Origin of the sequence: Pseudomonas sp. HS-18, from assembly GCF_020401845.1 — a bacterium.
Taxonomy (GTDB): Bacteria; Pseudomonadota; Gammaproteobacteria; order Pseudomonadales; family Pseudomonadaceae; genus Pseudomonas; species Pseudomonas nitroreducens.
In genome coordinates this window covers 2840561-3292040 of the sequence record NZ_CP084413.1, presented here as the reverse complement: position 1 = coordinate 3292040, position 451480 = coordinate 2840561, and the positions used below count along the sequence as shown (strand labels likewise).

Annotated in this window: 399 protein-coding genes and 3 pseudogenes (2 of these 402 cut by a window edge); 180 read left to right on the top strand and 222 right to left on the bottom strand. The window is 65.9% G+C overall.

Going from position 1 to position 451480, the window contains the following annotated elements; all coding sequences use genetic code 11:
• On the top strand, positions 1–654 hold the 3' end of the coding sequence (locus LDJ84_RS15310; RefSeq protein WP_038803204.1) for a diguanylate cyclase. The gene continues 918 nt to the left of window position 1, outside the view; only the last 654 of its 1572 coding nucleotides appear in the window; its start codon lies off the left edge, out of view; its stop codon occupies positions 652–654.
• Here the strand turns inward: LDJ84_RS15310 and LDJ84_RS15305 are convergent.
• The 5 genes from LDJ84_RS15305 to LDJ84_RS15285 are packed head-to-tail and all read right to left on the bottom strand — an operon-like array spanning position 651 to position 5498.
• A complete protein-coding gene (locus tag LDJ84_RS15305) occupies positions 651–1547 on the bottom strand; it encodes a LysR family transcriptional regulator (protein WP_052239074.1) in 897 nt (298 codons plus the stop codon). The genes LDJ84_RS15310 and LDJ84_RS15305 overlap by 4 nt on opposite strands.
• Positions 1548–1549: 2 nt before the next feature.
• A complete protein-coding gene (locus LDJ84_RS15300; protein WP_024762508.1) occupies positions 1550–1870 on the bottom strand; it encodes a DUF202 domain-containing protein in 321 nt (106 codons plus the stop codon).
• A complete protein-coding gene (locus LDJ84_RS15295) occupies positions 1867–2232 on the bottom strand; it encodes a YidH family protein (RefSeq protein ID WP_024762507.1) in 366 nt (121 codons plus the stop codon). Before LDJ84_RS15295 ends, LDJ84_RS15300 begins: the two co-directional genes overlap by 4 nt.
• A 27-nt stretch (positions 2233–2259) precedes the next feature.
• A complete protein-coding gene (locus tag LDJ84_RS15290; protein WP_081753930.1) occupies positions 2260–3633 on the bottom strand; it encodes a DUF1329 domain-containing protein in 1374 nt (457 codons plus the stop codon).
• 14 nt (positions 3634–3647) lie between these two features.
• A complete protein-coding gene (locus tag LDJ84_RS15285; RefSeq protein WP_024762505.1) occupies positions 3648–5498 on the bottom strand; it encodes a DUF1302 domain-containing protein in 1851 nt (616 codons plus the stop codon).
• A 294-nt stretch (positions 5499–5792) separates the two neighbouring features.
• Here LDJ84_RS15285 and LDJ84_RS15280 point away from each other — a divergent pair, with 294 nt between their 5' ends.
• Positions 5793–6740: a LysR family transcriptional regulator gene (locus LDJ84_RS15280; protein WP_024762504.1), complete on the top strand. Its 948-nt coding sequence runs from the start codon at positions 5793–5795 to the stop codon at positions 6738–6740.
• Between the two features lie 19 nt (positions 6741–6759).
• Here LDJ84_RS15280 and LDJ84_RS15275 read toward each other — a convergent pair whose 3' ends face one another.
• The 3 genes from LDJ84_RS15275 to LDJ84_RS15265 are packed head-to-tail and all read right to left on the bottom strand — an operon-like array spanning position 6760 to position 10869.
• The gene (locus LDJ84_RS15275) at positions 6760–8046 is read right to left on the bottom strand and encodes an MFS transporter (protein ID WP_024762503.1); all 1287 of its coding nucleotides are present in this window, start codon (positions 8044–8046) and stop codon (positions 6760–6762) included.
• A 52-nt stretch (positions 8047–8098) separates the two neighbouring features.
• Positions 8099–9310: an acyl-CoA dehydrogenase family protein gene (locus LDJ84_RS15270; protein ID WP_037006526.1), complete on the bottom strand. Its 1212-nt coding sequence runs from the start codon at positions 9308–9310 to the stop codon at positions 8099–8101.
• Positions 9311–9321: 11 nt separating this feature from the next.
• Positions 9322–10869 carry an AMP-binding protein gene (locus LDJ84_RS15265; protein ID WP_037013556.1) on the bottom strand — a complete coding sequence of 516 codons (1548 nt, stop codon included), beginning with the start codon at positions 10867–10869 and terminating at the stop codon, positions 9322–9324.
• Positions 10870–11138: 269 nt separating this feature from the next.
• Here LDJ84_RS15265 and LDJ84_RS15260 point away from each other — a divergent pair, with 269 nt between their 5' ends.
• Positions 11139–11483 (top strand): hypothetical protein, encoded by a 345-nt coding sequence (locus LDJ84_RS15260; RefSeq protein WP_065083820.1) that lies wholly within the window; start codon positions 11139–11141, stop codon positions 11481–11483.
• Positions 11484–11788: 305 nt separating this feature from the next.
• On the opposite strand, the gene LDJ84_RS15255 is transcribed toward LDJ84_RS15260, so the two are convergent.
• The 5 genes from LDJ84_RS15255 to LDJ84_RS15235 form a co-directional block, all read right to left on the bottom strand.
• Positions 11789–13735: a PAS domain-containing sensor histidine kinase gene (locus tag LDJ84_RS15255; RefSeq protein ID WP_226044942.1), complete on the bottom strand. Its 1947-nt coding sequence runs from the start codon at positions 13733–13735 to the stop codon at positions 11789–11791.
• Between the two features lie 74 nt (positions 13736–13809).
• Entirely contained in the window at positions 13810–14973 is a 1164-nt protein-coding gene (locus tag LDJ84_RS15250; RefSeq protein ID WP_065083822.1) for a hybrid sensor histidine kinase/response regulator, read from the bottom strand.
• On the bottom strand, positions 14963–15550 hold the full coding sequence (locus LDJ84_RS15245; RefSeq protein ID WP_024762498.1) for a chemotaxis protein CheB: 588 nt from the start codon (positions 15548–15550) through the stop codon (positions 14963–14965). The genes LDJ84_RS15250 and LDJ84_RS15245 overlap by 11 nt, the downstream gene beginning before the upstream one ends.
• Positions 15547–16365, bottom strand: coding sequence for a CheR family methyltransferase (locus tag LDJ84_RS15240; RefSeq protein WP_024762497.1), 819 nt, complete (start codon positions 16363–16365; stop codon positions 15547–15549). Before LDJ84_RS15240 ends, LDJ84_RS15245 begins: the two co-directional genes overlap by 4 nt.
• 1 nt (position 16366) lies before the next feature.
• On the bottom strand, positions 16367–19843 hold the full coding sequence (locus tag LDJ84_RS15235; RefSeq protein WP_226044941.1) for a response regulator: 3477 nt from the start codon (positions 19841–19843) through the stop codon (positions 16367–16369).
• Between the two features lie 317 nt (positions 19844–20160).
• On the opposite strand from LDJ84_RS15235, the gene LDJ84_RS15230 reads away from it, so the two are divergent.
• Positions 20161–22683 (top strand): ATP-binding protein, encoded by a 2523-nt coding sequence (locus LDJ84_RS15230; protein ID WP_226044940.1) that lies wholly within the window; start codon positions 20161–20163, stop codon positions 22681–22683.
• Positions 22684–22685: 2 nt separating this feature from the next.
• Here the strand turns inward: LDJ84_RS15230 and LDJ84_RS15225 are convergent, their stop codons facing one another.
• From LDJ84_RS15225 to pqqA, 8 genes are all read right to left on the bottom strand, one after another.
• Positions 22686–24380, bottom strand: coding sequence for a NahK/ErcS family hybrid sensor histidine kinase/response regulator (locus tag LDJ84_RS15225; RefSeq protein WP_084357819.1), 1695 nt, complete (start codon positions 24378–24380; stop codon positions 22686–22688).
• Complete coding sequence (ercA, locus tag LDJ84_RS15220; RefSeq protein ID WP_024762493.1) at positions 24364–25527, bottom strand: alcohol dehydrogenase-like regulatory protein ErcA; 1164 nt, start codon at positions 25525–25527, stop codon at positions 24364–24366. The genes LDJ84_RS15225 and ercA overlap by 17 nt, the downstream gene beginning before the upstream one ends.
• A gap of 85 nt (positions 25528–25612) precedes the next feature.
• Positions 25613–27406 carry an alpha/beta hydrolase family protein gene (locus tag LDJ84_RS15215; protein WP_024762492.1) on the bottom strand — a complete coding sequence of 598 codons (1794 nt, stop codon included), beginning with the start codon at positions 27404–27406 and terminating at the stop codon, positions 25613–25615.
• 2 nt (positions 27407–27408) lie between these two features.
• Complete coding sequence (gene pqqE, locus LDJ84_RS15210) at positions 27409–28557, bottom strand: pyrroloquinoline quinone biosynthesis protein PqqE (RefSeq protein WP_226044939.1); 1149 nt, start codon at positions 28555–28557, stop codon at positions 27409–27411.
• Complete coding sequence (gene pqqD / locus LDJ84_RS15205; protein ID WP_024762490.1) at positions 28529–28807, bottom strand: pyrroloquinoline quinone biosynthesis peptide chaperone PqqD; 279 nt, start codon at positions 28805–28807, stop codon at positions 28529–28531. The genes pqqE and pqqD overlap by 29 nt, the downstream gene beginning before the upstream one ends.
• The gene (pqqC, locus tag LDJ84_RS15200; RefSeq protein ID WP_065083829.1) at positions 28807–29556 is read right to left on the bottom strand and encodes a pyrroloquinoline-quinone synthase PqqC; all 750 of its coding nucleotides are present in this window, start codon (positions 29554–29556) and stop codon (positions 28807–28809) included. Before pqqC ends, pqqD begins: the two co-directional genes overlap by 1 nt.
• A gap of 28 nt (positions 29557–29584) precedes the next feature.
• Complete coding sequence (gene pqqB, locus LDJ84_RS15195) at positions 29585–30499, bottom strand: pyrroloquinoline quinone biosynthesis protein PqqB (RefSeq protein WP_065083830.1); 915 nt, start codon at positions 30497–30499, stop codon at positions 29585–29587.
• Between the two features lie 47 nt (positions 30500–30546).
• Positions 30547–30618, bottom strand: coding sequence for a pyrroloquinoline quinone precursor peptide PqqA (gene pqqA, locus LDJ84_RS15190; RefSeq protein WP_003106462.1), 72 nt, complete (start codon positions 30616–30618; stop codon positions 30547–30549).
• A 387-nt stretch (positions 30619–31005) separates the two neighbouring features.
• Between pqqA and LDJ84_RS15185 the strand changes: the two genes are divergently transcribed.
• Positions 31006–32934, top strand: coding sequence for a sigma-54-dependent Fis family transcriptional regulator (locus LDJ84_RS15185; protein WP_226044938.1), 1929 nt, complete (start codon positions 31006–31008; stop codon positions 32932–32934).
• A 97-nt stretch (positions 32935–33031) separates the two neighbouring features.
• Here the strand turns inward: LDJ84_RS15185 and aldA are convergent, their stop codons facing one another.
• The 8 genes from aldA to pedF form a co-directional block, all read right to left on the bottom strand.
• Positions 33032–34468, bottom strand: coding sequence for an aldehyde dehydrogenase (gene aldA / locus LDJ84_RS15180; protein ID WP_226044937.1), 1437 nt, complete (start codon positions 34466–34468; stop codon positions 33032–33034).
• A 23-nt stretch (positions 34469–34491) separates the two neighbouring features.
• Positions 34492–36687: a PQQ-dependent dehydrogenase, methanol/ethanol family gene (locus LDJ84_RS15175; RefSeq protein ID WP_226044936.1), complete on the bottom strand. Its 2196-nt coding sequence runs from the start codon at positions 36685–36687 to the stop codon at positions 34492–34494.
• A 600-nt stretch (positions 36688–37287) separates the two neighbouring features.
• Complete coding sequence (locus tag LDJ84_RS15170; RefSeq protein ID WP_038803202.1) at positions 37288–38808, bottom strand: aldehyde dehydrogenase family protein; 1521 nt, start codon at positions 38806–38808, stop codon at positions 37288–37290.
• 774 nt (positions 38809–39582) lie between these two features.
• Complete coding sequence (locus tag LDJ84_RS15165) at positions 39583–41355, bottom strand: methanol/ethanol family PQQ-dependent dehydrogenase (RefSeq protein ID WP_226044935.1); 1773 nt, start codon at positions 41353–41355, stop codon at positions 39583–39585.
• A 472-nt stretch (positions 41356–41827) separates the two neighbouring features.
• The gene (locus LDJ84_RS15160; protein ID WP_084357812.1) at positions 41828–42757 is read right to left on the bottom strand and encodes a quinoprotein relay system zinc metallohydrolase 1; all 930 of its coding nucleotides are present in this window, start codon (positions 42755–42757) and stop codon (positions 41828–41830) included.
• 26 nt (positions 42758–42783) lie between these two features.
• Positions 42784–43533 (bottom strand): quinoprotein dehydrogenase-associated SoxYZ-like carrier, encoded by a 750-nt coding sequence (locus LDJ84_RS15155; RefSeq protein WP_037013317.1) that lies wholly within the window; start codon positions 43531–43533, stop codon positions 42784–42786.
• Between the two features lie 10 nt (positions 43534–43543).
• Positions 43544–44425 carry a substrate-binding periplasmic protein gene (locus LDJ84_RS15150; RefSeq protein WP_084357811.1) on the bottom strand — a complete coding sequence of 294 codons (882 nt, stop codon included), beginning with the start codon at positions 44423–44425 and terminating at the stop codon, positions 43544–43546.
• A 5-nt stretch (positions 44426–44430) separates the two neighbouring features.
• Positions 44431–44868, bottom strand: a complete 438-nt coding sequence (gene pedF, locus LDJ84_RS15145) for a cytochrome c-550 PedF (protein ID WP_037013308.1) — start codon at positions 44866–44868, stop codon at positions 44431–44433.
• Positions 44869–45176: 308 nt separating this feature from the next.
• On the opposite strand from pedF, the gene exaA reads away from it, so the two are divergent.
• The 3 genes from exaA (at position 45177) to LDJ84_RS15130 (ending at position 48320) form a co-directional block, all read left to right on the top strand.
• Complete coding sequence (gene exaA, locus LDJ84_RS15140) at positions 45177–47033, top strand: quinoprotein ethanol dehydrogenase (protein ID WP_024762483.1); 1857 nt, start codon at positions 45177–45179, stop codon at positions 47031–47033.
• Positions 47034–47090: 57 nt separating this feature from the next.
• Positions 47091–47753, top strand: coding sequence for a pentapeptide repeat-containing protein (locus tag LDJ84_RS15135; RefSeq protein WP_024762482.1), 663 nt, complete (start codon positions 47091–47093; stop codon positions 47751–47753).
• Positions 47754–47885: 132 nt separating this feature from the next.
• Positions 47886–48320, top strand: a complete 435-nt coding sequence (locus LDJ84_RS15130; protein WP_038803200.1) for a carboxymuconolactone decarboxylase family protein — start codon at positions 47886–47888, stop codon at positions 48318–48320.
• Between the two features lie 126 nt (positions 48321–48446).
• Here the strand turns inward: LDJ84_RS15130 and codA are convergent, their stop codons facing one another.
• Genes codA through codB form a run of 3 tightly spaced genes read right to left on the bottom strand, consistent with a single transcriptional unit; the run spans position 48447 to position 52178 of the window.
• Complete coding sequence (codA, locus tag LDJ84_RS15125) at positions 48447–49688, bottom strand: cytosine deaminase (RefSeq protein ID WP_024762481.1); 1242 nt, start codon at positions 49686–49688, stop codon at positions 48447–48449.
• A gap of 22 nt (positions 49689–49710) precedes the next feature.
• Entirely contained in the window at positions 49711–50922 is a 1212-nt protein-coding gene (locus LDJ84_RS15120) for a PucR family transcriptional regulator (protein WP_226046546.1), read from the bottom strand.
• Positions 50919–52178: a cytosine permease gene (gene codB, locus LDJ84_RS15115; protein WP_169887588.1), complete on the bottom strand. Its 1260-nt coding sequence runs from the start codon at positions 52176–52178 to the stop codon at positions 50919–50921. Before codB ends, LDJ84_RS15120 begins: the two co-directional genes overlap by 4 nt.
• A 460-nt stretch (positions 52179–52638) precedes the next feature.
• Between codB and LDJ84_RS15110 the strand changes: the two genes are divergently transcribed.
• From LDJ84_RS15110 to LDJ84_RS15090, 5 genes are read left to right on the top strand one after another with little or no spacing between them, the layout of a single operon-like run.
• Entirely contained in the window at positions 52639–53784 is a 1146-nt protein-coding gene (locus LDJ84_RS15110; RefSeq protein ID WP_226046545.1) for an amine dehydrogenase large subunit, read from the top strand.
• A gap of 35 nt (positions 53785–53819) precedes the next feature.
• Positions 53820–54359 (top strand): MauE/DoxX family redox-associated membrane protein, encoded by a 540-nt coding sequence (locus LDJ84_RS15105; protein ID WP_024762478.1) that lies wholly within the window; start codon positions 53820–53822, stop codon positions 54357–54359.
• A gap of 4 nt (positions 54360–54363) precedes the next feature.
• On the top strand, positions 54364–54996 hold the full coding sequence (gene mauD, locus LDJ84_RS15100; protein WP_054910258.1) for a methylamine dehydrogenase accessory protein MauD: 633 nt from the start codon (positions 54364–54366) through the stop codon (positions 54994–54996).
• A 17-nt stretch (positions 54997–55013) separates the two neighbouring features.
• Positions 55014–55535 (top strand): methylamine dehydrogenase light chain, encoded by a 522-nt coding sequence (locus LDJ84_RS15095; RefSeq protein WP_017518360.1) that lies wholly within the window; start codon positions 55014–55016, stop codon positions 55533–55535.
• Positions 55536–55550: 15 nt separating this feature from the next.
• The gene (locus tag LDJ84_RS15090; RefSeq protein ID WP_024762476.1) at positions 55551–56078 is read left to right on the top strand and encodes a c-type cytochrome; all 528 of its coding nucleotides are present in this window, start codon (positions 55551–55553) and stop codon (positions 56076–56078) included.
• A 245-nt stretch (positions 56079–56323) separates the two neighbouring features.
• On the opposite strand, the gene LDJ84_RS15085 is transcribed toward LDJ84_RS15090, so the two are convergent.
• Entirely contained in the window at positions 56324–57367 is a 1044-nt protein-coding gene (locus LDJ84_RS15085) for a LacI family DNA-binding transcriptional regulator (protein ID WP_024762475.1), read from the bottom strand.
• 234 nt (positions 57368–57601) lie between these two features.
• On the opposite strand from LDJ84_RS15085, the gene LDJ84_RS15080 reads away from it, so the two are divergent.
• The 4 genes from LDJ84_RS15080 to LDJ84_RS15065 all read left to right on the top strand — a co-directional run bounded on the left by LDJ84_RS15080 (position 57602) and on the right by LDJ84_RS15065 (position 62966).
• Complete coding sequence (locus tag LDJ84_RS15080) at positions 57602–58123, top strand: gluconokinase (protein ID WP_024762474.1); 522 nt, start codon at positions 57602–57604, stop codon at positions 58121–58123.
• Between the two features lie 107 nt (positions 58124–58230).
• Positions 58231–59583 (top strand): GntP family permease, encoded by a 1353-nt coding sequence (locus LDJ84_RS15075; RefSeq protein WP_024762473.1) that lies wholly within the window; start codon positions 58231–58233, stop codon positions 59581–59583.
• 145 nt (positions 59584–59728) lie between these two features.
• A complete protein-coding gene (locus LDJ84_RS15070; protein ID WP_024762472.1) occupies positions 59729–61354 on the top strand; it encodes an NADP-dependent glyceraldehyde-3-phosphate dehydrogenase in 1626 nt (541 codons plus the stop codon).
• 340 nt (positions 61355–61694) lie between these two features.
• Positions 61695–62966 (top strand): RidA family protein, encoded by a 1272-nt coding sequence (locus LDJ84_RS15065; protein ID WP_226046544.1) that lies wholly within the window; start codon positions 61695–61697, stop codon positions 62964–62966.
• A gap of 446 nt (positions 62967–63412) precedes the next feature.
• On the opposite strand, the gene LDJ84_RS15060 is transcribed toward LDJ84_RS15065, so the two are convergent.
• On the bottom strand, positions 63413–64894 hold the full coding sequence (locus LDJ84_RS15060; RefSeq protein ID WP_226046543.1) for a PLP-dependent aminotransferase family protein: 1482 nt from the start codon (positions 64892–64894) through the stop codon (positions 63413–63415).
• A gap of 102 nt (positions 64895–64996) precedes the next feature.
• On the opposite strand from LDJ84_RS15060, the gene LDJ84_RS15055 reads away from it, so the two are divergent.
• Positions 64997–65755: a sulfite exporter TauE/SafE family protein gene (locus tag LDJ84_RS15055; RefSeq protein WP_226046542.1), complete on the top strand. Its 759-nt coding sequence runs from the start codon at positions 64997–64999 to the stop codon at positions 65753–65755.
• A 289-nt stretch (positions 65756–66044) separates the two neighbouring features.
• Entirely contained in the window at positions 66045–67088 is a 1044-nt protein-coding gene (locus tag LDJ84_RS15050) for a sterol desaturase family protein (RefSeq protein ID WP_084357807.1), read from the top strand.
• Positions 67089–67908: 820 nt separating this feature from the next.
• On the opposite strand, the gene LDJ84_RS15045 is transcribed toward LDJ84_RS15050, so the two are convergent.
• From LDJ84_RS15045 to LDJ84_RS15035, 3 genes are read right to left on the bottom strand one after another with little or no spacing between them, the layout of a single operon-like run.
• On the bottom strand, positions 67909–68151 hold the full coding sequence (locus LDJ84_RS15045; RefSeq protein WP_024762468.1) for a DUF2790 domain-containing protein: 243 nt from the start codon (positions 68149–68151) through the stop codon (positions 67909–67911).
• Positions 68148–68711 carry a cytochrome b gene (locus tag LDJ84_RS15040; protein WP_037006524.1) on the bottom strand — a complete coding sequence of 188 codons (564 nt, stop codon included), beginning with the start codon at positions 68709–68711 and terminating at the stop codon, positions 68148–68150. Before LDJ84_RS15040 ends, LDJ84_RS15045 begins: the two co-directional genes overlap by 4 nt.
• Complete coding sequence (locus tag LDJ84_RS15035; RefSeq protein WP_065084019.1) at positions 68711–69751, bottom strand: catalase family peroxidase; 1041 nt, start codon at positions 69749–69751, stop codon at positions 68711–68713. The genes LDJ84_RS15040 and LDJ84_RS15035 overlap by 1 nt, the downstream gene beginning before the upstream one ends.
• 162 nt (positions 69752–69913) lie before the next feature.
• On the opposite strand from LDJ84_RS15035, the gene LDJ84_RS15030 reads away from it, so the two are divergent.
• Positions 69914–70423 carry a sigma-70 family RNA polymerase sigma factor gene (locus tag LDJ84_RS15030; protein WP_226046541.1) on the top strand — a complete coding sequence of 170 codons (510 nt, stop codon included), beginning with the start codon at positions 69914–69916 and terminating at the stop codon, positions 70421–70423.
• On the top strand, positions 70420–71166 hold the full coding sequence (locus LDJ84_RS15025) for an anti-sigma factor family protein (protein WP_065084020.1): 747 nt from the start codon (positions 70420–70422) through the stop codon (positions 71164–71166). Before LDJ84_RS15030 ends, LDJ84_RS15025 begins: the two co-directional genes overlap by 4 nt.
• 119 nt (positions 71167–71285) lie before the next feature.
• Here the strand turns inward: LDJ84_RS15025 and LDJ84_RS15020 are convergent, their stop codons facing one another.
• From LDJ84_RS15020 to LDJ84_RS15010, 3 genes are all read right to left on the bottom strand, one after another.
• Entirely contained in the window at positions 71286–73124 is a 1839-nt protein-coding gene (locus LDJ84_RS15020; protein ID WP_024762464.1) for an amidohydrolase, read from the bottom strand.
• A 19-nt stretch (positions 73125–73143) separates the two neighbouring features.
• Positions 73144–73698, bottom strand: coding sequence for an antibiotic biosynthesis monooxygenase (locus LDJ84_RS15015; RefSeq protein ID WP_024762463.1), 555 nt, complete (start codon positions 73696–73698; stop codon positions 73144–73146).
• A gap of 68 nt (positions 73699–73766) precedes the next feature.
• Positions 73767–74783: an alpha/beta hydrolase gene (locus LDJ84_RS15010; RefSeq protein ID WP_226046540.1), complete on the bottom strand. Its 1017-nt coding sequence runs from the start codon at positions 74781–74783 to the stop codon at positions 73767–73769.
• Between the two features lie 456 nt (positions 74784–75239).
• Here LDJ84_RS15010 and LDJ84_RS15005 point away from each other — a divergent pair, with 456 nt between their 5' ends.
• The 3 genes from LDJ84_RS15005 (at position 75240) to LDJ84_RS14995 (ending at position 81049) form a co-directional block, all read left to right on the top strand.
• On the top strand, positions 75240–78401 hold the full coding sequence (locus tag LDJ84_RS15005; RefSeq protein WP_226046539.1) for an autotransporter outer membrane beta-barrel domain-containing protein: 3162 nt from the start codon (positions 75240–75242) through the stop codon (positions 78399–78401).
• A gap of 154 nt (positions 78402–78555) precedes the next feature.
• The gene (locus LDJ84_RS15000) at positions 78556–80559 is read left to right on the top strand and encodes a peptidase U32 family protein (protein WP_226046538.1); all 2004 of its coding nucleotides are present in this window, start codon (positions 78556–78558) and stop codon (positions 80557–80559) included.
• A gap of 88 nt (positions 80560–80647) precedes the next feature.
• Positions 80648–81049: a hypothetical protein gene (locus LDJ84_RS14995; protein ID WP_065084025.1), complete on the top strand. Its 402-nt coding sequence runs from the start codon at positions 80648–80650 to the stop codon at positions 81047–81049.
• On the opposite strand, the gene LDJ84_RS14990 is transcribed toward LDJ84_RS14995, so the two are convergent.
• From LDJ84_RS14990 to LDJ84_RS14980, 3 genes are all read right to left on the bottom strand, one after another.
• Entirely contained in the window at positions 81050–82381 is a 1332-nt protein-coding gene (locus tag LDJ84_RS14990) for an OprD family porin (RefSeq protein ID WP_376784789.1), read from the bottom strand. It abuts the gene before it with no gap.
• Positions 82378–83556: a DUF1624 domain-containing protein gene (locus LDJ84_RS14985; RefSeq protein ID WP_193452511.1), complete on the bottom strand. Its 1179-nt coding sequence runs from the start codon at positions 83554–83556 to the stop codon at positions 82378–82380. The genes LDJ84_RS14990 and LDJ84_RS14985 overlap by 4 nt, the downstream gene beginning before the upstream one ends.
• A 112-nt stretch (positions 83557–83668) precedes the next feature.
• Positions 83669–84289: an FMN-binding negative transcriptional regulator gene (locus tag LDJ84_RS14980; RefSeq protein WP_084357801.1), complete on the bottom strand. Its 621-nt coding sequence runs from the start codon at positions 84287–84289 to the stop codon at positions 83669–83671.
• 214 nt (positions 84290–84503) lie between these two features.
• Between LDJ84_RS14980 and LDJ84_RS14975 the strand changes: the two genes are divergently transcribed.
• The 3 genes from LDJ84_RS14975 (at position 84504) to LDJ84_RS14965 (ending at position 88088) form a co-directional block, all read left to right on the top strand.
• A complete protein-coding gene (locus LDJ84_RS14975; protein ID WP_065084028.1) occupies positions 84504–85697 on the top strand; it encodes a GGDEF domain-containing protein in 1194 nt (397 codons plus the stop codon).
• A gap of 106 nt (positions 85698–85803) precedes the next feature.
• A complete protein-coding gene (locus LDJ84_RS14970) occupies positions 85804–87327 on the top strand; it encodes a sensor domain-containing diguanylate cyclase (RefSeq protein WP_024762456.1) in 1524 nt (507 codons plus the stop codon).
• A complete protein-coding gene (locus LDJ84_RS14965) occupies positions 87324–88088 on the top strand; it encodes an SIR2 family NAD-dependent protein deacylase (protein WP_413247452.1) in 765 nt (254 codons plus the stop codon). The genes LDJ84_RS14970 and LDJ84_RS14965 overlap by 4 nt, the downstream gene beginning before the upstream one ends.
• 34 nt (positions 88089–88122) lie before the next feature.
• Here the strand turns inward: LDJ84_RS14965 and LDJ84_RS14960 are convergent, their stop codons facing one another.
• Genes LDJ84_RS14960 through LDJ84_RS14945 form a run of 4 tightly spaced genes read right to left on the bottom strand, consistent with a single transcriptional unit; the run spans position 88123 to position 92297 of the window.
• Positions 88123–89226 (bottom strand): agmatine/peptidylarginine deiminase, encoded by a 1104-nt coding sequence (locus LDJ84_RS14960; protein WP_226046537.1) that lies wholly within the window; start codon positions 89224–89226, stop codon positions 88123–88125.
• A gap of 10 nt (positions 89227–89236) precedes the next feature.
• The gene (locus LDJ84_RS14955; protein ID WP_141678331.1) at positions 89237–90337 is read right to left on the bottom strand and encodes an extracellular solute-binding protein; all 1101 of its coding nucleotides are present in this window, start codon (positions 90335–90337) and stop codon (positions 89237–89239) included.
• Positions 90338–90339: 2 nt separating this feature from the next.
• Complete coding sequence (aguB, locus tag LDJ84_RS14950; protein ID WP_226046536.1) at positions 90340–91242, bottom strand: N-carbamoylputrescine amidase; 903 nt, start codon at positions 91240–91242, stop codon at positions 90340–90342.
• Positions 91242–92297 carry an agmatine/peptidylarginine deiminase gene (locus LDJ84_RS14945; protein WP_226046535.1) on the bottom strand — a complete coding sequence of 352 codons (1056 nt, stop codon included), beginning with the start codon at positions 92295–92297 and terminating at the stop codon, positions 91242–91244. Before LDJ84_RS14945 ends, aguB begins: the two co-directional genes overlap by 1 nt.
• A 133-nt stretch (positions 92298–92430) precedes the next feature.
• On the opposite strand from LDJ84_RS14945, the gene LDJ84_RS14940 reads away from it, so the two are divergent.
• Positions 92431–93294 (top strand): LysR substrate-binding domain-containing protein, encoded by an 864-nt coding sequence (locus tag LDJ84_RS14940; RefSeq protein WP_226046534.1) that lies wholly within the window; start codon positions 92431–92433, stop codon positions 93292–93294.
• A gap of 112 nt (positions 93295–93406) precedes the next feature.
• Here the strand turns inward: LDJ84_RS14940 and LDJ84_RS14935 are convergent, their stop codons facing one another.
• Positions 93407–93844 (bottom strand): helix-turn-helix domain-containing protein, encoded by a 438-nt coding sequence (locus LDJ84_RS14935; RefSeq protein ID WP_024762449.1) that lies wholly within the window; start codon positions 93842–93844, stop codon positions 93407–93409.
• Between the two features lie 108 nt (positions 93845–93952).
• Between LDJ84_RS14935 and LDJ84_RS14930 the strand changes: the two genes are divergently transcribed.
• Positions 93953–94537 (top strand): flavodoxin family protein, encoded by a 585-nt coding sequence (locus tag LDJ84_RS14930; protein ID WP_024762448.1) that lies wholly within the window; start codon positions 93953–93955, stop codon positions 94535–94537.
• The gene (locus LDJ84_RS14925; protein ID WP_024762447.1) at positions 94534–94758 is read left to right on the top strand and encodes a DUF2798 domain-containing protein; all 225 of its coding nucleotides are present in this window, start codon (positions 94534–94536) and stop codon (positions 94756–94758) included. The genes LDJ84_RS14930 and LDJ84_RS14925 overlap by 4 nt, the downstream gene beginning before the upstream one ends.
• A 62-nt stretch (positions 94759–94820) precedes the next feature.
• Here the strand turns inward: LDJ84_RS14925 and LDJ84_RS14920 are convergent, their stop codons facing one another.
• Positions 94821–95237, bottom strand: coding sequence for a hypothetical protein (locus LDJ84_RS14920; RefSeq protein ID WP_128082465.1), 417 nt, complete (start codon positions 95235–95237; stop codon positions 94821–94823).
• 241 nt (positions 95238–95478) lie between these two features.
• Here LDJ84_RS14920 and LDJ84_RS14915 point away from each other — a divergent pair, with 241 nt between their 5' ends.
• Entirely contained in the window at positions 95479–96519 is a 1041-nt protein-coding gene (locus LDJ84_RS14915; RefSeq protein WP_024762445.1) for an alpha/beta fold hydrolase, read from the top strand.
• A 63-nt stretch (positions 96520–96582) separates the two neighbouring features.
• Here the strand turns inward: LDJ84_RS14915 and LDJ84_RS14910 are convergent, their stop codons facing one another.
• From LDJ84_RS14910 to LDJ84_RS14880, 7 genes are all read right to left on the bottom strand, one after another.
• On the bottom strand, positions 96583–97833 hold the full coding sequence (locus LDJ84_RS14910) for an OprD family porin (RefSeq protein ID WP_024762444.1): 1251 nt from the start codon (positions 97831–97833) through the stop codon (positions 96583–96585).
• Between the two features lie 79 nt (positions 97834–97912).
• Positions 97913–98857 (bottom strand): electron transfer flavoprotein subunit alpha/FixB family protein, encoded by a 945-nt coding sequence (locus LDJ84_RS14905; RefSeq protein WP_024762443.1) that lies wholly within the window; start codon positions 98855–98857, stop codon positions 97913–97915.
• Complete coding sequence (locus tag LDJ84_RS14900; protein ID WP_226046533.1) at positions 98857–99606, bottom strand: electron transfer flavoprotein subunit beta/FixA family protein; 750 nt, start codon at positions 99604–99606, stop codon at positions 98857–98859. Before LDJ84_RS14900 ends, LDJ84_RS14905 begins: the two co-directional genes overlap by 1 nt.
• A gap of 73 nt (positions 99607–99679) precedes the next feature.
• Positions 99680–100912, bottom strand: coding sequence for a CaiB/BaiF CoA transferase family protein (locus LDJ84_RS14895; protein WP_023102393.1), 1233 nt, complete (start codon positions 100910–100912; stop codon positions 99680–99682).
• 20 nt (positions 100913–100932) lie between these two features.
• Entirely contained in the window at positions 100933–102135 is a 1203-nt protein-coding gene (locus LDJ84_RS14890; protein ID WP_226046532.1) for a 3-oxoadipyl-CoA thiolase, read from the bottom strand.
• Positions 102136–102167: 32 nt separating this feature from the next.
• Positions 102168–103709 carry a 3-hydroxyacyl-CoA dehydrogenase gene (locus LDJ84_RS14885; RefSeq protein WP_226046531.1) on the bottom strand — a complete coding sequence of 514 codons (1542 nt, stop codon included), beginning with the start codon at positions 103707–103709 and terminating at the stop codon, positions 102168–102170.
• Complete coding sequence (locus LDJ84_RS14880) at positions 103706–104482, bottom strand: enoyl-CoA hydratase (RefSeq protein ID WP_226046530.1); 777 nt, start codon at positions 104480–104482, stop codon at positions 103706–103708. Before LDJ84_RS14880 ends, LDJ84_RS14885 begins: the two co-directional genes overlap by 4 nt.
• Before the next feature lie 242 nt (positions 104483–104724).
• On the opposite strand from LDJ84_RS14880, the gene LDJ84_RS14875 reads away from it, so the two are divergent.
• The 3 genes from LDJ84_RS14875 to LDJ84_RS14865 all read left to right on the top strand — a co-directional run bounded on the left by LDJ84_RS14875 (position 104725) and on the right by LDJ84_RS14865 (position 108198).
• The gene (locus LDJ84_RS14875) at positions 104725–105591 is read left to right on the top strand and encodes an IclR family transcriptional regulator (protein WP_064979828.1); all 867 of its coding nucleotides are present in this window, start codon (positions 104725–104727) and stop codon (positions 105589–105591) included.
• A gap of 59 nt (positions 105592–105650) precedes the next feature.
• Complete coding sequence (locus tag LDJ84_RS14870) at positions 105651–106805, top strand: acyl-CoA dehydrogenase family protein (protein ID WP_037014285.1); 1155 nt, start codon at positions 105651–105653, stop codon at positions 106803–106805.
• Positions 106806–106920: 115 nt separating this feature from the next.
• On the top strand, positions 106921–108198 hold the full coding sequence (locus tag LDJ84_RS14865; RefSeq protein ID WP_226046529.1) for an MFS transporter: 1278 nt from the start codon (positions 106921–106923) through the stop codon (positions 108196–108198).
• A 166-nt stretch (positions 108199–108364) separates the two neighbouring features.
• On the opposite strand, the gene LDJ84_RS14860 is transcribed toward LDJ84_RS14865, so the two are convergent.
• On the bottom strand, positions 108365–108574 hold the full coding sequence (locus LDJ84_RS14860) for a cold-shock protein (RefSeq protein ID WP_017518411.1): 210 nt from the start codon (positions 108572–108574) through the stop codon (positions 108365–108367).
• 291 nt (positions 108575–108865) lie between these two features.
• On the opposite strand from LDJ84_RS14860, the gene LDJ84_RS14855 reads away from it, so the two are divergent.
• Positions 108866–109033, top strand: coding sequence for a hypothetical protein (locus LDJ84_RS14855; protein ID WP_164488257.1), 168 nt, complete (start codon positions 108866–108868; stop codon positions 109031–109033).
• 53 nt (positions 109034–109086) lie between these two features.
• On the opposite strand, the gene otsA is transcribed toward LDJ84_RS14855, so the two are convergent.
• Genes otsA through otsB form a run of 3 tightly spaced genes read right to left on the bottom strand, consistent with a single transcriptional unit; the run spans position 109087 to position 113047 of the window.
• A complete protein-coding gene (gene otsA, locus LDJ84_RS14850; protein ID WP_193452500.1) occupies positions 109087–110496 on the bottom strand; it encodes an alpha,alpha-trehalose-phosphate synthase (UDP-forming) in 1410 nt (469 codons plus the stop codon).
• Positions 110478–112277: a glycoside hydrolase family 15 protein gene (locus tag LDJ84_RS14845; RefSeq protein ID WP_169887599.1), complete on the bottom strand. Its 1800-nt coding sequence runs from the start codon at positions 112275–112277 to the stop codon at positions 110478–110480. Before LDJ84_RS14845 ends, otsA begins: the two co-directional genes overlap by 19 nt.
• Positions 112274–113047, bottom strand: coding sequence for a trehalose-phosphatase (gene otsB, locus LDJ84_RS14840; protein ID WP_226046528.1), 774 nt, complete (start codon positions 113045–113047; stop codon positions 112274–112276). Before otsB ends, LDJ84_RS14845 begins: the two co-directional genes overlap by 4 nt.
• A gap of 502 nt (positions 113048–113549) precedes the next feature.
• Between otsB and LDJ84_RS14835 the strand changes: the two genes are divergently transcribed.
• Both LDJ84_RS14835 and LDJ84_RS14830 read left to right on the top strand, forming a co-directional pair.
• On the top strand, positions 113550–114776 hold the full coding sequence (locus LDJ84_RS14835; protein WP_037016558.1) for an EAL domain-containing protein: 1227 nt from the start codon (positions 113550–113552) through the stop codon (positions 114774–114776).
• Between the two features lie 395 nt (positions 114777–115171).
• Entirely contained in the window at positions 115172–116044 is an 873-nt protein-coding gene (locus tag LDJ84_RS14830) for a hypothetical protein (protein WP_226046527.1), read from the top strand.
• 27 nt (positions 116045–116071) lie between these two features.
• Here the strand turns inward: LDJ84_RS14830 and LDJ84_RS14825 are convergent, their stop codons facing one another.
• Positions 116072–116986 (bottom strand): LysR family transcriptional regulator, encoded by a 915-nt coding sequence (locus LDJ84_RS14825; protein WP_226046526.1) that lies wholly within the window; start codon positions 116984–116986, stop codon positions 116072–116074.
• Positions 116987–117091: 105 nt separating this feature from the next.
• Between LDJ84_RS14825 and LDJ84_RS14820 the strand changes: the two genes are divergently transcribed.
• On the top strand, positions 117092–118093 hold the full coding sequence (locus LDJ84_RS14820; RefSeq protein WP_226046525.1) for a zinc-dependent alcohol dehydrogenase family protein: 1002 nt from the start codon (positions 117092–117094) through the stop codon (positions 118091–118093).
• 239 nt (positions 118094–118332) lie between these two features.
• Here LDJ84_RS14820 and LDJ84_RS14815 read toward each other — a convergent pair whose 3' ends face one another.
• Together LDJ84_RS14815 and LDJ84_RS14810 are read right to left on the bottom strand one after the other, a co-directional pair.
• Entirely contained in the window at positions 118333–119376 is a 1044-nt protein-coding gene (locus tag LDJ84_RS14815; RefSeq protein ID WP_226046524.1) for an NAD(P)-dependent alcohol dehydrogenase, read from the bottom strand.
• A gap of 22 nt (positions 119377–119398) precedes the next feature.
• The gene (locus tag LDJ84_RS14810; RefSeq protein WP_037017645.1) at positions 119399–120403 is read right to left on the bottom strand and encodes an aldo/keto reductase; all 1005 of its coding nucleotides are present in this window, start codon (positions 120401–120403) and stop codon (positions 119399–119401) included.
• Positions 120404–120731: 328 nt separating this feature from the next.
• Here LDJ84_RS14810 and LDJ84_RS14805 point away from each other — a divergent pair.
• Positions 120732–120942: pseudogene (locus tag LDJ84_RS14805) on the top strand (aldo/keto reductase); the annotation flags it as partial.
• A 42-nt stretch (positions 120943–120984) separates the two neighbouring features.
• On the opposite strand, the gene LDJ84_RS14800 reads toward LDJ84_RS14805, so the two are convergent.
• Both LDJ84_RS14800 and LDJ84_RS14795 read right to left on the bottom strand, forming a co-directional pair.
• The gene (locus tag LDJ84_RS14800) at positions 120985–121914 is read right to left on the bottom strand and encodes a carbon-nitrogen hydrolase family protein (RefSeq protein WP_226046523.1); all 930 of its coding nucleotides are present in this window, start codon (positions 121912–121914) and stop codon (positions 120985–120987) included.
• A 29-nt stretch (positions 121915–121943) separates the two neighbouring features.
• On the bottom strand, positions 121944–123266 hold the full coding sequence (locus LDJ84_RS14795) for an MFS transporter (protein WP_024765802.1): 1323 nt from the start codon (positions 123264–123266) through the stop codon (positions 121944–121946).
• An 80-nt stretch (positions 123267–123346) separates the two neighbouring features.
• On the opposite strand from LDJ84_RS14795, the gene LDJ84_RS14790 reads away from it, so the two are divergent.
• Entirely contained in the window at positions 123347–124273 is a 927-nt protein-coding gene (locus LDJ84_RS14790) for a LysR family transcriptional regulator (RefSeq protein WP_024765801.1), read from the top strand.
• A 26-nt stretch (positions 124274–124299) separates the two neighbouring features.
• Here the strand turns inward: LDJ84_RS14790 and LDJ84_RS14785 are convergent, their stop codons facing one another.
• Positions 124300–124539, bottom strand: a complete 240-nt coding sequence (locus tag LDJ84_RS14785) for a hypothetical protein (protein WP_024765800.1) — start codon at positions 124537–124539, stop codon at positions 124300–124302.
• Between the two features lie 143 nt (positions 124540–124682).
• Between LDJ84_RS14785 and LDJ84_RS14780 the strand changes: the two genes are divergently transcribed.
• Positions 124683–125381, top strand: coding sequence for an MOSC domain-containing protein (locus LDJ84_RS14780; protein WP_024765799.1), 699 nt, complete (start codon positions 124683–124685; stop codon positions 125379–125381).
• Position 125382: 1 nt separating this feature from the next.
• On the opposite strand, the gene LDJ84_RS14775 is transcribed toward LDJ84_RS14780, so the two are convergent.
• Complete coding sequence (locus LDJ84_RS14775; protein ID WP_024765798.1) at positions 125383–126333, bottom strand: DMT family transporter; 951 nt, start codon at positions 126331–126333, stop codon at positions 125383–125385.
• 137 nt (positions 126334–126470) lie between these two features.
• On the opposite strand from LDJ84_RS14775, the gene LDJ84_RS14770 reads away from it, so the two are divergent.
• Positions 126471–127385: a LysR substrate-binding domain-containing protein gene (locus LDJ84_RS14770; protein WP_065084055.1), complete on the top strand. Its 915-nt coding sequence runs from the start codon at positions 126471–126473 to the stop codon at positions 127383–127385.
• Here LDJ84_RS14770 and LDJ84_RS14765 read toward each other — a convergent pair.
• The 4 genes from LDJ84_RS14765 to LDJ84_RS14750 all read right to left on the bottom strand — a co-directional run bounded on the left by LDJ84_RS14765 (position 127356) and on the right by LDJ84_RS14750 (position 129536).
• Positions 127356–127847: an HIT family protein gene (locus tag LDJ84_RS14765; protein WP_065084056.1), complete on the bottom strand. Its 492-nt coding sequence runs from the start codon at positions 127845–127847 to the stop codon at positions 127356–127358. The two genes, LDJ84_RS14770 and LDJ84_RS14765, sit on opposite strands and share 30 nt — an antisense overlap.
• Positions 127848–127906: 59 nt before the next feature.
• Entirely contained in the window at positions 127907–128578 is a 672-nt protein-coding gene (locus LDJ84_RS14760; protein WP_065084076.1) for a class I SAM-dependent methyltransferase, read from the bottom strand.
• A 35-nt stretch (positions 128579–128613) separates the two neighbouring features.
• Positions 128614–129000 (bottom strand): hypothetical protein, encoded by a 387-nt coding sequence (locus LDJ84_RS14755; RefSeq protein WP_024765795.1) that lies wholly within the window; start codon positions 128998–129000, stop codon positions 128614–128616.
• A gap of 104 nt (positions 129001–129104) precedes the next feature.
• The gene (locus LDJ84_RS14750; protein ID WP_065084057.1) at positions 129105–129536 is read right to left on the bottom strand and encodes an Rrf2 family transcriptional regulator; all 432 of its coding nucleotides are present in this window, start codon (positions 129534–129536) and stop codon (positions 129105–129107) included.
• A 144-nt stretch (positions 129537–129680) separates the two neighbouring features.
• Here LDJ84_RS14750 and LDJ84_RS14745 point away from each other — a divergent pair, with 144 nt between their 5' ends.
• The 3 genes from LDJ84_RS14745 to LDJ84_RS14735 all read left to right on the top strand — a co-directional run bounded on the left by LDJ84_RS14745 (position 129681) and on the right by LDJ84_RS14735 (position 131316).
• Positions 129681–130184 carry a GNAT family N-acetyltransferase gene (locus tag LDJ84_RS14745; protein ID WP_054909242.1) on the top strand — a complete coding sequence of 168 codons (504 nt, stop codon included), beginning with the start codon at positions 129681–129683 and terminating at the stop codon, positions 130182–130184.
• A 108-nt stretch (positions 130185–130292) separates the two neighbouring features.
• Entirely contained in the window at positions 130293–130736 is a 444-nt protein-coding gene (locus LDJ84_RS14740) for a nuclear transport factor 2 family protein (RefSeq protein WP_024765792.1), read from the top strand.
• Between the two features lie 67 nt (positions 130737–130803).
• Positions 130804–131316: a thioredoxin family protein gene (locus LDJ84_RS14735; protein ID WP_226046522.1), complete on the top strand. Its 513-nt coding sequence runs from the start codon at positions 130804–130806 to the stop codon at positions 131314–131316.
• 263 nt (positions 131317–131579) lie between these two features.
• Here the strand turns inward: LDJ84_RS14735 and LDJ84_RS14730 are convergent, their stop codons facing one another.
• Complete coding sequence (locus LDJ84_RS14730; protein WP_226046521.1) at positions 131580–133985, bottom strand: TonB-dependent siderophore receptor; 2406 nt, start codon at positions 133983–133985, stop codon at positions 131580–131582.
• Positions 133986–134177: 192 nt separating this feature from the next.
• Positions 134178–135089, bottom strand: a complete 912-nt coding sequence (locus LDJ84_RS14725) for a LysR family transcriptional regulator (protein WP_024765789.1) — start codon at positions 135087–135089, stop codon at positions 134178–134180.
• Positions 135090–135220: 131 nt separating this feature from the next.
• Here LDJ84_RS14725 and LDJ84_RS14720 point away from each other — a divergent pair, with 131 nt between their 5' ends.
• From LDJ84_RS14720 to LDJ84_RS14700, 5 genes are all read left to right on the top strand, one after another.
• Positions 135221–135955: an SDR family NAD(P)-dependent oxidoreductase gene (locus tag LDJ84_RS14720; RefSeq protein ID WP_024765788.1), complete on the top strand. Its 735-nt coding sequence runs from the start codon at positions 135221–135223 to the stop codon at positions 135953–135955.
• A 34-nt stretch (positions 135956–135989) separates the two neighbouring features.
• Positions 135990–136202: a tautomerase family protein gene (locus LDJ84_RS14715; RefSeq protein ID WP_024765787.1), complete on the top strand. Its 213-nt coding sequence runs from the start codon at positions 135990–135992 to the stop codon at positions 136200–136202.
• 110 nt (positions 136203–136312) lie between these two features.
• Positions 136313–137509: an MFS transporter gene (locus tag LDJ84_RS14710; protein WP_226046520.1), complete on the top strand. Its 1197-nt coding sequence runs from the start codon at positions 136313–136315 to the stop codon at positions 137507–137509.
• Positions 137510–137567: 58 nt separating this feature from the next.
• Positions 137568–138071, top strand: coding sequence for a DUF2938 domain-containing protein (locus LDJ84_RS14705; protein WP_065084077.1), 504 nt, complete (start codon positions 137568–137570; stop codon positions 138069–138071).
• 153 nt (positions 138072–138224) lie between these two features.
• Positions 138225–138431 carry a hypothetical protein gene (locus LDJ84_RS14700; RefSeq protein ID WP_024765784.1) on the top strand — a complete coding sequence of 69 codons (207 nt, stop codon included), beginning with the start codon at positions 138225–138227 and terminating at the stop codon, positions 138429–138431.
• A gap of 120 nt (positions 138432–138551) precedes the next feature.
• On the opposite strand, the gene LDJ84_RS14695 is transcribed toward LDJ84_RS14700, so the two are convergent.
• Together LDJ84_RS14695 and LDJ84_RS14690 are read right to left on the bottom strand one after the other, a co-directional pair.
• Complete coding sequence (locus LDJ84_RS14695) at positions 138552–139997, bottom strand: SulP family inorganic anion transporter (protein WP_065084063.1); 1446 nt, start codon at positions 139995–139997, stop codon at positions 138552–138554.
• Between the two features lie 103 nt (positions 139998–140100).
• Positions 140101–140658 (bottom strand): TetR/AcrR family transcriptional regulator, encoded by a 558-nt coding sequence (locus LDJ84_RS14690; RefSeq protein ID WP_024765782.1) that lies wholly within the window; start codon positions 140656–140658, stop codon positions 140101–140103.
• Positions 140659–140827: 169 nt separating this feature from the next.
• On the opposite strand from LDJ84_RS14690, the gene LDJ84_RS14685 reads away from it, so the two are divergent.
• The 3 genes from LDJ84_RS14685 to LDJ84_RS14675 are packed head-to-tail and all read left to right on the top strand — an operon-like array spanning position 140828 to position 146547.
• Positions 140828–141979: a MexC family multidrug efflux RND transporter periplasmic adaptor subunit gene (locus tag LDJ84_RS14685; protein WP_226046519.1), complete on the top strand. Its 1152-nt coding sequence runs from the start codon at positions 140828–140830 to the stop codon at positions 141977–141979.
• Positions 141980–142000: 21 nt separating this feature from the next.
• Positions 142001–145132 carry an efflux RND transporter permease subunit gene (locus LDJ84_RS14680; RefSeq protein ID WP_169887615.1) on the top strand — a complete coding sequence of 1044 codons (3132 nt, stop codon included), beginning with the start codon at positions 142001–142003 and terminating at the stop codon, positions 145130–145132.
• Entirely contained in the window at positions 145129–146547 is a 1419-nt protein-coding gene (locus LDJ84_RS14675; RefSeq protein WP_226046518.1) for an efflux transporter outer membrane subunit, read from the top strand. Before LDJ84_RS14680 ends, LDJ84_RS14675 begins: the two co-directional genes overlap by 4 nt.
• Here LDJ84_RS14675 and LDJ84_RS14670 read toward each other — a convergent pair whose 3' ends face one another.
• Positions 146548–146856: an NIPSNAP family protein gene (locus tag LDJ84_RS14670; protein ID WP_024765778.1), complete on the bottom strand. Its 309-nt coding sequence runs from the start codon at positions 146854–146856 to the stop codon at positions 146548–146550. It abuts the gene before it with no gap.
• Between the two features lie 250 nt (positions 146857–147106).
• Here LDJ84_RS14670 and LDJ84_RS14665 point away from each other — a divergent pair, with 250 nt between their 5' ends.
• Complete coding sequence (locus tag LDJ84_RS14665) at positions 147107–147799, top strand: MgtC/SapB family protein (RefSeq protein WP_037014770.1); 693 nt, start codon at positions 147107–147109, stop codon at positions 147797–147799.
• 55 nt (positions 147800–147854) lie between these two features.
• Here LDJ84_RS14665 and LDJ84_RS14660 read toward each other — a convergent pair whose 3' ends face one another.
• Entirely contained in the window at positions 147855–148199 is a 345-nt protein-coding gene (locus tag LDJ84_RS14660; RefSeq protein WP_037014773.1) for a cupin domain-containing protein, read from the bottom strand.
• 243 nt (positions 148200–148442) lie between these two features.
• Between LDJ84_RS14660 and LDJ84_RS14655 the strand changes: the two genes are divergently transcribed.
• Complete coding sequence (locus tag LDJ84_RS14655; protein ID WP_024765775.1) at positions 148443–149798, top strand: OprD family porin; 1356 nt, start codon at positions 148443–148445, stop codon at positions 149796–149798.
• Between the two features lie 226 nt (positions 149799–150024).
• On the opposite strand, the gene LDJ84_RS14650 is transcribed toward LDJ84_RS14655, so the two are convergent.
• The 4 genes from LDJ84_RS14650 to LDJ84_RS14635 all read right to left on the bottom strand — a co-directional run bounded on the left by LDJ84_RS14650 (position 150025) and on the right by LDJ84_RS14635 (position 157308).
• Positions 150025–150741 carry an SDR family NAD(P)-dependent oxidoreductase gene (locus tag LDJ84_RS14650; RefSeq protein ID WP_169887618.1) on the bottom strand — a complete coding sequence of 239 codons (717 nt, stop codon included), beginning with the start codon at positions 150739–150741 and terminating at the stop codon, positions 150025–150027.
• Positions 150742–151491: 750 nt separating this feature from the next.
• A complete protein-coding gene (locus LDJ84_RS14645) occupies positions 151492–154665 on the bottom strand; it encodes a CusA/CzcA family heavy metal efflux RND transporter (RefSeq protein ID WP_226046517.1) in 3174 nt (1057 codons plus the stop codon).
• Positions 154666–154677: 12 nt separating this feature from the next.
• Positions 154678–155928 carry an efflux RND transporter periplasmic adaptor subunit gene (locus tag LDJ84_RS14640; protein ID WP_226046516.1) on the bottom strand — a complete coding sequence of 417 codons (1251 nt, stop codon included), beginning with the start codon at positions 155926–155928 and terminating at the stop codon, positions 154678–154680.
• A 171-nt stretch (positions 155929–156099) separates the two neighbouring features.
• A complete protein-coding gene (locus tag LDJ84_RS14635; RefSeq protein WP_196913673.1) occupies positions 156100–157308 on the bottom strand; it encodes a TolC family protein in 1209 nt (402 codons plus the stop codon).
• A gap of 440 nt (positions 157309–157748) precedes the next feature.
• Between LDJ84_RS14635 and LDJ84_RS14630 the strand changes: the two genes are divergently transcribed.
• Positions 157749–158423: a heavy metal response regulator transcription factor gene (locus LDJ84_RS14630; RefSeq protein WP_054909263.1), complete on the top strand. Its 675-nt coding sequence runs from the start codon at positions 157749–157751 to the stop codon at positions 158421–158423.
• Positions 158420–159805, top strand: coding sequence for a heavy metal sensor histidine kinase (locus LDJ84_RS14625; protein WP_226046515.1), 1386 nt, complete (start codon positions 158420–158422; stop codon positions 159803–159805). The genes LDJ84_RS14630 and LDJ84_RS14625 overlap by 4 nt, the downstream gene beginning before the upstream one ends.
• 1 nt (position 159806) lies before the next feature.
• On the opposite strand, the gene LDJ84_RS14620 is transcribed toward LDJ84_RS14625, so the two are convergent.
• Positions 159807–160142 (bottom strand): DUF2790 domain-containing protein, encoded by a 336-nt coding sequence (locus tag LDJ84_RS14620; RefSeq protein WP_226046514.1) that lies wholly within the window; start codon positions 160140–160142, stop codon positions 159807–159809.
• A gap of 310 nt (positions 160143–160452) precedes the next feature.
• Here LDJ84_RS14620 and LDJ84_RS14615 point away from each other — a divergent pair, with 310 nt between their 5' ends.
• Entirely contained in the window at positions 160453–161121 is a 669-nt protein-coding gene (locus tag LDJ84_RS14615) for a TIGR04211 family SH3 domain-containing protein (protein ID WP_037010253.1), read from the top strand.
• Between the two features lie 4 nt (positions 161122–161125).
• Here the strand turns inward: LDJ84_RS14615 and LDJ84_RS14610 are convergent, their stop codons facing one another.
• The 3 genes from LDJ84_RS14610 to LDJ84_RS14600 all read right to left on the bottom strand — a co-directional run bounded on the left by LDJ84_RS14610 (position 161126) and on the right by LDJ84_RS14600 (position 163310).
• Positions 161126–161572: a GNAT family N-acetyltransferase gene (locus tag LDJ84_RS14610; protein WP_226046513.1), complete on the bottom strand. Its 447-nt coding sequence runs from the start codon at positions 161570–161572 to the stop codon at positions 161126–161128.
• Between the two features lie 69 nt (positions 161573–161641).
• Complete coding sequence (locus tag LDJ84_RS14605; RefSeq protein WP_024767023.1) at positions 161642–162175, bottom strand: DUF4124 domain-containing protein; 534 nt, start codon at positions 162173–162175, stop codon at positions 161642–161644.
• A 214-nt stretch (positions 162176–162389) separates the two neighbouring features.
• On the bottom strand, positions 162390–163310 hold the full coding sequence (locus LDJ84_RS14600) for a LysR family transcriptional regulator (RefSeq protein WP_037010248.1): 921 nt from the start codon (positions 163308–163310) through the stop codon (positions 162390–162392).
• A 308-nt stretch (positions 163311–163618) separates the two neighbouring features.
• Here LDJ84_RS14600 and LDJ84_RS14595 point away from each other — a divergent pair, with 308 nt between their 5' ends.
• The 11 genes from LDJ84_RS14595 (at position 163619) to LDJ84_RS14545 (ending at position 175838) form a co-directional block, all read left to right on the top strand.
• Entirely contained in the window at positions 163619–165988 is a 2370-nt protein-coding gene (locus LDJ84_RS14595) for a TonB-dependent receptor (RefSeq protein WP_024767021.1), read from the top strand.
• 57 nt (positions 165989–166045) lie between these two features.
• Positions 166046–166951, top strand: coding sequence for a TauD/TfdA dioxygenase family protein (locus LDJ84_RS14590; protein WP_024767020.1), 906 nt, complete (start codon positions 166046–166048; stop codon positions 166949–166951).
• 148 nt (positions 166952–167099) lie between these two features.
• Positions 167100–167990, top strand: a complete 891-nt coding sequence (locus tag LDJ84_RS14585; protein WP_084357759.1) for a TauD/TfdA dioxygenase family protein — start codon at positions 167100–167102, stop codon at positions 167988–167990.
• A 248-nt stretch (positions 167991–168238) separates the two neighbouring features.
• On the top strand, positions 168239–168988 hold the full coding sequence (locus tag LDJ84_RS14580; protein ID WP_038803188.1) for a GntR family transcriptional regulator: 750 nt from the start codon (positions 168239–168241) through the stop codon (positions 168986–168988).
• The gene (locus tag LDJ84_RS14575; protein ID WP_084357757.1) at positions 168985–170736 is read left to right on the top strand and encodes a fumarate reductase/succinate dehydrogenase flavoprotein subunit; all 1752 of its coding nucleotides are present in this window, start codon (positions 168985–168987) and stop codon (positions 170734–170736) included. Before LDJ84_RS14580 ends, LDJ84_RS14575 begins: the two co-directional genes overlap by 4 nt.
• 298 nt (positions 170737–171034) lie before the next feature.
• Positions 171035–171280 carry a ferredoxin family protein gene (locus LDJ84_RS14570; RefSeq protein ID WP_024767017.1) on the top strand — a complete coding sequence of 82 codons (246 nt, stop codon included), beginning with the start codon at positions 171035–171037 and terminating at the stop codon, positions 171278–171280.
• 212 nt (positions 171281–171492) lie between these two features.
• The gene (locus tag LDJ84_RS14565; RefSeq protein WP_226046512.1) at positions 171493–172899 is read left to right on the top strand and encodes an ABC transporter substrate-binding protein; all 1407 of its coding nucleotides are present in this window, start codon (positions 171493–171495) and stop codon (positions 172897–172899) included.
• Between the two features lie 47 nt (positions 172900–172946).
• Positions 172947–173735, top strand: coding sequence for an ABC transporter permease (locus LDJ84_RS14560; protein WP_226046511.1), 789 nt, complete (start codon positions 172947–172949; stop codon positions 173733–173735).
• Positions 173732–174580 (top strand): ABC transporter ATP-binding protein, encoded by an 849-nt coding sequence (locus tag LDJ84_RS14555; protein ID WP_226046510.1) that lies wholly within the window; start codon positions 173732–173734, stop codon positions 174578–174580. The genes LDJ84_RS14560 and LDJ84_RS14555 overlap by 4 nt, the downstream gene beginning before the upstream one ends.
• The gene (locus LDJ84_RS14550; RefSeq protein WP_084357754.1) at positions 174577–175548 is read left to right on the top strand and encodes a HEAT repeat domain-containing protein; all 972 of its coding nucleotides are present in this window, start codon (positions 174577–174579) and stop codon (positions 175546–175548) included. Before LDJ84_RS14555 ends, LDJ84_RS14550 begins: the two co-directional genes overlap by 4 nt.
• Entirely contained in the window at positions 175545–175838 is a 294-nt protein-coding gene (locus LDJ84_RS14545) for a gamma-butyrobetaine hydroxylase-like domain-containing protein (RefSeq protein ID WP_037010165.1), read from the top strand. The genes LDJ84_RS14550 and LDJ84_RS14545 overlap by 4 nt, the downstream gene beginning before the upstream one ends.
• On the opposite strand, the gene LDJ84_RS14540 is transcribed toward LDJ84_RS14545, so the two are convergent.
• Positions 175831–176475: an alpha/beta hydrolase gene (locus LDJ84_RS14540; RefSeq protein ID WP_084357753.1), complete on the bottom strand. Its 645-nt coding sequence runs from the start codon at positions 176473–176475 to the stop codon at positions 175831–175833. The two genes, LDJ84_RS14545 and LDJ84_RS14540, sit on opposite strands and share 8 nt — an antisense overlap.
• 206 nt (positions 176476–176681) lie before the next feature.
• Complete coding sequence (locus LDJ84_RS14535) at positions 176682–178010, bottom strand: OprD family porin (protein WP_169887633.1); 1329 nt, start codon at positions 178008–178010, stop codon at positions 176682–176684.
• A gap of 635 nt (positions 178011–178645) precedes the next feature.
• Between LDJ84_RS14535 and LDJ84_RS14530 the strand changes: the two genes are divergently transcribed.
• From LDJ84_RS14530 to LDJ84_RS14520, 3 genes are all read left to right on the top strand, one after another.
• Complete coding sequence (locus LDJ84_RS14530; RefSeq protein ID WP_065084818.1) at positions 178646–179125, top strand: winged helix-turn-helix transcriptional regulator; 480 nt, start codon at positions 178646–178648, stop codon at positions 179123–179125.
• A gap of 11 nt (positions 179126–179136) precedes the next feature.
• Complete coding sequence (locus tag LDJ84_RS14525) at positions 179137–180264, top strand: HlyD family secretion protein (RefSeq protein WP_226046509.1); 1128 nt, start codon at positions 179137–179139, stop codon at positions 180262–180264.
• A 71-nt stretch (positions 180265–180335) separates the two neighbouring features.
• Positions 180336–181823, top strand: a complete 1488-nt coding sequence (locus LDJ84_RS14520) for a DHA2 family efflux MFS transporter permease subunit (RefSeq protein WP_205345940.1) — start codon at positions 180336–180338, stop codon at positions 181821–181823.
• On the opposite strand, the gene LDJ84_RS14515 is transcribed toward LDJ84_RS14520, so the two are convergent.
• The 3 genes from LDJ84_RS14515 to LDJ84_RS14505 form a co-directional block, all read right to left on the bottom strand.
• A complete protein-coding gene (locus LDJ84_RS14515; protein WP_164488256.1) occupies positions 181817–182719 on the bottom strand; it encodes a LysR family transcriptional regulator in 903 nt (300 codons plus the stop codon). The two genes, LDJ84_RS14520 and LDJ84_RS14515, sit on opposite strands and share 7 nt — an antisense overlap.
• A 73-nt stretch (positions 182720–182792) precedes the next feature.
• Positions 182793–183992, bottom strand: coding sequence for an MFS transporter (locus tag LDJ84_RS14510; protein WP_024762854.1), 1200 nt, complete (start codon positions 183990–183992; stop codon positions 182793–182795).
• Between the two features lie 120 nt (positions 183993–184112).
• Positions 184113–185018, bottom strand: coding sequence for a LysR substrate-binding domain-containing protein (locus LDJ84_RS14505; protein WP_024762853.1), 906 nt, complete (start codon positions 185016–185018; stop codon positions 184113–184115).
• A gap of 106 nt (positions 185019–185124) precedes the next feature.
• On the opposite strand from LDJ84_RS14505, the gene LDJ84_RS14500 reads away from it, so the two are divergent.
• Together LDJ84_RS14500 and LDJ84_RS14495 are read left to right on the top strand one after the other, a co-directional pair.
• On the top strand, positions 185125–185628 hold the full coding sequence (locus LDJ84_RS14500; protein ID WP_037010155.1) for a GNAT family N-acetyltransferase: 504 nt from the start codon (positions 185125–185127) through the stop codon (positions 185626–185628).
• Between the two features lie 17 nt (positions 185629–185645).
• Entirely contained in the window at positions 185646–186140 is a 495-nt protein-coding gene (locus tag LDJ84_RS14495) for a GNAT family N-acetyltransferase (RefSeq protein ID WP_226046508.1), read from the top strand.
• Between the two features lie 47 nt (positions 186141–186187).
• On the opposite strand, the gene LDJ84_RS14490 is transcribed toward LDJ84_RS14495, so the two are convergent.
• From LDJ84_RS14490 to LDJ84_RS14455, 8 genes are all read right to left on the bottom strand, one after another.
• Entirely contained in the window at positions 186188–186589 is a 402-nt protein-coding gene (locus LDJ84_RS14490) for a DUF2501 domain-containing protein (RefSeq protein WP_024762852.1), read from the bottom strand.
• A 71-nt stretch (positions 186590–186660) separates the two neighbouring features.
• Positions 186661–187749 (bottom strand): glycerophosphodiester phosphodiesterase, encoded by a 1089-nt coding sequence (locus LDJ84_RS14485; protein ID WP_170858682.1) that lies wholly within the window; start codon positions 187747–187749, stop codon positions 186661–186663.
• Between the two features lie 145 nt (positions 187750–187894).
• A complete protein-coding gene (gene katG, locus LDJ84_RS14480; RefSeq protein WP_169887638.1) occupies positions 187895–190087 on the bottom strand; it encodes a catalase/peroxidase HPI in 2193 nt (730 codons plus the stop codon).
• A 330-nt stretch (positions 190088–190417) separates the two neighbouring features.
• Complete coding sequence (locus tag LDJ84_RS14475) at positions 190418–192271, bottom strand: amidohydrolase (RefSeq protein ID WP_065084811.1); 1854 nt, start codon at positions 192269–192271, stop codon at positions 190418–190420.
• An 11-nt stretch (positions 192272–192282) separates the two neighbouring features.
• Positions 192283–193101 (bottom strand): alpha/beta fold hydrolase, encoded by an 819-nt coding sequence (locus tag LDJ84_RS14470; RefSeq protein WP_037009685.1) that lies wholly within the window; start codon positions 193099–193101, stop codon positions 192283–192285.
• Positions 193102–193181: 80 nt separating this feature from the next.
• The gene (locus LDJ84_RS14465; RefSeq protein WP_024762847.1) at positions 193182–193751 is read right to left on the bottom strand and encodes an antibiotic biosynthesis monooxygenase; all 570 of its coding nucleotides are present in this window, start codon (positions 193749–193751) and stop codon (positions 193182–193184) included.
• 196 nt (positions 193752–193947) lie between these two features.
• Entirely contained in the window at positions 193948–195327 is a 1380-nt protein-coding gene (locus LDJ84_RS14460; RefSeq protein WP_084357746.1) for an ATP-binding protein, read from the bottom strand.
• A gap of 203 nt (positions 195328–195530) precedes the next feature.
• Positions 195531–196487 (bottom strand): GlxA family transcriptional regulator, encoded by a 957-nt coding sequence (locus tag LDJ84_RS14455; protein ID WP_226046507.1) that lies wholly within the window; start codon positions 196485–196487, stop codon positions 195531–195533.
• A gap of 345 nt (positions 196488–196832) precedes the next feature.
• Between LDJ84_RS14455 and LDJ84_RS14450 the strand changes: the two genes are divergently transcribed.
• The 3 genes from LDJ84_RS14450 (at position 196833) to LDJ84_RS14440 (ending at position 199230) form a co-directional block, all read left to right on the top strand.
• Positions 196833–197489 (top strand): hydrolase, encoded by a 657-nt coding sequence (locus LDJ84_RS14450; protein ID WP_024762844.1) that lies wholly within the window; start codon positions 196833–196835, stop codon positions 197487–197489.
• A gap of 62 nt (positions 197490–197551) precedes the next feature.
• Positions 197552–197968: a DoxX family protein gene (locus LDJ84_RS14445; RefSeq protein ID WP_170858678.1), complete on the top strand. Its 417-nt coding sequence runs from the start codon at positions 197552–197554 to the stop codon at positions 197966–197968.
• On the top strand, positions 197965–199230 hold the full coding sequence (locus LDJ84_RS14440; RefSeq protein WP_413247451.1) for an OprD family porin: 1266 nt from the start codon (positions 197965–197967) through the stop codon (positions 199228–199230). The genes LDJ84_RS14445 and LDJ84_RS14440 overlap by 4 nt, the downstream gene beginning before the upstream one ends.
• A gap of 1 nt (position 199231) precedes the next feature.
• Here the strand turns inward: LDJ84_RS14440 and LDJ84_RS14435 are convergent, their stop codons facing one another.
• Positions 199232–200440, bottom strand: a complete 1209-nt coding sequence (locus tag LDJ84_RS14435; protein WP_226046506.1) for a YbfB/YjiJ family MFS transporter — start codon at positions 200438–200440, stop codon at positions 199232–199234.
• A 134-nt stretch (positions 200441–200574) separates the two neighbouring features.
• Between LDJ84_RS14435 and LDJ84_RS14430 the strand changes: the two genes are divergently transcribed.
• Positions 200575–201450 (top strand): LysR family transcriptional regulator, encoded by an 876-nt coding sequence (locus tag LDJ84_RS14430; protein WP_084357954.1) that lies wholly within the window; start codon positions 200575–200577, stop codon positions 201448–201450.
• On the opposite strand, the gene LDJ84_RS14425 is transcribed toward LDJ84_RS14430, so the two are convergent.
• Positions 201440–202432: an MBL fold metallo-hydrolase gene (locus LDJ84_RS14425; protein ID WP_226046505.1), complete on the bottom strand. Its 993-nt coding sequence runs from the start codon at positions 202430–202432 to the stop codon at positions 201440–201442. The genes LDJ84_RS14430 and LDJ84_RS14425 overlap by 11 nt on opposite strands.
• A 124-nt stretch (positions 202433–202556) precedes the next feature.
• A complete protein-coding gene (locus tag LDJ84_RS14420) occupies positions 202557–203468 on the bottom strand; it encodes a LysR substrate-binding domain-containing protein (RefSeq protein WP_024762838.1) in 912 nt (303 codons plus the stop codon).
• A gap of 217 nt (positions 203469–203685) precedes the next feature.
• On the opposite strand from LDJ84_RS14420, the gene LDJ84_RS14415 reads away from it, so the two are divergent.
• Together LDJ84_RS14415 and LDJ84_RS14410 are read left to right on the top strand one after the other, a co-directional pair.
• A complete protein-coding gene (locus LDJ84_RS14415; RefSeq protein ID WP_024762837.1) occupies positions 203686–204408 on the top strand; it encodes a helix-turn-helix transcriptional regulator in 723 nt (240 codons plus the stop codon).
• Between the two features lie 77 nt (positions 204409–204485).
• Positions 204486–207197, top strand: coding sequence for a cation-transporting P-type ATPase (locus tag LDJ84_RS14410; protein ID WP_226046504.1), 2712 nt, complete (start codon positions 204486–204488; stop codon positions 207195–207197).
• A 56-nt stretch (positions 207198–207253) separates the two neighbouring features.
• Here the strand turns inward: LDJ84_RS14410 and mqo are convergent, their stop codons facing one another.
• Entirely contained in the window at positions 207254–208888 is a 1635-nt protein-coding gene (mqo, locus tag LDJ84_RS14405; protein WP_065084802.1) for a malate dehydrogenase (quinone), read from the bottom strand.
• A gap of 683 nt (positions 208889–209571) precedes the next feature.
• On the opposite strand from mqo, the gene LDJ84_RS14400 reads away from it, so the two are divergent.
• The 11 genes and pseudogenes from LDJ84_RS14400 to LDJ84_RS14350 all read left to right on the top strand — a co-directional run bounded on the left by LDJ84_RS14400 (position 209572) and on the right by LDJ84_RS14350 (position 219506).
• Complete coding sequence (locus LDJ84_RS14400; RefSeq protein ID WP_024762834.1) at positions 209572–210237, top strand: GntR family transcriptional regulator; 666 nt, start codon at positions 209572–209574, stop codon at positions 210235–210237.
• Positions 210238–210343: 106 nt separating this feature from the next.
• Positions 210344–211150 carry an ABC transporter substrate-binding protein gene (locus tag LDJ84_RS14395; RefSeq protein WP_037009662.1) on the top strand — a complete coding sequence of 269 codons (807 nt, stop codon included), beginning with the start codon at positions 210344–210346 and terminating at the stop codon, positions 211148–211150.
• 11 nt (positions 211151–211161) lie between these two features.
• Positions 211162–211929: an amino acid ABC transporter permease gene (locus LDJ84_RS14390; RefSeq protein ID WP_024762832.1), complete on the top strand. Its 768-nt coding sequence runs from the start codon at positions 211162–211164 to the stop codon at positions 211927–211929.
• A gap of 1 nt (position 211930) precedes the next feature.
• Complete coding sequence (locus tag LDJ84_RS14385) at positions 211931–212710, top strand: amino acid ABC transporter ATP-binding protein (RefSeq protein ID WP_084357738.1); 780 nt, start codon at positions 211931–211933, stop codon at positions 212708–212710.
• A gap of 21 nt (positions 212711–212731) precedes the next feature.
• Positions 212732–213817 (top strand): polyamine ABC transporter substrate-binding protein, encoded by a 1086-nt coding sequence (locus LDJ84_RS14380; protein WP_084357737.1) that lies wholly within the window; start codon positions 212732–212734, stop codon positions 213815–213817.
• A gap of 17 nt (positions 213818–213834) precedes the next feature.
• The gene (locus tag LDJ84_RS14375) at positions 213835–215451 is read left to right on the top strand and encodes a gamma-glutamyltransferase family protein (protein WP_065084799.1); all 1617 of its coding nucleotides are present in this window, start codon (positions 213835–213837) and stop codon (positions 215449–215451) included.
• 10 nt (positions 215452–215461) lie between these two features.
• The gene (locus LDJ84_RS14370) at positions 215462–216403 is read left to right on the top strand and encodes an aldo/keto reductase (RefSeq protein WP_226046503.1); all 942 of its coding nucleotides are present in this window, start codon (positions 215462–215464) and stop codon (positions 216401–216403) included.
• Between the two features lie 94 nt (positions 216404–216497).
• Positions 216498–216971 (top strand): annotated as a pseudogene (locus tag LDJ84_RS14365) (sigma-70 family RNA polymerase sigma factor); the annotation flags it as partial.
• Between the two features lie 459 nt (positions 216972–217430).
• Positions 217431–218120 (top strand): annotated as a pseudogene (locus tag LDJ84_RS14360) (PepSY-associated TM helix domain-containing protein); the annotation flags it as partial.
• Positions 218117–218308, top strand: a complete 192-nt coding sequence (locus LDJ84_RS14355; RefSeq protein ID WP_169887648.1) for a hypothetical protein — start codon at positions 218117–218119, stop codon at positions 218306–218308. The pseudogene LDJ84_RS14360 and the gene LDJ84_RS14355, both read left to right, overlap by 4 nt.
• Position 218309: 1 nt before the next feature.
• Complete coding sequence (locus LDJ84_RS14350; protein WP_169887649.1) at positions 218310–219506, top strand: MFS transporter; 1197 nt, start codon at positions 218310–218312, stop codon at positions 219504–219506.
• Between the two features lie 406 nt (positions 219507–219912).
• On the opposite strand, the gene LDJ84_RS14345 is transcribed toward LDJ84_RS14350, so the two are convergent.
• Positions 219913–220686, bottom strand: coding sequence for an ABC transporter ATP-binding protein (locus LDJ84_RS14345; RefSeq protein ID WP_084357952.1), 774 nt, complete (start codon positions 220684–220686; stop codon positions 219913–219915).
• Between the two features lie 121 nt (positions 220687–220807).
• Here LDJ84_RS14345 and LDJ84_RS14340 point away from each other — a divergent pair, with 121 nt between their 5' ends.
• The gene (locus tag LDJ84_RS14340; protein ID WP_024762824.1) at positions 220808–221149 is read left to right on the top strand and encodes a hypothetical protein; all 342 of its coding nucleotides are present in this window, start codon (positions 220808–220810) and stop codon (positions 221147–221149) included.
• A 48-nt stretch (positions 221150–221197) separates the two neighbouring features.
• On the opposite strand, the gene LDJ84_RS14335 is transcribed toward LDJ84_RS14340, so the two are convergent.
• The 19 genes from LDJ84_RS14335 to LDJ84_RS14245 all read right to left on the bottom strand — a co-directional run bounded on the left by LDJ84_RS14335 (position 221198) and on the right by LDJ84_RS14245 (position 245053).
• Positions 221198–222343, bottom strand: coding sequence for an acyl-CoA dehydrogenase family protein (locus LDJ84_RS14335; protein WP_084357732.1), 1146 nt, complete (start codon positions 222341–222343; stop codon positions 221198–221200).
• A gap of 12 nt (positions 222344–222355) precedes the next feature.
• On the bottom strand, positions 222356–223555 hold the full coding sequence (locus LDJ84_RS14330; protein WP_024762822.1) for an acyl-CoA dehydrogenase family protein: 1200 nt from the start codon (positions 223553–223555) through the stop codon (positions 222356–222358).
• A gap of 48 nt (positions 223556–223603) precedes the next feature.
• A complete protein-coding gene (locus LDJ84_RS14325; RefSeq protein WP_038803184.1) occupies positions 223604–224689 on the bottom strand; it encodes a Zn-dependent alcohol dehydrogenase in 1086 nt (361 codons plus the stop codon).
• A 48-nt stretch (positions 224690–224737) separates the two neighbouring features.
• A complete protein-coding gene (locus LDJ84_RS14320; RefSeq protein WP_037006588.1) occupies positions 224738–226075 on the bottom strand; it encodes a coniferyl aldehyde dehydrogenase in 1338 nt (445 codons plus the stop codon).
• 111 nt (positions 226076–226186) lie between these two features.
• A complete protein-coding gene (locus LDJ84_RS14315) occupies positions 226187–228526 on the bottom strand; it encodes a helix-turn-helix transcriptional regulator (protein ID WP_024762821.1) in 2340 nt (779 codons plus the stop codon).
• Positions 228527–228837: 311 nt separating this feature from the next.
• Positions 228838–230205, bottom strand: a complete 1368-nt coding sequence (locus LDJ84_RS14310) for a DUF1329 domain-containing protein (protein ID WP_024762820.1) — start codon at positions 230203–230205, stop codon at positions 228838–228840.
• Between the two features lie 22 nt (positions 230206–230227).
• Positions 230228–232078, bottom strand: coding sequence for a DUF1302 domain-containing protein (locus LDJ84_RS14305; protein WP_024762819.1), 1851 nt, complete (start codon positions 232076–232078; stop codon positions 230228–230230).
• Positions 232079–232351: 273 nt separating this feature from the next.
• A complete protein-coding gene (locus LDJ84_RS14300; protein WP_084357730.1) occupies positions 232352–232792 on the bottom strand; it encodes a PaaI family thioesterase in 441 nt (146 codons plus the stop codon).
• Positions 232792–234348 carry a long-chain-fatty-acid--CoA ligase gene (locus LDJ84_RS14295; protein ID WP_024762817.1) on the bottom strand — a complete coding sequence of 519 codons (1557 nt, stop codon included), beginning with the start codon at positions 234346–234348 and terminating at the stop codon, positions 232792–232794. Before LDJ84_RS14295 ends, LDJ84_RS14300 begins: the two co-directional genes overlap by 1 nt.
• Before the next feature lie 40 nt (positions 234349–234388).
• Positions 234389–236116, bottom strand: a complete 1728-nt coding sequence (locus LDJ84_RS14290; RefSeq protein WP_169887651.1) for a long-chain fatty acid--CoA ligase — start codon at positions 236114–236116, stop codon at positions 234389–234391.
• A 49-nt stretch (positions 236117–236165) separates the two neighbouring features.
• On the bottom strand, positions 236166–237398 hold the full coding sequence (locus LDJ84_RS14285) for an acyl-CoA dehydrogenase family protein (protein ID WP_226046502.1): 1233 nt from the start codon (positions 237396–237398) through the stop codon (positions 236166–236168).
• 10 nt (positions 237399–237408) lie between these two features.
• Positions 237409–238326, bottom strand: coding sequence for an SDR family oxidoreductase (locus LDJ84_RS14280; RefSeq protein ID WP_024762814.1), 918 nt, complete (start codon positions 238324–238326; stop codon positions 237409–237411).
• 35 nt (positions 238327–238361) lie between these two features.
• Positions 238362–239516, bottom strand: coding sequence for an acyl-CoA dehydrogenase family protein (locus LDJ84_RS14275; RefSeq protein WP_226046501.1), 1155 nt, complete (start codon positions 239514–239516; stop codon positions 238362–238364).
• A 21-nt stretch (positions 239517–239537) separates the two neighbouring features.
• Positions 239538–240341, bottom strand: a complete 804-nt coding sequence (locus tag LDJ84_RS14270) for an enoyl-CoA hydratase/isomerase family protein (RefSeq protein ID WP_024762812.1) — start codon at positions 240339–240341, stop codon at positions 239538–239540.
• Between the two features lie 3 nt (positions 240342–240344).
• Positions 240345–241091: a 3-oxoacyl-ACP reductase FabG gene (fabG, locus tag LDJ84_RS14265; protein WP_037009491.1), complete on the bottom strand. Its 747-nt coding sequence runs from the start codon at positions 241089–241091 to the stop codon at positions 240345–240347.
• Between the two features lie 9 nt (positions 241092–241100).
• Entirely contained in the window at positions 241101–242246 is a 1146-nt protein-coding gene (locus LDJ84_RS14260; protein WP_226046500.1) for a thiolase family protein, read from the bottom strand.
• A complete protein-coding gene (locus LDJ84_RS14255; protein WP_226046499.1) occupies positions 242243–242638 on the bottom strand; it encodes a Zn-ribbon domain-containing OB-fold protein in 396 nt (131 codons plus the stop codon). The genes LDJ84_RS14260 and LDJ84_RS14255 overlap by 4 nt, the downstream gene beginning before the upstream one ends.
• Positions 242639–242653: 15 nt before the next feature.
• Positions 242654–243853 carry an acetyl-CoA C-acetyltransferase gene (locus tag LDJ84_RS14250; protein ID WP_024762809.1) on the bottom strand — a complete coding sequence of 400 codons (1200 nt, stop codon included), beginning with the start codon at positions 243851–243853 and terminating at the stop codon, positions 242654–242656.
• 45 nt (positions 243854–243898) lie between these two features.
• Positions 243899–245053 (bottom strand): CaiB/BaiF CoA transferase family protein, encoded by a 1155-nt coding sequence (locus tag LDJ84_RS14245; RefSeq protein WP_065084704.1) that lies wholly within the window; start codon positions 245051–245053, stop codon positions 243899–243901.
• Positions 245054–245301: 248 nt separating this feature from the next.
• Between LDJ84_RS14245 and LDJ84_RS14240 the strand changes: the two genes are divergently transcribed.
• The 14 genes from LDJ84_RS14240 to LDJ84_RS14175 all read left to right on the top strand — a co-directional run bounded on the left by LDJ84_RS14240 (position 245302) and on the right by LDJ84_RS14175 (position 262898).
• On the top strand, positions 245302–248118 hold the full coding sequence (locus LDJ84_RS14240; RefSeq protein WP_065084703.1) for a LuxR C-terminal-related transcriptional regulator: 2817 nt from the start codon (positions 245302–245304) through the stop codon (positions 248116–248118).
• Positions 248119–248203: 85 nt separating this feature from the next.
• Positions 248204–249031, top strand: coding sequence for an enoyl-CoA hydratase/isomerase family protein (locus LDJ84_RS14235; RefSeq protein ID WP_065084702.1), 828 nt, complete (start codon positions 248204–248206; stop codon positions 249029–249031).
• Positions 249032–249153: 122 nt separating this feature from the next.
• Complete coding sequence (locus LDJ84_RS14230) at positions 249154–250293, top strand: acyl-CoA dehydrogenase family protein (RefSeq protein WP_226046498.1); 1140 nt, start codon at positions 249154–249156, stop codon at positions 250291–250293.
• Between the two features lie 19 nt (positions 250294–250312).
• Positions 250313–251500: a lipid-transfer protein gene (locus LDJ84_RS14225; RefSeq protein ID WP_226046497.1), complete on the top strand. Its 1188-nt coding sequence runs from the start codon at positions 250313–250315 to the stop codon at positions 251498–251500.
• A gap of 18 nt (positions 251501–251518) precedes the next feature.
• Entirely contained in the window at positions 251519–251959 is a 441-nt protein-coding gene (locus LDJ84_RS14220) for a MaoC family dehydratase N-terminal domain-containing protein (protein ID WP_037009498.1), read from the top strand.
• 14 nt (positions 251960–251973) lie between these two features.
• Positions 251974–252393, top strand: a complete 420-nt coding sequence (locus LDJ84_RS14215) for a MaoC family dehydratase (RefSeq protein ID WP_084357719.1) — start codon at positions 251974–251976, stop codon at positions 252391–252393.
• 11 nt (positions 252394–252404) lie between these two features.
• Positions 252405–253229, top strand: coding sequence for an SDR family NAD(P)-dependent oxidoreductase (locus LDJ84_RS14210; RefSeq protein ID WP_038803182.1), 825 nt, complete (start codon positions 252405–252407; stop codon positions 253227–253229).
• Between the two features lie 52 nt (positions 253230–253281).
• A complete protein-coding gene (locus LDJ84_RS14205; protein ID WP_226046496.1) occupies positions 253282–255264 on the top strand; it encodes an alkyl/aryl-sulfatase in 1983 nt (660 codons plus the stop codon).
• A 30-nt stretch (positions 255265–255294) separates the two neighbouring features.
• Positions 255295–256803, top strand: a complete 1509-nt coding sequence (locus LDJ84_RS14200; protein WP_170858643.1) for a wax ester/triacylglycerol synthase family O-acyltransferase — start codon at positions 255295–255297, stop codon at positions 256801–256803.
• A 74-nt stretch (positions 256804–256877) separates the two neighbouring features.
• A complete protein-coding gene (locus LDJ84_RS14195) occupies positions 256878–258314 on the top strand; it encodes a patatin-like phospholipase family protein (RefSeq protein WP_065084697.1) in 1437 nt (478 codons plus the stop codon).
• Positions 258315–258436: 122 nt separating this feature from the next.
• A complete protein-coding gene (locus LDJ84_RS14190) occupies positions 258437–260230 on the top strand; it encodes an acyl-CoA dehydrogenase (protein WP_065084696.1) in 1794 nt (597 codons plus the stop codon).
• A 176-nt stretch (positions 260231–260406) separates the two neighbouring features.
• Positions 260407–261765: an OmpA family protein gene (locus LDJ84_RS14185; protein ID WP_065084695.1), complete on the top strand. Its 1359-nt coding sequence runs from the start codon at positions 260407–260409 to the stop codon at positions 261763–261765.
• Between the two features lie 311 nt (positions 261766–262076).
• Positions 262077–262553 (top strand): hypothetical protein, encoded by a 477-nt coding sequence (locus LDJ84_RS14180; RefSeq protein WP_226046495.1) that lies wholly within the window; start codon positions 262077–262079, stop codon positions 262551–262553.
• Positions 262554–262718: 165 nt separating this feature from the next.
• Complete coding sequence (locus tag LDJ84_RS14175; RefSeq protein WP_024762799.1) at positions 262719–262898, top strand: hypothetical protein; 180 nt, start codon at positions 262719–262721, stop codon at positions 262896–262898.
• Between the two features lie 144 nt (positions 262899–263042).
• Here LDJ84_RS14175 and LDJ84_RS14170 read toward each other — a convergent pair whose 3' ends face one another.
• The 6 genes from LDJ84_RS14170 to LDJ84_RS14145 form a co-directional block, all read right to left on the bottom strand.
• Positions 263043–264152 carry a M14 family metallopeptidase gene (locus LDJ84_RS14170; RefSeq protein WP_024762798.1) on the bottom strand — a complete coding sequence of 370 codons (1110 nt, stop codon included), beginning with the start codon at positions 264150–264152 and terminating at the stop codon, positions 263043–263045.
• Between the two features lie 66 nt (positions 264153–264218).
• Positions 264219–265493 carry an MFS transporter gene (locus LDJ84_RS14165; RefSeq protein WP_170858638.1) on the bottom strand — a complete coding sequence of 425 codons (1275 nt, stop codon included), beginning with the start codon at positions 265491–265493 and terminating at the stop codon, positions 264219–264221.
• Positions 265490–266683 (bottom strand): M20 aminoacylase family protein, encoded by a 1194-nt coding sequence (locus tag LDJ84_RS14160; protein WP_226046494.1) that lies wholly within the window; start codon positions 266681–266683, stop codon positions 265490–265492. The genes LDJ84_RS14165 and LDJ84_RS14160 overlap by 4 nt, the downstream gene beginning before the upstream one ends.
• A gap of 120 nt (positions 266684–266803) precedes the next feature.
• Complete coding sequence (locus tag LDJ84_RS14155; RefSeq protein ID WP_024762795.1) at positions 266804–267709, bottom strand: LysR family transcriptional regulator; 906 nt, start codon at positions 267707–267709, stop codon at positions 266804–266806.
• A 209-nt stretch (positions 267710–267918) separates the two neighbouring features.
• On the bottom strand, positions 267919–269277 hold the full coding sequence (locus tag LDJ84_RS14150; protein WP_024762794.1) for a DUF1329 domain-containing protein: 1359 nt from the start codon (positions 269275–269277) through the stop codon (positions 267919–267921).
• 26 nt (positions 269278–269303) lie between these two features.
• Positions 269304–271157, bottom strand: a complete 1854-nt coding sequence (locus tag LDJ84_RS14145; protein ID WP_024762793.1) for a DUF1302 domain-containing protein — start codon at positions 271155–271157, stop codon at positions 269304–269306.
• A gap of 282 nt (positions 271158–271439) precedes the next feature.
• Here LDJ84_RS14145 and LDJ84_RS14140 point away from each other — a divergent pair, with 282 nt between their 5' ends.
• The 3 genes from LDJ84_RS14140 to LDJ84_RS14130 all read left to right on the top strand — a co-directional run bounded on the left by LDJ84_RS14140 (position 271440) and on the right by LDJ84_RS14130 (position 274280).
• Positions 271440–272762 carry a CapA family protein gene (locus LDJ84_RS14140; protein ID WP_038803181.1) on the top strand — a complete coding sequence of 441 codons (1323 nt, stop codon included), beginning with the start codon at positions 271440–271442 and terminating at the stop codon, positions 272760–272762.
• Positions 272763–272816: 54 nt separating this feature from the next.
• The gene (locus tag LDJ84_RS14135; RefSeq protein ID WP_024762792.1) at positions 272817–273497 is read left to right on the top strand and encodes a response regulator transcription factor; all 681 of its coding nucleotides are present in this window, start codon (positions 272817–272819) and stop codon (positions 273495–273497) included.
• Positions 273498–273683: 186 nt separating this feature from the next.
• Positions 273684–274280 carry a GNAT family N-acetyltransferase gene (locus LDJ84_RS14130; RefSeq protein ID WP_024762791.1) on the top strand — a complete coding sequence of 199 codons (597 nt, stop codon included), beginning with the start codon at positions 273684–273686 and terminating at the stop codon, positions 274278–274280.
• 4 nt (positions 274281–274284) lie between these two features.
• On the opposite strand, the gene LDJ84_RS14125 is transcribed toward LDJ84_RS14130, so the two are convergent.
• The 9 genes from LDJ84_RS14125 to LDJ84_RS14085 all read right to left on the bottom strand — a co-directional run bounded on the left by LDJ84_RS14125 (position 274285) and on the right by LDJ84_RS14085 (position 282895).
• Positions 274285–275787 carry an aldehyde dehydrogenase family protein gene (locus LDJ84_RS14125; RefSeq protein ID WP_226046493.1) on the bottom strand — a complete coding sequence of 501 codons (1503 nt, stop codon included), beginning with the start codon at positions 275785–275787 and terminating at the stop codon, positions 274285–274287.
• A complete protein-coding gene (locus LDJ84_RS14120) occupies positions 275784–276836 on the bottom strand; it encodes an aminoglycoside phosphotransferase family protein (protein ID WP_065084688.1) in 1053 nt (350 codons plus the stop codon). The genes LDJ84_RS14125 and LDJ84_RS14120 overlap by 4 nt, the downstream gene beginning before the upstream one ends.
• Positions 276837–276840: 4 nt before the next feature.
• The gene (locus LDJ84_RS14115; RefSeq protein WP_226046492.1) at positions 276841–277185 is read right to left on the bottom strand and encodes a cupin domain-containing protein; all 345 of its coding nucleotides are present in this window, start codon (positions 277183–277185) and stop codon (positions 276841–276843) included.
• Positions 277186–277322: 137 nt separating this feature from the next.
• Positions 277323–277688, bottom strand: a complete 366-nt coding sequence (locus tag LDJ84_RS14110) for a cupin domain-containing protein (RefSeq protein ID WP_193452443.1) — start codon at positions 277686–277688, stop codon at positions 277323–277325.
• Entirely contained in the window at positions 277681–278985 is a 1305-nt protein-coding gene (locus LDJ84_RS14105) for a nucleotide disphospho-sugar-binding domain-containing protein (RefSeq protein WP_024762786.1), read from the bottom strand. The genes LDJ84_RS14110 and LDJ84_RS14105 overlap by 8 nt, the downstream gene beginning before the upstream one ends.
• Before the next feature lie 31 nt (positions 278986–279016).
• Positions 279017–280096, bottom strand: coding sequence for an ABC transporter ATP-binding protein (locus tag LDJ84_RS14100; protein ID WP_226046491.1), 1080 nt, complete (start codon positions 280094–280096; stop codon positions 279017–279019).
• Positions 280089–280892, bottom strand: coding sequence for an ABC transporter permease (locus tag LDJ84_RS14095; protein WP_024762784.1), 804 nt, complete (start codon positions 280890–280892; stop codon positions 280089–280091). Before LDJ84_RS14095 ends, LDJ84_RS14100 begins: the two co-directional genes overlap by 8 nt.
• Positions 280885–281757 (bottom strand): ABC transporter permease, encoded by an 873-nt coding sequence (locus tag LDJ84_RS14090; protein WP_065084685.1) that lies wholly within the window; start codon positions 281755–281757, stop codon positions 280885–280887. The genes LDJ84_RS14095 and LDJ84_RS14090 overlap by 8 nt, the downstream gene beginning before the upstream one ends.
• 88 nt (positions 281758–281845) lie before the next feature.
• A complete protein-coding gene (locus LDJ84_RS14085) occupies positions 281846–282895 on the bottom strand; it encodes a spermidine/putrescine ABC transporter substrate-binding protein (protein WP_226046490.1) in 1050 nt (349 codons plus the stop codon).
• Between the two features lie 199 nt (positions 282896–283094).
• Here LDJ84_RS14085 and LDJ84_RS14080 point away from each other — a divergent pair, with 199 nt between their 5' ends.
• From LDJ84_RS14080 to LDJ84_RS30710, 3 genes are all read left to right on the top strand, one after another.
• Positions 283095–284027, top strand: coding sequence for a GntR family transcriptional regulator (locus LDJ84_RS14080; RefSeq protein WP_037016097.1), 933 nt, complete (start codon positions 283095–283097; stop codon positions 284025–284027).
• 86 nt (positions 284028–284113) lie between these two features.
• A complete protein-coding gene (locus LDJ84_RS14075; RefSeq protein ID WP_024762781.1) occupies positions 284114–285400 on the top strand; it encodes a glycosyltransferase in 1287 nt (428 codons plus the stop codon).
• A gap of 92 nt (positions 285401–285492) precedes the next feature.
• Positions 285493–285621 carry a hypothetical protein gene (locus LDJ84_RS30710; protein WP_256576562.1) on the top strand — a complete coding sequence of 43 codons (129 nt, stop codon included), beginning with the start codon at positions 285493–285495 and terminating at the stop codon, positions 285619–285621.
• 22 nt (positions 285622–285643) lie between these two features.
• Here LDJ84_RS30710 and LDJ84_RS14070 read toward each other — a convergent pair whose 3' ends face one another.
• Together LDJ84_RS14070 and LDJ84_RS14065 are read right to left on the bottom strand one after the other, a co-directional pair.
• Positions 285644–287107, bottom strand: coding sequence for an MDR family MFS transporter (locus LDJ84_RS14070; protein WP_226046489.1), 1464 nt, complete (start codon positions 287105–287107; stop codon positions 285644–285646).
• A 117-nt stretch (positions 287108–287224) separates the two neighbouring features.
• Positions 287225–287890, bottom strand: coding sequence for a TetR/AcrR family transcriptional regulator (locus LDJ84_RS14065; RefSeq protein WP_084357708.1), 666 nt, complete (start codon positions 287888–287890; stop codon positions 287225–287227).
• Positions 287891–288065: 175 nt separating this feature from the next.
• Here LDJ84_RS14065 and LDJ84_RS14060 point away from each other — a divergent pair, with 175 nt between their 5' ends.
• The 5 genes from LDJ84_RS14060 to LDJ84_RS14040 are packed head-to-tail and all read left to right on the top strand — an operon-like array spanning position 288066 to position 291485.
• The gene (locus tag LDJ84_RS14060) at positions 288066–288413 is read left to right on the top strand and encodes a metalloregulator ArsR/SmtB family transcription factor (RefSeq protein WP_024762778.1); all 348 of its coding nucleotides are present in this window, start codon (positions 288066–288068) and stop codon (positions 288411–288413) included.
• Positions 288414–288434: 21 nt separating this feature from the next.
• Positions 288435–289718 carry an arsenic transporter gene (locus LDJ84_RS14055; RefSeq protein WP_084357707.1) on the top strand — a complete coding sequence of 428 codons (1284 nt, stop codon included), beginning with the start codon at positions 288435–288437 and terminating at the stop codon, positions 289716–289718.
• A 29-nt stretch (positions 289719–289747) separates the two neighbouring features.
• Positions 289748–290218, top strand: coding sequence for an arsenate reductase ArsC (locus LDJ84_RS14050; RefSeq protein WP_024762776.1), 471 nt, complete (start codon positions 289748–289750; stop codon positions 290216–290218).
• A 12-nt stretch (positions 290219–290230) separates the two neighbouring features.
• Positions 290231–290932 (top strand): arsenical resistance protein ArsH, encoded by a 702-nt coding sequence (arsH, locus tag LDJ84_RS14045; RefSeq protein ID WP_024762775.1) that lies wholly within the window; start codon positions 290231–290233, stop codon positions 290930–290932.
• A 7-nt stretch (positions 290933–290939) separates the two neighbouring features.
• Entirely contained in the window at positions 290940–291485 is a 546-nt protein-coding gene (locus tag LDJ84_RS14040) for an arsinothricin resistance N-acetyltransferase ArsN1 family B (protein WP_024762774.1), read from the top strand.
• Between the two features lie 45 nt (positions 291486–291530).
• Here LDJ84_RS14040 and LDJ84_RS14035 read toward each other — a convergent pair whose 3' ends face one another.
• Entirely contained in the window at positions 291531–292280 is a 750-nt protein-coding gene (locus LDJ84_RS14035) for a substrate-binding periplasmic protein (protein ID WP_065086633.1), read from the bottom strand.
• Between the two features lie 221 nt (positions 292281–292501).
• Here LDJ84_RS14035 and LDJ84_RS14030 point away from each other — a divergent pair, with 221 nt between their 5' ends.
• Complete coding sequence (locus LDJ84_RS14030; protein ID WP_084357706.1) at positions 292502–293386, top strand: DMT family transporter; 885 nt, start codon at positions 292502–292504, stop codon at positions 293384–293386.
• On the opposite strand, the gene LDJ84_RS14025 is transcribed toward LDJ84_RS14030, so the two are convergent.
• The 3 genes from LDJ84_RS14025 to LDJ84_RS14015 all read right to left on the bottom strand — a co-directional run bounded on the left by LDJ84_RS14025 (position 293383) and on the right by LDJ84_RS14015 (position 297756).
• Positions 293383–294717 carry an MFS transporter gene (locus LDJ84_RS14025; protein ID WP_226046488.1) on the bottom strand — a complete coding sequence of 445 codons (1335 nt, stop codon included), beginning with the start codon at positions 294715–294717 and terminating at the stop codon, positions 293383–293385. The two genes, LDJ84_RS14030 and LDJ84_RS14025, sit on opposite strands and share 4 nt — an antisense overlap.
• A gap of 161 nt (positions 294718–294878) precedes the next feature.
• Positions 294879–295958, bottom strand: coding sequence for a C45 family autoproteolytic acyltransferase/hydolase (locus LDJ84_RS14020; RefSeq protein ID WP_226046487.1), 1080 nt, complete (start codon positions 295956–295958; stop codon positions 294879–294881).
• 61 nt (positions 295959–296019) lie between these two features.
• Positions 296020–297756, bottom strand: a complete 1737-nt coding sequence (locus LDJ84_RS14015) for an amidohydrolase (RefSeq protein WP_226046486.1) — start codon at positions 297754–297756, stop codon at positions 296020–296022.
• 106 nt (positions 297757–297862) lie between these two features.
• Between LDJ84_RS14015 and LDJ84_RS14010 the strand changes: the two genes are divergently transcribed.
• Positions 297863–298777, top strand: coding sequence for a LysR family transcriptional regulator (locus LDJ84_RS14010; RefSeq protein WP_024762770.1), 915 nt, complete (start codon positions 297863–297865; stop codon positions 298775–298777).
• Positions 298778–298986: 209 nt separating this feature from the next.
• Here the strand turns inward: LDJ84_RS14010 and LDJ84_RS14005 are convergent, their stop codons facing one another.
• The 3 genes from LDJ84_RS14005 to LDJ84_RS13995 form a co-directional block, all read right to left on the bottom strand.
• A complete protein-coding gene (locus tag LDJ84_RS14005; protein ID WP_084357702.1) occupies positions 298987–300459 on the bottom strand; it encodes an aldehyde dehydrogenase family protein in 1473 nt (490 codons plus the stop codon).
• A 139-nt stretch (positions 300460–300598) separates the two neighbouring features.
• Positions 300599–300976, bottom strand: coding sequence for a DUF3592 domain-containing protein (locus LDJ84_RS14000; RefSeq protein ID WP_024762768.1), 378 nt, complete (start codon positions 300974–300976; stop codon positions 300599–300601).
• 73 nt (positions 300977–301049) lie between these two features.
• Positions 301050–301790, bottom strand: coding sequence for a nuclear transport factor 2 family protein (locus tag LDJ84_RS13995; protein WP_084357950.1), 741 nt, complete (start codon positions 301788–301790; stop codon positions 301050–301052).
• A 239-nt stretch (positions 301791–302029) separates the two neighbouring features.
• Between LDJ84_RS13995 and LDJ84_RS13990 the strand changes: the two genes are divergently transcribed.
• The 3 genes from LDJ84_RS13990 (at position 302030) to LDJ84_RS13980 (ending at position 304972) form a co-directional block, all read left to right on the top strand.
• Positions 302030–303415 (top strand): NAD(P)/FAD-dependent oxidoreductase, encoded by a 1386-nt coding sequence (locus LDJ84_RS13990; protein ID WP_024762767.1) that lies wholly within the window; start codon positions 302030–302032, stop codon positions 303413–303415.
• An 11-nt stretch (positions 303416–303426) separates the two neighbouring features.
• Positions 303427–303786: a cupin domain-containing protein gene (locus tag LDJ84_RS13985; RefSeq protein ID WP_084357700.1), complete on the top strand. Its 360-nt coding sequence runs from the start codon at positions 303427–303429 to the stop codon at positions 303784–303786.
• 379 nt (positions 303787–304165) lie between these two features.
• Entirely contained in the window at positions 304166–304972 is an 807-nt protein-coding gene (locus LDJ84_RS13980; RefSeq protein WP_084357699.1) for a lytic transglycosylase domain-containing protein, read from the top strand.
• 124 nt (positions 304973–305096) lie between these two features.
• On the opposite strand, the gene LDJ84_RS13975 is transcribed toward LDJ84_RS13980, so the two are convergent.
• The 6 genes from LDJ84_RS13975 to LDJ84_RS13950 form a co-directional block, all read right to left on the bottom strand.
• On the bottom strand, positions 305097–306191 hold the full coding sequence (locus LDJ84_RS13975; RefSeq protein WP_051445556.1) for a hypothetical protein: 1095 nt from the start codon (positions 306189–306191) through the stop codon (positions 305097–305099).
• Positions 306192–306290: 99 nt separating this feature from the next.
• The gene (locus tag LDJ84_RS13970; RefSeq protein WP_024762764.1) at positions 306291–307442 is read right to left on the bottom strand and encodes a M24 family metallopeptidase; all 1152 of its coding nucleotides are present in this window, start codon (positions 307440–307442) and stop codon (positions 306291–306293) included.
• Between the two features lie 90 nt (positions 307443–307532).
• Positions 307533–308375, bottom strand: coding sequence for an ABC transporter permease (locus LDJ84_RS13965; protein ID WP_196913645.1), 843 nt, complete (start codon positions 308373–308375; stop codon positions 307533–307535).
• Positions 308372–309223, bottom strand: a complete 852-nt coding sequence (locus LDJ84_RS13960) for an ABC transporter permease (RefSeq protein WP_054909776.1) — start codon at positions 309221–309223, stop codon at positions 308372–308374. The genes LDJ84_RS13965 and LDJ84_RS13960 overlap by 4 nt, the downstream gene beginning before the upstream one ends.
• A gap of 1 nt (position 309224) precedes the next feature.
• Positions 309225–310346, bottom strand: a complete 1122-nt coding sequence (locus LDJ84_RS13955) for an ABC transporter substrate-binding protein (protein WP_065086627.1) — start codon at positions 310344–310346, stop codon at positions 309225–309227.
• A gap of 39 nt (positions 310347–310385) precedes the next feature.
• Positions 310386–311465 (bottom strand): ABC transporter ATP-binding protein, encoded by a 1080-nt coding sequence (locus LDJ84_RS13950; RefSeq protein ID WP_024762760.1) that lies wholly within the window; start codon positions 311463–311465, stop codon positions 310386–310388.
• 154 nt (positions 311466–311619) lie between these two features.
• On the opposite strand from LDJ84_RS13950, the gene LDJ84_RS13945 reads away from it, so the two are divergent.
• Complete coding sequence (locus LDJ84_RS13945) at positions 311620–312489, top strand: LysR substrate-binding domain-containing protein (protein WP_045207678.1); 870 nt, start codon at positions 311620–311622, stop codon at positions 312487–312489.
• A 157-nt stretch (positions 312490–312646) separates the two neighbouring features.
• Here LDJ84_RS13945 and LDJ84_RS13940 read toward each other — a convergent pair whose 3' ends face one another.
• From LDJ84_RS13940 to LDJ84_RS13920, 5 genes are all read right to left on the bottom strand, one after another.
• Positions 312647–315082: an efflux RND transporter permease subunit gene (locus LDJ84_RS13940; protein ID WP_024762758.1), complete on the bottom strand. Its 2436-nt coding sequence runs from the start codon at positions 315080–315082 to the stop codon at positions 312647–312649.
• 44 nt (positions 315083–315126) lie between these two features.
• Positions 315127–316203, bottom strand: a complete 1077-nt coding sequence (locus LDJ84_RS13935; protein ID WP_024762757.1) for a WD40/YVTN/BNR-like repeat-containing protein — start codon at positions 316201–316203, stop codon at positions 315127–315129.
• A gap of 55 nt (positions 316204–316258) precedes the next feature.
• On the bottom strand, positions 316259–317617 hold the full coding sequence (locus LDJ84_RS13930; protein WP_226046485.1) for a DUF1329 domain-containing protein: 1359 nt from the start codon (positions 317615–317617) through the stop codon (positions 316259–316261).
• A 41-nt stretch (positions 317618–317658) separates the two neighbouring features.
• Positions 317659–319506 carry a DUF1302 domain-containing protein gene (locus LDJ84_RS13925; RefSeq protein WP_226046484.1) on the bottom strand — a complete coding sequence of 616 codons (1848 nt, stop codon included), beginning with the start codon at positions 319504–319506 and terminating at the stop codon, positions 317659–317661.
• 154 nt (positions 319507–319660) lie between these two features.
• Positions 319661–320194, bottom strand: coding sequence for an RBBP9/YdeN family alpha/beta hydrolase (locus LDJ84_RS13920; RefSeq protein WP_037006601.1), 534 nt, complete (start codon positions 320192–320194; stop codon positions 319661–319663).
• 377 nt (positions 320195–320571) lie between these two features.
• Here LDJ84_RS13920 and LDJ84_RS13915 point away from each other — a divergent pair, with 377 nt between their 5' ends.
• Entirely contained in the window at positions 320572–321576 is a 1005-nt protein-coding gene (locus tag LDJ84_RS13915) for an AraC family transcriptional regulator (protein ID WP_051445555.1), read from the top strand.
• Between the two features lie 210 nt (positions 321577–321786).
• Here the strand turns inward: LDJ84_RS13915 and LDJ84_RS13910 are convergent, their stop codons facing one another.
• The 9 genes from LDJ84_RS13910 to LDJ84_RS13870 all read right to left on the bottom strand — a co-directional run bounded on the left by LDJ84_RS13910 (position 321787) and on the right by LDJ84_RS13870 (position 329637).
• Complete coding sequence (locus LDJ84_RS13910) at positions 321787–322797, bottom strand: YeiH family protein (protein WP_065086622.1); 1011 nt, start codon at positions 322795–322797, stop codon at positions 321787–321789.
• Positions 322794–323120 (bottom strand): Rieske (2Fe-2S) protein, encoded by a 327-nt coding sequence (locus LDJ84_RS13905; protein ID WP_065086621.1) that lies wholly within the window; start codon positions 323118–323120, stop codon positions 322794–322796. Before LDJ84_RS13905 ends, LDJ84_RS13910 begins: the two co-directional genes overlap by 4 nt.
• Positions 323117–323782, bottom strand: coding sequence for a DsbA family protein (locus LDJ84_RS13900; protein WP_065086620.1), 666 nt, complete (start codon positions 323780–323782; stop codon positions 323117–323119). Before LDJ84_RS13900 ends, LDJ84_RS13905 begins: the two co-directional genes overlap by 4 nt.
• Positions 323782–325071 carry an MFS transporter gene (locus tag LDJ84_RS13895; protein WP_038803175.1) on the bottom strand — a complete coding sequence of 430 codons (1290 nt, stop codon included), beginning with the start codon at positions 325069–325071 and terminating at the stop codon, positions 323782–323784. The genes LDJ84_RS13900 and LDJ84_RS13895 overlap by 1 nt, the downstream gene beginning before the upstream one ends.
• Before the next feature lie 89 nt (positions 325072–325160).
• Positions 325161–326213, bottom strand: coding sequence for a 3-keto-5-aminohexanoate cleavage protein (locus LDJ84_RS13890; protein WP_024762749.1), 1053 nt, complete (start codon positions 326211–326213; stop codon positions 325161–325163).
• Positions 326214–326247: 34 nt separating this feature from the next.
• The gene (locus tag LDJ84_RS13885) at positions 326248–327096 is read right to left on the bottom strand and encodes a TauD/TfdA dioxygenase family protein (RefSeq protein ID WP_024762748.1); all 849 of its coding nucleotides are present in this window, start codon (positions 327094–327096) and stop codon (positions 326248–326250) included.
• Positions 327097–327106: 10 nt separating this feature from the next.
• Positions 327107–328087, bottom strand: a complete 981-nt coding sequence (locus LDJ84_RS13880) for a quinone oxidoreductase family protein (RefSeq protein WP_024762747.1) — start codon at positions 328085–328087, stop codon at positions 327107–327109.
• Positions 328088–328281: 194 nt separating this feature from the next.
• Entirely contained in the window at positions 328282–329241 is a 960-nt protein-coding gene (locus LDJ84_RS13875) for an HlyD family secretion protein (RefSeq protein WP_024762746.1), read from the bottom strand.
• A 3-nt stretch (positions 329242–329244) separates the two neighbouring features.
• Positions 329245–329637, bottom strand: a complete 393-nt coding sequence (locus LDJ84_RS13870) for a DUF3302 domain-containing protein (RefSeq protein WP_024762745.1) — start codon at positions 329635–329637, stop codon at positions 329245–329247.
• Positions 329638–329858: 221 nt separating this feature from the next.
• Between LDJ84_RS13870 and LDJ84_RS13865 the strand changes: the two genes are divergently transcribed.
• Positions 329859–330047, top strand: coding sequence for a hypothetical protein (locus LDJ84_RS13865; protein WP_065083885.1), 189 nt, complete (start codon positions 329859–329861; stop codon positions 330045–330047).
• Between the two features lie 237 nt (positions 330048–330284).
• Here LDJ84_RS13865 and LDJ84_RS13860 read toward each other — a convergent pair whose 3' ends face one another.
• Complete coding sequence (locus LDJ84_RS13860; protein WP_226046483.1) at positions 330285–330515, bottom strand: hypothetical protein; 231 nt, start codon at positions 330513–330515, stop codon at positions 330285–330287.
• A 255-nt stretch (positions 330516–330770) separates the two neighbouring features.
• Here LDJ84_RS13860 and LDJ84_RS13855 point away from each other — a divergent pair, with 255 nt between their 5' ends.
• The 5 genes from LDJ84_RS13855 (at position 330771) to LDJ84_RS13835 (ending at position 337447) form a co-directional block, all read left to right on the top strand.
• Positions 330771–331772, top strand: coding sequence for an HlyD family efflux transporter periplasmic adaptor subunit (locus tag LDJ84_RS13855; RefSeq protein ID WP_024762742.1), 1002 nt, complete (start codon positions 330771–330773; stop codon positions 331770–331772).
• Positions 331772–333571, top strand: a complete 1800-nt coding sequence (locus LDJ84_RS13850) for an ATP-binding cassette domain-containing protein (protein WP_226046482.1) — start codon at positions 331772–331774, stop codon at positions 333569–333571. The genes LDJ84_RS13855 and LDJ84_RS13850 overlap by 1 nt, the downstream gene beginning before the upstream one ends.
• The gene (locus LDJ84_RS13845; RefSeq protein ID WP_226046481.1) at positions 333568–334698 is read left to right on the top strand and encodes an ABC transporter permease; all 1131 of its coding nucleotides are present in this window, start codon (positions 333568–333570) and stop codon (positions 334696–334698) included. Before LDJ84_RS13850 ends, LDJ84_RS13845 begins: the two co-directional genes overlap by 4 nt.
• A 147-nt stretch (positions 334699–334845) precedes the next feature.
• On the top strand, positions 334846–335949 hold the full coding sequence (locus LDJ84_RS13840) for an ABC transporter permease (RefSeq protein ID WP_065083883.1): 1104 nt from the start codon (positions 334846–334848) through the stop codon (positions 335947–335949).
• Positions 335950–335959: 10 nt separating this feature from the next.
• Positions 335960–337447, top strand: a complete 1488-nt coding sequence (locus tag LDJ84_RS13835; protein WP_226046480.1) for an efflux transporter outer membrane subunit — start codon at positions 335960–335962, stop codon at positions 337445–337447.
• A 2-nt stretch (positions 337448–337449) separates the two neighbouring features.
• On the opposite strand, the gene LDJ84_RS13830 is transcribed toward LDJ84_RS13835, so the two are convergent.
• Positions 337450–338070: a DUF4157 domain-containing protein gene (locus tag LDJ84_RS13830; RefSeq protein ID WP_024762737.1), complete on the bottom strand. Its 621-nt coding sequence runs from the start codon at positions 338068–338070 to the stop codon at positions 337450–337452.
• 271 nt (positions 338071–338341) lie between these two features.
• On the opposite strand from LDJ84_RS13830, the gene LDJ84_RS13825 reads away from it, so the two are divergent.
• The 11 genes from LDJ84_RS13825 (at position 338342) to lysA (ending at position 353104) form a co-directional block, all read left to right on the top strand.
• Positions 338342–338746: a YybH family protein gene (locus LDJ84_RS13825; RefSeq protein ID WP_226046479.1), complete on the top strand. Its 405-nt coding sequence runs from the start codon at positions 338342–338344 to the stop codon at positions 338744–338746.
• The gene (locus LDJ84_RS13820; protein ID WP_065083881.1) at positions 338743–339228 is read left to right on the top strand and encodes an AAA family ATPase; all 486 of its coding nucleotides are present in this window, start codon (positions 338743–338745) and stop codon (positions 339226–339228) included. Before LDJ84_RS13825 ends, LDJ84_RS13820 begins: the two co-directional genes overlap by 4 nt.
• Before the next feature lie 57 nt (positions 339229–339285).
• Positions 339286–340284, top strand: a complete 999-nt coding sequence (locus tag LDJ84_RS13815; protein ID WP_226046478.1) for a class I SAM-dependent methyltransferase — start codon at positions 339286–339288, stop codon at positions 340282–340284.
• 130 nt (positions 340285–340414) lie between these two features.
• Entirely contained in the window at positions 340415–342064 is a 1650-nt protein-coding gene (locus tag LDJ84_RS13810; RefSeq protein WP_226046477.1) for a VRR-NUC domain-containing protein, read from the top strand.
• On the top strand, positions 342061–344376 hold the full coding sequence (locus tag LDJ84_RS13805) for an ATP-dependent DNA helicase (RefSeq protein ID WP_226046476.1): 2316 nt from the start codon (positions 342061–342063) through the stop codon (positions 344374–344376). The genes LDJ84_RS13810 and LDJ84_RS13805 overlap by 4 nt, the downstream gene beginning before the upstream one ends.
• Before the next feature lie 334 nt (positions 344377–344710).
• On the top strand, positions 344711–345325 hold the full coding sequence (imuA, locus tag LDJ84_RS13800; RefSeq protein WP_024762730.1) for a translesion DNA synthesis-associated protein ImuA: 615 nt from the start codon (positions 344711–344713) through the stop codon (positions 345323–345325).
• Positions 345326–345332: 7 nt separating this feature from the next.
• Positions 345333–346742 carry a Y-family DNA polymerase gene (locus LDJ84_RS13795; RefSeq protein WP_170858613.1) on the top strand — a complete coding sequence of 470 codons (1410 nt, stop codon included), beginning with the start codon at positions 345333–345335 and terminating at the stop codon, positions 346740–346742.
• Positions 346739–349831 carry an error-prone DNA polymerase gene (locus LDJ84_RS13790; protein ID WP_065083877.1) on the top strand — a complete coding sequence of 1031 codons (3093 nt, stop codon included), beginning with the start codon at positions 346739–346741 and terminating at the stop codon, positions 349829–349831. The genes LDJ84_RS13795 and LDJ84_RS13790 overlap by 4 nt, the downstream gene beginning before the upstream one ends.
• A 296-nt stretch (positions 349832–350127) precedes the next feature.
• Positions 350128–350730 carry a hypothetical protein gene (locus LDJ84_RS13785; protein ID WP_065083876.1) on the top strand — a complete coding sequence of 201 codons (603 nt, stop codon included), beginning with the start codon at positions 350128–350130 and terminating at the stop codon, positions 350728–350730.
• Between the two features lie 114 nt (positions 350731–350844).
• The gene (locus LDJ84_RS13780) at positions 350845–351780 is read left to right on the top strand and encodes a LysR family transcriptional regulator (protein ID WP_024762252.1); all 936 of its coding nucleotides are present in this window, start codon (positions 350845–350847) and stop codon (positions 351778–351780) included.
• 79 nt (positions 351781–351859) lie between these two features.
• The gene (gene lysA, locus LDJ84_RS13775) at positions 351860–353104 is read left to right on the top strand and encodes a diaminopimelate decarboxylase (RefSeq protein ID WP_024762253.1); all 1245 of its coding nucleotides are present in this window, start codon (positions 351860–351862) and stop codon (positions 353102–353104) included.
• Between the two features lie 182 nt (positions 353105–353286).
• Here lysA and LDJ84_RS13770 read toward each other — a convergent pair whose 3' ends face one another.
• Entirely contained in the window at positions 353287–353724 is a 438-nt protein-coding gene (locus LDJ84_RS13770) for an Lrp/AsnC family transcriptional regulator (protein ID WP_196912978.1), read from the bottom strand.
• Between the two features lie 8 nt (positions 353725–353732).
• Entirely contained in the window at positions 353733–353858 is a 126-nt protein-coding gene (locus tag LDJ84_RS30705) for a hypothetical protein (protein ID WP_255302811.1), read from the bottom strand.
• A 79-nt stretch (positions 353859–353937) separates the two neighbouring features.
• Here LDJ84_RS30705 and LDJ84_RS13765 point away from each other — a divergent pair, with 79 nt between their 5' ends.
• Positions 353938–355620, top strand: a complete 1683-nt coding sequence (locus LDJ84_RS13765) for a flavin monoamine oxidase family protein (protein WP_024762255.1) — start codon at positions 353938–353940, stop codon at positions 355618–355620.
• Between the two features lie 87 nt (positions 355621–355707).
• A complete protein-coding gene (locus LDJ84_RS13760; RefSeq protein ID WP_024762256.1) occupies positions 355708–356496 on the top strand; it encodes a carbon-nitrogen hydrolase family protein in 789 nt (262 codons plus the stop codon).
• A 141-nt stretch (positions 356497–356637) separates the two neighbouring features.
• Here the strand turns inward: LDJ84_RS13760 and LDJ84_RS13755 are convergent, their stop codons facing one another.
• The 6 genes from LDJ84_RS13755 to LDJ84_RS13730 form a co-directional block, all read right to left on the bottom strand.
• Positions 356638–357009 (bottom strand): cytochrome c3 family protein, encoded by a 372-nt coding sequence (locus tag LDJ84_RS13755; RefSeq protein WP_226046475.1) that lies wholly within the window; start codon positions 357007–357009, stop codon positions 356638–356640.
• Entirely contained in the window at positions 357006–357710 is a 705-nt protein-coding gene (locus LDJ84_RS13750; RefSeq protein ID WP_226046474.1) for a ferric reductase-like transmembrane domain-containing protein, read from the bottom strand. The genes LDJ84_RS13755 and LDJ84_RS13750 overlap by 4 nt, the downstream gene beginning before the upstream one ends.
• A 224-nt stretch (positions 357711–357934) precedes the next feature.
• On the bottom strand, positions 357935–358885 hold the full coding sequence (locus LDJ84_RS13745) for a PDR/VanB family oxidoreductase (protein ID WP_024762259.1): 951 nt from the start codon (positions 358883–358885) through the stop codon (positions 357935–357937).
• Between the two features lie 279 nt (positions 358886–359164).
• Complete coding sequence (locus tag LDJ84_RS13740) at positions 359165–359533, bottom strand: Mor transcription activator family protein (protein ID WP_065085139.1); 369 nt, start codon at positions 359531–359533, stop codon at positions 359165–359167.
• Complete coding sequence (locus LDJ84_RS13735) at positions 359530–360078, bottom strand: hypothetical protein (RefSeq protein WP_226046473.1); 549 nt, start codon at positions 360076–360078, stop codon at positions 359530–359532. Before LDJ84_RS13735 ends, LDJ84_RS13740 begins: the two co-directional genes overlap by 4 nt.
• On the bottom strand, positions 360078–360335 hold the full coding sequence (locus LDJ84_RS13730; RefSeq protein ID WP_226046472.1) for a hypothetical protein: 258 nt from the start codon (positions 360333–360335) through the stop codon (positions 360078–360080). The genes LDJ84_RS13735 and LDJ84_RS13730 overlap by 1 nt, the downstream gene beginning before the upstream one ends.
• A 116-nt stretch (positions 360336–360451) precedes the next feature.
• Here LDJ84_RS13730 and LDJ84_RS13725 point away from each other — a divergent pair, with 116 nt between their 5' ends.
• From LDJ84_RS13725 to LDJ84_RS13710, 4 genes are all read left to right on the top strand, one after another.
• Entirely contained in the window at positions 360452–363664 is a 3213-nt protein-coding gene (locus tag LDJ84_RS13725; RefSeq protein ID WP_226046471.1) for a LamG-like jellyroll fold domain-containing protein, read from the top strand.
• A 141-nt stretch (positions 363665–363805) separates the two neighbouring features.
• Positions 363806–363997: a Com family DNA-binding transcriptional regulator gene (locus LDJ84_RS13720; RefSeq protein WP_413247450.1), complete on the top strand. Its 192-nt coding sequence runs from the start codon at positions 363806–363808 to the stop codon at positions 363995–363997.
• Entirely contained in the window at positions 363967–364761 is a 795-nt protein-coding gene (locus LDJ84_RS13715) for a DNA adenine methylase (RefSeq protein ID WP_226046469.1), read from the top strand. The genes LDJ84_RS13720 and LDJ84_RS13715 overlap by 31 nt, the downstream gene beginning before the upstream one ends.
• 12 nt (positions 364762–364773) lie before the next feature.
• Complete coding sequence (locus LDJ84_RS13710; protein WP_226046468.1) at positions 364774–365250, top strand: hypothetical protein; 477 nt, start codon at positions 364774–364776, stop codon at positions 365248–365250.
• 239 nt (positions 365251–365489) lie between these two features.
• Here LDJ84_RS13710 and LDJ84_RS13705 read toward each other — a convergent pair whose 3' ends face one another.
• From LDJ84_RS13705 to LDJ84_RS13675, 7 genes are read right to left on the bottom strand one after another with little or no spacing between them, the layout of a single operon-like run.
• Entirely contained in the window at positions 365490–366230 is a 741-nt protein-coding gene (locus LDJ84_RS13705) for an SDR family NAD(P)-dependent oxidoreductase (RefSeq protein ID WP_226046467.1), read from the bottom strand.
• A 10-nt stretch (positions 366231–366240) separates the two neighbouring features.
• Positions 366241–366738 (bottom strand): aromatic-ring-hydroxylating dioxygenase subunit beta, encoded by a 498-nt coding sequence (locus LDJ84_RS13700; RefSeq protein ID WP_226046466.1) that lies wholly within the window; start codon positions 366736–366738, stop codon positions 366241–366243.
• Entirely contained in the window at positions 366735–368018 is a 1284-nt protein-coding gene (locus tag LDJ84_RS13695) for an aromatic ring-hydroxylating oxygenase subunit alpha (protein ID WP_024762262.1), read from the bottom strand. Before LDJ84_RS13695 ends, LDJ84_RS13700 begins: the two co-directional genes overlap by 4 nt.
• A 10-nt stretch (positions 368019–368028) precedes the next feature.
• Positions 368029–369180 (bottom strand): amidase, encoded by a 1152-nt coding sequence (locus tag LDJ84_RS13690; RefSeq protein ID WP_226046465.1) that lies wholly within the window; start codon positions 369178–369180, stop codon positions 368029–368031.
• On the bottom strand, positions 369177–369677 hold the full coding sequence (locus tag LDJ84_RS13685; protein WP_376784775.1) for a nuclear transport factor 2 family protein: 501 nt from the start codon (positions 369675–369677) through the stop codon (positions 369177–369179). The genes LDJ84_RS13690 and LDJ84_RS13685 overlap by 4 nt, the downstream gene beginning before the upstream one ends.
• 3 nt (positions 369678–369680) lie before the next feature.
• Positions 369681–370052, bottom strand: coding sequence for a hypothetical protein (locus tag LDJ84_RS13680; protein ID WP_017516776.1), 372 nt, complete (start codon positions 370050–370052; stop codon positions 369681–369683).
• Between the two features lie 30 nt (positions 370053–370082).
• Positions 370083–371234 carry an acyl-CoA dehydrogenase family protein gene (locus LDJ84_RS13675; protein WP_226046464.1) on the bottom strand — a complete coding sequence of 384 codons (1152 nt, stop codon included), beginning with the start codon at positions 371232–371234 and terminating at the stop codon, positions 370083–370085.
• 359 nt (positions 371235–371593) lie between these two features.
• Between LDJ84_RS13675 and LDJ84_RS13670 the strand changes: the two genes are divergently transcribed.
• The gene (locus LDJ84_RS13670; protein ID WP_065083867.1) at positions 371594–373069 is read left to right on the top strand and encodes an ATP-binding protein; all 1476 of its coding nucleotides are present in this window, start codon (positions 371594–371596) and stop codon (positions 373067–373069) included.
• Positions 373070–373478: 409 nt separating this feature from the next.
• Here the strand turns inward: LDJ84_RS13670 and fusA are convergent, their stop codons facing one another.
• Positions 373479–375587, bottom strand: a complete 2109-nt coding sequence (gene fusA, locus LDJ84_RS13665) for an elongation factor G (RefSeq protein WP_024762268.1) — start codon at positions 375585–375587, stop codon at positions 373479–373481.
• Positions 375588–376044: 457 nt separating this feature from the next.
• On the opposite strand from fusA, the gene LDJ84_RS13660 reads away from it, so the two are divergent.
• On the top strand, positions 376045–376704 hold the full coding sequence (locus LDJ84_RS13660; protein WP_024762269.1) for a DsbA family oxidoreductase: 660 nt from the start codon (positions 376045–376047) through the stop codon (positions 376702–376704).
• 203 nt (positions 376705–376907) lie between these two features.
• Here the strand turns inward: LDJ84_RS13660 and LDJ84_RS13655 are convergent, their stop codons facing one another.
• Positions 376908–377243, bottom strand: a complete 336-nt coding sequence (locus tag LDJ84_RS13655) for a ribonuclease E inhibitor RraB (RefSeq protein WP_024762270.1) — start codon at positions 377241–377243, stop codon at positions 376908–376910.
• Positions 377244–377449: 206 nt separating this feature from the next.
• Here LDJ84_RS13655 and ptrC point away from each other — a divergent pair, with 206 nt between their 5' ends.
• Positions 377450–377647, top strand: a complete 198-nt coding sequence (ptrC, locus tag LDJ84_RS13650) for a type III secretion system co-regulatory protein PtrC (RefSeq protein WP_024762271.1) — start codon at positions 377450–377452, stop codon at positions 377645–377647.
• A gap of 71 nt (positions 377648–377718) precedes the next feature.
• Here ptrC and LDJ84_RS13645 read toward each other — a convergent pair whose 3' ends face one another.
• From LDJ84_RS13645 to LDJ84_RS13635, 3 genes are all read right to left on the bottom strand, one after another.
• Complete coding sequence (locus tag LDJ84_RS13645) at positions 377719–379962, bottom strand: xanthine dehydrogenase family protein molybdopterin-binding subunit (protein ID WP_024762272.1); 2244 nt, start codon at positions 379960–379962, stop codon at positions 377719–377721.
• A gap of 11 nt (positions 379963–379973) precedes the next feature.
• A complete protein-coding gene (locus LDJ84_RS13640) occupies positions 379974–380432 on the bottom strand; it encodes a (2Fe-2S)-binding protein (RefSeq protein ID WP_024762273.1) in 459 nt (152 codons plus the stop codon).
• Between the two features lie 303 nt (positions 380433–380735).
• Positions 380736–381755, bottom strand: coding sequence for a zinc-dependent alcohol dehydrogenase family protein (locus tag LDJ84_RS13635; RefSeq protein ID WP_037009194.1), 1020 nt, complete (start codon positions 381753–381755; stop codon positions 380736–380738).
• Positions 381756–382069: 314 nt separating this feature from the next.
• Here LDJ84_RS13635 and LDJ84_RS13630 point away from each other — a divergent pair, with 314 nt between their 5' ends.
• The 6 genes from LDJ84_RS13630 (at position 382070) to LDJ84_RS13605 (ending at position 390181) form a co-directional block, all read left to right on the top strand.
• Complete coding sequence (locus LDJ84_RS13630; protein ID WP_017517481.1) at positions 382070–382984, top strand: LysR family transcriptional regulator; 915 nt, start codon at positions 382070–382072, stop codon at positions 382982–382984.
• Positions 382985–383313: 329 nt separating this feature from the next.
• Positions 383314–384549, top strand: coding sequence for a multidrug efflux RND transporter periplasmic adaptor subunit MexE (gene mexE, locus LDJ84_RS13625; RefSeq protein WP_024762275.1), 1236 nt, complete (start codon positions 383314–383316; stop codon positions 384547–384549).
• Positions 384550–384797: 248 nt separating this feature from the next.
• Positions 384798–387998 carry an efflux RND transporter permease subunit gene (locus LDJ84_RS13620; RefSeq protein ID WP_024762276.1) on the top strand — a complete coding sequence of 1067 codons (3201 nt, stop codon included), beginning with the start codon at positions 384798–384800 and terminating at the stop codon, positions 387996–387998.
• A gap of 5 nt (positions 387999–388003) precedes the next feature.
• The gene (locus tag LDJ84_RS13615; protein ID WP_065083889.1) at positions 388004–389431 is read left to right on the top strand and encodes an efflux transporter outer membrane subunit; all 1428 of its coding nucleotides are present in this window, start codon (positions 388004–388006) and stop codon (positions 389429–389431) included.
• 236 nt (positions 389432–389667) lie between these two features.
• A complete protein-coding gene (locus LDJ84_RS13610) occupies positions 389668–389862 on the top strand; it encodes a hypothetical protein (protein ID WP_024762278.1) in 195 nt (64 codons plus the stop codon).
• Between the two features lie 118 nt (positions 389863–389980).
• Positions 389981–390181 (top strand): hypothetical protein, encoded by a 201-nt coding sequence (locus LDJ84_RS13605; protein WP_024762279.1) that lies wholly within the window; start codon positions 389981–389983, stop codon positions 390179–390181.
• Between the two features lie 51 nt (positions 390182–390232).
• On the opposite strand, the gene LDJ84_RS13600 is transcribed toward LDJ84_RS13605, so the two are convergent.
• The 3 genes from LDJ84_RS13600 to LDJ84_RS13590 are packed head-to-tail and all read right to left on the bottom strand — an operon-like array spanning position 390233 to position 392566.
• A complete protein-coding gene (locus LDJ84_RS13600) occupies positions 390233–391435 on the bottom strand; it encodes a CynX/NimT family MFS transporter (protein WP_226046587.1) in 1203 nt (400 codons plus the stop codon).
• Between the two features lie 14 nt (positions 391436–391449).
• Positions 391450–391905 (bottom strand): nucleoside deaminase, encoded by a 456-nt coding sequence (locus LDJ84_RS13595; protein ID WP_024762281.1) that lies wholly within the window; start codon positions 391903–391905, stop codon positions 391450–391452.
• A gap of 25 nt (positions 391906–391930) precedes the next feature.
• Positions 391931–392566 carry an ankyrin repeat domain-containing protein gene (locus tag LDJ84_RS13590; RefSeq protein ID WP_226046463.1) on the bottom strand — a complete coding sequence of 212 codons (636 nt, stop codon included), beginning with the start codon at positions 392564–392566 and terminating at the stop codon, positions 391931–391933.
• A 122-nt stretch (positions 392567–392688) separates the two neighbouring features.
• Here LDJ84_RS13590 and LDJ84_RS13585 point away from each other — a divergent pair, with 122 nt between their 5' ends.
• Positions 392689–393555 carry a LysR substrate-binding domain-containing protein gene (locus tag LDJ84_RS13585; protein WP_024762283.1) on the top strand — a complete coding sequence of 289 codons (867 nt, stop codon included), beginning with the start codon at positions 392689–392691 and terminating at the stop codon, positions 393553–393555.
• 5 nt (positions 393556–393560) lie between these two features.
• Here the strand turns inward: LDJ84_RS13585 and LDJ84_RS13580 are convergent, their stop codons facing one another.
• Both LDJ84_RS13580 and LDJ84_RS13575 read right to left on the bottom strand, forming a co-directional pair.
• Positions 393561–395624 (bottom strand): putative bifunctional diguanylate cyclase/phosphodiesterase, encoded by a 2064-nt coding sequence (locus tag LDJ84_RS13580; protein ID WP_226046462.1) that lies wholly within the window; start codon positions 395622–395624, stop codon positions 393561–393563.
• 91 nt (positions 395625–395715) lie between these two features.
• A complete protein-coding gene (locus tag LDJ84_RS13575) occupies positions 395716–396789 on the bottom strand; it encodes a metallophosphoesterase (protein ID WP_226046461.1) in 1074 nt (357 codons plus the stop codon).
• 117 nt (positions 396790–396906) lie between these two features.
• Between LDJ84_RS13575 and LDJ84_RS13570 the strand changes: the two genes are divergently transcribed.
• The gene (locus tag LDJ84_RS13570) at positions 396907–398343 is read left to right on the top strand and encodes an ArnT family glycosyltransferase (protein ID WP_226046460.1); all 1437 of its coding nucleotides are present in this window, start codon (positions 396907–396909) and stop codon (positions 398341–398343) included.
• A gap of 78 nt (positions 398344–398421) precedes the next feature.
• A complete protein-coding gene (locus LDJ84_RS13565) occupies positions 398422–399510 on the top strand; it encodes an FUSC family protein (RefSeq protein ID WP_024762286.1) in 1089 nt (362 codons plus the stop codon).
• A 31-nt stretch (positions 399511–399541) separates the two neighbouring features.
• Here LDJ84_RS13565 and LDJ84_RS13560 read toward each other — a convergent pair whose 3' ends face one another.
• Positions 399542–400291, bottom strand: coding sequence for a 3-oxoacyl-ACP reductase family protein (locus LDJ84_RS13560; protein WP_413247449.1), 750 nt, complete (start codon positions 400289–400291; stop codon positions 399542–399544).
• Positions 400292–400413: 122 nt separating this feature from the next.
• On the opposite strand from LDJ84_RS13560, the gene LDJ84_RS13555 reads away from it, so the two are divergent.
• Together LDJ84_RS13555 and LDJ84_RS13550 are read left to right on the top strand one after the other, a co-directional pair.
• Positions 400414–401337, top strand: a complete 924-nt coding sequence (locus tag LDJ84_RS13555; RefSeq protein WP_037009195.1) for a LysR family transcriptional regulator — start codon at positions 400414–400416, stop codon at positions 401335–401337.
• 142 nt (positions 401338–401479) lie between these two features.
• Positions 401480–401737: a hypothetical protein gene (locus LDJ84_RS13550; RefSeq protein WP_024762289.1), complete on the top strand. Its 258-nt coding sequence runs from the start codon at positions 401480–401482 to the stop codon at positions 401735–401737.
• A gap of 66 nt (positions 401738–401803) precedes the next feature.
• Here LDJ84_RS13550 and LDJ84_RS13545 read toward each other — a convergent pair whose 3' ends face one another.
• Positions 401804–402130: an I78 family peptidase inhibitor gene (locus LDJ84_RS13545; protein WP_024762290.1), complete on the bottom strand. Its 327-nt coding sequence runs from the start codon at positions 402128–402130 to the stop codon at positions 401804–401806.
• A gap of 225 nt (positions 402131–402355) precedes the next feature.
• Here LDJ84_RS13545 and LDJ84_RS13540 point away from each other — a divergent pair, with 225 nt between their 5' ends.
• Positions 402356–402730 (top strand): hypothetical protein, encoded by a 375-nt coding sequence (locus LDJ84_RS13540; RefSeq protein WP_024762291.1) that lies wholly within the window; start codon positions 402356–402358, stop codon positions 402728–402730.
• A gap of 46 nt (positions 402731–402776) precedes the next feature.
• Here the strand turns inward: LDJ84_RS13540 and LDJ84_RS13535 are convergent, their stop codons facing one another.
• Positions 402777–403649: a LysR family transcriptional regulator gene (locus tag LDJ84_RS13535; RefSeq protein ID WP_024762292.1), complete on the bottom strand. Its 873-nt coding sequence runs from the start codon at positions 403647–403649 to the stop codon at positions 402777–402779.
• Between the two features lie 108 nt (positions 403650–403757).
• On the opposite strand from LDJ84_RS13535, the gene LDJ84_RS13530 reads away from it, so the two are divergent.
• The 7 genes from LDJ84_RS13530 (at position 403758) to LDJ84_RS13500 (ending at position 407650) form a co-directional block, all read left to right on the top strand.
• Positions 403758–404492, top strand: coding sequence for a glutamine amidotransferase-related protein (locus LDJ84_RS13530; protein ID WP_024762293.1), 735 nt, complete (start codon positions 403758–403760; stop codon positions 404490–404492).
• Positions 404489–404812, top strand: coding sequence for an antibiotic biosynthesis monooxygenase family protein (locus tag LDJ84_RS13525; RefSeq protein ID WP_024762294.1), 324 nt, complete (start codon positions 404489–404491; stop codon positions 404810–404812). Before LDJ84_RS13530 ends, LDJ84_RS13525 begins: the two co-directional genes overlap by 4 nt.
• Positions 404813–404904: 92 nt before the next feature.
• Positions 404905–405366, top strand: coding sequence for a hypothetical protein (locus tag LDJ84_RS13520; protein ID WP_024762295.1), 462 nt, complete (start codon positions 404905–404907; stop codon positions 405364–405366).
• Between the two features lie 20 nt (positions 405367–405386).
• Positions 405387–405812: a VOC family protein gene (locus tag LDJ84_RS13515; protein WP_024762296.1), complete on the top strand. Its 426-nt coding sequence runs from the start codon at positions 405387–405389 to the stop codon at positions 405810–405812.
• Positions 405813–405928: 116 nt separating this feature from the next.
• The gene (locus LDJ84_RS13510; protein ID WP_024762297.1) at positions 405929–406588 is read left to right on the top strand and encodes a C40 family peptidase; all 660 of its coding nucleotides are present in this window, start codon (positions 405929–405931) and stop codon (positions 406586–406588) included.
• 146 nt (positions 406589–406734) lie between these two features.
• Positions 406735–407328 (top strand): C40 family peptidase, encoded by a 594-nt coding sequence (locus LDJ84_RS13505; RefSeq protein WP_037006490.1) that lies wholly within the window; start codon positions 406735–406737, stop codon positions 407326–407328.
• Between the two features lie 28 nt (positions 407329–407356).
• Positions 407357–407650, top strand: a complete 294-nt coding sequence (locus LDJ84_RS13500; RefSeq protein ID WP_024762299.1) for a hypothetical protein — start codon at positions 407357–407359, stop codon at positions 407648–407650.
• A 7-nt stretch (positions 407651–407657) separates the two neighbouring features.
• Here LDJ84_RS13500 and LDJ84_RS13495 read toward each other — a convergent pair whose 3' ends face one another.
• From LDJ84_RS13495 to LDJ84_RS13450, 10 genes are all read right to left on the bottom strand, one after another.
• Complete coding sequence (locus tag LDJ84_RS13495; RefSeq protein WP_024762300.1) at positions 407658–409142, bottom strand: efflux transporter outer membrane subunit; 1485 nt, start codon at positions 409140–409142, stop codon at positions 407658–407660.
• Complete coding sequence (locus LDJ84_RS13490; RefSeq protein WP_226046459.1) at positions 409139–412255, bottom strand: multidrug efflux RND transporter permease subunit; 3117 nt, start codon at positions 412253–412255, stop codon at positions 409139–409141. Before LDJ84_RS13490 ends, LDJ84_RS13495 begins: the two co-directional genes overlap by 4 nt.
• Positions 412255–415377, bottom strand: coding sequence for an MdtB/MuxB family multidrug efflux RND transporter permease subunit (locus LDJ84_RS13485; protein ID WP_024762302.1), 3123 nt, complete (start codon positions 415375–415377; stop codon positions 412255–412257). The genes LDJ84_RS13490 and LDJ84_RS13485 overlap by 1 nt, the downstream gene beginning before the upstream one ends.
• Positions 415374–416672, bottom strand: a complete 1299-nt coding sequence (locus tag LDJ84_RS13480; protein ID WP_196913641.1) for an MdtA/MuxA family multidrug efflux RND transporter periplasmic adaptor subunit — start codon at positions 416670–416672, stop codon at positions 415374–415376. Before LDJ84_RS13480 ends, LDJ84_RS13485 begins: the two co-directional genes overlap by 4 nt.
• A gap of 233 nt (positions 416673–416905) precedes the next feature.
• Positions 416906–417406 carry a thiol peroxidase gene (gene tpx / locus LDJ84_RS13475; protein ID WP_024762304.1) on the bottom strand — a complete coding sequence of 167 codons (501 nt, stop codon included), beginning with the start codon at positions 417404–417406 and terminating at the stop codon, positions 416906–416908.
• A 144-nt stretch (positions 417407–417550) separates the two neighbouring features.
• A complete protein-coding gene (locus LDJ84_RS13470; RefSeq protein ID WP_226046458.1) occupies positions 417551–417871 on the bottom strand; it encodes a hypothetical protein in 321 nt (106 codons plus the stop codon).
• A 147-nt stretch (positions 417872–418018) separates the two neighbouring features.
• A complete protein-coding gene (locus LDJ84_RS13465) occupies positions 418019–418660 on the bottom strand; it encodes a LysE family transporter (protein ID WP_169887723.1) in 642 nt (213 codons plus the stop codon).
• A gap of 49 nt (positions 418661–418709) precedes the next feature.
• Positions 418710–419099 (bottom strand): VOC family protein, encoded by a 390-nt coding sequence (locus LDJ84_RS13460; RefSeq protein WP_024762307.1) that lies wholly within the window; start codon positions 419097–419099, stop codon positions 418710–418712.
• A gap of 29 nt (positions 419100–419128) precedes the next feature.
• Positions 419129–419629, bottom strand: coding sequence for a VOC family protein (locus LDJ84_RS13455; protein ID WP_065083849.1), 501 nt, complete (start codon positions 419627–419629; stop codon positions 419129–419131).
• 196 nt (positions 419630–419825) lie between these two features.
• Positions 419826–422024 (bottom strand): OsmC domain/YcaO domain-containing protein, encoded by a 2199-nt coding sequence (locus LDJ84_RS13450; protein ID WP_193452416.1) that lies wholly within the window; start codon positions 422022–422024, stop codon positions 419826–419828.
• Positions 422025–422274: 250 nt separating this feature from the next.
• Here LDJ84_RS13450 and LDJ84_RS13445 point away from each other — a divergent pair, with 250 nt between their 5' ends.
• Together LDJ84_RS13445 and LDJ84_RS13440 are read left to right on the top strand one after the other, a co-directional pair.
• Complete coding sequence (locus tag LDJ84_RS13445; protein ID WP_205896387.1) at positions 422275–423414, top strand: NAD(P)/FAD-dependent oxidoreductase; 1140 nt, start codon at positions 422275–422277, stop codon at positions 423412–423414.
• Positions 423415–423546: 132 nt separating this feature from the next.
• Positions 423547–424302 (top strand): class II aldolase and adducin N-terminal domain-containing protein, encoded by a 756-nt coding sequence (locus LDJ84_RS13440; protein ID WP_226046456.1) that lies wholly within the window; start codon positions 423547–423549, stop codon positions 424300–424302.
• Between the two features lie 181 nt (positions 424303–424483).
• Here LDJ84_RS13440 and LDJ84_RS13435 read toward each other — a convergent pair whose 3' ends face one another.
• Genes LDJ84_RS13435 through LDJ84_RS13425 form a run of 3 tightly spaced genes read right to left on the bottom strand, consistent with a single transcriptional unit; the run spans position 424484 to position 428386 of the window.
• Entirely contained in the window at positions 424484–425506 is a 1023-nt protein-coding gene (locus tag LDJ84_RS13435) for a GlxA family transcriptional regulator (protein WP_196913365.1), read from the bottom strand.
• 9 nt (positions 425507–425515) lie between these two features.
• Positions 425516–427210: a choline dehydrogenase gene (locus tag LDJ84_RS13430; protein WP_226046455.1), complete on the bottom strand. Its 1695-nt coding sequence runs from the start codon at positions 427208–427210 to the stop codon at positions 425516–425518.
• Between the two features lie 9 nt (positions 427211–427219).
• Positions 427220–428386 (bottom strand): aromatic ring-hydroxylating oxygenase subunit alpha, encoded by a 1167-nt coding sequence (locus LDJ84_RS13425; RefSeq protein WP_024762358.1) that lies wholly within the window; start codon positions 428384–428386, stop codon positions 427220–427222.
• Between the two features lie 290 nt (positions 428387–428676).
• Between LDJ84_RS13425 and LDJ84_RS13420 the strand changes: the two genes are divergently transcribed.
• A complete protein-coding gene (locus tag LDJ84_RS13420) occupies positions 428677–429318 on the top strand; it encodes an HD domain-containing protein (protein WP_037010653.1) in 642 nt (213 codons plus the stop codon).
• On the opposite strand, the gene LDJ84_RS13415 is transcribed toward LDJ84_RS13420, so the two are convergent.
• On the bottom strand, positions 429315–430238 hold the full coding sequence (locus LDJ84_RS13415) for a LysR family transcriptional regulator (protein ID WP_169887747.1): 924 nt from the start codon (positions 430236–430238) through the stop codon (positions 429315–429317). The genes LDJ84_RS13420 and LDJ84_RS13415 overlap by 4 nt on opposite strands.
• Positions 430239–430378: 140 nt before the next feature.
• Between LDJ84_RS13415 and LDJ84_RS13410 the strand changes: the two genes are divergently transcribed.
• The 4 genes from LDJ84_RS13410 to LDJ84_RS13395 all read left to right on the top strand — a co-directional run bounded on the left by LDJ84_RS13410 (position 430379) and on the right by LDJ84_RS13395 (position 435273).
• Entirely contained in the window at positions 430379–431137 is a 759-nt protein-coding gene (locus LDJ84_RS13410) for an SDR family NAD(P)-dependent oxidoreductase (protein ID WP_193452413.1), read from the top strand.
• Positions 431138–431532: 395 nt separating this feature from the next.
• Positions 431533–432279, top strand: a complete 747-nt coding sequence (locus LDJ84_RS13405; RefSeq protein WP_170858587.1) for a gluconate 2-dehydrogenase subunit 3 family protein — start codon at positions 431533–431535, stop codon at positions 432277–432279.
• 7 nt (positions 432280–432286) lie between these two features.
• Positions 432287–434050, top strand: a complete 1764-nt coding sequence (locus LDJ84_RS13400) for a GMC family oxidoreductase (RefSeq protein WP_024762364.1) — start codon at positions 432287–432289, stop codon at positions 434048–434050.
• Complete coding sequence (locus LDJ84_RS13395; RefSeq protein ID WP_226046454.1) at positions 434047–435273, top strand: c-type cytochrome; 1227 nt, start codon at positions 434047–434049, stop codon at positions 435271–435273. Before LDJ84_RS13400 ends, LDJ84_RS13395 begins: the two co-directional genes overlap by 4 nt.
• 191 nt (positions 435274–435464) lie before the next feature.
• On the opposite strand, the gene LDJ84_RS13390 is transcribed toward LDJ84_RS13395, so the two are convergent.
• Positions 435465–435785, bottom strand: coding sequence for a DUF2025 family protein (locus LDJ84_RS13390; protein WP_024762366.1), 321 nt, complete (start codon positions 435783–435785; stop codon positions 435465–435467).
• 300 nt (positions 435786–436085) lie between these two features.
• Between LDJ84_RS13390 and sfnG the strand changes: the two genes are divergently transcribed.
• A complete protein-coding gene (sfnG, locus tag LDJ84_RS13385; RefSeq protein WP_024762367.1) occupies positions 436086–437180 on the top strand; it encodes a dimethylsulfone monooxygenase SfnG in 1095 nt (364 codons plus the stop codon).
• 18 nt (positions 437181–437198) lie between these two features.
• On the opposite strand, the gene ubiM is transcribed toward sfnG, so the two are convergent.
• From ubiM to LDJ84_RS13345, 8 genes are all read right to left on the bottom strand, one after another.
• Positions 437199–438371 carry a 5-demethoxyubiquinol-8 5-hydroxylase UbiM gene (ubiM, locus tag LDJ84_RS13380; RefSeq protein ID WP_024762368.1) on the bottom strand — a complete coding sequence of 391 codons (1173 nt, stop codon included), beginning with the start codon at positions 438369–438371 and terminating at the stop codon, positions 437199–437201.
• Between the two features lie 110 nt (positions 438372–438481).
• Positions 438482–439600, bottom strand: a complete 1119-nt coding sequence (locus tag LDJ84_RS13375; RefSeq protein WP_024762369.1) for a sigma-54 interaction domain-containing protein — start codon at positions 439598–439600, stop codon at positions 438482–438484.
• Positions 439597–440781 carry an acyl-CoA dehydrogenase family protein gene (locus LDJ84_RS13370; RefSeq protein WP_226046453.1) on the bottom strand — a complete coding sequence of 395 codons (1185 nt, stop codon included), beginning with the start codon at positions 440779–440781 and terminating at the stop codon, positions 439597–439599. Before LDJ84_RS13370 ends, LDJ84_RS13375 begins: the two co-directional genes overlap by 4 nt.
• A gap of 65 nt (positions 440782–440846) precedes the next feature.
• Positions 440847–441992, bottom strand: a complete 1146-nt coding sequence (gene ssuD / locus LDJ84_RS13365) for an FMNH2-dependent alkanesulfonate monooxygenase (protein ID WP_226046452.1) — start codon at positions 441990–441992, stop codon at positions 440847–440849.
• Positions 441993–442002: 10 nt separating this feature from the next.
• On the bottom strand, positions 442003–442560 hold the full coding sequence (msuE, locus tag LDJ84_RS13360) for an FMN reductase (protein WP_024762372.1): 558 nt from the start codon (positions 442558–442560) through the stop codon (positions 442003–442005).
• A 166-nt stretch (positions 442561–442726) separates the two neighbouring features.
• Entirely contained in the window at positions 442727–443842 is a 1116-nt protein-coding gene (locus LDJ84_RS13355; RefSeq protein WP_226046451.1) for a saccharopine dehydrogenase family protein, read from the bottom strand.
• 49 nt (positions 443843–443891) lie between these two features.
• The gene (locus LDJ84_RS13350; protein WP_226046450.1) at positions 443892–444293 is read right to left on the bottom strand and encodes a GFA family protein; all 402 of its coding nucleotides are present in this window, start codon (positions 444291–444293) and stop codon (positions 443892–443894) included.
• 85 nt (positions 444294–444378) lie between these two features.
• Complete coding sequence (locus LDJ84_RS13345; protein WP_226046449.1) at positions 444379–445506, bottom strand: ATP-NAD kinase family protein; 1128 nt, start codon at positions 445504–445506, stop codon at positions 444379–444381.
• A 248-nt stretch (positions 445507–445754) separates the two neighbouring features.
• On the opposite strand from LDJ84_RS13345, the gene LDJ84_RS13340 reads away from it, so the two are divergent.
• Complete coding sequence (locus tag LDJ84_RS13340; protein ID WP_164488251.1) at positions 445755–445928, top strand: PA1571 family protein; 174 nt, start codon at positions 445755–445757, stop codon at positions 445926–445928.
• Between the two features lie 25 nt (positions 445929–445953).
• Here LDJ84_RS13340 and pdxB read toward each other — a convergent pair whose 3' ends face one another.
• Positions 445954–447102, bottom strand: a complete 1149-nt coding sequence (pdxB, locus tag LDJ84_RS13335; RefSeq protein ID WP_226046448.1) for a 4-phosphoerythronate dehydrogenase PdxB — start codon at positions 447100–447102, stop codon at positions 445954–445956.
• A gap of 261 nt (positions 447103–447363) precedes the next feature.
• Here pdxB and LDJ84_RS13330 point away from each other — a divergent pair, with 261 nt between their 5' ends.
• The gene (locus LDJ84_RS13330) at positions 447364–448767 is read left to right on the top strand and encodes an MATE family efflux transporter (protein WP_226046447.1); all 1404 of its coding nucleotides are present in this window, start codon (positions 447364–447366) and stop codon (positions 448765–448767) included.
• A gap of 57 nt (positions 448768–448824) precedes the next feature.
• Here the strand turns inward: LDJ84_RS13330 and rhtA are convergent, their stop codons facing one another.
• The gene (gene rhtA, locus LDJ84_RS13325) at positions 448825–449700 is read right to left on the bottom strand and encodes a threonine/homoserine exporter RhtA (protein WP_024762378.1); all 876 of its coding nucleotides are present in this window, start codon (positions 449698–449700) and stop codon (positions 448825–448827) included.
• A 52-nt stretch (positions 449701–449752) separates the two neighbouring features.
• On the opposite strand from rhtA, the gene LDJ84_RS13320 reads away from it, so the two are divergent.
• Positions 449753–450355: a helix-turn-helix domain-containing protein gene (locus LDJ84_RS13320; RefSeq protein WP_065083834.1), complete on the top strand. Its 603-nt coding sequence runs from the start codon at positions 449753–449755 to the stop codon at positions 450353–450355.
• 567 nt (positions 450356–450922) lie between these two features.
• Here the strand turns inward: LDJ84_RS13320 and phnX are convergent.
• A protein-coding gene (gene phnX, locus LDJ84_RS13315; protein ID WP_196912851.1) for a phosphonoacetaldehyde hydrolase crosses the window boundary here: on the bottom strand, positions 450923–451480 show its 3' portion. The gene runs 270 nt beyond the window's last position; only the last 558 of its 828 coding nucleotides appear in the window; its start codon lies off the right edge, out of view; its stop codon occupies positions 450923–450925.

Genomic DNA, 451480 nt, shown 5'->3' with positions numbered 1-451480 from the left:
TTGATCACCCGACCGCTGCGGCAACTGGCCTACAGCGCCGAGCGCCTGTCGGCACCGGAAACACCGGGCGAGCTGCGCGCCATCAGGACCTGGTACCGCGAGGCCGCGGCCATTCGCCAGGCGCTGTTGACGGGCGTAGGGCTCATGCAGCAGAAGCTCGGCCGGCTCAGCCAGGAAGCCCAGAGCGACGCGCTCACCGGTCTGGCCAATCGCCGCGCCCTCGGCGCAGCCCTGGCAGCACTGGAGCAGTCCGGGCTGTCCTACGCGGTGCTGCTGCTGGATATCGACCACTTCAAGCGAGTCAACGACAGTTGGGGCCATGACGCTGGCGACGAGGCTCTGCGGCGGGTCGCCGGCGTACTGCGCGACTCCTCCCGCAGCGAAGACCTGGCGTGTCGCTCCGGCGGTGAGGAATTCGTCCTGCTGTTGCCGGGAACCAACCTGGAAGCAGCCCGCAGCATCGCCGAGCGTATCCGCGAAACGGTCGCCGGCACACTGATTCCCCAGGTCGGCAAGGTCACGGTGTCCATCGGCGTGGCCGTGGGCGACCGCACGTCGCTTTCCTCCGATGCCGTGCTCAAGCAGGCCGATCAGCGCCTGTATAGCGCCAAGCAGACCGGCCGCAACCGCGTCGTCAGCAACGACGACGCCTAAGCTGCCACGACCAGCGCTGCCAGGCGTGACGCCAGTGCCCGCGCCAGGCCGGCGATTCGCCCGCCATCGTCCAGGCCGGGGGCGATGTAGATGGCCACGGGGAATGCCACGGCTCCGTCCAGGGGCAGTGGCTGGCTGCTCAGGCCCAATATGCCGGCCATGCGCGCCGGTAAAGTCACTCCCAGCGGATGCCGGTCGAGCATCACGCGCGCGGCCAGCACGCTCTGCACCCGGCAGGCAATGTTCCGGCGCAGCCCGCGCAAGCCTAGCTGCAGGTCCACCGGACACAAGCCCGAGCGCCGGGCGGATACCTGAACCTGCGGCAGGCGCAGGTAGTCGACCAGGGATTGCGGCGGTTGCTCCAGCGCCGCGCCGTGGGCGAAGACGTAGTAGTCCGTCAGCACCGTGATGCGCTCGATGCCGTAGCCGAAGGGCACCACCTGATCGATGTCCAGCAGAATGTCCAGCTGGCCACCACGCAGTTCGTCGAAGGCTGCGCGGCGTTGCGGCTGGTAGAAGGTTACCCGCCAGCTCTCGCCAAGCCGCGCCAGTGCCGTGTCGAGGAACAGCGGCTGCAGGCAGTCGATGCAACTGACCCGCAGTTCGGGCGTGGAAGGCTCGCGCCCCGGCACCTGACGCCAGCCTTCGCGCAGGCTCTCGAAGGCCAGGCGCACGTGATCGGCCAGCCGGTGCGCCGCCACGGTGGGCGTCACACCCAGATGGCTCTTGAGGAACAGCGGGTCGCCGCAATGCTTGCGCAGGCGACTCAGGGCGTTGCTCACCGCAGGCTGGCTCAGGCCCATGAGTCGAGCCGCACGGGTGATGCTGCGCTGCTGGTAGATTGCGTCGAAGACCGACAGCAGGTTCAGGTCAAGATCGTACAGGTCGTGCATGGTCAGGTTTCGTCGTGCAGCAGGATCAGGCCGAGCAGCAAGCCGGCGATGAGTATTAGCGCCAGACACAGGCAGGCCACGGCGCAGCCGGTGCCGCCCTGGTGATCTCCGGCGAGCATTCGACAACTGCGCCGGTAGTGGCCGCCCTGCCCGACCAGGCAGACCAGCACGCAGCCCACCAGCAACGCCGCGGGTATCAGCGCCAGCACGGACAGCTCGGCGATACGCCGCAGCACCATCGCCGCCAGCACCAGCAGAAGCAGCAAGGTTCGCATCCAGGCCAGCGTGGTGCGCTCGGCCTGCAATCCGTTATCGCGACTCATTGCCGGAAGCCGATCAGCCCGGCAGCCAGTACGACACAGGTCAGTGCGAGCAGCGGCACCAGCAGCGGCACCGGCAAGGGCCGCCCATGGCGCAGTGCGCGCTCCACGCCCAACCAGCGCAATCCGGCGGCCCCGGCGGTCAGTAGGCCGAGACAAGCCAGCAGCAGCGCCAGGAAGGTTCGCGAGGATCCCGTCAGAGCGGGGCCGATGAATGCGTCCACCGCGACGGCGCCCGCCAGCAGCGCCAGGGAGGTGCGAATCCAGGCCAGGAAGGTGCGCTCGTTGGCCAGGCTGAAACGCGGGTCCGGTTCCTGGCCGCCGCCCAGCAGGCGGTCGGCCAGGCGGCTGCGGTCGCCCTTCATGGATGAAGGCTCACTGGTGCTCGCCCATCAGCGGATACCCAGTCCGCGCAAGGCGCCGGGCGAGTAATCCGAGGTGGTGGCGCGGAAACCGAAGTCATAGCCCCGCGGCTGCTCGTTGCTCATGTTCGAAGCGATGTAGCGCCCGGCCTGCAGGTCGTAGAACACCTGCGCGGCGGACAACAGCACCTGCGCGTCCGGGCGGTAGAAGGTGTGGTTCTCGCCGATCCGCCAGAGCTCGCCACGGCTGTCATACTGATCGTTCTCCACCACGGTCCAGCTGTCCTCGTCGAGGTAGAAGCGGCGCTTGGAGTAGATGTGCCGCGCGCCCGGTTTCAGCGTCGCCTCCACTTCCCAGACACGGTGCAGCTCGTAGCGGGTCTGCGCGGAGTCGATCACGCCGGGCTTGAGAAAGTCTGCATACTTCAGGCTCGGCGAGGCCAGGCGGTAGCTGTTGTAGGGAATGAAAAGCTCCTTCTTGCCGATCAGCTTCCAGTCGTAGCGATCCGGCGCGCCGTTGTACATGTCGCGGCTGTCGGCGGTGCGCAGGCCGGCGGTGGTCGGTCCGGCGGCGTCGTAGGCGTTGTCCGGTGCGCGGCGCACGCGGCGCTGGCCGGAGCTGTAGACCCAGGACAGGCGCGGCTGCTTCACTTGGTCCAGAGTCTCGTGGACCAGCACCACCTCGCCCACCTGGCGCGAGGGCGCGGTGATGCGGTGGCTGTAGTAGAACAGCATGTTGTCCACCTTGCCCGGCTCGTAGTTGCTGACCTGATCGGCCATGGTGAAGCGCTGCTCGGTGGTGGTGATTACATAGTCGCCGCTCGCCTGGGGCGCTGCGCTGTCGTTGACCGACAACAGGCTTCCGCCGCGATAGCGGGTGATGTGGTTCCAGATCGCTTCCAGGCCGTTCTGCGGGATCGGAAAGGCCACCGCACCGTGGAAACCTTCGATGCCATTGCCGTCGTTCACCAGTCTGGCGCCAGTGGCGTTGTGCGCAGCCCAGCCTTTCACCTGCCCGGAGACGCCCGCGCTGCGGCGGCTGGGGTACACCGGCAGCTTGTACTGGCCGGGAAAGCGCTTGAGCAGTGCAATCTGCCCGGCGCTGAGGTTGGCCTGGTACTGCTCGTAGTTGCTCGCATCGATGGTGAACAGCGGCCTGTCCGCGGCATAAGGGTCGGCCGGCGTACCGTTGCCCTGGATCTTCAGGCCGTCGCCGGATAGCCCGCCCTGCCAGGCCGGAATCCTGCCGTCGGTACTGGCGGCACGCTCGGCGCCGATGGGGGTCAGGGAGACTTGCAGCTTGGCGGCGTCTCCGGCCGAGACGGCGGCACAGGCCTCCTGGAGCACGAGGGCCGAGCCCTGGGCCAGGAGGATGGCGGATAACACACAATGGAAGCGTTTCAAGAGGCAGGCTCCGCTTAGAAGTTGATGCCGACCGACAGCGAGACGAAGTCGCGGTCACCGCGAATGCCGTAGTCGCCATCGATGTAGTTGGTGTAGGAAATGCCGGCGTTGTAGGTGCTGTTGAAGTCCGCATCCAGCGACAGGCCGATGGCTTTGGCGCCCTCGTTGAAGCCCGAGACTTCCGCCGGCGCGTAGCCCTTCACATCGTGGGACCAGGAAATCCCCGGCTTGAGGTCGATGCCGGCGATGGCATTGGCGTAGCTCCAGATCGCGCGGGCGCGGTAGCCCCAGGAGAAGGACGTGACGAAGCCGTCGTTGTTGCAGTTCTCTGGTGTAGCCGAGTTGGCGATGCACACCGCGTTGTTGGCCAGTTCGCCGGAGCCGAAGGTGCTGTTGCGCCCATAGCGCGGGCCACCGTTGCCTTCCAGGCCGCCGACGAAGGTGGCGCCCACCTCGCCCACCAGCACCAGCTGATCGGCGCCCATGACCTGGCTGACGCTCTGGGTGGCGGTCATCTGCGCCTGGGTCACTTCCTTGCGGCGGTAGCCGTCGGTGGCGTTGCTGTCGGCGTAAGCCACGACACCGCTGTTGTACAACGGCGTGCGCGACGGATCGCCGAGGCCGGACTGGATCAGGTCAGGGCCGTTGAACTGCAGGGGCAGGTTCGGCCGGTAGCTCAACTCGCCCTGCAGTGCAGTCCCACTGGACAACGTGGTGGCGAAGGTCAGGCCGTACAGGCGGATGTCTTCGGGGTACTCGACGAAGTAGCTGGAAGTGCCCATGCGCAGTGCATCGGTCAGCGTCTTGCCGGCGCTGCTGTTCATCAGGCCGTTGCAGGCCGCTCCGGACAGACCGAGGTTGCCGCAGAGCTGCGGCACGAAGTCGGTGTTGGTCAGGTACGGGCTGCTGATCGAGCCGGTGTATGGCAGGCGGCTATGGTAGTTGGCGGCGTAGACGCCGAATTCGGTGTCCAGCGCCGGTACGAACCAGTGCAGCGACAGGCCCCACTGCCCGCTGTTGCGCGCATCCTGGTCGGCGGCACGCTGCAGGCGGATGCCTTCGCTGGTCAGGTCCACGCCGAACGGCGTCAGCGCACGCACCGCGGCGGCGTTGCCGCTGAGATTCCTGCCCACGTCCAGGCCGGAGCAGCCATCGGGGATGTAGTCATTGTTGGAGAAGAAGGTGCCGCAGTTGTCCAGGTTGGTCTGTTCCCAGTCCAACTGGTAGAAAAAGTCGGCGGAGAGGTTCTCGCTGAGGTTCTGCGTCACGTAGAACAGGTTCACCGGCACCAGTGCGTCCTTCACCTCCGAGCCTGGCCGGCGGATAGCCGACAGGTTGGTCGGGTTGACCACGTTCAGGCCGCCCTGGATGAAAGTGCTTTCACCCCAGTTCACCACCTGCTTGCCCAGGCGCACCGAACCCGGCTCATCGGCGATCTGGAAGTTGTGGTAGACGAAGGCATCGAGCAACTCGAAGCCGGCGGATTTGTTGGCGTTCTTGCGTCCGTTGTCCTCGACGTCCTTGAAGCGCTGGCTCTCGTCACGCAAGGCGTAGTCGTACCAGTAGCTGCCGCGCAGGAACACACCGCTGTCGCCGTATTTCAGCTCCAGATCATGGCGGCCCTTGAAGATCTTCGAGAACACGTCGCCTGCGCGATAGTTGCGGCGGCCGTCATCGCCCGAGGCGCTGCGCATCAGGCGCTGTTCCGGGTTGTGGGTGGACAGGCTCGCGCCCAGCGACAGCGCGGAGTCGAGCTGGCCCTGGATTTCCCCGATGTCGAAGGTGAAACCCCAGGCGGGATGGCAGGCGCAAGTTGCGACCAATAGCCATGAACCTCGCACCATGATGCGAACTTTCGGCGTCATCACTCTTATCCTCTTTATTCTTGTTCGAGCGATCTGCAGGCAATACAAACTCATCCTCGAAAGCACATGAGGCAACATGAACTATCGATCTCAGATGATTGAATTATCTGGATATTTTGAAGAGAAGAATTATTCTTCGAATGAACTTCCAGGATACTTCCGAGATTGTTTTCTTATCGTTACCGTCCCTTGATCTGCGCGGATGAGTCGATACTAAATAGCCGCCGGACGACGAACAAATATCGTCTTCAGATGGGCCCCATAACAAACCGGCATGGCCGGAAAGGCACGACGATGACCCTCAAGCAGTTGCGTTACCTGATCGCCATCGCCGAAGCCGGCAGCTTCTCCGCCGCCGCCCGCAAGGCGTATATCGCCCAGCCGGCGCTGAGCCGGCAGATCGGCATGCTGGAGAGTGAGCTGGAAGTGCAGTTGCTGCTGCGCCAGCACGACGGCGTTGATCTCACCGATGCCGGCCGGCGCCTCTATGAGGTGGCCCGCTCGGTGGTGCAGAAGATCGATTCGGTGAAGGACGAGCTGATGTCCAGCCGCGGCGATCCGCGCGGGCGGGTGTCGGTGGCGATTCCAGTGACCACCTCTGCCCTGCTGCTGCCAACGATCATCCGCCGTGTGCAGGAGAAGTTCGCCGGCATCGAGCTTGTGGTGCGCGACGGCCTGAGCAAGGAAGGTGGTGAAGCCATCGAGCTGGGCAAGGTGGATTTCGGCATCGTGCCCAACGCCGAGGAGCTGGAGGGCGTCATTGCCGAGCCGATCTTCGTCGAGCAGCTCTACTGGGTCGGACGCCTGCCGCTGGCCAGCGAAGGCGACACCGTGACCCTGGCCGAGGCGCTCAGCCAGCCGCTGGTGATGCCGCCGCGCAGCATGCACCTGCGCCGGCGTATCGAGCAGGCGGCGATGTCAGCCGGGGTCGAGCTGAATGTGAAGTACGAGCAGCAGTCCGCCGTGGGAATCACCGGCCTGGTGGTCAGCGGGCTGGCGGCGACCATCAGCAACTGGCCGCCCATCGAGGTGGCTTCGCAGCCGCTGGCTCGGCGCATCGTCGAGCCGCAGATCGAGCGCACCGTTTCCATCGCCCACTCGGCGCACAAGCCGCTGAGCTTCGCGGCGTCCTGCGTGCATGACCTGGTGCGCGAGCTGCTGGTGGAAGCGGTGGCCAGCGGAGCGTGGAAAGGCGAGCTGATCGCGCGCTCGCCTCTGCCGGCGGTCAATCTCCTCGATTGACCGCGATACGCGGGGAAGCTCAGCTGGGGCTGAGCAACGCCATCGACAACTGCGCCCGCGAACGCTGCGGGCGCAGCCAGGCCAGGCCGACCAGTCCCGCCACCACCAGCAGCACGCCGCTGACCGCAAAACCGTGGGCGTAACCTGCTCCATCCAGGCCACCGGAGCGTTGTACCAGGAAGCCGGTGACGATGGGCGCGCTCAGCCCCGCCAGCGAGGCGAAGGCATTGCCGATAGCCAGGATGCTGCCGCGCTGCGCGGTGGGCGTGACTTCGGCAAGCATCGCCGGGCCCACGGAGTACATTACCAGCGCCAGGCCGCCGCTGAGGGTCATGTAGGTCATGCGCAGCGCCACCGGCAGGTCCGCCAGCAGGCTGATGGACAGCACGCCGCTGGCCATCAGGCAAGCCGAGACGAATACGCCCCTGGCCACCCGCGACGACAACCCGGCGCGCAACAGGCGCTGCGACAGCCACGCCATGAACAGGCTCAGCGGCATGGTCACCAGCACGAACAGGCCAAACAGCCGCCCGGCGTTCATCGCGCTCAGGCCCAGGCCGCTCTCCAGGTAGGCCGGCACCCAGGTCAGTGTCAGCGCCAGCGACCAGTTGGCGGCGAAGTGGCAGAAATAGTTGGCCAGCACCGTGCTGTCGCCCAGCAGACGGCGGTAGGGCAAGCGTTCGGCGCCCTGCCCGCTGCGTTTCCCATCGGCCAATTGGCCTTCGCTACCGAGCAGGAGCCAGGCCACACACCACGCCAGCCCGAGCACCGCCAGCACGGCGAAGTTGCTGCGCCAGCCGTAATGGGTGCTGACCCACGGGATCATCAGCCCGGCGATCAGCAGGCCCATGGCGCTGCCCGAGTGCAGCAGCGCGACCGGCAGGCTGCGGCGCTCGTCCGGGAACCACTTGTACAGCGCATGGGTGGCGACCGGCGAAGCCGGCCCCTCGCCCACACCGAGCAGCACCCGGCAGGCCACCAGCGTCCATAGCGAAGTGGCATAGAGCATCGGCAACTGCACCAGCGCCCAGAAGGCGCCCATGCCCAGCAACAGCCAGCGGGTGGAGCGGCGGTTGGCGAGGAAGCCACCGACCACCGCGGAGAGGGAGAACAGCCAGTGCAGGCTGCCGCCGACCAGGCCGAACTCCGCTGGCGTCAGGTCCAGCTCCTTCATCATCGGCACCGCCACCAGGCCGGTGACCACCTTGTCGAGAAAGTTCACCAGCATCATTGCCGCCAGCAGGAAGGCGACCGTCCAGGCCCGGCGGGGCTGGTAGGCATGCTCTTTAGCAGAAGAATCTTGCATGTCGCTTATCTCTCTTGTTCTTGTCGGGTGCAGTGCCTGAGTGTCCCGCCGATCAGTCGGGCATCAGGATGCCCTTGGCGATGGTGTTGCGCTGGATTTCACTGGTGCCGGTGAGGATGCGCATCATACGGGTCGCGCGGAACAGCCACTCCACCGGATGGCCATTGATCAACCCGGCTCCGCCATGCACCTGCACTGCGCGGTCGGCAATGCGGAAGGCGGTTTCCGAGCTGAACACCTTGCACATCGACGACTGGGTGCGGATGTCACCGCCCCCGTCGTAGCTGGCCGCCGTGGCGTACATCATGCTGCGCGCGGCATACAGTTCTGTGGCCATGTCAGCGATCATGTGGCTGACCGCCTGGAACATGCCGATCGGTCGGCCGAACTGCACCCGCGAGCGCGCGTAATCCACCGACAGGTTCAGCGCCAGCTCGGCCATGCCGAGCATGGTCGCGCAATGCAGCAGGCGGTTCAGGGTGATGCGCCCCATGGCCAGCTTGAAGCCCTTGCCCTCCGCGCCGATGCGGTGCGCCACCGGCACCTTCACCCCTTCGAGGAGGATGTCACCGTGGGTACCGGGGCCGGACATCGCCTGATAGTCGGAAACCACCTTCGCCCCCGGCGCCGACAGATCGACAAAGAATGCCGAGATGCCTTCCGCGCCTTTGCCCGGCCCGGTCACCGCCAGCAGCACGGCGAAGTCCGCGTAGGGCGCGCCGGAGATGTAGCGCTTGGCGCCGTCCAGTACGTAGTGATCACCCTCCAGGCGCGCGCTGGTCCTGATCGCCGTGGCGTCGGAGCCAGCCTCAGCCTCGGTCAGGGCGAAACACACGGCCTTCTCGGCACGGCACACCGGGCGCAGGAAGTGCTCGATCTGCTCCTCGCTGGCCACGCGGAACAGGTGGCCGACTCGCGGCGGGCCGCTCAGCTCGCCCAGCACATGGGCTGCCAGCACCGCGCCGCTGCTGGCAGCGGCTTCCTTCACTGCGCACAGGTCGGCGATACCCAGGCCGGCGCCGCCAAGCTCTTCGGGCAGCATGATGTTGTAAAAGCCGCGCTCGCAGGAGCGCTTCCACAGATTGCGCAGCAGCTCGCGGGAGTGCTTTTCGCCAAAGCGGATGCCTTCGCGCTGCTCCAGCGGCTGCAGCTCTTCGCGCAGGAAGCCGCGCAGATCGTCGATGATCGCCTGCGCTTTGGCGCTGGGCTGAATACCCGGATAGCTCGCGTGCACGGAGCTCGTTTGCAGAGAGTCAGCTTGCATGGTAATTTTCCTCAGATCCGCCGATCCTGGTTCTGCCAGTAGGGCTCGCGCACCAGGCGGCGCACGATCTTGCCGTTGGGGTTCTTCGGCAGTTCGCCGACGAAGTCCACGCTGCGCGGCTTCTTGAAGCCGGCCAGCTGCGCGGCGCACAGCTCGATGATCCGTGCCTCGTCCAGCTGCATGCCAGGCTTGAGCACCACCACCGCCTTGATCGCCTCGCCCCATTGCTCATCAGGTACGCCAACCACCGCCGCCTCGAAGATTTCCGGCAGGCTGTAGAGCACCTGCTCCACTTCGGTCGGGTAGATGTTGAAGCCGCCGGAGATGATCATTTCCTTCTTGCGGTCGACGATGAACACGTAGCCGTGCTCATCCACCGTGGCGAGATCGCCGGTGAGGTAGTAGCCGTCGCGCATGACCTCGGCGGTCAGCTCCGGCGCCTGCCAGTAGCCCTGCATGATGTCCGGCCCGCGCACGACGATCTCGCCGATCTCGCCGGCCTTCACGTCCTCGAAGTCCTCGTTGACCACCCGCAGGTCGGTGTCGAAGTAACAGCGTCCGCAGGAAGCCAGACGTTTGGGGTCATCCAGCGCGGCGATGTGGTCCTGTTCGGTGAGCACGGTAACCAGTGAGCAGGTCTCGCCAGCGCCGTAGCCCTGGGCGAGGATCGGCCCGAACACCTGCATGGCACGTCGCACCAACGCCGGTGCCATAGGAGCAGCGCCGTACATCACCAGGCGCAGGCTGCTCAGGTCGTAGGTTTCCACAGCAGGGAAGTTCACCAGGCGGTTGATCATTGCCGGCACCAGGAACAGACGGGTAACGCGTTCGCGCTCAATGGTCTCCAGCAGCAGGCGGTCGTCGTAACGCTCCACCAGCAGGTTGCAGGCACCGGCGGCCAGCAGCGGCAGGATCTGCATGCCGCTGGCGTGGGTGATCGGGCCGACGTGGGCCATCACGTCACCAGGGCCGGAGCGACCGGTGGGGCTGGCGATGCTCTTGCGCACCAGCGCCTTGCGGTTGCCGACGCTGAGCATGGCGGCCTTGAGCACGCCGGAGCTGCCGGAGGTGTAGTGCAGCACGGCCAGGGCGTCGTCGGCGGGGTCGCAGCTGATGGGAGCCTCCGAACCTCGCTCGAGGACCTGCTCGTAGGGCACGTCGCCCCCCTCGTCCGCCAGCGGAACTATCAGCTGCAGGTCCGGCAGCTCGGCGCGTCGCTGGTCGATCAGCCGGGCGAAGGTCGCATCGGCGATCACCGCCTGGCTGCGCGAATCCTTCAGCACGCTGAGGACTTCATCGGCAGCCAGGCGCGCATTGATCGGCACCTTGACCATGGCGGTCTTGTAGAAGGCGATCTCCGCCTCCACCAGTTCGACACGGTTGAGCGCCAGGATCGCCACATGGGCGCCCGACTCCAGCCCCAGCGCCAGCAGGCCCGAGGCCAGTCGGTTGGTGCGGCGTTCGAGGTCGGCGAAGGTGATGCGTTGGCGGGAATCGACCACGGCTTCGCGGTCAGGCCAGTAAAGCGCGCTACGGCGCAGGATTTTACCCAGGTCCACTTGTTGTTCTCGTTGTCGGGGAAGACATCCGAGATGCTAAGAGCCGCGCGCCGCGTCCGGCCAATACCATAGGTCGATGCCGGCCATGCCGGAATGCGATGGCAGTCTGGCGTGCAGGACCGGGACCGTTCGTCCCTCGCCGCGAACGGCCGCGCGCGGCGCCGGTCTTCCGATCAGGCGGCCACAACGATATCGCCGACTGCCAGTGCTCGTACCGAGCCGCACACGCTTAACCACCCGCGCTGGAACCGATCTGGGAGGTGCGAACGATGGGCTGCAACGAACACCGCGATCTTGAGCGTACAGAGGGCCTTCGTCGCCTGCTCGACGAAGGCGCGCTGGTGGCTGACAGCCGTCAGGAAGTCCTCGCCCGCTATATCCTCAACCACGGTTTCGCCGCGCTTTCCGAGACGCAGCAGCAGGAATTCCACGACGATCTGCTGCCGCTGCTCGACCTCCGCGACCGCAGCGAAGGCCTGATGCCCCAGGGCAGCCTGGACTCTGCCATGGCCGAGCCCGGCATCAATGACCCGGGCAATGAAGACCCCGGCTCGCTGATCGAGGTGGAGGTCGCCGAAGGCCTGCGTCCGAAACGCCGGCCGACACGGCACTGACCTCGATTACGCACACAGCTATCGTCCTGAGCACCTGAGCAGAAGAGGCGCGCCATGCGCACAGGTATGGCGCGCTCCCGTAGGGGCGCAGCAGGCGGCTATTGCTCCGGCCGGGGTACCGGCTCCTCCGGAGGCTGCTGCATCGGCACCTCCTCGGGAAAGTCCTCGGGAATCTGGCTCTCACGGTCGGGCGGAGCTTCCTGTGGCTCCGGTCGCTGGGCATACGAGTGGGCGTGCATGACAGAACCTCCTGAGCATTGGCAGTCCCTATTGGGCTGCGCCCGGGACTGGGAGGTTCGCTTTTTCTACCCGCCGTTTTTCACTCGCAACAGCAGTGCCAGCAACTGATCGCGATCGAACGGCTTGGGCAGGCTCAGCAACGAGTCGGCCAGGGTATCCACCCGTCCGGCGTAGCCAGTGGTGAGCACGCAGGTCAGCTCTGGATAGGACTGGCGCACCTGCTGTATCAGCAGCATGCCGTCCATGTCCGGCATGGCGAAGTCGGTGATCATCAAATCGAACGCCGATTGCTCCAGCAACTGCAGGGCCGCTCGCGCCGAGTCGGTTCGCGCCGCCATGCAGCCGAGGTCGGCCAATAACGCGCTGGTGCCGGCCAGGACCAGCGCATCGTCATCCACCACCAGCACTCGCAGCGCCAATGGTTCGTTCGGTTCGGCCCGCACGACCGTTTGCGGGTCCTCCGCCACCTCCAGCCCCGCCTTCGGCTTCACCGCCGGCAACCAGATTTCCGCCGTAGTGCCCTGCCCCGGCGTACTGCGCAGCAGCAGCGCTCCACCCTGCTGCTGCGCCAGGCCGTGGACGATGGACAACCCTAGCCCGGTGCCCTTGCCGGTGGGCTTGGTGGTGAAGAAAGGCTCGGCGGCGCGACGCAGGGTATCCTCGTCCATGCCCTGTCCCGAGTCGGTCACAGCCAGGCACACGTACTCCCCCGGCGCCAGCTTGCCGCTCTGCTGCGGCCCGACCTGGGCGTTGCGTCCCGAAAAGGTGATGCGGCCACCGCCTGGCATGGCGTCCCGAGCGTTGGTGGCCAGGTTGATGATCGCCAGCTCCAGCTGGTTCTGGTCGCTCATCACGCAGTCCAGCTGAAGCGGAAAGCGGGTCTCCAGGCTGATGGTCGGGCCCAGGGAGCTGACCAGCAGTTCGCTCATGTCCTGCAGCAGCGCCGGCAGTTGGATCGGCTGCGGGAACAGCCGCTGCTTGCGGGCGAACGCCAGCATCCGCTGCGTCAGCTGGGCGCCACGGCGAGTCGCCTCCAGGGCATTGCGCCAGATGGTCTGGATCTTCTCATTATCCTTCGGTAACTGCCGTTCGAGCAGTTGAAGACCGCCGAGGATCACCGTCAGCAGGTTATTAAAGTCGTGGGCGACGCCACCGGTAAGCTGGCCCAGGGACTCCATCTTCTGCGACTGGATCAGCTCATCGCGAGCGCGCTCCAGCTCTTCCTGGGCGCGGCGCTTGTCGGTGATGTCGCGGGTGATCTTGGCATACCCCAGCAGCTTGCCGGTGTCGTCGAACACCGGATCAATGACGATATTGGCCCAGAAGCGCGAGCCGTCCTTGCGCATCTGCAAGCGCTCTTCCTCGTAGCGCCCCTCGGCCAGTGCAGTATCCAGGCTGGCCCGCGGGACGCCGGCCTGGCGGTCCTCGTCGCAGTAGAAACAATCGAAGCGGCGGCCGATGATTTCCTCCGGATGGTAGCCCTTGATTCGTTCGGCTCCGGAGTTCCAGCTGGTGACATTGCCCTCGGCATCGAGCATGTACAGGGCATAGTCGGTCACGCCATTGACCAGCAGGCGGAACTGCTGCTCGCTGCGCCGCAGGGCCAGCTCCGTCTCATGCTGTTCGGTGCGGTCACGGGTGATCTTGGCAAAGCCCAGCAACTCGCCTTCGCTGCTGCGGATGGCGTCGATCACGACGTGGGCCCAGAACGAACTGCCATCGCGATGCAGGCGCCAACCTTCGCTCTCGTAACGGCCGACCCGCGCCGCTTCGCCCAGTGCCCGCTCGGGCAGGCCGGCCTCGCGATCAGTGGGCGTATAGAACCGCGAGAAATGCTCGCCGAGGATTTCATCGGCGGCGTAGCCCTTCAGCCGCTGAGCACCGGAGCTCCAGCTACTAACCCGACCATCGGGGTCGAGCATATAGATGGCATAGTCGGTTACCGCCTCGACCAGTAGGCGGTAGCGTGCGTCTTCGACGAGTTGGGCGGTGCTGGCAGTCTTTTCGGGCATGAAATCTGCTCTCTTGGCTCATTGGAGCAAAGCATAGGCTCAGGCACGTCACTTCGAATGCCGCCGGACGGCGCTCAATCCAACGGCAGGTAGACGCAGAACTCCGCCCCCTGCCCCGGCTCGCTGCGCACCTCGATGCGGCCGCCGTGGGCCTGGACGATCTGTTCGGAAATGAAGAGCCCAAGCCCCAATCCGGCGACGCGGGTTGCGCCGGCGCCGCGCTCGAACTGCTGGAAGATGCGACGCTGCTCCTCGGCGCTGATGCCATCGCCGTGGTCGCGTACGCAAAGCTGTGCCTGGCCCCCGTATACCGCAACCGTCACCTCGACCGGCTGGCCGGGGCCATAACGCAGGGCATTGCTGACCAGATTGCTGATCACCTGCTCGATACGGTACGCGTCCCACACACCCTCTACCCGCTCCAGCGCGCTCAGGCTCAAATCGCAGCCGACAGCCTGGGCTTGGATGGCAAAATTGCCCAGCACGCGGCGGGCAATGTCGGCGAGATCGGCCGCTTCCGGGCGGATCGACAGCTTGCCGGTGCGAATGCGCGAGACGTCGAGCATGTCCTCGATCAGCCGGGTCAGGCCGACCAGTTGGCGCTCGTCGCGCTCGAAGAGCACACCCAGGCGATCCTGGGCGAAGTGCTCCAGCTTGCCCTTGGCCAGCTGCAACCGGCGCAGCTGGGTATCCAGCATCAGGCCATTGAGCGGCGTGCGCAGCTCGTGGGAGACGATGGACATGAAGTCATCGCGCATCTTCACCGCGCGCTGCAGCTCCACCTGGGTCTCGCGCAGCTCCGCAAGCAGCGCGTCCTGTTCGGCACGTGCCTGCTCCAGTACCTTGCGCTGGCGGTAGAGGTCGACGAAGACGTTCACCTTGCTGCGCACCGCGTGGTTGTCCAGCGGCTTGTAGAGGAAGTCCACCGCGCCGCTTTCATAGCCCTTGAACGCGTAATTCAGCTCGCGCCCGGCGGCAGTAACGAAGACGATGGGAATGTTCTTGGTGCGCTCGGTGCCCCGCATCAGCTCGGCCAGGGCGAAGCCGTCCATGCCGGGCATCTGCACGTCCAGCAGCGCCAGGGCGAACTCATGTTCCAGCAGCAGCGACAGCGCCTCGTCCGCCGAGGAGGCCTTGAACACCTCACGGCCCTCGCCCTTGATCAACGCTTCCAGTGCCAGCAGATTCTCCGGCAGGTCGTCGACGATCAGCAGTTTGCTTCCCTGGTTACGCAGCATGTCGGGGGCCCATTCGGAGCAGGAGCGCGTGAATCTCGCGCAAAGGGAGAATGTAGTCCGGGGCGTGCAGTGCAATGGCCGCTTCCGGCATGGTGGACACGGCGGCTTCGGCCGGGTCCTGGACGATGCTGAGACCGCCCTCGCGGTGGATGTGCGCAAGGCCTTCGGCGCCATCCTGGTTGGCGCCGGTCAGCAGGATGCCGGCCAGCGCGCCGCGGTAGGCATCCGCCGCCGAGTCGAAGAGGATGTCGATCGAGGGCCGGGAGAAGTTCCGCGGCGCCTCGCGGCTCAGGGCAAAGGTGAAATCCCGCTCGATGGACAGGTGGTAACCCGCCGCGGCGAAGTACAGCGTTCCCGCCTCAATCGGTGCCTTGTCGTGTGCCTCGCGCACCGGAATCTCCAGGCGCCGGGCGAACAGCTCGACCAACTGGCTCTCGTGGCTCTCGGGCAAGTGCAGAACCACCACCATGGGTAGGGCAAAGTCCGCCGGCAACCCGTCAAACAACTGGAACAAGGCATCCACGCCGCCCGCGGAGGCACCGATGACCACGGCCCGCACAGCTCGTTGCGTGTTCATCGCTTGCGGAACACCCGTTCGCGGCGGTTCACCACCTCGAACTCCGAGGCGAAGTCGGTGAAGTCCAGGCTTTCCTTGCTGCCCAGGCCGAGGAAGCCGCGGTGGCACAGCGATTCGTGGAACAGGCCGATGGCGCGGTTCTGCAACTGCCGGTTGAAATAGATCAGCACGTTGCGGCAGGAAATCAGGTGCGTCTCGGAGAACACGCTATCGGTCGCCAGGCTGTGGTCGGCGAAGGTCACGTTGGCCCGCAGCATCTTGTCGAACAGCGCGCCGTCGTAGGCCGCCGTGTAGTAGTCCGAGAGCGAGCCCTTGCCGCCGGCGGCGCGATAGTTCGCGCTGGCCTGCGCCAGGTCGTCCACTGAGTAGATACCCCGCCGCGCCTGCTCCAGCGAGCGCGGATTGATGTCGGTGGCGTAGATCAGCGTGCGCTCCAGCAGCCCCTCTTCATGCAGGAGGATGGCCAGCGAATGGACCTCCTCACCCGTGCTGCAACCGGCCACCCACAGGCGCAGCGACGGATAGGTGCGCAGCACCGGCACCACCTCCTGGCGCAGCGCGAGGAAGTAGCTGGGGTCGCGGAACATCTCGCTCACCGAGATGGTGAGGTACTGCAGCAGCTCGTGGAACGCATGCGGGTCGTGCAGGATGCGCTCCTGCAACGCCGAGATACTGCGGCACTCGAACAGTTGGGTGGCATGCAGCACCCGGCGCTTGAGCGAGGTGCCGGAGTAGTCCCGGAAGTCGTAGCTGTACTTCAGGTAGATCGCCTCGATGAGGAGGCGCAGCTCGATGTCCTGGCTGCGATCAGGCATGTCAGATGCGCTCCAGCTTCGGTAACCAGACACGGATCAGGGAGAACAGACGGTCGAGGTCGATGGGCTTGGCCAGGTAGTCGTTGGCGCCGGCGCGCAGGCACAGCTCGTGGTCGTCCTTCATCGCCTTGGCGGTCACGGCGAGGATCGGCAGCTTCTTCCAGCGCGCGTCCTGGCGGATCAGGCGCGTCGCTTCGTAGCCGTCCATCTCCGGCATCATCACGTCCATCAGCACCAGGTCGATGTCGCCGACCTCAGCGAGTTTCTCGATGGCCTCGCGGCCGTTGCGCGCCACTTCCACGCGGGCGCCCTTGTGCTCCAGGGCACTGGTGAGGGCGAAGATATTGCGCACGTCGTCGTCCACCAACAGGATGCGCCGCTCCTCGAAGGCCCGGTCGCGATTGCGCGAGGTGCGCAGCATGCGCTGGCGCTCGCTGGAGAGTTGCGACTCGACCTTGTGCAGGAACAGCGTCACCTCGTCCAGCAGGCGCTCTGGCGAGCGCGCGCCCTTGATGATGATCGAGCGCGAGTACTTGAGCAGCTCGGCCTCCTCGTCGCGGGTCAGGTTGCGCCCGGTGTAGACGATCACCGGCGGGAAGGAGCAGATGTCCTCCTCGCCCATGCGCCGCAGCAACTCGTTGCCCTGCATGTCCGGCAGCTTCAGGTCGATGATCATGCAGTCGTAGATGTTCTTGCGCAGCAGCTCCAGGGCCTGCTCGCCCTGCTCCACCGCGGTGATCTCGATGTCGTCGTCGCCGATCAGTCGCGAGACGCTGTCGCGCTGCAGCGGGTCGTCCTCCACCAGCAGGATGCGCTTGACCTCCTGGGTCAGCTTCGCCTCCAGCTTGCCGAACACCTCGCGCAGTTGCTCGCGGGTGGTGGGTTTGAGGGCATAGCCGATGGCGCCCAGGTGCAGGGCCGCTTCGCTGCGGTCTTCCACCGAGACGACGTGCACCGGCACATGGCGGGTACGCGGGTTGGCCTTCAGGCGTTGCAGCACGGCGAGGCCGGATTCGTCGGGCAGGTGCATGTCCAGCAGGATCGCGTCGGGACCGTGCTCGTCGGCCAGGCGCAGGCCCTCCTCGGCGCCCATCGCCACCAGGCAGCGATAGCCCAGCTCGTGGGCCAGGTCGTAGAGGATGCGGGCGAATTTCGGTTCGTCCTCCACCACCAGCACGCAGCGCTGACCGATATTGAGCTGCTCGCGGTCATCGGCAAAGGCAGCGGCGACGGGCGCATGGACCACCGGCGGGGTCATCGGGACTGGCGCTGCGGGGACGACCGGCGCGGGTGTGCTGGCCACATCGGTTTCGACCGGCGCCTCGTAGTTCAACGGCAGCAACAGGCTGAACACGCTGCCTTCGCCCGGTTGGCTGCTGACGATGATGCTGCCGCCCAGCAGGTGCGCCAGGTCGCGGGAAATCGACAGGCCCAGGCCGGTGCCGCCGTAACGGCGGGTGGTGGCGCCGTCCGCCTGCTGGAAGGCCTCGAAGATGCGCTGCAGCTGGTCTTCGGCGATGCCAATGCCGCTATCGCGCACGTCGAAGCGCAGCCCCTCGGGCGCAGCGCTGACACGCAGCGAGACTTCGCCGGCATCGGTGAACTTGAAGGCGTTGGACAGCAGGTTCTTGAGGATCTGCTCGACCCGCTGACGGTCGCTGAACAGCAGTGCCGGAGTATCTTCGGCGACTTCGGCGACGAAGCGCAGGCCCTTGTCGTCGGCCTGCGGGCGGAACAGCCCCTCCACCGCTTCGACCAGGCGTCGCACGCTGGCATTCTCCGGGCGCACCTCCAGCTTGCCGGCCTCGACCTTGGAGATGTCGAGGATGTCATTGATCAGGTTGAGCAGGTCATTGCCGGCACCATAGATCGACTCGGCGAACTTCACCTGCTCGTCGTTGAGATTGCCGTCCTCATTGTCCGCCAGCAGGCGCGCCAGGATCAGCGAGCTGTTGAGCGGGGTGCGCAGCTCGTGGGACATGTTGGCGAGGAACTCTGACTTGTAGCGGCTGGCGCGCTGCAATTCGTCGGCACGCCGCTGCAGGTCCAGGCGTGCCTGGTTCAGCTCGGTGTTCTTGCCATCGAGGTCATCGCGCTGCGCGGCCAGCTCCTGGGCCTGCTCGGCGAGGCGCTCGTTGGTCTGCTCCAGCTCGGCCTGTTGCGCCTCGAGGTGCGCCTGGGACTCCTTGAGCACCCGCGACTGTTCTTCCAGCTCCTCGTTAGCCGTCTTCAGCTCTTCCTGCTGGACTTGCAGCTCTTCATTGAGCTGCTGGGTCTCCGCCAGTAGATCCTGCTGGCGCTGGCGGTACTGAGCCGAGGCGATGGCGCTCCCCAGGGGCTCGGCGACGTTCTGCAGGAAGGCCTGGTCGCGCTCCTCCAACTGGCGCAGAAAACCCAGCTCCAATACACCGACAACGCCGCCATCGTTAAGCAGCGGCAGCATCGCCACGCTCACCGGCTGGCCATTGCCCAATGCCGAATTGACCTTCAGGTAATCCGGCGGCAGGCCGTCTACCATACGCAGCTTGCGCTGACGAGCGGTTTGGGCGATCAGGCTTTCGCCCGGGGCGAAATAGTCCTCGCCCAGCGCATGGGCGGCGAACCCGAAGGTGCCGGTCAAGCGCAGCCCGCCGTGATCATCACGCACGTACAGCGCCCCCACCGGGGACGCGACGAATTCACCCAGGAAGTCCATCAGACTGCGTCCCAGATTCGGCAGCGACTGCTGACCGATCAGTTGCTCGCCCAGACGACTCTGACCGTCGCGCAGCCAGGCTTGACGCTGCAGTTGTTCGTTGTGCAGCACCTGGCGACGCAGGGATTCGGCGTAGGAATCGGACAGGCTGACCAACTGCCGGCGCCCGAAGTACGCCAGCAGCGTGCCGACCACGATGCTGAACACCAGGTACAGTACAACCACCCCGGTCGACAGGCTGGTGGCGAACTGGTTGCGGTCGTGGCGCAGTTGCTGCTCGGTGTTGATCAACGAGGCGTACTGGGCGCGGATAGCGTCCATCATGCTCTTGCCGCGCCCGGCCTTGATCGCGTCGGAGGTATCCTCGCCCTGGCGGCGCTGCTCGATCATCTGCTGGGCGAAGGTCATCCACTCGTCCTGCATCGAAGTCAGGCGCGAGACCCGCTCGACCTGTGGCGGGTTGTCGGCGACCAGCTCCGAGAGGCTCTTCAGCCCGGCGTTGATCCGTGGCCGTGCCTGTTCCAGCGGTTCGAGGAAGCGCGGATCGCCCGTGATCAGGAAGCCGCGCAGGCCGCTCTCCTGGTCGACGCTCAGCCGCTGCATCTCGTTGGCGCTGGAGATCACCCGGTCGGTGTGCTCGACCCAACCGAGCACATTCAGCATGTACAGGATCAGCCCGATGAACAGCACCGCGCCCAACAGGCAGATGCCCAACGGCAGGGCCATGTTGCGCGCAAGGATGCGGCGGAAGGCGCTTTCGTCGGCGACGGGTTTCTGGTTCATACAGACGAATTCCCTGTTGGCTGCCCTTCCTGGATGCGGTCCGCCACCGGGGTGGCGCCTGCGACAGAGGCCAGGTAAGTACTTGAAGTTATTGTAAGAACATTCGTAAAACAGCAGAAATAATAACGCGAAGAGTTGTAGGCTACCTACCCAGCTGGCGAATTGACACGCGTTCTTGTGGGACGTTCGATCTATTTTCGACAGGGCTCGCCGCCGGAGCGCAAAAAAGTGGAATTTTCTTCCGCCGGGCGTTTCCAACCCCTGATAGGGAATTGTTGATCAACACTGTACGAAGGATCAGACGCAGGGTCTGCTCGATGCCAAGCTCTCCCGGGGAAACCTCAAGGTCACCCGCGCCGTTCACCGGTGACCTCCTCAACAGCAGCGCCATGGCGCCGCTGATCCGCCAGCACGACTGGGCGGCAACGCCGCTCGGCCCGATGGACCAGTGGCCGGCCACGCTCAAGGGCATCCTCGAGGTAGGCCTCAACTCGCGCCTGCCGGTGTGCATCTACTGGGGCCCGGAATTCGTCCTGCTGTACAACGACGCCTGGAGCGTCATACCCGGCGACAAGCACCCCGCCTGCCTGGGGCAGCCGGCGCGGGTCGCCTGGTCGGACATCTGGTCGATCCTCGACCCCATGTACAACGGCATCCTGCAGACCGGTGTCGCCGCCCATGAGGAAGACCGCCTGCTGCCCATGGTGCGTTTCGGCTATGTCGAAGAAGCCTACTTCACCTACAACGTCAGCCCTATCTTCGGGCCGGACGGCAAGCCCGTCGGCCTGTTCAATACCGCCGTGGAGACCACCGGCAACGTCATCCAGCAACGCCGTCAGCGCCTGTTGACCCGCCTCGCCGAGCGTCTTGGCCAGGCCGATGAGATCACCCAGGTCTGCGCCCAGGCCCTTGCCCTGCTCGCCGAAGCCGCCCATGACGTGCCGTTCTGCCTGCTCTACCACGCCGGCACTCTGCTCGGCGCCTGCGGCACCGATGCCAGCGACCGCTTCGTCCCGGCGCGGCTGACGGCCGACGATGACCCGCTGCACCTGTTCAACGGCCTGCAGCAGCCGCAGCAGTCGCCGCTGGGCAGTCAGTACGCGCGCGCGTTCGCGCCCTGGCCGGAAGTGCTCGACAGCACCTACGCCACCCCCTTGGACGGCCATGCCGACAGCCTTGCGGTGTTCGGCATCAGCCCGCGCCGGCGGCTGGACGAAAGCTACGCCAGCTTCTTCAACGATCTGGCCGCCCTGCTCGGCCATGCCCTGGCCGCTGCCCGCCAGCGCGCCGAGGAGCGGCGGATCAAGGAAGCGGTGCAGGAGGAAGCGCGCCAACGCACCCAGGAGCGCGACCGCGTGTGGGCCATGAGCCAGGACCTGCTCTGCGTGCTCGATCACCGGGGCGTGCTGCGCAGTGTCAACCCGGCGTGGAGCAGCCTGCTGGGCTGGAGTGAAGAGCAGCTCAGCGGCCGCAACAGCGAGGAGCTCGTGCATCCCGACGACCTGGCGCCCAGCATCGGCACCCGCGCCACCCTCGCCCGCGGCGAGCGCCTGCAGCACTTCGAGAACCGCATGCGCCACGCCGATGGCAGCTACCGCTGGATTTCCTGGCATGCCAGCGAAGACAACGGTCTGATCTACGGCTGCGGCCGCGACGTCACCGAACAACGTCGCGCCGCTGAACTGCTCGAACAGGCGCAGTCCGCCCTGGCCAATGCCCAGCGCATGGAGGCGGTCGGCCAGCTCACCGGCGGCATCGCCCACGACTTCAACAACCTGCTGGCGAGCATCCGCTTCAGCCTCGACCTGATCACCCGCCGCGCGCCGGCCAGCGCTCAACCCGAGCTTGACCACATCCTGCATGCCGCCACCCAGGCCACCGAGCGCGCCGCCGAGCTGACCCACAACCTGCTCGCCTTCGCGCGCCGCCAGGCGCTGGCCATGCACCCGGTGGACCTCGGCCAGCAGTTGCGCCAGTGGCAGGACGAACTGAGCGAGCGCGCCGGCCCGGATGTCGCAGTGGAGCTGAGCCTGAAAGAGACGCACAGCGTGCTGACCGACCGCGACCAGTTGCACAAGGCCATGCTCCACCTCGTGGACAATGCCCGCGACGCCATGCCGGGCGGCGGACGCCTGGACATCGTCCTGCAGCGGCACACGTTCAGCAGTGGCGACCATGACCTGCCGGCCGGCGACTACCTCGCCCTCGCCCTGCAGGACAATGGCCTGGGCATGAGCGAAGCGACCCGCACCCACGTTTTCGACCCCTTCTTCACCACCAAGGGCATCGGCCCCAACAGTGGCCTGGGCCTGTCGATGGTCTACGGCTTCATCAAACAGTCCGGCGGGCATATCCGCCTGCGCAGCGAGCCCGGCCAGGGCACCTGCGTCACACTCTATTTCCCGAGAGGCTCCACCGTGGTCGACATCCCCCAGATTCCTGCAACTCCCGCCGCAACCGCCAACCAGCAACTCTGTGTCCTGGTCGTCGAAGACAACGACCTGGTACGCATGCTCACCGTGGAGGTACTGGAGGAAATCGGCTATCAGGTGCTGCAGGCCGAGGATGCCGAAGAGGCGCTGCCGGTCCTGCAGGGCGACACTGCCATCGACCTGCTGCTCACCGATGTCGGCCTGCCGGGCATGAATGGCGAAGAGCTGGCCGCCGCCGCGCGGGAGGCCCGACCGGAGCTACCGATACTGTTCGCCACCGGCTTCGCCGAGATCGTCCACATCGACGGCAGCGAGCTGGCCACGCGCATGTCGATGATCGCCAAACCCTTCTCCATCGACGCGCTGCGCGACAAGGTCAACGGCATGCTGGGGCGCAAGGACGGTTGAGTTCAGTTGCTGAGCAAAAGGCTCAGCGCCGCGCGGAGCTTGCCCGGCTTCACCGGTTTGTTCAGCAGCGGCATGCCCAGCCGTTGCAGGGCGCGGCGGCAGTCGTCGCTGCGGTCGGCGGTGATCATCACCGCCGGCAGTTCACGCTGGAAATACTCGCGCAACCCGCGTACCGCCTCGCAGCCGGTGCCTCCATGGTCGAGGTGGTAGTCGGCCAGGATCACCTCCGGCGCCTTGCCATCCAGCGCCTTCAGCGCTTCCTCGTAGTTCGTCGCCGACAGCACCTGGCACCCCCACTGCCCAAGCAACGCGGCCATGCTGGCGAGGATTGCCTCTTCGTTGTCGATGACCAGCAGGCGCCGTCCCGGCAGCGGGTCGCCGGTGACCGGACGCGGGCCGCTCTCGACCCGGCCCGGGTGCTGCAGGTCGCGCGCGAGCGGCACTTCGATGGCAAACACCGAACCACGCCCAGGCACCGAGCGTACCTGCACGCGACAACCGAGGATGCCGGCGATGCGATCGACAATGGCCAGCCCCAGCCCGACCCCCCTGCGGTTCGCCGCGCGGCCGGCATCGAGCTGGTTGAATTCGAGGAAGATCGCTTGCAGCTGGTCCGCCGGAATCCCGCGCCCGGTGTCCCAGACTTCCAGACGCAGGTTATCGCCGCGTCGACGCGCCGCCAGCATCACGCTGCCCCGCTCGGTGTAGCGGCAGGCGTTGCTGAGAAGGTTGCGCAGGATACGTGACAGCAGGCGGTGGTCAGTGCGCACGGCCACCACGGGAATCCGTGAGCGCAGGCGCAGGCCGGCGGCTCGCGCCACCTCGTCGAATTCGGAAACCAAGGGGCCGAGCAGCTCGCCCAGCGGGTAAACGTCCAGGTCCGGGCGGATCGCGCTCTGGTCCAGCCGGGCAATCTCCAGCAGATCAGTGAGCAGATCCTCGGCACCTTCCAGCGCCTGGTGCGTGCGCTCCACCAGCACCTGCTCGGCGTTTGGCAGCTTGCGTTCGCGCAGAGTGGAGACCAGCAGACGCGCGGCATTGAGCGGTTGCAGCAGATCGTGGCTGGCGGCGGCCAGGTACTTGTCCTTGCTGTTGTTGGCCGCCTCGGCGGCGTCGCGCGCCTCGCGCAACTGCTGGTTCAGGCCTTCCAGCTCGCGGGTGCGTGCGGCGACGCGCTGCTCCAGTTCCTCGTTGAGGCTCTGCAGGCGCTGCTGGGCCTGGACGCGTTCGGTGATGTCGGCGACGAAGCCTTCCACCAGTCCTTCTTCATCGGGCTTGATCAGCAGGTTCATCAGCACGATGACGTGGCTACCATCGCGGCGACGCAGGCGCGTCTCATAACCGAACAGGCCATCGCGCTCGCGCAACAGCGTCAGGATTCGGCGCATCTCCGCTTCGCCCTCGACGAACAGCTGGCTGGCCATGTCCGGGAGGCTCCACAACACCTGCTGCGGATCGTCGTAGCCGAGCATCCGCGCCAGCGCCGGGTTGGCGGCGCGCAGGCCCTGGCTCAGGCTGGCCTGGAAGATGCCGTGGACGGCGTGCTCGAACAGCCATTTGTAGCGGTTGCGCTCGGTTTCCAGCTCGTCCAGGCGCGCCACCAGTTCCGGGTAATGGCTCTTGCGTGCGGAATGGCTGCCCAGCCCGAGCAACCCGGCCAGGGCTTGTTGTTGCTGCTCGTCAGAGGGCCTCGCCATATACCACCTCGACATCGCGCAGGCTGGATTCGCGAGGATTGGTGAGGATGCACGGGTCCTGCATGGCATGGCGCGAGAGGAACGGAATATCCGAACTGCCAACGCCATGCAGGCCGAGGCTTTCGTGGAAGCCCACGGCGTTCTTCAGGGCGATCAGGTGTTCCACCAGGCGCTGGCGGATCTGTGCGTGGTTCATGCCGCGGCAGTCGATGCCGAAGGTCTCGGCAATCACCTTGAAGCGCTCGGGAGCGGCGCTGTAGTTGAAGGCCACCACGTGTTCCACCAGTACGGCATTGCACAGCCCGTGCGGCAGGTCGAGGTAGCCGCCCAGGCTATGGGACATGGCGTGCACCGCGCCGAGGATCGCGTTGGAGAACGCCAGCCCGGCCTGCATGCTGCCCAGCATGATCTTCTCGCGCAGGACGATGTCCGCCGGATTGGCGATCATCTGCACCAGATTACCGTTGATCAGCCGCATCGCCTCCAGCGCGTGGGGGTCGGTGAGGGGGCCATGGCCGGTGGAGACGAAGGCCTCGATGGCATGCACCAGGGCGTCGATGCCGGTACAGGCAGAGAGGAACGGGTCCATGGTCAGGGTGGTTTCCGGGTCGATCAGCGACACGTCGGGCACCACTGCCTTGCTGACGATGGAGAACTTCATCCGCTCGTCCTGGTTGGAGATGATCACGAACTGCGAGACGTCCGCCGAGGTGCCGGCGGTAGTGGGAATCAGGATCAGCGGCGGGCTGGGCACACGCAGGGTGTCCACGCCCTCGAACTCGAGGATATTGCGGCCGTGGGCGGCGACGATGCCAATGCCCTTGGCGCAGTCCATCGGGCTGCCGCCGCCGACCGCGACTATCACGTTGCAGCCTTCGCTGCGGTAGACCTCGGCGCCGCGCATCACTTCTTCGACACGCGGATTGGGCGAGACCTCGGTGTAGCGGCAGAAGGGAATGTCCTGGGCGGCCAGGCTGGCTTCGATATCGGCGACCCAGCCGGCGGCGACCACGCCCGGGTCTGACACCACCAGCACCTTGCGGGCGCCGAAGGTTTTCACGTAATTGGCGACATTGTGCCGGCATCCGGCACCGAAAATGATCTCTGGCGAGACGAATTTGCGCAGCTGGCTGAGCTCGTGGGACATCGGGGGCTCTGTCGTTATTGTTATGGGATATTTCCGGCAGCCTACTGTATCCGTCAGGTATTGCAATGCGACCTTGGCAGACGATTCAGACGTCCAGTAGAGCCTGGTAAAAGCGCCACTCGGCCTCCAGCGCGTGGGCGAGGTTGGCGGCCTGGCGGAACCCATGACGTTCCCCGGCATAGCGGTGCACCGCCACCGGCAGGCCGCGCCGACGCAGCGACTCGACCATGGCATCGGTCTGCGCCGGCACCACCACCGCGTCCAGTTCACCCTGGAAGAAGATCACCGGTGCCTTGATCTGCCCGGCCAGCAGCACTGGGGTGCGCTCGCGGTAACGCCCGGCGTCCTGCTGCGGATCGCCGATCAGCCAGTCCAGGTAGTCCGCCTCGAACTTGTGGGTCACCCGCGCCAGTGCCTGCGGATCGCTGACGCCATACAGGCTGGCGCCCCCGCGCAGTCCCTCCAGCCGCGCCAGCGCCATCAGTGCGCTATAGCCGCCGGCACTGGCGCCACGCACGAAGACACGCTGGCGATCGATGCGCCCGGCGTTGCCGAGGTAATCCAATGCTGCGCCAATGTCTTCCACTTCCACCCGGCCCCAGCCCAGGTGCAGGCGTTCGCGATAGGCGCGGCCGTAGCCGCTGCTGCCGCGATAGTTGATATCCGCGACGGCAAAGCCGCGGCGTGTCCAGAACTGGATGCGCCCGTCGAACACCGGGTAGCTGGCCGAGGTCGGCCCGCCATGCAAGAAGACCACCAGCGGAGGCGTTTCCGGGTTGCCGTGGGCTGGATAGAAGAAACCGTGACCACATTCGTCTTCGCCCACCGGGTAATGGAAGGCCTCGCCACGGGACAGCTCTGCCTCGGGTAGCGGCTTCTCACCACCGGATAACACCTGGGTGGAGCCATCCACCCGGCGGATGGCCAGCAGCGTCGGCAAGCGATCCGGTGCGGCGGCGATGCAATAGAAGTGGAGCTCATCTGCCGCCAGCGCGCGAAAACGGCTGTACTCCGGCGCGAGCCGGCGCTCGCCACCGCGTCCGTCGTAAAGCACCAGCACGCCGCGTCCTTCTTCGTAGCGCGTCGCCAGCAGTTGCCCACGCGGCAACGGCAGGAAGGTGTGCCCGCCCAGTTGCCAGGGCGCGCCGGCGTGATCGGCGGCGGCGCACGGCAAGGCACCCAGTACCTCGTGGTACGGCTGCCAGTAGCCGGCACAGTCGCTCAGCCAGTGCAGGCGCCCATCCTCGGCAAAGCGCGGCTGCTGGATGGACTCGTGGCGGGCCTGCCCGGCCAGGCAGCGCTCTTCGCCGGCGAAGGACTCGCACAGGCGGGTGCGCGTCCAGGGCTGGTGGGGGCGATCCCACTCCACCCAGGCGATACGCTCGCCATTGCGCTCCGCCACCGGCGATGCGTAGAAGTCCGCGCCGAAGGCCATCACCCGGCGCCGGCCATCGGCGTCGAGACGAACAATACGATGGCTCACCCCGGCGCTACCGTTCTCCTCTTCCACCGCCAGGAGTGCATTCCATGCCGGAACGAAGTGGAGGTCGCCGTAGCGGCAATCTTCGCGGTGGGTAATCGGCCTTGGCGTGCCGCCCAGGCGCAACCAGTACACCTGCTGGTCGCCCTCCTCCACCCAGGCTACGCCGTCGGCAGTTGGGCAGCAGGAGCCGCCGCCGTACTCGTAGACGCGACTGCGTACCGAAGCGCCCGGTGGCGTCAGTTCGCGGCTCTGTCCTTCGCGGCGCAGGAACAGTCGGCAACGCGCACTGACAGGGTCGAACGCGGCCCACAGCAATCCGCCGTGGGCCACGTGCAGCTCGGCAAAGTCCCCCGCGGCGGCTACCGCGCGCTCGGCGCTCCAGTCGCTGTCGTGCATCCTCAGGCCTTGCAGATCAGCTGCGAAGCGCGCTCGTTGCGCAGGGTCAGCGCGCTGAGTGGCATGGCGGCGGTTTCCGCCTCGCGGCGGGCATCGAGGATGATCCCGTGGTGGGCGGACTTGGCGCACACCGGATCGGTGGCTTCGGCATCGCCGGTGAGCATGAAGGCCTGGCAGCGGCAGCCGCCGAAGTCGCGCTCCTTCTCGTCGCAGGAACGGCAAGGCTCGGGCATCCAGGCGTCGCCGCGGAAACGGTTGAAGCCGAAGGATTCGTACCAGATGTGCTGCAGGCTGTGCTCGCGCACGTTGGGGAACTTGACCGGCAGCTGTCGTGCGCTGTGGCAGGGCAGCGCGGTGCCGTCCGGGGTGACGTCGAGGAACACGCTGCCCCAGCCGCCCATGCAGGCCTTGGGGCGCTCCTCGTAGTAGTCCGGCACCACGAAGATCAGCTTGCACGGGTTGCCGGCGGCGGCCAGGCGCTCGCGGTATTCGGCGGTGACGCGTTCGGCCCGTTGCAGCTGTTCGCGGGTCGGCAGCAGGCCGGCGCGGTTCAGCTCGGCCCAGCCGTAGAACTGGCAGGTGGCGAGCTCGACGAAGTCCGCCTCCAGCTCGATGCACAGCTCGATGATGCGGTCGATGCTGTCGATGTTGTGCCGGTGGGTGACGAAGTTCAGCACCATCGGGTAGCCGTGGGCCTTTACCGCGCGGGCCATGGCGAGCTTCTGGGCGAACGCCTTGCGCGAGCCGGCGAGCAGGTTGTTCACCTCCTCGTCGGCGGCCTGGAAGCTGATCTGGATATGGTCGAGCCCGGCGTCGGCGAACTCCTTCAGGCGCTTCTCGTTGAGGCCGATGCCGGAGGTGATCAGGTTGGTGTAGAAACCCAGCCCACGCGCGGCGGCGATCAGCTCGGCGAGGTCCTGGCGCACCAGCGGTTCACCGCCGGAGAAGCCCAGCTGCGCCGCGCCCATCTCGCGGGCCTGGCGGAATACCTCGATCCATTGTTCGGTGGACAGCTCTTCGCCGCCCCTGGCGAAGTCCAGCGGGTTGGAACAGTACGGGCACTGCAGCGGGCAACGGTAGGTCAGCTCGGCCAGCAGCCAGAGCGGTGGCCCTACCGGCGCCTCAGCGCAGTTCGATCCAGAATTGCGCATGGGCCACCTCGAGGAATGCCAGGATGTCTTCGTCGATGCCCGGCACGCCGGGGAAATCGGCACGCAGACCATCGATGATGCCGGCGACGTCGGCCTGCCCGTCGACCCGACCGAGAATCGCCCCGGCGCTGTCGTTGAGCTTCACCATCCCTTCAGGATAGAGCAGCACGTGGCAACCCTGGGCCGGCTCGAACTGCAGGCGGAAACCCCGGCGCAGCGCCGGGATGCTGTCCAGCGAAGGCAGACTCATCACAGCAACCCCCTGTGCCATACGCGCTCGGCCGTTACCGTGTGGTACGGCGGGCGCTGCAGTTCATAGGCCATGCTCATGGCGTCGAGCATGCTCCAGAGCACATCGAGCTTGAATTGCAGGATTTCCAGCATGCGCTCCTGGGCCTCGCGGGTGCGGTAGTGCTCCAGGGTGATGCGCAGGCCGTGCTCGACGTCGCGGCGCGCCTGCGACAGGCGCTTGCGGAAGTAGTCGTAGCCGCAGGCATCGATCCACGGGTAGTGCTGCGGCCAGCTGTCCAGGCGCGACTGGTGGATCTGCGGGGCGAACAGTTCGGTCAGCGAACTGCTGGCCGCTTCCTGCCAGCTGGCGCGGCGGGCGAAGTTGACGTAGGCGTCCACGGCGAAGCGCACGCCGGGCAGCACCAGTTCCTGGGACAGCACCTGCTGGCGGTCCAGCCCCACCGATTCGGCCAGGCGCAGCCAGGCCTCGATGCCACCCTCTTCGCCGGGCGCGCCGTCGTGGTCGAGGATGCGCTGCAGCCATTCGCGGCGTACGTCGCGGTCCGGGCAGTTGGCGAGGATCGCCGCATCCTTGAGCGGGATGTTCACCTGGTAGTAGAAGCGGTTCGCCACCCAGCCCTGGATCTGCTCACGGGTCGCGCGGCCTTCGTACATGGCCACGTGGTACGGGTGGAAGATGTGGTAGCAGGCGCCCTTGGCGCGCAGTGCCAGCTCGAATTCGGCGGGGCTCATGGCTTCGCGGGTCATCGCGAGGTTCCTTCTGGAAAAAGAGCCATCAAAGGAAAATCCCCATCCCGTCGAATGCCACCTCGATGCCGCGCGCGTCCAGTTCGGCGCGTTCGGGCGAGGCGATGTCGAGGATGGGATTGGTGTTGTTGATATGGATGAGCACCTTGCGCGGCCCGTCGATGCCGTCGAGCACCTCTATCATGCCGCCGGGGCCGCTCTGGGCCAGGTGGCCCATCTCGCTGCCGAGCTTGTCGCCCACCTCGCAGACGCGCATTTCGTCGTCGCGCCAGAGCGTGCCGTCCACCAGCAGGCAGTCGGCACGGCGCATCCAGGCCAGCAAGCCGTCGTCCACCTGGCCCAGACCGGGCGCGTAGAACAGCTTGCCGCCGGTAGCGGTGTCTTCGACGAACAGGCCGATGTTGTCGCCCGGATGCGGGTTGCCCCGGTGCGGCGAGTACGGCGGTGCGCTGCTGCGCAGGGCGATGGCGGTGATGCGCAGGCCCGGGCAGGCCGGGATGACGAAGGGCTCGGCATCCAGCTCGATGAGGTTGTGCTTCAGCCCGCCGTTCCAGTGCGACAGCATGGGGAACAGCGGGAAGCCGGTGGACAGGTCCTGGTGGACCATCTCCGTACACCACACCTCGTGCGGGCAGCCTTCGCGCAGGCTGAGCAGGCCGGTGGTGTGGTCGATCTGGCTGTCCAGCAGGACGATGGCGGCAATCGCCGAATCGCGCAGGCGCCGCGCCGGCTGCAGGGCCGGGAAGGACGCCAGCTGGGCGCGGATGTCGGGGGAGGCGTTGCAGAGAATCCAGCTCTCGCCGTCGTCGGATAGCGCGATGGAGGATTGCGTGCGTGGTTGCGCGATCACGCTGCCGTCGCGTACACCGCGACAGTTGCGGCAATTGCAGTTCCACTGGGGAAAGCCGCCACCGGCGGCCGACCCGAGAATTCGGATGTGCATGACAGTGCCCCGTGGGCAGGGGCCCCGGCGGACCGGGGCGCAGTGGATCAGCGGTTGGCGAAGTACAGGGTCACTTCGAAGCCAAGGCGCAGGTCGGTGAAGCTAGGCTTGGTCCACATGGGTCTGTCCTCTTTCTTGTTGGAAGGCACCGGAAGAACCGGCAAGGTCGAGTAAAACACCAGGGTCAGGCTCCCCGAATGATACTTTCGAAGGAGATTCCCCCCTGATTTGGTAGCGGGCCCGCGACAGCTGTCGCGCCCCGCCGCTACAACTGTCCCATGGCTGCGACAGCCGCTGCCCGGTTGCGCCCGCGCCCTTGGGCGGCGGGCGCTCTGGCGCGGGGCTCGATGCCCCGCGTGAAGCGTTTCGGCACAGGCTTTGCTCGGGCTCTCGTCGCCCGTGACCCACCGGTCTAGACTAGCCAATCCTAGGAACGCTCCTAAACGGAGCCGGTTCCCTACAAAAACAATGCGCCGCAGTCCGACTGACGGCCGCCGGGAGTGACCATGCACCCTCAATCCCTGGAAAACTGCCCGAACGACCTTACCGCCTTCATCGCCGATCACTTCGGCGAGCGTGACATCCAGCCCGAGGGCGCCATCGCGCGCTCCTGGTACCGCAGCGTGATGGAGCACCGTCTCGACCCCCGTGCGCGGGCGGAAAAACACATCCTCACCGCCGGGGAAATCCGCGAGCACCAGGGTCTGCACCAGGACTACCTGGCAATTGCCAGCCAGGGCGTCACCGGCCTTGCCCGACGCGTGCTGCCGGCGGGCTTTGCGGTGCTGCTCAGCGACGAGCGCGGTATCACCCTCGATGCGCGCCTGCCCAGCGAGCGCGACCGCTACACCCAGGCCGGGCTGATCGTCGGCGCGCGCTGGGACGAATCCATTGCCGGCACCAACGGCATCGGCACCGCGCTGGCCGCCGGCGAGGCGCTGACCATCCATCGCCAGGAACACTTCCTGGTGAGCAATTTCCGCCTGAGCTGCTCGGTGGCGCCGATCTTCGATGCCCAGCACCGCCTGCGCGGCTGTCTGAATGCCACCTGCCTGTACAACGACGGGCCCAAGGACGCGCAGTACCTGACCCTGCAACTGGTCATCCTGTACGCCCGGCTGATCGAGAACGCCAGCTTCCGCCAGCGCTACCGCGACCGCCTGACCCTGTCGGTGAAGGCCCGCGACGAGGTCTCGGACCTGGCCAACGAACAGCTCATTGCCCTCGACGAACAGGGTCGGGTAATCGGCGCCAACCACGCCGCCTTCGCAGCCTGCCGGGGCGAACTGCTGGGCAGCCGTATCGAACAGCTGCTGGAAGCGGACGTCGACCAGTTGCTCGACTTGAGCAAGGGCGGCGCGCGCGGCATCCGCCTGCGTACCCTGGCCGATCACGCGCTGGTGGATGTGGGCCTGCGCACGCCGGCCAGTCCGCCGCGTCGCCAGGCTCCGGTCCGCAGCGGGTCCAGTAGCCCGGAGCATCCCGACCTCACTCGCCTCGCCGGCTCCGACCCGCGCCTGCAGGACGGTGTGCGCAAGCTGCGCAAAGTGCTCGACAAGGGCATTTCCATCCTGCTCACCGGCGAGACCGGCACCGGCAAGGAAGCCTTCGCCCGCGCCATCCACCAGGCCAGTGCGCGCCATGCCGGGCCCTTCGTCGCGCTGAACTGCGCGGCGATCCCGGAGAGCCTGATCGAGAGCGAACTCTTCGGCTACCGCGGCGGCAGCTTCACCGGCGCCAGCAAGAAAGGCATGAAGGGCAAGCTGGAACTGGCCAACGGCGGCACCCTGTTCCTCGACGAGATCGGCGACATGCCGGCACACCTGCAGACCCGCTTGCTGCGCGTGCTGGCCGAACGCGAAATCCTCCCCCTCGGCGCCGAAACTCCGGTGGTGCTGGATGTACAGGTGGTCTCGGCAACCCACCAGAATCTCGCCGAGATGATCCGCGCCAAGGGCTTCCGCGAGGACCTTTTCTACCGACTTGCCGGCATGACCCTGCATCTGCCGCCACTGCGCGAACGCATGGACCGCGAGGCACTGATCGACAGCCTGCTGGCGGGCCTGGGCGGCGACCTGCAGCTCGACAGCGCGGTGCGCGAGCGGCTGCGCGACCATCCGTGGCCGGGCAACATCCGCCAGTTGCTGAACTGTTTGCGCTACGCCGCCGCGCTGGCCGAAGACGGCCGCATCGACCTGGACTGTTTGCCGATGGAATTGCATCAGGCCACTCCCGACATCGTCGCCGACATGCAGCCGCCGGCCACCGCCCTCGCCGCCCGCCTGGACGACGACGAGGCGCGCCACCTGCTCGCGGTTCTGCGCGAGCAGCAGTGGAACATCAGTGCGGTGGCGCAGCAGTTCGGCATTGCCCGGTCGACCCTGTATCGGAAGATGAAGAAGCACGGCATCGTGCAGCCCAACGCGTTGTATTGATCGCTTCCCTTTTCCCTGCGCTCGACCGACTCCAAGCGCAGGGAAAAAGGAGCGAGCCGCACCTGGCAAGGACGGCCCGCCCAATCAAGGCGTCGGTTTACTCCTGCGCATACACCACATGGGTATGGGTGTACTCGTACAACCCATGCTTGCCGTCGGCGCCGCCGATGCCGGACTTGCGCGTCCCGGCGTGGAAGCCCTGCATCGCCTCGAAGTTTTCGCGGTTGATGTAGGTCTCGCCGAAGTCCAGCTCGCGACTGGCCTTGAGCGCGGCGCTGAGGTTGCGGGTGTAGATCGATGAGGTCAGGCCGTAGTCGCTGTCATTGGCCAGGGCGATGGCTTCGTCCAGATCCTCCACCACCTGGATCGGCAGCACCGGGCCGAAGATTTCCTTGCGCATGATCTCCATGTCGCCCTTGCAGCCCGCCAGCACGGTGGGCTGATAGTGGAAGCCCTTGCCGAGATCGGCCACGGCGCCGCCGGTGATCACCTGGGCACCCTGCCCCGTCGCCGTGCGGACCATCTGCGCGACCTTGTCCAGGCCGATGCGGTTGACCAGCGGGCCCATGTCCAGGTCGGCCTGCACGTTCGGGTCACCGAAGCGGGTGGCGGCCATGGCGGCGGCAATCTTCTCGATGAACTGGTCGGCTACCTGGCGCTGCACGTAGACGCGCTCGGCGCAGTTGCACACCTGCCCGGTGTTGATCACCCGCGAGGCCTTGATGGCGTTCACCGCCAGTTCCAGGTCGGCGTCGGCGAGGACGATGGCCGGCGCCTTGCCGCCCAGTTCCAGGTTCAGCTTGGTGATGTTCGGTGCGGCCGCGGCCATGATCCGCGAGCCGGTGGCGACGCTGCCGGTGAAGCTGATCAGGTCGACCCCGGCGTGGCTGGTCAGCGCGCTGCCGGCGCTGGCCCCGGTGCCGCCGACGACGTTGAACACGCCGGTGGGCAAGTCGGTTTCCGCCACCAGACGAGCGAACTCGAAGCAGTTGATCGGGGTTTCTTCGCTGGGCTTGATGACGATGGTGTTGCCGGTCAGCAGGGCCGGAGCCATCTTCCGGGCGATGAGGAAGAACGGGAAGTTCCACGGCAGGATGCCCGCCACCACGCCCAGCGGTTTGCGCAGCAGGAAGATGTGCTCGCCAGCGCGGTCGCTGGTCAGCACCTCGCCCTCCAGGCGGCGCGCCCATTCGGCCATGTAGTCGAGGTAGTCGGCGGTGAAGTTCACTTCCACTTCCGCCAGTGCCGGCACCTTGCCCTGCTCGGTGGTAATGATCTTCGCCAGGCGCGGCGCGTTGGCACGTACCTTCTCGGCAATCCGGCGCAGGTAGCCGGCACGCTCGATGGCAGGCTTGGCTGCCCAGCCCTTCTGCGCCTTGCGGGCAGCGTCGATGGCGCTGTCCACCTGGGCCGCGCTGGCCTCGGGGATGCGTGCCAGCAGCTCGCCGTTGGCCGGGTTGTGCACCTCGATCAACGGTTCGCCGGCGACGAAGCGGTTGTCGATGTAGTGCTGGTAGGTTGTCACGTCAGTCATGGGGTTGGTCTCCTTTTAGACGGTCACTTGGCGGCGGTCTTCTGCGCGCCGGCCAGTTGTTCCTTGAGGTCGTAGGCGCGCTTGATCAGGTACTGGTGCACGGCCTCGGCCTGCTGCAGGTCGAGATGGCCCTGGAACGAGGGCATGCCGTCGGGGATGCGGCCGCCGTAGACGATGCCGAGGAAGCGCTGGTGGTTTTCCGCGCTGAGGGTGCGCAGGTCGGGCACCACACCGCCGCTGATGGCGTTTATGCCGTGGCACTGCGAGCAACTGGAGTTGAACAGCTCGCGGCCCTGGTCGATCTGCGCGGTAGTGCCGGTCAGCGCCGGCGGCTCGGGCTTGCGGTCGGCCCACTTGTAGTTGGCATCCGGCAGCTTGGCGGTGCCGCCGAGCTTGTAGGTCAGCACCTGGGCGTTGGGCTTGACCCCGGCGCGCAGCGACAGCGCGCCAGCGAAGGTGGAGAACGCGCCACCCCAGCCGGCCATGAAGGTCACGTACTGCTCGCCGTCCACCTCATAGGTGATCGGTGCGGCCATCACGCCGGTGTTCGCCGGGGACTCCCAGAGCTTCTTGCCGGACTCGGCGGCGTAGGCGACCACACGGCCGTCGGCGGTGCCTTCGAACACCAGGTTGCCGGCGGTGCTCAGGGTGCCGCCGTTGAAGATGGTGCTGTAGGGGACTTCCCAGCGCTTTTCCTGCTTCACCGGGTCCCAGGCGATCAGCTTTCCGGTCCAGGTGTCGGCGATCTTGCGCAGGCCCTCCGGGTCCTCGGGCATCATCCCGGTGTTGACGTCGAGCTGGTAGATGCTCTTGAACTTGGAGCGCGGCGGTGCGCCGTCGACGTCCTGGTACATCGCCGACATGATGTGCGCCGGGATGTAGACCAGGCCGGTGTTGGGGTTGTACGACATGGGCTGCCAGTCATGCGCGCCCCAGAACGCCGGCTGGATCAGCCGGGCTTTCTTCTGCGGGTCCTTCCAGTATTCGGCGACCTTCTCGTTGCGGATCGGCCGGCCGGTCTTCATGTCGATGCCGGTGGCCCAGTTGATCGGGATGAAGTTCTTCGCCGAGAGCAGCTCTCCGGTGGCACGATCGATGACGTAGAAGAAGCCGTTCTTCGGCGCCTGCATCAGCACCTTGCGCTGCTTGCCGTCAATCTCCAGGTCCACCAGCATGATGTGCTGGGTGGCGGTGTAGTCCCAGGCATCGCCCGGCGTGGTCTGGTAGTGCCAGACGTACTCGCCGTTGTCAGGGTTGATCGCCACGATGGACGACAGGAACAGGTTGTCGCCCTTGCCTTCGCTGCGGATGCGCGGGTTCCACGAGGAGCCGTTGCCGACGCCGATGTACAGCAGGTTCAGCTCCGGGTCGTAGGACATCGAATCCCACACGGTGCCGCCACCGCCCTGCTTGTAGAAGTTGTCGCCGAACCAGGTCTTGGCGGCGATTTCCATGCCCTTGCCCTTGGGCATTTCCTTGGGGTCGCCGGGCACGGTGAAGAAGCGCCAGTCCTGCTTGCCGGTCTCGGCGTCGTAGGCGGTGATGTAGCCGCGCACGCCGAACTCGGCGCCGCCGTTGCCGATGATCACCTTGCCCTTCACGATGCGCGGCGCGCCGGTGATGGTGATGCTGCGCGACGGGTCGCTGCGGGTATCGACGCTCCACACGCGCTTGCCGGTCTTGGCGTCGATGGCCTCCAGACGGCCGTCGAGCACGCCGACGTAGACCTTGCCCTTCCACACCGCCACGCCTCGGTTCACCGCGTCACAGCAGGCTTCGCCGGCGCGGCTGCGGTCGGACTGCGGGTCGTACTTCCACAGCTGCTCGCCCGTGCGGGCATCCAGCGCGTAGACGATGGAGAACGGTCCGGTGGTGTACATCACGCCATCGACCACGATGGGCGTGGCTTCCACGCCACGGTCGATGTCCAGCTTGTGGCTCCAGGCCAGGCCCAGGCCGCCGACGTTGCTCTGGTCGATCTGCTTGAGCGGGCTGTAGCGCTGTTCGTCGTAGGTGCGGCCGGTGGTCATCCAGTGGCCCGGTTCGCTGTTGGCGGCGGCGATGCGCTTGCCGTCGACGTTGGCCGGGCTGTCGGTGGAGCTGTCGGCGGCATGGAGGTTGGGCGACAGACCAGCCATCAGCAGCGAGGCGGTCAGCAGGGATTGACGCAGGGCGGGTTGCAGGCGAACGGAAGGCACAGACAGGCCATTCGATCTCATGGAGGTTCTCCGATTCTTGTTGGTGCCGCGGATCGTTCGCCGCGGCTTGCAAGGCTCAGAGCAACCGCTGTGCCAGGCCTTTCGGATTGGGCTGGAGGGCTTGCGGTTCGGGGCTTCCGGCTGTTTATGCCAGATGCGAAGCGGGTGTTGCGGGCGCTACAGGTGTTGCGCTCATCGGCGGCAGGTGTTGCGCGGGCGGGACGCTGCGGATGCTTTGTAGGATGGGTGGAGCGCAGCGATACCCATGCGGGCGCCACGCGAGATCGATGGGTATCGCTACGCTCCCCGCCATCCTAGGGAACGTGCCTCGCCGGATAATCCGGCACATGGGCGGGTTCGCGAGCAAGCTCGCTCCTACAGGTTGGGTCCCGCGCTTTTCTGTAGGAGCGAGCTTGCTCGCGAACAGAGGTAAATCGAAGAAAAGAAAACGCGGCCGGAGCCGCGTTCGACGAAGGCCGTCACCCGTGGAATGGGTACGGAAGCGGACGGCCGCCCGATCGGGCGCGTCGACACAAGGGATGCCTGGTGGAGTGCCAGGCGGGTACAGCGGAAAGGGCCGGCGAACCTGATGGGGGAAGGTCCGCCGGGTTATTGCAAGGGTTAGAAGAAGCCCAGCGGATTGATGTCGTAGCTCACCAGCAGGTTCTTGGTCTGCTGGTAGTGGTCTAGCATCATCTTGTGGGTTTCGCGGCCGACGCCGGACTTCTTGTAGCCGCCGAATGCGGCGTGGGCCGGGTACAGGTGGTAGCAGTTGGTCCACACGCGGCCGGACTGGATGCCACGCCCCATGCGCCAGGCGCGGTTGATGTCGCGGGTCCAGACGCCGGCGCCGAGGCCGAACTCGGTATCGTTGGCGATCGCCAGGGCTTCCGCCTCGTCCTTGAAGGTAGTCACGCCCACCACCGGGCCGAAGATTTCCTCCTGGAACACGCGCATGCCGTTGTGCCCCTTGAGCAGGGTCGGCTGGATGTAGTAACCGCTGGCCAGGTCACCCTCCAGCCGCTCGCTGGAGCCGCCGGTGAGCAGCTCGGCGCCTTCGCTTTGGGCGATGTCGAGGTAGGACAGGATCTTCTCGTACTGTTGCTGCGAAGCCTGGGCGCCGACCATGGTGTCGGTGTCCAGCGGGTTACCGCGCTTGATTGCCTTGATCTTCTTCAGCACCTCGGCCATGAACGGCTCGAAGATCGACTCCTGCACCAGCGCCCGTGACGGGCAGGTGCAGACCTCGCCCTGGTTGAAGAACGCCAGCACCAGGCCCTCGGCGGCCTTCTCGATGAACGCCGGCTCGGCGTTCATGATGTCCTCGAAGAAGATGTTCGGGCTCTTGCCGCCCAGTTCCACGGTGGACGGGATGATGTTCTCCGCCGCGCAGTGGAGGATGTGCGAGCCGACCGGGGTCGAGCCGGTGAAGGCGATCTTGGCGATGCGCTTGCTGGTGGCAAGCGCCTGGCCGGCTTCCTTGCCGAAGCCCTGGACGATGTTCAGCACGCCCGGCGGCAGCAGGTCGCCGATGATCTCGGCCAGCAGCATGATCGACAGCGGCGTCTGCTCGGCCGGCTTGATCACCACGCAGTTGCCGGCGGCCAGGGCCGGCGCGAGTTTCCAGGCAGCCATCAGCAAGGGGAAGTTCCACGGGATGATCTGCCCGACCACGCCCAGCGGTTCGTGGATGTGGTAGGCGACGGTGTTCTCGTTGATCTCGGCGGCGCCGCCTTCCTGCGCGCGGATGCAGCCGGCGTAGTAGCGGAAGTGGTCGGCGGCCAGCGGCACGTCGGCGTTGAGGGTTTCGCGCACGGCCTTGCCGTTGTCCCAGGTCTCGGCGACGGCCAGTTGTTCCAGGTTCAGTTCGATGCGGTCGGCAATCTTCAGCAGGATCAGCGCGCGGTCCTGCACCGACGTACGGCCCCAGCTGCCAGCGGCGGCGTGGGCGGCGTCCAGCGCCTTGTCGATGTCTTCGGCGGTGGAGCGTGGGAACTCGGCGATGACCTCGCCGTTCACCGGCGAGGTGTTGCTGAAATACTGGCCCAGCACCGGCGCGACGAACTCGCCACCGATGTAGTTGCCGTAGCGCGGCTTGAGGGTGACGACGGCGCCGGGGGTTCCGGGTGCGGCGTAGATCATGGGGATGCTCTCCTGTCGGGTCCCGGCCTCCATCGGCCAGGTCATGGAGCGATCTTAGGCAGCGCCCTTCCCGGCCCGGAATGCACCCATGGGAGGGATGGGTTCCTCATTTGGTAGTAGATGCCGGGGCATGGAAGTTCGTAGTAGCGGACCCATGGGGCGTGCCTACAGGTTTACTCGTACGCTTGGCTCTCGCAGGAGTGGGGCTTCTACGCGATGCTTTTGTTGGTGCTTGATTGCTTCAGCGGCGCTTCGGCATACGCAGAACTGTAGGAGCGAGCTTGCTCGCGAACCGCTAGGCAAGGAGCTGAATGCTCTATGCCGCTTTGGCTTTGGGGGTTCGGCGCCGCCTCAGCGTGCGCACGGATCTCTTGTTTCGCCCCCTCGGGCGAGTCCCTTTTGTCAAACGTCGGATAGCCGCCCTCACAAAAGGGACCAAAAAGTCTCGCCCCTTCATCCGGCTTTTCGCTTCGCGAAAAGTACCCTCGGTTCTTCGGAGTTCCAGGGGCCCGCTGCGAAGGGCCATCCCTGGCCCATCGCAGCTCTCGCGACATCCATGTCGCTCAACCCCTGAAACTCCGATCACCTTCGGCCTCCTGCAAGGGGCACTCCGGAGCGTGCGGATGTTTCTCTGGAAATGTTGAAGAGCCAGAGCTAGAGCTGACTTCGGCGATCGAATGCAGGAGCGGACCATGCTCGCGAGCGGCGTCGTTAGACACCACAAAAACAAAGGGCCGACTCAACGGCCGGCCCTCTGATCACCTCACAGCACCATCACTTCTTGGCGACGAGATCCTTGGGCAGCTTGAAGGTCCAGATCATCCCCCCCTGGTCCAGGTCCTTGATCCGCTTGGCCACCTCGCCACCCCACAGCGGCACCGCGCCGCCCCAGCCGGAGAGGACGGTGACGTACTGCTCGCCGTCCATTTCCCAGGTGATCGGCGAGGCGATCACGCCCGAGCCGGTGTTGAACTGGTAGAGCTTCTTGCCGGTCTTGGCATCGAAGGCCATCAGGTAGCCCTCGGGGTTGCCGGTGAACACCAAGTTGCCGTGGGTCGCCAGCACGCCGCCCCACAGCGGCGCGTAGTTCTCGTAGCGCCAGACCTGCTTGCCGGTCTTCGGATCGATGGCGCGCAGCACGCCGATATATTTCTCGTTCAGCGGCTTGATGGTGAAGCCCGCGCCGAGGTACGCCGCACCTTTCTTGTAGGCGATGTTCTCGTTCCACATGTCCATGCCCCACTCGTTGGACGGCACGTAGAACAACCCGGTGTCCTGGCTGTAGGCCATGGGCATCCAGTTCTTGCCGCCGAGGAAGGACGGCGCGACGAACACCGAGCTGCCCTTCTCGCCACCCTCGCCTGGCGCGCCCGGACGGTGGGCATCGTCGTAGATCGGCCGGCCGTTCTCGTCCAGGCCCTTGGCCCAGGTCACCTTATCGACGAAGGGGAAGCCACGGATGAACTTGCCGTTGGTGCGATCGAGCACGTAGAAGAAGCCGTTACGGTCGGCGGTGGCAGCCGCCTGCACGGTCTTGCTGCCGTCCTTGTAGTCGAAGGACACCAGCTCGTTCACACCGTCGAAGTCCCAGCCGTCGTGCGGGGTGGTCTGGAAGTGCCACTTGATCGAGCCGTCTTCGGGGTTCAGCGCCAGGCGCGAGGAGGAGTACAGGTTGTCACCAGGGCGCAGGTGCGAGTTCCACGGCGACGGGTTGCCGGTGCCGATGAACAGCGAGTCGGTGCTCGGGTCGTAGTAGCCGCCCAGCCACGGCGCCGCGCCGCCGGTCTTCCACAGGTCACCCGGCCAGGTCTTGCCCGCCTCGCCGCCGGAGATGCCGTTCTCCACGGCCTTGCCGTCCTTGTAGACGTAGCCCATGTGGCCTTCCACGGTCGGGCGGCTCCACAGCAGCTCGCCGTTGGTGGGGTTGTAGGCCTCGATCTTGCCGACCACGCCGAACTCGCCGCCGGCCACGCCGGTAATCAGCTTGCCCTTGGCGATCAGCGGTGCGGCGGAGATGGAGTAGCCGGCCTTGTAGTCGGCCACGGTCTTCTTCCACACCACCTTGCCAGTGTCCTTGTTCAGGGCGACCAGCTTGGCGTCGAGGGTGCCGAAGATCACCAGGTCGCCATACAGCGCCACGCCACGGTTGATCACGTCGCAGCAGGGCATGATGCCGTCAGGCAGGCGCGCGTCGTACTGCCAGAGCTTGCGACCGGTGCGCGCATCGGCGGCGAACACCCGCGAGTAGGAGGCGGTGACGTACATCACGCCGTCCTTGATCAGCGGTTGCGCCTGCTGGCCGCGCTGCTTCTCGCCGCCGAAGGACAGCGCCCACACCGGCCGCAGCTCCTTCACGTTATCGCTGTTCAGCGTGTTCAACGGACTGAAGCGCTGGCCCTGCTGGTTGATGCCGTTGACCACGACCTGGTCGGTGCGCTTGGCGGCATCACTGATGTCCTGGTCGGTGACGCCGGCGTGGGCGCCCAGGCTGGCCAGGCCGATGGCGGTGAACAGCACGGTGCGGGCGAAAGGTTGAAGCTGTCTCATGGCGGTGCGCCTCTGCGATTGTTGTTGTACCCGGGAAAATTTCCCGGTCTGTCGCAGATTCTTGGTTTGGCACGGCAGGCCAACAATTGAACGCAGTGCCGAATTTCCTAGTTCCTTGGTAGCAATACCGGGCTGCCGAGCCGCGAAATTCGAGGCATTTACGGGCTGGATGGGAGAGCCTTGCCCCTGTAGGAGCGAGCTTGCTCGCGAAGCGGATTCCCCGGCCACTGCGTTGTCTGAACGGGGTTCCGAGCCCCTCACCCCAGCCCTCTCCCAGGGGGAGAGGGAGCCGTTCGGCGCGAGGGGCGAAAACAGGAATGCATCCTGCTGGAAGGTTCGCGAGCAAGCTCGCTCCTACAGGAAGAGCAGATCGGAGCGGCGAGCAGCAAAGCCGCTCCAGACAGCCCCCTCTCCCTCCGGGAGAGGGCTGGGGTGAGGGCCTGTCCGCGCACCGAAACCTCCGCAGAAATGGCTATTGCTCATCGACGCGCGGCAGAGCCTTCTGCTCATAGCGCGGATACAGGTGGCTGACGCTGCGGATCAGCTCATAGCGCGTCAGGCTGATGCCGGCGAAACGGTCCGGAATCGGCGTGCGCAGCAGGTCGTTCATGTCCGCGCCCTGGGCGATGCCGTCACGCATCACAGTGTCGAGCCAGCCGAGGTAGTCGCGCATCTGCGCAAACGGCGCGGCATCCGCGGCGATGGGGCCATGGCCGGGGACGATCTGTTTCCACGGCAGCTGCTGCAGGGTATCGAGGTCACCCAGCCACACATCCAGGCCGGGACTGTTCGGCGTGGTCAGTGCGCGCTGGTAGAAGACGATATCCCCGGCGAACAGCACGCCGGTGGTTTCGTCGAGAATCGCCAGGTCCGCGCCAGTGTGCCCGCGCAAGCCCAGCAGGCGGAAGCGGTGGCTGCCCATCTGCCATTCACCGGGCTCCACCGCCTCGGTGGGCAGCACGACCTCGGTGCCACGCATCCAGTCGCCGATCAGGCGGTACATGTTCTCCGCCATGGCGTTGCCCTGCTCTTTCAGCAATTTGCTGGTGCCGGCCAGCGCGCCGATGGGCAGGTCGGTGAAGGCCTGGTTGCCCAGCACGTGGTCAGGGTGATGGTGGGTCAGCAGGACGCGTTTCACCGGCTTGCCGGTGGTCTGCTGGATCAGCGCACGCAGGGCTTCGCCATAGCGCCTTGAAGGACCGCTGTCGATCACCAGCACGCCGTCGCCGGTGTCGATGAAGGCGACGTTGACGATGGCGCCACCGTTGTCCTTGGCAAAGTTGTCAGTGCTGCCTTCCACCACCCAGGTGCCCTCGGCGATCTGCCGGGGCTGAAGGTGGTACTGCAGGTCGGCCAGTGCCGGCAGGCACAGGCACGCGAGGGCGATCAGGAGGAAACGCATGGGCACCTCGTTGGCGCAGTGCGGCGTCAGCGCAGAGCGGCCTGGAATTCGTTGCCGTTGTTGTCGTGCAGCCAGAGCTCGGTATGCGGGTGGCCGCGCACTTCGAAGGTGAAGGTCGGGTTCTCGCTGACCGCGGGGAACAGGTCCAGTCGGGCGAAGACCTCGCCTTCCGGCCCACGCAATTCGGCGTGGTCGAGGTAGAACTCGGGGATGCCGCCGACCAGGCCGTTGTCCATCGGGTGCGAGACCGACAGGCGCACGCGGCTGTACTCTCCTTTGGGGTAGGACTCGCCATGGACCTGGCCGAGCCGGTCCTCCCAGCCCGGTTGCGCACGTACCACGCTGGGCGCTGTGCAGCCGCCACCGGCCGCATCGATCCACGCCGAGCCGACATGCCAGACTCCCTGCTCGTCCCGCAGCGCAGCACGGATCGGTGTGGCCTGTTCGATACGGATGCGCACCGCCAGCAGCGGCTCCAGGTGCACGCCGGGGTAAAGCGTCAGCACATGGGGAATCGGGTTCAGCTCGGCCCATAGCAGCAGTCGGTCGAAGCGCCCCGGCAAGGCGCGGGCGTCCACCTCCACCGGGACCTGGCGGGAGTCCTCGGCGAACGGCGGCACACCCAGCCTGACCCGCTCGTCGAAGACGTAGGGCTCGCCATTGAGCAGGCGCTTGTGGTGGTACTCCCACATCACCGAGGGCATCGGATCGCCCTCCACCGCCGCGGCCAGCAGCGGCAAGCCGCACAGCCCGAGCAACATCTGGCGCCTGCGCATCATGTCTCCCTCATTGCACGTCCTGGTAGAGCCCCGGCAGCTCGTAACGCACGCCGTAGGCCGCATAGAGCTTCTCCATCTCGCCGCTGCGCACCAGTTCCTCCAGTTCGCCGTCCAGGGCATTGGAGAGCTGGCGATTGCTTTCATGCACCGCCATGCCGATGTCCCACTCGGGCTGGCCGAGGTTGGGATAGGTGTTCTCGGCGTTCTTCAGGTGCTCGTCGGCGGCTTGCCCGCGCATCCAGTCCAACTCGCCACGCAGGGCCATCACCGCGTCCACCTTGCCCGCGCGCATGCCGTCGAAGGCCGCCTGGGTGCTGGGGAAGTGGATGGTCATGCGGCTGAGCTGGCCGCCCAGCACCGAGGTCAGGTAGAACGACGGCACGCTGTCCAGCTCGACGCCGATGGGGTGTTCGCGGAACGCCGCGATGGTGTCCACTTCCGCCAGCCGACGGTCATCGCTGACCACCTGCCAGCGCTCGCGCTGGTAGGGGCCGAACATCACCACCTGCTCGTTGGCGAACTCGCCGACATCGTTGCGCCGGTTGGCGTACTGGCGGTCGTAGGGCACGCGCAGCATCACGTCGGCAACCACGCCGGGGCGCAGGTAGTGGCCTTTCCAGATGAAGTTGCGCAGGTCGTCGTCCAGACGTTCGCCGGGGGTTACCCAGAGGAACTCCGCGCGCATGCCCAGGCCGCTGGCCAGGTGCTGCGCGAGATCGATATCGACCCCGCGCGGCTGCCCGTCCTGCATGAAGCTGTAGGGCGGGAAGTTCTCGTACACCGCCACCCGCAGCACGCCGCTGGCGACCATGTCCTCATAGGGGCGTACCCCAGCCTGCGCTTGCCCAAATAGCAGGCAGAGGCCGAACAACCAGGCGAACAGGCGCATGGCGATCACTCGTCCACGTGCACGCTGTCCAGGTAGGTGCGGATTGCCCAGAGGCCTTCCTGGCTGATGAAGTCCGCCATCTTCGGCATGTACACCGCACCGTCGCGTACCGCGCCGTTGATCACCCGCTCCTTGAACCACTCGTCACCCTCGGCGCCCACGTCGAGCATGCGCAGGTCGGGGGCGATGCCGCCGGACTTGGCCTCCAGGCCATGGCAGCGCGCGCAGTTCTGGTTGTAGGCCGAAGCACCGATCTCCACCGCCTTGGCGTGGTTGGCGTAGGGCTCGCGGTAGGGGTTGGTGTCGCGCCATTCCTTGCCCAATGGTTCCAGCCCCGTGGTATCCACTGCCTGGGGCGTCACATTGCCGTGGGACAGGGCCAGGCCCGAGACACCCAGGCCGGCCAGCAACAGCAGGCCGCACAGCACGTTCTTGTTGTTCATCACTTCATCCTCTCATCGAGATGCTTGGCAAGGCACGGCGCCCGGAAAGACGCCAGTGACGACGATGGTAAGAACGCGCGACCGACGGCCGAATCCTGCTTTGGATGCTCCCGTCTACTCCCTTCGTACTAGAACGCCGGTCGGCCACTGCCGGCGCTTTGGCAGCAAGCCCAAGTCATGCCCGGACCGGGAAATAGTCCCGGCATCGCCGGGAGCTTTTCCGTTCCCCGCCGCCACGCCCTCCTCCCACCATGGATTCGCCGCGGCACGTGCAGCGGCCTGCCGCCATCCATCACGGGAAACCCACCATGAGAACAACAACAGCCCCCCTGCACCTCGTCCTCAGCAGCCTTGCCTGCGCCATCGCCCTCACCGCCGGCGGCTCCGCCCTGGCCAAGGATGTGACCTGGGACGACATCGCCAACGACCACAAGACCACAGGCGACGTGCTGCAGTACGGCATGGGCACCAATGCCCAGCGCTGGAGCCCGCTCAAGCAGGTCAATGCCGACAACGTGTTCAAGCTGACCCCGGCCTGGTCCTACTCCTTCGGCGACGAGAAGCAGCGCGGCCAGGAATCCCAGGCCATCGTCAGCGACGGCGTGGTCTACGTGACCGCCTCCTACTCGCGGCTGTTCGCCCTCGACGCGAAGACCGGCAAGCGCCTGTGGACCTACAACCACCGCCTGCCCGACGACATCCGCCCGTGCTGCGACGTGGTCAACCGCGGCGCTGCCATCTATGGCGACAAGATCTACTTCGGCACCCTCGACGCCTCGGTCGTGGCGCTGAACAAGAAGACCGGCAAGGTGGTCTGGAAGAAGAAGTTCGGCGACCACGGCGCCGGCTACACCATGACCGGCGCGCCGACCATCGTGAAGGACGGCAAGACCGGCAAGGTGCTGCTGATCCACGGCAGCTCGGGCGACGAGTTCGGCGTGGTAGGCCGCCTGTTCGCCCGCGACCCGGACACCGGCGAAGAGGTGTGGATGCGGCCCTTCGTCGAGGGCCACATGGGCCGCCTCAATGGCAAGGACAGCACTCCCACGGGCGACGTGAAGGCACCCTCCTGGCCGGAGGACAAGAACTCCCCCACCGGCAAGGTGGAAGCCTGGAGCCATGGCGGCGGCGCCCCGTGGCAGAGCGCGAGTTTCGACGCCGAGACCAACACCATCATCGTCGGCGCCGGCAACCCCGGCCCGTGGAATACCTGGGCGCGCACCGCCAAGGGCGGCAACCCGCACGATTACGACAGCCTCTACACCTCCGGCCAGGTCGGTGTCGACCCGAGCACCGGCGAGGTGAAATGGTTCTACCAGCACACGCCCAACGACGCCTGGGACTTCTCCGGCAACAACGAACTGGTGCTGTTCGACTACAAGGCCCAGGACGGCAAGATCGTCAAGGCCACCGCCCACGCCGACCGCAACGGCTTCTTCTATGTGGTCGACCGGACCAACGGCAAGCTGCAGAACGCCTTCCCCTTCGTCGACAACATCACCTGGGCCAGCCACATCGACCTGAAGACCGGCCGCCCGGTGGAGAACGAAGGCCAGCGCCCGCCGCTGCCGGAGCCTGGGCAGAAGCACGGCAAGGCTGTGGAAGTCTCGCCGCCGTTCCTCGGCGGCAAGAACTGGAACCCCATGGCCTACAGCCAGGACACCGGCCTGTTCTACGTCCCGGCCAACCACTGGAAGGAGGACTACTGGACCGAGGAAGTGAACTACGCCAAGGGCAGCGCCTACCTGGGCATGGGCTTCCGCATCAAGCGCATGTATGACGACCACGTCGGCACGCTGCGCGCGATGAACCCCACCACCGGCAAGGTGGAATGGGAATACAAGGACCACCTGCCGCTCTGGGCCGGTGTGCTGGCCACCGCCGGCAACCTGGTGTTCACCGGCACCGGCGAGGGCTTCCTCAAGGCCTTCGACGCCAAGACCGGCAAGGAGCTCTGGCAGTTCCAGACCGGCAGCGGCATCGTCTCCCCGCCCATCACCTGGGAACAGGACGGCGAGCAGTACATCGGTGTGACCGTCGGCTATGGCGGCGCGGTGCCGCTGTGGGGCGGCGACATGGCCGAGCTGACCAAGCCGGTGGCCCAGGGCGGCTCCTTCTGGGTGTTCAAGCTGCCCAGCTGGGATAACAAGACCGCCAGCCGTTGATGCACAGGCCCGCGCCGAACCCGGTGCGGGCCTTTTCCTTTTTGCCAGGAGATCGCCATGCGCCTGCTCGCCTGCCTGCTCTTCCCCCTCTCCGCCCTCGCCTTCGCCACCAGCCAGCCTGCGCCGGAAGTGGACGACGATGCGGCCACCGTCATCGCCGGCTGCCGCATCGAGCCGGACAGCCAATGTCCCAACGCCGACCTGCGCGGTGCCGACCTCCGTAACCAGGACCTGACGCGGATGAACCTCTCCGGCGCCAACCTTGCCGGAGCCGACCTGCGCCACGCCAAGCTGGACCTGGCGAACCTGCAACAGGCGCAGCTGAACGGTGCAGATCTCACCCGCGCCAGCCTGCAGCAGGCCAACCTGCGCGGCGCCGACCTGAGTGGCGCCAAGCTGGTCGCCATCCAGGCCTGGGGCCTGTTCGCCCAGGGCGCGCAGTGGCAAGGCGCCGACCTCACCGCCGCCTACCTGGAATTCGCCCGCCTGAGCGGCGGCAAGCTGCACCAGGCCAATTTGCGTGCTGCCGACCTGGAAATGACCTGGCTGTCCCGCGCCGACCTCAAGGGCGCCGACCTGCGCGACGCCAACCTGCAGGAAGTGAAGCTGGCCGAAGCGAATCTGGAAGATGCCGACCTGCGTGGCAGCCGCCAGCGCTTCGGCAACTTCCAGGGCAGCAACATGGTGGGCTGCAAGGGGTGCCCGGGGGGTTGGGACTGAGCGCCCGGCGCATAGCCGGGATTGGCTCCATTGGTCTGCCGGTATTGCCGGGAATTGGCTATTCGAACGCCGGGGAGTCGGCGTTACCTTAGCTCCATTCCCGCACTACCGCGGGCCCCACTGGAGACCACCATGAGCGCACGACTCGAATGGGCCAAGGCCGCCCCCGACGCCTACAAGGCCATGCTCGGCCTGGAACAGGCACTGGCCAAATCCGGCCTGGAAACCTCGCTGCTGGAACTGATCCGCCTGCGCGCCTCGCAGATCAACGGCTGCGCCTACTGCGTGAACATGCACGCCAACGACGCCCGCAAGGCCGGCGAGACCGAGGCGCGGCTGCAGACCCTGAGCGTGTGGGAGGAAACCCGCTTCTTCAGCGAGCGCGAACGCGCGGCGCTGGCCTGGGTGGAAAGCCTCACCCGCCTGCCGGAGAAGCACGCCCCGCAGCACCAGTTCGACGCCCTGCGCGAGCACTTCAGCGACGCCGAGATCGCCAACCTGACCCTGGCCATCGCCACCATCAACGCCTGGAACCGCTTCGGCGTGGGCATGGCGATGGTGCCCTGAGCAGAGCGATCTGCTCCACGCCATCCTGCGAATTGCATCTGTGGCTCCCGTAGGGCGCATAACCCGGCACGGGTTATCCGCCAAATGGCGCATAACGCCTCCGGCGTTTTGCACCCCACGCCGGTTTCAGCCTTCGATCAGCTCAACCTGCTCCGGCTCGCGCTTCATCAGCACGCGGCCATTGCGGATCGAGTACAGCGCCTTGGTCTGCTGGCGCACCGCCTCGTAATCACTGTCCACGCCCAGTACCAGCAGGTTGGCCGGACGGCCGGCGGCGATGCCGTAGCGCGCCCCCAGGTTCAGCGCGCGGGCGCTGTTGTCGGTGACCAGGTCGAGCGCGCGCTGCAGGTCATCGAAGCCCATCATGTGGCAGATGTGCAGGCCGGCATCCAGCACGCGCAGGATGTTGCCGTTGCCCAGCGGGTACCACGGGTCCTTGATCGAATCCTGGCCGAAGCAGACATTCATGCCGGCGCGGTCGATCTCGGCCACGCGGGTCACGCCGCGGCGTTTCGGGAAGGTGTCGAAGCGGCCCTGCAGGTGGATGCTCTCGGTCGGGCAGGAGACGAAGTTGATACCCGAGCGCTTGAGCAGGCGGAACAGCTTGGAGCAGTAGGCGTTGTCGTAGGAACCCATGGCCGTGGTGTGGCTGGCGGTGACGCGGCCGCCCATGCCGCGCACGCGGGCTTCTTCGGCAAGCACTTCGAGGAAGCGCGAGTTCGGGTCATCGGTCTCGTCGCAATGCACGTCGACCAGGCAACCGGTGCGCTCGGCCAGGTCCATGAGGAACTTGATCGAGCTGACGCCCTGCTCGCGGGTGTTCTCGAAGTGCGGGATGCCACCGACCACGTCGGCGCCGAGGCGGATCGCCTCTTCCATCAGCTCGCGGCCGCCCTCGTAGGACTCGATGCCCTCCTGCGGGAAAGCCACGATCTGCAGGTCCACCAGGTGCCGCGCCTCTTCGCGCACTTCCACCATGGCCTTGAGCGCGGCCAGGGTCGGATCGGTCACGTCGACGTGGGTGCGCACGTGCTGGATGCCATGGGCGGCCAGCATGCGGAGGGTGGTGTGGGCGCGGGACTTGGTGTCCTCGTGCGTAATGGTTTCCTTGCGCTGGGCCCAGCGCTCGATGCCCTCGAACAGCGTGCCGCTCATGTTCCACTCCGGCTCGCCGGCGGTCAGGGTGGCATCGAGGTGGATGTGCGGCTCCACCAGCGGGGCGATGGCCAGGTTACCACGGGCGTCGATGTCGTCGCCGCTGGCGGCCAGGGTGCCGGCTTGCTGGACGACGTCGGCGATCACGTCGCCTTCGCAGCGGATGGTGAACAGGCCGGTCTGCTTGCGCAGGGAGGCGTTGATGATTTTCATGGGATCAAAGGTCCTCTTCAGGCTATTCGTGGCGCGGCGCGCTGGACATGCGCCAGATGAGCAGCGCCACGGAGGTATTCAGGCGGAATTGCGCGTCGTCCAGGGACTGGCCGCTGAGGGCCTCGATGCGCGCGATCCGCTGGTTCAGGGTGTTGCGATGGATGCCCAGGCGCTGTGCCGCCTTGAGCGCGTTGCCGCCTTCCTGGACCAGCGCGTCGAGCGTCTCGATCAGCAGGTGCGGCTGTTTGCGGCCCGCCTCGTTGAGCGGGCCGAGAGTGTCCTTCATGAACTGCTCGATCACCGCACGATCGGGGATCGCCCGCAGCAGGCGCAGCACGCCCAGCTCACGGTAGTCGCAGACGCCGCCCGGCGCCTGCATGCCTTCGGCGACATCCAGCGCCTGGCGCGCTTCGAGCAGCGCACGGGGATATTCCGCGCAGGAATCGGCGCAGGCAGAAAGCCCGAGGTAGGCGCGCAGCGGAGCCAGCTCCTGCTGCAGCTCGGCGGCCAGCGCGTGCAGTTCGGCGCGCTCAATGTCGGCCAGCAGCAGGACGAACAGGTCGCCCTGGATCACCACCGGCAGGCGCTCGGGGCGCTCCTGCTGCCAGCTTTCCAGATGGTCGAGCAGGCGCTGGCGGGTGAGCTGCAGTGCGCGCTCGGCCTCTTCCGGTTCGTGCTGCTGGAATAGTCTGTCGACGCCGGACAGCCGGAGCGCCACCAGGCGCCGCGGGGCTTCCAGCGGCAACTCCAGGTGTTGCGCGCGGCGACGGACGATCTCCAGGCTGGGGAAGTCGCCGCTCAGCAGCTGGCCGAGGATGTCCCGGCGCGAGGTCTTCACCTGGGTCATCTGCACCAGCGCCGTGCCGATCAGGTGGGTGACGATGACCATCTTCAGCGCGTAGGGCTGCTCGATCAGCGGCAACCCTTCCACCTCGGCCAGATGCACCACGGACTCGGGAATGCGCTGGATGAACTCGTCACCGGTAAGAATGACGATGCCGGCGATGCCGCTGGCGACGCCTTCGCACACCAGTTGCAGCAGGTTGGCTTCGTCACGGCTGTGGTTGATGCCGGTAACGAACACCAGCTCACCGCCCATCACCCAGTCGGCAATGCCGACGTTCTCCGCCACGTAGGACCAGCGCACGCTGCGATGCACATTGCGCGCGCCGGCCCGCAGCGCGAGGCTTTCCAGCCCCGGCAGACGGAGGATTTCCTCGACGCTCAGGCTCAAGCGCGCGGCTCGGCCACCGGCGCACGGGCGCGGGTGACTTCGGTGAGGACGATGTAGCAGATGGCCGAGGCGGCGATGCCCACCAGCGGCGCGATCCACGGCGAGGCGTAGGCCAGGCCCGCGCCGACCGCGTAGGACACCAGGCCCGAGACGTTGAACGCCGGGATGTGGGTGCCCACCAGCGCCGGGTATTCGCCGCGGTTGCGGTACCAGTAGTCGGCCATGATCACGCCGCCCAGCGGCGGGATGATCGAGCCCAGCAGCACCAGGAACGGGATCAGCCATTCGTACATGCCACCGATGGCGAGGATGATGCCGATGCCGGCGGCCAGCAGGGTCATGGTGCGGCGGCGCTCGCTGCGCACCAGGTGGCAGGCGGCAGCGGAGACGTTGTAGATGGTCGGGCCCTGGATGGTCCACAGGTTCAGGCAGAGCATGATCACCGCGGCGAAGGACAGGCCCTGCAGCACCATCACTTCGACGATGTCGGCGTTCTGGTAGACGATGGCGCACCAGGCGCCGGCGACGATCATCAGGCCGTTGCCGATGAGGAAGGCGACCACGCTGGCGATCACCGCGATGCGCCCGCTGCGGGCCATGCGCGTCCAGTTGGTGGCCTGGGTCGCGCCGCTGGCGAAAGTGCCGAAGACCATGGTCACGGCGGCGGAGAAGGTCAGGGTCTGGCTCGGTTCCACACTCAGCAGGCCACTCCAGCCGCCGGCCTTGTCGGTGGCGATGACCATGGACGCCACCAGCAGGATGAACATCAGCGGCACCGAAACGCGGGACATGATGTCCAGGCCCTTGAAGCCAATGATCGCGGTGATCGAGAACAGCAGGCCGAACACCACCATCAGCGGAGTCTGCAGCTCAGGCGGCAGGCCCAGCATCCTCACCAGCACGATGGCCACGGTGGCAGTGCCCCAGGCGTACCAGCCCAGTTCGGCGAAGCCGAGGAGAAAGTCGGACAGCTTGCTGCCACGCTCGCCGAAGCAGAAGCGCCCCATCAGCACGGTGTTCAGGCCGCTGCGCGAGGCGATCAGGCCCAGGGAGGCGGCGTAGATGGCGAGCAGCACGTTACCGATGAAGGCGACCCAGAGCATGTCGACGAAGTCGAAGGCCATGCCGATCTTGCCGCCGGCGAACATGGTGCCGGTGAAGAAGGTAAAGCTGAACAGGACCATGGCGATGGGCAGCAGGCCTTTGCGCCCTTCCCTGGGCGTGGCGCTCAGGGGGAACTCACTGGGGGAACTCATCGAGAGGGGTCTCCGCGAGGATTGGTTGAGGACTCCCGGCACAACGCAAATAGCGGGCCGGAAAAGCCAATCAGGAACGACGCGGAAATTTTGAGCATGTCGAACATTGTGAACTGTTCACAATGCACACTTCCGGTGGGTGTAACGGCGTTTCAAGATAGCTCAAATGTGCATTGTGCGGATTTTCGGGGCACGATGCAGCTTTTTCGCACCAAAACTGACGAAAGCCTTGATCCATGTCTGTGCCGTTCGGCGGATTTTCTCCTTCCAAACGCCACGGCAGTCTGCACTTTCTCCCTGCGACACCCTGTCACCCCCAGACAAGGAAATGGCACGGACAACAAGTCCGGCGCACACCGACACAGGCAGACTCTCCTCAATCCTCCGTCCGTCATCCGCTCCCCGCAGATGGCGGACAAGCCACGAAAAGCCCGCCAACACAAGAATAGGGAGTAACCCAATGAGCGTCGCCAGGTTCCTCGCTCCATCGGTCCTCGCGCTGGGCACCTGCCTCGCGATGAGCGCAGCCCACGCCGAGCTGCCGACCGAGAGCATCGGTGAGACCGTCTTGCCGTTCCCGCCCTCGCCGCACCGTGCGTACATCGTCGACGTGGAGTTCGAGAACTTCATCGCCGGCCGCGTCACCGTGGTCGACCCCGAGCAGAAGAAGATGCTCGGCATGGTCAGCACCGGCTTCGTCGCTCCGTCCACCCTGAGCCACGACGAAAAGACCCTGTACTCCGCCGACACCTTCTACTCGCGCGGCACCCGCGGCGTGCGCACCGATGTGCTGACCGCCTGGGACACCTCGAACCTGCGTCCGAAGTGGGAAGTGGAAATCCCGGCCAAGCGCGCCTCGATCCTGACCCAGAAGTACGCCCTGGGCACCAGCTCCGACGATCGCTTCGTCTACATCTACAACTTCACCCCGTCCACCTCGGTCACCGTGGTCGACACGCAAGAGAAAAAGGTCGCCAGCGAAATCGCCATCAGCGGCTGCGTGCTCAACTACCCGGTGGGCAAGCGCGCCTTCGCCTCGCTGTGCGGTGACGGCCAGCTGCAGATCACCAAGATCGGCGACGACGGCAAGGAAACCGGCCGCAGCCAGACGCCGTTCTTCGACCCGAACAAGGAGAAGCTCAACGAACGCGGCCTGGCCGTGGGCGAAACCTACTTCTTCGTGACCACCGACGGCATGGTCAAGCCGGTGGACGTCTCCGGCGACAAGCCGAAGATGCTGCCAAGCTGGTCGCTGACCACCGACGAAGAGCGCAAGAAAGGCTGGGGTACCGGCGGCTGGCAGTTGATGGCCGTAGCGCCCAAGCTGAATCGCATGTACGTGCTGATGCATGAAGAGCACAGCGCCGGCAAATGGGAAGACCCAAGCCCGTTCATCTGGGTCTACGACCTGAAGACGCAGAAGAAGATCGGCACCCTGGAAGCGCCCAAGCCGGTGTGGAGCCTGCACGCCACCACCGACGACAAGCCGCTGCTGCTGGGCACCGACATCGAAGGCGGCCTGCAGATCTTCGACCTGAAGACCGGCAAGTACAACGGCGCCATGGACAAGATCGCCAAGACCCCGATCCTGGTCCTGAGCCACTAAGCCTTTTTAGCAAGTCATCCCTGAGAGGTGCGGATATGTTTTCCGATCCGATCCTGATCATCGCCAGTGCGGTGGCCGTTGCGGTGCTGCTCGCCAGCGCCGCCAGCCACAAGCTGCGCGCGCCGATGCGCTTCGCCCGCCAGGTCGAAGACTACGGCCTGCTGCCGGCCTCGCTGGTCGGCCCGGTGGCCCGCGTGCTGCCGCTGGTCGAGGGCGTCATTGCCTTCGCCCTGCTGGTGCCGGCGAGCCGTCATGTGGCGGCCCTGGCCGCCACGGCGCTGATCCTGTTCTATGCCGGCGCCATCGGCATCAACCTCTGGCGCGGTCGTCGTGACATCGACTGCGGCTGCTCCGGCCCCGGCCAGATGCAACCGCTGCGCCCGGTGCTGCTGCTGCGCAACGCGATCATCGCGGCGCTCGCCCTGCTCGCCGCCAGCGCTCCGCAGGCTCGCGAGCTGGGCGTGTTCGACGCCTTCGTGATCCTCGCGGCCAGCGCCGTCACCCTGCTCCTGTACGCCGCGGCCGACAGCCTGCTGGCGAACCATCCCCGTCTGCTCAAACTCATCGGAAGGTGAACAAATGGAAGGCCTGATCGTTTCCAACATTCTTCTCTGGGTGCTGCTCATCGCCCTCGCCTTCACCGTGATGGCGCTGGTGCGCCAGATCGGCGTCCTGCATGGCCGCATCGCTCCGGCCGGCGCGCTGATGGTCGACAAGGGCGTGGCCGTCAACGAGCCCGCGCCGAAAGTCACCGCCGCCGACCGCCACGGTCGCCCGGTCAACTTCGGCTATGAAGGCGAGCGCGGCCAGCTGCTGTTCTTCCTCTCGCCGACCTGCCCGATCTGCAAATCGCTGCTGCCGGCGATCAAATCCATCGCCAAGGACAAGGCCGGCGAGCTGGAAGTGATCTACGTCAGCGACGGCGACATGGCCGCCCAGCAGGCGCTGATCGCCGAGCACGGCCTGGAGAAAGCCGCCTACGTGGTCGGCCCGGAAGTCGGCATGACCTACCAGATCGGCAAGCTGCCCTACGCCGCGCTGATCGACAGCAAGGGCGTGCTGCGCGCCAAGGGCCTGGTGAACTCCCGCGAGCACCTGGACAGTCTGTTCGAGGTCGAGCACCTGGGCAGCGCCACCCTGCAGCAGTACATGAATGGCCACAGCCACAACGGCGTGCACACCCACGACGCCAGCCACGGCCACAGCCACTGATCACGGAGAGAACAAGAATGAAATTCCTCGACAACCTGTTCGAGCGCTCCTCCCGCCAGGTGGCCAACGTCACTTCGCGGCGCAAGCTGCTGGGCCGCTTCGGCTCGCTGCTGGTGGCCGGCGCGGCGCTGCCGATCATCCTGCCGATCGACCGCACGTCCAAGGCCCTGGCCGCCGAGGCGCCGAAGGCCGGCGACCCGGGTGATCCGAACAGCTGCGACTACTGGCGCTACTGCTCCATCGACGGCTTCCTCTGCTCCTGCTGCGGCGGTACCACCACCTCCTGCCCGCCCGGCACCGATGCTTCCCAGGTGACCTGGATCGGCACCTGCCGCAACCCGGCGGACGGCAAGGACTACATCATTTCCTACAACGACTGCTGCGGTAAGCACAGCTGCTCCCAGTGCGCCTGTACCCGCAACGAGAGCGAAGAACCGCTGTACCGTCCGTTCAACAACAACGACGTCAACTGGTGCCTGGGCGCGGAATCGCGCATCTACAACTGCACCGTCACCATCATCCGCGGCGTCGCGGTCTGAGTCCGGAGAAGTCCCATGCGTAGTCTCGTTGTCGGCGCCCTGCTCTGCAGCCTGGTCGCTCCCCTCGCCCAGGCCCGTGCGATCCCCGATCCGCACCAGCGCCCGGCGCCCGGCAACGAGGCGGTGCAGAAGCCGATCTCCCAGCTCAGCTATACCCCAGCCACCAACTACCAGTTGCAATGCGCCGGCTGCCATCTCACCGAAGGCAGCGGCAGCAAGGCCAACGACACGCCGCGCCTGCACGGCTTCGTCGGCAACTTCCTGAAGGTGGACGGTGGCCGGCAATTCCTCGTGCGCGTGCCGGGCATGTCGCAGTCCGCGCTCAACGACGCGCAACTGGCCGACCTGCTCAACTGGCTGCTGCGCAAGGACGGCATGGCGGGCGACAGCATGCCCGCCGAGTTCAAGCCCTACACCGCCGAAGAAGTCAAAGCCACGCGCTACCAGGCCCTGATGAACCTGCCCGGCACCCGTGCCGGGCTGATCCAGGAAATGCGCAAGCAGGGCATCACCATCACCGATGGGATGAGCGATGCGTATTGAGTGATTGCTCCGGCGGCTTGCCCGCCGGATTGTTTTGCCTCCGCATTCAGCCCGCCGCTCCAGCGGGCTTTTTTATGCCCGGCATGTTCACGCAGAGACCCGCTTTTTGCAGGAGCGAGCTTGCTCCTACAAAGCACCCGCGCGCCGCCATTTTCCGTAGGGCGAATAACCTGGAACAGGTTATCCGCCGGATGCCTCACGGCGGATAACGCTGGCGCGTTATGCGCCCTACGAAAGCGCTGGAGTCAACTGCTCTCGCGCACCATCAACTCGAACCCCAGGTCCATCACCGGCTCACTCACCGGCTTGTCGTTGATCAAGTCCAGCAACCGTTCCGCCGCATGGGTGCCTATGGCCTTGCGCGGGGTGCGGATGCTGGAGAGGCGCGGCACCATGAACTCCGAGCTGGGCAGGTCGTTGAAGCCCAGCACCGCCACCTGCTCGGGAATGCGGATGCCGTGGCGCATGGCTTCCAGCAAGGCGCCGTGGGCCAGGTCGTCGTTGCCGAAGAAGATGCCTTCCACCTGCGGCTGGCTGGCCAGCAACTGCCGGAACAGCTCACCGCCAAGGCCCACCGAAGATGGGCGCGGCGTAAGGAATTCCAGCGCGGGGTCGTAGCAGCCAGCCTGCTGCAGCGCGCGGCGATAGCCCTCGCCGCGCAGCAGCGTACGCTGGTCCAGCTGCGCGCCGATGTAGGCCAGGCGCTTGCGGCCGCTCTTGAGCAGATGTTTGGCCGCCGCCTCCCCCGCACGAATCTGCGAGAAGCCCACGCAGTGCAGGCCGGCGCCAGGGTCGAGGTCCATCATGTAGACGCTCGGCACGCCGCTCGCCTCGATCATCCGTCGTGCGCTTTCCGTGCGATCGAAGCCGGTCAGCAGGAGGCCGCGCGGCTGATAGGAGAGGTAGTTGCGCAGCAGGTTCTCTTCTTCGTCACGGGAATAGTGGTAGTTGCCGATCAGCACTTCGAGGCCGCGCGGGTGCATCACCGCATGGATGGCTTCGAGGGTTTCGATGAACAGCTGGTTCGCCAGCGACGGCACCAGCACCACGATGTTGTGGCTCTGCTTGGAGGCCAGCGCGCGGGCGGCCGGGTTGGCGACGTAGCCCAGTTCGCTGGCCGCCTGTCGGACTTTTTCCGCTAGCTCCTCGGCCACCGTGCTCACCCCTCGCAAGGCCCGCGAAGCGGTGATCGGGCTCACTCCGGCGCGGCGCGCTACTTCATCCAGTGTCGGTCGGCCGGTGGTTCGGGAGCTTTTGTCGTTCTTCTTGTCATTCTTCTTGGCGGTCATCGGGCGTATTGCCAAACAAAAATCGAGGCACTAAGGTAGCGCTGTCTTGCGACCAGGGCAATTGCCTGAGACCAGCTCCCGCTGGCCCCTCGCCCGCCGGCCCCTTGCTCGTCATCAGAGCACCGCTGTCGAAGTCGCCAGGACAGACCGACTAGAATGACAAGAATACGGAGGCAGCCGATGCTTTTCGTTACGCCCAATAAAGACAGCGCTGTCTCAGCAATGAGGCTTTCCATGACCCCTTCCATCGATGCCGTCCTCATCATGGGCGTCTCCGGATGCGGCAAATCCAGCGTCGGTGAGGCGCTTTGCCTGCGCAACGGCGCGTTCGCCATCGAAGGCGATTCCTTCCACCCCGCCGCCAACATCGAGAAGATGAGCGCCGGCATCCCGCTCACTGACGAAGACCGCGCCGGCTGGCTCGATACCCTCGCCGCCGAACTGCAGAAGGCCATCGCCGCCGGCCAGCGCCCGGTGCTCACCTGCTCCGCACTCAAGCTGATCTACCGCGAACGCCTGCGTCGCGCGGTGCCCGGCCTGGGCGTGGTGTTCCTGGAACTGACCCGTGACGCCGCCGCCGAACGCGTCGCCACCCGGCCCGGTCACTTCATGCCGGCCAGCCTGATCGACAGCCAGTTCGCCGCCCTCGAACCGCCGCTGAGCGAACCGCTGACCCTGCACCTGGATGCCACCCGCCCGGTCGACGACCTGGCCGAAGCCGCGCACCTGTGGTGGCGACAGCATTCCAGCGACTGACCTTGATAGCGCCTGCCCGCTAAAGATAGCGCTATCTCAACTCACCAAACGCTCTGCACCCAGAGAAGAGCCGCTCCGGCACACAACGACAACAACAGGAGAGCCCCATGCTCGGCATGTCCCACGAGACCTATCTGCTGCTGGATGCGGTGGTCACCATCATCGGCCTGATCCTGCTGATCACCCGCTTCAAGATCCATCCCTTCGTCGCCCTGATCATCGCCGCCGGCTTCCTCGGCCTGACCTCCGGCATGCCCGTGGCGACCATCGTCAAATCCTTCCAGGACGGTTTTGGCGGCGTGCTCGGCTTCGTCGGCATCATCCTTGCGCTGGGCACCATGCTCGGCAAGATGATGGCCGAGTCCGGCGGTGCCGATCAGATCGCCCGCACGCTGATCCAGGCCTTCGGCAAGCAGCGCGTGCACTGGGCGATGATGTTCGCCGCCTTCCTGGTCGGCATCCCGCTGTTCTTCGAGATCGGCTTCATCCTGCTGGTGCCGCTGGTGTTCATCGTCGCCCGGCGCAGCGGTGTCTCGCTGATCAAGATCGGCATCCCGCTACTCGCCGGCCTCTCCGCCGTGCACGGCCTGGTGCCGCCGCACCCGGGTCCGCTGCTGGCCATCGGCGTGTTCGGCGCGGATATCGGCAAGACCATTTTCTATGGCCTGCTGGTCGCCCTGCCCACCGCCGCCATTGCCGGGCCGATCTTCGGTGCCTGGATCTCGAAAATGATCCCCGGCCAGCCCAATGAAGAGCTGGTGGCGCAGATTGCCCACGAGCCGGACACCAGCAACCTGCCCAGCTTCGGCGTCACCCTGTTTACCGTGCTGCTGCCGGTGTTCCTGATGCTGCTGAAGACCTTCGCCGACGTCATGCTCGCCGACGGCCACGTCGTCCGCGCCTGGCTGGACATGATCGGCCACCCGATCACCGCCCTGCTCCTGGCCCTGCTGCTGTCGCTCTACACCTTCGGCCACGCCCGCGGCTTCGACTCGAAGAAGATCCTCAAGCTGCTCGACCAGAGCCTCGCGCCCACCGCCGCCATCGTGATGATCATCGGCGCCGGCGGCGGCTTCAAACAGATGCTGGTGGCCAGCGGCGTAGGCGACGTGATCGGCCACATGGCGGTGCACGCGCAGATCTCGCCGATCCTCCTCGCCTGGCTGGTCGCCGCGGTGATCCGCATCGCCACCGGCTCCGCCACCGTCGCCACCATCACCGGCGCAGGCATCGTGGTGCCGGTGATCGACCTGATCCCCGGCGTGAATCGCGAACTGCTGGTGCTGGCCACCGGCGCCGGATCGCTGATCCTCTCCCACGTCAACGACGCAGGTTTCTGGCTGGTGAAGCAGTACTTCAACATGAGCGTGATGGAGACCTTCAAGACCTGGACGGCGATGGAAACCATCCTCTCGGTGGTCGGCCTGGGCTTCATCCTGCTGCTGTCACTGTTTGTCTGATCCACCCACAGGAGCGCGCGATGCTGGCTATCGCTCGCATGGCGCGCCTGCGCACCGAGTATTGGATCATTGGCTGAATCGTTTTAGCTAAATACAGCTACGATCTAAAACAGACCAGTCGCCCACCTTCCCCGAGGGATGAGTCATGCCCGACAACAACAAGCTCGACCATCTGTTCCCCCGCCTCACCGACATCCCCGACGCCTGGCGCCCCGACTTGCCCGTCGAGCAGCGCGAGTACCTGGTCAACGGCGAACTGCGCCGCTGGAACGGCCCGCTCGCGCCGGTGCGCAGCCCGATCTTCCTCGCCACCGAGCAGGGCGATGAACAGGTCATCCTCGGCAGCACCCCGCTGCTGGATGCCGACGCCGCCCTCGCCGCGCTGGACGCCGCCGTGGCCGCCTATGACAACGGACAGGGCGAATGGCCCAACCTGCGCGTGGCCGAACGGATTGCCCACGTCGAACGCTTCCTTGCCCGCATGCGCGAGCAGCGCACCGCCGTGGTCAAGCTGCTGATGTGGGAGATCGGCAAGAACCTCAAGGACTCGGAGAAGGAGTTCGACCGCACCTGCGACTACATCGTCGACACCATCGAGGCGCTCAAGGCGCTGGATCGCCGCTCCAGCCGCTTCGAGCTGGAACAGGGCACCCTCGGGCAGATCCGCCGTGTACCGCTAGGCGTGGCGCTGTGCATGGGCCCGTACAACTATCCGCTGAATGAAACCTTCACCACCCTGATCCCGGCGCTGATCATGGGCAACACCGTGGTCTTCAAGCCCGCCAAGTTCGGTGTGCTGCTGATCCGCCCGCTGCTCGAAGCCTTCCGCGACAGCTTCCCGCCAGGCGTCATCAACGTCATCTACGGGCGCGGCCGCGAGACCGTCAGCGCGCTCATGGCCAGCGGCAAGGTCGACGTCTTCGCCTTCATCGGCACTCACTCCGGCGCCGCCGACCTGAAGAAGCTCCACCCGCGCCCGCACCGCCTGCGCGCCGCCCTCGGGCTGGACGCCAAGAACCCCGGCATCGTCCTGCCCAGCGTCGACCTCGACAACGCCGTCAGCGAAGCCATCACCGGCGCCCTCTCCTTCAACGGCCAGCGCTGCACCGCGCTGAAGATCCTCTTCGTCCACGAAGACGTGCTGGAGACTTTCCTCGACAAGTTCAGCGCCAAGCTCGCCGAACTCAAGCCCGGCATGCCCTGGGAGCCCAGCGTGGCGCTGACGCCGCTGCCCGAGCCGGGCAAGGTCGATTACCTCAACGGCCTGCTGCAGGACGCGCAGGCCAAGGGCGCCAAGATCATCAACGCCGGCGGTGGCGAGAGCCGTGAAAGCTTCTTCTACCCCGCGCTGCTCAGCCCGGTGCGCGCCGACATGCGCCTGTACAACGAGGAACAGTTCGGTCCGCTGGTGCCCGTGGTCCCCTACCGCGAGTTGGACGAAGTGATCGACTACGTCCTGCAATCCGACTATGGCCAGCAGCTCAGCCTGTTCGGCAACGACCCGGCGCAGATCGGCCCGCTGGTGGATGCCTTCGTCAACCAGGTGGGCCGTATCAACATCAACGCCCAGTGCCAGCGCGGCCCGGACAGTTATCCCTTCAACGGCCGCAAGAACTCCGCCGAAGGCACCCTTTCCGTCCATGACGCCCTGCGCACCTTCTCCATCCGCACCCTGGTGGCCACGCGGTTCACCGACGCCAACAAGGAACTGATCAGCCAGATCATCCGTGACCGCGATTCCAGCTTCCTGACAACGGATTACATCTTCTGACACTCGGTTGCGCAGAGCCCCTCTCCCTGACCCTGGTTGGGGAGAGGGAAGCGCCCCGGCACGGCATTCCCATGAAATGCATTGACTCCGCTTCAAGCCCTCCCAGCCCCCTGCAAACCATCCCGACTAACGCTCATCGCCAATTGAAACAACCCGGTAAGAAGACCCCACTACGCTTGCCTTAAGTCAAAGGGGTCCCCCCTGGAGACTCGATAGTCTGCGCGCCTCTCGACGAGTTCGATATCCGTCGTCTGAATGAACAGTGGCAACGACCGATAACGAACCGGACTGAGCCTTTGCCACGAAACCCACGGATTCCCAGCAAACCAGGGAGCACCCTATGAGTGGCTACAACGCAGTACTGGCGAGAAATACCGACAAGGCACCCCAGGGCACCGGCCCTTACTCGCAAACCGTCGCCTTCTCCCACTACAACAACCTGTCGGCGCAACTGCCCATCGACCCAGCCAGCGGCAAGCTGGTCGCCGGCGGCGTGAAAGAGCAGGCCGAGCAGTGCTACAGGAACCTCAAGGCCGTGGTGGAAAGCATCGGCCACAAACTGGACGACAGCGTCCGCATCTCGATCTTCCTGACCAACATCGCGGACGCCGAAGCCGTCGGCAAAGTCCACGCCAGCTTCTTCCCGGACTACGTCCCGACCCTGACCACCGTTGGCGTGGCAGCGCTGCCGCTGGGCGCCCAGGTGCAGGTCGAAGCCCTCATCACCTGCGGTGAAGGCACCATCCCAAACGCCCCGCAGGCCGGCGACCTGATCAAGGTCGAAGGCAGCACCGAAAATGCGCCGCTGAACCCGCTCTCGACCCAGTCGGTTGCCTTCTCCCACTACAACAACCTGTCCGCGCAGCTGCCCATCGACCCGCGCACCGGCAAGCTGGTCTCCGGCGGCATCAAGGAACAGACCGCGCAGTGCCTGCGCAACATCAAGAACATCCTCGAAGGCATCGACGTGCCCTTCGACGACATCGTGCGGATCACCGTCTTCGTGAAGAACCTCGCCGATGCCGAAGCAGTGAACCAGGTCTACACCACCTTCTTCCCCGATTCGGCCATCGCCCGTGCCGTCGGCTACTTCCCCGCGCGCACCGTGGTAGCGGCAAAAGCCCTGCCGCTGGACGCCCTGGTGCAGATCGAAGCCGTGGTCTCCCACGGTGACGGCACCCCGCCGCAAGCGGTGGAAGACCGCCACGGCATCGTCATCAAGGCCCACAACACCGACGCCGCGCCGCGTTGCCCCTACTCCACCCAGACTGTCGCCTTCTCCCACTACAACCACATCTCCGCCCAGCTGCCGCTGGACGTCCGGACCGGCGAACTGGTGGCAGGCGGCGTGAAGGAACAGGCCGCCCAGTGCTTCAAGCACCTCAAGGCCATCGTCGAAAGCATCGACCACGCCCTGGCGGATGTGGTGAAGGTCAACCTCTTCCTGACCAACATCGACGATATCGCCGCAGTGGATGAGGTGTACGCCACCTACTTCCCTGGCGGCACGCCGGCACGCCGCACCGTGGGTGTCTCGGCCCTGCCCAAAGGCGCCTCGATCCAGATCGACGCCGTGGTCGCCAACGCAGAAGGTACGCCGCCGGCTGCTTGATTGGCGTACAACGAGTCATGCCCTGTCCGGCTGACGCCGAGGCATGACTCACAGCAAACGGTCCCCTCTCCCGCTGGCGGGAGAGGGGTAGGGGGCTCTTGATCCTGCCGAAGCAGGCTCGCTCGCGAAAGGCCCCCGCACCGCGCCGACAATCGCTTCCGACTGCAGCACTTCCCACGCCGGTCCTCCCGCATCACCCGCAGCACCTCCCCCATCGGCACTCATAACGTTCCCTGCCAATCCAGCACAGCCAGTGCCCGGCCTTCCCCTTTTGCCTGCATGCGCTAGGGGTATCCCGCCCTGCCAAGCTCCTGGTCCCTCAATACCGGCAACAGATGCCGGTGATCCACCGGCGCAACTCCCGATGCTCCGGGTCGCGAAACTGGTGCAGCACATGGCTGACGCCAACGCCACTAGGTCAGGATTACTCGCAAGGTGTCCCGAAACTATCGAGGGAGGGCAGGCGTCAGGAAACGAATGATTCCTCCAAGAACGGCTATGCCCTCATGAATTTCTTTAGCCGACAGGCCCGCATAGCCCAGGATCAGGGCTGCGGTTCTTTCCATTTTCGCCGATGTGAGACCTGCATACAGCGGGGACAAGGGATATACCCCTATGCCGCGCTCAAGTGCCATTGCCTGCACTCTTGTTTCCTCTTCGGCGCGAAGCCTTGGCAATAGCAGTACGCCGTGCAGCCCCGCCGCCATTCCGACCAGTTCCCCGTACCCCGCCAGATGCTGCTCGAAAGCCTCCAGCATCGCCTTTCGCCGTTGCTCATTATTCCGGCGCAGGCGGCGAACGTGCCGCTCGTATGTGCCACTTTCGATCAACGATGCGAGGACGTTCTGCTCCCAGCTTGGCGAGTGGCGATCCGTCAGGCGCTTGGCTTCGCGGAACACGTGGACCAGTTCCTTCGGAAGCACCAGATAACCCAGCCTGAGCTGCGGTGAAAGTGCCTTGGAAAACGTCCCCACATAAATGACCCGCGCCTGGGTATCCATCGATTGCAGCGCATCGATGGGGCGTTGGCCGTAACGAAACTCGCCGCCGTAATCGTCTTCGATGACCCAGGCACGATGACGACGCGCCCATTCCAGCAGTTCCAGGCGACGCGCGACGGGAAGCACCGCGCCCATGGGGAACTGGTGCGAAGGCGTCACGTAGGCCAGGCGCGCACGACCATCTTCCGGCAACGCGCCAGTATCCAATCCTGAACTGTCGACATTGATCGGCAGCGCTGTCGCACCCGTAGCTTCGAAGCTGTATCGGGCCATGCGATAGCCGGGGTCTTCGAAGACGAACCCATCGTTCGGGTTCAGAAGAAGCCGAGCGCACAGGTCCAGCCCCTGCTGCGAACCATGCACCACGAGAATCTGCTCGGCGTCGCAGGTCAGGCCGCGCGCCCGGCGCAGATAGCCCTGCAGCGCCGTGCGCAGGCGCGATTCTCCTTCGGGCTGGCCGTAGGAAAGTGTGGGCTGGCGCCTGACCAGTTCAGCACGATAAGCGCGCTGCCAGCCCAGGGCCGGGAAATCCTTGGTAGCCACCGAACCGTAGCGGAAGTCGATACGCGCATGGGGCGTGGCCATGCTGTAGGGCTTCATCGCCGCAACGCGCTGGCCATAGTCGGAAAGCACCGGCGGCAGCAGTGCCGGGTTCTCCCTGGCACGTTCCGCTGGGCCATTGATGACGCTGGCTACGGTGGCGACCTTGCCCTTGGCGGTGACTACAAAACCTTCGGCGGCCAGTTGTTCGTAGGCCGCAGTCACGGTGGTTCGCGATACGCCCAGCTCGGCCGCCAGGACCCGCGTCGACACCAATTTCGTGCCGGCAGCCAACGTGCCCTGTTCTATCTGCGCCCGCAGCCTAGCGTAGATCCGGCGTTCGGCCCCGCGCCCGGATGGCTCGGACTGGCTGGAAAACTGGCCCATGAAAAAACCTCGAAACTGGCACTTTTTGTGGTGCAGGTTGTGACCGACATTATGGGTACCCAGCCTCGGGGAATGAAATCCCCCGTCACAGGAAACTGCGTTTTGGACCTGACCCCCACCACGATCCTCGTGACCTTCGCCGGAGTCTTTCTGATCTGCTTCATGAAAGGTGCGTTCGGCGGCGGTTTCGCCATCGTCGGCATTCCGCTGCTGTCGCTGGTGATGGACCCGATCACTGCCGGCGGCCTGCTCGCGCCCCTGTTCATCGCCATGGACCTGTTCGGCCTGCGCTACTGGAAGCCCTCCACCTGGTCGACAGCGGATCTGAAGTTGCTGATTCCCGGACTGCTGGTCGGCATCGGCATCGGCTACCTGTTCTTCCGCGTGGTGGACCATCGCATGGTCGCCATCGTCATGGCAGCGATCACCCTGGTGTTTGTCGGCCTTTGGTTCAAGGCTGGCGGGGAAGTCAAGGTTAGACCGCGCTCATCGCCCAAGGCAGTGGCGGCGGGCTTTACCTCGGGTATCACGACAATGGTTGCGCACTCGGGTGGACCGCCCCTGGCGATTTACCTGCTGCCGCTGGGCTTGAGCAAACAACTCTATGCCGGTACCACCAGCATGTTCTTCACGGTGGGAAATTTGATAAAGGCCGTACCCTGGTTGCTGCTGGCCAAACCGACGGGGAGCGTGCTCGGCCTGATGGGGATTTGTCTGATGGCGGTGCCCAGCGGGGTCTGGCTGGGATGGCGGCTGCATGAGCGGCTGGATCAGCGCCAGATGTACCGCGCTTGTTATGGGCTGCTGGTGGTGACAGCCGGGAAGCTGTTGTGGGATGGGGTTACGGGGTATCTCGCCTGAATGCAAACCACCGTTGGAACAAGCATGCCAGCGCATATCCAGAGGGCAAAGGTCTTCCATTGCATCGCTTTATCCTTCTGAAAGGCTACCGAATCGAGGCGACCGGATTCAGCCAAGCGTCATCAAACGCTCCTGGCCCAGGGGCTGCCAGTGGCCGATTGCATGCGCCTCAACAGGGATTTTCGGCGAGCGCCCGCAGCCTTCCTGTCCAATCAAGCTGCCCTGCCCCTTTTGCAACTGCCACAGCACGAATTATGCTGGTCGCCGAGCTAACGATGCGTAACTCTCCATGCCTGATCTCTCGCATCTCCACCAGCACCTGACCACCCTCCTCATCGAGCCGGTGGCTCACCAGGTCTCCGGCCTCTTCGACCTGAGTGGGCGTGTGGGTGTGTTGTTCCTGCTGCTGTCCTATGCGGTCGCTTACGCCCTGTTTCGTTTCCGCCAGCAGCGCGGACTGACGCAGGCAGCCTCGTTCTGGCAGTTCATCGGTGGGGCGCGGGTGAATTTCCATCGTTCGGCGTTGCTGGATTACCGCTACTACCTGGTACGCGGCATCCTCAATGTGGTGGTGTTGGTACCCATCATTGGGCTGGTCGATCCTTACATCCTGCGCTCGGGCGATTACATCGCCTTCTTTACCAAGCTCTGGGGCGCGCGACCGCAGGTGGGCCAGAATCTTGGTCTGTCGCTGCTCTATGGGCTGGGCGTGTTCCTGGTCAGCGACTTCAAGAACTACTGGGTGCACCGCGCCTTCCACTCGCGCTGGCTGTGGGCATTCCACAAGGTTCATCACTCGGCGGCGGTGCTGACGCCGATCACGGCGAGCCGCGTGCACTTCGTCGAGAAGCTGGCGGCGAACCTGGCTGGGACCGTGCTGCTGGGCGCCTACGCCGGCATCTTCTGGTACGTCTGTGGTGGACAGGTCAGCGCCTATACGCTGTTCGGCGTGACCTGGATGATCCTGCTGTTCAACGTGCTGGCAACCAACCTGCGCCACAGCCATGTGTGGCTATCGTTCGGGCCGGTGATCGAACATGTGGTGAACAGCCCCGCCCAGCACCAGATCCACCACAGCGACGCGCCCCGCCACTTCAACCGGAACTTCGGCATCAACCTCTCGCTGTGGGACTGGATGTTCGGCACGCTCTACGTCACCCAGCGCGCGCCGGAGCCGATCCAGTTCGGCGCGGGAGAGCAGGACGATGCCAAGTATTCTTCGCTGTGGAGCCTGATCGTGACGCCGTTCGTCGAGACGGTGCGCAAAGTACGGATGGCGAGAGGCCAGGGGGCCAAGGCTTCCAATCACTCGGCAGGAATTGGTCAAGGCTAAATTCAATAAAGCAGCCAGTGGATTCGTCCGCTTAACCGTAGCGGATGGAAGAACACTCCACTACCGATATTCTCCGGATAATTGCTTGGCACAAGCATTTACTGGAAGTCCCGCAAAGTATTTCCCTCCTACTAAAGAACCTGGCAGCAGGCCCGATCCAATGTACTGCGCAGCATGAGTTTGATTTGAGCGACGCCATCACTAGTTACGCAGAAGCCAATGGTGACATGTCGAGCCGGTCCGTAGGCTCTCGATACAAATCGAACACCAGCAAGGTTGCAGGCACTTGGATCTATTCCTGTATCGCTGGGAGGCCATGATGGCTGGAGAATACGCGCCGAGCCGCAACTACCGATGCGCGGCACTCTGTCTCCACGGGTGACCTGCGGCAAGTCCACACGCAGCGCTCCCCGGAATAGCCGTGGATTACTTCGGAACTATCCCGGACGAAACGCTTGAGCAGGTTTTCGTACTGTAGGCGCCCGTCTTCGTCGAAGCACTGGAGCTCGTCGTAATACGCAGCAAAGCTGATCAGCGGGCCGTAATAACAATGCCCACTCGCATTCGGAATCACATTGAACATAGGCCGAACTATCAGCGTTCCTCTGTCGTGCAGTTCTTCAATTACCTGTCGATTGAGCAGCTCTGCCTCATATTCGCCGCGAAAACATTGAATGAAGCCTGAAACAATACTGGACACTTCAAACAGCCTGCAAGATGACTGTTCAGGGACGTTAGCCGAGAGGGAGCGACATTGTCACTCCAGAAAGCAATGGCTGCCTGTTGCGCCACATGCCCCGTGTAACCGAGCCACTACGCCTCAATTTTCATTCCCACACCCCTGCCCCCACACCGGATACCGCAGCGTATGCCGTTGCCCGGTGCTGTCCTCGTAGATCATCTCCACCTCGCGAATCCCGCAGAAATCCAGCTCCGGTGCCTGCACCACGCGCTTGATGTCGAGCTTCTGGCCGAAGTGATAGTCCTCGGCGGGTGGTGCGTCCTGCGCGGCGAGAGCCGCGCAGGAGGTGAAGAGGCAAGCCACGGCGAGCAATCGCTTCATGGCCGTTCTCCCGAGGAAGTGGTACGCGGCATGGGGGCGCCAGTCATGCTCGGGAGCACTTCATCGCGACGAATGAGCCCGTGGAACAGCGCGGCGGCCAGGTGCAGGAGGATGGTCGCCAGCAAGGCGTAGGCGATGACGGTGTGCGCGCTGCGCAGGATGGCGTGGAGCTGCACCGAAGGCGAGACCAGCGCGGGCAGTTCGAAGCCACCCCACAGCAGCACTGGGTAACCACCGGCCGATTGCATGGTCCAGCCCACCAGCGGCTGGGCCAACAGCAGGCCATAGAGCGCGAGGTGCGAGAGGTGTGCGGCGCTGCGTTGCCAGCCGGGCATGTCGCTGGGCAGCGCGGGGATGCGATGGGTCAGGCGCACCAGAATACGCAGCAGCACCAGTACCAGCAGCGCGGCGCCCAGGGGTTTGTGGATGGCGACCAGCGCGGCGTGGCGCGGGGAGACGCTGGCGACCATGCCCAGGCCGATCAGCAGCATGGCGAGTACCAGCACCGCCATGAGCCAGTGCAGCACGCGCAGGGAGAGCGGGAAGTAGGTCGGTTTCATCAGTGGGTCTCCTGGGCCTGCTCACGGGTGCGGCGGTTGAAGGATTCCGAGTAGGCGGCCGAGCGCGCGCTGAGCAGCGGGTCGTCGGACGCGCGGATGCCGTCGGGGAGGATCAGCGGGTCGTAGTTGACGTCGCGGCAGTCGCCGCCGATCTCCGGCTGCAGGCGCTCGATCACCAGTTCGCCGGCATCCACCGTGCGACGGCTGGCAGGCCAGGCCTGGGTGGCGTCGCTGGTGCTGTCGCCGGGCTCGCCAAGGGTGAACTGCAGGCGCCAGCGCAACGGGCCGGCGGAAATACGCTGGGCCAGTTCGTCGGCGAGGAAGTCGGCGTCGCCGCGCTTGTCGGCGGCCAGCGGCTCGACCGGCGCTTCAGGCTGCACGGACCAGCGCACGGGCTGCTCCTGGCCGTCCTTGTTCACCAGGTAGAAGGCGTTGAGGCCGTAGTAGGCGCTGTTGGCGTAGCTGGAGGATGGCGTGGAGGATTTCACCCATTGCAGGAAGGGGCCGGTCTCGGGGTGCGCCTTGAAGAAGGCACCGGCTTTTTCCGGGTCGGGCTTGCCGGTGCCCGGTTGCGGCGCAGTGGCCTGTTGCAGGGCAAAGAAGCTGGCGACGTCGCGGACGACGAAGACCGGCATGGCGTTCATGCCGGTCCGCCATTCCTGGCCATCCTTGGGCAGGAAGCGCAGCGCCAGGCTGCGGATCGGCGCCGCACCGTCGCTGGCCTTGGGGTTGCCGCCGGGAATGGCCAGGCGCCCCACCACCGGCACGCGGCCGACCGAGAACAGGCTGGCGCGGGACAGATCGGCGAGCCCGCCGTTGCTGTCGAAGTGGCCGATCACGCACAGGCCCTTGGCGTGGTTGCGCCGATAGCCGGGATAGACGCCGCCGTTGTGCTCCAGGGTGTTGATGACCTTGTCCGGGGTGAGGCGCTGCGGGTCGAGCCAGCCGGCGACATAGGCGAAGACGGCGGCCACGCCGAGCACCACGGCGCCGATGGCGGCCAGGCGCAGGGGCACGTTGGGTGTGGGTGTTTCTGTCATTTCCAGCTCCTCAGGCTTAGGCTGAATGCGTTGAGCCGGTACGACGCACCGTGCGCCGGGTTATTCCCGACCACTGCCAAAGAATTATTTTTTTGCAGGCCGGGAATAGATCGCCGCCGCGTTCGTCTTTCTCGCTCGAACCCACCCACTCCCGGCGCCCCGATGCATTCACTGGACGACCATTCACTGCGCGAACTGCTGCCCCGGCTGCGGCGCTTCGCCCTGTCGCTGACCCGCAGCGCGAGCAGCGCCGACGACCTGGTGCAGGCCACCCTGGAGAAGGCGCTGTCGGCCTGGACCGGCCGCCGCGACGACGGCGACCTGCGCGCCTGGCTGTTCTCGATCCTTTACCGGCACTTCATCGACGGGCAGCGCCGCGCGAAGCGCTACGCGCGCCTGCTCAGCCTGTTCGGCGCGGACAGCGCGGTCAGCGCATCACCCGAGGACATCGTCAGCGCACGCTCGACCCTGGAGGCCTTTGATCGCCTACCCGCCGAGCAGCGCGCGCTGCTGACGCTGGTCAGCGTGGAAGGCCTGAGCTACCGCGAAGTAGCCGAGGCACTGGACATTCCCATGGGCACCGTCATGTCCCGCCTGTCGCGCGCCCGCACGGCGCTGCGCGCGCTGAGCGAAGGACAGGCGGCGACACCTTCTCTGCGGGTACTGAAATGAACGAACGCATTCCCGATGAGCACGATCTGCACGCCTACATCGACGACCAGCTCGACCCGGCGCGCCGCCAGTGGGTGGAAGCCTGGCTCGCCACGCACCCGGACGACGCCCGTCGCGTCGAAGGCTGGCGACAGGATGCGCAGCAACTGCGCGCGGCCTTTGCCGGGCAGGCGCGTAGTGCAATTTCCGAACAACTGGACCCGGCGCGGATTCGCCGTCAGCTCCAGCAACGCCGGCGAACCCGGTTGGCCACGGCGGCGGCGCTGCTGGTGGCGCTGGGCGTGGGCGGCATGGGCGGCTGGCAGATGCGCGGCGACGCGATGATGCGCGGCATGGTGCCGATGCAGGACGCCGTGCAGGCTTACCGGTTGTTCGCCGATGCCGGCCAGAGCGGGCTCGACCTGCGCGATGGCGGCGACCTGAACGGCTGGCTGGCGCGTTACCTGAAGAACGCGGTGCCGCCGCCGGCGCTGGAGCAGGTTGGCTTGAAGACCGTCGGGGCGCGTCTGCTGGCGACGGAACAGGGGGCGGCAGCGTTGGTGATCTACGAAGATGGCCAGGGCCGCCGGCTGACCTTCTTCATCCGTCCGCCGGGCCCGCGCCATGAGATGTTGCCGCAGGGGCAGCGTACGGATGGAGACCTGCTGGCACGTTACTGGAGCCAGGGTGGCTACAACTACGCGCTGGTCAGCCGCAGCGATGATCCGCAGGCGCAGGCCGTGGGGCAGTTGGTGGGGTTCTAGCGGAAGAGACAAGGTTAAGGCGCGCTCCGTGATTCACGAGCAAGGAGCGCACCGAGGCACCTACAGAAGGGCTTAAGAGCGGCCTCCGGCCATTGAGGTCGGAGGCCGCAGCGCCAGCGTCAGAACGCGAAGCACGAACAACCGAAAGCGCCCCAGAAGCCCTGGAAGTCACTCACCGGCACGCTCGACTGGCGGGCGCGCTCGTGGCTGTGGCCATGCACGCCGCAGGAGCCGGCGCACTGGTGCACGGCCTGCTGCAGTGGGCCCTGCGGACGCCAGTGGCCGGGGACCTTGGCCACGGGAGACCAGTCCGGCAGTACCGGAATGGCCGTCGGCGCCTGGCGCTCGAAGTCGCCGCTGCCGAACACTACGCGGCCGTCCACCACGGTCAGCACCGATTCGATGGTCTTGATTTCTTCCTCCGGCACGTTGAAGTAGTCCGCCGAAAGCACGGCCACATCGGCCATCTGTCCGACCTTGATCATCCCTTTCTTGCCCTGCTCGTTGGAGAACCAGGCGCTGCCGTGGGTGTACAGCTGCAGCGCGGTGGCACGGGACAGGCCCTCGGGGTACAGCTCCATGCCGCCGACGGTCTTGCCGCTGACCATCCAGTACAGCGAGGTCCAGGGGTTGTAGCTGGACACACGGGTGGCATCGGTACCGGCGCCGACGGGGACGCCTTCGGCCAGCATGCGCTTGATCGGCGGGGTCGCCTCTGCGGCCTGCTTGCCGTAGCGGTCGACAAAGTATTCGCCCTGGAAGGCCATGCGGTCCTGAATGGCGATGCCGCCGCCCAGCGCCCTCACCCGCTCGATGTTCTTCGGCGAGATGGTCTCGCAATGGTCGAAGAACCAGTGCAGGCCGTTGAACGGAATGTCCAGGTTGACCTTCTCGAACACGTCGAGCATGCGCGAGATGGATTCATCGTAGGTGGCGTGCAGACGGAACGGCCAGCGCTGTTCGACGAGATGGCGCACCACCGGTTCCAGCTCGGCTTCCATGCTGCCGGGCAGGTCCGGACGCGGTTCAAGGAAGTCCTCGAAGTCGGCGGCGGAGAACACCAGCATCTCACCGGCACCGTTGTGCCGCAGGAAGTCGCTGCCCTGCCCGTATTTCACGCTGCTGGTCCAGTTCTTGAAATCGGCCAGCTCTTCCTTGGGTTTCTGGGTGAACAGGTTGTAGGCGATGCGCACGGTGAGCTGGTTTTCTTTTTCCAGTTGCTCGATCACCTGATAGTCGTCCGGGTAATTCTGGAAACCGCCGCCGGCATCGATGGCGCTGGTCACGCCCAGGCGGTTCAGCTCGCGCATGAACTGGCGGGTGGAGTTGACCTGGTACTCGAAGGGCAGCTTCGGCCCCTTCGCCAGGGTTGCGTAGAGGATCATCGCGTTCGGCCGGGCCACCAGCATGCCGGTGGGCTCGCCCTTGCTGTCGCGGACGATCTCGCCGCCGGGCGGGTTCGGGGTGTCCTTGGTGTAGCCGACGACGCGCAGCGCGGCGCGGTTGAGCAACGCGCGGTCGTACAGGTGCAGGACGAACACCGGAGTGTCCGGCGCCGCCAGGTTCAGCTCTTCGATAGTCGGCATGCGCTTCTCGGCGAACTGAAATTCGTTCCAGCCGCCGACGACGCGCACCCACTGCGGCGACGGCGTGCGCAGGGCCTGCTCCTTGAGCATGCGCAGGGCGTCGGCCAGGGACGGCACGCCTTCCCAGCGCAGTTCGAGGTTGTAGTTCAGCCCGCCGCGGATCAGGTGCAGGTGCGAGTCGTTGAGGCCGGGAATCGCGGTGCGTCCCTTGAGGTCGATGACGCGGGTCGCGCCGGCGCGCAAGGCCATGGCCTCCGCCTCGGTACCCACGGCGATGAATTTGCCGTCGGCGATGGCCACGGCGGTGGCCTCGGGTTTCTCGCGGTCGACGGTGTGGAAGCGGCCGTTGGTCAGGATCAGATCGGCGTACATGGCTATGTTCCTCTTTCGATCAGCGGGCGTTGAGCCAGGCGGAGAACAGGCGCGTGGCCCGTGGCATGAAAACGTAGACCACCAGCAGGACGATGGTCGCGACGATGAGCATGTTGGCCGGCACGAAGCCACCCAGCAGCGGGATTTGCGTAAACAGCGGGCGCCAGAGCTGCGGCACCAGCATCACCAGCGGCAGGATCACCAGATAGGAGACGGCCGCCTGTTTCCAGCGCGGCGGCTGCTTCTGCGGGTTGTCCGGGGCGGTGAACCAGAACTCGTGGGCGCGGTGCAGTTCCTTCTGCTCGCCGTCGATCAGGTGCGGGTCGGCACGCTCGATCAGCTCGCGGCGCTGCGGCGAGTCGAGCCAGGCCTGCAGTTCATCGGCGCTGGCGAAGCGCAGGACCGAGGTGAAGTGGTCGCCCTGGCGCATCACGTCCACGCCCAGGTGGCCGGGGAACTCGCTGGCAGCGCGGGTCAGCTCGCGCAGGATGGTTTCATAGGCAGCGACGCTGTCGGGGCGGGCGCGGTGGCGGATGATCAGAGTGACGGACTCTTGCTGGGTCGGCTGGTTCATGCAGGTTCCCTCCGGAAAAGTGGCCTCCCCCTTGGTGGGGGAGGCAAGCGGCTCGTTCGACAGACGGCTTACTGCAGATGAACTTTCAGCTCTTCACCGGCCTGGCGCATGGCGGACTGTACCGCCGGGACCTGGCTGATCACGTTGAGCAGACCGTAGTCGTGGATCATTCCGTTGTAGCGCACCGAAGTGACCGCCACACCGGCGGCGTCGAGTTTGCGACCGTAGGCTTCGCCCTCGTCACGCAGTACGTCGGATTCGGCGGTCTGGATCAGCGTGGGCGGCAGGCCCTTGAGCTGGTCGGTGGTCGCGCGTAACGGAGAAGCGTAGATCTCGGCGCGCTGTTTCGGGTCGGTGGTGTAGCTGTCCCAGAACCACTGCATCATCGGCTTGGTGAGGAAGTGCCCCTGGGCGAACTGGTTGTACGAGCCGGTCTCGAAGCTGGCATCGGTCACCGGCCACAGCAGCGCCTGGAAGCGCAGCTTGGGTGCGCCCTTGTCCTTGGCCATCAGAGCGACCACCGCCGCCATGTTGCCGCCAACGCTATTACCGGCCACAGCCAGGCGCTTGCCGTCGACGTTGATCTCCGTGCCGTGTTCGGCGACCCACTTCGTCGCGGCGTAGGCCTGATTGATCGCCACCGGGTAATGCGCCTCGGGGGACGGGGTGTAGTCGACGTAGACCGCCACCGCGCCGGAGTTCACCACCAGGTCGCGGATCAGGCGGGCGTGGGTCGGGTAGTCGCCCAGCACCCAGCCGCCGCCATGGAAGTACATGAACGCCGGCAGCGTTCCTTTCACGCCGGCCGGGCGGACGATGGTCAGCTTCACCGGACCGACCTCGGTCTGCACGGTCTTCTCGCTGACCTGGGTGCCGGAGAGGTCGACCTTCACCGAGGCCTGGGCTCCGGTCAGCACGGCGCGGGCATCCTTGGGCGACAGGGTTTCCAGCGGTTGGCCCTTGCCGGCTTCCAGGGCTTCGAGGAAGGCCTGGGTGTTGTGTTCGACAGTCGGGTTGCCGGCGGCGAAGACGTTGCCGATGGCCAGGGCGAGAGAGGCGACGAGCAGGGATTGCTTGGCGTTCATGATTCGGTTCCTTGAAAGTGGGGGAGGTATTCCGAGAGGACGAACGAATCTTGATCCATGCCCGCAAAGCGCGGAATAGACAGGCTTGCAGGGTCGCTTTGCAGTTTTGCAAGGGCACCGCCCTGCCCTCTGCAATGCCGCATGGACGCTGCATTGCTCAGCTCCAGAGCGGGTGCGTATTGATTCAGGTCAGGCACAAATCCGCCTGGCCATGACGTTTCTCAATACCCATGCCGGATTCGAAAACCTTCTGACATAACTCAAGGGCGTGCCCAGGCCGTGTAGCCGACAATCACCGCCGCTACCAACTCCCGTGAGTGACTCACAGTGCCAGGAAACCACCACTGAAACCCACCGCCCCACCCCTTCACGCCAGGCAACCCCTGGTGCGGCACACGGAAACTGCGCAACCGGGTTCTCTTCACCCATCCCGCCGAGAGGCGGTAGGAAACCGTGATGAAGAACACCCCATTGATGCTCTTCCTGGCCAGCCCGCTGGCCATGGCCACCGCGATGGCGGCCAATAGCGTCACCGAAAGCAACCAGAGCTACACCGCCAACCAGAGCGGCCTTTACGAGGATTTCACTCAGGTTGGCACCATCAAGACGTTCAACGTCAGCGGCGGCGCCATCATCACCATGACCGGGCCGAGCGGCTCGCCCCTGGTGCTCACCGGGCAGACCGTCCGAACCGACGCCGGCAACACCCTCGACATCAAGGGCGCTGGCAGCCTGGTCACCGTCAACGGCGACCTGACTTATAACTACGGCAGCAACACCAACCCCGCCGGCAAGTACGTCTACAACGGCATCGCCGTCACCGGCGGCGGCCGCTTCGTGATCAACGGCAACCTCACTGCCACCTCGACCAACTCCGGCTACAGCAGCCCGAAAAGCGCGATGTATGTGGATGGCACGACATCCAGCGCGGAAATCAACGGAAACGCCAACCTGACCATCGCCGGCGGCAAGGGTCTGTTCGCCGCCAATGGCGGGACCATCGACATGACCTCGAAAGACGGCACGCCCTATGTGCTGACGGTCACCAACAAGTCCAGCCAGCGTTCGGTGGAAGCCAACAATGGCGGCACCGTGACCCTCGACCTGGTGGACATGAACGGTACCTCCTACCTGAGCAACGGCGTGGGCCTGTACGCCACCAAGAACTCGTCCATCACCTTCATGGGTGGCGACTTCAACCAGACCACCAGCCGCCCGGGCGCCAATGCGCTGTTTGCCCTCAACCATTCGAACGTCACCGCCACCGGCTATGACGGCGGCCACCTGCGGATCAAGACCGGCGGCCTCAACGAAATCGGCGCCTGGGCCACCGGCAACTCTCAGGTGACCATCAACAGCGAGAAGCATCAGGACTTCCAGACGGTGATCCACACCACCGGCACCGGGCAATCCCATGGTCTGGCCGCAGGCTCGCTGGGCGGCGGCAGTGCTAGCGCCCCCGTCGACAGCGGCCACGCCGGCGCGCAGTACGGCAACTCCGAAGTCACGGTGTACGGCAAGACCGATATCACCACCGAAGGCAAGGACTCCGCCGGCCTGCGGGTGATGGGTGACGGCGCGAAGATCACGCTCACACCGCTGGTGGCTGGCGTGCGCAACAGCATCACCTCCGCCGCCAGCGCGATCCGCTACTCCTTCGCCAACGGCTACAGCCTCGCCAGCAACGGCGACCGCCTCGAAGGCGGCCAGGTGATCGACCTCACCGACACCGACATGGCGCACCTCGATGGCGCCACCGGCACCGCCGGACTGATCGAAGTCGGCGGCCTCGCCGGGCGCACCAGTGACGGGCAGAACAGCGGCATCATGAATGTCGCCGATGCGGTGAAGGACGCCACCCTGAACCTCGCCAACAGCAGCGCCACCGCCCAGGACGGGCGCAGCCTGCTCAACGTCAACGCCAGCCAGAACAGCGCCGACGGCGTGTTCGCCAGCAGCTTCACGCTCAACACCGAGAACAGCGAACTGGTGGGCCGCGCGGTGACCGACAGCACCGTTGCCGGCGATGGCAGCGTCAGTAGCGCCACGCTCAACCTCAAGGGCTCGCGCTGGTTCCTGCTGGACAAGAACAGCAGCGAGGCCAGCCACTACGCCACCTCTAGCCTCACGGCGCTGGACCTGCAGGACGACTCGCAGGTCTACCTCAACAGCCGCGAGTCCTGGCAGAACGGCTTTGCCGCCCACCAGCCGGAGCACTACGGCAGCCTGCAACTGGGCTCGCTGAGCGGCGCCGGGGCGTTCCACTTCTACACCGACATCGTCAACCAGCTGACCGACAAGCTGACCATCACAGGTACCGACGGCAGCACCGGCAACCATTCGGTCCTGGTGGCCAACGACGGCTCGCAGAGCACCCTGGGCGACGAGCGCATCGAGATCATCGAAACCAACGGCGGCAGCGGCCAGTTCGGCCTCTACGAAGGCGCGCTGGTGGAGCTGGGCGGCAACACCTATGCCCTGCGCAAGAACGAGGACGATAACTGGGAGCTGTATGGCTATACCGCGCCGCCGGTTGATCCGGGCCCGACCGACCCGGTCGATCCAAAGCCTCCGGTTGACCCTATACCGCCAGTAGACCCGACACCGCCTGTCGACCCCACACCGCCTGGCCCGGTCGAACCCGGCGACCCTGTAGCGCCGACGCCGCCCGGCCCGGCACCGGGCCCCGGCACCTCGACTACCCGCGCCTTCCACGCCCAGGTGCACACCAACTACCTGCTGTCCTACCTGGACATGCAGACCCTGCTGCAACGCATGGGTGAGCTGCGCTACACCGAGCGCGATACCGACGGCAACGTCTGGTTGCGCACCAACGGCGGCCGCCTGCACTCCTTCGCCGGCAGCAACTTCGACGGCTACCGCCTGAGCTACCGGGGCATCCAGCTGGGCGTGGACCGCCGCGTGCCAGTGTCCAGCGGCGACCTGTTCGCCGGCGCCATGATCGGCCATACCGAGGCCGACCAGAGCTTCGACGAAGGCAGCGGCGGCGCGCGCAACACCCACGTCGGCATCTACGGCACCTGGCTGCACGAGAACGGCTTCTACATCGACACCGTGCTCAAGGCTGCGCACCTGAAGAACAACTTCAGCGTCAACGACACCCAGGGCAATCGCGTGAAAAGCTCCGGCAGCAGCAACGGCTACTCCGCCTCGGTGGAAACCGGCAAACGCTTCACCCTGCACCGCGAGAAGGACAGCCAGTGGTACGTCGAGCCCCAGGCGCAACTGGTCTACACCGACCAGGGCGGCTTCTCTTCGCGCGCCAGCAACGGCCTGAAGATCCACTACGACGACTACGACTCACTGCTGGCTCGCGCCGGCGGCATCGTCGGCTACGAGCTGAGCAACGCTAAACACAAGTCCGAGGTGTACCTGAAGGGCGGTTACGTTCGCGAGCTGATGGCCGACGACATCGGCTACCGGATCAACGGCACGCCCAAGCAGAGTTCGGACTTCAGTGGCGGCTGGCGCGAGGCGGCCGTGGGCGTTTCCACGCGCCTGACCGGCGGCCACAGCCTGTTCATGGAAGTGGGTTACCGCGACGGCGACAACTTCGACCAGAACCACGCCAACGTCGGCTACCGGTTCGAATACTGAGCCACCCGGGGCGGCTGGTAACGGCCGCCCCGTTCTTTACAGGCGCCCCCTGCGCACCGTCCGGCACGCCACGGATGCCGGCGCGGCGTTTGACCGGTACAATGCGCGATTGCCCGTTCCATACCTGATAAGCACGCCTGATAAAGAAGAAACCATGTCCTTGCCCAAACACCATCTGGAACTGCTCAGCCCTGCCCGCGATGTCCACATCGCCCGCGAGGCCATCCTGCATGGCGCCGACGCCGTCTACATCGGCGGCCCGAGCTTCGGCGCGCGGCACAATGCCTGCAACGAGGTGAGCGATATCGCCCAGCTGGTGGAGTTCGCCCATCGCTACCACGCGCGGGTGTTCACCACGATCAACACCATCCTCCACGACAACGAGCTGGAGCCGGCGCGCGCGCTGATCCACCAGCTCTACGACGCCGGTGTCGACGCGCTGATCGTGCAGGACCTGGGCATCATGGAACTGGACATCCCGCCGATCGAGCTGCACGCCAGCACCCAGACCGACATCCGTACCCTGGGCCGGGCGAAGTTCCTCGACCAGGCCGGCTTCTCCCAGCTGGTACTGGCCCGCGAGCTGAACCTGCAGGAAATCCGCGCCATCGCCGACGAGACCGACGCGGCCATCGAGTTCTTCATCCACGGCGCGCTCTGCGTGGCCTTCTCCGGCCAGTGCAACATCTCCCACGCCCAGACCGGCCGCAGCGCCAACCGCGGCGACTGCTCCCAGGCCTGCCGCCTGCCCTACACCCTGAAGGATGACCAGGGCCGCGTGGTGGCCTTCGAGAAGCACCTGCTGTCGATGAAGGACAACAACCAGAGCGCCAACCTCAGCGCCCTGGTGGACGCCGGCGTGCGCTCCTTCAAGATCGAAGGGCGCTACAAGGACATGGGCTACGTGAAGAACATCACTGCCTACTACCGCCAGCGCCTGGACGGCATCCTCGCCGAGCGCCCGGACCTGGCCCGCGCCTCCAGCGGCCGCACCGACCACTTCTTCGTGCCGGACCCGGACAAGACCTTCCACCGCGGCAGCACCGACTACTTCGTCAGCGACCGCAAGATCGACATCGGCGCCTTCGACTCGCCGACCTTCACCGGCCTGCCGGTGGGCACCGTGGAAAAGGTCGGCAAGCGCGACCTGCTGGTGGTGACCAAGGACCCGCTGTCCAACGGCGACGGCCTCAACGTGCTGGTCAAGCGCGAAGTGGTCGGTTTCCGCGCCAACATTGCCGAGCCGAAGGGCGAGTTCGAGGAAGACGGCGAGAAGCGCTACCGCTACCGCGTCGAGCCCAACGAGATGCCCGAAGGCCTCTACCGCCTGCGCCCGAACCACCCGCTGTCGCGCAACCTCGACCACAACTGGCAGCAGGCGCTGCAGAAGACGTCCGCCGAGCGCCGTGTCGGCCTGTCGTGGGTCGCCAAGCTGCGTGAAGAGCGCCTGGAACTGACCGCCACCAGCGAAGAAGGCGTCAGCGCCAGCGTCGCCCTGGACGGCCCGTTCGGTGTCGCCAACAAGCCCGAACAGGCGCTGGACCAGTTGCACGACCTGCTCGGCCAGTTGGGCACCACCCAGTATCACGCCGACGCCATCGAGCTGGACGCCCCGCAGGCGTTCTTCATCCCCAACTCCCAGCTCAAGTCGCTGCGCCGCGAGGCCATCGAGGCGCTCACCGAAGCCCGCGTGCAGGCCCACCCGCGTGGCGGCCGCAAGGCCGAGACCACCCCGCCGCCGGTGTACCCGGAGTCGCATCTGTCGTTCCTGTACAACGTGTACAACGAGAAGGCCCGCGCGTTTTACCACCGCCACGGCGTGCAACTGATCGATGCCGCGTACGAAGCCCACGAGGAAACCGGCGAAGTACCGGTGATGATCACCAAGCACTGCCTGCGCTTCTCCTTCAACCTGTGCCCGAAACAGGCCAAGGGCGTCACCGGCGTGCGCACCAAGGTGCAGCCGATGCAACTGATCCACGGCGACGAGGTGCTGACCCTGAAGTTCGACTGCAAGCCGTGCGAGATGCACGTGATCGGCAAGATCAAGGGCCACATCCTCGGCCTGCCGCAGCCGGGCAGCGAAGGCGTGAACACCATCGTCGGGCAGATCAGCCCGGAAGACCTGCTCAAGACCATTCGCAAGCCGGCGCACTGAGGCAGACCTGAACCTGCAGGGGCGCATTCGCTCGCTCCTGCAGATCTCCCCCCTGCGCAACTCCCCGATCCCCCGCTATGATCGGGGCATGCCCACCACGCCCCCGCTCCGCCAGCAATGCCCACCCGGCGCCTGCAACTGCGACCGGGAACGGCTACTGGAGACACCCAACGCCGACCTGCGAATCCTGCTGCTGACCCGGCACGAGGAGCAGCGCCTGCTCGAGCGCCTGGAAAATCTCAAGGACCTGGCGGACCTGGAGCACCTGCTGCACAGGCTCTTCGATCAACTCGGCATTCGCCTGCACATCGCCCCCGGCTTCAACGAAGTGCGCACCATGCGCGGCATCGAGTTTGCCTTCGAGGAGCAGCCTGGCCTCTGCCGCAAGACCCGCCAGGCCATTCCCGCCGCGATCCGCCGGGGCCTGGAGAAGAACCCGGAAATCGCCTGGCGGCTGCTGGACGCCCACGACCTGCTCGGCGGGCTCTGATCAGAAGCCGCCTTCCAGCGGGTATTCCACGGCAACCCGCAACTGGTCGGTATTGAGTTCCGTCTGCGCGGCGTTGGCGCGATGGCTGTTGTGCATCAGTACCAGCCGCAGCCCCTTGACCGGGCCTTCCGGCACACGGTATTGCAGCATCAGGTCGCGCTCCCAGTGCTGGCCACCCTCGCCATAACCCAGGTACGCGTAACCGCCACGCGGGTCGACATGGCTGCCATCGATGCCGGTGCCGCGCACGTAGGCCGCCGCCATCGACAGCCCCGGCACTCCGAGCGCCGCCAGGTCCAGGTCATAGCGCAGTTGCCAGGAACGCTCGTTGGGCGCATTGAAGTCCGACAGTTGCACTGCGTTGGTGAGGAAGATCGCTCCGCGGGTCACGTAGTCGAACGGCGTATCACCGTCGACCTGCTGGTAACCGACGCTCAGTCGGTGCGCGCCGAAGCCGTAGACGCCAAGCAGGCTCCAGGTGGTGTTGTCGATCCGCCCGGAGAACGCCCGCCCGGTATCTCGACTGCGATAGAGATTGAGGTTCAGCGACAGGTCCTGTCCCTCGCCCAACGGCTGGCTGAAGGTGCCGCCCAGGTAATCCTGGCGCCAGGTATCCTCGTAGCGCGAGGTGAACAGGCTGAGATTTGTGCCCTTTGTGGGCGAATAGGTGAAGCCCGCCAGGTCGAAAGCAGTGCCCTGGCGACCATTGGAATAATTCACCACGAAGCCGCGATCATGGCTGGAAGCGTTGCGGTCGGTGCTTTCGGTGAAGTGCCCAGCCACCAGCCGCAGCGCGGAAAGCTCCTCGCTGGAGAGAAAGAAACCGCTGGCCGTTTCCGGCAGCAGGCGACTGTCGGAGGAGCTGAATACCGGGGTTTTCACCCGCTGTTCGCCCCACCACAGTGTCGTCGAAGACACCCGCGCCTTCAGCGCCGCACCGCCACGGGCAAAGCTATCCTTGGGATGACCGTCATTGTCCAGGCCGACCAACCGTGCCTTACCGGCGCGACCGCCGCCACTGTCCAGCAGCACGCCCTGATACAGATGCGCGTCCAGCCCCAGCCCGACGCTGCCTCGAGTAAATCCGGACTGCAGGCTGCCCATCAGCCCGTAGGCCCATTCCTGCGCATAGCCATTGCGTTCATTGCGGGGCTTGTAGGCGTTGCGCGCGGCGCTGTTGCGATCACCGTGGCGGTATTCGCGCTGGTCGAACAGCGTGCGGTTTAGCAGGCTCCAGCGGCTGTCCTCAACAAAACCATTGGATTCCTCCTGCCCCGCACCAAATGCCGGTACGGACAACGCCAGCAACACGGCGGAGCTGCGCAGCCTCACAGGTACTTCAGCCAGGCGATATCGCGGCGGCGGGCCTTGAGGCGGGCGAACCAGTGCACCGGCGGATAAAGCACGACGATCAGCAACAGCGCGCCACCCCAGACCGCCCACACCGAATCGAAGCCGAAGTACTGCCCGTGGTTCAGCCCCCAGATTGCCACCGCGACCAGATAAAGCAGCTTCAGCACATAGAGGTGCAGCAGGTAGAAGAACATCGGCGCCGCGCCGAACACCGCCAGCCGGCGGGCCAGAGCGCCCTGCCCGCGGCGCTCGAAGAACACCAGCAGGAGCAGGCCGATCCCCAGGGTCAGGACAAGGAACAGCAGCGACGGCGGGTACTTGGTGATGTTGAAGAAGCTCATCAGCAGTTGCAGGCCGTTGTCGCCGTCGCCCCAAGGCTTCTCGCCGTAGCCGTTGTTCAGGCGCAGGACGATGAAACCGCCCAGTGCGATGGCCGCCGTCAGCAGCAGGTTGCGCGTGCGCCGGGCGGCATTGGCCGAACGTCCGAACCAGGGCCCGGCTGCATAACCCAAGGCAATCACGCCGATCCACGGCAGCAGCGGATAGGACGTACGCAGGCGCAGCGCATCGCCCAGTCCGATCCAGCCGCGATCGTGCAACACCGCCCAGGGCACATGGGCCCAGTGCTCGGGTGCAAAGTGCACCCCATCCAGCAGGTTGTGTCCCGCCACCAGCACCAGCCCAAGCCCCACCAGGGCAGCACGCGGCAACCAGACCAGCGCGGAGAGCGCCAGCATGCTCAGGCCGATGGCCCAGATTACCTGCAGGTAGATCACCTTGGGCGGCAACTGGAAAGTCCAGGCGAAGTTCACCAGGGTCACCTCCAGCAGCACCAGGAACAGCCCGCGCTTGAGCAGGAAGGCCGAGACCGCCACGCGGCCCTCGTGCCTCTCGCCATAGAGGAAGGCGGAAAGCCCGGTGAGGAAGACGAAAACCGGCGCGCAGAGGTGCGCCAGGGTGCGACTGAAGAACAGCGCGGGGTCGGTCTGGGTCACGTCCATCGGATCGCTCACCTGCAGGTGCAGGTAAAACGTCTCACGGACGTGGTCCAGCAGCATGAAGAGTATCACCAGCCCGCGCAGGGCATCGATGGAGTGGAGTCGGGTAGTGGCTTTGGTGATGACAGCTGAGGGAGGCGTGATGGCGGAGGTCATTGAGGGAATCGACTGCGATTGAATTGTAATATTATTACATTTCAGGCAGCCGACCTGCCAACCCCTTAAAACATGCAGACATGTCTACGACGGCCATCCGCACCCGCGGGCCTCATTCCATGGCGCGCTGCATCGCGGCGGAAAGTTCGCTGCTGCCAAGCTGTTCCAACCGCTCGGCGGCGCCCAGGCGATCACGTTCTTCCTTGTTCTGGCTGAGTTTGGACTTGCCGACGATCTCGCTGATTTCCACCTCGATGCCGACGATGTTGGCCAGCATGCCGCTGATGAACTCCGGGGTGGAATCGCTCATCTTCCAGGGCTTCGCTTCACTGGCCTCGTGGGTGCGGGTCAGGCGGCCGACCACGCCGCGCACGAAGCGCTCCTCGTCCATGACCTTGAGGCGACCGCGCACGTGCACCACCTGGTAGTTCCAGGTCGGCACCTGGCGGTGTGCTTCGTGCTTGCTCGGGTACCAGTTGGGCGACACATAGGCGTGCTCGCCACGGAAAATCACCAGCACTTCCTCACCGTCGGATTCCTGCCACACGGGGTTGTTGCGGGCGACGTGGGCGCGCAGCAGCGGCCGCTCGGTGGAGAGTTCCAGTTCGAAGGGCAGATGATTGGCGTCCAGCAGGCCGCCATGACCGGTGACCAGGATGCCCAGGGGATACTCGCGGATCAGCCGGTGCAACTCGTCCGTCCGGGTTTCCTCGAAATGCGCGGGTACGTACATGAAAGGCCTCGACAGCAGGTGACAGCGATCATCATGCCGCGGTATTGGCACCTTATAAAGATCCATTGCCGACCCTGTCGACAGAGCCAATCCCCGGCGGCCGAAGATTTGGTACACCCTATGCATCACCCCGCTGGACGGCAATGGTGCCGCCCCCTACTCTAGCCCTTGGCCAGCATTCGCCCCGGACGGCAGACACAGGCTCCCACTCTCCATGACCGCACCCGAGTTTCCCGCCGCTCCTCCCCGGCAATCCCAGGGGAGAATTCCGCCGCGCCTGCACGATGCCTACAAGGCGTACGTGGTCCAGCATTACCGGCGTTTCCTGCTGGCGATCAACTTCATCGCCATGGCCGCCTACGACTCCTACGTGCTGGCCGACGCGCTGCTGATCCCGGACATGGCCAAGGAGTCCCTGCTCCTGCGCAGTGGCCTGAGCCTGATCGGCCTGCTCAATATCTTCCTGGTGTTCCGCTTCAGCCGCAGCGTGCTGGTGATGGACATGCTGATGCCGGTGCACGACATCATCTCCACCGTCGCCTGGTTCGAGCTGCTCAAGCGCAGTGCCTCGCCGGACGTGCCGTTCTTCCTCTATGCCTCGGTGGTGTTCATCTTGTTGGGCAACCTCGGCGTGCGCTACTCGTTCAAGGGCATCGCCGTGGTGTCGGCGATCATTTCGGCGATCATTCTCTACAACGTCTGGCTGATCCATGACGGGGCGACCAAGCCGCTGCTGATCTTCACTCTGGTGTACCTGCCCATCGCGCTGTTCAGCCTGTTCATCAGCTGGACCAACATCAAGGGCGTGCGCCAGGCATTCCTCGCCGATCTCGAGGAGCGCCGCCAGCGCACGGAGCTCGCCGCCCTCAACCTGCGTCTGCAGGAGCTGGCCACCACCGACGGTCTCACCGGCGTGGGCAACCGCCGTGCGCTGGACCTGCAACTCAATGAAAGCTGGCACGGCATGCGCGCCCACGGACGCCCCTTCGCCCTGCTGATGGCCGACATCGACTACTTCAAGCCGTACAACGACCATTACGGGCACCAGGCCGGTGACCGCTGCTTGTGCCAGGTGGCCGAGAATCTCGCCGGCACTCTGCGCGGCGGGCAGGCCAACGTCTATCGTTATGGCGGTGAGGAATTCGCCATCGTGCTGGAAGCGACCAGTGCCGAAGACCTGCGCTGCATCGCCGAACGACTGCGCGAACAGGTGGCGAGCCTAGGCATCGAGCACCTGCACCGGCCCGACAGCCTGCGCCAGTTGACGATCAGCCTCGGTGCGGCAATGGCCAACGAGGGCGGACTGCACGAACCGCGCGAGCTGCTCGCCCGCTGCGACCGGCATCTGTATATCGCCAAGCAGAAAGGTCGCAACCGTGTGCAACTCAGCGGCATGCCAGGCGTCTGACCACCATAGCCAACCCGGCACGTGCTGCCGGCGTCTCCCAGGACTGCGCCGGGCGATGCCCGCCCTGCGTGACGACCACCACAGGGAACGTCCCTACGAGGCCAGTGTGAAACGCGACATCCGCCTTGCCATCCTCCTGCTGTCGATCATCAGCCTGGCCGTCGCCATCGCCACGGCCTGGGAGCTGTGGTCGGCCCGCGAGCGCACGCTGGCGGAAACCACCACGCACAACCTCAACCTCACCCAGGCGCTGGATACCTACGTCGAGGGTATTGTCACGCAGAGCTCCATGCTGCTGCTCGGCATTGCCGAGCGCCTGGAACACGAAGGCCTCGACGCTCCGCAGCTGCAACGCCTCAACGAACTGGTGCAGCGCCAGCAGCACCTGCTCGTGCAGCTCAATGGCGTCGGCATCTACGACGCCCAGGGCAACTGGCTGATGACCTCTACCGGCCCCTTCCCGCGCGGCTCCAACAGCGCCGACCGTGCGTACTTCATCCACCATCGCGACAACCCTTCGCTGGAGGCCTACATCGACGGACCGATCCACAGCCGCTCCACCGGCGTCTGGGTAATCACCGTCAGCCGCCGCTACAACGACGCCCAGGGCAACTTTGCCGGGGTGATAGTGGCGGCGCTCGGCGTGCAGGACTTCCTGCGCCTGTTCGGCAAGATCGATATCGGCAGGACCGGCGCCATCGGCGTTGCCACCAGCAGTGGCCAGGTGCTGGTGCGCTATCCCTTCCGCGAGAGCGACATGGGCCGCGTGCTCTCGCGCTCGCCGATCTTCACCCAGTACCTGGATGAAACCACGGTCGGCAGCGCCACCTTCGCGTCCTCCCTCGATGGCGTCGAGCGCATCTATGCCTTCCGCAAGAACGAGCGCTACCCACTGGTGACTTCCGTCGCCCTGGGCAAGGACGAAGCCCTGGCCGCCTGGCGCGCCGACGCCTGGCGCACGGTCGCCATCGCCTTCGGCCTGCTGATGGTCATCGTGGTGATCGGCAGCCTGCTGATCCTCGCCATCCAGCGCCGCATCGGCACCGAACGCCTGCTGCGCGACGCCCGCGAGGACCTGATCAAGGCCAACCGCCAGCTGGAAGTCCTCGCCTCCCGTGACCCCCTGACCGGCCTGGAGAACCGCCGCAGCTTCGACGACCACCTGATCGCCGAACTGCGCCGCGCCCACCGGGAGCGCACGCCGCTGGGACTGCTGCTGATCGACGTCGACCACTTCAAGCGCTTCAACGACACCTACGGTCACCCCGCCGGCGACGACTGTTTGCGTCGCATCGGTCGCGTCCTCGCCGACAGCGTCCGCCGCCCCGCTGATCTTGCGGCGCGCTATGGCGGCGAGGAACTCGCCGTGATCCTGCCCCATACCGGCCCCGATGGCGCCCAGGCCGTGGCCGAGCAGTTCATGCAGCGCCTGCAGACGGCCAACCTCACCCACGCCGGCAGCCCGCTGGGCCGAATCACCGCCAGCATCGGCATCGCCACCCTGCCCGGCGGCAGCGACAGTAGCCCGCAGGCGCTAATCGAAGCCGCCGACCGCGCGTTGTACCGTGCCAAGGCCGCTGGCCGCAATCGCCTGGAAAATGCCCCCACGCTGCCGGGAGCCGCACCGTGATATTCGAACCCGCCCTGCTCGACGTCCTGCGCAACGCCCATCACGTGGTGGTATTCACCGGTGCTGGTGTTTCTGCCGAGAGTGGTGTCCCCACCTTCCGCGACCGCCTCAGCGGGCTGTGGCAGCGTTTCGACGCCGCATCCCTGGCCACCGCCCAGGCGTTCCGTGCCGACCCGCCGCTGGTCTGGGGCTGGTATGAATGGCGACGCAGTGTCGTCCATCGCGCGCAGCCCAATCCCGCTCACCTGGCCATCGCAGCGCTGGCGGGCAAGGTGCCGAAGTTCACGCTGATCACCCAGAACGTCGACGATCTCCACGAACGCGCCGGCAGCCAGGACGTCACCCACCTGCACGGCCAACTGGAGCGCCCTCGCTGTTTCGACTGCCAGCGCGAACCCGACGCAGCGCTGCCGGTTCCGGATGAGCCTGAGGCAGGGCGCCGCCTACCGCCGCCGCCCTGCGCCCATTGCGGCGGCCCGCTGCGCCCCGGCGTGGTGTGGTTCGGCGAAGGCCTGCCGATGAATGCCCTCAACCATGCCTTCCAGGTCGCCGAAGACTGCGACCTGCTGATCTCCGTGGGCACCTCCGGCGTGGTCTACCCGGCGGCCGAAGTCCCGCAGATCGCCTGGCGCGCCGGGGCCACCGTCCTGCACATCAACCCCGCACCGGGCCCGCTGCATGGCGAACGCGACTTCGCCCTCGCCAGCGCGGCGGGCACGGCCCTGCCAGCTTTGCTCAACGAGGCTTTCGCCGAGCGCTGATCGTGCGACGAAGAGCCCGGCAGCACGACGCGGCTTACACCGCCGGCATCTGCAACGTCACGCAATGGATGCCGCCGCCACCGGCGGCGATCGGGTCGATGTTCAGCTGCACGATCTCGCGGTCCGGGTACAGCTCGCTGAGCAAGGCATGGCAATGCTCGTCCGCCGCCGCATCGCCAAACTTCGGCGCAATCACCCCGCCATTCACCGGCAGATAATTGATGTAACCGGCTGCGAAATCCGGGTTGTCGCGGCTGTAGGCGCTGGGCTTGGGCTTCATCGGCGGCGGCAGCGTGTGCAGCTTCAGCGGACGGCCATCGGCATCCGTAGCGGTCTTGAGGATGTCCAGGTGGCGGCGGGTGACAGTGTGGTCATAGGACTGCGGATCATTGTCCAGGTTGACCACCACCACGCCCGGCTCGACGAAGCGCGCGTAGAAGTCCACGTGCGCATCGGTGATGTCCTTGCCACGGATGCCCGGCAGCCAGATCACCTTGCGCAGCCCCAGCACGCGCTTGAGTTCCGCCTCCACGCGAGGACGCGACCAGCCAGGATTGCGGTTGTCGTTGACCCAGCAGCTTTCGGTGAAGATCGCCGTGCCGTGGCCATCCACCTCGATGCCGCCGCCCTCCCCGCACAGCTCGCTGACGATGGCCTTGACCCCCAGGTCTTCGGCCAGTGCCGCCGACACTTCACGGTCGCGCTCGGCGTGCTGCTTGCCGCCCCAGCCGTTGAAGTTGAAGTCGGCCAGCGCCAGGCCGCCCGAGGTGCCGTCGACAAGGAAGCAACCGCCGTAGTCGCGCACCCAGATGTCATCCACCGGCACCGGCAGGAAGTCGACATTCTGCCCACCGCAGGCACGCTTGGCCTCGGCCTGCTGCTCCGGCCGGCAGAGCACGGTCACCGGCTGAAACTCGGCAATGGCGCGGGCCAGCCGCGCCACGGTGGCGTTGACGTCGGGGGCAATGTCTTCCCAGACGTCGGCGCTCGCCGCGTAAGCGACGTACACCCGCTCCTGCTTGCGGTGTTCGTCGGCCATGGTCCATTTGCCCGCGGCCAGGGCGACGCGCCCCAGCCCCAGGCCGAGCCCGGCGGCCAGCGTGATGCCGGTGCCGAGCAGGTTTCTGCGTGTCATCATCCTCGCCTCCTCAACCGCCGGTGCCGGTCTTGAAACTGGTCCAGGTACGCATCCGCGCGCGCATGTCGCGCTGGGGGATGTCCTTGCCGGGGAACAGCCGCGCGTAGGCCTTCTCATCAAGATAGATGTCCGGGTTGTCGCGCATGCTCGCCTCGACCATCGGCCGCGCCTTGGCGTTGGAGGTCGGATAACCGGTGGCGTTGCTGATTGCGGCCATCACCTCCGGGCGCATCAGGTAGTTGATCAGCGCATAGGCGTATTCCGGGTGCGGCGCGTCGACGGGAATGGCCATGGTGTCCATCCACACCGAGGTGCCTTCGCGCGGGACGCGGTACTCGAAGCGCTCGGGCTTCTTCGCATCAATGGCCGCCCGTTGCGACTGGGTGACGTCGCCGCTGTAGCCCAGCGACAGGCACAGGTCGCCATTGACCAGCTGGGTGACCGGCTGCGACTGGAACTTGCGGATGTACGGGCGGATGCCGTTGAGCAGCGCCAGGGCGTCCGCCAGGTCCTGCGGCTTGCCGCTGCGCGGGTCGCGGCCGAGGTAGTTGAGCACCACGGCCAGCACTTCGTCCGGCGAGTCGATCATGGAGATGCCGCAATCGGCGAAGCGCTTGGCCACTTCCGGCTTGAACAGCATGTCCAGGCTGTTCACCGGCGCGCCGGGCATGCGCTGTTCGATCTTCGCCTGGTTGTAGGTCAGGCCGATGCTGCCCCAGGTATAGGGCACCACCGCGTGGCGCGAGTACGGGTACTGGGTCTGCAGCGTCTGCAGGCCCGGCTCGATATCGGCCAGCTGCGTCAGCTTGCTGTCGTCGAGCTTCTGCAGGGCGCCGGCACGCATCAGCCGCTCGGCCACGGTGTCGCCGGGGAAGACCAGGTCGTAGCCGCTGTGCCCGGCCATCATCTTGGCTTCCAGCGTCTCGCTGCTGTCCATTACGTCGTAGATGACGCGGATGCCGGTTTCCCTGGTGAAATTCGCCAGCGTGTCAGGGGCGAAGTAGTCCGCCCAGTTGAACAGGCGCAGGACCTTCTCCTCCTCCGCCACGGCCGGTTGCAGGACGCACGCCAGGGACAACCCCAACGCGCCGATCAGCAGGTGCTTGTTCATGGTCAGACTCCTTGCCAGCGTGGGTGCAGGTGGCGGCCATCGAGGCCGAGCAGAGGGCCGTACATTTCCGGGCGGCGGTCGCGGTACACGCCCCAGGTCAGGCGCTCTTCGCGGGCCAGGTCCAGGTCCAGCTCCTGCACCAGAACGGCGGCCTCGTTGCGCCCGGCCTCGGCCAGCAGCGCGCCTTTGTGGTCAGTGATGAAGGACGAACCGTAGAAGCGCATGCGCAGCGCGTCATCGCTGGGCGCCACTTCCTCGCCGATACGATTGGCGGCCAGCACCGGCAGCAGGTTGGCGGCGGCGTGGCCGCGCTGGGCGGTCTGCCAGTGACCGCGAGAATCCAGTTGTTCCGCGCCCGGCTCGGAGCCGATGGCGGTGGGGAACAGCAGCAGCTCCGCGCCCTGCAGTGCCAGGCAGCGGGCGGTCTCGGGGAACCACTGGTCCCAGCAGATGCCCACGCCAATGCGCCCAACGGCGGTGCCCCAGACGCGGAAACCGGTATCGCCGGGGCTGAAATACTCCTTCTCCTGGTAGCCGATGGCGTTGGGGATGTGCGTCTTGCGGTACACGCCGAGCAGGCTGCCGTCGGCATCGGCCACGGTCAGCGAGTTGAAGTAGGCGTTGCCGGCGCGCTCGAACCAGCTGATCGGCAGCACCACGTTCAACTCCGCCGCCAGGCTGGCGAAGCGTTGCAGCAGCGGGCTGTCGTCGTAGGGCTGGGCCAGCGCGAGGTGGGCGTGGTCCTGCTCGATGCAGAAGTACGGGGTGGCGAACAGCTCGGGCAGGAGGATCAACCTTGCCCCGGCCGCCGCCGCCGCGCGCACGTGGCGCTCAGCTTCGGCAAGGTTACGCGGCAGGTCCCAACTGCAGGAGAACTGCAGCACGGCGACGGTCAGCTTGCTCATCACAGGCCTCCCAGCGGCCAGGCCGGCTGCTGCTGGGTAATGCAGTGCACGCCGCCGCCACCGTGGGCCAGGTTGTTGATGCGCACCGGCACCACTTCGCGACCGGGGAAGGCGCGGGCCAGCACGGCAGCGGCTTCGTCGTCGGCAGCGATGCCATAGGCCGGCATGATCACCGCGCCGTTGGCCAGGTAGAAGTTGGTGTAGGACGCGCAGAACACCTCGGCCTCCGGGTCCACCGCCGCGCTGGCCTCGAACAGCTCGATCAGCTCGAAGGAACGACCCTTGGCGTCGGTGGCCAGTTCCAGCGCGCGGCGGTTCTCGCGGGCGACTTCGGCGTAGGTGCCGAAAGCGTCGTGGGTAGCATCCACCAGCAGCACGCCGGGGCGGGCGAAGGCGCACACACCGTCGACGTGGCCGTCGGTCATGTCCCCGGTAACGTACTGCGGGTCGCCCGGCAGCCAGATGGTCTTGGTCACGCCCAGCAGGCGGGAGAAGATTTCCTCCATCTCGCGCTTGCTCACGCCGGGGTTGCGGTTGGGGTTGAGCAGCACCGACTCGGTGGTGATCAGCGTGCCCTCGCCGTCCACATGAATCGCCCCGCCCTCGTTGGCCAGTGGCGTGCCGAAGCAGTCCAGGCCGAGGTGGTTGAGGATGCGCCGGCCCAGGCCTTCGTCCAGGGTATGCTCGGACTTGCCGCCCCAGGCGTTGAAGCGCCAGCTCACACCGGCCACGCCATGCTGCGGATGGCAGACGAAGGTCGGCCCGGAGTCGCGGCACCAGCTGTCGTCGAGGGGCAGCGGCACCAGCTCGACGTTCGGCCCGCAGAGTTCGGCGGCGCGGGCGACGGCGGACGGGTCCACCACCAGCTTCACCGGCTCGAAGCGGGCAATGGCATTGGCCACTCCGGCGAAGTCTTCCTGCACCTGTTCCAGGGTGACGCGCCAGCCGCCCTCCCAGAGCGGACGATTGTGCGGGAAAGCCATCCAGGTCGCCGCGTGGTTGACCCATTCGGCAGGCATGCGCCAGCCGTTCTGCCTATCGTCATTGCGATGCATATTCAAACCTTTGGTAAGGAATTTTTATCGGAAGAAAAGGATTAAGCGGCGCCTGATGACCATGCTAGGCCTGTAAAAACGCGACAACAAACGATAGATTTTGCGCAAATCTGATTAGGCGAACTTATCGATCATGCTCAAGCACTGGCCACCCCTGAATGCCCTGCGCGGCTTTGAAGCCGCCGCGCGCCTGGGCAGCTTCCACAAGGCCGCCGAGGAGCTGCACCTCACCCAGTCGGCCATCAGCCAGCAGATCCGCAGCCTGGAAAGCTTCGTCGAGCAGCCGCTGTTCTACCGCTCCGGGCGCAAGGTGGCGCTGACCGACGCCGGCGCCGACCTGCTGAGCACCACGCAATCCATGCTGCAGCAACTGGCCGTGGGCATCCGCCGCCTGGACCAGTACCGCAAGCCCAACCAGCTGGTGGTCAACACTACCCCGGCCTTCGCCCGCCACTGGCTCGTGCCGCGTCTGGGCGACTTCCACGCGCGCCATCCGCAGATCGACCTGTGGCTGCTGACCACCGACGAAACCCCGGACATGGCCTCCCAGACCATCGACATCGCCGTGCGCGACGACCTCACCGCCCAGGCCGAATGCCGCTTCCGCGTGCTGCTGGAGGATCGTCTCTACCCGGCCGGCCATCCATCCGTACTGGCACAGGCGGAGCCGTCGCGCACCACCCTGCACGGTGAACGGGAGATGGACTGGGCGCACTGGCAGGTGCAGGGCGGCGCGGATGTCGGCCAGCGCAGCGAGGGGCTGAACTTCTCCGATCCCGGATTGCTGCTGGATGCGGCGAGCCAGGGCCTGGGCATCGCGCTGGTGAGCCAGTTGCTGGCGGGGGATGCACGGCAGAATGGCTTGCTGGCCCCACTCAGCGAGCAGACTGTGCGCGGGCCGAACTGGTCGCTGCTGGTGCATCAGCAGAGCGAGCGGAATGCGCAGGCGCAGGGGTTCTGCGAGTGGCTGTCGGCCGCACTTGGCGTTTCCTTGTAGGGGCGGGCCATGTCCGCGATCCGCTGGCAGGGCCGGCGCCGGACGGGACTCAAGCAAGAATCAGACGCCCCCTAGCTCTGTGCCAACCGATACCACCCTCTCTCCAGCCCCATCAGACAGCACCCTTCCCCTTCCTCAACCGTCCCCGCTCCTTCTTCCCCTCCAGCGCACTCTTCGCCGCCGCCTTCACCAGGCGCTGGAAGGTCGGGCACTCGGCGTGGCTGGGCGCCGGACAGGCTGCCGCGTGGCGCAATCCCCGGCTCATCGCTTGCAGGCGCCTGATCGTGGCATCCAGCTCGTCCGCCTTGGCCGCCAGCATCGCCCGGTCGATATGGGGCCCACCGTCAGCTGCAAACATCGAGCGGATATCGTCCAGGCTGAAACCCGCTGTCTGCCCCAGGGTGATCAGCGCCAGCTGGTCGAGAATCTGCGAGGCGAACTGGCGGCGCGCGCCGGGCTTCGCCAGGGAGACGATCAACCCCTTCTCCTCGTAGAAACGCAGGGTAGATGCCGGCACGCCGGAGCGTTTCGCCACATCGGCGATGTCCATGGATCACCTCTTGACTTCAAGTTCACTTGAACTTGTAGGGTCACGCCAAAGCCCATCCCGGTCAACCCAGGATTGGGCTTTCACCTTGCGTGCACCCACGGAGAAGCCATGAAAACCATTGCCATCGTCTACCACAGCGCCAACGGCCGTACCGAGCGCATCGCCCAGACCATCGCCAGCGGAGCGCGCCTTGTCTCCCGCTGCGACGTGCAGCTGCTCAGGGCCCAGGAGCTGATCGGACGCCCGGACGCCCTCCTCGCCTACCACGGCCTGATCTTTGGCTCCCCCACCTATCTGGGCGGCGTCTCGGCACCGCTGAAAGCTCTGATGGACGCCACCGGACCGTTGTGGCGCCAACAGAAGCTGCGCGGCCGCCTCGCCGCCGGCTTCACCGTTTCCGCGCTGCCGGCGGGCGACAAGCAGTCCACGCTGATCTCGCTGTTCACCTTCTGCATGCAGCACGGGATGCTCTGGGCGGGCAACCCGATCCTCCCCGAGCAGCACCTGGGCGTACCGTTCGAGGAGGCCGCCAACCGCCTGGGTTCCTGGTCCGGCCTGATGGCCCAGGCCGACAAGACTGCAGCGGACTTCTGCCCCGGCGACCTGAAGACCGCACGGCTGTTCGGCCAACACTTCGCCGAAACCCTCGGCCGCCTTCACCAGCCCCAGCTCGAACAGGAGGCTCAAGCATGATCGCGCGCCGATACGCTCCGCTGCTGTTCGCGCTGATTCTGTCCGGGGTGATGAGCCTGCTGGTCTCCGGCCTTGCCACCGGGCGCGCCGTCGGCCTCGCACCAGGCTTCGCCCATCTCTGGCTCGGCGCCTGGCTCACCAGTTGGGGCATTGCCTTCCCGCTGGTGTTGGTCATCGCCCCGCTGACGCGCCGCCTCGTGGAGAAGCTGGTTCGCGCTTAGGGGCGGACTCCGTCTGTGCTCGACATCCGCCCGCAGAAGTCCAGCCAGGAATCCCTGCCGGCTTACTGCCGAATCCCGTCAGTGAACCGGCAGAAGCCGTCACGCACCGCGCCTTCGGTGGTGTACATCCCCCCCAGGGTGACGAAGACGTAGCTTACCTTGGAGCCGGAGCCCGCCTTTTCCACCACGATGTTCAACGGTGCGTTCCGGCTGCTCAGGATGACGCCCTGGTAGGCGGAGATGGTGCCGCTCTTCTCGTCGGCGGTCTGGATGGTGAAGCCCTCCTTCACCAGGGTCTTCTGCGCCCGGTCGAACACCTTGGCGTAGGGCATGTCGAGCTGGACGTTGGACGTGAAGGTCTTGCCGGCGATGAAGCCGCCCTCGGTGTTGAAGTTGTCTTCGCACTGGTTGCCGGTCTTCTGGTGCGCGCAGCCCTGCAACAGGGTGGCGGCGAGCAGAATCATCGTGATTCGTCGCATCATCGTTCCTTGATCTCGTGGGGCCGCCATCCCTGCGGGTCTACAGCGGCGAAGGGGTTTTATAAGCCGAGGGCCCGCACCCTGACCAGACTTTTCCTTGCTCGGTGAGAGGTTCGACACGGGAAAAATCGCCAATAACACGCTCAAGCACGCACTTTCGCACCATTCGTCCCGGAGTTCTCCCAGCAGTCGATTCATCCTCGCCTACGCTTTGTTCGGCCCACCCCAACAAGGAAAAGACATGTCGGAGTATTTCGATAGCAGCCGCCGCGACCTGATGCGCCTGGCAGCGGTGGCACTCGCCGCCACCCAATTGCCAGCCGTCGCCCTGGCTGCCAGCGAGAAGAGCAAGACCACCGCGTCGCTGAAGGCCGGCACACACACCACCTTCAAGGCGCTCAAGCAGATCGATGCAGGCCTGCTCAATGTCGGCTATGCCGAAGATGGCCCGGCGGATGGCCCGGCGGTGATCCTGCTGCATGGCTGGCCGTACGACATCTACAGCTTCGTCGACGTAGCGCCGGCGCTGGCCGCGCAAGGCTTGCGGGTGATCGTTCCGTGGCTGCGCGGCTATGGCAGCACGCATTTCCTCTCGGAGCAGACGATGCGCAACGGCCAACCCGCCGCGGTAGCCAGCGACATCATCGCGCTGATGGATGCGCTGAAGATCGACAAGGCCGTGCTCGCCGGCTTCGACTGGGGCGCGCGCACCGCCGATATCATCGCCGCCCTCTGGCCCGAACGCTGCAAGGCGCTGGTAGCAGTCAGCGGCTACCTGATCGGCAACCAGGCGGCCGGCCAGCAACCGCTACCGCCGGAAGCCGAGTTTCTCTGGTGGTACCAGTTCTACTTCGCCACCGAGCGCGGCGCCGCCGGCTACGCGAAGAACACCCGCGACTTCACCCGGCTGATCTGGAAGCAGGCCTCACCCAAGTGGGACTTCGATGAAGCCACCTTCGAGCGCAGCGCCAAGGCGTTCGAAAACCCCGACCACGTCGCCATCACCCTCCACAATTACCGCTGGCGGCAGAACCTGGCGGCAGGCGAAGCGCAGTATGACGAGCTGGAACGGAAGCTCGCCAAGGCCCCGCCGATCAGCGTGCCGACCATCACCCTGGAAGGCGACGCCAACGGCGCCTTCCATCCGCCACCCAAGGCCTACGCGGCCAAGTTCACCGGCCACTACGAGCATCGCACGCTGACCGGAGGCATCGGCCACAACCTGCCGCAGGAAGCACCGGTGGCATTCGCCAAGGCCGTCGTCGACGTCAGCAAGTGGTAAGGCCCAGCTCGAACGCATAAAAAAGCCCCGCCTGAGCGGGGCTTTTCGATGCTGCCTGGCGCGTTACCAGATCGGCAAGGTGTAGCTGACGATGAAGCGAGTCTCGTCCATGTCATTGCCGAAGCTGCTGCGGAAGGTGCTGTTGCGCAGCTTGAAGCCGACGTTCTTCAGCGGGCCGCTCTGCACGAGGTAGCCGACGTCGGTGTCGCGCTCCCATTCCTTGCCGTTGCCCTGGCCGTTCAGCAGGTCGATGTTGTCGCCGCGCAGGTAGCGGGTCATCAGGCTCAGGCCGGGCAGCCCGTAGGAGGCGAAGTTGAAGTCGTAGCGCAGCTGCCAGGAGCGTTCGTCCTTGTTGGCGAAGTCGCCGATCTGCACGTAGTTGACCAGGTACGGATCGGTGCCCGACAGGTAGGCGAAGCCGGTGTCGCCGGACATGCGCTGCAGGCCCAGGCCGAACGCCTGGTTGCCCAGCTTGTAGGTGAACATGGCGTTGAGCGCGCGGTTGTCGACGTTGCTGCCGCCATCGTCGGTGGAACGTGCCCAGCGGATGTCGGACTTCAGCGATTGGCCCTCGGCAATCGGCAGCGTGTGCACCAGGCTCACGTAGTGCTGACGATAGAGGTCTTCTAGGTTGGCATAGTGGTAGCTGGTGCTCAGCTGGCTGTTCCAGCGATAGGTGCCGCCGGCGATGTTGAAGCGGTCGCTGGTGAGGTGGCTGCCGGCGACGATGTTGCGCTTGTTGCCGCGGGTCATCGACAGGTCTTCGTTGTTGGACGAATCGCGCTGCTTCACCTCGCGCAGCTGGCCGAGTTGCAGGTCGAGGTCGTCGAGTTCCTTCGACTCCACCAGCGCGCCCTGGAAGGTCTGCGGCAGCAGGCGGGTGTCGTTGTACTGCACCACCGGCAGTTTGGGCAGCAGCGTGCCGACCTTCAGCGTGCTCTTGGACACGCGCAGCTTGGCGGTCAGGCCGAGGTCGCTGTAGTCGTCGGCGGCGCGCTTGTCGCTGGCCGAGTACGGCAGCAGGCCGGAGCCGGAACGGTCCGGGCTGGAATCCAGTTTCAGGCCCAGCAGGCCGAGGGCATCGACGCCCACGCCGACGGTGCCCTCGGTGTAGCCCGACTCGTAGCGCAGCAGGAAGCCCTGGGCCCACTCTTCGGACTTGGACTGCGCGGCACCGCTCTGGCGGTAGTCGCGGTTGAAGTAGAAGTTGCGTGCTTCGATGCTGGCCTTGCTGTCGGCCAGGAAATCCGCATGGGCGAACGAGGGCAGCAGCGCCAGTCCGGAGACCAGCACAGGGGTACGACGATTTTTCATTGTTCTTGTTTCTTTCTACTGGGGTGTTGGCAAAACGCCGGGCCGATGACAGCTGGCCCGGCCAGGGGAATGAGCAGGATCAGAGGGTCTTTTCCAGCTCCGGTACGGCTTCGAACAGGTCGGCGACCAGGCCGTAGTCGGCGACCTGGAAGATCGGTGCCTCTTCGTCCTTGTTGATCGCCACGATCACTTTCGAATCCTTCATGCCCGCCAGGTGCTGGATGGCGCCGGAAATGCCGACGGCCACGTACAGCTGCGGAGCGACGATCTTGCCGGTCTGGCCGACCTGCATGTCGTTCGGCACGAAGCCGGCGTCGACGGCGGCGCGGGAAGCGCCGACGGCAGCGCCCAGCTTGTCGGCCAGGGAATAAAGAATGCTGAAGTTGTCGCCATTGCCCATGCCGCGGCCGCCGGATACGACGATCTTGGCAGCGGTCAGTTCCGGACGGTCGGACTTGGCCAGTTCTTCGCCAACGAAGGCGGACTTGCCGGCATCGGCCGGGCCGGAAACGGCTTCAACAGCGGCGGAGCCACCTTCGGCAGCAACGGCGTCGAAGCCGGTGCCACGCACGGTGATGACCTTGACGGCGGCCGAGGACTGCACGGTAGCGATGGCGTTACCAGCGTAGATCGGGCGCTTGAAGGTATCGGCGCTGACGACTTCGATGATCTCGGAGATCTGGTCGACATCCAGCAGGGCGGCAACGCGCGGCAGGAAGTTCTTGCCGTTGGTGGTGGCGGCGGCCAGCACGTGGCTGTAGCCCTTGCCCCCCTCTCCGTTCACAAGAGCGGCGATCAGCGGAGCTACGTTCTCCGGCAGCTGGTGAGCGTAGGCGGCGTTGTCGGTGACCAGCACCTTGGCAACACCAGCGATCCTGGCAGCGGCTTCAGCCACGCCACCGACGTTATGGCCTGCGACCAGGACGGCGATATCGCCGCCGATCTTCTGCGCGGCAGCAACGGTGTTCAGAGTGGCAGCGCCCAGTGCGCCATTCGAATGTTCTGCAACAACCAGCACAGTCATCAGATCACCTTCGCTTCGTTCTTCAGTTTCTCGACCAGTTCGGCCACCGATTTCACCTTGATGCCGGCGCTGCGCGCGGCAGGCGCTTCGACCTTGAGAGTCTTCACGGTCGAGGCCGTGGAGACACCCAGCGCGTCAGGGGGGAGGAATTCCAGCGGCTTCTTCTTCGCCTTCATGATGTTGGGCAGCGACGCGTAGCGCGGCTCGTTCAGGCGCAGGTCGGTGGTGACGATGGCCGGCAGGTTCAGGGCAACGGTCTGCAGGCCGCCATCGATTTCACGGGTGACGTTGACCTTGTCGCCAGCGACTTCGACCCTGGAGGCGAAGGTGCCTTGCGCGTAGCCGGTCAGCGCGGCCAGCATCTGGCCGGTCTGGTTGTTGTCGCTGTCGATGGCCTGCTTGCCGAGGATGACCAGCTGCGGCTGCTCTTTGTCGACCAGAGCTTTAAGGGCCTTGGCGACAGCCAGGGAGTTCAGTTCTTCGTTGCTCTCGACCAGCACCGCACGGTCGGCACCCAGCGCCAGAGCAGTGCGCAATTGTTCCTGCGCGCCACTCGGGCCGACCGAGACCACCACGATCTCGCTGGCGACGCCCTTCTCTTTCAGGCGTACGGCCTCTTCCACGGCGATTTCGCAGAAGGGGTTCATGGACATCTTGACGTTGGCGAGATCGACGCCGGAGTTGTCCGCCTTGACGCGGACCTTGACGTTGTAATCAACCACGCGTTTTACCGCGACCAGTACTTTCATCAGTTGTTTCCTTGGCTGACGCCGGTTTGTATCGGCGCTGCGGTTGGGGGTGGTTCGGGTGAAGGCCTCAGGATTATCCCAACTGCTCGATCACACCCTCGGCCTTCAACTGCGCCAGGCGTGCGTCATCGATCCCCAGGCGGCGCTTGAGCACCTCGTCGGTGTGCTCGCCGAGCATGGGCGCCGGGCGCTGGTATTCCACCGGCGTCTCGGACAATTTCAGCGGGCTGCCGACCATGCGGAACGCCGGGTTCTGCGCGTGGGGAATCTCCACCAGCATGTCGCGGGCGACCACCTGCGGCTCGTCCAGCGCGCGGCCGATGTCGTTGATCACGCCGACCGGCACCTTCATCGCGTGGATGCGTTTCACCCAGTTATCGGCGGTGTCGCCCTGGAAGTGCTCGGCGAGCTTGCCGACGATGATGTCGCGGTTGCGCACGCGGTCGGCATTGCGGGTGAAGCGCGGGTCTTTCGGCAATTCCGGCAGGCCGATGGCGTCGCACAGAGAGACGAACTGGCTGTCGTTGCCGCAGGCGATGATGAAGTCCATGTCCTTCGCGCTGAACACCTGGTACGGCACGATGTTGACGTGGGCATTGCCCTGGCGGCCCGGCGAGCGCCCGGTGGCGAGGTAGTTCTGGCTCTGGTTGCCGAGCATGGCGACCTGCACGTCCAGCAGCGCCATGTCGCAGTGCTGGCCGCGGCCGGTCTTCTCGCGGGCCAGCAGCGCGGCCTGGATGGCGACCACCGAGTACAGGCCGGTCATCACGTCGGATACGGCGACACCGACTTTCTGCGGGCCCGCGCCGGGCACGCCGTCCTTCTCGCCGGTGATGCTCATCAAGCCGCCCATGCCCTGGATGATGAAGTCGTAGCCGGGCTCCTCGGCGCGCGGGCCGGTCTGGCCGAAACCGGTGATGGAGCAGTAGACCAGGCGCGGATTCACTTTCGACAGGCTCTCGTAGTCAAGCCCGTACTTGGCCAGCGAACCGGCCTTGTAGTTCTCGATCAGCACGTCGCACTCGCAGGCCAGGGCGCGCACCAGCGCCTGCCCTTCTTCGGTGGCCAGGTTCAGCGCCACCGACAGCTTGTTGCGGTTGGTGGACTGGTAGTACGCCGCCTCGGAGCTGTCCGAGCCGTCGGCGGCTTTCATGTAGGGCGGGCCCCAGCCGCGGGTGTCGTCCCCCACGCCGGGCCGTTCGATCTTGATCACTTCCGCGCCCAGGTCGGCCAGCACCTGGCCGCACCAGGGCCCGGCCAGCACGCGGCTGAGGTCGAGTACGCGGTATCCGCTCAAAGCACCCATCTTCAATTCCTCTCTGGCGCTCAGGCGCGCTCGATAACCATGGCGAGCCCCTGGCCCACGCCGATGCACAGGCTGATCACCGCATAGCGTTGACCGCTGCGCTGCAGTTGGCGCGCCACGCTCAGCGCCAGCCGCGCGCCGGAGGCGCCCAGCGGGTGGCCGACGGCGATGGCGCCGCCATTGGGGTTGACCCGCACATCGTCGAAGTCGACACCCAGACCGTGCAGGCAACCGAGCACCTGGGAAGCGAAAGCCTCGTTGATCTCGATGATGTCCATGTCGTCCAGGGTCAGGTTGGCGCGGGCCAGCGCCTTGTTGATCGCCTCGACCGGGCCGACACCCATGATGCGCGGCTCGACGCCGACCGCCGCCGCCGAAAGAATCCGCGCCAGCGGCTTGAGGCCGTGGCGTTCGCCCGCCTCTGCCGAGCCGATCAGCAATGCGGCAGCGCCGTCGTTGACGCCGGAAGCGTTGCCCGCGGTGACCACCCCGCCCTCGGACAGCGGCTTGAGGCGCGCCAACGCGGATTCATCGGAAGACGGACGCGGATGCTCGTCCTGCTCGACCACATTCGGCGGCGTCTTGCGCCCGGTCGGCACGCTGACCGGAAGGATTTCCCCGGCGAAGAAACCGGCCTGGCGGGCGGCTTCAAAGTTGGCCTGGGAACGGGCAGCGAAGCGGTCGGCCTGCTCGCGGCTGATGCCGAATTCGCGGGCTACGTTGTCGCCAGTCTCCGGCATGCTGTCGTTGCCGAACCCGGCAACGATCTTCGGGTTGGGGAAGCGCGCACCGATGGTGCTGTCGAATACTGTCAGGTCACGGCTGTACGCCGCCTCGGCCTTGGCCATGACGAAGGGCGCGCGGGACATGCTTTCCACACCGCCAGCGACGAACAGCGCGCCTTCACCACAGGTCACGGCGCGCGCTGCATCGATTACCGCCGCCAGACCACTGGCGCACAGGCGGTTCACCGTCTGGCCCGGCACGGTCACCGGCAGGCCGGCGAGCAGTGCGGCATGGCGGGCGATGTTGCGGCTGTCTTCACCGGCCTGGTTGGTGTTGCCGAGGATCACGTCCTCGATGGCTTCGCCCGGCACCTTGGCGCTGGCCAGCAGCTCGCGGATCACCTGGGCGATCAGATCGTCCGGGCGCACCGGCGCCAGGGCGCCACCATGGCGACCGAAGGGCGTGCGCAGGCCGGCGTAGATATAAGCATTGAGCATCGGTATCTCCTTGAATCGGTAGGCGCCGGGCTTCAGCCCAGCGCAGGCTCGGCGTGGCGCAGCGACAGTCCCAGCGCAGCGCGGCGGCGCAGCCACGGACCGGGGCGGTAGCGGGCATCGCCGGTCAGGTCGGTCATGCGTTCGAGAATGGTCAGCAGGCGCGCCGGGCCGACGCTGTCGCCCCAGGCCAGCGGACCTTGCGGGTAGCCCAGGCCACGGCGCACGCCTTCGTCGAGGTCGTCGACGCTGGCGATGCGCTGCTGGACGATATCGCCGGCCAGGTTGACGATCAGCGCCAGTACGCGCTGGGCGACGAAGCCGACGCTGTCATTGATGAGCGTGACACCTGCACCGTCCGCCGCCAGCAGCGCATGGGCGGCATCGCGCATGGCCGGGGCAGTCGCCGGGTTCTGCATCAGGCAGCGGTGGCGCTGCAGGTCCAGCAGCAGGTCGATGCAGACGGTGCGTGCCGGGTCGGTGCCGAAGTTCTGGCAGGCCGTGGTTGCGTCCACACCATAAGGGGCGAGCAGGCACAGCGCCTCGCTACTGGGGTGGCCGCCCTGCTCCAGGGTCGCACCGAGTTTCTTCAGCAGTTCGCCGAGCAACTCGCGGTCCTGGTCGTTCTCCGCACCGATCCACACCGGCGGCAGCGCGGCCACGCTCGGCACCGGTTGCGGCGCCGGCGGGTCGATCATCTTACCGTCTGCATAGCGATAGAAGCCGCGGCCGACCTTGCGACCGACGAAGCCGGCCTCGAGCATCTGCCGGGTCAGCGCCGCCGGGCGATAACGCGGTTCCTGGTAGAACTGGTTGTAGATGGACTCGATCACCGGGTGGGAAACGTCCAACGCGGTGAGGTCGAACAGCTCCAGCGGCCCCATGCGGAAGCCCAGGCCTTCGCGCAGGATGCGGTCGATATCGGCCGGTTCGGCGATGGCTTCCTTGAGCATCTGCAGGGCTTCGGTGCTATAGGCCCGGCCGGCGTGGTTGATGATGAAGCCGGGGGTGTCCTTGGCGCGGATGCCGCGATGGCCCATGCGCGCGGCCAGCGCCACCAGTCTGTCGCCGACCAGCGGGTCGCTGGCCAGGCCGTCGATCACCTCGACCACCTTCATCAGCGGCACCGGGTTGAAGAAGTGGAAGCCCGCCACCCGCTCCGGATGCTGGCAACCACGGGCGATGCTGGTGACCGACAGCGACGAGGTGTTGGTGGCGAGGATGCAGTCGGCGCTAACCACGGCTTCCAGATCGGCCAGCAGCGCCTGCTTGGCATCGAGACGCTCGATGATCGCCTCCACCACCAGATCAGAATCGGCCAGCTCGCCCAGGGAACCGGCAACCAGCAAACGAGCCAGGGTGGCGTCGGCTTCGGCAGAAGTGATCTTGCCCTTCTCCGCCAGCTTGGCGAGGGTGCGACCGAGGTTTTCACGCGCGGCTTGGGCCGCACCGTCACGGGCATCGAAGAGTTTCACCTGGATGCCGGCCTGGGCGGCGATCTGGGCGATACCGCTGCCCATGACTCCCGTACCGACGATGGCCATACGTTCAATACCGAAAGAAAGGGTCATGCTCATTCCCCCAGGAAACTGGCTTTGCGTTTTTCGAGGAAGGCGGCGGCGCCCTCTTTCTGGTCTTTCGAGTCGAACAGCAACTGGAAGGCCTTGCGCTCAAGCGTCAACGCACTGTCCAGCGGCAGATCGGCACCGGCGAGCATCACTTCCTTGATCTGTGCCACGGCCAGCGGCGGCAGCGCGGCGATCTCAGCGGCCAGTTCCAGCGCGCGGGGCAGCGTGCGCGAGTCTTCCACCACTTCACTGAGCATGCCGATGGCCAGGGCTTCGGGCGCCTTGAGCAGGCAGCCGGTCAGGGCGATGCGCATTGCCTGGAACTTGCCCACGGCACGGATCAACCGCTGGGTGCCGCCGGCGCCGGGCATCAGGCCGAGTTTCACTTCCGGCTGACCAAAGCGTGCCGACTCGCCGGCGACGATGATGTCGCAGTGCATTGCCAGCTCGCAGCCGCCGCCCAGGGCAAAACCGTTTACCGCAGCGATCACCGGCTTGGGGCAACGGGAAATCGCTTCCCACAGCAGTTCGATGTGGCGACGGTACATCTCGATGGGGCTGGCCTGGGCGAATTCACGGATGTCAGCGCCGGCGACGAAGCACTCCTCTCCCCCGGTCAGCACCACCGCGCGAACCTCAGGGTTATCGCTCAGGGCGCGGAAGTGCTCGGCCAGTTGCTGGCGCACCGCAGCATTGAGGGCGTTTTTGGCTTCCGGGCGGTCGATGCGGACAACCGCCACGCCGTTGGCCTGGATATCGAGATGAACCACGCTGGTACTCATGAAAGCTGTGACCTCACTTTGTTTCGTCTGACGAAACCACATTCCGTATTTCGATTTCATCATAGTGATCCTGGATCGGCGCTGTAAACGGTGCTGAGCCAAATAGCCTTGAAAGCCCTTTAAAACCTGAGCCCGATATATTTTTAGCGGCACGCCTGTACTAACCAGTTCAGACCCATTACAATTTCGTCTGACGAAACTGAATTTTATTTTATTGATTTTCCGTGAATAGGGGTTCTACCATGCGCCGCAACAAGACGGAGATGGACTCGGCTGCGCCGACGAAAAACGAAGGTGAAATCGGCCTGCTGGAACGCGGCCTGTACGACCCGGCCACGGCACTGAGCGAAGAGGAAAACAGCGGCCAGTTCGTCACGGCGCTGGCTCGCGGCCTGGAGATCCTGCGTTGCTTCACGCCACGGGAAAACGTGCTGAGCAACCAGGACCTGGCCCGCAAGACCGACCTGCCCAAGCCGACGGTGACGCGCCTGACCAACACCCTGATGCGCCTGGGTTGCCTCAAGCGCGAGGTGCATTCGGGCAAGTACCAGCTGGATGTCGGCGTGCTGGGTTTCGGCTACGCGATGCTGTCGAACCTGTCGATCCGCGCGGTGGCCCATCCGCTGATGGAGGAACTGGCCAACCACGCCCAGGCGGCGGTGGCCATGGCCGCCCGCGACCGCCTGCAGATGGTCTACCTGGACGTGGTCCAGGGACAGGGAAACATGACGATGCGCCGGCAGATCGGCAGTTACCTGCCGCTGGCGGTGAGTTCGGTAGGCCGCGCGTGCCTCGCGGCGATGCCGGAAAACGAACGGGAATTCCTGCTCGACCACGTTCGCGAACGCGAACCGGACAACTGGCCGGCCATCCGCAAGGGTCTGGACCGCGCCTTCAGGGACTACACCGACTACGGCTACTGCCTGTCGATCGGTGAATGGCACCGCGACGTCAACTCCGTCGCCGTGCCCTTGGTACACCCGCAGTACGGCCTGCTGGCCTTCAACTGCGGCGGACCGAGCTTCCAGCTGACCCGCGAGAAGCTCGAGGACGACATCGGGCCCCGCCTGATCAACATGGTCAACAACATAGGTGCCGCCGCTCGCTGAATCTCGGGTGACGGTGCCTCGCCAGACTGGCCCGCTCGCGGGCCTTGTGAGGAGTGCACATGATCCGAGACCCAGAAACGCTGCAGATACTTCTGGACTCCATCCACCAGTTCGTCGGCGAAGTGCTGATCCCGCGGGAAAACGAGGTTGCCGAAACCGACGCGATCCCGCAGGACATCATCCAGCAGATGCGCGAGATGGGCCTGTTTGGCCTGACCATCCCCGAAGAGTTCGGCGGCCTGGGCGTGACCATGGAAGAAGAGGTGAACATCACCTTCGAACTCGGCCGCACCTCCCCCGCCTTCCGCTCCTACATCGGCACCAACAACGGCATCGGCTCCATCGGCATCCTGATCGACGGCACGCCGGAACAGAAAGCCCACTACCTGCCCAAGCTCGCCAGCGGCGAACTGCTCAGCGCCTTCTGCCTGACCGAGCCGGACTCGGGCTCCGACGCCGCCTCGCTGAAGACCACCGCCGTGCGCGATGGCGACTTCTACGTGCTCAACGGCACCAAGCGCTTCATCACCAACGCCCCGCACGCCGGCATCTATACCGTGATGGCCCGCACCAACCCGGCGGTCAAGGGTTCCGGCGGCATCAGCGCGTTCATCGTCGAGCGCGGCACGCCGGGCATTTCCCTCGGCAAGCCGGACCACAAGATGGGCCAGAAAGGCGCGCACACCAGCGACGTGATCTTCGACAACGTGCGCATCCCGGCCGGCCAGCTGATCGGCGGCGTCGAGGGCGTCGGCTTCAAGACCGCCATGAAGGTGCTCGACAAGGGCCGCCTGCACATCGCCGCGCTGAGCGTCGGCGCCGCCGAGCGCATGCTCGCCGATGCGTTGCAGTACGCCCTGGAGCGCAAGCAGTTCGGCCAGCCGATTGCCGAGTTCCAGCTGATCCAGGCGATGCTCGCCGACAGCAAGGCCGAGATCTACGCCGCCCGCTGCATGGTGCTGGACGCCGCGCGCAAGCGCGACGAGGGCCGCAACGTCAGCACCGAGGCCTCCTGCGCCAAGATGTTCGCCACCGAGATGTGCGGCCGCGTTGCCGATCGCTGCGTGCAGATCCACGGCGGCGCCGGCTACGTCAGCGAGTACGCCATCGAGCGGTTCTACCGCGACGTCCGCCTGTTCCGGCTCTACGAGGGCACCACGCAGATCCAGCAGGTGATCATCGCCCGCAACATGATCCGCGAAGCCCAGGCCTGACCCCTCAGGCGGCGCGGGGCCACGCCCCCGCGCCTGCCAACCCCAAAGCACCTGCCACACGCTTACCGAGGACCGGCACGCCGGTCCGCCAACAACTACAACAGGTAATTCGTTCATGGAAAACACTGCTTCCGCTCCGGCGGCAACCGCCGCCACCCAGGACAAGACCTGGGTGCTCGTCTTCGCCTTCTGCTTCATCGGCCTGCTGATCGATGGCGCGGACCTGATGCTGCTCTCCTACAGCCTCACCAGCCTCAAGGCCGAGTTCGGCCTGAGCAACCTCCAGGCCGGCAGCCTGGGCAGCGTCACCCTGGCCGGCATGGCCTTCGGTGGAATCTACGGCGGCTGGGCGTGCGATCGCTTCGGCCGGGTCAAGACGGTGGTTTGGACCATTGTGCTGTTCTCCGTCGGCACCGCTGTCCTTGGTCTGACCCACAACTACTGGCAGTTCGCCGCGGCACGCTTCGTCGCGTCGCTCGGCCTCGGCGCCCTTTACGTGGCCTGCAATACGCTGATGGCCGAGTACGTGCCCACCAAATACCGCACCACCGTGCTGGGCACCCTGCAGGCAGGCTGGTCGGTCGGCTACATCGTCGCCACCCTGCTGGCCGGCTGGATCCTGCCGGACCACGGTTGGCGCTACCTGTTCTATATCGCCATCATCCCGGTGGTACTGGCCATCGCCATGCGCAAGCTGATTCCCGAGCCTGCCGCCTGGGTCCAGGCGCAGGCCGAACGCCAGCAGCGCAAGGCCGACGCTCCTGCCGGAACGGTTGCCGCTTCACGGCAGAACGCCTTCCGCCAGATCTTCGCCGACCCGAAGGCCAGCCGCATGTTCCTGTTCTGGGCGCTGACCGCCGGCTTCCTGCAGTTCGGCTACTACGGCGTGAACAACTGGATGCCGTCGTACCTGGAAACCGAGATGGGCATGAACTTCAAGGCCATGACCGCCTACCTGGTCGGCACCTATGCCGCGATGATCCTCGGCAAGGTACTGGCCGGCGTCGCCGCCGACTGGTTCGGCCGCCGCACCGTATTCTCCTTCGGCGCCCTGGGCACCGCGGTGTTCCTGCCGGTGATCGTGCTGTTCCACAGCCCCGAGAACATTCTGTGGATGCTGGTGGTGTTCGGCTTCCTCTACGGTATTCCGTATGGCGTGAACGCGACCTACATGACCGAAAGCTTCGCTGCGGCGTTCCGCGGTACGGCCGTGGGCGGCGCCTACAACATCGGTCGCATCGGCGCGGCCATTGCGCCGGCGGTGATCGGCTTCCTCGCCACGCAGATGTCCATCGGCGTGGGCTTCCTGGTGATGGGCGCGGCCTACTTCATCTGCGGGGTGATCCCCGCCCTGCTGATCCGCGACAAGCAGTTCGACCCGCAACAGGAATGATCGGGAACCAGTGAGCCCGCTTCGGCTGGCTCACCCCCTTCAAAACAAAAACGCCCGGTGCACTGCACCGGGCGTTTTTTATTGCGCTGTCGAATGGCACGGAGCAAATCGAACAGGCAAAAAAAAAGCCCCGCCTAAGCGGGGCTTTCTTCGTCAGCGATGTCGATTAGACAGCGCGAACTTGTTCAGCTTGCGGGCCTTTCTGGCCGGCAGTCACAACGAAGCTGACCTTCTGGCCTTCGTCGAGGGACTTGTAGCCGTTGCCTTCGATCTGGCGGAAGTGAACGAATACGTCCGGGCCGCTTTCCGGGGTGATGAAGCCGAAGCCCTTCTCAGCGTTGAACCACTTGACGATGCCATTTTGACGATCGGACATGATGTTGTCTCCTAAAAAAATGCTAAAGGCCGGCCGAAAGCCGACCGGCGATGAGCTGAATGCGTAGTGAAGAGGTGCCGAGGAGATGGAGCATCTTGTAGAAGAACATCAAGTCGCGGAACTCGTTACTGGGCAGGCAGCCCATGCAGAATACAAGGTTTGGCGCTAATTCATAGCTTTTTTTCACGACCAGTGGTGATTTTGACAAATGGTCGAGCTAACGCGGCGCTTTCGACAAAACAGGTGTAGTCTGCCGGTGCCGGTTTGGCGCCCCAACGCATAGGTGACTTCATGACTGATTCACAGCTGATTCGCGAACGTTCGGAGCTTGATGAAAAGATTGCTGCCTTCCTCTCCCAGGGCGGTGAAATCCAGGAAATCCCCGTTGGCCAACTGGCGGTGAAGGTCGAGAAGAAGTCGCAGTGGGCGAAGTCCGACAGCAAGAAACCAGCCGCCTGAGCGCAAGCGCCCGCTCGAAGAAAGCCCCGCCGAAGCGGGGCTTGTTGTTTGGGTCAGTGACTCAGGTAGTGATTGGACAGCCAGTTCAGCGCCCTTCCCGGCCGGGTCAGCGCATCGATGAAGCTGGGCCCCCAGAAACGGATGTCGTTGGCTTCCAGCACCGCGTACATGTCGCGGTGGCGCGCCTGGCGCTCCTTCAACGGCATGCGCAGTGCCTGCGCCATGGCATCGGCCAGGGCGCCGCGATCATGGGGATTGATGATCAGCGCGCCTCCCAGTTCGGCGGCTGCGCCGGCGAACTGGGAAAGAATCAGCACGCCAGGATCATCCGGGTCCTGGGCGGCGACAAATTCCTTGGCCACCAGGTTCATTCCATCGCGCAGCGGCGTCACCAGGCCGATCCGCGCGTGGCGCATGACCATGGCGATGTCCGCTCGCTGGTGGTTGCGCGCCACATAGCGAAGCGGCACCCAGGACACCGCGCCGAATCGTCCGTTGATATGCCCTACCCGCGCGCTGACGGCGGCGTCGATATCGGCGTACTCGGGAATGTCCTGGCGGCTGCCGGGTGATATCTGCAGGCAGGTCACGCGGTTGTGCCAGTCCGGGTTGAGTTCGAGGAAGCGCTCGTAGCCGTCCAGCCGGTTGACGATGCCCTTGGAATAGTCGAGCCGATCCACCCCCACCATCAGCGCACGACCGCCCAGGCTCTCGCGCAGGTCTTCGGCGGCCTGGCTCTGCGATGCTTCCTCGGCGAGGTGGCGGAAACCGGCGGCATCCACGCCCACCGGGAACACGCCGACGCGAAAATGCTGGTCCTCCAGGTGGTAGCGCCGGCCATCGGGGGTCGCCGCGCCGACCACGCGCGTGAGGTAACGGGCGAAGTTGCTGGCGTCGTTCTCGGTCTGGAAGCCGATCAGGTTGTATTCGGTGAGCGCGCGGAGCAGTTCGTCGTGGTGCGGCAACGCGGTGATGAGGTCGGCCGGCGGCATCGGGATGTGCAGGAAGAAGCCGATGCGGTTGCCGTGCCCGCGCTGCCTCAGGGCCGAGGCCAGGGGGATCAGGTGGTAGTCGTGGACCCAGAGGACGTCGTCCTCCTCCAGCAGCGGGCTCAGCCGTTCGGCGAAGAATTCGTTGACGCGCTGATAACCGCCGAATTCGGCCTCGTTGAACTCGGCGAGGTCCACCCGGTAATGCAGGATCGGCCAGAGCACGCGATTGGCGAAGCCGTTGTAGTACTCGTCGAAATCCTGCGGATGCAGGTCGGTGAGGATGTACTGCAGGTTGTCGCGCTGGACCACGGTCGCCGGGCCCGGCTCCTCGGCCTTCTCGCCGCTCCAACCGAACCAGATGCCCTCGCGGTTGCGCATGGCGGCCTCCACCGCCACGGCCAGCCCGCCCGGCGCCGGGCCGTTCTCATCGGGGATCGCGACCCGGTTGGATATCACCACGAGGCGCGGCATAGGCCTTCCTCCCAGCCCATGGAAAGACGCATGGCCGAGTTGATCAGCCCCGCCATGGAATAGGTCTGTGGAATGTTCCCCCAGAGTTCGCCGGTATGCGGGTGCAGGTCTTCGGAGAGCAGCCCGTAGCGGTTGCGCGCGGCGATGAGCTGTTCGAACAACTGGCGTGCCTCCTCGGTACGGCCGATGGCGGCCAGCGCGTCGAGGTACCAGAACTTCACCACGAGGAAGGCGGTTTCCGGCACGCCGAAATCGTCCGCCGCGGCGTAGCGCAGCATCTGGCCGTTGACGTTGAGCTCGCGGCCGATGCACTCGACGGTCGCGACAAAGCGCGGATCGTCGGCTTCGATGATCCCCAGCTCGTTCATCAGCAGCACGCTGGCGTCGAGGTCATCGTGGCCGAAGGCGCCGGTGAAGCACTGTTTCGTCTCGCTCCAGGCCTTGGCGAGGACCTGTTCGCGCAGGTTGGCCGCCTTGTCCATCCAGCCACCGGCTTCCTCGCTGCGGCCCAGGCGCCTGGCGATGCGCCCGACACGGTCGCAGGCGACCCAGCAGAGCAGCGCGGAATGCGTATGGACGCGCTGGCGGCCGCGGTACTCCCAGATGCCGGCATCCGGCTCGAAGGCGGCGTGCACGGCCTTGGCGGCGAGGTTTTCCAGCAGTTGCAGCATGCCCTCGCTGCTCGGATTGGGCAGGCGCTCGTCGACGAAGCTCTGCAGGACCGCCAGGGCAACCGAGCCGAACACGTCATGCTGGTTCTGCTCCACCGCCTGGTTGCCGACACGCACTGGCGCGTGATTGAGGAAACCGGCAAGGTCCGGCTCGACGCGTTCGGTGGTGTCCTGGTTGGGAATGATCCCGTACAGCGGCTTGAGTTCGGCGTTGCCGCTGGCCACGGTGGTGATGAAGTCGATGTAGCCCTCCATGGTCCGCGTCGCGCCCAGGCGGTTGAGGGCGAGGATCACGAAGTAGGCGTCGCGCAGCCAGCAGTAGCGGTAGTCCCAGTTGCGCTGGGAGTCCGGTGCCTCCGGGATGGAGGTGGTGGCGGCCGCGATGATCGCGCCGGTGTCCTCGAAGTTGCACAGTTTCAGGGTGATCGCCGAGCGGATCACCACGGCCTGCCACTCGAAGCAGATCGCCAGGCCACGTACCCAGTCATGCCAGTGGTTCTGGGTGCGCTTGAGGTAGTCGCGGACGACTTCGCCGGGAGCATTGTCCAGCGGCTCGTCGAGGCCGATCACCAGGCTCACCGGGTGACGCAGGGCGAACGGTGTTTCGTGCTGGATGTAGGCCAGCGGTGCATCGGTGGTCAGGCGCAGCGGCTCTTCGCCCTCCAGGTAGCGGATATGGCTGGAGCCTGTGACGCCCTGGCTGGGCTTGCCGTAGCCGTGGGTCGGACGCACGCGCAGGGTGACTTTCGGCACGCCTTCGATGGGTTCGATCAGCCGGCACAGCTGTGCCGGGCGATAGACGTGGCCGTGCTCGAGGAAGCGTGGGGCGAAATCGGTAATGCGTACCGCACCACCGCTGTCATCGCGCAGCACGGTGGTGATGATCGCCGTGTTGCGCTGGTAATCGGACGTGCTGCTGACCTGATTATCCAGCACCACATCGGCGAAACCCTTTTCGTCGTCCCCGGCCAGCAGCCGGGAAAAGACCGGGTCGCTGTCGAAATTCGGGTAGCACCACCAGACCAGCCGCGCCTGCGGGTTGACCAGGGCGGCCACCCGGCAGTTGCCGATCAGGCCCACTTCCAGAGCACCTTCGTGCCGGTTCGTCATGTGGGGGTTCCTCCTGCTTGCATCAGTGCGTGACGGACTTGCTGCGCATCGCTGAATACGGCGCTGGCGCCGGGCAACGCGCGCCCGACGGAAAGCCCGAGGCCGGCCAGCGTCGGCATCAGCGCGATGGCGGGCTCGTCGGTGACGTCGTCGCCGATGTACAGCGGCAGGCGCCCGGCGAAGCCCGGCACTTCCAGCAGCCGCTGGACGGCGCGAGCCTTGTCGACGCCCTCGCTGACGACTTCGTAAACCTGCTTGCCATTGAGCAGCCGCAATCCGCTACCTGCCGGCGAGCGCAACAACGACTGCAACTCGACGCGCAGATCGGTGGCCAGCGAGGGTACGGAGCGGTAGTGCAGTGCAAAGCTGCTGCCCTTGTCCTCGACATGGATTCCGACATGCCGGTTCGCCAGGGCGTTCAATTGCACTCGCACGCTGGCGGGCAGGTCCCTGGTGGTACGACGCAACGGGCTGTCGCCGCTCTCGCGCCAGTGGGCGCCATGACCGCCGCTGGCGGCGAGGCGCAGGGGTTGGAAGAGCCGGTCGAGTTCTTCGACCGGGCGGCCGCTGATCAGGGCCAGGGCACCATCGAGTCGGCGCTGCAGGTGCGTGAGTGCATCGAGCAGCCCGGGCGGTACGACGACCGCGCCGGGTGATTCGGCGATGTCCAGAAGGGTTCCGTCGACATCCAGGAACACTGCGGTCTGCTGAGGTCGGCTGAGCCACAGGTTCAGCAGCGCAGTGGCTGAGGCCTCGCTTTGCGGGGCCATGGCCGTGTCGACAGGTCCTCTCGATGCGGGACGTGACATGAGCCATTTCTCCTTGTTCAGGGCGTGCCGCGCAGCCGTGGGCAGCCGGTGCGGACGTGAAAGGGAGCACAGGGACCCTAACATGGGAGGCCACGAGGGTCGACCTCGGATTTTCCCCTGAAGTCCCTGTCGGGAAGGCTCAGGCCAGAACTGGCGGCACCTGCGCCACATCCAATCGCGGCCGGCCTTGCCGAAGCTGCTGGGCGGACTCGGTCAGAGGCTGGCCTCGATGATCGGGAGACGAGGATGTGCCAGCGGGCATTCGCCCCCTCGAAGTCGGTGCTGCATGACAACGCCCGGCGAACGTGGCAGCGAACCTCTTCCGCGAGGACCATGAAAGGAGCTGACAAACCGGTAGCAGTTCCGATGAGATTTCCCTGACAGAAGAACTGGAATCCTCCGCCTCACATCGATGGCGACGTTCGTGAGAATGCACAGGGCCAATCTTCCATGAGAAAAATCCATGCCTCCGCTCTCTGCGCTGGTACTCCAGGCTTCCGGCCTGCACCGTTCGACCGCCGTTACCGCTCTGCATCATCTGGGCTACAGCTTCCTGTCCGAAGTTTCCAGCAACGCATTCGCACTGGATCGGCTGCGCAGCCAAGGGGGCGTCCACCTGCTGATCTGCGATGTGCGCATCGATCCGGTGGCCCGTCTGGAATTCCTTCAGACGGTTGCCCGCGAGCGACTGGCCCATGGCGTGGTGGTCAGCGGGGAAATGGCCCCTGGCACCTGGAGCGCCCTCTCGCACCTCCTGCAATTGCAGGGCATGAAGGTCTTCTGGCTGGGCAACGACGCCGCCACTCTGGAGCGCCTGCGGGCGTTGCTCAGCGACTTCCAGCCAGGCAGTGGCCAGCTCGGCCTGCCGCTGGCGGAGAACGGCACGACGGACGATGGCGAACCATCAGGCCTGCCGGCGCGGGGAAAATTGCGCGCCTACCTGCAACCCAAGGTCAATGTCGCTACTGCCCAGGTCTATGGATTCGAAGTGCTCGCGCGCTGGCAGCTGGAAGACGGCGCCGTCCTGCTGCCCGCTGAATTCCTGCCCTCCCTGCGCCGCGCTGGCAAGCTCGATGGCATGCTCTTCGAGCTGATGACCCAGGCCGTCGAAGCGCTGCGCGCACAGGGCAGCAACGAGCTGAAGCTGTCCTTCAACCTGGAAGCCGAGCAGATCGCCCAGATCGACTTTGCCGCCACCGTCGAGAGGAATCTGCGCGGGCTGGACATCGAGCCCCAGCGGATCACCTTCGAGCTGACCGAATCCTCGCCACTGCATGCTCCGCCGCTGAGCCTGGAGAACGTGCTGCGCCTGCGCCTGCTGGGTTGCGGCCTGGCCATCGATGACTTCGGTTGCGGACACTCCACCCTGCAGCGCCTGATGGAGCTGCCCTTCACCGAGATGAAACTCGACCGCCACCTGGTCGCCGATGTGAACAATGGCGACCCGCGCCGCCTGATCGTACTGCGCAATGCGCTGGCGCTGGGCCGCGAACTGGGGCTGAAGGTAATCGCCGAGGGCGTCGAGAACGCCGTCCAGCTTCGCCAGTTGCAGCAGCTGGAATGCGATTGTGCGCAGGGCCATCTGTTCGGCAAGCCGATGGATGCCAGCCAGATCAGCACCTTCCTGCGCGGCGCGCCGCTGCGGCTGCAGAAGCTGGAAGCGGTGCCGGCGATGCGTCCGGCGCAGTGAAGCGCAGAAAAGAAAACGGCTGTTGCGGACTTCCTGTCCGCAACAGCCGTCTGGATTGTCCTCAGCAAAGGACGGAGGAATTGTAGGCCATTGGCCATCAAGCCGTCTTCCCAGTTCTCCCGCATGGCCGGCAAATAGCCACAAACGCGGCAAACAGCCGCAATTACCCCAGCGATAGCCACCCATTCGCGGCACATTCGTCCCAATAGGGCCGGCCGGACCACAATTGCTTCTGTGTCCGCATCTTCAACGGCGTGACGAGCATCACTGCCTTTCGCCCTAGCCCGCCGATGAACTGTCTGGTTACCATGCCGGCCCGCACACTGGACGCCAGGAAGGCACAAAACCACAAGGAACGCCCCAGTGTCGCCCACCTCTGTATTGGCAGCCGATACATGTCCCAGACCTCCGCGCGCCCGTCCCGTCGCCCGCTATTCCGCCTGGCGCTGACCGGTACCAGTTTCGTCATCGCCGCCGCCCTGGCCTTCTTCGCCTGGCAGGACTTCTACCCTGTGCAGGCAGCCAATGGCTGGTCCGTCGCGGTTCTGCACCAGAACGTGCAGAAGGCCGCATCCCTGGTGCCGCTTGCCGATGGCGGCCTGCTGGTCAGCCAGGAGCTGAAGAAGGACAAGGGCAACATCCTGCGCATCGCCGCCGATGGCCAGCGCCGGATCATGGTCGACGGGCTATCCAAGCCTGACGGCATGATCGCCGCGCAGGGCGGCTGGGTGTTCAGCCAGGAGTCCAACGGCAGGCCGGTGCAACTGCTCAAGGATGGCAAGATCACCGACCTGTTCATGGGCCAGTCGGTACAGGGCCTGTGGGACGACGGCGAGAATCTCTACGCCATCGAGGACCGCCGCGAGGATGGCCGTCTGCTGCGCTACCGCTGGAGCGACGGCGAGCTGACCGTGCTGCGCGACAAGCTGCAGGAGACCGAATCCGTCACCCGCTGCACCGACGGCAAACTGCTCTACACCGAGAAGAAGAAAGGTGTGGTGCACCAGTTCAGCGATGACGGCAAGGACCCCATCCTGCTCTCGGGCCTGAACCAGCCGACCTTTCTGATGTGCGATGCCCGCGGCCTGTGGATCAGCGAAGACGCCACCCACCGTGCCCGCCTGCTGCTATGGGACGGCAAGGGGGAACCGCGCACCATCCTGTCGTTCCTCAAGGCCCCGCAATCCATCGTGCCGGACGGCAAGGGCGGCTACCTGCTCGCCGAAGGCGGCCGCGACCGCGTCCTGCAACTCACGCCGGGCAGATGACGCCGCCGGGCGGTCTCCAGGGCCGCCCTATTCCTGCCCCGCCGGCATGACCAGGCCGGGTATCACGTCGACCAGCGCATCGATCGCCAGGCGTACCTTGCGCGGCAGCTGAGTAGTCTGCAGCCACGTCGCGTGCACGTCGTAGAGAAAACCCGGCTGCCCTGGCAGCAACTCCTCCAGCGCGCCCTGCGCGATGACTTCCCGCACCAGCCAGTAAGGCAGCCACGCCAGCCCCATGCCGCGTGCGGCCGCATCGGCTATGGCGGCCAGGTCGTCGAAGCGCAACCGGGAGCTCGGCGCGAACTCTTCCGGCGCCTGCCCCTCGCGAGGAAACAGCCAGGGGTTGATCCGCCCGGAGCGGTGGTAGACCAGCAGGCGGTGAGCCGCCAGCTCGGCGATGCCTTCCGGCCGTCCATGGACCGCCAGATACGCTGGCGCCGCGCAGACCACCATGCGCTGCCGGCCGATGCGGCGTGCGATGATGCCATCCCTGGGCTGCGGCTCGCCGGTGCGGATCGCCAGGTCGATCTGCTCTTCCGCCAGGTCCGTCAGCCGGTCGCTGAAACGCAGGTCCAGCTCCAGTTGCGGGTAGCGCTGCGCCAGCTCCAGCAGGACCGGCGCCACGCAGCGCCGGCCGAAATGCACCGGCATGGCCACCCGCAGCCTGCCGCGCGGCTCGGCCACCTCACCGGTGGCAAGGATGTCCGCCGCCTCGGCATCGGCCAGCAGCGCGCGACAGCGTTCGTAGTAGATCCGCCCGGCCTCGGTCAGGCTCTGCCGGCGCGTGCTGCGCAGCAGCAAGTGGGCACCCAGGCGCTCTTCGAGAAAGCGCACATGCTTGCCCACCATGGGCGCGGACATTTCCAGGGCATCCGCCGCCGCAGCGAAGGACCCGAGGTCCACCGCGCGAACGAAGACTTCCATGCTGGTCAGACGATCCATTCGAAACTCCTGATTTCGGCTGAGTGTTTCTATACGCCATTTATCGGGCGAATCCCATGGCTGATAGTCGCTTTACGTCAAATCAATTTCGTATGGGAGCATCACATGGAAAGCATCAAGACCCGCGCCGTGCGTTTCCACCAGTTCGGCGGCCCGGAGGTCCTGCGCATCGAGCCGGTGGAGGGTCGCCAACCCGGCGTGAACGAAGTCAGTATCCGGGTCAAAGCCCTGGGACTGAACCGCGCCGAAGCGCTGCTGCGCACTGATCGCTACATCGAGAGCGCGCAGTTCCCCTCCGGGCTAGGGCTGGAAGCCACGGGCGTGGTCGAGGCGGTGGGCAGCGCGGTGCGCGGGTTCGCGCCGGGCGACGCGGTGAGTGTTCTGCCGCCGACCTCGATGCAGCAGGACCCGACCCACGCCGAGCGCCTGGTGGTCCCGCAAGCCCGCCTGGTGAAGAACCCGCCGGGGCAGGCCTGGAGCGACGCCGCGGCCACCTGGATGCAGTACCTCACCGCCTATGGCGCGCTGATCCAGGTAGCCGGGCTGCGCGAGGGAGATTTCGTCGTCATCACCGCCGCGTCGAGCAGCGTCGGCCTGGCCGCCATCCAGATCGCCCGTCGCGCAGGCGCGGTGCCCATTGCGGTGACCCGCACGTCGGCCAAACGCGAAGCCCTGCTGCAGGCCGGCGCCGCCGAGGTCATCGCCAGCGCGGAGGAGAACCTGCGCTCACGCCTGCTCGATATTTCCGGCAAGGCCGGCGTACGGGTGGTGTTCGACCCGGTGGGCGGCCCCATCTTCGAACCGCTGACCGCGGCCATGGCCGAAGGCGGCATCCTCATCGAGTACGGCGGCCTGAGCCCCGAGCCCACGCCCTTCCCCCTCTTCGAGGTACTCAGTCGCTCGCTGGTCCTGCGCGGCTACCGGGTCTACGAGGTACTCGAAGATCCGCTGCGCCTGCAGGAAGCCGAGGATTACATTCTCGCCGGCCTGGCCGATGGCTCGCTGCGCCCGGTGATCGCCCGCACCTTCGCCTTCGACGAGATCGTCGAGGCCTACCGCTACCTGGAATCCAACCAGCAGTTCGGCAAGGTGGTGGTCACGCTGTAGGCGCAGCAGGCGGCCAGCCGATGTGCCGTCGCTCGCCGGGCATGATTGACTGAACCTGCGGCTACCGGCCTACAGCGGGCTGACGGCCTGGGATTCAGCAACGACGGTCACGGGCAAGGCCCGCGTCGAGGGGCAACTGGCCCTCAACAGCGGCCCGCACATTCTACGCGCCGCCCTGGATGTTTCGGCCTGCCTATCTCCCCGTCGACATGCTCACCGGAAACGCCCGGCGCGGCGCCTCAGGCCAACGTCGCGAGATCGATGACGAAGCGGTAGCGCACGTCGGAGCGCTCCATGCGCTCGTAGGCCTGATTGATCTCGTCCATGCGGATCATCTCGCACTCCGGCAGGATGTTCTTCCTGGCGCAGAAATCGAGCATCTCCTGGGTTTCGGCAATGCCGCCGATGGGCGAGCCGGCGATGCGCCGCCGGCCGAGCAGCAGCGGTACGGTGCTGATCTCGTCCAGCGGGCCGACCTGGCCGACCAGCACCAGGGTGCCATCCACGTCCAGCAGCGGCAGGTAGGGCTTGAGGTCATGCTTTACCGGCACGGTATCGATGATCAGGTCGAAGCCGTTGGCGGCGGCCTTCATCGCAGCGGCGTCAGAGGACGCCAGCAGCGCATCCGCGCCCAGCTCCAGGGCATCCTGGCGCTTGTCCGCGGTGCGGCTGACCACGGTGACGCTGGCGCCCAGGCCGACCGCCAGCTTCACCGCCATGTGTCCCAGCCCGCCGAGACCGACCACGCCGACACGACTGCCCGGCCCGACGCGCCAGGTGCGCAGCGGCGAATAGGTGGTGATACCGGCACACAGCAACGGCGCGGCCCTGCTGAGGTCCAGGCCGTCCGGCACGCGCAGGACAAATTCCTCGCGCACCACAAGCTGCTTGGAGTAGCCGCCCTGGGTCGCCTCGCGGGTCACGCGGTCACGGTCGTTGTAGGTTTGGGTGTTGCCTTCGCGGCACAGCTGTTCCTCGCCCTTGCGGCACTGATCGCACACCTGACAGGAATCCACCATGCAGCCCACCGCCACGGCGTCGCCGACCCGGTAGCGGGTGACCTTCGAGCCGACGGCGCTGACCCGGCCGACGATCTCGTGGCCCGGCACCATCGGGTAGCGGCTGAAGCCCCAGTCGTTGCGCGCCTGGTGCAGGTCGGAGTGGCAGACGCCGCAGTAGAGGACGTCCATCGCCACGTCATTGTCGCGCAGCGAGCGGCGTTCGAAAGTGAAGGGAGCGAGCGGGTCCTGCGGGTTCTGCGCAGCATATCCAAGGGTCTTCATCGGCATTGCTCCTCAAGGTGATTCAACGGGCCGGGCGGCCTTCCACGGGATAGGCAGGATCGCTGTAGCCGGGAGTGGAGGCGTGGCCGGGCGGCACCAGGCTGTCCACCAGGGCCTCGTCTTCGGCGGTCAGTTGCAGGTCCAGTGCCGGCAGGTAGCCGTCCCAGTGCGCCTCGGTACGCGGGCCGGCGATGATCGAGCTGACCAACGGGTTGTTCAGCACCCAGGCCAGGGCGAACGCGGCCGGCGTGGTACCGCGGGCCACCGCGTGCTCGGCGATGCGCTGGGCGATCTGCAGGGATTCGGGACGCCATTCGGTCTGGTGAATGCGTTTATCGCCACGGCCAACGCGGGAGTCCACTGGCGGTTCGGCGCCGGGCCGGTACTTGCCGGTAAGTATGCCGCGGGCCAATGGGCTGTAGGGCACCACGCCGATGCCGAAGTGGCCGGCGACCGGCAGCTGCTCGACCTCGGCGGTGCGGTCCACCAGGTTGTACAGCGGCTCGCTGCAGATCGGCCGATCCATCCCCAACTGGTCGGCCAGGCGCACCACCTCGGCGATGCGCCAGCCGCGGAAGTTGGACAGGCCGTAGTAGCGCACCTTGCCCTGGCGGATCAGCTCGCCCACCGCGCGCAGGCCCTCTTCCAGCGGCGCGGCGACGTCGGTGCGATGGAAGTAGAGGATGTCCAGGTAGTCGGTGCCCAGGCGGCGCAGGCTGTCCTCCACCGACTGGTAGATCCACTTGCGCGACTGGCCGCGCTGGTTCGGGCCATCGCCCAGGGCATTGCCGAACTTGCTGGCGATCACCCAGTCATCCCGGCGGGCGGCGACCGCGCGGCCGACCACCTCTTCGGAACGGCCCTTGTGGTAGACGTCGGCGGTATCGATGAAGTTGACGCCCTGCTCCCGGGCCTTGTCGATAATGCGCCGCGAGGTCGGCTCGTCGGTCTCGCCGCCGAACATCATGGCGCCCAGGCACAGGGGCGAGACTTTCAGGGCGCTGCGGCCCAGGTAACGGTATTCCATGCAGTACTCCTCAGGCGGCATCGCGCTCGGCAAACACTGGGCGGGCAAAGCCCTCTGCGGTAGAGGTCGAAAGCCCGCCGGAATAGGATGCCGGGTGAGTGATGGATCAGCTCCTCGCGGGCCAGGCCATTGTCCAGCGCCTTGGCCGGGTGGAAATGCAGTAGGTTGACGCGCGCCATCGATATAAGGGGGGGAAACGCGTTTGGAATCATGAAGGACTCTCATGAATGGCCCGGCGTGCCGCCGTCCAATCATGTTGAAAGTCCTTGAGTAAAGCCCATTCCAGACGTTTCGCAGGGCAATTCTGTCCTTCCTGCTCGTGATGCGCGCGCAGATCGCCATTGCCTGGCCGTTGGCGCGGCATCTCTGGATCGTGCCGGTTCCCGGCACCACCAAGGCATCGCCTGGAGGAAAACTTCGGCGCGGCAACGCTGGAACTGGACTCCACCGACCTGGCTGCCATCGAAGCCGCGCTGCGGCAGATCGAGAGCGTCGGCGAGCACCATCCGGCACATCTGCAGCAACGGGTGGGTCGCTGAGGCAGGGAAAGCCCGGTGCCGGATGGCACCGGGCATTGGCGATCAACCCTCGAAAGTGACCGGGCGCAAGGGCGCGGTATTCACCTTCAGCTCGAACACGTCCGGCCGCGCGTAGTGGCCGTACACGTCGAAATCGAGGTTGCCCTGGTTGAGCTGGCCCATGTCGAGGTCGGCATAGAGCTCCGTCTCGCAGTCGAACACCGGCCCGGCCAGCACCTCGCCCAGCGGGCTGACGATCATGCTGCCGCCACGCATCACGTAATCGTCTTCCTTGAAGTCCAGGCCGAACGCCTCGCGGTGCTGCTGCGGATACTCGCCCAGGCGGATCGCCTGGCACGCGGAGAGCACGAACACCCGCCCCTCAAGGGCAATGTGCTGCATGGAACTGGCCCAGGACGGCCGATCATCGGCGGTCGGTGCGCAATACAGCTCCACGCCCTGGGCGTACATGGCCTGGCGCAGCGCCGGCATGTAGTTCTCCCAGCAGATCACGCTGCCCAGCACGCCGATCTCGCTGTTCACCGGCTCGATCGTCGAACCGTCGCCGAAGCCCCACACCAGCCGCTCCTGGCCCGTCGGCATGAGCTTGCGGTGGTAGCCGGCGATCCCACGCCCCGGCGCCAAAGTAACGGCGGTGCAATACAGGGTGCGGCCGAAGCGCTCGATGATGCCGACCACGGTGATCACGCCGGTCTGTTCGACGAACTCGGCCAGCGCGGCCAGCTCGGGGCCGTCCAGCGCCACGGCGCCTTCGACGTAGCGCTGGTACAACTCGCGCCCGGCGCCGCTGCGGTTGCCGATCACGCTGCCGAAGCTGGCGCCCTTGGGATAGCCGCCGATGTATGCCTCGGGAAAGACCGCCAGCCTGGCGCCCTGCTCCGCCACGCGGCGCAGGATGCCGCCGGCCTTCTCGACGCTGGCCATCGGCTCGTAGGGAACGGCGGCGGCCTGGATGATTGCTACACGGGTCATGGGGACTCCTGACTGCGGGTGATAAGGAACTAGAAGCGGTTGATGTCGTTGTCGCGGGTTTCCGGCAGGGTCTTCCACAGCACCAGCAGGCACACCAGGGACACCACGGCGAGATAAGCCGCAGGCAGATTCGCGTCGCCGGTCTGGCGGATCAGCGCCGCGGCGATGAAGGGACCGGGGCCGGCGAGAATCGCCAGTGCCAGGTTGTGGCCCAGCGCAGCCCCGGTGGAGCGGATCGAGGCCGGGAAGACTTCCACCAGCAACACCACGTCCATCACCGCGGTGATCGCCACCAGTACGCCCATCACCGTCAGGCCGACGAGGATCGCCAGCGGGTTGCCGGTGTTGAGCAGCAGGAAGATCGGATAGGCGAGCACCGTCAGCGCGGCAGCCGCGCCGAGCAGCAGCTTGCGCCGGCCGATGCTGTCGCTGAGGCGGCCGATCAGCGGGTTGACGATGACGTAGACCACCAGCGCGATGCTGCACAGCCACAGCGCGCTGCTGCGCGGCAGGCCGACGGTACTGACCAAATGGTTGTTGGCGTAGGTGATGAAGTAGTACAGCGAGACGCCGAACAGCGCGGAGAAGGCGAAGGTGGTGATGAAGGCGCGGCGGCGCACGGCCTTGCTCGGCGCGTGGACCTGGTGCGAATCACGCTGGCGCACCATTTCCTCGTAGACCGGCGTATCGCCCAGCTTGCGGCGGATGAACACGGCGATACCGGTCATCACGATGGACGCCACGAACGGCAGGCGCCAACCCCAGGCCGCCAGTTGCGCATCGTCCAGCGCCGAGGAAATGCTCGCCGCGGTGAAGGTGCCGAACAGGAAGGCCAGCCCCGCCGTGCCGGTGATCACGCTGGCGGCAGTGGCGCGGCGGTTCGACGGTGCGCTCTCGACGATATAGATGCCGGCGCTGGACCACTCGCCGCCGACCATCATGCCCTGGATGAAGCGCATGACGATCAGCAGGATCGGCGCGGCGATGCCGATTGCCTCATAGGAGGGCAACAGGCCGATGATGGTGGTGCACACGCCCATGCCGAAGACGGTGATGATCAGCACCGCGCGGCGGCCGAAGCGGTCGCCGACAGGGCCGAGGATCAGCGCGCCGAAGGGCCGTGAAAGAAAGCCGACGGCGAACACTGCCAGCGATGACAGCAGCGACACGCCCGGCGCGCTGGAGGGGAAGAACAGCATACCGATCACGGCGGCGAAGTAGCCGTAGATGGCGAAGTCGAACCACTCCATGAAGTTGCCGATGCCGACCGCCATGGCCCGCTTGCGGATATCCGACTGCCCTTTGCTGGTATGGATACTGCTAGCACCCACGCTTTGCGAAATCGCGTCCACAGGACTCTCCATCCCTTGTTATGTTTGTGTGGACGCCAGACTAGGAAGCCCCACGACCGCAGGGCAAACGATTAGGAAATATGAGCCGGATTAACGTACGTAATATCGCGCGGATCGACCTGAACCTGCTGCTCACCTTCCACTGCCTGATGACCGAGCGCAGCGCCACCCGCGCCTCGGCCATGCTGCACGTAACCCAGGGCGCGGTGAGCTCGGCCCTGCGCCGGCTGCGCGAGCATTTCGGCGATGAGCTGTTCATCCGCACGGCTTCCGGCATGCAGCCCACGCGCAAGGCGATGGAGCTGGCACCGAAGATCGCCGAGGCGTTGACGTCTATTTCCGGGGTGCTGGGCGCCGAGCCGGATTTCTCGCCGCGCGATTCCAGCTACGTGTTCAATATCGGCCTGTCCGACGACATCGAGGCCTACCTCGCCCCGCGCATCGTCAATGCCGCAGCCGCGGAAGGCCTGGGTGTGAGCTTCGCCTTCCACCAAAGCAACAGCTCGCTGTGGAAGCAGTCCCTGCAGGACCCGGACATGGACCTGGTGATCTGCAGCGAGCCCAAGGACTTCAACACCAGTTACTCGTCGCAGGTGTTGTTTTCGTCGTCCTACTCGTGCCTGTTCCGCTCCCGTGACCGTGCGGCGGTCGAGCCGATTGCCCTGGAGGAATACTTCGCCGCGAATCACGTGCGGGTCTCCTACGACGGCCGGCGCGGCTTCATCGACGACATGTTCGAAGCGGCAGGCTACGCACGGCGCGTCACCGCCTCCTTCACGCACTTCAGTGGCGCGCTGACGACGCTGATGAGCAGCGACGTGATCGCCACCATCCCCAGCTTCGCTGCCGAAAGCTACGCGGCGATGGCCGACCTGAGTGTGAGCCCGGTGCCCTTCCCGGTGCCGTCCTTCCGCTGCTTCATGGTCTGGGACATTGCCCGGCACAACAAGCCGCACCACCAGTGGCTGCGGCAGTTCATCGGCGAACTGGCGCAGAAGCTGGGCTGACGGGCCAGCTCTGCCGGGCTCTTGGCCTACAGCTTGTCCAACGCCAGGGGTCGATACAGCGGCTCGCTGCTCAGCACCTTGATGCCCTCTGGAGAACTCTCCAACAGGCGACGCTCGCTGTCGGCCACCAGCAGTTCCAGGCCATAACCCAGCTCGCCCAGACAACAGGCAATGCTGCTCACGGCCTCCTTCGCCCACGGCAGGTCGGAATCGAAATGGCCGAGCAACCGGCCATGGCGCTGAATGATCAGACGGTACTTCTGCATGGAAATCTCTCGACGAAGAATCGGACTGGAATGAATCTTGGTATCGAATCAAAACCTTGACAGAGCCTACCGATCTGGCAGATTTTGTCCATGTAGTTTTTGATCGACACCATATTTACCCGCTTCACCAGGAGTGTTCCGCGATGAACCTGCCCTCCATTCGCCTCGATGCCCTGCTCACTGGCCGCGCCGTGCCTTTCACCCGGCCAGGCTCGCGCAGCGCCATTGCCAAGCTGCCGCGCCAGGCGGCACTGAGGGTGACCAGGCTGGGCCTGGAAAGCGACGAGCAAGGTGATCTGCGCGTGCACGGCGGGGTGGAAAAGGCCATTCACCACTACCCCCGCGAGCACTACGCCGACTGGTCCGCCGAACTGGGCGAACACCCGCTGCTGAGCCAGCCCGGCGCATTCGGCGAGAACTTCAGCAGCACCGGCTGGACCGAACGCGATCTCTGCCTGGGCGACCGCATACGCGCCGGCACGGCGTTACTGGAGGTGTCGCAGGGGCGCATGCCCTGCTGGAAGCTCAACGACCGCTTCGACGTGATGCAAATGGCCCTGCGGGTGCAGGAGTCGGGACGTACCGGCTGGTACTACCGGGTGCTGGAGGAAGGCACCGTGGCCGCCGGTGCGACGCTGGAAGTGGTCGAGCGTCCGTATCCCGACTGGTCGCTGCAACGGCTCTCCGCCGTGCTGTTCGACAAGCGCGTGGATGCCGATATCCTGCGCGAATGCCTGGAACTGCCGCTGCCGCCGAACTGGCGCCGAACCTTGTCACGGCGCCTGGAGAACGGCGCGGTGGAAGACTGGAGCCCGCGCCTGGAAGGCGCGCCGAGAGCCTGACTCAGGACTCCACGGCGCGAGCCGGAACCTGCGCCGGCGCGCGGTGCAGGCCGATGGCCCAGAGCACGCCAACGGTGAGCAGAACAATTGCCAGCGCTTCCACCGGACCGGGCAAGCGCTGCTCGTTAATGTAAGCATAGGCGCAGGCGAACAACGTCTCGAAGACGATCAACTGCCCGCCCAGGCTCATCGGCAAGCGGCGCGTCGCCGCGTTCCACAGGCCATTGGCGACCCAGGAACCAAACACGGCGAGGAACAGCGACACCCAGAGGAACGCCATCCAGCGCTCCGTGGAAATGCCACTGGGCACTGCCTGCGGCGCAATCAGCACGCCAACGCCCGCCAGTATCACGGCCATCACGCCCGTCACCACGCCGATCAGCGTCGACCATTCATGACTGTTGAAATGGCTGGCCTTCAGGTAACGCGCGTTGGCGCTGGCATACCAGGACCAGCAGGCTACGCCGCAGAAGCCGCAGACAATGCCGAGAATGCGCTCGCCCGAGGTACTGCCGGACGCCATCAGGGCCGAGGGGTCGAGGTTGATGCAGAGGATGCCCAGCGCCACCAGCGCCAGCGGCAGCTTCATCCGCGACAGCGGCAGCGAATCATGTTCCGAACGGCTCTGGTAGGCGATCGCCAGCGGCATGATGCCGTTGATCAGCGAGGCCGCCGCCACTCCGGCGAACTGCACCGCCGCCGAGAGCAGCGCGAAGTACAGCAGGTTGCCGGCCAGGGACAGGCGCACCAGCATCGAAAGGTCTTCGCGGCTGACCCGGCGCAACAGGCCGAGGGCCACCGGCAAGGCGATCAGCAACGAGATGGCGCCATACAGCGCGAAACGCACGGAGCTGATCAGCAGCGGGTTGAATTCCGGCACCAGCGACGGCGCCAGGATCACGCCGCCCCAGATTGCGCCTGCCATGCCTGCGTAGACCACCCCGCGTTTCATCTCCAACGACCTCGATACTGCAATGAATGCCTAGAAAGTGCCGCCACGGTAGCGGCTGTGCTAGCTTCTGACCAAGGATAAATCCGCACCGAGGCATTCCCCGGAGGAATGCCAGACGCTTTCACTGGAGCCCCGTCATCAGCCGATATCTGCGCACCCTGCCGCCGCTGGAAACCCTCATCACCTTCGAGGCCGTTGGCCGCTGCGGCAGCTTCACCCAGGCCGCCACCGAGCTGTTCCTCACGCAGAGCGCAGTGAGCAAGCAGATGCGGGCGCTGGAAAGCAGCCTCAAGGTGCCGCTGTTCGAGCGCAAACCGCGTGGCGTCACCCTCACCGCTGCCGGCGCGGAGCTGCTGAGCACCGTGGACATGCTGCTGGAGCGCCTGCAGCACAGCGTGCGACGCATCCGCAACGTGCATCAGAGCAACGCCGTGTCGGTGCTGGCGACCCACGCGATGGCGCAGTTCTGGCTGTTCCCCAGGCTGATCGAGTTCAACAAGGCGCATCCCGGCATTGCCGTGCATGTGCACGCGATCAACGAGATGGACGAAGCCAGCCTGGTGGATTTCGACCTGGGCATCCTCTACGGCGCAGGCGACTGGACCACGCTGGACAGCCGCTTCGTGCTGCCGGAAGTGGTATACCCCGTCGCCCGCCCGGACTTCGACGCTTCGCGCATCACCAGCCTCGACCAGCTCGCCGCCGCGCCGCTGGTGCAACTGGATACCTCGGCCTGGAGCTGCCTGGACTGGCACGACTGGTTCGGCCACTTCGGCAAGGATTACCAGCCGGCGGAAAGCGACCCGGTGTTCAACCAGCTCACCCTCGCCTACCGCGCCGTGCAGCAGGGCATGGGCATCGGCCTGGCCTGGGGCTTCATGGCCGACGAAGCGGTGGCCAGCGGCGAGATGCAACGGGTGACCGACCTGGCCATGGTCACCGAGCGCGGCGAATACCTGGTGTCGCTACGCCATCGAGAACTGTCGCCGGCCGCGCAGCTGTTCCATGACTGGTTGCTCGCATCACTGGGCCTGGGTGAAGCGACCGCGTAGCAACTCGATCACCTGCCCGATCGACGGCCCCTGCAGCGCTGGGGGTACGGGCGCCTCGCCGAACTCGCGCCAGACGAACAGGGTCAGCTCGGCGCCGTCGGTCTGGGTGGCGGCATCCTCGATATGGGCGAACCGGCTCAGCGTGCGATAGCGCTCATCGGCCCAGAACAGTTCCTCCACCCAGGCGTACACCGGGATGAAATGGAAGTGGATCGGGAAGCCTGGCGAGTGACCGAAGCGGCCGATGTACAGCCATTTGGGTTGCAGCGTCTGTTCGAGGATGCGCTGGACCTTCGCCATCAGTCCGCCCATTTCAGCCAGCGCGGCTTCCGGCAGGTCGGCCAGGGAGCCCACCGGCTGCTTCGAACCGAGCATCAGGTAACCCGGCAGGGCGGACGCCAGATGGTGGTTGAGCAGCCAGTGCCCGGTCTGGTGGATGACGTGGGAGGAAGGAATCTGCATCGACTGGCGTCCGGCGAAACGGGACGCCAATCTAGCAGACACAGCTCTTGCAAGGGCGCTCAGACGAGCGCGACCCAGCCGCGGAAGGCGAAACCGACGTAGAAGGCCTCGATGCGGCTGAAGCCGGCTTCCCAGAGCAGCGCTTCGTCCTGCTCGGGAGTGAGGATGTTCAGGTGCGCATCCACGGCGCTGCGAGCCTGCTGGGCGTTGGCCGGTTCCATCCCCGAGCTGACGGCGAAATCGGCATAGCGCGATAGCCAGCGCGCCCGTTCGCCAGTGCCTTGCGGTACGCACAGGTGCGCCATGACGAAGGCAGAGCCGGGCTTGAGCCGGGAGTGGATCTCGCGCAGCGTGCGCAGGCGCTCCGCCTCGGGCAGAAAGTGCAGCGTCAGCAGGCAGGCGCCACCGTCGAACGGGCCTGGCGGTGCGTCATCGATATAGCCCTGCAGCAGGTCGGCCCGACGAGCGTGCGGCCCCAGCATCTGTGCGGCCACCGCGAGCATCTCGGCAGAAGGGTCGACGCCAGTGAAGCGCCAGGACGGCTGGGCCTCGGCGAAGGCCCGCAGCTCCATGCCGCCGCCCGCGCCGAGCACCAGCAGGTGGCCGTCGGGCGGCGCATGCTCGGCCAGCAGGATGGCGGCCATGCGGTGCAGGTCGAACAGGCCGGGGACGAAACGCGGCGGATTTTCCGCATAGCGCGCGGCGGCATCAGGATCGTGGAACGGGGCCATCAGTTCGGAGTGGTTCACGGCGAGTCCTTTCGACGTCATTCGGAGGCGAACAGCTTTTTCAGTTCCCGCTCGCGGACGGCCTTGGCCATGGCGGTGAGGAACACCTTGAACAGCAGGCCGCAGAACAGAGCGGTCAAGGCGACGGTGAAGAAGGTCGCCACCAGCCAGTCGACCGCCGCCCAGCCGCTGGCGATCACTACCGGACGGTAGACCAGGGTGCCGGCGATCACCACCCAATGGCTGAAGCAGTAGAAGCACTGGAACAGGTGGCCGACCTGCGGGTGAATCTTCCAGGCCAGCGCGCGCAGGGGTGCGAAGAGTTCGGTCTGGGTGACGGTCATGGACAGGGCGGATGCGGCGATGGCCAGCGCCAGGCAGGTCCACAGCGCACCGGCCAGCGGCGAGTTCAGGAGGTCGATCATGAAGGGATTCCTGGTGGGTTCGGATTCTTTCGTTACCTTTAAAGTATCGTGATTGAACACACAGGGTCAACGCTCGGTATCGAGCGATGTTCATCGAGGGAGGGTCAGCGGTCCTGCGGGTAAAGCGTGCTGAAACGCTCGGCGAGATCGGCCAGCGACACGGCGCCCAGGCGTTCCAGGAGGATCGCCGTGGCCTGCTCCATGGCGTCCTGCAGCGCAGCGTTGACCACCTTTTCCACCAGGCAGTCCGGGTGGACGTTGTCGAAGCCCATGGCGAACAGGCGCTCGCTGCCCACCGCGCGGTAGACGTCCAGCAGCGTGACCCGGGCCAGGTCGCAGTCCAGCGTCCAGCCGCCGCCGTGGCCCTTCTCCGAGCGCACGTAGCCGGCCTCGCGCAGGCCGCCCATGGTCCGCCGCACCACGGCCGGGTTGGTGCCGAGCATCCGGGCGATGTGCTCGGAGGTCACGGGCTGGTCGTCACGGGCCATGTGCAGCAGCACGTGGAGCATGCGCGAGAGGCGGCTGTCGGTTCTCACTGCGGAATCTCGAAGGGAAATGCGACAGCATCATCGCATCGCGCCACTGCAAGCTTCAAACCCCTCGGCCACTGGCATTGCGATGGGAATGGGCGACAATGGCGGCCACGCGCCCTCCTCCGACTCGCCGCGAGCCTCCCGACCATGAACGATCTTTCCATCCAGCTGGTGCAGGCCGGCCCCGAGCACCAGGACCTGATCCGCAATCTCTACCAGTACTACGCCTACGAGTCATCGGACTGGGAAGACGAGGACGTCGAGGTCGACGGCCGCTTCTACATCCACGAAGAGCACCTGGCGCGCTACTGGAGCGAGCCGGAGTGGAGCGCCAACCTGATCCTCGCCGACGGCTTCATCGCCGGCTTCCTGCTGGTGGAAGGCAGCGAGCTGCCGGGCATCGATGCGCTGGAGCTATCGGACCTGTTCGTCCTGAAGAAGTACCGCCGCCTCGGTATCGGCCGCGCGCTGGCCAACCAGGTGCTGCTGGGCAATCCGGGGCCCTGGCTGGTGCGTTTCTACGCACAGGACGAGGTCGCGGCAGCTTTCTGGAAGGCCGTATTCGCCGACCTGCCGCGCCCGGTGCAGAACGTCGAGCCAGGAGACGATCCGCAGTTGATGAGCTACCTGATCAACCCGGCCACGCACTGATGGGCTGTACGCCAGGATCAGTCTTCTGTCATTTCCGATCATTGAGCGACTCGCCAACCCGGCCGTATCGTCCTGAGTGAACAACAAGAACCCTCAGGAGGTATTCCCGTGACCGCACTGAACCTGCATCCCCAGGCCGCCGCTTCCCTGGCCAGCTGGCACCAGATGGTGGCTGCCAAGAACCTGTCCAACCTGCCGCAACTGCTGGCGCCCAACGCGGTGTTCCGCTCGCCCATGGCGCACACGCCCTACCCCGGCGCCCCGGTGGTCTCGACCATCCTCAACACCGTGCTGCAGGTGTTCGAGGACTTCACCTACCACCGCGAACTCGCCACCGGCGACGGCCTGAACGTCGTGCTGGAGTTCAGCGCTACCGTCAGCGGCAAGGAGCTCAAGGGCATCGACATGATCCGCTTCGACGAAGCCGGCAAGATCGTCGAGTTCGAGGTAATGGTCCGCCCGCTCAGCGGCCTGCAGGCCCTGGGCGAGGAAATGGGCCGGCGCCTGGCACCCTACCTGGCGGCAGCCAAGGCGCAGGCCGCGAAAGCCTGACGGACGGATTGCCGGCCACGGGGATTTCTGCTGGGATGAGCCCATCACCCGTTTCAAGGAAATCCCCATGGCCTCCTATGAGGAACTGTTCGCCATCGGCGAGGGCTTCGACGCCTTCGTCGCCCACGGCCTGCCCGCCGAGATCGCTGGCGTCCGCAAGGTCCAGCAGCAGCTGGCCGAGCCCGGTTCGATCAGCGCCGAAACCCTGCACCGCATCCAGGCCATAGAGGGCCATTACCGCCTGCTGATCGCCGGCGAGATGTGGTGCCCGGACTGCCAGATCAACGTCACCGTGATGGACCATCTGCAGCGCCTGCAACCGCGCGTGGAACTGGCCGTGATCACCAAGGGCCGCGCCGAGGACGATCTGCGCGAGCGCATGGCGCTGGACCGTATCCTGATTCCTGTGGTGCTGGTGCTTGATGGGAATTTCCAGCCAGTCGGGCGCTTCATCGAACGGCCGCTGGAAGTGGTGGCCGGTGGCGATGCACTCAAGCCGGCCTACCGCGCGGGCGAGTATCTGGAGAGCACGCTGCGCGACCTGCTCGATCTGTTCGAAAAAGCCGAAGGCCGCGCCTGACCCGCTGCTTGCAGATAGGTAGGGCGCATAACCTGGAACAGGTTATCCGCCGGCACTTTGCGGCGGATAACGCTGGCGCGTTATGCGCCCTACGGAGCTGCCGGAAAGGCAATCGTAGGATGGGTGGAGCGAACAACGGAGTTGCCGGCCAATCGATGGGTATCGCTTCGCTCCACGCCATCCTGCAAAGGCACCGGAGGCCTGTAAGCCGAAAGCAAGAAAAAGCCCCGCAATGCGGGGCTTTTCCGTTCAGGCCAGGCGGATCACATCGAGTACTTCACCGTGAACATCAGGTTGCGCGGCTCGCCGTAGTTCAGGTTGCCGAAGCTGATCCCGCTGTAATAGTACTTGTCGAAGATGTTGTTGAAGTTGACCCGGGTGTCGATGTTCTCGTTGACCTTGTAGCCAAGCATGGCGTTGGTCACCGTGTAGCCGCCCTGCTGGAAGCCGGTGGTGGTGTCCTCGGTCTGGCTCTGGGTCAACAGGTTGCCGCCGACGCGCCATTGGTGCAGTTCGCCCGGCAGGGTGTAGCTGGTGGCGAGCTTGAACAGGTGGCGCGGCTTGCTCGGGTCGAACTGTTTGCCGACGTTGTCCTCGTTGCTGTCGTGCTTGTACTTGGCGTCGACGTAGGTGTAGCCGGCCATGGCCTGCCAGTTCTCGGTGATGGCACCGCTCACTTCCATGTCCACGCCCTGGCTGCGCACCTTGCCGGAGGCGCGCGAGCAGTAGATCGAGGTTGGCGAACTGGGGCACGGCGAGGGGCCGCTGGTGTCGTCGGTGGCGCGCTTTTCCTGGTCGATCTGGAAGATCGCGAGCTGGGTATTCAGCGCACCGCCGAAGTGCTCGCCCTTCAGGCCGATCTCGTAGTTCTTGCCGGTGATCGGGTCGAGCAGGCTGCCGCTGGCGTCGAAGTTGCTCTGCGGCTTGAAGATGTCGGTGTAGCTGGCATAGACCGAGTACACGTCGTTCAGGTCGTAGACCACGCCGGCGTAGCGGGTGACGTTGCGGGTGACCTTCTGAGTGCCGGTGTCGTTGTGCGGGTCCGCCTCGTACCAGTCCAGGCGCCCGCCGAGGATGACCTTCAGTGGGTCGGCGACGTTCAGGCGGGTGGTGACATAGGCGCCCTTCTGCTCCTGGTCGAGCTTCATGTTCCAGAGGCTCATGTCGATGTTCGGCTTCTGCACCGAGCCCGGGTCCCACTTCGTCGGGTCGAACGGGGTCACTGGCGAGCCATCGTTGTAGGTCAGGTCACCCCAGCCGCCGTGGCCGTCGAAGCGTTCTTCGCGGTAGCTGCCGCCGAACACCAGTTCGTGCTCGCGGCCAAAAGCCTGGAACGGGCCGTTGGCGAAGGCGTCGTAGCTCTGGTGGTCGTCGGTGTAGGCGTATTTTCCCGGCCCCATGGTCATGGTCGGGCAGCCTTCGGTGTAGTAGCAGCTGTTGTACAGGCCGAGCATGTCGATGCGCGCCCACAACTTGTCGGCGGCGACCTTCATCTGCCAGCCGTTGTCGAAGCGGTGCACCACGTCGCCGAACAGGTGGGTCGTAGTGGTATCCCAGTAGGACCAGTCGGCGCCGTAGTAATCGGAGCGCTTGAGATCCAGGTGGCGGCCGCCGAGCGGCGCCGGCAGGCCCACCCAGTTGTCGTTCTTGTTGTCGTTCTGGTAGGAAGCGCCCAGGGTGAGGGTGGTGTCCGGGTTCAGGTCGGCTTCGGTGATGCCGTAGAGCACGCCGCGCTCGCCGCTGACCACGTCCTGGAAGCTGTCGCGGGTCTCGTAGGCGGCAACCGCGCGGCCGCGCAGGGTGCCTTCGCTGTTCAGCGGGCCGGAGACGTCGACCTGGCTGCGGTAGCGGTCCCAGGTTCCGGCGCTGCCTTCCAGGCTCATGTGGAAGTCCCGGGTCGGGCGCTTGCGCACCATGTTGACGGCAGCGGCCGGGTTGCCGGCGCCCTGCATCAGGCCGGTGGCGCCGCGCACCACTTCGACACGGTCGAACATCGCAAGGTCCGCCGCGGAAATCACGTCCTGCGTGTAGGTGGAAATGCTGGTGGCCAGGCCGTCGTACATGATGTTGTCGACGTCGAAACCGCGTGCTGCGTAGCTCACCCGCGCCGGGCCGTACTGCTGCACGGTCATCCCGGTGACGCCGCGGATCGCGTCGTCGAGGTCCTGCATGTTCTGGTCTTCCATCTGCTGGCGGGTGACCACGCTGACCGACTGCGGCGTCTCGCGGACGGTCATGTTCAGCTTGGTGGAAGTCTGCATCACACCGGTGGTGTAGGAGCCGGTACCTTCGGTGGTGCCGGGCGCCACACTGGCGGCGCCGACGATTTCGGTCGCGCCCAGGTCAACGCTGTCGTTGCCCGCTGCCTTGCTGCGCACGATGCCGCTGACCTGCGCGCTGTTGCCGTCGACCGTGCCTTGCAGGCCGCTGTCCGCGAGCAGACGGTCGAGCGCCTCGCCCGCCTCCATGTTGCCCTTGAGTGCCGGCGCGCCAACCTTGGCGACCTGGGCACGATCATAGGAAATCCGCATTCCGCTTGCGGACTGCAGTTGCTCCAGGGCAGCGGCCAGGGGCTGCTTGGGCAGGTCGATGACCACGGGGGCGGCGACCGCGGAGAGAGCAAAGGTGGAGAGACCGAGCAGGAGCGCTCCCGACGCTACGTCTTTCATCTGCTAAAGGATCCTTCGGTGCGAGGTTTGCGCTCTGAAGGCGCAATGACTCGGGTTGGCAAATGCCAGCGTGGTGGAGCGCCAGCGGGGAGCCAAAGTGTATGCAGATGTAAATTACTTGTAAATGCGAATGCGTCGCACGCACGACTATTACAACCGCTGGCGCGGCCACATCGTCCGTTTCTCCAGCGCTCACCGGCGGCGCGTTTCCAGCATGAACTCGATGAATGCACGCACCCGCGACGGGACATGGCGCGCGTGGGGGTAGATCAGCAGGAATGGCCGTGTGGTCCGGCCGTAGTCCTTCAGCACTTCCACCAGCTCGCCCCGCTTCAACTCCTCTTCCACGGTGAAGCGGTAGGCCTGCATCAGCCCTCCCCCGCACTTGGCCAGGCTGGCGGTAGCCAGGTAATCCTCCAGCACCGTGAGACTGCCGGACGTCTCGATCTCGACCGGCTTGCCGTCGACCCGGAACGACCAGGGCACGCGCCGCCCGGTACTGGGCAACTCGAACTGGATGCACTCGTGATGAACCAGTTCCTCCGGTGTCTGCGGCGTACCGGCGTGCGCCAGGTACTCGGGCGTGGCGACAATCACGTTCTCCGCGTCCTCCAGGCGCCGCGCCACCAGGGTGGAATCCGCCGGGTCGCGACCACGGATGGCCAGGTCATAGCCCTCGTTGGCGAAGTCGATGTTGCGGTTGCTGACATGCACATCCACCTGCACCTGTGGGAAGCGTCGGCGGAACTCGGGCAGCAACGGAAACAGCCGGTAGTGCGCATAGGGCGTGGGCACGCTGATGCGCAGACGCCCGGACACGACGCTCTGGCCACCGCTGACAGCGCGCTCGGCGTCCACCAGTTGGGTCAGCGCCTGGCGGCATTGCTCGAAGTAGTTGCGGCCGTCATCGGTCAGGCGCATCTGCCGCGTGGTACGCACGAACAGCCGCGCGCCCAGGCGTTCCTCCAGTCGCGCCACCGAGCGGCTGACCGCCGCCGGGGTGATTCCCGCCTCGTTGGCGGCGGCAGTGAAGCTGCCGCTTTCCGCGGCGAGGCAGAACAGCTCGATGCTGCCCAGTTGCAGATCGTCGAAGTGGCGAGTCATGGCCTGCCCAATTGATTACATGAAGTATCAATTCAAATGCCATGGGCCTCATTTTTCAAGTAGCGAATGCCGCCTAGATTGGCCTCCAAGACGCGGGCACTCCGCCCCGCCCCACTCTCGGAGATTCCCCCATGAGCAAGACCGTCATCGTCACCGGCGCCTCCAGCGGCCTCGGCTTCGCTATCGCCCGCGCCTACCTGGAACGCGGCTACAACGTGGTCGGCAACGCCCGCACCCAGGCGCGCCTGGAGGAAGCCGCGGCGAAGCTGGGCAACCCGCACAACTTCCTCGCTGTGGCCGGCGACATCGCCCGGCCGGAAACCGCCAGCCGCCTGTTCGCCCAGGCTATCGAAGCCTTCGGCCGAGTGGACATCCTGATCAACAACGCCGGCATCTTCATCCCCAAACCCGTCATTGATTACACTGAGGAAGAGGTCAACGCCATCGTCGGCACCAACCTGATGGGCTTCTTCTACCCTTCCCAGGCGGCCGCCCGGCATATGTCGGCCAATGGTTCCGGGCACATCGTCACCATCACCGCGTCCATCGCCATGCAGCCCAACGTGAAGGTCCCGGCCTTGCTGCCGGTATTGATCAAGGGTGGCCTGAACAGCGCGGTGCGCGGCCTGGCTCTTGAGCTGGCGGCGTCCCGGGTGCAGGTCAACGCCGTGGCGCCGGGGATCATCGAGACGCCGCTGCACGCCAGCGATGAAGGCACCCACGCCTTCCTGCGCAGCCTGTCGCCCAGTGGCCAGATCGGCAATCCGCAGGATATCGTCGAAGCGGTGCTCTACCTCACCGACTCGACCTTCGTCAGCGGCGCCGTGCTCAACGTCGATGGCGGCTCCACCACTGGGGTCTGGTAAGCAGCCCCGTCGCGAACAACAACGGAGAACCGACATGCCCTATGTGAATATCCAGGTAACCGACGAAGGCGTGACCGCCGATGAACGTCGCCAACTCATCGAAGGCGTCACCGAACTGCTGGAACGCGTGCTGCGCAAGCCGGCCGCGAGCACCTTCGTGGTGATCCAGGAAATCCCCACCGACAGCTGGGGCGTGGGTGGCGAGACAGTCAAGGCACTGCGCGCCAGGCAGAAGGGCAGCAGCTGACCCAGCGGGCACGCCGGGGGCTCGCCAGAGCCGCCGGCGCTTGCCATGCACCAAGCTGGTGCTGATAGGATCGGGAGCCCACCCACCCCTATCGACAGCCGAGGCATGGAATGCTCGTCGCCCTCAAGCGTTACCCGCTACAGGTCAACCTGCTGCTCGGCGGCACCTTCCTGCTGACCATGGGCCGGGCCATCACCCTGCCCTACCTGGTCATCTATCTCTCCACCCAGTTCGGCCTGCCGGTCAACCGCATCGGCCTGATCATGGGTGGCGCATTATTCGGCGGCTCGCTACTCAGCCTCTATGGCGGCTTCCTGATCGACCGCATGCCCGGCTTTCGCCTGATCCTCGGCTTCGGCAGCTGTTTCGTCGCCGCCTTCGCCGGCATGCTGCTGACCAGCCAGCTGTGGCTGTTCTTCCTGTTCCTGCTGGGCTTCAACTTCGCCTACTCGGTCACCGACGTGGTGGTGAAGACCCTCTTCGGCCGCCTGCTGCCAGCCGGAGAACAAGGCCGCGCCTTCTCCGTCCGCTACACGCTGATCAACCTCGCCTATGCCATAGGCCCCTTCATCGGCGCGGCACTGGCGCAGTGGCACACGCATGTTCCCTTCGTCGTCTCCGCAGCCCTGGGCGGCCTTTTCCTGCTGGCCTTCCTGCGCTACGGCGACCGCAGCATGCGCCCGGCGCAAGGGACGGCGCCGCCGTCCTTCATTGCCGTGATGGGGGTGCTGGCGAAGGACCAGCGGCTGATGTCCTTCACCATCGGCGGCGTGCTCACCGCCGTGGTGTTCGGCCAGTTCTCCGCCTACCTGTCCCAGTACCTGGTGGCCACCGGAACGGCGGAATACGCCTACCAGGTGATCCAGACCCTGCTCGGGGTGAACGCGGTGACGGTGATCGCCCTGCAGTACCTGCTGGGCAAGCGCATCGGCAACGAGCACCTGCAGCGCTGGCTGATCGTCGGCCTGGGATTGTTCGTGCTCGGCATCATCGGCTTTGGTCTTTCCCACAGCCTCTGGCACTGGGGGCTGGCGATGGTGGTGTTCACCCTGGGCGAAATCATCGTGATCCCCGCCGAGTACATGTTCATCGACCGCATCGCCCCGCCGCACCTGCGCGGCATCTACTACGGTACGCAGAACCTGGCCAACCTCGGCGGCGCCTTCGGGCCGATCCTGGTGGGCTGGTTCCTGGCACTGTTCGCCCCGCACTGGGTGTTCGTCATGCTCGGCGCCTTCATCATTGGCGGCGGGGTGTTCTACGTGATCGGATCTTCGCTGGGCAATCGCCCCACCGCCGGCCCTTGACCTCAAGTCCACTTGAACCGGGATGCTGGGCTCCATCGACTCGCTCAAGGAGCCCCGCATGCCTTACTCCCTCTTTACCCTGCTGCACATCGCCGCCATCGGCATCGGCGCCACCCTGCTGATGGACGGCTGGAGCATCCTGCGCAAGCGCCTGCTGGGCATACCGTCGCTGGACTATGCGCTGGTCGGCCGCTGGGTCGGCCACATGCCGCGCGGGCAGTTCCGCCACGCCGCCATCGGCAGGGCGGCCCCCGTGCGCGGTGAGCGGGCGCTGGGATGGATCACCCACTACCTGACCGGCATCCTTTTCGCACTGGCCCTCGTCATCCTCGACACCCCCTGGATTTGTGAACCTGTGTTGATGCCCGCCCTGCTGTTCGGTCTGGTGACGGTGCTCATGCCACTCCTGCTGATGCAGCCGGCACTCGGCCTGGGTATCGCCGCGGCTAACAGTTCCAATCCTGCCAAAGCCCGCCTGCACAGTTTGCTGACTCACCTGATCTTCGGGCTCGGCCTGTACCTGGCGGCTCGCCTGCTTGCCACATTCATGTGCAGCAGCTGATCAGCCCCCCAAGCAGTCGCCACAGGTCCGAAATCCTTCGATGGCGAAGTCCGCAGCTCCGAAGGCATCCTCGTCATCGAGGTGAAACGCTGAACCGAGCCCCCTGCGGGTGAAGCGCTCCCCGACGCTGACCCACCACCTATCGGAGCCCCCATGCGAAACCTGAACTGCGACGTGCTGCGCGCCGTACGCACCACCGCCTTCAACAATGAAGTCGCCGCCGAGCTGCTCCGCGAATTGAGCAGCTGCAGCGTCAGCGACGAGCAGGCAAGACGCATCCGGTGCGCCGCCCGCCAGCTCATGCTGGATGCCGACACGCTCGAATACGTCTGGGAAAAGCTCAGCGGCGGATCCACCTGACGCTCCTTGCCGCAGCGAGCGCGGTCCTACACCTCCTGGATCACCGATTCAGCGCGAAGCTGCCTTCCACGGCAATCCCCCCACAGCACATGCACAGCGAACGGCCTGTTCCCCCTGCACTCAGGCGGCCTGCAGACCCGCCCGCTTGAGCAGTTGCTTGCAGCGCTCGGACAGGTGCACCACGCGCAATTGCTTGCCGGCCTTGGCGTAGCGCTCGCGCAGGGTCATCAGCGCCGCGATGGCCGAGTAGTCGACGAAGCTCAGGTGCGCGCAGTCCAGGGTGACCTGCTGCGGGTCGCCCGCCGGGTCGAACTGGTTGAGGAAGGGCGTGGTGGAGGCAAAGAACAACGTGCCGTGGACGCGGTACAGCTTGCTGCCATCCGATTCGTCATGGATATCCGCGTACAGCTCGCGGGCATGCTTCCAGGCGAAGTCCAGCGCCGCCAGGATGATGCCGCAGAACACCGCCATGGCGAGGTCCGTTGCCACGGTGATCGCGGTCACCGCGATGATCACCAGCACATCGCTCAGCGGCACCTTGTTCAGTACCCGCAGCGAGGCCCAGGCGAAGGTCTGCTGGGACACCACGAACATCACGCCCACCAGCGCCGCCAGCGGAATCCGCTCGATCAGCGGCGAGAGGAACAGCACGAAGAGCAGGATCATCCCCCCGGCAACCACGCCGGAGAGCCGGCCACGGCCACCGGAGCTGAGGTTGATCACCGTCTGGCCGATCATGGCGCAGCCGCCCATGCCGCCGAACAGCCCGGAAACGATGTTGGCGCCGCCGAGCGCCACACACTCGCGGTCCGGGAAGCCGCGGCTCTCGGTGATCTCGTCGGTGAGGTTGAGGGTCAGCAGCGTTTCCAGGATGCCGACCATGGCCATCAGGAAGGCATAGGGCGCGATGATCCGGAGGGTTTCCAGGTTCCAGGGGATGTCCGGCAGCGCGAACGTCGGCAGGCCGCCGGCGATGTGCGCCATGTCGCCCAGGGTGCGCGTCGGCAGGCCAAGCAGGTAGACCAGCAGGCCCACGCCGAGGATCGCCACCAGCGCCGGCGGCACCGCGCGGGTCAGCTTCGGCAGCAGATAGACCACCGCCATGGTCAGCGCCACCAGGCCCAGCATCACGTAGAGCGGATTACCGCTCAGCCAATGCTCGCCGTCCTTGAAATGCTCCAGTTGCGCCAGGGCGATGACGATGGCCAGGCCGTTGACGAAGCCGAGCATGACCGGGTGCGGCACCATGCGCACCAGCTTGCCCAGGCGCAGCGCTCCGAACAGGATCATGATCACCCCGCCCAGCAGCACCGTGGCCAGCAGGTACTGCACGCCGTGCTGCACCACCAGCGCAACGATTACCACCGCCATCGAGCCCGCAGCGCCGGAGACCATGCCGGGACGGCCGCCGAACAGCGCGGTCAGGGTGCAGAGGATGAAGGCGCCGTACAGCCCCATCAGCGGGTTGAGGTGGGCGACCAGGGCAAAGGCGATGCACTCGGGCACCAGCGCGAAGGACGTGGTGAGTCCGGCCAGGACATCGGCACGCAGGCGGGCGGGTTTCATTTATCTACTCGGAACGGGGACTTCGAAGGGCCGGCAATGGTACGGAAAACCGCCCTGCCCGGCCACCGCTCCAGCGCTCTTCCGGCCGCGGTGCGGCCTCAGTTCATGGCTTCACCAAGGCGCCATTGAGGAACAGTTGCTCCAGTACCTGGGCGGAACTCGAGCTGGCCGCGCGGCCGTAGCGCTCGGCGTCGACCATGCCGTAGAGCATGGAGAGGAAGAGTTCGGTGAACACCGCCGCAGTGATGTCGATACGGAACCTGCCACTCTGCTGACCGCGTAGGAAGAAGGCGTCCACCGCCTCCGTGTAGTAGCTCCAGCGTTCGGTCGTCGCCTGCATGTCGAGGTTTTCCGCGCGGTACTGGAACAGCAGGAAGTTGAGCATATCGCGATGTTTGAGGTGCTCGGCGATCAACTGCCGCAGCGCCTCCAGGGGTTCGGCCTGCTGCAGCTGGGCAGCTTCGAGAATCTGCCGGATCACCACGTGCCCATAGTCCTCGAGCATTTCCATCAGCCCGTCGCGGGTGCCGCAGAAGCGATGCAGCGTCGCCTTGCTCACCCCCGCCGACTCCGCCAGCTCCTTCAGCGTCGCCCTGGGGCGGTCGACGATGGCAACAGCCAGCGCCTTGAGCAGACGTTCATCGTGGGCGGAGAGAGTCATTCGGGGCCTCTTGTCAGGTGGCGGATCGTCTCATTGTGCAGAAAAAGACCTCTCTTTTGAAAGGTCATGACACATTTTATACACCACAGAAGCAAATGAGACATTATTGACTCATTTTGAGTTTAAAAGGATCATACGCACCTTCCAGATAGACAGACCCGGGTGAATCATGGGCAGGTTGCGTGCAGTAGGGACAATCAGTGCGTTGGTGGCAGCGCTGGCGCTGGCGGGTTGCGGACAATCCGGCGAACCTCAGGCGGCCGCCGAGACGGCAAGGCCAGTGGATGTGGTGGCAGTCGCGCCCGAAGCCCTCACCCTGACGGCGGAATTGCCCGGGCGCATTGAGCCGATGCGCGTTGCTGAAGTGCGGGCGCGGGTGGCGGGCATCGTGGTGCAGAAGCGCTTCGAGGAAGGCGCCGACGTCAAGGCCGGTGACCTGCTGTTCCAGATCGACCCGGCGCCGCTGAAGGCCGCTGTGTCCCGCGCCGAAGGCGAACTGGCGCGAGCCCAGGCCGCGCAGCAGGAAGCCCAGGCACGGGTGAAGCGCTACGAGCCGCTGGTGAAGATCGAAGCGGTCAGCCAGCAGGACTTCGACACCGCCACCGCCGACCTGCGCAGTGCCCAGGCGTCCGTGCGCTCGGCCCAGGCCGACCTGGAAACCGCGCGCTTGAACCTGGGCTATGCCTCGGTCAAGGCGCCGATCTCCGGGCGTATCGGCCGCGCGCTGGTGACCGAAGGCGCGCTGGTCGGCCAGGGTGACGCCACGCTGATGGCGCGTATCCAGCAACTCGACCCGATCTATGCCGACTTCACCCAGCCGGTGGCCGATGCCCTGCGCCTGCGTGAAGCGCTGAAGAGCGGCAACCTCCCCGCCGGCCAGAGCCAGGCGCTGAGCCTGCGCGTGGAAGGCACCCCGTACGAGCGCCAGGGCGAACTGCTGTTCACCGATATCTCGGTGGATCGCGGCACCGGCCAGGTTTCGCTGCGCGGCAAGTTCGACAACGCCGACGGCCTGCTGCTGCCCGGCATGTACGTGCGCGTCACCGCCCCACAGGGTACCGACGCCAAGGCCATTCTCGTGCCGCAGCGCGCCGTGCAGCGCGCCACCGATGGTACCGCCCACGTGCTGGTGATCGGCGCCGAGAACCGTGTCGAGACGCGCCCGGTACAGACCGGCGCCATGCAGGGCGCGCGCTGGCAGATCAGCCAGGGCCTGGCCAGCGGCGACCAGGTGATAGTCGGCGGCCTGACCGGCCTGCAGCCCGGCGCCAAGGTCGAGGCCCGTCACGCCCCTGAGCAACAGCAGGCGTCGCGCCAGTAAGGCAGCGCCGAGGAACTCCCCATGTCACTGTTCTTCATCAAGCGCCCCAACTTCGCGTGGGTGGTGGCGCTGTTCATTTCCCTGGCCGGCCTGCTGGCGATTCCGCTGCTGCCGGTAGCGCAATACCCCAGCGTGGCGCCGCCGCAGATCACCGTCACCGCCACCTACCCCGGCGCCTCGGCGCAGGTGCTGGTGGACTCGGTCACCAGCGTGATCGAGGAGGAGCTCAACGGCGCCAAGGGCCTGCTCTACTTCGAATCCACCAGCAACTCCAACGGCATGGCCGAAGTGGTGGTCACCTTCCAGCCCGGCACTAATCCCGAGCTGGCCCAGGTGGACGTGCAGAACCGCCTGAAGAAGGCCGAGGCACGCATGCCCCAGGCCGTGCTCACGCAGGGGCTGGAGGTCGAGCAGACCAGCGCCGGCTTCCTGCTGATCTACGCGCTGAATTACAAGGAAGGCTCGCAGCGCACCGATACCACCGCCCTGGGCGACTACGCCGCGCGCAACATCAACAACGAGCTGCGTCGCGTACAAGGCGTCGGCAAGCTGCAGTTCTTCTCCTCCGAAGCCGCCATGCGCGTGTGGATCGACCCGCAGAAGCTGGTCGGCTACGGCCTGTCCATCGATGACGTGGGCAACGCCATTCGCGGGCAGAACGTGCAGGTACCGGCCGGCAGCTTCGGCGCCTCCCCCGGCAGCACCGAGCAGGAGCTGACCGCCACCCTCGCCGTGAAAGGCACCCTGGACGACCCGGCGGAGTTCGGCCGCATCGTCCTGCGCGCCAATCCGGACGGCTCCAGCGTAAAGCTGGCCGACGTGGCGCGCCTGGAAGTCGGCAGCGAAAGCTACAACTTCACCGCTCGCCTGGACGGCAAGCCCACCGTGGCCGGCGCCATCCAGCTCTCCCCCGGCGCCAACGCCCTGCAGACCGCCGCCCTGGTGAAGGAGCGCCTGGCCGAGCTGTCGGCGAACTTCCCCGACGACGTCGAGTACTCGGTGCCCTACGACACCTCGCGCTTCGTCGACGTGGCCATCGAGAAGGTCATCCACACCCTGCTCGAAGCCATGGTGCTGGTGTTCCTGGTGATGTTCCTGTTCCTGCAGAACGTGCGCTACACGCTGATCCCGGCCATCGTCGTGCCGGTGTGCCTGCTGGGCACGCTGACGATGATGTACCTGCTGGGCTTCTCGGTGAACATGATGACCATGTTCGGCATGGTGCTGGCCATCGGCATCCTGGTGGACGACGCCATCGTCGTGGTGGAGAACGTCGAGCGCATCATGGCCGAGGAAGGCCTGTCCCCGGCGAAGGCCACGGTCAAGGCGATGGGCCAGGTCTCCGGCGCGATCATCGGCATCACCCTGGTGCTCTCGGCGGTGTTCCTGCCACTGGCCTTCATGGGCGGCTCGGTGGGCGTCATCTACCAGCAGTTCTCCCTGTCGCTGGCGGTGTCGATCCTGTTCTCCGGCTTCCTCGCCCTGACCTTCACCCCGGCGCTGTGCGCCACGCTGCTCAAGCCGATCCCGGCGGGCCATCACGAGAAGCGCGGCTTTTTCGGCGCCTTCAACCGTGGCTTCACGCGCCTGACCGAGCGCTACACGCGGCTCAACAGTGCGCTGGTGAAACGCGCCGGGCGCTACATGCTGATCTACGCCGGCATCCTCGCCCTGCTCGGCTACAGCTACCTGCGCCTGCCGGAATCCTTCGTGCCGGTGGAAGACCAGGGCTACATGATCGTCGACATCCAGCTGCCGCCGGGCGCCACCCGCGCGCGGGCCGACGTCACCGGCCAGGAGCTGGAGAAGTTCCTCGCTTCGCGTGAGGCCGTGGCCTCGTCCTTCCTGGTGATGGGCTTCAGCTTCTCCGGCATGGGCGAGAACGCCGCGCTGGCCTTCCCGACCCTGAAGGACTGGTCCGTGCGCGACAAGTCGCAGTCCGCCGAAGCGGAAACCGCCGCGGTGAACGAGCGCTTCGCCGGTATCAGCGACGGCGCGATCATGGCCGTGACGCCGCCGCCGATCGACGGCCTGGGCAACTCCGGCGGCTTCTCGCTGCGCCTGCAGGACCGCGCCGGCCTCGGCCGCGAGGCACTGCTGGCGGCCCGCGACCAGTTGCTCGGACAGGCCAACGGCAACCCGAAGATCCTCTACGCGATGATGGAAGGCCTCGCCGAGGCACCCCAACTGCGCGTCGAAATCGACCGCGAGAAGGCACGCACCCTGGGCGTCAGCTTCGAGTCCATCAGCAGTGCGCTGTCCACCGCCTTCGGCTCCTCGGTGATCAACGACTTCGCCAACGCCGGCCGCCAGCAACGCGTGGTGGTGCAGGCCGAACAGGGTGACCGGATGACCCCGGAAGCCGTGCTCAAGCTCTATGTGCCCAATACCAGCGGCGAGCTGGTGCCGCTGTCCGCCTTCGTCAGCACCCGCTGGGAAGAAGGCCCGGTGCAGCTGGCGCGCTACAACGGTTACCCGTCGATCCGTATCGCCGGCGACGCCGCACCGGGGGTGAGTACCGGCGAAGCCATGGCCGAGATGCAACGCCTGGCCTCCGAGCTGCCGGCCGGCATCGGCTACGAGTGGACCGGCCTGTCCTATCAGGAGAAGGTCGCCAGCGGCCAGGCCAGCCAGCTGTTCGCCCTCGCCATCCTCGTCGTGTTCCTGCTGCTGGTGGCGCTCTACGAGAGCTGGGCGATCCCGCTGTCGGTGATGCTCATCGTGCCCATCGGCGCCCTCGGCGCGGTATTGGCGGTGACGGTCACCGGGTTGCCCAACGACGTGTACTTCAAGGTCGGCCTGATCACTGTTATCGGCCTCGCGGCGAAGAACGCGATCCTCATCGTCGAGTTCGCCAAGGAGCTCTGGGAACAGGGCCACAGCCTGCGCGACGCCGCCATCCAGGCCGCGCGCCTGCGCTTCCGCCCGATCATCATGACCTCCATGGCCTTCATCCTCGGCGTGGTGCCGCTGGTGCTCGCCAGCGGAGCCGGCGCCGCCAGCCAGCGCGCCATCGGCACCGGGGTGATCGGCGGAATGCTCAGCGCCACGCTGCTGGGGGTGATCTTCGTGCCCATCTGCTTCGTCTGGCTGCTGTCGCTGCTGCGTCGCCAACCCAAACCTGCGCAACAACCGTCGGAGGTCGCGCAATGACCGCCCTGCATAAACCCGCCTGCACCTTGCTGCTGGCGCTGAGCCTGGCCGGCTGCTCGATGGCGCCCACCTACGAACGCCCCGAAGCACCGGTGTCGTCGAGCTGGAACAGCCCCGCCGCGAAGACCGGCCAGGCCGCCAGCAACCTCGACTGGCAAACCTTCATCGTCGACAGCGAGCTGCGCAATCTGGTGGGCGTCGCCCTGGACAACAACCGCTCGCTGCGCCAGACCCTGCTGGACATCGAACAGGCCCGTGCGCAATACCGCATCCAGCGCGCCGACCGCGTGCCGGGGCTGAACGCCGCGGCCAACGGCAATCGCCAGCGGCTGCCGGCTGATCTGTCCAACACCGGCAGCTCGGCGGTGAGCAGCAGCTATCAGGTCGGCCTCGCGCTGCCCGAGTACGAGCTGGACCTGTTCGGCCGGGTGAAGAGCCTGACCGACGCCGCGCTGGAGCAATACCTCTCCACCGAGGCGGCCGCCCGCAGCGCGCGCATCGCACTGATCGCCGAGGTCAGCCAGGCCTATCTCACCTATGACGGCGCGCAGCGCCGCCTGCAGCTCACCGAGCAGACCCTGGCCAGCCGCGAGGATTCCCTCGGCCTGATCAGCCAGCGGCGCAGTGCTGGCGCGGCCACCGCGCTGGACTACCAGGAAGCGCTGGGGCTGGTCGAGCAGTCCCGCGCCGAGCTGGAAAGCAATGCCCGGCAGAAGCAGCAGGCGCTCAATGCCCTGGTGCTGCTGCTCGGTACCGCCGATGCGGCCAAGCGCATCCCGCAGCTGCCCCAGGACAAGCCCATGCTGATCCAGGACATCGCCCCCGGCACCCCCTCGGAACTGATCGAGCGGCGCCCGGACATCCTCGCCGCGGAGCACGTGCTCAAGGCGCGCAACGCCGACATCGGCGCGGCCCGCGCGGCGTTCTTCCCGCGCATCAGCCTGACCGGCAGCTTCGGCACGTCCAGTGCGGAAATGTCCGGGTTGTTCGACGGCGGCTCGCGGTCGTGGAGCTTCGTGCCGACGCTGTCGCTGCCGATCTTCGATGCCGGCCGCAACAGCGCCAACCTCGACCTGGCCAAGGTGCGCAAGGACTCCGCCGTGGCCGCCTACGAAGGCACCATCCAGACGGCGTTCCGCGAAGTCGCCGACGCGCTCGCGGCGACCGACACCCTGCGCCGCGAGGAAGCGGCGCGCCGCGCGCTGGCCAACACCACCAACGAGACGCTGAAGCTGGCCAAGGCGCGCTACGAAGGCGGCGTGGACAGCCACCTGCGCTACCTCGACGCGCAGCGCAGCAACTTCGTCAATGAGTCGGCCTACATCGAGACCAGCACCCAGCGGCAGATTGCGCTGGTGGACCTGTTCCGAGCCCTCGGCGGTGGCTGGAATGGGGAAGCGACGGCGCAGCGCTGATCAGTCGCCGAACACCGGTCGGAAGAAACTCCGCTCATAGCTGAGGATGCAGCGGGTTTCCTCGGCGTAGCGGAACGCGGCCTGGCACTCGGGGTCGTCCATGGACCGCTGCCGGTAGCGCTCGTAGTCGGCCAGGCTGGGGAAGGTGAACATCGCCAGGGCAATGTCGTTCGCCCCCTCGGAGGGCAGGAAGTAGCCGTGGTGCTGGCCGCCGAAGCGTTCCACCAGCGGGATCCACAGTCGGCCGTAGTGTTCGAATTCCTTGAGCTTGTAGGGGTCCAGCACGTAGCGAAGGTAACAGGTGACCATCTTGCCAACTCTCGTCCGGTGAAAGGGACGCCACTGTACCTATTCCTCGCGGGAACACCCAAACCTGCCTTGCCCCACGCCAGGCAGAACTTGTGGGAGCGCAGCCTGCTCGCTCCTGCAGGCTGCGCTCCCCTGTGCAACATCCGCCTGCAACACTGCGCGGCCCGCTAGACTGGCCGCATCTTCAACCATAGCGGGGCACGCGCCCTCCCACGGGCGCCGGCGCAAGGCCGGCGCGGAGCACCACGGCATGTACTTCGACATCATCCTCGACCTCTTCGCAGCGCTCTGCTTCGGCGCGCTGATCGGCATGGAGCGCCAGTGGCGCCAGCGCTTCACCGGGGTCGCCACCCACGGGCTGGTCTCCCTCGGCGCCGCTACCTTCGCCACCCTGCCCTTCCTCATGGGCGCGGAGGACCAGGTAGTGCGCATGTCGGCGCAGGTGGTCACCGGCATCGGCTTCCTCGGTGCCGGCGTGATCATGCGCGACGGCCTCAGCGTGCGCGGCCTGAGCACCGCGGCGACGGTCTGGTGCACCGGGGCGGTAGGCGTGCTGGCCGGCAGCGGCTTCCTCGCGGCAGCGCTGGTCGCCACATTGCTGATCGTGCTGTGCAACCTGACGCTGCCCTCGGTGACACGCTGGATCCAGCGTCACGCGCCGATGGAACCGAGCAGCGAGCGCTACTACACGGTCGAGGCCGTCACCGAGGCCCACCAGGAAGCGCTGGTGCGCTCCACCCTGCTGCGCCGCCTGAGTGCCAACGGCCTGGCCCTGCAAAGCCTGGAGAGCCACGCGCGCAAGACCGGCGGCGAAGTGGAAGTGGCCGCGCTGGTATTGGCCCCCAGCGACAAGGACAGCCTGCTGGAAGCCCTGGTCGGCGAACTGGCACTGGCGCCCTATGTATCGGCGGCCAGCTGGTCGGTCAGCGACGGCCCGCAGTGAGCCGCCCGGAACGCAGAAAGGGAGCCTGTCGGCTCCCTTTTTCATACCCGCCTGGTCAGGCGAAGACGAAGTACTTGCGCACCGTCTCCACCACTTCCCAGGTGCCCTTCATGCCCGGCTCGATGACGAATACATCGCCGGCGCGCAGATGGATCGGCTGCTCGCCCTCGGGGGTGATGACGCAGTAGCCGTCGAGGAAATGGCAGTACTCCCACTTCTCGTAGTTCACCTGGAACTTGCCGGGGGTGCAGATCCAGGTGCCCATGATCTTGCTGCCGTCCGCCGACAGGTAGGCATTGAGGTTGACGGTGTGCGGGTCGCCGCCGATGCGCTGCCACTTGGTGGCATCCAGCACGGGCGTCGGGCAGGTGTCGCGCAGCACGGTAATGAAATCGGACATGTCGGCTCCAGATCGTTTCGGTGAGGGTTCGCCACCCTAGGCATCGACCGCCGGGAACGATTGCCTGGTTCCGACATCGGTTTGCCTGCCAGCGCTGCCCCGCCGCTGCCTGACAGATTTGTCATCCGCCGCTCACCGGCTCGTTATCCACGCTCCTACACGATGCCCGTGGCCCTCGCCACGCCTGGGCGAAAACAACAACAGCAGGCGGTAACCGACCATCCTGCCCTTAGGAGCACATTCATGTATCGCACGCCTCGAAAATACCGACGCAAATTCCCGCTGGCGGCTTCGCTGCTGGCACTGGGCATCGCATCGCCGACCGTCTTCGCCGAAGCGACAACCGAAGAGAAGCCCGAAGGCTTCATCGAAGGCGCCAGCCTGGAAATCCTCAACCGCAACCTCTACTTCAACCGCGACGCCCGCCATGGCCAGTCCGTACCGCCGCGCGGCAACGGCTACTCGGAAGTCTGGGCCCACGGGATCATCGGCAGGTTCGAATCCGGCTTCACCCAGGGCACGCTCGGCGTCGGGGTGGACGCCTTCGCCATGCTCGGCTTCCAGCTCGATACCGGAGATGGCCGCAACGGCGCGGGCAGTTCGGTGGACGTATTGCCCACCGACAACGACGGCCGCACCGAAAGCGACTACTCCAAGGCCGGCGGCGCGGCCAAGGTGCGCCTGTGGGACACGGTGCTGAAGGTCGGCGACGTGTTCCCGGAGACACCCGTGGTGCACTACGGCGACTCGCGCCTGCTGCCCGAGTCCTTCCGCGGCTTCACCCTGCAGAACACCAGCCTGGAAGGCCTGACCCTGCAGGGTGGCCGCCTGCACTCCATGAGCCAGCCGCAATCACGGCAGATGGACGACGGCTTCGCCACCTTCTACGCCGGCCCGGTGGATTCGTCCTGGCTTGCCTACGGCGGCGGTGACTACGCGATCAATGACAATGCCAGCGTCAGCCTCTACAGCAGCCGCCTGAAGGACGCCTGGAACCAGTACTACTTCGGCACTGCGTTGAACTTCCCGCTCAGCGAGGCAGTGGAGCTGTTCGGCGGGTTCAACTACTACAAGTCGCAGGACGAGGGGCGCGAGCTGCTCGGCGAGTTCAACACCAACATCTGGAGCGCCAGCGCCGGCGTGCATTTCGGCGCGCACCGCATCGCCGTCAGCCACCAGCGCAACAACGGCAACAACGACTTCGACTACCTGCGCCAGGCCGACTCGATCTACCTCGACAACTCCATCCAGTACAGCGACTTCAACTCGCCGAAGGAGCGCTCCTGGATGGTCCGCTACGACCTCGACATGGCCACCTACGGCGTGCCCGGCCTGAGCTTCATGACCCGCTACGCCCGCGGTACCGACGCCGACTACTCCAATGCCAACGCCGTGTACATGCGCCGCGACGACAACGGCGACCCGCTGACCGACCAGAAGCGCTGGGAGCGCGACATCGAGGCCAAGTACGTATTCCAGGAAGGCCAGCTCAAGGACCTGTCGCTGCGCGTGCGCCAGGCGACGACTCGCGCCACCGCCTTCGAATCGGACCTGGACGAAGTGCGGCTGATCATCGAATACCCGCTGGCCGTGCTGTAAGGCCGGCGCCTGGCAGGCGGATGACGGAATTGTCAGCTGCGCATCAGCCTGCCGTTAGGCGCCCCTGGGTATAACGGAAGGCATCACCGCCCCCCAAGGCTTCTGGTGATGATTTCCCCCGCAAGACTGCTCCACTTCCTGGCGCTCCACGTGCCCCTTTGGAGGAAGAGGAACCCTCGGCGCCCGCAAGGGCGCCTTTTTTTCGTGGAGCCTGGAAGGTTCGATGTCAGAAGCGCTCGTCCCGAATCGCCGGCAGGACCAGCTCGCGGACGAACGAAGCTCCCGAAAGCTGCAACAACGCATCGACCATTCGCACCACATCATGCACTGGAACCTGATGGCCTCCTCCTCGGCGAGCGGCATCCGCCAGGGGCGTGGTCAGCGGATCCTCGGTGTTCAGGTAACCCAGCTGGAGCACGCTCACCGCCAGCCTGCTGTCCCTGAAGCCCTCGCGCAGCGCATCGGCCATGCCATTGAGAGCAAACTTGGAAGCACCGAAGGTCACCTCGGGACGTCCGCTCTGGCGCAAGCCGGATGTCGACCCGGTCAGGATCAGTTGCGGCCGTGGCGAGTCCAGCAGCCTGGGAACCAGGCGCCTGAGCAGGAACAGCGTGGCGGTGATGTTCACGTCGACCAGCCTGCCGATGGACTCGTCGGAATCGCTGAGGAAGCAATAGCCTTCGCTGAAGGCCTCCTCCTCCCAGATGCCGACATTGCAGATCAATACATCCAGCTCGGCAGGCGCCTGCGCTTCGATGGCTGACGCGGCCTCTCCGGCGACCGACAGGTCGGCTTCGATCCACTCGAGCTGGACGCCTTCAACGGCCGCCAATGCATCCGGCCGCCTGCGCGATACGCCCACCACGCTATCGCCCGCCCGTCCCAGGCCTTCGGCCAGCGCGCGGCCCAGCCCCCGGCTCGCGCCCACAATCATGATGTTCATCGAACGTCTCCCCGGCGCCTGCCTGTCCAGTGTGCTTTTGCGCAGGGGCGAATTCGCCACTGCGCAAAGGTTCGGGCCGGACTCTAAAACCTCAACCTAGCCTGAGGTCAATAGAAGCAATCGCCCAGAAATGAGCCGGAATCGCTGCGCGGAGTTCGTCGTTCCCTTTGGAGCGATGAATAGGCGGGAAGACTGCCAGTCGCCTCGGCAGCCGGGTGCACGGGCGGACAACCGACAGAGAGCACGTCTCCGACTGCTACGGCCAGGAGCGAGCGGCAGCGCTGCAAGTGACCTCCGAGCGCTGGCGGGGCGACACAGGGGGATCGATCCGTGCGATGCCTGGGGCGGGCATTTCCAGGGCCCCACACCAGGCATCCACCACGGTTACCGCCGATCTTTCGAATCGCGCTCCGGGCGGTCGTTTTTCTCATGGGGCTCTTCGATCACGGGGCCTGGACGCGCAGGATCAGGCTCGTCCTTGCGCACCGGTGTCCTGGGCGGTCTTTCGCCCGGCTTGTCGTGCTCGGCGATCGGCCCCGGCCGCGGCTCGGGTACAATTTCCTCTTTCACGCTGCATCTCCCGGGACAGTACTGCCCCTGTACGCTGGTGGCTCGGGGCACAGGCAGGCGGCCAGAGCCGCTGCCACCCCTGTGCCGGACAGAGCGTCGGAGTGGCGGACGCTCCATCGATGGAAACATCCCGGCCGGGATAGTTCAGAGCATTTCCCGACCGTACATCTGCCCGGCTCGTCAGCGGCCGAGGCCAGTTCCCTCCCGCTGCACCCGGGCATCCTCATCCCGCCGATGCATCCACCGATACAACGCCGGCAGCACCAGCAGCGTCAGCGTGGTCGACGAGAGGATGCCGCCGATCACCACGGTCGCCAGCGGCCGCTGCACTTCCGCACCCGTGCCGGTGGCCAGGGCCATGGGCACGAAGCCCAGCGAGGCCACCAGCGCGGTCATCAGCACAGGGCGCAAGCGGGTCAATGCGCCCTCGCGGATCGCCGCGTCGAGGCCACGCCCCTCCTCCCGCAGGCTGCGGATGAAGGAGATCATCACCAGGCCATTGAGTACCGCCACGCCGGACAGCGCGATGAAACCGACGCCTGCCGAGATCGACAGCGGGATATCCCGCAGCCACAGCGCGACCACGCCACCGGTGAGGGCAAAGGGAATCCCGGTGAAGACCACCAGCCCGTCGCGCACGTTGTTGAACATCATCAGCAGCAACGTGAACACCAGCAACAGCGCCACCGGCACCACGATCTGCAAACGCTGCGCCGCCGACTGCAACTGCTCGAACTGGCCGCCCCAGGTCGTCCAGTAGCCGGCCTGCAGCTTCACCTGCCGCTCGATGTTGCCGCTCGCCTCGGCGACGAACGAACCGATATCCCGCCCGCGCACGTTGGCGCTCACGACCACCAGGCGCTTGCCGTTCTCGCGGCTGACCTGGTTCGGCCCCTGCACCAGTTCCAGGCGTGCCACTTCGCCCAGGGTGATGAAGCCGATGCGCGAATCCGTGGCATTGGCCGGGGCCGGCACCGGGATGAGCATGCGCGACAGGGCGTCGATGTCGCTGCGCAGGCTTTCCGGCAGGCGCACGATCAGGTCGAAGCGGCGGTCGCCCTCGAACAGCGTGCCCGCCTCGCGGCCACCGATGGCCACGGAGACGTTGTCCTGGATGTCGCCGACATTCAGCCCGTAACGCGCGGCACGCTGGCGGTCGATGTTCACGGTGAGCACCGGCAAGCCGCTGGTCTGCTCGACCTTCACCTCGGACGAGCCCTGCACCTGGCGCAGCACGCCGGCGATCTGCTCGGCGGTCTGGTTCAGGACCGCCATGTCGTCGCCGAAGACCTTTACCGCCACGTCGCTGCGCACCCCGGAAATCAGCTCGTTGAAGCGCAGCTGGATCGGTTGCGACAGCTCATAGGCGCTGCCCGGCACGCCATTGGCGGCTTCCTGGATTTCCGCTTCCAGCTGCGCGCGACTCTTCTTCGGATCGGGCCACTGCTCCTTGGGTTTCAACATCACGTAGGCGTCGGAGATATTCGGCGGCATCGGGTCCGAGGCGATCTCCGCGGTGCCGGTGCGGCTGAACATGCGTTGCACCTCCGGCACCTTGACCAGCACCTGGCGCTCCAGGGCCTCCTGCATGGCCACCGATTGCGACAAGCTGGTGCCCGGCGTGCGCAGCGATTGCAGGGCGAAGTCGCCCTCGCCCAGGCTGGGCACGAACTCGCTGCCCATGCGGCTGGCCAGCAGGCCGGAGAGCAGCACCAGCACCGCGGCGCAGGCGAACACCAGCGCGCGGCGCGCCATCACCCAGTCCAGCACCGGTTCATAGGCGCGGCGCGCGCCACGCATGAGCAGGTTTTCCTCTTCCTTCACCTTGCCGCTGATGAACAGCGCGATGGCCGCCGGCACGAAGGTCACCGAGAGGATCATTGCGCCCAGCAACGCCAGCACCACGGTGAAGGCCATCGGGTGGAACATTTTCCCCTCGACGCCGGTGAGGGCGAAGATCGGCAGGTACACCACCATGATGATCAACTGCCCGTAGATCAGCGCGCGGCGCGCCTCCTTCGACGCGGCGAAGACCTCGTGCATCCGCTCGCGGCGGGTCAGCAGGCGGCCGTGGTGCTGCTGTGCGTGGGCCAGGCGGCGGATGGCATTCTCGACGATCACCACGGCGCCATCGACGATGATGCCGAAGTCCAGCGCGCCGAGGCTCATCAGGTTGGCGCTGATGCGGTTGCTGAACATGCCGGTGAAGGTGAACAGCATCGCCAGCGGGATCACCATGGCGGTGATCAACGCCGCGCGGATATTGCCCAGGAACAGGAAGAGTACTGCCACCACCAGGATCGCCCCCTCGGTGAGGTTGCGCTTGACCGTGGCGATGGCCTTGTCGACCAGTTGTGTACGGTCATAGACGGTCACCGCCTTGACCCCGGCCGGCAGCGTGCGGTTGATCTCGTCCAGCTTGGCCGCGGCAGCCTTGGCGACGGTGCGGCTGTTCTCGCCGATCAGCATGAACACCGTGCCGAGCACCACTTCGCGGCCGTCCTCGGTGGCGGCGCCGGTGCGCAGCTCGCGCCCCAGGCCGACCTCGGCGACATTGCGCAGACGGATCGGTGTGCCGTCGACATTGGCCACGACGATGTTGGCGATGTCCTCCAGGCTGCCCACCTGCCCCGGCGCACGCACCAGCAACTGCTCGCCGTTGCGCTCGATGTAGCCGGCGCCGACGTTGGCGTTGTTGCGCTCCAGTGCAGCGATCACGTCCGCCAGGGTCAGCCGGTAGGCCGCCAGCCGGCGGGTATCCGGGGCAACCTGGAACTGCTTGGCGAAGCCGCCGATGGTGTTCACCTCGGCCACACCCGGCACGTTGCGCAGTTGCGGCTTGATCACCCAGTCCTGGATCACCCGCAGATCGGTCGGCGTGTACTCGCTGCCATCCTGCTTGCGCGCGCCCGGCTCGGCCTCGATGGTCCACAGGAAGATCTCGCCCAGGCCGGTGGAGATCGGCCCCATGGCCGACTCGACGCCCTCGGGGAGCTGCTCGCGCGCCTGCTGCAGGCGTTCGTTGACCAGTTGGCGGGCGAAGAACAGGTCGGTACCGTCCTTGAAGATCACCGTCACCTGCGACAGCCCCGAGCGCGAAATCGAGCGCGTCTGCTGCAGGCCCGGCAAGCCGGCCATGGCGGTTTCCACCGGGTAGGTGATGCGCTGCTCGGTCTCCAGCGGCGTGAAGCCCGGAGCAGACGTGTTGACCTGCACCTGTACGTTGGTGATGTCGGGCACCGCGTCGATGGGCAGTTTCTGGTAGCTGGCGATACCCAGGCCGGCCATGCCGAGAACGGCGAGCAGCACCAGGTAGCGCTGCTCGATGGCAAAACGAATGATGCGTTCGAACATGCTGGCGCCCCGTCAGTGAGCGTGGGACGCCGAGCTCTTGCCCAGCTCCGACTTGAGAATGAAGCTGCCTTCGGCCGCCACCTGATCACCCGCCGAGAGTCCCGCCAGCACTTCCACCTGGCCGGCGCTGCGCAGCCCAAGGTTGACCGGGCGCGGGTCGAAGCCTTCGGCGTTGCGCACGAATACGCTCGGCTGGCCTTCCACCTCCTGGACGGCCTGCTCCGGCACCGCGACCGGCACCTGGCGTGCCGAACTGCTGACCCGCACGTTGACGAACAGGCCCGGGCGCCAGGCGCCATCGGGATTGGCCAGGGTCACGCGGGCCACCGCGCTGCGGGTCTGCTCGCCGAGCAGGTTGCCGACGTAACTCACGCGACCGTCGACCTGCATGCCCAGGTCCGCCGCTTCAACCCGTGCCGGCTTGCCCACCTGAACCCGCGCGAGGTCCTGCGGTGCGACACTGAAACTGGCCCAGACCCGCGACAGGTCGGACAGCGTGAACGCCGCCGTGGTCTCGCTGACCACCTCGCCGGGCACCAGGTGCTTCTCCACCACCACGCCGTCGAACGGCGCCCGCAGCTCGTAGCGGTTGCCGCCGGCGCTGGCCGAAACGCCGATCAGGGCGTTGGTCTTCTGCTGCGCATTGGCCAGGGCGATGCGGGCTTCCTCCAGGCCCTGGCGGGCCTGGAGATAATCCTTCTCGGCGGAGATTTTCTCCTGCCACAGCTCGCGTTCGCGTTCGAAGGTCTTGTTCGCCAGGCTCGCCCGGCGCTGGGCGGCGGCCAGCTCGCTGCGCAACTCGGACACCTGCTGGCTGGCGATCACGGCCAGCAGCTCGCCCTTCTTCACGTTCTGCCCGAGCTCAACCGCCACCGACTCCACCACGCCCGGCGTGCGCGGTACGACGTGGGCAGTGCGGTCCTGGTCGAAGCCGATCTCGCCGGGCAGGCTGAATGCCTCATCCAGCGCCTGCGGCCCGGCTGTGACCAGTTGGATGCCGGCTGCCTCGATCTGTGCCGGGGTCAGATGCAGGACTTGCTCTTCGGTTTCGGCTTCCTGGGCGGCGTGATGCTCACCGTCGGCATGGCTCGCCGCTTCGGCATGAAGGGTCGGCGCCAGGCTGTTGTGGTGCTCGCCGTCCGCGTGGGTCGCATCGTCGAGGTGGTTGCCACCGGCCTGTTCGCTGCCCATCCAGGCATAGGCGCTGACGCCCAGCGCAGAGGCGAGCAGCACGGCGGCGGCGAGAGGGGTTTTGTTGATCATGGAAGCTCCGGAAAGTATCCGCCGGCACCGCGCTGTGACGCTGGCACCGCAAGGTGATGGAGGTTGCTGAAGAGGTCGTGGACGCACCAATGCACCAGCAGGCCCGCAGTCGGCGCCGCGGCAGACGGCGTCAGGGTCACCAGCAGCAGGGCGAGCCAGGCGCGGCGAGCCTTAGCGGGCCGCGCCGACATCGCCGTAGACCCGTTCGATACGGCCCCAGGCATCGCTGACCTGGGCCAGCGCGCGCAGGTACTGGTCGCGCGCGGTGATCAGGGTGCGTTGGGCGTCGAGTACTTCGAGGAAGCCGAACTTGCCCATCTCGAAACCGCGAGTGGCGCTTTCCACGGCGGTCTGGGCGGTGGGCAGGATGGTCTGGCGGAAGGCGTTGACCTCGCCCTGGGCGGTGCTCCACTGCTGCCAGGCCTGCTGGGTCTCCTGGCGCAGACGCAGCTCGACGGCGTTGCGCAGGTCACGAGCCTGATCGGCCCGGCGCGACTCGGCGAGGATGTTGCCCTGGTTGCGGTCGAACAGCGGCAAGGGCAGGCTCAGGCCGATCACCGCGATGCGGTCGCGGTTGCCGTCCTCGATTGCCTCCTGGCTGCCCAGGCTGACATCAAGGTCGGGGATCCGCTGGGTCTTCGCCAGACGCACGGCGGCCTCGCCTTCATCGATGCGACTCTGCGCCAGGCGCATCTCGGCGCTGTCGGCCAGACGGCGCAACAGCTCTTCGCTGGAGGGCAGGCCGGGCAGTGAACGGGCTGTCTCGCTGCGCACGCCGGTGAAGTCCGGCGAGGCAAGCCCCATCAGGCTGGCCAGCGCCTGGTTGGCGTCGGCGCGGTCGCGGCGGGCGCGATCCTGCTCCAGGCGCACTTCGGCCAGCTGTACCTGCGCGCGATCGGCCTCGAGCGGCGGGGCCTTGCCGGCGCGGACACGCCCGTCAGCCGCGGCCACTCCACGCCGCGCCAGCTCGACGGACTGCTGTGCCAGCCGTTCACGCTCCTGGGCGCGCAAGGCTGTGAAGAAGGCTGCGATCACCTCGCCGCGCAGCTGGTTGCGCCGCGCCTCCAGGCTCAGCGCGGCGACGGCCTGGCCGCGCTCCGCGAGTTCCACCCGCGCGCCCCGCTTGCCGCCCAGCTCCAGCGGCTGGCTGATGCCCACCGTGGTGGTGCGATTGCGCGATTCGGTGCCTTCCTGCTCCCAGGACAGCGTCGGGTTGCGCAGCAGGCCGGCCTGCTCGCGCAAACCCTGGGCGATGCCGATCTCACGGGCGCTGGCAGCCAGTTCGGGATTGCCATTGGCCGCAGCCTGCAGCGCCTCCTCGATGCCGATCTCTCGGCTTTGCGCCCAGGCAGGCGACTGCCAGAGCAGCAAGGCGAGCAACCCCGCCCATGGAACGAACCCAGTACGTCTTGCAAACACGGCGAACCTCGCACGATGGAGTCAACTTCGACGGCATGCCGTCATTTCCATCGGCGAATCTAGGGGCGCCTCTCTAGCGACAAGGTGACTGGATAATTACAAACATGTAATTGGTCAGCCGGGGAGTTCTCGTTGTATGTATTTAAAAAGGCCTCGCACCTCTTCCAGGTAACTTCAGGAAACAATTCGCGAAATTCCCGGCAGCCCTGCATTCCCCAGAAAACCCTTCAAGAGCAGTCACCTGCAGAACTTCCCCGGTTTTCTGAACAACGCCGAATACAACATCGCCGCGATTGACCCTGAAGTCGCTACAGCTTCTAGACTGCGCGCGCTTTACAGGGCTCGGCGAACTTTCCTGTGTCCCTGGCATTATTTCTCACGCAATTACCGAGTAACTATTGATGAAAATCCTGCTCATCGAGGACGACCACAAGACGGCCGACTATCTGCAACAGGGGCTGAGCGAAAGCGGCTATGTGGTCGACCGCGCCGATAACGGCGTCGATGGCCTGCACCTGGCGCGGCAGTGCGCCTACGACCTGGTCATCCTCGATGTGAACCTGCCGCAGATGGATGGCTGGGACGTACTCGCCAGCCTGCGCCAGCACAGCGATATCCGCGTGATGATGCTCACTGCCCGCGGCCGCCTCACCGAGCGGGTGAAAGGCTTCGACCTGGGCGCCGACGACTACCTGCTCAAGCCCTTCGAATTCCCCGAACTGCTCGCCCGCGTGCGCTCGCTGATGCGCCGCAGCGAACGCATCGACCAGCCCCAGGTGCTGGAGATCGGCGGGCTGGAACTTGACCCCGGCCGCCACCGCGCCTACCGCGACAGCCGCCGAATAGACCTGACCAGCAAGGAGTTCGCCCTGCTGCACCTGCTGATGAGCCGCAGCGGCGAGGTGCTCTCGCGCACGCAGATCATCTCGCTGGTCTGGGACATGAACTTCGACTGCGATACCAACGTGGTGGAAGTCACCATCCGCCGCCTGCGGGCGAAGATCGACGATCCCTTCGCCGACAAGCTGATCCACACCCTGCGCGGGGTCGGCTACGTGCTGGAAGCGCGCGCATGAAGCCGGCCAGCCTGTCGCTGCGCATCGGCCTGTGGGTCGGCGTACTGGGTTCGGTGCTGATAGTCCTGCTGCTTACCCTGGCCTACCTCGCCCTCGACCACCAATTGGACCAGCGCGCCCACCGTGAGCTGGAAGACAAGCTCGGGCAGTTGCGTCACGCGCTGGACGCAGACCCCGGCCTCGCTGCCCTGCCCTTGCGCGGCCATGCCCTGCAGGACCAGCTGATGGGCCACGACAACCTGAGCGCCGCGCTGCTCGACGAGCAACGCGGGCAGCCGCCGCGATTCAGCAGCGGGCCGCCCCGCGACGCAGCGGCGCTCGATGAGTTCGCCGGCAGTGGCCGCGCCTTCGGCTGGACCTCGGCGGACGGTCGCCGCCTGCTGACCGAGCGGGGCCTGGTCCGCTTGCGCGACGGCAATACCCTGCGGGTGTTCCTGACCCTGGATCGGCGCGACGACGATGCCCTGCTCGGCGCCTTCCTGCGCTCGGCCTGGCTGGCGGTACCACCGCTGCTGCTGCTCATTGCCCTGGGTGCGCGCCTGGTGGCCAAGCGCGGCCTGCAGCCCTTGCGGCAGTTCGGCCAGGTGGCCTCGCTGATCACCACCCAGGACCTCAGCCACCGCATTCCCGTGCAGGACCTGCCACGGGAGCTGGGCAAGGCTGCGCGGGCGCTGAACCTGATGCTGCATCGGCTGGATGGCGGCGTGCAGCAGCTCACCCAGTTCTCCGACGACATCGCCCACGAGCTGCGCTCGCCCATCGGCAACCTGCTGGGCAAGGCACAGGTGACGCTGTCGCGGCCGCGGGAAAAGGACGAGTACGAAGCGGTGCTGGCCGCCAGTACCGAAGAGCTGGAACGGGTCGGCCGGATCGTCAGCGACATGCTGTTCCTCGCCCAGGTCAGCCACCCGCGCGCGCTGCTGCCGCAGGAGGCGGTGCAGCTGGAGGAGGAAGCGGCGAAGGTCGCCGAGCTGTTCGATTTCAGCGCGGAGGAAAGGTCGTTGCGCATCGCCATCGAGGGGCATGGGCAGGTCGTGGGCGATCGCCTGATGATCCAGCGCGCCATTTCCAACCTGCTCTCCAACGCGATCCGCCACACGCCCGAGGGCGAATGCATCAGCGTGCAAGTGCGGGACGATGGCGCAACCGTGACGCTAGCGGTGCAGAACCCCGGAACGGGCATTGCCGCCGAGCACCTGCCGCACCTGTTCGAGCGCTTCTACCGGGTGGACAAGGGCCGCTCGCGAGCGCAGGGCGGCACGGGCCTGGGGCTGGCCATCGTGCGCTCGATCATGGAGCTGCACCTGGGTGCCGCCAGCGCGCAGAGTTCGGAGGAAGGGCCGACGCGCTTCCTCCTGAAATTCCCCGCTTCGCCGGACTGAATCAGCGGGTAGCGCGGCAGGCGACGCGCTCGGTGCGGTACTCGATGGCCTGCTCCTCGCCGGAGGAATCCTTGTAGCGCAGTTGCACCGGGACCACGCCACAGTCGGTGCTCATCGGCGTCACCGCCACGACTTCGGCGATGTCCAGGTTCATCCCGTAGGTGTACTGCTTTGCCTCGGCGATCTGCATCGGCGACGGGGCGCCCTCGCGAGCCTGCATGGCCTGCTGGCGGGCCTGCTCCATGCGGGCGAAGGTGATGTCACCGCCACCGTCGGCCAGCGCCAGGGAGGAAGTGCCCAGCAGGGCGGCAATCAGGAAGAAGCGGGAGAGTTGCATGGCAGTCACCTCATGGGTGGTTGAAAGTGACTCCACCTTACGAAGCCGCCGCTAACGGGAAGCTGAGGCAAGGATGACGATTCGGTTATCCGGCGCACGGACTGCCCCGGCAGTGCAGGCATTTTCCCACCACTCATCCGTGCATTTTCCCAGCGGTGAACTCTCGGCATCCGACGACTGTCTGTGTGCTGTCGGCCCCCCGGGTGGGTTTCCTGGCCATTGGCCACCCGGCCAGTTCTGAATAAATTGCCCGGCCGGCGTTTTCGCTCCCGCAAGGCGGGTTTCGTTCCAAGTCATGTGAAGATTGCCCATGTCCCTATCGCGTCGCTTCCCCGCACGAGTTTCTCCCCTCCAGACCCGCGCCCTCGGTGCCTGCCTGTTTGCCGGCCTGCTGGCAGCCGGTGCTCCGGCCCAGGCCGAGGAGCCCGCCAGCAACGCGCGCTGGGTGAACGACAGCCTGAGCACCTATGTGCGCAGCGGCCCCACCGATGGTTATCGCATCGTTGGCACCCTCACCTCCGGGCAGAAGGTCCAATTGGTCAGCACCTCCGGCGACTACAGCCAGGTGCGCAGCGACAGCGGCAACAGCGTGTGGATCGCCAGCAAGGACCTGCAGGAAAAGCCCGGCCAGGCCGAACGCCTGCCGGCGCTGGAGCAGAAGGTCACCGAGCTGACCACGCAATTGCAGACCATCGACGACAGCTGGAAGAACCGTGTCCAGGGCATGCAGGAAACCCTGGATGCGCGCAAGAAGCTCATCGACGAACTTCAGGCTGCACGCACCGTACTGGATAGCGAACTGAACGAAGCCCGCTCGCAACTGCGCGATGCCCAGGCGCAACTGGGCGACGAGAACAAGCAGGTGCTGATGCGCTACATGGCCTACGGCGGCAGCATCGCCGGCGCCGGCCTGCTCGCCGGGCTGATCCTGCCGACCATGCTGCGCGTGCGGCGCAAGCGCAGCACCGAGTGGGTCTGACGCCTCAGTCGATCAGCAATTCGTACTGCCGATAGCCCAGGGCGTCGCTGCCCCGTGGCTGGAACCCGGCGCGCTCATACAAGCGCCGCGCCGGGTTGTCGGGGCGCACACTGAGCTTGAGTCGCGTGTAGCCTTCCTGCCGGGCATCCTCGATGTAGCGCTGCAACAACGCTGCACCGACGCCCCTGCCCCGCCAAGCCGTGCTGACCCCCAGGGTGCAAAGTTCCGCGCTGCCATCTTCCGGCATCCAAAAGCTATAGCCCACGCTTTCGCCGGCGTGCTCGGCAATGGTCAGATGCTCGAAGTACTCGAGCCAGCGCGCCAGATGCCGGTCGAAGCCTTCCCTCCAGCGTGCCTCGTGGGCGGGCTCCCACTGACGGATATAGGCCTCTTCGCCGCGCTGGACGTAGGGGACATCTGTCAGGCGGGCGGGGCGGAGCGTAAGGGTCATTGCGGGCGTCCTTGTCCGGTGAGCTGCCAAGATTGAAGCTAACGGCTACCCGAGGCCAATGCCGAGGACTCACTTCGTCGACGAAGGCAGCGATGCATCCAATTGCTCACGTGCCTGGGTCTCGAAATTTTCCAACTTGCGCACCGCTTCCGCCCGGGCATCCAGCAGTTCCCCAATACGCCTGTCGTAATCCGCCTTCACATTAATCATCTCCGTGACGATGGTGTTTTCCCAGATCGCCCCGGCCAGGTTGTTGTTGGCGCGACTACGCTCGTAGCGCAACCATCTGAGCCGCTCATCGCACTTCTCGCGCAAATCCTCGATGGTCTGATCGACCTCCCGTATGAGATTTCTCATCCGGGTCACCTGACTGACGTACTGCATCTGCAGCGTCGAGTTTACGACAGAGCGGTTGGCCTGTTTCTGCTGGGCGACGTCTTCCTCGCTCGGCTGCCAGGCATTGGGGATGACCTGAATATCATCGGTGCCACAAGGGGTCTGGGCAAAGACCGGCCGACCTTCCACGGTGCACTTGTAAATCTCGGCCTGCGCGGTGTTGAAACCCAGCGCGGCCAGCAGGACCACGACGAATGGGAAGCGCATGACGCAATGCTCCTGACCACTCCATTGGTATGCCTGAGAACAGGACCCTTGGGATTGCCATCAGATTGACATGCACTGTTGCCGCAAGTTTTCCAGCGCTCTGTAAAGGTTCGGTAAATCCTCGCCAGGCCTGTACTTTGGGAGTCAAACCGGTCTCGAAAGCCAAACGGACTGGACCGGCGCCAGGAGAGCCAGGCTTAAGGCGGAGCCCGCCTCACGCCACCGCGCTCTCCACTCCTGCGTCGAGGTCCACCAGCAATTCGATCATTGCCCGCGCCGCTGCCGAGAGGCGGTCGCCGCTGCGGGTGACGATGCCGCAACGGGCCTGGAGAATATCGACGTTGTTGGGCAGGTTGCGGAAGTGCAGGCGCACCAGTTCGCCGCGCGCCATGGGCTCGCTCAGCGCCTCCTCCACGGCGATGCCGATGGCGTCGGTCTGGCTGACGATGCGCACCAGCGAGGCCATGTCCTCGCACTGCACATTGGTGGTGATGTCGATCTTCCCGCTGAGGTTGGCGAGCATCTTCCGCGCGCTGGGGGGGATCAGCGTGGCAGCCAGCGGGTAGGCAAACATGTCGTTGGTGGAGAGACTTTCCTTGGCCAGCAGCGGATGCCCCTGGCGGCAGAAGAATAGGCCGCTGCGCGGCTTCAGCGCGCGGGTCTGGAAGTTCGGGTCGGCTTCGAAATGGCGGATGTCGGCGACGAAGAATTCGATCTCCTCGCGGCTCAGGCTGCGCGCCAGGCGCTCCCAGTTGTCCACGCCGAACTGGATGTGGATGCGCGGGTAGCGCTGGACGAAGCGCGACACCGCGTCGGACACCAGCTTCTGTGCAGGCGCCGGCCCGCTGCCGAAGCGCAACTCGCCCGAATCCAGCTTGTTCAGCCTCGCGACCGCATGGCTCAGGTTGTTCGCGCCCTGCACCAGGCTCAGCGCGTGCTGCAGCACCACCTGGCCTTCGGGAGTCGGCCGCAGGTCCTTGCTGCCTCGGTCCACCAGGCGGCAGCCCAGCTCCTGCTCCAGGCCCTGGATGCTGCGGCTGAACGCCGGCTGGGTAATGCCCATGGCGTCGGCCGCGCGAACGAAGCTGCGGTGTTCGTTGAGGGCGATGAAGTAGCGGAGTTGGCGCAGATCCATGATGCATTTCCGGCATTGAAAATAGTGGGCAAAGGCATTTGCCGCTCGTTATGCGCTGGTTTTAAATGCAAGCTCTTATTCCGTCAACGAAGAATAAAGCAAACATCTATTCTTTTATGAACTAAGAATATAGCTCAGACCAGGAGTCGCCCGATGTCAGCCTTGCCCCTCCTTTCTTCGCGAATGTGCCTGTCCCGCTGTCGCTGACAGCAGAAGCCGCTTCAACCCCACCGAAAACGTCGTTCGCCACTGCTGCGTGGCGCGGCCCCGTTTTGCCCGCGATTGGCGCCGGCAGATAAGGACACAGCATGATTTCGAGACATTTGCCCTTCCCCTTCAAACTCCACCGGCTGCGCTACGCCATCGTCCTGCTGGCCCTGGGCGGCGCGCTACCGGCATTCGCCGAGGAAGCCGAGGACGGCAGCACCACCGGCGAAACCAGCAAGCCCGTCAGCGCCGCGCCGGCCAAGGCCGATGCCACCCTGGGCAAGGTGACAGTCACCGCCCGCCGCCGCGAGGAGGATTCGCAGAAGGTGCCCACGCCGATCACCGTGGTCGGCGGCGAAACCCTGGAAACCCAGCGCGTCTACAAGGTGCAGGACCTGCAGCAGATCCTGCCCAGTGTGAACGTCGCCTTCATCCACGCGCGGCAGTCGAGCATCGCCGTGCGCGGCATCGGCAACAACCCGGCCAGCGACGGCCTGGAAGGCAGCGCGGGGGTCTACCTGGACAACGTCTACCTGGGCCGCCCAGGCATGGCGGTGTTCGACCTGCTGGACATCGAGCAGCTGGAACTGCTGCGCGGCCCGCAAGGCACCCTGTTCGGCAAGAACACCACGGCCGGCGTGCTGAACATCAGCACCCGCGCCCCGACCTTCAGCCCCGAGCGCAGCGTCGAGGTCTCCGGTGGCCAGGACGGCTACTTCCAGGGCAAGGGCACCGTCTCCGGCGCGCTGACCGACACCCTGGCCGGGCGCGTGTCCGCCTACCGCACCCGCGACGACGGCTACATCAAGAACGTCCATGACGACAACTACCTGAACGGCGGCGAGCGCCAGGGCATCCGCGGGCAACTGCTGTTCAAGCCCAGCGAGGACTTCGACCTGCGCTGGATCAACGACTACAACGAGGAGGATTCGAGCAACGGCAGCATGGTGGTCTATGGCGCCGCCGACCGCTTCTGGCAGCGTGCTGCCGCGGTAGGCGCTTCGCCGATCCGCGATCCGGACCGGCACAAGGTCAACATCAACAGCCGCCAGCACGTCAGCGTGCACCAGGGCGGCAGCTCGGTGGAGGCCAACTGGAACCTCAACGGCGGCTACAAGCTGACCTCCATCAGCGCCTATCGCTACTGGCACTTCACCCCGGCCAACGACGAGCAGCTCAACGTCTCGGCGATCAACAACACCGGCGTGGAAGTCCACGACCGCCAGTTCTCCCAGGAAATCCGCCTGGCCTCGCCCACCGGCGGCTTCTTCGACTACGTGCTGGGCGCCTATGCCTTCAACCAGAACCTGGGCAACAAGACCTTCACCGACTACGGCCCGCTGGCCGACCCGTACCTGCTGGGGGCGAACCTCAACGCCCTGAACAACACCTACTCCAAGGCCAACGGCAAGATCGAGACCGACAGCTTTGCGCTGTTCGCCCAGGGCACCTGGCACCTCACCGACAAGCTGGACTTCACCGCCGGCCTGCGCGGCACCTACGAGGAGAAGGACGCCAAGGTCGAGCGCTTCGACCCGGTCGGTGGCGCGCCGGTAACCGGCGTCGGCGCAGTGGTTCGGCGCAACCAGTTGGGCGCCTACGACTCGGGCGACCTCAGCCTCTACAGCTTCGCGCCCTCGGCCCTGCTGAGCCTGAGCTACCAGTTCACCGATGACCTGCTCGGTTATGCCTCGCTGTCCCACGGCGAGAAGTCCGGGGGCGTGAACCTGGCCGTGGCCAGTGCGCCAACGGCCGGCGCCGACTCCCTGCTGGTCGGCCCGGAGCGCGCCAACGACGCCGAACTGGGGATCAAGACCACCCTGTTCGACAACCGCCTGCAACTCAACACCAACCTCTTCTGGACCGGCATCCATGGCTACCAGGCGACCACGCTGTACCAGCCGCCGGGTTCGACCCAGCTGGTCTCGGTGCTCTCCAACGCCGGCAGCGTGCGTTCGCGCGGCCTGGAATTCGAGGCCACCGCACTGCCCATTCGCGGCCTGACGCTGAACTTCAACGGTTCCTACAACGACGTCACCTACCTGTCGTTCAAGGACGCCCCGTGCCCGGCGGAAATCTCCACCCAGCCCGGCGCGCCCGCCACTTGCGACCTCACCGGGCAACGCGTGGTCGGCGCCTCGAAATGGATCGCCAACCTCAATGGCGAATACGCCTGGAACCTCGACGACGGCATCCGCCCGTACGTGACCGGCAGCTACTCCTACCGCTCCGAGGCCGAGGGCACGCTGGACAACTCCGACCTCTCGAAGATCGACGGCTACGGCCTGGCGAACTTCTCCGTCGGCCTGCGCAAGGACCTCGGCGACGGCCAGCTGGACGCCTCGGTCTGGCTGAAGAACGCCTTCGACAAGGACTACTACCTGGCCGCCTTCGCCAGCATCAACGGCTCCTACACCGCCTCGGTGGGGCAGCCGCGGACCCTGGGCGCGTCGGTCCGTTACGACTTCTGACCCCCATCCGCCGCGCTCCCGGGCGCGGCGCTATTGCCACAGCAAGAGGACGATGAGATGAGCACTGCAGCACAAGCCATTCAGCAAGACCTGGTACACCTGGACATCCACCCGGTAGCCGGCCGCATCGGCGCGGAAATTCGCGGCGTCACGCTTTCCGGCGATCTCGACGCCGCCACCATCGAGGCCATCCAGGCTGCGCTGGTGCAGCACAAGGTGATCTTCTTCCGTGGCCAGACCCAGCTCGACGACCAGGGCCAGGAAGCCTTCGCCAAGCTGCTCGGCGAGCCGGTGGCGCACCCCACCGTGCCGGTACAGGAAGGCACCCATTACCTGCTGGAGCTGGACGGCGCCCAGGGCCGCCGCGCCAACTCCTGGCACACCGACGTGACCTTCGTCGACGCTTATCCCAAGGCGTCGATCCTGCGCAACGTGGTGGCACCGGAGTCTGGCGGCGATACCGTCTGGGCCAATACCGCCACCGCCTACGACGACCTGACGCCGGAGCTGAAGGCGCTGGCCGACTCGCTCTGGGCCGTGCACAGCAACGAATACGACTATGCCAGCGTGCGCCCGAACGTCGACCCGGCGCGCCTGGAGGAATACCGCAAGGTGTTCACCTCCACCGTCTACGAGACCGAGCACCCGGTAGTGCGCGTGCATCCCATCAGCGGCGAGAAGACGCTGCTGCTCGGGCACTTCGTCAAGCGCCTGAAGGGCCTGTCGCAGCACGACTCGGCGCACCTGTTCGCCGTGCTGCAGAGCCACGTCACCCGCCTGGAAAACACCGTGCGCTGGCGCTGGCAGCCGGGCGACGTGGCCATCTGGGACAACCGCGCGACCCAGCACTATGCCGTCGACGACTACGGCACCCAGCCGCGCATCGTGCGCCGCGTGACGCTCAGCGGCGAAGTGCCGGTGGGTATCGATGGGCAACGCAGCCGGACAATCAAGAAGGTTTGAGCCTTTCCCCAAAGCCCCTCACCCCCGCCCTCTCCCAGGGGGAGAGGGAGTAGATCGGCGCAACGGGATGACCCGCTGCATCGGACTGCCCCCTCTCCCTCCGGGAGAGGGTTGGGGTGAGGGAAGCCCCAAACTCAGGATTCTCGAGATGACCCAATCCAACGCCGTACAACAACCCACCCCCGAACCCTTCGCCATCGTCCCCCTCGACGCCCCGCTGGGCGCCGAAGTGCGTGGTCTAGACGCCCGCGAGCCGCTGCCCCCGGAACAGATCCTGGCGATCAAGCAGGCCCACCGCGAGCACCACATCCTGATCTTCAAGAACCAGGACCTGGACGATAAGCAATACCTGCGCTTCGCCACGCTGTTCGGCGCGGTGTTCCAGCCGCCGGCAGATGTGCCCGTGCTGTCCTCCGGTGCAGACGGCAAGGCCCCGGACATCGTCAAGGTGGCCAACACCGAGGACGGTGAACTGGGCAACTTCGCCCTGCCGGCCCACGTCGACCACCAATGGACGCCGGTGCCCTCCTCCGGCTCCTTCCTCTACGCCCTGGAGGTACCCAGGACCGGCGGAGAAACCCAGTTCACCAACCTCGCCCGCGCCTACGAGACACTGGATGAGGCGACCCGCGCCGAGATCGACCCATTGCGCCTGATCAACTACAACCCGTTCATCCGCCTGAAGAGCGGCGGCTACAACGGCACCTTCGTGCGCTACCGCACCCCGGACATCGAGCCCATCCAGGGCACCGAGCATCCACTGGTGCGCACCCATCCGGAAAACGGCAAGCGCGTGCTGTTCCTCTCCGTGCACACCGAGGTTGAAATCCCCGGTGCCGATCCCGTGCAAGGGGCCGCACTGGTCGAGCGGCTGCGCGAACACCTGCAGAAGCCCGAGTTGATCTACAGCCACAAATGGTCGGTGGGCGACATCGTCTGGTGGGACAACCAGGCCGTGCTGCATGGTCGCAACGCCTTCCCGGCCAGCGAGAAGCGCCGTTTGAAGCGCATCAGCCTGTCTGGCAGCCGGCCGTTCTGAGGTTATGTCCGCCCTATGGGGCGGAAATCTCCGCGCAAGGGCTTTTGACCCTGTAGGAGCGAGCTTGCTCGCGAACGGATTACCCGGGCGCTCTGGCATCAGGCAGTTCGCGAGCAAGCTCGCTCCTACAAAAAAACCTGAGATACCCCTGCTGACGGCGCTTTCTATGCTTATGCGAAATCGTTTCTTGTCCTGAATCAGCTATTCCTTTTATAGTTTCGGCAACTCGTCATAACAAGTTATGAACTATGGCCGAACTACTCCCCCTCTCCCCCGTTCCCCTGTACAGCCAGCTGAAGGAAATCCTCCGCACGCGCATCCTCGACGGCACCTATCCGCCGCTCAGCCGCATGCCGTCCGAGGCCGAGTTGGGCAAGGCCTTCGAGGTCAGCCGGATTACCGTGCGCCAGGCGCTGGGCGACCTGCAGAAGGAAGGGCTGATCTTCAAGATTCACGGCAAGGGCACCTTCGTCGCCAAGCCCAAGGCCTTCCAGAACGTCAGCACCCTGCAAGGCCTGGGCGAATCCATGACCCAGCGCGGCTACGAGGTGATCAACCGCCTGCGCAGCTTCAAGACCGTGCCCGCCAACGCCCAGGTTGCCGCCCGTCTGCAGGTCGCCGAGGGCGAGAACGTGGTGCAGATCAAGCGTGCCCGCCTGGTCAACCGCGAGCTGGTGTCGCTGGAAATCACCTGGCTGCCGGAGGCCGTTGGCAAGCGGCTGGAAAAGGCCGACCTGGTCAGCCGCGACATCTTCCTGATCCTGGAAAACGACTGCGCCCTGCCCCTGGGCCATGCCGACCTCGCCATCGACGCCATCCTCGCCGATGCCGAACTGGCCCGCGCGCTGGAGGTGGAAGAAGGCTCGCCGGTGATGCGCATCGAACGCCTGACCCACACCGCCGACGGCGCACCGCTGGACTACGAACACCTTTACTACCGCGGCGACGCCTTCCAGTACCGCCTGCGCATCGACCGCCACAAGGGACAGCACCAATGACCCAGTTCGATCTCTCCCAGATCCCCGAGGATAAGGAACTCGCCTACGACATCGTGGTGATCGGCGGCGGCACCGCCGGCCCCATGGCGGCGATCAAGGCCAAGGAAGCCAACCGCGAGCTGCGCGTGCTGCTGGTGGACAAGGCCAACGTCAAGCGCAGCGGCGCCATCAGCATGGGCATGGACGGGCTGAACAACGCCATCATTCCCGGCCACGCCACGCCTGAGCAGTACACCAAGGAAATCACCGTCGCCAACGATGGCATCGTCAACCAGGCGGCGGTCTACGCCTATGCCACCCACAGCTTCGAGACCCTGCAGCAACTGGACCGCTGGGGCGTGAAGTTCGAGAAGGACGAGGTCGGCGACTACGCGGTGAAGAAGGTCCACCACATGGGCGCCTACGTGCTGCCCATGCCCGAAGGCCACGACATCAAGAAGGTGCTGTACCGCCAGCTCAAGCGCGCCCGCATCGAGATCACCAACCGCCTGGTGGTGACCCGCCTGCTCACCGACGAAGAAGGCGCGGTCAACGGCCTGCTCGGCTTCGACTGCCGTACCGCGCAGTTCCAGGTGATCCGCGCCAAGGCCGTGGTCCTCGCCTGCGGCGCCGCGGGCCGCCTGGGCCTGCCCTCGTCCGGCTACCTGATGGGCACCTACGAGAACCCCACCAATGCCGGCGACGGCTACGCCATGGCCTACCACGCGGGCGCGGAGCTCTCGAACCTGGAGTGCTTCCAGATCAACCCGCTGATCAAGGACTACAACGGCCCGGCCTGCGCCTACGTCACCGGCCCGCTGGGTGGCTATACGGCCAACAGCAAGGGCGAGCGCTTCATCGAGTGCGACTACTGGAGCGGCCAGATGATGTGGGAGTTCCACCAGGAGCTCGAAGGCGGCAACGGCCCGGTATTCCTCAAGCTCGACCACCTGGCCGAGGAAACCATCCAGACCATCGAGGAAATCCTCCACAGCAACGAACGCCCCAGCCGCGGCCAGTTCCACGCCAACCGTGGCACCGACTACCGCCAGCAGATGGTGGAGATGCATATCTCCGAGATCGGTTTCTGCTCCGGCCATTCGGCCTCGGGCGTGTGGGTCAACGAGAAGGCCGAGACCAGCGTCAAGGGCCTGTACTCGGCCGGCGACATGGCTGCCGTGCCGCACAACTACATGCTCGGCGCCTTCACCTACGGCTGGTTCGCCGGGGCCAATGCCGCGCAATACGTGGCCGACCGCGAGTTCAGCGAGGTCGATAGCGCCCAGGTGGAGCGCGAGCGTGAACGCGTCTTCGCCCCTTTGAAGCGCGAGCACGGCCTGCCGCCAGCACAGGTGGAGTACAAGCTGCGGCGCATGGTCAACGACTACCTGCAGCCGCCCAAGGTGACCAGGAAGATGGAGATCGGCCTGCAGCGCTTCGCCGAGATCGCCCGCGACCTCGACCAGCTCAAGGCCAACACCCCCCACGAGCTGATGCGCGCCATGGAAGTCAGCGTGATCCGCGACTGCGCCGAGATGGCCGCCCGCGCCTCGCTGTTCCGTACCGAGAGCCGCTGGGGCCTGTACCACCACCGCGTCGACTACCCGCTGCGCAACGACGCCGACTGGTTCTGCCATGCGCACCTGAAGAAGGGCGACGACGGCGAGATGACCAGCTTCAAGAAGCCCATCGAGCCCTATGTGATCGCGCTCGATGAGGACGAGCAGCAGGCTTACGAGAAACTGCGGGTGAAGAGCGAGGCGGCTTGAGGGGTTTCGGCTGCTCGCAGAGCCCCTCTCCCCCCGGTCTCTCCCGCAAGCGGTAGAGGGAGCTGTCCGGCGCGAGCGGCAACTGGGGATTCAGCCTGCGCGCACAGGAGCCTGCGCCACACCAAACGGAAAAAGAGCAGCCCGGCGGGCTCAGCGCTAACCGCCGGCACGATCAAGCCCCCTCTCCCTTCAGAGGGAGGGCTGGGGAGCGGGTCCCGAGCCCCGCGCCGAACCTTCGACCGAATAACCAGCCCGCCGCCACGACGGCCGGCAAGCAACACGATGAGGACCGCGTGCCATGGCCTACCAGCCCCAAGAAATCTTCTTCCGCTCCAGCGCCCCGGTGACGGTGGACGAGGACAAGTGCATCGCCGACAAGGGCTGCACCGTCTGCGTCGAGGTCTGCCCGATGGACCTGCTGGCGATCAACCCCGCCACCCAGAAGGCCTACATGGCCTTCGACGAATGCTGGTACTGCATGCCCTGCGAGAAGGACTGCCCGACCGGTGCGGTGCGCGTGGAGATTCCGTACCTCCTGCGTTGAGCTCCCGCAACGAAGTTCCCCTGTAGGAGCGAGCTTGCTCGCGAACCAACTCCTGCAGCGGGGCTGTTCGCGAGCAAGCTCGCTCCTACACAAAAGCCATAAGAAACGCCATCCGGCCCCACCGCCGGACGCCTGATGCACCGCCCCTCGTTTCCCACCGCAAGGCCTGCGGCGGAGACGATTCCAACACTCATGATTCGAGGGGAACACCCATGACCTTGCGCACTACCCTGGCCGGCCTCGCGCTCGCCATTGCCAGTATCACCGCCCACGGCGAGACCATCCGCGTCGCCATCGGCACCCAGGACACCACCATCAACTGCGCCGCCGGCGGCCTGTTGATCCGCGAACTCGGCCTGCTCGACAAGTACCTGCCGCACGACGGCAAGTACAAGGACGCGCAGTACGACGTGCAGTGGAAGAACTTCACCAGCGGCGCGCCGCTGACCAACGAGATGCTCGCCGGCAAGCTCGACTTCGGCGCCATGGCCGACTTCCCCGGCTCGCTCAACGGCGTCGCCCACGAGGCGGCCGGCAAGCGCAGCCTGTTCATCAGCGTGCTCTCGGGGAGCATCGAGGGCAGCGGCAACGGCATCGTCGTGCCCGCCTCGTCCAAGGTGCAGTCGCTGGCCGAACTCAAGGGCCAGACCATCTCCGTGCCCTTCGCCTCCACCGCCCACGGCCTGCTGCTGCGCGCCATCGCCGCGCAGGGCTGGGACCCGGAGAAGGACGTCACCATCATCGCGCAACCGCCGGAAGTCGCCGGCTCCGCGCTACAGGCCAACAAGATCGCCGCCCATGCCGACTTCGTGCCCTTCGCCGAGCTGTTCGAGAGCCGGGGCATCGCCCGCAAGATCTACGACGGCTCCCAGGCCAAGGCGCCGACCTTCCACGGTGCGCTGGTGGAAGCCGACTACGCGCAGCAGTACCCGGAAATCGTCGAGGCCTACCTGCGCGCCACCTATGAAGCCAACCAACTGCTGGCGAAAGACCCGGAGAAATACAGCGAACTGATCGAGAAGGTCGCCGGCATTCCCGCCGAAGTGAACTACCTGTTCCACGGCCCGCTCGGCCTGCAGACCCGCGACCTGACCTGGAAGCCCGAATACCGCCAGGCCGTCACCACCGCCATCGACACCCTGAAGCTGCTGAAGAAGGCCGACCGCGGCCTGAACGTCGAGCAGTTCGTCGACGACCGCTACATCCGCGCCGCCTTCAAGGCCTCCGGCGCCGACTACGACGCCGCGCTGAAGAACTACGCGCAGCAGCCGTTGCTGGGTAACGACGTTCTGACCGACAAGCCGATCAGCGATACGCGCAAGGTCGCGCAGATCTGGGTGCGCGGCGAACCGAAGGTGCGCAGCTACGCGACCGCCAGTGAAGCGCTGGGGCAACTGGCCGAGCTGAAGCAGCAAGGCAAGGCCATCCGCGCCGTCTACGCCCAGGCCAGCGACAGCGGCATCAAGCTGCTGGCCAGCCAGGCCTGGTTCGTGCGTGGCAAGGACGGCGCGCTGGACGCCTTCCTGCTGCGCGAACAGGCCGACGCCTTCGCCCGCCAACACGGCGGGGAGGTCGCCGACTTCGCCGCTGCCAGCCAGCAGGCGGTCGCCAGCCGCTGAGGTGCAGCCCCGGTGCCGCGCGCACCGGGGCTCGACGGAGAACGATGATGAACACCACCCCCCTCACCCGCTGGAGCCTGCGCCTGGCCTCGCTGCTGGTCTGCCTGGCGCTGTGGCAGGTGCTCAGCGCGCGCCACGTGAACTTCGGCGTGGTCACCTTCGCCAACGTGCCCGGCCCGCGTGATGTGCTGGAAGCGGCCTGGAACCTGGCGCAATCGAGCAAGCTCGGGCGCCACCTGGGCAGCAGCCTGCTGCGCGTGCTCGCCGGCTACCTGCTGGCCGCCTTCGCCGGTATCGCCCTGGGGTTGCTCATCGGCCGTGGCCGCTGGGCGCGCGACAGCCTGCTGCCGCCGCTGGAAGTGCTGCGGCCGATCCCCGCGGTGGCGTGGATTCCGCTGGCGATCCTGATGTTCCCCAGCTCCGAGCTGTCGATGATCTTCATCACCTTCACCGGCGCACTGTTCCCCATCCTGCTCAACACCATCCACGGCGTGGAAGCGGTGGACCCGCGCCTGCTCGCCTCCGCCCGCAGCCTCGGTGCCGGACGCCTGGCGCTGCTGCGCGAGGTCGTGCTGCCGGGTGCCGCGCCGAGCATCGTCACCGGTCTTGCCATCGGCATGGGCACCTCGTGGTTCTGCCTGGTGACCGCCGAAATGATCTCCGGCCAATGGGGCATCGGCTACTACACCTGGGAGTCCTACACCTTGCAGAACTACCCCGACATCGTCGTCGGCATGCTGCTGATCGGCGTGCTCGGCATGGCCAGCAGCCTGCTGGTGCGCCAGCTCGGCAGCCTCGTCACACCCTGGCAGCGCCAGGCCGGAGGCAAGCCATGAGCCTGCCCGCCAGCGCACCGGGGCGCGTGCGCGTCGACGGCCTGTCGATCCACCTCGGCAGCGGCCGCGACGCCTTCGAGGCCGTGCAGTCCCTGAGCTTCTCCATCGAACCCGGCGAATTCGTCTGCGTACTCGGCCCGTCCGGCTGCGGCAAGTCCACCCTGCTCGGTGCCCTTGCCGGCCACCTGGCGCCCAGCGCCGGCAAACTGGAAGTGGACGCTGGTCCTGTCGCCGGCCCCTCGCCCGAGCGCGGCATGGTGTTCCAGCACCACACCCTGCTGCCCTGGCGGCGCGTGCGCGACAACGTCGCCTTCGGCCTGAAGATGCGCGGCGTGCCCCGCGCGGAACGCCATCGCCAGGCGGATGAAATGCTCCAGCTGGTCGGCCTGAACGGCTTCGCCAATCGCTGGCCGTCGCAGCTCTCCGGCGGCATGCAGCAACGCGTGGAAATCGCCCGTGTGCTGATCAACCAGCCACGCCTGCTGCTGATGGACGAACCCTTCGGCGCCCTCGACGCACAGACGCGGATGATGATGCAGGAACTGCTGCTGGACATCTGGACGCGCCTGCGCACCAGCGTGCTGTTCATCACCCACGACATCGACGAGGCGCTGTTCCTCGCCGACCGCATCCTGGTGATGAGCCCGCGCCCCGGGCGCATCCTCGAAGACATCCGCCTCGACTTCCCGCGCCCACGCCACGCCGACCTGCTCACCAGCCCGGAATTCTCCCGCCTCAAGCGTCACTGCCTGGAACTGCTGCGCCACGAAGACGGCCGCCAGCTGCCGCGCCTGACGCCGCTGGGGCTGCCCACTCCACAACGGATACCGCGATTCGCCATATGACCGACTTCAGCCTGACTACCGATAATCCCGACATCCTCGACCTGCAACCGCGTCTCCAGGATGCCGACGCCGGCGTGCGCCGCATTGCCCTGATCGAACTGGCCGACCTTGAAGACCCTGACGGCCTCCCCTGGCTCGCCCATGCGCTGACCCATGACGCCGCCGCCAACGTGCGTGCCGAAGCCGCGCGCCTGCTGGAAGCCTGGGAAGAGCCCGACGTGGTGGACGCGCTCTGCCAGGCCCTTGCCGACCGCGCCGAGGACGTGCGCGAAGCCGCCGCCCAGAGCCTCAGCGAGCTGAAGACCGCCGAGGCCGGCGTACGCCTGCTGCCCTGGGCAGCGCACAGCGAAATCTTCGTCCGCCGCAGCGCCCTGCGCGCCTTGCGCGAGCTGCGCCTGGAAGCGGCTGCAGAACCGGCACGCGCCGCGCTGCAAGACAGCGATGCCGGCGTGCGCCGCGAAGCCGTGGGCATCCTCGGCTGGCTCAAACGCACCGACGCCCTGCCGCACCTGGCCCGGCTGACCCGCGACGACCCGGACGCCGAGGTCCGCCGCGCCGCCGCCGGCGCCCTTGGCCTGGCCATCGACGCCAGCGTGCTGCCGGCCTTGCAGGCCGCCCTGGCCGATCCGGCGTGGCAAGTGCGCGAGGAAGCCGCCGGCACCCTCGGCAAACTCGCCCAGCCCGAAGCCGGCGAAGCGCTGGTGCAGGCACTCGAAGACGACTTCTGGCAGGTTCGCCTGCGCGCTGCCCGTTCGCTGGGCAAGCTGCGCTACTTGCCGGCGCTGGAAGGGTTGAAGGTCGTGCTCGGCCACGGCATCAGCAACCTGCGCAAGGAAGCCGCGCTGGCCCTGGGCGAACTGGGCAGCGGCGATGCCATCGAGGCACTGCGCAACGCCGAGCAGGACGGCGATCCGGAAGTCCGCAAGGCCGTGCGCATCGCCCTCGCTCAACTGGGACAGAACACATGAACACGCCGGTCGCGCTGCATCGCTCCAGCGCAGACGGCGAACTGCGCATCCGCTGGGACGACGGCGTCGAGCAGTGCATTGCCTTCACTCGCCTGCGCGGCGCCTGCCCCTGTTCGCAATGCCGGGCCGCGCGGCTGCAAGGTCGCATCGAGCTGGTGAAGGCCGGCGTTGTCCTGCAACAGCTGAACCTGCAGGGCTACGGCGTGCAATTGGTGTTCGACGACGGCCATGACCGCGGGATCTACCCGTGGTCGTATCTGCGTGAACTGGGGCGGTCCGCACTCAGCTGATGGCTCGGGTCAGGTGCTCCAGTACCCGCTCCACAGCGCGCTCCAGGCAGCCCTTGAAGAAATGGTCGGCGCCGGTATAGAGAACCACTTCGCGCTGCTGCGGCCGCGCCCAGTCCAGCAGGTTGGCCAGCGGCGCCATTTCGTCCGCCTCGCCGTGCAGCAGCAGGCAGTCGGCCGGCAGCGCCTGTGCTTCGTAGTCGCGGCCGCCGGGGACCGTTCCCACCGGCAAGCCCATCAGCGCGATGGCCTGCGCAGGCGGTGACAGTTCGCTGGCAACGCGGGCGAACACATAGGCACCGAAGGAAAAGCCCACCAGCGCCAACGGCAGGCCGGGGTATTCGCCACGCAGGTGCGCGATCACCGCCAGCATGTCCTGCGCCTCGCCGATGCCTTCGGCGTACTCGCCTTCACTGCCATCCACCCCACGGAAGCTCGGCCGCACGGTCAGCCAGCCGGCGCCGCAGAGCTTGCGCGAAAGGGTCAGCGGCACGCGGTGCCTCGGGCTGCCACCGAGCAAAGGCTGCGGATGGCTGATCAGCGCGATGCCCTGCGGCGGCACACCCGGCCGGTCGATCAGCAATTGCAGCTTGCCCACCGGGCCATCGATCAGTTGCGTGCGGCGCTCTTCTTCGGACATCGACTCTTCTCGCGGGACGGGAACGGAGCGCCGATTGTAGCGCCCCGCCCGCTCACTTCAGCACCACAGCCTTGCAGTGGGCCGCACCCGTAGGGCACATAACCTGGAACAGGTTATCCGCCGCCAGCCAGCTAACGGCGGATAACGCTGGCGCGTTATGCGGCCCTACGGATGTTCCGCGGTGTCCTCCAAGGTGCGCACTGGCGTTACAGGATCGACAGCGGGTAGTCGACGATCAGGCGGAACTCATTGACGTCGCCTTCCACCTGGTCGGCATTACCACGGTGGATCGCCTCGCGCAGGCGCAGGGACAGGTCCTTCGCCGGCCCGGACTGCACCACGTACTTGGCTTCCAGGTTGGTCTCGTGGTGCTTGCCATCCTCGCCGTAGCCATAACCGCGGTACTGGCTATCGGCAGCCATTTTCGTGCCGTCGATACCGTGGCCGTTGACGTAACGGGCCATGAAGCTCAGGCCTGGAATGCCGTAGGTGGCCATCGCCAGGTCATAGCGCAGCTGCCAGGACTTCTCCTCCGGACCGTTGAAGTCCGAGTACTGGATGGAGTTGGCGAGGAAGATCGAGTCACCGGTGTCGCCCGGGCCGTTGACCCCAAAGGCCACGTAGTCGAACGGCGTGTCGCCGTGGACCTTCTGGTAAGCCAGCGTCAGGGTGTGTGCGGTAAGGAATGTATATGCGGCGGCGGCTGACCAGGTGGTGTTGCTGATCTCGCCGGCCTTGGCGCTACCGTCGTCGTTGGTGCGGTAGATGTTGAAATCGAAGTTCAGCGACTGATCGTCCGTCAGCGGCAGCGTGTAGTTGGCGTTACCGTAGTACTGACGCCACACATCCTCCAGCTTGGAGGCGTAGAGCGAGAAATTCAGCGCGTCGTTGACCGCGTACTTGCCGCCCACGTAGTCGATGCTGCTGGCCTCGACGTTGGCATAGGAGGCCCAGATGCCATGGTCGCCGTTGGTGGTCACCGGGCCATTGCCGCCGGTGAAGTGGCCGCCGTCCAGGTCCAGCCCCTCGATCTCGCTGCTGAGCACGTTGAAACCGGTAGCGGTCTGCGGGAACAGGCGCGTGCCGCCGGCGGCGAATACCGGCGCGGTGGGCTGCAGGTCGCCCCAGCGCAACTCAGTCTTGGACACACGCAGCTTCACGGCGCCCCCGGCACGGCCGTATTCGCCTTCCGGCGAATCATCGTCACGCACTGGCAGGTTGCCGGTGCCGGAGGTGCCGGCGCCGCCATCCAGGCGGATACCCCAGTTGCCGAAGGCTTCCACGCCGAAACCGACGGTACCCTGGGTGAATCCCGAGCTGTAGTTCAGCGTGAAGCCCTGGGTCCAGTCCTTGCGGTCCCGGTCTCCGGACTTGCGGTCGCTGTTGTAGTAGTAGTTGCGCATCAGCAGCGAGGCGGTGCTGCCTTCGATGAAGCCGGTGGCTTCGGACTGATCGGCAACGGCGGCGGCATGCGCCAGCTGGAACGGAATGCCGGCGACGATCGCCCCCAGCATGGAAAGACGGAAAGCAGACATCTTCTACCCCTTTGTTGGACTTGTCTTGGCAGGCGTATCGATTGAATCCTGAATAACTTTCTTATGTTTCCCCGCCATAGGCAGAGCGAGCGAAGAGATAACAATCCGCCGCCTCGCCCTCCAACCAGCCTTGTCGATAGTCGATATCGAGACGAATGATTAAGCATTTGTCGCTATCGCTATTAAGCTTGCGCCCCGATGAAGAACATGAGTCCCGGATGCCCGCTCCAGAGCGTCCGGAGGATTGCTCCACTTCATCATCCTTTGGTTTGGCCGCCTCCCCAGGCGGCCTTTTTTTGCCTGCAGGAAAGTTATGGAACAAGTGTTCCAGGCCATTCCCGGATAATTCTCCTGGCCAATTTCAAACTCTTCCAAAGATGGTTTCAGGGCAACTTCCCAAGATTTCTCCGGGCAACTTCCGCAGAATTGGGCAACTCTTTCCGCAGCGGTGATTTCACCTCGGCATACCGCTCATCCCCGCGCCCCCTTCCCCGTCGATAAGTCACTTGCGCAAAGCAAGCGACCCCATTAGATTACAACCATAATCTTTCTAGCCGCCTTTGGCCTGACGCCCTGCCAGGCCCGTAGCAAGGCGGCCCGATTAGATGACGATATTCATGTAAAGAGAGACCGACATGCGCAGATCCAGCTTCGAAAACCTCCCCTGCCCCGTGGCCCAGGCGCTGGACCTGATCGGTGACAGCTGGAACGTGCTGATCCTTCGCGAAGCCTTCTACGGCTCCACGCGCTTCGACCAGTTCCTCGCACGATTGGGCATCGCCAGCAACGTCCTCACCCGTCGGCTGCGCGCACTGGTGGACAGCGGCCTGCTGCAGCGCCGCCAGTACAACGACCATCCGCCGCGCTTCGAATACCTGCTCACCGATCGTGGCCGCGACCTGCGCCCGGTGCTGCTCACCCTGTTGCAGTGGGGCAAGCGCCACGCCGGCAAGGCCAGCGCCGCCGAACTGGTGGACACCCGCACGGGCCGGCCAGTGCGTATCGCCCTGGTGGACGCCGACAGCGGCGAAGCCATCGGCCCGCAGCACCAGATCCATCGCCGCGACGGCGACCAACTCGTCCCTGCCCACATCCCACAAGCCGATCACGCCTGAGCGAGGCCGCCATGAACCAGCCCGTCACAATTCCCGCCACGCCGGCCGTCGACACGGCAAGACCGAAGTCGCGCAAGGCCCTCAAGCTCGCTGTCGCAGCGGCTGCCATCCTCGGCGCGGGCGCGTACGCCGGGCACTGGTGGCTCGACGGTCGCTTCCTGGAGAAGACCGACGATGCCTATGTCGGCGGCGACGTAACGGTGATCAGCCCACGCGTCGCCGGCTACATCGCCGAGCTGAAGGTGAGCGACAACCAGTTGGTGCATGCCGGCGACCTGCTGGCGCGCATCGATGATCGCGATTACCGCGCCGCGCTGGCCAAGGCGGACGGCGCCGTGCATGCCGAGGAAGCGGCGCTGGGCAACGTCGATGCGCAGGCCTCGCTGCAGGACGCGCTGATCCGCCAGAGCCAGGCGGAGATCGACGCGGCCGCTGCCGAGGAAGTGCGCACCCGCGACGACCAGCGCCGCTACGCCACCCTGGTGCGCACCAATGCCGTGTCGGTGGAAGCCGCGCAGCGCGCCGACGCCAGCTTCAAATCCGCCCGCGCCAATAGCGACAAGGCTCGCGCCAGCCTGCTCGCTGCACGCCGTCAGCTCGACGTGATCCAGAGTCAGCGGCAGCAGGCCCAGGCCGCCCTGGAGCAAGCCATCGCCGCCCGCGACCTGGCACGCCTGAACCTGAGCTACACCGAGCTGCGCGCCCCGGTGGACGGCTACATCGGCAACCGCCGCGCACAGGTCGGCAGCTATGTCGCCGCCGGTACGCAACTGCTGGCCGTCGTCCCCGCGCAGGGCCTGTGGGTGGATGCCAATTTCAAGGAGGACCAACTGGCCCGCATGCAGCCTGGCCAGGCGGTGGCCATCGAGGCCGACATCCTTCCCGGCAAGGTCTTCCATGGCCACCTGGACAGTCTCGCCCCGGCCACTGGCGCGCAGTTCAGCATCCTGCCGCCGGAGAACGCCACCGGCAACTTCACCAAGATCGTCCAGCGCGTGCCGGTACGCGTGCACCTGGACGACGCCGACGGTCGCCTCGGCAACCTGCGCCCCGGCCTTTCCGTGCTGGTGGAAGTGGACACCCGTGCCCATGACCATGGCGATGCCGACCAGCGCGTCGCCCAGAGCAACCGGCCGTGAGCCTCTGGAGCAACGAGGTGGTGCCGGTGGAAAGTCTTTCCACCGGGCGCAAGGTGATCTCCTTCGCCTGCATGTGCCTGGGCATGTTCATCGCCCTGCTGGACATCCAGATCGTCTCCGCTTCGCTGCGCGACATCGGTGGCGGACTATCGGCCGGCGCCGATGAACTGGCCTGGGTGCAGACCAGCTACCTGATCGCCGAGATCATCGTCATCCCGCTCTCCGGCTGGCTGTCCAAGGTGCTGTCCACACGCTGGCTGTTCGCCGCCTCGGCGCTGGGCTTCACCCTCACCAGCCTGCTCTGCGCCATGGCCTGGAATATCCAGAGCATGATCGCCTTCCGCGCACTGCAGGGCTTCCTCGGTGGCTCGATGATCCCCATGGTGTTCACCACCGGTTTCCTTTACTTCGACGGCAAGCAGCGGGTGATTGTCGCTGCCACCATCGGCGCCATCGCCTCCCTCGCGCCGACCCTCGGCCCGGTGGTCGGCGGCTGGATCACTGATATTTCCTCCTGGCCCTGGCTGTTCTACATCAACCTGGTGCCAGGGTTGTTCGTCGCCATCGTGGTGCCGATCATGGTGCGCATCGACAAGCCCGACCTGTCGCTGCTCAAGGGCGCCGACTACCCGGCGATCCTGCTGATGGCGCTGTTCCTCGGCTGCCTGGAATACACCATGGAGGAAGGTCCGCGCTGGAACTGGTTCAGCGACGACACCATCCGCGCCACCGCCTGGATCTCCGCACTGTGCGGCATCGCCTTCATCTACCGCAGCCTGACCGCAGCGCACCCCATCGTCGACCTGCGCGCCCTGAAGGAACGCAACTTCGCCCTCGGCTGCCTGTTCAGCTTCGTCACTGGCATCGGCATCTTCGCCACCATCTACCTCACGCCGCTGTTCCTCGGCCGTGTGCGCGGCTACGGCGCGCTGGACATCGGCCTGGCGATCTTCTCCACCGGGATCTTCCAGATCATGAGCATCCCGCTCTACGCCGCCCTTGCGCGGCGCGTCGATCTGCGCTGGATCCTGCTGCTGGGGATGGTGATGTTCACGCTATCGATGTACGAATTCGCCCCGCTGACCCACGACTGGGGCGCGGCGCAGCTGATGTTCCCGCAGGCCCTGCGCGGTATGGCCCAGCAGTTCTGCGTGGCGCCCACGGTGACACTGGCGCTCGGTTCGCTGCCCCCGGAACGCCTGAAGCTCGCTTCCGGGCTGTTCAACCTGATGCGCAACCTCGGTGGCGCCATCGGCATCGCTGCCTGCGCCACGGTGCTCAACGACCGCGCCAACCTGCACTTCCTGCGCCTGGCGGAGCACCTGAACAGCAGCAACGAGGCGCTCAACCAGTGGCTGGCACCGTCCATGGACCTCAATGGCGAACCCTCGCAACAGGCGCTGAAACACCTGTGGGACCTGACTTGGCGCGAGGCGCAGACACTGACCTTCGCCGATGCCTTCCTGCTGGTGGGCGCTTGTTTTGCGGTGACGCTGCTGCTGGTGCCGCTGATGCGCAAGATCGCCCCGCCCACCCAGCCCAGTGCGGACGCTCACTGAGCCGCGAGGATCTCCTCGAGGAACGCAACGAACACGCGGATGCGGCTGGAGTCGCGCAGGCTCGGCGGGTACAGCGCGTTGATGCTGCTCACCGTGCTGCCGGGGTAGGTCTTGTAGTCCGTCAGCAGCCGCGTCAGCCGGCCACTGCGCACGTCCTCGGCGACCAGCCAGTCGGATAGCAATGCGATACCGCCGCCGGCCAGGGCGGCTTCCCGGAGAACGTCAGCATTGTTGCTCTGCAACCGCCCCTGCACATTCAGTGCCCAGGTTTCCCGGCCGTCACTGCAGGACCAGGTCGCGTGCGGGCCGCCGTAGTCGAAGCGCAGGCACGAATGCTCCATGAGTTCCAGCGGATGCCGGGGCATGCCCGCGCCGCGCAGGTAGTCGGGGCTCGCCACCAGCCAGCGATCGAACTGGCCGATGGGCCGGCTGATGATGTCGTCGCTGATCAGCGTCGCCCCCAGGCGCACGGACAGGTCGATCTGCTGTTTGGGGAGATCGACGAGCTGGTCGTTCAGCGACAGGCTGATCTCCAGTTCCGGGTACTGCGCCAGCAGGCGCCCCAGGTGTGGGGCAATGACACGCCGGCCGAACTCCACCGGTACGCTGACCCGCAGTCGCCCTTTCGCCTCGCGGCCGCGGTCACTGACCAGGCCGTCGGCCTCCACCAGCGCCTCGATGATCGCCACGGCCTTGTCGTAATAGGCCTGCCCGGCAAGGGTCGGGCTGCTGTGACGGGTGGTGCGATTGAGCAGCGCGGCACCCAGTTCCGCTTCCAGCGCCGCCACCTGGCGAGTCACTGAGGATGTTGCCACGCCCAGCTTGCGGGCCGCCGCCGAGTAGCCGCCGCAACGGACGGTCTCGACGAACATCGACAGGGCCTGCAGTTTGTCCATGGCGGGACTCCGGAAACGGGAAATCCCGGAGTTTACCCAATCGCCCCCGCCTTCGCCTTGCACGCCTGTGCTCTCAGGCGTGGCGCTCGCCGCGGAGCAGGAAGAGCAAGGTGGCGACGGCCGGAACGACTGCCACGCCAATGGCGAACGGCGTCCAGCTGATGGTTTCGTACAGCGGGCTGGCGACCAGCGAACCGAGCGCGCCACCGACGAAGATGCTGGTCATGTACACCGCATTCAGGCGTGCGCGGCTATGCGGGTCGAGTGCGTACACCTCGCGCTGGCCGAGCACCATGTTCAACTGCACGGCGAAATCCAGCAGCACAGCACAGACCACCAGCCAGAAGCATCCGGCACCGGGCAGCGCCCCGAGCAACAAGGCCAATGGCGCCAGCAGCAAGGCCACCAGGGTGCCCTTGAACGTGTGGCCGGCATCCGCCAGCCGCCCGGCGATGGGCGCAGCCACGGCGCCCACGGCACCGACCAGGGCAAACAGCGCGACCTGGGTCTGGCTGAAGCCGTGGTGGCGGATCAGTTCGATGGGCGCGATGGTCCAGAACGCGCTGAATGCAGCGAACAGCAGCCCCTGATAGAGCGCGCGTTCGCGCAGCACGGCGTAGCGCCGGGCCAGCGAGAACACCGAGCCGATCAGTTGCGGATAGGTGGCGCTGTGCGCCGGCAAGCGGCGCGGCAGCGCTATCGCCATCACCAGGGCGATCAGCAGCATCAGCAGCGACGCGGCAAGGAACACCCCGCGCCAGCCGAAGACCTCCGCCACCAGGCTCGACACCGGCCGCGACAGCAGGATACCCAGCAGCAGGCCGCCCATGATGTTGCCCACCACCCGGCCACGGGCCTCCTCCGGCGCCAGATGCGCGGCCAACGGTACGAGAATCTGCACCGCCACGGAGGTCAGGCCGATCAGCAGGGCGCAGGCCAGCAGCACCGACGGCGCACTCGCCAACCCGGCGCCGGCCAGGCACAGCGCCACCGCCAGGGTGAAACCGATCACCAGCTTGCGGTTCTCCAGCAGGTCCGCCAGCGGCACCAGGAACAGCAGGCCGATGGCGTAGCCGAACTGGGTCAGCGAGACGATCAGGCTGGCGTGCTGGGTGGAGAGGCCGATGGCCGGGGCGATCAGCTCGACGATGGGTTGCGCGTAGTAGAGGTTGGCGACCACGGCGCCACAGCAGAACGCGAGCAGCGCGACCATCGCCGAGGAGAGGGTCGGCTGTGCATGGTCAGCCGGGTGGGAAGTCGAAGCGGAGTTCATGACCAATCCTTGAACGGGAAACAGTGCCCCCAGACTATGCCGGTAACCTTCCGGGCAGAATCGGTCGGGCCGGCAACACAGCGGTGCGCAATACGCAACGCTGTCCACCGACGCGGCGCTTCAGGCCATATCGCTGTTGCTGAATTCCTCGGCCAGGAAGTCGATCAGCGTGCGCACCGAGGGCAACAGGCCACGGCGCGAAGGGAAGATCGCATGGACGATGCCGCACTTGGGCGACCAGCCCGGCAGCAGTTCAACCAGCCTGCCGGCAGCCAGGTCCTCGCGCACCGCTACCCGCGGCACGTGGGCGATGCCGACACCCGCGAGGACGGCGTTGCGCAGGGCCGGCAGGTCGTCGGTAACCATGCGCGGCCTGTGCGAGATGAGCAGGCGCTCGCCCTCGTCGTTGAACAGTTCCCACTGGTACTCGCGCTGCATGCCGCCCCAGTGCAGGCTGGGCAATTGCCCAAAGCCCAGGGGCGAACTGTCACCGGCCATGCGTTCGAGGAAGTCCGGACGCCCCACCAGGCACTGGGTACTGTTGCCCAGTACCTTCATCACCATGTCGGTGTTCTCCAGCGGCGGGAAGCGCACGCGCAACGCGATGTCGAAGCCCTCGTGGAGCAGATCGACGCGGCGGTTGGTGCTCTCGATGAACAGTTCCACCAACGGGTACTTGAGCATATAGCGGGTGAGCATCGGGCCAACCCAGGAGTTGAGCAGCGTCGTCGGACAGGCCAGCCGCACGAGCCCGCGCGGCTCCGCACGGTTGCGCTCGATCACCTCCGAAGCGCCTTCCGCCTCGATGCGCATGGCCACGCAGCGCTGGTAATACTCCTGGCCGATCTCGGTCAGCGAGCAGAGCCGGCTGGTGCGGTGCAGCAGGCGCACGCCCAGACGCTCCTCCAGTTGGGCGATGCGCCGGCTGAGCTTGGACTTGGGAATGTCCAGCGCGCGGCCGGCGGCGGCGAAACCACCCTGCTCCACCACCTGGGTGAAGTAATAGAGGGTGTTGAGGTCTTCCATGGATCGTTCTCCGCATGGAACGCTGGGGAAAGCTGCGCAGCTTACCGTATCCCGTGGTGCGAGACGCGCTACAGTGTCCACCGACGAACACTCGAGAACACGTCCCATGGATTACGCCATTCGCCCTGAACGCCCCGAAGACGTCGCGATCATTCGCGAGGTGACCACCGCCGCCTTCGCCATGGCCGAGCACAGCAGCGGCACCGAAGGCGCCATCGTCGACGCCCTGCGCGCGGCGGGGGCGCTGAGGATTTCCCTGGTTGCGACGGAGGAAGACCAAGTGGTAGGCCATGTGGCTTTCTCTCCCGTCACCCTGGATGGCGCGGACATCGGCTGGTACGGGCTCGGGCCGGTTTCCGTGCGGCCTGACCTGCACGGCCTGGGACTTGGAGCGGCGCTGATCAGCGCCGGACTGGAGCGTCTTGAAAAGCTCGGTGCGAAAGGCTGCGTGGTGCTGGGCGACCCAGCCTACTATCGGCGATTCGGCTTTCGTCAGGACCCGGCGATCCACTATCAAGGCGTGCCGCCGGAGTACTTCATGGCCCTGTCGCTGGACGGTTCCAAAGCCAATGGCGAAGTCGCCTACCACAGCGGTTTTTCTGCCTCCTGAATCCGGAACTGCGCCTCATGCCCCTATCGATCCGCCTCGCCAGCGTTGACGACATCGACGGCCTCTTCGACATTCGCACCAGCGTGCGGGAAAACCACTTGAGCCGCGAGCAGATGGCGGTGCTGGGTATCACGCCGGCGGTGCTGGCCGAGGCCATCCAGTCAGCAGCCTGTGCTTGGATCGCGGAAATCGACGGCATGGCCGTCGGCTTCGCCATGGTGGATATCGCGTCAGGAGAACTCTTCGCGCTGTTCGTGCGCCCGGAATACGAGGGCCACGGCGCAGGCCGCCAACTGCTGGGCATGGCCGAGTACCAGCTGTTCCGTGAACACGAGAACATCTGGCTGGTGACCGATGGCGGCGACGGTATTCGCGCCAATGCCTTCTACCGCAAGCACGGCTGGCAGTTGGCCGCGCGCCTGGATGAGCGCGATGTGCGTTATGAAAAAACGCGCTCGGCGCAAAGGCGCGGGGTGACCGGTGATCCGATCGCGGACGACGCCCGCTCCTAGAAAGGGTCGCCCTCTAAGGAAGCGGACTCACTGATTCGGCGCTCGGCTCAAAGCAGCGACTTGCCCTGGCTGAGCACCTTGTCGCACACCTGTCTGGTCACCTTTTCCTTGATACCGCTGCCGGACAGGTCGAGGCTCTTGCCGTCCTTGCCGGTGAGTATGCCCTTGGCGCCGTCCTTGTAGCCGCTGTCGCTGGTGGTGGTGTTGCCGGGCAGCTTGCCGAGCAGTTTGTCCTTCACCTGGGTCGCAGCATCGGCATTGAGGTAATTGTTCTTCGCACAGAATTCCAGGACCCCGGCGACGTTGCTACTACTGCTGGAAGAGACCGAGGAAAGGTTGCCCAGGCCGCCAAGGCTGCCGGCGACATCGCCCAGGGACGCGGCCTGGGCCAGCGACCAGGGCAGCAGTGCGACAGCGAGGACCGCGGGAATCAGTTTGCGGGTAGTCATGGGAATCTCCTGACGAAGGACACGAAGTGAAAGACCACTGCGAGTGTAGTCCCCCTCCCGCAATACCTCTTTCAATAGCCCACCGACTTCAGCACCTCGTCCACGCCCTGGCTCGGTGGCCGGCCGAGGAACATCAGCAACTGGTCGGTGCGGTTGGTGAAGAAGCCATCCACGCCAGCCTTGCTCAGCTTGTCGAAGTCCACCGCGTCGTCGACGGCGTAGGCATGCACAAACAGGCCTCGCTCATGGGCGGCCTGGTTCATCCAGGGTTGCACCAGGTCCATGTAGCTCTGGTCGCCGCGAGCGGTAAGGGTCGCCGACGGGCCAGTGCCCAGGGCGCCGTTGGTCTTGGCCCAGTCGAGCCAGGCGAAGAGCTCTTCCTTGGACTTCACTTCCTGCCTGGCATAGAAGTCCGCTTTGATCTTCTCGCCGGACTGGGCAAAGGTGGTCGACTGCTTTGCCGCCATGTAGCCGTCGCCGACCCACAACAACAACACTTTCGGCACCTTCGGCATGCTCTTTTGCAGCAGTTCCAGGCTGCTCTTCTCGAAGGTCTGCAGCACGATTCTGCCCTGGGGCTCGCCGTCAGCATTGAGCCAGCCACGGTTCTCCAGGACCTTGCGCAGATCCTCCTCGATGCCGGGGAACTGGCCTGGTGCCTTGGTTTCCAGGTAAAGGCCCGGGGTCTCACCGCCGCCTTCGGCAATATCGATCAATTCATCGAGCGTGAGGATGCGCGCACCCGCGTACTTGGAGCGGGCACGCTCGGGATAGGCCATGTTGAACCAACTACCGGCGTCCAGGCGCTTGAGTTCGGCCAGGGTGAATCGGCTCACCGGATCCTTTTCGCGGCCAGGGAATACCTTGGCAATGTTGGTGGTGCGTTCCAGGGTGTCGTCGTGCACCGCCACCAGCACCCCGTCCTTGGTGCGCTGCAGGTCCGCTTCCAGGTAGTCCGCGCCCAGATCACGGGCGGCGAGATAGGCCGGTGCGGTTTCCTCCGGAGCATCGTGGGAGGCGCCGCGGTGGGCGATCACCGTCGGCCACGGAATGCCGGCGGCCTCGCTCAGGGCGCGGCCGGGCGACTCCGCGGCGCTGGCGGTGAAGCTGGCGGCAGCCAGCGCGAAGGTGCCCAGTACAGCGATGATGCGACGGCGCATGTGCGAACCCCCATTGGCTGGGTAACGGATTAGCGGCCCAGTCTGCCGCCGGCCTGTGAAACTCTTGCGACGGCCGGCACCCGCAACAACGACAAGGCCCGCGAACGATCGCTCGTCCGCGGGCCTTGTGCTCGTTGCTGCCCGATCAGCGCGGCAGGTCGAAGCGGTCGAGGTTCATCACCTTGGTCCAGGCCTTGACGAAGTCATGGACGAACTTGCGTTCGCCGTCCGAGCAACCATAGACCTCCGACAGCGCCCGCAGCTGGGAGTTTGATCCCAATAGCAGGTCGATGCGGCTGCCGGTCCACTTCGCTTCGCCGGTCTTGCGATCACGGCCTTCGAACTGCTCATTGGCGTCCGAGGTCGGTTTCCAGACCGTGGCCATGTCCAGCAGGTTGACGAAGAAGTCATTGCTCAGGGTGCCGGGACGCGTGGTGAACACGCCGTTCTGCGAGCCGCCGGTGTTGGCGCCGAGCACCCGCAGGCCGCCGATCAGTACGGTAACTTCCGGCGCGGTCAGGGTCAGCAGTTGCGCCTTGTCGATCAGCAACGCCTCCGCCGGCACCGCGAACTTCGACTTGAGGAAGTTGCGGAAGCCGTCGGCCACCGGTTCCAGCATGCCCACCGAGTGCACGTCGGTCTGCTCCTGGCTGGCGTCCATGCGGCCCGGCGCAAAGGGTACGCTGACGGAGTGCCCCCCTTTGCGCGCGGCCTCTTCCACGGCGGCATCACCGGCCAGCACGATCAGGTCGGCCAGGGAGATCTTCTTGCCGCCAGTGGCGGAGGCGTTGAATTCCGACTGGATCTCGCCCAGCACGCCGAGCACCTTGGCCAGCTGCTCCGGCTGGTTCACCGGCCAGTCCTTCTGCGGCGCCAGGCGAATGCGCGCGCCGTTGGCGCCGCCGCGCTTGTCCGAACCACGGAAGGTGGAGGCCGAGGCCCAGGCCGTGGAGACCAGCTCGGAAATCGACAGGCCCGAGGCCAGTACCTTGGCCTTGAGCGCAGTGATGTCCTTCTCGTCCACCAGCGGATGGTCGACCGGCGGGATCGGATCCTGCCAGATCAGTTCCTCTTTCGGTACTTCCGGCCCCAGGTAGCGGGCCAGCGGGCCCATGTCGCGATGGGTCAGCTTGAACCAGGCGCGGGCGAAAGCGTCGGCGAACGCCTCGGGATCTTCGTAGAAACGCCGGGCAATCTTCTCGTAGACCGGGTCCACGCGCAGGGAGATGTCGGTGGTGAGCATCGACGGCGCACGACGCTTGGACTTGTCGTGCGCATCGGGAATGCTGCCGGCGCCGGCGCCGTTCTTCGGCTGCCACTGGTGCGCGCCGGCCGGGCTCTTGGTCAGTTCCCACTCATAGCCGAACAGGTTCCAGAAGAAGTTGTTGCTCCAGCGCGTCGGCGTCGACGTCCAGGTGACTTCCAGGCCGCTGGTGATGGCGTCGCCGCCGGAGCCGGTGCCGAATGTGCTGACCCAGCCCAGACCCTGGTTTTCCAGACCGCCGGCTTCCGGGTCGACCCCGACGTTGTCCGCCGGGCCCGCGCCGTGGGTCTTGCCGAAAGTGTGGCCGCCGGCGATCAGGGCGACGGTTTCTTCGTCGTCCATGGCCATGCGGGCGAAGGTCTCGCGGATGTCTCGGGCGGCAGCCACCGGGTCGGGGTTGCCGTTGGGGCCTTCCGGGTTCACGTAGATCAGGCCCATCTGCACCGCGGCCAGCGGGTTCTCAAGGTCGCGGTCGCCGGTGTAGCGCTTGTCGCCACCCAGCCAGGTGGTCTCTTCGCCCCAGTACACGTCCTGGTCCGGTTCCCAGACGTCCTCACGGCCGCCGGCGAAGCCGAAGGTCTTGAAGCCCATGGACTCCAGGGCGACGTTGCCGGTGAGGACGATCAGGTCGGCCCAGGACAGCTTGGCGCCGTACTTCTGCTTGATCGGCCAGATCAGCCGACGGGCCTTGTCCAGGCTGACGTTGTCCGGCCAGCTGTTGAGCGGAGCGAAGCGTTGCTGGCCACGACCGGCGCCGCCACGGCCATCGCCGATGCGGTAGGTGCCGGCGGCATGCCAGGCCATGCGGATGAACAGTGGGCCGTAGTGGCCGAAGTCGGCGGGCCACCAGTCCTGGGAGTCGGTCATCACGGCGCGCAGGTCGGCCTTCACCGCTTCCAGGTCGAGGGTCTTGAAGGCCTCGGCATAGTTGAAGTCCTCGCCCATGGGGTTGGACTTGGAAGAATGCTGGTGCAGCAGGTCCAGCCTCAGCTGGTTGGGCCACCAGTCACGGTTGGAAGTACCACCACCAGCGGTCTGGTGGAACGGGCAGCTACCTTTCTTTTCTTCACTCATTGCAGGCTCCTTGGGGGCGCCTATCGTTGGCGCCTTGTATTCGCACAACCCATCAGAAGATAGATCAAACGGGGCGGGCTGCTATTGCAGTTTTCGATTGGCTGAAGCGGTAAAAGGCTATCGATGAAGGGTGGCCAAAGGCCTCATCGCGGGAGACGGTAACGGACGCAGTTGTCATCGATGGTGCAGGAGCGAGCTTGCTCGCGAACCCGCTTCACGTAGGCTTGATCCGGTAAAGGGCGATTCGCGAGCAAGCTCGCTCCTACAAAGAACCTCGCCCATTGGATGAACGATTACAATCCGGCCCTCGCGGGCCGGACTCTCACACCGTCAGAATGCGAAGCAGGAACAGCCGAACGCGCCCCAGAAGCCGGCGAAGTCGCTCACCGGCACGTCTTTCGTGCGCGCACGCTCATGGCTGTGCCCATGCACGCCGCAGGAACCGACGCACTGGTGCACGGCCTGCTGCAACGGGGCCTGCGGGCGCCAGTGGCCAGGGACCATGGCCACCGGGGACCACTCCGGCACCACCGGGATGCTCGGCGGAGCCAGCTTGTCGAACTCGCGGTCGCCATGGACGATCTTGCCGCCGACGACGGTGAGCACGGACTCGATGGTCTTGATCGCCTCTTCCTCGACGCTGAAGAAGTCCTCCGACAGCACCGCCAGGTCAGCCAGCTGGCCAGCCTTGAGCATGCCCTTCTTGCCCTGCTCGCTGGAGAACCAGGCGCTGCCGTGGGTGAACAGCTGGATCGCCACTTCGCGCGACAGCCCTTCCGGGTACAGGCTCAGGCCGCCCACGGTCTTGCCGCTGACCATCCAGTACAGCGAGGTCCAGGGGTTATAGCTGGAGACACGGGTGGCGTCGGTGCCGGCGCCGACGGGAACGCCTTCGGCGAGCATGCGCTTGATCGGCGGCGTGGCCTCGGCGGCCTGCCTGCCATAACGGTCGACGAAATACTCGCCCTGGAAGGCCATGCGGTCCTGGATGGCGATGCCGCCACCCAGCGCCCTCACCCGCTCGATGTTCTTCGGCGTGATGGTCTCGGCATGGTCGAAGAACCACGGCAGGCCATTGAACGGGATATCGCGGTCGACCTTCTCGAACACGTCGAGCATGCGCGAAATGGACTCGTCGTAGGTGGCATGCAGGCGGAACGGCCAGCGTTGCTCCACCAGGTGGCGCACCACCGGTTCCAGCTCGGCTTCCATGGTGCCGGGCAGGTCCGGACGCGGTTCGAGGAAGTCCTCGAAGTCGGCCGCCGAGAACACCAGCATCTCGCCCGCACCGTTATGGCGCAGGAAGTCGGTGCCCTGGCCGTAGGTCACGCTGGAGGTCCAGTTCCGGAAGTCCGCCAGCTCTTCCTTGGGCTTCTGGGTGAACAGGTTGTAGGCGATGCGTACGGTGAGCTGGTCGGCGTCGGCCAGCTGCTGGATCACCTGGTAGTCGTCCGGGTAGTTCTGGAAGCCGCCGCCGGCATCGATCACGCTGGTCAGGCCCAGGCGGTTCAGCTCGCGCATGAACTGGCGGGTCGAGTTGACCTGGTACTCCAGCGGCAGCTTCGGCCCCTTGGCCAGGGTCGCGTAGAGAATCATCGCGTTGGGGCGGGCAATCAGCATGCCGGTGGGCTCGCCGTTGCTGTCGCGGACGATCTCGCCGCCGGGCGGGTTCGGCGTGTCCTTCGTATAGCCGACGACGCGCAGCGCGGCGCGGTTGAGCAGCGCGCGGTCATAGAGGTGCAGGACGAACACCGGGGTGTCCGGCGCCGCCTGGTTCAGCTCCGAGAGGGTCGGCATGCGCTTCTCGGCGAACTGGAACTCGTTCCAGCCGCCGACCACCCTCACCCATTGCGGCGACGGCGTGCGCTGTGCCTGCAGGCGCAGCATTTCCAGGGCGTCGTGCAGCGACGGCACGCCTTCCCAGCGCAGCTCCAGGTTGTAGTTCAGGCCGCCGCGGATCAGGTGCAGGTGCGAGTCGTTGAGGCCGGGGATGACGGTACGGCGATTGAGGTCGACCAGTTTCGTCGAGGCGTCGCGATAGGCCATCGCCTGGGCGTCGGTGCCCACGACGAGAAACTTGCCGTCAGCGATGGCCACGGCGGTGGCGTGCGGGCGCTCGGGGTCGACGGTGTGCAGCTTGCCGTTGAACAGGATCAGGTCTGCATTGCGCTCTGCGTTACTCATGTTCGTGACCCTCAGCGTTGCAGGAAGGCCAGCAGGTCTTCGTTGAGTTGTTGCGTGTGAGTGACGGCGAACCCATGGGGAGCACCGGCGTAGACTTTCAGTTCAGCACCCTGGATCTGTTCGGCAGCCAGCTTTCCGGTAGTCTCGAACGGCACGATCTGGTCATCATCGCCATGGATCACCAGGGTCGGCACGTCGACCTTGGCCAGGTCGGCACGGAAGTCGGTCTCGGAGAAGGCGCCGACGCAATCGATGGTGCCCTTGAGCGAGGCCAGCAGCGCGATGTTCAGCGTCTGGGCAAGCACGCCGTCGGAGACTTTCTGGCCATGGTTGGTGCCGTAGAACGGCGCGGCGAAGTCGGCGATGAACTGCGCGCGATCCTGCAGCAGGCCGGCCTTGATACCGTCGAATACAGCCCCGTCGACCCCCTGTGGGAAGTCGGCGGCCTTGCCGAAGATCGGGGTAACCGCGCCCAGCAGCACCAGGCCGGCGACGCGCGAGGTGCCGTGGCGGCCGATGTAGCGGCTGACGTCGCCGCCGCCCATGGAGAAGCCCACCAGCGTGACCTCGCGCAGGTCAAGGTGCTCGATCAGGCCGGCGATGTCGTCGGCGAAGGTGTCGTAGTCGTAGCCGTCCCACGGCTGGCTGGAGCGACCGAAACCGCGGCGGTCGAAGGCGATGGTGCGGTAGCCGCGGCTGCTCAGGTACTGCATCTGGTATTCCCACATGTCGCCGTCCAGTGGCCAGCCGTGGCTGAACAGCACGGGTTTGCCGCTGCCCCAATCCTTGTAATAGATCTCGGTGCCGTCGCGGGTGACGAAAGTGCTCATGGAAACTCCTCTGCCTGCCATGCAGGACGATGTGGGGACGGGCGCCAGGGCGCCCCGTGAGGGGAAAGTCAGGGGAAAGATCAGTCGGCGTTGAGCCAGCCGGCGCAATGCCGGGTCACCCAGGGCATGATCAGGTAGACCACCGGGAGGACGATGCACAGGGTTACCAGCAGGTTGCTCGGCACCACGCCGGCCAGCACAGGGAAGCGCTCGAACGCGGGCCCCCAGAGCGGCGGAATGACCATGGTCAGCGGGCTGATCACCAGGTAGGTGAGCAGCGCCTGCTTCCATTTCGGTGGCTGGCGAACGTTGCCGTGCTCGGGGGTGAACCAGAATTCGGCGTCGTTGTGGATCAGCGGGTGGTCACCCTCCTCCAGCAGCGGCAGGACCTCGGCGACCAGCTCGGCACGCTCGCGGGAATCGATCCAGGCTTGCAGCTGGCCGGCCCGGGCGAAACGCACCACGGTGGTGAACATCGCGCCTTCGCCGTCGGGGCGGATCACGTTCACGCCCAGGTGGCCGGGCTGCTGGCGCGCAGCGGCAACGGTGCGGCGCAGCCAGGCTTCATAGCTGGGCAGGGCTTCGCAGCGCACCTTGTGGTGGACCACCAGCGTCACCACGCTGTTCAGATCGATGGCTTCGGCGCTCATGGGTGTTCCGGGCTCGGGGTTGAGGTCCGGTCACTATGGCTGCGGTCGCGGCTGGCCTATTGGACGCATGTGCTGGGTTGGGCTTTTGCTTTTCCAGGGTGACGAACCCGGAACGGGCTATCGCCGACAGGGCGGGTTACCTTGCGGTGACAGAGTTTTCGAGTCCGCCCCCGCGCTTGGGTAATCGAAGGTGCGATTAAGCGGCGCTGATAGCCAATTCGGCCACATCGACCTGCCGCATATACGCCCGCGCCGTGTGGGGCAACCGGTAGCGTACCTCGCACTCGCCCTGCTCCACCCACAGCAGCGACTTGTCCGCCAGTTGGCGCACCGCCGCGAATGCACATTCGCGGCACAGGGAATTGCCATCGAGCGAGGCCACGGCCGCGTCGAGCGTGAAGTCCTCGTCCAGTTGCGCGAGCAGGCGAAGGCAGCGTTGCTCGGCAACATCCAGCAACCCGTAGCTCCAGTCATAGGTCGCCCGCAGGCTCTGCTGCCGCGCCGGCGCGGTACGGCGGCCGGGCATCAGCAGTTGCATGGGCGTATCCAGCAGGGCCGGCAGCCCGGTGAGACCGAGGATGCCCACCTGCCGCGCCGCCATCTCGATGGCCAGGGGAATGCCGTCCAGGCGCCGGCAGATATCGATGATCGCGCGCACCTGGCCCGGCTTGAGTTCGAAGCGGTCGCAGACTTCCCGCGCACGCATCACGAAGAGCTGAACCGCCGAACTGCACATGGCCAGTGCCAGGGGCGCGTCGTCCTGCGCGGGCACCTCCAGCGGCGGCAGGCGCAGCACATGTTCGCCTTCCGCGCGCAACGGCTCGCGGCTGGTGGCAAGAATGCTCAGCGCCGGATGCAGGCGCAACAGGTACTCCACCGCCTCGGCGCAGCGCTCGGCAAGGTGCTCGCAGTTATCCAGCAACAGCAGGGTCGGCTCCTGCACCGGCTCGCGCAGGAGGACGGCGAGGTTCTGGCTGAGGGAGATGCCATCCGGGTCGATGGACAGATCGAGGAAGCGCACCTGGCTGAAATGCTTGTGCAGCGACTCGGCGCAGTGGATCGCCAGCGAGGTCTTGCCCATGCCCCCAGGGCCGACCAGGGTCAGCAGGCGCGTCGCGGGCAGCTGCCTCACCACCCGTTCCAGCAGCGCCTGGCGGCCGACCAGGCCCATCAGCAGCACCGGCAGGTTGCTGGCGCGGACCTCGCAAGGCAGTGCGACAGCCTGTACCGGGGCGGTGACGGTTTCCACCACGCCGACGAAGCCATAGCCGCGCAGCGGCACGTTGGCGATGTAGCGTTCGCCGGTGCGGCCTTCGCCGAGGGCGCGACGCAGGGCGGCGATGTGTACGCGCAGGTTGATCTCTTCGACCACGGTGTTGCCCCACACCTGGGCGATGATCGTATCCTTGCCGATGATCTCGCCGGGCTGGCGGATCAGCACCTGGAGAATGTCCAGCGCCCGGCTGCCGATGCGCACCGGGCGGTCCCCCTGCAGCAGCTGGCGCTTGTAGGGATGAAACTGGAAGCGACCGAACTGCAGGATGGTCTCGGTGCGGTTTTCCGTGCTTTCGCTCATTTCCTGCTCACGTCTTTAGTCCGACGGATCGCTCTACAACAAGGCCTCCAGGCGATCTGGTCAGAACCGAGGTGACGCGCCCCTGATTGGTGGTCAGAGTATTTTCCCGTCCTCGTGTGACAGCGCAATTCCCGCAGGGGGAAGGATTCGGCCAACTAGGGTGCGCCGGACGGTCAACCGGCATGAAACGCGGCGCACTGCCATCAGGCGAAGCCGAACTGCTCGCGGTACTGGCTCGGCGTCATGCCGATGCGTTCGCCGAATACCGTGCGCATGTGCCGGGGGCTGCCGAAGCCGCTGCGACAAGCCACCTGCTTGAGTGGCAGGTCGCTGCTTTCCAGCAGCTTGCGCGCGTGGTCGATGCGCGCGCTCTGTACGTACTGCATGGGCGTCATGCTGGTCTCGCGCTGGAAGGCACGGGCGAAGTTGCGCGGGCTCATGGCCACCTGCTCGGCCAGGCGATTCACCGTCAGCGGCTCGTCGATGTGGTCCACCACGAAGGCCTGTGCGCGGGCGATCACCGAGCCGTCGCGCACCACCGACACCAGCAGCGGGCCGAACGGCGTCTGCCCGCCCTGGCGCTTGAGCACCACCAGCAGCACCTTGGCGACTTCCAGCGCGATGTCCTTGCCGTGGTCCTCGGCGACGACGGCCAGCGCCATGTCGATGCCGGCGGTGACACCACCAGAGGTAATCAGGTTGCGGTCGATGACATAGATACGCTCGGCCTGCACCTGGGTGCGCGGGTACAGCTGTGCCAGGCGCTCCAGGTAATTCCAGTGGGTGGTGCAACGATAGCCGTCGAGCAACCCGGCCGCGCCGAGCAGGAAGGCTCCGGTGCACACCGCGCCATAGCGTTTCGCCGCGCGCGCCGCTGCCGGCAGCCCGGCAGTGAGCGCCTCGTTGCGGCCGTTGTAGGCGCCCGGCCCGCCGGGCACCAGCAGCAGGTCGACGCCCGCCAGCAGTGCTTCCAGCGGCAGGTCCGCGCTCATCTTCAGGCCGCTGGAGGCGCGCACGCCCTCGGGCTTCGCCGCCACCGTCAGCAACCGGTAGTGCTGCTCCGGCGGCAGGTAGCGGTTCGCCATGGAGAACACCTCCATCGGCCCCGTTACATCCAGCGCCAGCACATCGTCGTACAGCACCATGGCCACTGTTTTCATTCTTCTACTCGCACGCAAGCGGGGCTTGGCGGTCTCGCGTGCCCCGGTATGGAAAAAACCACTGTACCCATTCGCCACGACGGCGAATCGCACGTTTGCATCATTCTCCGCCATGCGGGCCGAGCACACAGGTCCAATAAATGGCGGGGCGGCGGAACCATAGTCTGCCCATCAACGCCCTCGGGCGGGCCTTGCAGAACTGCAAAGTAGCCGTGCAAGGCTGTCTGTTCCGCGCCTTTCGCCGATCGGCAAAGATGCGTCCACGGTTCGGCACCGGCTACGGCAGTCCGGGCCCATCGACCACTCGAACCTCATCCACCCACGCCATCCACAAGGACCATCGCCATGACCGCCATCGCCAAAGCCGTTCCCGGCAAGACCCTGCTCAACCCCACCGACCACACCCTGATCATGATCGACCACCAGTCGCAGATGTCCTTCGCGACCAAGTCCATCGACGCCGTGACCCTGCGCAACAACGCCGCCCTGGTGGCCAAGGCGGCCAAGGAGTTCGACGTTTCCACCATCCTCACCACCGTCGCCGAGAAGAGCTTCTCCGGCCCGATCTTCGACGAGATCAAGTCGGTCTTCCCCGAGCACAACGTCATCGACCGCACCAGCATGAACACCTGGGAAGACCCGCGCATCGCCGTGGAAGTGAACAAGTTCGGCAAGCAGAAGATCGTCCTGGCCGGCCTCTGGACCTCCGTGTGCATCGTCGGCCCGGCCCTGTCGGCCATTGACCAGGGCTTCGAGGTCTACGTCATCGCCGACGCCTGTGGCGACGTCTCCACCGAGGCCCACGAAATGGCCCTGCAACGAATGATCCAGCTGGGTGCCCGCCCGATGACCTCCCTGCAGTACCTGCTGGAGCTGCAACGCGACTGGGCCCGCGGCGAGACCTACGATGCCACGGTGAAGACCTCCATCGAGCATGGCGGCGCCTACGGCCTGGGCCTGATCTACGCCAAGACCATGTTCAACGCCAGCGAAGGCCACTGAGCCCGGGCACCGGATAGGGGCGGCATTGCCGCCCCTTTTTCATTTGCAGGATTGACGACACCATGCCGACCCCCGACCGCTCCGGCGCGCTAGCGCTGCTGTTCATGCGCGTTGCCGCCGCCCTGCTGCTGCTCCAGGTCCACGGGCTGCCCAAGCTGCTGCACTGGCAAAGCGAGCTGCAGCACATCGAAGACCCCTTCGGCCTCGGCGCTGCGCCAACCCTGGTGCTGGCGGTGTTCGCCGAAGTGCTCTGCCCGATCCTGCTGATCCTCGGCGTGTTCGCCCGCCTCGCCTGCCTGCCGGTGATCGCCGTGCTGCTGGTGGCACTGGTGTTCGTGCACCCGCAGTGGTCGCTGGAGGAAGGCCAGTTCGCCTGGTGGATGCTGATTCTTTTCGCCGGTCTGGCGATTGCCGGGCCGGGAAGCTATCGCCTCGCCCTGCCCCGCCCTGGCGCCCTCCACACGGAGCCCGGACCGTGAGAAACGCCCTGCTTCCCTGCGCCCTGGCGTTCGCCTGCGTTCCGGTCCACGCCGCCGACTGGTCGCTGCTGTCGCGCAATTACTTCCTCGACAACGACTACCGCAGCCCCGGCCCCAACGGCCAGAGCCTGCGCCGTGAATGGGCGCAGGGTTTCATCGGCAAGTTCAGCAGCGACGTCACGCCCGGCACCATCGGCCTGGGCGTCGATGCCCATGCCTTCCTCGGCCTGAAGCTCGATGGCGGGCGCGGCCACGCCGGCACCGGCCTGCTACCGCTGGACAGCGACGGCCGCAGCGAGAGCGATTACTCCGATGCGGGTGGCGCGCTGCGTCTGATGCACGAAAAAACCAGCCTGGCCTGGGGCGAAATGGAAGTGGAGACGCCGGTATTCGACACCGGCGACAAGCGCCTGCAACCCGAGTACGCCACCGGCTGGTTTCTCGACGACAGGAGCCTGCCGGGCCTGCGCCTGCAAGCCGGGCGCTTCACCGCCTTCAAGAACCAGAATTCCAGCTCCAGCCACGGCGAGTTCGAAGGCTACGGCGCCAGTACCCGCTTCGGCGGCCTGAGCCTGGCCGGCGCCACCTGGAGCGCACCCGATGCGAACTGGGGAGGTGCACTCTATGCCAGCCAACTGGACGACGTCTGGCGCCAGGGCTACGCCAACCTCAATGGCCGAGTCGGTCGCTGGTCGGTGGACGCCAACCTGTACAAGACCGGCGACACCGGCAGCGCCCGCGCCGGCAACATCGACACCCTGGCGTGGAGCCTGCTGGGCAAGGTCGCCCTGGGCAGCCACGCACTGAGCCTTGCCTACCAGAAAGTCAACGGCGACACACCCTTCGACTTCGTCGGCGGCGACTCCATCTACCTCGCCAACTCCATCAAGTACGCCGACTTCAACGGCCCCGGTGAGCACTCCTGGCAAGCGCGTTACCAGTGGGACGGCGCCAGCGCCGGGCTTGCCGGCCTGACTCTGTCCGCGCGCTACGTACGCGGCAGTGGCATCGACGGCACCCATGCCCCGTGCGGGGGTGCCTACAACCCCCTGGAGGGCGCCACCTGCCAGCCGACCTACGGCGACGGCGGGCGCCACTGGGAACGCGACCTGGACCTGCGCTACGTGGTCCAGTCCGGTCCGGCCAAAGACCTGGCCCTGAGCTTCGCGCAAGTCTCGCACCGCGCCAACGACGCCCAGGGCGGAGCGGATATCGACCGCCTCTACGTGATCATCGAGTATCCGCTCAAGGGCGCGTTCTGACTCAGCCATGGGCGGTTTCAGCCACTGCGGACGATGCCCTGAACAGCAGCGCCAATTCCATCAGCAGCGCCAGGACGATGGCTCCGGCGGCCACCGCGAACAGCAACGCGTAGTGCCCCTGGCTCGCAGTGAAGAGCGCCGAGTAGGCGTAGCCGGCAATGGCCTGGAAGCTGGCGAAGGAGACGGTCGCACGGCTCCAGGTGGCATTCTGCGCAGCGTGGCCAGGCACCAGTTGATGCACCCGCGCCAGGGCCAGCGGCACAATGCCCGGCGGGAACGAACCGATCACCAGACTGGCGACGCCCAGCAGGCGCAGGTCGCCGGTTTCCAGCAACAGGCCGAGGGCGATGAATTGCGCCACCAGCACCAGGCGGATCGCTGCCCGCGCCCCGAGATGATCGGCAAGGAAGCCGTAGACCACCGGCCCGACGATGGCACCGACACCATACAGTGTCCAGATCAGTGCGCCGCTGTGAGTGCCGGCGCCCAGCCCGCGAGCGACGTAGTCCACCAGGAACATCATCGGCGCCACCAGCGCAGACGCCATCAATGCGTACTGGGCGAACAGCACGTAGACGCCTGCCGAGGCTCGCGGCGCCGCGACATTGTGCGCCTGGACGTGGGCGTGCTCCCGTGGCCAACCGAACCAACTGCTCAGGCTGAGCGCCAGGGCCAGCGCGCCGAGGCCCAGCCAGGCCTGCACCAGCCCCAGCGCCAGCAACAAAGGCACCAGCGTGCCGGAAGCGGCGATGCCCAGGCCGATGCCGAGGAAGATCGCTCCGCTGGCCAATCCACGACGACTGGCGACCACCTGCGGCAGGATGGTGCTGGCGGCCAGCACCATGATCACCCCGCCGGAAATCCCCGAGACCAGTCGCCAGCAGAAGAACCACGCCTGGTTCAGCGGCCAGGCGCAGGCGAAGAACGACAGCGTGACCAGCAGCATCATGCCGCGCAGCACCACGGCGCTCGACCAACGCGCCGCCAGCGGGCGCCCGGCCAGGGCGCCGACCAGGTAGCCGGCGAGATTGGCGGCCCCCAGGTAGACCACGGCCGAGGCCGAGAACCAGTGCGCCTCGATCAGCGCCGGAATCAGTGGCGTGTAGGCGAAACGCGCCAGGCCGATGCCGACCAGACTGGCGCACAGGCCGGCCCAGATCGGCAACCAGAGGGAGCCTCGGCTGGCGAGGCGGGAAGCATCGGTATTCATGACAACCCCTATCGCGCCGTCGGGGCGGCGCCGTTGCTTGACAATGGGGAGATCATAAAGTCGCGAGAAGATGAAATAATGCAGCGAGTTTTCTTTCCAGGTTTGCATTTCTGCATCAAAGGAAAATCACCATGATGAACTGGGACGACGCCCGGGTGTTTCTCGCCCTGTGCCGCGAACAGACCCTGCGCGGCGCCGCCCGTGTGCTCGCGGTGGACCAGGCGACGGTGGGCCGGCGCCTGGCCTCGCTGGAACGCTCGCTGGAGGCAACGCTCTTCCTGCGTACCTCGGCCGGCTACAGTCTGACCGCCGCGGGCGAGATCGCCATGGCCGCGGCGCAGGCCATGGAGTCCTCCGCCGCCGACCTGCAACGGCAGATCCTCGGCATGGACGAGCGCATGAGTGGCGTGGTGCGGGTCACCACCACCGACTCCTTCGCCACGGACTACATCATCCCCGCCGTGGCCGCCCTGCACCGCGAGGAGCCGGGGATCGAGGTGCAGCTGCAGACTTCCACGCAGATGCTCAACCTGAGCAAGCGCGAGGCCGACATTGCCGTGCGCACCCACCAGCCGGAGAACCCCGACCTGATCGTACGGCGCCTGGCGCGCTGGGGCAGCGGGCTGTTCGCCTCCGCGCAGTACATCGAGGAGCGCGGCATACCCGAGCCGGGAACCGCCTTTGCCGGGCACGACCTGGTGGTCTACCAGCCATATCTGGATGCCGGCAAGGACCTGCTCCTCGCCTCCGAGCCGATCATCCGCGGGCGCATCGCCATGACCTGCACCTCCGGCTTCATGGTCCGCCGCGCGCTGGCCTGCGGCCTCGGCGTGGGCGAACTGCCGCTGCCAATGGGTGAGGCGGGCGGCCTGGTCCGCCTGTGGCCGGAGCGCCCGCCCTTGCCCTATGACGTGTGGTTGGTCACCCACAAGGACGTGCGCCATACGGCGCGGGTGCGGGCAGTGATCGATGCCATCGCACAGGCTTTCGCCCTGCCTGTCACTGGATGAACGGCACCTCCTGCGCACGCTGGTACGGGCCGTAAACCGCCGGTGCCCAGTTGTACGCCTTGCCGTCGCGGGTGATATGGCCGATGCCAGGGAACGGCAGGTGCGCGGCGGCCACCCAGGCGCCGTTTTTCGCCAGCGCGCCGAACTCCGCCTCGCGAGCCTTCACCGCCTGCTTCGGGTCGGTGTCGAAACGGATCGCCACCTCCGGGTGGGCGAACTGCACGGCGACGTTGTGAATCAGGTCGCCGATGAAGACGATAGCCTCTCCACCGGACTCGAAGCGGTAGCTGGTGCTGCCCGGCGTATGGCCACTGGTGGCCTCGGTCTGCAGCTCGGGCAAAGGCGAGGCCGGTGGCACGAACGTCCGCAGGCGATTGGTGGCTCGGTATGGCGCGAGCGACTGTTGCGCCACCTGGAAGAACTCGCGGGCCTTTTCCGGCGCCTGGTCTCGGCGCTTCTCGTCCAGCCAGTAATCCGCCTCGGCCTGGGTCGCGTAGACGGTGGCGTTGGCGAACAGCGCCCGGCCCTGCCCGTCCACCAGGCCGCAGACATGGTCCAGGTGCATATGGGTGAGCAGGATGCTGTCCACCTGTTCAGGCGCGTAGCCAGCGGCCTTCATGTTCTCCGGCAGGTGCCCGGCGGTGCCGCCGATGCACTGGCCGGCACCGCTGTCCACCAGCACCAGGTGCTTGCCGGTATTGACCAGGAAGGCGTTGAAGTTGGTCTGCACACGCTCGTCACCCATGGCGCTGCGCGCCAGCAGAGCACCGATGCGCTCGCGACTCAGGCCCAGCAACAGGCCCGGCGACAGATCGTTGTACCCGTCGTACAGCGCGGTGACTTCGTAATCGCCCACGGCCAGGCGGAAATAGCCCGGCGCCTGGGTCTTCGGCGCGGCCGGAGGCTCGGCCCAGGCAACGGTGGAGACCAGCAGTGTGCTGGCCAAAAGCGTCAAGCAAGGGTTGCTGCGGGATGCCGGCATGGCGGGCGCCTCCTTGGAAGATGATGGCGCCATGCTGCTCCGTTTTGCCCGCCCGATTCTTGGACGCCTGTGTCGGAAGCATACCGATAGCGGATAGCGGATAGCGGATAGCGGATAGCGGGATTCAGGGTACCGCCGCGCTCATGTATTCCACCATCCGCTCGCGCAACCAGCGCTCGGCCGGGTCGTTGTCGTGGGCGGCGCTCCAGACCATCGACAGCTCCGCCGGCTTGATCTCCAGGGGTGGCTCCTCGGCGCGCAGGCAACTGTCCTCCACCAGGGCGCAGGCGGCGTAGTCCGGCACGGTGGCGATCATCTCGGTGTTGCGCAGCAGCGCGCGCAGGCTGCCGAACTGCGGCACGGCAAGCACCACCCGACGGCGGCGCTCGATACGCTCCAGGTCCAGGTCGATGGCGCCGTTCAGGTCGCCGGAGAAGGACACCATCACGTGCGGCCGCGAGCAGTATTCGTCCAGGGTCAGCGGGCCGGGGCGGTCGTCGCCGCGCAGCACCTTCACGCCGATATCGCGCAGCTTGCGGCGCTTGGCGTTGGCCGGCAGGTCGGTGGTGTAGCTGACGCCAACGGTGATCTCGCCGGACGAGAGCAGTGCCGGCATCAGCAGAAAATTGGCCCGGCGCACCACCACCGTGATGTTCGGCGCCTCCTGCTGCAAGCGCGCCAGCAGCGCGGGAAACAGGCCGAACTCGGCATCGTCGGACAGGCCCAGGCGGAAGATATTGCAGCTGCTCTGGGGCTCGAAGGACTTGGCGCGGCTGACCGCGGCGGAGATCACATCCATCGCCGGCCGCAACTCCTCGAAGATGTGCAGCGCCCGGCTGGTGGGCTCCATGGCGCGGCCGGCGCGCACCAGCAGCGGGTCGTCGAACAGGTCGCGCAGGCGCGCCAGCGCAGCACTGACAGTGGACTGGGTGATGAACAGTTTCTCGCCGACGCGGGTCAAATTCCGCTCCAGCATCAGGGATTCGAAGATCACCAGCAGGTTCATGTCCAGGCGGCGCAGGTCGTTTCGGTTCATGGCTGGTCGCTCGGGGCTGTGGAATTGGGCATCTTGGCACAAGATGAGGGTCGCGCCAGTCGACCATGCCCCACGAGGTTTTTCTTGGACGGATGTGCTTGAAAGCGCTGCCTCCGGCGAATTCGATTGAGCATCGGATCACCTTGATTTACCTTGAATTTTCCTTTTTATAAGGCGGCTTTTGCCGCCACTGGAAGCCGACGAGAAGAGAGACATCATGCCCGCACCTGCCCACCAGGTAGCGACCATGCTCGCCCCTGCGACACACCGCCTGGTCCTGCAGCTCATGGAGCAACTGCAGTCCCCCGGTGAAGGCGTGCACGAAGCCAGCCAGCGCCTCTGCCGGCATCTGCTGGAGCACTACCGCATGCCGGATCCGTGCAACGACGCGCGCAGCGATGGCGAACGCCTCGCCCTCGCCCCCTGGCAGGAGCGCAAGGCCAAGGAAATCCTCGCCGGCTGCCTGCTCAGCCGCCTGTACATCGCCGATGTCGCCGAGCAGTGCGGCCTGTCGCGCAGCCATTTCTCCCGTGCGTTCAAGCAGGCCACCGGCCTCGCGCCGCGGGAATGGGCGCTGCGCCTGCGCATCGACCGCGCCCGCGAGCTGCTGGCCAGCGGCGACGCGCCGATTTCCCAGGTCGGGCAGGAATGCGGCTTCGCCGATCAGTCGCACTTCTGCCGCAGCTTCCGCAAGCTCGTGGGCTGCACGCCGAACCGCTGGCGGCAAGCCAGCCGGGTGGGCGGAACGCGGGAACTGGAGCCATCGACCTTGCAGGAACGGACTCCGTTCGCGAGGGTTTCGCCCACCTCACCACGGCCCGGAGCGATGCTGCCCCGAACACGCACTGAGTCCATTGCTACGCCAATCCCTACCTCTGATGACAAATCCCACGCTATTCAGCAACGGCTCAGCGAGGATCCGCCGAACCTTGAGATATGACAGGCCCGGTGCAATCCCCACCGTCTAATCTGGGTGCAGTCCCACTTTCCCAACAGGCAGGAGCCGGGAGTCAGAGCATGACTGCACCGCAAACCACCGACCACAAACCGCAAGCCACCGACTGGTACCGCAAGAGCGTCGAGCAGACCATGGCCGACCTGCAAACCAGCGCGGAAGGCCTTTCCCCTGACGATGCCGGCGCACGCCTGCTGCGCGTCGGTCCCAACGCGCTGCCGGCCAAGGACGTCGATCCGCTCTGGCTGCGCTTCGCCCGGCACTTCAACGACGTACTGATCTACATCCTCCTGGCCGCCGCCGTGGCTACCGCGCTGATGGGCCACTGGACGGACACCATCGTCATCCTGCTGGTGGCGGTGATCAACGCCGGTATCGGCTTCTTCCAGGAGAACAAGGCGGAGAAATCCCTCGCCGCGCTGCGCGGCATGCTCAGCAGCACCGCCCACGTGGTGCGCAATGGCAAGAAGATCGAGATGGACGCCGCCCAGCTGGTACCCGGCGACATCGTCATCCTGCGTCCCGGCGACAAGATTCCCGCCGACGTGCGCCTGTTCGACGTGCACCACCTGCAGGTCGAGGAATCCATGCTCACCGGCGAATCCCTCACCGTCGGCAAGCAGGCCGACGCGCTGGACAAGGAGGCGCTGCTGGCCGACCGCCTGAACCTCGGGTTCTCCGGCACCAACGTCAGCGCCGGCAATGCGCGCGGCGTGGTAATCGAGACCGGAGCGAACACCGAGCTGGGCCGCATCAACAAACTGATCGCCAACGTCGATGAAAGCGAAACGCCGCTGCTGCGGCAGATCGCCGAGCTGGGCAAGCGCATCTTCCAGCTGATCGTCGGCATGATGGTGGTGCTCTTCATCATCGGCTTCTTCTGGCATGACTATCCGTTCGGCGAGCTGCTGCTGTCGCTGATCAGCCTGGCCGTGGCCTCGGTGCCGGAGGGCCTGCCGGCCATCGTCTCGATCATCCTGTCCCTGGGCGTACAGCGCATGGCGCAGAACAAGGCGATCATCCGCAAGCTGCCGACCGTGGAAACGCTGGGCGCCATGAGCGTGATCTGCTCGGACAAGACCGGCACCCTGACCATGAACGAGATGACCGTGAAGAGCGTGCTGCTCGCCAAGGGTCTCTACAGCGTCGAGGGCCAGAGCTACGAGCCCAAGGGCCGTATCACCTTCGGCGGCACCAGTGACGAGCTGGACTGGTCGCAACACGGCTCGCTGGAAGCCTTCATCCGCGCGGTGGACATCTGCAACGACAGCAGCCTGCAGCTCAATGAAGAAGGCCGCTGGGGCGTGGTCGGCGGCCCCACCGAGGGCGCACTGAAGGTCCTGGCACGCAAGGCGACCCTGCCGGAGATCGAGTTCCAGAAATTCGGCAAGATCCCCTTCGACTCCGCCTACAAGTACATGGCGCGCCGCTGTGACGTCGCCGGGCAGAGCCTGATCTACCTCAAGGGCGCGCCGGACGTGCTGCTGCGCATGTGCAACCAGCAACTGGGCGCCAACGGCGCCGAGCCGCTGGACCGCGAGTACTGGGAGCGCGAGATGGGCTTCATCGCAGGGCAAGGCCTGCGCATGCTGGCCGCCGCCTACAAGCCGGTGCAGCCCGATGACGGCGTGATCGATCATGAGGACGTGCAGGACGGCATGATCTTCCTCGGCGTCGCCGGCCTGCTCGACCCGCCGCGCCCGGAGGCCATCGAAGCCATCGCCCTGTGCAAGCGCGCCGGCATCCAGGTGAAGATGATCACCGGCGACCACCCGGACACCGCCGTCGCCATCGCCGGCATGCTCGGCATGGGCAACGACCTGCGTGCCATGACCGGCCAGGAACTGGAGCAGGCCGATGATACGCAGCTGAAATCCCTCGCCCTGCAGTATTCGGTGTTCGCCCGCACCAGCCCCGAACACAAGCTGCGCCTGGTGCGCGCGCTGCAGGCCAACGAGGAAGTGGTCGGCATGACCGGCGACGGGGTCAACGACGCCCCGGCGCTGAAGCAGGCCGACGTCGGTATCGCCATGGGCATCAAGGGCACCGAGGTGACCAAGGAAGCCGCCGACATGGTGCTCACCGACGACAACTTCTCTACCATCGCCGGCGCCGTGCGCGAGGGCCGCCGGGTCTACGACAACCTGAAGAAAACCGTGCTGTTCATCCTGCCGACCAACATGGCCCAGGGCCTGCTGATCGTCATGGCGATCCTCGCCGGCGCGGTGATCCCGCTGGCGCCGCTGCAGATCCTCTGGATGAACATGGCGACCTCCACCACCCTGTCCTTCGCCCTGGCCTTCGAGCCCGGCGAGCCGGGGATGATGCGCCGGCCGCCGCGCAACGCGAAGGAGTCGATCCTCAACGGCTTCGCCGTCTGGCGGGTGCTCTACGTCGGCGGCCTGCTCACCGCCGCAGCCTTCCTGCTGGAAGCCTGGCTGGTCAGCAACGGCCACGATACCGACTATATCCGCACCATGATCCTGCACACCCTGGTCACCGCGCAGTGGGCGTACCTGTTCAACTGCCGCCTGCAGGAGGAGTTCTCGCTGAACTGGGCGCTGCTGCGCAACGGCGCTCTGCTCACGGTGACCCTGGCGCTGATCCTGCTGCAATGCTTCGTGATCTACGTGCCCTTCATGCAGACCGCCTTCCATACGGTCGCCCTGCCCTTCAGCGGCTGGCTGATCTCGTTGGGCATCGGCATCGTGGTGTTCTTCGCGGTGGAACTGGAGAAACTGGTGATCCGCCGCTGGAAAGCTTCGCGCGGCTAATTTCCAGGCGCAGAAAAGAAAACCGGAGCATCAGCTCCGGTTTTCTTTTGCGGGGGTCAGAGCGCCATGTCGCTGGCCGCTTTTTCCGCAGCCGGGGCGGCGTCGGTCGGCTGCACGGCCGGTGCCTGGTCGATCGCCGGCGGCGGGTCCAGTTGCAGGACCTTGGCGGTGTAGCTCCATTCGGCGTAGGTCTTCTCCGCGCTGTCGTTGAGCTTGGTGCCGTAACTCGGGACGATCTGGTGGACCTTGGCCTGCCACTCGGGCGTGGCGAGCTTGTCCTTGAACACCTTCTCCAGCACGTTGAGCATGATCGGCGCCGCAGTGGATGCACCCGGCGAAGCGCCCAGCAGGCCGGCAATGCTGCCGTCGGCGGAAGCGACGATCTCGGTGCCGAGCTTCAGCACACCGCCCTTGTCCGCATCACGCTTGATGATCTGCACGCGCTGGCCGGCCTGCCACAGGCGCCAGTCCTCGGCCTTGGCTTCCGGGAAGTATTCGCGCAGCGCGGCGAGGCGGTCGTCATCGGAGAGCATCAGCTGGCCGGCGAGGTATTCCACCAGCGGGTACTCGTCGATGCCAACGCGGGTCATCGGCCAGACGTTGTGCACGTTGGTGCTGCCCAGCAGGTCGAGGTACGAGCCTTCCTTGAGGAACTTGGTGGAGAAGGTGGCGAACGGCCCGAACAGGATCACGCGCTTGCCGTCGAGCACGCGGGTGTCCAGGTGCGGCACGGACATCGGCGGTGCGCCAACCGACGCCTTACCGTAAGCCTTGGCCAGGTGCTGCTGGGCGATGGTCGGGTTCTCGGTGACCAGGAACGAACCACCCACCGGGAAGCCGGCGTAGTCCTTGGCTTCCTCGATACCGGACTTCTGCAACAGACGCAGCGCGCCGCCGCCAGCACCGATGAAGACGAACTTGGCGTCGGTCTCGGTAACGCTGCCGTCCTTGAGGTTCTTGTACTCGACGCGCCAGGTGCCATCGTCGTTACGGGTGATGTTCTCGACTTCGCTGGAGAGTTTCAGGCTGAAGTTCGGCCTGGTCTGCAGGTAGCCGGCGAACTGGCGGGTGATCTCGCCGAAGTTCACATCGGTGCCGATGGGTGTCCAGGTGGCGGCAATCTTCTGCGAAGGATCGCGGCCCTGCATCATCAGCGGCACCCACTTGGCGATCTGCGCCGGGTCCTCGGAGTACTGCATGCCGCGGAACAGCGGGCTGGCCTGCAGCGCTTCATAGCGCTTCTTGAGGAAGGCGATGTTGTCGTCGCCCCAGACGAAGCTCATGTGCGGGGTGGAGTTGATGAATGAGCGCGGGTTCTTCAGCACGCCGTTCTGCACCTGCCAGGCCCAGAACTGACGGGAGATCTGGAACGACTCGTTGATCTCCACGGCCTTGGCGATGGTGACGTTGCCGTCCTTGTCTTCCGGCGTGTAGTTCAGCTCGGCCAGGGCCGAATGGCCGGTGCCGGCGTTGTTCCAGCCGTTGGAGCTTTCCTGGGCGACGCCGTCGAGGCGTTCGACCATTTCCATCGACCAACCCGGTTCCAGCTCATTGAGCCAGACGCCCAGGGTGGTGCTCATGATGCCGCCGCCGATCAGCAGCACGTCGACTTTCTTGGTATCCGCAAAGGCGGGCGCGCAATTCACTGCCAGAGCGAGGCCCAGCAGCGCCCCGCTAACTTTCTTGATCATCGAAAGGTTTCTCGTCGTTAGGGCTTGGCCTTCCCCACCGGCGTCATTCAGCGTGAAGGCCGGACCCGGCGCACAGCGTGCGAGCGATGGGCAAGGCGACAGATGACGAGGATGAGTCGGGACTCAGTTCCCTCCTCCGCCGGCTCTGAGGCCTGCTTGATGGAATGAGGGACGTCCTGCGCAGAGAGACACGCAAAGCCTTCGGCTTTGGCTTTTGTTGTGGGAGGGATGCATGGTCTGCTGAAACGTTTGTGCATTCTATAGAAAGCCGCAGCCATTCACCAAGCGTCTTGGTCAACTATCGACCAGCCGGTTTGTGTGTAGGTGTGTTCTCCAATGAACGCGGAGCCCGGCCCGAAGCTGTAGGAGCGAGCTTGCTCGCGAACCGACCTCAGCGCCGGTATCGCCGGGTAATCCTTCGCGAGCAAGCTCGCTCCTACAAAATGCGGCGCCCTTGCTACACCGGCCCTGCACCACAACGTTACCGAAGCGCACCGCGAGCGCGCACCAACAGCCCCATCCGTTACCGTTTCGCCCCTTCTCCCTCCATGTCTCCTACGCCAATTTCAGGCGCCCGCCGCTCTACCCCGCCGACTTCCAATCACTTCGCCATCATTGGCACGGCATCTGCTTATTTGCATGCATGGATAATTGGATCCAAAAATCCACGAGGAAACATCCCCATGCGCCTGGTGCCCACTGCCCGCCCACCGATGAGTGCCGAAGACGAGGCCTACGACTACCTCCTCCAGGCCATCTGCACCGGCCATTACAAGACTGGCGACCGCCTGGTGGCCGAGGACATCGCCGGTGAGATCGGCATGAGCCGCATGCCCGTGCGCGGTGCCTTCAAGCGCCTGGACGCCGAAGGCCTGGTCACCCTGCGGCCCAATCGCGGCGCCATCGTCAGCGGCCTGAACATCGAGGAGATGCGTGAAGTCTTCGAAATGCGCAGCGCCCTGGAAGGCTTGGCCGTCCGCATTGCCGTGCCGCACCTGAGCGACCGCGACATCTCTCGCCTGGAGCGCATGCTCGACGAGATGGACGACTACCGCGACGACAGCGCGCAGTGGGTCAGCCGCCACCGCGCCTTCCATGAATACCTCTGCAGCCTCGCCGGGCGCCCTCGCCTGCTGCGCCAGATCACCGCCCTGTATTCGGTGATCGAGCCGCACATGCGCCTGTGGCTGCAGCACGTCGACAAGCCCATGAGCGCCCGCGAGGAGCACGCCGTGATCCTCGACGCCCTGCGCTCGGGCGATGCCCGCGAAGCCGAGCGGGTGATCTGCGAGCACATCGAGGGAACCATCCCCTCCCTGGCCCATTTCCTTGAAGCACAAGCCTCCTGAGGCGCAATCCTCCTGAGCAAGCGCAAGTCCTTTGAAGCAACGGGCGCCCAGACCCGTACTTCTGTGTCCCTGAACTGCCCCTGGCAACCCCACCCCGGAGAGCAACATGTTCGAACGCAGGATCCCGCAGTGCCTTCTCGCCCTTTGCCTGGCCGCCCCGCTGGCGCATGCCGAAGTGAAGATTCCCGACCGCTTGCAGAACGCCAGCAAAGTCACTTTCTGCGGCGGCATGGACTCCCCGCCCATGGGCTTCTATGACGCCAACCAGAAACTCACCGGCGTCACCATCGACCTCGGCGAAGCCATCGCCAAGCGCCTGGGCGACAAGAAGATCGACTGGCGCATCACGCCCTTCTCCGGGCTGATCCCGGCGCTGCTCGCCGGCCAGTGCGACATGCTGGTGGACCAGCTGTTCGACAAGCCCGAGCGGCGCGAAGTGATCGACATGGTCAACTACATGTATTCCAGCCAGGCCGTGGTCGTCGGCAAGGGCAACCCCGAAGGCATCCGCAGCCTGGACGACCTCTCCGGCAAGAAGGTCGCCGTGCTCAATGGCTCGACCATCCGCACCCTGCTCGACGCCCACAACGAGAAACTGGCCAAGGCCGGCAAGCCGCCGATGAAGGTGGTGGTCTACAACACCGACACCGACGCCTTCCAGTCCCTGCGTATCCGCCAGACCGACGCCTACGGCACCACCGTGGAAACCGCCGGCTACTACCAGAGCATGGCCCCGGACCTGTTCGAGATCGGCGTGCCGGCCTTCGCACGCATCCTCACCGGCCTGGGCATCCGCAAGGAAGACAAGCAGCTCAGCGAAGCCGTCACCCAGATCATCAAGGACATGCAGGCCGACGGCAGCTACGCCGCGCTCCTGGCCAAGTGGCACATCGAAGGCGACAAACTGGACTGAGGTAACGAGATATGAACTTCAGCTGGGACGTGTTCTGGCAGTACCTGCTGCGGCCGAGCGACATCTACCTCTACGGCCTCTGGCTGACCTGCGTGATTGCCGTCAGCGCCATGCTCCTGGGCTGCGTGCTCGGGCTGCTGGCGGCGCTGATGCGCCTGTCGACCAACCCGCTACTGCAATACCCGGTGCGCTTCTACGTGTGGCTGATGCGCGGTACGCCGCTGCTGGTGCAGATCGTCTTCCTCTACACCGCACTGGCCGCCGGCGGCCTCTTCCGCTTCGAGGACCTGGACCTGGGGCTGTTCATCCTGCCCGGCAACATCCAGGCGGCGATCATCGCCCTGGGCCTCAACGAAGGCGCGTACATGGCCGAGATCATCCGCGCCGGCATCGGCGCGGTGGACAAGGGCCAGTACGAAGCCGGCAAATCCCTCGGCATGACCTTCCCCAGGCTGATGCGTCGCATCGTGCTGCCCCAGGCCTTCCGGGTGATCGTTCCGCCGCTGGGCAACGAGTTCAACGTGATGCTGAAGAACACCACGCTGGTCAGCGTGATCGGTGTGCAGGAACTGCTGCTGAGCACCCAGATGGTCACCTCCGCGACCTTCCGCGTGTTCGAGCTGTACCTGGTCGTGGCGATCTACTTCCTCGCCCTGACCACCCTGTGGGGCTTCTTCCAGCGCTGGCTGGAAGTGCGCTTCGGCAAATCCGACGGCCAGGCCGCCGCACCGAACCGCATGTTCGGCCGCCAGGCCATGAAACTGCTGAGGGGGCGTTGAGATGATCCCGGATATGAAAGACGTGGTGATCCAGGCCCGCGACGTGCACAAGGCCTTCGGCGAGCTGGAAATCCTCAAGGGTGTTTCCCTGGAAGTGCACCGCGGCGAAGTGGTGGTGCTGATCGGCGCCTCCGGCTCGGGCAAGACCACCTTCATCCGCTGCATGAACCACCTGGAAGACATCCAGGGCGGCAGCATCCGCGTCAACGGCGAGCTGATGGGCTACCGCGAGCGTCCCGATGGCAAGCTGGTGCGTGACTCGGAAAGCAACATCGCCCGCCGTCGCCGCGACATCGGCATGGTGTTCCAGCGCTTCAACCTGTTCCCGCACATGACCGTGCTGGAAAACATCATCGAAGCGCCGACCCAGGTGCTCGGCGTTTCCAGGGGCGAAGCGCTGGAGCAGGCGCGCCGGCTGCTCGCCCGCGTGCGCCTGTCGGACAAGGCCGAGCACTACCCCGGCCAGCTTTCCGGCGGCCAGCAGCAGCGCGTGGCCATCGCCCGCGCCCTGGCGATGAAGCCCCAGGCGATGCTCTTCGACGAGCCCACCAGCGCCCTCGACCCGGAAACCGTCGGCGAGGTGCTGCAAGTGATGAAGGAGCTGGCCGACGAAGGCATGACCATGGTGGTGGTCACCCACGAAATGGGCTTCGCCCGCGAAGTGGCCGACCGCGTGGTGGTCCTGCACCAGGGCGAACTCATCGAAGAAGGCCCGCCCGCGCAGGTCTTCGGCAATCCGCACCACCTGCGTACGCGGGAATTCCTCAGCCGTGTTCTCTGACTAATGAAGAAAGGAAAGCTCATGCGTAATGGAGTTCTGCTGTTCACCCTTCTCGCCTGCGCCACCGCAGCCCAAGCCGACGACAAGCTGGTGCGCTTCTACAACTGGTCCGACTACATGGGCCCGGACACCCTGAAGAACTTCGAGAAGGACACCGGCATCAAGGTCCAGTACGACGTCTTCGACACCAACGAGATGCTCGAAGCCAAGCTGCTCTCCGGGCACTCGGGCTACGACCTGGTGGTGCCGTCCAGCCAGTTCCTCACCAAGCAGATCAACGCCGGCGTGTACCAGAAGCTCGATCGCGCCCAGTTGTCCAACTGGAAGCACCTCGACCCGCGCCTGATGAAGCGCCTGGAAGCCGCCGACCCGGGCAACCAGTACGCCGTGCCCTACATGTGGGGCACCGTGGGCATCGGCTACAACTATGACAAGGTCAAGGCCGCCCTCGGCGACAACGCGCCGCTGGATTCCTGGGACCTGATCTTCAAGCCGGAAAACCTCGCCAAGCTGCACGGCTGTGGCGTGGCCTTCCTCGACGCACCGGTGAAGATCATCCCGCAGGCGCTGCACTACCTGGGCCTGGACCCGAACAGCACGAATCCCGAGGACTACACCAAGGCCTCCGCGCTGCTGCAGAAGCTGCGCCCGTCGATCACCTACTTCAACTCCTCGAAGTACACCACCGACCTCGCCAACGGCGACATCTGCGTGGCCGTCGGCTACTCGGGCGACGTCATGCAGGCGCAGACCCGCGCCCAGGAAGCCGGCAAGAAGATCGACGTGCGCTACGTGATTCCCAAGGAAGGCGCCAACCTGTGGTTCGACATGCTCGCCATCCCGCGCGACTCGAAGAACCCCAAGGGCGCCCACGAGCTGGTGAACTACCTGCTGCGCCCGGAAGTGATCGCCCCGGTGAGCGATTACGTCGGCTACGCCAACCCCAACCCGGACGCCACACCGCTGCTCGATCCGAAAGTGCGTGACAACCCCGGCATCTACCCCAGCGACGCGGTGATCGAGAAGCTCTACGTCTCCGCCGACCTGCCGCCGAAAATCCAGCGCGTGATCACCCGCGAATGGACCCGTATCAAGACTGACCGCTGAACCGAAGAGAGTTTTCCATGCTGAGCTTCTCTGCCCACGAGTACCCCTACGCTTCCCAGCGCCAGAGCGTGTTCGCCCGTAACGGCATGGTCGCCGCCTCGCAGCCCCTGGCTGCCGAGGCCGGCATTGCCATGCTGCGTGCCGGCGGCAACGCCATCGACGCCGCCATCGCTACCGCCGCCGCGCTGACCGTGGTCGAACCCACCGGCTGCGCCATCGGCGGCGACGCCTTTGCCCTGGTCTGGGTCAAGGACCAGTTGCACGGCCTGGACGCCAGCGGCCACGCACCGGCGTCCATTTCCATCGACAAGGTGAAAGCCGCCGGCCACGACAAGATGCCCGTTCACGGCTGGCTGCCAGTCACCGTGCCGGGCATTCCCTCGGCCTGGGCCGAGCTGTCCGCACGCTTCGGCAAGCTGCCCTTCGCCGACCTTCTGCAACCGGCCATCGCCCTCGCCCGCGACGGTTTCCCGGTGTCCCCGGTGGTCGCCCACCAATGGGAAATCGCCCGCCGCGAATACCAGGAAAGCCGCGCCGCCGTGCCGGCCCTGGAAGCCTGGTTCGACACCTTTACCGTCAACGGCGAAGCGCCGCGCGCCGGCCAGCTGTTCCGCAACCCGGCCCAGGCGAAAACCCTCGCCGAGCTGGCCGAGACGAAGTGCGAAAGCTTCTACCGTGGCGCCCTCGCCCAGCGCCTGGCCGCGCACTCTGCCGCCACCGGTGGCGAGCTGAGCGCCGCTGACCTGGCCGGCTACAAGCCCAAGTGGGTAGAGCCGATCAAGACCAACTACCGCGGCTATGACGTCTGGGAAATCCCGCCGGCCGGCCAGGGCCTGATCGCCCTGATGACCCTGAACATCCTCCAGGGCTACGACTTCGACCAGCGCGACAGCCAGCTCACCTGGCACCGTCAGCTCGAAGCGATGAAGAAGGCCTACGCCGACGGCCTGCACTACATCACCGACGCCGAGCACATGCGGGTCAGCACCGCCGCGCTGCTCTCCGATGACTATGCCGCACGCCGTCGCGCCGAGATCGGCGAGCGTGCCGCCGAACCCAGGCATGGCGACCCACTCTCCAGCGGCACCGTGTACATCGCCACCGCCGACGGCGAAGGCAACATGGTCTCCTTCATCCAGAGCGCCTACCACGGCTTCGGCTCCGGCGTGGTACTGCCCGACAGTGGTATCGGCCTGCAGAACCGCGGCTCGGAATTCAGCCTCGACCCAACGCACTCCAACGCCCTGGCGCCGGGCAAGAAGACCTTCCACACCATCATCCCCGGCTTCCTCAGCAAGGATGGCGTGGCCGTCGGCCCGTTCGGCGTGATGGGCGGCTACATGCAGCCCCAGGGCCACGTGCAGATGGTGATGAACCTGGTCGACTTCGGCCTCAACCCGCAGGCTGCGCTGGACGCCCCGCGCTGGCAATGGCTGGGTGGCATGAAGGTCGGCATCGAGCAGCACGCCAACCGCGATCTCGCCTTCGGCCTGGCGCGACGCGGCCACGAGGTGGAGATTGCCTGCGACCTCACCGACTACGGCCGCGGCCAGATCATCGTCCGCGACCCGCAGACCGGCGTGCTCTGCGGCGGCACTGAACCGCGCGCGGATTCGCATATCGCGGTGTGCTGAGGAGACAGCCATGCATGCGCGTGACCTCAACCTTTCGCCACTGATACTGGGCGGCAACGTGTTCGGCTGGACGGTGGACGAAGCCATTTCTCGACGCCTGCTGGACGCGGCATTCGACGCGGGACTGAGCAGTATCGACACCGCGGATATGTACTCGGTCTGGGTACCGGGTCACGAGGGCGGCGAGTCGGAGGCCATCATCGGCCGCTGGCTCGCCAGCCAGCCGGGGCGCCGCACCGAGGTGACGCTATGCACCAAGATCGGCGCCGAACTTTCGGTACAGCGGCGCGGCCTGTCGCGCCGATGGATTCTGCAGGGAGTCGAGGACTCCCTTCGGCGCCTGCGCACCGACTACATCGACCTGTACTTCAGTCATTACCCGGATGACAGCACGCCCCACGAGGAAACCCTGCGCACCTACGAAGAGTTGATCGCCTCGGGAAAAGTGCGCGCCATCGGTGCGTCCAACTTCAGCCGAAATCAACTGGAAGCGGCCGCGGCAACTGCGCGCAGTAACGACCTCCCCGCGTACTCGGCGCTCCAAGTCCAGTACAACCTCTACGACCGCGCAGGCCACGAAACGGAAACCGCAGCCATTGCTGCCGAGCACGGCAACGTTGTAGTGACCTACTTCAGCCTCGCCTCGGGCTTTCTCACCGGCAAGTACCGCGCCCCCGGCGACCTCACTGGAAGTGCTCGTGGCGAAGACCTGGAGGGCTACTTCGATGTTCGAGGGTTGAAGATTCTCGCGACGCTTGACCAGGTCGCCGAGGAAACCCAGTCGTCGCCGGCCGAGGTCGCCCTCGCCTGGCTGCGTCAACAGCCGGGCATCACCGCCCCCATCGCCAGCGCCACCAGCGAACACCAGCTAGCCAGTCTGGGGCGAGCGACCCGACTGAGCCTTTCAGACTCCCACCTGGCAATGCTCGACCTCGCCAGCGGAATATCCTGAGCAACTGTCACAAGCGCGCCTCCTTCCGGGGCTTGTGAGCAGGCCTTGGCAACCACTATCAGGAGAAGCATTCTCAAATGATGAAAGCTCCGCCATGCCCTCGGTCGACGCTCCGCTCCACGCTCCTGTCAGTGACCTCTATCAGCACCATCACGGCTGGCTGCAGGGCACGCTGCGCCGGCGCCTGGGCTGCCACGAACAGGCGGCGGACCTGGCCCAGGACACTTTCACTCGCCTGCTCGATTCACGCCGTGTGCTGGAGGCTCGCGAGCCGCGAGCCTATCTCGCCACGGTGGCCAAGGGGCAGATGATCAACTGGTTCCAGCGCCAGTCGCTGGAGCGCGCCTACCTCGAAGCCCTCGCCAGCATCCCCGAAGAGCTCGCACCCTCGCCGGAACAGCGCTACCTGGTGCTGGAAACCCTGCACGAGATCGACACCCTGCTCCCGCACCTGCCCGACCCGGTGCGCCAGGCCTTCCTGCTGGCGCAGGTCGAGGGGCTATCGCCAAGCGCCTGGGCGTATCCCTGGGATCGTGCCGAGCGCCTGATGGGGCATCTCGGCAGCCTGCCGCCCGCACTGGCCATGCCAACCCTGGGCCGTGAACGCCAGCTCGACCGCCGCCGGGCACTCAAGCAGCTTGCCCTGCTGTTGGCAAATGGCTGCTGCCCGATGGCAGCCTGCTGACGCTCAACACCGACAGTGCCGTGGACATCGCCTTCACCCCGCGCCGCGCCTGGTGCACCTGCTGCGGGGGAGATCTTCCTCGATGCGCGCGTGGACAGCCGGCCTTTCCTGGTCACGACCCGCGAAGCGCGCTTCAATGTGCGCCAGGACCAAGGGGCGACCCGCGTTGCCGTTGTCGAGGGCCGCGTCGAAGTAGTGTCGTCGCACGGAGCCGGCCAAGGGCTGGGCGCCGGGGACTCCGTGCTGCTGTCAGCACTGGGCATCACCTCGGTCGCCCCCTCGCCGGCCCCGGACGCCTGGACCCACGGCATGCTGATGGCCGACCGCATGCCCTTGCAGACGCTGCTGGTGGCGTCGCTGGTCTCCGGCGTGGTGGTCTACACGCCGTTCATGCGCAAGCTGGACTTCGCCACCGTGCGCTCCCAGCGCAGCTCGCGGCCGAAGTGGCTGGACCTGCACAACGTGCTGGGCATCGTCACCCTCGCCTGGGTGCTGGTGGTCGGCGTCACCGGGGTGATCAACACCCTGGCGCTGCCGATCCTGATGCTCTGGCAAGGTGGCCAGCTGGCGGAAATGACCGCGCCCCACAAGGACGCGCCGCCGCTGGAAAGCCTCGGCTCGCAGCACAAGGCCATCGACACCGCCCGCAAGGCCGCGCCGGACATGGAGGTCAGCTTCGTCGGCTTCCCCGGCACGCAGTTCAGCAGCAAGCACCACTACGCCGTGTTCATGCGCGGCAACACGCCGTTCACCGAACGCCTGCTCAAGCCCGCGCCGGTGGATGCCGAAACCGGCGAACTGACCGACATGCGCGAGATGCCGCTGTACGTGAAGACGCTGCTGTCCCAGCCGCTGCACTTCGGCGACTACGGCGGCATGCCGCTGAAGATCGTCTGGGCGCTGCTGGATATCGTCAGCATCGTCATCCTCGCCAGCGGCCTGTACCTGTGGCTTGGCCGACGCCGCACGCCCATCGAGAAACGCCTGGCGGAACTGGATTCCGGCGGCCTGAACACGGAGGTCAAGGCATGAGGCGCGGACTCTGGATGATCTTCCGCTGGCCCCTTGCGCTGGCCGTGCTGAGCAGCTTCGGGCTGCTCTCGGCGCTGCTCGGCGATGGGGTTTTCGACGTGCTGTCGTGGATTTCCCTTGGTGTTCCGCTGCTGCTGATCGTCTTTGTAGGGATGAGAATGCCCCGCCGACCCAAGGAGCCCCGCTGAAATGACCGCCCTGCCGCCCCCGGCGCCGATCCTCAACCTGCGCCCGCTGATGTTCGAGACCTTCGTCTGCACGGTGGCGGTGATGTCCTTCGTCGCGCTGATCGGCCCGGTCGCCCGCACCCTGGGCCTGGCGCCCTGGCAGGCGGGGATGACGGTGACCGTCGGCGGTATCGCCTGGATGCTGATGGCGCGCGTCTGGGGCATCGCCAGCGATCGCCTGGGCCGCCGCCGCGTGCTGCTCAGCGGCCTGGCCGGCTTCGCGCTGAGCTACGCGCTGCTGTGTGCCTTCATGGCCTTGGCGCTGAATACCGCGATGTCGCCCTGGCCGGCGTTCATCGGCATCGTCGCGCTACGCGGATTGGCCGGCGGCTTCTATGCCGCCGTGCCGGCCTGCTCGGCGGCGCTGGTAGCCGACCACGTAACGGCGGACAAGCGCGCCGGCACCATGGCCGCGATGGGCGCCGCCAGCGCGGTGGGCATGGTGGTCGGGCCGAGCTTCGCCGGCCTGCTGGCCATGCTCGGCCTGGCGCTGCCGCTGCTGCTCACCTGCCTGCTGCCGCTGCTGGCCCTGGCCGTGCTGTGGAAGTGGCTGCCACACCACGAACCTGCCCATGAACGCAAAGGCCCGGCCCTGGCGATCACTGACAAGCGCCTACGCCGTTCGCTGACCCTGGGCTTCATCGCCATGGTCTGCGTCACCGTCGCGCAGATGACCGTCGGCTTCTTCGCCCTCGACCGCCTGCGACTGCCGCCCGCCGACGCGGCGCGGGTCGCCGGTATCGCATTGACCTCCGTCGGCGTGGCGCTGATCTGCGCGCAGATGCTGGTGCGCAAGCTGAACTGGGCGCCGCTGCGGCTGATCGGCGTGGGCGGCGTGATTTCGGCACTGGGCTTTGCCTCGGTATGCATCGCCGTCGCACCGTGGATGCTCTACGCATCGTGCTTCGTCGCTGCTGCCGGCATGGGCTGGGTCTTCCCCGCCGTCTCGGCGCTCAACGCCAACGCCGTGGAAGCCGACGAACAGGGCGCCGCCGCCGGCAGCCTGGTCGCCGTGCACGGTCTGGGCATGATCACTGGCCCGCTGCTGGGCACCCTGCTGCACCAGGTCGATAGCCGCGCGCCTTACCTGCTGATCGCCGTGCTGCTGGTCCTTGGCGTGGTCTGGACCGTGCTGCCGCGCAAGGGCGCCGTAGCGTGATGATCGCCGACGGCCTGCTGCCCTGGCTGCTGTTGCGGAAAAAGCGCCCTGCGCGGGTACCGGTCTGGTCGGGGATATGCTTCACCCTGCTGGTGAGTGTGGCCGTCGCCGCCTTGTGCGTCTTCCCGGTGTCACCGATGCCCAAGTCCAGCGGCCCTATCCGGTGGGCGTGCGTGACTTCGGGCTGATCGACCCCAGCCGCACCGGCCTGCTCGGCGTCCCCGCCGGCAAGGCTCAGCGGATAGCGCATTCGTGCGATGCAGGCGCAGTGGCGGGCGCTGGACAAAAATCCGATCGAGGATCGGCACGCGCGGGCGTCCATCGCGGACAGAGTCTGCTCCTGCAGGAGCCTCCATGAACGCACGTCCGCGACAGGGTTGGTCTGGCTCAGAAGGCCAGCATCGAATCACGCATGCCAGCAGCGATACCAGCCATCCTGCTCGGTCACTTTCAGCGGAGCCTGGTACAGCGCCGACAGGTTTTTGCTGGTGAGAATCTCCGCCTTCGGCCCGTCGGCCACGACCTTGCCGTTGGCGATCAGCACCACCCGTTCGATTTCCGGAATGATCTCGTCGAGGTGATGGGTCGTGATGATCATCGCGTGCTCCGGGCCGCAGAAGCGTCGAAGCAGGGTGAGCATCTGCAGGCTGGCGCCCATGTCCAGGCCATTGGCCGGCTCATCGAGGATCAGCGCACGGGGTTCGTGGATGAGCGCGCGGGCCAGTAGCAGGCGGCGCTTCTGCCCGGTCGACAGGCGCTGGAACATGCGTTCGGCGTAGCCGTCCATCTCCACCTGGGCCAGCATCTCGCGCGCCTTCTCCGCCTGTTCCGGTGTTGGCTGCAGGTGACCGTGGCTGCCGATGGCGCCGAAGAAACCGGAGATCACCACGTCCAGCGCCTGGGTGAAAGGTGTGTAGTCTTCCTGCAGGTCCTGGGAGACGAAGCCGATGCGGCTGCGCAGGTCCCACAGGGTGACGTTCTGCAGACCGAACAGGTTCAGCGAGCTGTCCGGGCGATCCACCGGGTAGAGTTCGCGGCTGATCAGTTTGAGCAGCGTGCTCTTGCCGGCGCCGTTGGGGCCGAGGATGGCGACCTTCTCGCCTTCGCCGATATGCAGGGAAAAACCATCGAGCACGCGGGTCTGCTGCTGGTAGGCGGTGACGTTGTTGAAGTCGATCATGGGGCGTTTCATATCCGGGCCTGGGGCAGCCGCTGACAGTAGGCTCCTTGGGCGAGCGACTCAAGCCCTGGTTGAATCGGAACTACGCTTTCCACACCTTCCACGACAGCGAGCGCGCGTCATGAACGAGCCGGAAACGCCCTCCCTGGACGACGACATCTGCGTCCACATCTTCTCCGTCTCGGCCACCATGGTCGGCGTGTGCCTGACCGTGATCGGGATCATCCGGGTGATCCTCACCCTGCGCCGGGAAGACCTGATCATCGATGACATGGTGGCCGTCAACATGATGTTCTATGTGGTCTCGGCCTTCTGCTCCTACTGGAGCCTGCGCACCCACCGTACCCTGCGCGGCCGGCGGATGATGCACATTGCCGATGCAGTATTCCTGTTCGCGCTGGTGTTCACCGGTTTCAATGCCGGCTTCATCACCTGGGCGATGACCTCCACCCCGACACCCTGAAAAAAGGGCCACCCGCGGTGGCCCGAGAAGGGACTCCTGGACGCTTGCTCAGTCTGCCGGCGCCATCAGTTCGCTGAAGACCTGAAGGTGATGATCATCGTCGCCGAACTGACGCGCCACCATCCACAGGTGCTTGGCGTGGTGCGATAGCTGGTACTCCCAGGTCAGGCCGATGCCACCATGCAGCTGCACGCTTTCGTCGGCGATCAGGCGCGCGGCGCGGCTGACGATGTACTTCGCCGCGGCCAGCGCCCGGCTGCGCTCATCGCTGTCGGGCTCGTCCGCCATGCAGGCCGCGAGCAGCGCCATGGAGCTGGCCTGGTCCAGTTCGATTCGCATATCCACCATGCGGTGCTGCAGCGCCTGGAACTTGCCGATGACGCCGCCGAACTGCTGGCGGGTCTTGAGATAATCGAGCGTCAGCGCGCAGGCGGCTTCCATGCTGCCGACCGCTTCGGCGCACTGCGCCGCGACGGCCCGGCCTTGCTGGTAGCGCAACGCCGGCAGCGCCTCGCCCTCGAGGCCCAGCAGCGCGGCACGCGGGACGAAAACCTGATCCAGGTAAAGATCGCAGGCCATGCGCCCGTCGAGCGTGGGAAATTCGCGCCGGACGACGCCCGTGCTGGCCGGATCGACCAGGAACAGGCTGATGCCCTGCTCGTCCCGGGCGCCGCCAGCGGTGCGCGCGGACAGCAGGATCAACCCGGCGCTCTGGCCACCGAACACCACGCTCTTGCGCCCGTCCAGCAGCCAGCCGTCGGCAGTCGGGCTCGCGGTGCAGCAAACATCGTGCAACTGATAGTGGCTTTGCGGCTCCTCCAGGGCGACCGCCAGTTGCAACTCGCCTGCGGCCACACGAGTCAGCAGCTCATCACGCTGCGCGGCGCTGCCCAATTGCGCCAGCAGGCCGCCGCCGAAAATCACCGACTGCAGGTACGGCTCCAGGCACAGGCCACGACCAAGCTCGGCGCAGATCAGGCCCATTTCCACACCCTGGCCGCCGAAGCCGCCATGGGCCTCCTCGAACGGCACCGCGCACAGGCCCAGCTCGCCAAGCCGGGCCCAGAATGCCCGGCTGAAACCGCCAGGCTCGCGCCGATAGGCCTCGCGCTGCTCGAAAGCATAATGGTCACGAACCAGGCGGGCTGCGGTGTCCTGCAGCATCTGCTGCTCTTCGGTCAATTTGAAGTCCATGCGTTGGGCTCCTTACAGCTCGAGGATCATCTTGGCGATGATGTTCTTCTGGATTTCGTTGGAGCCGCCATAGATCGAAGCCTTGCGCGAATCCAGGTACTGGTAGGTGGCGGTGGCACTGTCGGCGCTGTGCAGCACCGGTTCCTGCGATGCCTCGAAGCCCAGCTCATCCTCTAGGAACGGCAGCGCATAGGTGCCCACCGCCTTGGTCAGCAGATAGACGATCTGCTGGCGCACCTCAGTGCCCTTGATCTTGAGGATCGAGCTTTCCGCACCGGGCACCCCGCCATCGCGGGCGGCTACCAGTGCGCGCAGGTTGCTCATATCAGCGGCCATCAGTTGCATCTCCACGGCAGCGACCTGAGCTCGGAACAGCGGGTCCTCGATCAGTGGCCGACCATTGCGCAACTCTTGTCCGGCCACCTGCTTGAGCTTGCGCAGCAACACCTTGGTCTGGTTGATGCCGCCGATGCTGGTGCGCTCGTGGGTGAGCAGGTACTTGGCGCAGGTCCAGCCTTCGTTTTCGCGGCCCACCAGGTTTTCCGCCGGCACGCGCACATTGTCGAAGAACACCTCGTTGACCTCGTGCTCGCCATCCAGGGTGATGATCGGCCGCACGGTGATGCCCGGCGTCTTCATATCGACCAGCAGGAAACTGATGCCGCGTTGCTGCGCGGCATCCGGGTCGGTGCGCACCAGGCAGAACATCCAGTCGGCGTAATGCGCCAGGGTGGTCCAGATCTTCTGGCCGTTCACCACATAGTGGTCACCCTCACGCACCGCGCGGGTCTTCAGCGATGCCAGGTCGGAGCCTGCCCCCGGCTCGGAATAGCCCTGGCACCACCAGTCGGAACTGTCGAGGATGCGCGGCAGAAAACGCGCCTTCTGCTCGGGCGTGCCGAACCTGATCAGCACCGGCGCCACCATCTTCACCCCGAAGGCAACCACTCGCGGCGCCCCGGCGGCGAAGCACTCCTCCTCGAAGATATGCTTCTCCACAGCACTCCAGCCGGGGCCGCCGTACTCGGCCGGCCAGCCAGGCGCGAGCCAGCCACGTGCGTTCAGTTTGCGCATCCACAGCACCTGGTCCTGCTTGCTCAGGCGCTTGCCCTGGAGGATGCGGCTCGCCAGCCGCTCGGGCAGCTCGGCACGCAGGAAGGCACGCGCCTCCTCGCGGAAAGCCTGTTCTTCAGGCGTGAAATGGATATCCATCAGCGAACTCCTGGCAGGGGCTCGCCCGCTTGGGGCGGCCCGTGCGGGTCATTGGTCGAAGACGATCACCGAGCGCGCCAGCTCGCCGCGCCGCAATTCGTCGAAGGCGTCGTTGATCTGCTCCAGGCGGATACGCTGGGAGATCATTTCGTCGAGCTTGAGGCGGCCGGCCATGTAGAAATCCACCAGCGTCGGCATGTCCACCGGGAAACGGTTGGAGCCCATCAGCGAACCCTGCAGCCGGCGCTCGTGGAGCAACTGATAGGGGTCGACCTCGATCTTCAGGCCGGGCTTGATCATGCCGATGATGGTGGCGGTGCCGCCGCGTGCCAGCATGGCGAAGGCCTGCTCGGCGGTCTGCTTGAGGCCGATGCACTCGAAGGAATGCTGGACCCCGCCACGGGTGAGCTCCTGCACCTGCTTCACCGCATCGCCCGATTTCGCGTTGACCACGTCGGTGGCGCCGAACTGGCGGGCCAGCTCAAGCTTGGAGTCGAGCATGTCGATGGCGATGATCCGCCCTGCCCCGGCCAGCGCCGCACCATTGATCGCAGCCAGGCCGATGCCGCCGCAGCCGATCACCGCGACCGTCTCGCCGGGCCGCACCTTGGCCGTATTGAACACCGCGCCGGTGCCGGTGGTGACAGCGCAGCCCAGCAGCGCAGCACGGTCCAGCGGCATGTCGCGGCGGATGGCCACGCAGGCGTTCTCATGTACCAGCATCTGCTCGGCGAAGGCCGACAGGTTGACAAACTGCGGCATCGGCTTCTGCACGTAGGTCAGACGCGACTCCTCGTCCTTGCCGCGCTTTGTTTCCGGCGAAACACAGCGCGACAGGTGACCCGTCACGCAGTGTTCGCAATGGCCGCAGAAGACCGTTAGACAGGTCACGACATGGTCGCCGGGCTTGACAGTGCGGACCTCCGCACCGACCTGCTCGACGATACCGGCCGCCTCGTGGCCGAGCACCAGCGGGCCCGGATACGGATAGGACCCGTCGATCACGTGCAGGTCGGAATGACAGACGCCGACGGCGACGGTGCGGATCAAGACCTCGCGTGGCCCCGGCTTGCTGATACCGACTTCCTCGATGCTCAGCGGCGCGCCGACCTGATGGAATACAGCTGCTTTCATGATGTTCGTTCTCGAGTAGGGGAAATCGACAGCGGTGAATCGCAGCGGTCAGCCCGCGCGATAAACCGCCCTGGCGTGGCTGAAAGTGCGGAAGCCGTCGATGCCGTGATAGGCACCCATGCCACTGGGGCCGACGCCGCCGAAGGGCAGGCTTTCCAGGCCGGCGTGGTGCATCACCTCGTTGAGCGTCACGCCACCGGAGCAGGTGCGCTCGAGCACCTGGCGCTCCTCGTCGGCATCGCTGCCGAACCAGTACAGGCCGAGCGGGCGCGGGCGCGCGTTGATGCAGGCAATGACCTCGGCGAAGTCGCGGTAGGGCCTGATCGGCAGCAGCGGGCCGAATATCTCGTCCTGCATGACCTGCAATCGATCATCCGGATTGCGCAGCAGGGTCGGGGCGATCAGGCGGCGCGCAGGATCGAGCACTTCACCGGCCGGGTTCAGCTCGACCACGTCGACGCCTGCGGCACGCGCCTCCTCCAGATACCCTTGCAGGCGCTGATAGTGGCGGTCGTTAAGGATCGCGGTGTACTCGGGGTTGCCGGCCAGGGTGGGGAACACCTTGCCTACTAACGCACGGGCGATCTCGACGAAAGCATCCATCGACTCTTCGGGGACGAATACATAGTCCGGTGCGACGCACAGCTGGCCGGCGTTCATCAGCTTGCCGACGATGATCTTGCTCACCGCGGTCTTCAGGTCCGCCGAACGGGAAATGATGGTCGGCGACTTGCCGCCCAGCTCCAGGGTCACCGGAACCAGGTTTTCGGCCGCGGCCCGAAGCACGTGGCGGCCGATGCTCGCTGCCCCGGTGAACATCAGGTGGTCGAAGGGTTGCCGGCAGAATGCCTGGCCGACTTCCGCGGGGCCGGTGACGACCGCCACTTCGTCCTGGGCGTAGGCCTCACCGATCATCTGCGCAATCAGCGTCGAAGTCTGTGGGTTGAATTCCGACGGTTTGATCATTACCCGGTTGCCCGCCGCCAGAGCGCCGGCGAGGCCCTTGAAGACCATGTTGGCCGGTACGTTCCAGGCGGTGACGATACCTACCACGCCCAACGGCTGGTATTCCACCCAGGCCTCGCCACGGGGTGCCGGGCGGCGCTCGGGCTGCATCCACCCGGCCAGTTCGGCGCGGGTCTGTTTGAGGGTCGCCAAGGGCGACAACACGTCGCTGTGCCGGGAGAAGGTCGGGCTGCGCTGGCCGAAGTCGGCATTGAGCGCTTCGATCAGGGGCTGCTCATAGCGCACCAGCAGCTCGATGGCGCGGTCGATCAGTTCGCCGCGCTGTTCGGCACTCGGCGGCGCGCTGGCCCGGCTCGCGGCGCGCTGGCGCTCCAGCAAGGCGCGAATCGCGGCCTCGTCCAGGTACTCGTGGGTGCTCATTGCAGAAGCTCCTGTTGTGCATGATCGGGCGGCATCCGCCGCCGGGGAGTGGCTGCAATGGTTGAGGTTTCGTCTGTAGGAACACGCCACCCGGATCAGGTGGCGTTCCATTCAGGCCAGCAGGCCCCGAGCCTTGGCGCAAGCGATGGCCTGGGTGCGCCGGGTGGCGCCGAGCTTCGCATTGATATTCTTGGCGTGATACTTGACGGTGTTCACCGAGAGGAAGAGCGCGTCGGCGATTTCCTGGTTCGACAGCCCCTCGGCCAGCAGCTCGAGCACCGCCACCTCCCGCACAGTGAGCTCTTCCTGGTAGCCGCAAGCGTCCGCTCCTTCGCCTTCGTCCGCAGCACCACACTGCCGAAGGAACGCCAGCACCTCGGTCTGCAACTGAAGGAAGCCAGCCAGCCGGCAGTGTTCGGCGAGCACCTGTAGCCGCGCCCGCGATTGCTCCCGAAGCCCCAGATTGTGCTCCGCCATCGCCGCAAACCACTGGACATGGTGAGGCAGGGTTGGCGGCAGCATGATGGAGAAGACGCTTCCTAACGGATACTCGAGCGCCAGTCGGCGGGCGGCTTCCAGCGCCGCCCGCCAGTCCTGTGAATGGGCCAGCAGCTTCAACTGTTGAAGCGCCAGGGCCGCCTGGTACAGACCTTCATCGATCCGCCCACAGTGCATCGCGCGCTCGCCACGCTGGATCTGCGCCTGCGCCAACGCCAGATCTGCGTGCCGCCCCGCTACCTCGGCCAGCCCCAGGTAGCCGTACAGCACAAAGGGCGCCGAGCAATCGCGAAGGTAGGGCTGAGCGGCCAGCAGCACGGCCTCGCTCTCATGCAGTCGCCCCTGCTGCTGCAGCAGGTCGGCCCTGGTGATCATCAGTCGCCCGAGCACCGGGTCGCGCTCGAGCCCGGTGGCGGCGCGGCTGGCCAGGCAATCCTGGAGCAGCAGGTCCGCCAGCGCAGCCTCATCGGCGAGCATCAAGGCACGCAGGCGCTCGCCCTGGAACAGCGCCTCGCTGTCCTGGCAACCTTGCCGCCGCGCCTGCTCCAGGGCAGCGCGCCACAGCAATTGCGCTTCATCGCCACGTTCGCTGGCCAGCAGGATCCGCCCCAGGGTGAACTGGCACAGCAACTGCGAGAGGCATTCCCTGGGCGCCGAGCCCAGATGCCCAAGGGCTTCGCGACAATGCTGTTCGGCCTCCAGCAACTCGCCACGAAACGCCAGAGCACTGCCCTTGAGGGCCTGCCAATGGGCGAGCAACAGCTGATTGCCCGCTGTATTGGCGGCCGGCAGAAAGCGCGAAAGCCCCTGGAGACCACGCTCTGCCTCACTGACCCGGCCACTGAGCAACAGGGCCAGCGTGCTCAGATAGATCAGCCGGGGCGTGCCTTCCATCAGGTGGGAAGGTAATTGCCGATGCCAGTCCAGCACACGCCGCAGATGCAGGTCAGCGAGTTGCCAGCTCGGCTTCAGGCGCTCGATGTAGCTGGCCGCAACTTCCGGCTGGTGCACGTGCAGGGCCTGATCGATGGCGTCATGCAGGTGGCCGGCGAGGCTCAGCAGGCGGCAGGCGTGCAAGCGCAGTCGGGTCAGCTCCGGCGCGGCAATGCCATCCTGCAGCGTGGCCGCCACCAGCGGGTGCACGCGGTACCAACCAGCATCCCGCGCGACCGGCTGGATGAAGACCTGCTGCCGCAGCAGGCGATGGAGGACCTGATCGCCTGCGTTGCCATCCCAGAGCTGGGCGCAGAGATCAACGGAGAAGCGCGGCAGATTGCACAGCCCGACGAACAGACGACGCTCCTCATCGCTCATGCGCCCGAGCAACTCGCGTTCCAGATAGTCTCGCAGCAATGCCCTGCCCTGCTGCTGGCCCGCCAGCAAAAGACGCGCACCACTCCACCAGTCGCCGCTTTGCACACCGATTTCTTCGCGTCGAGCATCCGCGATATCGCCGCCAATTCGAGCGCTGATCGCGGCGTACTCACTACGCGTCATGCCGAGCGTGTCGGTACCCAGTTCGAACAGTTCGCCCTTGAGCAGCAGCGACGGCAGATCCCACGCCGGCCGTTGCCGACAACTGACGATCAGGCGTACGCGGCTCTCCGGCAGGTGGAGCAGATGCTCGATCCAGGTGTTCACCTCGATGGACAGGTTACCTGGAAGATCATCAAGCACCAGTTGCAGAATGCGCTCGCCTTGGCCGATCTGGTGCAGTAGTACCTGCGGAGGGAGCAGCGGCGATAGACCGTAGCCGGCCGCAACGCGGGCACAGAGCTCCGTCAGGGACATCGGCTCCCCCCAGCAGGCCAGCCAGAGCAGTTCGGTGCCGGATGGCGCATCGGCAAGACTCTCGGCCAGCAGGATGCTCTTTCCATAGCCCGCCGGGGCGCACAGCAGGGTCAGGCGTTGACGGCTGCCACGTACTGCAGTGGCCAGCCGCGGACGCGGCACATGGTGCTCCGGCAGTCGCGGAATTCTGGCAAGAGGCGCTTGCGCGCGGCTCGAACTGACACCCAGACCTTGCATGATGAGCCTCGATCCACGGCGTTTCAGGGACAGCGGCCGGCGCAGACGCACGGCGATCCGCTGAGTCGGAAACGATGCTGCAAAACACCGAGGGAAAAGGCACCCCCCACGTCAGGTGGCGTCGAGGCAAGAGTGGCCCGTGAGAGAGTTCACGATGAAAGAAGCCGGGGCAGGAGCCGTGCCCCGGCAGAAGAGCGGCGCTGGACCACCCACACGCCGCCTTCAAGCGCCTTGCTTCAGCGGATACCGGCGTTGCGCAGGGCCGCGGGAGTGAAGTCGTTCATACTGTAGTTCTGGTCGTACTGGGTAGCCTTCTTCGATTCGTTGGTCATGCCGAACACCAGGTAGCGGCCAGCGATCAGGTCGTACAGGGCCTGGGCGGCGTACAGGCTGATGCCATGCTGGTAGTCGTTGACCTGGTAACCCTCACCCACGCGCCACAGCTGGCCGCGACCGTCGTAGTGATCCACTTCCAGCAGGGACCAGGTGTCCTCGTCGAAGTACATATGGCGCTTGGCATAGATGTGGCGCTGGCCGGGCTTGAGCGTGCCCTCCACTTCCCAGACCCGGTGAAGCTCGTACCGCGTCAGGTCCTGGTTGATGTGGCCGGGCTTGAGAATGTCGGCGTACTTCACCTGAGGCGACCACAACTTGTAGTTGTTGTACGGCACGTACATCTCGCGCTTGCCGATCAGCTTCCACTGGTAGCGATCCGGCGAGCCGTTGTACATGTCGGCATTATCGGCTGTCCGCAGGCCGTCGGCGGCCGTACCCGGGCCGTCGTAGGCTACCTGCGGAGCGCGGCGCACGCGGCGCTGGCCGGCGTTGTAGGACCAGGCGCTGCGCGGTTCCTTGACCTGATCGGTGGTTTCATAGACCAGCAGCACGTTGCCGGCCATGCGCGACGGCGCGGTCACTTCCTGGCGCAGCAGGAACAGGTAATCGCCCACCTTTTTCGGATCGAAATCCTTCATCAGGGAAGGTACGCCGACATTCTGCTGCAGCGACACGATGGTGTAATCGCCATTGACCTGGGGAGTGGCCTGGGCAATCTGCTGGGTGTAGTTGGTACCGCGATAACGGGTCTCGTGGTTCCACACCACCTCCACACCACTCTTTGGAATGGGGAACGGGTAGTAGCGCCCACTGACATTGGCGATACCGTCGCCACCGCTGACCAGTTCGGCGCTGGCTGCGCTCTTCTTCGCCGCCTCGTACACCGATTCGGGAGAAGAAGCACTGCGACGGGTCGGATACACCGGGATCTTGTAGGTATCCGGATAGCGCTTGAACATCGCCAGCTGACCGGGGGTGAGCTTGTCCTTGTACTGATCGACGTTGGCAGGGGTGATGACGAACAGCGGCTTGTCGCTGGCATAGGGATTGCCCAGGAAACCGTTGCCATCCACCGGAGCGGCGCCAGGCTTCAGGCCACCGGTCCAGGCGGGAATGCTGCCGTCGGCGTTACCGGTCTTTTCGCCACCCAGTGGAGTCAGGCTGGTACCGAGCTTGGCGACTTCCTCGGGAGAAATGGCCGCCATCACACCGGTGGCCAGCAGGGACAGCGCCAGGGCGCCGGTTTGCAGGAATACGATCTTTTTCATGCGAGTTTCTGCCTGTGCTCAATCAGAAGTTCACGCCGAAACTGAGCGAGACGAAGTCCCGGTCGGTCAGGGTGTTGTATTCGCCATCGAAGTAGTTCGTGTAACTGAGGCTGGCGGTGTAGGTATTCAGGTAGTCGGCATCCAGGCCGAGGCTGATGGCCTTGGCACCTTCCTCGAAGTTCGGGCCGCGACCTTCGACGTCGTGGGACCAGGCCAGGTTGGGCTTAAGGTTCACCCCGGCGAATACGTCCGGGTAATCGAGCATGCCGCGCAGGCGATACCCCCAAGAGTTGGCAGAGTAGAAGCCGTGGCTATTGCATTTCTGCGCCGGGTTGCTGGCATTGGCCTGCCCCACCGCGGTGCCGGCACAGGTCGTTGCGCCCGCGGCAGTCGGCAGGATGCCGGAGCCGAATGCCGGGTTGCGGCCGAAGCGGATGTCGGTGCCATCCGAGTCGCCCAGACCGTTGATGCGGTTGTAGCCGACCTCGCCGATCAGGGTCAGGCGCTCGGCCCCCATCACCTGGTCGATGAACTGAGTGGCGGTGACCTGGGCCTGCAGCACCGGCATGCGTTTGTAGCCATTGATCACGCCCCCACCGGGAATACCGCTGACGTATCCAGTGGTGACCAGGGGGTTGAGGCTGGGGGTGCCTGGAATGTTGGTGGTGGCGCTGAGCAGGTCAGGGGTGCTGATCTGCAGCGGCATGTTCGGTCGGTAGCTGACCTCGCCACCGAGGGACGTCCCGGCGATATTGGTCTGGAAGCTCACGCCGTAAAGGCGGATGTCTTCCGGATAGTCGATGAAGTAGCCAGCATTGCGCGGCACATTCAGCGCACTGGGCGGACTACCGGCTCCGGTGGTGCGAATGGTGCTGAGGAAAGGGTTGCGGCTGTGGTAGTTCATGGCGTAGGCCGCCAGCTCGGTATCGTTCCAGTCTGGAATGAACCAGCGCAGCGCCAGGCCGAACTGCCCGCTGTCGCGCGCGTCGTTGTCCTTCTGCCGGGGGATGTAGACGTCGTCCAGGCCCTGGGCGATCGCCAGGGCACCGCCGGTATTCTTCGCCACACCCGGCGCCAGGTCCTGGCCGGAGACCACGAGGCGGTCGTTGCAGCCCTTGGGGATGCCGTCGGTGCCGAAGAAGGTGCCGCAGTTGTCGGTCACCGTCTTGTCCCATTCGAGCTGGTAGAAGGCCTCGGCGTTGACGTTCTCCATCAACCCCTGGGAGAGGTAGAACATGTTGACCGGCACAAGGCCTTCCTTGATCTCCGACCCGGGGCGGCGCAACGCGGCGACGTCGATCGGGTTGATCGAGTTGATGCCGTTCTGGATGAAGGTGCTCTCGCCCCAGCTCACCACCTGCTTGCCCAGGCGCACGTTGCCCGGCAGGTCGCCGAGCTGGTAGTTGTGGTAGAGGAAACTGTCGAGGAACATCGCGCCGGACGACTTGGCCGCACGGTCACGCCCATGGTCATCGATGTCGTAGTAATGCTGGTTGCCGTCCTTGAGCTCGGAGTCATACCAGTACTTGCCGCGGACGAAGGCGCCGCTGTCGCCGTACTTCAGCTCCAGGTCGTGCAGGCCCTTGAAGATGGTCGAGAAGTTCTCGCCGCTCTTGAAGTTCAGGCGACCGTCATCCACGGTGCGCGACGACGACTTGCCGCCCTTCACGCCCACGGAGTTGAAGTTGGAGATGAACTGTTTGTCGGGGGACTGCGTGGACCAACTGCCCCCGATGGACAGCGAGGAGTCGAACTTGCCTTCGATCTCCCCAATGTTGAAATCGACGGCCTTGGCTTGCGAGCCGACGCCCAGGGCGACGGCGGCAGCCAGCAGGTGCGGCTGAAAAACTCCGCGTTTTCTTATTGTTCTCATGCGGCGCTCCGAAAGCGGATCAGTGTTGGGAGAGCTGATGCTATCGAGGCATTCGCGGGGGCCAATTCACCCGATCGGGTAATTCTTTGAGTCCCTTTTCGGCGGCGGCCATCGCGTTCTCTCCACACTTGGGAAAGTGCGTTACCAAGAGTGACAGGCTGCGCGAAAAGCCTTGTGCCAGAGGCCTTTCACGAACCTTGCCGTAACCCCGAAAATGCCAGCGCCCCGCCGGTTGGCCGGCGGGGCGCTGGGTATCACGGGGAACAGTAGCCGTCAGGTTCTGCCGGGTATCTTGCCCTTCCAGATGGTAAAGATGCCAGTGGCTCGCAACACCGTGCGCTCCCCCACTTTCAGCAGACAATCGGCGTTGGCGAAACTGCCGCCGAACTTGAGTATCTGCACGTGAGCCTCCAGCCAGTCACCTTCACGCACCGCGCCAAGGTAGTCGAGGTTCAGGCTGACCGTGATCGGCGGCACCTCGAGGCCATATTCACGCTTGAACACCACGCCAAAGGCGGTATCGGCCAGCGTGGCGAGGAAGCCGCCGTGGACGATGCGCACGGAGTTGAGCAGGTGACCGCCAATCCGCACGCCGAGCAGGGGCAGTTCGTCGTGCAGATAGAACCCCCCACAGAAGCGTACGAACCCGGGCGGAGTCGGCAGGGCCGAGAAACTTCCGGGCGCTGGCTGCGCCCCCCCATCGGTCGTCATCATCAGTTCACCGCCCGGCTCTTGCCCACCCAGAACGGCTCGCGCAGTTCGCGCTTGAGAATCTTGCCGGCACCGGTGAGCGGCAGTGTTTCACGGAACTCCATCGATTTCGGGCACTTGTAGCTGGCGATATATTCGCGGCAGTATCCGCGCAGCTCGTCCTCGCTGACCTGTGCGCCGGGCTTGCGCACCACGATGGCATGCACCGCTTCGCCCCACTGCTCGTGCGGTACGCCGATCACCGCGCACATCAGCACCGCCGGATGGCGGGCGATGATGTTCTCGACTTCGGCGGAATAGACGTTCTCGCCACCGCTGACAATCATGTCCTTGAGGCGGTCGACGATGAACAGGTAGCCCTGCTCGTCCATATAGGCGCCATCGCCGGTGAACAGCCAGCCATCGCGCAGGGCCTTGGCGGTTTCCTCCGGCTTGTTCCAGTAGCCGGCCATGATGTTCGGACCGCGGACAATGATTTCACCGACAGTTCCGCGCGGCACCTCGACGCCGGACTCGTCGACGATCATCACGTTGACTCCCAGGCCGCCACGCCCGACGGAGCGGATCAGGCCACTTTCGCGTGCCTCCGGCCCATGGTTCTGCGGCGGATTGGTGGAGACGATCGGGCACGCTTCCGTAAGGCCGTAGGAATGCGACAACTGCAGGTGCGGCAGTTTTGCCAGTACCTGCTCGATCATCTCCCCGGCGGTCGGAGAGGCGCCATAAGTGAGGCGCTGCATCGAGCTCAAATCGTACCGGTCGAACTCCGGATGCGCCAGCAGGCCGAGAATCATGGTCGGCACCAGAATGCTGTCGGTCACACCCTCTTGCGAGATGGCTTTGAGCACTGCCGTGGCATCGAAGGTCGGCTGAATCACATGCGAGCCGCCAGCGATGAAACCCGACACCACACGGGCCAGACCGGCGATGTGAAACAACGGCATCACGTGCAGATCGCGCTGTTCGGCGCTCTGGTGGATTTCCGCCATACGCTGGATGCAGGCGGACCACAAGTTCAGGTGGGTCTGCATCACCCCCTTGGGGAAACCGGTGGTGCCGCCGGTGTACATGATGCAGGCGAGGTCTTCGCCGCCACGGCCCGCATCCGCCACGGGGCTGGCTTCGGCGAGCAGGGTCTCGTAATCGAGCAGGCCGGCCGGTGCCTGTTTCTCGCCAGCGTAGATCAGCGTCAGTGGGCCACGAACCTGGCGGCGAATCTCCTCCACCATCGGCAGGAAGTAGTCATCCACGAGCAGGAAGCGGGTGTGGCAATCGTCCAGGGAGTAGGCGATCTCCGGCACGGCCCAGCGGATATTGATGGGGTTGAGTACGCCACCGCCCCACCAGGTGCCCTGCATGTACTCCAGGTAGCGGTCCGAGTTCAGCGCCAGCATGCTGACCCGGTCGCCAGGTACCATGCCCAGCTGTTGCAGCGCGCCGGCCAGGCGCGCGACGCGCTCGCCGAATTCGCGGAAGGTACGGCGACGGGCGCCGAACAGGGTGACGATCTTGTCAGGCGTTTGCTGCAGCGAACGCTGCAGACCTTGCGTCAGATACATGGTGAGAGTCCTTGGAATTGTTGTTATCGGACCCGCGCGCTCAACTGGCGCAGCGGGCCATCTCCTGTTCCTGCAGTTCGCGCCAGGCGATCTTGCCGGTGGCGTTCTTCGGCAGGCTGTCGACGATCTGCACCACTCGCGGCGCCTTGTAGACCGCCATGTGCTCGCGACACCAGGCGAGCAGCTCGTCGCTGCCCAGGAGGGAACCGGGCTTGAGGGTGACGACGGCCTTCACCGTTTCCCCGCGATGCGGGTCGGGAGCAGCGATCACGCAAGCCTCGGAAATCGCCGGATGCGTATGCAGCATCGCTTCGATTTCCGCCGGCCAGACCTTGAAGCCCGACGCATTGATCATTCGCTTGAGGCGGTCGCGCATGAACAGGTAACCGTCCTCGTCCATGCTTGCCAGGTCGCCCGTGCGCAGGAAGCGCTTGCCGTCGATGACGATGAAGGTATCGGCGTTGGCCCTGGGGTTGTTCCAGTAGCCGAGCATGATCTGCGCGGCATGCGCGACGATCTCGCCGACGTCGCCCTGGCGCACCGGCTGCAGTGTTTCCGGATCGAGCAGGCGCAGGTCCACGCCATAGGTCGGAATACCCAGGCAACCGCGCTTGGGCCTGAACAACGGATTGGTGCAGAGGAACGAGGCGGTCTCGGTCAGGCCGTAGCCTTCGATGTAGTCCAGGCCGTAGCGATTCTTCAGCAGGTCATTGATGTGCTGCGGTGTCGCCGCCCCGCCGCCGGTGATGATTGCCAGGCTCGACAGGTCGCGCTGCTCGATGCCCGGCAGGGCAAAGAAGTCCACCAGCATGGTGGGCAGCGCCGCCCAGAAGGTCACCCCATGGCGCTCGATCAGCGTGGCAGCGGTCTCGCGGTCCCAGCGCGGCATCAGCACGATGGTGGCGCCATTGAAGACCGCCGCGTTGACGTTGGTCTGCAGGCCCAGCAGGTGGAACAGCGGGGCCACCGCGAGGAACACCGAGGAAGCATTGGTGGGCCGCCAGAGGCTCCCCCCGACGAACGAGGTGCTGACGGTGCGGTGCGTGTGCACGCACGCCTTGGGTTTGCCGGTGGTGCCCGAGGTGTAGGGCAGCATGCACAGATCATCCGGCCCGGCCCGGTGTGGCGCCGGCGCGTGCTCCTGGGCCAGGGCGGCCGTCCAGCGCTCGCCACCGGCGAACAGGGACTCGGTCGATGACGGCCGACGCACCCAGTCCGGCACAGCCAGGCCCGCATCATCCTCGCCCAACGCATCGCCGTAGGCATGCACGATCACATGGCGCAGCGAGGTGCGCCCGATCAGCGGCGCGACCTGCTCCACCAGCTCTTCGGCGACGAAGGCTGCCACGGCGCCGCTGTCGCTGACGATATGCTCCATTTCGTCGAGCCGGAGCATGGCATTGGCCGGCACCAGCACGGCATCGGCGCGCAGGATGGCGAAGTACGCGGCGATGTACTGCGGGCAGTTCTGGCTGAACACCACGACCCGGTCGCCGCGCTCCACCCCGCAGACGTTCTGCAGGTAGCCGGCCATCCGCTCGGCGTCACGCAGCAGTTCGGCGTAGCGATAGGCGGCGCCGAAGAACTGCACCGCGGTCTTGCCTGGGTAACGCCGGGCAGCTGTTTCCAGGTGCGAGAAGATACTCGTCTCGGGGATGTGCACCTGTCGCGTCGGAAGATTCGCGGCGTGGCGCGGGTCGACGCGTAGCGGTCCGGACGGGCGCTCGATCACCCCGGGCGCCGTTGGGCAGGGATGGCTGTAGGCCATGAAGAAAGCCTCCTATCGCGGGTTGTGGCCCGCTTGTTGGAATTATCGGTCAGAAGCGCGTATCGCCATCGAGCAACCGTCGGGCGATGGTGCGCCGCTGGATTTCCGAGGTGCCATCGGGAATACGCATGGTGCGAGCGAAGCGGAAACCTTCCTCCAGGCGCAACTCGTTGGTCAGCCCCATGCCGCCGTGGATCTGCATGCAGCGGTCCATCACGCGGCACAATGCCTCGGTGGACGAGGCCTTGACGATGGAGACTTCCTTGGTCGCCGGCTTGTCCTGGTCGATCAACCAGGCGCAATGCTGCACCATGCTCTTCACCGCATAGATGTCCATGGCGCACTCGGCCAGCATGGCCTGCACCATCTGGTGCTCGGCGATCGGCTTGCCGAAGGTCTTGCGGACCTTGGCGTAGTCCAGCGCCTGGTCCAGTGCCCAGCGCGCCAGTCCCAGACAGGACGCCGCCATGCTCAGGCGGCCGGCATTCACGCCATCCAGCGCCACGCTCAGCCCCTTGTCCTGTGGGCCGATGAGATGACTGTGCGGCACCCGTACATTGTCCAGGCTGACAATGCCGATATCTGCGCCCAGGTGCCCCATGGTAGGGATGACACTCGGCACGGAAAAACCGGGTGTATCGGTTGGCAGGAAGAAACCGCTGATGCCGCCCTTCCCTGCCTTGGCCTTCTCTTCGTCGGTGACGGCAAAAATCATCGCGTAGTCGGCATAAGGCGCGTTGGTAATCCACTGCTTGGTGCCGTTGATCACCCAATGGTCGCCATCGCGTACCGCACGGGTGCGCATGGCCATGACGTCGGAGCCGGCATCCGGCTCGCTCAGGCCGAAGCACATTGTCTTCTCGCCACTGGCGATGCCTGGCAGATAATCCGCCAGCACCTTCGGGTCCATATGCTTGAGCACCGGCGTCAAACCATTGGTGAAGGGCGATGGCAGGATCACCGTCTGGATCAGGTGTCGCGACGGACCGACATGGGCATTGAGACGCTCCTGGATGTAGACCGAAACCTGGGCGCCGAGCCCTCCGCCACCCAGCGACTCATCGCCCAGCGCCGTGTAGAAGCCGGCCTCGGCGGACAACTGACGGACGCGGGCGCGTAGCGCCATCAGCTCCGGCGCGTAGCGGCCTTCTTCGGTGTACAACTTGCGTTCGTTGTGCAGCAGCGCGGCATGCTGCTTCTCCAGCGGCTCGACTTCCTGCTGGATGAAGCGGATCAGGGCATCGCCAACCGCGACCCACTCATCGGGAATCGTGAAATCCATGGTGCGCTCCTCAGACCGGGTCCCAGCCAAACACGTTGCTCGATACTTCCAGCGGCAGGAAGGATGGCGTAAAAGCCGGCAGCAGATGCTCGGCCAACGACTCCGGCGTCCAGCCTTCGGCACGGTGCAGCGAGCGAATCGGCCGCGGCTGGCTCATCAGGAAGACTTCGTTCTTGCGCACGGTGAAGATCTGCCCGTTGACGCTGGCCGCTGCATCGCTGGCCAGGAAGGTGGCCATGGCGGCGATCGGCGCCGGCGTCATCGACTTGATCTTTTCCACCCGTGCGGCCTGGGCCGGATCAGCAGCGGGAATCGAGCCGACCATGCGGCTCCAGGCAAAGGGCGAGATGCAGTTCGAGCGCACGCCGTAGCGCGCGCCGTCCAGGGCGATGGACTTGGACAGACCGACGATCCCCAGCTTGGCCGCCGCGTAGTTGGCCTGGCCGACATTGCCAACCAGACCCGAAGTGGAGGTCATGTGCACGAAGGCGCCGGACTTCTGCTCACGGAAATGGGTGATGGCCGCGCGGCTCATGTAGAAGCTGCCGTACAGGTGCACCTTGATCACCGCATCGAACTCTTCCGGACTCATCTGATGGAAGATGCGGTCACGCAGGATACCGGCGTTGTTCACCACCGCGTCGACTCGGCCGAAACTGTCCAGCGCCTGCTGAACGATACGCTGCGCGCTGTCCCATTCCGACACGCTGTCGCGGCTCAATACCGCCTCGCCACCCGCCGAGTGGATCGCGTCCACCACCTCGCGGCCGGGGTCTTCATCATCGGCAGCCCCGGTCACGCTGACACCAACGTCGTTGACCACCACGCGCGCGCCCTGCGCGGCCATCTGCAGCGCCATCTCGCGGCCGATGCCCCGGCCGGAACCGGTGACGATGACGACCTTGCCTTCCATCATCTGCGAACTCATCGATTGCTCCCTCGTATTCTTGTTCTGTGCGGCTCTCAGCGGAATGCGCTGAGGCCAGTGATCTCGCGGCCCTGGATCAGCGCCAGGATGCCGTTCATGCCGTCGGGCACCTGGAACATCCGGGCATCACGCCACATGCGCTCGATGCCCAGTTCCTCGGTGATGCCCATGCCGCCGTGCAGTTGCATCGCCAAGCCCAGCGCGCGCTCGCAGGCCTGGGTGGCGTAGCGCTTGGCCATGGCCGAGGTGCCGTTGGCGCGCTGGCCGCGGTCCATGGCGTCCAGCGCCTGGTAGCAGAGCAGGCGCGAGGTGACGATCAGGGTTTCCATATCGGCCAGGTCCTGCTGCACCAGTTGGTGCGCGGCCAGCGGCTTGCCGAACTGTTCGCGTACGCGGGTGTACTCGACGCACATCTCGAAAGCCTTCTGCGCCAGGTGCACGCACATCAGGCCAATCAGCGGACGGTTGCCATTCCAGCCGACGGTGAGCGTCTTGGCCGCGTCGCCCGCCTCGCCAATCAGGTGGCTGCGCGAAATGCGCGTCTCCTCGAAGACCACCTCGCTCAAGTGCCCCTGCTGCAAGCCGGTGACACCGATTTCGCGCACCTCGACCTGCGACTGGCTGCGGTCGACCAGGGCGCGCTGGGCGATAGGCCGGCCGCGTTCGTCGTTGCCCAGGGTGCAGGAGACGTTGAGCACGTCGCACACCGAGGCGTTGGTGATCCAGATCTTGCGCCCGGTGATGTAGGCGTGTTCGCCCTCGACACGGATACGGGTCTTCACCGCATTGGAGTCGGAGCCGGCGTTCACTTCGGAGTTGGCGGTGCAGGCGATCTTGCGCCCGGCGATCAGGTCTGGCAGGTACTGCGCGGCAATCGCCTCCGGACAGCCGGAGTAGATGCGCGCCACGGTGCCTTCATGGGAGATCAGCGACAACGCGACGATGGCCGGCAGTTGTTCGAGGATCAGCCCGTAGTCGAGCATCTTCAGCCCACCGCCGCCGACTTCCACCGGCAGGCGCGGCGCGGTGATGCCCAACTCGGCCAGCGCGGCATAGATTTCCAGCATGGCCGCCTTGGGTAGCGGCTTATCCACGGGGTGACGAGAGAGCACCGGATCGATACGGTCGCGCACCATGCGCTTGGCCGCATCGATCATCATTTCCTGGGATTCGTTAGGCGCGAAATTCATCGTGGGAACTCGTTGACGGGCTCAGGCGCCGGTGTATTTCGGCGAGCGTTTTTCGGCGAAAGCCTTGCGGCCTTCGATACGGTCCTTGCTGTCGCGCAGCAGGCCCCAATGCAGGTTGGACTGGGCGACGAAATCGCGCGGCGCCATGTGGCTGGTTTCCACCGCCAGGCGCTTGATCGCCTGGACCGCCAGTGGGCCATTGGCGGCAATCCGCTCGGCCAGTTGCATGACCAGCGGCAGCAGGCCCTCCCGCGGCACGCAGTCGCTGATCAGGCCGATGCGCAAGGCTTCCTCCGCGCCGATGCGCTCGCCGGTCAGTGCCAACTTCATCGCGTGGGCGGCGGGTACCGCACGCATCAGGTACTGCACGCCACCCACCGCCGGAACGCTGGCCACCTTAGCTTCGGGCAGAGCGAAAGACGCTTCGTCGCTGGCAATGCGCAGGTCGCACTGCAGCGCCAGCTCCAGGCCGCCCCCCAGGCAATAGCCATGGATGGCGGCGATCATCGGTTTCCAGATTTCCAGGTCGCCGAGGTCGATCAGCCGTGTGTAGCCGCCCTCCTCGGCCTCCGCCGCGCGGCTCTTGAAGTGACCGCTGGCGAAGCCCGTGGACGGCGGCAGCGTCGCCTTGAGGTTGGCGCCGGTGCAGAACGCCTTGTCGCCGGCGCCGGTCAGAACGATGACGCGCACCTGGTCGTCATCCTGCGCGGTGTTCAGCGCCTTGCGCAGATGGCGCAGATCGCCGATGGTCAGGGCGTTCATGGATTCGGGCGCATCCAGGGTGATGAGCGCCACGTGGCCAATGATCTGGAACTGGATCGCCATGGCTTACGCGCTCGGACTGGACAGGGAACGGCCGCCACAGACGTACAGCGTCTGGCCGGTGATGTAGGACGCCTTCGGGTCAGCGAACATCAGTACCGCATGGGCGATGTCCTCGGGCTTGCCGATGCGGCCCACGGGAATGGTCGCCATGATCTTTGCCCGTTGCTCGTCGGAGAGCGGTGCGAGGATCGGTGTGTCGATGGCGCCCGGAGCGATGGCATTGGCGGTGATGCCATGCTTGGCCAACTCGATCGCCAGGGTGCGCGTGAGGCTGATCACGCCACCCTTCGCCGCCGAGTAGTTGGCCTGGCCGAAGCCACCGAGCCAGGCGCGCGAGGAGATGTTGACGATGCGCCCGAAGCCCTGCTCGATCATCCCCGGCACGACGGCCTTGGCGCAGAGGAACTGCGACTTGAGATTGACATCCAGTACCAGGTCCCAGTCCGCCTCGCTCATGTTCACCAGGCGCTTGTCACGGGTGAGGCCGGCATTGTTCACCAGCAGGTCCGGCGCCTTCCAGCGCGCGGCGACCTGCGCCACGGCAGCGTTGACCTGCTCGGCGCTGGTCACGTCGACCTTCACGCCCATCAGGTTCTGCGCCTGGGCGCCCGCTTCCGCGACCAGTTTGTCCATGGCCTCGCTATTGAGATCGAACATGGCCACCGCATAACCGGCATTCAACAGTGCTCGGGTCAGGCCCAGGCCGATGCCCTGGGCGCCGCCGGTAACGATTGCAACTTGCTTGCTCATGGAAATTCCTCAAACACCCAGAATGTGTACGGCGGACGCCGCGTGATCGACGCCGGCGATGCCGCCGCCGGTGCATTGGGTCAGCGCCAGCTCGGCGCCATCGGCCTGGCGTTCGCCGGCACGCAGTTGCAGCTGCCAGACCGCCTCGACCATCTGTGCGACGCCGGTGGCGCCCAGTGGGTGGCCCTTGGCGAGCAGGCCGCCGGAGGGGTTCACCACTGTCTTGCCACCCAGGCTGGTGGCACCGCTTTTCAGCAGCTCGTGAGCCTCACCGCGGCCGCACAGACCCAGGGCGTTGTAGTAGATGAGTTCGGCGATGCTGAAGGCGTCGTGCAACTCGATGACATCGATATCGGCCGGCTTCACGCCCGCCTGCTGATAGGCCAGCGTGGCGGCGCGGGCGGTGATCTCGGCAGACAGGATGTCGTCGTCCGGTTCCTCGGCACGGCCGGACTGGATCACCGAGGCCATCACCCGTACCGGGCGCGCCTGCTGCGGCTTGCGAGTGGTCAGCACCAGCGCTGCCGCGCCGTCCACCGCTGACGGGCAGCACTGCAGCAGCGTCAGCGGATCGAAGACCATCCGCGAGTTCATCACCTCATCGAGGGATACCTCGGTACGGGTCTGCGCATAGGGGTTCAGCGCGCCGTGGCGACGGTTCTTCACCGCCACCTCGCCCAGCACGTCGGCGCTGACACCAAATTCGTGCAGGTAGCGGGTGGCGCGCATCGCGTAGATCGCCGGCAACGCCATGCCGGCACGGGCATAGAGTTCGGTCATGTAGTCGTTGCGCTGCAGCGGAATGGTACCGCCGCCCAAGGCGGTGAGCTTCTCCACGCCGAACACCACCACAGTGTCGTAGATACCCGCCTGCAGCGCATGGCAAGCCAGGTGCACGCCAGTGGCACCGCTGGCGCAGGCGTTTTCGACGTTGTAGATCGGCAGGCCGGAAAGCCCGAGATCACGCAGCAGTACCTGGCCCAGGACCATGCCGCCGAAGACGTTGCACGCATAGAACGCCTGCGGCTCGTGCAGCTCGACGCCAGCGTCGGTCAGGGCCTGCAATACAGCCTGCTGGGTGAGGTCCTGCATGGAGGCGTTCGGACGGCCAAACGGGGTCATCGCCACACCGGAGATGTAGACGGGCTTGTTCATGCGTCCTCCTGCGGACGGAAGGCGTAGATCGGGCCGCTGTCGGACTCCACCAGGCACAGGCTCAGCGCTTCACCGATACGCGGCTGGCCTCCGGCGGGATAGTCCAGGCGGGCGAACACCCGCAGGCCCTCGGGGAAGTCAGCCAGGCCGAGCGGCTGCGGCGGCTTGTTCGCCTTCGGGCTGAAATGCACGACGGTGAAGCTGTACAGGCGCGGCGTGGAATCCAGTTCGACCAGTTCGCCGCCCTCGCGCAGTGGCGAGGTTTCCGGTAGCGGTGGAAAGTGCAGGCCAGCATGGCCGGCACGCCGGCTGGCGAGCAGAACCACACGGCCATCTCGCTCGCGCCAGGGTTGTTCGGCGACGCTGGGTGTCGCCTCGTGGTGTGCACTCATGGGAGCTCCTTGGCTTCAGACGCGTTCGAACACCGCGGCAAGCCCCTGCCCGCCGCCGATGCACATGGTTTCCAGGCCGTAACGGACTTTGCTGCGCTGCATCTCGTGGAGCAGCGAGGTCATGATGCGCAGGCCGGTGGCGCCGATCGGGTGGCCCAGGGAAATCCCGGAACCGTTGACATTGATGCGCGGATCGTCCTCGAGCTGCCATTCGCGCAGCACGGCGAGCACCTGGCCGGCGAAGGCCTCGTTGACCTCGATCAGGCCCATGTCCGCCATCTCGAGGTTCAGTCGCTTCAGCAGTTTGGCCACCGCCGGTACCGGACCGATGCCCATGCGCAGTGGGTGACAGCCGGCCGAGGCCCAGCCAGCGAAGCGCGCCATCGGACGCAGGTCGTTCTGGATGACAAAGCGCTCGGACACCACCAGGCACCCCGCCGCCGCATCGTTCTGCTGGCTGGCACTACCGGCGGTGACGGTGCCACCCTTGATGATCGGGGATAGCTTGGCCAGCGCCTCGTAACTGGCGTCTTCGCGAATGCCCTCATCGCGCCTGACCACCAGTGGCTCCCCTCGACGCTGCGGCACTGCCACTGGCATCACCTCGGCATCGAAGCGGCCCCGGCTCCAGGCTGCGGCGGCTTTCTGGTGGCTACCCACGGCCCACCGGTCGCAGGCTTCACGGCTGATGCCGTAGTCTCGCACCAGGTTCTCGGCGGTTTCGACCGCACCGCCGGAGCACTCGCCGTAGCGGCTGACCGGTTGCGAATTGACCCGCCCGCGATCCAGGCGATCATGCAGCTTCACGTCACCCAGCCGCGCGCCCCAGCGCATGCTGGTGCTGTAGTACTCGATATTGCTCATGCTCTCGACGCCGGCCACCAGCAGGCAGTCGGCAGCGCCGGTCTGAACCTGCATGGCGGCGTCTATCACTGCCTGCAGGCCGGAGCCGCAGCGACGATCCACGGTGTAGCCGGCGACCTCGTCCGGCAACCCCGCCAGTGACGCCGCGTAGCGCCCCATGCAGGGTGCCTCGCTGGACTGGTAGGACTGCGCGACTATCGCTTCGTCGACCTGCGCGGCATCCACGCCGGTGCGCCGCAGCACCTCCTGCAGGACCAGCGCGGCGAGGTTCGCCGCCGGCACGGAGGCCAGCGCACCGCCAAACTTGCCGATGGGCGTGCGCACGGGGGAAAGGATGTAGGCGTTGGACATGGCTGTCTCTTCTTGTCGATTCGGGTCGTGGGGATGCAAAGACGGTCAGGCACTCATGCCCAATCCGCCCTGGCGCAGGCGGTCGATCCGCTCGTCGGTCAGCCCCCAGTCGCGCAACGCGCTGAGCCCGCCCTCACCACGCGCCGGTGCGGGCTTCGGAACGGAACTGGGAGTGCCGAGGAAACGCGGCGCCGGCGCCGGCTGCACCACGCCATTGATCTGCATGAAGCTGCCTCGGGCTTGCGCATGAGGATGCTCGGCGGCCTCAGTGAACCCCAGCACCGGCGCCACGCAGGCATCGCTGTCGGCGAAAATCTCGCACCATTGTTCACGGGGCCGCTGGAGGAACGCCTGCATGAAGGCCTCGCGCAGGCGCGGCCAGCCTTGGCGATCATGCTGCGGCGGCAACTGGGCCGGATCGAGGCCAAGCTTGGCCAGCAGCTCCGCATAGAAGCGCGACTCCACTGGACCGATGGCCATGTAGCCCCCATCCAGGGTGCGATAGGTGTCGTACCAGGGCGCACCGCCATCCAGCAGATTGCTGCCGCGCTCCTCGCGCCAGTTTCCGGAGGCCAGCAGCCCCCAGATCACCGAGCCAAGCTGGGCGGCGCCTTCGGCCATGGCAGCATCGACCACCTGGCCGACACCGCCGCGCAGCACATTGACCAGCGCCGCCAGCACGCCCATGGCCAGCAGCATGCCACCACCGCCGTAGTCGCCCAGCAGGTTCAATGGCGGCACGGGCCGGCCGGCCACCGGACCGATACCGGAAAGCACCCCGGACAGCGCGATGTAATTGATGTCATGCCCTGCGCGCTGAGCCAGGGGGCCGTGCTGGCCCCAGCCGGTCATGCGGCCGTAGACCAGCTTCGGATTGCGCGCGAATGCCTGCTCGGGGCCAAGCCCCAGGCGCTCCAGGGTACCGGGGCGGAAGCCCTCGATCAGTACGTCGGCATGCTCCATCAGTTCCAGAGCAACAGCCGCCGCCTCCGGGAGTTTCAGGTCGAGCGTGACCGAGCGGCGGCCACGACCGGTGATATCCACCTTCGGCCCGCTCATCTTCGGCCCCAGGTCGCTGTGCGCCTGTGGCCGGTCGATGCGGATGACGTCCGCGCCCATGTCGGCCAGCAGCATGGTGGCGAAGGGTGCCGGGCCGATGGCCTCGAACTCCAGAACTCGAATACCGCTCAACACACCCATCGACGTAGTCCCATTGATCTGCAGCGCAATTGGCCCGCGCCTCGGCAATGCCGCGCCTTTGCGGCTTTTCATCAATGGAACATTCCAGGCTCGCGGGGGCCGCCACCCGCGTTGGGTGGCAGCCTTCCACCCGGTCATCGAGCTCCCGAAGGCCTCTGGTGAAGAGCGTGGCAACTGGGGCATGCTCTGATCGACGCCCGCCTACACTGAAAACAATCGCGGGCGCATGAAACTGCCTCGGAAGCGCCATGGACAAGCCAAGCAGCACAACAACAAACGTCTCAGCTCCGCACGACCGCCCCCACGAACCGGCACTGACCACGGCCCTGGATCGCTCGAAGCTGGTCCCTCCCCGTAGCGGCAGCCGCACCATCAGTCGCGACCGCCTGCTGCAGCAACTGGTGGAAAACCGCCGGCGTCGCTGCACGGTGATCAAGGGCCCTGCCGGCTGGGGCAAGACCACCCTCCTGCTCGCCTGCCGCCAGCAGTTGCTCTCGCTGGGTTTCGAAGTCGCGTGGCTGAGCCTGGGCCCGGAGGACAACGACCTGGGTCGCTTCATCGACTACCTGCTGGGCAGCCTGGCGCAGATCGACCTGCAGATGGTGCAGCACGCGTCCCTGATGGAGGCTCACGGATTCGACAGCGAATCGGTGGAGCGCACCATCATCACGCTGGTGCAGGGCGTCGCCAGCAGCCAGCGCGAAGTGGTGCTGGTGCTCGACGACCTGCACAGCCTGACCGACGTTGGCATCCACCAGGCTCTGCAATGGCTGCTCGACTACGCGCCGAGCAACCTGCACCTGGTGCTCGGCACTCGCAGCGCGGTGCCGCTGTCGCTTGCCCGCCTGCGCAGCCAGGGACAGGTCCTGGAGCTGGATCTCCGCGACCTGAGCTTCACCCTGGAGGAAACCCGGCAGTTCCTGCAGCAGCAACTAGGCGAACTGGCTACCGATGAGATACGTGAGATCCATGAATTGACCGACGGCTGGATTGCCGGCCTGCAACTGCTCGCCGCCAGCCGGCGCAAGCCATCCCAGAGCAGCAACGGCTCGCCATCTCCCTTGCGCGACCACCAGGCCTTCGCCAGCTATTTCGAATCGGCCGTGCTGGCTCGTCTGCAACCCGACGATGTCGAATTGCTCCTGCACACCGCCGTGTGCAATCGCTTCTGCCCCAGCCTGTGCGCAGCACTCGTCGATCGCCCGGAGGCCATTGCCGAGGCCGTGGAACTGCTGGCGCGCCTGGAGCAGGACAACCTGTTCCTGATTGCTCTGGAGACTCCCGATCAGGAAAACTGGTATCGCCTGCACCCTCTGCTGCGGGAAACGCTCCTCGGCCTCTTCGCCCGCCTGCCCGCCCAGCAGCAAAGTGCGGTACACAGTCGCGCCTGGCAATGGCAGCGTGATCGCGGGCAACTAGTCGAGGCCGTCCGCCATGCCGTAGCCGGCGGCCAGGCCGCGATGGCCGCGCAACTGGTCGAGGATCAGCTCGAAGCGCTGTATGCCCAGGGCGACCTGCGTATCCTCATCGAACTGGCGCGCCTGCTGCCCAGGGAGCAGATCCAGACCAGCATCCGCCTGCGCCTGCTGCTGGCACGCATGCAGGTTTTCGCCCGCGACTTCAATGCCTGCGAGAACAGCATCTCCAGCCTGGAACGAGACCTGCCGGTCGATGATGACGATTCACGCTTCCGCCTCGCGATGCTGCGTGCCGTGCTGGCGGTGCAGCGCGACGACACCGATGAGGCACTGGCGATCCTGCCACAGCTGCTCAACCCGCCACCGGGCGTCAACTCGGTGATGCTCGGCGGCAGCCTGAATATCCTCTCCTGGCTGTACATGAACCGCGGCGAATACGAGCGAGCGCGGCAGGTACAGCTGGATCGCCCGCCCCTGCTGGTCAATGGTGCGCCGTTGCTCGGCACCGCCGGCGGGACGCTGCAGGGCCGCTGCCTGATCGGCCTGAGCCTGGCAATGGAAGGCCAGATCAGCCAGGCAGAGCGCATCTACCGCGAGGTCATCTACGAAGCGCAGCGCCACGGCCGCTCCTGCGCGGACGCGCTGCACCTGGCCACCGCCCTGCTGGGCGACACGCTCTACGAAAGCAATGAAATCGAAGCCGCGCTGGCCCTGCTGGAGCCGCAGATCGATGTTCTGGAGCGCATCTCGATTCCCGACTCGGTCCTGCGCGCCCTGGAGGTACTGGGCAAGGCGCACTGGGTCGCCGGCAACCGCCGCGAAGCCTTCGCCTATCTCGAACACCTGGAGGAATACGGCCGCCGCAACAAGCTCGACCGGCTCATGGCCCACGCGCTGGTCTGGCAGGTGCACTGGCACCTGCTGCTGGGCGAAGTGGTCGCCGCCGAGACCAAACTGGCGCGCCTGGACACAATCGCCGCGCGCCATCCCGACGCCGCCACCCGGCACCTCAAGGACATCTTCATCATCGTCGAGAATGCCCACGTGCGCTGGGACGCAGCCCACGGCGACCTGCACAGTGCCAACCTGCGCCTGAACCGCATGATCGCGGCCGGCGAACAGGACGGTCGGCAACTGGCGGTAACCCGTTTGAAAATGCTCAGCGCGGTGTTCGACGCCCAGCGCGGACAGACCGAGCAGGCCAGGGAAAAGGTCCTCGCCCTGCTACGCGTCGCCCAGCGCTACGGCCAATTGCGCAGCGTGATCGACGCCCATCCCGATGCGCTGGAGCTGATCGAAACACTGACCCGCGACCACCCGCTGGACCCCCTGCTGGCGTTCTACGTCGAACGCTTGCGCGGCACACGCCGCGCACCGGCCATACAGTCCTGTGCAGATCCCGTAACCCGAACCACCGGCCTGCAATTGGGCGCTGGCATGGAACCGCTCAGCGAGCGCGAACTCGAGGTGCTGCGCCTACTGGCCCAGGCCCTGCCGAACAAGAAGATTGCCCGTGCACTGGGCCTTTCCCATGAAACGGTGAAATGGCACCTGCGGCACATCTACAGCAAGCTTGGCGTCGGCAGCCGCGACGAAGCCGTGGCCCGCCTGCGGGATGCGGAGACTGCCGAAGACGCCAACCGCTGACCCCACCGCGCCGCCACCCGCAACGGGTGGCGGCGTCGGCTGCAACGCAGCCGAGCATGGCTGGAACCTTTCCCGAGGATCCGCCATGAGCACCGATGTGATCGAGTTTCGCGAGTCCCAGCTGGCCATTGCCGACGGCATCGCTACCTTCACCCACCAGAAACCCGCCGCGCGCAACGCACTCTCGCTGGACCTGCGCGAAGACTACGCCGACATGCTCGACCGCGTGGAAGCCGACCGTAACCTGCGCGCGCTGATCATCACCGGCTCTGGCGGCAGCTTCTGCGCCGGTGGCGATATCAAGTCGCTGAAGGAACGCCAGATCAGCACCGACCCGGAAGTCAACTCAGCCAACGCCATGCGCCTGCGCATCCGCCGCCTGCATGGCTGGCTGGAACGTCTACGCGGCCTGGAGATCCCGGTGATTGCCGCCGTCGACGGGCCGGCCTACGGCGCCGGATTCGCCATTGCCCTGCTGGCGGATTTCATCGTCGCCTCCAACCGCGCCTCGTTCTGCATGCCCTTCGCCAAGCTCGGCCTGGTGCCGGACTCCGGCGCGCTCTACACACTGCCCCGAGCGGTCGGCCTGCAAAAGGCCAAGGAATTGCTGTTCAGCGCCCGCCGCGTCTCGATCGAAGAAGCCCGCGAATTGGGCATCGTTCATTCGATCCACACCCAGGAAGAACTGCCCGCCGCGGCTCAAGGTCTGGCCCGCCGTTTCCTGACCTCGCCCCGCGATGCCATCGCCATGAGCAAGCGCCTGCTCAACCAAAGCTACGAGACGAACTGGAACGCCATGGCCGAACTGGAAGGCCTGGCCCAGGGCGTCGCCTCCACTGCGCCTTATCACGACGAAGCAGTCTCCGCCTTCCTGCGCGGCGAGCCGTCGCGCTACGACTGGGACCGCGACTGAGCCACCCAGCCTGGGTGGAGTAGCCACCCGGCGCCCACCCCTAACGTAACGAACCATCGCGCCCTTTCGCGCAATACGACAACAGTGACCGGCGGCGCCGGTCGGGCAGTCAGGAGCCTTCCGTGCATATCGAGCGCAGCGTCTTCCGCGACGACCATGAGATCTTCCGCACCACGGTGCGACGCTTTTTCGAGCGCGAATGCGTGCCACGCCAGGAAGCCTGGAACCAGGCTGGGCAATGGGACCGCGATATCTGGCTGAAGGCCGGCCGCGAAGGGCTGCTGTGCATCACTCTGCCCGTGGAGTACGGCGGCGGCGGCGGCGATTTCGGCCATAGCGCGGTGTACAACGAGGAGTTCAACCGGGCCGGGCTGTCTGGCAACGGCCTGGGCATGCACTCGGACATCATTGCCCCCTACATCGCCCGCTGCGGCAGCGAAGAGCAGAAACAGCGCTGGCTGCCCGGTGCCTGCTCCGGTGAGCTGATTCTCGCCATCGCCATGACCGAACCGGGCACCGGCAGCGACCTCAAGGCGGTGCGTACCAGCGCCATCCGCGACGGCGACGAGTACGTCATCAATGGCAGCAAGACCTTCATCAGCAATGGTTTGACCGCCGACCTGGTCATCGTGGTCTGCAAGACCGACCCGGACGCCGGCTCCAAGGGCATCAGCCTGATCGCGGTGGAAACCGACCGTCCGGGCTTCCAGCGTGGCCGCAAGCTGGACAAGGTCGGCCAGCACGCCCAGGACACCGCCGAGCTGTACTTCGACAACGTGCGCGTACCGGTCGGCAACCGTCTGGGTGAGGAAGGCAAGGGCTTCGCCTACCTGATGGGCGAGCTGCCGCAGGAGCGCTTCTCCATCGCCGTTTCCGCCGCCGCCCGGCTGGAGACCGTGCTCGAACACACCCTGGAATACGTGAAGAGCCGCAAGGCCTTCGGCCAGACCGTCTGGGACTTCCAGAACACCCGTTTCAAGCTCGCCGACATCAAGGCCCAGGCCACCGCCGTGCGCCTGATGATCGATCACTACCTGGGCGAGCACATGCGTCGCCGCCTGACCCTGGAAGAGGCGGCGATCGCCAAGCTGTTCGCCACCGAAACCCTGGGCAAGGCGCTGGACAAGATGGTCCAGCTGCATGGCGGCTACGGCTACATGCTCGAGTACCCGGTGGCCCGCGCCTTCGTCGACATGCGCGTCAACCGCATCTACGGCGGCACCAGCGAAGTCATGCGTGAACTCATCTCGCGCAAGCTCTGATCACACAAGGACAACAACCATGAGCCAGAAAGCATTCGTCGCCGGCGTCGGCATGATCCAGTTCAAGAAACCCGGCACCAGCGACTTCTATGACGTCATGGCGGCCCAGGCGATCCAACAGGCGCTGAGCGATGCCGGCATCGACTATCGCCTGGTGCAACAGGCCTACGCCGGCTACGTCTATGGCGACTCCTGCTGTGGCCAGAAAGCCGTGTACCACGCCGGCATGACCGGCATTCCGGTACTCAACGTCAACAACAACTGCGCCACCGGTTCTTCCGCCCTGTTCCTCGCTCGCCAGGCTGTCGCCAGCGGCGCGGTGGACTGCGCGCTGGCGGTCGGTTTCGAGCAGATGAACCCCGGCGCCCTGAAGTCCGCCTGGACGGACCGCCCGGCAGCGCTGGAGCGCGCCAACGCCGTCGTCAGCGAACTGGTGACCGGTGTCGATGTACCGAGCAACGCCATTCGCCAGTTCGCCGGTGCGGGCCGCGCGCACATGCAGATGTACGGCACCAAGCTGGAAACCTTCGCCGCCATCCGTGCCAAGGCCAGCCGCCACGCCGCACGCAACCCGTTGGCGGTGTTCCGCAACGTGGTCACCACCGAGCAGGTGATGAACGACGTGGTGCTCTGGCCCGGCGTACTGACCCGCCTGATGGCCTGCCCGCCCACCTGCGGCGCCGCCGCGGCCATCGTGGTCTCCGAAGCTTTCGCGAAAAAACATGGCCTGCGCACCGACGTACTGATCGCCGGCCAGTCCATGGCCACCGACATCCCCGCCTCCTTCGAAACGCGCGACATGATCCGTGTGGTCGGCTTCGAGGTCACCCGCCTCGCCGCGCAGCAGGCCTACGCGCAGGCCGGTATCGGCGTGAACGATATCGACGTCATCGAACTGCACGACTGCTTCGCCCAGAACGAACTGCTGACCTACGAAGGCCTCGGCCTGTGTGCCGAGGGCGAAGGCGAGAAACTGGTGAACGACGGCGACAACACCTATGGCGGCAAGTGGGTGGTCAATCCGTCCGGCGGTCTGCTCTCCAAGGGCCACCCGCTGGGCGCTACCGGCCTAGCGCAATGCTACGAGCTGACCCACCAGTTGCGCGGCAGCGCCGGTGATCGCCAGGTGGAGAACGCCCGCATCGCCGTGCAGCACAACCTCGGCCTGGGTGGTGCCGGGGTGGTCACCGTGTACCAGAAGAACTGACGTCGGAGCGCCTACCAGATGATCGACAAGAAACACATCGGCAAAGTCCTGCCGTCCTTCAGCGCTACCGCCGAAGCTGGCCAGTTGCGCTTCTTCGCCAAGAGCATCGGCGAAACCAACCCGATCTATCTCGACGAGCAGGCTGCACGCGACGCGGGACACCCCGCCCTGCCGCTGCCGCCGACCTTTCTGTTCTCCCTTGCCTTCCAGATGCCAAACCAGGCCTGGCGCGATGAGCTGGGCATCATTTCCTCGCGCATCCTGCACGGCGAAGAGTCCTTCACCTACCAGCGCATGGCCTACGCCGGTGACACCCTGCACTACGACGTGCGCATCACCGATATCTACGACAAGAAAGGCGGCGCACTGAGCTTCGTGGTGCGCGAATCGAAGGTGACCAACCAGCGCGGCGAGCACGTGGCAACCCTGCGCACCACCCTCGTCCACCGCAACGGCTGAACCGGAGACCACACATGAGCACAGTCCGCTTCGATTCCGTCCAGGTTGGCGACAGCCTGCCGCCACTGACCCTGGCACCGATCAACCGCACCACCCTGGCACTGTTCGCCGGGGCCTCGGGCGATCACAACCCGATCCACATCGACATCGACTATGCCCGCAAGGCCGGCATGGTCGACGTGTTCGCCCACGGCATGCTGTCCATGGCCTATCTGGGCCGGCTGCTCACCCAATGGGTCGATCAACGTCAGTTGCGCAGCTTCGGCGTGCGCTTCGCCGGCATCACCCATCTTGGCCACCAGATCACCTGTACCGGCAAGGTGGTGGAGAAGTTCGAGGCCGACGGTGAGCGTCGCGTGAAGCTGGAAATCCAGACCGCCAACCAATACGGCGAAACCAAGATCGTCGGCGACGCCATCGTCGCCCTGCAGTGAGGAACAAGCACATGGCAAAACTCGACGGCAAGGTGGCATTGGTCACCGGTTCCGGACGCGGCATCGGCCAGGCCATCGCCCTGAAGCTGGCCAGCGAAGGCGCGCGCATCGTGATCAATGACCTGGATCTGGAGCCCGCGCAGGAAACCGCCGCGATGATCCGCGACCTGGGCGGCCAGGCAGCGATCTGCCACGGCAACGTCAGCGCACCGGACTTCGCCGAGCGCTACATCCGCACCGCGATGGAGCACTTCAAGGCCATCGATATCATCGTCAACAACGCCGGCTACACCTGGGACGACGTGGTGCAGAAGATGAGCGACGAGCAGTGGTACGCCATTCTCGACTGCCACATGACCGCGCCCTTCCGCATCTTCCGCGCGGCCTATCCGATCATCAAGGCGCAGGCCCAGGCCGAGGCCGAGGCCGGTAAAGAAGTGTTCCGCAAGGTGGTGAACATCTCCTCGGTGTCGGCCCTCAACGGCAATGCCGGCCAGCTCAACTACAGCGGCGCCAAGGCCGGCGTGGCCGGCATGACCCGCGCACTGGCCCGCGAGTGGGGGCGTTTCAAGGTCAACGTCAACGCCGTGGCCTTCGGCTTCATCGAGACCCGCATGACCCGTGCCGACGCCCATGCCGGCGCAACGGTAAGCATTGACGGGCGCGACATTCGGGTGGGCATCAGCCCGGAGGTCGCCAAATCGTTCGCCCAGCGCAATCCACTGGGGCGCCCAGGCACGGTGCAGGAAGCGGCCGACGCCGTGTACCTGTTCTGCTCGCCGGAGTCGAACTACATCACCGCGCAAACCGTCGCCGTGGCCGGGAACCTGCAATAACCGCCACGCCGCTTACCCTCATCGAAAAAACAACAAGAACACGGAGTCCCGCATGAAGACCCGGATCACCCTGCCCTCGACGTTGCTGGCCGGCCTCATCGCCGCCAGCGCGAGCCTGCCTCTGCAAGCAGGCGACCCCAACGGTAGCCAGCCGGCCAGCCCGATCACCGCGCAGAAGAATGCCGCGGTGCTGAAGGTGCTGCCGTTCAGCGACCGTACCGACTACGAGTCGGTCACGCGGGGACTCATCGCGCCCTACAAGGGCCAGGTGAAGAACGCCGCCGGCAAGGTGATCTGGGATAGCCAGGCCCACGACTTCCTCGACAAGGACGAAGCGCCGGAGACGGTCAACCCGAGCCTCTGGCGCACGGCCCAGTTGAACAACCATGCGGGCCTGTTCCAGGTGGCGGACGGCATCTACCAGTTGCGCGGGATGGACGTGTCCAACATGACCATCATCGAGGGCAAGGACGGCCTCTTCGTGATCGACCCGCTGACCTATGCGGAAACCGCACGCAATGCATTGGACCTGTACTACCAGCACCGGCCGAAGAAACCCATCATCGGCGTGGGCTACAGCCACAGCCATGGTGATCACTTCGGCGGCGTTCGTGGCGTCGTCGACGAGGCCGACGTGAAGAGCGGCAAGGTGAAGATCTTCGCGCCATCGGGCTTCATGGAACACGCCATCAGCGAGAATATCTTCGCCGGCAACGCCATGAGCCGCCGCTCACAGTATCAGTTCGGTACCTTCCTGCCGCGAGGCGAGCGTGGCCAGGTCGACGTCGGCATGGGCAAGGCGCTGCCCTCGGGCGGCACCTTCACCCTGATCGCGCCGACCGACCTGATCCAGAAGGAATACGAAACCCACACCGTCGGCGACATCGAGATCGAGTTCCAGCTCACCCCCGGCACCGAAGCGCCGGCGGAAATGAACTTCTACTTCCCACAACATCGCGCGCTGTGCATGTCCGAGAACAGCACGCAGATGATGCATAACATTCTCACACCGCGCGGCGCGCTGGTGCGCGACGCCAAGGCCTGGTCGCAATACCTGGACGCCAGCCTGGAACGCTACGGCGACAAGACCGACGTGATGTTCGTCTCGCACAACTGGCCGACCTGGGGCGGTGAGCGCATCCGTACGCTGCTGGCCGACCAGCGCGACATGTACGCCTTCCTCAATGACCGTACCGTCCACCTGATGAACCAGGGCCTGACCTCTACCGAGATCGCCCAGAAGATGGACAAGCTGCCGGGCGACCTGGAGAAGAAGTGGTACACCCGCGGTTACTACGGCTCGCTCAGCCACAACTCCCGCGCCGTCTACCAACGCTACCTGGGCTTCTATGATGGCAACCCGGCCAACCTCGACCCGCTGGCGCCGGTGGATGCGGGCACCCATTACGTCGACGCGATGGGCGGTGCCGATGCCGTCATCAAGCTGATCCGCGCTGCCATCGACCAGGGCGACTATCGCTGGGCCGCCACCTTGGGCAACCACCTGGTCTTCGCCCAGCCGCAGAACGAAGAGGCGAAGAAGCTGCAGGCCGATGCCCTGGAGCAATTGGGCTACCAGTCCGAGAACGCCCTATGGCGCAACATCTACCTGACCGGTGCCATGGAGCTGCGCAACGGCGTACCGCAGTACGATGCTGGTGCCACCAAGGCCGACGTGGTGAGAAGCATGGAGCCGGGACAGTTCTTCGATTTCCTGGCGATCCGCCTGGATTCGGATAAAGCCCAGGGCCACGACATGGTGATGAATTGGGTGTTCACCGATCTGGGCAAGGACTACGCCGTGACCCTGCGTAACGGCGTACTCACCCACCGTGATAACGAGAAGAACGCCAGCCCCACGGTGACCATCACCCTGGCCAAGGCCACGCTGGACCAGATCAGCCTGCGCAAACTGGACTTCCCCACCGCCATCAAACAAGGCGACATCAAGCTCGACGGCGACGGCAAGGCCCTGGGCGTCTTCCTGGGAATGATCGACACCCCCGCTCCCCAGTTCAACATCGTCACTCCCTGACGCGAGCCACTTCGACACAGGACACAAGGCATGAAGCAACTTACCCCCATGGATGCACAGTTCTTCTACTCCGATGCCCCCCATCAGCCGATGGTCATCGGCGGCCTGTGGATCTGCGATCAGAACTCCGCACCCAATGGCCTGGTCCGGCACAAGGACATCATCCGCTACATCAACAGCCGCCTGAGCAGCACCTCGCTGTTCCGCCGCCGCCTGCAACACGCGCCGCTGCGGCTCGACGACCCCTATTGGCTGGAAGACAAGAACTTCGACCTGGAGTACCACATCCGCCATGTCGGCCTGCCGCAACCGGGCGACTGGCGGCAACTGTGCATCTTCACCGCCCGGGCGATGTCGCGGACCCTGGACATGGAACGGGCCCCCTGGGAAATCACCGTCATCGAGGGTCTGAACAACGTCGAGGGCGTGCCGCCGGGAAGCTTTGCGCTCCTGCTGCGGCTGCACCACGCCTATGTCGATGGCAAGTCGGGGGTGGAGATCACCACCCTGCTGATGGACGACCAGATCGACTTTGACGAGAACACCTACCGCCAGCCGGTCAGCGACCGCCTGCCCACCCGCACCCAGATGTGGGCCAAGACCGTCCCGCGCCTGCTCGGCCAGTCCCTGCGCAGCGCCAAGGCCAGCCTCAGCATCGCGCGCAAGAGCCTGCAACTGGCGGCCCAGCTGCGCGGCGATGCCAGCCCGGACCAGAACCGTGTGCCCAGCACGCTGTTCAACGCGCAGATTTCTCCACACCGCAGCTATGGCGCCACCCAATGGCCGATCGCCGATCTCAAGCAGATCCGCCGCTGCGCCGAGGGCGCCACCCTGAACGACGTGATCATCGCCATCATCGCCGGCGGGCTACGGCGCTACCTGCTGCGGCGCGAGGCGCTGCCGGTGGAGCAATCGCTGGTCGCCCTGTGCCCGGTGGCGATGCGTCCGGAAAGCGCCCGGCGCGACATGGGCAACCTGATCTCCATGATGCTGATCGGCATGGGTACCGACATGGCCGATCCGCAACTGCGCCTGCAGGCCATCACCGAGCGCACCCAGCGCGGCGCACCGCTGGCCAAGGAAGTGATGCACGAGCTGATCACCTCCATGGGCGAAGTGCTGCCCGCGCCGATGCGCATGCTCGGCGGCTGGCTGCAGAACCAGGTCCGCTACGTGAGCCGCTTCCACCTGCAGAACACCCTGATCACCAACGTGCCCGGCCCGACCAACGGCGCGGAGAAGAAGTACTTCGCCGGCGCCGAGATCCTCGCCACCTACCCCATAGTGCCGGTGTTCGACGGCATGGGCCTGAGCCACGGCATCACCAGCCTCTACGGCAACATCATCCTCGGCGTACTGGCCGACCGGCAGATGCTGCCGGACATGGATGTGTACATGGCAAGCCTTCAGGAATCGACCGAGGAGTACCTGGCCCTGGCACACCAGCGCGGGGCCGAAGCGGCCAGCCAATCGACGAAGCGCCCGGCTCCCCCGCGCAAGCGCCCCGCCTCGCAACCGGCCGAGCCGAGCGCCGAGTAAAACTGCGGCGGCGCGTGAAAAGCAGGGACGCCCCGCGCGCCGCCGTCATCCATCAGCGAACAGGGAGAGTCCCGATGTTCAGGCAGAAGTCAGCGGTCCGGCAATTGAGCGACAAGATGGACCATGCCCACAGCTACCAGGAATGGGCGGAGCACGCCGCCGCCCTCGACCACGCGACCGGCATGGACGACTGGCGCGGCAACGAAGTTTCCAGCGACTACGATTACCGCACGGTGCGACAGCGCATGGAGCGCCTGCGCGGCATGCGCAACGCCGGCGCCTACGCGAACCTCATGTTCGTCCTCAACGAGGGTATCCACGGCAACCTCGCCGGCATGGGCAAGGCCGTGCTCTATGGCCACGCCAACCTGGGCACCAAGCACCTGATCCACCAGTACATCGAGGAAGTCTGCCTGGCACTGCAGGCCATCGACGCCCTCGACGAGAGTGTCATCGCGCTGGACGAGCGCAAGGACTTCTTCCTCCGCGCCAGCCAGTGCTTCGGCCGCTCCGCCCTGATGCTCAGCGGCGGTGCAGTATTGGGCTACTTCCATGCCGGCGTGCTCAAGGCACTGTTCGAGGAAGGCATGTTGCCGAGCATCATCTCCGGCTCCAGTGCCGGCTCCATCCTCGCCTCCATCGCCTGCACCCACGCCGATAGCGAAATGCTCGACAAGCTGCAGCCGGAACTCCTGCTGATGCATCCGGAAGGCCGGGCCGGCAAACGCCGGCCGAGGACCCGCCCCGCCCTGGAAGCCGGCGACCTGGCCAGCTACCTGGAGCGCCTGATTCCCGACCTGACCTTCGCCGAAGCCTACAAGGTCAGCGGTCGCCACCTGAACATCACCGTCACCGGGCTGGAGCCGCGCCAGGCGCCGCGCCTGCTCAACGCCATCACCGCGCCGACGGTCCTGGTGCGCTCGGCGGTCATGGCCTCCTGCGCCATTGCCGGCATCTACCCGCCGGTAACGCTGCAGGCGAAGAATGCAGCGGGCGTCCAAGTGCCTTACCTGCCGGAACAACAGTGGATCGACGGTTCCTTCCTCGACGATCTGCCCGCCAAGCGCCTGGGCCGCCTGTACGGGGTGAATCACTTCATCTCCAGCATGGCCAATCCCGCCGCGCTGTTCTTCACGCCCAACCCGAACGCCCAGCCGAACCTGTTGCAGAGTGCATTCAACCAGCAGATACGCCTCAGCAAGGGCGTCGCCACCCACCTGCTGCGGCTGGGCCGCGACCACCTGCGCATCCGCAATCCCACCCTCGCCCGCTGGCAGCACCTGAGCTATAGCGTGCTGGTGCAGGACTACATCGCCGATATCAACATCTTCCTCGGCAAGCGTTGGCACAACCCGCTCAAGCTGCTGGCCCCCATGCCTCTGGGCGAGCTGCGCCAGTTGCTGCGCGAAGGTGAACAGGCGACCTGGGAGCGCATGGAGATGGTGCGCAACTGCACCGCCATCAGCCGCACCCTGGACGGCATCCTGCGCGCCCGCCACTGGACGGCTTGACGGTCTGCGCCGCACGACGACGGCACCTTCGCCGCCTTGCATCGGTCTCAAGCGTTGGTGACCGACGTTTCCCTCGCCGCGGCCAGGGATAACAGCCACGCCCCCCGGACAGGAGTTTCACCATGAGTGATTACAGCGCCCCGCTGCGCGACATGCAGTTCGTCCTGCGTGAGCTGCAACTGCTCGACAGCCTGAAACAGTTGCCCAACCAGCAAGACATGAGCGCCGAACTGGTCGACGCGATCCTCAATGAGGCCGCCCGCTTCGCCCAGGGCGTACTGGCACCGCTGAACGCTATCGGAGACCGCCAGGGCGCGAAGTGGAATGACGGCACAGTCCATACCGCCGACGGCTGGCGCGACGCCTACGGGAAGTTCGCCAGCAATGGCTGGAACGCCCTCTCCTGCCCGCCTGACTTCGGCGGCCAGGGTGCGCCGCGACTGGTGTCGGCGCTGGTCGAGGAGATGTGGAATGCCGCCAACGTCGCCTTCGGCCTGTGCCCGATGTTGACCCGCGGCGCCATCGAGGCCATCGAACTGCGTGGCTCCGAAGAACTGAAGCAGACCTGGTTGCCCAGGCTGGTCAGTGGCGAGTGGACCGGCACCATGAACCTCACCGAGCCCCAGGCCGGCTCCGACCTCGCCGCCGTGCGCACCCGAGCCGAGCCGCAGGGTGACGGGACCTACAAGCTGTTCGGGCAGAAGATCTTCATCACCTACGGCGAGCACGACCTCACCGACAACATCGTCCATCTGGTGCTGGCCCGCGTGCCCGGAGCACCCGAAGGCGTGAAAGGCATCTCGCTGTTCGTGGTGCCAAAGGTATTGCTGAATGCCGATGGTGCCCCCGGCGAGCGCAATGACGTGCACTGCGTATCCATCGAACACAAGCTCGGCATCCACGGCAGCCCGACCGCCGTGCTCGCGTTCGGCGACCAGGGCGGTGCCACGGGCTGGCTGGTGGGCGAAGAGAATCGCGGCCTGGAATACATGTTCATCATGATGAATGCCGCCCGCTTCTCCGTGGGGATCGAAGGCGTCGGCCTGGCCGAACGCGCCTACCAGCGCGCCGCAGCCTACGCGCGGCTGCGCGTGCAGGGCAGCGAGATCGGCGCGCCCGGCCGTGACAAGGCCGCGATCATCCGCCATCCGGACGTACGCCGCATGCTGATGTCCATGCGCTCGCGGATCGAGGCCATGCGCGCCCTGGCCTGCGATGTCGCACTGGCCACCGACTTCGCCCAAGGCCACCCCGACGCCCTGGTGCGCGGGGAGCGGCAGGCCTATGTCGAGCTGATGATCCCGGTGCTCAAGGGCTGGTGCACCGAGAACGCCGTGGATATCGCCTCCCTCGGCGTGCAGGTCCACGGCGGCATGGGCTTCATCGAGGAGACCGGCGCCGCTCAGCATCTGCGCGATGCCCGCATCACGCCGATCTACGAAGGCACCACCGGCATCCAGGCCAGCGACCTGATCGGCCGCAAGATCGCCCGTGACAAGGGCGCCACCGCATTCGCCCTGATCGCCCGCATGCGCGATGTCCAGCGGCTGCTACCGGATGACGATCCTGCCCTGGCCGCCATCCGCCACCGATTCTTCTCCGCGATCAACGCCCTGGACGATGCCGTGCGGTTCGTCGTCCAGCACTATGCCGAGCAGCCACGTCAGGTCGTACTGGGCTCGGTTCCACTGCTGGAGCTGTTCGGTATCGTCGGCGGTGGCTGGCAGTTGGCCTGCTCGGCCCAGGTCGCCCGGCAGCGCCTGGCTGAGGCAACCGGCGATACCGCGTTCTACCGCGCCAAACTGCGCACTGCTCAGTTCTATGCCGGGCACTACCTCACGCGCGCGCCAGGGCTGGCGCAAACGATCACGGACGGTGGAGATGCAGCCCTGACGATGGAAGACTTCTCGTTCTGAAACCCGCGGCGCCTGGCGAATTGCGGCATGAAGATGATCCAAATGGGAAATGACTGACTGACTCGGCATGTGGTGCATCCAAGAATGAGACCGCTTTCGGCTCATCACGGAATTGCGCCGAGCTAAACGGTCCGCGGCACAAGCACGGACCGGCATCCTTTCCCACGGAGATTCTGATGCTAGACACCCTCATTCACCAGGCCGCCCAGCGGGGCATGGGTAACCAGGCCGGACGTTTTGTCGGCCTGCTGGCGGACTCGCTCGTCAACACTCGCACTGGCGGCTTCGCAGGGCTCACGAAGCGCTTCGAGGACGCAGGACTTGGCGATCTGTTGCAATCGTGGATCGGTGCCCACCCAGCGGACCACGTTCTGCACCCCGACCAGTTCAGCGCAGGTTTCGGCCAGCAGGAAAGCAACCGTATCGCCCAGTTGCTCGGTGTGACTCCGGGAGCGGTCAACATGGCAGGTGCGGAAACGCTACCCAGGCTAGTTGCGCTGATCACCACCGACGGCAGATACCCCATCCCCGGCACCCTGCCGGCGCCGCTGGCAGTCCTTATCGGCGAAAACGAAACCCCTCAACAAACTCGTCGCGAAGGATTGGGCTGGGTGTTCTGGCTGATTCTCGCCCTGCTGATCGCCCTGTTCATCATGGCGATCAGCCAATGCCGCCCTGCTCTGCTGGCACAGCAAACCCCGCCCACCAGCCCCGCTCCGGTAACGCAGAATGTACCTGCGCCGGTGGTGGAGGAAACGGCCGTCCAGGAGCCTGTGCAGCCGGCACCGGAGCCCGCTCAATTCCAGTTGGCGAATCAGGACGGCCACATCACCGTTCATGGCCGCCTGGCGAGTGAGGCGGACAAGCAACGGCTATGGGATGCGCTCAATGCCCAGTTCGGCGCCAGCAACCTCTCCGGCAATATCCAGGTCGAACCGCAGACCTTGCCGGCCGACTGGCTGGACAGGCTCATCGCCGCCTTGCCGAAACTCAATGCCAGTGGCCTGAAGATCGGCTTCGACGGCGACGAGCTGTCCATCGATACATCGGCTCTGCCGGAAGACAAGCGGTTCGACATCAGCCAGCAATTGCGTACGCTGTTCAACGGCTACTCCATCAGTGGCCTGTGGGAGCGCGCGACCGCAGCCTTGGCGGGACTGCAAGCCGGTTTCAGTGCCCAGGACCTGGTTCAGGCGCTGAACCTGATGAATGTCTACTTCAATACCAACTCCAACGCGATCACCGCCGACAGCCTGGAAATCCTTTCCCGCGCCGCCGAAGCGATCAAGGCCGCCCCGCAGGGAACGCACATCGAGGTGAGCGGCCATAGTGACAGCGTCGGTACCGACCAGGGCAACCTGGACATGAGCCAGAAACGTGCCGACGCCGTAGTTGCGAAGCTGGTGGAGCTGGGCGTCCAACCGTCCTCGCTGATCGCCAAAGGCTACGGCTCCAGCAAGCCGATTGCCGACAACGCGACGGATGAAGGCCGGGCCAAGAACCGCCGCATCGAGTTCACCGTTCAAGGTGAGTGACGCGCAGTAGACAGCCGTCCTGGCCGCCCATCCGAATCAAGGATGGGCGGCCATTCTCTGTAAAGACTTCATTACACCTCGTGTTGACCACGCCAATCGCGCCACCGGCTGGTCTCGCCTCTCCGAGGTGAACGCTTGGCTATTGCGAGGGGCCGTTCTTATATGGAAATGCTCGTTGACAGTCCTGCGTGGCTTCAGTGAGATGGCCTTTCGTTCAGGCAAATGGCATTGCCGACTGACTGTGTGCGTTGTATCCGCAATGCCGCGATGACGAAACTTCGGCGATCCCGACGGTCGCTTCCGGACGTTTCATGGCTTCATCGACACAGGAGATGCCGGCGATGTTGAACCAGGCACCCCGCGATACCCAGGACGTTGAATTCGACGAGCAATTCTTCCTCGCCTTCGAGATCCAGGTCCTGCAGAAGGCCCTGCCGGCCTTCGAAGAGGCCTCGCGCTTCGCCCGCGACCGAGGTCTGCGCTGCTGCGTGGAGTTGATCACCAATGCCGAAGGGCACCCCGAGCTCAGCCTGTCGGCCACCCAGCGCGACGACCTGCCGGACAGTTGCTATCGCCTGATTGCCGACCCGGCCGCCCAGGGCATAGTCCACGAGGAATTCACCGCCGTGAACCGCCGCACGCGCCGCCAGGGCGCGCGCCTGGCCACGCTGACCTCGCGCTCGCTGGAGCTGCAGCTGGAGGCCTTCTTCATGCACGCCTTCGGCATGCGCCTGGACTACAACGTTCTGCGCCTGGACTACTCTTACGAGCATGCCTCCGGGCTCTAGGCCATTTCCGACACCTCCGGTCGTCGATTCGGCCGGTGGCGGACAAAGCGTTCCGTCGGACAGTTCCTGCAAAGGATGATTTATGGCAACGATGAACGCGCTGAAGCCGCTATTATTCGCGCCCTGTGCGCCTCCTCGTGCGTGTTTCCTCGTTGTCGCTTTGCCATGAATGAATTCCTCGTGCATTTTCAGGACGGTCACTGCCTGGGCAAGACTGTGCTGCGCTCGTTCTCCCGTCAGATGACCCTCTCCGAGGCGCGGGTGCGCCTGCAGGCCTGCTACCCGCTACGCGTTCCGCACCTGCTGAACATCCTGCACCTGACGCCGATGCTGCCCGGCCGCTGATACGATCCCCCCAGCGTTTTCCCAAGCCACTGGGCCTGCCCGCATGCAGCGGTAGTGGCTGGAGGCGTTAGTCTCGACGTCGAGGGAAAACCCATGGCCGACCGGCAGCTCCGCTCCCGAAGGGGCGCGGTGCATCACCGCCTGCTACCTCGACGCGCGCGCCGGCAGTGCCTGAGACTCGCCCAGCCCGGCAAGGGCTTGCCGCGCCGCTTGGCCGGCCTGCTCCAGCACTTGGCGCTTCCAGCCATCCTCGTCGACGTAGAAGGCATCACGCAGTTGGCGATGGATACGCCGGGCCTTGTCTGCCGGCACGCCGGGATTGTTGGCCAGCCATTGGTCGGCGCGCAGCGCCTTGAGGACCTTGAGCCCTGGCAGCGTGCCGTACTCCAGGGCGATGGCGGTCAGCTCGGCCTGCGGGCACTCGCTGGCGGCGGCCAGGATCATCTGCCCCTGCAACTGCACCGACACCGATCCTCCTTCCCTCGCAGAAGTCACCTCGGCTCCCCACCAGCGACGCGTGCGCGCCAGCGTTCGCGGGTCGTCACTCCCCACGTAGATACGCTCGCCATGCCCCTTAGGGCCCAAGCCGGTGTGCACGTCGATCCAACCCAGGCGAGCACACTGACGTGCATGCTGGCGCAGCACCTGGCGCACCGCCTGGTTGCTCCAGGTCGGTTTGGCGCCGATATAGAACAGGCCGTTGGGGTGGCTGTCCTGGCCGCTGGAAATGGCCGCCTGCAATCGCTTGCGCCCATGGCGCATGGCGTAGCGCAGCAGGCGCAGGTGGCTGGCGAAAGATGGCCAGCGGCGCGGTATCAGGATCGGGTCCAATGTTGCGTAGGCCTGGTTGCGCTGGCGCGGTTGGGAGAAGTCGATGAAGTTGCGATTCAGGTCGACGTTCTCGTGGGTCCAACGCCGCCACCAGGAAAATCCATAGGGGTTCGCGGCATGCAGGTAAAGCACCGCGCAATCGGCCTTGGCGCATAGCTCAAGCCAATCGGGGTCGTTGAGCAGCGCGACCTGCACCGCCGAGCCGCAGAAGCCTTCCACCCCATGGCAGCCGCTGCTGATGATCAGCAGGTTCTGCGCATCGCTCGGGCCGCCGCGAGCCACATCCAGCGCCAGCGGCTCGCCATCTCGGCCTGGCAATGGGTGGCGGTGGGACTCGACGACCAGGCCGGCGGACAGGCAGGCGGCGAGAAACTTGCCACGCGCCTCGGCGTAGCTCTGGGAAAAACAGGCAGACGGCTTCATCACCACTCCGGATGATTGGATTCGAGTCAGGAATATGGGCCCGACGTGCGGGCCCTTTGAAAGAGATCAGGCGTGGCCGACAGCACCGGGGAGCGGCGCTTCGCTGTGCCCGCCCTGCAGGGACTGGCGAGTGCGCTCGGGAGCGATGATCCGGCAGCCGAGGATGGCGCAGACGACGGTGAGCACGCCGAACAGGCCGAGCGCCGTCTCGAAGCCATGGGCAATGTCACCACCGCGCAGCTCGACCAGTTGGCCGACTATCCATGGCGCGAGCATGCCGGCGCTGGTCATGCCGCCGATATGGATCGCCAGCATCGAACCTCGCTGTGAGCTCGGGGCGATATAGGCGACCAGGGTGTTGCAGAAGGTCGGCAGGACGTTCACCAGGATGGCGCCCAGTGCATAGAGCACCAGGATCGCCAGACGATCGCCATGCAGCAGGGTCAGCGCGCAGAAGGCGATGCCAGCGACCGCCGCAAAGGCCATCGGCGGCAGCACCATGGCGCGCTGCACCGAGGTGCCGCGCTGCATGGCCCGCTGCGACAGCGTCGAGAGCAGCAGGTTGGCAAGTATCACCCCGACCGTCACCACCATCACTGTGTAGCCCGACTGCATCGGCGTCATGCCCTGGCCCTTCTGCAGATAGACCGGCACCCAGCTGTACACCAGCGCGGTGGGCAAATAGCTGAGGAAGCCCATCAGGGTGATCCAGAGGAAGCTGCGGTTCAGTAACAGGCGACTGTACGGCAGACGCAGCGACGCGCCCGGCCCCTCTTGCTCGGTCTGCTGCCCTTCCCGGCCGAAGATCAGCCAGACGACCAGCCAGACCAGCCCGAGCAACGCCAACAGGAAGTACGCGGTGCGCCAGCCGAAATGCTGGATCGCCAGCGGCAGGCTCAACGCGCCGAGCACGGCGCCCAGCATGATCGACACCTGGATCAGCGCCGAGGGCAATACACGCTCTTTCGGCCCGAACCACTTGAAGCAGGCATGCTGGGTCACCGCCGTGCCCGGGCCGGTGCCGGCGCCCAGCAACAGGCGCCCGGCGACCAGCGCGGCAAAGCCGCTGGACAGCGCCACGACCAGTTGCGAGGCCATCCACACCACGGACATGCCGGCGAGAATCCAGCGCGTCGGGAAGCGGTTGGCGAGGAAGCCCACCAGCACGCCGGAGATCGAATAGAGGAAGAAGAACGCGCTGCCGACAAAGCCGAACTCTGTCGGCGAGAGCTTCAGTTCGTCGATGATCTGTGCGCCGGCGAAGGCGAATATGGTCTTGTCCAGCACGCTGATGACCATCACCAGCATCAACAGAATGAGTACCCCATTACGTCGGGTCATGCTCTGGCTCCCGTGCCCAGGAAGGTTTCCACCAGTCGCACCCAGAGGGCAGCGCCGAAGGGGATGGCGGCGTCGTTGAAGTCGTAGCCTGGATTGTGGACCATGCAGCCGCTGGGGCCGCTGTTGCCGTTGCCCAGGGCGATGTAGCAGCCGGGGCGGCGCTCGAGCATCCAGGCGAAATCCTCGCTGCCGAGGAAGCCCGAAGGGATCTCGGACAGGAGGCGCTGCGGACCGACCAGCTCGGTCAGTACCTCGCGGGCGAGGCGGGTTTCTTCCGGCGTATTGACCAGCACCGGCACCAGCTCCTCGTATTCGTACTGCAGCTCCATGCCGTGCACCGCGGCAACGCCACGGGTGATCTCGCCGATGCGCCGCTTGAGCAGCTCGCGCACGTCGGGTCTGGTAGCGCGTACGCTCAGGCGCAGGTCGGCATGATCGGGAATGACGTTGGCCGCCTCCCCTGCCTTGAGCATGCCGACCGTCACCACGCCCACTTCGGTGGACGGCACATTGCGCGCGACGATACTTTGCAGTGCCAGTACCAGTTCGGCGGCGGCGACAATCGGGTCCTTGGTCAGGTGCGGCATGGCGCCATGACCGCCGACACCGGTCAGGCGGATCGACACGCGGTCGGAGGATGCCGTCAGCGCGCCCTCGCGGGTCAGGAAGCAACCGACCGGCAGGCCCGGCGCATTGTGCAGCGCGTACACCGCATCGCAGGGGAAGCGCTCGAACAGGCCATCGTCCATCATCGCCACGGCGCCGCCGAGGGTTTCCTCGGCGGGCTGGAAGATCAGGTTGAGGGTACCGTCGAAGAGGCGCTGCTCGGCCAGGTCGCGTGCGGCACAGAGCAGGATGGCGGTATGGCCGTCGTGGCCGCACGCGTGCATGCGCCCGGCGTGCTGGCTGGCGTAGGGGACACCGCTGGCCTCGTCGATGGGCAATGCATCCATGTCGGCGCGAATGCCGATGCTGCGCGCGCTGTTGCCCTGGCGCAGTACGCCGACAACGCCGGTACCACCGATGCCCTCATGGACTTCATAGCCCCATTCGCGCAGGTAGCCGGCGACGATGGCGCTGGTGCGCGCCTCCTCGAAGCCCAGTTCGGGATGCTGGTGGAGGTCCCGGCGAATCCGCGCGAAGTCCTCGGTGCTTGCCGCAAGTCTTTCTATCGTGGGGTGCTGACTCATGCCGCATCCTGCTCATTGTTCTGATGTGGCCGGCAGGATGCCCCACGCGCGCGATGCTGAATAATGACCTTCACGCATGCTTATCGAGGCTGGTTATCGACGGCCGTTTTCGAGCCAGAATCAGTCGGCCTTGCGCAGGTGCGGGCCCTTGAAGGCGTAGACCAGCTCGTCCACCAGAGTCTGCGCCTCGCGGGTCATCAGCTCCGGCGGCCGGCAGACCAGGGAGATGTCGGTGCCCGGCACGGTCTCGGCGATGTCCAGCGCCTCCAGGGTGCTGGACACGATGGGCAGGTCGAACACCCTCCGCGACCAGAAGCTCACCGCATCCGTATTGGCCGCCAGCTCCGCGTAGAGCACCACCGAGGCGCACTCGATGACACGCTCCGGATAACGCACCTGGTACTGCTCGAACATCTGCCCGGCGAGGGAGACATCCAGCGAGTCGGGCACCAGCCATTCCTCGTCGAGCAGTTCGTGCAGCGAGCGGGCGCTGCGCAGTCGATGTCCCTTGCGAACTGCCAACGTAGTGGGCTGGGCGTAGAGCTCCTGCCAGTGGAAACCATCGACATTGCGCGAGGCCGGCTGCGAGGTGAGCACAAGATCCAGCTGACCTTCGCGCAGGCCTTCGAGCAGTTTGGCCGGACGAAGTTCGCTGATCTGCAACTGCACCTTGGGGTAGCGCTTGCGGTAACGCAGCAGGCAACTGGCGAACTGCTGGCTGGGGGTCACCGGCGACACCCCGATGGCCACGCGGCCGTCCATCGCGCCCTTGAGCGTCTCGATTTCATCCCGCGCGCGGCGCACCTCCTCCACCACCAGGCGCGCCCGGCGCACCAGGCGCTCGCCGTATTCGGTGGCGGTAATGCCGCGGTTGGAACGCACCAGCAGCGGCACGCCCAGCTCGGCCTCCAGCTCCTTGATGCTTTTGGACAGGGCGGGCTGTGAGATATGCAGCAGGCGCGAAGCCTCCTGGATGCTGCCGCTCTCGCAGATGGCGACGATGGCGCGGAGTTGATGCAACTTCATGGCTTGAACGACGGCTCGGGGATCGGTAACAGGTCCGAACATAAAGCAAAAACGAGGCCTGCGTGAGTAACGGTTGGTAAACGGAGCGGGACCGGCGGGTCGTGTTCGCATGAATTTGCAGGAGCGAGCGAGGCGCAGGCGAAAAAAAAGCGGCCCGAAGGCCGCTGATAAACACAAGGAGCGCCGGTGAGCGCCAGTAGAGCCCGCTGTCAGCGGATACCCGTGGCGCGCAAGGCGTTGGGCGTGAAGTCGTTGCTGCTCGACTGCACCGCGAAGTCGTAGCTGCTCTTCTCTTCGTTGCGCAGGCCGGACACCGTATAGCGGCCGGACAGTACGTCATAGTGGGTCTCCGCCGTCAGCCAGGTGAACTGCTGGTCATAGAACGGCCGCGCATGGCCCTCGGACACACGCCAGAGGCTGCCGCGACCGTCGTAGGCGTCGGCCTCGGCGATCTGCCAGCTGTCTTCGTCGATGTACAGGTCGCGCTTGCTGTAGATATGGCGCTGGCCCGGCTTAAGGGTCGCTACCACATGCCACACGCGATGCAGCTCGTAGCGGGTGTGGTCCGGGTTGAGGTGGCCGGGCTTGACGATGTCCTCGTACTTCAGCGTCGGCGAGTCGAGCGCGAAACTGTTGTAGGGGATATACAGCTCCTTCTTGCCCACCAGTTTCCAGTCGTAGCGATCCGGCGCGCCGTTGAACATGTCGAAGTCGTCGTAGGTGCGCATGCCTTCCGCGCCGGGGCTGTCGTAGCCCACTTGCGGGGCGCGGCGCACGCGGCGCTGGCCGGCGTTGTACATCCACGCCATGCGCGGTTCCTTGACCTGATCGATGGTCTCCAGCACCAGCATCACGCTGCCGGCGCGGCGCGGCGGCGAGAGGATTTCCTGGCGGAAGTAGTAGAGGATGTTGTTCATCTTCGCCGGGTCGTAGTCCTTGAGCCCGAACGGGAAGGCGAACTGCTCCTTCATGTAGCTGATGGTGTAGTCACCGTTGGTCTGCGGGTTCATCTGCGCGGTGGTGCGCAGCATCGCATTGCCGCGGTAGCGGGTAACGTGGTTCCAGATGACTTCCAGGCCGCTCTGCGGAATAGGGAACGGGACGGTCATCTGGAAGTTGGTCAGGCCGTTGCCGCCTTCGGCCAGCGAGGTGGCGGTGGCGTTCTTCTTCGCCGCATCGATCACCGCCTGCGGGTAGCTCGCGCTGCGGTGGCTGGGGTAGACCGGGATGCGATAGGTCTGCGGGAAACGCTGGAACATGGCCAGTTGGCCGGGCGTGAGTTTGTCCTGGTACTGGCTGGCATTCTGCGCGGTGATGGTGAACAGCGGCTTGTCGGCCGCATACGGATCGGCGAGGAAGCCGCCAGCGTCGGCCTTGCCGGCATTGGGCGCCAGGCCACCGGTCCAGGCTGGAATGCTGCCATCGGCGTTGCCCGCTGTTTCAGCACCCACAGGCGTCAGTTCATTGCCCAGGCGCGCGGCCTGGTCGGCGCCGACCGCGGCCATGACCTGCCCGGCGAGCAGGCTCAGCGTCAGGCAACCCGCCTGCAACCATTGCTTGTTGTTCATGCTTGTACCTCTGGGACGGATAGGCATCAGAAACTGACGCCCAGGCTGACGGCGAGGAAGTCGCGGTCGGTGTTGACGTTGTAATCACCGCCGAAGTAATCGGTGTAACTGATGCTCGCGGTGTAGCGGCTCAGGTACTCGGCATCGACGCCGACGCTGACTGACTTGTCGCCCTCGTTAAAGGTCGGGCCGTAGCCTTCCACGTCGTGGGAGAAGGCCAGGTTCGGGCGCAACGAGATGCCGCCGATCAGGTCGTTGTATTCCAGGCCGGCGCGCACGCGGTAACCCCAGGAATTCTGGGTGTAGAAGCCCTTGTCGTCGCACTGGCCGGGGTTGGCGGTGTTCACCACCTTCTGGCAGATCGCATTGCCCGACAGTCCCAGCAACGCGGAGGTGCCGGCGCTGGCCAGTTCGCCATTGCCATAGACGCTGCTGCGACCAAAGCGCAGGTCCGAGCCGTCGGTGGAGCCCAGGTCGGCGATATGGCCAAAGCCGATCTCGCCGACCAGGGTCAGGCGTTCGGCGCCGATCACCGGGATCTGGTCGAAGGTGTTGGTGAAGGTCATCTGCGCCTGTGTGTAAGGGAGGCGTTTGTAGCCCTGGATCAGCGAGCCGTAGCTCGAGTCCGCCCAGCCGCTGGAGAAGATCGGCAGGCCGCCGTTGACCAGCGGGCTGGTCGCCGCGGAGCCGAGCGTCGCGGCACCGGAAACGTCGCTTGAGTTGATGCCCATGGGCATGTTCGGCCGGTAGCTGATCTCGCCCTGCACCGCCGTGCTGCCCCAGGTGGTGTTGAAGCCCAGGCCGTAGAGGCGGATATCTTCGGGGTAATCCAGGTACCAGCTGGCGGTGCTGCGCCCGCCCTGCCCGATCAGGCCCCCCACCGGGTCGGCCAGCGCGCCCTTGCCCACCACCCAGTTACTGGTCGGCGTGCGGCTGTGGTAGTTCATCGCGTAGGCGGAGAACTCGGTGTCATTGACCATCCAGCGCAACGCCACGCCGAACTGACCGCCATCGCGGGCGTCATGGTCCCTGGTTCGCGGCACGTAGCCATAGCCACCCCTGATGCCGGTGCCGTCGATGTCGCGGTCGAAGTCGCTGCCGTTCACCGCCATGTTGATGTCGCAGCCCTTGGCCGCCACATCGCTGCCGAAGAAGGTGCCGCAATTGTCCGGCACGGTCTTCTCCCATTCGAGCTGGTAGAAGGCCTCCATGGACAGGGTGTCGGTCAACCCCTGGTTGAAATACAGCATGCTCACCGGGATCAGCGCTTCCTTCACCTCGGAACCGGGACGACGCAGCGCGGCGACATCTGCCGGGTTGATCGAGTTGATGCCGTTCTGGATGAAGGTGCTCTCGCCCCAGCTCACCACCTGGCGGCCCAGACGCACGGTACCGGGCAGATCGCGGAAGTCGTAGTTGTGGTAGATGAAGGCATCGAGCAGCTCGACGCCGGAGGACTTGGCGGCGTTGTCTCGACCACTGTCGTCGATATCGTAGAGCGGGCGATGCTCGTCCTTCAGCTCGAAGTCGTACCAGTACTTGCCCCGCAGGAACAGACCGCTGTCGCCATACTTCAACTCCAGGTCGTGCAGGCCCTTGAAGATCTTGGAGAAGGTTTCGCCCTTCTTGAAATTCAGGCGGCCGTCGTCGGAAGTCTGGCTGGACGCCGTGCCGCCGTTGCGGGTACCGATGAATTTCTTGTCCGGGCTGTCCATCGCCCAGCTCGCACCGATGGACAGCGTCGAGTCGAAGCGCCCCTCGATTTCCCCCACGTTGAAGCTCACCGCCTGAGCCGAAGTTGCCCCGCCAAGGGCCATGCTGGTCGCCAGCGCCAGCGCGTGCGGCCTGAAGCCTGCGGCGCCGGTTATTGTTCTTTTCATGCTGCTCTCCGCCTGGATCGTGCTGGTCACGGCAAGCCGCGCCACCCCTGCCCCCGGCTCGTCGGCCGGTAGGCGGTCGCATGGTAAGAGCGCGGTCACGAGCCTGACTTCTGAAAAAAAGTGATGCCCATAGCCAGAATGCAAGCTCGCGACCATCCCCCCGCGCGAAGCTCCGCGAGCGATAACCGACGGCTATTGCGATACCCAGGATTCAGCCGACCGCAGCCTTGAGTTGCCCTAAAGTCCGCCGCCATCAGCGACTCCCCAACGATGAGGTGGACCATGAAGATTGCGTTGACCGGCGACAGCATCCTGCAACGCCGCCTGAACAGCCGCGACGACGAAACCCTGCGCCCGCTGTTCGACCTGCTGCGCGGCGCCGACGTCAGCTTCACCAACCTGGAAGTGCTGCCCAACGACTTCCAGGGCGATGCCGTGCTGGAAAGCGGCGGCTCGCACTTCGGCGCGCCGGCGTGGATCCTCGATGAACTGGTGGAGGGCGGTATCGACCTGTTCTCCACGGCCAACAACCACAGCCTCGACTACGGCATCGCCGGCCTGCATGCCGCCCACGCCCAGCTGAACAAGCGCGAGCTGCTGTTCGCCGGCACCGGCCGCAACCTGGAGGAAGCCCGCCGCCCGGTGTACTGCACCAAACCCGCCGGCACCGTCTCGCTGCTGGCCTGCACCTCCACCTTCGGCAAGGGCCAGGAAGCCAGCGAGCAGACCCGCGACATGCCCGGCCGACCCGGCCTCAACCCATTGCGCTACGACACCGTGCACCAGCTCGACGGCGCGCAGATGGAAGCCATGCGCGGCATCATCGCCAGCCTCGGCCTGGACCGCCTCTACCAGGGCGCGGTGGACCTGGGCTTCGCCCATCCGATTCCCGATCCGTCGCTGGCGGTATTCGGCCCCTTCACCCCGCTGCTGTTCCGCCAGGGCGAGTCCTCGCGCCTGCGCACCCTGCCGCGCAAGAAGGACATGGACGAGATCCTGCGCTGGGTCGAGGAAGCGCGGCTGATGTCGGACGTGGTGGTGCTGAGCATCCACGCCCACGAACTGGGCCACGACGCCGCCGGCGAGTGGGACCTGGAAGTGGCGGCCGAATTCGTCCAGCCGGTGGCGCGGCGCATGATCGATGCCGGCGTCGACATCGTGGTCGGCCACGGCCCGCACCTGCTGCGCGGCATGGAGATCTACAACGGCAAGCCGATCTTCTACAGTTTGGGCAACTTCATCGGTCAGAACGAACTGGTGTCGCGCCTGCCGGCGGACAGCTACGAGCAGTTCCGCGTGGACCGCAACCAGACGCCGTCGAAAGTCTTCCTGCAGCGCACCCAGAACGACACCCGCAGCTTTCCCTCCGACTCGCGCTTCTGGGAAAGCCTGGTGCCGGTGTGCCAGTTCGACGGCCGTCGCCTGACGGGCATCGAACTGCACCCGGTGAGCCTGGGCCTGGGCGAGGCGGTGCACCGCCGTGGCCGTCCGCGCCTGGCCGAAGGCGACCATGCACAAGCGATCCTGCAGCGCTTCGCCGCGCTGTCGGAGCCCTACGGTACTCGGCTGTCGATCGACGGCTCGATTGCGCGCATCACACTCTGATGCCGCAGCGCCGGGCAGCCACAAGCTGCCCGGCGCCCTCTGACTCCCGCAGCCATGACAACCACCCGCATTCTCATCGTCGAGGACGACCTGCGTCTCGCCGCACTCACCCGCGACTTTCTCGAGCACCACGGTCTCACCGCCAGCATCGAAGCCAACGGCGCCCGCGCCGCTGCCCGGGTGATGGACGAACGCCCGGACCTGGTGATCCTCGACCGCATGCTGCCCGGCGAAGACGGCCTGTCCGTCTGCCGGCGCATCCGCCCCGGTTACTCGGGGGCCATCCTCATGCTCAGCGCGCGCTCGGAAGACACCGAGCAGATCGACGGCCTGGAAAACGGCGCCGACGACTACGTCTGCAAACCGGTGCGCCCCAGCCTGCTGCTGGCCCGCGTGCGCACGCTGCTACGGCGTCGCGAGGCTCCCGGAACCACTTCCGAACGACTGGAAATCGCCGGCCTGCTCCTCGATGCACGGCAGCGCGAGGTCCATCGCGATGACCAGCGCATCGACCTCACCGGCGCCGAGTTCGACTTGCTCTGGTACCTCGCCAGCCGCGCCGGCCAGACACTGAGCCGCGATGAGCTGTTCCTCGCCTTGCGCGGCATTACCTATGACGGCCTGGACCGCTCGATGGACGTGCGCATCGCCCACCTGCGCGCCAAGCTGGGCGAAGCGCCCTCGCATCCGCTGATCCTGACGGTGCGCGGCAAGGGTTATCGCTTCGTCGGCTGAAACGCCCTCGCAGGGCGCATAGCGCTTCAGCGTTATCCGCCGTACGGTGGAGCCTGCTCGCAAACGGATTCAGCGGCGATCCACATATCGCGCCGGTTCACGAGCAAGGCCCCGGCGTCCCCCTCGCTCCTAGAAAACCGCGTGGCATCCGGTAGGCTGTAGCCTCGTCCTGAAGAGCCGCACAGCATGCACGCCCTCACCTGTCCCCACCTGATCGGCGACCACGTCGAACTCCTCCCCCTGCGCGCCGAACACGCGCAGGCCCTGCTAGACGCAGCCGCCGATGGCGAACTGTGGAACCTGAAAGTCACCGTGGTACCCGGGCCGGACACGGTCGCGGGCTATATCGCCAAGGCCGAAAAGGGCCTGGAGGAAGGAACCGTCCTGCCCTTCGCCATCCTTGACCGGCGCAGTGGAAAGATCGTCGGCAGCACGCGCTTCTGGAAGGTCGACCGAGCCAACCGCAAGCTGGAGATCGGCCACACCTGGCTCGCCCTGTCGGCGCAGCGCACACCGATCAACACCGAGGCCAAGCTCCTGTTGCTCACCTACGCCTTCGAGCAGCTCGATTGCGTGCGCGTGCAGTTCACCACCGACGAGCTGAACGAGAAATCCCGCGCCGCCATCCTGCGCCTGGGCGCTGTGCAGGAAGGCATCGTCCGTCACGAACGCATCATGCCCGACGGCCGCAAGCGCAACTCGGTGCGTTTCAGCATCATCGACAGCGAGTGGTCCGAGGTGAAGGCGCGGCTGCAGCAAAGGCTGGGCCGCACCTCGGCTTGAAGGATCAGCCCTGGTAGAACACCTCGTCGCTGTAGGGGTACCACCAGGAATGAATCTGCGGCTGGTGGTCGATGATCACCATCTTCGAGCGGCGGAACGCATCCAGCCCCTGGCGACCGAGTTCGCGGCCCATGCCGGACATCTTCCAGCCGCCGAACGGCAGCGCATCGTTGTCGATCAGCGGATTGTTCACCCAGACCATCCCCGCCTCCAGGCGGTCCGCCGCTTCCATGGCTTCGGCCAGGTCCGTGGAGAACAGCGAGGCGCCCAGGCCGAAGGGCGAGTCATTGGCCAGGCGCACGGCCTCGTCGAAATCCTTCACCTTGCAGATCGCCGCCACCGGGCCGAAGCACTCCTCGTGGAAGATGGCCATCGCCGGGGTGACGTCGGTGAGGATGGTCGGCTCGTAGTACCAGCCCACCGGGAATTGCGGCGGAATGCGCCCGCCGCAGACCAGCGTGGCACCCTTGGCGATGGCGTCGTCCACCAGGCGAATCACCTTGGCGCGTGCCGCTTCGCTGACCATCGGGCCGATCTCTGAGCGCTCCAGCCCGTGACCGATGCGCAACGCGCGAGTCCGCTCGGCGAAACGCGCAACGAACTCGTCATGCACTTCGTCGACCACATAGAAGCGCTCCGCCGAGGTGCAGATCTGCCCGCTCAGGTGGAAGGCTGCGGTCACTGCGCCGGCCGCCGCGACTTCCAGCGGTGCGTGGCGGGAGATGATCATCGGGTCGCTGCCGCCGGCCTCGATCACCGCCGGTTTCATCCGCTCGGCGCAGGCCACGGCCACTGCCTTGCCGGCGGCGACGCTGCCGGTGAAGGCCACGGCGTGGGTACGCTCGGACTGCACCAGGCGCTGCGCGGTGCTGGCATCGCCCGGCACGCAGCTGACCATCCCCGCCGGCAGCACCTTGAAGTGTTCCATGAATTTCAGCGTGCACAGCGTGGTGCTTTCCGCCGGCTTGACGATGCAGGCGTTGCCCGCCGCGAGCGAGGCTGCCAGGGTCCAGCACATCAGCAGGATGGGGAAGTTGAACGGCATGATGTGCACGCTCACCCCATAGGGCTCGTAGCGCACATGCTGGAACGAGCCGAGCTGGGTGGTGCCGGCTACCTTGCCCGCTTCATCGCGGGCCATCTCGGCGTAGTAGCGGAAGATCGGCGCGCAGTTGGCCAGCTCGCCTATGGCCTCGGGGAATGGCTTGCCCATCTCCAGCGTCATCAGCCGTGCCACTTCGCGCTGGGTCGCCTGGTCGGTCTCGATGGCGTTGGCCAACTGGTGAAGGATCGCCGCGCGGGATTTCGCATCGACACGCTTCCACTCGCGCTGGGCAGCGTTGGCGGCGTCGATGGTGGCGTCCACATCCTCGGTATCGCACAGGGCTATGCGGCCCACGGGCGTGAGGTCAGCGGGATTGATGATGTCGCGCAGGCGCTGCGTCGCCACGCCCTGATAGTGAGGGCCGATGAAACGCAGGGGCACGTCAACGTGAAAGTCGGTCATGGAATGCTCCGCAGGGATTCGGGTGAGGCCAGACGCTGGGCGATCACGTCGCTCTCCAGCGGCTGGCGCCAGTTCGGCAGGTTTGCGTCGAGCAGCGCTGCCAGCGGGCGCAGCTGCTCGTTATCCAGCGCGCGCTGGAACAGCCGCAGTACGCGCGGCAGGTGCTTGAGATAGCCGTGCTTGCCATCGCGCCTGGCCAGGCGCACGAAGATGCCCAGCACCTTGGCGTGGCGCTGCGCGGCGAGCACCTGGAAGTCGGCCAGGAAGCGCCGGCCGTCCACTTCCGGGCGCTGGCCGAGGTAATGGGTGAGCAGGGTCACGCGCAGCGTTTCGGGAATGTCGCGGCGCGCGTCTTCGAGCAGCGACATAAGGTCATAGGCCGGCGCGCCGAACAGCGCGTCCTGGAAGTCCAGCAACCCGCAGGCCGCCACGTCGTCCCGGCCCTCCAGCAGCATCAGGTTGTCGACGTGATAGTCGCGCAGCACCAGTACTTCGCGGCGCATCGAGGCGTCTCGCCAGAGCGCGGCGAACTCGGCGAGATAGCGTTCGCGCAATTGCGCGGCGGCCTTCTCGCCGATGAGCAGCGGCGCGTACCAATCGATGAACAGCGCCGCTTCCTCGCCCAGCTTCTGCCCGTCGTAGGCCGGCACACCCTCTGCCGCTTGCGGGCCGGCACGGTGCAGGCGCACCAGCGCGTCGACGGCGAGACGGTACAGCTCCGTTTCGCTGTGACCGGCCGCGAACAGCCGGGTATAGGTGGCGTCACCGAAGTCCTCGATCAGCGCCAGGCCCAGCTCACGGTCGGCGGCCAGCACGTTCGGCGCCGACAGCCCGCAGTCGCGCAGCAGTTGTGCCACCCGCAGGTACGGCGCCAGCGGCTCGGCGCCGGGTGGCGAATCCATCAGCAGCAGGCCCTTGCCGTCGACGCGGAAGTAGCGCCGCGCCGAGGCGTCGGCCGGTAGCGCGGTCAGCGTCTCTCCGGCCAGGCCGCTGCCGGCGAGGAAGGTCTCGCGGGCGGCGGCACGGGTGGTTTCGCAAGGCAGGTTCATGGCATCACCGGATCATGTAGACCTTCTTGACGGTCTCGTGCACGGTGCACACGCCCTTCCAGTCCTTGGGGAAGAAGGCCGCGGTATCCGGCTCGATCTCGATCACCTCGCCGGACTCGTGCACGTAGGTGCAGCGGCCTTCGAGGAAGTGGCAGAACTCGTCGCTGGTCACGTGGCAGAACCACTTGCCCGGCGTGCAGTGCCAGATGCCGCATTCGGACTGGCCTTCGAGCCCCTTGTGCAGGACCACGCCACTGACGTGGGATTCGCCCTCAAGCATGGTCGGGATCACGCCCCAGTCCTTGAGTTCGGTGACTTGCAGCGGGCGATGGATAACGGGGGTTTTCATGTCTTTCTCCAGCGATGGCCACCCGCACGGGCAGCCGGTTAAGGCGTAGGGCGAATAACCGCTTGCGGTTATCCGCCGACAGGTTCGGCGCAAGGTTGGTGGCGGATAACGCTTGAGGCGTTATGCGCCCTACAAAATCACGCCAGCATGTAGAGGTTGCGCAGGGTCGTGTGCACGGTGCATTCGCCGGTCCAGCCGGCGGGGAACAGCACCAGGGTGTCGGGCTCGACCTCGATCACCTCGCCCTCATCAGAGCGATAGGTGGCGCGCCCGGAAACGAAATGGCACAGCTCGTCACGCGGGATCGACAACCGCCAGCGACCGGGGGTGCAGACCCATAGGCCGGTCTCGGGGCTGTTGTTCGGCCCCTTGAACAGCAGGCGCCCGCTGGAGTGCGAGACGCCCTCCAGCGCATCGGACTGCACGCCCCAGTCCACCAGGTCGTCGTACTCGCGGGCGCCGCGAATGTGCGGCGCCGTGCTGTCGGCCTTGAACTCAGCCATGGCTCACCGCCTTGCCACCCATCAGTTGATCGAGGATGCGCGCGGCGTCTTCCGGGCCCTTGCGCGAGCGCATGTAGTCGCTGGTGCGCGCCAGGCGCTCTTTCATCAGGTCATCGCCGAGCAGTTGGGCAATGTTGCGCGCCAGGTCTTCCTCGCTCCAGTCGTAGCGGTCCATGCGCAGGCCGTGGCCGCTTTCCTGGGCACGCATGGCGTTGTCGTGGCCGTCCCAGACGTAGGGCATGACGATGGCCGGCTTACCGAAGAACAGGCACTCGGTGAAGCTGTTGTTGCCGCCGTGGTGGATCACCCCGTCGACCTGGGCGATCACCGAGGGCTGCGGGTACCAGTTGGAAACGATCACGTTGTCCGGCAGGTCGTCGTATTTCTCCACGTGCTCGCCGACATTGAACAGCGCGCGGTACGGCAGCTTGCCGATGGCGGTGACCAGGCGCTTGAGCAGGTCGACATCGCCCGAGCCGAGGCTGCCGAAGCTGACGTACAGCAGCGGCTTGTCGTTGTGCGCCTTGAACTGCGGAATCTCGTAGGGCTTGTCGGTGCGCACGCAACCCTGCAGGTAGTGGAACTGCCGCGCCGGCAGCGGATGGCGGCGCTGGAACTTAACCGGGTCCGGGTACAGCAACAGGTTCATGTAGGGCGACTCTTCGAAGAAGGTGCCCAGCGGGTACGGTCGCTCGCCACACTGGGCGAGGAAGTCGTTGAAGTCGGCGTGGATCGGCGCGATCACCTCCTCGAAGCGTTTCTGGAAGCGCGCGTGGCCCTCCTTGTCGTCCACGCTCATGCCCGACAGGTACGGCGGGATGTCCGGGTCATGCACTTCGTTCTCCGAGCAGGAGATGATCCGCACCCACGGCTTGCCGTAGTGCTTGATGGCCGGGAAGAGGATCACGTTGTCCACGCAGATCAGGTCCGGCTTGATCCTGTCGAGGATCGCCGGCAGCTCCTTCTGCGCCCACTTGGCGGTGGAGACGATGGCCTCCCAGCACTCCTTCACGTAGTTGTCGAGCTGGTCGATCGGCGCCTTGCGGAAGTTGGGGATGTGGCCGTTGATGAAGTCGGTCCAGTAGCGCGCCATCTCCTCGGCCGGCATCGGCTCGGACATGTTCACGTAGTGCTCCTCGAAGCCGTAGGCCGAATACACTCCGGTCATGCCCGGATCGGTGAGGAACACCGCCTTGTGCCCCAGCGCCTCGCAGGCCTGGGCGATGCCGACGGAGTTGAGGGCCGGGCCGTAGGCGGCCTCGGGGAAGAAGGCGATGACCTTGCGTTCACTACTCATGGTGCTCTCCTGTAGGTCTTGTTCTTGGCAATCAGTGAGTCAGCACGCGGCCGTGCCGCGCATCCCAGCCCAGGCGCACCGGCATGCCGGCGGCCAGGCGGAGGAAGTCGTAGTCCGAGGACGGCACGCGGACGATCAGCGGCTTGCTGGACAGCGCCGTGTTCACGTGCAGGTTGGTGTCCAGGCCGTGGTAGGCGACCTCCGCCACCTGGCCCTGGATCTGGTTGTCAGTGGCGGGCGTGGCATCGGTCAGCACGCGCAGGCGCTCCGGGCGCAGCGCAAGCGTCACGCTCTCGGGGCTGGACTCGGCTGTGGTCTCGATGCTCAGCACCTGGTCGCCGGCCTGCAGGCGATTGGTGCCCACGCGCCGGCCCTCGATCAGGTTGCTGACGCCGATGAAGTCGGCGACGAAGCGACTGCCCGGGTTCTCGTAGAGTTCGCTGGGGCTGCCGCACTGGCAGACCTTGCCGTCGCGCAGCACGGCCATGCGGTCGGACATCACCAGGGCTTCTTCCTGGTCGTGGGTGACCATGATGAAGGTGATGCCGCTCTCGTGCTGCAGGCGCTTGAGTTCCAGCTGCATCTTCTCGCGCAGCTTCTTGTCCAGCGCGCCGAGGGGTTCGTCCAGCAGCAGCACGCGCGGGCGCTTGACCAGGGCGCGGGCCAGGGCGACGCGCTGGCGCTGGCCGCCGGAGAGTTGGTCCGGCCGGCGGTTGGCCAGCGGGCCGAGCTGCGCGGTGTCCAGCACCGCATCGACGCGCTGGCGAATCTCGCCGGCGGGCAGCTTTTCCATCTCCAGGCCGTAGGCGATGTTGCCGCGCACGGTCATGTTGGGGAACAGCGCGTAGGACTGGAACATCAGGTTCAGCGGGCGCTTGTTCGGCGGCAGCGGCGAGATGTCCTGGCCATTGAGGTAGATGGCGCCGGAACTGGGTGTCTCGAAGCCGGCGATCATCCGCATCAGCGTGGTCTTGCCACAGCCGGACGGGCCGAGCAGCGCGAAGAACTCGTTCTCGCGGATCGCCAGGGACACCTGGTCCACCGCCGTCAGGCCCTCGCCATAGGATTTGCTGACCTGGTCCAGCACCAGCAGGTCGGAAGACTTAGTCATGGGCTTTGGGCACCTTGTTCAGACGTTGGGAGGCGAACAGCGCGGTGAAGCTGACCAGCATCACCAGGGTGGCGAGGGCGTTGATTTCCGGGGTCACGCCGAAGCGGATCATCGAATAGATCTGCATCGGCAGCGTGGTGGAGGCGCTGCCGGAGCCGGAGTTGAAGAAAGCGATGATGAATTCGTCGACCGACAGGGTGAACGCCAGCAGCCCGCCGGCCAGCACGCCGGGGAAGATTGCCGGCAGCAGCACCCGGCGCGCGGTGGTGAACCAGCCGGCGCCCAGGTCGATGGACGCTTCGAGGATCGAATAGTCGAAGTGCTTGAGCCGCGTGCGCACCACCGCGCAGACGAAGGCAATGTTGAATACCACGTGGCTGAGGATGATCGAGTGCAGCCCCAGGCTCATCTTCAGCAGGTTGAAGAAGCTCAGCAGCGCGATGGCCAGGACGATGTCGGGGATGATCATCGGCGCCATCAGCAGGGTGTCGGCGATGTTGCTGCCCTTCTTGCCGCTGCTGCGGGCGCGCATCTCCACGCCGAGAGCGAGCAACGTGCCGAGCACGCAGGCGATGAAGGTGGAGGTCAGTGCAACGATCAGCGTGTTCAGCGCCGCGTGCTGGATCGAGGCATTGGCCAGCAGCTTGGCGTACCACTTCAGCGATGCGCCGCCCCACGCGGTGGGCAGGCCGCTGGCGTTGAACGACAGCAGGATCAGCACCAGGATCGGTACATAGAGGAAGGCGTACACCAGCCACAGGTGCGTGCCGAGGGCAATGCCGGAGGGATTACGCATGGCGTTCGCCCTCCGCGCCCTGGGCCCGGCGCGAGACCATGGCCTGGATGAACAGCAGGAGCAGCATGATGCCGATCAGGAAGAAGCTCAGCGCCGCGCCGAACGGCCAGTCGCGCGCGGTGAGGAATTGCGCGTAGATCAGGTTGCCGACCATCTGCACCTGCTTGCCGCCCAACAGGTCGGCGGTGATGAAGTTGCCGATGGAGAGCACGAAGACAAACACCGCGCCGGCCGCCACGCCGGGCACCGAGAGCGGCAGGATCACCCGGCGAAAAGTGGTCCAGCCGGACGCGCCAAGGTCCCGCGAGGCTTCCCAGAGCTCGTTGTCGATGCGCGACAGCGAGCTGTAGATGGCGAGGATGACAAAGGGGATGTAGTTGTAGACCAGCCCGAGCACCACGGTGGCGTCGGTGTACAGCAGGCTGATCGGCTCACCGCCGTAGCCCAGCAGGCTGAACAGGCGGTTGAGCAGGCCTTCGCGGTTGAGCAGGACGATCCAGGCATAGGTGCGGATCAGGTAGTTGCTCCAGAACGGCAGCATCACCAGGAACAGGTACACCGCCTGCCGGCGTGGCGTGGTGCGAGTGATGGCGTAGGCCGCCGGGTAACCGATGATCACCGCGAAGAGCATGGCCAGGCCGGCGATCTTCGCCGAGCGCAGGAGGATGTCGAGGTATAGCGGGTCCACCGCGCGGCGGTAGTTTTCCCAGGTGAACACGTAGTCGATGCCGCCGTAGGCACCGCGCTCGAGGAAGCTGTAGACCAACACCAGCAGGCACGGCAGCAGCAGGAACAGGGCCAGCCAGCCCAGACCGGGCGCGAGCAGCCAGGCCGACAATTTGCGGTCGGCGGATAAAGCGGTCATGCGTAGTTCCCCCAACCCCACGCCAGGCGGGGTGCTTCAGGGTTATTCCGGAGAGAGTTCGGGGCGCCAGCGCGACGCCCCATCGGCCTTACTGGGCGGCCATGATTTCCGTTACGGCGCGGGTGTACGCCTTCTGCGTCGAGCCACCCACGTCACGCAACTGTTGCTGCTTGACCAGCTCGGCCGGCGTGGTGGTGAGGTTCGGATACTTGGCCAGCAGGTCCGGCTTCAGGGTCGCCATCGCCGCCTGGTTGGGCACCTTGTAGAGGATGTTCTCCGCGACCCAGGCGTGGTTCGCCGGTTCGAGCATGTAGTTGATGAAGCGGTAGGCGGCGTCGGGGTTCTTCGAGCTTTTCAGCACGACCATGGCGTCCACCCAGAGGTCGGAACCTTCCTTGGGCACGACGAACTTGATCGACTCGTTGGCCTGGGTGCCGTAGTTGCACCAGCCATCCCAGGCGTGGGCCATCAGCGCCTCGCCCGAAGCCAGCTTGGAGTAGAAGGTGGTGTCGTCGAAGGACAGCAGGCGCTTCTTGGTGGCGATCAGCTGGTCGCGCACCGCGTTGATCTGGTCCGGGTTGCCGTCGTTCACCGACCAGCCGTTGGCCAGGAAGCCGGCGCCAAGCAGCCAGCGGTCGGTGGCGAGCATGGTGGTCTTGCCCTTGAGGGCGTCGGAGGGCTTGAGCAGGTCGCTCCAGCTCGAAGGCGCCGGGCTGACCTTGTCCGACCGGTAGCAGATGCCGGTGGTGCCCCAGGTGTAGGGCACGGAGAAGTGGTTGCCGACGTCGTACTCGAGCTTCTGCGCTTCGGGGTAGAGGTTCTTCAGGTTCGGCACCTTGGCCGAATCGATCTCGGCGAGCAGGCCCTGCTTGTGCAGGATCTCGGCAAAGGGCGAAGAGACGAACACCACGTCATAGCCTTCGCCACCGGAAGCCATGAGCTTGCCCATGATTTCTTCGTTGGTGGCGTGGAGAGATTTGTCGGCTTCAAGGCCTGTGGCCTTCTGGAACTTCTCCAGGTTGTCCGGGGCCATGTAGCCGTCCCAGATGGAGATCACCAGATCCTTGGCGCTGGCCGTGGTGGCGGACAGCGTGAGCGCGAGGGTTGCCCCTGCGTAGAGCATGGTCTTCAGCTTCATCTTGCGCACCTGACGATGGTTGTTTTTGTGTGTCAACGGCAGCGGAACGAAAAGCGTACTACATGTCTTTTTTTCAAAATAAAAACCGAACCACTGGCGAAGTCAACCATTTCTTGCATTCTTGTTGGACCCTCCTCGCTGTGGCATAAGGGGGCGCCCCGCGCCCACAAGCCTGCGACGCCTGCCGGAGAGAAGCCGCTTGAGCAAGGACACCGAGAAAAGACCGCGCACCAACCACCTGGAACTGGCCCGGCGGATCATCGAGCATGCCCAGGACACCGGTCTCGCCGATGGCGACGCCTTGTCCGAGCAGCAACTGGCGCGCACCTTCGGCGTGTCGCGCACGCTGATCCGCGCCGGGCTCGACCTGCTGCAGGAGCAGCAACTGGTGGCCCACGAGCCGGGCAAGGGCTATCGCCTCGCCGCCGATCCGTCCGCCCAGGTGCTCGGCTCGGCATTGCCCCAGGCCGAGGAAGAAGCGCTGGCCGCCTCGGTACTGCGGGATCGCATGGCCGGTCGCCTGGGCAACAGCCTGAGCGCCAGCGAGCTGATGCGCCGCTACGACATCGGCCGAGTCGCGGCACAGAAGGTCCTGGCGCAACTCAGCGAGGACCAGGTGCTGGAGCGCGGCGCCGGGCAGAGCTGGTCGTTCCGCCCGTTGCTGAACAACCTCGCAGCGCTGGAAGACAGCCTGCGCTATCGGCTGATCCTCGAACCCGAAGCCCTCCTCGCCCCCGGCTTCGAGCCAGACCTGGCGCGCCTCGCCCTGCTGCGCGGGGCCATGGAGGAACTGCTGGCGGCGCCCATCGAGCGCTTCGACGTGGCCCAGTTCCGCGAGCTGGACATCGGCTTCCACGAGCTGATCGCCCAGGGCTGCGGCAACCGTTTCGTTGGCGACGCTCTGCTGCAGCACCAGCGTCTGCGGCGCCTGCCCAACCTGCTGCCGATGGTCAGCGTGCACCGCCTGCAGGAAGCCCTGCGCGAGCACCTGCGAATCATCGAGCAGATCGAGCGCGGCCAGCTGGAAGTCGCCGCCGACCTGATGCGCCTGCACCTGCGGCTGTCCTTCGCGCAACGCCCGCAGACCGCCAACCGCGGGATTCCACAGTCATTCGCCCAGGGGCGTCGCTGATTATTTTTCTCACACAGTGTTTTTTTTAACGAAAAAATGCAGTATCAGTTTCACGCAGTGCCCGTGAGCAACACCCGGATGTGCCCATGACGCAAAGAACAAGAACCATCGCCTTCTTCCCCGAGGCCAGTTTCGGCGCCGCGCTGAACTGCATCGGCATCGCCCAGGCCCTGCGCGAACTCGGCGCACGCCCGGTGTTCATCTGCCATGCGCATTTCCAGGGCATCTTCGCCGAGTACGGCTTCGCCGAGTACCCGCTGCAACTGGACTCGCCGCTCTCCGCCGCCGACCACCAGCATTACTGGGAGCGCTTCATCGAGCGCAACGTGCCCTACTTCGACCAGCCGCCCCTGGCGCAGATCGACAGCTACGTGGCGCCGGCCTGGGAAGCCATCATCGATACCGCCATCGAATCGGAAAAACCGCTGCAGCAGTTGCTCGCCCGGCTCAAGCCCGATGCCATCGTGCTGGATAACGTGGTCAGCTTCCCGGCCATCTCCGCCGCCGGCTGTCCCTGGGTGCGGATGATCTCCTGCGCGGAAACCGAACTACCCGACCCCGCCGTGCCGCCCTACCTGTCCGGCGCCAGCAGCAGCGATCCACAAGCCTGCGCCACCTACCGCGAACACTACCTGCAAGCGACAAAGCCGGCGCACGAACGCTTCGCCCGCTTCCTCGCCGAGTGCGGTCACCCTGCCCTGCCCGCCGGCCAATTCCTCGAAGATTCGCCTTGGCTCAACCTGTTGCTCTCACCCACACCGGTGCGCTACGAGCGCCAGAATCCGCTGCCGGCCGAGCGCTATCTGTACCTCGACGGCTGCGTGCGCAGCGAGGCGCCGTATATCCCGCCGCAGTTCCCGCGGCACGACGATGCTGCGCTGATCTATGTGAGTTTCGGCAGCCTCGGCGCGGCCGATATCGAGATGATGCGCAAGCTGATCGATGCCGTCGCGCAACTGCCCTACCGCTTCCTGATCAACGTCGGCGCCTACCGCGAGCACTACGACAGCGTGCCCGACAACGTCTACCTCGACAGCTGGTACCCGCAACCGGCCGTGCTGCGCGAATGCCAGTTGTTCATCCATCACGGCGGCAACAACAGCTTCTGCGAGGCACTGTATTTCGGCCTGCCGTCGGTGATCATCCCCTACTGCTGGGACGGCCATGACAACGCCCGGCGCGCCGAGGAAGTGGGCGTGGCGCGCTACCTGCCGCGCTTCGAAAACCCGCTGGCGGCGCTGCCCGGCGCACTGGCCGACCTGCTCTGCGACAAGGCGATGCAGCAACGGCTGACCAGCGTACGCGAACAGATGCAGGCCTCGCGCGGCACAGCGTCGGCCGCGCGGGCGATTCTTGGCATCTGCAGCGACTAAGCGGCCAATGGCACCGTGCAAGGACGTGCCATTGGCTCTGTGCAAGTTTCCGGTCGCCCCATAAGCCTGGCTCCATGTCCCTGGAACCAGGCATGACAAGCTTCAATGACCAGCCAGCCCTGCTCGGCGACTCCCTGCAACTTCGCCCACTGCGCAGCGAGGATTTCGACGCCTCTCCGGCGCCGCCAACTCGCCCGGAACCTGGGCCGGACACCCGGTGAAGGACCGGTGACCCAGGCGTCTTCAGGCTTTGCGCAGTGGTACTTCCTGCAGCAGCCACGACAGCGCGAAGGCCACCGCGCTGACCATGCACGCCACCAGGAAGACCCAGTGCATCGATCCGGAAAAGGCTTCCAGGTAAGCCTGCCGCAACGCTGCGGGCAAGGCATGCACAGCGGCCGGCGACAGGTTGGCCGGTGAGCCGACGCTGGCCGGGAAGGCACTCACGAGCCGACTCATCAGCTCGTGAGAGAACAATGCGCCGAACACCGAGACGCCAATGGAGCCGCCGATGGAGCGGAACAGGGTCGCCCCGGAGGTCGCCACGCCCATGTGGCGAAATTCGACGCTGTTCTGCACCGCCAGGATCAGGACCTGCATCACCATGCCCAGCCCGGCGCCGAGCAAGGCCATGTAGAGATTCATCTGCAACATCGACGATTGCAGATCCAGACGGCTCAGCAACGCCAGGGCGACGACCTGCAGCAGTGTGCCAAGAATGGGGAAGACCCGGTAACGCCCCCAGCGGCTGATCAGGCGACCGGTAATAGCCGAGACGATCAGCATCGCACCCATCAGGGGCAGCATCTGCAGGCCCGCACTGGTCGGCGTGGCGTCCTTGACCACCTGCATGTAGAGCGGCAGGAAGGTCACCGAGCCGAACAGCGAAACACCGACGGTGAACCCGATCAGCCCGGCGAGCACGAAGGTCCGGTGGCGGAACAGGTGCGGCGGCATGATCGGTTCCGCCGCGATGCGCTGCTCGTGGACGAAGCCGATCACGCCGACAACGGCGAAGAGCGACAGGCACAGGATGTCGATCGAGGTCCACTCGAGCGTGCTGCCGCCCAGGCTGGTGATCAACACCAGCGAAGCCAGGGCCAGGGTCAGGAAGAAGGCGCCAAAGTAGTCGATGACGTGTTTCACCCGCGCGACGTGGGGCTTGAACGCGCTGCCGATCACCAGCAGGGCGAGCAGGCCCAGCGGCAGGTTGATGTAGAAGATCCAGCGCCAGGACAACTGCTCGACCAGGAAGCCGCCCACCAGCGGACCGACCACCGTGGCGAGGCCGAATACGCCACCGAACAGCCCCTGGTAGCGACCACGCTCGGCCGGCGCAATGACGTCGCCGATGGCCGCCATCGCCACCACCATCAAGCCACCGCCGCCCAGGCCCTGCAGCGCGCGCAGGAGGATCAGCTGGGTCATGTTCTGCGCCAGCCCGCAGAGCGCCGAGCCCGCCAGGAACAGTAAGATGGCGGTCTGCAGCACCAGCTTGCGGCCGTACAGGTCGCCGAATTTGCCATACAGCGGGACCACGACCGTGGAGGCCAGCAGGTAGGAGGTCACCACCCAGGACAACAGGTGCAGGCCGCCCAGTTCGCCGACGATGGTGGGCAGCGCGGTGGACACGATGGTCTGGTCCAGCGCCGCGAGGAACATCACCAGCAGCAACGCCGCCAGCAGCAGTGGAATGGACGGCTGCATCGCCTTAGCGTCGTCCGGGGGGCTCAGCTTCGTGGCCAGGCTATTTTCGGAGGCCGTTTGCATGGGGCGGACCTGATGAGATGAGGTGGCGTGGGACAGGGAAGGAATGGAGTCGGCTCATTCGCCCGCGCAGAGTGCACGCTGGCGATGCTGCCGCCCCACTTCCTGCAGGCCGGCCAGGGTGAAGCTGTAGAGCTGGGCGACGACCACAGGACCCGGCATGTCGAGAATGTCGCGCAGGGCGCCATGCCCTCCACGAGGCCCGATCAGCAGCATCGCCCATGGCGCCGTGACGCTGAGAATGCAGGGCACCAATGTGGGATCTTCGGGGGGGATCCCGGTAATCTCGCTGAACAGTTGCTTGAGCAACGTCAGCTTCAGCGCCTTTTCGGGGTGCAGAAACTCCTGACCGTGGCTGCTGGGCGCCAGGGCTTCGGCAGCGAGCACCCGCAGGTGCCAGCTCTCCCTCCCGCGCGCGGCCTTGCGCACAACCAGTTCGGTCAGCGCAAACAACTTGTCCGGCGCCGCCTGCTCGCCCTGGATGATCCGCTGCAGGTCGGCGATGTCGAGAAAGCGTCGACGGGCCTCCCCCAGCACGGCCTGATAGAGACCGTTGCGGCTGCCGAAGTGGTAGTTGATCGACGCCAGGTCGACCTCCGCCTTGGCGGCGACGGCCTTGTTGCTGGTTTCGCCGAAGCCGAGCGTCGCGAAAAGTTCGCCGGCGGCTTCAAGGATGCGCAGGCGGGTCGCTTCACCATCTTTTCGAGCTTCGCGGGAGGCCATGATTATTCCTGAACAGCGGACAGTGCCAGGAAGCCTGAAGCAGGTTAAATCTAAATTCAATTTAAATTTAGAAAATACGATGAACTGCCCTCTCCGCCGGGATCAGGCTTCGTGGGGCTTGCGCTTAATATATGGAAATACGTATATTCGATTTTCCATATATTTAGGCAGCGCCATGATTACCCCACCCGACGTCTTCAAGTGTCTGGCCGACGAGACCCGCGCTCGCGCCACCCTGCTCATCGCCAGCCTGGGCGAACTGTGTGTCTGCGAGCTGATGTGCGCGCTGGACGACAGCCAGCCGAAGATCAGCCGCCACCTGGCACAACTGCGCAGCAGCGGCCTGCTGCTGGATCGCCGCCAGGGGCAGTGGGTGTATTACCGCCTCAACCCCGACCTACCCACCTGGGTGCACGACATGCTGCAGGTCACCCTGCTGGCCAACGGGCAGTGGCTGGCCGACAACACCCTGCGCCTGCAGAACATGGACGGCCGACCCGTCCGTGACGCCGCCTGCTGCTGATCCCCACCGAGCGAATCCTCCATGCTGGTCGCCATTGCAGTCTTCATCTTCACCCTCGTTCTGGTCATCTGGCAGCCCAGGGGCCTTGGCGTCGGCTGGAGCGCCGCCCTGGGTGCGATCATCGCCCTGGCCGCCGGCGCGGTTTCGCTGCACGACATCCCGGTCGTCTGGGCCATCGTCTGGAACGCCACCGCCACCTTCATCGCGGTCATCGTCATCAGCCTGCTGCTGGATGAGGCCGGCTTCTTCGAGTGGGCCGCACTGCACGTGGCGCGCTGGGCCAACGGCAGCGGTCATCGCCTGTTCGCCTTCTGCGTGCTGCTCGGCGCGGCCGTTTCGGCGCTGTTCGCCAATGATGGTGCGGCCCTGATCCTCACGCCCATCGTCATGTCGATGCTGCTCGCCCTGCGCTTCTCCCCCGCCGCGACCCTGGCCTTCGTCATGGCCGCCGGCTTCATCGCCGACACCGCAAGCCTGCCGCTGGTGGTGTCCAACCTGGTGAACATCGTTTCGGCGGATTACTTCGGCCTGGGCTTCGCCGAATACGCCTCGGTGATGCTGCCGGTGAGTCTTGCCAGCATTGCCGCCACCCTGCTGGTGCTGTTTCTGTACTTCCGCCGCGACATCCCGAGGCAGTACGCGCTCCATGCGCTGAAGGAACCCAAGGCCGCCATCCATGACCGCGCCACCTTCATCGTCGGCTGGTGGACGCTGCTGGCGTTGCTGGTCGGCCTGTTCGCCCTGGAGCCGCTGGGCATCCCGATCAGCGCCGTGGCCGCCGCCTGTGCCGCGCTCCTCTTCGCTGTCGCCGCCCGCGGCCAGCGCATCTCCACCCGCCGTGTACTGCGCGAAGCGCCCTGGCAGGTAGTGATCTTTTCCCTCGGCATGTACCTGGTGGTCTACGGCTTGAAGAACGCCGGCCTCACGGACTTCCTTGCCCAGTTGCTCGACCGTCTTGCCCAACAGGGGCTGTGGGTCGCCGCCCTCGGCACCGGCCTGCTCTCGGCGCTGCTGTCCTCGGTGATGAACAACATGCCCAGCGTGCTGGTCGGCGCCTTGTCGATCCAGGCCAGCGGCGCGGAAGGCCTGGTGCGCGAGGCGATGATCTACGCCAACGTCATCGGCTGCGATCTCGGCCCGAAGATCACCCCCATCGGCAGCCTCGCCACGCTGCTCTGGCTGCATGTGCTGGAACGCAAGGGCGTGCGGATTACCTGGGGTTACTACTTCAAGGTCGGCATCCTCCTGACCTTGCCGGTTCTGCTGATCACCCTTTCGGCCCTGGCGTTGCGCCTGAGCCTCTGACGTCCCGCCCAGAAGCGGAGGAGCCTTCCATGCGAGTCCTGTTCATGTGCACGGCCAACAGCTGCCGCAGCATCCTCTCCGAGGCGCTGTTCAATCACCTGGCGCCCGAAGGCTTCGAGGCGGTCAGCTCCGGCAGTTTTCCCAAGGGCCAGGTATTGCCCCGCAGCCTCGCCACCCTGGAGCAGGCCGGCATCTCTACCGAAGGCCTGAGCAGCAAGGGCAACGACGCCTTCGAAGGCAACCCGCCGGATATCGTCGTCACCGTCTGCGACAAGGCCGCCGGCGAGGCGTGCCCGGTCTACTTCGGCCCGGCAGTGAAATCCCACTGGGGGCTGGAAGATCCATCGGATGCCGAGGGTGACGAGGCCGCGATCGACGCCGCCTTCCGCGCCACGTTGGCGCGCATCGAACTGCGCTGCCGCGCCTTCTTCGCCCTGCCCTTCGCCACCCTCGGCCGCGACGAACTCAAGCGCGAGCTGGATCGTATCGGCGCCCTTTGATCAGGAGGACACATGTCCGAACAACTGCCCAACCTCGACCTGTCGCTGATCGATCCGCTACCAGCCGCCGCCGATGCCAGCGAGCACAAACCGCGCATCCTGCTGCTTTACGGATCGACGCGCGAGCGCTCCTTCAGCCGCCTGCTGGTGGAGGAAGCCGCACGGCTGCTGCAGCACTTCGGTGCCGAGACGCGCATCTTCAATCCCTCAGGCCTGCCGCTGCCGGACGATGTGCCGGTGGAGCATCCGAAGGTGCAGGAACTGCGTGACCTGGTGCGGTGGTCGGAGGGCCAGGTCTGGTGCTCGCCGGAACGCCACGGCGCACTCTCGGCGGTGTTCAAGGCACAGATCGACTGGATCCCCCTGGCCCTCGGCGCCGTGCGCCCCACCCAGGGCAAGACGCTGGCGGTGATGCAGGTCTGCGGCGGCTCGCAGTCGTTCAACGTGGTCAACCAGTTGCGCGTCCTTGGCCGCTGGATGCGCATGTTCACCATCCCCAACCAGTCCTCGGTTCCCAAGGCCTACCTGGAGTTCGACGAGGCGGGCCGGATGAAGCCCTCGGCGTACTACGACCGCGTGGTCGACGTCATGGAGGAGCTGGTGAAGTTCACCCTGCTGCTGCGGGATCGCCAGGAGTTCCTGGTGGATCGTTATTCGGAGCGCAAGGAGAATGCCGAGCAGCTGTCCGCCCGTGTGAATCAGCGCTCGATCTGAGGTGACCATGCCCAGCGAAATCAGGGAGGCGCGCCCCGAGGATGCACCAGCAATCCAGGCCATCTACGCGCCGATCGTGAGTGGAACGGCGATCTCCTTCGAAGAGGTGCCGCCGAGTGCCGCAGAGATTCGGCAGAGGATCTGCACGACCCTGCAGACTTACCCGTACCTGGTTGCGTTACGCGATGGGCGCATGGCCGGCTACGCCTATGCGAGCCAGCACCGGGCGCGCGCTGCTTATCGATGGGCAGTGGATGTCACGGTCTACATCGCGGAGAGCGAGCGGCGCTCGGGTGTGGGCCGCAGCCTCTATGCCGAGCTGCTCCCCATCCTGGCCAGGCAGGGATTCACCGCCGCCTATGCCGGCATTGCCCTGCCCAATGCAGCCAGTGTCGGCCTGCATGAGCGGTTGGGTTTCCAGCATGTCGGCACCTTCCCGCAGGTCGGTTTCAAGCTCGGCCAATGGCACGACGTGGGCTACTGGCGTCTTGAGCTTGGCCCGCCGAGCCAGTCCCCCGGCGAGCCACGTCCGTATCGGGACATCGCGGGCTGAGCCTCCCGCACACGGACAAGGCGCGACGCAAGTACCCGGACGATCTCACTGCAGGTCCGGGCTCTCGTATCGACGCTGAATGCGCGCCAGCTCGCCGGACTCGCGCAACCGCTCCAGCGCGCGACTCCAGGCGGCGACTCGCTGGTCGTCGCTGTCGCGGCTGAAGGCGATGTAGAGCGTGGAGCGAAACAGCTCGACCGGCACCTGGCGCAATGTGCCGGGCGACAGGCCCAACTGGCGGCTGTAATACGCGACGCCGGCATCGGTGTCGCCGACGATGATGTCGGTACGCCCGGCCAGCAACATGAGATAGAGCTGCGGGCTTCCGGTGGCGCGCTTGTCGAGATTGTCGAAGCCCATGGCCTCCAATGTCTCCGGAACCAGCCCGGCATGCCGGGTGGTAATGCGCGGAGCGCCCCGCAGGTCGCTCAGGGTATTCGCCGGCTGGCGCGCATTGGCCAACTGATAGGGATGGATCGACTCTTCGACGATCGGGCCTACCCATTTGTACAGCGGCTCGCGCGCCGGCGTGCGGAACATGGAAAACATGATGGTCTTCGGCTGCGACTGCAGGGCCAGGCTGGTGCGCATGCTGGGCAACAGCTCGATCGCGAAATCATCGCCGGTCAGCCCCATGATGGCCTTGACGATGTCCGTCGCCATGCCGGTGAGCTGGCCGTTCTCGACGTAGTTGTAAGGCGCCCACTCTTCGGTGACGACCCGATAGTCCCCTGCCCAGGCCCCGGCATTGAGCAATGAACAGAGCAAGGCTGCACAGATGGTCGAAGGCTTCACAAGGCTCGCTTGGCGGGAGTGGCAGGACAGCGACGTGCTGAAGTGAGGAGCTGAAAATCATAGTACCAGCCACCTGGCGCCGCCACCGCCAGCGCAGGGCGGCACAGGCAGGCGGAAAACCTCGGCGTGCTGCCTTCCCAAGCGTCAAGCGCGACCGGCAAGATAGCGGCATTCGCTGCCACGCTTTGGCGGCCCCTGCTGCCTTGTGCCACCGAAGTCGTATGCAACCGCGCGACCTTGCCGCCTACCTGTTCCTCGCCGTCGGCTGGGGGCTGTCCTTCCTTGTGCTGCTCAAGGCCATCGCCGGCTTCGGCTGGGTTGGCGCGGTCAGCTTCCGCGCGCTGATCGCCAGCTTCACGCTGTTCGCCGTGGCACGGCTGGCCGGGCGCCAGCTGAACTTCGCAGGGATGTGGAAGCCGCTGTGCGTGGTTGGCGCCACCACGGTGGCCGGGCAATTGATCGGCATGACCTACGCCACCCCGCGCATCGGCACCGCCATGGCAGCGATCTTCGTCGCCGGGATTCCGCTGTTCTCGATGCTCATCGGCCGCCTCTGGGGCCTGGAACGCATCACCTGGAGCGGCCTCGGCGGGCTGGTGCTGGGTTTCTTCGGCATGGTGCTGCTGGTGGGCTTCCCGGCGGTGCCGATCACCCACGAGTTCATGCTTGGCAGCGCAGCCTCCGTGTTCGGCGCCGTCTGCGCGGCCTTCGGCAGCAATTACGCCAGCCTGAAGCTGCGCACCGCCGGCCCCTGGGAAGTGACCTGCGGCGCGTTCGGGATCGGCGGCCTGCTGACCCTGCCCTTGCTGATCTGGGTGCCGGTGCCCGGCACGCCGCAACCGATCGATGTGTTCTTCCTGCTGATCTGCGGCTGCATATTCAGCGCGGTGAACTACGTCGTCTACTTCCAGCTCGTCTCGCGAATCGGCGCGACCAGAACCATCAGCGTGGAGTTCGTCGTCACCGTGGTCGCCGTCCTGATCGGCGCCCTGGTGCTGGGCGAGAGCCTGTCGCTGGTGCAGGGCGTGGGCGCGCTGATCATCCTGATCGGCTGCGCCCTGGTGCTCGGCCTGGTGCCCGGCACCAAAGCCCGCGCCGTGACTTAACCGACCTGAGCCTGGGCAACGCCCGGCGAGGCGTCGTCGCGGTCGATCAGCTCCATCGGCAGATGCGAGGTTTCGCGCAGCAGCCAGGAACAGATCGCCACCAGCAATAGCGCTGCAGCGCCGTAAAGCGCGACGCCGAACGGGTTGCGCCCGGTGGCGATGAGAATGGCGGTAGCGATGCTCGAGGCCGTGCCGCCACCCAGTGCCGCGCCGATCTGGTAGCTGAAGGAAATCCCCGAGTAGCGCATCTCCCGCGGGAACTGCTCGGCGAGGAAAGCCGGGATCGGCCCCTGGGTCGCCCCCATGAAGAAGCCCACGGCGATATACGCCAGCAACGCCAGCGGCAGGTTGTGCAAGCCGATCAGCGGGAAGAAGGCGAACAGCCCGAGCGCCATGATCGCCGCGCCGAAGATCATCACTGCACGCCTGCCGAAACGGTCCGACAATTGACCGAAGAACGGCGCGGACGCGACGATGGCCACCGACAGCGAGAAGTCGAACAGCAGGGCGTGGCTGCTGCTGTAGCCGATGTCGGTCGCGTAGGCGAGGAAGAAGGTGCTGCCGATATAGGCGATGGTGACGTAACCGAAGGCGATGCCGATGCACAGCAACAGCTCGCGCGGCCGGCGGCGGAAAGCTTCCATCAGCGGCATGCGCGCCTCGGCTTTCGGCGCGGCCTTGGGCTGCGGCGCGGTGTTCTGCAGGCGCGCGTAGAGACCGATCAGCACCAGCAGGCCACCGAGCCAGAACGGAATGCGCCAGGCAATGCCGCTCAGGTCATCGTCGAAGGCGAAGCTGACGATGGCGAACACCGCCGAACCGAAGATGCCGCCGATGCCGATACCCATGCTGGTGAAGCTGCCCCACAGGCCGCGTCGGCCTTCAGGTGCGACCTCAATGCCGAACAGCGCCGCCCCGCCCCACTCGCCACCGGCGGCGAAACCCTGCACCAGGCGCAGCAACACCAACAAGACGGGCGCGGCGGCACCGATGCTGGCGTGGGTCGGCAGGAAGCCGATCAGCAAGGTGCTCAGGCCCATCAGCACCAGGGTGGCGACCAGCGCCTTCTGCCGGCCATAACGATCGCCCAGGTGCCCGAACACCACGCCGCCCAATGGCCGGGCGAAGAAGCCGGCTCCAAAGGACGCGAAGGCCACCAGTACGGCGGTCAGCCGGTCCATGCCAGGGAAGAACAGTTGCGGGAAGATCAGCGCGGCGGCGTAGCCGTAAATGACGAAGTCGTAGAACTCCAGCGCGGTGCCCATGCCGGAGACGCAGAAGGTGCGAAAGGCCGAGCGCGAGCCCGGCGCGGCGGGCGTGTGGTCGATCATGGCGGTTCACTCTTGTTTTTGTGGCAATACGAAACCTGCGCGGCGGCCGGTGGGCTGCCACGGGGGCGTAAGTTCTGAAATTGAGAAGTTGCGTTGTGACGTTTTACGATCGGCGGTGAAGCGAACTTCAGCGCTCGGACATTGCCCTCACCCGTTTGCCTCTAGAACCGCAGGAAGCCCTCATCGGCCATTTTCTTCGGCGTACCAGCCACGTACTCCAGCGCGCAACCGGCGGTGTCCAGGCCGATGCTCAGCAGGGTTTCCCAGCGCTCGGTGTCCGGCTCGGACATGTCCGGATGGAAGCACACCACCGCCTGGTCGCCGTCGGCGCCACAGAAGGCGTCGGCACGTTCGCCCAGGGCCTTGCCGGTCATGCCGGTGGTGCCCGCCTTGAGGTGCTCCAGGCGCGCGTAGGTGGTGGAGACATCCGCGGTACGCTCCCCCCAGCTCAGTTCGCCGTCGAGGAAGTGGTTGGTATGCAATAGCCAGCCATCTTCGCGCGGCACTACCACGGCGGTGTGCGCCGGGCTCATCTCGATGCTCGCGGCACGCGCGCGCACATCGTTGCGGGTGAACACGCTGAGCACGGTGGACGCACTGACCCGCGCCGAGCGCGCCATGTCGATGGCCTCGGTGACGCTGGTGGCTTCTTCCAGCACGCGGCGGGCGATGGCGTGTACCGGCACACCGGCGCTACCGTTGTCGCTCTCGTGGTGCAGGATGTTGAAGTGCACGCCCAGGCCCGCGCTGTTCACGCCGATCTTGCCGAGCATGCCGAACTCGGTGAACAACTTGGCGGTCAGGCCGGTGCTGCCGGTGAAGCCCAGCAGCAGGCCGTGGGGCACCAGGCTGTCGTGCCAGTCCCAGGTCTGCAGGCTGCGCGGTGCGATGGCGCCGGCGGGCGCATGGACGGAAGTGGAGCACTCGCCCTCCACCGGCTGTGCGGGCATCACCGCCAGCACTTCGGTGCGCGCATTCAGCGCTGCCAGCTGCCACAGCGGCAGGCCGGCGCCCAGGGCCAGGCCCTCCACTTCCTTCGCCAGCGCCGGGCACCAGTCGGCCAGCGCGGACAGGCTGCCTTCGCCGATGGCCCGTGCCTTGTCGATCTCCACGCCGACGCGCGGGAAGAAGTCCAGGTACAGCGCCACGGTCTGGCGGATCTGCTCGGAGAAGGTTTCGCCGATCTGCCGGCCACGCTGCAGCGGGTCGCGGATGTCGGTGGTGAAGGTGTGAAGGATCACGGCAAGGCTCCTGCAATTGCTTTATTTCAAGAAGCCAGAGCGCCGCGGCGCTCTGGCTGGATCAGAGTTTGTCGCTCGAACGACTATAGACTTCGCGGCCGGCGAACCAGGTCTTGAGCACCCGGGTGTCACGCAGCGCTTCCGGCTTGACCGTGAACACATCGCGGTCGAGCAGGATCAGGTCAGCCTGCTTGCCCGGCTTCAGCGAGCCGATGCGGTCCTCCAGGCGGATGGTGCGCGCGGCGTTGAGGGTATAGGCCTGGAACATGGTCTGCCGGTCGATGTCCTCGGCGGAGTTGAGCACGCCTTTCGGGCCGACGCGCTGGATCGCCTGGTAGATGGCCTTCCACGGATCGGGTGTGGTGATCGGCCAGTCGCTGGCGCCGGAGATGGTCGCGCCATGCTTCAGCAGCGAGCGTGCCGGGTACATGTGCAGGAAAGCCATGGCACTGACGTAGGGCTTGACCAGATCGACGCTGTTCTCGTCGGCGGCCGCCCAATAGAGCTGCATGGCAGCGATCACGTCGAGCGCCTTGAAGCGCGGGAAATCCTTCGGGTTGACCATCTGCAGGTGGGTGATCGAGTGCGGGATGCCGCTATGGCGATCCTTGCGCGCCTGCTCGATGCCATTGAGCGATTCGCGCACCGCCCGGTCGCCGATGGCGTGGATGTGCACCAGCCAGCCGCGGGCGTCGGCGGCGCTGACCAGTTCGCCGAAGTGCTTGGGGTCGATCAGCAGTTCGCCGTACTTCTTCGAGTTGCTGTAGGGCTCGAGCATTGCCGCGCTCTGCGCCGGCACCTCGGCCACGCCGTCAGCGAAGATCTTGATGCCCGGCAGCGTCAGGTTGGGGACATCGATGAACTGCTGGCGCACCTTGTCCAGTTCGTCGAGGTCAGCCGGGGTCGCCTTCGAATCGGCCATCAGCAGCGCAGCGACATGCGCGGTCAGCCCGCCCTGCTCCGCCAGCAGCTTGTAGGCCGGCAGCACGCCAACAGAGTCGTTGTGGATGTCGCCACCGGGATTCTCGTTCGCCAGGGGCTCCATCCAGCCGGTGATACCCAGCTCATGGTAATAGCTCTGCGCGCCTTTCAGCGCCTTGAGCAGCTCGTCATCGCTCGGCAGCGGCAGCAGTGCCTGCACCGGATAGAGACCGGCGTCCACCAGGAAACCATTGGGCGTACCGTCGGCACCGTGGCCGATGGTGGCCTGCTCCTCGCCCTGCAACGACTTGACCTTGGCGGCGTCGATGCCGGCCAGTTTCAGCAACGCCTGGTTGGCCCAGCCGGTGTGGTAGTCGCCACCGGCCAGGAGGATCGGCTGATCAGCCCATTCGCCCTGGTTGAAGCGCCGCTGCAGCTCACCGATTTCGTCCCAGTACGCCGTGGGCACGCCGCCGACATAGAGGAACCGGCCACGTCGCGCGCGGCCATCCTCGCGCCACTGGCGCAGCTTGCCCTCGAACTCGGCGAGCGGCAGGTCCTGGTTGTCCAGGTTGGCCTGGAGCATCTGCAGGCCGCCCTTGACCAGGTGGGTATGAGCGTCAATGAAACCGGGCATCAGCACCTGGCCATGCAGGTCGATGACGGTCGTTTCCGGTTGCTTGAGCTTGAGGATCTGCGCGTCGGAACCGACGGCGAGAATGCGGCCGTTCTCCACCGCCACCGCCTGCTGCAATGCCTGGCCAGGTTCGGCGGTGTAGACCTTGCCGCCATGGAAGATCAGGTCGGCGGCGGCCATCGTTTCCATCGAGGAAAAAGCGCAAGCGGCGGATACCAGCGCCGGAATCAGTAGTTTCATCGCAAAGCCTTCGTTATTGTTGGTCTGCGAAGAAGGTTAAGCAAAAGCCCCGGCGCCTTTAACACCGACTTCCCGCACAACTTCTGTTCCTGCCAGGAAGCAATTCATGGACAAGATGACCGCCCTGACGATGTTCGTCGCCACCGCCGACCATGGCGGCTTCAGCCGCGCCGCCGAACAGCTGGGCAAGACGCCCTCGGCGATCACCAAGGGCGTCGCACAGCTGGAGGCCGAACTGGGCCAGCGCCTGTTCGAACGCACCACGCGGCGCATGGCGCTGACCGAGGCCGGGCACATCTACCTGGAAGGTGCGCGCCAGGCGCTGGTGCAACTGCAGCGAGCCGAGGAGGAAGTGGAGCAGTTGCAGACCGAATTGCGCGGCAGCCTGCGCATCGCCGCCCCGCCCTCCTTCGCGCCGGCCTTCTTCAATGCCGTGTGCTGCCGCTTCCTGCGCGAACACCCGCAAGTGCGCCTGGAGGTCGACCTGGCCGACGAGTTCGCCGATCTGGTGGAAGGCGGCTACGACCTCGCCCTGCGCGACGGCCCCATCGACCTGCCGGACGTGATCGCCCAGCCACTCCTGGAAAACCGCCTGCTGCTCTGCGCGAGCCCGACATACCTCGCACGCAAGGGCCTGGATGTGACCCTGGAGAACTACGAGCAGCACGACTGGCTGATCTTCCGCCACCCGTTGCTGAACCGGAATTTCTGGTGGGTGCAGCGGGACGGCGAGCGCATCCGTATCCGCCAGCCGATACCGCGCGTGGCCAGCGACAACTACGACTTCCTGCTGTCGTGCCTGCTGGATGGCCAGGGCCTGCAATTCCTGCCGCAATGGAGCGCGTTGCCCTACCTCGAACGCGGCGAGCTGGTGGAGCAACTACCGGATTGCTGGCGCGACCAGAGTGCATTCGGGCCATGGGTGCATGTGCTTTACCTGCCGCACCGAAGGAGCACGCGCAAGGTGCGGGTGTTCATCGACTACCTGCGCGAGCATTTGCAGGGGAAGGGGCTGATTTAGCCGAAACGATGGCACTGACCTGAAGGAGCACGCCGTAAGCGTGATCGCGGGCATCGCCCACTCCTACAGGAAACCGGCGCGGCTCCCGTCGAACGCAGGAGCGGACTTTGTCCGCGATGTGTCACCGGCCAGCCCAGAGCCGCCGGGTATCGATCGCGGACGAAGTCCGCTCATACGCAAATGCCCGACGTTGAGCCGGTAGTTTCAGCTTACTTGATGTACCAGCCCCAAGGCTGGTCGCTGAGGTACTCGGTGACCTGCTTGGTCTCCAGGTAGTTGTCCAGGCCCCACACGCCCAGCTCGCGGCCGATGCCGCTCTGCTTGTAGCCGCCCCAGGGCGCCTGGGTGAAGGTCGGTTGCGAGCAGTTGACCCAGACGATGCCGGCGCGCAGGCCACGGCTCACGCGCTGGCAACGCGCCGGGTCGGCGGACATTACCGCTGCCGCCAGGCCGAACTGGCTGTCGTTGGCCAGGCGCAGCGCCTCGGCTTCATCCTTGAAGCGGCGCACGGCGAGCACCGGGCCGAAGATTTCCTCGCGCCACAGGGCGCTCTCCAGCGGCGAATCGATGAACACCGTCGGCTCGACGAACCAGCCCTTGTCCCGATGCGCCGGGCGCTTGCCGCCGGTGGCCAGCTTTGCGCCATCGCGCACGCCGGCTTCGATGGCCTGCAGCACCTTGGCGTGCTGGCCGGCGCTGACCAGCGGGCCGAGCAGCACGCCCGGCTCCAGGCCATTGCCGATGGTGATGCGACGGGTTTCCTCCACCAGGCGCTCGATCAGCCGGTCATGCAGGCCATCCTGCACCAGCAGGCGCGAGGTGGCGCTGCACACCTGGCCCTGGTTCCAGAAGATGCCGAACAGGATCCACTCCACGGCCGCTTCGACATCCGCATCATCGAAAACGATGAAGGCCGACTTGCCACCCAGCTCCAGGCTGACGTTCTTGATGTCCTGGGCTGCCGCCTGCATGATCGCGCGCCCGGTGGGCACGCTGCCGGTGAAGGCCAGCTTGTCCACGCCCGGATGCGCCGAAAGCGGCGAGCCGGCGCCGCGACCCAGGCCGGTGACCACGTTGAGCACGCCCTTGGGCAGGCCCACGGCATCGGCGGCGGCGGCCAGTTCCAGAGCGGTCAGCGGAGTCAGTTCCGAAGGCTTGAGCACGGCGGTGCAGCCTGCGGCCAGCGCCGGCGCGACCTTCCACGAAGCCATCAGCAGCGGGTAGTTCCACGGGATGATCTGCCCGGCCACGCCGACCGGCTCGCGCAGCACGCGGCAGGCGAAACGCTCGTCGGGCAGCGCCACCACTTCGCCCTCGCCGTTCAGCCCCTCGGCCAGCTCGGCGTAGTAGTCGAAGCAGCCAATGGCGTCGTCGATATCCCACTGTGCTTCGGGAAGCGGCTTGCCGTTGTCCTGCACTTCCAGGCGGGCCAGGTCCTCGCGGCGGCCACGCAGGTTGTCGGCGATGGCGCGCAGGTAGCCGGCGCGCTCCTTGCCGGTGCTCCGGCCCCATTCGCCTTCATCGAAGGCCCGACGCGCAGACTTCACGGCACGATCCACATCCTCACCGGTAGCAGCGGCAACCTCGGTCAGCACTGCTTCGCTGGACGGTTCGTACACCTCGAAGCGGCCGCCCTGTGCGGGTGCCTGCCACTGGCCATCGATATAGAGCTGGTCGCGCATGCGAAGGTCTCCTGAGCTTGTTGGAATGCTTGTCGGGCGAGCATAGGGAAATGGACACGGGGTTGATAACGCGGACGCCGTGCATGCGGGCACGCGCGGAGCGGACGCCCGGGAAGCGCGCAACGACCCGCACCCGACCTCAAAGAACCGCGTGGAAGCGTGGAATCTCCGGCACGACGATGACCGAATAAGCAGGCTTCTTCGGGTTGTAGCCAATCGTAATCGGCCGCCCAGCGGGAAACTGGGCTGCTTCCTGGTTAGCGCGCGACTCGCGTGCCGTGATTGCGACCAGATAGCGGGCACGATACTCCCTGCCGCCGACCTCATAAACGTAGTGTGCGTAGACGTGGTATTTCGCTGGCGGAGAACTGTTCTTCGACCCCAACTCGCGCACTACCTCGGTGCTCTCCACCACGGCATCGGCCCTGGGACCATTGCGGCTATCGGACTCCATGCTGCACATCTTCGCGAAGGCAGCGAGCATGATCAGGCAGATCGCCCACTTCAACAGGTTCATAGCATCATCCTTGATGGGTAAGTAAGCCGCCCCTTGCCGCCTACAGCAGGATAGCCAGGGGCAGCACCTTCAACTACAGCGCTGCCTTCTGCTCCAGATAGGCCTTGGGCGACAGCCCCGTCTCCTCGCGGAAGCATCGGTAGAAGGTCGACAGCGAACGGAAGCCCGCCGCCCGAGCCAGTTCGTCGATGCGCGTGACGCTGGTGGCGCCGTCGAGTTGGCCGAGCAGGTGGCGCAGGCGCAGCTGGTTCAGGTACTGGTAGAAGCTCAGGCCCAGCACCTGGTTGAGGAAGTAGGAAATCTGGTTGCGCGTATAGCCGGTGGCCGCTGCGACCTGGGGCATGTCCAGGTCGGGATTGAGGAACGGCCGGGTCTGCTGGAAATACTGCTGGATATCGCCGCCGAGCTGGCTCAGCTGCCGCGCTGAGAGCCCCAGCCGGCTGTCGGCCATGCGTGGTTGCGGCTCACTGGCCGCTTTCTGCGGCTGACCGATCAACGCGGCGTGCTCGTTGACCCGGATGATCCGGCCATCGCGCACGGTATAGGCCTCGGTGGTGCGGAAGGACACCAGCCCTTGCGTGCCGCGCAGGGTCACCTGGTACTGCAGGAAGGCCGTGTCACCGTCCACCCGCAGGCGATCGGTGTAGACCTGCGACTCATCTCCCGCCGCCGGCATGCTGGTCTGCAGGTACTCGCGCAGTTCGCTCGGCGCGATCCGCCGCCCCTGGAAGAAATCGTTGTACTCCACCTGCGGGTCGAACAGCGCCATCAGCGCCTCGATGTCATGCCGGCGCCAGGCCTGGTGGTAACGCATGACCACCGCGTGAGTAGCGGCGCTGGCCGGGTCGGGCTGGTGAGTCGTGCCGTCGAGCGTGGAGCTCCAGCCCTGTTCTTCGATCATTGTTTTCCCCTGCCGGTCTCGGCCGGCATTTCCTGCTCCGGGCGTGCCCGCAAAGAGCAGCGGACCGTATGCCTGGCCCCCCGGAGCGATTACAAAACTCGGACGCGGCCCGAAGACCGCTTTTTCTTCCGACATTCTGCCGGAGTTTTCCGATGACATCCGCCCCACTTGCGCACGCCACTCCCAGACCCTACTGGCTCGACACCCTCGACCCCGCTCCCGCCGCACCGGCGCTGGAAGCGGATCGCCGCTTCGACCTGGTGGTGGTCGGCGGCGGCTTCACCGGTCTCTGGACCGCCCTCCACGCCCGCCTGCGCTGGCCTGGTGCAAGCATCGCGGTGGTGGAGGCGCGGCGCTGCGGCGGCGAAGCCAGTGGGCGCAACGGCGGCTTCTGCGCGCCGAGCATTTCCCACGGTGTCGGCAATGCACTGCGCCGTTGGCCGGAAGAAGCCGAAACCCTGGTACGCCTGGGCCGACAGAACCTCGACGAATTCGAAGCGGACCTGAAGCGCTTCGGCATGGACGTCGAATTCGAGCGCCGCGGCAAGCTCAGCGTTGCCGCCCAACCCTGGCAGGTCGACGGCCTGCGCAGCATGCAGCGCAACTACGAGCGCTTTGGCATCGCCTCGGAGTTCCTCGACAAGGCGCAACTGGCCGACAAACTGGACTCACCCGCCTACCAGGCCGGCGTGTTCGAGCCCAACTATGCACTGCTCAACCCGGCGAAAATGGCCGCCGAGCTGCGTCGCGTCTGCCTGGAACAAGGCGTCGAGCTGTTCGAGAACACCCCCGTGCACGAGTTGCACCAGCGCGGCGACCGCCTGATGCTGCGCTGCGATCGTGGCGAGCTGGAGGCCGGGCAGATCGCCCTGGCGACCAATATTGCACCGCCGCTGCTCGGCCACCTGAATTCCAGCGTGATCCCGGTGTACGACTATTCGCTGGTCACCCAGCCGCTCACTGACGAGCAGCTGCGTGCCATCGGCTGGGTCGACCGCTACGGTATCGCCGACGCCGGCAACCAGTTCCATTACCTGCGCAAGACCGCTGATAACCGCATCCTCTGGGCAGGCTTCGACGCCATCTACCACTTCGGCAACCGCCGCGACGAGTCCCTGACCCAGCGCCCGGAAAGCTTCGAGCGCCTGGCCGGACAGTTCCGCGAGGCTTTCCCGCAGCTCGGCCCGGTCGAGTTCAGCCATGCCTGGGGCGGCATCATCGACACCTCGGCGCGCACCACGCTGTTCACCGGCTGCGTGCTGGGCGGCCGCGTCGCCTATGCGCTGGGCTTCACCGGCCAGGGCGTGTCGGCCAGCCGTTTCGCCGCGCTGAACATGCTCGACCAGCTGGGTGGCGAGCGCACCGAACGCACCCAGCTGCGCATGACCTCGCAGAAGCCCTTCCCCTTCCCGCCCGAGCCGCTGCGCTACCTCGGCGTGAAGCTCGCCCAACGCTCGCTGGCCAAGGAAGACCGCACCGGCCGCCGCGACCTGCTGCTCAAGACCTGCGATGCCTTTGGCATCGGTTTCGATTCCTGATGGAGAACTTCATGTCCACCCTGCCCCGCCACGTCATCGACTTCGCCAACCCCGCCCTCGCCCCGCAGGAGCGCGAGATCAACGACCCGGCCATCGTCGATGCGCCCTACCAGAGCCGCAGCTGGCGGCACTTCAGCGCCCCCGAAAAGAACGCCATCGCCGGCATCTGGGAAGCCGGCGTGCACCTGGAGCGCTGCGAGTGCGACTACGACGAGCTGTGCCACATCCTCGAAGGCACCGTGCGCCTGACCGACGCCGACGGCGTGGCGAAGACCTTCGGCCCGGGGGACTCGTTCGTCGTGGCAGCGGGCTTCAAGGGCACCTGGGAAAACCTCACGCCGGTGCGCAAGGTGTATTTCATTCTCGGGTAGCTTCAGCGTTTGCCTATTGTTCGCGAGCAAGGCCCAGACGTTCCCTCGGTCCTACCGGTGCGGCCAGCTTCGGAGCTTGCCGGCAGGTGCGGGCTTGCTCGCGAACAGCCTGCACACTGGCATCGCCGTTGACGATTCCGACCTGCCTCTACTGCGCCCCCGAACCTGCCTCCTCCGCGCAGACGTACGCCTTGCCCCACATTCCCCGCAGGCCGTACGTCCCCCAAAGTTCCACTGCCGTTTGAAAGGGCTATAACTAGCGAACCGAAACGGCGGGCTGCCGGGGATGAACCCTGCAACGGCAGCCCCTATTGGCATTTCCCATTTGCCCGGATCAGGCGCCCCAGCCTGATCGGCGCCCGCGGCGCGGAGCGGTGTGATGAGTTCCAGAACCTGGCGATGGGCTCGCAGGAGCCTTCCTGGCTGCATCGGACTGGCATTGCTGGTCGCGCCGCTTTACGCCAACGCCCTGTTCAAGTGCCACGCACGGGACGGAACCGTCAGCCTCAGCAGCCAGGCCATCGCCGGCGCGCACTGCACTCGCCAGAAAGACCCGGCGAGCACCGCTGGCAGCACCCGGGCAAGGACCGCATCCACGCTGGAGCGGGGCACCAGCCAGGGGGCAGATCGGATTCGCGTGTACACCTTCGTTCACAAGGGCGTCCGCCAGTATGTGAGCCGACGCCCGGTCGGCATTTCAGCGCGAGTCGATGTGATCGAGGTGTATTACATCAAGGGCTGCTATCTGTGCATGGCGCCGAAGGATTTCAACGTCGCCACACTGCGCCTGGACACCCGCTCCTATCGCCGGGAGATCGAGGCCGCATCGGTGCGCTACGGTGTCGACAGGGCGCTGGTGCGCGCCGTCATCCATGCCGAATCGGCATTCCAGCCCAATGCCATTTCCATCGCCGGCGCCCAGGGCCTGATGCAGTTGATGCCCGACACCGCCGAGCGCTTCAACGTGAGCGATCCGTTCGACGCGCGGCAGAACATCCGAGGCGGCGTGCGCTACCTGGCGTGGCTGCTCAAGCGCTTCAACGGCAATCAGCGGCTGGCGCTGGCCAGTTACAACGCGGGTGAAATGACGGTCGACAAGTACAACGGGATACCCCCCTACGCCGAGACGCAAACCTACGTCGCCCGCGTGCAGTCCCTGACCGAGCGCTATCGCAACCATCCGTAGGGCGCCGGGGACGGAGGCGGCTCGCGAGCAAGCATGTAGGGCGCATAACCTGGAACAGGTTGTCCGCCGGCTTTTCGGCGGATAACGCTGACGCGTTATGCGCCCTACGAAGGGCGCCAAGGCTTCAGCCGAACTTCCACCCCGCCGCCGCCAGCCGCGCATCCAGCGTGGCGAGGTCGGCCTCCACCCGCGCTGCCGGTTCCGGCATGTAGGCCAGCGGATCGGGCAGCGAGGACGGCTGGCCGAGGAAGCCTTCGGTCGCCGCGTGCAGGCAGTAAGCGCTATACGCCGGGTTGTAGCCGCCCTCCTGCACCACCAGCAGCCGCCCGGCGCACAGCTCGTCGGCCAGCGCACGGGCACGGCGGGCCAGGCGGTTGAAGCCCTGCATGGTCACCAGTTGGCGGCCGTTGGGATCGAACTGCGAGGCGTCCAGGCCATTGGCGATGATCAGCAGATCGGGCTTGAACGCGCGCAACGCCGGCTCGACAAAGCGGCTGAAGACCATCTCGTAGAGCTGGTCGCCAGAGCCCATCGGCAGCGGCAGGTTGAGGTTGCTGCCCAGTCCCGCGCCAAAGCCGCGCTCGTCCACCGCGCCGGTCTGCGGGTGGCTCGGGCCCCAGGCGCCGTGGTCCATGTGCAGCGAGACGGTGAACACCGAGGGATCGTCGTAGAAGCCTTCCTGCGTACCGTTGCCGTGGTGCACGTCCCAGTCGACGATGGCGACGCGTTCCAGGCCAGCCGCCTGTGCGGCGCGCGCGGCAATCCCGGCGTGGTTGAAGAAGCAGTAGCCGTCCGCCATGGCCGGCGCGGCGTGGTGACCCGGCGGGCGCACCAGGGCCATGGCCGGATGGCCGCTGGCCAATACGCTTTCCAGCGCCGCCAGGCTGGTGCCGGCAGCGGCCAGCAGCCCGGCGAGACTGCCGGCGGACATCAGCGTGGTGCTGCTGAAGCGCTTGCCGGCGGCGTCCGCCTCGAAGATGCCGCTCAGGTAGTCGGCATCGTGGAAGCTCAGCAGATCCTCTTCGCTGGCGTGGCGGCCTTCGTGCCAACGCAGCGAGCCGGCCACCGGCCCGCGCTGGAGGATGGCGCGCATGTTGAGCAGCCGGGGATTGCTCTCCGGGTGCAGCAGCTGTTCGGCCAGCAGGTCGCTGGGCGGCGCCTCGAACACGCCGGCGGCGGTGTCGTGGCGCAGCACGTCGTCGTGCCAGAAAACATCCATCGTGTGACTCATCAGAAGCCCTCGGTTTCCATCACTGCGCGCGCAGGCGCAGACAACTGACACAAGTTCGCCCCCGGCCAGACCGGGGGCGAACGCCCATCAATCGATGATGGTGAGTTCCGGCGCCAGCTCGGAAAGGCTCGCCGAGCCCTTCTCGCCGCACAGCACGGTGTCGCCGAGCTTGATACCGAAGCCTTCGTTGTACAAGGACAGGTTGGGCTCGATGGAGAACGACATGTTCGGCTGGAACACGTGGTCGTCGGCCTCGTCCACCATCATCGCTTCCAGCCAGGTCGGCGGGTAGGCCAGGCCCAGGCTGTAGCCGATGCGGTGCACGCGGGTACGCGAGAGGTCGATGCGGTCGAGGATCTGGTTGCACACGCGGTTGGCCTCGCCCACCGGGGTGCCCGGCTTGGCGATCTCGATGGCGGCGTTGAACGCCTCGGTGAGCAGGGTCGCGACTTCCTTCACGCGCGGGCTGGGTTTGCCGATCACTGCGGTGCGCATGAGGATGGCGTGATAGCGGTTGCACACGCCGGCGTGTTCGAGGATCACCACGTCGCCATGGCTGATGGTCTGGCGGTGCGGCATGGCGTGGGTCATGGTGCTGCGACGGCCGGTGGCGCACATCGGGCTGATCGCCGAGTACTCGCTGCCGGCGCGGCCCAGGGCGTTGGCGACGATGCCCGCTACTTCCACCTCGGAGATGCCCGGCCGCAGTGCCTCGAAGGCGGCCAGCATGCCCTGGTCGGCCATGCGTGCGGCGCTGCGCTGGTACTCGATTTCCTCGGCAGTCTTGATCAGGCGGTTCTCGGCGACCAGCGGGCCGGCGTCTTCGAAACGGGCTTCTGGCATATAACCGAGCAGCGCGTTGTATTGTGCCGGAGAGAAGGTCGAAGCGGTCATCTCCAGGCCGATGCGCGCCTGGCTCAAACCCGCCTGGGCCAGCACGTCGGCAACGATCTTCAGCGGGTCCTGCTTGGCGATGTCATAGAAGATCGCCTCGTTGATGCACGACAGCTCCCAGGTGCAGGGCTCTTCGCTGGTGCGGGTGAGGAACACCGGCTCGGCCAGCTTCGGCGAGATGATCAGCGCCTGGTACCAGAGGAAGCCCAGGCTGTCGAAGCCGCTCAGGTAGTTGATGTTGTCCGGGTAGTTGACCACCAGGGCATCCAGGCCACGGTCGGCCATGCGGCGTTTGACGGCTTCGACGCGTTGACGGTAGGTGCGAGCGGGGAAAGCAGTAAGCATGGGGATTCCCTCCTCAGGGACAAGGTGCAAGCGACACAGGTGTTGTTGTTTGGGGCCGCCATCCAGCGGCCGTATGCGGGGTTGAAACAGTCAGCTGGGTGGTTGCTGTCGCGCCAGGTACAGGCGTACCAGCATCACCACCAGGGTGAGGACGATCATCAGGGTGGACACGGCGGCAATCGCCGGGTCGAGGTTGTAGCGCAGGCCGTCCCAGATGCGCTTGGGCAGCGTCACCACGTTCAGGCCGCTGGTGAACAGGGTCACCACCACTTCTTCCCAGCTCATCACGAAGCCCATGAAGAAGCTGCCGAGCACACCGCCGCGCACGTTGGGCAGCAGCACGTTCCACAGCGTCGGCCAGAGCCCGGCACCGAGGGAGCGCGAGGCCTTGTACAGGCTCTGGTCGAGCCGCGCGTAGGCCACCAGCATGGCGATCACCGAGTACGGCAGCGCCATCAGCAGGTGGCCGAAACCGACGCCCAGCAGACTGTCGAGCACGCCCAGGCGCGCATCGAGGTAGTAGATCGACATGGCCGAGACCACCTGCGGCACGATCATCGGCAGCAGCACGATGGCGGTCAGCAGCGTGCGGTGCCGGCGCTGCAGCCAGATGCCGGTGGCGAACAGGAAAGCCAGCGCCGTGGAGAGCGCACCGACCACCAGGGCCAGGCCCAGGCTCTGCAGGATCGACACCAGCCAGGCGCCGTCGAACAGCGTCGCATAGTGACGCAACGACCAGCCGCCGTCCGGGAAGGCCAGGTAGCGCTGGTTGCCGAACGACAGCGGGACGATCACCAGGATCGGCAGCAGCAGGAACAGCGCGGACAGCGCCAGGGCGGCCCAGGACAGCCAGCGGCCGACCTGCGGGCGTGGCAGTTGCGGCTTTTTCACGCCCTTGGGCATGGCGGAGAGATAGGTTCCCTGCGGAGTCACAGCTCAGCCCTCCCAAGCAGGCGGCGGTAGCCGATGAGTTGTCCGAACAGCAGCGCGCAACCGACCACCAGCAGCATCAGCACGATGCTCAGCGCGGCGCCCAGGCCCCAGTTGGACAGCTGGAACATCTGCACGTAGATGTACTCCGCGAGCATTGCCGCCTTGCCGCCGCCCAGCAGCGCCGGGGTGACGAAGCAGCCGAGGCTGAAGACGAAGACGATGGCCGATGCGGCGACCACACCGGGCAGCGTCAGCGGGATGAAGATGTCCTTCAGCGTCTGCCAGTGGCTGGCGCCCAGGCTGCTGGATGCGCGCAGCAGGCTGTCGTCCACCTGCTTGAGCGACGACAGCAGTGGCAGCACCGCATAGGGCACCATGAAGTGCACCATGCCGATCAGCGCGCCCAGTTCGTTGCGCACCAGCGGCGGCGGCGCGTCGAACCAGCCGGTGGCCATCAGCCCCTGGCTGACCAGCCCACCGTTGCGCAGCAGCACCAGCCAGGCGAAGGCGCGGATCAGCATCGACAGCCAGAACGGCAGCAGCACGAACAGCTCGATCAGTTGCCGGCCGCGCGGCGTCGCGAACCGCCAGCGGTAGGCGATCAGGTAGGCGATGGCGACGCTGATCGCGGTGGTCAGCAGGCAGATGCGCAAGGTGCGCCAGATCACGGCCTGCAGGTTGGCGTTGTCGGCGATGGCCGCGTAGTTCTGCGTGCCCCACTCCGGCAGGCTGAAACTCCAGCCCAGCACGCCGAGGGTCGGCAGCAGGTAGCCGACCACCACCAGCAATGGCAGCGGCAGGATCAGCAGGCCGTAGACCGGCAGCACGCCCGGTGCGAAACGTCGCATCTCAGCCACCGATCAGCGCGAGGTAGCGCTCCAGGGTTTCGCCGTAGTGTTCGGCATGCCACTTGTTGTTCAGCGACACCTGCTTCTTCAGGTTGTCCGGCGCGGTGGGGTTGATCGCCTGCAGCTGGGCGCTGAGCAGGTCGTTGGCCGCAAGGTTCACCGGGCCCATGTTGTAGACCTCCATGAGCTTGGCCTGCACTTCCGGCCGCAGCGCGTAGGCGATGAACTCCATGGCCGCCTTGGCGCCGGCCGGGTTGCCCTTGGGCACCATCCACACCGAGGGCGAAACGATGCCGCCGTCGAAGCTCCAGTCGATCTTGCCGCCGGTGTCGTTCTTCACCAGTTCCGCGCGGGTGTGCCACATCTGCGCCATGCTCACTTCGCCATCGCGGATCAGCTGCTGCGACTCGGCTCCGGTGGACCAGTGGGTGGCGATGTGCGGCAGCAGCTCCTCGATCTTGCGCAAGGCGCGGTCCACATCCAGCGGGTAGAGCTGCTCCGGCGGCACACCGTCGGCCAGCAGTGCGCATTCGAGGTTGGCGCTCATCCATTTGTAGAGGGTGCGTTTACCCGGGTACTTCTTCACGTCCCAGAAGTCGGCCCAGGACTTGGGCGGATTCTTGCCGAACTGCTCGTGGTCGTAGCCGATCACGTAGCTGTAGGTGTAGTTGGCGAGGCCGAAATCATGCACGTCGCCGTAGCCGATCAGCGACTTGTCGACGATGCCGAAATCGATGGGCGCGAGGAACTTGTCCTTGCCCAGGCGATAGGACGAATACATCTCGCCGTCGCACACGTCCCAGCGCACCGCGCCGCTGCTGACCTGAGTCTTCAGCGCACCCTCGGTGGGGCCGCTGCCATCGATCTTCAGCGTCAGCCCTGCCACCTCGTTGAAGCCGCCGAAGCTCTTCTCGAAGGCCGGCACCGCATCACCCCCCCAGTTGGCCACCACCAGGTTGCCGCCGGCAGCAAAGGCGCGGCCGCCGGTGCCGAACGGCAGCGCGCTGGCGGCGGCGAGCAGCAGCAGGCTGCGGTTGAAATCGCGGCGGCTGATGCCGGCGCGCTCGCCCTTCTGGGCAGCGATTTCGATGGCGTCTTCGATGAAGCCTTGGCGTTCTTTCATGGTGATTGCTCCCCGATCGTTGTTTTCGTTATGTGGTTGTCAGGCGGACAACAGGTGGCAGTGCTGCGGCGACCAGCTGCACCAGTAGCGCTGGCCGCTGCGCAGATCGGCCAGCAGCGGGTGCGCGACCGGCAGGCGCAGGTCGAGGCGCTCGCCCTGCTCCAGGGTCAGTTCGAGGTTGACGTGGGCCCCCTGGTAAGTGGCATTGCCGACGGTGGCGCACAGGCCGTTGTCGCGGCCGGCGTCCTGCAGCGGGCGCAGGTCGATATGCTCCGGGCGCACCGCCAGCCAGCTCTTGCCGCCCTGGTTCGCTTGGGCCGAATGGGCCACGCGCAGGTGCTGGCCACGGAAATCGCAGAGCGTGGCCTCGGCTTCGCGTCGTACCACGCCGACCTCCAGCAGGTTGGTGTCACCGAGGAAATTGGCGACGAAACGGCTGGCCGGGCGTTCGTAGACTTCGCGCGGGGTGCCGACCTGCTCCAGGCGGCCCTTGTTGAACACGGCGATACGGTCGGACAGCGCCAGGGCTTCTTCCTGGTCGTGGGTGACGAAGACGAAGGTGGTGCCGAAATCCTTGTGCATGCGCGCCAGCTCGCCCTGCATTTCCTGGCGCAGGCGACGGTCGAGGGCGGACAGCGGTTCGTCGAGCAGCAAGAGCCTGGGTTTGAACACCAGCGCACGGGCCAGCGCCACGCGCTGCTGCTGGCCGCCGGAGAGCTGGGCGATGCCGCGATTGCCCATGCCGGCCAGGCCGACGCGCTCCAGCACCTCGGCCACCCGGCGCTCGATCTCCGCGCCCGGCACCTTGCGGATGCGCAGCGGGTAGGCGACGTTCTGCGCCACGCTCATGTGCGGGAACAGCGCGTAGCCCTGGAACACCACGCCGAAATCGCGCTGGTCCGGCGACAGCTGGGTGATATCGCGGCCGTCCATCTCGATATGCCCTTCGCTGGGCTCGACGAAGCCGGCGAGCATCATCAGCGTGGTGCTCTTGCCCGAGCCCGAAGGGCCGAGCAGCGTGAGGAATTCGCCCTGGCGAATGCTCAGGCTGAGGTCGCTCAGGACCTGCAGGTTGCCGTAGCGCTTGCCCAGGCCGAGCAAGTCGACGAAATGCTGCATGGCGGGTCTCCAGCCGTTTTTCTTGTTGATCGGTGTTGGCTTGGGGCCATCTTCTGTGCAAATTTAACTAACGACAATTCAATAGATTTCCGCCTGAATCGTTAGTAAAATTCACACAAAAAGGTCTTCCATGCGTCAGAACAGTGCGTTCCGAATGCCTTCCCTCATCGCCCTGCGCGCTTTCGAGGCGCTGGTCCGGCAGGGCAGCATCAGCCGTGCGGCGCTGGAGCTGCACGTCACCCACGGGGCGGTCAGCCACCAGGTGAAGAAGCTCGAAGAAGAGCTGGGCATGGCGCTGGTGGAGCGCCAGGGCAAGGGCGTGAAACTGACCGCCGCCGGGCGCCAGCTGAGCCAGCAGATCAGCAGCGCCTTCGACCAGTTGCGCGACATCCGCCGTGCCCTGCCCAGCGAGGAACCCGCCGGCGAACTGCGCATCGCCTGCGCCCCGGCGCTGCTGGCACGGGTGTCGTCGCTGCTGGAGAAATTCCTGCGCAACTACCAGGAAGTCGCCCTGCACCTGCTGCCGATGAGCAGCGACCTGGGCCAGGTGGACATGGTGATTTCCTTCGGCGAGACGCACATCGAAGGCCAGCGCTTCGCCGCGCTGGGCGACATCCGCTACTTCCCGGTATGCAGCCCGCGCCTGCTCAACACCCAGGAACACCTGCGCAAACCGCGCGACCTGGCGCGCCAGGTGCTATTGCACGAGGACGATGGTTTCGACTGGAGCCGCTACTTCCTCGCCGCCGGCGTACCCGGCCTGCAGGCGCGGCAGAACGTCTTCCTGCCCGACGCCTACCTGACCATCCGCGCCGCGCTGGCCGGCGGCGGCGTGACCATCAGCGACCACATCCTGGCCGGCGAGGAGCTGGCCGAGGGCCGCCTGGTGCGCCTGTTCGACATCGACTTCCCGGCGCCCCACCCCTACTTCCTGATCATCCCGCCCCACGGCAACCAGGCCCTGGCGCGGGAGTTCGCGGATTGGTTGCTGCACGAGCTGGAGGCGATTCCGGCGTTTGATTGAGGAGCGAAATGCTCTTGTAGGATGGGTGGAGGCTATCCGGCAGGGCCTGCGTTGGGCGTTCGCGAGCAAGCTCGCTCCTACAAAGAGCACCATGGCGCACCCTGTAGGAGCGAGCCTGCTCGCGAACAAAGACCCGCTGTGGCGGGCGGCTATGTCCTCAGAGCTTCCGCCCACCGAGGAGGAAATACGACAACGCCGGAATCAGGATCAGCGCCCCGAGCATGTTCCAGAGGAACATGAAGGTCAGCAGGATGCCCATGTCCGCCTGGAACTTGATCGGCGACCAGGCCCAGGTGATCACACCCGCTGCCAGGGTCACGCCAACCAGCGCGACCACCTTGCCGGTGAAGGCGACCGCCTGCTGATACGCCACCGACAGTGGCAGCCCGGCCCGCTGCAACTGCAGCTGTACGCTGAGCAGGTAGAGCGCGTAATCCACCCCAATCCCCACACCCAGGGCGATCACCGGCAGCGTGGCGACCTTCACGCCGATGCCCATCATCACCATCAGCGCCTCGCAGAGAATCGAGGTGAGCACCAGCGGCAGCAGCGCCACCAGGGTTGCGCGCCAGCTGCGGAAGGTGATCAGGCAGAAGATGCCGACCGCCGCATAGACGTAGAACAGCATGCGGTGGTTGGCCTCGCGCACCACGCGGTTGGTCGCCGCCTCGATGCCGGCGCTGCCGGCGGCGAGGAGGAACTGGCGGTCCGGGGTGCTGTTGGCGCGGGCGAAGTTCTCGGCGATGCCGGCCACTTCGTCCAGGGTTTGCGCCTTGTGGTCCTTGAGGAAGGCGATCACCGGCATCAGCGAGCATTCGGTATTGAACAGCTCCGGGGTGTTCACCGAGGCCTGCTGGGCGGCGTAGTTGAGCACGTCCTGGTTGCGCTGCAGGCTGGCGAACTTGGGGTTGCCCTCGTAGGTGCCGGCGGTGATCTGGCGCACCGCGTTGACCAGCGAGGTCGTCGCCTGCACACCGTCGTGCTGTTGCAGCGCCCAGCCCAGGCGGTCGGCGAGGATCAGCGTGCGGTAGTTCAGGCAGCCTTCCGGCGCGGTCTTCACCATTACCGCGAAGAGGTCGCTGGAAAGTGCGTAATGGCTGGTGATGTAGGCGTTGTCGCGGTTGTAGCGCGAGTCGGCGCGCAGCTCCGGAGCGCCGGCGTCGAGGTCGCCGATCTGCAGGTGCTGGCTGACCAGCAGGCCACCCGCGCCGAGCAGCGCCGCCACGGCCAGGGCGATAGTCGCCCAGCGTCGCTCGGTGAAGTGATCCAGTAGCGCCCACAGCTTGCCGAGGCCCTGCCGGCGATCCACCTGACGTTCCTCGCGCAGGGCGCGCTCGGCGGCACGCTGGCTGACACCGACATAGGACAGCGCCACCGGCATCATCAGCAGCGACGTGAAGATCAGCACTGCCACGCCGATGCTGGCGGCGATGGCCAGGTCCTGGATCACCGGGATGTCGATCAGCATCAGCACGGCGAAGCCCACCGCATCCGACAGCAGCGCGGTGACGCCGGCCAGGAACAGGCGGCGGAAGGTGTTGCGCGCGGCCACCTGCTTGTGGGTACCGCGGCCGATGTCCTGCATGATCCCGTTCATCTTCTGGGTGGCGTGGGACACGCCGATGGCGAAGATCAGGAACGGCACCAGGATCGAGTACGGGTCCAGCGCATAGCCCAGCCACGCCACCAGACCGAGCTGCCAGACCACCGCCAGCAGCGAGCAGCCGATCACCAGCAGGCTGCTGCGCAGGCAGCGGGTGTAGAAGACGATGATGACGAAGGCGGTGACCACCGCCAGGCCGAAGAACAGCATCACCCGCAGCAGGCCGTCGATCAGGTCGCCCACCAGCTTGGCGAAGCCGATCACGTGCAGGCGTACTGCGCCCTTGCCCTCTTCGCCAGCGGCGAAGGCCCGGGCATCGCCCAGGTATTCGTACTTCAGGCGCAGCTCGTCGAGGGCGCGGGAGAATTCGCGGTAGTCGATGCCCTTGCCGGTGGCCGAGTCGCGGTCCAGCAACGGCACCACCAGCATGCTGGAGCGGAAGTCATTGCCCACCAGGCTGCCGACGATGCCGGCGCGGGCGATGTTCTGGCGCAACTGGCCGATGGCCTCGGGCTTGCCGTCGTAGCCGTCGGGCATCACCGGGCCGCCCTGGAAGCCTTCCTCGGTGACCTCGGTCCAGCGCACCGCCGGCGACCACAGCGACTTCATCCAGGCGCGGTCGACGCCGTGGCTGAGGAACAGCTGGTCACTGATCTGCCGCAGGCTGGAGAGGTAGGCCGGGTCGAAGATGTCGCCGTTGGGGTTCTCCACCACCACCCGCACCGAGTTGCCCAGGCCGCGCAGCGCGGCGCGGTTGTCCAGGTAGTTGCGGATGTAGGGATCGCCGTGGGGGATCATCTTCTCGAAGGCCGGGCGCATCTCCAGGCGGGTCACGGCCATGTAGCCCAGCACCAGGGTGACCAGGGCAATCAGGGCGATGAACAGCGCACGGTGGTTGAACACCAGGCGCTCCAGCAGGTTGCCGCTGTGGGCGTCGAAGTCCCGCAGTTCGCGGACTACAGGCATCTCGCCTTGCTTGAGGTCGACCATCAGGCTGTCTCTCTTTCTCTTGTTCTTATGAAGGGCCGGCGCACTCAGCGCACCGGCATGGCGTTCTCGCGAACGCCGCGGGTGCCGACCAGCAGCAGGCGACCGGGACCGGCCACGGCGCCGCTGACGGGCAGGCGCTCGGCCAGTTCCAGCGGTTTGAAGCTGACACCGCGGTCATCGCTGACCAGCCCCTGGCCAGCCTGGCTGAACAGGTACAGCCGGCCGCTGGCGTCGAAGCTGGCGGCGGTCAGGCTCACCGGCAGGCCGGTGTCGACCGCGCTCCAGCTCTCTCCACCGTCGACACTGCGCACCGCGTGCCCGCGCAGGCCGTAGGCGAACACCAGGCCAGGCTGCGCGACCACGCCGAAGAAGCTGCCGACATAGGGCGATGGCAGGGCGACGAAGCGTTCCTGCTGGCCCTCCTGCTGGTGGGAAAGGCGCAGCAACAGGCCCTGCTCGCCGACGATGAACAGGTCATCGCCGCTGGCCGCGATGGCGGTCAGGTGCAACGCCTGGGGGTTGTCGATGCGATGGTTCCAGGGCTCCCAGGTGCGCCCGCCGTCGCGGGTATGCAGGATCAGGTTGAAGGCACCGACCACGAAGCCTTCATTGGCATCGCGGAACCACAGGTCGAGGAACGGCTTGTCGGCGCCCTCCTCCTTGAATCGCCGCGCCTGCTCCAGCCAGGTAGCGTTGTCCGGCTGCGGATGGGCGGCGTAGTAGTCGAGCATCAGCTGGCCGATCTGCCGGCCATCGAGCTGGCGCCCCCAGTGGATGCCACCGTCGGCGCTGTGCAGCACCACGCCATCGTGGCCCACGGCCCAACCCTCGTTCGGCGTCGGGAAGTAGACGGCAGTCAGGTCCGAGCTGACCGGCACTTCGGCCTGGCGCCAGTGGCTGCCGCCGTCATCGGAGTACAGGATATGGCCGCGCTGGCCGACGCTCACCAGCCTGTTGCCGGCACGGGTGACGGCCAGCAGCGGTACGCGGCTCGGTGCGTTGCTGTAGGCCGCCGGCAGGTCGAGCACGTCGACAAAACCATCAGCCTGTTCGCCAGCCTGGACGCCACCCGCCAGCAGCAACGCGCCCAGGAATAACAGGCGCTTGAAGGGGATCTGCATGGAGCTTTCCTCGGGTAGAACAGCGGCGGCTCCGGGGGAGCCGCCACTTCTTTCATCAGCGAATACCGCTACCGGCCAGCGCCTCGGGGGACCACTGGGTCTTGGCCAGCGGGTCGATGTAGCTGATGCCGCCGTACGGGCCGACGACGCCGTTGATGTTGTAGGAGCCGGCAGTCAGGTCGTAGATCATGAACGGCGTGGCGTCCGGGATGCGCTTGTCGTAGCTCTGGCTGAGGAAGGCGAAGGAGCCGCGATAGAGCTGGCCGCGAGCGTCGTATTGGTCGGAAGCCAGGGCCACCCAGCTGTCTTCGTCGAGGTAGAAGCGACGCTTGGCGTAGATGTGCCGCGCGCCGGATTTCAGCGTGCCTTCGACGACCCACACGCGGTGTTTCTCCCAGCGCACGTAGTCGGGCGAGAGGTGGTTGGGCGTGACCACCGGCTTGATGTCGCTGGCATAGGTCAGGCGGTAGGTGTTGTAGGGCACGATCATTTCCTGCTTGCCCACCAGCTTCCAGTCGTAGCGGTCCAGCGCACCGTTGAAGACGAACACGTCGTCATAGGTACCAGCGCCGGCCATGCCGGGGTTCGGGGTGTCGTAGGCGAGGTTCGGCGCGAGCTTCACGCGGCGCTGGCCGGGCAGGTACTGCCAGGCGCGGCGCGGCTGCTGCAGCGGGTTGGCGGCGTCCTTGAGCATCATCGCCTCGCCGGCGCGACGGGCCGGGCCGCTGTAGTACAGCTTCATCTGGTAGTAGACCTCGGAGCCTTTCACCGGCTGGGTGAGGTCTTCGTACACCGGGTAATTGATGAAGGCCTGGCCGGTGGTGGCAAGGTTCGCGCTGCCCGAGGCGTCGACGTTCCAGGAGTCGTACTTGGCCTTGATGTTCACGCCCTGGTAGCGCAGCAGGAAGTTCCACATGGCTTCCGCGCCAGTCTGCGGAATCGGGAACGGCACGCCCGGCAGCGCGTTGTCGATGGCCGTGCCGCCTTCCAGGGACTGCGCGGTGACGGCGTTCTTCTTGCTGTTTTCCAGCACGGTATCCGGCAGCGCGGCGCTACGGTGGGTCGGATAGACGTCGACGCGGAAGGTCGGATAACGCTTGGCCAGCTCGACGGTGGTGGCCGACAGCTGGTTCTTGTACTGCTCGACGTTCTTGCCATCGATCACCAGCAGCGGCTTCTCGCCGGCGAATGGGTCCGGGCGCATGGAATCGCCGGCCTTGAAGCCGGCCGGGGCGCTGGTCAGACCGCCGGCGTAGGCGGGAATCGAGCCGTCGCTGCTGGCGGCTTTCTCGGCGCCGACCAGGGTCAGGGTGCTGCCCAGCTGGGCAGCGTCCTGCGGGGAGACAGCGGCCTGGGCCAGACCGCAGAGGGTCAGGCCGAGGGCGGTGGCGATCAGGGTGGGTTTGAATTTCATGCTGGGTTTCTCCTGCTTCGAGAGCGAAGCCTTACGTGAAATCAGAAGGTGGCCTTCAGGGAGGCGGTGACCATGCCGCGGTCCTTCAGCAGGGGCGCGAGGCCGCCTTGCGAGGTGATCTGGCCGGGGATGCACTGGTACTGGCCGTTGGCGCCGGGGGTGTTGTTGTCGCGGCCGCTCTCGCAGGTATCGAAGGGGCCGAAGGCGTCGACGTATTTCAGGTCCAGGCGGTACTTCTGGTGGAAGTCCGCGGCCACGCCAACGGAGTAGCTGCCGGCGTCCTCGTTGCCGCCCAGTTGCACCGCCGAGTTGCCGTGCAGGCCGACGTTGTAGGACATGGGCATGGACAGGTCGACGCCGGGGAAAGCCTGGTACCAGGTCGGAGTGAAGTTGGCCGACATGGCGTAGGCGTTGGTGGTGACCTTGTCGACACCGTGGTAGCTGGAGTCGCCCTTGAAGGTCTGCTCGCCTTCGGTGACGTCGATCAGGTGCGTCAGGGTGCCTTCCACCGCCAGCGACGAGGCGTCCCACAGCGGGGTGGCGCCGAAGGTCACCAGGCCGTTGAGCACGACGTGGAAGGTCTTGCCGCGGGCAAGGCCGGTGTCGCCGTCGCTGGGCAGCTCGCCGATCAGGTTGGCGCCATTGACCGCGCCGCGCTTGGCGGCCGCGTAGAGGGTCGAGTTGACGGTGGTGAAGTTGCTCGCCAGCGGCATGTTCTCGCGGTAGTTCAGGTCCATGCCGACGCTCACGCCGGCGATTTCCTTGGACAGGCTGATGCCGTAGATATCGATGTCGTCGGCATAGGCGGTGATGTAGTTCATCCCCTGCAGGCCGGCGAGGCCGGGCTTGTGCAGGTTCGGTGCGTCGATGAGTACCGCCGGCAGGGTGTCCGAGGTCTTGCGGTAGTAGAAGCCCAGGGTGCCGTCGAGCCACTCCGGGCTCCACTTGGCCATCAGGCCGAAGTCGCCGGTGTTGTTCGGCTCGCGGTCGTGTCCGCGGGGCGCGGCGTAGAAAGCATTCTGCGCCGGCAGCGGCAGCCAGAAGACGTTGCCGCCGTCGTTGAGCATGTCGTAGGGGCCCATGTAGGTGCCGCCTTCGGGGAAGCGCGAGTTCTCGAACTCGAGGAAGTACTGCGCGGCCAGGGTCAGCTCGGGGTTTACCGTCAACGAGGCGGACAGCTGGTTGCGCGGCATGAACAGCTCTTTCGCCTCGGTGCCCGGTACGTTGTAGAGCTTGCCCAGGTCCAGGGCCGACTGGCCGTAGTTGATGCCGTTGGCGGCGCTGAACAGCGTCTCGCCCCAGTAGATGGTGTGGCGGCCGAGCTTGCCGCTGAGCTGCATGTCGTCACCGACCTGGTGGCTGGCGAAGACGAAGGCATCGAGCAGCTCGCCCGATGGACCGTTGTAGTAACGGTCGGCGAAGGTGCTCAGGCCGTGGCTGGCCGGCTGCGCGCCACGCGGGGCGATTACCGTGCCGTTGCGGCTGACCAGGTGGCCGGCGTTGCCCTTCTGGCCGGGGAACGGGTTGTCGGAACCGACATCATCGTAGGCATGGTCGTACCAGCCGGCGGCGCTGAGGCGGAAGCCCATGCTGTCGCGGTAGACGAAGTCCAGTTCGCTGAGCAGGTCGAAGCGCTGGGTCACCGGGGTGCCGGAGGAGAAGTTGCGGTCGCCGTCGTTGGTGTTGGCGGTGCCGGCGATCTTGCTGTTGGGCGACTCGACCCGTTGCCCGTAGCTGAGCTTGACGGTGTTGTCGAAGCGGATCGACAGGTCCGGGTTGCCGGTGTCCAGTTCGAAGGCCTGCAGGGGCTGGCCAGCCATGGCGGCGAGGACTGCGCTCGCCAGCAGGCAGCGCTGCAGGGGACGATTCGGATTGCTCTGGTGATGCATGCGTGTGCTCCGTTTCTTGTTGTGGTCGGGACGCTTTCCGGGCCCGTCCCGCAGCCCCTTCTTTGCTCTGGAAGAGCGTGCGCCGGGGCGCACGAGGGCCTGCCCCGGCGCGAACGCCGGAACCGGGGGTTGTCGTTGAGTCAGGTGTGGTGGATCAGCGGTCCAGCATCTGGATCAGTGCTTCGGCCTCTGGCCAGTCGCCGAACCCCGAAGCGGGATTGAGGTGGCCGACACGGCCCAGCTCTACCAGGCTCGCGCCCCAGGCCTCGGCCAGTCGCCGTACGGCATCGGGCGTGGCCAGCGGATCGTTGTCGCTGCACGCCACCAGGGTCGGGAACGGCAGAGGCTGCTGCGGCAGCGGTGCCCACCCCATCTCGGCAAGCACGGCAGGCCTGGGATAGTGGGCCGGCCAGTCGCCGTCCAGGTCCGGCGGGGTTGCCAGCAGCGCGCCCTTGATCGGCCGGCTGTAGCGCGCCGCCCAGTGCGCGACCATCAGCACACCGGCGCTGTGGGCCACCAGGATCACCTCGCCGTCGATGCCTTCAAGCTCGCACTGAATGGCTTCGATACGGGCGTTCAGGTCGAGTTTGTTCTCGGTCAGTGGCGGCACGCTGCGAACATTGGGCAGGCGCTGCTGGAGCAGGGTCTGCCAGTGCTCGGCCACGTGGTCGCGCAGGCCGGGAACCATGAGGACGGTGGTGGAAGATTTATTGTTGTTCACCGGTTCACCTTTCAGTGATTTCGAACTTGTTGGACAGACAGTAGAGATGCCCCGGTGGCGGTGCTTTGCATTGAGCGTCAGGCACTTCGCATTTGATGACAGCCTGCCCCCCACCCGGCATGTCGTCGCTGAGCCAGGGGCCGTGCGTTACGGGACGTACGGTGCATTCCAGAGCGCCGGAAGCACTGGCCGAAGCACGAACTTTCGTACACGCTTGGTTACAGCTGTCGCTAGAATCTGATGTCATCGACCCAGCCAGCGTGCGCCCCGGTCGCCAGGTGTCCATGAACCCTGCCGACACGGAGCAACCACAAGAACAAGAAGGCGATTCACGCATGACCCCAATGGTTCGCATTGCGGCCCTCACCAACTACCTGGAAGTGGCCAGGCACCTGGGCCTCAACCCGCAGCAACAACTGAGTGCGGTGGGCCTTTCCCAATCCATGCTCGAGCACCCGGAGCAGCGCATTCCCGTTGCAACGGCAGTGACCCTGCTGGAAGAGTCGGCGCGCATCAGCGGCTGCGAAACCTTCGGCCTGCGCATGGCCGAATCGCGCCAGCTCGCCGACTTTGGCGTGATCAGCCTGCTGTTGTCGCACCAGGCGACGCTGCGCGAGGCGATGGATACCATCATTCGCTATCGGCACCTGCTCAACGAATCCCTGGCGCTGTACGTCGACCAGGAAGGCAAGATGGCGATCCTGCGCGAGGAGCTCCTCACCGTACCGCCAATGCCCATGCGCCAGGGCCTGGAGCTGGCCCTGGGCACCCTCTACCGCCTCTGCGCCGCCCTCCTCGGCCCGCACTGGCGACCGATCAGCGTCAACTTCAGCCACGACGCCCCGGCGGACCTGCAGGTGCACCGCCGGCTGTTCGGCTGCAAGATCGAGTTCGGCAGCGAGTTCAACGGCATCGTCATCCCCGCCGCCGACCTGGACGCCGCCAACCCCATGGCCGACCCGGCCATGGCCCGGCATGCGCGCAGCTTCGTCGACTCCCTGCCCGGCGCCACCGACGGCAGCACGCTGAACGAGGTGCGCAAGTCCATCTACCTGCTGCTGCCCATGGGCCGCGCGACCATCGAGCAGATCGCCCAGTCGCTGGGGTTGAACGTGCGCACGCTGCAACGGCGCCTGGAAGACAACGGGGTGACCTTCTCCGACCTGATCAACGAGGTCCGCCGCGAGCTGGTGCTGCGCTACATGGAGAACCCGCGCTATTCGCTGGGGCGCATCGCGGATTTGCTGGGGTATTCGATGCCCAGCTCCTTCACCCGCTGGTTCGCCGTGCAGTACGGGATGTCGCCGGCGGCGTGGCGCAAGGAGCATCTGGGGCGGGAGGGGGAGTAATTTTTCCCTGAGGGGAACGGTGCCGTGCGGTTCGCGAGCAAGCTCGCTCCTGCAAGAGCACGCCCTGGCTTTGGCTTTGGCTTTGGCTTTGGCTTTGCAAGACTTCCAGATAAACGTCAGCGCGCTTCGAACGCCCCGTTCAGGAGGCCTCGGCGTACGCGGAAGTTTCTCTGGAAATCTTCAAGAGCAAAGTACGTAGGGCGGATCGGCTCACCCCGCGACCTTCAACATCCCCAACACCAACAGGGCCAGGAACACCGTCTCCCCCACCATCAGCAGGATCGGCTTCACCCCCACCGTCGCCAAAGCCTTGAGCTGGGTCTTCATGCCCAGCGCCGCGATGGAAATCACCAGGCACCACTGCGACAGCTTCCCGCCGGCCTCTACCAGCATCGACGGCAGATAGCCGGTGCTGTTCACCGCCGCCAGCAGCACGAAGCCCACGGCAAACCACGGCAACAGCGGCGGACGTTTGTCGCCCGGTTCTACGCCGCGGGCGCGGGTGATCATCGCCGCGCAGAGGATCACCGGCAGCAGCATGGCCACACGCATCAGCTTGACTACCGTGGCACTGTCACCGACTTCCTTCGAGATGCTGTAACCGGCGCCGACCACCTGGGCCACGTCATGGATGGTGCCGCCGAGGAAGATCCCCGCCTGCAGTGGCGGCAGGCCCAGTGCACGGACGATCATCGGGTAGAGGATCATCGCCAGGGTCGACAATGCCGACACGCCAAGCACGGTGAACAGCGTGGCCTTTTCCTTCTGCGTGTGCGCCGGCAGCGCCGCGGCCAGCGCCAGGGCCGCCGAGGCGCCGCAGATGGCGGTGGCGCCACCGGTGAGCAGGCCGAAGAGGAAGTTGAAGCCCATGGCGCGCGCCGCCGCAATGGAAACCAGGATCGTCACCGTCACCAGCACCACCACCATGACCACCGGCTGCCAGCCCAGTTCGGCGATCTGCCCGAAGGTGATACGGATACCGAGCAGCGCCACGCCCAGGCGCAGGATTTCACGGGCGGTGAATTCGATGCCGGCCTTGCACACGCTGTCGGCCGCGAGGAAATTCATCGCCAGGCCGAGCAGCAACGCGAAGAGCATCACCGGCGCGCCGTAGTGTTCGGAGAGGAAGGTCGCGGCCGCCGCCACCATGGCGCTGACCAGCAGGCCCGGCAGCAGCGTGCGGCTGCGCGTGCCAAGTGCGGAAATCGTCAGCACGGTCATGCAGGCACCTCCTGATCGGCGATCACCACATGACACTCGCCGGCAATCCAGGAAATCCCGTGCCGGCGCAGGCCGAAACCCTTGATGCCCGCCGGGCAACCCGTGGCCAGGTCGAAGCGCAGGCCATGGGCCGGGCACTGCAACCAGGGGCCATCCAGGCGCCCGCTGAACAGCGACGCGCCGGCGTGGGGGCAGCTGTCTTCGATGGCATGCAGCTCACCGTCGATATCGAACAACAGGAAGATGCCGTTCTCATGATGGAACAGGCTTCTGCCGCCGCGCGCCGGCAGGCGTTCAGCGGGAATACGGACCACACCGCTCATGCCGGAATCGCCTCCGGGAACTGCCGTTCCAGCGCACGATAGAGCGCCGCCAGCAGCTGTTCCGGGCTCTGCCCGCCGAGGGCGAACGCGCGGCCCTCGAGGAGGAACATCGGCACGCTGGAGTCGGCCAGGGCCACGCGGCGGCCGATGAACTGCCGCGCGCCATCGGCCAGCGCGTCGTCGAAGTCGACCACGTTGAAATCGCAGGCGCGCAGCAGGCGGCGCAGGGTATCGCGCTGGCCGATGTCCTGGCCGAGCTGGAAGTGCGCGCGAAAGATCATCTCCAGCAACTGTTCCTTCTGGTTGTCGCTGCCCACGTGCACCGCGCGCTGGAATACCCGGTGCGCATAGGTGGTGTTGGGCATGGTGAGGATGCGTTCGAGGTCAAGATCAACCTTCGCGCCCTCCGCCGCCCGCCGCACCTCGCCCATGCGTGCCTTCACCGCACGCTTGCCGCCCAGGCGGCGCTGGTAGAACTCGGCAAAGGGCTCGCCCTCCATGGCAATCTGCGGCAACAGCTGCAGGCCGAGCCAGCTCACCCGCACGTTCAGCTCCGGACGCTGGCGTGCCAGCAGTCGCAACGCGGCGTCGAGGTTGCGCTTGCCGATCAGGCACCAGGGACAGATGAAGTCGAAGGTCATTTCCAGGTTCAGAGTCGGCATCAGGCGCCCTCCTCTTCACCGCGCAGGCGGCGCATGTCGTTGTGGTAGTGGCGGCGGGCATAGATGAACACCAGCGCGGCGAGGATGCTCAGCAGCGGGATGAGCTGGAAGGCGCGATCCAGGCCGATATGATCGGCCAACACACCGGTGAGCAGCGGGCCCGGGGCCAGGCCCAGCAAGTTGTTGGCCAGGGTCAGGGTGGCGAAGGCGGTGCCATGCACCGCCGGCGCGGTGAGGTTGGCGACCATGGCGCCGGACGGCCCGGAAGTACCGGCGGCGACCAGCATGCCCAGGCAGATCAGACTCAGCTGCGTGGTGCCCGGTGGCAGGTGGAAGGCAATGGACAGCAGCACGCAGCTGACCAGGCAGAAGCCGATGGCGAGGATGATCTTGCGCGGCGGGTTGGCGCGGCCCAGGCGGTCGCAAAGGATGCCGCAGAGCACCATGCCGCTGCCACCGACCAGCACGATCACCGCCGAGATCAGTCCGGCCTTGCCGGTGTCCAGGTGGTAGTAGCGGTTCAGGTAGCTGGGAATCCACACCATGACGGCGGCAGCGACGAACAGTTGCAGGCCACTGCCCAGGTAGGCGGCGATCACCGAACGGCTGCCGAACAGGCTGCGCAGGGAACGCCCGCCCACCTGGCGCGGCGCTTCGGCGGCGGCTACCGGGGCGATGCGTTTCTCACTGACGATCAGCGGATAGAGCAGCGCCAGCAGCAGGCCGAACAGCGCCATGCCGGCGAAGGCCCAGCGCCAGCCCAGGTGCGCGGCGAGCACGCCGCCCAGCCCCATGCCGAGCACCGAGCCGAACATGCCGCCAGCCATGAAAGCGCCGGTCAGGGTGGCGCGCAGGTGCGCCGGGAAGACCGAGATCACCACGGCGATGCCGACGCTGCCATAGGCGGCCTCGCCGACGCCGACGAAGAAGCGCGCGGCGAACATCTGCGGGAAGTTCTGCGCCACCGCGCAGCCCAGGGTCGCCAGGCTCCACAGCATGGCCATCAGCGCCAGGCTGCGCACGCGGCCCCAGCGGTCGGCGAGCAGCGACAGGGGGAAGGTCAGCAAACCGACCATCACCGCGACGATTCCGCTGAGCAGGCCGAGCTGTGCGTCACTCAGGGTCCATTCGACCTTGAGCAGCGGGAACACGGCGTTGAGCACCTGGCGCGACATGTAGTCGGAGATCAGCAGGCCGAAGGTCAGGGCGAACACCACCCAGGCATAGCGGCGCGGCACGCTGGGCGCGGTGGCAGGGATGTCGCCCAGGGCGACGGAGTGGATGGCCATGGTGCTAGCTCTCCGGGGGAGTCAGTGGATTCTTGTTGTTCTTGGATAAAGCCAGTGCGGGTTACTGGCAGAACCCGCACTGGAGCCTGTCACGCGCGCTGCGGGACGGACTTCTGGCCCGGCTGGCGGTTGGGCGCCATGCCGTTCATGCGCAGGGTTTCCTCGACGCTGTCGTACTGCACGCCGATCTTGTAGATGGCGCGCGCTTCCTTGCCACTGGCGACCTCGCGGCCCAGTTCGTGGGCAACGCGGACACACTGCTGGATCTGCTCGACCGAGGTCATGCGCTGGCCATGCTGGCCGATGATGGTGTCCTCGATGCCGCACCGCGGGTGCAGCCCCATGGCCAGCGCCATCATGTTGAACGGCAGGACGTTCTTGAGCAGCGACTCGGCGGTGACGGTGGCGCCGTCCGGTGCACGGTGCACGAAGTTCATGAAGTTGAACGGGTTGGGGCCGTCGAAACCGCCGCCGATGCCGATCCAGGTCAGGTTCAGCGGGCCCTTGTAGACGCCCTTGCGAACCAGGCGCTCGAGGGTTTCCAGGGCATGCATGCCGGTGAGCTGGAAGTGCGGCTGGATGCCCGATGCCTGCAGGCGCTTGAGGTGCTCCTCGACCCAGGCGGGGCCGGCCGGCACGGTCATCTCGCTGTAGGCCGCCTGGTAGAGCGGGTTTTCCAGGGAGGTACCCTTGAGGTACTCCGGATAGAGCAGCTCCATGATGTTCATCTGAGTGGTGTTGATCGCCACCGTCACCTGATCGGGCTTGGGGGTCAGCTCGGCGAGCATGTGGCGGGTGTCGTCGGACAGCCACTTGGCCGCTTCGCCGTCGCTTTCCGGGGCGAAGGAGATCGAGCCGCCGACCTGGATGATCATGTCCGGCACCGCTTCGCGCACACCTGCGATCAGCTCGTTGAACTTGGACAGGCGCTTGGAGCCCTTGCCGTCCAGCTCACGCACGTGCAGGTGGAGCACGGTGGCGCCTGCTTCGTAGCAGTCCACGGCCTTCTGCACCTGCTCGTCCATGGTCACCGGGATGTCTTCGGGGAAGTCCTCGGGCATCCATTCCGGGCCGTAGGGAGCGGTAGTGATGACCACCTTTTCCTGGTTCTCGGGGTGCAGCGAATCGTCGAAGAATTGCATGTCTGTCTCCTGGAATTGTTGTTGTCGAGAGGGCTCAGAACGGCTTGTCGCCGATGATTCCGGCGCGCTCCATGCGGCGCACGCAGGGCGGGTAGTCCATCACTGCGTAGTGCTGGGTACAGCGGTTGTCCCAGATCGCCACGTCGTTCTTCTTCCAGCGCCAGCGCACCTGGAATTCGGGGATGTACACCTGGCTCACCAGGTAGCGCAGCAGGTCGGACGCGCCGGGGTTGGCGTCCTGGCCGAAGCGCACGTTCTGCGGGGTGTGGTAGTTGCTGAAGTGAGTGGTGAAGGCATTGACGAACAGCACCTTCTCGCCGGTCTCGGGATGGGTGCGCACCACCGGGTGCTCCGCGTCGGGGTACATGGCCTTGAGTGCCAGGCGCTTCTCGATGGGCATCGCCGCACCGAAGCTGGCTTCGATGCTGTGGCGGGCGCGCAGCTTGGCAATGCGCTCCTTGATCTCAGCCGGGAGCATGTCGTAGGCCAAGGCCATGTTCGCCCACATGGTGTCGCCCCCGACCGGCGGGCACTCCACGCAGCGCAGGACGCAGCCCAGGGGCGGCGCCTCGCGCCAGGTGGCGTCTGTGTGCCAGGCGTTCTCGTAGCGGTCGTTGGGCAGGTCCGGGGTCTTGTAGATGCGCACCAGGCCCGGATGCTCCGGGTCGCTGCCGGCCACCGGGTGGTCTTCCAGCTCGCCGAAGCGACGGGCGAAGGCGACGTGCTCGGCGCGGCTGATGTCCTGGTCACGCAGGAACAGCACCTTGTGCTTGAGCAGCAGCTCGCGCAGCTCGGCGAACAGCCCTTCGTCGCGCGACGCATCGCCCAGGTTCACGCCTGAAATCTCGGCGCCGATGCTGCAGGTCAGACGTTCTACGTGCATGGCGACGCCCTCAGATGACGAAGATCGACGAGCCGGTGGTCTTGCGCGACTCGAGGTCGCGGTGGGCTTGCACGGCATCTTCCAGTGCGTAGTGCTGGTTGATCTCGATGCGGATGTCACCGTTGCCCACGTGGGTGAATAGCTCGTCCAGCAGCGCCGCCTTTTCCGCCGGGTCGGCGATGTAGTCGGCCAGGGCCGGACGGGTGAGGAAGATCGAACCCTTCATCGCCAGCAGCACCGGATCGAACGGCGGGATCGGGCCGGACGCGGTACCGACGCAGACCATCAGCCCGCGCCGTTTGAGCGACTCCAGGGAGGTCATGAAGGTGTCCTTGCCGACGCTGTCGAACACCACGTCCACGCCACGTCCGTCGGTGAGTTCGCGCACGCGCTCGGCGACGCTTTCATGGCTGTAGTTGATGACCTGCTCGCAGCCGTGGGCGAAGGCCACTTCGGCCTTGGCATCGCTGGAAACGGTACCGATCACCCGCAGACCGAGCAGCTTCGCCCACTGCGCGACGATCAGCCCGACACCACCGGCGGCGGCGTGCAGCAGGATGCTCTGGCCCGGCTTGAAGTCGTGAATGCGGCGCAGCAGGTAGGCCGAGGTCAGGCCGCGCATGGTCATGGCGGCGGCGGTCTCGAAAGCGATGTTCTCCGGCAGGCGGATCAGCGGCGCCGCCGGAACCAGGCGCTCGGTGCTGTAGGCGCCGAGGGTGTTGATGAAGCCGGTGTAGGTCACGCGGTCACCGGGCACGACGTTGGTCACGCCCTCGCCCACCGCGACCACCACGCCGGCGGCTTCCACGCCCATGCCGCTGGGCAGCGGAACGGCGTAGGTGCCATTGCGGAAGTAGGTGTCGGCGTAGTTCAGGCCCACCGCCACATGGCGGATGCGCACGTGCCCCGGGCCGGGCTCGCCGACCTCCACATCCTCGTAACGCAGGACTTCGGGTCCCCCTGTTTCATAGAAACGAACGGCTTTGGCCATGGCCGGAATCTCCAGTTGTCTTGTTGTCGTGGGCGCTTTCGATTGGAGCGGACAAGCGCCTTTGAGCGGACAATAGGCAGGGGGCCGGCGGGCAGCTTCACATCGTGCGACAGGGGCTTTTCATTTCGTGACAGGCGCGCGGCGCCGGTGGACGGAAGGCGGCTGCGGCCGGGCGGCCGCAGCGCGGGTTCGGATCAGTGGAACGGGAAGATGTAGTTCATCCAGGCCGCCATGCGCAGGAGGATCTTGCGCATGATCGCCACGTGGTGGAAATGTTGGCTGTACAGCGCTGCCTGGCCGTAGGAGCCACCGGGCATCAAGCTGGCGTACTGGGCATAGTCGGGGTCGGTGATCTCGATGAACACCGGCACACGGCCGGCCGGCGGTGAGCCGGTGTAGCTGAGCAAGGTCCCGGAAGGCTGGACCTGGCCCTCGCCGATCACCCCGATGACCTGCTTGACCTTGCCACTGAAGACCTTGCCGGGAATGCCGTCGAAGGCAATCTCCGCCTCATCCCCGGAAGTCAGGCGCAGTTGGCTGTTCTGGCGCATCCAGGCGACGAAATACTGGCCTTCGTCCGGGACGAAGACCATCGAGGGGCGTAGCGGCAGGCGTGTCGCCATCATTCCCGGGCGCAGTGAGACGTGAGTGACGAACCCCCGTGAAGGCGCCCGCACCACTGTGTTGTCGAGGTTGAACTGGGCCAGCGCCAATTGCGCGTTCAGGTCGTCGACGCGGGCAGTGGTGAGGTCGACATCACGCTTGTTGCCAACATTGCGCAGGGCCAGCTCGCGGGCGCGGGCCTGGTCGGCGCGCGCCGATACCAGTTGCGCCTTGATCGAATCCAGCTTGAGCTGGAAAGGCCTGGGGTCGATGCGGAACAGCACGGCGCCCTTCTCGAGCATCTCGTTGCCCTTCACCGGTACCTCGATCACCTGGCCGGTCACCACAGGGATGACCGGCGTGGTCACGAAATAGGTGCGAGCCACCTCGGAATACGGGTGGTTGTAGTTCATGGTGAAGATCAGCGCGCCGATCAACACTACGCCGCCAAGCACGGCGGTAGGCACTGTCCACTTGTTCAGCGGGATGCGGAAGATCTTGAAGATGGCGATGCAGATCGCGGTGTAAGTCAGGATCAGCAACAGGTCCATGGCTCAGCCCTCCCCGCCGGGTCGTGACGGCGGGGCTGCTGGCGGAACTGGCGGCGGTTCGGCAATGACAGCGGGAGCGCGCCCTTCGAGTACCTCGAGCCGCTGGCGCAACTCGGCCAGTTGCCCTTCGAGATATTCCGCCTCGGCCTGTGGCGTCCTGCCGTGGTGGAAGCCCCAGCCACGGTCCTTGCGGTACAACATGGCCCAGATCCACAGGAACGGCCAGAGGGCGTGCAGGGTAAACAGGCTGACCCAGCCCGCCGCATGTATCGCGTCCTGATGCGGATGGTCGCGGTGAACGGCAATCTCGTAGGGAATGTCGTGCAGTACGATGATCCCGTAGAACAACACCACGGCGGCGAAGATCAGTATTCCCAGGGCAACGTAATCGAGCATCCCACACTCCTTGATCCCGGGCCCAATGCCTGGGAAGTCCGGATGAGTATGGCTTAGCCCCGGCGATCTGCACGATAGTGCTCAGGCCCGTGTGGCGGAGTTTAGAGCAATCGCCAGGCCGCCCTGGGCGCTGGGTTGCAACAGCTCCCATTCGTCAGGCCAGCCATCCAGCTGCCGGGATTTCGCGTTCACTTATCAAGGGGATCGCCGGGAGAAACGACATGCGAAAGTCCACCCTCCTGCTGCTGATCGGTGCGCTGGCCGTGCTGCTCGGCGGCTCGTCCTGCGGCGGTCACAACGACCGCCATGACGCCCCACCCAGACCGCCCATGGACGATGGGGAGATGGGCTACCAGCGGATTCCGCAGCAGCAGATCCAGCCCCAGGGGCAGTCGATTGCGCAACGCTGAAGCAGTCCGAACGCCGGCGTTGGCGCAAGCCAGGGTCCGCTCCTGCGAGAAGCCTCTGCGCCTGGCCCGGCTATCACCCCAGCCCTCGCCCTCATGGCGAGTGGGCCGCTCGGTGCAGGATGAAACCTTTGCCTCAGTCTGCTCGGACTGCCCCACTCACTGATTAGCGGGGCGCGCAGCCAGGGCCAGGGTAAGGGCATGCACGGGCAGCAATTTCCCAGAAGAAGACGGTGGCACCTACGCGGGCGTGGGCGTCATCAGGATCACCCGCGTCACCACCAACGCCAGCAACCCGACCACGGCGAAAGCGATGATGGTCGCCACGCCGCCGTCCTGCTGCAGAAAATCGGTCAACGCCGCAAGGGCTGCGGCCAGGAACAGCAACACCAGGCCAAACCACTGCATCCGCAGGGCGCGCAGGCGCCACGACCCAGGATGCTGGCTCAGGACGGTCTTCTGGTTGCCCATGGCGGCATCTCCATGAGGGGTGTCACACCACGCTAACAGGCAATCCGCCCCATGACGCGGGAACTGACGAAACGTACAAGGGAAGCCCGTACGGCGGCGCCATCGAATTGAAACCTTCATCCCCTGTCGCTGCCGAATGCTCATCGAAACGGCCGGGCCAGCAGGCCAGAGCGTTTCGCCATTGATACAGGTCCCCATGCTTGGCGTGGAACTGTCTATCCTTCATCGGGCTGTCACGAAACAGGGAAGGCCTGAATGCCTAAGAAGCTGGTGCTGGTGGCGCTGGTTGCGCTGCTGCTGGGGGGCGGAGTGTGGTGGTACCTGCACTCGCGCGCGAGTGACGACAAACGCCTGGTGCTCTACGGCAACGTGGACATCCGCCAGGTGTCGCTGGCCTTCACCGGCAGCGAGCGCATCGCGAAGATGAATGTCGAGGAAGGCGACCCGGTGAAAGCCGGCGACGTGCTGGCCAGCCTCGATACCCGCACCCTGCGCCTGCAGATCGACAAGGCCCAGGCGCAGATCGCCGCCCAGGAACAGAACCTGCTGCGTCTGAAGAACGGCTCGCGCCCCGAGGATATCGACCGCGCCAAGGCCCAGGACAAGGCCGCCCGCGCCCAGCTCGACCTCGCCAACACACAGTTGCGCCGCCTGCAGAATATCCGCGCCAGCAGCCCGGGCGGCCGTGCCGTGAGCCAGCAGGACATCGACAGCGCCACCTCGCAGCAGAAGGTCGCCCAGGCCGAGCTGGAAGACCGCCAGAAGTCCCTGCGCCTGGCGCAGATCGGTCCGCGCGCGGAAGACATCGCCCAGGCCGAAGCCCAGCTCGCCGCCGCCCGCGCCGATGTGGCGCTGCTGCAGCACAACCTCGACGAGGCCGACCTCAAGGCGCCGCAGAACGCCACCGTACGTTCGCGCCTGCTGGAGCCCGGCGACCTGGCCTCGCCGCAACGCCCGGTGTACTCCCTGGCGCTGACCGATCCGAAATGGATCCGGGCCTATGTCAGCGAAACCAACCTGGGCCGCATCAAGCCGGGGCTCAAGGCACAGGTGTTCACCGACAGCCATCCGGACCAGGCCATCGACGGCCACGTCGGCTTCATCTCCTCGGTGGCCGAGTTCACTCCAAAATCCGTGCAGACCGAAGAACTACGCACCAGCCTTGTCTACGAAGTCCGTGTGCTGGTGGCCGATCCGGACAATCGCCTGCGCCTGGGTATGCCGGCCACGGTGCGCTTCGCCGACGAGCAACGCTGATGACCACGACTCCGGCAGGCCGCGAAGAAGGCCCGGTCATCCGCGCCGAGGGCCTGGCCAAGCACTTCCTGGTGAAGGAGTCGGGCAAGGCCGTGCAGGCACTCAAGGACATCAGCCTGGACATCCCGCGCGGCCAGCTCACCGCACTGGTCGGTCCGGACGGGGCCGGCAAGACCACCTTCCTGCGCCTGGTTGCGGGGCTGCTGCAAGCCGATTCCGGTACCCTGACCGTGCTGGACCTGGACGTCCACGCCCACCCGCAGCAGGTTCAGGACCGCATCAGCTACATGCCGCAGCGCTTCGGCCTCTATGAAGACCTGAGCGTGCAGGAGAACCTCGACCTCTACGCCGACCTCCACGGCGTGCCGCACAAGGCGCGCCAGGAACGCTACCAGCGCCTGCTGGAGATGACCGACCTGGCCCGCTTCACCGACCGCCCGGCGGGCAAGCTCTCCGGCGGCATGAAGCAGAAGCTCGGGCTGGCCTGCACCCTGGTGCGCTCACCGGACCTGCTGCTGCTCGATGAGCCTACCGTTGGCGTCGACCCGCTGTCGCGCCGTGAGCTGTGGGAAATCATCCAGCAACTGATCGAACAGGAACAACTCAGCGTGCTGGTCTCCACCTCCTACATGGACGAGGCCGAGCGCTGCGCCGAAGTCTTCCTGCTGCACCAGGGCCAACTGATGGCCAAGGGCGACCCGGCATCGATCCGCGAGCACGCCGACAACCTCTGCTTCATCGCCACCCCGCCCCCGGACGAACCTGCGCGCACCTTGCAGGCGCGGCTGCTGGACGACCACCAGAACATCGTCGATGCCGTGCCGCAATCGGGCGAAGTGCGCTTCATCCGCCAGCCCGACGCGGATCAGGGCAAGCTCGACCAGCTACTCGATGGAGCCCCGGTACACCAGGTGGACGCGCGCCTGGAAGACGGTTTCATGTTCCTGCTGCGCGCCCGCAGCGATGCCGAGAAAGTCGACATGGAATCGCTCAAGGCCGGCACCCGTCGCCACGGAGAGGGCCACGCCGACAGCGACGAAACGGTGATCGAAGTGAAGGACCTGGTGCGCAAGTTCGGCGACTTCACCGCCGTGGCCAGCACCAGCTTCAGCGTGCACCGCGGGGAAATCTTCGGCCTGCTCGGCCCCAACGGCGCCGGCAAGACCACCACCTTCCGCATGCTCTGCGGGCTGCTGCCGGCCACCAGCGGCACGCTGCAGGTGGCCGGGGTCAACCTGCGCCACGCGCGGGCCCAGGCGCGGCGCAAGGTCGGCTACGTGTCGCAGAAGTTTTCCCTGTACGGCAACCTTTCGGTGGCGGAGAACCTGCGCTTCTTCGGCGGCGCCTATGGCCTGGGCGGCAGGCAGCTGAAGCAGCGGATGGCCAAGGTTTCCCGCCAATTCGACCTCGCCGGGCAGGAGGATTCGCCCAGCGGCCAGCTGCCCGGCGGCTTCAAGCAGCGCCTGGCGATGGCGGTGGGCCTGCTTCACGAGCCGGAAATCCTCTTCCTCGACGAACCCACCAGCGGCGCCGACCCCCTCGCCCGCCGCGGCTTCTGGCAGCGCATCACGGCGCTGGCGGCGTCCGGCACCACCATCATCATCACCACGCACTTCATGGAAGAGGCCGAGTACTGCGACCGCATCGTCATCCAGGACGCCGGCAAGCTGCTGGCCATGGGTACGCCGCGGGAAGTGCGCGAACAGGCCGGCGGCAAGGGCAGCACGCTGAACATGGAGCAGGCCTTTATCGAAATTGTGGAGACCAACCGCCAGCACGCCAAGGCAGGCACGGCATGAGCGCCGGCGGCTTCTGGCGGCGCCTGGCCTCGCTGACCCGCAAGGAAGTGCGGCAACTGGTGCGCGACCGCAGCAACCTGCTGATCGGCATCGGCCTGCCCATCGCGCTGATCCTGATCTTCGGCTACGGCCTGTCGCTGGACGTGAAACGCGCCATCGTCGCCATCGTCCTCGACGATCCCTCCCCCGTGGCCCGCGATGTGGCCGCCGGGATCAGCCGCACCGAATACCTGGAGCCGCACCTGGTGCGTTCATTCGCCGAAGGCGAGAAGCTGATGCGAGACCGCGAGGTCGACGCGGTGGTGCAGTTCCCTTCCGATTTCACCCGCAATCTCAACGATGGCCATGCGCAGATCCAGGTCCTGGTTCAGGGTTCGGACGCCACCCGCGCCGCCAGCGTCTCCACCTACGTCAGCAGCGCACTGGCGGGCTACGCCGAGAAGCAGGCCGACCGTGGCGCCGGCTCAGCGAGCCAGGCTGGCGCGGTCACCATCGTCCAGCGCATGTGGTTCAACGCCGCCAACACCAGCACCTGGTACCTGGTGCCGGGCCTGATCGTGCTGATCATGACCCTGGTCGGCGCCTTCCTCACCGCCCTGGTGATGGCCCGCGAATGGGAACGCGGCACGCTGGAAGCACTGTTCGTCACGCCGGTGCGCCCGGTGGAAATCCTCCTGGCGAAGATCATCCCCTGCTTCGGCATCGGCATGATCGGCCTGGCGCTGTGCCTGCTCGCCGCACGCTTCCTGTTCGACGTGCCGATCTACGGCTCCTTCATCGTGCTGGTGATCTCCTCCATGCTCTACATGCTGGTGGCGCTGGGCATCGGCCTGCTGATCTCGGCGGTGACCAAGAACCAGTTCCTCGCCAGTCAGATCGCCCTGCTCGCCAGCTTCCTGCCGGCGATGATGCTCTCGGGCTTCATCTTCGACCTGCGCAACGTGCCGACCGCCATCCGCGTGATCGGCAACCTGTTGCCGGCGACCTACTTCATGGAGCTGGTGAAATCCCTGTTCCTGGCCGGCGACTTCTGGCCGATGATCTTCAAGAACTGCGCCATCCTCGCCGCTTACGCCGTCGCGCTGCTGGGCCTGGCGCGGCTGGTGACGCGCAAGCGGCTGGACTAGAACGTGTTCAAGGTCTCGCCGAGCACAGCCCAGACAAGGCGGAAACGGGCGAAAAAGCGCAGTTTACGTGCCGTAAATGAGCATTTTGAGCCTGTTTCCAACGCAGTATGGGCAAGCGCAGGCAGACATTGAGCAGGTTCTGACGACATGGAATTTCTCTGGCGCATCCTCAACCTCTGGCGCAAGGAACTGCTGGTGATCCTCAAGGACCCGGCCAACCGCATCGTGCTGGTGGCGCCGGTGCTGATGCAGAGCGTGCTGTTCGGCTACGCCGTGACCTTCGACCTCAACGACGCCCCCTACGCCATCCTCGACCTCAGCCACAGCGAATCCTCCACCCGCCTCGCCTCGCGCCTGGACGGCAGCGGCATCTTCCACCGGGTGGCGACCCTGACCCGCGTCGAGGAAATCCAGACGGTGATCGACGAGCAGAAGGCGCTGCTGGTGATCCACATCCCGTCGGACTTCCAGACCCGCCTGACCCAGGGCGACCCGGCGCCGATACAGGTCATCCTCGACGGCCGCAACTCCAACACCGCCGGCTCCGCCGCTGCCGGGCTCGCCGTGGTGGTGGACCAGTTCAACCGCGAACAGGGCCTGGCCTCGGCGCCCATCAGCGTGGTCAGCCGCTCCTGGTACAACCCCAACCTGGAAACCCGCTGGCCGCTGATCCCCGCGCTGATCGCCACCCTGAGCATGATGCAGACGCTGATGCTCACCGCACTCTCGGTCGCCCGCGAACGCGAACAGGGCACCTTCGACCAGTTGCTGGTGACACCCTACACGCCGCTGGAAATCATGTTCGGCAAGGCCATCCCGCCGCTACTCATCGGCCTGGTGCAGGCCACGCTGGTGCTGCTGATGGCGCTGTTCTGGTTCCGAATACCCATGGCCGGCTCGCTGATCAACCTCTATGGCGGGCTGACGGTCTTCACCATCGCCTGCGTCGGGCTGGGCATGTCGATCAGCGCCGTGTCGCTGAACATGCAGCAGGCGATGCTCTACACCTTCGTGCTGATCATGCCGCTGACGCTGCTGTCCGGCCTCGCCACGCCGGTGCGCAACATGCCCGAGTTCCTGCAGATCGTGACCTACGCCAACCCGCTGCGCTTCGGCATCGACCTGATCCAGCGGGTGTACCTCGAAGGCGCGACCCTGGCCGACGTGGGGCTCAACCTGATCCCCATGCTGGTGGTCGCTGCGGTCACCTTGCCACTCGCCTCGTGGCTGTTCCGCCACCGGCTTGCGTGAGAGAAAGAAGATGAAGCGCAACCTCACTCCCGCTGCAATTGTCGTTATCACCCTTGGTGGATGCGCCGTCGGCCCCGACTACGAAGCGCCGAAAACCCAGGCACCGGCGAGCTGGCAGGCCGCCCACGCCGGCGCCGGACAACTGCACCCGGTGGAGGGCAGTACCCGGCTCAGCGAGGACTGGTGGACCCTGTTCAGCGACCCGGTGCTGAACAACCTGCAACGCCGCGCCGACAAGGCCAGCCCGGACCTCAAGACTGCCGCGCTGCGCTTCGCCCAGAGCCGCCTGCAGCGGCAGATGGTGGCGGCCCAGCGCGGCGTCGACGTCAACGCTTCGGCCGCTGTGAATCGCCAGCGCCTGAGCGAGAACGGCTCCAACGCGCTGATGATCCAGCGCATCGCACCGACCGGTGACAGCGGCCAGATCGCCAAGGTCCTGGCCGAACCCTTCACGCTCTACCAGGCCGGCTTCGACGCTTCGTGGGAGCCCGACCTGTGGGGTCGCATCCGTCGCTCCATCGAGGCCGCCGATGCCAGTGTCGATGCGCAGCAGGCAATGTTGGAGGAAACCCGCCTGGGCATTTCGGCGGAACTGGCCCGCAGCTACTTCGAGCTGCGCGGCGTGCAGCAACAGATCGCCGTGGCGCAGCAGGACATCGCCGCCACCGAGGAATCCATGCAGCTGATCCAGGTGCGGGCTGATGGCGGGCTGGTGGATGATTTCGACGTCGAACGCCAGCGCGGCCAGCTCGCCGAGCTGCGTTCCAGCCTGCCGCCACTGCAGGCCAGCGAGAGCGCGGCGATCAACCAGATCGGCGTACTGATCGGCGCCGAGCCGGGCAGCCTGCGCGAGGACCTGAAACCCGTCGCGCAGACTGCGCCGCAGGCACCGGACCTGAGCCTCGGCCTGCCCTCGGAAGTGGCGCGCCGGCGCCCGGATATCCGCGCCGCTGAAGCCCAACTGCACGCCGCCACCGCCAACATCGGCGTGGCCGTGGCCGACCTCTATCCGACCATCCGCCTGGGCGCACATTTCGGCTACGAGTCGGTGGAAGACAGCAAATTCGGCGATTGGGGAAGCCGGACCTGGACGGTCGGCCCGAGCCTCTCTCTGCCGATCTTCGACAACGGCCGGCGTCGCTCGCAGATCAATCTGCGCAAGCTGGAACAGCAGGAAGCCGCCGTGTCCTACCAGCAGACCGTGCTCAAGGCCTGGCAGGAAGTCGACGACGCGCTGAGCCACTACGGCGCCGAACGCCAGCGCAACCAGCGCTTGCAGGAAAAACTGCGCAGCAGCGATATCGCCTATGGCATGGCCAAGGCGCGCTACGCCGGCGGCATGACCGACTTCCTGGTGGAACTGGACGCCCAGCGCGCCTACCTGCAATCACGCCGCGACGTGGTGGACAGCGACACCCAGCTGCGCCTGACGCTGATTGCCCTGTGCAAGGCACTGGGCGGCGGCACGCCGACGCCCGAGGCCAGCGCCAGCCGCTGAGGTCAGTTCTTCTGTGCGGTGACCTTGCCGTCGCGCAGGTCCTTGGCGACCCGCCGCTGCATCTCGTAGGCCGGTGCCTCCACGGCGTCGAAATCGTCCGTGTAACGCGTGGCGAAGCCCTGCACACCCCATTCCTGATACTGTTTCACGTGCCACAGCTCGTGGGCCCAGAGAGCGACGTCCTTCTGCGCGTCCTCTTCGCTGCGGAAGACGATCACGTCCACCAGGGTGACAGCCTCGGTGTCGGGGTTCTGCATGATCGCCTGGCCGGCGTTCAGGTCGTCCAGTGCGCCAATGGAATAACGCGCTGCCATCAGCACGTCATCGGCGAAATAGGGCTGCAACTGAGCACGGATTTCCAGCGGCATCGGTTCGGTGCCGCCCTGCACAGCCTGATCGCGGGACTGCTGGAGCCACACGCCCAGCGCCTGGGCCGCCACCTTGCGGGTGTCGGTGAGTACTGGGCCGAGCACGGCGCCGAGGTCTGGCAGGCACATACAGGTATCCAGGCAGACCTGGCGCTGCCCTGACGGGCAAGTCACCGCCAGGGCATCGACGGAAACGGCCAATCCGGCAAGCAGCGCCAGGGCGCGCAGGATGCGGGTTGGGCAAAGGGATGACATGAATGGCTCCGCTACAACGTGGAGGAAGGCATGGCCTTTTGGACCACAGGCCGGCGCGATCATGCCATGCCGCCGGCAAAAAAAGAGGGCTGGCGCGACCGGTGAGACTTCTGCTAGCTTCTGCCCCATGAATGCCGCCAACCGTACCTTCCAGCAGATTATTACCACCATCGCTCCGATGGTGGGTTAGCGCATTCCGCGAACAACCAAACCCGCCTCCCGGCGGGTTTTTTAATGCCCGCCGTCCGAGGCTCCGATCATGGAGACACCGATGGACCAGGCATTCCCCCCACCACAGCACCCGCTGCAAGCGCTCATCCAGGCCGCCGACGAAGCCATCGGCCGCGAGGACTTCGACGCGCTGATCGACTTCTACACCGACGACGCCCTGCTGGTGGTCAAGCCCGGCCTGTTCGCACGCGGCAAGGGGCAGATCCGCCAGGCCTTCGTCGCCATCGCCGAGCACTTCGGGCACAACCTGCGGGTGCGCCAGGGGCGCCTGGAAATCCTCGAGACCGGCGACACCGCCCTGGTCGTGGCGCAGACCCTGCTCGACACCAGCCACGGCAAACTGACCCGCCGCGCCACCTACGTCTTTCGCTGCGAGGCCGACGGCGCCTGGCGCTGCGCCGTGGACAACTCCTACGGCACCGACCTGCTGGAGGCCACGACATGAATACCGGCACATTGCACCTGCTGTGCGGCAAGGCGGCGTCGGGCAAGTCCTGCCTGGCGCGGGAGCTGGCCCAGGCGCCGGGCACCGTGATGCTGGCCGAGGAACAGTGGCTGGCCGAACTGTTCCCCTGGGGCATCAGCAGCCCCGACGACTACCAGCTCTACGCCCGCCGTGTACGCAAGGTGATGGGGCCGCACGTGGTCGGCCTGCTGCGCGCCGGCACCAGCGTAGTGCTGGATATTCCCGCCAATACCCTGGCCGACCGCCGCTGGCTGATCGACCTGGCGCAACAGGCCGGCGCGGCGCATTGCCTGCACTTCCTCGACATCGACCCGGCCACCTGCCGCAGCCGCCTGCTGGCGCGCCATGCCATCGCCCCGCTGGCGGCCCCGCTGGACCCAGCCGGCTACGAGGCGCTCAACCGCTACTTCGTCGCCCCGCGCCCGGAGGAAAAACTGCGGGTGCAGCGCCATGGCGGCTGAGCGCGTAGAATCGCCGCCCCGATCCGCCGAATCAGCCTGTGTAGAAAGACCCGAAGCATGAACACCGACGCCATCGCTACCCTGCGCGAGCAACTGCTTGCGGCCCTGAACCCCGCCCCCGCGGAGTCCCGCCGCCTGTTCCACGGCCGCGGTCGGCGCTGGCCGGGGCTGGAGCAGTTGACCGCCGACTGGCTGGAAGGCGTGCTGCTGGTTTCGCTGTTCCGCGAACCTGCCGAAGGCGAGCTGGCGGCACTCAGGACGATGCTGGTCGAACTGGCGCAAAGCGAAACCTGGCGCGCCACCGGCGCCCGCAGCCTGATGCTGCAGCACCGCTACACCCTGGAAAGCACCATGGAAGTGCTTCATGGCGAAGCCTTCGACGGCTGGCAGATCAGCGAACACGGCCTGCGCTACCAGCTGGACCTGGGCCGCAAGCAGAACAACGGCCTGTTCCTCGACATGCGCTACGGTCGCCAGTGGGTACAGGCCAACGCCAGCGGCCTGCGCGTACTCAACCTGTTCGCGTACACCTGCGGCTTCTCCGTGGCGGCCATCGCCGGCGGCGCGCAGAAGGTGGTCAACCTCGACATGGCCCGCGCCGCGCTCAGCCGTGGCCGCGACAACCACCGTCTGAACGGCCACGATCTGTCCAGGGTGAGCTTCCTCGACCACGACCTGTTCAAGTCCTGGGGCAAGGTGAAGAAGTCCGGCCCCTACGACCTGATCATCATCGACCCGCCGAGCTTCCAGAAAGGCAGCTTCGTCCTCGACAAGGACTACGCCCGCGTCCTGCGCCGCCTGCCGGAACTGCTGGACGGCAGCGGTACCGTACTGGCCTGCGTGAACGACCCGGCCGTTGGCATCGACTTCCTGCTCCAGGGCATGGCCACCGAGGCGCCGCACCTACGTTTCATCGAGCGCCTGGAGAACCCGCCGGAATTCGCCGACATCGAGGAAGACAGCGGATTGAAGGCACTGGTATTTCGTCTCGATTGTTCCGTAGGGCGCATAACGCCAACGGCGTTATCCGCCGTTTCATCGCTCAGGGGCACCTGAACGGCGGATAACCGTGAACGGTTATTCGCCCTACGCATGCCATACCTCCCGATGAAAGGCCGCACTACCCCTTGCGGCCAAGCCTTCACCACGCCATCCTTGGCACTGTATGTAAAACCAGTGCCCGCCGATGTCTGCGCCGCTCGACCCCAGCCTCTATTACCTGACCAACTTCCACCGCGCCCTCGACTGGATCGACGAGCGCTACGCCGACCTGCTCGACGCCGAGGAAGCCCGGTTCATCGCGGACTTCCGCGCGCTGCCGCAGCCCTCGCGGGCGCTGCTGGTACGCCTGGTCATGCGCAAGGGGCCGCACTTTCGCGCCGGCAAGCTGAGCTATGCCGAGATCGGCGATATCCCCGAGGCCGCCGCGCCGCTGCTGGAGCTGGGCTGGCTGAGCGATGACTACCCGCTGGCACTGGACGAACTGCTGCCGTTGCTGCTCAAGGACGAACTGCTCGCGCGCTTCCGCGACGACCTGCCGCGCGGCTCGCTGAAGAAGGCCGAGTTGTACGAGTACCTGCACGCCTATCACGAGCAGGTGCAGCCATTCGACAGCTGGTACCCGGACCTCGACCGCCTCTATACCCTCATGGCGACGCCGCTTTGCGACCGTCTGCGCCTGCTGTTCTTCGGCAACCTGCAGCAGGACTGGTCCGAATTCGTCCTCGCCGACCTCGGCATCTTCCGCTACGAAACCGTCCCCTTCACCCCCGATTCCCGCGCCTTCCGCCGCCGCGATGAACTGGAGGCCTACATCCACCTGTGGAATGGCGCCGTCCGCTTCGACGCCGGCGAATCCATCGCCGAGCTGCTGGTCGAACTGGGCGAGTTCCGCAGCGACAACGCCTACCTGCAAGCCCGCCACGCCCGCCTGTTGTACCGCATGGCCTATCAGCTGGAGCGTGAAGGCGAGCTGGACGCCGCCCTGGCGCTCTATCGGCGGACCACTGCCGGGGGCTCACGACAGCGGCAGATCCGCGTGCTGGAACGCCTGCAGCGCTTCGATGAAGCGCATGCACTGGCCCAGGCCGCACTGACCGCGCCGGAAAGCGACGGCGAGCTGCAGCTTGTGGAGCGCGCGCTGACGCGACTGGTCCGCCAGCTTGGCCTGCCGAAGGAAAAAGCGGCCAAGCCCGTACCACCATTGCGTATCGACCTGGAACTGCCGCGCCCCGACGTCAACGTCGAATTCGCCGTGCAATCCGTGCTCCACGAGGAAGAGGCGCCAGTGCACTACGTGGAGAACGCGCTGGTCTGCAGCCTGTTCGGCCTGCTCTGCTGGGACGTGATCTTCGCCCCGCTGCCCGGCGCCTTCTTCCACCCCTTCCAGGCCGGGCCCAGCGATCTGTATCGCGGCGATTTCGTCAGCCGCCGCGCCGAAGCCTTCGCCGCCCGCCTGGCACTGCTGGATAGCGACGCGTATCTCTCGGCCATCCGCGACACCTACGCCACCAAGTCCGGCATCCTCTCGCCTTTCGTGCACTGGGAACTGCTGGATGAAAACCTGCTGGAGCAGGCCCTGCACTGCCTGCCGGCGGCACACCTGAAGCTGTGGTTCGCGCGCCTGCTGGCCGACCCGAAGGCCAACCGCGCCGGCATGCCCGACCTCATCCAGTTCTGGCCCAGTGAGGCGCGCTACCGGATGATCGAAGTGAAAGGCCCCGGCGACCGCCTGCAGGATAATCAAAAGCGCTGGCTGGCGTTCTGCGCCGAGCACGGCATGCCGGTAGAAGTCTGCTACGTGCGCTGGCAGGGTGAGGCGGACGAAAGCCAATGAGCTACGCCGTCGCCGTGCGCGCGCTGTGCGAATTCACCGCCAAGGAAGGTGACCTCGACCTGCGCTTCACCCCCGCGCCCACTGCCCAGGAAGGCATGGCCGGGCACGCCACGGTGGTCTCGCGCCGGGGCCTTGGCTATATCGCCGAGTTGCCGCTGCGCGGGGAGTATCCGGGGCTGGTGGTCAGCGGCCGCGCCGATGGCTACGACCCCGACGCCAACCTGCTGGAAGAGATCAAGACCCACCGCGGCGACGTCGCGCGCATCCCGCAGAACCACCGGCTGCTGCACTGGGCACAGGTGAAGGTGTACGGCTGGCTGCTGTGCCAGACGCTGGAGACCGACGCCATCGATCTCGCCGTCGTCTACTTCAACGTCATCACCCAGAAGGAAACGGTATTCCGCGAGCGCTTCGTCGCCGATGACCTGCGCACCTTCTTCGAGCTGCAATGCAGCCGCTTCGTGAAATGGGCCGAGCAGGAAAGCGCCCACCGCATCGAACGCGACCAAGGCCTGGAGGCGCTGCGCTTCCCCTACGCGGACTTCCGCCAGGGCCAGCGCATGCTCGCCGAATCGGTCTACCGCGCCGCCCGCGACGGCCAGACGCTGATGGCCCAGGCCACCACGGGCATCGGCAAGACCCTCGGCACGCTGTTCCCGCAGCTCAAGGCGTTCCCCGGCCAGAAGCTCGACCGGCTGTTCTTCCTCACCGCCAAGACTCCCGGCCGGCGCCTGGCCCTCGACGCCCTGGCGACCCTGCGCCAGCAGGACGCCGCGCAGCCGCTGCGGGTGCTGGAGCACGTCGCCCGCGACAAGGCCTGCGAGCACCCGGACAAATCCTGCCATGGCGACTCCTGCCCCTTGGCCAAGGGTTTCTACGACCGTCTGCCCGCCGCCCGCGAGGCCGCGCTCAAGCAGCGCTGGCTGACCCAGGAAGCACTACGCGACGTGGCGCTGCAGCACCATGTCTGCCCCTACTACCTGAGCCAGGAACTGTGCCGCTGGGCCGACGTGGTGGTGGGCGACTACAACTACTATTTCGACATGAGCGCCCTGCTCTACGGCCTTACCGTGCTCAACGAGTGGAAGGTCACCCTGCTGGTGGACGAGGCGCACAACCTCATCGAGCGCGGCCGCGGCATGTACAGCGCCGAGCTGGACCAGTCCGAGTTCAACGCCCTGCGCAAGGTCGCCCCGGCCGGGCTGAAAGGCGTGCTGGAGCGCGTCGGCCGCCACTGGAACCAGATGCACCGCGACCAGGAGGTCGACTACCAGATCTACCCGACGGTGCCGGACCTGTTCATCGCCGCGCTGCAGAAAGCCGTCAGCGCCATCACCGACCACCTCACCGACCAGCCCACCGGCAACGAGGCCGAACTGCTGCGCTTCTACCTCGACGCCATGCTGTTCTGCCGGCTGGCCGAAGCCTACGGACCGCACTCGCTGTTCGACATCACCCGCCACGACGGCAGCGGCCAGCGCACGCTCTCCACCCTGTGCCTGCGCAACGTGGTGCCGGCGCCCTTCCTCGAACCGCGCTTCGAGGCGGCCCACAGCACCACGCTGTTCTCCGCCACGCTGAACCCGGCCAATTACTACGCCGACCTGCTCGGCCTGCCGGAAGACACCACCTGGCGCGAAGTGGAATCGCCCTTCCGCGCCGAGCAACTGGAAGTCCATGCGCTGAGCAACCTGTCCACCCGCTACCAGCACCGCGAGGCCAGCCTGTCGCCGATCAGCACGTTGATGGCCCGGCAGTTCCGCACGCGCCCCGGCAACTACCTGGCCTTCTTCAGCAGCTACGCCTACCTGCAGCAGGCGCTGGAACGCTTCGCCGCCGAGCACCCGGACATTCCGCGCTGGGTACAGTCGCGCAGCATGAACGAGCTCGAGCGCCAGGCTTTCCTCGACCGCTTCACCCCGCACTCGCAGGGCATCGGCTTCGCCGTGCTCGGCGGCGCCTTCGGCGAGGGCATCGACCTGCCGGGTGAGCGCCTGATCGGCGCCTTCATCGCCACGCTGGGCCTGCCGCAGGTGAACGAGGTCAACGAGGAAATCAAGCAACGCATGCAGGCGATGTTCGGCGACGGCTACGACTACACCTACCTGTTCCCCGGCCTGCAGAAGGTCGTCCAGGCGGCCGGGCGGGTGATCCGCACGCCCACGGATTCGGGGGTGATCTACCTGCTCGATGACCGTTTCAACCAGCCGGCGGTGCGGCGCCTGCTGCCGGGGTGGTGGAAGCCGGAGCGGCTGAGGTTCGTTGCCGATCCGCCGCGCTCGAAAACGCCGCAAGGTTTTTTGCTGCTTTGACCCTGCACTGTTCTCCCTAGACGGTCCTTATCCGCGAAGGCCGTCGCGGCGGATATGGCAGCCACAGAGATCCTCTTCAGTACATCGCCTGTCGACCATCCGCGGAGAAGCTCCGCTCCAACGCGAGCAGAAACGCTGGAGCCGGCCCTTCGAAGAGATCCGGCGCGTCCGAACAACCATCGGACCAACCGCCATTGACGGCATCTCCCCACTCGATAAACTGTATATCCATACAGTTATTTTCGAGCCATCCCATGCACTATCCATCCCATCTTCTTCCCTGGCACTCCTGCCAGGCGCATGACCGTCGCCGTTCGCCGGTCGAGAGTGCATGATGGGCAGCGTGGTTGCGCTCGACACCCTGTTCCACCGGCGGCAGGTCTGGAAAGGTCAGCCCCAGGGGCTGCCGCCCAGCCAGCAACCCACCGGCCACGCCGCGCTGGATCAGGCCCTGCCCACCGGTGGCTGGCCGGAAGCCGCCCTCAGCGAGATCCTTCTGGCAGCAGAAGGCGTCGGCGAACTGCAACTGATCTGGCCGACCCTGGCACGACTCAGCGCAGCCGGCGAACGTATCGTGCTGGTCGCACCGCCCCACATCCCCTACCCGGCCGCCTGGCAGGCGGCTGGCGTGGAGCTAGATCAGATGAGTATCGTCCGCGCCGCTGGCCGTGACGCTCTCTGGGCTGCCGAACAGTGCCTGCGCTCGGGCAGTTGTGGTGCCGTGCTGTGCTGGCCGCAACAGGCCGACGACCGTGCCCTGCGTCGCCTGCAGGTGGCTGCCGAAACCGGGCAGACGCTGGCCATCGCCTACCGCTCGCAGCGTGAAGGGTTCAATCCCTCGCCCGCCGCCCTGCGCCTGGCACTGGACGCCAACCCGGCGCAATTGCGCGTGCTCAAGTGCCGTGGCGGCCTGGCGCCGACGCGGCCCATCCCGTTGCCCTGGCACTGAGGCCGTCATGCTCTGGGCCTGCATTCTCCTGCCACAGCTGGCAATGGACGGCGCGCTCCGTGGCCGTCCCGAGCCGGACGCCGCCCTGGCACTGCTCACCGGACCAGCGCAACGCCGCGTGTTGCAAGCGGTGAACCCGGCGGCGCGGGCGCTGGGGCTCAAGCCCGGCCAGTCGCTCACCGCCGCCCAGGCCCTGAGCCGCGATTTCGAAACCGCCGAGTACGACCTGCGCGAAGTGCAGCGCTGGCAGGACCTGCTGGCCGCCTGGGCCTACGGTTTCAGCTCGCAGGTCAGCCAGCACTACCCGCGTGCGCTGCTGATGGAAGTGCAGTCCAGCCTGCAACTGTTCGGCCCCTGGCCACGCTTCGAGGCGCGCCTGCGCGAAGAGTTGAACGCCCTGGGTTTTCGCCACCGCATCACCGCTGCGCCCAATCCGGCCGCCGCGCGCATCCTCGCCAATGGCCACGATGGGCTGACCATCCACGATAACGAGCAACTGCGTCAGTACCTGGGCAGGATGCCACTGGACCGCCTCGGCCTGGAGCGCAACGCCGCCACCTCGCTGAACCGCATGGGCCTGCGCAGCCTGCAGCAACTGCTTGTCCTGCCACGCGAGAGCCTGGCCCGGCGCTTCCCGCCGCAGGTACTGCGCCAGGTCGACACCCTGCTCGGCCAGCGCCCGCTGGCCCTGGAGTTCCACCGACCACCGGACAGCTTCGAGTCGCGCATCGAGCTGAACTTCGACGTGGAGTCCACCCAGGCCCTGCTCTTCCCGCTGCGCCGCCTGACCGGCGACCTGGGCGCCTTCCTCGCCGGGCGCGACAGCGGCGTGCAGCGCTTCGTCCTGCATCTGGAGCACCACGACGGCCCGGACACGCAGATGCCGGTGGGCCTGCTCAGCGCCGAGCGCGAGGCGGCGATGCTCTTCGAGCTGAGCCGGGGCCGCCTGGAACAACTGCAACTGCGCGCCCCGGTACACAGCGTGCGGCTCATCGCCGACGACTTGCCGCCCTTCGTGCCGCAACACCGCGAGCTGTTCGACGACCGTCCGCAGCAATCCCAACCCTGGGAACAGCTGCGTGAACGCCTGCGCGCTCGATTGGGCGACGACGCCGTGCACGGCCTCGGCGCCTGCGCCGAACACCGCCCGGAGCGCGCCTGGCAGGGCAACTCCACACCGCGTCTGTCCATTACCGAGGTCCCGCGCCCCGGCTGGCTGCTGGCAGAACCGCAACCGCTGCGCGAATTCGCCCCTACCCTGCTGGCCGGCCCGGAGCGCATCGAGTCCGGCTGGTGGGACGGCGAGGACATCCGCCGCGACTACTACCAGGTGCGCACCCGCAGCGGGCAGCGCGCCTGGGTGTTCCGCCCGGTGGGCGACGACGGCCCGTTGCTGCTGCACGGCTGGTTCGCATGAGCGCGCCGGTCGAAGGCATCGACTATGCCGAGTTGCACTGCCTGTCCAACTTCAGCTTCCAACGCGGCGCCTCCAGCGCGGCCGAGCTGTTCGAGCGGGCGAAGAAGCTGGGCTACCGCGCCCTGGCGATCACCGACGAATGCAGCCTGGCCGGCATCGTCCGCGCCTGGCAGGCCTCGAAGGAAACCGAGATTCCCCTGATCACCGGCAGCGAACTGAACATCGAGCAGGGCCCGAAACTGGTGCTGCTGGCGGAGAACCTCGCTGGCTACGAAAACCTCTGCCGCCTGCTCACCCACGCCCGGCGCCGCGCCGAGAAAGGCAGCTACCGCCTGGTACGCGCGGACTTCGACGGCAACCTCGACTACCTGCTGGCGATCTGGCTGCCGCGAGACGACCAGGATCAGGACGGCCTGTGGCTGCGCGAAAGCTTCCCCGAGCGCCTGTGGCTGGGCGTCGAGCTGCACAAGGGCCCGGACGACGCCGGCAAGCTGCATCGCCTGCGCGAACAGGCCGCGCGCCTGGCCATCCCCGCCGTGGCCTGCGGCGACGTGCACATGCATATCCGCGGCCGCCGCGCCCTGCAGGACTGCATGACCGCCATCCGCCAGCACCTGCCGGTGCACGAGGCCGGCCAGTATCTCTATCCCAACGGCGAGCGGCATTTGCGGCCGAGGGAGGCGCTGGCGGCGATCTATCCGGACGATTTGCTGGCGGAGACTTTGAAGATTGCCGAGCGTTGCACCTTCGATCTCGGTCAACTGGATTATCAGTACCCGCGCGAGCTGGTGCCCGAAGGTCACACGCCCACCACCTGGCTGCGGGAGAAGACCGAGGAAGGCATCCTGTGCCGCTGGAAAGACGGCGCCGATGCCGCCGTCCGCCAGCGTGTCGAGGATGAACTTGCGCTGATCGCCGAGCTTGAGTACGACAGCTACTTCCTCACGGTCTACGACATCGTCGCCTTTGCCCGCAGCCAGAGCATTCTCTGCCAGGGACGCGGCTCGGCGGCCAACTCGGTGGTCTGCTTCGCCCTTGGCATCACCGAGCTGGACCCGACCCGCGAACACGTACACCTGCTGTTCGAACGCTTCATCTCCCGCGAACGCAATGAGCCGCCGGACATCGACGTCGACTTCGAGCACGACCGCCGCGAGGAAGTCATCCAGTACGTGTTCCGCCGCTACGGCCGCACGCGCGCGGCGCTCACCGCCGTGGCCAGCACCTACCGCGGCGCCGGCGCGGTGCGCGACGTGGCCAAGGCGCTGGGATTGCCGCCGGACCAGGTCGGCGCGCTGGCCGACTGCTGCGGCGCCTGGAGCCGCGAAGCGCCGCCGCCCGAGCGCCTGAGAGAGGCCGGCTTCGACCCGGAAAATCCGATCCTGCGCCGCGTGCTGGCGCTGACCGGCCAGTTGGTCGGCTTCCCCCGGCACCTGTCGCAGCACCCCGGCGGCTTCGTGATCTCCCAGCAGCCGCTGGAAACCCTGGTACCGGTGGAAAACGCCGCCATGCCTGAGCGCACCCTGATCCAGTGGGACAAGGACGACCTCGACGCGGTGGGGCTGCTCAAGGTCGATGTGCTCGCCCTCGGCATGCTCAGCGCCCTGCGCCGCTGCTTCGACCTGATCGAGCGTTATCGCGGGGAACGCTACACCCTCGCTTCGCTGCCCCAGGAGTGCAAAAAGACCTATGAAATGATCAGCCGCGCCGACACCGTGGGCGTGTTCCAGATCGAATCCCGCGCGCAGATGGCCATGCTGCCGCGCCTCAAGCCCGAGACCTTCTACGACCTGGTGATCGAAGTGGCCATCGTCCGCCCCGGCCCGATCCAGGGCGACATGGTGCATCCGTACCTGCGGCGGCGGAACAAGGAAGAGCCGGTCGTCTACCCCTCCGAGGAGCTCAAGCCGGTGTTCGAGCGCACCCTCGGCGTGCCGCTGTTCCAGGAGCAGGTCATGCAACTGGCGATCATCGCCGCCGAGTACACGCCCGGCGAAGCCGATCACCTGCGCCGCTCCATGGCCGCCTGGAAACGCCACGGCGGGCTTGAGCCGCACCGCAAGAAACTGTTCGAACGCATGACCGCCAAGGGCTACAAGCAGGAATACATCGCCCGCATCTTCGAGCAGATCAAGGGTTTCGGCAGCTACGGCTTCCCCGAATCCCACGCCGCCAGCTTCGCCCTGCTCACCTACGCCAGCTGCTGGCTGAAATGCCACGAACCGGCGGCCTTCACCTGCGCCCTCATCAACAGTTGGCCCATGGGTTTCTACAGCCCCGACCAACTGTTGCAGGACGCCCGCCGCCACGGCCTGGATATCCGCCCGGTGGACGTACGCCACAGCCACTGGGACTGCACCCTGGAACCCATCGCCGAACGCCAGCCGGCAATCCGCCTTGGCCTGCGTCTGGTGCGTGGGCTACGCGAGGATGTCGCCAACACCATCGCCCAGGCGCGCGAACTACGTCCCTTCGTCGACGTCGCCGACCTCTGCCTGCGTGCCCATCTGGACCACCGTGCCCGTGAACAGCTGGCCGACGCCGGCGCCCTGCGCGGCCTCGCCGGCCACCGGCACAAGGCGCGCTGGGCGGTTGCCGGGGTCGAGCCGCAACTGCCGCTGTTCGCCGGCCAGGTCACCGAGGAAGCGCCGGTCAGCCTGCCGCTGCCCAGCCGCGGCGAAGACCTGCTGACCGACTACGCGACCCTGGGCACCACCCTCGGCCCGCACCCCATGACCCTGCTGCGCGGCGCCCTCAAGGCCCGTCGCTGCCGCAGCTCGCGGGACCTGCTCAAGCTCGAAGCCGATCGCCCGGTGCGCGTCGCCGGCCTGGTGGTCGGTCGGCAACGGCCGGGGACGGCCAGCGGTGTCACCTTCATCACCCTGGAAGACGAGTTCGGCATGATCAACGTGATCGTCTGGCGCGACCTTGCCGAACAGCAGCGCCGTCCCTTCCTCAGCGCCCGCCTGATGCAGGTGGACGGCACCCTGGAGGCCAAGGACGGCGTGCGCCATGTGATCGCCGGGCGGTTGACGGATTTGAGTAGACTGCTGGAGGGGTTGGATGTGCGGAGTCGGGACTTCCACTAACCGCTTGCATCCTGGCCTCAGCTCAGGCTTGGAACTTTCAAGAGCCGTACTGGAGTTTCTCGAACCAAACGTTCAGCGAAAGAAAAAGATGCATTTACCCGCACCGTGCCGACAAAACGAAACATCATTTTGATATCAGACATCATCCGAATATAGAGAGGCGCCGGTAGGAAAAAGCGGATTGAACAATATCTCCGCCCTCACATCGAGATCGACGGCCGATAATCCAGCTTGGTCTAGGATCACCATCAAGAAGATTAAACGCCGAAGAAATAGCGGCTGCGAAGGGATGTGGTATGAAGTTCTTCGAGAAACTCGATGCGTTCGCGGGCAAGGCCCGTCAGGAAAGTATCTCCAACAAAAACTCCAACACGACAGGCACTCGCTCGGTTCACGCCTTCCTCCGCTCCATCCTGGAGTACGGCATAGACAACCCCGACGAGATCATCTGCGACTACTCCTGCCGGATCGGCGAAAATCGGGTTGAACAGCTCGCCTACGCTATCGTCCTGGATCAGTCCATCCATTGTTTGGTCAAACAGGTCGAGCATGGAACGCGCATGGGTGCATTCCAGCGCAACGCCCTCTCCCGAGCCCACAACGCCTGCGCCGCTAGCCTTTCCATTCTCACGGATGGACAGGTCTATGAATTCTTCGCTGACCTGCTCACCCCCGGGATAATGGACAGAACCCCATTCCTCGTCGTCGATCTGCGAAACATCGATGCACCATCCGTATCCAAGCTCAAGCTCCTGACCAAGTCAGCCTATCGTTCGATTCCCACGACCCAGTCCCCGGAAGAGCTGAACTACATCAAATCGATCAGCCACGAGCTCAAAAGACGGATTACCAAGCCCGATGAAGACTTTATGAAGAACTTCTGTCGAGCCGGCCTGTAGCTCCTTCCGGCGGTTCACACGCGAAGAGCGACAACCAGGCGAATACCCATCGGTGGATTGATTTGAAGGTTGCAGCTTGGCAACCTGCTCTCCTCCACTGCCAGTACGAGTTCCATGATCACCCTCCGCCACATCGAAGTCTTCCGCGCGGTCATGACCACCGGCAGCGTCACCCGCGCAGCAACGTTCCTGCATACCAGCCAGCCCACCGTCAGCCGCGAACTGGCTCGGCTCGAGCAACTGGTCGGCTTCGAGCTGTTCCTGCGCGAGCGCGGGCGGCTGGCGCCGACGGCGCGGGCGTTGATGCTGTTCGAGGAGGTGGAGCGCTCCTTCACCGGACTCGACCGCATCGTCGCCTTCGCCGACAGCCTGGGGCAGTTCGCCGAGGGCAAGTTCTCCATCGGTTGCCTGCCGGCGCTGTCCCAGGCGCTGCTGCCGGAAGCCTGCAAGCGCTTCAGCCGGGAGAACCCGGCCATCAGCCTGGAAGTGGCGGCCCTGGAATCGCCGCACCTGGAGGAAGCCCTCAGCGCCCAGCACCACGATATCGGCCTGATCGAGAACGACGCCGCCCCGCGCGGCACCGAATTGCAGCCGCTGCTGGCGGTGGACGAAGTATGCATCCTTCCAGACGGCCATCCGCTGCTGGCCCGCGAGCGCCTGGAGACGGCGGATTTCGCCGGCCTGCCCTTCGTCAGTCTGGCCACCAGCGACCGCTACCGGCACCTGATCGACGCCGTGTTCCTCGGCGTCGGCGTGCAACGGCAGATGCAGGTGGAAACCCACAGCGCCGTCTCGGTGTGCAGCATGGTCCGCGCCGGTTTGGGCCTGGCCGTGGTCAACCCGATCACCGCGCTGATGTTCCAGGGCCAGGGCATCCAGCTGCGGCCGCTGGCATTCTCGCTGCCGTTCCAGGTGAGCGTGGCGAAGCCGCTGTATCGCCCTGCTACCCCGCTGCGCGAGCGCTTCGTCGCGGCACTCCAGGCAGAAGCGGGCGTGCTGGTACAGCGCCTGCGCGAAGCCGGTGTGGGCTGCACCCTATATCAAAAATGAATTGATTGAATAACAAGCGGCATTATTCAGCCAATCAAAGGCCCGGTAGACTAGCGCCATCTATATTCGGAGCCCATTCATGACTTTCCTCGCCCTGCCCCGCGCCGAACAGCTCGCCCTGCAATTCGGCACCCCGCTGTGGATCTACGACGCCGCCACCATCCGCGGTCAGATCGAGCGTCTGAAGAGCTTCGACATCATCCGCTTCGCCCAGAAGGCCTGCTCCAACCTGCACATCTTGCGCCTGATGCGCGAACAGGGCGTGAAGGTCGACGCTGTCTCCCAGGGCGAACTGCTGCGCGCCCTGGCCGCCGGCTATTCGTGCCGCGAGGATGAATCCGAGATCGTCTTCACCGCCGACCTGCTGGACCGCACCACCCTGGAAACCGTGGTCGAGCACGGCATCCCGGTGAACGCCGGCTCCATCGACATGCTCCGCCAGCTGGGCGAAGTCGCTCCCGGCCACCCGGTGTGGCTGCGCATCAACCCCGGTTTCGGTCACGGCCACAGCAACAAGACCAACACTGGCGGCGAGCATTCCAAGCACGGTATCTGGCACAGCGACCTGCGCGCCGCCCTGGACGTGATCCGCGAACGCGGCCTGCGCCTGGTCGGCCTGCACATGCACATCGGCTCGGGCGTGGACTACGGTCACCTGGCCCAGGTCGGCGAAGCCATGCTCGGCCTGGTGCAGCAGGTGAAGGACGCCGGCCACGACCTGTCGGGCATCTCCGCCGGCGGCGGCCTCTCTATCCCCTACCGCGCCGGCGACCCGGAAGTGGACACCGCACACTACTTCCAGCTGTGGGACAAGGCGCGCAAGGCCGCCGAGGCCGTGGTCGGCCACTCGCTGCACCTGGAGATCGAACCGGGCCGCTACCTGGTCGCCCAGTCCGGCTGCCTGCTCAGCGAAGTGCGCGCCACCAAGGACGCCGGCCGCAACCACTTCGTACTGGTAGACGCCGGCTTCAACGAGCTGATGCGCCCGTCCATGTACGGCAGCTACCACGGCATCCGCGTGCTGGCCGGCGACGTGGCCAGCCGCGAGGTGATCGACACCGTGGTGGCCGGCCCGCTGTGCGAGTCCGGCGACGTGTTCACCCAGGGTGACGGCGGCGTGGTCATCCCCCGCGCCCTGCCGCGCGTCCAGGTCGGCGACCTGCTGCTGATCGAGGACACCGGCGCGTACGGCGCGTCCATGTCGTCGAACTACAACAGTCGCCCGCTGATCGCCGAAGTGCTGCTGGAAGGCACCGAAGCCAGGCTGATCCGCCGCCGCCAGCGGGTGGAAGAGCTGCTGGCGCTGGAAGAAGACCTGGCCTGATTGCGGGCGTGGCCCATTACAGAGGCCATCGGCGCTGGGCGGTTCGCGAGCAAGCTCGCTCCTACAGTTCCATCCCGGTTTCGGAGTGCTTTTCGTAGGAGCGAGCTTGCTCGCGAACCCGCTCCACGCTGGCTCCGCCGGCGAGGAGCGGGCGAAGTTCTCCTACAAGGACAACAGCCCCCTCACCGATCGATGCGCGTCGACAGAATGATCGACGACATCGTCCGCTCCACCCCATCCAGCGCGCCGATGCGGTCCAGCACGGCGTCCAGGTCGCGGATCGACAGCGCCTCGACGATCACGATCATGTCGAAGTTGCCGCTCACCGAGTGCAGTGTCTTCACCTCGATGATCTTCTCCAACGCCTGCACCACCTGGTGCGACAGCTTGGGCAGCGCCGTCACCAGCACGTGGGCGCGCACCAGCGACTGGGCGTAGCTGTCCGATACCTTGATCGAATAGCCGCTGATGATCCCCTGCTGCTCCAACCGCTCGATACGGCTCTGCACCGTGGAGCGGGACACCCCCAGCTTGCGCGCCAGCTCGGAAATCGACTCGCGGGCATTGGCGCGCAACAGGTTCAACAAGGCCGCATCGGCGTTTTTCGTCATATTGCTCATTGGATTGATCAATCTGCCTGAAAGCTTTCGCCAATCTTGCAGATTGCCGGATTCATTTCAACGACAAGCTTTGCAATAGTGATCGTCAAGGCGAGCCCACCAGCTCGCCATTTCTTTGCCCGCGCGCCGCTCATCGACTGGCTCCTGCGGGCCACGCAATGCCTTGCCAAGCTGGTCGAGACAGACCGGCAGACTGATAACCGGGAGATTCCAATGCACAAGAACCGCCATCCCCAGACCCCCGGCAAGAAACCGGTGACCATCTTCGGCCCGGACTTCCCCTTCGCCTTCGACGACTGGATCGAGCACCCCGCCGGCCTGGGCAGCATCCCGGCCGATAAACACGGCCAGGAAGTGGCCATCGTCGGCGCCGGCATCTCCGGGCTGGTGGCGGCCTACGAACTGATGAAGATGGGCCTGAAGCCCGTGGTCTACGAAGCTTCGAAGATGGGCGGTCGCCTGCGCTCGGAGACCTTCGAAGGCGCCGACGGGATCATCGCCGAGCTGGGCGGCATGCGCTTCCCGGTGTCCAGCACCGCCTTCTACCACTACGTCGACAAGCTCGGCCTGGAAACCAGACCCTTCCCCAACCCGCTGACCCCGGCGTCGGGCAGCACCGTGGTCGACCTGGAAGGCACCAGCCACTACGCGGAGAAGATCGACGACCTGCCGGAAATCTTCCGCGAAGTCGCCCAGGCCTGGGCCGACGCGCTGGAAGACGGCGCGCGCTTCTCCGAGATCCAGGACGCCATCCGCGAGCGCGACACGGTCAAGCTCAAGGCCCTGTGGGACGAGCTGGTGCCCAAGTGGGACGACCGCACCTTCTACGACTTCGTCGCCAGCTCCAAGGCCTTCTCCCGGCTGTCCTTCCAGCACCGCGAAATCTTCGGCCAGGTCGGCTTCGGCACCGGCGGCTGGGACTCGGACTTCCCCAACTCCATGCTGGAGATCTTCCGCGTGGTGATGACCAACTGCGACGACCACCAGCACCTGGTGGTGGGCGGCGTCGAGCAGGTGCCGCGCGGCATCTGGAGCCACGTACCGGAAAACTGCGCGCACTGGCCAGCCGGCACCTCCCTGGCCTCGCTGCACAACGGCGCGCCGCGCCCGGGCGTGAAGAAGATCGCCCGTGCCACCGATGGCACCTTCGCCGTCACCGACTACTGGGGCGATACCCGCCACTACGCGGCCGTCCTGGCGACCTGCCAGACCTGGCTGCTGACCACCCAGATCGAATGCGAGGAAGCGCTGTTCTCGCAGAAGATGTGGATGGCCCTGGACCGCACCCGCTACATGCAGTCCTCGAAGACCTTCGTGATGGTCGACCGGCCGTTCTGGAAGGACAAGGACCCGCAGACCGGCCGCGACGTGATGAGCATGACCCTCACCGACCGCCTGACCCGCGGCACCTACCTGTTCGACAACGGGGACGACAAACCCGGGGTGATCTGCCTGTCCTACTCCTGGATGAGCGACGCCATGAAGATGCTCCCTCACCCGGTGGAGAAGCGCGTGCAGTTGGCCCTGGACGCGCTGAAGAAGGTCTACCCGAAGGTCGACATCGCCGGGCACATCATCGGCAATCCGATCACCGTGTCCTGGGAGGCCGACCCGCACTTCCTCGGCGCCTTCAAGGGCGCGCTGCCGGGCCACTACCGCTACAACCAGCGCATGTACGCGCACTTCATGCAGGACGACATGCCCGCCGAACAGCGCGGCATCTTCATCGCCGGCGACGATGTGTCCTGGACCCCGGCCTGGGTGGAAGGCGCGGTGCAGACCTCGCTGAACGCCGTGTGGGGCATCATGAAGCACTTCGGCGGCGCGACTCATCCGGAGAACCCCGGCCCTGGCGATCGCTTCGCCGAGCTGGGCCCGATGGCGCTGCCGGACTGAAGCCCGGCTGACAAAAACCGCCTCGCGCACGAGTGGGATCGGGTGCAAACTGCCTGACCCGCTCGTGCTTTTTTCAAGGAGACCCTCATGTACCTCGCCCTCTACCAGTGCCCTCCCGGCCCCGAAGACGTCGCCGGCAACCTGCAGCGTCTGGAACAGGCAGCGCGGCAGGCGGTGCAGAACGGCGCAGACCTGCTGGTCCTGCCGGAGATGTTCCTGTCCGGCTACAACATCGGCGCCAAGCGTGTCGCGGAGCTGGCGGAAAGCTGCGACGGCTCGTCCGCCCTGCGCATCGCCGAGATCGCCCGTGAGCACAAGCTCGGCATCCTCTACGGCTACCCCGAACGTGACGCCAACGGCGCCATCTTCAACAGCGTGCAACTGATCGACCGCCAGGGCGAACGCCGCGCCAACTACCGCAAGACCCACCTCTACGGCGATCTCGACCGCAGCCAGTTCAGCGCCTCCGACGAGCCGCCGGCGATCTTCGAGCTGGACGGCTGGAAGATCGGCCTGCTGATCTGCTTCGACGTGGAATTCCCCGAAGCCGTGCGCACCCTTGCCCTGGCCGGCGCCGACCTGGTGCTGGTGCCCACCGCCAACATGCACCCCTACGAATTCGTCGCCCAGGTGCTGGTGCCGACCCGCGCCTACGAGAACCAGGTGTTCCTCGCCTACGCCAACTACGTCGGCAGCGAGGGCGAAATCGAGTACTGCGGGCTGAGCAGCATCGTCGCCCCGGATGGCCAGGTGCTGACCAAGGCCAAGCACAGCGAGGAATTGCTGGTGGCCGAACTGGACCCGCAGCGCATCGCCCTGGCGCGCGAGGGGTACAGCTATGTGCACCTGCGGCGGCCGGTGCTCTATCGCAGCTGATAAAAAGCCCGGCACTCCGCCGGGCTTTCTCCGTCGGTGCTGCAACTTCTCTTGTAGGACCGAGGGGGATGCCTAGTTCTTGCTCGCGAGCAGACTCTTCAGCAGCTTCGGCGTCAGGCGGGTTCGCGAGCAAGCTCGCTCCTACAGGTTCGGCATTTCCGTAGTATTGCGGTGGCACGCCTGGCAGCTACGCACCGGCCCGCTGGCGTGAAACGCCTGCAATCGTTCGAGGTGGCAGCTCTGGCACAGCTGATGGAAATCCGCCTCGATGCGCACCGCCAGCGTCGGGCTCTGCTTGTGACAGAGAATGCAGGTGCGGTTGCCGGAGACCGAAGGCGACTGGTCCTTGTAGTCGTGGTGGCAGGTGAGGCAGTTCACCGAGGCGTGCGGCTCGTGGGGGAAGGCCAACGGCATCAGCGGCCGGCTGCGTTGCCAATGCCCGTGGGCGAACCACGCCCCCACCGACAGCGCCACGACTGAAACAAGCGAAAGCCCGATCCAGACTCGCCTCATAGCGGCAGCTCCAGGTTCGCCAGCAGGCTGTAGAGCGCCGAAAGTCCGATGATCACGCCGCTTGCCGCCAGCGCAAACCAGGTGGCGCGCTGCGCCGTGTTCCGCTTGCGCCCGCTGATACCGTTGCCAGGTTTTGGCAAGCGCGGCCAGATCGCCGCCGCCAGCATCAGCGTCACCAGCAGTGCACCTTTCCAGATGCCACCGCTGTAGTAACCCGCGCCAAGCACGTGCACGGCCATCAGCAACAGGGCGAGCAGGCTGCCGCCGTAATGCCAGCGGCGGAACGAAACGGCGCTGCTGCTCCAGCGCGGGCGCACGCGGTTCAGGCTGGATATCGCGAGCACCAGCATCAGCACCGCCGAAGCCAGCCCGGCGAGCATGTAGCCGGGTGCGGATGGCAGCAGGTCCTCGATCAGCAATGGTTCATCGACCAGCAGCACGCCAATATGCACCAGCAGCAGCGCAACGGCGGCGAAGCCCAGGTCGCGGTGCAGGCGCAGGAAGAACTTGCCCTCATAGAGCGGGCGCGGCTGCGGGCGCCCCCCGATGACGAACAGCAGCCCTAGCAGGCAGGCGCCGAGCAGCCCGGCGGCATTGGCGAAATCCCAGGCATAGCCGAGCCCCGGCATGGCGCCGAGGCCGAGCAGGATGGCGACCGGCAGCAGGCAGCCGAGCGCCAGACGCGCGATCAGCGCAGGCATGGGGGACTCCGAACGGGGGATTATCGCCGGAGGCTAGCAATTGCCGGCGGCGCGCGAGTGTCGCTGCCTGCCAGACGAATTGCCAGCGCTGCCATCACCCGCCGATCTGATGTTGCAGGAGCGAGCTTGCTCGCGAACGGAGCATCCCTGCGGCACCGGCATCAAGGGGGTTCGCGAGCAAGCTCGCTCCTACATGATCCATGTCCTACAAAGGCCGATCCGGACTAGAGGTCCAGCACCAACCGCGCCGACTTCGCCCGCGAGACGCAAGCGCAGATCTGCTTGTTGGAGGCCTTCTCCTTGTTCGACAGGCAGTTGTCGCGGTGCTCCGGCTCGCCCTCCAGCACTTCGACGATGCAGGTGCCGCAGATGCCTTCGCGGCACTCGGTATCGATGTCGCAGCCATGGGCCTGCAGCACGTCCACCAGCGTCGAGTCCGCCGGTACGTGAAGCACCACGCCTGAGCTGGCCAGTTCCACTTCGAAGGAGCCGGCCGGCGCCGCGTTGGCGGCTGGGTCGGCCTGGAAGTGCTCCAGGTGAATGGCATCTTCCGGGCGGCTGCGCGCGGCGATCTCCACCACCTTGTTCATGAACGGCGCCGGGCCGCAGGTGTAGACGTGGGCCTGCTGCGGCGCACGCGCAAGGCACTCGCCCAGCACGCTGTCGAGGTCAGCAGGCTCGACACCGTAATGCAGCTCGACCTTGCCGGTGAACGCCTCGCTGGCCAGCAGCTCGACAAATGCCGCATGCTCGGCGGACCGGGCGAAGTAATGCAGGCGATACGGCTCGCCCTTGGCGTTCAGCCGGTAGGCCATGCTCAGCAGCGGTGTGACACCGATGCCCGCAGCAAACAGCACGTGCTCGCGGGCTTCCGCTGCCAGGCGGAACAGGTTGCGCGGCGCGCCGATGTCCAGCTCCGCGCCTTCCTGCACGTCGTGCAGGGCACTGGAGCCGCCACGGGACGCGCCCTCCTTCTTCACCGCCACCAGGTAGGCGGTGCAGTCGTCCGGCGGGCTGCACAGCGAGTACTGACGCGTCACCCCGGTGGGTCCGGTGACGTCGACGTGGGCGCCGGGCTCATAGGCGTCGAACGGCTGGCCATCACAACGTACGAGACGCAGGGAACGGATGTCCTGCGCTTCCTCGACGATCCTTTCGATTCTGACCTTCATCATGGCGTTACCTGCAAGGCGTTGATTGCGGGCTCTGTGGCCCCTTTCCGGCCTCTTTTTCACGAGCGCACGGGTTTTCGGTTTGATGTCGGAGCGAGGGCAATGCCCTCCCCCCCAGCCCTCTCCCAGAGGGAGAGGGAGCAGAACGTACCGGCTGATGAGAGGGACTGAGATAAACCAAGAGGGTAAAGCGAGATAATTGCGGGATATAGAGGAAGGGAAAGGGATTTAGCGGGATAGGAAGTGAAAAAGAGTTTCCAAGGATGAAAAAGGCGGCGGCCGTCAGGCCAGGCCGTCGCCGAGGTCCAGTTTACCCTGGTCGCGGTCGAACTTCCGGTCCTGGGTCCGCTTCAGCAGCTTATATATAGAGCTGGGCGTCAGATTGTACTTCCGGGCAAGCGCGTGGTGGTTGCGGCCGTTGAATTCGCCCAGGATCTGCAAGTCGCGTTTCGTGAGACGGTGGTGATAGTCGGAGGGGATGTAGAGCGTTGCTCCCCGCCACTGGTTCGCCAGATGATCGGCCACCGCGCTGCCAGCCTGCTCGGCCAAGGCAGCATCGATCCCATGCTCTGACAGCACCGTTGCCGTGTGCGCCGCGATGTCGTCCAGCAGCTCGTGGCGAGTCTCAGCCAGAATGGAACCCTGTTTCATGCGTCCCCCTTCAGCGCCTCGATTTGGCGCTCTCCATCCTCTTTAGAAATCAGGCCGAGCAGCATGTCAGAGCGGATTCGTCCGACCTGGTCCTGGTAGATCCCTTGCGGGGTAAGGCCACCGCCTCGTGCCTTCCGCGGCAGCTCCGCCTGAACCTGGGCGGGATCGTTGGCCAGGCCCCAAACCACCGCGCGGAGATAGTTGTGGTTCTCCAGCGGCAGCTGGAGCCGCTCGCGCTGCACCAGCATCTGCTCGATCCCTGCCACCCACAGCCGCGGCGGGGCCGGTTTGAACTCCGCAGTGCGTGCGTCCCGTTGAACCTGTCCCGCATCAACCAGCTGGACCAGGTCTGCCACCAGGCGGATCGCTTTGGTGGTGCGCAGCCCGCGGCTACGCGGGCTGAATAAGCGGAGGTAGCCCAGCACGGCACGCCCCAGTTTCGGATCCATGCCGGCGAACAACGCTGCCAGCTGCTTTCCGTCTGCATCAGCGAAGCCCGCCTCAAACGGGAACTGCTCGCCGCAGCACGGGCATTGCAGCTCCATCAGCGGCCCTCCTTGGCTGTAACAGCAGCATTCAGGGCATCCACCAGAGCCTTGAGGATTGGACGTTGCCGCTGCCAGTCCTTCGGCAGCTGATCCAACCCGGCGGCCTGTTCTGGATGCTCGATGCCGAGGCGTTGGCAGAGGCGATCCACTTCCGCCCGCAGATGTCGCTTCTCCTGTTCGACGTGCAGCGCGGCCAGGACTGCTTTGACCTGGTCAGGCTTTTTGAGCCAGGCCACCTTCTCGACCTTGAACATCTGCTTGGCGATCTTGTCCGCGTAGCTCCAAGGTCCTGGACGGCGTCCCTGGCGGCTCCCCGACGCACATCTTCGCGGGCCTGACCTGCCGTCAGGACGGCAACCGACTGCTGGCCATGAATGGCGCCCATATCCTTTACGACACGCTGACATCGGTCGAAATGCAGGGCGAGCCTGTCGGCCTGATCAATGACGCATCCCTTCGCGCTGCTGCTGACAAGCTGCACGCGGAGGGCTTCGGGCTGTGCATGAGCTATGAGGACGGCGAGATCGCGGATTTCCAGCAGCGGATCTGCGACATCATCGGTGGCTGCCTCACGCAGTCGCTGGAGGATGGGCAGTACTACCTCGACCTGATCCGTGGCGACTACGTCCTGGCCGATCTGCCAGAAATCACCGAAGACGACGTCCTGCAATTCAACCAGGTGACCACTGACATTGGCGAGGTGGTGAACCAGATCATCGTCGAATGGTTCGATCCGCAGACCAAAGAGAAGCGCACCACCGCCCCGATTCAGAGCCCAGGTGCGATCCGCGCCGCCGGCGGAGTGCGCAGCGAGGTACGCAGTTATCCGGAGATCTGCACCGAGGAACTGGCGCTCCGCGTCGGGGCGCGGGATCTGCAGGCGGAGGCCACGCCCACCAGCAAGTTTGCTCTGACGACCAATGACCGCATCGGCCCGCTGCGACCTGGCCAGGCGTTCCGCCTGCAGATGCCCTCCGAGGGCATCGCGGACATGGTCTGCATCGTGAGCGACTACGACAGCGGGACCCTGACGGATGGGCGAGTGAAGATCAACGCCGTGGAAAGCGTCTTCGGTATGCCCGACACGGTCTACGTCCAGCCATCGCCCGGCCTGGCCCAGCCGCCGGACACCACCCCGGTGCGATCGCCGCACCAGGTGCTGATCGAGGCGCCCTATGTCGAGCTGGCCGCCGGCATGAGCCGCGCCGACCTGGATGCGATCCCGGCCGACGCAGGCCTGATCCTGGCGATGGCCACGCGCCCGAAGAACGGCATCAACTACCACCTCTATGCCGGCGCCTCTGGCGAGGAGTTGGAGGACTCGGTCCTGGGCGACTGGTGTCCGTCGGCCTTGGTCGTCGAGGCGGCCAGCCAACTGACGCCGATCAGCTTCACGTTGCAGGCGGCAACCGACCTGGACCTCGTTCCGGTCGGTTCGTGGGCGCTGTGGGGTAATGAGATCGTGCGCGTCGACGCCCTGGACCCCGTGGCACTCACCATGACCGTCGGTCGTGGTTGCGCCGATACGCCCCCTGAAGTACATGCTGCCGGTTCTCGTATCTACTTCTGCGGGGACTGGGGCATCACCGACGGCCGGGAGTACGTCGACGGCGAGATCGTTTCCGCCAAGCTGCTGACCAGGACCGAAACAGCAGAGCAGTTGCTGGCGTCTGCCACCGCGCTGGCGGTAGAGATGAACCAGCGCCAGTACCGGCCGTATCCGCCGGCGAAGCTGACCATCAACAATGAGGCCTACCCGACCAGGGCCTTCGGGGATATCGCGCTGGCATGGGTGCCGCGCGATCGGCTGATGCAGGCCGACAAGCTCATCGACAACAGCATGGCCGGAGTTGGCCCGGAGGCGGGAACGACCTGGAGCGTACGCTGCTACGTCAACGGCGTGCTGGACAGCTCCCAGGATGGCCTGGCCACTGCCTCCTACGCCTGGTCGCCGTCGGTCAACGTGGGCACCGCACGGGTAGAGGTGCGTGCTGTTCGGGGTGGCGTCGAGTCGCTCTATCCCCTGGCAGCCGATTTCGGCCTGCAGGACGCCCTGTGGACACCTGACCTGCTGGGAGCGCTGGTCTCGGTATGGCTGGATGATCAGAGCCCGATCACCACGTCCGGCAGTGCAGTCAGCCAGTGGAACGACCGGAGCTTGAAGGCCTGGCACTTCACTCAGGCTACTGGCGCCAACCAGCCGACCGTCGTGAACAACGCCATCAACGGCCTGCGCGCCATTCGATTCGACGGCGTAAACGACCACCTGTCCAACAGCGCCGGCAAGGACCTCTTCCGGAACGTGGGCAAAGGCTGGTCGTTTGCCGTTCTGAACAAGCGCGCCGCCGCTGCTTCACCGACGGTCTATTTCGGCGCGACCCGAGGCGGTGCCTCGTCCGGGGTCCGGTTCGCAGCATATGACGCGCTCGCGGGAACGGCTCTGCCGGGGGTTGGCGGCCGTCGCAGCGACACCGATGCCTTTGCTGGCTACACCTCGGCAACGCCACGGGCCGGCACCTGGTATATGCGGCTGGACCAAGATGACTGGGCCGCTAACTCGTCCTCGCTGTACGTGGACGGGGCGCTGGACGGCACTGCGACGGGACTTTGGCCTTCAGCTGGGTTGACCTCAGATACTGCCGCTGGTGGCCCGCTGAGTGTTGGCGCGGTCTTCTCTGGCTCTGGCTTCGTAGCAAACTCGTTCGCCAACGATGACATCGCGGTTGTCATCTCCGGTGCTGGAGCGTTCCCCGAGGCGGCTGATATTGACCGTCTGTTCGGTTGGGCGGCCTGGCGCTATGGCTTGGTTGACCGTCTGCCAGCTGGCCACCCCTATAAGTCCAGCCCGCCGACTGCGCCGACCGCCGCCACTAAATTCCGGAACGCCATCGCCACCGATACGCCTTACATGTGGTGGCGGCTGGACGAGGTGTCCGGTACGGCGCTCGCTGACCGTTCGGGTAATGGGCGCGTCGCATCGGTTGTGGGGACTGCTGGTACGTCCTACTTGCTCAACCAGGACGGCCTGGCCGGCGACGGCAACAAGGCCATCAAGCTGCTGGCCGATGCGGGCTATATCCGCTCGGTGGCGGCATATACGCTCCCGCTCACGAACTTCGCCCAGGCGATCTGCTTCAAGGCCGACGCCGGCGCCGGGGCTGGTGTGCTGACCATGATGAACCAGAACGCAGACCCCAGCACTTTGTCCGGGTCACGCGACCGAGGCTTCGTCCTGGGCAGTGACGGGAAGTTGTATTACGAGTACTGGATCGGCTCGACTGCAAGGATCGCCAGCCTGGCCACCGTGAATGACGGCCAGCGGCACATCGCACACGTTGTGGTCACTGCGACCACAACGACGTTCTTCATCGACGGGGTCGTGCAGGGGAGCCTCAACAGCGTGCCGACGGCTTCCTACGCGGGGTACTTGTATGTCGGCCGCACCAACATCACCGACCTGACCAGCCCGATCAACACGAACGCCGGCTTCCGTGGCGTGGTGGACGAGATGGTGTACTTCAACCACGCGCTGACCAATGCCCGCGTCCTGGCCCACGCCCAGGCTGCAGGGCTCGCAAGCTGATGTAAGAGGGGGCGCCGGGGGGCAGTGCGCCAACACTGATCTCCGGCGCCGACAAGCAGGACAGAGCTGCAAGCCAGCCAAGGCCCCCCGCTCTCGCGAGAGCGCGGCGAGCCTAGCAAAAATGAAAAGGCTTTGCAGAGGATGAAAGAGGTTCGTTGTGGCGGGTGCAACCGCCTGCTGGCCCGAGTGGGCCTGTTCGACCAGCTCCAGATCAAGTGTCCCCGGTGCGGGACCTTGAATCACCTGAAGGCCGAGAGCCTCCTGCAAGCGCCGCTGAGCGCCCCATGCCGCCAGGAGGCATCATGTCTGCCCAACCCATCATCCCCTGGATAGGGGGCAAACGTCGGCTCGCCGACCGCATCTTCCCGCTGTTCCCGCGCCACTCCTGCTACGTTGAGCCGTTCGCAGGAGGGGCGGCGCTGTTTTTCCTCCGGCCGGTACCGGCCGAGGTCGAAGTCCTCAACGACGTCAACGGCGACCTGGTCAACCTGTACCGCGTCGTCCAGCACCACCTGGAGGAGTTCGTCCGCCAGTTCAAATGGGCGCTCAGCTCCCGCCAGGTCTTCAAGTGGCTACAGGAGACACGCGTGGAGACCCTGACCGATATCCAGCGGGCGGCCAGGTTCTACTACCTGCAGCAGAGTGCCTTCGGCGGTCGGGTCGATGGCCAGAGCTACGGTACGGCCACCACGCAACCTCCAGGCCTCAACCTGCTGCGGATCGAGGAGACACTCTCAGCGGCGCACCTGCGCTTGAGCAGCACCTACATCGAGCACCTGACCTGGCAGGACTGCCTGAAGCGCTACGACCGCGAGCACACGCTCTTCTATATGGACCCGCCATACTGGGAGACGGAAGGCTATGGCGTGCCTTTCGGCTTCGAGCAGTACCTGGACATGGCCGAGATGTTGAAGCGCCTGAAGGGCAAGGCGATCATCAGCCTGAACGACCACCCCGATATCCGGCGCTGCTTCGCGGACTTCCACATCGAGGCGACGGACATCCGCTATACGGTCGGGGGCGGCAAGGGAAGTGATGCGCGGGAGGTGCTGATCTTCAGCTGGGATATTCAAGCCGAGCCCGCTGGGCTGTTCTGAATGGGAGGCCTGATGGCCAGATACGTGAGTGCAGCCGCTTACGAGGTCCGCAAGCCCGATGGGACTGTCGTGGCGCGGATCATTCGCGGCGTCTACCTGCAGGCCGACTCCACGCACCAGGGCGGCTTCGACCCTTACTACGCCGGGACTGTCATCACCGATGACAATGGCGAGCGGCTCGTCCATATGCGACTCGGTCCGCCCCTCGGGGTTATCGAGGGGCGGACCCTTATCACGCAGGCCGGCGAGCGTTGGGAGCTTGTCGAGCTTCCTTGGCTAGGGTCGCGCGTCCAGGACGCTGATCTGTTCCGGGTCATGCTGCTGCAGCGGGAGCAGGCGATCGAGGACGGCGACGAGCAGAGGGCGGCGTGGCTCGGGGTTCGGATCGAATCAGCTGCCTGGATGGTGTGCCCCGAGTGCGGCGATCGATTCGGTGAGCGCGAGGACTGTCTGACCTGTCAGGGGCAGGGTATCGTCCCTGACCCCTGATATTGGAAATTCCTTTTCATCTGGTGAAACTGCGCGGAAGGATGGAATATCGCGCATCAGCCGGGCGAATTTCGCGCGGCGCTACAGGCTGATACCACAGTTCCATCCTGCTCCGAGCGGTCCCCTCTCCCTCCGGGAGAGGGTTAGGGTGAGGGACTCCTGGTGCCCTCACCTCATCTCAGGCCGAGCGTAGGGCGCATAACGCGCAGCGTTATCCGTCGATCTCTCAGCCCGGCACCTCAACGCATGAACAACCCACCATTGATATCCCAGCACGCCCCGGTCACCGACCCGGCGTTCTCCGCACACAGCAGCAACACGCTGTCGGCGATGAAGGTCGGGTCGCCCAGGCGGCCGGCGGGGATGGTCTTGAGGATCTGTTCCAGGCGCTCGGGCGCCACGCTCTCGTAGACCACCGGCAAATCCAGCGGCCCCGGCGAGATGGCGTTGACGGTCACGCCCTGCGCCGAAAGTTCGCGGGCGAACACCTTGGTCAGCGTTGCCACACCGCCCTTGGCTGCGGCGTAATGGCCGCCGGTGGCGGTGCCGCCGTTCTGCCCGGCCAGCGAGGCAATGTTGACGATGCGGCCGAAACCGCGTGCCGCGAAGTGCGTGCCGAACACCTGGCAGGCGACGAAAGTGCCGCGCAGGTTCACCGCCATGGAGGCGTCGAAGTCCTCCGGGCTGATGTCCATCAGCGCGGCAACCTTGGACATCCCGGCGTTGTTCACCAGGATGTCGGCGCCGCCCCAGCGTTCGGCGAGCACATCGCGGGCACGTTCGAAGTCGGCCTTCTCCCGTGCATCCAGCTTCAAGCCGAGAGCTGTCTGGCCTTCCGGGTCCAGCTCGTCGGCCAGGCGCTGCACAGCCTCCTCGTTGAGATCGGCCAGCGCCACGCGCAGGCCGGCGGCATGCAGGCGGCGCGCGATGACTTCGCCGAGCCCGCGTGCGGCGCCGGTTACCAGGGCTACTCGTTGCATGGCGCGGCCCTCAGAGCAGGAAGCCGAGCGCGTTGAGCGCGTCTGCGGCGTTGATCAGGCGGATCACCTTGCGCTCCAGGCAGGCTTGCCCGTCGGTGAAGCGAATGCGGTGGTTCAGGTCGGCAATGAACGGCGTCGCCACGCCACGCTTGTAGGCGTAGAGCACCTGCGCCGAATTCACCTCGACCACATCGCCCGCCGCTTCCACCAGGGTGAAACGCGAGACGGTGCGCACGGTCTTCGCCGCGTCCACCGCCGACGGCGAATGGCCGCCGGTGAGGCGTTCGATGCGCAGGGCGCGCATGCGCGCGTCGTCGAAGACGTAGTTCAGGCTGGCGGCGAAGTCGTCGCCCTCGGCGTTGATCGGCACCACGTAGATGCCGTCCTCGCTCCACAGCTGCGACCACTGTGCGTAGTCCTTGCGGTCCAGCAGTTCGGCCTCGCGCCAGACGAATTCGATGGCCTTGGCCAGCGGGCCGGAGAAGCCGTTCAGGGTGTCGTTGCTCATTGGCTCATCATCCTTTTCCACATCTGGTACGCCTCGCGCATGCCGCCTTCGTCGGTGGCGTGGGAGACCTTGTCGCCGTTCTCGGCGACCACTTCGCGGTTCAGGCCGCGGTTGACCAGGATCGGCGCGTCGACGCCGGCGTAGGAGCCACGCTGCACGCGGTCCCAGGCCTCTGCATCATCCGGGCTGCCGAAGCCGAACGGACCCTGGAAGTGCTCGTGGATGCGCATGCGCTCGCGGTTGGCGATCTCCGGGCCGCCGTCCATACCGAGGGCGACGTGGCGAATCTCGGTCTCGGTGACGGAGATCGGCCGCAGCACGCGGAAGAACGACATGGACATGGCCACGTTGGGGAACAGGTTGAGGTTGAAGCCGGCGCCGTGCAGCGAGCGGACGATGCGGCGCACCTGGGCAGGCTCCATGGTTTTCGACAGTTCCGCGGTGACGTGGGCGAAGCGCTCCTGCAGCTGCTCGGTGCCGTCGTCGTGGTCGAGGTCGACGTGTTCGGGGACCATCACCATCACGCTGTGGCCGTTGCCCAGGGCGTGGGTCACCGCCTGCTCGTCGCTCATGAACGAGAGCATTTCCTCGGTCTCTTCATCCACCGAGGACATGAACGACTTGTGCACGATGGGGAAGTGGTAGCCGTCGGTGGTGTTCTCCAGCTGGATCTTCCAGTTACCGCGGAAAGTGAACTTGTGTTCGCCCTGGGTCTTGATCGGGTAGCCGGCGCCCTGCTTCATGAACAGGTCCATCCAGTGCTTCGCCCCGCCGAGGAAGTCCTCCAGCGGCTCGATCTCGTCGTTGTAGGTGGCGAACACCATGCCGGCGTAGCTTTCCACGCGCAGGCTGGTCAGCGGCAGCTCGGCCTTGTCGAGGATGTCCTCGTAGCCGTCCGGATACGGCAGCGCGCGCAGCTTGCCGTCCAGCGCGTAGGACCAGCTGTGGTACGGGCAGGTGAAGCCGGTGGCGTTGCCCTTGTGCTTCTCGCAGACGGTGGCGCCACGGTGGCGGCAGCGGTTTTCCAGGACGTTGATGTTGCCCTTCTTGTCGCGCACCACGATCACCGGGCGGCGGCCGACGCTGGTGGTCTTGAAGTCACCGGCGTTGCGCACTTCGCTTTCGTGGGCGACCCACACCCAGGTGCGGTAGAAGATCTTGTCCATTTCCGCTTCGAACAGTTGCGGGTCGTTGTACAGCGAGACATCGACGCGGTCGTCGCCGACCAGCTCTTCGACGCTGCGCGACCGGGCGATCAGCCGGTATTCGTGAGCGCTCATGCCCATCTCCTCATGCCGATTTCTTATGTTTTTGCGCAGGCCGCGTGGCAGCCAGGCTGTGTTCGAGTTGCGCACCGAAGGCGCATACGCGTTCGTCGTCGCCCTTGCGGCCGACGATCTGCAGGCCGACTCTCAGCCCGCCGCAATCCAGGTCCACCGGCACGGTCAGCGCCGGGTGTCCGCTGAGGTTGAAAGGCCGCACCAGGGGCGTCATGCCGGCCACCGATTTGCCGTTGCGCGCATCGCTGAGCAGCGGCGGCAGGTCGGGCATGGTCGGCAGCAAGAGCACTTCGAAGTCCTCCAGCGCGGCGTCGATGGCACGGGTGAAGTGCTCGCGCACTTTCTCCGCCTCGGCGCGCTCGGCGTCGGTGGTGCGGCTGGCCAGCAGCAGCCGCTGCTCGACATCGGCGCCGATCAGGCCCTTGCCAGTCAGCGCCGCGTAGGCGGCCCAGTTCTCGTGATTGATCACCACCAGCCCGGCCTGGAAGGCCGCCTCGAACTCGCCGAGGAACAGGTGGCTGCGGCGCCAGCCGGCACGGTCGGCGGCGGCGCCCAGGCAAGCCTGGATGTGCGGCGCGGACGGCACTTCGAGGAAGGCCACGCGGGCGCCCTCGCCCGGCAGCTGCACGTCGCCGAAACCGGGGCAGATGACCTGCATGGCGGCGATCAGGTCGGCCATGTTGGCGGCAAACGGGCCGACGCAATCCAGGCTGCTCTGCGCCGGGTGCACGCCATCGCGGCTGACGCGACCGAAGGTCGGCTTCAGCCCGGCGATACCGCAGCAGGCCGCCGGTACACGGACCGACCCGCCGGTATCGGTACCCAAAGCGATATCCGCCAGGCCCGCCGCCACGGCGGACGCGGAGCCACTGGACGAGCCGCCGGGTACGCGGTCCGGCGCCATCGGGTTGACCGGCGTGCCGGTCCAGTCATTGATGCCGGTGACGCCGAAGGCCAGTTCGTGAAGATTGGTCTTGCCGACGATCTGCCAGCCGGCGTTCAGCACGGCGTCGACCACGAAGGCGTTGCGTTCGGCCGGCGCGGCATCGGCCAGTGCGCGGGTGCCGCAACGGGTCGGGTAGCCGGCGATGTCGATGCTGTCCTTGACCGCGACGCGCTTGCCGTCGCCGCCGAGAATGAATTCGCTGACGAAAGTGCTCACGAACGGCCCTCCCCTGCACCACCCAGCGCGCGTTGCGACAGGCGCTGCGTGCGGAAATGGCTGATCTGCCAGCGCCCGTCGATCTCGCGGAAATCGATGTCCAGCCGCGTGCCGAACAGCTCGGTGTGGCCCTCGGCATAGGTCGAGAGCTGCTGCATGATCCATTGCCCGCGCGCGGTGCGGCCGTCGACGCGGATCGACTCGCTGGTGAGGAAATGCAGGTTCAGCGTGAAGTGCGGCGACGGCGGCAGGTAGCCGAAGACGAACGCGGCGATCGCCTCGCGGCCCTGGTGATGGCCGAAGGTCTGCGCGGTGGAAGTGCCGATGCCCTCCCACACCGCATCCTCGCTGAACAGTTCGGCCAGCTCGCTCATCGCCACCGGCGCGTGCGGCACGTCGCAGAGGTCCATGTAGCGAGCCATCAACCGACGCACCTGGCTTTCCCCTTCGAGGACCTCCAGGCGGCGGTTCAGCTCGGCCATGCTCAGGCTGTTCATGGCTCAGGTCCGCGCGGCTTCGGGGATGGTCAGCGGGCGGCCGATGCGCGCCTCGACCTTGGCGTACTTCCACAGGCTGTACTCGCCCACCGGCGTGGTGCGGAACAGGTTGCAGGCATCGATCACGGTCTGGTGGCAATCCACGTCGGCCATGATGTAGACGGTCCACGGCGAAGTGGTGGACGGGCCGACCATCAGGCGGTCGTCATCCAGCACGCCGAGCACGTTCATGCCCGGCAGCGCGCCGAGGTCGCTCATCATCTGCGAGAAACCTTTCCACACGGTGATGCCTTCACCGGTGGGCAGGTCGAAGAACGGCTGGGCGATGCCGATGCAGAACAGTACGCGCAAGGGTTCGGTGGTCGGACGGGTCATGCTTCGAGTCCTTGTTCTTATGGGTTTGAATCAGATGTATCCGGGGAACGGCGGCACATCGAGCAGCACCGCACCGGCGCCGTCGTACATGCCATCGCTGAGGAAGGCGTGCTGGGTGACCACCATGGCGTCGCGCAGGTAGCGCTGCAGCGGGTGGTTCAGGTAGATCGCCGTGGTGCCGGCCAGGCTGTAGGCGCGGCGCACCACGTCAGCACCGGCGCGGGACACATGCACGGCGGCCAGGCGCAGCTGGCTGACCTGCTCGGGGCTGACGGTGTTGCCGGCGAGGATGGAATCCCAGACGGTCTCGGTGGCGTCATAGAAGAAGCCGCGCGCAGCCTGTAATTCGGCTTCGGCCTTGCCGATTTCGATGCGTACGTAGGCGCGGTCGCCAAGCTTGGGCGCGCCGGTCACGCCGCTGGAAGACGCCATGCGGGTGATCTCGTCCAGCGCTGCACGGGCCAGGCCGAGGTTGACCACGGCCAGCACCTGGGCGGCGTAGGCGATAGTCGGATAGCGGTACAGCGGTTCGTCGATGTTCGATTCGCCGCCGCGAATGAACGTCCAGTCGTCCGCAACGAAGGCGTTGTCCAGCTTCAGGTCGTGACTGCCGGTGCCCTTGAGGCCGACGACGTTCCAGTTCTCGACGATCTCCACGTCCCTGGCACGTAGCAGCGCAGTGCGCGGCTTGCCGCCCGGGCCGCCGATACCGATGCCGACGCCGAGCACGTCGGCGCCCTTGCAGCCGCTGGCGAACTTCCAGGTGCCGCTGACGCGCCAGCCGCCTCCCACCTGCGTGGCTGGCTGGATCGGGAACAGGCCGCCGGCGAACACCAGGTCCGGGCCGTCGGCATAGAGCTCGGCGAGGGTATGGCGCGGCAGCGCGGTGAGGTAGGTGCTGGCGCTGCCGAAGCTGGCCACCCAGCCGGCGGAGCCGTCGGCTTCGGCGATGCGTTCGACCAGGCGCAGGAACCGGGCCGGCGGCAGCGCGTCGCCGCCGAAGCAGCGCGGGGTCGCGGCGCGGTAGATGCCCACGTCGCGGAAGCGTTCGATCATGTCGCGGGGAACGTGGGAGCGGCTGTCGAACTCGTCGCGGCGTTGGCGCACTTCATCGAGTACGCGCTGGAATTCGAGGGCACGGCCGTCCGCATCGAGCGGTTCGGCGAGGGCGGCACGCAGCATGGCATTATCTCCGTTTGTTCTTATCGACCTGCTCCCGGTCTGCCTGCGCTTGCTCAGGCTGCGTTGGAGGCGCACTCGGAATGCTCATTTGCAAATGCAAACTGCGCTTCCTCGCGCGCCTCCGCCTTGCCTGAACTGCGCTCGGCGAGACCTGGAACAGGTCGTGTAGGCCATCGGCCCGTTCGATGCGGGCAGGTCGTCGTTGGGGCCAGTGTATGAACCGCCCTGCCCGGCCAACCATTGGTGCGTGCAGCCCCATGACTAAGGGAATCCCCTAGTCGGCGGCGAGTTACTCCGCAGTCCCATCGCGCTACGCTGCAAGGTATAAAGGCGCCACTGCCCACCGAGACCACTCCCCGATGTTCCAGCCCCGGCCCGACGACTTCCTCGCCCTGCTCCAGGCCATGCCGCTGTGCGTAATCCTTCACGATGCGCAGACCAAGGAAATCCTCTGGGCGAACAACGCCGCCCTGGCGGTGCTCGGTTTCACCCTGGAAGAGCTGGTGCCGCTCAAAGCCCCGGACATGACCGCCAAGGCCCCGCAGTACCGCCGCTCGGTGGGCCTGCGCTGGCTGGAAGGCGCGGCGCGTACCGGCCAGCGCACCATCGAGTGGTGCTACCGCTCCAAGCAGGGTGTGGAAATCCTTTCCGAAGCCGTCGCCACCCGCGTGCACCTGCAGGAGCGCGACGTGCTGATGGTGCAGTTCCGCGACATCTCCCGGGAGAAGCAGGTCGAGCGCGACCTGCAACGTTTCGAGAGCCGCCTGAAGGCCTTCATGCAGGACCTCGCCGAAGGCGTAGCGGTGCTGGATGCCGACGGCAACCTGCGTTTCCTCAGCGAATCCGCCCTGCCCCTGCTGGGCGGCAGCCAGGACGACTGGCTGGCGCACAACTTCCTCGGCCGCTGCGACAGCGCCACGCGCCCGCGCCTGGAACACCACCTGGCGATGCAGCCGCCCAGCCGCGAGCCGTACTCCGTCAGCTATCAGTTGCAACGTCTGGACGGCGAATGGCGCTGGCACCACGCGACCTGCCGCTACATCGAGATCGAGGACGACCTGGTCGGCCACCTGCTGCTGTTCCGCGACGTCACCGAGCAGGTCCGCGCCGCACAGGCGCAGCGCCAGAGCGACCAGAAGCTGGAGTACCTGGCGCGCTACAACGCCATGGGTGAGATGGCCCTGGCGATCGCCCACGAACTCAGCCAGCCGCTGGCGGCGACGCGCAACTTCATCGAAGGCGCGCTGATCCGCCTGGACCGCGAGCAGAAGGCCGAAGCCTCCGCCGCCTGGGGCCTGGACAGCGCCGTGCGACAGATCGAGCACGCCTCGCTGATCATCAAGAGCGTGCGCGAGTACGTGGTGAAACTGGAGCAGGCCGAACAGCGCATCGACCTCAACGAGCTATTGGGCGAGACGCTGTACTTCATCAGTCTGAAAGCCCAGCCAAGCAACGTGCGCGTGGAGCTGGAACGCTGCGACGAACCGCTGTGGGTGAGCTGCGAGAAGGTGCTGGTCGGCCAGGTGATCCTCAACCTTGCCTTCAACGCCATCGAAGAGATGCTCAACCTCCCCGAGGAGCGCCGCCTGCTGCGCATCCGTACTTCGCGCGACGCCGGCAGCGCGCGGCTGTGCGTGCTGGACCAGGGGCCCGGCATCGATGCCGGGACCAAGGAGCGCCTGTTCGATGGCTTCTTCACCTCGAAGGTGAGCGGCAACGGCATCGGCCTGGCGCTGTGCCAGAGCATCGTCTCGCGGCATCGCGGGGATATCTGGGCGGAGAACGTCGAGCCGTGCGGGGCGATGTTCTGCTTTGGGTTGCCGTTGGCGGAGTGAGCGGCCGCCTGCCTTGCCGGCGGATCGCGGGCGTGGCCCGCTCCAACACGGGAAGATCGGATTTTGGCACTCGAAGACTTCCAGAGAAACGCCCACACACTCCGAGTGCCCCGTTCAACGAGGGCATTTTTCGCCCCAAGCGAAAAACCGGATGTCCGGGGCAAGCCTTTTGGTTACTTTTCGGCGTTTGGAAAAGTGACTCGCCCGAGGGGGCGAAACCCAATACATCCGAACACTCAAATGCGGCGCTAAACACCAGCACCGTAGGGCGCATAACCCGGAACGGGTTATGCGCCGATGGCCATGCGGCGGATAACGCTGGCGCGTTATGCGCCCTACGAAAAGAGTCATACCGGACCACACCAACGAAAACGGCGCCCGCAGGCGCCGTCATTGGCTCAGGGAAACCTCAGCCGTGGGCCTTCTTGATAATCGCCTCGGCAATGTTCGCCGGCGCCTCGGCGTACTTGGTGAACTCCATCGAATAGCTCGCTCGCCCCTGCGACATCGAGCGCACGTCGGTGGCATAGCCGAACATCTCGCCCAGCGGCACCTCGGCGCGGATGACCTTGCCCGCCGGTGTGTCTTCCATACCCTGGATCAGCCCGCGCCGGCGGTTCAGGTCGCCCATCACGTCGCCCATGTAGTCCTCCGGCGTCACCACCTCGACCTTCATCACCGGTTCCAGCAGCACCGCGCCGCCCTTCTGCGAGAGCTGCTTGGTGGCCATGGAGGCGGCGATCTTGAACGCCATCTCGCTGGAGTCGACGTCGTGGTAGGAGCCGTCGAACACCGAGGCCTTCAAGCCGATCAGCGGGTAGCCGGCGAGCACGCCGTTCTGCATCTGTTCCTCGATGCCCTTCTGGATCGCCGGGATGAATTCGCGCGGGATCACGCCGCCGACCACCTCATTGACGAACTCCAGCCCATCCTTGCCCTCGTCGCCCGGCTCGAAGCGAATCCAGCAGTGACCGAACTGGCCACGGCCGCCGGACTGGCGGACGAACTTGCCCTCGATCTCGCACTTCCTGCGGATCGCCTCGCGGTAGGCCACTTGCGGCTTGCCGATGTTGGCCTCGACGTTGAACTCGCGGCGCATGCGGTCGACGATGATGTCCAGGTGCAGTTCGCCCATGCCGGAGATGATGGTCTGCCCGGTTTCCTCGTCGGTCTTGACGCGGAACGAGGGGTCTTCCTGGGCCAGCTTGGACAGGGCGATGCCCATCTTCTCCTGGTCGGCCTTGGTCTTGGGCTCCACGGCCACGGAGATCACCGGGTCAGGGAAGTCCATGCGTTCGAGGATGATCGGCTTGTCGATGGAGCACAGGGTGTCGCCCGTGGTGACGTCCTTCATGCCGATCAACGCGGCGATGTCGCCGGCGCGCACTTCCTTGATTTCCTCGCGCTGGTTGGCGTGCATCTGCACCATCCGACCGACGCGTTCCTTCTTGGTCTTCACCGAGTTGAGCACCGCGTCGCCGCTGCTGAGCACGCCGGAATAGACGCGGGCGAAGGTCAGCGTACCGACGAAGGGGTCGGTGGCGATCTTGAAGGCCAGCGCGGAGAACGGCTCGCTGTCGTCGGCGTGACGCTCCAGGTGCTTCTCTTCGTCGTCCGGATCGGTGCCATTGATCGCCGGGATTTCCGTGGGCGCCGGCAGGTAGTCGATCACCGCGTCGAGCACCAGCGGCACGCCCTTGTTCTTGAACGAGGAGCCCAGCACCGCGGGAACGATCTCGTTGGCCAGGGTGCGCTGGCGCAAGCCGGCCTTGATTTCCTCGACGGTCAGTTCCTGGCCTTCGAGGTACTTGTTCATCAGATCGTCGTTGGCTTCGGCGGCAGCCTCGACCATGTGCGCGCGCCACTCGTCCGCCAGCGCCTGCAACTCCGCCGGGATCGGCTCCTCGGTGTAGCTGGTGCCCTGGTCGGCGTCGTTCCAGACGATGGCCTTCATCTTCACCAGGTCGATCTGCCCGGAGAAGGTTTCCTCCGAGCCGATGGCCAGCTGGATCGGCACCGGGGTGTGGCCCAGGCGCTGCTTGATCTGTGCCACCACCCGGAGGAAGTCGGCGCCCTGACGGTCCATCTTGTTCACGTAGGCCAGGCGCGGCACGTGGTACTTGTTGGCCTGGCGCCAGACGGTCTCGGATTGCGGCTCGACGCCATCGGCGCCGCTGAACACCACCACCGCGCCATCAAGCACGCGCAGGGAGCGCTCCACCTCGATGGTGAAGTCGACGTGCCCGGGGGTATCGATGATGTTGAAGCGGTACTTGTTGGGGTACTGCTTGGAGGAGCCCTGCCAGAACGCCGTGGTGGCCGCCGAGGTGATGGTGATGCCACGCTCCTGTTCCTGCACCATCCAGTCCATGGTCGCCGCGCCGTCGTGCACCTCGCCCATCTTGTGGTTCACACCGGTATAGAAAAGGATGCGCTCGGTCGTGGTGGTCTTGCCGGCGTCGACGTGGGCGACGATGCCGATATTGCGGTAAAGCTCGATGGGCGTATTGCGAGCCATGGTGTGCTCCGTTTCTGCTGGTTGACTGCCGGGCCTGCTGCTGCGGGTCCGTTGCCTGCGCGGGACGGCGGGAGGGAGTGCGGCATCAGAATTTTCTGAGCGCAACAGGCTCAAGGTAGCGCGTCTTCGTGGCAATTCCAGTGCCGGAGCGTCGCGGATGTCGCAGTCCGACCGGCTGCGTCGCTCCGGCATTTCACCGCATGGCGGGAAACCCATGAAATGATTGTAGTTCTCAGGTGATAACCCGAAGCAGCCAATGCGTTCGTCGTCGCCCTCTCCCGCCCCCTGATACTCCCTTCGCGACAGGGATGTCGCCCCGATGGAAGACCCACGCCCGAGACAAGGGCGCCAAGGCCTGGCCAACGGGCCGAATCACCGCCCGGCGCTATCGCCACTGGATTGGAACGCCCATCCGGGTCCATGCTAGGCGCTCGCCCATTTGCCGGAGTTCGCCCCCATGAGCGACGCCATCACCATTGATTTCGTCTCCGATATCGTCTGCCCCTGGTGCGCCATCGGCCTCAATGGCCTGCTGGAGGCCATGCGCCGGGTGGATGGCGAACTGACCGTGGAATTGCACATCAAGCCCTTTGAACTCAACGCCGACATGCCTGCCGAGGGTGAAGACCTGGTGGAGCACCTGCAGCGCAAGTACGGCAGCAGCGCCGAGGAAATCGCCCGCAACCAGGAGCATTTGCGTTCCATGGGCGAGGAAGTCGGCATGCACTTCGATCTGAAGAAGCGCAACCGCATCTACAATACCTTCGACGCCCACCGCCTGTTGCATTGGGCCGCCGAGTCGCATCGCGACGTGGCGTTGAAACAGGCCTTGCTGCATGCCTACTTCGGCGAAGGCCGCGACCCGAGCGACCCGGAAGTGCTGCTGGAAGTGGCTGTCAGCGTCGGCCTGGACGCCGTGCGCGCCCGGGAAATCCTCGATAGCGACGCCTATGGCGACGAGGTGGTGGCCGAAGAAGATTTCTACACCAGTCGAGGCATTCGCGCCGTGCCAGCGGTGATCCTCAATGGCCGCCAGCTGATATCCGGGGCGCAGAGTACCGACTACTACGAGCAGGCACTGCGCCAGGTCGCGCGGCAGGCGCCACTACCGGAGTGACTACCTTGGCAGGAACGTAGGAGGGATAACGCTGGCGGGTGATGCGCCGCGTACGGACGTTCGTCTCATGCGGGAAGATTTGTACTCCGGGCCAGCCACTTACCCACCCTCTCTCTGAGGGGAGAGTGGTCCCACTGCCAATGCTCAAACGACCAAAGAAAAACGGCGCCCGAAGGCGCCGTCCTTCATGCTGCATCAACCAATCAGAGCGCCGACCAGCCGTCCATCTGACCGCCCAGGTCAGCGGAGTGCTCGGACAGCAGCGCCGCGTAGCCGCTGATGTGCTCGTGGGAGAGCTCCATCACCGGGTAGGCCAGTACCTGCCAGGGCAGCTTGTCGTTGCCGTCGTACTCGGAGTACGCCACCTTCTGCCCGTTCTGCAGCAGCATGATGGCGAAGTCCAGGGCGGACTGCTCGTCCGGGAAGATCACCGCGAACTCCACCTCATGCTCGAGGGAGAGGTCTTCGCCGTCTTCCTGCAGGGCCCACAGGGCATCGCCGATTTCGTCTTCCGGGAAAAGCTGCTTGTCGCGGCTCATGTCACTGCTCCAATTCGATTTACAAAATGCCCGGTGTGGGCACGCCCGCGCAGGATACCCGTCCTGCATGACAGATGCCGGAAAATCTCGCCGGCACCATCGCCTTTGGTGATGTTCACCATCACGGTGTTTCACTTCCGCCCTTGCCCGCTCGGCGCGACGATACCTCCATCGGGCCTGCGCCCTCCCACATCGAGCCTGCGACCATGCACAGTACCGAGGCGGCGTACCGCATCACCTACATCACTCTGGACGAGCTGCAGCTGCACTTCGAGACCCAGATCGCTGTGCTCGACGAGGAAGGCGGCCTGGCGCTGCACAACGCCGCCACCCTGCCCGAAGAACGCCGGGTGCTGCGCGAACTGATCTGCGAAGGGCACGAACAGCAGGCCCTGGTCGCCTGATCTCGGGAAAGTCTAGACCCAGCCAAGCAAATGCCCCGCTCGTGCGGGGCATTTGTGTTACCAGCCAGGCATCACGCCTGTAGCTGATTGCCAATCGGCAGGTTGCGGATGCGCTTGCCGGTCGCCGCGAACAGCGCATTGGCCAATGCAGGCGCCAGCGGCGGAACCCCCGGTTCACCCACGCCGGTGGGCGGCTCGGCGGATGGCACGATATGCACCTCCACCACCGGCATCTCGTTGATCCGCAATACCTGGAAGTCGTGGAAGTTGGACTGGTCGACCTTGCCGTCGGTCAGGGTGATGGCGCTGTGCAACGCCGCCGACAGAGCGAAGCCGATGCCACCCTCCATCTGCGCCTTGATCACGTCCGGGTTGATCGCCAGGCCACAGTCCACTGCGCAGACCACGCGGTCCACCTTGAAGCTCTTGTCCGCCTTGTAGGTCACCTCCACCACCTGGGCGACGAAGCTGCCGAATGACTCGTGCACGGCGATGCCGCGGCCCCGCTGCTCGCCGTCCTTGCCTTTGTCCAGCGGCGCCAGCCAATTGGCCCGCTGCGCCACCAGCTCCAGCGCGCCGCGATGCCGCGGGTGTTTCTCCAGCAGCTTGCGACGGAACTCGTAGGGGTCCTGCTTGGCGGCGATGGCCGCTTCGTCGATCAGCGTTTCGGTGGAGAACGCCGTGTGGGTGTGGCCCACCGAGCGCCACCATTGGGTCGGCACCGTCACGTTATCCGCCAGCGCCTGCTCGACACGCAGGTTGGGCACGGCGTAGGGCAGATCGGCGGCGCCTTCCACGGCGATCTTGTCGACGCCATCCTTGACCATGAACTTCTCGAACGGCGTGCCGACGATGAAGGATTGCCCCACCAACCGCTGCTCCCAGCCCACCAGATTGCCCTGGGCGTCCACCGCCAGTCGCGCGCGGTGCAGGAAGGCCGGACGGTAATAGCCGCCACGGGTGTCGTCTTCGCGGGTCCAGACCATCTTGATCGGCACCTTCACACCCTGGTCGCGAGCCGCCTTGGCGATGGCTGCCGCTTCCAGCACATAGTCCGAGTGCGGGTTGGCGCGGCGGCCGAAGCTGCCGCCGGCGTACAGCTGCGTGATGTTCACCTGCTCGGGCTGCATGCCCAGTAACTGCGCCACCGACATCTGGTCGCCGGTCTGCCACTGCTCGCCGTTCCAGATCTGACAGCCGTCTTCCTTGAGGAAGACCACGCAGTTCAGCGGCTCCATGGCGGCGTGGGCAAGATAGGGGAACTGATACTCGGCCTCGATCAGGTGCGCCGGTTTCTCCAGCGCCTTGGCGACATCCCCGTCATTGCGCGCCACCAGGCCCGGCTTGCTGGCCATGTCGCGATACTGGGCGAAGATTTCCTTGCTGCCCATCTTGAAGGCCTTGCTCTCATCCCACTCGACCTGCAACGCATCGCGGCCCTGACGCGCAGCCCAGGTGTTCTTCGCCAGCACGGCAACGCCAGCGAAACGGCGTTCGCTCCCCGGAAACTGGACCACATCGACCACGCCTGGCACCGCCTTGGCCTTGCTGGCATCAACCTTGGCCGGCACCGCACCGAAACGCGGCGGGTGGGCGACCACGGCGACCAGCATGTCCGGCAGGTGCACATCCTGGGTGAACTGGGCGGTGCCGTCGGTCTTGGACGGGCTGTCCTTGCGTGGCAGTTGCACCTGACCGATCAGCTTGAAGTCCTTCGGGTCCTTGAGCTTAACGTCTGTCGGCACGGGCTGTTTCGCCGCCGCCTCGGCCAACTCGCCGAAGCTGGCCTTGTGTCCGGAAGCAGCGTGGCTGACGACGCCGTCGTGCACCTCGATCTCGGCCGCCGGCACCTTCCACTGCTCCGCCGCCGCGCCCACCAGCATGGCGCGGGCGCTGGCGCCGGCCTTGCGCATCTGCTCGAAGGAGTTGGCCATGGCGTTGCTGCCACCAGTGCCCTGCAGATTGCCGAAAGCCAGGTTGGCGTAGCGTTTGGCATCGGCCGGAGCGCCTTCGACCTGCACGCGACTCCAGTCGGCATCCAGCTCCTCGGCCACCAGGGTGGCGAGACCGGTGTAGCTGCCCTGGCCCATTTCGACATGCTTGGCGATCACGGTGACGGTGCCGTCAGGGGCGATACGGACAAAAGCGTTGGGTTCGAAGTCGCTGGCCGCCTGGGCGTCGCCCAATTTTCCCAGCAACGGTGCGAAGTAGATGCCCAGCGCAAGGCCGCCGGCGCCGCGCAGGAAGCTGCGGCGGCTGACGTTGAGGATGCTGCCGGCCTCGGCCGGCTGCTGGTCGATACGGGGTTCGAGCATGGTGTCGGTCCTCAGGCCAAGGTCTGGGCGGCGTCGTGGATGGCCGCACGGATCCGCGCATAGGTGGCGCAGCGGCAGATGTTGCCGCTCATCGCGGCATCGATATCCGCATCGCTGGGCGCCTTGTTGGAGGCCAGCAGCGCGGTGGCCGACATGATCTGCCCGGACTGGCAGTAGCCGCATTGCACCACATCGAGCTTGCGCCAGGCTTCCTGCACCGCCTTGCCGGCGGGCTGTTCGGCCACCGCCTCGATGGTGGTGATCTTCTTGCCGGCCACCGCTGCCAGCGGGGTGACGCAGGAGCGCGTCGGCTGGCCGTCGATGTGTACGGTGCAGGCGCCGCACAGCGCCATGCCGCAGCCGTATTTGGTGCCGGTCAGGCCGGCGACGTCGCGGATGGCCCAGAGCAGCGGCATCTCGCCGGGGGCATCGAGTTCATGGTCCTTGCCGTTCAGGTTCACGGTAATCATCAGGGGTTTCACCTCTTCTGCGGGTGATGGGATGGGGCGAAGCACAGCCGCTTCGTCACGCAATGGATTCAGCCTAGGCGCAAGCGCCGACCAGTGCCGCGACGATACGCCAGGAAGGCGCCGAGCGGTTTGCCTGGTTCTCTTGAGGCTTGCCTGATACTGCTCAGGGTGTGACGGGATATGAGCCGTGCGGCCTGAATCGAGGGCTAGCGGGCAGGCCAATTCCCGCTGGGACAACGCAGAATCTCGTGTGCACAAAAAAGCCACTCCGAAGAGTGGCTTTCTCGCCTCAGGGAGGCCGGATCACTCCGGCATCTTGATGACTACACGGCCGCCGCCCGGGCAGGTTTCCATATAGGTGTTGGCGTCCAGGTACTGGGCGAAATCGAACACCCGGTCGATGCTCGGCTTGAGCAACTGGTCGGCGGTCATCTGGTTGATCGCGGTCAGCGCCCGTTGCACGGCTTCGTCGTTGCGGGTCAGGCCGATCTCCGGCTGCCCGGTGAAGTCCAGCACGCAGTGGCGGAAGAACTGCAGGTGCTTCTTGAAGGCCGCGCAGGCCGGGAAGGCTGCGTCATTGCCACCGTTGATGCCGTACAGGATCAGCTTGCCGCGCGGGGCCGCGACGTCACCCAGCAGTTTCATCTGCGGGCCGGCGCACTGGTCGAGGACGATCTCGACGCCTTCACCCTTGGTGAAGCGCTCGACTTCAAGGACCAGGTCCTGCTCCTCGGTATAGATGACCTTGTCCGCCCCCAGGCCCTTGAGGAACTCGCGGGTTTCCTCATGGCTGGTGGTGGCGATCACCTGGGCGCCGAGCGCCTTGGCGAGCTGCACCGCCTGCGGGGCCAGGCAATGGCCGGCCTCGGTGATCAGCACGCGCTGGCCGGGCTTGATCTGGGCAAGCTCCACCAGGGCGAAATAGGAGTACATCAGGCCGGTGTAGTGCACCGCCGCCTCGACCGGGGTCAGGACATCCGGATAGCGGGTCAGCGACGTACGCGGCAGGATGACGTGGTCACCCCAGGCCGGATACAGGTTCGGCGAATTCGCCGGGAAGCTGGCCACCGCGACGCCGGGCTCGAGGTCTTCCACACCCTCGCCCACGGCTTCGACGATACCGGAGAGTTCATAGCCGATGCCCGCCGGCAACTTGGCCTGATCCGGGGCGAGGTTCTGCCGCCAAAGCACGTCGCGCCAACTGACGCCCAACGCCTGGGTGCGAATCAGTACTTCACCCGGCCCCGGTTGCGGGGTCGGCATCTCCTCGATCTTCAGGACCGAGGCGTCACCGAACTGGTGGAAACGGATCATGCGGGACATCACATACCTCGCCTTTGTAGTGCTTCATAGCCACGGACTCTATCCGGGCTTTAGGGGTGACGCCACCGTTCACCATTGATAGTTGACATAAATGGCGATGATTCGGCCCGCGCTACAAGCCTTGCCCTGCGCGGCTGCAAGGCTCTGCGCCGGGACTGTCCACGGGACCGGGGTGGCTCTGTTCATACAGAGTCAGACCACACCGCCGGGACGAGATTCTCATTAAAAAAGTAGAAATTGATCAAGGACTTATCTGACAGACTTGACTCAGGACACGCTCGGCCTCACTTTTCCCCCATCGCCAGGGAGTCCCCATGAACCGCAACGACCTTCGCAAGGTTGATCTCAACCTGTTGATCGTTTTCGAGACGCTGATGCATGAACGCAGCGTGACCCGCGCCGCCGAGAAGCTGTTCCTCGGCCAGCCGGCGATCAGTGCGGCCCTGGCGCGCCTGCGCGGTCTGTTCGACGATCCGCTGTTCGTGCGTACCGGGCGCAGCATGGAGCCCACCGCGCGGGCGCAGGAAATCTTCGGCCACCTCTCGCCGGCGCTGGACTCCATCTCCACCGCGCTGAGCCGCGCCGCCGACTTCGACCCGGCCACCAGCAAGGCGGTGTTCCGCATCGGCCTGTCCGATGACGTGGAATTCGGCCTGCTGCCGCCGCTGCTGCGCCGCCTGCGCTCCGAGGCGCCGGGCATCACCCTGGTGGTGCGCCGCGCCAACTACCTGCTGATGCCGCAGCTGCTGTCGTCCGGGGAGATTTCCGTGGGTGTGAGCTACACCGACGAGTTGCCGGCCAACGCCAAGCGCAAGACCCTGCGCCGCAGTACCTGGAAGATCCTGCGGGCCGACTCGATCCCCGGCGCGCTGACCCTCGATGACTACTGCGCGCGCCCACACGCGCTGGTGTCCTACGCCGGCGACCTGGACGGCTTCGTCGACCAAACCCTGGCCGAGATGGACCGCAAGCGCCAGGTGGTGCTGGCGGTGCCGCAGTTCGTCGGCCTCGCCCAATTGCTGGCCGGCACCGATATCATCGCCACCGTCCCCGAGTACGTGGCCCTGGCCCTCACCGCCGCCGGCGGCCTGCGCGCAGAGGAACCGCCCTTCCCCACCCGCCTGGCCGAACTGTCCATGGTCTGGCGTGGCGCCCAGGACCAGGACCCGGCCGAGCGCTGGCTGCGTTCGCGGATCACCATGTTCGTGGGTGACCCGGACAGCCTTTGACACCGCCCACCTAACTCGCTCCTCCAGAAACCCTCTTAGGCCGTACCTCGGTGCGAGGCGACTCCCTCACTCCGGCGCTGGCTGCGCGCCCCGCTCCCGAGGGAGAGGGTTAGCGTGAGGGCAGCCCGAGCACGCCAAACTATCCAGTAGCGCTTTCGGGCAATCCCCGTGCCCACTCCTTCTATCTATTCCTGCGCATAGTGCAAAAGCATTTATCACTGCGCGTGATAATCAAAATCTGCTCGTTCGATTAGTTCCCAAGCGCCCTGTTGCGCAGACTCCGCTCCATCAGAAATCCCAAAACCAATTAGATCGCCGGAGTCTTTTCCATGGAGCGAAATCTGAACACCTTGCGTATTCCGTTGGCGTTGGCCGCCGTGCTGGTTCTCAGCGCCTGCGGCAAAGGCCAGGACGCGGCCCAGAACATGGCCGCGCCCAAGGTCAGCGTGGCGGATGTCATCGAGCAGCCAATCAATGAATGGGACGAATTCACCGGTCGCCTGGAGGCGCCGGAATCCGTCGAACTGCGCCCACGCGTCTCCGGCTACATCGACCGCGTCGCCTTCCGTGAGGGCGCCCTGGTGAAGAAAGGCGACTTGCTGTTCCAGATCGATCCACGGCCATTCCAGGCCGAGGTGCATCGCCTGGAAGCCCAGCTGCAGCAGGCTCGCGCCAACCAGACCCGTACCGTCAACGAAGCCTCCCGGGGCGATCGCCTGCGCGCCACCAACGCCATTTCCGCGGAACTCGCCGACGCCCGTACCGCCGCCGCCACCGAGGCCAAGGCCGTGGTCGCCGCGACCCAGGCGGAATTGGACAACGCCCGCCTGAACCTGTCGTTCACCCAGATCACCGCGCCCATCGACGGCCGCGTCTCGCGGGCCGAAGTCACTGCCGGCAACCTGGTGAACAGCGGCCAGAGCGTGCTGACCACCCTGGTCTCCACCGACAAGGTCTACGCCTACTTCGACGCCGACGAGCGTGTCTACCTGAAGTACGTCGACCTCGCCCGCAAGGGTGGTCCGGACGCTCGTGGCAGCAGCCCGGTGTACCTGGGCCTGACCGGCGAGGACGGCTTCCCCCACCAGGGCCGCCTGGACTTCCTCGACAACCAGGTCAACCCCAAGACCGGCACCATCCGTGGCCGCGCCGTGTTCGACAACGACGCCAACCAGTTCACCCCCGGCCTCTATGCCCGCATCAAGCTGGTCGGCAGCGGCACCTACCCCGCCGCGCTGATCAAGGACGAAGCGGTCGGCACCGACCTGGGCAAGAAGTTCGTACTGGTGCTCGACAAGGACAGCAAGGTGCAGTACCGCGGCATCGAGCTGGGCCCGAAACTCGAAGGCCTGCGCATCGTCCGCAGCGGCCTGGTCAAGGGTGACCGCATCGTGGTTAACGGCCTGCAACGGGTTCGCCCCGGTGCCCAGGTCGACGCCCAGGGTGTCGAGATGGCCAGCCAGTCAACCCTCGCCAACCTCGAAAATCAGCGCCGTGCGCTGGAGAGCTTCGAGGCGCCGAAGGTGGCCGAAAAGTCCGTCAAACCGGGCGCGCCTCGCGGCTGACCCAACCCGTACGAGTTCAGCGAGGATCCTGCCGAGCGCAGGCCAGGCAAGGCGGAAGGCGGTGAGGAAGCGCAGTTCACTGTAGTGAATGAGCATTCCGAGCCGGCTTCCAACGCAGCCTGGGCAAGCGCAGGCGGATCATCGACGAACTCACCCTGAATCGATGTACCAGGCCCTTCTCCCACCAGGGCCTTGGGTGACCTTTGTCCCGGGTTTGGCGAACCGAGCGTTCGCGACAGGAACCAGCCATGAACTTTTCGCAATTCTTCATCCAGCGGCCGATCTTCGCCGCCGTGCTCTCGCTGATCATCCTGATCGGCGGGGCCATCTCGCTGTTCCAGCTACCGATCAGCGAATACCCCGAAGTCGTCCCGCCCACCGTGGTCGTACGCGCCAACTTCCCCGGCGCCAACCCCAAGGTGATCGGCGAGACCGTCGCCGCGCCGCTGGAACAGGCCATCACCGGCGTCGAGAACATGCTCTACATGTCCTCGCAATCCACCGCCGACGGCAAGATGACCCTGACCATCACCTTCGCCCTGGGCACCGACCTGGACAACGCGCAGGTGCAGGTGCAGAACCGCGTGACCCGCACGCAGCCCAAGCTGCCCGAGGAAGTCACGCGGATCGGCATCACCGTCGACAAGGCCTCGCCCGACCTGACCATGGTCGTGCACCTGACCTCGCCGGATAACCGCTACGACATGCTCTACCTGTCCAACTACGCCATCCTCAACATCAAGGACGAGCTGGCGCGTCTGGACGGCGTGGGCGACGTACAGCTGTTCGGCATGGGCGACTATTCGCTGCGTGTGTGGCTGGACCCGAACAAGGTCGCCTCGCGCAACCTGACCGCCACCGACGTGGTCGCCGCGATCCGCGAGCAGAACCGCCAGGTCGCCGCCGGTGCCCTGGGTGCCCCGCCCTCGCCGAGCGATACCAGCTTCCAGCTGTCGATCAACACCCAGGGTCGCCTGGTCACCGAGGAAGAGTTCGAGAACATCATCATCCGCAGCGGCCCGGACGGCGAGATCACCCGCCTGAAGGACATCGCCCGCGTCGAACTCGGCTCCAGCCAGTACGCTCTGCGCTCGCTGCTGGACAACCAGCCGGCGGTCGCCATCCCGATCTTCCAGCGTCCCGGTTCCAACGCCATCGCCATCTCCAACCTGGTGCGCGAGAAGATGGCCGAGCTGAAGAAGGATTTCCCGCAGGGCGTGGACTACTCCATCGTCTATGACCCGACCATCTTCGTTCGCGGCTCCATCGAAGCGGTGGTTCACACCCTGTTCGAAGCCCTGATCCTGGTGGTGCTGGTGGTGGTGCTGTTCCTGCAGACCTGGCGCGCCTCGATCATCCCGCTGGCTGCCGTACCGGTATCGCTGATCGGCACCTTCGCGGTGATGCACGCCTTCGGCTTCTCGCTCAACGCGCTGTCGTTGTTCGGCCTGGTATTGGCCATCGGTATCGTGGTGGACGACGCCATCGTGGTGGTGGAGAACGTCGAGCGGAACATCGGGCTGGGCCTCACGCCCGTCGAGGCGACCAAGCGCGCCATGAAGGAAGTGACCGGGCCGATCATCGCCACCGCGCTGGTGCTGTGCGCCGTGTTCATCCCCACTGCGTTCATCTCCGGCCTCACCGGGCAGTTCTACCGGCAGTTCGCCTTGACCATCGCGATCTCCACGGTGATCTCGGCGTTCAACTCGCTGACCCTGTCGCCGGCGCTGTCCGCCGTGCTGCTCAAGGGTCACCACGAGCCGAAGGACCGCTTCTCGGTGATCCTCGACAAGCTGCTCGGCAGCTGGCTGTTCCGTCCGTTCAACCGCTTCTTCGACCGCGCCAGCCATGGCTATGTCGGAACCGTCACCCGCGTGCTGCGTGGCAGCTCCATCGCGCTGCTGCTCTATGCGGGGCTGATCGGCCTGACCTACCTGGGCTTCTCCAGCACCCCCACCGGCTTCGTGCCGCAACAGGACAAGCAGTACCTGGTGGCCTTCGCCCAGTTGCCCGACGCGGCTACGCTGGACCGCACCGAAGCGGTGATCAAGCGCATGTCGGACATCGCCGGCAAGCACCCGGGCATCGAGCACACCGTGTCCTTCCCGGGTCTGTCGATCAACGGTTTCACCAACAGCCCCAACAGCGGCATTGTCTTCACCCCGCTGAAAGACTTCAGCGAGCGTAAAGGCCCGGGCATGTCGGCCAACGAGATCGCCGCCGAGCTGAACAAGCAGTTCGCCGACATCCAGGACGCCTACATCGCCATCTTCCCGCCGCCGCCAGTGCAGGGGCTGGGCACCATCGGTGGCTTCCGCCTGCAGATCGAAGACCGCGGCAACGCCGGTTACGAGGAGCTCTACGCACAGACCCAGAACATCCTCAACAAGGCCCGCGCACTGCCGGAGCTGAACCCCATGTCGGTGTTCACCAGCTACCAGGTGAACGTGCCGCAGGTGGATGCCGCCATCGACCGCGAGAAGGCCAAGACCCACGGCGTGGCGATCAGCGACATCTTCGACACCCTGCAGGTCTACCTGGGTTCGCTGTACGCGAACGACTTCAACCGCTTCGGCCGCACCTACCAGGTGAACGTCCAGGGCGAGCAGCAGTTCCGCCTCGAACCCGAGCAGATCGGCCAGCTGAAGGTGCGCAACAACCAGGGTGAAATGGTCCCGCTGGCCACCTTCATCAAGATCAGCGACACCGCCGGCCCCGACCGCGTGATGCACTACAACGGCTTCATCACCGCCGAGATCAACGGCGCCGCTGCACCGGGCTACAGCTCCGGCCAGGCCGAGGCCGCCATCGAGCGCCTGCTCAAGCAGGAGCTGCCCAATGGCATGACCTACGAATGGACCGAGCTGACCTACCAGCAGATCCTCGCCGGCAACTCCGCGATCTATGTGTTCCCGCTCTGCGTGCTGCTCGCCTTCCTGGTGCTGGCCGCGCTGTACGAGAGCTGGGGCCTGCCGCTGGCGGTGATCCTGATCGTGCCGATGACCCTGCTGTCGGCCATTGCGGGCGTGATCCTGTCCGGTGGCGACAACAACATCTTCACCCAGATCGGCCTGATCGTACTGGTGGGCCTGGCGTGCAAGAACGCGATCCTGATCGTCGAGTTCGCCAAGGACAAGCAGGACGAAGGCATGGATCGCCTGAGCGCGGTACTGGAAGCCTGCCGCCTGCGTCTGCGGCCGATCCTGATGACCTCCATCGCCTTCATCATGGGCGTGGTGCCCCTGGTGCTGTCGTCCGGCGCCGGCGCCGAAATGCGCCATGCCATGGGTGTCGCAGTGTTCTCCGGGATGCTCGGCGTGACCTTCTTCGGCCTGCTGCTGACCCCGGTCTTCTATGTGCTGATCCGCCGCTTCATGGAAGCCCGTGAAGCGAAGAAACAGGCGCAGCAAGCGCGCATCGCCCAGAACCACGAGGCCCATCAGGCATGAGCGTCATGATCAACAATGCTGTGAGCAAGAGTGCCGTGAAACTGTTCGTCCCCTCCCTGCTCGCGCTGGCCCTCAGCGCGTGCATGGTCGGCCCCGACTACCAGAAGCCGGACACCGCGCCGGCGCAACTGGACAGCAATGCCCAGGTACAGAACTACGACCGCAGCCGTTACGAAGACGCCTGGTGGAAGCAGTTCGACGACCCGGTGCTGACCCAGCTGGTCGACCAGTCCCTCAAGGAAAACCGCGAGCTGCGCGTGGCCTACGCCCGCGTGCTGGCTTCGCGGGCGATCCGCGACGACGTCGCCAATGACCGTTTCCCCACGGTCACCAGCCGCGCCGAAGGCCAGGTCGGCAAGGGCCAGGTGCCCGGCCAGACCGAGGACCGGGTCAACCAGGAGCGTTACGACCTAGGCCTGGACATGATCTGGGAAGTCGACCTGTTCGGCCGCGTGCGCCGCCAGTTGGAATCCAGCGACGCGCTGAGCGAAGCCACCGTGGCCGACCTGCAGCAGCTACAGGTCAGCCTGATCGCCGAGCTCGCCGATGCCTACGGGCAACTGCGCGGTGCGCAGCTTCGCGAGAGCATTGCCAGGAGCAACCTGGAGAACCAGCGCGAATCCCGCGACCTGACCATCCAGTTGCGCGACGCCGGCGTCGGCAGCGAACTGGACGTGCAACGCGCCGAAGCGCGCCTGGCTTCCACCGAAGCCAGCGTGCCGCAACTGCAAGCCGAGGAAGTGCGCCAGCGCAACCGCATCGCCACCCTCCTCGGCCAGCGCCCGGATGCGCTGACGGTGGACTTGTCGCCGAAAAAGCTACCCGCCATCGCCAAGGCCCTGCCCATCGGCGATCCCGGTGAATTACTGCGCCGTCGGCCGGACGTAGCCTCCGCCGAACGCCGCCTGGCGGCCGCCACCGCGGATGTCGGTGTGGCCACCGCCGACCTGTTCCCGAAGGTCAGCCTCGGCGGCTTCCTCGGCTACACCGCCGGCCGTGGCTCGCAGATCGGCTCGTCCGCCGCCAGCGCCTGGGGCGTGGCCCCGAGCATCACCTGGGCGGCTTTCGACCTGGGCAGTGTGCGGGCTCGCCTGCGCGCCTCCAAGGCCGATGCCGACGGCGCCCTGGCGACCTACGAGCAGCAGGTCCTGCTGGCCCTGGAAGAATCGTCGAACGCCTTCAGCGACTACGGCAAGCGCCAGCAGCGCCTGGTCTCGCTGGTGCGCCAGTCCGAAGCCAGCCGCAATGCCGCGCAACAGGCCGGCCTGCAATACCGCGAGGGCACCGTGGACTTCCTCAACCTGCTGGACGCCGAGCGCGAACAGCTGGCCGCCGAGGACGCCCAGGCCCTCGCGGAAGTCGACGTGTACCGCGGCATCGTGGCGATCTACAAGGCCCTTGGCGGCGGCTGGCAGCCGACGCCTGCGGCCTGATCGATCCTCCCCGGTCGAGAGTTTCTCGACCGTTCTGGCCCTGCGGTCTGACGCTCCGGACCGCGGGGCTTTTTTATGGCCATGCTTCAGCGGCGCTTCCTAGCTATTGGCAACCCGGTTCCGGAATCTGTCAGATACTTAGATGCTGATCAGTATTTTCTGATAGCAATAGAAAATAAGCTGAAGCTCGTTCGAATTCAGAATTCACTGACGCCAGGTTTAAGGAATACCGCTCAGTGTCCGACGCCGATGAAACCAGAATCCCAGCCCCTCGCCGCGGTAACGAGTTGAATGATCTCCTGCGGCGCGTGCGGCGCGGCGACGTTTTTCACCCGGACCTGAAAAGATGGCTCGTGCACCTGCAGCTGGCTGAGTTCCGCGGCCTGCAACTGGTACTGACGAACAAGGGGCAACTGCTGGCGCAGTCTTGAGCCTTGGGCTGAGCGGTTCGTGCCGTTATGATCCAGCGCGACTTGCCAGGGATCAAAAGAGTTCGCCCTCGCCCTGGCCTAGACTTTCTATATCGGAATTTTCAGACAAGGATTCGCCATGGACGCCACCGCCCACTTCATCCCCCTGGACCCCACGTCCCTCTTCATCACCCTCGGCATCCTCGTCTTCGGCATGTTCATGCTGGGGATCGGCTTCACCATCCGCCAGCGCCCGGTGGGTGTGTTCCTGATGTGGGTCGGCACACTGAGCATGCTGTCGATCATCGCCTACCGCATCTACATCGCTACCTCCGTGTAACGCAGGCAAAAAAAATGGCGCCCTCCGGCGCCATTTCCATTTCTTCCAGCCTCAGCGCTGCATTGCCCGCGCGTATCTCTTGGGCGAAAAGCGCAACGTCACGCCCAGCATCAGCACCACCGACACCGCCAGCAGGATCCACGACGCCTGGAAGCTCCCGGTGCTGTCACGCAGCCAACCGGTGACGTAGGGCACGATGCCGGTAACGATGAAGCCGATGCCCTGTACGAAGGCCGCCAGCCGACCGGCCGCGCCGGCATCGGCGAGGTGATCCAGGGTCAGCGTCAGGCTCAGCGCAAAGCAGGCGCCCAGGCCGTAGCCGATCATCGCCACCCAGATACCCGGCAGGTACAGCGGCGCCGAGATCAACCCGATGAAGCCCGCCAGTTGAATCAGCAGGCACAGACACAGCCAGCCGCGGCGATCCAGCGAGCGGCGGATCAGCAACGGGATGGTCAGCGCAGCGATCACCTGGAAGATGGTCATCAGGCCGATCAGCTGTCCACTGGCCTGGGCCGTCCAGCCCAGTTGGCGGTAATACACCGGCAGCCAGGCCACCATGCTGGTGTAGCCGCCATTGATAAGGCCGAAGTACAGCGCCAACAGCCAGGCGCGACGGCTGCCGAAATAGTGCTGCGCCTTCTGCCGGGGCGGCGCCGCCACCGGCGTTTCCCGCGGGCGGGCCAGCGCCCAGAGCACCAGGCCGACAATGGCCAGCAGCAGCCAGGCGCCGAGACCGTCCTGCCAGCGATGGAAGTGTTCCGAAACCACCGGTGCCAGGACTGCGGCGCTACCGCCGCCAGCCATCAGCGATGCCGAGTAGAGACCCATGGCGGACGGCACCTTGTGCGGGAACCAGCGCTTGATCACCCCCGGCACGAACGCCTGGATCACCGCCACGCCGCAGCCCGCCAGCACCGCGCTGGCGATCAGCGCGAAGCCGCTGTCCAGCAGCAGCCGCCAGAAGCATGCCGCGCCGATGGCCAGCAGGCCGAGCACCATGCCCCGGCTCTCGCCCAGGCGCGGGCCGACCCACGGCAGCCCCAGGGCGAACAGCCCCATGCACAGCACTGGCAGTACCGTCAGCATCGACAGGCCCTGGAAGCCCAGGCCGGTGGCGTCGTGGATGTCGGCCAGCAGCGGGCCGATGGAGGTGAGGATCGGCCGCAGGTTGATGCCCAGCGCGACGATCACCAGCAAGCCGATCCAGCCGGCGCGCACGTTCTGCTCGCTGCCGCTCTGCGCGCTCGCCATGGCGATGCTGCGACTCACGAGCGGAGCTCCTGCCAGTGATCGTAGAGGCCTTCCTCGCCGCTCGGGCGCAGGGCCCGCAGCGGCACCGCCTGCCATTGCGGCGGCTGGGTCATCTGCTGGTACACGGCGGACGTCGACAGCCCGAACGGCTCGCCATCGTCGTTGGAATAGGCGAAGTACGCGCCTTCCACGCCACACAGGTGCATGGCCGCCAGGCACATGGGGCAAGGGTGTCCGCTGGCGTAGATCACGCAGCCGTCCAGCCGCGACATGCCCAGCACCGCCGAGGCGCGGCGGATCGCCAGCAGCTCGGCATGGGCGGTGGGGTCGAAATCCAGGTGGATGGAGTTGGCGGCGCGGGCAATCACCCGGCCGTCCTTGACCAGCACGGCGCCGAACGGGCGGCCGCCGGCCTCGATGTTGTCGCGGGCCAGTTGCAGGGCCTCGCGCATGAAGACTTCGTGTGACATGGCAGTTTCCAGCGAATCGGTTCGATCAATGCGCGCCGGCGACTTCCAGCATCCTGGCGATGGTGGTCTGGTTGCGCTGGCGGGCGTGTTGCAGCGGCGTGACGCTGTCGTTGTCGGCCAGGTTCAGGTTCGCCCCGGCTTCTATGAGTTGTTTCACTATGGCCTGGTGCCGCGGGCCGCCGTCGCTGAGCAGGATGGCTTCGAGCAACCCGGTCCAGCCCAGCTTGTTGACGTGATCGGGGTCGACGCCGGCCTTGAGCAGGGTCGCTACCACGTCCACATGGCCACGCTCGCAGGCCGGTATCAGCGCCGTGCCGCCATAGCGGTTGGTGCTGCGCAGGTCGGCGCCGTGGGCCAGGGTCAGCTGGAGGATATCCAGACGTCCCGCCGCACCGGCCAGCAGGTAGGCACTGTCGTGGATGCGGTTCTGCCGGTTGACGTCGGCGCCGGCGGCGATCAGCAGCCGCGCGACTTCCACGCGGTTCTGGGCGGTGGCCAGCAGCAGCGGCGTGTTGCCCTGCCCGTCGGTCACATCCACTGGCACACCGCGTTGGAGCAGCGTCGCCACCTCGGCTTCCCGGCCGTCGCTGGCGGCGCCCAGCAGTGCGTCCGCGGCGGCACGGCTGTGCACGTCCTCGGTCTGGATGGTCGGCATGTCCATGGGCGCTCCCCCGCGATGGCTGTCGTGCCTCGAATCACTCTCGATAATGAGCAGTCGCAGTATGACAAAGGGATTTTCTATGCTGAAATTAAATAGAAACATGAGTTTCAGTGGGAATCCAAATGCTTGACCCCAACCTGCTGCGAAGCTTCGTGATGGTAGTGGACGCCGGCAACTTCACCCGCGCCGCCGAATTGCTGCACCTCACCCAGTCCACCGTCAGCCAGCAGATCCTGCGCCTTGAACAGAGCCTGGACTGTCGTCTGCTGGACCGCAGCCAGCGCCAGGTGCTGCCCACTGAACAGGGCGAACGGCTGCTGGGCTATGCGCGGCGCATCCTCGAACTGGGCTCGGAGGCCCGTGAGGCTCTGAGCAGTGAGCACAGCGAGGGCGTGCTGCGCCTGGGGATGCCGGAAGACTTCGCCGGCGAGCGGATGATGCCGCTGCTGGCGGCCTTCAGCGCCGAACGCCCGCGGCTGCGCCTGGAGGTCTCCAGCGGTCTCAGCCAGGAGCTGTTGCGCCAGTACCGCAGCGGCGAGTTGGACCTGGCGCTGGTCAAGCAATGGGGCGCCGATGCCGATTGCCTGGCGCACTGGCCCGAACCACTGGCCTGGCAGGACAGCGCCGCCACCCCCGCCGCCGCGCGCGACCCGTTGCCGCTGGTGGTATTTCCGCTGGGCGCGCTGTACCGCCAGGAGATGATCCACGCGCTGGAAGCCAGCGGCCGGCGATGGCGCATCAGTTACAGCAGCGCGAGCCTGGCCAGCTTGTCAGCCGCGGTGGCGGCCGGCATGGGCGTCAGCCTGTTGCCACTGCGCGGGCGCCACGAAGGCCACCGGGTGCTGACCGCCGAGGAGGGTTTTGCGCCCATCGAGGGGCTGGAGCTGGCACTCTACGCCCGCCCGGAACTGGGCAGTGCCGGGCGCCGCCTGTGCGAGCAACTGCGTGATCTGTGTACCCAGCTGGCGGCGCTGCCAGCGGAGTACTGAGCCACTCAGCCCGGAGCGCCGAGACGCTCGAAGAATTGCTCGGCCGGCACGGGCTTGCCGAGCAGGAAGCCCTGTAGCGAATCGCAACCCAGGCGGGTGAGGAAGCTCTGCTGGCCGGAGGTTTCCACCCCTTCGGCAACGATGCGCAAATCCAGCGCCTGGCCCAGGGCGACGATGGCCGAGACGATGGCGGCGTCGTCGCTGTCCTGCTCCAGGTCGCGGACGAAACCGCGGTCGATCTTCAACTCGTTGGCCGGCAGGCGCTTGAGGTACAGCAGGCTGGAATAGCCGGTGCCGAAGTCGTCGATGGACAGGTCCACGCCCATCTCCGACAGCTTGCCGAGGATTTCCAGGCTGGAATCGGCATCGCGCATCGCCGTGGTCTCGGTGATTTCCAGGGTCAGGCAGCGCGCCGGCAAATGATGGCGCTGCAGCGCATCGGCCACCGATTGCACCAGCGCCGCATGGCAGAACTGCAGGGCCGAGAGGTTCACCGCCACCCGCCAGCTTTCGTGGCCCTGCAGGTACCACTCGCGCATCTGCCGGCAGGCCTCGTCGAGCACCCAGTCGCCGATGGGGATGATCAGCCCGGTTCGTTCGGCCAGGGCGATGAAGGTATCGGGCATCAGCAGCCCGCGTTGCGGATGCTGCCAGCGCAGCAGCGCCTCGGCGCCGATGGGTTCGCCGCTGGCGGCAAACTTGGGCTGGTAATGCAGGATGAATTCACGACGGTCCAGGGCGGCGCGCAGGTCGTGCAGCAGCTGCAGGTGGTTGCGCGCATTGGTGTTCATCGATTGTTCGAAGAAGCTGTAGCCGTTCTTGCCATTGCCCTTGGCGTGGTACATGGCTGCGTCGGCGTTGCGCAGCAGCTCCTGCTGGCTGGTGCCGTCGCCCGGATAGAGCGCGATACCAATACTGGCGGCGATGCGCAGCTCCTGCCCGGCCACCTGGAACGGCTGGGCCAGCAGGTTGACCTGCTGGCTGGCGACGCTCACCGCGTCTTCGGCTTCGGCGAGCGCCACCAACATCACGAATTCATCGCCGCCGATGCGCGCCACGGTGTCGTCGCTGCGCAGGTTGCCACACAGACGCAACGCCACATCCTTGAGCAACAGGTCGCCGACATGGTGGCCGAACGCATCGTTGACCGGCTTGAAGCCATCGAGGTCGAGGAACATCAGCGCGAAGTAGCCGCCGTTGCGCTGGACCTTGCCGATCATCTGCTCGACGCGGTCTTCCAGCAGGATGCGGTTGGGCAGACGGGTGAGGTTGTCGTGCAGGGCGAGCTGGGTCAGCTCCTGGTTGGCCTGGGCCAGCGACGAGGTGAGCTGTGCCGTGCGCGACTCCAGGCGCGCATCCAGCACCGACGTGAGCAGCGCGATGCCAATGATCGCCAGGGTCACGATGACGACCAGCATCGCCAGCCAGTCGCTGCTCAGCCCGTTGGGGGATGCGCCGCAGAAGCTACCCTCGGGAAAGCGCGCCGCGGCCATGCCGGTGTAGTGCATGCCGACGATAGCCAGGCCCATCACCAACGCTGCGCCACCCCGGGCCAGGCGCACATAGGGGGTGTTCCGCCGCAGCTTGAAGGCGATCCACAATGCGGCGCCGGACGCCGCCACGGCGATCGCCAGAGAGAGCCCGAACAGCGTCGGGTCGTAGTCGATGCCCGGCTGCATCAGCATTGCGTACATGCCCAGGTAGTGCATGCAACTGATCCCGGCGCCCATGGCCAGCGCGCCGCAGATCAGCTGCCAGAGCGGTAGCCGCTCCTGGCTGACCAGCGCCAGGGCGAAGCCGGAACTGAGTACGGCGATGGCCAGCGACAGCAGGGTCAGGGTGAGGTCGTAACCCAGCGGGATCGGCAGGCTGAAGGCAAGCATGCCGATGAAGTGCATCGACCACACGCCGATTCCCATGGCCACCCCGCCGCCACCGATCCACAGCAGCACCGGCCAGCCGCGGGTAGTCGCGATGCGCCCGGCCAGGTCCAGGGCGGTGTAGGACGCCAGCATGGCGACGCACAGCGAGATCAGGACGAGGGCGGGATCGTAACTACCGGTAAGCATGGGGGCTCTCTATTGGACTCAAGCGCTGATGGCCGCGCGCGGTCCATGCACGCAAAAGTCCGGGATTCTAGCGAAAACCCCCAGGGCTCAACTACTGGCCAGTGGCCGTGCTCGTCTTCAACTGGGCAACGTCGTCCCGCTTCAGGCAGCCCTGGGCCAGCCAGGGGCAGGCCCGCGCCCAGAGAAAGCCCTGCTCGCGGTCTCCCTGCGGGTTGTAGTAGGCCAGCTGCAGTCGGTCCGCGCTGAAGGCCAACCGTGCAAAGCCGTGCTGTTCGACCGCGAACAAGGTGCCATCGGCCGGCACACCGGGCCTGATGCCGTCGAGCGTCTGGCCGCCGCCACCGGAGACCAGCCAGGCGGGCTCGCCAGGGCGGACTATCACCTCCTGGTTGTGCTCGTGGCCGGACAGGTAGAGATCCACCCCACTGTGCTGCATCGCCGGCAGCAACTGCTGCAGCAACGCGTTGTCATCGCCGTGCTTGCCGCCACTGCTGCGGATCGCGTGGTGTGCCACCACCATCTTCCACAATGGTGCAGGCCCCGGCCGGGCAAAGGCCGCCTGCAGGAAGTCTGCCTGGCGCTGGCGGCCGGCGGCATCGGCATTGGTATCGAGGAACGCGACCCGTAACAGCGGGCGCCCCTCTGCCTCGCCGAAATCGCGCGTATAGAAGGGAGCAGGCATCTGCCAGCGGCCGGAGCCCGCGCGCTGCCGGGCGTAGTCCAGTTCAACGGCGGCGGAGGCCGGGAAGTCGTGATTGCCCAGTACCGCGTAGAACGGCACATGGCTGAGCCAGCGGCCGTGGTAGACGCGTTCGAACTTGAGCTGCCAGGCCGGATCGTCGACACCGCTCAACGCCTTGCCGTAGAAGTTGTCGCCCAGCAGCAGGACCATGTTCACCCCGTTATCACTCTCCGCCACACGCTCCATGCCCTCCGCCACGCGCCATTGCTGCAGGTCGCCACTGCCCTGGTCGCCCAGCGCCAGCAAGGTGACCTGTGCGGGGTTCTGGCCCAGCAAGGGCGTATAGGGCGGCGGTGGCACCAGCACCATGAAGCCGGCCAGGCATCCGGCCACGACGATCAGCACGAACAGAGTCAGCAGCAGATAACGCCGGCGCGAACGAGGGGCCGGGGTAACGCGGGAACCAGGCAGGCGAGCGGACATGGCGACCCCCAGGGGAGTACCGGGTGAGGGTCGCAGTGAAGCACCGAGAAGGTTAATTTCGCGTTAACGAAATGTCGCCTATACATGCAGGCTAAAACCCCCTGCCCGGGATCCGCCATGAACCAGCGCCGCCATCTACTCCTCCTGCTCGTGCTGGGCGGCCTGCTGTTCTTCTGCGCGCTGGGCAATCACCAGTTGCAGGGCTCCACCGAACCCAGGGTGGCGGGCATCGCGATGGAAATGTACCTGGATCGCGACTGGGTGACGCCGCGCCTGAACGGCCAGCCGTTCCTGGAAAAGCCACCATTGAGCCTGTGGCTGGACGTTGCCGCCATCCAACTGTTCGGTCCGACCACCTTGTCCGTGCGGCTGGCCTCGGCATTTGCCGGGCTGTTCTGCGTGCTGCTGCTCTACGGCGCGCTCCGGCGCAGCGGCCGACCGGCGACGCTCGCGCTGCTCGCCGCGCTGATGCTGATGACCCTGGCGAGTTTCTGGGCCAATGCACGCCAGGTGGGCGAAGACGCCCTGCTCACGCTGGGCGTAACCCTGGCGCTATTGTCCTTCCTGCAGGCCTGGCTCAGGCCACCGGGGCGCACCGGGCACTGGCTGGCGTTTGCCGCAGGGATCGCCCTCTCCACCCTAAGCAAGGGCGTACTGGGCCTGGCGCTGCCGGGGGTGGTGATCTTCGCCTGCCTGCTGTGGGACAGCCTGGCGCGGCGCCGCCTGGAAATTTCCACCTGGCTGCGACCGCTGCTGTGGACACTGCCGGGCCTGCTGCCGCTGCTGGCCTGGCTGTTGTTCCTCTATCACGATGGCGGGCCTGCAGCCCTGCAGGAAATCCTCTGGACCAACAGCGTCGGCCGCTTCAGCGGCTCGTTCAGCGAAGCCGGGCACTTCGAACCCTTCTACTACTACCTGGTGCGTCTGCCGCAGGCCTTCCTGCCGTGGAACATCCTGCTCTACCTCGGGCTCTGGCACCTGCGCAAACGCCTGGCGCGGGACCGCTACCTGCTGTTCTTCTGCCTGTGGCTAGCGGCACAGTTCGCCCTGCTCAGCTTCGCCTCCAGCAAGCGCCTGGTCTACCTGATGGCGCTGGCCCCGGCAGCGGCGGTGATCGCCGCCGAGTTCGGTCATGTCCTGCTGACGCGCTGGCATGCCCGGGCTTCGCAGTGGATGCGCCGTGCCTCCGTGTTCCTGGCGTTGCTGGTACCCGCCTGCTACCTGGGATACGCGATATGGGTCGAACCCCGCGCCGATCTGAAGGAATCCTTCCTGCCGCTGACCGAGCGGATTCGCCAGTACCAGATGCTCGGGCGCCAGGTGGCGCTGTACCAGCCCAGCGAGCGGCTGGCCGGCGCCAGCGTGTTCTACAGCCGCAGCCTGCTGCCGGCCCTGCAGACCAGCGAGGAGCTGACGACCTTCCTCGGCCAGCCGGATGAGCACATCGCCCTGCTGGAAAGCCAAACCGTGCCACAGGCGCCACTGAGCGTGCTGCAGCACTTCCGAGTGGGCGAGCGCGACTACTACTTCGTCGGCCAGCAATCATCGAGATGATTGACCCGGGGCCGACCGTTGCGGTCGGGAGCGGCTAACCTTGCTGCATCGCCACCGTCCGCACAGGAGCCGCTTCCCTTGGCGAAGCAACCCTCGATCCTGACCTTGCCGTTCCGCCGCCTGGCCAATCCCTACACCCGTTATCGCTACGCCGCCTGGATCCACTGCGTGCGCGTCGGCCTCGCCCTGCTCGCCTCGATGCTGCTGACCAGCGCGCTGAAACTGCCGCACGGGCTCTGGGCCTCGGTGACGGTGCTGGTGGTGATGGGCGGGCTGGTGCACCAGGGGACGATCCGCGGCAAGTCCTACGAACGGGTGCTCGGCACCCTGGCTGGCGCGGCGCTGGGCCTGTGCGTGATCGCCGTCTACGACCGCACGCGCTCGCTCGCCCTCACCTACCTGGTGATGTCGGTGCTGGGCGCAGCCTCGGCCTTCTATGCGATTCGCCGTCCCGGCTATGTCGCGCTGCTGGCGGGGATCACCATGTGCATTGTCGCCGGCCCCGGCGAGACTGGCTTTACCGAAGGGTTGTGGCGCTCGGCCAATGTGCTGATCGGTGTCGCGGTGGCCCTGGTCTTCTCGCAGATCTACCCGTTGCGGGCGGTCTACGTCTGGCGCTACCTGCTCTCGGACAACCTGCGCGCCTGTGCGCGAATGTATGGGCAGTTGTCGTCCAACCACGACTTTACCGCCGAGCATTTCGCCCGCCAGCTGGAAGAACTGGACCATCGGCTGGTGGCTTCGCGCGCCCACCTGGGTCCGGTCTCGCGGGAGACGGGCATGCCGCTGCGCGAGCTGGAGATCCTCCAGCGCATCCATCGCGCCATCATGGGCACCCTGGAATCGCTGATCGCCTCGCGGCAGTTTGCCGCCCAGGCCGGGGAGATAGAACCGGTGCCTGCCAGCCTCGACACCCACCGGCAGATCATCGGACGCCTGTTGCTGCAATCGGCCCACGCCCTGAAGTTCAGCCGCACCAGCAAGCTGGTCCAGGCCTGCCAGGGCCTGGACAACCTGCCGGCACGGCCGCACAACCTGACCGATTCCTTCGAGAAACAGGGCTTCTACTGGCTGACTCTGCGCCTCTACGAGCAGGTGGAGATGCTCTCGGCAAAACTCGCCAGCACCTCCACCCATTGGAACATCCAGAGCCGCGACCGGGCCTGAGCCCGGCCGTGCTGCGCTTACCAAGAGCCCATCAGGCGCCGAAGCCGCCGTCGATGGTCAGGCTGGCGCCGGTGATGTAGCCGGCTTCCGGGCCAGCCAGGTAGGCGACGAAGGCGGCGATCTCTTCCGCGCGGCCGTATCGGCCGACCGCCATCAGGTCCATCAGCGATGCGGCGAAGTCGCTGTCGGCCGGGTTCATGTCAGTGTCCACCGGACCGGGCTGCACGTTGTTCACGGTGATGCCGCGCGGGCCGAGGTCACGAGCCAGGCCCTTGGTCAGACCGACGATGGCCGACTTGCTCATGGCGTAGACCGCGCCGCCGCCGAAGGGCATGCGGTCCGCGTTGGTGCTGCCGATGGTGATGATGCGCCCGCCCTGTCCCATATGCCGCGCAGCGGCCTGGGTGGCGACGAACACGCTGCGCACGTTCACTGCCAGGGTGCGGTCGAGGTCTTCCAGGCTGAACTCTTCCACCGGGGCGATGGCCAGCACGCCGGCGTTGTTCACCAGGATATCGATGCCGCCCAGGCGCTGGGCGGCGGTATCGATGGCGCTCTGCACGGACGCCGCGTCGCCGCTGTCGGCCTTCAGCGCTAGGGCGCGGCCGCCGGCAGCTTCGATGCTGGCGGCGAGGTCTTCGGCCTTCTGCGCCGAGCTGACGTAGGTAAAGGCCACGGCGGCGCCTTCGCGGGCCAGGCGCTGCACGATGGCAGCGCCGATGCCGCGGGAACCGCCTTGTACGAAAGCGACTTTGCCAGCAAGGGATTGGTTGGTGGTCATGATGCGTCTCCGAAACAGGAAGTGGGATTAAGTTCTACGGGGCCAGTTTCCCCTTCGTACTCGTTACTCGGTAGCCAGCAATCGCTATATTCAGTCGATACCAAACGTCCGGAATACCACCCATGGAAAGCCTGATCAGTATCGAATGCTTCGTCCGCAGCGCCGAAGCCGGCAGCTTCGCGGCGGCCGCGCGGCGTCTGGGCCTGACCCCGGCGGCAGTGAGCAAGAACGTCGCCCGCCTGGAAAACAACCTGGGCGTGCGGCTGTTCCAGCGTAGTACCCGCAGCCTGACCCTGACTGAATCGGGTGAGCGATTTCTCGATGAAGCCGGCGGCGGCCTGGCCAGCCTGCAGAGCGCCATCGCCAACCTGGCCAGCGCCGATGGCCAGCCCAGCGGGGCGCTGAAGGTGAGTATGGGGCTGGTGTTCGGCCGCGATTACATCCTGCCGCTGCTGGGAGACTTCCTGGCCCGCTACCCGGCGATCCGCCCGGACTGGCACTTCGACAATCGCCAGGTCGACCTGATCGCCGAGGGCTTCGACGCGGCCATCGGAGGCGGCTTCGAACTGCCGCCCGGCGTTGTCGCACGCAAGCTCTGCCCGGCGCACCTGGTGCTGCTGGCCTCGCCGGCGTACCTGGAAGGCCGCCCGGCGATCCGCTATCCGTCGGACCTGCCCAGCCATGACGGCATCCGCATCCGCTCGCCGCAGACCGGGCGCGTCCGCCCCTGGCCGCTGACCAACCGCCAGCAGTCCCAGGCGCCGATCGCGCTGAAGGAGCGCATGACCTTCAGCGACCCGGAGGCGGCGTGCGTCGCCGCGCTCATGGGCCTGGGCGTGACCCTGGTCAGCATGCAGCACGCGGTGCCCTACCTGGACGACGGCCGCCTGGTACGCGTGCTGCCGCAGTGGTACGTGGATGCCGGCAACACGGCGCTCTACTATGCCGCGCAGAAACTGCTGCCGGCCAAGACGCGGGTATTCGTCGACTATGTCATCGAGCACTTCCGCAGCCAGGGCCTGGAGCGGAAGTTCAGCGCCATCTGACCAGCGACACGGCGGATCGGCATTTTCCTGACTAGCGTCAGAAATGAAATGAATTCGCGGGGAAAGCGCTTGTCGATTGTTAGCAAGCTAACTTAATTTCGAATTTCTTCGATTCGGCAAATGAGATGCAAGGAGAACCTGCATGAAAAAGTACGCTCTGCTCCTGGCCATGGTGTTTTCCGTACCGGCTTTCGCTGACAGTGCGCTGTGCGATGGCAACCTGCAGCAGATCAACGACTTCCTCAAGACCGCTAGCAAGAACGCGACCGGCGTGAAGGTCAACGCGGTCCATGAGTACCTCGCCAAAGCCGAGGAAGCGAAGAAGGCCGGCAACTACGAGGAGTGCGTCAACCAGTCCAGCCAGGCACTACGCGTGATCAAGAAGCCCGCCAACCGCTGATAATCACTGGACAGGAAAAGCCCCGCCTAGGCGGGGCTTTTTCATGGGTGCTGACAGGTGCTCGGCTCAGCCGCAGGAAACCTGCTTCACCACCTGATTGTCGTCAACATCAATGTTCAGGCGCTGCGAGTTGTACTCCATGGTCACCGGCTGGTGCGGAGTGAGCACGCGGGCGACACTGGCGCCGGCATCGCGGCGCGCCTCTTCGGTCAGCGTCGGGGTAACGACCTTGCCGATGATCGACTGCACCGCCTTGGCATTGCAGGTGCCGGTCATCGCCGGCGAGCTGTCCGCGGCCGGCTGGGCGGCATCGGACGGGGAATCCTTGGAACTGCAACCGGCTAGCGCGGCGACAGCGAGAAGCGACAAGAGAGTCACTCGGTTGAAGGGCATGGAAGGTCTCCCTGGTTCTTCATGGAAAAAACGCGAAAGGCGCCACCTTACCAGCCCCAGGGCTGCGGCGGCGCGATGGATGTATTGCAGGCTGATACATGCAGGCCCGTCGCAGAGCCTTGCAGCACCATTTACACAACCTTTACACCAGCGGCGTTACGATTCTTTCGAGGCCGATGTCTCATAGATACCGGGATCCTCGCCGGGTTCCTCAGGAGGTGCATCATGCTTCACCGTCTCCCCCAGATCGCCCTGCTCTGCGCTGGCCTAGCCCTCGCAGGTCAAGCCGCGGCCAACAGCAACACTGATGCCGCCGCCATCGGCGCCGTGGTCGGTGCCGTTGTCGGGGGTGCAGTGGTTGCCGGCTCGCAACCCGCGCCAGCGCCCTATTACGCGCCGCCACCCCCGGTGGCGTACTACCCGCCGCAGCCGGTTTACTACCAACCGGCGCCGGTCTACCAACCCGTCTACCAGCCGGTCTACCGCCCGGTGGTGGTGGTGCCGGGCCCGCGTTACTACGGGCCGCCTCGCTACTATGGTCCGCCGCGCTATTACGGCCCTGGCTACTACGGCCCGCCGGGACACTACCGTCACTGGTAATAGCCATTACGGACAAAAGACCCCGCCTCCTGGCGGGGTCTTTCATTCAGGCCGGCAGGCGAATGCTGCCGGCCAGTTCCTCGAACAACGTCACCACCGCCCGCAAGGCCCGGCAGTCTGGCCGGGTCAGCAGCCAGAGATGGATGCTGCAGCCGGGCAGTTCCGGCTCCAGCACCTGCAAGCCGTCGTCCGGGCGCAGCAGGAACGCCGGCAGCGCCGCCAAGCCCAGGCCTGCGCGGCACAGGTCCAGCACCGACAGCATGCTGTTGCAGCGGTAAGCCGGCAGCACCGAGGGGTAAGCCTGGCGACGCCAGGCAACGCTGGAGTGATCGGGGAGAAAGTCATCCGGGGCGATCCAGCTCATTTCCTGCCAGGGACGTTCGCCCTGCTCGGCCAGGTAATCGCGATGGGCGCAGAGGACGTAGTGCACCTCGCCCAGCTTGCGTCCCACCAGATGCTCCGGCGGCGCATTGGTCAGACGCAGGGCAATGTCGGCATCGCGGCGACTGAGGTTGGCGAAGGCATTGGAAGTGGTCAGCTCCAGGTTGAGCGCCGGGTAGCGCTTCATGAAGCGCGCCAGGGCAGGCAGGAGCAGGCCCTGCAGCACGGTATCGGAACAGGTCAGGCGCACGGTGCCACTGAGCACGTCGTGCCCTTGCTCCAGCCCCAGGCGTGCCGCTTCCAGCGCCTGCTCGGCCAGTTCCGCCTGGGTCGCCAGTTGCTGTGCGGTGGCGGTCGCCAGGTAGCCGTTGCGGCCCTTCTCGAACAACGCGGTACCCAACGCCTTCTCCAGCCTGCGCACGGCACGGAATACGGTGGAAACGTCTACCTCGAGCAATTCCGAGGCACGGGCAAGGCTGCCCCCGCGCACCAGTGCCAGCACCAGGGCGAGATCGGCGTATTCCAGACGGTATTGCATCGACGCACTCCAAGGTTGCGCAACCGCCCATTTTCGATTGCGCCTGCGCAACTATAAATTGCCTCCCATGGGCCCGCCAATGGGCCACGACGCCGGGGGGAACAACGGATGGGAAAACGTCGTAAATCACTGCGGATCGGCCTGATCGGCGACCGCGACAGCCGCGTCACCGCCCATTGGGCGATACCCCTGGCCCTGCAGCAATCGCTGCTGCCGCATTCGGGGACCCTGCGCGTGGACTGGCTGGATACCCCGCGCCTCGCCGAAGGCCTGGAGTTGGAAGGGTACTCGGGCTTCTGGTGCATCCCCGGCAGCCCCTACCTGAACACCGAAGGTGCCTTGCGCGCGATCCGCTTCGCCCGCGAGCGCGAGGTGCCCTTCCTTGGTACCTGCGGTGGCTTCCAGCATGCCCTGCTGGAGCGCGCTCGCCATGTACTGGCCTGGAGCGACGCGGCCCATGGGGAACTGGAGCCGGAGGCGACGCAACAGGTGGTCCATGCGCTGCCCTGCTCCCTGCTGGAAGTCAGCGAGACCATCCGTCTCACGCCCGGTTCGAACCTGGCGGCCATCTACGGGCTGCCGGAGATTCGTGAAGGTTACCGCTGCCGCTACGGCGTGAACCCCGAGTTCCAGGACGTCCTGTTCGGCGGCTCGCTGCGCGCCTGTGCCCGCGGCGAGGACGACAGCATTCGCGCGCTGGAAGCCGCCGACCATCCGTTTTTCATCGCCACCCTGTTTCAACCCGAGCGCAAGGCCCTGGCCGGCATCGCCGTACCGCTGGCCGAGGCGCTCCTGTCCGCCGCGTTCCGCCATCATTCCAGCCGAATAGGGAGTCCCGCATGATCGCCAGCACACCGCAACCGCCATACTACGCCGTGACCTTCACTTCCTACCGAACCGAGCTGGACGAAGGCTACGGCGCCACTGCCGAGCGCATGCTCGAGCTGGCGGCGCAGCAGGACGGCTTCCTTGGCGTCGAGTCCGCCCGGGGTGCCGATGGCCTGGGCATCACGGTGTCCTACTGGCGCGACGAAGCCGCCATCCGCAGCTGGAAGCAGCAGAGTGAACACCGCTTGGCGCAGCAGGCCGGCCGCCGCGACTGGTACAGCGCCTTCCGCGTGCGCATCAGCCGCATCGAGCGCGAGTACGGTTTCGAACGCTGAGCGACCCGTTCTGGCCCAGACACGACATGCCGGGTTCGATGCCCGGCACACATCGTCTAGGCTGGTCCCCATTGAGCAAGGGGGACCGACGCATGCACCGACAAGCCAGTGAACTGCAGGCCGCCTACCTGGGCGAGGTCCGCGGCGAAAACTTCTTTCTCGGCCTGGCCGAGCAATTGCCCGAAGGCGCAGCCTCAATGCTCCTGCTGGCACGGCTGGAGCGCCAGACCGGCCTGCGCATGGCGCGCCTGCTGCAGCGCCACGGCCTGCCGCTTGGCGATACCGCCCACGCCGCCGCCCAGGGCCGGCAACGCGCCGCCGACTGGCTCGGGCTCGACTGGACGCAGACCCTGGAGAAACTCGAAGTGCTGGTGGAGCCTTACGTCCAGCGCTACGACAGCCTGGCCGATGATGGCGACGACGATGACCGCGACATACTCGACGAACTCGCCGAGCACGAACATGCCCTGCTGGAATTCACCCGCCTCGCCCGCCAGGGTCAGATAAACGCGGCCAAGGCTACCATCACTCGCCTGCTGGCCGTACCGGCCTGAAACCGACAAGGAGCATGCCCATGGCCCTGTCGCCCTTCCACCTGGCCATCCCCGTCTATGACCTGGCACTGGCGCGGCGTTTCTATGGCGAGGTACTGGGCCTCGGCGAGGGCCGCAGCAGCGCTCAGTGGGTGGATTTCGACTTCTTCGGTCACCAGTTGGTGATCCACCTGCACCCGCGTACAGCCAGCCAGACGGCCGCGCATACCACTGCCGTGGACGGCCACGATGTGCCGGTGCCGCACTTCGGCGTAGTGTTGGACTGGGGGGACTGGGAGCGCCTGGCGCAGCGCCTGCGCGAGCACGGCACGCAGTTTGTCATCGAGCCCCACGTGCGCTTCCAGGGACAGGTGGGCGAGCAGGCGACGTTCTTCTTCTTCGACCCTTGCGGCAATGCCCTGGAGTTCAAGTCGTTCAAGGATATCGGCCAGCTGTTCGCTTCCTGACCGTCGGTCAGGCGTGGAAATCGCCTTCATGCGACATGGAAATCTCCTACATAGCACCTGATAGCCAGTTCCTAGGATAACGCCCGTCTCCAACGCTCACCCTGAGGTGACTTGACGTGCGCCCCATCCGCTGGATTCCGTTTTACCTGTTCTGCACCCTGGGTGCGTCCATCGCCCTGGCAGATGATTACGACGCGCCAGACTGGCGTCGTTACGAAAGCGCCGTGATCGACCGGAGTTTCTCGCCCGCTGGCCACGCTTCGCGTGGCGGCGAGCAACGCGGCATGGCCCATCGCATGCAGCGCAACGGGGAATTCTCACAAGCACACCAACGAAGCGCCGCGGTCCTGGCCTCCCGTGGCCACGACCTGGGCAGCCGGCAATTCAGCCCGGTAGACACCTCGCGCATCGTCGAGCGCGCCCACGAGCTGATCGGCACTCCCTACCGCTGGGGCGGTGAAAGCGAGGAAAACGGCTTCGACTGCAGCGGTCTGCTCGTCTATCTCTACCGCAGCATCGCCAACCGCAAGCTGCCGCGCACCACCCATTCGATGATTGCCCAGCGCCAGAACGAAGTCAGCCGCGCCGAACTGCAACCCGGCGACGCGGTCTTCTTCAACCACAACGGCGGCGGCAGCGCCAGCCATGTCGGCCTGTATATCGGCGACGACCGCTTCATCCACGCGCCGCGAACCGGCAAGACCATTCGTATCGACTCCCTGGACAACAGCTACTGGAACCGCAGCTACACCACGGCCCGCCGTTTCAGTGGTTGATACGACTGATCATCGAGGGCAGGTCACCTACACACCATCAATCAGAAATGCCCTACCCGAATTTGCAGTATTCCCACGTTAACTCTTCCCAGGAGATTTCTAAGATGGCGCCCCGTTTTACTCGTTAGTCACACGATGTAGCCCAAATGCGCCCCCTGATTCTCCTGAGTACAGCATTGCTGCTCATTCTTTCCGTTCCGCCGGCCGAAGCCCGCGAGAGCAAAGGCCTGCTACCGCACAAGACCAGCGCGAAACTCGCGCGCGCAGCACAGGGCAAACCGCTCAACCGGAACAACGTCCGCCTGCACACAGCGACGAAGCGCCCGTTGCAGTCCGGCGTGCACAAGCCCCAGCTGAGCAGCAGTTCGCGGGTAGTTGCCCGTGCGCGCCAGCTGGTCGGCATCCCCTATCGCTTCGGCGGCACCACGGTAACCAGTGGATTCGACTGCAGCGGCCTGCTGGTCTATCTGTTCCGCACGGAAGCTGGAATGAAAGTGCCACGCACCACCGGCGAAATGATCGAGAGCGGTGGCAGGCGCGTCGATCGCCACGACCTGCGCCCCGGCGACGCCGTGTTCTTCAATCGCAACGGTCGCGGCAGTGTCAGCCACGTCGGGCTGTACATCGGCAACAACCAGTTCATCCATGCGCCCAGTACCGGCGAAAGCGTCCGCATGGATTCGCTGGCGCAAAGCTACTGGCAGCGCAGTTTCACCACCGCCCGCCGCTTCAACGGCTGAACCACACCTCATTAAGGGATGCATGTGCATGTCCAGCGTTCGGGTCGAGATCGTGCGTTATACCGACGAGTGTTTCGCCGGCTGGGCCGAGTGCCGCCTGATCGATGCAGCGGGCCGTGCCTGGCGTTTTCTCAAGCCGCGCGCGCGGCTGCGTACCGAGCAGGAAGACGACAGCCTTCCGGCAGTCGGCCATATCGACTGTGAAGTCCTGGAACGAGGCGATGGCACGGCGCTGGTGAGCACCGCGCGACCGCGCGGAATCACCTCGCTGGATGGCGAGAGCCGCTTCCGTATCCCTCTGAGCGCACTGAGCGAGGACTGACCCAGCGTCAGTCCCGGGTCGCCTGCCCTTCCTCGGCGATCTTCGCCGCATCCCAGCCACCGCCCAGTGCGGCGATCAATTGCACACTGGCAGTCAGCCGGCTGCCAGTCAGGGTCAGCAGCGTGCGCTCGTTGGACAGCGCGGCCGTCTGGGTGGTGACGACATCGCTGTAGTCAATGGTCCCGGCCTTGTACTGATTGGTGGTCAGGCGCAGCGCCTCGCGCGCAGCGTCGAGCGCTTCCTGCTGCACCCCGCTCTCCTCTTCCAGCACCTTGAGCTGGACCATGTAGTCCTCCACCTCGCGGAAGCTGTCCAGCACGGTCTGCCGGTAGCTGGCCACGGTCTGGTCGTAGCTCGCCTCGGCCTGCTCGACCTGGGAGGCGATCAGCCCGCCGTCGAACAGCGTCATGGCGAACTGCGGGCCGATGGACCAGTAACGGTTAGGCGTCTCGATCCAGTTCTGGAAGCTGCCGCTGCGGTAGCCGCCGGCGGCGGTGAGGGTCAGGTCGGGGAACCAGGCAGCCTTGGCCACGCCGATCTTGGCGTTGGCGGAGATCACCTGGCGCTCGGCCGAGGCCACGTCCGGGCGGCGCTGCAATATCTCCGACGGCAGTAGCGCGGGCACTGACGGCAGGCTCGGCACACCTTCCACGGCGGCCAGGGAGAACTGCGCCGGCGGTACGCCGACCAGCACCGCGATGGCGTGCTCAAGCTGTGCACGCTGGTACTTCAGGTCGATGGCCTGGGCCTCGGTGCTTTTCAGCTGGGTGCGCGCCTGGGCGACGTCGGCCTTGGTGACGATGCCGGCGTTGTACTGGTTCTCGGTGAGCTTGAGCGAGCGCTGGTAGGCCGTGACCGTGTCGTTGAGCAGCTTGATCTGCTGGTCCATCACGCGCAGCTGCAGGTAGTTCTGGGTCAGCTGGGATTGCAGGGAAAGACGCGAGTTGGCCAGGTCCGCGGCGCTGGCATCCATGCTGGCAGTGTCGGCTTCCAGCTGGCGGCGCAGCTTGCCCCACAGATCGAGCTCCCAACTCACGCCCAGGCTCGCCGAATAGCTGTTGCTGATCGAACTGCTGCCGCCACCACTGCTGACGGTGGAGCCATCGGGCAGGCGCACGCTGCCGCCGCTGCCGGTGCCCTGGCCGGAACGGGTCTTGCCGACGTCGGCACTGATGGTCGGGAAGAACGAGGAACGCGCGCCCTTGGCCAGCGCCTGGGCCTGGCGGTAGGAAGCGACCGACTGCGCCAGGGTCTGGTTGGCGGCAACCAGTCGGGTCTGTAGGTCGTTCAGCGTGGCATCGCCGTACAGTTCCCACCAGGCGCCATGGTTGAAGCCGTCCTGCGGCTTCGCCAGTTGCCAGCCCTCGCCCTCCTTGAAGCTGGCGGGCACCGTCAGCTCGGGGCGCTGGTAGTCCGGACCGATAGCACAACCGGCCAGGGCCACGGCCAGCGCCAGAGCCAGCGGAGTGAGCAGGGAACGGGAACGGATCATACGGGTGTCTCCAGGGCGCCGTCGGTTTTCACGCCGCGCTTCTTGTTGACCCAATGGCGCAGGCGGTCGAGGTAGAGGTAGACGACGGGGGTGGTGTAGAGGGTCAGCAACTGGCTGCCGATCAGGCCGCCGACGATGGTCATGCCCAGCGGGCGGCGCAGCGCGGCGTCGCCGCCGATGCCGAAGATCAGCGGCAGCGCGCCGAGGATGGCGGCCAGGGTGGTCATCATGATCGGCCGGAAGCGCTTCATCGCCGCTTCGAGGATCGCATCGCGCGGCGACAGACCGAGTGTGCGTTCGGCGTCCAGGGCGAAGTCGATCATCATGATGGCGTTCTTCTTCACGATGCCAATCAGCAGGATCACCCCGATCAGCGCGATCAGCGACAGTTCGGTGCGGAACAGCATCAGCGTGAGCAACGCACCGACGCCCGCCGAGGGCAGCGTCGAAAGAATGGTCAGCGGATGCACGTAGCTCTCGTAGAGGATGCCCAGCACGATATAAACCGACACCAGCGCCAGCAGGATCAGCCAGGGCATGTCGTTCTGCGTGTCCTGCACCGCGCCGGCGTTGCCTTCGAAGGTGGCCTGGATTTCCATCGGCAGATGGATGGGTTCCACCGCCGCCAGGATCGCGTCGCGGGCCGGGCCGATCTGCGCGCCCTGGGCGAGGTTGAAGGAGAAGGTGGTCGCGGCGAACTGGCCCTGGTGGTTGACCTCCAGCGGTGCGCGGCTCGGCTCGATGTGGGTGAAGGCCGAGAGCGGGATACGCTGCCCTTCGCTGTTGATCACGTAGACCTGGCGCAGCTCCTCGGGGGTTTCCTGGTACGGCTGGGCGACCTCCATCACCACGTGGTACTGGTTCAACGGGTTGAAGATGGTCGAGACCTGGCGCTGGCCGTAGGAGTTGTTCAGCACCGCGTCGACTTCGGCAACGTTCACCCCCAGGCTCGCCGCGCGGTCGCGGTCGATCACCAGGCGGCTCTGCACGCCCTTGTCCTGGGCATCGCTGCTCACGTCGACGATCTGCGGCACCTTGTTCATCGCCGCCTCGACCTTCGGCGCCCATTCGCGCAGCAGCGTGAGGTCGTCGCTGCGCAGGGTGAAGTCGTACTGCGCGTTGCCCTGGCGGCCGCCGATGCGCACGTCCTGGCCGGCGACCAGGAACAGATTGGCGCCAGGTACTTCTGCCAGTTTCTTGCGTAGACGATTGACGATGGCTTCTGCCGAGTCGCGCTCGGTGATGTCCTTGAGGGTGACGAAGAAGGAGCCGGTGTTGCTCGACTGCCACTTGCCGCCGCCGACGAAGCCCACCACGTTCTCCACGCCCGGGTCTTCGGAGAGGATCCTGCGGAACTGCGCCATCTTCTTGTCCAGCGCCTGGAACGAGATGCTCTGGTCGGCCACCGCGAAACCGCGCAGGCGCCCGGAATCCTGCTGCGGCAGGAAGCCCTTGGGCACCACCACGAACAGGTACAGGTTCAGCGCGATGCAGCCGAGCATGATCACCAACATCAGCCGCGAGTGCTCCAGCGCCCAGCTCAGGCTGGCGCGGTAGCGCTGCATGAAGGCGACGAAGTAGCGGTTGCTCTGACGCTCCACCGAGGCCTTCTTCGGCCCGCGCTCGACCGGCTTGAGCAGGCGTGCACAGAGCATCGGCGTGAGCGTCAGCGAGACCACCAGTGACACCAGGATGGCCGCCGCCAGGGTCACCGAGAACTCGCGGAACAGCCGCCCGGTGATGCCGCCCATGAGCAGCAGCGGGATGAACACCGCCACCAGCGACAGGGTCATCGACAGCACGGTGAAACTTACTTCCCGCGCACCACGGATAGCGGCCTGGATCGGCGGGTCGCCCTCCTCGATGCGCCGGGCGATGTTCTCCACCACGACGATGGCGTCGTCCACCACGAAACCGGTGGCAATGATCAGCGCCATCAGCGACAGGTTGTTCAGCGAGAAGCCGCACAGGTACATGACCGCGAAGGTCCCCACCAGCGACACCGGTACCGCGAGGCTGGGGATCAGCGTGGCGCGGCCATTGCGCAGGAACAGGTAGACCACCAGGATCACCAGCACCACGGAGATGATCAGGGTCAGCTCGGCCTCTTCCAGCGAGGAGCGGATCGACGGGCTGCGGTCGTCCATCACCGACAGTTTCACCTGCGGGCCGAGCACGTCCTGGATGATCGGCAACTGCTCGTGGATGGCATCGGTGGCCTCGATGATGTTCGCGCCGGGCTGCCGGGTGATGATCAGCAGCACCGCCGGCAGGTCGTCGGAAAAGCCGGCGTTGCGCACGTCTTCCACCGAGTCGGTGACCGTGGCGACGTCCTTCAGACGCACCGCCGCGCCAGTCTCGGCGTTGTAATGGACGATCAGCGGGGCGTATTCGCTGGCCTTGCGCAGCTGGTCGTTGGAGTCCACCTGCCAATGGCGCTCACCGAACTCCAGCGAGCCCTTGGGTCCATCGGCGTTGGTGTTGTTGATCGCCGTGCGCACCGTGTCCAGGGAGATGCCGTAGTGGCTGAGCTGGTCCGGATTGACGTCGACCCGTACCGCCGGCAGCGACGAGCCGCCAATGCTCACCTGCCCCACGCCTTTCACCTGCGCCAGCTTGGGCGAGACGATGGTCGAGGCCAGGTCGTACATCTCCCCGCGGGTGTAGGTGTCCGAGGTCAGCGTGAGGATCATGATCGGCATGTCCGACGGGTTCGCCTTGCGGTACGTCGGGTTGTTCGGCATGCCGGTGGGCAGCAGGCTCATCGCCGAGTTGATCGCCGACTGCACCTCGCGGGCAGCACCGTCGATGTCCTTGGACAGGTCGAACTGCACGATGATGGTGGTGTTGCCCAGGGAGCTGCTGGAGGTCATGTCGGTGACCCCGGCGATGCGCCCCAGCGAGCGTTCCAGTGGCGTCGCCACGGTGGACGCCATGGTTTCCGGGCTGGCGCCGGGCAGCGAGGCCTGCACCAGGATGGTCGGGAAGTCGACGTTGGGCAATGGCGCCACCGGCAGCAGGCTGAACGACAGCGCGCCGGCCAGCATCAGCGCCAGGGTCAGCAGGCAGGTGGCGACCGGGCGCAGGATGAACAGGCGCGAGAGGCCGCCCATCAGGTGCGCTCCGCCGGGTCGATGCTGTTCACGTCCAGGCCGTGGCGGCCGCGCCAGGCAGCCCAGCGTGCGGCGAGGCGATCGAAGTACAGGTAGATCACCGGCGTGGTGAACAGCGTCAGCAACTGGCTGACCAGCAGACCGCCAACCATGGTGACGCCCAGCGGTTGGCGCAGCTCGGCGCCGGCGCCGCCGGCGAGCATCAGCGGCAAGGCGCCCAGCAGCGCGGCCATGGTGGTCATCAGGATCGGCCGGAAGCGCAGCAGGCACGCCTGGTAGATCGCCTCATGGGGTGGCTTGCCCTCGTTACGCTCGGCGTCCAGGGCGAAGTCGATCATCATGATCGCGTTCTTCTTGACGATGCCGATCAGCAGGATGATGCCGATGATCGCCACGATGCCGATGTCCTGCCCCGACAGCATCAGCGCCAGCAGCGCGCCCACGCCGGCCGAGGGCAGCGTGGAAAGGATGGTCACCGGGTGGATGAAGCTCTCGTAGAGGATGCCCAGCACGATGTACATGGTGACGATGGACGCCAGCACCAGCAGCAGGGTGTTGGACAGCGAGGCCTCGAACGCCTGGGCGGCGCCACGGAAACTGCCCTGCAGGCTGACGGGCATTTCCATCTGCGCCTCGACGTCGCGGATCGCCTGCACCGCCTCGCCCAGGGCGACGCCCTTGGCCAGGTTGAAGGAGATGGTCGCCGCCGGGAACTGGGCGATGTGGTTGACCGCCAGCAGCGTGTGGCGCTCCTCCACCTTGGCCAGGCTCGACAGGCGCACCTGGGTACCGTCGCTGGACGGCACGTAGAGGTTCTCCAGCGACTGCGGGCCGATCTGGAATTCCGGCGCCACTTCCAGCACCACGCGGTACTGCGTGGCCTGGGTGAAGATGGTGGAGATCAGCCGCTGGCCAAAGGCGTTGTACAGCACGCTGTCGATGTTCGACAGGCTCACGCCCAGGCGGGAGGCGGTGTCGCGGTCGATGTTGATGTAGGCCTGCAGCCCCTTGTCCTGCCAGTCGGTGGCCACGTCGGCCAGCTCCGGCAATTGCTGCAGGCGGTCCACCAGGCGCGGCACCCAGTCGGCAAGCACGTCGGGGTCGGCATCCTGCAGAGTGAACTGGTACTGCGTGCGGGCGATCCGGTCCTCGATGGTCAGGTCCTGCACCGGCTGCATGTACAGCTTGATGCCGGCGATCTGGTCCAGTTCCGGCTGCAGGCGGTGGATCACCTCGGTGGCGGTGACGTCGCGGTCGGCGTGGGGCTTGAGGTTGATCAGCAGGCGCCCGGTATTGAGCGTGGCGTTGGTACCGTCGACGCCGATGAACGAGGACAGGCTTTCTACCGCCGGGTCCTGCAGCACGATCTTTGCCAGGTCCTGCTGGCGGCTCGCCATGGCCTGGAAGGAAATCGACTGTGGCGCCTCGGCGATGCCCTGGATCACCCCGGTGTCCTGCACCGGGAAGAAGCCCTTGGGCATGAAGATGTACAGCAGCGCGGTGAGCACGACCGTAGCGATGGCCACCAGCAACGTCAGCGGCTGGTGCCGCAGCACCACGCGCAGGGCGGCGGCATAGCGCTCGATCATCTTGTCGATGAAGCGCCCGGCCGCGCGGGCGAAGCGCCCTTCCTGCTCCGGCTCGACATGGCGCAGCAACTTGGCGCTGAGCATCGGCGTCAGGGTCAGGGAGACGAAACCGGAGATCAGGATCGCCACGGCGAGCGTGATGGCGAATTCGCGGAACAATCGGCCGGCCACGTCGCCCATGAACAGCAGCGGGATCAGCACGGCGATCAGCGAGAAGGTCAGCGAGATGATGGTGAAGCCGATCTGCTTCGAGCCCTTGAGCGCGGCCTCCAGCGGCGGATCGCCCTGCTCCAGGTAGCGCGCAATGTTCTCCACCATGACGATGGCGTCGTCCACCACGAAGCCGGTGGCGATGGTCAGCGCCATCAGCGTCAGGTTGTTGATCGAGAAGCCGGCCAGGTACATCACGCCGAAGGTGCCGATCAGCGACAGGGGCACGGCGAAGCTGGGGATCAGCGTCGCGGAGATATTGCGCAGGAACAGGAAGGTGACCATCACCACCAGGCAGACGGCGAGGAACAGCTCGAACTGCACATCCGCCACCGAGGCGCGGATGGTCGTGGTGCGGTCGGTCAGCACCGTTACTTCCAGGCTGCCCGGCAGGGTCGCCTGCAGTTGCGGGAGCATCTTCTTGATGCTGTCCACCACCTCGATGACGTTGGCGCCCGGCTGGCGCTGGATGTTCAGCACCACGGCCGGCGAGGTATTGGCCCAGGCGGCCAGGCGCACGTTCTCGGCGTCGTCCTCCACGCTCGCCACGTCACGCACGCGCAGCGGCGAGCCATTCTTGTAGGCGATGATCAGGTCGCGGTAGGCGTCGGCGGATTTGAGCTGGTCGTTGGCGTCCAGGGTCGAGGAACGGGTCGGGCCATCGAAGCTGCCCTTGGGACCGTTGAGGTTGTTGTTGGTGACGGTGGTCTGCAGGTCCTGCAGGCTCAGGCCGGCCGCCGCCAGGGCGCCGGGGTTGGCGCGGATGCGCACCGCGGGGCGCTGGCCGCCGCTGATGCTGACCAGGCCGACGCCGGAAATCTGCGAAATCTTCTGCGCGAGGCGCGTGTCCACCAGGTCCTGGATCTGCGGCAGAGGCATGTCCGGGGACATCACCGCCAGCGTCAGGATCGGCGCATCCGCCGGGTTCACCTTGCTGTACACCGGCTGGTTCGGCAGGTCCTTGGGCAGCAGGCTCTGCGCGGTGTTGATCGCCGCCTGGACTTCCTGTTCGGCGACATCGAGGTTGATCTGCAGGCTGAACTGCAGGGTTATCACCGAAGCGCCACCGGAACTGGTGGAAGACATCTCGTTCAGGCCGGGAATCTGCCCCAGCTGGTTCTCCAGCGGCGCGGTCACCGAGGAGGTCATGATGTCCGGGCTGGCGCCGGGATACAGGGTCACCACCTGGATGGTCGGGTAATCCACCTCCGGCAGGGCCGAGATCGGCAGGAAGCGGTAGGCGATGATCCCCGACAGCAGGATCGCCACCATCAATAGCGTGGTGGCGACCGGCCGCAGGATGAACAGGCGGGACGGGTTCATTCGCTCTTACCGCTGTCCTGGACCGGAGTGTCCGAGCCGAACGGCTTGGCGGTGGACTTGTCGCCCTCCTCCGTCGCGGCCGCGCGGGCCTTTTCATCGGAGGCAACGATGTTCATGCGGGTGCCTTCGCGCAGTCGGTCGGTGCCTTCGACGACCACGCGGTCGCCTTCCTTCAGGCCCTCGGTCACCACCACACGCTCGCTCTCGCTGGTGCCCAGGGTGACCAGTTGGCGCTTGGCCTTGCTCTCCTCGCCGACCAGGTAGACGTAGGTACCGTCGTTGCCGCGCTGCACAGCGTTGGCCGGAATGGTCAGCACGCCCGGCAGGGTCTCGGCGAGCAGGCGCACGTTGACGAACTGGTTGGGGAACAGCTTGTGGTCGGCGTTCTCGAAGCCGGCCTTGAGCTTGACGGTGCCGGTGGTGGTGTCGATCTGGTTGTCCAGCGTCTTCAGCACGCCGGTGGCCAGGGTCTGGTTCTGGTTGCGGTCCAGCGCCTCGACCGGCACCGGCTTGTTGCTGTACAGCTCACGGGCGATGGTGCCCAGTTGCTGCTGCGGCAGGCTGAACACCACGGAGATCGGCTTGACCTGGGTGATCACCACCAGCGGCGTGGTGTCGCCGGAGGTGACCAGGTTACCCACGTCCACCTGGCGCAGGCCGACGCGGCCTGCGATGGGCGCGCGCACCTGGGTGAATTCGAGGTTGAGCTTGGCGTCGGCGACCTGGCCCTGGTTGGTCTTCAGGGTGCCTTCGTACTGGCGCACCTGGGCTTCCTGGGTGTCCAGGGTCTGCTTGGCGATGGAGTCCTCGGCGTACAGGCCCTTGTAGCGGGCGAGGTCGATCTGCGCGTTCTTCAGTTGTGCCTGGTTCTGCAGCAGGGTGCCCTGGGCCTGGTCCAGCGCGGCCTGGAACGGACGCGGGTCGATCACCGCGAGAACGTCGCCGGCCTTCACTTCCTGGCCTTCCTGGAATGGCACCTTGACCAGCTGGCCGCTGACCCGCGCGCGGACGTTCACGGTGTTGTAGGCCGTCACCGTACCCAGCGCATGGTAGTGAACCGGCAAGTCGCCCCTGGTCACCGGCGCGACGCTGACGGTCACCGCCGTACCGCCCTGCCCCGCGGCCATCTGCCCCGGCCCCGGTCGCCCGCCACGCCCGCCCTGGGCCGCCGGTGCACCAGTGGAGGTCGAGTGCAGCCACATGATCAGCCCCACCACGGCGGCGAACAGCAGTGCCGTGATAAGCCAGGGGCGCAGTTTGCGGAGTTTGGAGGGCGATCCGTTGCTTGCAGTCATGGGACTCTGTCTTGTTGAAAAGAGGGCTTCACGCAAAAAAGTGAGAATAGCGAGGCTGAACGATAAGCACAGCCAGGCCGCAGGCAAAGTCTCTTTACCCGCTATTTACCTTTGATTTACCGGGAGTTACGAAATTCCGGGGCATTGCGACCCGGATTGACCGGCAGGGTTCCCCGCCAGTGGGCCGACCCTGGATGGGCCGGCCCGGCTTTCTCACGAAAGCAGCAGCGTCATCAGGCCAGGGCGGCGATGGCGGCGGCGTAGTTCGGCTCGTCGGCGATTTCGCCGACCAGCTCGCTGTGCAGTACCTTGTTCTGCTCGTCCAGCACCACCACGGCCCGGGCCGCCAGGCCGGCCAGCGGGCCGTCGGCGATGGCTACGCCGTAGTTGGCGAGGAACTCGCGGCCACGCAGGGTGGACAGGTTCACCACGTTCTCCAGACCTTCGGCGCCGCAGAAGCGCGCCTGGGCGAACGGCAGGTCAGCGGAGATGCACAGCACCACGGTGTTGGCCAGCTTGCTCGCCTCGGCGTTGAACTTGCGCACGGAGGTGGCGCAGGTCGGGGTGTCGACGCTGGGGAAGATGTTCAGCACCTTGCGCTTGCCAGCGTAGGTTTCCAGGGTGACGTCGGACAGGTTGCCGGCGACCAGCGACAGGGCCGGAGCCTGCTCGCCTTTCTGCGGCAGCTTGCCGTCGACGGATACCGGGTTGCCCTTGAGGGTGACTTGAGCCATTGCTTGGGTCCTTCTGTGAGGGATGGCGGCGCAGACGGGTTGCCAGCGCCGCAGGAGGATTCGGGGCCGGAGCAGATGCTAGCACGACTTGCCCGAGCGCAATGCTCGGACATGCATCCGGCCAACCCTCCCCTCAGGCCCGGCTCAAGCGGCAGCCGCTACAGGAGCGCCGGCACCAGCGCCCACGAATGCCTGGTCCTGGAACCCACGCGGCAGGCGCTGGGTGCCAGGCATCGCGGCCAGGCGTTTCTCCCAGAAGCTGCGCCAGTCGTTGTGCACGGCTTCTGCGCGGGCCTTGCGCTGGGCACGGCGCGCGGCGTTGCGTGCATCGCGGCGGGCCTCCTTGTAAACGTCGGTGTTACGGCAGCTCCGGCATTTCACCCGGTTCAGCTCGGTGGTGGATTCCAGGTGCTTGCCCGCGTGCCCGCAAGCCAGGTGGCCTTTGACCTTGTAGTGAGTGACCATCGCAGATTCTCCCTGTCCGGCGAGCGCACCCTCGCCGCTTGGCGGTGCCGCAGTCGGGCGAACGGTGCGTGCCGGTTGACTGTGGCGCTCAGGGAGTTGGACGGGCCGCTACGCACTGAGGTTCGAAATATCTGCCAGATGCGACCGTCAGTGGGTCGCTACCATCCGCGCGCCGAACAGCAGGTAGCAGCAGCCGGCAAAGCGATCCAGCGCCCGGCGGAAGCGGCGGTAGACGCCCGCCATGCGCTCGCTGGCAAAGACCAGCACCACGCAGCAGTACCAGCTGAACGACAGCGTCACCATCAGCGCGATAGCCATGCCCAGCAATGCAGCCGAGGGCGCAGCCGGCATGGCGGTGGCGAACAGGGTCGCCACGAACAGCGCGGTCTTCGGATTGGTCAGGTTGCCCAGCAGGCCGAGACGGAACGCCGAGAAGGCACTGCGTTCACGGCTGACTTCAGCGAGGCTCTCTCCACCATCGGCCGGCGTCCTGCGCTTGAGCAGCTTGATGCCGAGATAGATCAGGTAGGCGCCGCCGGCCAGCTTGAAGCCCATGTACAGCGCGGGCGCGGCGCTGAACAGCGACTTGATTCCCAGGCCGCCGGCAAGCCCCCAGATCACCGTGCCGCAGGCAACTCCCAGGGCGGCGATGAGTCCATGGCGACGCGAATGCACAGCGGCGATGCGCGCCGTGGTGAAGAAGTTCGGCCCCGGCGTGACCACCGCCACGGCCCATAACAGGGCCACGGAAAGCAGCGGAGCGAAAGTGCTGGCAGCAGTCATGGGCATTCTCGTCGACAGGATGGCAAGTGCGCATTCTAGCGCCCTCGCTCGCCGCTCACTCCGGCAGATGACAGACGCAACACAGCTTGTTGCCATCCAGGTCGCGCACATAGGCACCGTAATAGGTCGGCGAATAATGCAGACGCAGGCCCGGCGGCCCTTCATCGACGCCGCCCAACTGCATGGCACGAGCATGGAAACTGTCCACCTGATGCCGCGTACGCGCCTCGAAGGCCACCAGGCTGCCATTGCCGGCACTCGCCGCCTGGCCGTCGATGGGCTCGTAGACGCAGAACACCACGTCGCTCTCCGGATGGGCGAAGATCGCCCGCTCCGGCGCATGGCGGTGCGCCTTGAGGACGATCCCCAGCGGCTCGAGCAGCTTGCTGTAGAAAGCGATGGCCCGCGGCAGGTCGTTGGTGCCGACGGTGATATGGCTGAACATGTCGCGCGCCCTCTTCTTCCGTGCCGGCCTCAATTACCCGCGTGGGCACGCTCGATGGCGGCCATGTCCAGCTTCTTCATACCCATCACCGCCTGCAGCGTGCGGCTGGCCCTGGCCTTGTCCGGGTCGGCGACCATGTCGCCGACATGGCGCGGGCAGATCTGCCAGGACACCCCGTAGCGATCCTTCAGCCAGCCGCAGATCTGTGCTTCCACCGGACCGCCGGCGCCGAGCTTGTCCCAGAAGTGGTCGATCTCCTTCTGGCTGTCGCACATCACCTGCAGCGACAGCGCCTCGGTGAAGTTGAACGCCGGCCCGCCGTTGAGGGCGATGAAGGTCTGGCCGTCGAGTTCGAACTCCACCGTCAGCACCGAGCCGGGCACGCCGCCGTGGCGGTCCTTCTCGGCTTCGGGGTAATAGGCGGTCTGGACGATCCGCGAGTTGGGGAATATCCCGGTGTAGAACTTGGCCGCTTCCTCGGCCTTGCCGTCGAACCACAGGCAGGGGGTGACGCGTTGCAGGCTGGACATGGTGACTCTCCTGATTCTCACGCGGTCGGCGTGACCGGCATGCAGCTTGGTCGCCTGGGCGACGACGGAATCGACAAGTCTAGGCGGACTTTCGCGCCTCACCGGACGACCGGTCGGGCGGTATGCCGGGTTCGCCGCGCAGCAACCCTGCAGACGAAAAAGGCACCCGAAGGTGCCTTTCTGCTCAGAGGCCCGATCAGCGCGCCACTGCCCTGGCCCGCGCCTGGTGCAGCTTCTTGTAGCTCTCGATCAGGCGCAGGTGCTTGTCCAGCCCTTCCAGCTTCATGCTGGTCGGTGTCAGGCCGTAGAAACGCACGCTGCCGTCCAGCGAACCCAGTACCGCGTCCATGCGCTCGTTGCCGAACATGCGGCGGAAGTTGGCCTCGAAGTCGGCCATCTCCAGTTCCTCGTCCAGCTGCACTTCCAGCGCCGCATTGAGCGCCTGGTAGAACAGCCCGCGTTCGACGGTGTTGTCGTTGTACTGGAGGAACATCTCCACCAGCTCCTTGGCGTTCTCGAAACGCTTCACCGCGAGGTTGATCAGCAGCTTGAGCTCCAGGATGGTCAGCTGGCCCCAGACCGTGTTGTCGTCAAACTCGATGCCGATCAGCGTGGTGATGTCGGTGTAGTCGTCCACCTCGCAGGCTTCCAGGCGCTTGAGCAGCGATTTGAGGCGGACGATGTTCAGACTGTGCAGGTTGAGGATGTCCGCGCGGAACGCCAGGGCCTTGTTGGTGTTGTCCCAGATCAGGTCTTCCACCGGGTAGATTTCCGAGTAGCCGGGCACCAGGATGCGGCAGGCGGTGGCGCCCAGGTGCTCGTACACGGCCATGTAGACCTCCTTGCCCTGCTCTTCGAGGATACCGAAAAGGGTCCGGGCTTCCTGCGCGTTGGAGTCCTCGCCGTGGCCGGAGAAGTCCCACTCGACGAACTCGAAATCGGCCTTGGCGCTGAAGAAGCGCCACGACACCACGCCGCTGGAGTCGATGAAGTGCTCGACGAAGTTGTTCGGCTCGGTCACCGCCTGGCTTTCGAAGGTTGGCCGCGGCAGGTCGTTGAGGCCCTCGAAGCTGCGGCCCTGGAGCAGCTCGGTGAGGCTGCGCTCCAGCGCCACTTCCAGGCTGGGGTGCGCGCCGAAGGAGGCGAACACGCCACCGGTGCGCGGGTTCATCAGGGTCACGCACATCACCGGGAACTCGCCGCCCAGGGACGCGTCCTTGACCAGCACCGGGAAGCCCTGTTCCTCCAGGCCCTTGATGCCGGCGACGATGCCCGGGTACTTGGCCAGCACCTCCTGCGGCACGTCCGGCAGCGCCAGCTCGCCTTCGAGGATTTCACGCTTCACCGCGCGCTCGAAGATTTCCGACAGGCACTGCACCTGCGCCTCGGCCAGGGTGTTGCCGGCGCTCATGCCGTTGGAGAGGTAGAGGTTCTCGATCAGGTTGGACGGGAAGTAGACCGTCTCGCCGTCGGACTGGCGCACGAACGGCAGCGAGCAGATGCCGCGCTCGGTGTTGCCCGAGTTGGTGTCGTACAGGTGCGAGCCGCGCAGTTCGCCGTCCGGGTTGTAGACCTCCAGGCAGTGCTCGTCGAGGATTTCCTCCGGCAGCGCGTCCTTGGGGCCGGGCTTGAACCAGCGCTCGTCGGGGTAATGCACGAAGGGCGCGTTGGCGATCTCCTCGCCCCAGAACTGGTCGTTGTAGAAGAAGTTGCAGTTCAGCCGCTCGATGAACTCGCCCAGCGCCGAAGCCAGCGCGCTTTCCTTGGTGGCGCCCTTGCCGTTGGTGAAGCACATCGGCGATTGCGCGTCGCGGATGTGCAGCGACCAGACGTTGGGCACGATGTTGCGCCAGGAGGCGATCTCGATCTTCATCCCCAGGCCGGCGAGGATTTCCGACATGTTGGCGATGGTCTGCTCCAGCGGCAGGTCCTTGCCCGGAATGTAGGTGGTGGTATCCGCGCTCGCACTCGGCATCAGCAGCGCCTGGGCGTCGGCGTCGAGGTTTTCCACCTCCTCGATGACGAAGTCCGGGCCGGTCTGCACCACCTTCTTCACCGTACAGCGGTCGATGGAGCGCAGGATGCCCTGGCGGTCCTTCTCGGAGATATCCGCCGGCAGCTCCACCTGGATCTTGAATATCTGCTTGTAGCGGTTTTCCGGGTCGACGATGTTGTTCTGCGACAGGCGGATATTGTCCGTGGGGATGTCGCGGGTCTGGCAGTAGAGCTTGACGAAGTATGCCGCGCACAGCGCCGAGGAAGCCAGGAAGTAGTCGAACGGACCGGGAGCCGAGCCATCGCCCTTGTAGCGGATGGGCTGGTCGGCAATCACCGTGAAGTCGTCGAACTTGGCTTCGAGTCGGAGGTTGTCGAGAAAATTGACCTTGATTTCCATGCGGGCATTACCAGTAGAAAGCGAACTGCCCGGCATTATCCGGACAAAAGCGCCGCGGGGATATCCCGATGTACCCGGCGCCGGTCTGGACGCCTGCCCTCATGGCAGATGCGTACTCGACGCATGGTCGAGCGCAGGCCCGTGCTTCGGGTAAGATGCGCCGCCTCCAGCGTCAGCCAACCCGTACTACAAGGAAACCACCGTGCTCACCTCCCAGGTCATCATCATCGGCGCCGGCGCCGCGGGACTGATGTGTGCCATGAGCGCCGCCGCGCGCGGTCGCCAGGTTCTGCTGATCGACCACGCCAACAAGGCCGGCAAGAAGATCCTCATGTCCGGTGGCGGGCGCTGCAACTTCACCAACCTGTACTGCGAGCCGGTCAACTTCCTCTCGCACAATCCACATTTCTGCAAGTCCGCGCTGGCGCGCTTCACCCAGTGGGACTTCATCGCTCTGGTGGCCAAGCACGGCGTGCCCTACCACGAGAAGAAGCTCGGCCAGCTGTTCTGCGATAACAAGTCCAGCGACATCCTCGGCCTGCTGCTGGACGAGTGCGACCAGGCCGGCGTCGACCTGCGCCTGGACACCTCGGTGAGCGAGATCGCCCGCCTCGACGAAGGCGGCTACCAGTTGCAGACCAGCCTCGGCCCGGCGCGTTGTGAATCCCTGGTGATCGCCACCGGCGGCCTTTCCATCCCGACCCTGGGCGCCACCGGTTTCGGCTACCAGATCGCCCGCCAGTTCGGCCACAGCGTGCTGCCGACCCGAGCCGGCCTGGTGCCTTTCACCCTTACCGATCCGCAACTCAAGGCCCTGTGCACCGAGCTGTCCGGCACCTCGGTGGAAGACTGCCGGGTCAGCTGCAACGGCCAGAGCTTCGTCGAGAACATCCTGTTCACCCACCGCGGCCTCAGCGGTCCGGCGATCCTGCAGATATCCTCCTACTGGCAGCCTGGCGATACCCTCAGCATCGACCTCCTGCCGCATATCGACCTGCCTGCCTGGCTCGCCGAGCAGCAGCGAGAGCGCCCCAACAGCGAGCTGAAGACGTTGCTGGGCGAGCTGTTCACCAAGAAGATGGCCGGCCTGCTGGCCGAACAGTGGTTCGTCTCCAAACCCATGAAGCAGTACACGCCAGGCGAGCTCAAGGCCATCGCCGAACGCCTGGGCGACTGGCAACTGGTGCCCGCCGGCACCGAGGGCTACCGCACGGCGGAAGTCACCCTAGGCGGCGTGGACACCCGCGAGGTGTCGTCCAAGACCCTGGAGTCGCTGAAATCCCCCGGCCTGTACTTCGTCGGCGAAGTGCTGGATGTCACCGGCCACCTGGGCGGCTTCAACTTCCAGTGGGCCTGGGCCTCGGGCTACGCGGCGGCGCAGTTCGTCTAGGGCTGGCGACGCATTCGACGACCGGCCGAGCGGCACGCCCGGTCGTTCCGCATCAAGTCCAGTGGCGCCACACCCCTAGACTCGGAAGCCAGGCCCGGCCAGCCCGGCACGGGCATCGCTCCCGGAGCCGCCATGCCAACGCTCGCCAGCCGCACCCTCGACACCGGCCTGGAACGCCAGGGCCGCATCGACCTTGCCTGCGCCTTCCGCTGGGCCGCACGCCTGAACCTGCACGAGGCCATCGCCAATCACTTCAGCCTGGCGTTGTCCGCCGATGGCCGGGACTTCCTGATCAACCCCTACGGCCGGCACTTCTCGCAGATGCGCGCCAGCGACCTGCTGCGCCTGCCCGCGGACGACCCCGAGGCAATCAACCGCCCGGACGCACCGGATATCACCGCCTGGGCGCTGCATGGCGCACTGCACCGCAACAACCCGCAGGCACGCTGCATCCTGCATGTGCACTCGAAGTACGCCACCGCCCTCGCCTGCCTGGCCGACTCACGGCTGCCGCCCATCGAGCAGAACAGCATGCGCTTCTTCGAGCGCGTGGCCATCGACGAGGGCTTCGACGGCATGGGCCTGGGCGATGAGGCCGAGCGCGTCAGCCGCCTGCTGGGCGACAAGCCGATCCTGCTGATGGGCAACCACGGCGTGCTGGTCGCGGCGCCCAGCGTGGCCCAGGCCTTCGATGACCTGTACTACTTCGAGCGCGCCTGCGAGGTCTACCTCACCGCCCTGGCCACCGGCCGCCCGCTGCGCATCGCCAGCGACGAGGTCGCGCGCAAGACCATGCGCCAGTGGCTGGAGTATCCGGGCTTCGCCGAGCGGCATTTCGCGGCACTGCGGGAGATGTTGCTGGAGAGCGAGCCGGCGTTCGCCGATTGAAGCCCGTAGTTGCAGGCCTGCGTAGGGCGAATAACGCCACGGGCGTTATCCGCCGTGAGTGGCGGATGACCCGCTCCGGGTTATTCGCCCTACGAGAGCCCGGAAGCACCAAGTTTCCGGCAAGTGATTCCCGAACAAGAACCAGGTATCCCCCTCGCTCCTACGCAAAGCCTTTACGCCGTCAGCTATCGCGCCCCAAAGGCTGGCGCATCACCGGTGCCGTGTAGGTCTGGGTGCGGTCCGCACTGGGCGGGCAACCGAAATGCGCTCGATACGCGCGGGAGAAATGCTCCAGCGAACCGAAACCGGAACTCGCCGCGACCTGTGCCACGCTCAGGCGCGTCTGCTGCAGCAGGCTGTGGGCGCGGCCCAGCCTCAGGACGATGTAGTACTTGAGCGGCGACAACCCGGTGTGCTGCTTGAACTGCCGCTCCAGTTGGCGCCTGGAAAGCCCGACGCGCTCGGCGATGGCATCGCACTCCAGTGGTTCCTCCAGCGCCTGCTCCATCAGCGCGATGGCGCGGCGCACCTTGCCACCGTGGGCGTGAGCGTCGCTCTGCCGGCCCTGCAACTGGTGCGCGCCGGGCTCGCGGGTTTCGCCCAGCAGCAGGTGCATGGCGATCTCCCGCGACAGGTCGGTGTCCACCCGCTGGGCGATCCAGCCCAGCATCAGGTCGAGGATGGCGCTGGCCCCGGCGCAGGTCAGGCGCTGGCGGTCGAGGGTGTAGAGCTGCGCGCGGGCCTGGACCTTCGGGTAACTCTCCCGGAAGCCCTGCAGGTTGTCCCAGTGCACCGCTGCGGGAAACCCGTCGAGCACCCCGGCGGCGGCCAGCAGTTCGGTGCCGGTCTCGATGCCCGCCAGCGTGGCGCCGAACGCCGCCTGCCGGCGCAGCCAGCTCTTCAGCAGTCGATTGCGCGCATGCTTGTGCACGTCGAAGCTGGCGATGACGAAGCAGGCATCCCAGCCCCGCTCCGGGTCGATGGCCTCGTGGACCGTGCTGGTCAGGCCGTTACTGGCGGTGACTGGCTCGCCGTCCAGCGACAGCAGCTGCCACTCGAACAGCGCCTCGCCGCCCAGCCAGTTGGCGATCGCCAGCGGCTCGACCACCGCCGCCAGCCCCAGGCCAGGGAACGACGGCAACAACAGCAGGCCCACGCGCAAAGGTTCGCGGCGGAACCGGGAAGGCGGTGCAACACTGGCCATCGACGCTCCTTAGCGCTGTTGGTGCTGCCACTGCGGATGCAGCCACACCGGGACATTGGCCGCCGGCAGCGGCGGCAACCCCCGGATCATATCGCTGGCCTTCTCGGCGATCATCACCGTCGGCGCATTGGTGTTGCCGCTGACGATGCTCGGCATGATCGACGCGTCCACCACGCGTAGCCCCTGCAGCCCGTGCACGCGCAACTGTGGATCGACTACCGCTTCAGGGTCATTGACCAGGCCCATCTTGCAGGTGCCGCTGGCGTGGTAGCCGGTCTCGGTCACCCGGCGCGCCCAGGCGTCCAGCTCGGCGTCGCTGTGCGCCAGCGGGCCGGGCGTCAGCTCTTCGCCGGCCAGCCCGCGCATCGACGGCTGGCGCATCAATTCGCGCACCAGCCTCGCGCCGGCTCGCATGTCAGCGCGGTCCCGTTCGGTCTGCAGGTAATTGAAGAGAATGCGCGGCGCCTGCCGTGCCTCGGCGCTGCGCAGGGTCACGCTGCCTAGACTCGTGGGGCGCATCAGGTCGATGTGCACTTGGAAGGCATGCTCCGGCACCGGCGCCACGCTGCCCGGCTGCACCGCCAGCGGCATGAAGGTCAGTTGCAGATCCGGATGCTCGACTCCAGCGCGGGAGCGGATGAAGGCGCCGGCCTCGAAATGGTTGCTCGCTGCCAGCCCGTCATGGCTGGCGAACCAGCGGGCGCCGATCCACCACTTGCCCGGCATGCGGGTCCAGGGATAGATCGACACCGGCGCCTTGCAGCGGAACTGCACGACGCTGTCCGGATGGTCGTTGAGCCGGCGGCCGACGCCGGGTAGATCATGCTTCACTGCGATGCCCAATTGGCGCAGCTCATCCGCCGGGCCGATGCCCGAGAGCAACAGCAGATGCGGCGAATTGATCGCCCCCGCGGTCAGCAGCACTTCGCGGCTTGCGCGGGCGGTCAGTGCCTGGCCGTTCTGTTCGTACTCCACGCCCACGGCACGCTCACCCTCGAAGAGCACACGCAGCGCCAGCGCCCCGGTGGCGACAGTGACATTGCCGCGCCCCAGCGCCTCGCTCAGGTACCCGCGTGATGTGCTCCAGCGCCGCCCCTGACGCGTGGTGCGGTCCACCGGGCCGAAGCCCTCCTGGCGATGACCGTTGAGATCGCTGCTGCGCCCGTAGCCGGCCTCCTCGCCCGCCGCGACGAAAGCCGCGCACAGCGGCGTGTCGATATCACCCGGAGTGACATGCAGGTGCCCCGCCGCGCCGTGGTAATCGTCGGCGCCATTGGCGTGGTTCTCCGAACGAATGAAATACGGCAGCACATGCTGGTAGTCCCACCCCGCGCAGCCTTGCGCGGCCCAGCCGTCGTAATCGCGGGCGTGGCCACGGATGTAGACCATGCCATTGATCGAGGACGACCCGCCCAGCGTACGCCCCCGCGGCGTGGCGATCCGCCGGCCATCCAGGTACGGCTCCGGCTCGCTGCTGTAGCTCCAGTTGTAACGGGTACCACCGACCACGATGCCCACCGCCGAGGGCATGTCGATGGTCCAGCTCCTGTCCGCCGGGCCCGCCTCCAGCATGAGGATGCGCACGGCCGGATCGGCGCCCAGACGGTTGGCCAGCACACAGCCGGCCGAGCCCGCGCCGACGATGACGTAGTCGTAGTCGTAGTCGTAGTCGTAGTCGTAGTCGTAGTCGTAGTCGTAGTCCATGGCCATTCCTCAGCGCTGCGCGCCGTGGATGCCCTGGAACACCAGGCGGTGGAAGTGGTGCACCAGGTGCTCGCTCTCGTTGCTGCGCTCGGCGTCGATCATGTAGCGGCCCTGGTCGTAGCCCATGGAGTGCAGGCCCTTCTGCACGCTGATGTTCAGGGAGATGTCCTCGGGCCCCAGCTCCTCGTTCATCCAGCGCATGCAGGCCTTGCTCACCTCGGCGGTCTGCTCGTTCGCCGAGTAGTAGCCAAAGCGCAGCAGCGAACGCTCGGCGTCCAGCGGAATCATGATGAAGGTGCCGAGGAACTCGGAGAACGGGAAGGTGTAGAAGGTGTTGTTCGGCCACAGGCCGATGTTGAAGAAGCACTCGTCGGGGTTCAGGTCGCTGCGCAGTTTCACGCCGTAGGCTTCGCCGGCGTCAAGATTCGCCGGGGCGATGTAGGTCCACCAGTTGTCGCGCTTGGTCAGTCGGTAGCCCTTGAAGTCGATCAGCTTGGCGAGGTCGATGTGGCACGGCCCGGAGAGCTTGAAGTGATAGCCCTCGATGGAGTTGTCCATGATCACCTTCCAGTTGGCCGGGACGATCACGTCCGCCTCCTCGATCAGGCGCATGTCGGCGAGGTTCGGGAACACCCGGTGCATCTCCTCGTCGGCGCCAGGGAACAGCTCGGCCAGCGACGGCGCGTTCGGGTCGAGGTTGAAGTAGAGGAAGCCGCCCAGTTCCTCCAGGCGCACCTGCGGGATGGCGAATTCTTCCTTGTCAAAGTTCTTGATGCGCTCGCAGCGCGGCGCACTGCGCAGCGCGCCGTCCATCTCGTAGCACCAGGAGTGGTAGGCGCAGCGCACGATGCCGCCGGTGTTGCCGCGACGCTCCTCCAGCAGGCGGTTGCCGCGGTGTTGGCAGACGTTGTGGAAGGCGCGGATGTTCCCACTGCGGCTGCGGGCGATGACGATGCTCTGGTCGAACAGGTCGCAGACCACGTACTGCCCAACCTCCGCGAACTCGCTCAGGTGCCCGGCGACGTGCCAGGAGCGCAGGAAGATATTGTCGCGTTCGGCCTTGAACAGCGCCTCGTCGAAGAAATAGCGCGACGGCAGGGTGAAGGCCTGCTCCGGGTCCTGGCGGTCCCAGCCGTCGATGGAAGTACGCAGTTTCAGGCTCTCGATGGACGACATGTTCGACTCTCCTCGGCTTCTTCTGGCGTGGCCGGCTCATGGTCCGGCGGCTCGGTTCGAGGACAAATCTAGGGGCACGCCTGCGGCGGCTCTTGATGAAAAACGACAAGTTTTCCGTCAGACGCATCAAGACCGGTTCGCCTGAAGACTCCCCATTGGCAGCAAACGAACGACGGCTGTCCGGATTCACTCCCTCGCTCTCGTTGTCCGCACAAGGCCGTGGATTTCCAATGGAACCGACCGCGACGCAGCCCGCGACGCACCCTGGAAACCCTGCCCCGGAGCCCGCCATGAGCCTCGATCTGAACGGTGTCAAAGTCCCTGACAGCAGTCTCGCCAATGCCATCACCGAGATGGTCCGCGACAACGCCACCCCGCTGCTGTTCCACCACTCATCCCGCGTCTATTACTGGGGCGCGCTGACCGGCGCGCGCAAGGAACTGAAGTTCGATGCCGAGCTGCTCTACGCCGGCGCGATGTTCCACGACATGGGCCTGATGCCGCGCTATTGCAGCCAGTGCGAACGCTTCGAAGTGGACGGCGCCGACTGCGCGGCGCAGTTCCTGCGCAGCCATGGCATCGCCGAAAGTGATATCGACACCGTGTGGACCGCCATAGCCCTGCATACCACGCCGGGCATTCCGCAGCACATGAAGCCGGAGATCGCCCTGGTCACCGCCGGCGTGGAAATGGACGTACTGGGCATCGCCTACGACCAGTTCCCCGACGCCCAGCGTGACGCAGTGGTCGCCGCCCACCCCCGCGGCGGGCAGTTCAAGCAGGACATCCTGCAAACCTTCTACGACGGCATCAAAGCCAAGCCGGAAACCACCTTCGGCAACGTCAAGGCCGACGTGCTGGCCATGAAGGATGCGGACTTCGTGCGCGGCAACTTCTGCGAAGTGATCCTGAATTCCGACTGGGCCAGCTAGGGCTTCGCCTCCAGGGGCGTGCCCAGCACACCGGGCTCGCCCAGCAGCTGCGTCAGCCACTGCATGAACGCCCGTACCCGCTGCGGCAGGCGACGATGAGCGTAGAGCAGGGAGATTTCCATGGGTGGCAACGGAATGTGCCCCAGCACTTGCACCAGACGCCCCGCCTCCAGGTCATCCAGCACGCCATGAATGGGCACCTGGATGATCCCCAGCCCACCCATCGCCGCGCTTTCGTAAGCCTCGGCGTTGTTCACCGACAGCGCTCCGCCCATCGGTATGTAGCGCACCTCGCCCTGATGCAGGTACTCGAAGCCCGGCGGCCGCGCGCCCAGCACCGTCACGTAGTGGATCAGTTGGTGCCCCGCCAGGTCGTCCAGCGACTGCGGCACGCCGCGCTCGGCAAGGTAGGACGGACTGGCGCAGGTCACCTGCGGGAACTGCCCGAGGGTGCGCGCCACCACCGACGGATCGTTCACCGCACCGACCCGCACCACGCAATCGAAGCCCTCGCGCACCAGGTCGACACGGCGGTCGGTGCAGCTCACCTCCAGCTCCAGCGCCGGGTGCCGCGCGAGGAACTCGCCGAGGCGCGGCATTACCAGCTTGCGCGCCATCACCGTCGGCATGTCCACCCGCAGACGGCCGCCGAGGGCTTCGTCGTCCTGGCGGAACAGGCCCTGCAACTCGTCCAGCTGGGCCAGCATGTCCTTGCTGCGCTCGTAGAGCACCAGCCCGTCCTGGGTTGCGGTGACGCGCCGGGTGGTGCGTTGCAGCAGGCGCGTGCCCAGCAGCTCCTCCAGCGCCTGCACGTGCTCGGAGACGGTGGAGCGCGGCAGGCCGAGTTGCTCGCCAGCCTGGGTGAAGCTGGCCAGTTCGGTAACGCGGACGAAGGTACGCAGGAGGTCGGGGCGGATCATGGGCAGGCCTGTTGTTCGCGGATCATTGTTCGCTAATGCCGACCAGTATTTCCGATTCTCGCCGGTTTATCACCATTCAATCGAACAATAAGCTATCCCTCACCCCCACCCGCCAGCTACCGCAAACAAGGAGCTTCGCCATGACCCGCAAGATCGCTCTCATCACCGGCGCCAGCCGTGGCCTTGGCCGCAACGCCGCCCTGCACCTCGCCGCCGCAGGCGTCGACATCATCGGCACCTACCGCAGCCAGGCCGACGAAGCCCAGGCCGTCGCCGCCGAGATCGAACAGCACGGCGGCCGCGCCGTGATGCTGCACCTGGACGTGGCGGAGAGTGCCAGCTTTACCGCCTTTGCCGAGCGGATCCGCGCCACCCTGGGCGAGGCGTTTGGCCGTCAGAACTTCGACTTCCTGGTGAACAACGCCGGCATCGGCCTCTACGCCAGCTTCGCCGAGACCAGCGAGGAGATGTTCGACCAGCTGATGAAAATCCAGCTCAAGGGCCCGTTCTTCCTGACCCAGAAGCTGCTGCCACTGATCGCCGATGGCGGCCGCATCCTCAATGTCTCCAGCGGCCTGACGCGTTTCTCCCTGCCCGGCTACGCCGCCTACGCGACCATGAAGGGGGCGATGGAGACCCTGACCAAGTACCAGGCCAAGGAACTCGGCGCTCGCGGCATCGCGGTGAACATCCTCGCCCCCGGTGCCATCGAGACCGACTTCGGCGGCGGCGTGGTGCGCGACAACGCCCAACTGAACCAGCAGATTGCCAGCAACACCGCCCTGGGCCGCGTCGGCCTGCCGGACGATATCGGCGCGGTGATTGCCGCCCTGCTCTCCGATGGCGGCCGCTGGATCAACGGCCAGCGCGTGGAGGCGTCTGGCGGCATGTTCCTCTGATCCGGACGACAGCATGATCATGGGAGCGGACTTCGTCCGCGATGGGGTCCGCATCGCGCCGGACCCCATCGCGCAAAGAGTCCGTTCCTGCCCCGTCCGACCGCCTAGGCTGCGGACTTTCTCGATATACGCAATAAACATTTACCGCGAAAATTCCTGCAACATTCTGTTACGGCCTCTAGTCTAAAAACGCGCGTGGAGAAGACGAATCGCAGATTCCGCCTGGGCGAAGGACCCGTTCAGCCGATCTGCACAGCGCCCCGATGGGACGACTTCGCACCCTCGCTCCGCTCATCCGGCACCTGCCGCGAGCGCAGATCACCGTGAACTGACCTGGCACTACCCGTTCCTGCCACCTCGATAACGAGCGGACGGGTGCTGCCTCAGGAGCCGAAATGACCGAACACCCCAAGGGATTCACCCGGCGTCAGCTGTTGAAGTCTTCCGCCGCCTCCCTGGCCGTGGGCGCCGCCGCCAGCACCCAGGCCGCCACCGTGATCGGCACGCCGAAATGGCTGCCCTTCGACCACAACGGCCCGCTGCACTACGACAGCCCCGGCTGGCAGTTCTTCACCGCCGAGGAAGCCACCGAGGTGGAGGCCATTGTCGAGCAACTGATTCCCGCCGATGACCTGAGCGTCAGCGGCAAGGACGCCGGTTGCGCGGTGTTCATCGACCGCCAGCTGGTGAGCGATTACGGCGACTTCGGCCGCCTGTACATGACCGGGCCCTTCACGCCGGGCACCCCCGCGCAGGCCGACCAGTCGCCACTGGTGCCGCGCGAGCGCTATCGCATCGGCCTGGCCGCACTGGGCAAGTACTGCCAGGGCAAGTTCCAGAAGCCGTTCAGCGCCCTGCCCGGCGAACAGCGCGACCAGGTGCTGACCGACCTGGAAAAAGGCGCCATCACCCTCGACGGCATCGACGCCAGGGCGTTCTTCCAGCAGGTGCTGGACAACACCATGGAAGGCTTCTTCGCCGACCCCATCTATGGCGGCAACCGCGACATGGTGTCGTGGAAGATGCTCGGCTTCCCCGGCGCGCGCTACGACTACCGCGACTACATCGGCCTGCACAACCAGAAGCTGAATCTCGTGCCGCTCTCCATCGTCGGCAGCTCCGCCTGGACCAAGAAGGGTTAACAACACCATGGCCAAGAAACTACCTTCCACCGACGTCGTGGTTGTCGGGCTCGGCTGGGCGGGTTCCATCATCGCCCACGAACTGGCCGACGCCGGCCTCGATGTGATCGGCTTCGAACGCGGCCCCTGGCGCGACACCGCCAGCGACTTCAACCTCGCCTCGGCCGCCGACGAACTGCGCTACAACCGCCGCCAGGAGCTGATGCTGCGCACCCGGCAGAACACCTGCACGATGCGCAACAAGGAGTCGGAAACCGCCCTGCCGATGCGCGTCTGGGGTTCGTTCCACCCCGGCAACGGCACCGGCGGCGCAGGCAACCACTGGGCCGGCATCACCTTCCGCTTCCAGCCCGAGGAATTCCGCCTGGCCAGCCACCTGAAGGAGCGCTACGGCAAGGAAGTGCCCGCCGAGCTGACCCTGCAGGACTGGGGCACCACCTGGGAGGAAATGGAGCCGCATTACGACGCCTTCGAGCGGCTCGCCGGCGTTTCCGGCAAGGCCGGCAATCTGGGCGGGCAGATCGTCGAAGGCGGCAACCCTTTCGAGGGCGCGCGCTCGCGCGAGTACCCCAACCCGCCCACCGCGCAGACCTACGCCCCGACGCTGTTCGCCGAAGCGGCGCGCAACCTGGGCTACAAACCCTTCCCGGTGCCCTCGGCACTGGCCTCCCAGGGCTACACCAACCAGTTGGGCGTGACCATGGGGCCCTGCACCTTCTGCGGTTTCTGCACCAACTACGGCTGCGCCAACTATTCCAAGGCCAGCGCCATCGTCAACGTCCTGCCGGCGCTGATCCGCAAACCCAACTTCACCGCCAGGACCAACTCCGAAGTACTCAAGGTGACCATGGACAGCAGCGGTTCCCGTGCCACCGGTATCGTCTACGTCGACTCCAGCGGAGAGGAATGGGAACAGCCGGCGGACATCGTGGTGGTCGCCGCGTTCATCTTCGAGAACGTGCGGCTGATGCTGCTTTCGGGCGTCGGCGAACCCTACAACCCGATCGCCAATACCGGCACCACCGGGCGCAACTTCGCCTACCAGACGGCCAACAGCGTCAAGCTGTTCTTCAAGGACAAGAACTTCAATCCCTTCATCGGTGGCGGCGCCATCGGCATGGGCATCGACGAGTTCAACAACGACAACTTCGACCACTCCGGCCTGGGTTTCGTCGGCGGCGGCAGCACCCGCGTGACCCCGATCGGCGCCGCCCCCATCGACTCGCGGCCGGTTCCGCCCGGCACGCCTGCCTGGGGCTCCCAATGGAAGAAAGCCACGGTAGAGAGCTACCTGAGCAACATGTCCATCGGCTGTGAGGCCAGCAGCTACACCACGCGCAGCAACTACCTGTCGCTGGACCCCAACTACAACGACCCCCACGGTCGACCGCTGCTGCGCATCACCTTCGACTTCCCGGAAAACGACCTGCGGATGGCGCAGTACTGCACCGACAAGGTGGCAGAGATCGCCCGCAGCATGAACCCGCAGCAGATAGTCCCGGCTCCGCGCAAGGGCCCCTGGTCGAATACCTCTTACCAGTCTTCGCACATCGTCGGCGGCTTCATCATGGGCGCCGATCCGAAGAACAGTTCGGTGAACAAGCACCTGCAGGTCTGGGGCGTGCCCAACCTGTTCGTGGTGGGCTCCTCGGCCTTCCCGCAGAACCCCGGCTACAACCCTACCGGCACTGTCGGCGCACTGGCCTTCAAGGCCGCCGATGCGATCCGCAGGCTATACCTTAAACGCCCCGGGGAGATGATCAGCGCATGAAGACTCTCCTTCGCATCGGCACCCTCGCCCTGCTGGGCCTGAACCTGCAGCAAGCCAGTGCAGGAACGGGCGCGGACTCCTACAACCTGGTGGAAAAAGGTCGCTATCTCGCCGTCGTCGGCGACTGCACCGCCTGCCACACCCTGCCCGGCGGCGCGCCGTTCGCCGGCGGCGTGGCCATCGAGACACCGTTCGGCAAACTGGTCGGTGCCAACATCACCCCGGACCCGGACACCGGCCTGGGACGCTGGAGCTTCGAGGACTTCCAGGCAGTAATGTCCACCGGTCACAGTCGCGGCGGCAAACGCCTGTACGGCGCCATGCCGTTCACCGCGTACACCAAGGTGCACCGCGAGGACAACCGGGCGCTCTGGGCCTACCTGCAGACCTTGCAGCCGGTGCACAACCCGGTGGAAACCAACCTGTTGCCCTTCCCCTTCAGCGTGCGCACCAGCCTGATCGGCTGGAACTGGCTGAACTTCACCCAGGGCGAGTTCGTTCCCAAGCCAGACAAGTCGGCACAATGGAACCGTGGTGCCTACCTGGTGGAGGGGCTCGGCCATTGCGGCACCTGCCACACACCGAAGAACCTGCTCGGCGGTGACGACAACGAGCGCTTCCTCGCCGGCGCCAACCTGCAGGGCTGGGTCGCCCCGGACATCACCGCCAACCCGCACAGCGGCATCGGCCAGTGGAGCACCCAGGACCTGGTGCAGTACCTGAAAACCGGCGCCAACCGCTTCGACATCGCCTCCGGCCCGATGGCCGAAGCGGTGGAGAACTCCACCCAGCACTGGAGCGACGAAGACCTGATGGCGGTCGCCGTGTATCTCAAGGATGGCGTCCCCGGCAAGGCCGCTCCCCCACCCGTGGCGGCGGACGACGCCGACATGGTGGCAGGCAAGGCGATCTACGCGGACCGCTGCTCCGCCTGCCATGTGAGCAACGGCCAGGGCGTGAAGAACCTGTTCCCGACCCTGGCCGCCGCCCCCCTGGTCAACAACGACGACCCCACCTCGCTGATCCGCGTGGTGCTGGCCGGCAGCCGCGCCGGAAGCACCGACGCCGCCCCGACGGCGCCGGCCATGCCCTCGTTCGCCTGGAACCTCGACGACGACAAGGTCGCCAAGGTGCTGACCTACGTGCGCAACACCTGGGGCAACGCGGCGACACCGGTGACCGCCAGCCAGGTGGCGGACCTGCGCAAGGAACTGGCTGAGTAAGGTGCAATGAGCGTGGGAGCGGACTCCTTCCGCGATGGTCTCCGCACGACGCGGACCTATCGCGGACGGCGCCCGCTCCTACGTATCCTGCTATTTCGTACCCTGCAGGAGCGGGCCCGCGAACCCCTCCCCGGCTTCGCGCAACCCGGCGCTCCCCGCTCCCGCGAACGCCCGGCGCCCAGGCGTGGTGATTACTTCAGCCGACGCTCGGCGGCGATCTCCGGCAGATCGGTGCGGCGCAGATAGGTGAGCAACGCCTCGTTGAGGTTCAGCCTGTCGTGGATATTCTGCTCGGCGAGGATCTGCAGGCACTCTCTGCTCAAGGTCATCACCTCGCCGCTCCTGGGCGCCCAGACGAACTCGCACGCCGGACGGATACTGTCCTCGGCCACGTCCATACCGAAGGAATCCTCGCTGAAGCGCACGATGTACTTGCCGGTCTTGAGATTGAAGCCGACGAAGCCGGACAGGCCCTCGGCGGCGTTGCAGATATCGCTGGAAGTGATGGCCATGATGGTGCCCCCTGGATTTCTTCTGTTATGGATTCGCACGCAGGAGGTTCCCGCTTCTGGGAGCAGGTGAACGGGGAATTCTGACAGCCTTCCCCAAGCCTGCTCAGGGGCCGGTTGTCGCACCCGCCACTGTTGCCTGTCCAACACCTGGCCAGCAGCATTGCTCCCGGCAAAACACCGGCGGCTGTCCCGGCGAATCGGCAAGCTACTGATCAGGCTGGAGTTTCCTCGCGTGGCACGGCTTTCGCTCTGTTCACCTTGCGGCACCTTCGCCGCCGTGCAGCAACGAGGAGCCGAGCCATGAGCCAGCAACCGATCCGTTTCGCCTACTGGGTCCCCAACGTCAGTGGCGGCCTGGTGGTCAGCAAGATCGAACAGCGCACCCACTGGGACATCGACTACAACCGCGAACTGGCGCGCATCGCCGAGAACGCAGGATTCGACTACGCGCTGACACAGATTCGCTTCACCGCCGGTTACGGCGCCGAGAACCAGCATGAGTCCGTCGCCTTCAGCCACGCGCTGCTGGGCGCCACCGAAAAGCTCAAGGTGATCGCCGCTATCCTCCCCGGGCCCTGGACGCCCTCGCTGGCCGCCAAGCAACTGGCGACCATCGACCAGCTCACCGCCGGCCGCATCGCCGTGAACATCGTGAGCGGCTGGTTCAAGGGCGAGTTCCAGGCCATCGGCGAACCCTGGCTGGAGCACGACGAGCGCTACCGTCGCTCCGAGGAATTCATCCGCGCCCTGAAGGGCATCTGGACCCAGGACAACTTCACCTTCAAGGGTGACTTCTACCGCTTCCACGACTACAACCTGAAACCCAAACCCATCCAGCGCCCGCACCCGGAAATCTTCCAGGGCGGCAGCTCCCGGGCCGCGCGCGACATGGCCTCGCGGGTATCCGACTGGTACTTCACCAACGGCAACAGCGTGGAAGGCATCAAGGCTCAGGTGGACGACATCCGCGAGAAGGCCGCCGCCAACGGTCATTCGGTGAAAATCGGGGTCAACGCCTTCGTCATCGCCCGCGACACTGAGGAAGAGGCCCGCGCGGTGCTCGCCGAAATCATCGACAAGGCCGACCCGGAAGCAGTGAACGCCTTCGGCCACGCGGCGAAACAGGCCGGCGCCGCCTCGCCCGAAGGCGAAGGCAACTGGGCGAAATCCACCTTCGAGGACCTGGTGCAGTACAACGACGGGTTCAAGACCAACCTGATCGGCACGCCGCAACAGATCGCCGAACGCATCGTCGCGCTAAAGGCAGTCGGCGTGGATCTGGTGCTGGCGGGCTTCCTGCATTTCCAGGAAGAGGTGCGCTACTTCGGCGAGAAGGTACTGCCGCTGGTGAAGGAGCTGGAGCAGAAGAAGGCGCGGCGGACCGAGGCCGCCTGAAGCGTCGGGAGAACGCTCTCAGGCGCCTTGCGTCAAGTGCCTGGCAATCGCCGACCGCAGCGGCGGCAGGTTCTGCGCCAGGCGCAGGCCGGCATTGCGCAGCAGACGAACCGGAGGACGCGGGTCGGTGTACATGCCGACGATCAGCCGGGTGGCCTGGTACAGCGGCCAGGTCGCCAGGCGATGGGCCATGGCGTAGCGGCGCAGCGGCCAGGAACCGCCGATATCGCCGCCCCGGCGGTGGGTCGCGAGGATTTCATTGGCCAGCCGGCGCTGGCTCTGCAGGCCGAAATTGAAGCCGTGCGCCGTCACCGGATGCATACCGACGGCGGCATCGCCGATCAGCGCGCTGCGCGGGCCGACGAAGCGGTCGGAGTAGACGCCCACCAGCGGGTAGCTGTGCCGCGGGCCGAGCAGTTCCATCCCGCCCAGGCGGCGGTCGAAGCGACGTTCCATTTCGGCGGCGAAGGCTTTCTCGTCCATCTCCAGCAGCGGCGCCATCTCGCGCTGCGGCAGGGTCAGTACCACCGAGGAGCGGTCGCCGTTGATCGGCAGCAGCGCCAGGGTCTGGCCGTAGCCGAACCATTCCCAGGCGACGTTGTGGTGCGGTTTCTCGTGGGCCATGCGGCATACCATCATGGTCTTGCCGAAGTCCTCCATGCTCGCGCCGATACCCAGCATGCGGCGGGTCTCGGAGAAGCGGCTATCGGCGGCAACCAGCAGGCGCGCATGGACGCGGCTGTCGTCATCCAGCGTCAGGTCCACGCCGTTCTGCCCGACACGCAGCGAGCGCAGTGCACGTCCGCAGACCAGCGAGACGTCCGGGCACTCGTGCACTGCATCGAACGCCGCGCGGCGGATCATCTGGTTCGACACGAAGTAGCCCAGCTGTTCGGCCCCGGCCTGTTCCGCCTCGATGCGCAGGGTGAACAGCGACGGACCGTTGAGCACCTGGGCATCGCGCAGCGGCGAGACTTCCTGCGGGTCGATCCGCGACCACATCCCCAGGCGTTGCAACTCGGCGCGTGAAGCGTGGGTCAGGGCGATCTCCCGGCCATCCTCGGCGGGTTCGGCCACGGCGGCCAGCGGCTGGCGCTCGATCAGCAGGATCGACAGGCCATTGCCCGACAACGAGCGGGCCAGGCAAAGCCCGGCGGGGCCGGCGCCGACGATGGCGATGTCCACGTGCATGGGTGACTCCTTTCGCTGGGGAGGGGCGGTCCCGGAGTCTAGGCTGGCCAGTGGCCGGTTTCGTTGCCGTGGATCAGTTGCCCGTGGCGAATACCTCCAAATAGACGGGCCTAGATCGACAACCGCACGCCCCTGTCCGGGTCGATCACCGCCGCGCCCCGGCGCTTGTTCACCACCAGTTCGCCGATCTCGATCAGCCGCGTGCGCGTGACGTTGCGGCTCAGGCCCAGCAGATTGGCAGTGTGCACCTGGTTGCAGTGGCAGAAGCGATAGGCTGCGCGCAGCAGCGCGTCTTCCACCCGTGCGTGCAGGTTGCCGCCCTGCTCCTCGAACAGGCGCTGGAAGGCCTGCTGGAGAATCTGCTCGGCGCCCAGCGATTCCAGGCGCGGCTCGTCGCTGCGCTCGATGCGCAGGTTGGACAGGTGCAGGTCTTGCGCGCGCACCACGCCGTCACGGCAGATCAGCAAAGTGTGGTGGATGACGTTTTCCAGCTCGCGGATGTTCCCCGGCCAGGAATAGCTGCGCAGCTTCTGCGCCGCCTCGGCGCTCAGCTGGCTCTGCCCGTAGCCCAGGCGACGGCTGTATTCGGCGATGAAATGGCGGGTCAGCGGGAGGATGTCGCCGGGCCGCTCGCGCAGCGGCGAAAGCTCCAGGCTGACCACGTTGAGCCGGTAGTAGAGGTCCTCGCGGAAGTGCCCGGCGTTGATCGCCTTCTCCAGCTGCACGTTGGTGGCCGCCAGCACCCGCACGTTGATCGGGATGCTCTTGCGCGAGCCCAGGCGCACCACTTCGCGTTCCTGCAGCACGCGCAGCAGTTTCACTTGGATCGGCATCGGCAAGTCACCGATCTCGTCGAGGAACAGGGTGCCTCCATCGGCTTCCTCGAACCAGCCGGCCTTCGCCGCCAGCGCACCGGTGAAGGCGCCTTTCTCGTGGCCGAACAGCTCGGCCTCCACCAGGGATTCGGAGAAGGCGCCGCAGTTGACCGCCACGAACGGACCGCCCCGTCGCACGCTGAGATTATGGATGTGCCGCGCCACCAATTCCTTGCCGGTGCCGGTTTCGCCAATGATCAGAACGCTGGCCTCGCTGGGCGCGACCTGTTGCAGGTGGTCGAGCAACGCCTGGGATTTCGGGTCTTCGAAAACCTGGGCCGTGGCGCGGATGGAAGTCGCCAGCGCGGGGGACTTGGGCAGGGTCAGCAGACCCTCGGGTGTGGTCGCATTCATGAGTAGAAAGTCGGTTGCGGGAGTTGCTGGTTCAGCGCCCAGTCACCCAGCTCGCGGACCTTGTAGTCCACCGGGTCGTGCAGGGTCTGGGTGCGCAGGTTGCGCCAGTAGCGGTCGATGCGCAGTGCGGCATGGGTGGAACGTGCGCCGGTGACCTCGAACAGGCGGTTGCAGATTTCCAGGCCGTTGCGCGTGGCCGCGACCTTGGCGGTGGCGATGGCCACGGCCAGCCGGCCACGCTCCTCGGCGTCCAGCGCGGCGCCCTTGCCCCAGGCCTCGTCGAGCATTTGCGCGGCACGGCGCACCAGCAGGCGGGTGCTTTCCAGGCCGACCCAGAACTCACCGTAATGGGCAAGCACGTAAGGGTCTTCGCTGACCGTGGCGGCGTTGGAGCGGAACCACGGGCGAGCTTCCTTGAGCGTGTACTGCCGCGCCTCTTCGAACGCACCTTCAGCTATGCCAAGGAACACATGGGTGAAGATCAGTTGCGCGATCAGCGGGCGCAGGCAGGCGAACGGCGTGCTCAGCGGGCCCGGATCGAGCAGCAGCTCGCTCTCCTCCACGCGCACGCGCTCGAAGGTGGCGCTGCCGCTGTCGGTCTGGCGCTGGCCCATGTTGTCCCAGTCGTGGGCGAGGCTGATGCCGCTGCGCGCGGTGGGAATGGCGGCGATCAGCAGCTTGCCGCCCTCGCCGTCCAGCGCCGAGGCGATGAGCATTTCCGAATCCAGCGCGCCGGAGCAGAAACTCTTGCGCCCGGAGAACTCGCGCCAGCCGGCGAAGCTGCGCGACACGGTGCGGGTGTCCAGCGGGTTCAGGGCGTTACCCCAGAACCATTGGTTGCGCGCGGTCAGCTCGAACCACGGCTGCCACTGCTCGGGTCGCGAGAACAGGCGCACGGTGGCCAGCATCAGGTGCTGGAAGCCGAACACATGGGCAATGGAGCTATCGACCACGGCGAACTGGCGGACGATGTCCAGCGTGGTGCTCCAGTCGGCGCCCAGGCCGCCGTATTCGCTGGGGATGATCAGCGACAACAGGCCGCTCTGGCGCAGCGCGTCGCGCTCGGCTTTCGGCGTGCCGCCGCGGATGTCGCGTTCGGCGGCGGTTTCGGCGAAACCGGCGGCCAGGCGTTGGGCTATTTGCCCAGGTGTCTGTGCGTCGAGACGCGTCTTGGCGTTCACGCTCGCTTCCTCTTTGTTCGATTGAATGCGTACCGGGCTCCTGCCCGGCACGTCATGGGTGGGGCTCAGCCGGCCTTGCGTCCGGGCAGCACATCGTTGGCGATCATTTCGCCGAAGGGCCCGGTCAGGTTGGTCACGCCGCGCCCGGCGAGGCTCGCATAGGGTTCGGGTAGCAACGGAAAGACCAGCTCGGCGAAGCGATACGCCTCTTCCAGGTGCGGGTAGCCGGAGAAGATGAAGCTGTCGATCCCCAGGTCCGCGTACTCCTTGATGCGCTCGGCGACCTGCTGCGGGTCGCCCACCAGCGCGGTGCCGGCACCGCCGCGCACCAGGCCGACGCCGGCCCAGAGATTGGGGTAGATCTCCAGCCGGTCACGCCGGCCGCCGTGCAGCGCGGCCATGCGCCGCTGGCCTTCGGAATCGAAGCGGGCGAAGGACTTCTGCGCGTTGGCGATGGTCTCGTCGGAGATGTTGGCGATCAGCTTGTCGGCCGCCTGCCAGGCTTCCTCGGCGGTTTCGCGGACGATCACGTGCAGGCGGATGCCAAACTTCACGCTGCGCCCCTGCTTCGCCGCCTTCTCGCGCACGTCGGCGATCTTCTGCGCGACCGCCTGTGGCGGTTCGCCCCAGGTCAGGTAGACGTCCACCTGCTCGGCGGCGAGGCCGTGGGCCTCCGCGGAAGAGCCGCCGAAGTACAGCGGCGGATACGGCTTCTGGATCGGCGGATAGAGCGCCTTGGCGTTCTCCACCTGCAGGTGCTTGCCGGCGAAGTCCACGGACTCGCCCTGCAGTACGCGGCGCCAGATGCGCAGGAACTCGTCGGTGACTTCATAGCGCTCGGCATGGCTGAGGTGGATGCCGTCGCCACGGTTTTCATCCGGATCGCCACCGGTGACCACGTTGATCAGCAGGCGTCCGCCGGACAGGCGATCCAGGGTCGCGGCCATGCGCGCGGAGACGGTCGGCGAGATGATTCCCGGACGAATCGCCACCAGGTAGCGCAGGCGCTCGGTGAGGGGCGCCAGGGCCGAGGCGACCACCCAGGAATCTTCGCAGGAACGACCGGTGGGAATCAGCACCCCGTAGTAGCCGAGGGAATCGGCGGCCTGGGCGATCTGCTTGAGATACGGCAGCGATACCGGGCGCGCGCCCTCGCTGGTGCCGAGGAAGTGGCCGTCGCCGTGAGTGGGCAGGAACCAGAACACGTTCATCGAGGGCTCCTCAGGCGGTCTTGCGCAGTTGCGGACGGGCGAACAGCGGCGCGGCGCGCTCGGCGGCCAGCTGGATGCGCGCGCGCAGGGTGTCGCTGGTGATCTGGTAGTTGGCGAAGTCCGCCTCGCTGGCGTACACGCCGATGGGCAGCGTGATCGACTGGAAGAAGCTGAACAGCGGGCGCAGCTGGTGGTCGAGGACCAGCGCGTGGCGCTCGCTGCCACCGGTGGCGGCGAGCAGCACCGGGGTGTCGATCAGGGCGTTCATGTCCACCAGGTCGAACAGGTGCTTGAGCAGGCCCGGATAAGAACCGCGGTAGACCGGCGAGGCGACGACCAGCAGGTCGGCGGTCTCGATCTCGCGCAAGGTGGCTTCCAGCTCGGCGGAGAGCTCCTGGCGGGACAGCGCGGCACCCAGCGGGCGGGCGATGTCAGCCAATTCGATGACTTGGGCTTCTACCGGGAGCTGCTCGCCGAGGGCGTCGAGCACGGCCTGGGTAAGCACCAGGGTGCGCGAGGGGCGATAGGTGCCGCCGGAGACGGCGACCACTTTGATGGGGCTGGTCATGGGTTTTCCCTGTTGACTGTTGCGCTAGGTACAGAAGCCTTGAGCAAGGGCCGTACCAACAGGGAAATGTGCGGTTTCAGGGCACTTGAGCGGGGAACCGGGGGTGACTCATGTCACTCAGGCAACAGCGCTGCTGATCGACTGTTGCCTGAGCAACAGCCGGCACTCAATGCACGGCCAGCTCACGCAGGCCGTGGGAGATATCCAGGCCCTCCAGTTCAGCCACGTATTCATCCTTGCTGAGCAGGCCGATACAGGGCGTGGCGCCACGCTGGCGAAGCTCCCCGGCGGCCAGCTTGCGGGCCAGTGCCACCGCCGCCATGCAGGGGATATTCGGGCCATGGTCGCGCTGCGCAAGTATTTCCCAACACAGCAGCAGTGGCTTGCCTTCGCCGTCAAGGCCTTGCAGCTGGACGAACATGCCACTGCGGCCATCGCCCAGCGGCTCCATGGCCACAGCCATGCGATGCAGGCCTGCGCCCAGTCGTGCGGCATCCTTCACCAGGCCGGCGCGCACCAGCCAGGACAGGCCCCAGGTACCGAACTGGGTGAGACGCAGGCCCAGCCCAGCGGAGAAGCGCACGTCCTGCACGCCGGGATAGCGTTGCGGGAACAGGTCCAGGTCCGGCACATCACAGTGGGCCAGCCAGCGCGATCCGAGAGGCGCGGCAAAGCGGTGGCGATTCAGCCCCTGCCAGCCATGCACGTCCTGCCAGCGACCTTGCCGCCATTGGCGAATGGGTTTGCCGCAATAACCCAGTACTGCCGACACGGTGGCCTGCCCGGGAATCTTCGCCGAGGAGCTGATGCCATGGTGAATGCTGTCCAGGCGCTGGAAGCGCGGCAGCAGTTCGTCGATGACCGCCGCCGCCAACGCCGGCACGGAACTGGCGCCCGTGCACACCAGAACACCGGCACTGCGGGCGGCACGGTCGAGTTCATGGATACCGCAGACAAACTGGCGCGCATCGGCCAGGTCGACGTAGTGCGCGCGGGCACCGATGGCGGCGCGTGCCACACGATAATCCTGCCCCTGGAAGGGCCCGGCAGTGGAAATCACCAGGTCGACCTTCAGCTCATTGAGGCGTCCGGCCAACGTCGGCTGGTTCATGTCCAGGCACACCGCCTCGCCCCCCACCTGGGAAGCCAGCTCGTTGGCGCGGCGCTGATCGCGCCCGCCCACCAGCACGCGGATGCCGTCGATGGCGCTCAGGCGACGCACGATGATGCTGCCGAAATTGCCGTAACCGCCCAGCACCAGCACGCGAAATCTCCGTTCCATTCCCACTGACCCTGTTGCTCCCTGACTGCTGCTGGTCACCCCAGCTCCCTCATCCCGGCTTGCTGCCCTGGTACTGGGGCAGATTGTCCTCCAGTGGCCACCAGGTGGCCCTGGACTCGACGTAGTAATGTGCTTCGAGGTTTGTCCGCAAGGGTTCGTCCAGGGTTCCCGCACGCACTCGCAATATTTCCGGCAGCGTGTCACGGGCGCTGTAGATGGGCGACCCACAGGTGCGGCAGAACACTCGCTTCTTCTGCGGCGACGCGCGGAACTCGGCAAGCTGCGCCGCTCCACTGAGCAGCCTGAACCTGGCGACCTCCACCGGAATGTTGGTGGCGAACGGCCCGCCCTGCGCCTTGCGGCACTGGCTGCAATGACAGACCTGGATTGGCGCCAGCTCACCGCTGATCTCGTAGCGCACCGCGCCACACAGACAACCGCCCGAATGCATGCCCTGCTCCCTCTTCCGGTTTCGCGGAGCGAAGGAGTCTAGATCAGCCTTGCCGACATTCACCACCGTGCGTTGGAGTGGATTTTCAGCTTTCGTTGCCCCAACCCAGCGGATAGAGCAGCTCTTCCTTGTAGCCAGCCCACACCCGCACTGCCGCCGGGAAGCTGGCATCCAGTTCGGCGTCGCCGCTGTCCACCAGCAGCGGCCGGCCTTCGAGGGTGCCGAGCTTGCGCTTGGTGGCGATCACCCGCAGCCGTTCGATGCCGATGGCGCGCAGCACCCGTGGGCTGATCTGCTGGTTGCCACGGCCGAGGACATGCCCCTGGCCGCCAATGGCCGTCACCAGCAGGAAGGCCGGGTGGCCGTGCACCAGCTCGAACAACTGCGCCTCGGTGACATCGCGGGCGATCACTTCACCGTTCTCGACCACGTCGACGCCCAGCAGCGTGGTGTCCAGGTGCAGGTCGGTAGCCAGCCCATGCAGCGTCGAACCGGGCCCGAAGACGTAACGTACGTCGTCTTCCCAGCTGTCTTCCAGCCAGGCGGCGAGATCGGCCAGCACCAGCTCCTCAGTCTCCATGCCAGCCTGTTTCACATGCTGCATGAAGTGACCTTCCTCGGGCACCGTCAGTTCGGCATACCAGCGCGCAGCGACACGACCCTCGCGCAGCGCCGCTTCGTCGAGGTCGCGCACTTCGCCCTCGGTCAGGCGCACCAGGCCGCCGTCCACCAGTCGTCGTGCCAGTTCCCCGGCGGCCCGCGGGCTGATGGCATAGACGCCGGAGTGGATCTTCACCCCGGCGGGGATGCCCAGCACCGGCTGGCCTTCGCGGGCCGCTTCGGCGACGTCCCGCGCGGTGCCATCGCCACCGGCGAAGAGGATCAGCGCCACGCCAGCCTCCTGCAGCGCCTGTACGGCGTGACGGGTATCCGCCGCACTGCTCTGCTCCTTTTCCAGCACGCCGACCAGGCGGTGGCCGAAGCCCATGCTCGCCAGCAGCTCGGCGCCCATGGCGCCGGGAAAAGTGAGGAACTCCAGGCGCTCGCGCACCGGCAACAGATGCTCCAGCGCCACGCGGGTGCGCTCCGCTGCCCGCGGCTGCGCGCCGCGCGCCAGGGCCAGCTCGGCCACCCCGTCACTGCCCTTGAGCGCCGTCGGCCCACCAATACCGGCCAGCGGATTGATGATCAGCCCTATGCGAATCCTGTCCATACTCAACCTCGAGGGAAACTTCTTCGAACCACCGGCGCAATGCCGGGTCGGACCAGGGAAGCGACGGTTCCACTCACTATAACGACAAGCAGACGACCGGGGACCACGCGATTGGCATGCAATCTGCGAGGGCATTGGTCGCCTGTCTTCGGTGACGGTTCTTCGGCGCTGCCACGCGCAGCCTCTGTCACCGGGCTTTCATCTGATCTGCCTAGACTGCAACGACCCTGATGTAGAGGAGATTGGCCATGAGCCTGCAAACCCACCGTGAACCCACTCCCCGCCCCGCCCCGCGCAACCCGCAGCAGCCGGTCGGCGGCTCGATCATCGATGCCCAGGGCCGCGAGGTCCCGATCACCGAAGACATGATCCAGCGCGCCTGCCAGGAACTGGACAAGACCTGCGAGCAGCCACGCCGCTGACAGTCGGTGCGGCGGCGCGTCCGCCCTATTCCCCGACCCGGTTGGCGCCCAAGGCGGTCAGCAGGCTTTCCAGGCGCGGCGAATCACCCTGGATGTCCACCCATAGCCCGGTGATCTCGCGCCGCGGCGGGTAGTGCTTGCGCAGCACGTCGAAAGCCGCCCGCCGGGTCTTGGTATCGCCTACCAGGCTGCGACGGAAGTTGGCGTCATCGCTGCGCGGGTCATAGACCGCACGGCAGAGCATCGCCAGCGCCCAGTCCGGGTCGCACTCTTCCTTGAGGCTCAGTTCGGCCAGCCATTGCGCGGGCAGCAGGTCGTCGAGATCGACTTCCGGCGGGCGCTGCTGCCAGGCGCAGAACGCCTCGTAGATCTGCGCGGTGCCGCGCAGCTTGCCGTCGAGGCTGTAGCCGGCGATGTGCGGCGTCGCGATGCGGCAGAGTTCGGCCAGGCGCACATTGACCTCCGGCTCGCCCTCCCAGACATCCAGCGCCACGTCGAGATTCGCGCCGGATTCCAGGTGAACGCGTAGCGCGGTGTTGTCGACCACACCGCCGCGGCTGGCATTGATCAGCCAGGTGCCGGGGCGCAGTGCCTTGAGGCGCTCGGCGTCGATCAGGTGGCGGGTCGGGTTGTCGCCGTCGCGGGTCAGCGGCGTGTGCAGGCTGATCACGTCGCACTCGCGCAGCACTTCCTCCAGGCTGCGAAAATCGCCGCCCTCGACAGCCGCGCGCGGCGGATCGCAGACGCGCACATCCCAGCCCAGACCGCGCAGCACGTCCACCAGACGACCGCCCACCTGCCCAGCGCCGATCACGCCATAGCGGCGCTCGGCGAGCTTCGCGCCGTGCACGTCGGCCAGCGCCAGCAGGCTGCCCAGCACCCAGTCGACCACGCCACGGGCATTGCAACCCGGCGCACTGGACCAGGTGATACCGGCCTCGGCGAAGTAATCGAGATCGAGATGATCGGTGCCGATGGTGCAGGTGCCGACGAACTTCACCTGGCTGCCCTGGAGCAGCTCGCGGCTGACGTCTGTCACCGAGCGCACCAGCAGGACTTCTGCATCGCCCAGGGCGGCACGGTCGATGCCGCGTCCCGGCAGACGGCGGATATCGCCGTGGGCACCGAAGAAGGCTTCGACCAGGGGAATGTTTTCATCGGCAAGGATACGCATGGGCTGACTCCAGAAATCGGCAGCAGGTACTTTACCAGCGCTGCTGCGCTCGGTCCCGCACAGCCATGTAGGGCGCATATCCTGGAACAGATTATCCGCCGCTCCCTTCAAGGCGGATAACGCTGGCGCGTTATGCGCCCTGCGTCAGCGCCGATCCTTCAGCCCTGCGCGGTCCCGCGCGGCGCAGGCAAGACTTCCTGACCGGCCCGTCAGCCCTTAAACTGGTCGGCTTCCCGCCAATTTCTTTCGCCAAGGAAAGCCGTGACCAGCCTCGCCCAGCCCGTCTCCCGCGGACGGCGCACCGCCACCGAACTCAAGGAACTGCTGACCCTCGCAGCGCCCATCATGATCGCCCAGCTGGCCACTACCGCCATGGGCTTCGTCGATGCCGTGATGGCCGGCAGCGTCGGCCCGCGTGACCTCGCGGCCGTGGCGCTGGGCAACTCGATCTGGATTCCGGTGTTCCTGCTGATGACCGGCACCCTGCTTGCCACCACCGCCAAGGTGGCCCAGCGCTATGGTTCCGGCGACCAGGCCGGGACCGGCCCGCTGGTACGCCAGGCGCTGTGGCTGGCGCTGCTGGTCGGCCCACTGGCGGGCGCGACGCTGTGGCTGCTCTCCGAGCCGGTATTGCGGGCGATGAAGGTCGAGGAAGCGCTGATCGAGCCCAGTTGCTTCTACCTGCGCGGTATCGCCTGCGGCCTGCCGGCGGTGGCGCTGTACCACGTACTGCGCTGCTACAGCGACGGCCTGGGCCGCACCCGGCCGAGCATGGTGCTGGGCATCTGCGGGCTGATGCTGAACATCCCGATCAACTACGTGCTGATCTACGGCCACCTAGGTTTCCCGGCCCTGGGCGGCCCCGGTTGCGGCTGGGCAACCGGCTCGGTGATGTGGTTCATGTTGCTGGGCATGCTGTTCTGGGTGAACTGGGCCAAGGTCTACCAGCCGAGCCAGTTGTTCAGCCACTGGGAACTGCCGCAGCCGAAGGTGATCGGCAGCCTGGTGGCGGTGGGCCTGCCCATCGGCATCGCGGTATTCGCCGAATCCAGCATCTTCTCGGTGATCGCCCTGCTGATCGGCGAGCTCGGCGAGAAGGTCGTCGCCGGGCACCAGGTGGCGCTGAACTTCAGTGCACTGGTGTTCATGATCCCCTACTCGCTGGCCATGGCCGTGACCGTGCGCGTGGGCCAGTCCCTCGGCGCCGGCGCACCGCGCGATGCGCGCTTCGCCGCCGGCGTGGGCATGGGCGCGGCGCTGGCGTACGCCTGCATTTCCGCCAGCGGCATGCTGCTGATGCGCGAGCACATCGCCGGGCTCTACACCCAGGACCCGGAAGTGCTGGCGCTGGCCGCCACGCTGCTGGTGTTCTCGGCGCTGTTCCAGTTCTCCGATGCCGTGCAGGTCACTGCCGCCGGCGCCCTGCGCGGCTACCAGGACACCCGCGCGACCATGATCATGACCCTGTTCGCCTACTGGGGCATCGGCCTGCCGGTGGGCTACAGCCTCGGCCTGACCCACTGGCTGCAGGAGCCCACCGGCCCGCGCGGCCTGTGGGAAGGCCTGATCGTCGGCCTGACCTGCGCGGCGGTCATGCTGTGCATCCGCCTGTCGCGCAGCGCCAAGCGGCAGATCCTGCTGAAGGAAATGCGCGTGGAGGGATGACACCCACGCACGCAAAAAAGCCGCCCTCGGGCGGCTTTTTCCTGTCGGACACCGCTCTCAGTCGGCGACCAGCGCCGGCTTTGGCCGACTGCTCAACGTGGTGCCCACCGAAGCGACGATGATGGCACCGATGGCGATCCACTGGTGCGATGTCAGCTGCTCGCCGAGGAACACCAGACCGGACAACGCACCGAACGCCGGCTCGATGCTCATCAGCGTGCCGAAAGTGCGTGCAGGCAAACGGGTGAGCGCAATCATTTCCAGGGTGTAGGGCAAGGCGCTGGAGAGGATCGCCACGCCCAGCAGCGCCGGGAATAGGCTGACATCGAACAACCCCATGCCACTGTGCGCGAGGCCGATCGGCGCCACGCAGATCGCCGCGATGCTGATGCCCAGCGCCGCGCCCTGGGCGCCCAGGTCGTTGCCGGCGCGCTGGCCGAAGATGATGTAGAGCCCCCAGCAGACTCCCGCTCCCAGCGCCAGCGCGGCGCCCTTGGGGTCGATGCCGTTGCCGAAGTCGGCGATCGGCAGCAGCAGGCCGAGACCGACCACCGCGATGGCGATCCACAGGAAGTCGATGGGTTTGCGCGAGTAGAACAGCGCCACCGCCAGCGGCCCGGTGAACTCCAGGGCCACGGCGACACCCAGCGGGATGGTCTGCAGCGCCATGTAGAAGGTCAGGTTCATCAGGCCCAGCGTCACGCCATAGATGAACAGCGGCTTGAGCGGTTTACCGCGCAGGGAGGTGCGCCACGGCCGCAGGATCGCCAGCAGGAGGATGGCGGCGAAGATCAGGCGCATGGAAGTCACGCCTTCCGCGCCGAGCACCGGGAACAGGCTCTTGGCGACGGACGCACCGGTCTGGATCGAGGCCATGGACACGATCAGGATGAGGATGGGAAAGACAGTGGAAAGAAAGCGAGAGCGAGGCATGATGCGGACCAGGACAGGCGTTGCAACGGTGGGAAAATCTTGATTGACTGTTATGCGCAACATAATGCGCAAAAAGGCCAGAATGAGCAATATACTGCCCACCCCTTCTGAACGTCCCAGCGTGCTGGTCCACGTCGCCGATAACGTTAAGACGCACCGTCGGAGCGCCGGCCTCAGCCAGGACGCGCTGGCCAAGGCCTCGGGCGTCAGCCGGCGGATGCTGGTCGGCATCGAGGGAGGCGACAACAACGTCAGCCTCGCAACCCTCGACCGCATCGCCGCCGCGCTCCACGTGACCTTCGCCGACCTGGTACGCCCACCGGCCACCGGCGGCCTGACCCGCGTAGACGCCGTCGCCTGGGGCGGCCAGCAGCCCGACAGCCGCGGCACCCTCCTCGCCAGCACGCCCGCCACGCGCCAGGCCGAACTCTGGCACTGGGCACTCGCCCCCGGCGACCGCTACAACGCCGAGCCCGACGCCGAAGGCTGGTACGACATGGCCTATGTCATCGAGGGCCGGCTGACCATCGTGCTGGCCGAGGAGACGGTGGAGGTCGAGGCCGGCGGATTCCATGTGTTCAAGAGCAACCAACCGTTTTCCTACCAGAACCATGGGGACGTGCTGGTGCGGTTTGTGCGGAACGTTGTGAATTGAATTTCGCTGACTGGCCGCCCCCACAGACAGAGCGGCAAGCCAATCATGGACGAAATCCGCTCCCAGGTCCGAGGAAGCAGCGGCATTGACCTGTAGGAGCGAGCTTGCTCGCGAACGCTCTGGAAGAAGTCTGAACCACCCTCTCCCCAGCCCTCTCCCTGAAGGGAGAGGGAGCATCCGTGCTCACCCTAGCTTTGGCTTTGAAGACTTCCAGAGAAATGTCCGCACACACCGAATGCCCCGTTCAGGAGGCCTCGTTGAAGCGGAGTTTCAGGGGTTGAGCGACATGGATGTCGCGAGAGCCGCGATGGGCCAGGGATGGCCCGTCGTGGCGTGCCCCTGAAACTTCGATTCGACGAGGGAATTTTTCGCCTAAGCGAAAAACCGGATGTCCGGGGCAAGACCTTTGGTTACTTTGGGCGGGGCGGCCATCCGTCGTTTGCCAAAGTAACTCGCCCGAGGGGGCGAAACACAGAACCCCACGCGCACACCAAAGCGGCGCAGAAACACCAAACCCCCAACAAAAAAGGCCCGCGATAAGCAGGCCTTCTTCATTAACGCTCGGGATCAGTTGCCCTGCGGCATCTCGCCCCGCGCCAACCGCGCATTGATATCGGCAATCACCGCCGGCAGTTCGGCGATGGTGTCGATCAGGTAATGCGGCCGCGAGCCCTCGAACATCTGCCCGATGCGACGACGCTCCTGATCGAGCTTCTCGGCCGGCAGCGCCTTGTACTGCTCGTAGGTCAACCCCAGGGCGTTGCCCGAGCAGGTCAGCGCCACGGTCCACATGCCGGCGCTGCGGCCTTCGAGGATGCCCGGCCAAGTGTCGTCGACCTTCACGCAGGCTGCCACGTCATTGATGCCCAGGGCGATCACGTTGGCCAGCGCCTGGGCCGGGTGCGGACGGCCATTGGGTACTTCGTCGGTGGCGACCACGTGGTCGGCGACATAGCCGTTGGTCTTGGCCAGCGCCACGACCTTTTCCATCACCACCGCCGGGTAGCCGGAGCAGGAGCCGATCTTCAGCCCGCCCTTGCGCAGGGTGGCAATGGCATCCAGCGCCCCGGGAATCAGCGCCGAATGCTCGGCGATCTTCTCGATCTGCAGCGGCATGAAGCGCTC

What these genes read in the sequence shown, in the direction of transcription:
- LDJ84_RS15305 (WP_052239074.1), bottom strand. Translation starts at nt 1,547, where the DNA reads ATGCACGACCTGTACGATCTTGACCTGAACCTGCTGTCGGTCTTCGAC.
- LDJ84_RS15300 (WP_024762508.1), bottom strand. Translation starts at nt 1,870, where the DNA reads ATGAGTCGCGATAACGGATTGCAGGCCGAGCGCACCACGCTGGCCTGG.
- LDJ84_RS15295 (WP_024762507.1), bottom strand. Translation starts at nt 2,232, where the DNA reads ATGAAGGGCGACCGCAGCCGCCTGGCCGACCGCCTGCTGGGCGGCGGC.
- LDJ84_RS15285 (WP_024762505.1), bottom strand. Translation starts at nt 5,498, where the DNA reads ATGACGCCGAAAGTTCGCATCATGGTGCGAGGTTCATGGCTATTGGTC.
- LDJ84_RS15280 (WP_024762504.1), top strand. Translation starts at nt 5,793, where the DNA reads ATGACCCTCAAGCAGTTGCGTTACCTGATCGCCATCGCCGAAGCCGGC.
- LDJ84_RS15275 (WP_024762503.1), bottom strand. Translation starts at nt 8,046, where the DNA reads ATGCAAGATTCTTCTGCTAAAGAGCATGCCTACCAGCCCCGCCGGGCC.
- LDJ84_RS15270 (WP_037006526.1), bottom strand. Translation starts at nt 9,310, where the DNA reads ATGCAAGCTGACTCTCTGCAAACGAGCTCCGTGCACGCGAGCTATCCG.
- LDJ84_RS15260 (WP_065083820.1), top strand. Translation starts at nt 11,139, where the DNA reads ATGGGCTGCAACGAACACCGCGATCTTGAGCGTACAGAGGGCCTTCGT.
- LDJ84_RS15255 (WP_226044942.1), bottom strand. Translation starts at nt 13,735, where the DNA reads ATGCCCGAAAAGACTGCCAGCACCGCCCAACTCGTCGAAGACGCACGC.
- LDJ84_RS15250 (WP_065083822.1), bottom strand. Translation starts at nt 14,973, where the DNA reads ATGCTGCGTAACCAGGGAAGCAAACTGCTGATCGTCGACGACCTGCCG.
- LDJ84_RS15245 (WP_024762498.1), bottom strand. Translation starts at nt 15,550, where the DNA reads ATGAACACGCAACGAGCTGTGCGGGCCGTGGTCATCGGTGCCTCCGCG.
- LDJ84_RS15240 (WP_024762497.1), bottom strand. Translation starts at nt 16,365, where the DNA reads ATGCCTGATCGCAGCCAGGACATCGAGCTGCGCCTCCTCATCGAGGCG.
- LDJ84_RS15235 (WP_226044941.1), bottom strand. Translation starts at nt 19,843, where the DNA reads ATGAACCAGAAACCCGTCGCCGACGAAAGCGCCTTCCGCCGCATCCTT.
- LDJ84_RS15230 (WP_226044940.1), top strand. Translation starts at nt 20,161, where the DNA reads ATGCCAAGCTCTCCCGGGGAAACCTCAAGGTCACCCGCGCCGTTCACC.
- LDJ84_RS15225 (WP_084357819.1), bottom strand. Translation starts at nt 24,380, where the DNA reads ATGGCGAGGCCCTCTGACGAGCAGCAACAACAAGCCCTGGCCGGGTTG.
- ercA (WP_024762493.1), bottom strand. Translation starts at nt 25,527, where the DNA reads ATGTCCCACGAGCTCAGCCAGCTGCGCAAATTCGTCTCGCCAGAGATC.
- LDJ84_RS15215 (WP_024762492.1), bottom strand. Translation starts at nt 27,406, where the DNA reads ATGCACGACAGCGACTGGAGCGCCGAGCGCGCGGTAGCCGCCGCGGGG.
- pqqE (WP_226044939.1), bottom strand. Translation starts at nt 28,557, where the DNA reads ATGCGCAATTCTGGATCGAACTGCGCTGAGGCGCCGGTAGGGCCACCG.
- pqqD (WP_024762490.1), bottom strand. Translation starts at nt 28,807, where the DNA reads ATGAGTCTGCCTTCGCTGGACAGCATCCCGGCGCTGCGCCGGGGTTTC.
- pqqC (WP_065083829.1), bottom strand. Translation starts at nt 29,556, where the DNA reads ATGACCCGCGAAGCCATGAGCCCCGCCGAATTCGAGCTGGCACTGCGC.
- pqqB (WP_065083830.1), bottom strand. Translation starts at nt 30,499, where the DNA reads ATGCACATCCGAATTCTCGGGTCGGCCGCCGGTGGCGGCTTTCCCCAG.
- LDJ84_RS15185 (WP_226044938.1), top strand. Translation starts at nt 31,006, where the DNA reads ATGCACCCTCAATCCCTGGAAAACTGCCCGAACGACCTTACCGCCTTC.
- aldA (WP_226044937.1), bottom strand. Translation starts at nt 34,468, where the DNA reads ATGACTGACGTGACAACCTACCAGCACTACATCGACAACCGCTTCGTC.
- LDJ84_RS15175 (WP_226044936.1), bottom strand. Translation starts at nt 36,687, where the DNA reads ATGAGATCGAATGGCCTGTCTGTGCCTTCCGTTCGCCTGCAACCCGCC.
- LDJ84_RS15170 (WP_038803202.1), bottom strand. Translation starts at nt 38,808, where the DNA reads ATGATCTACGCCGCACCCGGAACCCCCGGCGCCGTCGTCACCCTCAAG.
- LDJ84_RS15165 (WP_226044935.1), bottom strand. Translation starts at nt 41,355, where the DNA reads ATGAGACAGCTTCAACCTTTCGCCCGCACCGTGCTGTTCACCGCCATC.
- LDJ84_RS15160 (WP_084357812.1), bottom strand. Translation starts at nt 42,757, where the DNA reads ATGCGTTTCCTCCTGATCGCCCTCGCGTGCCTGTGCCTGCCGGCACTG.
- LDJ84_RS15155 (WP_037013317.1), bottom strand. Translation starts at nt 43,533, where the DNA reads ATGCGCAGGCGCCAGATGTTGCTCGGGCTGTGCGGCTTGCCGCTGCTG.
- LDJ84_RS15150 (WP_084357811.1), bottom strand. Translation starts at nt 44,425, where the DNA reads ATGCGCCTGTTCGCCTGGTTGTTCGGCCTCTGCCTGCTATTTGGGCAA.
- pedF (WP_037013308.1), bottom strand. Translation starts at nt 44,868, where the DNA reads ATGAACAACAAGAACGTGCTGTGCGGCCTGCTGTTGCTGGCCGGCCTG.
- exaA (WP_024762483.1), top strand. Translation starts at nt 45,177, where the DNA reads ATGAGAACAACAACAGCCCCCCTGCACCTCGTCCTCAGCAGCCTTGCC.
- LDJ84_RS15135 (WP_024762482.1), top strand. Translation starts at nt 47,091, where the DNA reads ATGCGCCTGCTCGCCTGCCTGCTCTTCCCCCTCTCCGCCCTCGCCTTC.
- LDJ84_RS15130 (WP_038803200.1), top strand. Translation starts at nt 47,886, where the DNA reads ATGAGCGCACGACTCGAATGGGCCAAGGCCGCCCCCGACGCCTACAAG.
- codA (WP_024762481.1), bottom strand. Translation starts at nt 49,688, where the DNA reads ATGAAAATCATCAACGCCTCCCTGCGCAAGCAGACCGGCCTGTTCACC.
- codB (WP_169887588.1), bottom strand. Translation starts at nt 52,178, where the DNA reads ATGAGTTCCCCCAGTGAGTTCCCCCTGAGCGCCACGCCCAGGGAAGGG.
- LDJ84_RS15110 (WP_226046545.1), top strand. Translation starts at nt 52,639, where the DNA reads ATGAGCGTCGCCAGGTTCCTCGCTCCATCGGTCCTCGCGCTGGGCACC.
- LDJ84_RS15105 (WP_024762478.1), top strand. Translation starts at nt 53,820, where the DNA reads ATGTTTTCCGATCCGATCCTGATCATCGCCAGTGCGGTGGCCGTTGCG.
- mauD (WP_054910258.1), top strand. Translation starts at nt 54,364, where the DNA reads ATGGAAGGCCTGATCGTTTCCAACATTCTTCTCTGGGTGCTGCTCATC.
- LDJ84_RS15095 (WP_017518360.1), top strand. Translation starts at nt 55,014, where the DNA reads ATGAAATTCCTCGACAACCTGTTCGAGCGCTCCTCCCGCCAGGTGGCC.
- LDJ84_RS15090 (WP_024762476.1), top strand. Translation starts at nt 55,551, where the DNA reads ATGCGTAGTCTCGTTGTCGGCGCCCTGCTCTGCAGCCTGGTCGCTCCC.
- LDJ84_RS15085 (WP_024762475.1), bottom strand. Translation starts at nt 57,367, where the DNA reads ATGACCGCCAAGAAGAATGACAAGAAGAACGACAAAAGCTCCCGAACC.
- LDJ84_RS15080 (WP_024762474.1), top strand. Translation starts at nt 57,602, where the DNA reads ATGACCCCTTCCATCGATGCCGTCCTCATCATGGGCGTCTCCGGATGC.
- LDJ84_RS15075 (WP_024762473.1), top strand. Translation starts at nt 58,231, where the DNA reads ATGCTCGGCATGTCCCACGAGACCTATCTGCTGCTGGATGCGGTGGTC.
- LDJ84_RS15070 (WP_024762472.1), top strand. Translation starts at nt 59,729, where the DNA reads ATGCCCGACAACAACAAGCTCGACCATCTGTTCCCCCGCCTCACCGAC.
- LDJ84_RS15065 (WP_226046544.1), top strand. Translation starts at nt 61,695, where the DNA reads ATGAGTGGCTACAACGCAGTACTGGCGAGAAATACCGACAAGGCACCC.
- LDJ84_RS15060 (WP_226046543.1), bottom strand. Translation starts at nt 64,894, where the DNA reads ATGGGCCAGTTTTCCAGCCAGTCCGAGCCATCCGGGCGCGGGGCCGAA.
- LDJ84_RS15050 (WP_084357807.1), top strand. Translation starts at nt 66,045, where the DNA reads ATGCCTGATCTCTCGCATCTCCACCAGCACCTGACCACCCTCCTCATC.
- LDJ84_RS15045 (WP_024762468.1), bottom strand. Translation starts at nt 68,151, where the DNA reads ATGAAGCGATTGCTCGCCGTGGCTTGCCTCTTCACCTCCTGCGCGGCT.
- LDJ84_RS15040 (WP_037006524.1), bottom strand. Translation starts at nt 68,711, where the DNA reads ATGAAACCGACCTACTTCCCGCTCTCCCTGCGCGTGCTGCACTGGCTC.
- LDJ84_RS15035 (WP_065084019.1), bottom strand. Translation starts at nt 69,751, where the DNA reads ATGACAGAAACACCCACACCCAACGTGCCCCTGCGCCTGGCCGCCATC.
- LDJ84_RS15030 (WP_226046541.1), top strand. Translation starts at nt 69,914, where the DNA reads ATGCATTCACTGGACGACCATTCACTGCGCGAACTGCTGCCCCGGCTG.
- LDJ84_RS15025 (WP_065084020.1), top strand. Translation starts at nt 70,420, where the DNA reads ATGAACGAACGCATTCCCGATGAGCACGATCTGCACGCCTACATCGAC.
- LDJ84_RS15020 (WP_024762464.1), bottom strand. Translation starts at nt 73,124, where the DNA reads ATGTACGCCGATCTGATCCTGACCAACGGCCGCTTCCACACCGTCGAC.
- LDJ84_RS15015 (WP_024762463.1), bottom strand. Translation starts at nt 73,698, where the DNA reads ATGAACCAGCCGACCCAGCAAGAGTCCGTCACTCTGATCATCCGCCAC.
- LDJ84_RS15010 (WP_226046540.1), bottom strand. Translation starts at nt 74,783, where the DNA reads ATGAACGCCAAGCAATCCCTGCTCGTCGCCTCTCTCGCCCTGGCCATC.
- LDJ84_RS15005 (WP_226046539.1), top strand. Translation starts at nt 75,240, where the DNA reads ATGAAGAACACCCCATTGATGCTCTTCCTGGCCAGCCCGCTGGCCATG.
- LDJ84_RS15000 (WP_226046538.1), top strand. Translation starts at nt 78,556, where the DNA reads ATGTCCTTGCCCAAACACCATCTGGAACTGCTCAGCCCTGCCCGCGAT.
- LDJ84_RS14995 (WP_065084025.1), top strand. Translation starts at nt 80,648, where the DNA reads ATGCCCACCACGCCCCCGCTCCGCCAGCAATGCCCACCCGGCGCCTGC.
- LDJ84_RS14985 (WP_193452511.1), bottom strand. Translation starts at nt 83,556, where the DNA reads ATGACCTCCGCCATCACGCCTCCCTCAGCTGTCATCACCAAAGCCACT.
- LDJ84_RS14980 (WP_084357801.1), bottom strand. Translation starts at nt 84,289, where the DNA reads ATGTACGTACCCGCGCATTTCGAGGAAACCCGGACGGACGAGTTGCAC.
- LDJ84_RS14975 (WP_065084028.1), top strand. Translation starts at nt 84,504, where the DNA reads ATGACCGCACCCGAGTTTCCCGCCGCTCCTCCCCGGCAATCCCAGGGG.
- LDJ84_RS14960 (WP_226046537.1), bottom strand. Translation starts at nt 89,226, where the DNA reads ATGATGACACGCAGAAACCTGCTCGGCACCGGCATCACGCTGGCCGCC.
- LDJ84_RS14955 (WP_141678331.1), bottom strand. Translation starts at nt 90,337, where the DNA reads ATGAACAAGCACCTGCTGATCGGCGCGTTGGGGTTGTCCCTGGCGTGC.
- aguB (WP_226046536.1), bottom strand. Translation starts at nt 91,242, where the DNA reads ATGAGCAAGCTGACCGTCGCCGTGCTGCAGTTCTCCTGCAGTTGGGAC.
- LDJ84_RS14945 (WP_226046535.1), bottom strand. Translation starts at nt 92,297, where the DNA reads ATGCATCGCAATGACGATAGGCAGAACGGCTGGCGCATGCCTGCCGAA.
- LDJ84_RS14940 (WP_226046534.1), top strand. Translation starts at nt 92,431, where the DNA reads ATGCTCAAGCACTGGCCACCCCTGAATGCCCTGCGCGGCTTTGAAGCC.
- LDJ84_RS14935 (WP_024762449.1), bottom strand. Translation starts at nt 93,844, where the DNA reads ATGGACATCGCCGATGTGGCGAAACGCTCCGGCGTGCCGGCATCTACC.
- LDJ84_RS14930 (WP_024762448.1), top strand. Translation starts at nt 93,953, where the DNA reads ATGAAAACCATTGCCATCGTCTACCACAGCGCCAACGGCCGTACCGAG.
- LDJ84_RS14925 (WP_024762447.1), top strand. Translation starts at nt 94,534, where the DNA reads ATGATCGCGCGCCGATACGCTCCGCTGCTGTTCGCGCTGATTCTGTCC.
- LDJ84_RS14920 (WP_128082465.1), bottom strand. Translation starts at nt 95,237, where the DNA reads ATGCGACGAATCACGATGATTCTGCTCGCCGCCACCCTGTTGCAGGGC.
- LDJ84_RS14915 (WP_024762445.1), top strand. Translation starts at nt 95,479, where the DNA reads ATGTCGGAGTATTTCGATAGCAGCCGCCGCGACCTGATGCGCCTGGCA.
- LDJ84_RS14910 (WP_024762444.1), bottom strand. Translation starts at nt 97,833, where the DNA reads ATGAAAAATCGTCGTACCCCTGTGCTGGTCTCCGGACTGGCGCTGCTG.
- LDJ84_RS14905 (WP_024762443.1), bottom strand. Translation starts at nt 98,857, where the DNA reads ATGACTGTGCTGGTTGTTGCAGAACATTCGAATGGCGCACTGGGCGCT.
- LDJ84_RS14900 (WP_226046533.1), bottom strand. Translation starts at nt 99,606, where the DNA reads ATGAAAGTACTGGTCGCGGTAAAACGCGTGGTTGATTACAACGTCAAG.
- LDJ84_RS14895 (WP_023102393.1), bottom strand. Translation starts at nt 100,912, where the DNA reads ATGGGTGCTTTGAGCGGATACCGCGTACTCGACCTCAGCCGCGTGCTG.
- LDJ84_RS14890 (WP_226046532.1), bottom strand. Translation starts at nt 102,135, where the DNA reads ATGCTCAATGCTTATATCTACGCCGGCCTGCGCACGCCCTTCGGTCGC.
- LDJ84_RS14885 (WP_226046531.1), bottom strand. Translation starts at nt 103,709, where the DNA reads ATGAGCATGACCCTTTCTTTCGGTATTGAACGTATGGCCATCGTCGGT.
- LDJ84_RS14880 (WP_226046530.1), bottom strand. Translation starts at nt 104,482, where the DNA reads ATGAGTACCAGCGTGGTTCATCTCGATATCCAGGCCAACGGCGTGGCG.
- LDJ84_RS14875 (WP_064979828.1), top strand. Translation starts at nt 104,725, where the DNA reads ATGCGCCGCAACAAGACGGAGATGGACTCGGCTGCGCCGACGAAAAAC.
- LDJ84_RS14870 (WP_037014285.1), top strand. Translation starts at nt 105,651, where the DNA reads ATGATCCGAGACCCAGAAACGCTGCAGATACTTCTGGACTCCATCCAC.
- LDJ84_RS14865 (WP_226046529.1), top strand. Translation starts at nt 106,921, where the DNA reads ATGGAAAACACTGCTTCCGCTCCGGCGGCAACCGCCGCCACCCAGGAC.
- LDJ84_RS14860 (WP_017518411.1), bottom strand. Translation starts at nt 108,574, where the DNA reads ATGTCCGATCGTCAAAATGGCATCGTCAAGTGGTTCAACGCTGAGAAG.
- LDJ84_RS14855 (WP_164488257.1), top strand. Translation starts at nt 108,866, where the DNA reads ATGACTGATTCACAGCTGATTCGCGAACGTTCGGAGCTTGATGAAAAG.
- otsA (WP_193452500.1), bottom strand. Translation starts at nt 110,496, where the DNA reads ATGCCGCGCCTCGTGGTGATATCCAACCGGGTCGCGATCCCCGATGAG.
- LDJ84_RS14845 (WP_169887599.1), bottom strand. Translation starts at nt 112,277, where the DNA reads ATGACGAACCGGCACGAAGGTGCTCTGGAAGTGGGCCTGATCGGCAAC.
- otsB (WP_226046528.1), bottom strand. Translation starts at nt 113,047, where the DNA reads ATGGCCCCGCAAAGCGAGGCCTCAGCCACTGCGCTGCTGAACCTGTGG.
- LDJ84_RS14835 (WP_037016558.1), top strand. Translation starts at nt 113,550, where the DNA reads ATGCCTCCGCTCTCTGCGCTGGTACTCCAGGCTTCCGGCCTGCACCGT.
- LDJ84_RS14830 (WP_226046527.1), top strand. Translation starts at nt 115,172, where the DNA reads ATGTCCCAGACCTCCGCGCGCCCGTCCCGTCGCCCGCTATTCCGCCTG.
- LDJ84_RS14825 (WP_226046526.1), bottom strand. Translation starts at nt 116,986, where the DNA reads ATGGATCGTCTGACCAGCATGGAAGTCTTCGTTCGCGCGGTGGACCTC.
- LDJ84_RS14820 (WP_226046525.1), top strand. Translation starts at nt 117,092, where the DNA reads ATGGAAAGCATCAAGACCCGCGCCGTGCGTTTCCACCAGTTCGGCGGC.
- LDJ84_RS14815 (WP_226046524.1), bottom strand. Translation starts at nt 119,376, where the DNA reads ATGAAGACCCTTGGATATGCTGCGCAGAACCCGCAGGACCCGCTCGCT.
- LDJ84_RS14810 (WP_037017645.1), bottom strand. Translation starts at nt 120,403, where the DNA reads ATGGAATACCGTTACCTGGGCCGCAGCGCCCTGAAAGTCTCGCCCCTG.
- LDJ84_RS14800 (WP_226046523.1), bottom strand. Translation starts at nt 121,914, where the DNA reads ATGACCCGTGTAGCAATCATCCAGGCCGCCGCCGTTCCCTACGAGCCG.
- LDJ84_RS14790 (WP_024765801.1), top strand. Translation starts at nt 123,347, where the DNA reads ATGAGCCGGATTAACGTACGTAATATCGCGCGGATCGACCTGAACCTG.
- LDJ84_RS14785 (WP_024765800.1), bottom strand. Translation starts at nt 124,539, where the DNA reads ATGCAGAAGTACCGTCTGATCATTCAGCGCCATGGCCGGTTGCTCGGC.
- LDJ84_RS14780 (WP_024765799.1), top strand. Translation starts at nt 124,683, where the DNA reads ATGAACCTGCCCTCCATTCGCCTCGATGCCCTGCTCACTGGCCGCGCC.
- LDJ84_RS14775 (WP_024765798.1), bottom strand. Translation starts at nt 126,333, where the DNA reads ATGAAACGCGGGGTGGTCTACGCAGGCATGGCAGGCGCAATCTGGGGC.
- LDJ84_RS14765 (WP_065084056.1), bottom strand. Translation starts at nt 127,847, where the DNA reads ATGCAGATTCCTTCCTCCCACGTCATCCACCAGACCGGGCACTGGCTG.
- LDJ84_RS14760 (WP_065084076.1), bottom strand. Translation starts at nt 128,578, where the DNA reads ATGGCCCCGTTCCACGATCCTGATGCCGCCGCGCGCTATGCGGAAAAT.
- LDJ84_RS14755 (WP_024765795.1), bottom strand. Translation starts at nt 129,000, where the DNA reads ATGATCGACCTCCTGAACTCGCCGCTGGCCGGTGCGCTGTGGACCTGC.
- LDJ84_RS14745 (WP_054909242.1), top strand. Translation starts at nt 129,681, where the DNA reads ATGAACGATCTTTCCATCCAGCTGGTGCAGGCCGGCCCCGAGCACCAG.
- LDJ84_RS14735 (WP_226046522.1), top strand. Translation starts at nt 130,804, where the DNA reads ATGGCCTCCTATGAGGAACTGTTCGCCATCGGCGAGGGCTTCGACGCC.
- LDJ84_RS14730 (WP_226046521.1), bottom strand. Translation starts at nt 133,985, where the DNA reads ATGAAAGACGTAGCGTCGGGAGCGCTCCTGCTCGGTCTCTCCACCTTT.
- LDJ84_RS14725 (WP_024765789.1), bottom strand. Translation starts at nt 135,089, where the DNA reads ATGACTCGCCACTTCGACGATCTGCAACTGGGCAGCATCGAGCTGTTC.
- LDJ84_RS14720 (WP_024765788.1), top strand. Translation starts at nt 135,221, where the DNA reads ATGAGCAAGACCGTCATCGTCACCGGCGCCTCCAGCGGCCTCGGCTTC.
- LDJ84_RS14715 (WP_024765787.1), top strand. Translation starts at nt 135,990, where the DNA reads ATGCCCTATGTGAATATCCAGGTAACCGACGAAGGCGTGACCGCCGAT.
- LDJ84_RS14710 (WP_226046520.1), top strand. Translation starts at nt 136,313, where the DNA reads ATGCTCGTCGCCCTCAAGCGTTACCCGCTACAGGTCAACCTGCTGCTC.
- LDJ84_RS14705 (WP_065084077.1), top strand. Translation starts at nt 137,568, where the DNA reads ATGCCTTACTCCCTCTTTACCCTGCTGCACATCGCCGCCATCGGCATC.
- LDJ84_RS14700 (WP_024765784.1), top strand. Translation starts at nt 138,225, where the DNA reads ATGCGAAACCTGAACTGCGACGTGCTGCGCGCCGTACGCACCACCGCC.
- LDJ84_RS14695 (WP_065084063.1), bottom strand. Translation starts at nt 139,997, where the DNA reads ATGAAACCCGCCCGCCTGCGTGCCGATGTCCTGGCCGGACTCACCACG.
- LDJ84_RS14690 (WP_024765782.1), bottom strand. Translation starts at nt 140,658, where the DNA reads ATGACTCTCTCCGCCCACGATGAACGTCTGCTCAAGGCGCTGGCTGTT.
- LDJ84_RS14685 (WP_226046519.1), top strand. Translation starts at nt 140,828, where the DNA reads ATGGGCAGGTTGCGTGCAGTAGGGACAATCAGTGCGTTGGTGGCAGCG.
- LDJ84_RS14680 (WP_169887615.1), top strand. Translation starts at nt 142,001, where the DNA reads ATGTCACTGTTCTTCATCAAGCGCCCCAACTTCGCGTGGGTGGTGGCG.
- LDJ84_RS14675 (WP_226046518.1), top strand. Translation starts at nt 145,129, where the DNA reads ATGACCGCCCTGCATAAACCCGCCTGCACCTTGCTGCTGGCGCTGAGC.
- LDJ84_RS14670 (WP_024765778.1), bottom strand. Translation starts at nt 146,856, where the DNA reads ATGGTCACCTGTTACCTTCGCTACGTGCTGGACCCCTACAAGCTCAAG.
- LDJ84_RS14665 (WP_037014770.1), top strand. Translation starts at nt 147,107, where the DNA reads ATGTACTTCGACATCATCCTCGACCTCTTCGCAGCGCTCTGCTTCGGC.
- LDJ84_RS14660 (WP_037014773.1), bottom strand. Translation starts at nt 148,199, where the DNA reads ATGTCCGATTTCATTACCGTGCTGCGCGACACCTGCCCGACGCCCGTG.
- LDJ84_RS14655 (WP_024765775.1), top strand. Translation starts at nt 148,443, where the DNA reads ATGTATCGCACGCCTCGAAAATACCGACGCAAATTCCCGCTGGCGGCT.
- LDJ84_RS14650 (WP_169887618.1), bottom strand. Translation starts at nt 150,741, where the DNA reads ATGAACATCATGATTGTGGGCGCGAGCCGGGGGCTGGGCCGCGCGCTG.
- LDJ84_RS14645 (WP_226046517.1), bottom strand. Translation starts at nt 154,665, where the DNA reads ATGTTCGAACGCATCATTCGTTTTGCCATCGAGCAGCGCTACCTGGTG.
- LDJ84_RS14640 (WP_226046516.1), bottom strand. Translation starts at nt 155,928, where the DNA reads ATGATCAACAAAACCCCTCTCGCCGCCGCCGTGCTGCTCGCCTCTGCG.
- LDJ84_RS14630 (WP_054909263.1), top strand. Translation starts at nt 157,749, where the DNA reads ATGAAAATCCTGCTCATCGAGGACGACCACAAGACGGCCGACTATCTG.
- LDJ84_RS14625 (WP_226046515.1), top strand. Translation starts at nt 158,420, where the DNA reads ATGAAGCCGGCCAGCCTGTCGCTGCGCATCGGCCTGTGGGTCGGCGTA.
- LDJ84_RS14620 (WP_226046514.1), bottom strand. Translation starts at nt 160,142, where the DNA reads ATGCAACTCTCCCGCTTCTTCCTGATTGCCGCCCTGCTGGGCACTTCC.
- LDJ84_RS14615 (WP_037010253.1), top strand. Translation starts at nt 160,453, where the DNA reads ATGTCCCTATCGCGTCGCTTCCCCGCACGAGTTTCTCCCCTCCAGACC.
- LDJ84_RS14610 (WP_226046513.1), bottom strand. Translation starts at nt 161,572, where the DNA reads ATGACCCTTACGCTCCGCCCCGCCCGCCTGACAGATGTCCCCTACGTC.
- LDJ84_RS14605 (WP_024767023.1), bottom strand. Translation starts at nt 162,175, where the DNA reads ATGCGCTTCCCATTCGTCGTGGTCCTGCTGGCCGCGCTGGGTTTCAAC.
- LDJ84_RS14600 (WP_037010248.1), bottom strand. Translation starts at nt 163,310, where the DNA reads ATGGATCTGCGCCAACTCCGCTACTTCATCGCCCTCAACGAACACCGC.
- LDJ84_RS14595 (WP_024767021.1), top strand. Translation starts at nt 163,619, where the DNA reads ATGATTTCGAGACATTTGCCCTTCCCCTTCAAACTCCACCGGCTGCGC.
- LDJ84_RS14590 (WP_024767020.1), top strand. Translation starts at nt 166,046, where the DNA reads ATGAGCACTGCAGCACAAGCCATTCAGCAAGACCTGGTACACCTGGAC.
- LDJ84_RS14585 (WP_084357759.1), top strand. Translation starts at nt 167,100, where the DNA reads ATGACCCAATCCAACGCCGTACAACAACCCACCCCCGAACCCTTCGCC.
- LDJ84_RS14580 (WP_038803188.1), top strand. Translation starts at nt 168,239, where the DNA reads ATGGCCGAACTACTCCCCCTCTCCCCCGTTCCCCTGTACAGCCAGCTG.
- LDJ84_RS14575 (WP_084357757.1), top strand. Translation starts at nt 168,985, where the DNA reads ATGACCCAGTTCGATCTCTCCCAGATCCCCGAGGATAAGGAACTCGCC.
- LDJ84_RS14570 (WP_024767017.1), top strand. Translation starts at nt 171,035, where the DNA reads ATGGCCTACCAGCCCCAAGAAATCTTCTTCCGCTCCAGCGCCCCGGTG.
- LDJ84_RS14565 (WP_226046512.1), top strand. Translation starts at nt 171,493, where the DNA reads ATGACCTTGCGCACTACCCTGGCCGGCCTCGCGCTCGCCATTGCCAGT.
- LDJ84_RS14560 (WP_226046511.1), top strand. Translation starts at nt 172,947, where the DNA reads ATGAACACCACCCCCCTCACCCGCTGGAGCCTGCGCCTGGCCTCGCTG.
- LDJ84_RS14555 (WP_226046510.1), top strand. Translation starts at nt 173,732, where the DNA reads ATGAGCCTGCCCGCCAGCGCACCGGGGCGCGTGCGCGTCGACGGCCTG.
- LDJ84_RS14550 (WP_084357754.1), top strand. Translation starts at nt 174,577, where the DNA reads ATGACCGACTTCAGCCTGACTACCGATAATCCCGACATCCTCGACCTG.
- LDJ84_RS14545 (WP_037010165.1), top strand. Translation starts at nt 175,545, where the DNA reads ATGAACACGCCGGTCGCGCTGCATCGCTCCAGCGCAGACGGCGAACTG.
- LDJ84_RS14540 (WP_084357753.1), bottom strand. Translation starts at nt 176,475, where the DNA reads ATGTCCGAAGAAGAGCGCCGCACGCAACTGATCGATGGCCCGGTGGGC.
- LDJ84_RS14535 (WP_169887633.1), bottom strand. Translation starts at nt 178,010, where the DNA reads ATGTCTGCTTTCCGTCTTTCCATGCTGGGGGCGATCGTCGCCGGCATT.
- LDJ84_RS14530 (WP_065084818.1), top strand. Translation starts at nt 178,646, where the DNA reads ATGCGCAGATCCAGCTTCGAAAACCTCCCCTGCCCCGTGGCCCAGGCG.
- LDJ84_RS14525 (WP_226046509.1), top strand. Translation starts at nt 179,137, where the DNA reads ATGAACCAGCCCGTCACAATTCCCGCCACGCCGGCCGTCGACACGGCA.
- LDJ84_RS14520 (WP_205345940.1), top strand. Translation starts at nt 180,336, where the DNA reads ATGTGCCTGGGCATGTTCATCGCCCTGCTGGACATCCAGATCGTCTCC.
- LDJ84_RS14515 (WP_164488256.1), bottom strand. Translation starts at nt 182,719, where the DNA reads ATGGACAAACTGCAGGCCCTGTCGATGTTCGTCGAGACCGTCCGTTGC.
- LDJ84_RS14510 (WP_024762854.1), bottom strand. Translation starts at nt 183,992, where the DNA reads ATGAACTCCGCTTCGACTTCCCACCCGGCTGACCATGCACAGCCGACC.
- LDJ84_RS14505 (WP_024762853.1), bottom strand. Translation starts at nt 185,018, where the DNA reads ATGGAAGACCTCAACACCCTCTATTACTTCACCCAGGTGGTGGAGCAG.
- LDJ84_RS14500 (WP_037010155.1), top strand. Translation starts at nt 185,125, where the DNA reads ATGGATTACGCCATTCGCCCTGAACGCCCCGAAGACGTCGCGATCATT.
- LDJ84_RS14495 (WP_226046508.1), top strand. Translation starts at nt 185,646, where the DNA reads ATGCCCCTATCGATCCGCCTCGCCAGCGTTGACGACATCGACGGCCTC.
- LDJ84_RS14490 (WP_024762852.1), bottom strand. Translation starts at nt 186,589, where the DNA reads ATGACTACCCGCAAACTGATTCCCGCGGTCCTCGCTGTCGCACTGCTG.
- LDJ84_RS14485 (WP_170858682.1), bottom strand. Translation starts at nt 187,749, where the DNA reads ATGCGCCGTCGCATCATCGCTGTACTGGGCACCTTCGCGCTGGCTGCC.
- katG (WP_169887638.1), bottom strand. Translation starts at nt 190,087, where the DNA reads ATGAGTGAAGAAAAGAAAGGTAGCTGCCCGTTCCACCAGACCGCTGGT.
- LDJ84_RS14475 (WP_065084811.1), bottom strand. Translation starts at nt 192,271, where the DNA reads ATGAGTAACGCAGAGCGCAATGCAGACCTGATCCTGTTCAACGGCAAG.
- LDJ84_RS14470 (WP_037009685.1), bottom strand. Translation starts at nt 193,101, where the DNA reads ATGAGCACTTTCGTCACCCGCGACGGCACCGAGATCTATTACAAGGAT.
- LDJ84_RS14465 (WP_024762847.1), bottom strand. Translation starts at nt 193,751, where the DNA reads ATGAGCGCCGAAGCCATCGATCTGAACAGCGTGGTGACGCTGGTGGTC.
- LDJ84_RS14460 (WP_084357746.1), bottom strand. Translation starts at nt 195,327, where the DNA reads ATGAGCGAAAGCACGGAAAACCGCACCGAGACCATCCTGCAGTTCGGT.
- LDJ84_RS14455 (WP_226046507.1), bottom strand. Translation starts at nt 196,487, where the DNA reads ATGAAAACAGTGGCCATGGTGCTGTACGACGATGTGCTGGCGCTGGAT.
- LDJ84_RS14450 (WP_024762844.1), top strand. Translation starts at nt 196,833, where the DNA reads ATGACCGCCATCGCCAAAGCCGTTCCCGGCAAGACCCTGCTCAACCCC.
- LDJ84_RS14445 (WP_170858678.1), top strand. Translation starts at nt 197,552, where the DNA reads ATGCCGACCCCCGACCGCTCCGGCGCGCTAGCGCTGCTGTTCATGCGC.
- LDJ84_RS14435 (WP_226046506.1), bottom strand. Translation starts at nt 200,440, where the DNA reads ATGAATACCGATGCTTCCCGCCTCGCCAGCCGAGGCTCCCTCTGGTTG.
- LDJ84_RS14430 (WP_084357954.1), top strand. Translation starts at nt 200,575, where the DNA reads ATGAACTGGGACGACGCCCGGGTGTTTCTCGCCCTGTGCCGCGAACAG.
- LDJ84_RS14425 (WP_226046505.1), bottom strand. Translation starts at nt 202,432, where the DNA reads ATGCCGGCATCCCGCAGCAACCCTTGCTTGACGCTTTTGGCCAGCACA.
- LDJ84_RS14420 (WP_024762838.1), bottom strand. Translation starts at nt 203,468, where the DNA reads ATGAACCGAAACGACCTGCGCCGCCTGGACATGAACCTGCTGGTGATC.
- LDJ84_RS14415 (WP_024762837.1), top strand. Translation starts at nt 203,686, where the DNA reads ATGCCCGCACCTGCCCACCAGGTAGCGACCATGCTCGCCCCTGCGACA.
- LDJ84_RS14410 (WP_226046504.1), top strand. Translation starts at nt 204,486, where the DNA reads ATGACTGCACCGCAAACCACCGACCACAAACCGCAAGCCACCGACTGG.
- mqo (WP_065084802.1), bottom strand. Translation starts at nt 208,888, where the DNA reads ATGATCAAGAAAGTTAGCGGGGCGCTGCTGGGCCTCGCTCTGGCAGTG.
- LDJ84_RS14400 (WP_024762834.1), top strand. Translation starts at nt 209,572, where the DNA reads ATGCGCCTGGTGCCCACTGCCCGCCCACCGATGAGTGCCGAAGACGAG.
- LDJ84_RS14395 (WP_037009662.1), top strand. Translation starts at nt 210,344, where the DNA reads ATGTTCGAACGCAGGATCCCGCAGTGCCTTCTCGCCCTTTGCCTGGCC.
- LDJ84_RS14390 (WP_024762832.1), top strand. Translation starts at nt 211,162, where the DNA reads ATGAACTTCAGCTGGGACGTGTTCTGGCAGTACCTGCTGCGGCCGAGC.
- LDJ84_RS14385 (WP_084357738.1), top strand. Translation starts at nt 211,931, where the DNA reads ATGATCCCGGATATGAAAGACGTGGTGATCCAGGCCCGCGACGTGCAC.
- LDJ84_RS14380 (WP_084357737.1), top strand. Translation starts at nt 212,732, where the DNA reads ATGCGTAATGGAGTTCTGCTGTTCACCCTTCTCGCCTGCGCCACCGCA.
- LDJ84_RS14375 (WP_065084799.1), top strand. Translation starts at nt 213,835, where the DNA reads ATGCTGAGCTTCTCTGCCCACGAGTACCCCTACGCTTCCCAGCGCCAG.
- LDJ84_RS14370 (WP_226046503.1), top strand. Translation starts at nt 215,462, where the DNA reads ATGCATGCGCGTGACCTCAACCTTTCGCCACTGATACTGGGCGGCAAC.
- LDJ84_RS14355 (WP_169887648.1), top strand. Translation starts at nt 218,117, where the DNA reads ATGAGGCGCGGACTCTGGATGATCTTCCGCTGGCCCCTTGCGCTGGCC.
- LDJ84_RS14350 (WP_169887649.1), top strand. Translation starts at nt 218,310, where the DNA reads ATGACCGCCCTGCCGCCCCCGGCGCCGATCCTCAACCTGCGCCCGCTG.
- LDJ84_RS14345 (WP_084357952.1), bottom strand. Translation starts at nt 220,686, where the DNA reads ATGATCGACTTCAACAACGTCACCGCCTACCAGCAGCAGACCCGCGTG.
- LDJ84_RS14340 (WP_024762824.1), top strand. Translation starts at nt 220,808, where the DNA reads ATGAACGAGCCGGAAACGCCCTCCCTGGACGACGACATCTGCGTCCAC.
- LDJ84_RS14335 (WP_084357732.1), bottom strand. Translation starts at nt 222,343, where the DNA reads ATGGACTTCAAATTGACCGAAGAGCAGCAGATGCTGCAGGACACCGCA.
- LDJ84_RS14330 (WP_024762822.1), bottom strand. Translation starts at nt 223,555, where the DNA reads ATGGATATCCATTTCACGCCTGAAGAACAGGCTTTCCGCGAGGAGGCG.
- LDJ84_RS14325 (WP_038803184.1), bottom strand. Translation starts at nt 224,689, where the DNA reads ATGAAAGCAGCTGTATTCCATCAGGTCGGCGCGCCGCTGAGCATCGAG.
- LDJ84_RS14320 (WP_037006588.1), bottom strand. Translation starts at nt 226,075, where the DNA reads ATGAGCACCCACGAGTACCTGGACGAGGCCGCGATTCGCGCCTTGCTG.
- LDJ84_RS14310 (WP_024762820.1), bottom strand. Translation starts at nt 230,205, where the DNA reads ATGAAAAAGATCGTATTCCTGCAAACCGGCGCCCTGGCGCTGTCCCTG.
- LDJ84_RS14305 (WP_024762819.1), bottom strand. Translation starts at nt 232,078, where the DNA reads ATGAGAACAATAAGAAAACGCGGAGTTTTTCAGCCGCACCTGCTGGCT.
- LDJ84_RS14300 (WP_084357730.1), bottom strand. Translation starts at nt 232,792, where the DNA reads ATGATGACGACCGATGGGGGGGCGCAGCCAGCGCCCGGAAGTTTCTCG.
- LDJ84_RS14295 (WP_024762817.1), bottom strand. Translation starts at nt 234,348, where the DNA reads ATGTATCTGACGCAAGGTCTGCAGCGTTCGCTGCAGCAAACGCCTGAC.
- LDJ84_RS14290 (WP_169887651.1), bottom strand. Translation starts at nt 236,116, where the DNA reads ATGGCCTACAGCCATCCCTGCCCAACGGCGCCCGGGGTGATCGAGCGC.
- LDJ84_RS14285 (WP_226046502.1), bottom strand. Translation starts at nt 237,398, where the DNA reads ATGGATTTCACGATTCCCGATGAGTGGGTCGCGGTTGGCGATGCCCTG.
- LDJ84_RS14280 (WP_024762814.1), bottom strand. Translation starts at nt 238,326, where the DNA reads ATGAGTTCGCAGATGATGGAAGGCAAGGTCGTCATCGTCACCGGTTCC.
- LDJ84_RS14275 (WP_226046501.1), bottom strand. Translation starts at nt 239,516, where the DNA reads ATGAATTTCGCGCCTAACGAATCCCAGGAAATGATGATCGATGCGGCC.
- LDJ84_RS14270 (WP_024762812.1), bottom strand. Translation starts at nt 240,341, where the DNA reads ATGGCGATCCAGTTCCAGATCATTGGCCACGTGGCGCTCATCACCCTG.
- fabG (WP_037009491.1), bottom strand. Translation starts at nt 241,091, where the DNA reads ATGAGCAAGCAAGTTGCAATCGTTACCGGCGGCGCCCAGGGCATCGGC.
- LDJ84_RS14260 (WP_226046500.1), bottom strand. Translation starts at nt 242,246, where the DNA reads ATGAACAAGCCCGTCTACATCTCCGGTGTGGCGATGACCCCGTTTGGC.
- LDJ84_RS14255 (WP_226046499.1), bottom strand. Translation starts at nt 242,638, where the DNA reads ATGAGTGCACACCACGAGGCGACACCCAGCGTCGCCGAACAACCCTGG.
- LDJ84_RS14250 (WP_024762809.1), bottom strand. Translation starts at nt 243,853, where the DNA reads ATGTCCAACGCCTACATCCTTTCCCCCGTGCGCACGCCCATCGGCAAG.
- LDJ84_RS14245 (WP_065084704.1), bottom strand. Translation starts at nt 245,053, where the DNA reads ATGGGTGTGTTGAGCGGTATTCGAGTTCTGGAGTTCGAGGCCATCGGC.
- LDJ84_RS14240 (WP_065084703.1), top strand. Translation starts at nt 245,302, where the DNA reads ATGGACAAGCCAAGCAGCACAACAACAAACGTCTCAGCTCCGCACGAC.
- LDJ84_RS14235 (WP_065084702.1), top strand. Translation starts at nt 248,204, where the DNA reads ATGAGCACCGATGTGATCGAGTTTCGCGAGTCCCAGCTGGCCATTGCC.
- LDJ84_RS14225 (WP_226046497.1), top strand. Translation starts at nt 250,313, where the DNA reads ATGAGCCAGAAAGCATTCGTCGCCGGCGTCGGCATGATCCAGTTCAAG.
- LDJ84_RS14220 (WP_037009498.1), top strand. Translation starts at nt 251,519, where the DNA reads ATGATCGACAAGAAACACATCGGCAAAGTCCTGCCGTCCTTCAGCGCT.
- LDJ84_RS14215 (WP_084357719.1), top strand. Translation starts at nt 251,974, where the DNA reads ATGAGCACAGTCCGCTTCGATTCCGTCCAGGTTGGCGACAGCCTGCCG.
- LDJ84_RS14210 (WP_038803182.1), top strand. Translation starts at nt 252,405, where the DNA reads ATGGCAAAACTCGACGGCAAGGTGGCATTGGTCACCGGTTCCGGACGC.
- LDJ84_RS14205 (WP_226046496.1), top strand. Translation starts at nt 253,282, where the DNA reads ATGAAGACCCGGATCACCCTGCCCTCGACGTTGCTGGCCGGCCTCATC.
- LDJ84_RS14200 (WP_170858643.1), top strand. Translation starts at nt 255,295, where the DNA reads ATGAAGCAACTTACCCCCATGGATGCACAGTTCTTCTACTCCGATGCC.
- LDJ84_RS14195 (WP_065084697.1), top strand. Translation starts at nt 256,878, where the DNA reads ATGTTCAGGCAGAAGTCAGCGGTCCGGCAATTGAGCGACAAGATGGAC.
- LDJ84_RS14190 (WP_065084696.1), top strand. Translation starts at nt 258,437, where the DNA reads ATGAGTGATTACAGCGCCCCGCTGCGCGACATGCAGTTCGTCCTGCGT.
- LDJ84_RS14185 (WP_065084695.1), top strand. Translation starts at nt 260,407, where the DNA reads ATGCTAGACACCCTCATTCACCAGGCCGCCCAGCGGGGCATGGGTAAC.
- LDJ84_RS14180 (WP_226046495.1), top strand. Translation starts at nt 262,077, where the DNA reads ATGGCTTCATCGACACAGGAGATGCCGGCGATGTTGAACCAGGCACCC.
- LDJ84_RS14175 (WP_024762799.1), top strand. Translation starts at nt 262,719, where the DNA reads ATGAATGAATTCCTCGTGCATTTTCAGGACGGTCACTGCCTGGGCAAG.
- LDJ84_RS14170 (WP_024762798.1), bottom strand. Translation starts at nt 264,152, where the DNA reads ATGAAGCCGTCTGCCTGTTTTTCCCAGAGCTACGCCGAGGCGCGTGGC.
- LDJ84_RS14165 (WP_170858638.1), bottom strand. Translation starts at nt 265,493, where the DNA reads ATGACCCGACGTAATGGGGTACTCATTCTGTTGATGCTGGTGATGGTC.
- LDJ84_RS14160 (WP_226046494.1), bottom strand. Translation starts at nt 266,683, where the DNA reads ATGAGTCAGCACCCCACGATAGAAAGACTTGCGGCAAGCACCGAGGAC.
- LDJ84_RS14155 (WP_024762795.1), bottom strand. Translation starts at nt 267,709, where the DNA reads ATGAAGTTGCATCAACTCCGCGCCATCGTCGCCATCTGCGAGAGCGGC.
- LDJ84_RS14150 (WP_024762794.1), bottom strand. Translation starts at nt 269,277, where the DNA reads ATGAACAACAAGCAATGGTTGCAGGCGGGTTGCCTGACGCTGAGCCTG.
- LDJ84_RS14145 (WP_024762793.1), bottom strand. Translation starts at nt 271,157, where the DNA reads ATGAAAAGAACAATAACCGGCGCCGCAGGCTTCAGGCCGCACGCGCTG.
- LDJ84_RS14140 (WP_038803181.1), top strand. Translation starts at nt 271,440, where the DNA reads ATGAAGATTGCGTTGACCGGCGACAGCATCCTGCAACGCCGCCTGAAC.
- LDJ84_RS14135 (WP_024762792.1), top strand. Translation starts at nt 272,817, where the DNA reads ATGACAACCACCCGCATTCTCATCGTCGAGGACGACCTGCGTCTCGCC.
- LDJ84_RS14130 (WP_024762791.1), top strand. Translation starts at nt 273,684, where the DNA reads ATGCACGCCCTCACCTGTCCCCACCTGATCGGCGACCACGTCGAACTC.
- LDJ84_RS14125 (WP_226046493.1), bottom strand. Translation starts at nt 275,787, where the DNA reads ATGACCGACTTTCACGTTGACGTGCCCCTGCGTTTCATCGGCCCTCAC.
- LDJ84_RS14120 (WP_065084688.1), bottom strand. Translation starts at nt 276,836, where the DNA reads ATGAACCTGCCTTGCGAAACCACCCGTGCCGCCGCCCGCGAGACCTTC.
- LDJ84_RS14115 (WP_226046492.1), bottom strand. Translation starts at nt 277,185, where the DNA reads ATGAAAACCCCCGTTATCCATCGCCCGCTGCAAGTCACCGAACTCAAG.
- LDJ84_RS14110 (WP_193452443.1), bottom strand. Translation starts at nt 277,688, where the DNA reads ATGGCTGAGTTCAAGGCCGACAGCACGGCGCCGCACATTCGCGGCGCC.
- LDJ84_RS14105 (WP_024762786.1), bottom strand. Translation starts at nt 278,985, where the DNA reads ATGAGTAGTGAACGCAAGGTCATCGCCTTCTTCCCCGAGGCCGCCTAC.
- LDJ84_RS14100 (WP_226046491.1), bottom strand. Translation starts at nt 280,096, where the DNA reads ATGACTAAGTCTTCCGACCTGCTGGTGCTGGACCAGGTCAGCAAATCC.
- LDJ84_RS14095 (WP_024762784.1), bottom strand. Translation starts at nt 280,892, where the DNA reads ATGCGTAATCCCTCCGGCATTGCCCTCGGCACGCACCTGTGGCTGGTG.
- LDJ84_RS14090 (WP_065084685.1), bottom strand. Translation starts at nt 281,757, where the DNA reads ATGACCGCTTTATCCGCCGACCGCAAATTGTCGGCCTGGCTGCTCGCG.
- LDJ84_RS14085 (WP_226046490.1), bottom strand. Translation starts at nt 282,895, where the DNA reads ATGAAGCTGAAGACCATGCTCTACGCAGGGGCAACCCTCGCGCTCACG.
- LDJ84_RS14075 (WP_024762781.1), top strand. Translation starts at nt 284,114, where the DNA reads ATGACGCAAAGAACAAGAACCATCGCCTTCTTCCCCGAGGCCAGTTTC.
- LDJ84_RS30710 (WP_256576562.1), top strand. Translation starts at nt 285,493, where the DNA reads ATGACAAGCTTCAATGACCAGCCAGCCCTGCTCGGCGACTCCCTGCAA.
- LDJ84_RS14070 (WP_226046489.1), bottom strand. Translation starts at nt 287,107, where the DNA reads ATGCAGCCGTCCATTCCACTGCTGCTGGCGGCGTTGCTGCTGGTGATG.
- LDJ84_RS14065 (WP_084357708.1), bottom strand. Translation starts at nt 287,890, where the DNA reads ATGGCCTCCCGCGAAGCTCGAAAAGATGGTGAAGCGACCCGCCTGCGC.
- LDJ84_RS14060 (WP_024762778.1), top strand. Translation starts at nt 288,066, where the DNA reads ATGATTACCCCACCCGACGTCTTCAAGTGTCTGGCCGACGAGACCCGC.
- LDJ84_RS14055 (WP_084357707.1), top strand. Translation starts at nt 288,435, where the DNA reads ATGCTGGTCGCCATTGCAGTCTTCATCTTCACCCTCGTTCTGGTCATC.
- LDJ84_RS14050 (WP_024762776.1), top strand. Translation starts at nt 289,748, where the DNA reads ATGCGAGTCCTGTTCATGTGCACGGCCAACAGCTGCCGCAGCATCCTC.
- arsH (WP_024762775.1), top strand. Translation starts at nt 290,231, where the DNA reads ATGTCCGAACAACTGCCCAACCTCGACCTGTCGCTGATCGATCCGCTA.
- LDJ84_RS14040 (WP_024762774.1), top strand. Translation starts at nt 290,940, where the DNA reads ATGCCCAGCGAAATCAGGGAGGCGCGCCCCGAGGATGCACCAGCAATC.
- LDJ84_RS14030 (WP_084357706.1), top strand. Translation starts at nt 292,502, where the DNA reads ATGCAACCGCGCGACCTTGCCGCCTACCTGTTCCTCGCCGTCGGCTGG.
- LDJ84_RS14025 (WP_226046488.1), bottom strand. Translation starts at nt 294,717, where the DNA reads ATGATCGACCACACGCCCGCCGCGCCGGGCTCGCGCTCGGCCTTTCGC.
- LDJ84_RS14015 (WP_226046486.1), bottom strand. Translation starts at nt 297,756, where the DNA reads ATGAAACTACTGATTCCGGCGCTGGTATCCGCCGCTTGCGCTTTTTCC.
- LDJ84_RS14010 (WP_024762770.1), top strand. Translation starts at nt 297,863, where the DNA reads ATGGACAAGATGACCGCCCTGACGATGTTCGTCGCCACCGCCGACCAT.
- LDJ84_RS14005 (WP_084357702.1), bottom strand. Translation starts at nt 300,459, where the DNA reads ATGCGCGACCAGCTCTATATCGATGGCCAGTGGCAGGCACCCGCACAG.
- LDJ84_RS14000 (WP_024762768.1), bottom strand. Translation starts at nt 300,976, where the DNA reads ATGAACCTGTTGAAGTGGGCGATCTGCCTGATCATGCTCGCTGCCTTC.
- LDJ84_RS13995 (WP_084357950.1), bottom strand. Translation starts at nt 301,790, where the DNA reads ATGCGTTACCACCAGGCCTGGCGCCGGCATGACATCGAGGCGCTGATG.
- LDJ84_RS13990 (WP_024762767.1), top strand. Translation starts at nt 302,030, where the DNA reads ATGACATCCGCCCCACTTGCGCACGCCACTCCCAGACCCTACTGGCTC.
- LDJ84_RS13985 (WP_084357700.1), top strand. Translation starts at nt 303,427, where the DNA reads ATGTCCACCCTGCCCCGCCACGTCATCGACTTCGCCAACCCCGCCCTC.
- LDJ84_RS13980 (WP_084357699.1), top strand. Translation starts at nt 304,166, where the DNA reads ATGAGTTCCAGAACCTGGCGATGGGCTCGCAGGAGCCTTCCTGGCTGC.
- LDJ84_RS13975 (WP_051445556.1), bottom strand. Translation starts at nt 306,191, where the DNA reads ATGGATGTTTTCTGGCACGACGACGTGCTGCGCCACGACACCGCCGCC.
- LDJ84_RS13970 (WP_024762764.1), bottom strand. Translation starts at nt 307,442, where the DNA reads ATGCTTACTGCTTTCCCCGCTCGCACCTACCGTCAACGCGTCGAAGCC.
- LDJ84_RS13960 (WP_054909776.1), bottom strand. Translation starts at nt 309,223, where the DNA reads ATGCGACGTTTCGCACCGGGCGTGCTGCCGGTCTACGGCCTGCTGATC.
- LDJ84_RS13955 (WP_065086627.1), bottom strand. Translation starts at nt 310,346, where the DNA reads ATGAAAGAACGCCAAGGCTTCATCGAAGACGCCATCGAAATCGCTGCC.
- LDJ84_RS13950 (WP_024762760.1), bottom strand. Translation starts at nt 311,465, where the DNA reads ATGCAGCATTTCGTCGACTTGCTCGGCCTGGGCAAGCGCTACGGCAAC.
- LDJ84_RS13945 (WP_045207678.1), top strand. Translation starts at nt 311,620, where the DNA reads ATGCCTTCCCTCATCGCCCTGCGCGCTTTCGAGGCGCTGGTCCGGCAG.
- LDJ84_RS13940 (WP_024762758.1), bottom strand. Translation starts at nt 315,082, where the DNA reads ATGGTCGACCTCAAGCAAGGCGAGATGCCTGTAGTCCGCGAACTGCGG.
- LDJ84_RS13935 (WP_024762757.1), bottom strand. Translation starts at nt 316,203, where the DNA reads ATGCAGATCCCCTTCAAGCGCCTGTTATTCCTGGGCGCGTTGCTGCTG.
- LDJ84_RS13930 (WP_226046485.1), bottom strand. Translation starts at nt 317,617, where the DNA reads ATGAAATTCAAACCCACCCTGATCGCCACCGCCCTCGGCCTGACCCTC.
- LDJ84_RS13925 (WP_226046484.1), bottom strand. Translation starts at nt 319,506, where the DNA reads ATGCATCACCAGAGCAATCCGAATCGTCCCCTGCAGCGCTGCCTGCTG.
- LDJ84_RS13920 (WP_037006601.1), bottom strand. Translation starts at nt 320,194, where the DNA reads ATGGTTCCCGGCCTGCGCGACCACGTGGCCGAGCACTGGCAGACCCTG.
- LDJ84_RS13915 (WP_051445555.1), top strand. Translation starts at nt 320,572, where the DNA reads ATGGTTCGCATTGCGGCCCTCACCAACTACCTGGAAGTGGCCAGGCAC.
- LDJ84_RS13910 (WP_065086622.1), bottom strand. Translation starts at nt 322,797, where the DNA reads ATGACCGTGCTGACGATTTCCGCACTTGGCACGCGCAGCCGCACGCTG.
- LDJ84_RS13905 (WP_065086621.1), bottom strand. Translation starts at nt 323,120, where the DNA reads ATGAGCGGTGTGGTCCGTATTCCCGCTGAACGCCTGCCGGCGCGCGGC.
- LDJ84_RS13900 (WP_065086620.1), bottom strand. Translation starts at nt 323,782, where the DNA reads ATGCCGACTCTGAACCTGGAAATGACCTTCGACTTCATCTGTCCCTGG.
- LDJ84_RS13895 (WP_038803175.1), bottom strand. Translation starts at nt 325,071, where the DNA reads ATGGCCATCCACTCCGTCGCCCTGGGCGACATCCCTGCCACCGCGCCC.
- LDJ84_RS13890 (WP_024762749.1), bottom strand. Translation starts at nt 326,213, where the DNA reads ATGCAATTCTTCGACGATTCGCTGCACCCCGAGAACCAGGAAAAGGTG.
- LDJ84_RS13885 (WP_024762748.1), bottom strand. Translation starts at nt 327,096, where the DNA reads ATGCACGTAGAACGTCTGACCTGCAGCATCGGCGCCGAGATTTCAGGC.
- LDJ84_RS13880 (WP_024762747.1), bottom strand. Translation starts at nt 328,087, where the DNA reads ATGGCCAAAGCCGTTCGTTTCTATGAAACAGGGGGACCCGAAGTCCTG.
- LDJ84_RS13875 (WP_024762746.1), bottom strand. Translation starts at nt 329,241, where the DNA reads ATGGACCTGTTGCTGATCCTGACTTACACCGCGATCTGCATCGCCATC.
- LDJ84_RS13870 (WP_024762745.1), bottom strand. Translation starts at nt 329,637, where the DNA reads ATGCTCGATTACGTTGCCCTGGGAATACTGATCTTCGCCGCCGTGGTG.
- LDJ84_RS13865 (WP_065083885.1), top strand. Translation starts at nt 329,859, where the DNA reads ATGCGAAAGTCCACCCTCCTGCTGCTGATCGGTGCGCTGGCCGTGCTG.
- LDJ84_RS13860 (WP_226046483.1), bottom strand. Translation starts at nt 330,515, where the DNA reads ATGGGCAACCAGAAGACCGTCCTGAGCCAGCATCCTGGGTCGTGGCGC.
- LDJ84_RS13855 (WP_024762742.1), top strand. Translation starts at nt 330,771, where the DNA reads ATGCCTAAGAAGCTGGTGCTGGTGGCGCTGGTTGCGCTGCTGCTGGGG.
- LDJ84_RS13850 (WP_226046482.1), top strand. Translation starts at nt 331,772, where the DNA reads ATGACCACGACTCCGGCAGGCCGCGAAGAAGGCCCGGTCATCCGCGCC.
- LDJ84_RS13845 (WP_226046481.1), top strand. Translation starts at nt 333,568, where the DNA reads ATGAGCGCCGGCGGCTTCTGGCGGCGCCTGGCCTCGCTGACCCGCAAG.
- LDJ84_RS13840 (WP_065083883.1), top strand. Translation starts at nt 334,846, where the DNA reads ATGGAATTTCTCTGGCGCATCCTCAACCTCTGGCGCAAGGAACTGCTG.
- LDJ84_RS13835 (WP_226046480.1), top strand. Translation starts at nt 335,960, where the DNA reads ATGAAGCGCAACCTCACTCCCGCTGCAATTGTCGTTATCACCCTTGGT.
- LDJ84_RS13830 (WP_024762737.1), bottom strand. Translation starts at nt 338,070, where the DNA reads ATGTCATCCCTTTGCCCAACCCGCATCCTGCGCGCCCTGGCGCTGCTT.
- LDJ84_RS13825 (WP_226046479.1), top strand. Translation starts at nt 338,342, where the DNA reads ATGGACCAGGCATTCCCCCCACCACAGCACCCGCTGCAAGCGCTCATC.
- LDJ84_RS13820 (WP_065083881.1), top strand. Translation starts at nt 338,743, where the DNA reads ATGAATACCGGCACATTGCACCTGCTGTGCGGCAAGGCGGCGTCGGGC.
- LDJ84_RS13815 (WP_226046478.1), top strand. Translation starts at nt 339,286, where the DNA reads ATGAACACCGACGCCATCGCTACCCTGCGCGAGCAACTGCTTGCGGCC.
- LDJ84_RS13810 (WP_226046477.1), top strand. Translation starts at nt 340,415, where the DNA reads ATGTCTGCGCCGCTCGACCCCAGCCTCTATTACCTGACCAACTTCCAC.
- LDJ84_RS13805 (WP_226046476.1), top strand. Translation starts at nt 342,061, where the DNA reads ATGAGCTACGCCGTCGCCGTGCGCGCGCTGTGCGAATTCACCGCCAAG.
- imuA (WP_024762730.1), top strand. Translation starts at nt 344,711, where the DNA reads ATGGGCAGCGTGGTTGCGCTCGACACCCTGTTCCACCGGCGGCAGGTC.
- LDJ84_RS13795 (WP_170858613.1), top strand. Translation starts at nt 345,333, where the DNA reads ATGCTCTGGGCCTGCATTCTCCTGCCACAGCTGGCAATGGACGGCGCG.
- LDJ84_RS13790 (WP_065083877.1), top strand. Translation starts at nt 346,739, where the DNA reads ATGAGCGCGCCGGTCGAAGGCATCGACTATGCCGAGTTGCACTGCCTG.
- LDJ84_RS13785 (WP_065083876.1), top strand. Translation starts at nt 350,128, where the DNA reads ATGAAGTTCTTCGAGAAACTCGATGCGTTCGCGGGCAAGGCCCGTCAG.
- LDJ84_RS13780 (WP_024762252.1), top strand. Translation starts at nt 350,845, where the DNA reads ATGATCACCCTCCGCCACATCGAAGTCTTCCGCGCGGTCATGACCACC.
- lysA (WP_024762253.1), top strand. Translation starts at nt 351,860, where the DNA reads ATGACTTTCCTCGCCCTGCCCCGCGCCGAACAGCTCGCCCTGCAATTC.
- LDJ84_RS13770 (WP_196912978.1), bottom strand. Translation starts at nt 353,724, where the DNA reads ATGAGCAATATGACGAAAAACGCCGATGCGGCCTTGTTGAACCTGTTG.
- LDJ84_RS30705 (WP_255302811.1), bottom strand. Translation starts at nt 353,858, where the DNA reads ATGAGCGGCGCGCGGGCAAAGAAATGGCGAGCTGGTGGGCTCGCCTTG.
- LDJ84_RS13765 (WP_024762255.1), top strand. Translation starts at nt 353,938, where the DNA reads ATGCACAAGAACCGCCATCCCCAGACCCCCGGCAAGAAACCGGTGACC.
- LDJ84_RS13760 (WP_024762256.1), top strand. Translation starts at nt 355,708, where the DNA reads ATGTACCTCGCCCTCTACCAGTGCCCTCCCGGCCCCGAAGACGTCGCC.
- LDJ84_RS13755 (WP_226046475.1), bottom strand. Translation starts at nt 357,009, where the DNA reads ATGAGGCGAGTCTGGATCGGGCTTTCGCTTGTTTCAGTCGTGGCGCTG.
- LDJ84_RS13750 (WP_226046474.1), bottom strand. Translation starts at nt 357,710, where the DNA reads ATGCCTGCGCTGATCGCGCGTCTGGCGCTCGGCTGCCTGCTGCCGGTC.
- LDJ84_RS13745 (WP_024762259.1), bottom strand. Translation starts at nt 358,885, where the DNA reads ATGATGAAGGTCAGAATCGAAAGGATCGTCGAGGAAGCGCAGGACATC.
- LDJ84_RS13740 (WP_065085139.1), bottom strand. Translation starts at nt 359,533, where the DNA reads ATGAAACAGGGTTCCATTCTGGCTGAGACTCGCCACGAGCTGCTGGAC.
- LDJ84_RS13735 (WP_226046473.1), bottom strand. Translation starts at nt 360,078, where the DNA reads ATGGAGCTGCAATGCCCGTGCTGCGGCGAGCAGTTCCCGTTTGAGGCG.
- LDJ84_RS13730 (WP_226046472.1), bottom strand. Translation starts at nt 360,335, where the DNA reads ATGTTCAAGGTCGAGAAGGTGGCCTGGCTCAAAAAGCCTGACCAGGTC.
- LDJ84_RS13725 (WP_226046471.1), top strand. Translation starts at nt 360,452, where the DNA reads ATGAATGGCGCCCATATCCTTTACGACACGCTGACATCGGTCGAAATG.
- LDJ84_RS13720 (WP_413247450.1), top strand. Translation starts at nt 363,806, where the DNA reads ATGAAAGAGGTTCGTTGTGGCGGGTGCAACCGCCTGCTGGCCCGAGTG.
- LDJ84_RS13715 (WP_226046469.1), top strand. Translation starts at nt 363,967, where the DNA reads ATGTCTGCCCAACCCATCATCCCCTGGATAGGGGGCAAACGTCGGCTC.
- LDJ84_RS13710 (WP_226046468.1), top strand. Translation starts at nt 364,774, where the DNA reads ATGGCCAGATACGTGAGTGCAGCCGCTTACGAGGTCCGCAAGCCCGAT.
- LDJ84_RS13705 (WP_226046467.1), bottom strand. Translation starts at nt 366,230, where the DNA reads ATGCAACGAGTAGCCCTGGTAACCGGCGCCGCACGCGGGCTCGGCGAA.
- LDJ84_RS13700 (WP_226046466.1), bottom strand. Translation starts at nt 366,738, where the DNA reads ATGAGCAACGACACCCTGAACGGCTTCTCCGGCCCGCTGGCCAAGGCC.
- LDJ84_RS13695 (WP_024762262.1), bottom strand. Translation starts at nt 368,018, where the DNA reads ATGAGCGCTCACGAATACCGGCTGATCGCCCGGTCGCGCAGCGTCGAA.
- LDJ84_RS13685 (WP_376784775.1), bottom strand. Translation starts at nt 369,677, where the DNA reads ATGAACAGCCTGAGCATGGCCGAGCTGAACCGCCGCCTGGAGGTCCTC.
- LDJ84_RS13680 (WP_017516776.1), bottom strand. Translation starts at nt 370,052, where the DNA reads ATGACCCGTCCGACCACCGAACCCTTGCGCGTACTGTTCTGCATCGGC.
- LDJ84_RS13675 (WP_226046464.1), bottom strand. Translation starts at nt 371,234, where the DNA reads ATGCTGCGTGCCGCCCTCGCCGAACCGCTCGATGCGGACGGCCGTGCC.
- LDJ84_RS13670 (WP_065083867.1), top strand. Translation starts at nt 371,594, where the DNA reads ATGTTCCAGCCCCGGCCCGACGACTTCCTCGCCCTGCTCCAGGCCATG.
- fusA (WP_024762268.1), bottom strand. Translation starts at nt 375,587, where the DNA reads ATGGCTCGCAATACGCCCATCGAGCTTTACCGCAATATCGGCATCGTC.
- LDJ84_RS13660 (WP_024762269.1), top strand. Translation starts at nt 376,045, where the DNA reads ATGAGCGACGCCATCACCATTGATTTCGTCTCCGATATCGTCTGCCCC.
- LDJ84_RS13655 (WP_024762270.1), bottom strand. Translation starts at nt 377,243, where the DNA reads ATGAGCCGCGACAAGCAGCTTTTCCCGGAAGACGAAATCGGCGATGCC.
- ptrC (WP_024762271.1), top strand. Translation starts at nt 377,450, where the DNA reads ATGCACAGTACCGAGGCGGCGTACCGCATCACCTACATCACTCTGGAC.
- LDJ84_RS13645 (WP_024762272.1), bottom strand. Translation starts at nt 379,962, where the DNA reads ATGCTCGAACCCCGTATCGACCAGCAGCCGGCCGAGGCCGGCAGCATC.
- LDJ84_RS13640 (WP_024762273.1), bottom strand. Translation starts at nt 380,432, where the DNA reads ATGATTACCGTGAACCTGAACGGCAAGGACCATGAACTCGATGCCCCC.
- LDJ84_RS13635 (WP_037009194.1), bottom strand. Translation starts at nt 381,755, where the DNA reads ATGTCCCGCATGATCCGTTTCCACCAGTTCGGTGACGCCTCGGTCCTG.
- LDJ84_RS13630 (WP_017517481.1), top strand. Translation starts at nt 382,070, where the DNA reads ATGAACCGCAACGACCTTCGCAAGGTTGATCTCAACCTGTTGATCGTT.
- mexE (WP_024762275.1), top strand. Translation starts at nt 383,314, where the DNA reads ATGGAGCGAAATCTGAACACCTTGCGTATTCCGTTGGCGTTGGCCGCC.
- LDJ84_RS13620 (WP_024762276.1), top strand. Translation starts at nt 384,798, where the DNA reads ATGAACTTTTCGCAATTCTTCATCCAGCGGCCGATCTTCGCCGCCGTG.
- LDJ84_RS13615 (WP_065083889.1), top strand. Translation starts at nt 388,004, where the DNA reads ATGATCAACAATGCTGTGAGCAAGAGTGCCGTGAAACTGTTCGTCCCC.
- LDJ84_RS13605 (WP_024762279.1), top strand. Translation starts at nt 389,981, where the DNA reads ATGGACGCCACCGCCCACTTCATCCCCCTGGACCCCACGTCCCTCTTC.
- LDJ84_RS13600 (WP_226046587.1), bottom strand. Translation starts at nt 391,435, where the DNA reads ATGGCGAGCGCGCAGAGCGGCAGCGAGCAGAACGTGCGCGCCGGCTGG.
- LDJ84_RS13595 (WP_024762281.1), bottom strand. Translation starts at nt 391,905, where the DNA reads ATGTCACACGAAGTCTTCATGCGCGAGGCCCTGCAACTGGCCCGCGAC.
- LDJ84_RS13590 (WP_226046463.1), bottom strand. Translation starts at nt 392,566, where the DNA reads ATGGACATGCCGACCATCCAGACCGAGGACGTGCACAGCCGTGCCGCC.
- LDJ84_RS13585 (WP_024762283.1), top strand. Translation starts at nt 392,689, where the DNA reads ATGCTTGACCCCAACCTGCTGCGAAGCTTCGTGATGGTAGTGGACGCC.
- LDJ84_RS13580 (WP_226046462.1), bottom strand. Translation starts at nt 395,624, where the DNA reads ATGCTTACCGGTAGTTACGATCCCGCCCTCGTCCTGATCTCGCTGTGC.
- LDJ84_RS13575 (WP_226046461.1), bottom strand. Translation starts at nt 396,789, where the DNA reads ATGTCCGCTCGCCTGCCTGGTTCCCGCGTTACCCCGGCCCCTCGTTCG.
- LDJ84_RS13570 (WP_226046460.1), top strand. Translation starts at nt 396,907, where the DNA reads ATGAACCAGCGCCGCCATCTACTCCTCCTGCTCGTGCTGGGCGGCCTG.
- LDJ84_RS13560 (WP_413247449.1), bottom strand. Translation starts at nt 400,291, where the DNA reads ATGACCACCAACCAATCCCTTGCTGGCAAAGTCGCTTTCGTACAAGGC.
- LDJ84_RS13555 (WP_037009195.1), top strand. Translation starts at nt 400,414, where the DNA reads ATGGAAAGCCTGATCAGTATCGAATGCTTCGTCCGCAGCGCCGAAGCC.
- LDJ84_RS13550 (WP_024762289.1), top strand. Translation starts at nt 401,480, where the DNA reads ATGAAAAAGTACGCTCTGCTCCTGGCCATGGTGTTTTCCGTACCGGCT.
- LDJ84_RS13545 (WP_024762290.1), bottom strand. Translation starts at nt 402,130, where the DNA reads ATGCCCTTCAACCGAGTGACTCTCTTGTCGCTTCTCGCTGTCGCCGCG.
- LDJ84_RS13540 (WP_024762291.1), top strand. Translation starts at nt 402,356, where the DNA reads ATGCTTCACCGTCTCCCCCAGATCGCCCTGCTCTGCGCTGGCCTAGCC.
- LDJ84_RS13535 (WP_024762292.1), bottom strand. Translation starts at nt 403,649, where the DNA reads ATGCAATACCGTCTGGAATACGCCGATCTCGCCCTGGTGCTGGCACTG.
- LDJ84_RS13530 (WP_024762293.1), top strand. Translation starts at nt 403,758, where the DNA reads ATGGGAAAACGTCGTAAATCACTGCGGATCGGCCTGATCGGCGACCGC.
- LDJ84_RS13525 (WP_024762294.1), top strand. Translation starts at nt 404,489, where the DNA reads ATGATCGCCAGCACACCGCAACCGCCATACTACGCCGTGACCTTCACT.
- LDJ84_RS13520 (WP_024762295.1), top strand. Translation starts at nt 404,905, where the DNA reads ATGCACCGACAAGCCAGTGAACTGCAGGCCGCCTACCTGGGCGAGGTC.
- LDJ84_RS13515 (WP_024762296.1), top strand. Translation starts at nt 405,387, where the DNA reads ATGGCCCTGTCGCCCTTCCACCTGGCCATCCCCGTCTATGACCTGGCA.
- LDJ84_RS13505 (WP_037006490.1), top strand. Translation starts at nt 406,735, where the DNA reads ATGCGCCCCCTGATTCTCCTGAGTACAGCATTGCTGCTCATTCTTTCC.
- LDJ84_RS13500 (WP_024762299.1), top strand. Translation starts at nt 407,357, where the DNA reads ATGTCCAGCGTTCGGGTCGAGATCGTGCGTTATACCGACGAGTGTTTC.
- LDJ84_RS13495 (WP_024762300.1), bottom strand. Translation starts at nt 409,142, where the DNA reads ATGATCCGTTCCCGTTCCCTGCTCACTCCGCTGGCTCTGGCGCTGGCC.
- LDJ84_RS13490 (WP_226046459.1), bottom strand. Translation starts at nt 412,255, where the DNA reads ATGGGCGGCCTCTCGCGCCTGTTCATCCTGCGCCCGGTCGCCACCTGC.
- LDJ84_RS13485 (WP_024762302.1), bottom strand. Translation starts at nt 415,377, where the DNA reads ATGAACCCGTCCCGCCTGTTCATCCTGCGGCCGGTCGCCACCACGCTA.
- LDJ84_RS13480 (WP_196913641.1), bottom strand. Translation starts at nt 416,672, where the DNA reads ATGACTGCAAGCAACGGATCGCCCTCCAAACTCCGCAAACTGCGCCCC.
- tpx (WP_024762304.1), bottom strand. Translation starts at nt 417,406, where the DNA reads ATGGCTCAAGTCACCCTCAAGGGCAACCCGGTATCCGTCGACGGCAAG.
- LDJ84_RS13470 (WP_226046458.1), bottom strand. Translation starts at nt 417,871, where the DNA reads ATGGTCACTCACTACAAGGTCAAAGGCCACCTGGCTTGCGGGCACGCG.
- LDJ84_RS13465 (WP_169887723.1), bottom strand. Translation starts at nt 418,660, where the DNA reads ATGCCCATGACTGCTGCCAGCACTTTCGCTCCGCTGCTTTCCGTGGCC.
- LDJ84_RS13460 (WP_024762307.1), bottom strand. Translation starts at nt 419,099, where the DNA reads ATGTTCAGCCATATCACCGTCGGCACCAACGACCTGCCGCGGGCCATC.
- LDJ84_RS13455 (WP_065083849.1), bottom strand. Translation starts at nt 419,629, where the DNA reads ATGTCCAGCCTGCAACGCGTCACCCCCTGCCTGTGGTTCGACGGCAAG.
- LDJ84_RS13450 (WP_193452416.1), bottom strand. Translation starts at nt 422,024, where the DNA reads ATGGAAATCAAGGTCAATTTTCTCGACAACCTCCGACTCGAAGCCAAG.
- LDJ84_RS13445 (WP_205896387.1), top strand. Translation starts at nt 422,275, where the DNA reads ATGTGTGCCATGAGCGCCGCCGCGCGCGGTCGCCAGGTTCTGCTGATC.
- LDJ84_RS13440 (WP_226046456.1), top strand. Translation starts at nt 423,547, where the DNA reads ATGCCAACGCTCGCCAGCCGCACCCTCGACACCGGCCTGGAACGCCAG.
- LDJ84_RS13435 (WP_196913365.1), bottom strand. Translation starts at nt 425,506, where the DNA reads ATGGCCAGTGTTGCACCGCCTTCCCGGTTCCGCCGCGAACCTTTGCGC.
- LDJ84_RS13430 (WP_226046455.1), bottom strand. Translation starts at nt 427,210, where the DNA reads ATGGACTACGACTACGACTACGACTACGACTACGACTACGACTACGAC.
- LDJ84_RS13425 (WP_024762358.1), bottom strand. Translation starts at nt 428,386, where the DNA reads ATGTCGTCCATCGAGAGCCTGAAACTGCGTACTTCCATCGACGGCTGG.
- LDJ84_RS13420 (WP_037010653.1), top strand. Translation starts at nt 428,677, where the DNA reads ATGAGCCTCGATCTGAACGGTGTCAAAGTCCCTGACAGCAGTCTCGCC.
- LDJ84_RS13415 (WP_169887747.1), bottom strand. Translation starts at nt 430,238, where the DNA reads ATGATCCGCCCCGACCTCCTGCGTACCTTCGTCCGCGTTACCGAACTG.
- LDJ84_RS13410 (WP_193452413.1), top strand. Translation starts at nt 430,379, where the DNA reads ATGACCCGCAAGATCGCTCTCATCACCGGCGCCAGCCGTGGCCTTGGC.
- LDJ84_RS13405 (WP_170858587.1), top strand. Translation starts at nt 431,533, where the DNA reads ATGACCGAACACCCCAAGGGATTCACCCGGCGTCAGCTGTTGAAGTCT.
- LDJ84_RS13400 (WP_024762364.1), top strand. Translation starts at nt 432,287, where the DNA reads ATGGCCAAGAAACTACCTTCCACCGACGTCGTGGTTGTCGGGCTCGGC.
- LDJ84_RS13395 (WP_226046454.1), top strand. Translation starts at nt 434,047, where the DNA reads ATGAAGACTCTCCTTCGCATCGGCACCCTCGCCCTGCTGGGCCTGAAC.
- LDJ84_RS13390 (WP_024762366.1), bottom strand. Translation starts at nt 435,785, where the DNA reads ATGGCCATCACTTCCAGCGATATCTGCAACGCCGCCGAGGGCCTGTCC.
- sfnG (WP_024762367.1), top strand. Translation starts at nt 436,086, where the DNA reads ATGAGCCAGCAACCGATCCGTTTCGCCTACTGGGTCCCCAACGTCAGT.
- ubiM (WP_024762368.1), bottom strand. Translation starts at nt 438,371, where the DNA reads ATGCACGTGGACATCGCCATCGTCGGCGCCGGCCCCGCCGGGCTTTGC.
- LDJ84_RS13375 (WP_024762369.1), bottom strand. Translation starts at nt 439,600, where the DNA reads ATGAATGCGACCACACCCGAGGGTCTGCTGACCCTGCCCAAGTCCCCC.
- ssuD (WP_226046452.1), bottom strand. Translation starts at nt 441,992, where the DNA reads ATGAACGTGTTCTGGTTCCTGCCCACTCACGGCGACGGCCACTTCCTC.
- msuE (WP_024762372.1), bottom strand. Translation starts at nt 442,560, where the DNA reads ATGACCAGCCCCATCAAAGTGGTCGCCGTCTCCGGCGGCACCTATCGC.
- LDJ84_RS13355 (WP_226046451.1), bottom strand. Translation starts at nt 443,842, where the DNA reads ATGGAACGGAGATTTCGCGTGCTGGTGCTGGGCGGTTACGGCAATTTC.
- LDJ84_RS13350 (WP_226046450.1), bottom strand. Translation starts at nt 444,293, where the DNA reads ATGCATTCGGGCGGTTGTCTGTGTGGCGCGGTGCGCTACGAGATCAGC.
- LDJ84_RS13345 (WP_226046449.1), bottom strand. Translation starts at nt 445,506, where the DNA reads ATGGACAGGATTCGCATAGGGCTGATCATCAATCCGCTGGCCGGTATT.
- LDJ84_RS13340 (WP_164488251.1), top strand. Translation starts at nt 445,755, where the DNA reads ATGAGCCTGCAAACCCACCGTGAACCCACTCCCCGCCCCGCCCCGCGC.
- pdxB (WP_226046448.1), bottom strand. Translation starts at nt 447,102, where the DNA reads ATGCGTATCCTTGCCGATGAAAACATTCCCCTGGTCGAAGCCTTCTTC.
- rhtA (WP_024762378.1), bottom strand. Translation starts at nt 449,700, where the DNA reads ATGCCTCGCTCTCGCTTTCTTTCCACTGTCTTTCCCATCCTCATCCTG.
- LDJ84_RS13320 (WP_065083834.1), top strand. Translation starts at nt 449,753, where the DNA reads ATGCGCAACATAATGCGCAAAAAGGCCAGAATGAGCAATATACTGCCC.